Source organism: Streptomyces sp. NPDC050842 (assembly GCF_044456565.1).
Classification (GTDB): domain Bacteria; phylum Actinomycetota; class Actinomycetes; order Streptomycetales; family Streptomycetaceae; genus Streptomyces.
Genome location: NZ_JBITGA010000002.1, coordinates 1 through 457822, shown reverse-complemented (window position 1 = coordinate 457822; position 457822 = coordinate 1). Strand labels below are relative to the sequence as shown.

General features: G+C 71.0%; 392 protein-coding genes, 1 tRNA gene, 28 pseudogenes and 2 riboswitches (1 of these 423 cut by a window edge). Of the genes and pseudogenes, 239 read left to right on the top strand and 182 right to left on the bottom strand.

Annotated elements, in window-relative coordinates:
* On the top strand, nt 1-1883 hold the 3' portion of the coding sequence (locus ACIBG6_RS07355; protein ID WP_399221590.1) for a SpoIIE family protein phosphatase. The gene continues 514 nt to the left of window position 1, outside the view; 1883 of the gene's 2397 nt are visible here — the last part of the coding sequence; its start codon lies beyond the left edge, outside the window; it ends in the stop codon at nt 1881-1883.
* 61 nt (nt 1884-1944) lie between these two features.
* Here ACIBG6_RS07355 and ACIBG6_RS07350 read toward each other — a convergent pair whose 3' ends face one another.
* Both ACIBG6_RS07350 and ACIBG6_RS07345 read right to left on the bottom strand, forming a co-directional pair.
* Nucleotides 1945-3036: a PP2C family protein-serine/threonine phosphatase gene (locus ACIBG6_RS07350; RefSeq protein WP_399221589.1), complete on the bottom strand. Its 1092-nt coding sequence runs from the start codon at nt 3034-3036 to the stop codon at nt 1945-1947.
* Nucleotides 3037-3502: 466 nt separating this feature from the next.
* Complete coding sequence (locus ACIBG6_RS07345) at nt 3503-5809, bottom strand: SpoIIE family protein phosphatase (protein WP_399221588.1); 2307 nt, start codon at nt 5807-5809, stop codon at nt 3503-3505.
* Between the two features lie 265 nt (nt 5810-6074).
* Between ACIBG6_RS07345 and ACIBG6_RS07340 the strand changes: the two genes are divergently transcribed.
* Both ACIBG6_RS07340 and ACIBG6_RS07335 read left to right on the top strand, forming a co-directional pair.
* The gene (locus ACIBG6_RS07340; protein ID WP_399221586.1) at nt 6075-6236 is read left to right on the top strand and encodes a hypothetical protein; all 162 of its coding nucleotides are present in this window, start codon (nt 6075-6077) and stop codon (nt 6234-6236) included.
* 228 nt (nt 6237-6464) lie between these two features.
* Entirely contained in the window at nt 6465-6590 is a 126-nt protein-coding gene (locus ACIBG6_RS07335) for a hypothetical protein (RefSeq protein ID WP_399221584.1), read from the top strand.
* 141 nt (nt 6591-6731) lie between these two features.
* Here the strand turns inward: ACIBG6_RS07335 and ACIBG6_RS07330 are convergent, their stop codons facing one another.
* Both ACIBG6_RS07330 and ACIBG6_RS07325 read right to left on the bottom strand, forming a co-directional pair.
* Nucleotides 6732-6983, bottom strand: coding sequence for a hypothetical protein (locus ACIBG6_RS07330; protein ID WP_399221583.1), 252 nt, complete (start codon nt 6981-6983; stop codon nt 6732-6734).
* Between the two features lie 676 nt (nt 6984-7659).
* Nucleotides 7660-8547 carry a PhzF family phenazine biosynthesis protein gene (locus tag ACIBG6_RS07325; RefSeq protein ID WP_399221582.1) on the bottom strand — a complete coding sequence of 296 codons (888 nt, stop codon included), beginning with the start codon at nt 8545-8547 and terminating at the stop codon, nt 7660-7662.
* Nucleotides 8548-9002: 455 nt separating this feature from the next.
* Between ACIBG6_RS07325 and ACIBG6_RS07320 the strand changes: the two are divergent.
* Nucleotides 9003-9273: pseudogene (locus tag ACIBG6_RS07320) on the top strand (site-specific integrase); the annotation flags it as partial.
* Here ACIBG6_RS07320 and ACIBG6_RS07315 read toward each other — a convergent pair.
* On the bottom strand, nt 9236-10477 hold the full coding sequence (locus ACIBG6_RS07315; protein WP_399221580.1) for an MFS transporter: 1242 nt from the start codon (nt 10475-10477) through the stop codon (nt 9236-9238). The pseudogene ACIBG6_RS07320 and the gene ACIBG6_RS07315 sit on opposite strands and share 38 nt — an antisense overlap.
* Nucleotides 10478-10576: 99 nt before the next feature.
* Here ACIBG6_RS07315 and ACIBG6_RS07310 point away from each other — a divergent pair, with 99 nt between their 5' ends.
* Nucleotides 10577-11662 carry a DUF5937 family protein gene (locus tag ACIBG6_RS07310; RefSeq protein WP_399221579.1) on the top strand — a complete coding sequence of 362 codons (1086 nt, stop codon included), beginning with the start codon at nt 10577-10579 and terminating at the stop codon, nt 11660-11662.
* Nucleotides 11663-12167: 505 nt separating this feature from the next.
* Here the strand turns inward: ACIBG6_RS07310 and ACIBG6_RS07305 are convergent.
* On the bottom strand, nt 12168-12812 hold the full coding sequence (locus tag ACIBG6_RS07305) for a flavin reductase family protein (RefSeq protein WP_399221578.1): 645 nt from the start codon (nt 12810-12812) through the stop codon (nt 12168-12170).
* 1110 nt (nt 12813-13922) lie between these two features.
* Here ACIBG6_RS07305 and ACIBG6_RS07300 point away from each other — a divergent pair.
* The 4 genes from ACIBG6_RS07300 (at nt 13923) to ACIBG6_RS07285 (ending at nt 18185) form a co-directional block, all read left to right on the top strand.
* Nucleotides 13923-14678, top strand: coding sequence for a (5-formylfuran-3-yl)methyl phosphate synthase (locus tag ACIBG6_RS07300; RefSeq protein ID WP_399221577.1), 756 nt, complete (start codon nt 13923-13925; stop codon nt 14676-14678).
* Between the two features lie 8 nt (nt 14679-14686).
* Nucleotides 14687-16090: an aldehyde dehydrogenase family protein gene (locus ACIBG6_RS07295; protein WP_399221575.1), complete on the top strand. Its 1404-nt coding sequence runs from the start codon at nt 14687-14689 to the stop codon at nt 16088-16090.
* 2 nt (nt 16091-16092) lie between these two features.
* Nucleotides 16093-17199: an NAD(P)-dependent alcohol dehydrogenase gene (locus ACIBG6_RS07290; RefSeq protein ID WP_399221574.1), complete on the top strand. Its 1107-nt coding sequence runs from the start codon at nt 16093-16095 to the stop codon at nt 17197-17199.
* An 80-nt stretch (nt 17200-17279) separates the two neighbouring features.
* Complete coding sequence (locus ACIBG6_RS07285) at nt 17280-18185, top strand: class I SAM-dependent methyltransferase (protein WP_399221573.1); 906 nt, start codon at nt 17280-17282, stop codon at nt 18183-18185.
* Nucleotides 18186-18453: 268 nt separating this feature from the next.
* Here the strand turns inward: ACIBG6_RS07285 and ACIBG6_RS07280 are convergent, their stop codons facing one another.
* Nucleotides 18454-18987: an EF-hand domain-containing protein gene (locus ACIBG6_RS07280; RefSeq protein ID WP_399221572.1), complete on the bottom strand. Its 534-nt coding sequence runs from the start codon at nt 18985-18987 to the stop codon at nt 18454-18456.
* Nucleotides 18988-19475: 488 nt separating this feature from the next.
* Here ACIBG6_RS07280 and ACIBG6_RS07275 point away from each other — a divergent pair, with 488 nt between their 5' ends.
* Both ACIBG6_RS07275 and ACIBG6_RS07270 read left to right on the top strand, forming a co-directional pair.
* Nucleotides 19476-19712: a hypothetical protein gene (locus ACIBG6_RS07275; RefSeq protein ID WP_399221571.1), complete on the top strand. Its 237-nt coding sequence runs from the start codon at nt 19476-19478 to the stop codon at nt 19710-19712.
* A 1032-nt stretch (nt 19713-20744) separates the two neighbouring features.
* Entirely contained in the window at nt 20745-22244 is a 1500-nt protein-coding gene (locus ACIBG6_RS07270) for a DHA2 family efflux MFS transporter permease subunit (RefSeq protein ID WP_399221570.1), read from the top strand.
* An 818-nt stretch (nt 22245-23062) separates the two neighbouring features.
* On the opposite strand, the gene ACIBG6_RS07265 is transcribed toward ACIBG6_RS07270, so the two are convergent.
* From ACIBG6_RS07265 to ACIBG6_RS07255, 3 genes are all read right to left on the bottom strand, one after another.
* The gene (locus tag ACIBG6_RS07265; RefSeq protein WP_399221569.1) at nt 23063-23863 is read right to left on the bottom strand and encodes a VOC family protein; all 801 of its coding nucleotides are present in this window, start codon (nt 23861-23863) and stop codon (nt 23063-23065) included.
* 300 nt (nt 23864-24163) lie between these two features.
* A complete protein-coding gene (locus ACIBG6_RS07260; RefSeq protein WP_399221568.1) occupies nt 24164-25384 on the bottom strand; it encodes a tetratricopeptide repeat protein in 1221 nt (406 codons plus the stop codon).
* A 32-nt stretch (nt 25385-25416) separates the two neighbouring features.
* Nucleotides 25417-28617 carry a CHAT domain-containing protein gene (locus ACIBG6_RS07255; protein WP_399221567.1) on the bottom strand — a complete coding sequence of 1067 codons (3201 nt, stop codon included), beginning with the start codon at nt 28615-28617 and terminating at the stop codon, nt 25417-25419.
* 394 nt (nt 28618-29011) lie between these two features.
* Between ACIBG6_RS07255 and ACIBG6_RS07250 the strand changes: the two genes are divergently transcribed.
* From ACIBG6_RS07250 to ACIBG6_RS07225, 6 genes and pseudogenes are all read left to right on the top strand, one after another.
* Nucleotides 29012-29446, top strand: a complete 435-nt coding sequence (locus ACIBG6_RS07250) for a hypothetical protein (protein ID WP_399221566.1) — start codon at nt 29012-29014, stop codon at nt 29444-29446.
* Entirely contained in the window at nt 29443-30354 is a 912-nt protein-coding gene (locus ACIBG6_RS07245) for a hypothetical protein (RefSeq protein WP_399221565.1), read from the top strand. Before ACIBG6_RS07250 ends, ACIBG6_RS07245 begins: the two co-directional genes overlap by 4 nt.
* Before the next feature lie 157 nt (nt 30355-30511).
* Nucleotides 30512-30742 (top strand): annotated as a pseudogene (locus tag ACIBG6_RS07240) (DUF2255 family protein); the annotation flags it as partial.
* Nucleotides 30743-31303: 561 nt separating this feature from the next.
* Nucleotides 31304-32779, top strand: coding sequence for an FAD-dependent monooxygenase (locus ACIBG6_RS07235; protein ID WP_399221564.1), 1476 nt, complete (start codon nt 31304-31306; stop codon nt 32777-32779).
* 259 nt (nt 32780-33038) lie between these two features.
* Nucleotides 33039-33971, top strand: a complete 933-nt coding sequence (locus ACIBG6_RS07230) for a ScbA/BarX family gamma-butyrolactone biosynthesis protein (protein ID WP_399221562.1) — start codon at nt 33039-33041, stop codon at nt 33969-33971.
* Nucleotides 33972-33988: 17 nt separating this feature from the next.
* Nucleotides 33989-34831, top strand: a complete 843-nt coding sequence (locus ACIBG6_RS07225; RefSeq protein WP_399221561.1) for an NAD(P)H-binding protein — start codon at nt 33989-33991, stop codon at nt 34829-34831.
* A gap of 243 nt (nt 34832-35074) precedes the next feature.
* Here the strand turns inward: ACIBG6_RS07225 and ACIBG6_RS07220 are convergent, their stop codons facing one another.
* Entirely contained in the window at nt 35075-35200 is a 126-nt protein-coding gene (locus ACIBG6_RS07220) for a hypothetical protein (protein WP_399221560.1), read from the bottom strand.
* Nucleotides 35201-35264: 64 nt separating this feature from the next.
* Here ACIBG6_RS07220 and ACIBG6_RS07215 point away from each other — a divergent pair, with 64 nt between their 5' ends.
* Nucleotides 35265-35492, top strand: a complete 228-nt coding sequence (locus ACIBG6_RS07215; RefSeq protein ID WP_399221559.1) for a hypothetical protein — start codon at nt 35265-35267, stop codon at nt 35490-35492.
* A gap of 61 nt (nt 35493-35553) precedes the next feature.
* Here the strand turns inward: ACIBG6_RS07215 and ACIBG6_RS07210 are convergent.
* From ACIBG6_RS07210 to ACIBG6_RS07195, 4 genes and pseudogenes are all read right to left on the bottom strand, one after another.
* Nucleotides 35554-37349 (bottom strand): annotated as a pseudogene (locus ACIBG6_RS07210) (DUF6531 domain-containing protein); the annotation flags it as partial.
* A 619-nt stretch (nt 37350-37968) separates the two neighbouring features.
* The gene (locus tag ACIBG6_RS07205; RefSeq protein ID WP_399221558.1) at nt 37969-39192 is read right to left on the bottom strand and encodes a cation:proton antiporter; all 1224 of its coding nucleotides are present in this window, start codon (nt 39190-39192) and stop codon (nt 37969-37971) included.
* A gap of 175 nt (nt 39193-39367) precedes the next feature.
* The gene (locus tag ACIBG6_RS07200) at nt 39368-40801 is read right to left on the bottom strand and encodes a flavin monoamine oxidase family protein (protein ID WP_399221557.1); all 1434 of its coding nucleotides are present in this window, start codon (nt 40799-40801) and stop codon (nt 39368-39370) included.
* Between the two features lie 29 nt (nt 40802-40830).
* Nucleotides 40831-41730 (bottom strand): MBL fold metallo-hydrolase, encoded by a 900-nt coding sequence (locus ACIBG6_RS07195; protein ID WP_399221556.1) that lies wholly within the window; start codon nt 41728-41730, stop codon nt 40831-40833.
* 431 nt (nt 41731-42161) lie between these two features.
* Here ACIBG6_RS07195 and ACIBG6_RS07190 point away from each other — a divergent pair, with 431 nt between their 5' ends.
* The gene (locus ACIBG6_RS07190) at nt 42162-42851 is read left to right on the top strand and encodes a DUF1345 domain-containing protein (protein WP_399221555.1); all 690 of its coding nucleotides are present in this window, start codon (nt 42162-42164) and stop codon (nt 42849-42851) included.
* A gap of 143 nt (nt 42852-42994) precedes the next feature.
* On the opposite strand, the gene ACIBG6_RS07185 is transcribed toward ACIBG6_RS07190, so the two are convergent.
* The 3 genes from ACIBG6_RS07185 to ACIBG6_RS07175 form a co-directional block, all read right to left on the bottom strand.
* A complete protein-coding gene (locus ACIBG6_RS07185; protein ID WP_399221554.1) occupies nt 42995-43303 on the bottom strand; it encodes a hypothetical protein in 309 nt (102 codons plus the stop codon).
* A gap of 36 nt (nt 43304-43339) precedes the next feature.
* Complete coding sequence (locus ACIBG6_RS07180) at nt 43340-43483, bottom strand: DUF6126 family protein (protein WP_399221553.1); 144 nt, start codon at nt 43481-43483, stop codon at nt 43340-43342.
* A gap of 108 nt (nt 43484-43591) precedes the next feature.
* Nucleotides 43592-44482 carry an NAD(P)-binding domain-containing protein gene (locus tag ACIBG6_RS07175; protein ID WP_399221552.1) on the bottom strand — a complete coding sequence of 297 codons (891 nt, stop codon included), beginning with the start codon at nt 44480-44482 and terminating at the stop codon, nt 43592-43594.
* A 290-nt stretch (nt 44483-44772) separates the two neighbouring features.
* Here ACIBG6_RS07175 and ACIBG6_RS07170 point away from each other — a divergent pair, with 290 nt between their 5' ends.
* Nucleotides 44773-45393: a TetR/AcrR family transcriptional regulator gene (locus ACIBG6_RS07170; protein ID WP_399221551.1), complete on the top strand. Its 621-nt coding sequence runs from the start codon at nt 44773-44775 to the stop codon at nt 45391-45393.
* Nucleotides 45394-45950: 557 nt separating this feature from the next.
* Here the strand turns inward: ACIBG6_RS07170 and ACIBG6_RS07165 are convergent.
* Complete coding sequence (locus ACIBG6_RS07165) at nt 45951-48128, bottom strand: SpoIIE family protein phosphatase (RefSeq protein ID WP_399221550.1); 2178 nt, start codon at nt 48126-48128, stop codon at nt 45951-45953.
* 631 nt (nt 48129-48759) lie between these two features.
* On the opposite strand from ACIBG6_RS07165, the gene ACIBG6_RS07160 reads away from it, so the two are divergent.
* Nucleotides 48760-50367: a cation acetate symporter gene (locus tag ACIBG6_RS07160; RefSeq protein WP_399221549.1), complete on the top strand. Its 1608-nt coding sequence runs from the start codon at nt 48760-48762 to the stop codon at nt 50365-50367.
* A gap of 565 nt (nt 50368-50932) precedes the next feature.
* On the opposite strand, the gene ACIBG6_RS07155 is transcribed toward ACIBG6_RS07160, so the two are convergent.
* From ACIBG6_RS07155 to ACIBG6_RS07130, 6 genes are all read right to left on the bottom strand, one after another.
* Entirely contained in the window at nt 50933-52279 is a 1347-nt protein-coding gene (locus tag ACIBG6_RS07155) for an NAD(P)/FAD-dependent oxidoreductase (protein WP_399221548.1), read from the bottom strand.
* A gap of 142 nt (nt 52280-52421) precedes the next feature.
* Nucleotides 52422-53969, bottom strand: a complete 1548-nt coding sequence (locus ACIBG6_RS07150) for a long-chain fatty acid--CoA ligase (RefSeq protein WP_399221547.1) — start codon at nt 53967-53969, stop codon at nt 52422-52424.
* 121 nt (nt 53970-54090) lie between these two features.
* Nucleotides 54091-55554: an aldehyde dehydrogenase family protein gene (locus ACIBG6_RS07145; RefSeq protein WP_399221546.1), complete on the bottom strand. Its 1464-nt coding sequence runs from the start codon at nt 55552-55554 to the stop codon at nt 54091-54093.
* 27 nt (nt 55555-55581) lie between these two features.
* A complete protein-coding gene (locus ACIBG6_RS07140; RefSeq protein WP_399221545.1) occupies nt 55582-56679 on the bottom strand; it encodes a Zn-dependent alcohol dehydrogenase in 1098 nt (365 codons plus the stop codon).
* Between the two features lie 51 nt (nt 56680-56730).
* Complete coding sequence (locus tag ACIBG6_RS07135) at nt 56731-59139, bottom strand: AMP-binding protein (protein WP_399221544.1); 2409 nt, start codon at nt 59137-59139, stop codon at nt 56731-56733.
* Nucleotides 59140-59196: 57 nt separating this feature from the next.
* Nucleotides 59197-59895 carry a transporter gene (locus ACIBG6_RS07130; protein ID WP_399221543.1) on the bottom strand — a complete coding sequence of 233 codons (699 nt, stop codon included), beginning with the start codon at nt 59893-59895 and terminating at the stop codon, nt 59197-59199.
* Between the two features lie 414 nt (nt 59896-60309).
* On the opposite strand from ACIBG6_RS07130, the gene ACIBG6_RS07125 reads away from it, so the two are divergent.
* A complete protein-coding gene (locus ACIBG6_RS07125; RefSeq protein ID WP_361955850.1) occupies nt 60310-60903 on the top strand; it encodes a TetR/AcrR family transcriptional regulator in 594 nt (197 codons plus the stop codon).
* An 83-nt stretch (nt 60904-60986) separates the two neighbouring features.
* Here the strand turns inward: ACIBG6_RS07125 and ACIBG6_RS07120 are convergent, their stop codons facing one another.
* The 3 genes from ACIBG6_RS07120 to ACIBG6_RS07110 are packed head-to-tail and all read right to left on the bottom strand — an operon-like array spanning nt 60987 to nt 63785.
* Nucleotides 60987-61751 (bottom strand): gamma-glutamyl-gamma-aminobutyrate hydrolase family protein, encoded by a 765-nt coding sequence (locus tag ACIBG6_RS07120; protein ID WP_399221953.1) that lies wholly within the window; start codon nt 61749-61751, stop codon nt 60987-60989.
* 5 nt (nt 61752-61756) lie between these two features.
* Nucleotides 61757-63127: a glutamine synthetase family protein gene (locus ACIBG6_RS07115; protein ID WP_399221542.1), complete on the bottom strand. Its 1371-nt coding sequence runs from the start codon at nt 63125-63127 to the stop codon at nt 61757-61759.
* On the bottom strand, nt 63120-63785 hold the full coding sequence (locus tag ACIBG6_RS07110; protein WP_399221541.1) for a hypothetical protein: 666 nt from the start codon (nt 63783-63785) through the stop codon (nt 63120-63122). The genes ACIBG6_RS07115 and ACIBG6_RS07110 overlap by 8 nt, the downstream gene beginning before the upstream one ends.
* A 157-nt stretch (nt 63786-63942) precedes the next feature.
* Between ACIBG6_RS07110 and ACIBG6_RS07105 the strand changes: the two genes are divergently transcribed.
* The 3 genes from ACIBG6_RS07105 to ACIBG6_RS07095 all read left to right on the top strand — a co-directional run bounded on the left by ACIBG6_RS07105 (nt 63943) and on the right by ACIBG6_RS07095 (nt 67153).
* Nucleotides 63943-64914: an alpha/beta hydrolase gene (locus ACIBG6_RS07105; RefSeq protein ID WP_399221540.1), complete on the top strand. Its 972-nt coding sequence runs from the start codon at nt 63943-63945 to the stop codon at nt 64912-64914.
* 197 nt (nt 64915-65111) lie between these two features.
* Nucleotides 65112-66776, top strand: a complete 1665-nt coding sequence (locus ACIBG6_RS07100; RefSeq protein WP_399221539.1) for a flavin-containing monooxygenase — start codon at nt 65112-65114, stop codon at nt 66774-66776.
* Nucleotides 66773-67153 (top strand): hotdog domain-containing protein, encoded by a 381-nt coding sequence (locus ACIBG6_RS07095; protein WP_399221538.1) that lies wholly within the window; start codon nt 66773-66775, stop codon nt 67151-67153. The genes ACIBG6_RS07100 and ACIBG6_RS07095 overlap by 4 nt, the downstream gene beginning before the upstream one ends.
* 640 nt (nt 67154-67793) lie before the next feature.
* On the opposite strand, the gene ACIBG6_RS07090 is transcribed toward ACIBG6_RS07095, so the two are convergent.
* Nucleotides 67794-68522, bottom strand: coding sequence for a DUF4394 domain-containing protein (locus tag ACIBG6_RS07090; protein ID WP_399221537.1), 729 nt, complete (start codon nt 68520-68522; stop codon nt 67794-67796).
* A 361-nt stretch (nt 68523-68883) separates the two neighbouring features.
* Here ACIBG6_RS07090 and ACIBG6_RS07085 point away from each other — a divergent pair, with 361 nt between their 5' ends.
* The 15 genes from ACIBG6_RS07085 to hypE all read left to right on the top strand — a co-directional run bounded on the left by ACIBG6_RS07085 (nt 68884) and on the right by hypE (nt 83779).
* Nucleotides 68884-70605, top strand: a complete 1722-nt coding sequence (locus ACIBG6_RS07085) for a hydrogenase maturation protein (RefSeq protein WP_399221536.1) — start codon at nt 68884-68886, stop codon at nt 70603-70605.
* Between the two features lie 34 nt (nt 70606-70639).
* Nucleotides 70640-71722 (top strand): hydrogenase expression protein HypE, encoded by a 1083-nt coding sequence (locus tag ACIBG6_RS07080; protein ID WP_356683189.1) that lies wholly within the window; start codon nt 70640-70642, stop codon nt 71720-71722.
* A gap of 90 nt (nt 71723-71812) precedes the next feature.
* Complete coding sequence (locus tag ACIBG6_RS07075; protein ID WP_189830289.1) at nt 71813-73597, top strand: nickel-dependent hydrogenase large subunit; 1785 nt, start codon at nt 71813-71815, stop codon at nt 73595-73597.
* Entirely contained in the window at nt 73594-74151 is a 558-nt protein-coding gene (locus ACIBG6_RS07070; RefSeq protein WP_399221535.1) for a hypothetical protein, read from the top strand. Before ACIBG6_RS07075 ends, ACIBG6_RS07070 begins: the two co-directional genes overlap by 4 nt.
* Complete coding sequence (locus ACIBG6_RS07065; protein WP_399221534.1) at nt 74148-74807, top strand: DUF5947 family protein; 660 nt, start codon at nt 74148-74150, stop codon at nt 74805-74807. The genes ACIBG6_RS07070 and ACIBG6_RS07065 overlap by 4 nt, the downstream gene beginning before the upstream one ends.
* Nucleotides 74804-75442 (top strand): DUF6084 family protein, encoded by a 639-nt coding sequence (locus ACIBG6_RS07060; RefSeq protein WP_371634818.1) that lies wholly within the window; start codon nt 74804-74806, stop codon nt 75440-75442. The genes ACIBG6_RS07065 and ACIBG6_RS07060 overlap by 4 nt, the downstream gene beginning before the upstream one ends.
* Nucleotides 75439-76836, top strand: coding sequence for a hypothetical protein (locus tag ACIBG6_RS07055; protein ID WP_399221533.1), 1398 nt, complete (start codon nt 75439-75441; stop codon nt 76834-76836). Before ACIBG6_RS07060 ends, ACIBG6_RS07055 begins: the two co-directional genes overlap by 4 nt.
* Nucleotides 76833-77363 carry a hydrogenase maturation protease gene (locus ACIBG6_RS07050; protein ID WP_356683199.1) on the top strand — a complete coding sequence of 177 codons (531 nt, stop codon included), beginning with the start codon at nt 76833-76835 and terminating at the stop codon, nt 77361-77363. Before ACIBG6_RS07055 ends, ACIBG6_RS07050 begins: the two co-directional genes overlap by 4 nt.
* Entirely contained in the window at nt 77360-77500 is a 141-nt protein-coding gene (locus tag ACIBG6_RS07045; RefSeq protein WP_399221532.1) for a DUF6893 family small protein, read from the top strand. Before ACIBG6_RS07050 ends, ACIBG6_RS07045 begins: the two co-directional genes overlap by 4 nt.
* A gap of 136 nt (nt 77501-77636) precedes the next feature.
* Nucleotides 77637-78032: a hydrogenase maturation nickel metallochaperone HypA gene (locus ACIBG6_RS07040; RefSeq protein ID WP_399221531.1), complete on the top strand. Its 396-nt coding sequence runs from the start codon at nt 77637-77639 to the stop codon at nt 78030-78032.
* A 2-nt stretch (nt 78033-78034) separates the two neighbouring features.
* Entirely contained in the window at nt 78035-78730 is a 696-nt protein-coding gene (hypB, locus tag ACIBG6_RS07035) for a hydrogenase nickel incorporation protein HypB (protein ID WP_356683205.1), read from the top strand.
* A 29-nt stretch (nt 78731-78759) separates the two neighbouring features.
* Nucleotides 78760-81171, top strand: a complete 2412-nt coding sequence (hypF, locus tag ACIBG6_RS07030) for a carbamoyltransferase HypF (protein ID WP_399221952.1) — start codon at nt 78760-78762, stop codon at nt 81169-81171.
* 10 nt (nt 81172-81181) lie between these two features.
* Nucleotides 81182-81499, top strand: coding sequence for a HypC/HybG/HupF family hydrogenase formation chaperone (locus tag ACIBG6_RS07025; RefSeq protein ID WP_399221530.1), 318 nt, complete (start codon nt 81182-81184; stop codon nt 81497-81499).
* Nucleotides 81496-82680, top strand: coding sequence for a hydrogenase formation protein HypD (hypD, locus tag ACIBG6_RS07020; RefSeq protein ID WP_399221529.1), 1185 nt, complete (start codon nt 81496-81498; stop codon nt 82678-82680). Before ACIBG6_RS07025 ends, hypD begins: the two co-directional genes overlap by 4 nt.
* Before the next feature lie 58 nt (nt 82681-82738).
* Nucleotides 82739-83779: a hydrogenase expression/formation protein HypE gene (hypE, locus tag ACIBG6_RS07015; RefSeq protein WP_399221951.1), complete on the top strand. Its 1041-nt coding sequence runs from the start codon at nt 82739-82741 to the stop codon at nt 83777-83779.
* 216 nt (nt 83780-83995) lie between these two features.
* On the opposite strand, the pseudogene ACIBG6_RS07010 reads toward hypE, so the two are convergent.
* Nucleotides 83996-84190: pseudogene (locus tag ACIBG6_RS07010) on the bottom strand (DUF6400 family protein); the annotation flags it as partial.
* On the opposite strand from ACIBG6_RS07010, the pseudogene ACIBG6_RS07005 reads away from it, so the two are divergent.
* Nucleotides 84157-86175, top strand: a pseudogene (locus tag ACIBG6_RS07005) (catalase). The pseudogenes ACIBG6_RS07010 and ACIBG6_RS07005 sit on opposite strands and share 34 nt — an antisense overlap.
* A 29-nt stretch (nt 86176-86204) precedes the next feature.
* Here ACIBG6_RS07005 and ACIBG6_RS07000 read toward each other — a convergent pair.
* Entirely contained in the window at nt 86205-86570 is a 366-nt protein-coding gene (locus tag ACIBG6_RS07000) for a PRC-barrel domain-containing protein (protein WP_399221528.1), read from the bottom strand.
* A gap of 195 nt (nt 86571-86765) precedes the next feature.
* Entirely contained in the window at nt 86766-86927 is a 162-nt protein-coding gene (locus tag ACIBG6_RS06995) for a hydrophobic protein (protein ID WP_399221950.1), read from the bottom strand.
* A gap of 229 nt (nt 86928-87156) precedes the next feature.
* On the opposite strand from ACIBG6_RS06995, the gene ACIBG6_RS06990 reads away from it, so the two are divergent.
* The 4 genes and pseudogenes from ACIBG6_RS06990 to ACIBG6_RS06975 all read left to right on the top strand — a co-directional run bounded on the left by ACIBG6_RS06990 (nt 87157) and on the right by ACIBG6_RS06975 (nt 88929).
* Entirely contained in the window at nt 87157-87669 is a 513-nt protein-coding gene (locus tag ACIBG6_RS06990) for an SUKH-4 family immunity protein (protein WP_399221527.1), read from the top strand.
* Nucleotides 87670-87830: 161 nt separating this feature from the next.
* Entirely contained in the window at nt 87831-88133 is a 303-nt protein-coding gene (locus ACIBG6_RS06985) for a SpoIIE family protein phosphatase (RefSeq protein WP_399221526.1), read from the top strand.
* Between the two features lie 305 nt (nt 88134-88438).
* A pseudogene (locus ACIBG6_RS06980) lies at nt 88439-88767 on the top strand (PRC-barrel domain containing protein).
* 27 nt (nt 88768-88794) lie between these two features.
* On the top strand, nt 88795-88929 hold the full coding sequence (locus ACIBG6_RS06975) for a hypothetical protein (protein ID WP_399221525.1): 135 nt from the start codon (nt 88795-88797) through the stop codon (nt 88927-88929).
* A 1522-nt stretch (nt 88930-90451) separates the two neighbouring features.
* Here the strand turns inward: ACIBG6_RS06975 and ACIBG6_RS06970 are convergent.
* On the bottom strand, nt 90452-90619 hold the full coding sequence (locus ACIBG6_RS06970) for a hypothetical protein (protein ID WP_399221523.1): 168 nt from the start codon (nt 90617-90619) through the stop codon (nt 90452-90454).
* A 44-nt stretch (nt 90620-90663) separates the two neighbouring features.
* Nucleotides 90664-90798, bottom strand: a pseudogene (locus tag ACIBG6_RS06965) (pyridoxamine 5'-phosphate oxidase family protein); the annotation flags it as partial.
* An 88-nt stretch (nt 90799-90886) separates the two neighbouring features.
* Between ACIBG6_RS06965 and ACIBG6_RS06960 the strand changes: the two are divergent.
* Entirely contained in the window at nt 90887-91081 is a 195-nt protein-coding gene (locus ACIBG6_RS06960; protein ID WP_399221522.1) for an SDR family oxidoreductase, read from the top strand.
* Between the two features lie 36 nt (nt 91082-91117).
* The gene (locus ACIBG6_RS06955; RefSeq protein WP_399221521.1) at nt 91118-91549 is read left to right on the top strand and encodes an NUDIX domain-containing protein; all 432 of its coding nucleotides are present in this window, start codon (nt 91118-91120) and stop codon (nt 91547-91549) included.
* Nucleotides 91550-91670: 121 nt separating this feature from the next.
* Here the strand turns inward: ACIBG6_RS06955 and ACIBG6_RS06950 are convergent, their stop codons facing one another.
* The 4 genes and pseudogenes from ACIBG6_RS06950 to ACIBG6_RS06935 all read right to left on the bottom strand — a co-directional run.
* Nucleotides 91671-91994, bottom strand: a complete 324-nt coding sequence (locus tag ACIBG6_RS06950; RefSeq protein ID WP_399221520.1) for a DUF6087 family protein — start codon at nt 91992-91994, stop codon at nt 91671-91673.
* 96 nt (nt 91995-92090) lie between these two features.
* Entirely contained in the window at nt 92091-92396 is a 306-nt protein-coding gene (locus ACIBG6_RS06945) for a hypothetical protein (RefSeq protein ID WP_399221519.1), read from the bottom strand.
* 235 nt (nt 92397-92631) lie between these two features.
* Nucleotides 92632-94413, bottom strand: a complete 1782-nt coding sequence (locus ACIBG6_RS06940; RefSeq protein ID WP_399221518.1) for a CocE/NonD family hydrolase — start codon at nt 94411-94413, stop codon at nt 92632-92634.
* Between the two features lie 51 nt (nt 94414-94464).
* A pseudogene (locus ACIBG6_RS06935) lies at nt 94465-94683 on the bottom strand (hypothetical protein); the annotation flags it as partial.
* Between ACIBG6_RS06935 and ACIBG6_RS06930 the strand changes: the two are divergent.
* Entirely contained in the window at nt 94594-94785 is a 192-nt protein-coding gene (locus tag ACIBG6_RS06930) for a hypothetical protein (protein WP_399221517.1), read from the top strand. The pseudogene ACIBG6_RS06935 and the gene ACIBG6_RS06930 overlap by 90 nt on opposite strands.
* 3 nt (nt 94786-94788) lie before the next feature.
* Here the strand turns inward: ACIBG6_RS06930 and ACIBG6_RS06925 are convergent, their stop codons facing one another.
* A complete protein-coding gene (locus ACIBG6_RS06925; protein ID WP_399221516.1) occupies nt 94789-96270 on the bottom strand; it encodes an amidase in 1482 nt (493 codons plus the stop codon).
* 108 nt (nt 96271-96378) lie between these two features.
* On the opposite strand from ACIBG6_RS06925, the gene ACIBG6_RS06920 reads away from it, so the two are divergent.
* A complete protein-coding gene (locus tag ACIBG6_RS06920; protein ID WP_399221515.1) occupies nt 96379-96987 on the top strand; it encodes a TetR/AcrR family transcriptional regulator in 609 nt (202 codons plus the stop codon).
* A gap of 83 nt (nt 96988-97070) precedes the next feature.
* Here ACIBG6_RS06920 and ACIBG6_RS06915 read toward each other — a convergent pair whose 3' ends face one another.
* Nucleotides 97071-97673, bottom strand: coding sequence for a TetR family transcriptional regulator (locus tag ACIBG6_RS06915; RefSeq protein ID WP_399221514.1), 603 nt, complete (start codon nt 97671-97673; stop codon nt 97071-97073).
* Nucleotides 97674-97854: 181 nt separating this feature from the next.
* Between ACIBG6_RS06915 and ACIBG6_RS06910 the strand changes: the two genes are divergently transcribed.
* From ACIBG6_RS06910 to ACIBG6_RS06885, 6 genes are read left to right on the top strand one after another with little or no spacing between them, the layout of a single operon-like run.
* Nucleotides 97855-99387 (top strand): ABC transporter substrate-binding protein, encoded by a 1533-nt coding sequence (locus ACIBG6_RS06910; RefSeq protein ID WP_399221513.1) that lies wholly within the window; start codon nt 97855-97857, stop codon nt 99385-99387.
* Nucleotides 99384-100334, top strand: a complete 951-nt coding sequence (locus tag ACIBG6_RS06905; protein ID WP_399221512.1) for an ABC transporter permease — start codon at nt 99384-99386, stop codon at nt 100332-100334. The genes ACIBG6_RS06910 and ACIBG6_RS06905 overlap by 4 nt, the downstream gene beginning before the upstream one ends.
* The gene (locus ACIBG6_RS06900) at nt 100321-101175 is read left to right on the top strand and encodes an ABC transporter permease (protein WP_399221511.1); all 855 of its coding nucleotides are present in this window, start codon (nt 100321-100323) and stop codon (nt 101173-101175) included. Before ACIBG6_RS06905 ends, ACIBG6_RS06900 begins: the two co-directional genes overlap by 14 nt.
* Nucleotides 101176-101189: 14 nt before the next feature.
* Complete coding sequence (locus ACIBG6_RS06895) at nt 101190-102014, top strand: ABC transporter ATP-binding protein (protein WP_399221510.1); 825 nt, start codon at nt 101190-101192, stop codon at nt 102012-102014.
* Nucleotides 102011-102808, top strand: coding sequence for an ABC transporter ATP-binding protein (locus ACIBG6_RS06890; RefSeq protein WP_399221509.1), 798 nt, complete (start codon nt 102011-102013; stop codon nt 102806-102808). Before ACIBG6_RS06895 ends, ACIBG6_RS06890 begins: the two co-directional genes overlap by 4 nt.
* A 10-nt stretch (nt 102809-102818) precedes the next feature.
* Complete coding sequence (locus ACIBG6_RS06885) at nt 102819-104993, top strand: family 1 glycosylhydrolase (RefSeq protein ID WP_399221508.1); 2175 nt, start codon at nt 102819-102821, stop codon at nt 104991-104993.
* Between the two features lie 77 nt (nt 104994-105070).
* On the opposite strand, the gene ACIBG6_RS06880 is transcribed toward ACIBG6_RS06885, so the two are convergent.
* Both ACIBG6_RS06880 and ACIBG6_RS06875 read right to left on the bottom strand, forming a co-directional pair.
* Nucleotides 105071-105904, bottom strand: a complete 834-nt coding sequence (locus ACIBG6_RS06880) for an alpha/beta hydrolase fold domain-containing protein (protein WP_399221507.1) — start codon at nt 105902-105904, stop codon at nt 105071-105073.
* Entirely contained in the window at nt 105901-107031 is a 1131-nt protein-coding gene (locus tag ACIBG6_RS06875) for a GDSL-type esterase/lipase family protein (protein ID WP_399221506.1), read from the bottom strand. Before ACIBG6_RS06875 ends, ACIBG6_RS06880 begins: the two co-directional genes overlap by 4 nt.
* A gap of 442 nt (nt 107032-107473) precedes the next feature.
* Here ACIBG6_RS06875 and ACIBG6_RS06870 point away from each other — a divergent pair, with 442 nt between their 5' ends.
* The 4 genes and pseudogenes from ACIBG6_RS06870 to ACIBG6_RS06855 all read left to right on the top strand — a co-directional run.
* Nucleotides 107474-108175 (top strand): MgtC/SapB family protein, encoded by a 702-nt coding sequence (locus ACIBG6_RS06870; protein ID WP_399221505.1) that lies wholly within the window; start codon nt 107474-107476, stop codon nt 108173-108175.
* A gap of 217 nt (nt 108176-108392) precedes the next feature.
* Nucleotides 108393-109220 (top strand): PhzF family phenazine biosynthesis protein, encoded by an 828-nt coding sequence (locus ACIBG6_RS06865; RefSeq protein WP_399221504.1) that lies wholly within the window; start codon nt 108393-108395, stop codon nt 109218-109220.
* Nucleotides 109221-109429: 209 nt separating this feature from the next.
* Nucleotides 109430-110860 (top strand): annotated as a pseudogene (locus tag ACIBG6_RS06860) (cellulose binding domain-containing protein).
* Between the two features lie 670 nt (nt 110861-111530).
* Nucleotides 111531-112172: pseudogene (locus ACIBG6_RS06855) on the top strand (transposase family protein); the annotation flags it as partial.
* Nucleotides 112173-112193: 21 nt separating this feature from the next.
* Here the strand turns inward: ACIBG6_RS06855 and ACIBG6_RS06850 are convergent.
* On the bottom strand, nt 112194-112733 hold the full coding sequence (locus tag ACIBG6_RS06850) for a hypothetical protein (protein WP_399221503.1): 540 nt from the start codon (nt 112731-112733) through the stop codon (nt 112194-112196).
* 110 nt (nt 112734-112843) lie between these two features.
* Nucleotides 112844-116392 (bottom strand): ALF repeat-containing protein, encoded by a 3549-nt coding sequence (locus ACIBG6_RS06845; RefSeq protein ID WP_399221502.1) that lies wholly within the window; start codon nt 116390-116392, stop codon nt 112844-112846.
* A 692-nt stretch (nt 116393-117084) separates the two neighbouring features.
* On the opposite strand from ACIBG6_RS06845, the gene ACIBG6_RS06840 reads away from it, so the two are divergent.
* Both ACIBG6_RS06840 and ACIBG6_RS06835 read left to right on the top strand, forming a co-directional pair.
* Nucleotides 117085-117576, top strand: a complete 492-nt coding sequence (locus ACIBG6_RS06840; RefSeq protein WP_399221501.1) for a hypothetical protein — start codon at nt 117085-117087, stop codon at nt 117574-117576.
* A gap of 263 nt (nt 117577-117839) precedes the next feature.
* Nucleotides 117840-119375: an FG-GAP-like repeat-containing protein gene (locus ACIBG6_RS06835; protein WP_399221500.1), complete on the top strand. Its 1536-nt coding sequence runs from the start codon at nt 117840-117842 to the stop codon at nt 119373-119375.
* Nucleotides 119376-119777: 402 nt separating this feature from the next.
* On the opposite strand, the gene ACIBG6_RS06830 is transcribed toward ACIBG6_RS06835, so the two are convergent.
* From ACIBG6_RS06830 to ACIBG6_RS06820, 3 genes are all read right to left on the bottom strand, one after another.
* Nucleotides 119778-120209: a DUF4097 family beta strand repeat-containing protein gene (locus tag ACIBG6_RS06830; protein ID WP_399221499.1), complete on the bottom strand. Its 432-nt coding sequence runs from the start codon at nt 120207-120209 to the stop codon at nt 119778-119780.
* A 505-nt stretch (nt 120210-120714) separates the two neighbouring features.
* A complete protein-coding gene (locus tag ACIBG6_RS06825; RefSeq protein ID WP_399221498.1) occupies nt 120715-122052 on the bottom strand; it encodes an FtsX-like permease family protein in 1338 nt (445 codons plus the stop codon).
* Nucleotides 122052-122777: an ABC transporter ATP-binding protein gene (locus tag ACIBG6_RS06820; RefSeq protein WP_399221497.1), complete on the bottom strand. Its 726-nt coding sequence runs from the start codon at nt 122775-122777 to the stop codon at nt 122052-122054. The genes ACIBG6_RS06825 and ACIBG6_RS06820 overlap by 1 nt, the downstream gene beginning before the upstream one ends.
* A 162-nt stretch (nt 122778-122939) precedes the next feature.
* Here ACIBG6_RS06820 and ACIBG6_RS06815 point away from each other — a divergent pair, with 162 nt between their 5' ends.
* Together ACIBG6_RS06815 and ACIBG6_RS06810 are read left to right on the top strand one after the other, a co-directional pair.
* Complete coding sequence (locus ACIBG6_RS06815; RefSeq protein ID WP_399221496.1) at nt 122940-124112, top strand: sensor histidine kinase; 1173 nt, start codon at nt 122940-122942, stop codon at nt 124110-124112.
* Between the two features lie 36 nt (nt 124113-124148).
* Nucleotides 124149-124814: a response regulator transcription factor gene (locus tag ACIBG6_RS06810; protein WP_329619369.1), complete on the top strand. Its 666-nt coding sequence runs from the start codon at nt 124149-124151 to the stop codon at nt 124812-124814.
* 1234 nt (nt 124815-126048) lie between these two features.
* Here the strand turns inward: ACIBG6_RS06810 and ACIBG6_RS06805 are convergent.
* Both ACIBG6_RS06805 and ACIBG6_RS06800 read right to left on the bottom strand, forming a co-directional pair.
* A pseudogene (locus ACIBG6_RS06805) lies at nt 126049-126228 on the bottom strand (metallophosphoesterase); the annotation flags it as partial.
* Nucleotides 126229-126784: 556 nt separating this feature from the next.
* Nucleotides 126785-127489, bottom strand: coding sequence for a hypothetical protein (locus ACIBG6_RS06800; protein WP_399221495.1), 705 nt, complete (start codon nt 127487-127489; stop codon nt 126785-126787).
* Nucleotides 127490-127928: 439 nt separating this feature from the next.
* Between ACIBG6_RS06800 and ACIBG6_RS06795 the strand changes: the two genes are divergently transcribed.
* Together ACIBG6_RS06795 and ACIBG6_RS06790 are read left to right on the top strand one after the other, a co-directional pair.
* Complete coding sequence (locus tag ACIBG6_RS06795; protein WP_399221494.1) at nt 127929-128345, top strand: hypothetical protein; 417 nt, start codon at nt 127929-127931, stop codon at nt 128343-128345.
* A 103-nt stretch (nt 128346-128448) separates the two neighbouring features.
* Nucleotides 128449-131370 (top strand): AAA family ATPase, encoded by a 2922-nt coding sequence (locus tag ACIBG6_RS06790; RefSeq protein ID WP_399221493.1) that lies wholly within the window; start codon nt 128449-128451, stop codon nt 131368-131370.
* Between the two features lie 280 nt (nt 131371-131650).
* Here the strand turns inward: ACIBG6_RS06790 and ACIBG6_RS06785 are convergent, their stop codons facing one another.
* Entirely contained in the window at nt 131651-133174 is a 1524-nt protein-coding gene (locus ACIBG6_RS06785) for an aldehyde dehydrogenase family protein (protein ID WP_399221492.1), read from the bottom strand.
* Between the two features lie 43 nt (nt 133175-133217).
* On the bottom strand, nt 133218-134510 hold the full coding sequence (locus ACIBG6_RS06780; RefSeq protein ID WP_399221949.1) for a GAF domain-containing protein: 1293 nt from the start codon (nt 134508-134510) through the stop codon (nt 133218-133220).
* Between the two features lie 156 nt (nt 134511-134666).
* Nucleotides 134667-134774: riboswitch (ZMP/ZTP riboswitch) on the top strand.
* 28 nt (nt 134775-134802) lie between these two features.
* Here ACIBG6_RS06780 and ACIBG6_RS06775 point away from each other — a divergent pair.
* Together ACIBG6_RS06775 and ACIBG6_RS06770 are read left to right on the top strand one after the other, a co-directional pair.
* Nucleotides 134803-135657: a bifunctional 5,10-methylenetetrahydrofolate dehydrogenase/5,10-methenyltetrahydrofolate cyclohydrolase gene (locus tag ACIBG6_RS06775; RefSeq protein ID WP_399221490.1), complete on the top strand. Its 855-nt coding sequence runs from the start codon at nt 134803-134805 to the stop codon at nt 135655-135657.
* A 349-nt stretch (nt 135658-136006) separates the two neighbouring features.
* On the top strand, nt 136007-136840 hold the full coding sequence (locus ACIBG6_RS06770) for a hypothetical protein (protein WP_399221488.1): 834 nt from the start codon (nt 136007-136009) through the stop codon (nt 136838-136840).
* Here ACIBG6_RS06770 and ACIBG6_RS06765 read toward each other — a convergent pair.
* On the bottom strand, nt 136821-138224 hold the full coding sequence (locus ACIBG6_RS06765) for an SWF or SNF family helicase (protein ID WP_399221487.1): 1404 nt from the start codon (nt 138222-138224) through the stop codon (nt 136821-136823). The genes ACIBG6_RS06770 and ACIBG6_RS06765 overlap by 20 nt on opposite strands.
* Complete coding sequence (locus ACIBG6_RS06760; RefSeq protein WP_399221485.1) at nt 138221-141187, bottom strand: DEAD/DEAH box helicase; 2967 nt, start codon at nt 141185-141187, stop codon at nt 138221-138223. Before ACIBG6_RS06760 ends, ACIBG6_RS06765 begins: the two co-directional genes overlap by 4 nt.
* Nucleotides 141188-141472: 285 nt before the next feature.
* On the opposite strand from ACIBG6_RS06760, the gene ACIBG6_RS06755 reads away from it, so the two are divergent.
* Together ACIBG6_RS06755 and ACIBG6_RS06750 are read left to right on the top strand one after the other, a co-directional pair.
* Nucleotides 141473-142570 carry a fatty acid desaturase family protein gene (locus tag ACIBG6_RS06755; protein WP_399221484.1) on the top strand — a complete coding sequence of 366 codons (1098 nt, stop codon included), beginning with the start codon at nt 141473-141475 and terminating at the stop codon, nt 142568-142570.
* A 120-nt stretch (nt 142571-142690) separates the two neighbouring features.
* Nucleotides 142691-143236, top strand: coding sequence for an MOSC domain-containing protein (locus tag ACIBG6_RS06750; RefSeq protein WP_399221483.1), 546 nt, complete (start codon nt 142691-142693; stop codon nt 143234-143236).
* 20 nt (nt 143237-143256) lie between these two features.
* Here the strand turns inward: ACIBG6_RS06750 and ACIBG6_RS06745 are convergent, their stop codons facing one another.
* The 5 genes from ACIBG6_RS06745 to ACIBG6_RS06725 form a co-directional block, all read right to left on the bottom strand.
* Nucleotides 143257-144639 carry a tannase/feruloyl esterase family alpha/beta hydrolase gene (locus ACIBG6_RS06745; RefSeq protein WP_399221482.1) on the bottom strand — a complete coding sequence of 461 codons (1383 nt, stop codon included), beginning with the start codon at nt 144637-144639 and terminating at the stop codon, nt 143257-143259.
* Between the two features lie 154 nt (nt 144640-144793).
* Nucleotides 144794-145675: a hypothetical protein gene (locus ACIBG6_RS06740; RefSeq protein ID WP_399221481.1), complete on the bottom strand. Its 882-nt coding sequence runs from the start codon at nt 145673-145675 to the stop codon at nt 144794-144796.
* A gap of 98 nt (nt 145676-145773) precedes the next feature.
* On the bottom strand, nt 145774-146082 hold the full coding sequence (locus tag ACIBG6_RS06735) for a hypothetical protein (RefSeq protein WP_399221480.1): 309 nt from the start codon (nt 146080-146082) through the stop codon (nt 145774-145776).
* A 154-nt stretch (nt 146083-146236) separates the two neighbouring features.
* Entirely contained in the window at nt 146237-147079 is an 843-nt protein-coding gene (locus tag ACIBG6_RS06730) for a hypothetical protein (RefSeq protein WP_399221479.1), read from the bottom strand.
* Between the two features lie 1018 nt (nt 147080-148097).
* Nucleotides 148098-148760, bottom strand: a complete 663-nt coding sequence (locus ACIBG6_RS06725) for a class I SAM-dependent methyltransferase (RefSeq protein ID WP_399221478.1) — start codon at nt 148758-148760, stop codon at nt 148098-148100.
* Between the two features lie 151 nt (nt 148761-148911).
* Between ACIBG6_RS06725 and ACIBG6_RS06720 the strand changes: the two genes are divergently transcribed.
* From ACIBG6_RS06720 to ACIBG6_RS06700, 5 genes are all read left to right on the top strand, one after another.
* Nucleotides 148912-149739 carry an MHYT domain-containing protein gene (locus ACIBG6_RS06720; protein ID WP_399221477.1) on the top strand — a complete coding sequence of 276 codons (828 nt, stop codon included), beginning with the start codon at nt 148912-148914 and terminating at the stop codon, nt 149737-149739.
* A gap of 96 nt (nt 149740-149835) precedes the next feature.
* Nucleotides 149836-152991: a nitrate- and nitrite sensing domain-containing protein gene (locus ACIBG6_RS06715; protein ID WP_399221476.1), complete on the top strand. Its 3156-nt coding sequence runs from the start codon at nt 149836-149838 to the stop codon at nt 152989-152991.
* On the top strand, nt 152988-153422 hold the full coding sequence (locus ACIBG6_RS06710) for a roadblock/LC7 domain-containing protein (RefSeq protein WP_399221474.1): 435 nt from the start codon (nt 152988-152990) through the stop codon (nt 153420-153422). Before ACIBG6_RS06715 ends, ACIBG6_RS06710 begins: the two co-directional genes overlap by 4 nt.
* 13 nt (nt 153423-153435) lie before the next feature.
* On the top strand, nt 153436-153852 hold the full coding sequence (locus ACIBG6_RS06705; protein WP_399221473.1) for a DUF742 domain-containing protein: 417 nt from the start codon (nt 153436-153438) through the stop codon (nt 153850-153852).
* A complete protein-coding gene (locus ACIBG6_RS06700; RefSeq protein WP_399221471.1) occupies nt 153833-154468 on the top strand; it encodes a GTP-binding protein in 636 nt (211 codons plus the stop codon). Before ACIBG6_RS06705 ends, ACIBG6_RS06700 begins: the two co-directional genes overlap by 20 nt.
* Nucleotides 154469-154483: 15 nt before the next feature.
* On the opposite strand, the gene ACIBG6_RS06695 is transcribed toward ACIBG6_RS06700, so the two are convergent.
* The gene (locus ACIBG6_RS06695) at nt 154484-154909 is read right to left on the bottom strand and encodes a PPOX class F420-dependent oxidoreductase (protein ID WP_399221470.1); all 426 of its coding nucleotides are present in this window, start codon (nt 154907-154909) and stop codon (nt 154484-154486) included.
* Between the two features lie 216 nt (nt 154910-155125).
* Between ACIBG6_RS06695 and ACIBG6_RS06690 the strand changes: the two genes are divergently transcribed.
* The 7 genes from ACIBG6_RS06690 (at nt 155126) to ACIBG6_RS06660 (ending at nt 161373) form a co-directional block, all read left to right on the top strand.
* Nucleotides 155126-155539: a roadblock/LC7 domain-containing protein gene (locus ACIBG6_RS06690; RefSeq protein ID WP_399221469.1), complete on the top strand. Its 414-nt coding sequence runs from the start codon at nt 155126-155128 to the stop codon at nt 155537-155539.
* A 115-nt stretch (nt 155540-155654) separates the two neighbouring features.
* Nucleotides 155655-156821 carry a DUF6397 family protein gene (locus ACIBG6_RS06685; RefSeq protein WP_399221468.1) on the top strand — a complete coding sequence of 389 codons (1167 nt, stop codon included), beginning with the start codon at nt 155655-155657 and terminating at the stop codon, nt 156819-156821.
* 58 nt (nt 156822-156879) lie between these two features.
* Complete coding sequence (locus ACIBG6_RS06680; protein ID WP_399221466.1) at nt 156880-158427, top strand: ATP-dependent DNA ligase; 1548 nt, start codon at nt 156880-156882, stop codon at nt 158425-158427.
* Between the two features lie 88 nt (nt 158428-158515).
* The gene (locus ACIBG6_RS06675; protein ID WP_399221465.1) at nt 158516-158893 is read left to right on the top strand and encodes a hypothetical protein; all 378 of its coding nucleotides are present in this window, start codon (nt 158516-158518) and stop codon (nt 158891-158893) included.
* A 193-nt stretch (nt 158894-159086) separates the two neighbouring features.
* A complete protein-coding gene (locus ACIBG6_RS06670; RefSeq protein ID WP_399221464.1) occupies nt 159087-159917 on the top strand; it encodes a polysaccharide deacetylase family protein in 831 nt (276 codons plus the stop codon).
* A gap of 374 nt (nt 159918-160291) precedes the next feature.
* Entirely contained in the window at nt 160292-161005 is a 714-nt protein-coding gene (locus ACIBG6_RS06665) for a hypothetical protein (RefSeq protein WP_399221462.1), read from the top strand.
* Entirely contained in the window at nt 161002-161373 is a 372-nt protein-coding gene (locus ACIBG6_RS06660; protein WP_399221460.1) for a peptidase inhibitor family I36 protein, read from the top strand. The genes ACIBG6_RS06665 and ACIBG6_RS06660 overlap by 4 nt, the downstream gene beginning before the upstream one ends.
* A 52-nt stretch (nt 161374-161425) precedes the next feature.
* On the opposite strand, the gene ACIBG6_RS06655 is transcribed toward ACIBG6_RS06660, so the two are convergent.
* The 4 genes from ACIBG6_RS06655 to ACIBG6_RS06640 all read right to left on the bottom strand — a co-directional run bounded on the left by ACIBG6_RS06655 (nt 161426) and on the right by ACIBG6_RS06640 (nt 164544).
* Nucleotides 161426-162196: a rod shape-determining protein MreC gene (locus ACIBG6_RS06655; protein WP_399221459.1), complete on the bottom strand. Its 771-nt coding sequence runs from the start codon at nt 162194-162196 to the stop codon at nt 161426-161428.
* A 138-nt stretch (nt 162197-162334) separates the two neighbouring features.
* Entirely contained in the window at nt 162335-163525 is a 1191-nt protein-coding gene (locus ACIBG6_RS06650; RefSeq protein WP_399221457.1) for a globin domain-containing protein, read from the bottom strand.
* 73 nt (nt 163526-163598) lie between these two features.
* Complete coding sequence (locus ACIBG6_RS06645) at nt 163599-164042, bottom strand: RrF2 family transcriptional regulator (protein ID WP_399221455.1); 444 nt, start codon at nt 164040-164042, stop codon at nt 163599-163601.
* Between the two features lie 103 nt (nt 164043-164145).
* Entirely contained in the window at nt 164146-164544 is a 399-nt protein-coding gene (locus ACIBG6_RS06640) for an SHOCT domain-containing protein (RefSeq protein ID WP_399221454.1), read from the bottom strand.
* A 159-nt stretch (nt 164545-164703) separates the two neighbouring features.
* Here ACIBG6_RS06640 and ACIBG6_RS06635 point away from each other — a divergent pair, with 159 nt between their 5' ends.
* Together ACIBG6_RS06635 and ACIBG6_RS06630 are read left to right on the top strand one after the other, a co-directional pair.
* Complete coding sequence (locus tag ACIBG6_RS06635; RefSeq protein ID WP_399221453.1) at nt 164704-165141, top strand: DUF6325 family protein; 438 nt, start codon at nt 164704-164706, stop codon at nt 165139-165141.
* A gap of 9 nt (nt 165142-165150) precedes the next feature.
* Nucleotides 165151-165504: an SHOCT domain-containing protein gene (locus ACIBG6_RS06630; RefSeq protein WP_399221452.1), complete on the top strand. Its 354-nt coding sequence runs from the start codon at nt 165151-165153 to the stop codon at nt 165502-165504.
* 17 nt (nt 165505-165521) lie between these two features.
* On the opposite strand, the gene ACIBG6_RS06625 is transcribed toward ACIBG6_RS06630, so the two are convergent.
* Both ACIBG6_RS06625 and ACIBG6_RS06620 read right to left on the bottom strand, forming a co-directional pair.
* Entirely contained in the window at nt 165522-165971 is a 450-nt protein-coding gene (locus tag ACIBG6_RS06625) for a peroxiredoxin (protein ID WP_399221451.1), read from the bottom strand.
* A 105-nt stretch (nt 165972-166076) separates the two neighbouring features.
* Nucleotides 166077-166661, bottom strand: a complete 585-nt coding sequence (locus tag ACIBG6_RS06620; RefSeq protein ID WP_399221450.1) for a PadR family transcriptional regulator — start codon at nt 166659-166661, stop codon at nt 166077-166079.
* A gap of 166 nt (nt 166662-166827) precedes the next feature.
* Here ACIBG6_RS06620 and ACIBG6_RS06615 point away from each other — a divergent pair, with 166 nt between their 5' ends.
* The 3 genes from ACIBG6_RS06615 to ACIBG6_RS06605 all read left to right on the top strand — a co-directional run bounded on the left by ACIBG6_RS06615 (nt 166828) and on the right by ACIBG6_RS06605 (nt 169305).
* Nucleotides 166828-167313 (top strand): SRPBCC family protein, encoded by a 486-nt coding sequence (locus ACIBG6_RS06615; RefSeq protein ID WP_399221449.1) that lies wholly within the window; start codon nt 166828-166830, stop codon nt 167311-167313.
* 161 nt (nt 167314-167474) lie between these two features.
* On the top strand, nt 167475-168812 hold the full coding sequence (locus ACIBG6_RS06610) for an Ig-like domain-containing protein (RefSeq protein WP_399221448.1): 1338 nt from the start codon (nt 167475-167477) through the stop codon (nt 168810-168812).
* 184 nt (nt 168813-168996) lie between these two features.
* Nucleotides 168997-169305 carry a CU044_2847 family protein gene (locus ACIBG6_RS06605; protein WP_399221447.1) on the top strand — a complete coding sequence of 103 codons (309 nt, stop codon included), beginning with the start codon at nt 168997-168999 and terminating at the stop codon, nt 169303-169305.
* A gap of 192 nt (nt 169306-169497) precedes the next feature.
* Here ACIBG6_RS06605 and ACIBG6_RS06600 read toward each other — a convergent pair whose 3' ends face one another.
* Nucleotides 169498-171108, bottom strand: coding sequence for a PHB depolymerase family esterase (locus ACIBG6_RS06600; RefSeq protein ID WP_399221446.1), 1611 nt, complete (start codon nt 171106-171108; stop codon nt 169498-169500).
* A gap of 181 nt (nt 171109-171289) precedes the next feature.
* Here ACIBG6_RS06600 and ACIBG6_RS06595 point away from each other — a divergent pair, with 181 nt between their 5' ends.
* On the top strand, nt 171290-171793 hold the full coding sequence (locus ACIBG6_RS06595) for a tetratricopeptide repeat protein (RefSeq protein WP_399221445.1): 504 nt from the start codon (nt 171290-171292) through the stop codon (nt 171791-171793).
* Between the two features lie 35 nt (nt 171794-171828).
* Here the strand turns inward: ACIBG6_RS06595 and ACIBG6_RS06590 are convergent, their stop codons facing one another.
* A complete protein-coding gene (locus ACIBG6_RS06590) occupies nt 171829-172149 on the bottom strand; it encodes a cupin (protein WP_399221444.1) in 321 nt (106 codons plus the stop codon).
* A complete protein-coding gene (locus tag ACIBG6_RS06585) occupies nt 172146-173444 on the bottom strand; it encodes an MFS transporter (RefSeq protein ID WP_399221443.1) in 1299 nt (432 codons plus the stop codon). The genes ACIBG6_RS06590 and ACIBG6_RS06585 overlap by 4 nt, the downstream gene beginning before the upstream one ends.
* A 150-nt stretch (nt 173445-173594) precedes the next feature.
* Between ACIBG6_RS06585 and ACIBG6_RS06580 the strand changes: the two genes are divergently transcribed.
* Complete coding sequence (locus tag ACIBG6_RS06580) at nt 173595-174482, top strand: LysR family transcriptional regulator (RefSeq protein WP_399221442.1); 888 nt, start codon at nt 173595-173597, stop codon at nt 174480-174482.
* Between the two features lie 16 nt (nt 174483-174498).
* Here the strand turns inward: ACIBG6_RS06580 and ACIBG6_RS06575 are convergent, their stop codons facing one another.
* From ACIBG6_RS06575 to ACIBG6_RS06565, 3 genes are all read right to left on the bottom strand, one after another.
* Nucleotides 174499-175821: a M20 family metallopeptidase gene (locus ACIBG6_RS06575; protein ID WP_399221441.1), complete on the bottom strand. Its 1323-nt coding sequence runs from the start codon at nt 175819-175821 to the stop codon at nt 174499-174501.
* 110 nt (nt 175822-175931) lie between these two features.
* A complete protein-coding gene (locus ACIBG6_RS06570; protein WP_399221440.1) occupies nt 175932-176228 on the bottom strand; it encodes a hypothetical protein in 297 nt (98 codons plus the stop codon).
* Between the two features lie 96 nt (nt 176229-176324).
* Nucleotides 176325-176909 carry a TMEM165/GDT1 family protein gene (locus ACIBG6_RS06565; protein ID WP_329619285.1) on the bottom strand — a complete coding sequence of 195 codons (585 nt, stop codon included), beginning with the start codon at nt 176907-176909 and terminating at the stop codon, nt 176325-176327.
* Between the two features lie 292 nt (nt 176910-177201).
* On the opposite strand from ACIBG6_RS06565, the gene ACIBG6_RS06560 reads away from it, so the two are divergent.
* The 4 genes from ACIBG6_RS06560 to ACIBG6_RS06545 all read left to right on the top strand — a co-directional run bounded on the left by ACIBG6_RS06560 (nt 177202) and on the right by ACIBG6_RS06545 (nt 182602).
* Nucleotides 177202-177858 carry a TetR/AcrR family transcriptional regulator gene (locus tag ACIBG6_RS06560; protein WP_399221439.1) on the top strand — a complete coding sequence of 219 codons (657 nt, stop codon included), beginning with the start codon at nt 177202-177204 and terminating at the stop codon, nt 177856-177858.
* Nucleotides 177855-179354, top strand: coding sequence for an MFS transporter (locus ACIBG6_RS06555; RefSeq protein WP_399221438.1), 1500 nt, complete (start codon nt 177855-177857; stop codon nt 179352-179354). The genes ACIBG6_RS06560 and ACIBG6_RS06555 overlap by 4 nt, the downstream gene beginning before the upstream one ends.
* Nucleotide 179355: 1 nt before the next feature.
* Complete coding sequence (locus tag ACIBG6_RS06550) at nt 179356-180480, top strand: PP2C family protein-serine/threonine phosphatase (protein WP_399221436.1); 1125 nt, start codon at nt 179356-179358, stop codon at nt 180478-180480.
* Between the two features lie 184 nt (nt 180481-180664).
* Nucleotides 180665-182602, top strand: a complete 1938-nt coding sequence (locus ACIBG6_RS06545) for an alpha/beta fold hydrolase (protein ID WP_399221435.1) — start codon at nt 180665-180667, stop codon at nt 182600-182602.
* A gap of 82 nt (nt 182603-182684) precedes the next feature.
* Here the strand turns inward: ACIBG6_RS06545 and ACIBG6_RS06540 are convergent, their stop codons facing one another.
* From ACIBG6_RS06540 to ACIBG6_RS06530, 3 genes are all read right to left on the bottom strand, one after another.
* Nucleotides 182685-184049, bottom strand: a complete 1365-nt coding sequence (locus tag ACIBG6_RS06540) for an NtaA/DmoA family FMN-dependent monooxygenase (RefSeq protein ID WP_399221434.1) — start codon at nt 184047-184049, stop codon at nt 182685-182687.
* Nucleotides 184046-185200, bottom strand: coding sequence for an LLM class flavin-dependent oxidoreductase (locus ACIBG6_RS06535; protein WP_399221433.1), 1155 nt, complete (start codon nt 185198-185200; stop codon nt 184046-184048). The genes ACIBG6_RS06540 and ACIBG6_RS06535 overlap by 4 nt, the downstream gene beginning before the upstream one ends.
* 117 nt (nt 185201-185317) lie before the next feature.
* Nucleotides 185318-185437 carry a putative leader peptide gene (locus ACIBG6_RS06530; RefSeq protein WP_399221432.1) on the bottom strand — a complete coding sequence of 40 codons (120 nt, stop codon included), beginning with the start codon at nt 185435-185437 and terminating at the stop codon, nt 185318-185320.
* Between the two features lie 237 nt (nt 185438-185674).
* On the opposite strand from ACIBG6_RS06530, the gene ACIBG6_RS06525 reads away from it, so the two are divergent.
* On the top strand, nt 185675-186868 hold the full coding sequence (locus ACIBG6_RS06525) for an alpha/beta hydrolase family protein (protein WP_399221431.1): 1194 nt from the start codon (nt 185675-185677) through the stop codon (nt 186866-186868).
* 79 nt (nt 186869-186947) lie between these two features.
* Here the strand turns inward: ACIBG6_RS06525 and ACIBG6_RS06520 are convergent, their stop codons facing one another.
* The 4 genes from ACIBG6_RS06520 to ACIBG6_RS06505 all read right to left on the bottom strand — a co-directional run bounded on the left by ACIBG6_RS06520 (nt 186948) and on the right by ACIBG6_RS06505 (nt 190107).
* Nucleotides 186948-187532 (bottom strand): nucleosidase, encoded by a 585-nt coding sequence (locus ACIBG6_RS06520; RefSeq protein ID WP_399221430.1) that lies wholly within the window; start codon nt 187530-187532, stop codon nt 186948-186950.
* Nucleotides 187533-187602: 70 nt separating this feature from the next.
* A complete protein-coding gene (locus ACIBG6_RS06515; protein WP_399221429.1) occupies nt 187603-187812 on the bottom strand; it encodes a DNA-binding protein in 210 nt (69 codons plus the stop codon).
* 40 nt (nt 187813-187852) lie between these two features.
* The gene (locus tag ACIBG6_RS06510) at nt 187853-189193 is read right to left on the bottom strand and encodes a VWA domain-containing protein (RefSeq protein ID WP_399221428.1); all 1341 of its coding nucleotides are present in this window, start codon (nt 189191-189193) and stop codon (nt 187853-187855) included.
* Between the two features lie 44 nt (nt 189194-189237).
* Nucleotides 189238-190107: an AAA family ATPase gene (locus ACIBG6_RS06505; RefSeq protein WP_399221427.1), complete on the bottom strand. Its 870-nt coding sequence runs from the start codon at nt 190105-190107 to the stop codon at nt 189238-189240.
* A gap of 192 nt (nt 190108-190299) precedes the next feature.
* Here ACIBG6_RS06505 and ACIBG6_RS06500 point away from each other — a divergent pair, with 192 nt between their 5' ends.
* Both ACIBG6_RS06500 and ACIBG6_RS06495 read left to right on the top strand, forming a co-directional pair.
* Complete coding sequence (locus tag ACIBG6_RS06500; protein WP_399221426.1) at nt 190300-191490, top strand: PP2C family protein-serine/threonine phosphatase; 1191 nt, start codon at nt 190300-190302, stop codon at nt 191488-191490.
* A 135-nt stretch (nt 191491-191625) separates the two neighbouring features.
* Entirely contained in the window at nt 191626-191991 is a 366-nt protein-coding gene (locus tag ACIBG6_RS06495) for a luciferase family protein (protein ID WP_399221425.1), read from the top strand.
* 55 nt (nt 191992-192046) lie between these two features.
* Here the strand turns inward: ACIBG6_RS06495 and ACIBG6_RS06490 are convergent, their stop codons facing one another.
* Nucleotides 192047-192541 (bottom strand): PaaI family thioesterase, encoded by a 495-nt coding sequence (locus tag ACIBG6_RS06490; RefSeq protein WP_399221424.1) that lies wholly within the window; start codon nt 192539-192541, stop codon nt 192047-192049.
* Nucleotides 192542-192638: 97 nt separating this feature from the next.
* Here ACIBG6_RS06490 and ACIBG6_RS06485 point away from each other — a divergent pair, with 97 nt between their 5' ends.
* Together ACIBG6_RS06485 and ACIBG6_RS06480 are read left to right on the top strand one after the other, a co-directional pair.
* The gene (locus tag ACIBG6_RS06485; RefSeq protein ID WP_399221423.1) at nt 192639-193112 is read left to right on the top strand and encodes a winged helix-turn-helix transcriptional regulator; all 474 of its coding nucleotides are present in this window, start codon (nt 192639-192641) and stop codon (nt 193110-193112) included.
* Nucleotides 193113-193216: 104 nt separating this feature from the next.
* A complete protein-coding gene (locus ACIBG6_RS06480; protein ID WP_399221422.1) occupies nt 193217-194086 on the top strand; it encodes a YhjD/YihY/BrkB family envelope integrity protein in 870 nt (289 codons plus the stop codon).
* A gap of 19 nt (nt 194087-194105) precedes the next feature.
* Here the strand turns inward: ACIBG6_RS06480 and ACIBG6_RS06475 are convergent, their stop codons facing one another.
* Both ACIBG6_RS06475 and ACIBG6_RS06470 read right to left on the bottom strand, forming a co-directional pair.
* Nucleotides 194106-194945 (bottom strand): ABC transporter permease, encoded by an 840-nt coding sequence (locus ACIBG6_RS06475; protein ID WP_399221421.1) that lies wholly within the window; start codon nt 194943-194945, stop codon nt 194106-194108.
* Entirely contained in the window at nt 194942-195850 is a 909-nt protein-coding gene (locus tag ACIBG6_RS06470) for an ATP-binding cassette domain-containing protein (protein ID WP_399221420.1), read from the bottom strand. The genes ACIBG6_RS06475 and ACIBG6_RS06470 overlap by 4 nt, the downstream gene beginning before the upstream one ends.
* A gap of 134 nt (nt 195851-195984) precedes the next feature.
* Between ACIBG6_RS06470 and ACIBG6_RS06465 the strand changes: the two genes are divergently transcribed.
* The 3 genes from ACIBG6_RS06465 to ACIBG6_RS06455 all read left to right on the top strand — a co-directional run bounded on the left by ACIBG6_RS06465 (nt 195985) and on the right by ACIBG6_RS06455 (nt 198689).
* Nucleotides 195985-197349 (top strand): sensor histidine kinase, encoded by a 1365-nt coding sequence (locus ACIBG6_RS06465; protein ID WP_399221419.1) that lies wholly within the window; start codon nt 195985-195987, stop codon nt 197347-197349.
* Nucleotides 197346-198053: a response regulator gene (locus tag ACIBG6_RS06460; RefSeq protein WP_399221418.1), complete on the top strand. Its 708-nt coding sequence runs from the start codon at nt 197346-197348 to the stop codon at nt 198051-198053. Before ACIBG6_RS06465 ends, ACIBG6_RS06460 begins: the two co-directional genes overlap by 4 nt.
* A 120-nt stretch (nt 198054-198173) precedes the next feature.
* Nucleotides 198174-198689, top strand: a complete 516-nt coding sequence (locus tag ACIBG6_RS06455; RefSeq protein ID WP_399221417.1) for an NUDIX domain-containing protein — start codon at nt 198174-198176, stop codon at nt 198687-198689.
* A 59-nt stretch (nt 198690-198748) separates the two neighbouring features.
* On the opposite strand, the gene ACIBG6_RS06450 is transcribed toward ACIBG6_RS06455, so the two are convergent.
* On the bottom strand, nt 198749-199270 hold the full coding sequence (locus ACIBG6_RS06450; protein ID WP_399221948.1) for a hypothetical protein: 522 nt from the start codon (nt 199268-199270) through the stop codon (nt 198749-198751).
* A 100-nt stretch (nt 199271-199370) separates the two neighbouring features.
* Here ACIBG6_RS06450 and ACIBG6_RS06445 point away from each other — a divergent pair, with 100 nt between their 5' ends.
* The 3 genes from ACIBG6_RS06445 to ACIBG6_RS06435 all read left to right on the top strand — a co-directional run bounded on the left by ACIBG6_RS06445 (nt 199371) and on the right by ACIBG6_RS06435 (nt 200853).
* On the top strand, nt 199371-199976 hold the full coding sequence (locus ACIBG6_RS06445) for a DUF6629 family protein (protein ID WP_399221416.1): 606 nt from the start codon (nt 199371-199373) through the stop codon (nt 199974-199976).
* Between the two features lie 30 nt (nt 199977-200006).
* Nucleotides 200007-200228, top strand: a complete 222-nt coding sequence (locus ACIBG6_RS06440) for a hypothetical protein (RefSeq protein WP_399221415.1) — start codon at nt 200007-200009, stop codon at nt 200226-200228.
* A 127-nt stretch (nt 200229-200355) separates the two neighbouring features.
* A complete protein-coding gene (locus ACIBG6_RS06435) occupies nt 200356-200853 on the top strand; it encodes a peptidylprolyl isomerase (protein WP_399221414.1) in 498 nt (165 codons plus the stop codon).
* 187 nt (nt 200854-201040) lie between these two features.
* Here ACIBG6_RS06435 and ACIBG6_RS06430 read toward each other — a convergent pair whose 3' ends face one another.
* From ACIBG6_RS06430 to ACIBG6_RS06420, 3 genes are all read right to left on the bottom strand, one after another.
* Nucleotides 201041-201877, bottom strand: coding sequence for an NAD(P)H-binding protein (locus tag ACIBG6_RS06430; RefSeq protein WP_399221413.1), 837 nt, complete (start codon nt 201875-201877; stop codon nt 201041-201043).
* A gap of 168 nt (nt 201878-202045) precedes the next feature.
* Complete coding sequence (locus ACIBG6_RS06425) at nt 202046-202294, bottom strand: type B 50S ribosomal protein L31 (RefSeq protein ID WP_317592418.1); 249 nt, start codon at nt 202292-202294, stop codon at nt 202046-202048.
* 171 nt (nt 202295-202465) lie between these two features.
* The gene (locus ACIBG6_RS06420; protein WP_399221412.1) at nt 202466-205036 is read right to left on the bottom strand and encodes a SpoIIE family protein phosphatase; all 2571 of its coding nucleotides are present in this window, start codon (nt 205034-205036) and stop codon (nt 202466-202468) included.
* A 195-nt stretch (nt 205037-205231) separates the two neighbouring features.
* On the opposite strand from ACIBG6_RS06420, the gene ACIBG6_RS06415 reads away from it, so the two are divergent.
* The 3 genes from ACIBG6_RS06415 (at nt 205232) to ACIBG6_RS06405 (ending at nt 208124) form a co-directional block, all read left to right on the top strand.
* Nucleotides 205232-205996: an alpha/beta fold hydrolase gene (locus ACIBG6_RS06415; protein ID WP_399221411.1), complete on the top strand. Its 765-nt coding sequence runs from the start codon at nt 205232-205234 to the stop codon at nt 205994-205996.
* A gap of 142 nt (nt 205997-206138) precedes the next feature.
* Nucleotides 206139-206735, top strand: coding sequence for a hypothetical protein (locus ACIBG6_RS06410; RefSeq protein WP_399221409.1), 597 nt, complete (start codon nt 206139-206141; stop codon nt 206733-206735).
* 102 nt (nt 206736-206837) lie between these two features.
* On the top strand, nt 206838-208124 hold the full coding sequence (locus ACIBG6_RS06405) for a phosphoribosyltransferase family protein (protein ID WP_399221408.1): 1287 nt from the start codon (nt 206838-206840) through the stop codon (nt 208122-208124).
* Here ACIBG6_RS06405 and ACIBG6_RS06400 read toward each other — a convergent pair.
* Complete coding sequence (locus tag ACIBG6_RS06400) at nt 208118-209035, bottom strand: transglycosylase SLT domain-containing protein (protein WP_399221407.1); 918 nt, start codon at nt 209033-209035, stop codon at nt 208118-208120. The two genes, ACIBG6_RS06405 and ACIBG6_RS06400, sit on opposite strands and share 7 nt — an antisense overlap.
* Nucleotides 209036-209040: 5 nt before the next feature.
* Nucleotides 209041-209225, bottom strand: a riboswitch (cyclic di-AMP (ydaO/yuaA leader).
* 368 nt (nt 209226-209593) lie between these two features.
* Between ACIBG6_RS06400 and ACIBG6_RS06395 the strand changes: the two genes are divergently transcribed.
* A complete protein-coding gene (locus ACIBG6_RS06395; protein WP_399221406.1) occupies nt 209594-210247 on the top strand; it encodes a hypothetical protein in 654 nt (217 codons plus the stop codon).
* Between the two features lie 36 nt (nt 210248-210283).
* Here the strand turns inward: ACIBG6_RS06395 and ACIBG6_RS06390 are convergent, their stop codons facing one another.
* Both ACIBG6_RS06390 and ACIBG6_RS06385 read right to left on the bottom strand, forming a co-directional pair.
* Nucleotides 210284-212308, bottom strand: a complete 2025-nt coding sequence (locus tag ACIBG6_RS06390; protein ID WP_399221405.1) for a phosphocholine-specific phospholipase C — start codon at nt 212306-212308, stop codon at nt 210284-210286.
* A 184-nt stretch (nt 212309-212492) separates the two neighbouring features.
* Nucleotides 212493-213296 carry a DeoR/GlpR family DNA-binding transcription regulator gene (locus tag ACIBG6_RS06385; RefSeq protein WP_399221404.1) on the bottom strand — a complete coding sequence of 268 codons (804 nt, stop codon included), beginning with the start codon at nt 213294-213296 and terminating at the stop codon, nt 212493-212495.
* A 150-nt stretch (nt 213297-213446) separates the two neighbouring features.
* Here ACIBG6_RS06385 and ACIBG6_RS06380 point away from each other — a divergent pair, with 150 nt between their 5' ends.
* Both ACIBG6_RS06380 and ACIBG6_RS06375 read left to right on the top strand, forming a co-directional pair.
* Nucleotides 213447-214370 carry an SIS domain-containing protein gene (locus ACIBG6_RS06380; RefSeq protein WP_399221403.1) on the top strand — a complete coding sequence of 308 codons (924 nt, stop codon included), beginning with the start codon at nt 213447-213449 and terminating at the stop codon, nt 214368-214370.
* 54 nt (nt 214371-214424) lie between these two features.
* Complete coding sequence (locus ACIBG6_RS06375) at nt 214425-215261, top strand: ketose-bisphosphate aldolase (RefSeq protein ID WP_399221401.1); 837 nt, start codon at nt 214425-214427, stop codon at nt 215259-215261.
* Between the two features lie 4 nt (nt 215262-215265).
* Here the strand turns inward: ACIBG6_RS06375 and ACIBG6_RS06370 are convergent.
* A pseudogene (locus tag ACIBG6_RS06370) lies at nt 215266-215376 on the bottom strand (FAD-dependent monooxygenase); the annotation flags it as partial.
* A 15-nt stretch (nt 215377-215391) separates the two neighbouring features.
* The gene (locus tag ACIBG6_RS06365; RefSeq protein WP_399221400.1) at nt 215392-216246 is read right to left on the bottom strand and encodes an excalibur calcium-binding domain-containing protein; all 855 of its coding nucleotides are present in this window, start codon (nt 216244-216246) and stop codon (nt 215392-215394) included.
* Nucleotides 216247-216405: 159 nt separating this feature from the next.
* On the opposite strand from ACIBG6_RS06365, the gene ACIBG6_RS06360 reads away from it, so the two are divergent.
* Nucleotides 216406-216939: a GNAT family N-acetyltransferase gene (locus ACIBG6_RS06360; protein ID WP_399221399.1), complete on the top strand. Its 534-nt coding sequence runs from the start codon at nt 216406-216408 to the stop codon at nt 216937-216939.
* A gap of 23 nt (nt 216940-216962) precedes the next feature.
* Here the strand turns inward: ACIBG6_RS06360 and ACIBG6_RS06355 are convergent, their stop codons facing one another.
* Nucleotides 216963-218246, bottom strand: a complete 1284-nt coding sequence (locus ACIBG6_RS06355) for a serine hydrolase domain-containing protein (protein ID WP_399221398.1) — start codon at nt 218244-218246, stop codon at nt 216963-216965.
* A 244-nt stretch (nt 218247-218490) separates the two neighbouring features.
* On the opposite strand from ACIBG6_RS06355, the gene ACIBG6_RS06350 reads away from it, so the two are divergent.
* Nucleotides 218491-219447: a GlxA family transcriptional regulator gene (locus tag ACIBG6_RS06350; protein WP_399221397.1), complete on the top strand. Its 957-nt coding sequence runs from the start codon at nt 218491-218493 to the stop codon at nt 219445-219447.
* A 138-nt stretch (nt 219448-219585) separates the two neighbouring features.
* Complete coding sequence (gene gap, locus ACIBG6_RS06345; RefSeq protein WP_329619248.1) at nt 219586-220584, top strand: type I glyceraldehyde-3-phosphate dehydrogenase; 999 nt, start codon at nt 219586-219588, stop codon at nt 220582-220584.
* 127 nt (nt 220585-220711) lie between these two features.
* Here gap and ACIBG6_RS06340 read toward each other — a convergent pair whose 3' ends face one another.
* Nucleotides 220712-221071, bottom strand: coding sequence for a VOC family protein (locus ACIBG6_RS06340; protein ID WP_399221396.1), 360 nt, complete (start codon nt 221069-221071; stop codon nt 220712-220714).
* Nucleotides 221072-221192: 121 nt separating this feature from the next.
* Here ACIBG6_RS06340 and ACIBG6_RS06335 point away from each other — a divergent pair, with 121 nt between their 5' ends.
* A complete protein-coding gene (locus tag ACIBG6_RS06335; protein WP_399221395.1) occupies nt 221193-221651 on the top strand; it encodes a pyridoxamine 5'-phosphate oxidase family protein in 459 nt (152 codons plus the stop codon).
* Between the two features lie 207 nt (nt 221652-221858).
* Here ACIBG6_RS06335 and ACIBG6_RS06330 read toward each other — a convergent pair.
* Nucleotides 221859-221999, bottom strand: a pseudogene (locus tag ACIBG6_RS06330) (transcriptional regulator); the annotation flags it as partial.
* A 209-nt stretch (nt 222000-222208) separates the two neighbouring features.
* On the opposite strand from ACIBG6_RS06330, the pseudogene ACIBG6_RS06325 reads away from it, so the two are divergent.
* From ACIBG6_RS06325 to ACIBG6_RS06310, 4 genes and pseudogenes are all read left to right on the top strand, one after another.
* A pseudogene (locus ACIBG6_RS06325) lies at nt 222209-222817 on the top strand (aldo/keto reductase).
* Between the two features lie 64 nt (nt 222818-222881).
* On the top strand, nt 222882-223733 hold the full coding sequence (locus tag ACIBG6_RS06320) for an aldo/keto reductase (RefSeq protein WP_399221394.1): 852 nt from the start codon (nt 222882-222884) through the stop codon (nt 223731-223733).
* Between the two features lie 97 nt (nt 223734-223830).
* Complete coding sequence (locus ACIBG6_RS06315; RefSeq protein ID WP_399221947.1) at nt 223831-224235, top strand: flavodoxin; 405 nt, start codon at nt 223831-223833, stop codon at nt 224233-224235.
* Nucleotides 224236-224369: 134 nt separating this feature from the next.
* Nucleotides 224370-225239 (top strand): acetylxylan esterase, encoded by an 870-nt coding sequence (locus ACIBG6_RS06310; protein WP_399221392.1) that lies wholly within the window; start codon nt 224370-224372, stop codon nt 225237-225239.
* Between the two features lie 48 nt (nt 225240-225287).
* On the opposite strand, the gene ACIBG6_RS06305 is transcribed toward ACIBG6_RS06310, so the two are convergent.
* The 3 genes from ACIBG6_RS06305 to ACIBG6_RS06295 are packed head-to-tail and all read right to left on the bottom strand — an operon-like array spanning nt 225288 to nt 227994.
* Nucleotides 225288-225791, bottom strand: a complete 504-nt coding sequence (locus ACIBG6_RS06305) for a hypothetical protein (protein ID WP_399221391.1) — start codon at nt 225789-225791, stop codon at nt 225288-225290.
* Nucleotides 225788-227302 carry an ATP-binding protein gene (locus ACIBG6_RS06300; RefSeq protein WP_399221390.1) on the bottom strand — a complete coding sequence of 505 codons (1515 nt, stop codon included), beginning with the start codon at nt 227300-227302 and terminating at the stop codon, nt 225788-225790. Before ACIBG6_RS06300 ends, ACIBG6_RS06305 begins: the two co-directional genes overlap by 4 nt.
* Nucleotides 227299-227994: a response regulator transcription factor gene (locus ACIBG6_RS06295; protein ID WP_399221389.1), complete on the bottom strand. Its 696-nt coding sequence runs from the start codon at nt 227992-227994 to the stop codon at nt 227299-227301. Before ACIBG6_RS06295 ends, ACIBG6_RS06300 begins: the two co-directional genes overlap by 4 nt.
* Nucleotides 227995-228128: 134 nt before the next feature.
* Here ACIBG6_RS06295 and ACIBG6_RS06290 point away from each other — a divergent pair, with 134 nt between their 5' ends.
* Genes ACIBG6_RS06290 through ACIBG6_RS06275 form a run of 4 tightly spaced genes read left to right on the top strand, consistent with a single transcriptional unit; the run spans nt 228129 to nt 231818 of the window.
* The gene (locus ACIBG6_RS06290) at nt 228129-228788 is read left to right on the top strand and encodes a hypothetical protein (RefSeq protein WP_399221388.1); all 660 of its coding nucleotides are present in this window, start codon (nt 228129-228131) and stop codon (nt 228786-228788) included.
* Entirely contained in the window at nt 228785-229864 is a 1080-nt protein-coding gene (locus tag ACIBG6_RS06285) for a peptidoglycan-binding protein (protein WP_399221387.1), read from the top strand. The genes ACIBG6_RS06290 and ACIBG6_RS06285 overlap by 4 nt, the downstream gene beginning before the upstream one ends.
* Nucleotides 229861-230628: an ABC transporter ATP-binding protein gene (locus ACIBG6_RS06280; protein WP_399221386.1), complete on the top strand. Its 768-nt coding sequence runs from the start codon at nt 229861-229863 to the stop codon at nt 230626-230628. The genes ACIBG6_RS06285 and ACIBG6_RS06280 overlap by 4 nt, the downstream gene beginning before the upstream one ends.
* Nucleotides 230625-231818, top strand: coding sequence for an ABC transporter permease (locus tag ACIBG6_RS06275; RefSeq protein WP_399221385.1), 1194 nt, complete (start codon nt 230625-230627; stop codon nt 231816-231818). Before ACIBG6_RS06280 ends, ACIBG6_RS06275 begins: the two co-directional genes overlap by 4 nt.
* A 79-nt stretch (nt 231819-231897) precedes the next feature.
* Here the strand turns inward: ACIBG6_RS06275 and katG are convergent, their stop codons facing one another.
* Entirely contained in the window at nt 231898-234123 is a 2226-nt protein-coding gene (katG, locus tag ACIBG6_RS06270) for a catalase/peroxidase HPI (RefSeq protein WP_399221384.1), read from the bottom strand.
* Between the two features lie 208 nt (nt 234124-234331).
* Here katG and ACIBG6_RS06265 point away from each other — a divergent pair, with 208 nt between their 5' ends.
* Nucleotides 234332-234742 carry a Fur family transcriptional regulator gene (locus tag ACIBG6_RS06265; protein WP_399221383.1) on the top strand — a complete coding sequence of 137 codons (411 nt, stop codon included), beginning with the start codon at nt 234332-234334 and terminating at the stop codon, nt 234740-234742.
* A 75-nt stretch (nt 234743-234817) separates the two neighbouring features.
* Here the strand turns inward: ACIBG6_RS06265 and tpx are convergent, their stop codons facing one another.
* A complete protein-coding gene (gene tpx / locus ACIBG6_RS06260; RefSeq protein WP_399221382.1) occupies nt 234818-235318 on the bottom strand; it encodes a thiol peroxidase in 501 nt (166 codons plus the stop codon).
* A gap of 319 nt (nt 235319-235637) precedes the next feature.
* On the opposite strand from tpx, the gene ACIBG6_RS06255 reads away from it, so the two are divergent.
* The 3 genes from ACIBG6_RS06255 to ACIBG6_RS06245 all read left to right on the top strand — a co-directional run bounded on the left by ACIBG6_RS06255 (nt 235638) and on the right by ACIBG6_RS06245 (nt 239268).
* On the top strand, nt 235638-236825 hold the full coding sequence (locus tag ACIBG6_RS06255; protein WP_399221946.1) for an alginate lyase family protein: 1188 nt from the start codon (nt 235638-235640) through the stop codon (nt 236823-236825).
* 146 nt (nt 236826-236971) lie between these two features.
* Nucleotides 236972-237127: a hypothetical protein gene (locus ACIBG6_RS06250; protein WP_399221380.1), complete on the top strand. Its 156-nt coding sequence runs from the start codon at nt 236972-236974 to the stop codon at nt 237125-237127.
* 38 nt (nt 237128-237165) lie between these two features.
* Entirely contained in the window at nt 237166-239268 is a 2103-nt protein-coding gene (locus ACIBG6_RS06245; RefSeq protein WP_399221378.1) for a hypothetical protein, read from the top strand.
* Nucleotides 239269-239308: 40 nt separating this feature from the next.
* Here the strand turns inward: ACIBG6_RS06245 and ACIBG6_RS06240 are convergent, their stop codons facing one another.
* The 12 genes from ACIBG6_RS06240 to ACIBG6_RS06185 all read right to left on the bottom strand — a co-directional run bounded on the left by ACIBG6_RS06240 (nt 239309) and on the right by ACIBG6_RS06185 (nt 252170).
* Complete coding sequence (locus tag ACIBG6_RS06240; protein ID WP_399221377.1) at nt 239309-240514, bottom strand: NADase-type glycan-binding domain-containing protein; 1206 nt, start codon at nt 240512-240514, stop codon at nt 239309-239311.
* Nucleotides 240515-240519: 5 nt separating this feature from the next.
* Nucleotides 240520-241101 (bottom strand): phage tail protein, encoded by a 582-nt coding sequence (locus tag ACIBG6_RS06235; RefSeq protein WP_399221376.1) that lies wholly within the window; start codon nt 241099-241101, stop codon nt 240520-240522.
* Nucleotides 241098-243089: a putative baseplate assembly protein gene (locus tag ACIBG6_RS06230; RefSeq protein ID WP_399221375.1), complete on the bottom strand. Its 1992-nt coding sequence runs from the start codon at nt 243087-243089 to the stop codon at nt 241098-241100. The genes ACIBG6_RS06235 and ACIBG6_RS06230 overlap by 4 nt, the downstream gene beginning before the upstream one ends.
* A gap of 11 nt (nt 243090-243100) precedes the next feature.
* Nucleotides 243101-243499, bottom strand: a complete 399-nt coding sequence (locus ACIBG6_RS06225) for a GPW/gp25 family protein (protein WP_024759521.1) — start codon at nt 243497-243499, stop codon at nt 243101-243103.
* 13 nt (nt 243500-243512) lie between these two features.
* Nucleotides 243513-245330 (bottom strand): VgrG-related protein, encoded by a 1818-nt coding sequence (locus ACIBG6_RS06220; RefSeq protein ID WP_399221374.1) that lies wholly within the window; start codon nt 245328-245330, stop codon nt 243513-243515.
* Nucleotides 245327-246067, bottom strand: a complete 741-nt coding sequence (locus ACIBG6_RS06215; protein WP_399221373.1) for a LysM peptidoglycan-binding domain-containing protein — start codon at nt 246065-246067, stop codon at nt 245327-245329. The genes ACIBG6_RS06220 and ACIBG6_RS06215 overlap by 4 nt, the downstream gene beginning before the upstream one ends.
* A gap of 1 nt (nt 246068) precedes the next feature.
* A complete protein-coding gene (locus ACIBG6_RS06210) occupies nt 246069-246506 on the bottom strand; it encodes a phage tail protein (protein ID WP_399221372.1) in 438 nt (145 codons plus the stop codon).
* A gap of 84 nt (nt 246507-246590) precedes the next feature.
* A complete protein-coding gene (locus ACIBG6_RS06205; RefSeq protein WP_399221371.1) occupies nt 246591-247226 on the bottom strand; it encodes a hypothetical protein in 636 nt (211 codons plus the stop codon).
* Nucleotides 247227-249475: 2249 nt separating this feature from the next.
* Nucleotides 249476-249628 carry a DUF6760 family protein gene (locus ACIBG6_RS06200; RefSeq protein ID WP_017242135.1) on the bottom strand — a complete coding sequence of 51 codons (153 nt, stop codon included), beginning with the start codon at nt 249626-249628 and terminating at the stop codon, nt 249476-249478.
* Nucleotides 249625-250044, bottom strand: coding sequence for a hypothetical protein (locus tag ACIBG6_RS06195; protein ID WP_399221370.1), 420 nt, complete (start codon nt 250042-250044; stop codon nt 249625-249627). The genes ACIBG6_RS06200 and ACIBG6_RS06195 overlap by 4 nt, the downstream gene beginning before the upstream one ends.
* Entirely contained in the window at nt 250044-250487 is a 444-nt protein-coding gene (locus tag ACIBG6_RS06190) for a phage tail protein (RefSeq protein ID WP_024754772.1), read from the bottom strand. Before ACIBG6_RS06190 ends, ACIBG6_RS06195 begins: the two co-directional genes overlap by 1 nt.
* Before the next feature lie 102 nt (nt 250488-250589).
* Entirely contained in the window at nt 250590-252170 is a 1581-nt protein-coding gene (locus tag ACIBG6_RS06185) for a phage tail sheath family protein (RefSeq protein ID WP_399221368.1), read from the bottom strand.
* Between the two features lie 249 nt (nt 252171-252419).
* On the opposite strand from ACIBG6_RS06185, the gene ACIBG6_RS06180 reads away from it, so the two are divergent.
* Complete coding sequence (locus tag ACIBG6_RS06180) at nt 252420-254120, top strand: peptidoglycan-binding protein (RefSeq protein ID WP_399221366.1); 1701 nt, start codon at nt 252420-252422, stop codon at nt 254118-254120.
* Nucleotides 254121-254212: 92 nt separating this feature from the next.
* On the opposite strand, the gene ACIBG6_RS06175 is transcribed toward ACIBG6_RS06180, so the two are convergent.
* From ACIBG6_RS06175 to ACIBG6_RS06155, 5 genes are all read right to left on the bottom strand, one after another.
* Nucleotides 254213-256213 (bottom strand): ATP-binding protein, encoded by a 2001-nt coding sequence (locus ACIBG6_RS06175; protein WP_399221365.1) that lies wholly within the window; start codon nt 256211-256213, stop codon nt 254213-254215.
* Between the two features lie 4 nt (nt 256214-256217).
* Nucleotides 256218-256880 (bottom strand): DUF4255 domain-containing protein, encoded by a 663-nt coding sequence (locus ACIBG6_RS06170; RefSeq protein WP_399221364.1) that lies wholly within the window; start codon nt 256878-256880, stop codon nt 256218-256220.
* Nucleotides 256880-257560, bottom strand: coding sequence for a response regulator transcription factor (locus ACIBG6_RS06165; RefSeq protein ID WP_399221363.1), 681 nt, complete (start codon nt 257558-257560; stop codon nt 256880-256882). Before ACIBG6_RS06165 ends, ACIBG6_RS06170 begins: the two co-directional genes overlap by 1 nt.
* A gap of 283 nt (nt 257561-257843) precedes the next feature.
* Nucleotides 257844-259271 (bottom strand): rifampin monooxygenase, encoded by a 1428-nt coding sequence (gene rox / locus ACIBG6_RS06160; protein WP_399221945.1) that lies wholly within the window; start codon nt 259269-259271, stop codon nt 257844-257846.
* Between the two features lie 181 nt (nt 259272-259452).
* Nucleotides 259453-260436, bottom strand: a complete 984-nt coding sequence (locus ACIBG6_RS06155) for an oxidoreductase (protein WP_399221362.1) — start codon at nt 260434-260436, stop codon at nt 259453-259455.
* A gap of 170 nt (nt 260437-260606) precedes the next feature.
* On the opposite strand from ACIBG6_RS06155, the gene ACIBG6_RS06150 reads away from it, so the two are divergent.
* The 4 genes from ACIBG6_RS06150 (at nt 260607) to ACIBG6_RS06135 (ending at nt 265818) form a co-directional block, all read left to right on the top strand.
* Nucleotides 260607-261164, top strand: coding sequence for a TetR-like C-terminal domain-containing protein (locus tag ACIBG6_RS06150; protein WP_399221361.1), 558 nt, complete (start codon nt 260607-260609; stop codon nt 261162-261164).
* 39 nt (nt 261165-261203) lie between these two features.
* Nucleotides 261204-263279 carry an NAD-dependent DNA ligase LigA gene (ligA, locus tag ACIBG6_RS06145; RefSeq protein WP_399221360.1) on the top strand — a complete coding sequence of 692 codons (2076 nt, stop codon included), beginning with the start codon at nt 261204-261206 and terminating at the stop codon, nt 263277-263279.
* Between the two features lie 99 nt (nt 263280-263378).
* Nucleotides 263379-264026, top strand: a complete 648-nt coding sequence (locus ACIBG6_RS06140; RefSeq protein WP_399221359.1) for a TetR/AcrR family transcriptional regulator — start codon at nt 263379-263381, stop codon at nt 264024-264026.
* A gap of 166 nt (nt 264027-264192) precedes the next feature.
* Nucleotides 264193-265818 carry an MFS transporter gene (locus ACIBG6_RS06135; protein WP_399221358.1) on the top strand — a complete coding sequence of 542 codons (1626 nt, stop codon included), beginning with the start codon at nt 264193-264195 and terminating at the stop codon, nt 265816-265818.
* 58 nt (nt 265819-265876) lie between these two features.
* Here the strand turns inward: ACIBG6_RS06135 and ACIBG6_RS06130 are convergent, their stop codons facing one another.
* On the bottom strand, nt 265877-266611 hold the full coding sequence (locus ACIBG6_RS06130; protein ID WP_399221357.1) for a TetR/AcrR family transcriptional regulator: 735 nt from the start codon (nt 266609-266611) through the stop codon (nt 265877-265879).
* A 130-nt stretch (nt 266612-266741) separates the two neighbouring features.
* Here ACIBG6_RS06130 and ACIBG6_RS06125 point away from each other — a divergent pair, with 130 nt between their 5' ends.
* Nucleotides 266742-267962: a saccharopine dehydrogenase family protein gene (locus tag ACIBG6_RS06125; RefSeq protein ID WP_399221356.1), complete on the top strand. Its 1221-nt coding sequence runs from the start codon at nt 266742-266744 to the stop codon at nt 267960-267962.
* 99 nt (nt 267963-268061) lie between these two features.
* On the opposite strand, the gene ACIBG6_RS06120 is transcribed toward ACIBG6_RS06125, so the two are convergent.
* The 3 genes from ACIBG6_RS06120 to ACIBG6_RS06110 form a co-directional block, all read right to left on the bottom strand.
* On the bottom strand, nt 268062-269144 hold the full coding sequence (locus ACIBG6_RS06120; protein ID WP_399221355.1) for a CU044_5270 family protein: 1083 nt from the start codon (nt 269142-269144) through the stop codon (nt 268062-268064).
* A complete protein-coding gene (locus tag ACIBG6_RS06115) occupies nt 269141-269776 on the bottom strand; it encodes an RNA polymerase sigma factor (protein ID WP_399221354.1) in 636 nt (211 codons plus the stop codon). The genes ACIBG6_RS06120 and ACIBG6_RS06115 overlap by 4 nt, the downstream gene beginning before the upstream one ends.
* A gap of 84 nt (nt 269777-269860) precedes the next feature.
* On the bottom strand, nt 269861-273181 hold the full coding sequence (locus ACIBG6_RS06110; RefSeq protein ID WP_399221353.1) for an AfsR/SARP family transcriptional regulator: 3321 nt from the start codon (nt 273179-273181) through the stop codon (nt 269861-269863).
* Between the two features lie 131 nt (nt 273182-273312).
* On the opposite strand from ACIBG6_RS06110, the gene ACIBG6_RS06105 reads away from it, so the two are divergent.
* The 5 genes from ACIBG6_RS06105 (at nt 273313) to ACIBG6_RS06085 (ending at nt 279423) form a co-directional block, all read left to right on the top strand.
* Nucleotides 273313-274500 carry an alkene reductase gene (locus ACIBG6_RS06105; protein WP_399221352.1) on the top strand — a complete coding sequence of 396 codons (1188 nt, stop codon included), beginning with the start codon at nt 273313-273315 and terminating at the stop codon, nt 274498-274500.
* 137 nt (nt 274501-274637) lie between these two features.
* Nucleotides 274638-276053 (top strand): amidase, encoded by a 1416-nt coding sequence (locus tag ACIBG6_RS06100; RefSeq protein WP_399221351.1) that lies wholly within the window; start codon nt 274638-274640, stop codon nt 276051-276053.
* A 226-nt stretch (nt 276054-276279) separates the two neighbouring features.
* Nucleotides 276280-277422, top strand: coding sequence for a 4-hydroxyphenylpyruvate dioxygenase (gene hppD, locus ACIBG6_RS06095; RefSeq protein ID WP_399221350.1), 1143 nt, complete (start codon nt 276280-276282; stop codon nt 277420-277422).
* Between the two features lie 20 nt (nt 277423-277442).
* Complete coding sequence (locus ACIBG6_RS06090; RefSeq protein ID WP_399221944.1) at nt 277443-278531, top strand: alpha-hydroxy acid oxidase; 1089 nt, start codon at nt 277443-277445, stop codon at nt 278529-278531.
* Between the two features lie 145 nt (nt 278532-278676).
* A complete protein-coding gene (locus tag ACIBG6_RS06085; RefSeq protein ID WP_399221349.1) occupies nt 278677-279423 on the top strand; it encodes a phosphotransferase family protein in 747 nt (248 codons plus the stop codon).
* A gap of 41 nt (nt 279424-279464) precedes the next feature.
* On the opposite strand, the gene ACIBG6_RS06080 is transcribed toward ACIBG6_RS06085, so the two are convergent.
* The 3 genes from ACIBG6_RS06080 to ACIBG6_RS06070 all read right to left on the bottom strand — a co-directional run bounded on the left by ACIBG6_RS06080 (nt 279465) and on the right by ACIBG6_RS06070 (nt 285643).
* Nucleotides 279465-283724: a caspase family protein gene (locus tag ACIBG6_RS06080; RefSeq protein WP_399221348.1), complete on the bottom strand. Its 4260-nt coding sequence runs from the start codon at nt 283722-283724 to the stop codon at nt 279465-279467.
* 125 nt (nt 283725-283849) lie between these two features.
* Nucleotides 283850-284728, bottom strand: a complete 879-nt coding sequence (locus ACIBG6_RS06075; protein ID WP_399221346.1) for an antibiotic ABC transporter ATP-binding protein — start codon at nt 284726-284728, stop codon at nt 283850-283852.
* A gap of 219 nt (nt 284729-284947) precedes the next feature.
* On the bottom strand, nt 284948-285643 hold the full coding sequence (locus ACIBG6_RS06070; protein ID WP_399221345.1) for a DUF5701 family protein: 696 nt from the start codon (nt 285641-285643) through the stop codon (nt 284948-284950).
* A gap of 227 nt (nt 285644-285870) precedes the next feature.
* Here ACIBG6_RS06070 and ACIBG6_RS06065 point away from each other — a divergent pair, with 227 nt between their 5' ends.
* The 3 genes from ACIBG6_RS06065 to ACIBG6_RS06055 all read left to right on the top strand — a co-directional run bounded on the left by ACIBG6_RS06065 (nt 285871) and on the right by ACIBG6_RS06055 (nt 289406).
* Nucleotides 285871-287967, top strand: coding sequence for a SpoIIE family protein phosphatase (locus ACIBG6_RS06065; protein ID WP_399221343.1), 2097 nt, complete (start codon nt 285871-285873; stop codon nt 287965-287967).
* 85 nt (nt 287968-288052) lie between these two features.
* Nucleotides 288053-288466: an SHOCT domain-containing protein gene (locus ACIBG6_RS06060; RefSeq protein ID WP_399221342.1), complete on the top strand. Its 414-nt coding sequence runs from the start codon at nt 288053-288055 to the stop codon at nt 288464-288466.
* Between the two features lie 37 nt (nt 288467-288503).
* Nucleotides 288504-289406, top strand: a complete 903-nt coding sequence (locus ACIBG6_RS06055; protein WP_399221341.1) for a YhjD/YihY/BrkB family envelope integrity protein — start codon at nt 288504-288506, stop codon at nt 289404-289406.
* A 306-nt stretch (nt 289407-289712) separates the two neighbouring features.
* Here ACIBG6_RS06055 and ACIBG6_RS06050 read toward each other — a convergent pair whose 3' ends face one another.
* Nucleotides 289713-289904 (bottom strand): DUF389 domain-containing protein, encoded by a 192-nt coding sequence (locus ACIBG6_RS06050; RefSeq protein ID WP_399221340.1) that lies wholly within the window; start codon nt 289902-289904, stop codon nt 289713-289715.
* 495 nt (nt 289905-290399) lie between these two features.
* Here ACIBG6_RS06050 and ACIBG6_RS06045 point away from each other — a divergent pair, with 495 nt between their 5' ends.
* Entirely contained in the window at nt 290400-291809 is a 1410-nt protein-coding gene (locus ACIBG6_RS06045; protein ID WP_399221338.1) for a purine-cytosine permease family protein, read from the top strand.
* Nucleotides 291810-291816: 7 nt separating this feature from the next.
* Here the strand turns inward: ACIBG6_RS06045 and ACIBG6_RS06040 are convergent, their stop codons facing one another.
* Entirely contained in the window at nt 291817-292386 is a 570-nt protein-coding gene (locus ACIBG6_RS06040) for a HutD family protein (RefSeq protein WP_399221337.1), read from the bottom strand.
* A 164-nt stretch (nt 292387-292550) separates the two neighbouring features.
* Here ACIBG6_RS06040 and ACIBG6_RS06035 point away from each other — a divergent pair, with 164 nt between their 5' ends.
* From ACIBG6_RS06035 to ACIBG6_RS06010, 6 genes and pseudogenes are all read left to right on the top strand, one after another.
* Nucleotides 292551-293648 (top strand): chitinase, encoded by a 1098-nt coding sequence (locus ACIBG6_RS06035; RefSeq protein ID WP_399221336.1) that lies wholly within the window; start codon nt 292551-292553, stop codon nt 293646-293648.
* 138 nt (nt 293649-293786) lie between these two features.
* Nucleotides 293787-294311 (top strand): NUDIX domain-containing protein, encoded by a 525-nt coding sequence (locus tag ACIBG6_RS06030; RefSeq protein WP_399221335.1) that lies wholly within the window; start codon nt 293787-293789, stop codon nt 294309-294311.
* 95 nt (nt 294312-294406) lie between these two features.
* Nucleotides 294407-294784, top strand: a pseudogene (locus ACIBG6_RS06025) (transposase); the annotation flags it as partial.
* A gap of 96 nt (nt 294785-294880) precedes the next feature.
* Nucleotides 294881-295213, top strand: a complete 333-nt coding sequence (locus ACIBG6_RS06020) for a metalloregulator ArsR/SmtB family transcription factor (protein WP_399221334.1) — start codon at nt 294881-294883, stop codon at nt 295211-295213.
* Nucleotides 295210-295956 carry a DUF2071 domain-containing protein gene (locus tag ACIBG6_RS06015; protein WP_399221333.1) on the top strand — a complete coding sequence of 249 codons (747 nt, stop codon included), beginning with the start codon at nt 295210-295212 and terminating at the stop codon, nt 295954-295956. Before ACIBG6_RS06020 ends, ACIBG6_RS06015 begins: the two co-directional genes overlap by 4 nt.
* A gap of 48 nt (nt 295957-296004) precedes the next feature.
* Nucleotides 296005-296313, top strand: coding sequence for a hypothetical protein (locus ACIBG6_RS06010; protein WP_399221332.1), 309 nt, complete (start codon nt 296005-296007; stop codon nt 296311-296313).
* A gap of 113 nt (nt 296314-296426) precedes the next feature.
* Here the strand turns inward: ACIBG6_RS06010 and ACIBG6_RS06005 are convergent, their stop codons facing one another.
* Nucleotides 296427-296666, bottom strand: a complete 240-nt coding sequence (locus ACIBG6_RS06005) for a hypothetical protein (RefSeq protein ID WP_399221331.1) — start codon at nt 296664-296666, stop codon at nt 296427-296429.
* Between the two features lie 301 nt (nt 296667-296967).
* Entirely contained in the window at nt 296968-297504 is a 537-nt protein-coding gene (locus ACIBG6_RS06000; protein WP_399221330.1) for a hypothetical protein, read from the bottom strand.
* 269 nt (nt 297505-297773) lie between these two features.
* Here ACIBG6_RS06000 and ACIBG6_RS05995 point away from each other — a divergent pair.
* A tRNA-Trp gene (locus tag ACIBG6_RS05995) sits at nt 297774-297849 on the top strand.
* A gap of 1341 nt (nt 297850-299190) precedes the next feature.
* On the top strand, nt 299191-299418 hold the full coding sequence (locus ACIBG6_RS05990) for a hypothetical protein (RefSeq protein ID WP_399221328.1): 228 nt from the start codon (nt 299191-299193) through the stop codon (nt 299416-299418).
* A 120-nt stretch (nt 299419-299538) separates the two neighbouring features.
* On the opposite strand, the gene ACIBG6_RS05985 is transcribed toward ACIBG6_RS05990, so the two are convergent.
* Nucleotides 299539-300081 (bottom strand): GNAT family N-acetyltransferase, encoded by a 543-nt coding sequence (locus tag ACIBG6_RS05985; protein WP_399221943.1) that lies wholly within the window; start codon nt 300079-300081, stop codon nt 299539-299541.
* An 801-nt stretch (nt 300082-300882) separates the two neighbouring features.
* Between ACIBG6_RS05985 and ACIBG6_RS05980 the strand changes: the two genes are divergently transcribed.
* The 3 genes from ACIBG6_RS05980 (at nt 300883) to ACIBG6_RS05970 (ending at nt 302855) form a co-directional block, all read left to right on the top strand.
* A complete protein-coding gene (locus tag ACIBG6_RS05980) occupies nt 300883-301290 on the top strand; it encodes a hypothetical protein (protein ID WP_399221327.1) in 408 nt (135 codons plus the stop codon).
* Nucleotides 301291-301579: 289 nt separating this feature from the next.
* Nucleotides 301580-302062 carry a hypothetical protein gene (locus ACIBG6_RS05975; RefSeq protein WP_399221942.1) on the top strand — a complete coding sequence of 161 codons (483 nt, stop codon included), beginning with the start codon at nt 301580-301582 and terminating at the stop codon, nt 302060-302062.
* A gap of 253 nt (nt 302063-302315) precedes the next feature.
* Nucleotides 302316-302855, top strand: a complete 540-nt coding sequence (locus ACIBG6_RS05970) for a hypothetical protein (RefSeq protein WP_399221326.1) — start codon at nt 302316-302318, stop codon at nt 302853-302855.
* 258 nt (nt 302856-303113) lie between these two features.
* Here the strand turns inward: ACIBG6_RS05970 and ACIBG6_RS05965 are convergent, their stop codons facing one another.
* Together ACIBG6_RS05965 and ACIBG6_RS05960 are read right to left on the bottom strand one after the other, a co-directional pair.
* Entirely contained in the window at nt 303114-303494 is a 381-nt protein-coding gene (locus ACIBG6_RS05965; protein WP_399221325.1) for a hypothetical protein, read from the bottom strand.
* A 271-nt stretch (nt 303495-303765) separates the two neighbouring features.
* Nucleotides 303766-304665, bottom strand: coding sequence for a squalene/phytoene synthase family protein (locus tag ACIBG6_RS05960; RefSeq protein ID WP_399221324.1), 900 nt, complete (start codon nt 304663-304665; stop codon nt 303766-303768).
* 94 nt (nt 304666-304759) lie between these two features.
* Between ACIBG6_RS05960 and ACIBG6_RS05955 the strand changes: the two genes are divergently transcribed.
* The 3 genes from ACIBG6_RS05955 to ACIBG6_RS05945 all read left to right on the top strand — a co-directional run bounded on the left by ACIBG6_RS05955 (nt 304760) and on the right by ACIBG6_RS05945 (nt 306839).
* Nucleotides 304760-305371: a hypothetical protein gene (locus tag ACIBG6_RS05955; protein WP_399221323.1), complete on the top strand. Its 612-nt coding sequence runs from the start codon at nt 304760-304762 to the stop codon at nt 305369-305371.
* Nucleotides 305368-306357: a nucleotidyl transferase AbiEii/AbiGii toxin family protein gene (locus ACIBG6_RS05950; RefSeq protein ID WP_399221322.1), complete on the top strand. Its 990-nt coding sequence runs from the start codon at nt 305368-305370 to the stop codon at nt 306355-306357. Before ACIBG6_RS05955 ends, ACIBG6_RS05950 begins: the two co-directional genes overlap by 4 nt.
* A 77-nt stretch (nt 306358-306434) precedes the next feature.
* On the top strand, nt 306435-306839 hold the full coding sequence (locus ACIBG6_RS05945; RefSeq protein WP_399221321.1) for a hypothetical protein: 405 nt from the start codon (nt 306435-306437) through the stop codon (nt 306837-306839).
* On the opposite strand, the pseudogene ACIBG6_RS05940 reads toward ACIBG6_RS05945, so the two are convergent.
* The 6 genes and pseudogenes from ACIBG6_RS05940 to ACIBG6_RS05915 form a co-directional block, all read right to left on the bottom strand.
* Nucleotides 306804-307638, bottom strand: a pseudogene (locus ACIBG6_RS05940) (IS5 family transposase). The gene ACIBG6_RS05945 and the pseudogene ACIBG6_RS05940 sit on opposite strands and share 36 nt — an antisense overlap.
* Before the next feature lie 96 nt (nt 307639-307734).
* On the bottom strand, nt 307735-308031 hold the full coding sequence (locus tag ACIBG6_RS05935) for a hypothetical protein (protein ID WP_399221320.1): 297 nt from the start codon (nt 308029-308031) through the stop codon (nt 307735-307737).
* Between the two features lie 211 nt (nt 308032-308242).
* On the bottom strand, nt 308243-309472 hold the full coding sequence (locus ACIBG6_RS05930; protein ID WP_399221319.1) for an aromatic acid exporter family protein: 1230 nt from the start codon (nt 309470-309472) through the stop codon (nt 308243-308245).
* Nucleotides 309473-309870: 398 nt separating this feature from the next.
* Nucleotides 309871-312951, bottom strand: a complete 3081-nt coding sequence (locus tag ACIBG6_RS05925; protein ID WP_399221318.1) for a hypothetical protein — start codon at nt 312949-312951, stop codon at nt 309871-309873.
* The gene (locus ACIBG6_RS05920; RefSeq protein WP_399221317.1) at nt 312952-314814 is read right to left on the bottom strand and encodes an HSP90 family protein; all 1863 of its coding nucleotides are present in this window, start codon (nt 314812-314814) and stop codon (nt 312952-312954) included.
* A 134-nt stretch (nt 314815-314948) separates the two neighbouring features.
* Complete coding sequence (locus ACIBG6_RS05915; RefSeq protein WP_399221316.1) at nt 314949-315926, bottom strand: hypothetical protein; 978 nt, start codon at nt 315924-315926, stop codon at nt 314949-314951.
* Nucleotides 315927-316340: 414 nt separating this feature from the next.
* Between ACIBG6_RS05915 and ACIBG6_RS05910 the strand changes: the two genes are divergently transcribed.
* Both ACIBG6_RS05910 and ACIBG6_RS05905 read left to right on the top strand, forming a co-directional pair.
* Nucleotides 316341-316829 carry a hypothetical protein gene (locus ACIBG6_RS05910; protein ID WP_399221315.1) on the top strand — a complete coding sequence of 163 codons (489 nt, stop codon included), beginning with the start codon at nt 316341-316343 and terminating at the stop codon, nt 316827-316829.
* A 382-nt stretch (nt 316830-317211) separates the two neighbouring features.
* On the top strand, nt 317212-317757 hold the full coding sequence (locus tag ACIBG6_RS05905) for a hypothetical protein (protein WP_399221314.1): 546 nt from the start codon (nt 317212-317214) through the stop codon (nt 317755-317757).
* 7 nt (nt 317758-317764) lie between these two features.
* Here ACIBG6_RS05905 and ACIBG6_RS05900 read toward each other — a convergent pair whose 3' ends face one another.
* Nucleotides 317765-318235 (bottom strand): hypothetical protein, encoded by a 471-nt coding sequence (locus ACIBG6_RS05900; RefSeq protein WP_399221313.1) that lies wholly within the window; start codon nt 318233-318235, stop codon nt 317765-317767.
* A gap of 306 nt (nt 318236-318541) precedes the next feature.
* Here ACIBG6_RS05900 and ACIBG6_RS05895 point away from each other — a divergent pair, with 306 nt between their 5' ends.
* Nucleotides 318542-319198 (top strand): hypothetical protein, encoded by a 657-nt coding sequence (locus tag ACIBG6_RS05895; protein WP_399221312.1) that lies wholly within the window; start codon nt 318542-318544, stop codon nt 319196-319198.
* 120 nt (nt 319199-319318) lie between these two features.
* Nucleotides 319319-319774, top strand: a complete 456-nt coding sequence (locus tag ACIBG6_RS05890) for a tyrosine-type recombinase/integrase (protein ID WP_399221311.1) — start codon at nt 319319-319321, stop codon at nt 319772-319774.
* Between the two features lie 285 nt (nt 319775-320059).
* On the opposite strand, the gene ACIBG6_RS05885 is transcribed toward ACIBG6_RS05890, so the two are convergent.
* Both ACIBG6_RS05885 and ACIBG6_RS05880 read right to left on the bottom strand, forming a co-directional pair.
* Nucleotides 320060-320548, bottom strand: a complete 489-nt coding sequence (locus ACIBG6_RS05885) for a hypothetical protein (RefSeq protein WP_399221310.1) — start codon at nt 320546-320548, stop codon at nt 320060-320062.
* A gap of 2 nt (nt 320549-320550) precedes the next feature.
* On the bottom strand, nt 320551-321486 hold the full coding sequence (locus tag ACIBG6_RS05880; RefSeq protein WP_399221309.1) for a DUF6192 family protein: 936 nt from the start codon (nt 321484-321486) through the stop codon (nt 320551-320553).
* A gap of 631 nt (nt 321487-322117) precedes the next feature.
* On the opposite strand from ACIBG6_RS05880, the gene ACIBG6_RS05875 reads away from it, so the two are divergent.
* Together ACIBG6_RS05875 and ACIBG6_RS05870 are read left to right on the top strand one after the other, a co-directional pair.
* Nucleotides 322118-322822 carry a hypothetical protein gene (locus ACIBG6_RS05875; RefSeq protein WP_399221308.1) on the top strand — a complete coding sequence of 235 codons (705 nt, stop codon included), beginning with the start codon at nt 322118-322120 and terminating at the stop codon, nt 322820-322822.
* Nucleotides 322819-323418, top strand: a complete 600-nt coding sequence (locus ACIBG6_RS05870; protein ID WP_399221307.1) for an RES family NAD+ phosphorylase — start codon at nt 322819-322821, stop codon at nt 323416-323418. The genes ACIBG6_RS05875 and ACIBG6_RS05870 overlap by 4 nt, the downstream gene beginning before the upstream one ends.
* Before the next feature lie 349 nt (nt 323419-323767).
* On the opposite strand, the pseudogene ACIBG6_RS05865 reads toward ACIBG6_RS05870, so the two are convergent.
* Nucleotides 323768-324511, bottom strand: a pseudogene (locus tag ACIBG6_RS05865) (ISAs1 family transposase); the annotation flags it as partial.
* A 303-nt stretch (nt 324512-324814) separates the two neighbouring features.
* Nucleotides 324815-325195, bottom strand: a complete 381-nt coding sequence (locus ACIBG6_RS05860) for a TipAS antibiotic-recognition domain-containing protein (protein ID WP_399221306.1) — start codon at nt 325193-325195, stop codon at nt 324815-324817.
* A gap of 123 nt (nt 325196-325318) precedes the next feature.
* Here ACIBG6_RS05860 and ACIBG6_RS05855 point away from each other — a divergent pair, with 123 nt between their 5' ends.
* Together ACIBG6_RS05855 and ACIBG6_RS05850 are read left to right on the top strand one after the other, a co-directional pair.
* Nucleotides 325319-325795, top strand: coding sequence for an ISAs1 family transposase (locus ACIBG6_RS05855; RefSeq protein ID WP_399221305.1), 477 nt, complete (start codon nt 325319-325321; stop codon nt 325793-325795).
* 151 nt (nt 325796-325946) lie between these two features.
* Nucleotides 325947-326285 (top strand): hypothetical protein, encoded by a 339-nt coding sequence (locus tag ACIBG6_RS05850; RefSeq protein ID WP_399221304.1) that lies wholly within the window; start codon nt 325947-325949, stop codon nt 326283-326285.
* A gap of 120 nt (nt 326286-326405) precedes the next feature.
* Here ACIBG6_RS05850 and ACIBG6_RS05845 read toward each other — a convergent pair whose 3' ends face one another.
* Complete coding sequence (locus ACIBG6_RS05845) at nt 326406-326840, bottom strand: hypothetical protein (RefSeq protein WP_399221303.1); 435 nt, start codon at nt 326838-326840, stop codon at nt 326406-326408.
* Between ACIBG6_RS05845 and ACIBG6_RS05840 the strand changes: the two genes are divergently transcribed.
* Complete coding sequence (locus ACIBG6_RS05840; RefSeq protein ID WP_399221302.1) at nt 326821-327528, top strand: HIT domain-containing protein; 708 nt, start codon at nt 326821-326823, stop codon at nt 327526-327528. The two genes, ACIBG6_RS05845 and ACIBG6_RS05840, sit on opposite strands and share 20 nt — an antisense overlap.
* The gene (locus ACIBG6_RS05835) at nt 327525-330278 is read left to right on the top strand and encodes an AMP-binding protein (RefSeq protein WP_399221301.1); all 2754 of its coding nucleotides are present in this window, start codon (nt 327525-327527) and stop codon (nt 330276-330278) included. The genes ACIBG6_RS05840 and ACIBG6_RS05835 overlap by 4 nt, the downstream gene beginning before the upstream one ends.
* A gap of 81 nt (nt 330279-330359) precedes the next feature.
* Here the strand turns inward: ACIBG6_RS05835 and ACIBG6_RS05830 are convergent, their stop codons facing one another.
* The 3 genes from ACIBG6_RS05830 to ACIBG6_RS05820 form a co-directional block, all read right to left on the bottom strand.
* The gene (locus ACIBG6_RS05830) at nt 330360-330911 is read right to left on the bottom strand and encodes a ribonucleoside-diphosphate reductase (protein ID WP_399221300.1); all 552 of its coding nucleotides are present in this window, start codon (nt 330909-330911) and stop codon (nt 330360-330362) included.
* 181 nt (nt 330912-331092) lie between these two features.
* Nucleotides 331093-331716, bottom strand: a complete 624-nt coding sequence (locus ACIBG6_RS05825) for a radical SAM protein (RefSeq protein ID WP_399221299.1) — start codon at nt 331714-331716, stop codon at nt 331093-331095.
* A gap of 9 nt (nt 331717-331725) precedes the next feature.
* Nucleotides 331726-332409, bottom strand: a complete 684-nt coding sequence (locus tag ACIBG6_RS05820) for a B12-binding domain-containing radical SAM protein (RefSeq protein WP_399221298.1) — start codon at nt 332407-332409, stop codon at nt 331726-331728.
* A 526-nt stretch (nt 332410-332935) separates the two neighbouring features.
* Between ACIBG6_RS05820 and ACIBG6_RS05815 the strand changes: the two genes are divergently transcribed.
* The 4 genes from ACIBG6_RS05815 to ACIBG6_RS05800 all read left to right on the top strand — a co-directional run bounded on the left by ACIBG6_RS05815 (nt 332936) and on the right by ACIBG6_RS05800 (nt 347177).
* Entirely contained in the window at nt 332936-334060 is a 1125-nt protein-coding gene (locus tag ACIBG6_RS05815) for a methyltransferase domain-containing protein (protein WP_399221297.1), read from the top strand.
* 232 nt (nt 334061-334292) lie between these two features.
* Nucleotides 334293-337919, top strand: coding sequence for a LamG-like jellyroll fold domain-containing protein (locus ACIBG6_RS05810; RefSeq protein WP_399221296.1), 3627 nt, complete (start codon nt 334293-334295; stop codon nt 337917-337919).
* A 214-nt stretch (nt 337920-338133) separates the two neighbouring features.
* Nucleotides 338134-345102 (top strand): polymorphic toxin-type HINT domain-containing protein, encoded by a 6969-nt coding sequence (locus tag ACIBG6_RS05805; RefSeq protein ID WP_399221295.1) that lies wholly within the window; start codon nt 338134-338136, stop codon nt 345100-345102.
* 605 nt (nt 345103-345707) lie between these two features.
* Entirely contained in the window at nt 345708-347177 is a 1470-nt protein-coding gene (locus tag ACIBG6_RS05800) for an IS1182 family transposase (protein WP_399221294.1), read from the top strand.
* 649 nt (nt 347178-347826) lie between these two features.
* Here ACIBG6_RS05800 and ACIBG6_RS05795 read toward each other — a convergent pair.
* On the bottom strand, nt 347827-348084 hold the full coding sequence (locus tag ACIBG6_RS05795; RefSeq protein WP_399221292.1) for a DUF6349 family protein: 258 nt from the start codon (nt 348082-348084) through the stop codon (nt 347827-347829).
* A gap of 114 nt (nt 348085-348198) precedes the next feature.
* Between ACIBG6_RS05795 and ACIBG6_RS05790 the strand changes: the two are divergent.
* From ACIBG6_RS05790 to ACIBG6_RS05770, 5 genes and pseudogenes are all read left to right on the top strand, one after another.
* Nucleotides 348199-349428: pseudogene (locus ACIBG6_RS05790) on the top strand (IS256 family transposase); the annotation flags it as partial.
* A 152-nt stretch (nt 349429-349580) separates the two neighbouring features.
* The gene (locus tag ACIBG6_RS05785) at nt 349581-349913 is read left to right on the top strand and encodes a hypothetical protein (RefSeq protein ID WP_399221291.1); all 333 of its coding nucleotides are present in this window, start codon (nt 349581-349583) and stop codon (nt 349911-349913) included.
* A 1259-nt stretch (nt 349914-351172) separates the two neighbouring features.
* Nucleotides 351173-351562, top strand: a complete 390-nt coding sequence (locus tag ACIBG6_RS05780) for a hypothetical protein (RefSeq protein WP_399221290.1) — start codon at nt 351173-351175, stop codon at nt 351560-351562.
* Nucleotides 351563-352338: 776 nt separating this feature from the next.
* Nucleotides 352339-352487 (top strand): annotated as a pseudogene (locus ACIBG6_RS05775) (MerR family transcriptional regulator); the annotation flags it as partial.
* 232 nt (nt 352488-352719) lie between these two features.
* The gene (locus tag ACIBG6_RS05770) at nt 352720-352923 is read left to right on the top strand and encodes a cold-shock protein (protein ID WP_030224583.1); all 204 of its coding nucleotides are present in this window, start codon (nt 352720-352722) and stop codon (nt 352921-352923) included.
* A gap of 487 nt (nt 352924-353410) precedes the next feature.
* Here ACIBG6_RS05770 and ACIBG6_RS05765 read toward each other — a convergent pair whose 3' ends face one another.
* Nucleotides 353411-353650: an XRE family transcriptional regulator gene (locus tag ACIBG6_RS05765; protein WP_399221289.1), complete on the bottom strand. Its 240-nt coding sequence runs from the start codon at nt 353648-353650 to the stop codon at nt 353411-353413.
* Nucleotides 353651-353783: 133 nt separating this feature from the next.
* Nucleotides 353784-354197, bottom strand: a complete 414-nt coding sequence (locus tag ACIBG6_RS05760) for an ATP-binding protein (RefSeq protein WP_399221288.1) — start codon at nt 354195-354197, stop codon at nt 353784-353786.
* A 187-nt stretch (nt 354198-354384) separates the two neighbouring features.
* Between ACIBG6_RS05760 and ACIBG6_RS05755 the strand changes: the two are divergent.
* Nucleotides 354385-355229, top strand: a pseudogene (locus ACIBG6_RS05755) (RNA polymerase sigma factor SigF).
* A gap of 66 nt (nt 355230-355295) precedes the next feature.
* Here the strand turns inward: ACIBG6_RS05755 and ACIBG6_RS05750 are convergent.
* Nucleotides 355296-355676, bottom strand: coding sequence for an FhaA domain-containing protein (locus tag ACIBG6_RS05750; RefSeq protein WP_399221941.1), 381 nt, complete (start codon nt 355674-355676; stop codon nt 355296-355298).
* 269 nt (nt 355677-355945) lie between these two features.
* Here ACIBG6_RS05750 and ACIBG6_RS05745 point away from each other — a divergent pair, with 269 nt between their 5' ends.
* The 3 genes and pseudogenes from ACIBG6_RS05745 to ACIBG6_RS05735 all read left to right on the top strand — a co-directional run bounded on the left by ACIBG6_RS05745 (nt 355946) and on the right by ACIBG6_RS05735 (nt 357938).
* A complete protein-coding gene (locus ACIBG6_RS05745) occupies nt 355946-356368 on the top strand; it encodes a DUF6003 family protein (protein ID WP_399221940.1) in 423 nt (140 codons plus the stop codon).
* Between the two features lie 91 nt (nt 356369-356459).
* Nucleotides 356460-356594, top strand: a complete 135-nt coding sequence (locus ACIBG6_RS05740; RefSeq protein WP_399221287.1) for a hypothetical protein — start codon at nt 356460-356462, stop codon at nt 356592-356594.
* A gap of 3 nt (nt 356595-356597) precedes the next feature.
* A pseudogene (locus ACIBG6_RS05735) lies at nt 356598-357938 on the top strand (bifunctional phosphatase PAP2/diacylglycerol kinase family protein).
* Nucleotides 357939-358021: 83 nt separating this feature from the next.
* On the opposite strand, the gene ACIBG6_RS05730 reads toward ACIBG6_RS05735, so the two are convergent.
* Nucleotides 358022-358570, bottom strand: coding sequence for a VanZ family protein (locus ACIBG6_RS05730; RefSeq protein WP_399221286.1), 549 nt, complete (start codon nt 358568-358570; stop codon nt 358022-358024).
* Nucleotides 358571-358659: 89 nt separating this feature from the next.
* Entirely contained in the window at nt 358660-359052 is a 393-nt protein-coding gene (locus tag ACIBG6_RS05725) for a DUF2267 domain-containing protein (RefSeq protein ID WP_399221285.1), read from the bottom strand.
* Between the two features lie 375 nt (nt 359053-359427).
* Between ACIBG6_RS05725 and ACIBG6_RS05720 the strand changes: the two are divergent.
* Nucleotides 359428-360270 (top strand): annotated as a pseudogene (locus ACIBG6_RS05720) (SigB/SigF/SigG family RNA polymerase sigma factor); the annotation flags it as partial.
* Nucleotides 360271-360477: 207 nt separating this feature from the next.
* On the opposite strand, the gene ACIBG6_RS05715 reads toward ACIBG6_RS05720, so the two are convergent.
* Nucleotides 360478-361236, bottom strand: a complete 759-nt coding sequence (locus ACIBG6_RS05715) for a GAF domain-containing protein (protein WP_399221284.1) — start codon at nt 361234-361236, stop codon at nt 360478-360480.
* 319 nt (nt 361237-361555) lie between these two features.
* Here ACIBG6_RS05715 and ACIBG6_RS05710 point away from each other — a divergent pair, with 319 nt between their 5' ends.
* Nucleotides 361556-361876, top strand: coding sequence for a hypothetical protein (locus tag ACIBG6_RS05710; protein ID WP_399221283.1), 321 nt, complete (start codon nt 361556-361558; stop codon nt 361874-361876).
* Between the two features lie 46 nt (nt 361877-361922).
* On the opposite strand, the gene ACIBG6_RS05705 is transcribed toward ACIBG6_RS05710, so the two are convergent.
* Entirely contained in the window at nt 361923-362405 is a 483-nt protein-coding gene (locus ACIBG6_RS05705; RefSeq protein WP_399221282.1) for an Asp23/Gls24 family envelope stress response protein, read from the bottom strand.
* A gap of 870 nt (nt 362406-363275) precedes the next feature.
* Between ACIBG6_RS05705 and ACIBG6_RS05700 the strand changes: the two genes are divergently transcribed.
* Together ACIBG6_RS05700 and ACIBG6_RS05695 are read left to right on the top strand one after the other, a co-directional pair.
* On the top strand, nt 363276-363455 hold the full coding sequence (locus ACIBG6_RS05700) for a hypothetical protein (protein ID WP_399221281.1): 180 nt from the start codon (nt 363276-363278) through the stop codon (nt 363453-363455).
* Between the two features lie 73 nt (nt 363456-363528).
* Complete coding sequence (locus ACIBG6_RS05695; protein ID WP_399221280.1) at nt 363529-363747, top strand: hypothetical protein; 219 nt, start codon at nt 363529-363531, stop codon at nt 363745-363747.
* Between the two features lie 108 nt (nt 363748-363855).
* On the opposite strand, the gene ACIBG6_RS05690 is transcribed toward ACIBG6_RS05695, so the two are convergent.
* On the bottom strand, nt 363856-366516 hold the full coding sequence (locus tag ACIBG6_RS05690; protein WP_399221279.1) for an AMP-binding protein: 2661 nt from the start codon (nt 366514-366516) through the stop codon (nt 363856-363858).
* 173 nt (nt 366517-366689) lie between these two features.
* On the opposite strand from ACIBG6_RS05690, the gene ACIBG6_RS05685 reads away from it, so the two are divergent.
* From ACIBG6_RS05685 to ACIBG6_RS05665, 5 genes are all read left to right on the top strand, one after another.
* Nucleotides 366690-367709 (top strand): iron ABC transporter substrate-binding protein, encoded by a 1020-nt coding sequence (locus ACIBG6_RS05685; protein WP_399221278.1) that lies wholly within the window; start codon nt 366690-366692, stop codon nt 367707-367709.
* 1 nt (nt 367710) lies between these two features.
* Nucleotides 367711-369300, top strand: coding sequence for an ABC transporter permease (locus ACIBG6_RS05680; protein WP_399221277.1), 1590 nt, complete (start codon nt 367711-367713; stop codon nt 369298-369300).
* The gene (locus tag ACIBG6_RS05675; protein WP_399221276.1) at nt 369297-370343 is read left to right on the top strand and encodes an ABC transporter ATP-binding protein; all 1047 of its coding nucleotides are present in this window, start codon (nt 369297-369299) and stop codon (nt 370341-370343) included. Before ACIBG6_RS05680 ends, ACIBG6_RS05675 begins: the two co-directional genes overlap by 4 nt.
* 673 nt (nt 370344-371016) lie before the next feature.
* Entirely contained in the window at nt 371017-372189 is a 1173-nt protein-coding gene (locus tag ACIBG6_RS05670; protein WP_399221275.1) for a PP2C family protein-serine/threonine phosphatase, read from the top strand.
* 406 nt (nt 372190-372595) lie between these two features.
* The gene (locus ACIBG6_RS05665) at nt 372596-372760 is read left to right on the top strand and encodes a hypothetical protein (protein ID WP_399221274.1); all 165 of its coding nucleotides are present in this window, start codon (nt 372596-372598) and stop codon (nt 372758-372760) included.
* 973 nt (nt 372761-373733) lie between these two features.
* On the opposite strand, the gene ACIBG6_RS05660 is transcribed toward ACIBG6_RS05665, so the two are convergent.
* Nucleotides 373734-374711 carry a formylglycine-generating enzyme family protein gene (locus tag ACIBG6_RS05660; RefSeq protein ID WP_399221273.1) on the bottom strand — a complete coding sequence of 326 codons (978 nt, stop codon included), beginning with the start codon at nt 374709-374711 and terminating at the stop codon, nt 373734-373736.
* Between the two features lie 374 nt (nt 374712-375085).
* Nucleotides 375086-376096, bottom strand: coding sequence for a LacI family DNA-binding transcriptional regulator (locus tag ACIBG6_RS05655; RefSeq protein ID WP_399221272.1), 1011 nt, complete (start codon nt 376094-376096; stop codon nt 375086-375088).
* Between the two features lie 237 nt (nt 376097-376333).
* Here ACIBG6_RS05655 and ACIBG6_RS05650 point away from each other — a divergent pair, with 237 nt between their 5' ends.
* The 6 genes and pseudogenes from ACIBG6_RS05650 to ACIBG6_RS05625 all read left to right on the top strand — a co-directional run bounded on the left by ACIBG6_RS05650 (nt 376334) and on the right by ACIBG6_RS05625 (nt 385562).
* Nucleotides 376334-377626, top strand: a complete 1293-nt coding sequence (locus ACIBG6_RS05650; protein WP_399221270.1) for an MFS transporter — start codon at nt 376334-376336, stop codon at nt 377624-377626.
* A 52-nt stretch (nt 377627-377678) separates the two neighbouring features.
* Complete coding sequence (locus ACIBG6_RS05645) at nt 377679-379124, top strand: sulfatase-like hydrolase/transferase (RefSeq protein ID WP_399221269.1); 1446 nt, start codon at nt 377679-377681, stop codon at nt 379122-379124.
* 104 nt (nt 379125-379228) lie between these two features.
* Entirely contained in the window at nt 379229-381700 is a 2472-nt protein-coding gene (locus ACIBG6_RS05640; RefSeq protein ID WP_399221268.1) for a beta-glucosidase H, read from the top strand.
* A gap of 79 nt (nt 381701-381779) precedes the next feature.
* Nucleotides 381780-383453 carry an FAD-binding dehydrogenase gene (locus tag ACIBG6_RS05635; protein ID WP_399221267.1) on the top strand — a complete coding sequence of 558 codons (1674 nt, stop codon included), beginning with the start codon at nt 381780-381782 and terminating at the stop codon, nt 383451-383453.
* A gap of 473 nt (nt 383454-383926) precedes the next feature.
* Nucleotides 383927-384495: pseudogene (locus tag ACIBG6_RS05630) on the top strand (IS5 family transposase); the annotation flags it as partial.
* 293 nt (nt 384496-384788) lie between these two features.
* Entirely contained in the window at nt 384789-385562 is a 774-nt protein-coding gene (locus tag ACIBG6_RS05625) for a hypothetical protein (protein WP_399221266.1), read from the top strand.
* 268 nt (nt 385563-385830) lie between these two features.
* On the opposite strand, the gene ACIBG6_RS05620 is transcribed toward ACIBG6_RS05625, so the two are convergent.
* Nucleotides 385831-386928, bottom strand: coding sequence for an Lrp/AsnC family transcriptional regulator (locus ACIBG6_RS05620; RefSeq protein WP_399221265.1), 1098 nt, complete (start codon nt 386926-386928; stop codon nt 385831-385833).
* A 104-nt stretch (nt 386929-387032) separates the two neighbouring features.
* On the opposite strand from ACIBG6_RS05620, the gene ACIBG6_RS05615 reads away from it, so the two are divergent.
* Together ACIBG6_RS05615 and ACIBG6_RS05610 are read left to right on the top strand one after the other, a co-directional pair.
* The gene (locus ACIBG6_RS05615; protein WP_399221264.1) at nt 387033-388235 is read left to right on the top strand and encodes a M20 family metallopeptidase; all 1203 of its coding nucleotides are present in this window, start codon (nt 387033-387035) and stop codon (nt 388233-388235) included.
* On the top strand, nt 388232-389677 hold the full coding sequence (locus ACIBG6_RS05610; RefSeq protein WP_399221263.1) for an MFS transporter: 1446 nt from the start codon (nt 388232-388234) through the stop codon (nt 389675-389677). The genes ACIBG6_RS05615 and ACIBG6_RS05610 overlap by 4 nt, the downstream gene beginning before the upstream one ends.
* 295 nt (nt 389678-389972) lie before the next feature.
* Here the strand turns inward: ACIBG6_RS05610 and ACIBG6_RS05605 are convergent, their stop codons facing one another.
* Nucleotides 389973-390278 carry a hypothetical protein gene (locus tag ACIBG6_RS05605; protein WP_399221262.1) on the bottom strand — a complete coding sequence of 102 codons (306 nt, stop codon included), beginning with the start codon at nt 390276-390278 and terminating at the stop codon, nt 389973-389975.
* 187 nt (nt 390279-390465) lie between these two features.
* Between ACIBG6_RS05605 and ACIBG6_RS05600 the strand changes: the two genes are divergently transcribed.
* From ACIBG6_RS05600 to ACIBG6_RS05580, 5 genes and pseudogenes are all read left to right on the top strand, one after another.
* Nucleotides 390466-390729 (top strand): hypothetical protein, encoded by a 264-nt coding sequence (locus ACIBG6_RS05600; protein ID WP_399221261.1) that lies wholly within the window; start codon nt 390466-390468, stop codon nt 390727-390729.
* Complete coding sequence (locus tag ACIBG6_RS05595) at nt 390726-391103, top strand: hypothetical protein (RefSeq protein WP_399221260.1); 378 nt, start codon at nt 390726-390728, stop codon at nt 391101-391103. Before ACIBG6_RS05600 ends, ACIBG6_RS05595 begins: the two co-directional genes overlap by 4 nt.
* Nucleotides 391104-391452: 349 nt before the next feature.
* Nucleotides 391453-391727, top strand: a pseudogene (locus ACIBG6_RS05590) (AMP-binding protein); the annotation flags it as partial.
* A 2-nt stretch (nt 391728-391729) separates the two neighbouring features.
* Nucleotides 391730-392434, top strand: coding sequence for a transposase family protein (locus ACIBG6_RS05585; protein ID WP_399221259.1), 705 nt, complete (start codon nt 391730-391732; stop codon nt 392432-392434).
* Between the two features lie 246 nt (nt 392435-392680).
* Nucleotides 392681-393941: pseudogene (locus ACIBG6_RS05580) on the top strand (IS110 family transposase).
* A 98-nt stretch (nt 393942-394039) separates the two neighbouring features.
* Here the strand turns inward: ACIBG6_RS05580 and ACIBG6_RS05575 are convergent.
* Nucleotides 394040-394128: pseudogene (locus ACIBG6_RS05575) on the bottom strand (IS5/IS1182 family transposase); the annotation flags it as partial.
* 194 nt (nt 394129-394322) lie between these two features.
* Here ACIBG6_RS05575 and ACIBG6_RS05570 point away from each other — a divergent pair.
* Complete coding sequence (locus tag ACIBG6_RS05570) at nt 394323-395516, top strand: MFS transporter (protein ID WP_399221258.1); 1194 nt, start codon at nt 394323-394325, stop codon at nt 395514-395516.
* 10 nt (nt 395517-395526) lie between these two features.
* Here ACIBG6_RS05570 and ACIBG6_RS05565 read toward each other — a convergent pair whose 3' ends face one another.
* The 5 genes from ACIBG6_RS05565 to ACIBG6_RS05545 form a co-directional block, all read right to left on the bottom strand.
* Nucleotides 395527-396606, bottom strand: coding sequence for an acyl-CoA dehydrogenase family protein (locus ACIBG6_RS05565; protein WP_399221257.1), 1080 nt, complete (start codon nt 396604-396606; stop codon nt 395527-395529).
* Complete coding sequence (locus tag ACIBG6_RS05560; protein ID WP_399221256.1) at nt 396603-398006, bottom strand: MFS transporter; 1404 nt, start codon at nt 398004-398006, stop codon at nt 396603-396605. Before ACIBG6_RS05560 ends, ACIBG6_RS05565 begins: the two co-directional genes overlap by 4 nt.
* A 184-nt stretch (nt 398007-398190) precedes the next feature.
* Nucleotides 398191-399183, bottom strand: a complete 993-nt coding sequence (locus tag ACIBG6_RS05555; RefSeq protein ID WP_399221939.1) for an acyl-CoA dehydrogenase family protein — start codon at nt 399181-399183, stop codon at nt 398191-398193.
* Nucleotides 399183-400352 carry an acyl-CoA dehydrogenase family protein gene (locus ACIBG6_RS05550; RefSeq protein WP_399221255.1) on the bottom strand — a complete coding sequence of 390 codons (1170 nt, stop codon included), beginning with the start codon at nt 400350-400352 and terminating at the stop codon, nt 399183-399185. The genes ACIBG6_RS05555 and ACIBG6_RS05550 overlap by 1 nt, the downstream gene beginning before the upstream one ends.
* Nucleotides 400352-401263 carry an enoyl-CoA hydratase gene (locus tag ACIBG6_RS05545; protein ID WP_399221254.1) on the bottom strand — a complete coding sequence of 304 codons (912 nt, stop codon included), beginning with the start codon at nt 401261-401263 and terminating at the stop codon, nt 400352-400354. The genes ACIBG6_RS05550 and ACIBG6_RS05545 overlap by 1 nt, the downstream gene beginning before the upstream one ends.
* A gap of 45 nt (nt 401264-401308) precedes the next feature.
* Between ACIBG6_RS05545 and ACIBG6_RS05540 the strand changes: the two genes are divergently transcribed.
* Genes ACIBG6_RS05540 through ACIBG6_RS05525 form a run of 4 tightly spaced genes read left to right on the top strand, consistent with a single transcriptional unit; the run spans nt 401309 to nt 405089 of the window.
* Nucleotides 401309-402475 (top strand): acyl-CoA dehydrogenase family protein, encoded by a 1167-nt coding sequence (locus ACIBG6_RS05540; RefSeq protein WP_399221253.1) that lies wholly within the window; start codon nt 401309-401311, stop codon nt 402473-402475.
* Nucleotides 402472-403260 carry an SDR family oxidoreductase gene (locus ACIBG6_RS05535; protein WP_399221252.1) on the top strand — a complete coding sequence of 263 codons (789 nt, stop codon included), beginning with the start codon at nt 402472-402474 and terminating at the stop codon, nt 403258-403260. The genes ACIBG6_RS05540 and ACIBG6_RS05535 overlap by 4 nt, the downstream gene beginning before the upstream one ends.
* A 42-nt stretch (nt 403261-403302) precedes the next feature.
* Nucleotides 403303-403911, top strand: a complete 609-nt coding sequence (locus ACIBG6_RS05530; protein ID WP_399221251.1) for a TetR/AcrR family transcriptional regulator — start codon at nt 403303-403305, stop codon at nt 403909-403911.
* A gap of 20 nt (nt 403912-403931) precedes the next feature.
* Nucleotides 403932-405089 (top strand): acetyl-CoA C-acetyltransferase, encoded by a 1158-nt coding sequence (locus ACIBG6_RS05525; RefSeq protein ID WP_399221250.1) that lies wholly within the window; start codon nt 403932-403934, stop codon nt 405087-405089.
* 72 nt (nt 405090-405161) lie between these two features.
* Here the strand turns inward: ACIBG6_RS05525 and ACIBG6_RS05520 are convergent, their stop codons facing one another.
* The 4 genes from ACIBG6_RS05520 to ACIBG6_RS05505 are packed head-to-tail and all read right to left on the bottom strand — an operon-like array spanning nt 405162 to nt 408650.
* Nucleotides 405162-406226, bottom strand: a complete 1065-nt coding sequence (locus ACIBG6_RS05520) for an NAD(P)H-dependent flavin oxidoreductase (protein WP_399221248.1) — start codon at nt 406224-406226, stop codon at nt 405162-405164.
* Nucleotides 406223-407008, bottom strand: a complete 786-nt coding sequence (locus ACIBG6_RS05515) for a CoA-transferase subunit beta (RefSeq protein WP_399221247.1) — start codon at nt 407006-407008, stop codon at nt 406223-406225. Before ACIBG6_RS05515 ends, ACIBG6_RS05520 begins: the two co-directional genes overlap by 4 nt.
* Nucleotides 407005-407853, bottom strand: a complete 849-nt coding sequence (locus ACIBG6_RS05510) for a CoA transferase subunit A (protein ID WP_399221937.1) — start codon at nt 407851-407853, stop codon at nt 407005-407007. Before ACIBG6_RS05510 ends, ACIBG6_RS05515 begins: the two co-directional genes overlap by 4 nt.
* Nucleotides 407854-407867: 14 nt before the next feature.
* Nucleotides 407868-408650 carry an enoyl-CoA hydratase family protein gene (locus ACIBG6_RS05505; RefSeq protein WP_399221246.1) on the bottom strand — a complete coding sequence of 261 codons (783 nt, stop codon included), beginning with the start codon at nt 408648-408650 and terminating at the stop codon, nt 407868-407870.
* A 78-nt stretch (nt 408651-408728) separates the two neighbouring features.
* Between ACIBG6_RS05505 and ACIBG6_RS05500 the strand changes: the two genes are divergently transcribed.
* The 9 genes from ACIBG6_RS05500 to ACIBG6_RS05460 all read left to right on the top strand — a co-directional run bounded on the left by ACIBG6_RS05500 (nt 408729) and on the right by ACIBG6_RS05460 (nt 416752).
* Nucleotides 408729-409505 carry an SDR family oxidoreductase gene (locus ACIBG6_RS05500; RefSeq protein ID WP_399221245.1) on the top strand — a complete coding sequence of 259 codons (777 nt, stop codon included), beginning with the start codon at nt 408729-408731 and terminating at the stop codon, nt 409503-409505.
* Between the two features lie 34 nt (nt 409506-409539).
* Entirely contained in the window at nt 409540-410451 is a 912-nt protein-coding gene (locus ACIBG6_RS05495) for an SDR family oxidoreductase (protein WP_399221244.1), read from the top strand.
* A gap of 210 nt (nt 410452-410661) precedes the next feature.
* Nucleotides 410662-411444 (top strand): 2-keto-4-pentenoate hydratase, encoded by a 783-nt coding sequence (locus ACIBG6_RS05490; protein WP_399221242.1) that lies wholly within the window; start codon nt 410662-410664, stop codon nt 411442-411444.
* Between the two features lie 4 nt (nt 411445-411448).
* On the top strand, nt 411449-412366 hold the full coding sequence (locus ACIBG6_RS05485; RefSeq protein ID WP_399221241.1) for an acetaldehyde dehydrogenase (acetylating): 918 nt from the start codon (nt 411449-411451) through the stop codon (nt 412364-412366).
* A 14-nt stretch (nt 412367-412380) separates the two neighbouring features.
* Nucleotides 412381-413433 (top strand): 4-hydroxy-2-oxovalerate aldolase, encoded by a 1053-nt coding sequence (gene dmpG, locus ACIBG6_RS05480; RefSeq protein WP_399221240.1) that lies wholly within the window; start codon nt 412381-412383, stop codon nt 413431-413433.
* Between the two features lie 26 nt (nt 413434-413459).
* A complete protein-coding gene (locus ACIBG6_RS05475; RefSeq protein WP_399221239.1) occupies nt 413460-414614 on the top strand; it encodes a Rieske 2Fe-2S domain-containing protein in 1155 nt (384 codons plus the stop codon).
* 1 nt (nt 414615) lies between these two features.
* A complete protein-coding gene (locus tag ACIBG6_RS05470; RefSeq protein ID WP_399221238.1) occupies nt 414616-414855 on the top strand; it encodes a hypothetical protein in 240 nt (79 codons plus the stop codon).
* Complete coding sequence (locus ACIBG6_RS05465; RefSeq protein ID WP_399221237.1) at nt 414848-415909, top strand: 2Fe-2S iron-sulfur cluster-binding protein; 1062 nt, start codon at nt 414848-414850, stop codon at nt 415907-415909. The genes ACIBG6_RS05470 and ACIBG6_RS05465 overlap by 8 nt, the downstream gene beginning before the upstream one ends.
* A 30-nt stretch (nt 415910-415939) precedes the next feature.
* Nucleotides 415940-416752 carry an SDR family oxidoreductase gene (locus ACIBG6_RS05460; RefSeq protein ID WP_399221236.1) on the top strand — a complete coding sequence of 271 codons (813 nt, stop codon included), beginning with the start codon at nt 415940-415942 and terminating at the stop codon, nt 416750-416752.
* 81 nt (nt 416753-416833) lie between these two features.
* Here ACIBG6_RS05460 and ACIBG6_RS05455 read toward each other — a convergent pair whose 3' ends face one another.
* Nucleotides 416834-417706 carry an IclR family transcriptional regulator gene (locus ACIBG6_RS05455; protein ID WP_399221235.1) on the bottom strand — a complete coding sequence of 291 codons (873 nt, stop codon included), beginning with the start codon at nt 417704-417706 and terminating at the stop codon, nt 416834-416836.
* Nucleotides 417707-417914: 208 nt separating this feature from the next.
* Here ACIBG6_RS05455 and hsaA (ACIBG6_RS05450) point away from each other — a divergent pair, with 208 nt between their 5' ends.
* The 9 genes from hsaA (ACIBG6_RS05450) (at nt 417915) to ACIBG6_RS05410 (ending at nt 426953) form a co-directional block, all read left to right on the top strand.
* Entirely contained in the window at nt 417915-419084 is a 1170-nt protein-coding gene (hsaA, locus tag ACIBG6_RS05450; RefSeq protein ID WP_399221234.1) for a 3-hydroxy-9,10-secoandrosta-1,3,5(10)-triene-9,17-dione monooxygenase oxygenase subunit, read from the top strand.
* Between the two features lie 148 nt (nt 419085-419232).
* Nucleotides 419233-420399: a 3-hydroxy-9,10-secoandrosta-1,3,5(10)-triene-9,17-dione monooxygenase oxygenase subunit gene (hsaA, locus tag ACIBG6_RS05445; protein WP_399221233.1), complete on the top strand. Its 1167-nt coding sequence runs from the start codon at nt 419233-419235 to the stop codon at nt 420397-420399.
* Nucleotides 420400-420411: 12 nt separating this feature from the next.
* Nucleotides 420412-421287, top strand: coding sequence for a 4,5:9,10-diseco-3-hydroxy-5,9,17-trioxoandrosta-1(10),2-diene-4-oate hydrolase (gene hsaD / locus ACIBG6_RS05440; protein ID WP_399221232.1), 876 nt, complete (start codon nt 420412-420414; stop codon nt 421285-421287).
* Nucleotides 421288-421327: 40 nt separating this feature from the next.
* Nucleotides 421328-422221: a VOC family protein gene (locus ACIBG6_RS05435; protein ID WP_399221231.1), complete on the top strand. Its 894-nt coding sequence runs from the start codon at nt 421328-421330 to the stop codon at nt 422219-422221.
* Complete coding sequence (locus tag ACIBG6_RS05430; protein WP_399221230.1) at nt 422209-422691, top strand: flavin reductase family protein; 483 nt, start codon at nt 422209-422211, stop codon at nt 422689-422691. Before ACIBG6_RS05435 ends, ACIBG6_RS05430 begins: the two co-directional genes overlap by 13 nt.
* The gene (locus ACIBG6_RS05425) at nt 422691-423560 is read left to right on the top strand and encodes a MaoC/PaaZ C-terminal domain-containing protein (protein WP_399221229.1); all 870 of its coding nucleotides are present in this window, start codon (nt 422691-422693) and stop codon (nt 423558-423560) included. Before ACIBG6_RS05430 ends, ACIBG6_RS05425 begins: the two co-directional genes overlap by 1 nt.
* Nucleotides 423561-423574: 14 nt before the next feature.
* Nucleotides 423575-425275 (top strand): FAD-dependent oxidoreductase, encoded by a 1701-nt coding sequence (locus ACIBG6_RS05420; protein WP_399221228.1) that lies wholly within the window; start codon nt 423575-423577, stop codon nt 425273-425275.
* Nucleotides 425275-426039 carry a glucose 1-dehydrogenase gene (locus ACIBG6_RS05415; protein ID WP_399221227.1) on the top strand — a complete coding sequence of 255 codons (765 nt, stop codon included), beginning with the start codon at nt 425275-425277 and terminating at the stop codon, nt 426037-426039. Before ACIBG6_RS05420 ends, ACIBG6_RS05415 begins: the two co-directional genes overlap by 1 nt.
* Nucleotides 426036-426953 carry an alpha/beta hydrolase gene (locus ACIBG6_RS05410; protein ID WP_399221226.1) on the top strand — a complete coding sequence of 306 codons (918 nt, stop codon included), beginning with the start codon at nt 426036-426038 and terminating at the stop codon, nt 426951-426953. Before ACIBG6_RS05415 ends, ACIBG6_RS05410 begins: the two co-directional genes overlap by 4 nt.
* Before the next feature lie 79 nt (nt 426954-427032).
* On the opposite strand, the gene ACIBG6_RS05405 is transcribed toward ACIBG6_RS05410, so the two are convergent.
* On the bottom strand, nt 427033-428649 hold the full coding sequence (locus ACIBG6_RS05405; RefSeq protein WP_399221225.1) for a flavin-containing monooxygenase: 1617 nt from the start codon (nt 428647-428649) through the stop codon (nt 427033-427035).
* Between the two features lie 179 nt (nt 428650-428828).
* Between ACIBG6_RS05405 and ACIBG6_RS05400 the strand changes: the two are divergent.
* Nucleotides 428829-429740: pseudogene (locus ACIBG6_RS05400) on the top strand (RNA-guided endonuclease InsQ/TnpB family protein).
* A gap of 51 nt (nt 429741-429791) precedes the next feature.
* Here ACIBG6_RS05400 and ACIBG6_RS05395 read toward each other — a convergent pair.
* From ACIBG6_RS05395 to ACIBG6_RS05385, 3 genes are all read right to left on the bottom strand, one after another.
* Nucleotides 429792-431330 carry a FadD3 family acyl-CoA ligase gene (locus ACIBG6_RS05395; protein ID WP_399221224.1) on the bottom strand — a complete coding sequence of 513 codons (1539 nt, stop codon included), beginning with the start codon at nt 431328-431330 and terminating at the stop codon, nt 429792-429794.
* Nucleotides 431331-431565: 235 nt separating this feature from the next.
* Nucleotides 431566-432159 carry an ankyrin repeat domain-containing protein gene (locus ACIBG6_RS05390; RefSeq protein WP_399221223.1) on the bottom strand — a complete coding sequence of 198 codons (594 nt, stop codon included), beginning with the start codon at nt 432157-432159 and terminating at the stop codon, nt 431566-431568.
* Nucleotides 432160-432239: 80 nt separating this feature from the next.
* On the bottom strand, nt 432240-432794 hold the full coding sequence (locus ACIBG6_RS05385; protein ID WP_399221222.1) for a heme-binding protein: 555 nt from the start codon (nt 432792-432794) through the stop codon (nt 432240-432242).
* 298 nt (nt 432795-433092) lie between these two features.
* Here ACIBG6_RS05385 and ACIBG6_RS05380 point away from each other — a divergent pair, with 298 nt between their 5' ends.
* The 3 genes from ACIBG6_RS05380 to ACIBG6_RS05370 all read left to right on the top strand — a co-directional run bounded on the left by ACIBG6_RS05380 (nt 433093) and on the right by ACIBG6_RS05370 (nt 435772).
* Nucleotides 433093-434253: a sensor histidine kinase gene (locus tag ACIBG6_RS05380; protein ID WP_399221936.1), complete on the top strand. Its 1161-nt coding sequence runs from the start codon at nt 433093-433095 to the stop codon at nt 434251-434253.
* 80 nt (nt 434254-434333) lie between these two features.
* Entirely contained in the window at nt 434334-434975 is a 642-nt protein-coding gene (locus ACIBG6_RS05375; protein WP_399221221.1) for a TOPRIM nucleotidyl transferase/hydrolase domain-containing protein, read from the top strand.
* Between the two features lie 32 nt (nt 434976-435007).
* On the top strand, nt 435008-435772 hold the full coding sequence (locus ACIBG6_RS05370; RefSeq protein WP_399221220.1) for a VOC family protein: 765 nt from the start codon (nt 435008-435010) through the stop codon (nt 435770-435772).
* Between the two features lie 31 nt (nt 435773-435803).
* Here ACIBG6_RS05370 and ACIBG6_RS05365 read toward each other — a convergent pair whose 3' ends face one another.
* From ACIBG6_RS05365 to ACIBG6_RS05355, 3 genes are all read right to left on the bottom strand, one after another.
* Entirely contained in the window at nt 435804-436328 is a 525-nt protein-coding gene (locus tag ACIBG6_RS05365; RefSeq protein WP_399221219.1) for a hypothetical protein, read from the bottom strand.
* Complete coding sequence (locus ACIBG6_RS05360; RefSeq protein ID WP_055639523.1) at nt 436328-436573, bottom strand: helix-turn-helix transcriptional regulator; 246 nt, start codon at nt 436571-436573, stop codon at nt 436328-436330. Before ACIBG6_RS05360 ends, ACIBG6_RS05365 begins: the two co-directional genes overlap by 1 nt.
* A 114-nt stretch (nt 436574-436687) precedes the next feature.
* Nucleotides 436688-439375, bottom strand: a complete 2688-nt coding sequence (locus tag ACIBG6_RS05355) for an FAD/NAD(P)-binding protein (RefSeq protein WP_399221935.1) — start codon at nt 439373-439375, stop codon at nt 436688-436690.
* 283 nt (nt 439376-439658) lie between these two features.
* Here ACIBG6_RS05355 and ACIBG6_RS05350 point away from each other — a divergent pair, with 283 nt between their 5' ends.
* Nucleotides 439659-440120 (top strand): RrF2 family transcriptional regulator, encoded by a 462-nt coding sequence (locus ACIBG6_RS05350; RefSeq protein WP_399221218.1) that lies wholly within the window; start codon nt 439659-439661, stop codon nt 440118-440120.
* Between the two features lie 42 nt (nt 440121-440162).
* Entirely contained in the window at nt 440163-440729 is a 567-nt protein-coding gene (locus tag ACIBG6_RS05345) for a SixA phosphatase family protein (protein WP_399221217.1), read from the top strand.
* A 27-nt stretch (nt 440730-440756) separates the two neighbouring features.
* On the opposite strand, the gene ACIBG6_RS05340 is transcribed toward ACIBG6_RS05345, so the two are convergent.
* Entirely contained in the window at nt 440757-441803 is a 1047-nt protein-coding gene (locus tag ACIBG6_RS05340) for an ArsR/SmtB family transcription factor (protein ID WP_399221215.1), read from the bottom strand.
* 121 nt (nt 441804-441924) lie between these two features.
* Here ACIBG6_RS05340 and ACIBG6_RS05335 point away from each other — a divergent pair, with 121 nt between their 5' ends.
* The 7 genes from ACIBG6_RS05335 (at nt 441925) to ACIBG6_RS05305 (ending at nt 450289) form a co-directional block, all read left to right on the top strand.
* Nucleotides 441925-442932 (top strand): hypothetical protein, encoded by a 1008-nt coding sequence (locus ACIBG6_RS05335; RefSeq protein WP_399221214.1) that lies wholly within the window; start codon nt 441925-441927, stop codon nt 442930-442932.
* 192 nt (nt 442933-443124) lie between these two features.
* Complete coding sequence (locus tag ACIBG6_RS05330; RefSeq protein WP_399221213.1) at nt 443125-445164, top strand: calcium-binding protein; 2040 nt, start codon at nt 443125-443127, stop codon at nt 445162-445164.
* A 148-nt stretch (nt 445165-445312) separates the two neighbouring features.
* On the top strand, nt 445313-446308 hold the full coding sequence (locus ACIBG6_RS05325; RefSeq protein WP_399221212.1) for a DUF1996 domain-containing protein: 996 nt from the start codon (nt 445313-445315) through the stop codon (nt 446306-446308).
* An 82-nt stretch (nt 446309-446390) separates the two neighbouring features.
* Complete coding sequence (locus tag ACIBG6_RS05320) at nt 446391-446969, top strand: sigma-70 family RNA polymerase sigma factor (RefSeq protein WP_399221211.1); 579 nt, start codon at nt 446391-446393, stop codon at nt 446967-446969.
* Nucleotides 446966-447700 (top strand): zf-HC2 domain-containing protein, encoded by a 735-nt coding sequence (locus ACIBG6_RS05315; protein WP_399221210.1) that lies wholly within the window; start codon nt 446966-446968, stop codon nt 447698-447700. The genes ACIBG6_RS05320 and ACIBG6_RS05315 overlap by 4 nt, the downstream gene beginning before the upstream one ends.
* 162 nt (nt 447701-447862) lie before the next feature.
* Entirely contained in the window at nt 447863-448789 is a 927-nt protein-coding gene (locus ACIBG6_RS05310) for an SCO0930 family lipoprotein (RefSeq protein ID WP_399221209.1), read from the top strand.
* A gap of 636 nt (nt 448790-449425) precedes the next feature.
* A complete protein-coding gene (locus ACIBG6_RS05305; protein WP_399221208.1) occupies nt 449426-450289 on the top strand; it encodes an RNA repair domain-containing protein in 864 nt (287 codons plus the stop codon).
* A 112-nt stretch (nt 450290-450401) separates the two neighbouring features.
* On the opposite strand, the gene ACIBG6_RS05300 is transcribed toward ACIBG6_RS05305, so the two are convergent.
* The 3 genes from ACIBG6_RS05300 to ACIBG6_RS05290 all read right to left on the bottom strand — a co-directional run bounded on the left by ACIBG6_RS05300 (nt 450402) and on the right by ACIBG6_RS05290 (nt 451973).
* Nucleotides 450402-450707, bottom strand: a complete 306-nt coding sequence (locus ACIBG6_RS05300; RefSeq protein ID WP_399221207.1) for a hypothetical protein — start codon at nt 450705-450707, stop codon at nt 450402-450404.
* A 53-nt stretch (nt 450708-450760) separates the two neighbouring features.
* Nucleotides 450761-451000, bottom strand: coding sequence for a hypothetical protein (locus tag ACIBG6_RS05295; protein ID WP_399221206.1), 240 nt, complete (start codon nt 450998-451000; stop codon nt 450761-450763).
* 298 nt (nt 451001-451298) lie between these two features.
* The gene (locus ACIBG6_RS05290) at nt 451299-451973 is read right to left on the bottom strand and encodes a TetR/AcrR family transcriptional regulator (protein ID WP_399221205.1); all 675 of its coding nucleotides are present in this window, start codon (nt 451971-451973) and stop codon (nt 451299-451301) included.
* Nucleotides 451974-452066: 93 nt separating this feature from the next.
* Here ACIBG6_RS05290 and ACIBG6_RS05285 point away from each other — a divergent pair, with 93 nt between their 5' ends.
* The 3 genes from ACIBG6_RS05285 to ACIBG6_RS05275 all read left to right on the top strand — a co-directional run bounded on the left by ACIBG6_RS05285 (nt 452067) and on the right by ACIBG6_RS05275 (nt 454755).
* On the top strand, nt 452067-452765 hold the full coding sequence (locus tag ACIBG6_RS05285) for an NAD(P)-dependent oxidoreductase (protein WP_399221204.1): 699 nt from the start codon (nt 452067-452069) through the stop codon (nt 452763-452765).
* A gap of 885 nt (nt 452766-453650) precedes the next feature.
* The gene (locus ACIBG6_RS05280; RefSeq protein ID WP_399221203.1) at nt 453651-453932 is read left to right on the top strand and encodes a hypothetical protein; all 282 of its coding nucleotides are present in this window, start codon (nt 453651-453653) and stop codon (nt 453930-453932) included.
* A 73-nt stretch (nt 453933-454005) separates the two neighbouring features.
* Complete coding sequence (locus tag ACIBG6_RS05275) at nt 454006-454755, top strand: transposase family protein (protein ID WP_399221202.1); 750 nt, start codon at nt 454006-454008, stop codon at nt 454753-454755.
* 73 nt (nt 454756-454828) lie between these two features.
* On the opposite strand, the gene ACIBG6_RS05270 is transcribed toward ACIBG6_RS05275, so the two are convergent.
* Nucleotides 454829-455974: an SMI1/KNR4 family protein gene (locus tag ACIBG6_RS05270; protein WP_399221200.1), complete on the bottom strand. Its 1146-nt coding sequence runs from the start codon at nt 455972-455974 to the stop codon at nt 454829-454831.
* A 407-nt stretch (nt 455975-456381) separates the two neighbouring features.
* On the opposite strand from ACIBG6_RS05270, the pseudogene ACIBG6_RS05265 reads away from it, so the two are divergent.
* Nucleotides 456382-456918 (top strand): annotated as a pseudogene (locus ACIBG6_RS05265) (IS5 family transposase); the annotation flags it as partial.
* A gap of 15 nt (nt 456919-456933) precedes the next feature.
* Here ACIBG6_RS05265 and ACIBG6_RS05260 read toward each other — a convergent pair.
* Nucleotides 456934-457119 carry a hypothetical protein gene (locus ACIBG6_RS05260; RefSeq protein WP_399221970.1) on the bottom strand — a complete coding sequence of 62 codons (186 nt, stop codon included), beginning with the start codon at nt 457117-457119 and terminating at the stop codon, nt 456934-456936.
* A 372-nt stretch (nt 457120-457491) separates the two neighbouring features.
* Nucleotides 457492-457822 (bottom strand): transposase (locus ACIBG6_RS05255; RefSeq protein WP_399221199.1); only part of this gene is annotated, 331 nt, incomplete at its 5' end.

The following is a 457822-nucleotide window of genomic DNA, read 5'->3' as shown; positions in this document are numbered from 1 at the left end:
TCCGGGAACTCGGCGGCGACCTCACGGCATCGCTGGGCCGCTCCATGACCGAACTCTTTCCCGGCGATGTCCTCACCACCGAGCATCTCGCGCCGCCCGAGGACTTCGTCCAACAGATCCTCGAGACCGGTGATCCGGTCATCGACGTGCATTTCCGAGGGCACGCCCCGGCCGACCCGCGGCGTGAGCGCGTCTGGTCCTCGTCCTATTTCCGACTGCTGGACGGCCGGGGAGAGCCGGTGGGCGTGTGCGAACAGTCCATCGACGTCACCGACCACTACCGTGCGCAGCAGCGCCTCGCGCTCCTCGCGGAGGCCGGTGCACGGATCGGGGCGACGCTCGACCCGTCCGGAACGGCAGCGGAGCTCGCCAAGATCGCCGTACCGCAGTACGCCGACGCCGTGCTGGTCGACGTGGCGGCAGAGGTGCTCGAAGGAGGGGAACCGAAGCCCGTCACGGCATGGGACCTGGTGCGCGTGGCCGATTCCGACGGAGAACCCTCCCGGGTGGGCGAGCCGGTCGCGTACGACACCGGATCGTCGCAGGCCGAAAGCCTGGCAGGGAGCCGTGCGACCGCGGACGCCGTGGTCGCGCCGACACGACTGTACGTCCCGCTGATAGTGCGGGGGACGCCCTTGGGCCTTGTCACCTTCGTGCGGGGCGAGGACTCGGAACCCTTCGGCGACGACGATCGGGCGGTGGCAGAGGAGCTGGCGTCGCGGACCGCTGTGTGCATCGACAACGCCCGGCGGTACCGACGAGAGCGCACCGCCGCGTTCATGCTCCAGCGCAGTCTGCTGCCACGATCGCTGCCCGAGCTGAGCGCGGTCGAGGCGGCGAGTCGCTACCTGCCCGCCGACAGCCACCTCGGCGCCGGCGGCGACTGGTTCGACGTCATTCCGCTGTCCGGCGCACGTGTCGGACTCGTCGTGGGGGACGTTGTCGGCCACGGCCTGGGAGCCGCTGCCACGATGGGGCGCCTGCGCGCGATGGTGCGCACCCTGGCCGAGCTTGACCTCCCGCCTGACGAACTCCTGGCCCGGCTGAACGATCAAGTCGGCAAGGACGCGTCGGACCAGAACGTGCAAGGCTCGGACGGCAGTGGCGCCGTCGGAGCGACGTGCGTCTACGGGGTCTACGATCCGGTTTCTCGGACGAGCACCTGGGCGGCGGCGGGACACCTGCCGCCGGCTGTGGTGCAGCCGCACGGCCCCGTCAGCTTCCTTCGTCTGCCACCGGGGCCTCCTCTGGGCATGGGCCGGCTTCCGTACGAGGGCATGGAAGTGGCGCTCGCCGCAGGAAGCCTGGTCGTCCTGTTCACCGACGGCCTCGTGGAGGCGCGGGGGCAAGGCATCGACGTGGGGTTGGGCCGCTTGGCGGCTGTACTCGGGGAGCAGCGAGGATCGTCGTCCGACCTGTTGTGCGCCCGGATCGTCGCGGAGCTGGTGTCGGACCATGTGCGGGACGACGCGGCGCTCCTTGTCGTGCGCACCCGTGCGCTGGACGCACGCCAGGTGGCGGCCTGGGAGCTGCCCTCGGACCCCGCGCTCGTCGCACGCGCACGTGCGATGGCCGCGGAACAGCTTGTGCGGTGGGGACTGGACGATCTGGCGTTCACCACGGAACTGGTGGTCAGTGAACTGGTCACCAACGCGATCCGTCACGCCTCCGGCCCGATCGGTCTGCGCTTGATCCGGGACCGTTCGCTCATCTGTGAGGTCTCCGACTCGCAGCACACCTCACCGCACGCCCGTTACGCCGGCAACGACGAGGAGGGCGGACGCGGACTGTTCATGGTCGCCCAGCTCACCGAGCACTGGGGTACGCGTTACATGCCGACAGGTAAGACGATCTGGGCGGAACAGGCCTTGCCCGTGCCTTGACGGCCACGCGCCGGCCGCCGTGGGTGGAGGAATGCGAGGCATACCAGGCCGTCGCCTCGGCTCACGGCGTCTGCAGGCGTACGGCCAAGGCGGCGATGTCATCGTCGAGGCTGCCTCTGCTGTGACGGAGGAGGTCGTGGTGCAGCGCCGTGAGCAGATCACGGGGAGGTGTGGGGGGCTGTCGGCGCATCCACGCTGTCAACGGGAAGAACTCACCGTCCCGGGCGCGGGTTTCGGCGATGCCGTCCGTATAGAGGAGGAGAACTTCTCCGGGAGCGAAGTCGAAGGCGTCCGCACGGTACTGGTCTCCAAGCAATTCCGCGAGGCTGAGCAAAGGCGATGGGACGGACGGCTCGAGGATGCGCACATCCTTGAGGCTGTGGATCAAGGGCGGGGGGTGTCCGCAGTTGACGATGGTGATGCGGCTGCCTTGATGCGGGATCTCGACGAGCAGCGCGGTGGCGAAGCGTTCCATCGGTGCCTCGGGTGGATGGGCGGCGTTGTGCCGGGCACAGCTCGCGTCGAGCTTGCGGGCGACGTCGGCCATGGAGGCCTCGCCGTGGGCCGCCTCCCGGAAAGCGTTGACGATCGCCGCGGCCGCCCCCACTGCTGGCAGGCCTTTGCCCCGCACGTCGCCGATGAGCAGCCGTACCCCGTACGGCGTATCGACCACCTCGTAGAAGTCCCCGCCGATGCGGGCTTCCGCGGCGGCCGCGAGGTAGAGCGATTCGATCTCGACGTTCCGGAATCGGTGCGGCAGGGGCCGCAGCACCACCTGCTGGGCCGCGTCGGCGACGAGCCGTACCTGAAAGAGCGTGCGCTCCCGTTGAAGCCGGACATGGCTTCCGTATGCGGCGGCCACGGTGACCGCCACGATTCCGCCGCACGTCCACCACGTCCCGAGATCGGGGAAGACGAAGCTGAGGCCGATCATCAGAAGGAGGCAGACGGTCCCGAGGAGGACAGTCGGGAGGACCGGCCACATGGCGGCGGCCAGAGCCGGCGCCGCGGGCAGGAGGCGGCTGAAGGCCATCTCCGGCGGAGTGGCGTAGGCCAGGCTGGCGATCACGACGGTCAGAATCACCGGCGACAGCCGCACGAGCCTGCCGTAGCCGTTGCTCCGACGGAGCCTCGGCCGTCCGGACTCGATCATGAATCCCAGAGTATCCGCGAGGGGCTCGCTCAGCGACGTGACAAGTGGGCTCCGCGTGTGAACGAGCCCGCCTGCCGGCTCGCGAGGCGCGACCGCATGATTCCGTCACTGACTCGCGGAAACGGAAAGGTCACGGACGGTGTCATCGCTCGGCGAGCGACCGGGCCTCACCGAAAAGCGGATGCTCATCAGGCTGTCCTTGCTGCTGGGTGGCGACATAAGCAGTCCATGGAGGAGTGGGACCGAACGGGGAGTTTCGGTGTAATCGCGACCCCTCCCTGAGCGGGCACGTGAGAGGCGCCCGACGGGCAAAAGGCCAGGTCAGACGCCTCTTTTCGTGCCTCTGGAGAAGCCGAGCCTCTTCGGGGAGTAGCTCACCAGCACGTTCTTCGTCTCCTGGCGGTACGGGAAACCCTGTGGCCCCCACCTGCAGAACGTCGGCGGCATCGACCCGAGCCGATGCGTTCTATGCCTGGTGGGGAAGCGCTTGTTCCGTCCAGATGGTCTTGCTGTTGTCGCCGAAGCGGACACCCCAGCTCTGGGAGAGTTCGGCGCAGATGAACAGGCCGCGGCCGCCCTCGTCGTTGGTCTGGGCGTGACGGAGATGCGGTGAGAGTGGGCTGGAGTCGCTGACCTCGAAGGTGAGCGAACGGTCGCCTTTGATCAGGCGGAGCGTGAGGGGAGGGGTGCCGTAGCGCACGGCATTGGTGGCCAGTTCGCTGACGATCAGTTCGGTGGTGAGCGCGAGCGCGTCGAGGTTCCAGGTGGCCAGCTGGCGCCGTGTGCGGGCTCGCGCGGTGGCCACGGCTGCGGGATCCGGCGGCAGGTCCCAGGTTGCCACCAGGCCGGGATCGAGCCCTCGGGTCCGTACGAGGAGCAGCACCGCGTCGTCGCCAGGGGAGGCCGGGACGGTGCGTACGGCCTTGTCGCGCAGGTCGTCCAGCGGGCTTTCGTTGTCGGCGAGGATGCGCCGGAGACGGTCCTGGCCGGCCTTCCTCTCCTCCTCGGCCGAGGGGAGGAACGCGTCTGTGTACAGCGCGATGACGCTTCCCTCGGGCAGGTCGAGACAGGTGCCGGCGAATGGTGCGCCCTCGCCTGCGCCGAGTGGGGGAGCCGCGGGAACGTCGAATGTCCCGGTGGTTCCGTCGGGGCGAGCGAGTACCGGTTGCGGGCCACCGGCGAGGGCGAGGGTGCAGCGCAGGGTCAGCGGGTCGTACACGCCGTAGAGACAGTCGGCGGTCAGCGCCTGGCTCCGCAGGGGGTCGCTCGGTGGCAGCTCGGCGCGTTCGGCGGCGAGTCGGGCCACCGTGTCGTCGAGGCGGGCGAGCATTTCGTCGGGTTCCAGGTCGAGCGAGGCCAGGGTGTGGATCGCGGTGCGCAGCTGGCCCATCGCCATGGCGGCGTGGATGCCTGTGCCGGATACACGGCCGACGGTGAGGGCGACCCGCGAGCTGGAGAGAGGAAACACGTCGAACCAGCCTCCGCCGGCATCGGTCGACCGGTGGAAATGGGCGCTCTCCACGGCGGCCTGCGGCTCCGGGCGCTGGGGCAGGAGACGACGCTGCAGGGTGAGGGCGATGGTGTGCTCTCGCGTGTAGCGGCGTGCGTTGTCGATGTGCAGCGACGTACGCGAGGCGACCTCCAGGGCGACGTCGAGGTCCGCGCCCACGAACGGGTCGCGGTCTGGGGAGCGGTAGAGGCTCAGCGTCCCCAGTACACCGTTCCGCAGGGTCAACGGGGTGACGATCGCGGAATGCGGGCCCGCAGGGGGGTCGCTCCGCGGCACTTCCGGCTCGGGGTCGGCCGTCTCGTCGGGGCGGTAGGTGACCAGATGGGGCTGCAGGTCCGTCAGGGACTGCAGCCATGCGGCCGGGAAGCGGAACGGGCCCGTACCGGCGCCCAGCGAATCCCGTGGACGATCCGCCGAGGCGAACGCCATGCGCCGCAGCGGTACGTCGGGGCCGACCGGCACCGACGGGGGGTCCTCGCCGCGGATCACCGGGTCCAGCAGGTCCACCTCCGCGGCGTCGGCGAAGGCGGGTACGAGGACATCGACGAGTGTCGCGCAGGTGGCGTCCAACTCCAGGGACCGTCCTACGCGTTCCCGTGCGTCGTTGAGGACCTGCTCCCGGGCCAGGGCACGCTCGCGCACGGTGACGTCGACCACCGTCGTGAACAGACCCAGTACGTGGCCGTCCTTGCTCTGGAGCCGGAACACGGAAACGGAGTAGACGTGTTCGTGCTCAGGATCGTTGGGCGGACGCACGCGCACGAGCCGGTCCAGAGCGGGCTCCCCGGTGGCGAGCACGTCCCTCGCCATCGCCACGGTCTCATCCGGGTCGGACAGGCGAAACACGTCGCTCAGGCGGTGACCGAGCCATTTCGTGGGCTCCAGGCCATCCATCCCGGACGCGGCGCCGTTCACGCGCAGGAGGCGCAGCTGAGTGTCCAACACCTGCATGCCGATCGGCGACTGGGTGAACAGCGCATTCAGCAGTGCCTGATCCTGGGCGTCGCCGCCATCCTCCGGCCGGAGCCGGTCCAGACTCCAGCCCGCGCCGCCGTCGCGCAGCGTCGCGGGCCGCACCGTGATTCCGGGGACCGCCCCACTGCCGTCGGCCCCCGCGGACGGCCATGATCCGGACAAGAGCTGAGCGGCGGGTCGCCCGAGGGCTTCGGACGCTCCGAGGCCGAACAGGGACGTGGCCTTCTGGCTCCACTCCACCACGACACCCGCTGCGTCGACCACGAGCAGCGCACCGTCCGATGCCATGAGCGGATCGCCTCCGTGGGGTCACTCTTCGACGGCGGGCAGGTCAGCCCGGCAGGCACAGGACTCCCCGTGCACGGACAGGTCTCCTTCAGAGTGCCTCCATCTGAAGGACGTCGCACATCGACGTGGCCAGCGTCGGCGGGAGCCCGTGCAGCTAACGGCGGGTCCCTGGCGTGCGGAAACCGTTCCCGACCCGGAGGCCGAACAGTCATGAGTCTCAGACGCGCAGAGGCGGGCGCCCACCTCAAGAACGACGGAGGACAGGGTGGAGAGCTACCGGCTGACGTGGACGCAGAACGGACGGGGCGAGCGGCAGGACTCCGCCGTCGCCTACGGGCTGTCGGCCGCCGAGGGCTACAAGGCGCGCAAGGAGTCCGAGGGCGGCGTGAGCCACGTCGAGATCGTCCCGGTGAAGCCCGGCCAGTAGCCGTGGCCGCCCCGTCGTTGCCAGCGGCGGCTCGTAGCGGCGTAAGCCGGAAGGCGGGGAACCGCCCGGCCGGCCAGGCCACGGAGCGGTCATGGGCGAGATCACCGTCAGCGCGCGCAGGACACGCACCACCTGCTGCACGACCCCGCGAGCGCCTACGGCGCCCCATACCAGCGGGCCTACGCCCAGCTCGCCGTCTCGCACCGCGGCCGGCCGGTCGACGGGATCGTGCCGCTCCTCCGCGCGGCCGCCGACACCGCGCTCCTCGGCTTCACCGGCACCGACCTGCCCGAGCAGGCCGGTGCGATCAGCAGCGGGGCGCCGTACAAGCTCAGGGCCCGCGTCACCGGGTAGCCGCAGGGGTGTGCGATCGGAGGCCGGGTCTGCATGGCCTCGGAGGACTCTTGCGGGAGGGTACCGACCGCAGCCCAAATGATACGCCTGTTCGAATGCCGGGGGCGCTGGGACTCGCCGTACTGCGAACGCCTGATGCGCTCAATCCGCTTTCGGTACGACCTTGACCTCGTACGCGAGGACGGGCACCGCGGCGAGCTGCTCGTCAACTTGCTCCCGGACGTCGCCGGCCAGCGACAGCACCATCTTGGTTCTCGCCCCCGGGCCGTCGGCCCGGGGAATGGAGCTCTCCACCGGACCGATAGCGCTACCGGCCAGGCTCCGTAGAGCCCTGCGAGCCTCGTCGAGCGCATTGTCGCTGACAGTCATCGAAACGACGGTGGTAAGTGCCATGGCAAGCCTCCTGGCAGTGAACGAACACACGACTTCCCCAAGGATCACCCCCTGGGCTCTCCTCTGCACTGTGAGTTACAGGCAGCGCGACAGGCGGGGCTGCTCGGATGCGCTTCGCGCTGCGTGACCTTCGTTCGGCTGGGCGGGTTGTCGCTTCGTGGACACCCAGCCGTGACCGGCGCGCGGTAGAGCCGTACGAGAACTTCGCGGTGGCGGTATCTGCCAGGGGGAGGTGTTACAGATCGACGAAACCGTCCGAAGCTGCGGGCTGCACGTGTCGGGTGGAACGTCGAAGAACAGTATCTCGGCGATCCAGGCCCTCAAGATCGTGCACGGGATGCGTGAGGCGCAGGACGGGCACGAGCCGGCTTACGCCGTGCCGAGGCGGAAGCCGAGAATGCGCCCGCAGGGGTACGCGGTGCGCTCCCATGGGCTGGACGCAGTGGGACGCCGGTGCCCCGGAGGGCGAAGACGTCCGCGCCGCATCCATCGGGCAGCTGCCCATCGTCTACGTGATCGGCCGCCTCACCCGGAACCTGTCCCGTACTGGACATCATCTGGATCGGGTAGCCCCGTGACCACGCCTCGTTCCCGGCATAGCAGCCGCCAGGGACGAGGCGCTCGCATGTGAGGCCGGTAGCCAGCGAACTTGATCGGTCAGGGTCTCTCGATCGGATCAGGCCGAGATGCGGGTCCCTGCGCCGCCGACCCTGATCCGCCGGTCGCCCGGGCGCAGTTCCACTGTCAGGACGCCAGGACGCCCCATGTCCTCCCCTTGGTGGAGGGTGAGGACCGTCGCCTCGGGCACGAGTCCCAGCTCACGGGCGTACGCGCCGAAGGCGGCCGCCGCCGCCCCGGTCGCCGGGTCCTCCACCACACCGCCCACCGGGAACGGGTCGCGGACGTGGAAGACCTCCGCAGAGGCGCGCCAGACCAACTGCAGCGTCGTCAGGTCGAGCCGGTGCATCAGGGCCTCCAGGCGGGCGAAGTCGTACGCCAGGCGAGCCAGGCGCTCTCGGCTCGCGGCGGCCAGGACCAAGTGGCGGGCACCCGCGAAGGCGATGCGGGGAGGCAGGGCGGGGTCGAGGTCGCCGGCCGGCCAGTCGAGCGCGGCGAGCGCCTCTGCCAGGTCCTCGGCCGCTATCTCCTCGATGTGCGGCTCGACGCTCGTGAGCGTGGCCCGCAGCGCCCCGCCCTCCCGCGTCACGGTGACCGGCACGGTCCCGGCCTGCGTGGTGAATACCAGGTCGCCGGGGCCGATGCGCTCGCCGAGGGCTACGGCCGTCGCGACGGTGGCGTGACCACAGAAGGGCACTTCCACCTTGGGGCTGAAGTAGCGGATGGTGTACGCGCGCCCGGCGTCCGACGCGCCGGAGCCCGCTCCCTCGGACGGCGCCGTCAGGAACGCGCTCTCGCTGTAGCCGACTTCGGCGGCGATCGCCAGCATCTCCTCGTCGCTGAGGCCCGTGGCGTCGAGAACGATTCCGGCGGGATTGCCTCCCTCGGGATCGTCGGAGAAGGCGGTGTAACGCAGGATGCCGGGGGTTTGTCGTGCGGAGTTCATGCCGGGAGAACGGCGCCGAGCCCCAAGGTAGTTCCCAGGTACGGGGACCGTCTCGGAGCTCCGTGTCCGGACACGACCTAGGCTATGCACCATCGGCAGGGTCGTCAGTAGCTCCAGCATCTCCTCGTCGCTGAAGGGGCGGTGAAGCCGAGGATCGCGCGCCGCGGGGTTGCCCCTTGACCAGCGCCGCAGATCGTCTTCAGCGCCAGGGAAAACAGTGACGGGGCCACCGTCGACGAAAGCACGGAAGTTCGGCCCGGATGAGACGTACTCCGGACGCGGGTGTCCGGCGGGCCGACCCGGCGGCCGGCTCGTAAGGTCGCGGCGGCACCTCCGACAGGACGGCTGGTGTGGTTGGTTGCCCGGTGGCTCCGCGTACTTCGCACGGCGCGGGGCCGCTGCCACGAGTGGAGCTCGTACCCCGACAAGGCATCCTCCTCATCGTCACCTGAAAGGACACCGGCCTGGCTCGTCTCTCCTACGGGCAGGCCGCGCCCCGCTCGACGAGCACCCAGTCTGCGCATACCGGGCACGGGCTGGGACCTGCACGCGTACCGCCACTCCGCCCTGACGCATCTCGGCGAACAGGGCGCCTCGCCGTTGATGCTGATGGCCGCGAGGTCCCGGCACAAGAAGCCGGAGAACGTCCGCCGTTGCTCCGAGCCGTCCCCGGAGGCGATCGCCGAGCTCACGAGCCTGCTCGCGCCCGGCGGCAGCAACCGCTGAGCCGCGATCCTTGATCCTGCTCGGTGGCGACGGCTCCGGCGGAGAGGAGCGTCGCGGCGGCGAGGCTGCCCCAGAGGGCGGCCGGGCCGTGGGGTGCGAGAGCGGTGATGGCCGCCGGAGAGACGGCGAGCCCGAAGCCCGTGGAGAGCTGGAAGCGGGCGAGGGTGTGGCCCAGGACATGCGCCGGGGCGAGGGCGGTGACGAGCGCAGTGGCGCTGCCGGCATAGATGATCTCGCCGAGGGTGCAGACCACGGACACCGCGGCGACGGCCGGGGCACCCCAGCCGTGTCCCAGGGAGGTGGCCGCGAAAAAGCCGAGGTAGGACGCGGTGAGCACCACGCCGGCGAATGCCAGAACGGACCGGCGGGGGAAGCGGGACATCAGGACGGTGACCGGAACCTGCAGGGTGACCACCAACACGGTGTTGGCCACGAAGATGGCCCCCGACCACAGCGGGGACGCGTGCATCTGCGTCACCAGGACAAGAGGGAGCGCGATTTCGGGGACGCTGAGGCAGAAGACGTAGATCACGTTGGCGGCCAGGAGCGCGCGCATCCGGGGTGCGGGCTCGTCGCCCCTGCCCTTGGCCGCATGGGCGGCCGGATGGGCGTGCACGTGGACCGACCACGCCAAGGCCGCCGCGGCGAGGTAGGCGAGCCCGGTGACGGCTGCCAGCGCCTGCAACGCGGCGGTACCGCCCGCCAGGCACGCGGTGGCAAGGAGTGCACCGGCGCCCATGCCGGCGTTGCGCAGTGCGCGGCCCCCTGCGAGGGCGGCGTCGCGTTCCCGGCCGTGAGCGATCGTGGCCACGAGGGCTGCGTGGGCGGCCGGCCATGCCTGGTTGCCGATGCCGAGGAAGAGCGCCGCCGTCGCGAACAGCCAGATGTGCCCCGCCGGTGTGGCCAGCAGCAGCGCCACGCCCAGCACCCGCACCAGCATCGACGCGGCCACGACCGTGCTGCGTGCGCCCCGGTCCAGCCAACGGCCGACCGCGGGCATGCACACCAGACCCACGACGGCGCCTGCCGTCATGGCGATGCCGGTGGCCGGCGCGGACAGCCTCAGCACGGACACCCCGTAGAGCAGCAGAAGAGGCCGCAGCAGACCGGTGCCGAGCGCGTCCACGGCCAGGGCGACGGCATAGCGGGGGCCTCCGGAGGCACGGACGAGGGCGCGCGGCTGGGGCTTGGTGGTGGTTGCCATGGCGCCAACGGTGCGTTCGGCCGCCGAGCCGACCATGTCGGTTGACGGACACCGTCAATCGACACGGTCGTCGGCCATCCGATTGGAGATGATGACGGGATGACGTTGAGGATCGACATCGGCGGCCCGCCGTCCGGGCGACTGCGGTTCGCTGCCTCTCCGCTGGCCGAGCTGACCGCGATGCTGCATGTGCTGGCCGAACCCGCGCATCACCCGCAGCTCGCCGGCTGGGCCGGGGACGTCTGGGCTGGGCTCCGGCCGGAACTGGCAGAGCGGCTCAGGGAAGCGGAGTTCCTCTGGCGTTCCTCACGAGCCGACTTCCTGGTCCCCGCTCGTCCCAGGCCCACCCTCGCCGCGGAGTTGGACGATGTAGACCGGATCGACGATGAAACCTATGTGGCCGCCGCACTCATCACCACGTGCGGCAGCAACCGGGTCCACTTCGCCGCGCCGTCGCCGCTCACCGACGCGATGGCGCGCGAGCGGGCCCTGGACCTGGCCCAGGCCCGCGGCGCGCTCCAAGAGGCCTTCGCGGAACGGCTGCTCGCGGACCCGGCCGCCGTGCGGGCGCGGGTGCGCCACACCCTCGAACAGTGCGCCGAGACCTTCTTCGACGACGCCTGGACCGGCGTCGCCGTGCAACTCGCCACCGACTTGCGCCTGAAGAACGACCTGCTGAAGCGCCAGGGCATCGGGGCGGCACTCGCATCGGTCTCCAGCGCCGTGACCCTGGCGCCGGACGGCAACCGCATCGTCGTGGACAAGCTGCAGGACAAGGCGACCGCCGCCCACGGCACGGGGGTCACCTTCATCCCCAGCGTCTTCGGCCGTCCGCACCTGGTTGCGGTCCACGCGCCCGGGTGGCAGCCGGTGGTGCAGTACCCCGTGGCCGAGCCGAGTCCACCGGAGCCGGTACCGCTGGAAACGGTCACGCTACGGCTGGAGGCACTCGCGCACCCGGTACGGCTGCGGCTGTTGCGCACTCTGGCCCGCGGCCCGCACACCACCGGCGAGCTGGCGCACGCCTGGGAACTTTCACCCCCGGAGGTGTCCCGCCACCTCGCCGTCCTGCGCCGCGCGGGCCTGCTCACGGCCCGGCGGCACGGTCGCTACGTCCGTTACACCCTCAATCTGCCCGATCTGACGGCGCTGGGGGCCGACCTGCTCGCGGCCGTACTGCGCTGAGTAGCATCGGACCATCTCATCGCATCGACCAGCCGAAGAACCGTGCTGCGGCTGACGGAGTTGCCGAAGTCGTCTGCGAGGCGGGCTCCAGCGCGGCCGGCCCATGCGAGGCCCACTTCGGCCCGGGCCGACCGCAGCCGCTCGGTCCGCTGAGCATGACGGCAAGTCAGTCCCGGCACCTGTTCAACGAAGGTCTGCCGCCCGCGACGCAGCACCACACGTCTTCCCACGCTGGGTAGATCAGTAGGGAAACGCAGGTAGGAACCATGAATGCGGCTCGACCACCTTCCGCAGACCGGACACTCAGCACCAGCCGACTTACGCGTGACCCCCATCCAGATCACCCAGTCGCCGTCCTCCGCCCGACACCACCGCCACTTCAGGGTCCGACAGGCAGAGGAGCCCTTCGCACAGCAGCAATAGGGTATTTCACGACGATCGAGGAGTATCGAGAGTTTCCTGGTGAAAGGTGCTGGTCATCCGCTTGCGGGCGACCAGTTCGGGTCTAACGCACCCGATATCGCTCAGTGGGCGTCAGCGAGGTGAAGCAGTGGCCGAGTTCGGGGGCGAGGCCCTGGTAGTGGCGGAAGTTGAAGATGAGCGGGCTCCAGAGGGCGGGGTTGATGTGCTGGGTGCCGGGTACGACGATGCGCCGGTCGGCGTGGACACGTGCGACCGCGCACTCCACGATCAGGAAATGGCCATCCGCGTCCGGTGAGCTGCGTCGGACGTGGGCCTCGAGCTGGAGCGGGCACTCGGCGACGCGCGGAGCGCGTACCGTCTCGGACGGTACGGGCGTGAGCCCAGACGCGGTGAACTTGTCGGGCTCGTAGCGGTAGCCCCGTGCCCGCTTGGCGGCGGGCACGGGGGAGGCTCCGGTGAGCGGGGCGAGGCGCTCCACCGCGCCCCAGAGGCCGGGCGACGGAAGGTTGATCACGAGTTCCGGCCGGGTGGCGAGGTTGGCTGCGGTCTGGCTGTCGGTGCCGAGGCCGAGCACCACGGTCTGCCCGAGTGCCCAGGCGGAGGAGACCGGGGCCAGGTTGGCCGAGCCGTCCTCGTTCTCGGTGGTCAGCAGGGCGACGGGGGTACCGAAATAGAGGATGCTCGGGGATATCGCGATGTGCGAGGGCACGTGTGTCGCTGTCGTCATGGACGCAAACCCTAGGGTCCGGACCCTTCGTCGGCGGCCGAACTGTCGCCGGGCGAGACTGTATGGGTGACCAGCTTCGACGATGGTGCGGGGCGGCATCCTGGCTGAGGCGCGGCTGGGGCGGAATCGGCTGCTGCGACTGGCGACTGCCTGGACTGGACGGAACAGCCCCCGCACCTGGCCGGCGCGGTGGACGCGGCGCTCTTCCGACACGCGCTGGACTCAGCCTGGCTGGTGCGCCGGAGTACGACCCGGATGGTCACCGTGACCGATGCGGGCCATGCAGCACTCTGGCCCGGATCTTGGTCGGCGCGGAGCGAGCCCCTGACCGATGGCCAGGGGCGGCCGCGAGCCGGGGCTCTGGCTGGCGGGAGCCTTGAAGACGGCGCGCTCTTTCGCACCGCAAGATAAGCCTTGGTGGTCGGCACCCCTCAGGATCGGCCGAGCGCCTGGTCAGTCGCCGCGCGTGCCGGATCTTCCGGTTCGTCCCCCGCCGCCGCCTTCTTTGCAGGCGCCGGCGGCGTGATGGTGAGCCCGTGACGTTGCGCATGGGCCGTGCCAAGGACTCGGGCGGTCTCCGTTCTGCCGACCGGTCCGCCCGTCCACTTCATCCTGATGCTCTCCTCCCGGAGCGGCGTTCGCCATGGGCTGGCCTTCCTGCTGTCGTGGCCGGCCAACTTGATCGCGGTGATCGCCCGCATCGTGCTGCTACCGGCGGTCGGGCCCCGGCCCGTCACAGCGCGCCCAACGCCGGTGCGTGAGGCTCCTGGCGCACCTGCTGGCTCGGAGTGCCGTCCGAACCCAGAGCTCAGAGGCTGACCACATGCGCGCAGGTTTCGGACGGCGGGCCGGGGGCGGGCGCTCCCGGCTTGTGCGCGGAGATGGGCCCTGGGGTGCCAGGAACTGGAGCCCCAGATCTCGCTCCCGTAGCATCCAGGTTCGTCCCAGTATGTCCGGCGCACTGCACGTGAGTATGAGCACCCCATGAATACTCTGCGCGCCCTACCGGTGACCGCAGGTGGTGGAAATGATGAGCGCACCGCACATGAACCAGATGATCCGCACCCCCTGTCCCTCGGCCAGGTGGACATGCGACAGAAGGAGTTCACGGTGTTGCTTCTCATCTCCCCGGACAGCGTCGAGGAAGCCCTCGATTGCGCGAAGGCGGCGGAGCACCTCGACATCGTCGACGTCAAGAAGCCCGACGAGGGCTCGCTCGGCGCCAACTTCCCCTGGGTCATCAGGGAGATCCGAGACGCGGTACCGGCGGACAAGCCCGTGTCCGCCACCGTGGGTGACGTCCCGTACAAGCCCGGCACGGTGGCGCAGGCCGCGCTCGGCGCAGCGGTCTCGGGCGCCACGTACATCAAGGTCGGCCTCTACGGATGCACGACGCCCGATCAGGGCATCGAGGTCATGCGCGCGGTCGTCCGGGCGGTGAAGGACCACCGCCCCGACGCACTCGTCGTCGCCTCCGGCTACGCCGACGCCCACCGCATCGGCTGCGTCAACCCGCTCGCCGTACCCGACATCGCCGCCCGATCCGGTGCCGACGCGGCCATGCTCGACACCGCCATCAAGGACGGGACGCGGCTCTTCGACCACGTTCCTCCGGAGGTCTGCGCCGAGTTCGTACGGCTGGCCCACACCTCCGGTCTGCTCGCGGCCCTCGCAGGCAGCGTCACGCGGGCCGACCTCGGTCCGCTGACCCGCATGGGCACGGACATCGTGGGCGTGCGGGGGGCGGTCTGCGAGGGCGGCGACCGCAATGCCGGGCGGATCCAGCCGCATCTGGTGGCCGCCTTCCGGGCGGAGATGGATCGGCATGCCCGGGAGCAGGCCGCCGACGTCCCCGCCGTGAACTGACCGTCGGCATGCCGACGCCTGAGGCAGGCAGCGTCTCCGGACGCCGGGCCGTACGTTTCCCCATCGTCGACCCGGCCACGGGGGAGACCTTCGACGAGGCCCCCGACCAGCAGCCGGGTGAATTGGACGACGTGGTCGCCCGCGCCCAGCGAGCCTGGCACGGCTGGCGCGCCGACCCCGCCGCCCGCACCGCCGCGTTGCGCGGCGCGGCCGACGCCGTGGAGACGGCCGGCGACGACCTTGCCCGGTTGCTCACCCGGGAACAGGGCAAGCCGTTGGCCGAGTCGTACGCGGAGGTCGCCCGTACTGCGGCCCGCCTGCGCTATTTCGCCGACCTGGCCCCCCGGACCCGCCGGATCGACGACGGCCGGCCCGTGCACAGCGAGATCCGCTGGCGCCCCCTCGGACCCGTCGCCGCGATCGTGCCCTGGAACTTTCCTCTCCAGCTCGCGGCGGCGAAGTTCGCGCCCGCGCTCGCGGCGGGCAACACCATGGTCCTCAAACCGTCGCCGTTCACTCCGCTCGCCACCCGGCTGCTCGGCTCCGCCCTCGCCACGGCCCTGCCCGAGGACGTACTGAGCGTCGTCACCGGCCGCGAACCGCTCGGCGCCCGCCTCGCCTCCCACCCGGGCATCCGCCACGTCACCTTCACCGGTTCGGTGCCCACCGGGAGGGCCGTCGCCGGAGCGGCGGCGGCCTCGCTGGCCCGGGTCACCCTGGAGCTGGGCGGCAACGACGCCGCCGTACTGCTGGACGACGTCGACGTGGACCGGATCGCGGACCTGCTGTTCTGGGCGGCGTTCCGCAACTGCGGGCAGGTCTGCATGGCGGTCAAACGCGTCTACGTCCCGGCCCGGCTCTACGCCGAGGTCGTCGAAGCCCTCGCCCAGCGCGCGAAGAGTGTCACCGTCGGGCCCGGCCTCGACCCCGAAACCCGGCTGGGACCGGTCAACAACGCCGCGCAGCTGGCCCGGGTCGAACGGGTCACGGAGCAGGCCCTGGCGGGCGGCGCCCGGGCGGCGTCCGGCGGCCACCGGCTGGACGGGCCGGGATACTTCTTCGCTCCCACGATCCTCAGCGACGTCCCACCCGGCAGTCCGGTGGTGACCGAGGAACAGTTCGGACCGGTTCTGCCGGTGCTGCCCTACCGGAGCCTCGACGAAGCCGTCGACGCTGCCAACGGCACCGGCTTCGGCCTTGGCGGCTCCGTATGGGGCACCGATCTCGACCGGGCCGAGGCGGTGGCCGACCGGCTCGAATGCGGCACGGCCTGGATCAACCACCATGCCGAACTGTCACTCGCCCAGCCCTTCGCAGGGGTCAAGGACAGCGGAGTCGGCGTCGCGGGCGGACCGTGGGGGCTCTACGGCAACCTCCGGCCGTTCGTCGTCCACCGCCCGCGGGAGGCGTGACGATGAGGTTCCAGGCGGCCGTACTGCGCTCGTACGAGGACCCGTTCACGGTCGAGGAGGTGAACCTGCGGACGGAACCCGCCGCCGGCGAGATCCTGGTCGAGATCGCAGGCTCCGGGATGTGCCGGACCGATCTCGCGGTCCGGCACTCCGCCGGCCGCAGCCCCCTGCCGGCCGTCCTCGGCCACGAGGGCGCCGGGGTCGTGGTGCGGACGGGCAGCGGCCCTGACACCACGGTCAACGTGGGTGACCACGTCGTGCTGAGCTTCGACTCCTGCGGACACTGCCGGAACTGCCGCGGCGCGGCCCCCGCCTACTGCGACTCCTTCGCGTCCCTCAACCTCTTCGGAGGACGCGAGGAGGAACCGCCGCGACTCACGGACACGACCGGGAAAGCGCTGGCCCCCCGTTGGTTCGGCCAGTCCTCGTTCGCCGAGTACGCGCTCGTCCCGGCCCGCAACGCCGTCCGGGTCGACCCCGCACTCCCGATCGATCTGCTCGGGCCCCTCGGATGCGGCTTCCTCACCGGCGCCGGAGCCGTGCTGAACACCTTCGGCGCAGGCCCCGGCGACACCCTGACGGTCCTCGGCGCCGGAGCCGTGGGCCTGGCCGCTGTGATGGCGGCCACCGCCGCCGGCGTACTGACCGTGGCCGTCGACCGGAATCCCCAACGGCTCGCCCTGGCTGAACGGTTCGGCGCGATCCCCCTGCCCGCCGGAACGCCCGGACTGCCCGAACGGATCCGACGGCTGACCGATGGCGGCGCACAGTACGCCCTGGACACCACGGCCTCGGCCCTGCTCATCAACGTCGCGCTCCAGGCACTCCGCCCCACCGGCAGCCTCGGCCTGGTGGCACGCCTCCACACCCCGCTGTCGCTCGAACCGGGCACGCTGGACCGAGGTCGCAGCATCCGCCACATCTGCGAAGGGGACGCCGTACCCGGACTGCTGATACCCCGGCTGACCGGGCTGTGGCAGGCCGGCCGCTTCCCGTTCGACCAACTGATCCGCACCTACCCGCTGGGCGACATCAACGAGGCCGAACGCGACTGCGACGCGGGCCGCGTGGTCAAACCCGTCCTGCTCCCGGAGGGAACAAGGCGATGAGCGACGCACACGGCACCGCGGCCCCACCCCATCCGACAAGAAGACACCTCGCACTCCCCACTCCCGTCAACGGAGGAAACATGGCCGGCAGGGCGCCGCAGCAGACAGACGTGGAAGGCGTGGCCGGAGGTGTGGGCCTGACCGCCCTCCTGGTCGCCGCAGCACGGGCGATCGAGACCCACCGTCACGACAGCCTGGCCCAGGACGTCTACGCGGAACAGTTCGTGCGCGCCGCCTCGGCGTGCACGGACTGGCCGGTCCGCATCGAGCAGGTCCCGGACGGGGACGACAACCCGCTGTGGGGGCGGTTCGCCCGCTACTTCGGCCTGCGGACCAGGGTTCTCGACGACTTCCTCCTCCAGTCGGTCCGTACGGACGTCCGCCAAGTGGTACTGCTGGGCGCGGGGCTGGACATGCGTGCCTTCCGGCTGGACTGGCCGTCCGACCTGGTGGTCTTCGAGATCGACAGGGCGGGCGTGCTGGCCTTCAAGCAGCGGGTGCTCACGGACCTGTCGGCTGCCCCGAAGGTGAAGCGCGTACCCGTACCGGTCGACCTGCGCGCGGACTGGGTCACCGCGCTGACCACCGCCGGCTTCGACCCGGCCGCGCCGAGCGTCTGGCTGGCCGAGGGACTCCTCTTCTACCTGCCGAGCACAGCCGAGACGAACCTCATCGACACGGTGGACAGACTGACTACCGGAGGCAGCGCTCTGGCCTTCGAGGCCAAGCTGGAGAAGGACCTGCTGGCGTATCGCGACAGCCCGGTCTACACGGCGACGCGCGAACAGATCGGCATCGACCTGCTCCAGCTCTTCGATCTGGGACCACGACCCGACTCCGCGGGCGACCTGACGACCAAGGGGTGGTCCACCTCGATGCATACGCCCTTCGAGTTCACCCGCAGGCACCGACGCGGCCCCCTCCCCGAGCCGAACGACGCGCTGGAGGGAAACCGGTGGGTGTTCGCCCACAAGCCCCGGTCATGACGTCCGCAGCGCTCACGACGACGTCCGCACAGGGCCCGGCACTCCGTGCCTGGCCGGGGGCTTCGCCGAGATCGGGCACGACCGCCCGACAGCACAGGAGTCGAGGGGCCCTGCCGCAGGCCCCGCTCGGTGGGACACATCCCGGCAGAGGCGGCAGAGGCGGCAGCTCGGTTGCGTCGTAGCGGTTGCCGCCCGCGCCCGGGACGGCGAGCGGCGCTCCATGATGAACGAGTGGCCCGCCTCCCGGGACAGCCGCTGACGGGCCGTGTCAGACGGCCCGGACAGCCACCAGCTGGTCGCCCGGGATCCCGGCCAGGTCCGGCGCGTAGTAGTCCTCGATGCCGGCGGCCCACGTGGCCACGGTGATGCGGTCCTCGGCGTCCGGGCCGAAGGCGTCGAAGAGCGCGTGGATGTTCGCCTTCTCGAAGCCGATCGCCGTCATCAGCGACTCGAAGAGCGGGCGCTCGATCAGGCCGTCCCTGTCGGGGTCACCAAGTGCGGCGAGCGCATCGGCGAACTCGGTGATCGTGGGACCGAAGCGCTCGGGGTCGAGAACGAACGGACGGAACTCGTCGAGGGTGATCACACCGTCCCCGTTGGCGTCCAGTTCAGTGGCCAGCGTCGTCCACCAGCGGCGGAACGCGGCCCGGATCGCGGCCTTGGCACCGTCGTCCGAGGCGACGGCCGCCTCCAGAACACGGCCCGTCATGAGGTCGAAGTCGTCGGAGTCGATGACTCCGTTGCCGTTGGCATCGAAGAGGGAGAAGACCAGCTCGACCCGCTGGGCGGCCTCAGTTCGCATGACCGTCACCTGTCTTTCGCGGCCCGGTGCTCCGGGCCTGGCTGAATGAGTGCCTCTACGTAACCGTGCTGGGAGAGAGACGTGACGGTGAAGGGGGCTCCGCTACCGGAAGGAGTGAGTTCGGCGGATCATGTGGGTGTCCATCCCGTGGAAGCGTCGAGTTTGTTCTATGCGGCGTCGGGCCTCCGGTGGGCTTGTCCGCGCAGCCGCGTACGACGGATTCGTGTCCGGCCCGGCCGGCCGGCCTCCGGTTGTGAGCGGTCACTCGTGGGGGACTGGCGCACGCACAGAGCGGGTGTCTCGACGTAATCGCGACAGGGACCAACTAAGCCCTGTCCGACCGATCATGCGGCTGATCCGGGCACCGGTCCGATGCGGGAGGTCGCGCACTGGTCCACATCGCCGCCTTCGTCCCCGACGAGGGCGAACAGCTCGGCGTCCTGATCAACAAGTACTCCGGCAGCATCATCCAGGCCGCGACACGGGCGGTGCCCTACGCGAACCCCGATGGCACGACGGGCACCGACCTGTACCTCCAGGCCGACAAGTTCCGGGCCGCGTTCGTCGCAGACGTCCCCCTCCCGACGACCCGCCTCATGCACTTCCACCAGCGTGCAGGCGCCCGCCGCGTTGTCGAGGTGCCGGGGGCGTCCCACGTCCCCATGATCAGCCATCCGGGCATCACCGCCCGCCTCATCGGAGACGCTGCCGAGGCCACGGGCTGACCGTTCCTCGATCGGCTCCGGTCCGCAAGATCGTGCCGGAGCGTGGTCACCACGGAAGACCGGCGGTCCCCGCACCCACCGGGGACCTGGTGCCACCGCCGACGAGAGGCAGGAGCAACCGATGAGGGCCGGCATCGTGGGCAGTGGGACCGCAGGTCTGACCTGCCGTCCCAGCCTGCACGCCGCCGGCTTCCGGCCTCGGGTGAGCGAGGCGGTGGGTGTGGGGATCAACCTGCTGCCTCACGCCGTTCGGGAACTCTCCGAACTCGGCCTGTCTGAGGAACTGGCCGCGGTCGCGTTGCCCCCCGCACCGACTGAGCTACCGCGATCGGGCGGGCGATCCGGTGTGGGAGGAGCCGCTCGGACTGGCGGCCGGCTACCACTGGCCGCAGTACTCCGTCCACCGCGGCCGCCTGCGCCTGAGGCTCCGGGCGGCGGTACGCGAGCGACTGGGGCCGGACCGCCTTCGCACCGTTCGGCTGTTCCGGCGCTTCGAGCAGACGGCGGACGGAGTCCATGCCCACTTCGTGGACCGCACCAGCGGCACGCCGACCGTGGAGGACGCCGACGTGCTGATCGGCTCCGACGGCATCGACTCCGTGGTCCGCGCCCAGCTCTACCCGGACGAGGGCCCCGCCCACTGGAACGGCCGGACGGCGGATTCCCGGCCCCAGACGGCACGTGAGTTGAAGTTCCGACGCCGGGTCGGACGCGGACCTGACGGTCGAGGTGCGGGCCGGGGACGGCGGGCACGGCGGCGCGGACCCGAGGCTGCTGGCCGAATTCGTGGACTTCGTACGCGACGGCGCCCCATGTTCACCTCGTCGGTCGCCGCTGCACCAGCAGCCCCCCACGCCGGGGGTGACGTACAGGGCGGTTTCCTAGGCTTGGCCGTTCCGGGTCGGCAAAATGGTTTGAGCTTGGGCGGCGGCGCCGACAGGATCGGACAACACCGATGAGTTCTTCCCGGCGCCGCGGTCTGTCAGTGTGACCTGCCCACGTGCGGAGGGCACTCACCTGACGGAAGGCGCCATGCTCGCACCACACGCAACACCCACCCTCTCGCCCGCCCGCGTCACCGCCGTGCTGCGGATTCTCGTGCTGTCCACGTTCGTCGTCCTCCTCAACGAGACGATCATGGTCAACGCGATCCCGCGGCTCATGCGCGAGTTCGAGGTCACCGCGGCAGCCGCAGGGTGGCTGTCCACGGCCTTCATGCTCACCATGGCCGTCGTCATCCCGGTGACGGGGTGGTTCCTCCAGCGGGTGACGACTCGGACCGCCTTCGGCCTGGCCATGGCACTGTTCCTCGCCGGCACGGCTCTGGCCGCGGCCGCGCCCGCCTTCCCCGTGCTGCTGGCCGCCCGCGTCATCCAGGCCAGCGGCACCGCCGTCATGATGCCGCTGCTCATGACGACGCTGATGACCCTCGTGCCCCCGCACGACCGCGGCCGTGTCATGGGCAACATCACCCTCGTCATCTCCGTCGCACCCGCCCTCGGCCCTGCGGTCTCGGGTGTGCTGCTGCACCTGGGGACATGGCGCCTGCTGTTCTTGGCCGTGTTGCCCATCGCCGGAGCCATGGCCATATTCGGTCGGCGCAAACTGGTCAACGTCGGCGAGCCGCAGGCCGGCCCGATCGACTGGTTGTCCGTCCCCCTGGCGGCAGCGGGCTTCGGCGCCCTGGTCTACGGCCTGAGCGGGCTCGGTGCCGGGAACGCAGCCCAGGCCCCCGTGTCTCCGGCGGCCACGACCCTGGCCGGCGCCGTGCTGGTAGGCCTGTTCGCATGGCGACAGCTGGCACTGCAGCGCTCGTCCACACCGCTGCTGGACCTCCGTGCCCTGACGTTTCGTCACTTCTCCGTGGCACTCGGCCTGATGTGCCTGTCCTTCATGGCCCTCATGGGTGCGTTCATCCTGCTGCCGATCTATCTGCAGGAGGTGTGCGGCCTGACCTCACTGCAGACCGGGCTTCTCCTCATCCCCGGCGGCCTGACCATGGGCCTGCTCGGACCGCAGGTCGGCAAGCTCTACGACCGACTCGGCGCACCACGCCTGGTCGTACCCGGAGCCGCACTCACCGCGCTTTGCCTCGCACTGTTCGCCCTCACGGGCGAACAGACCTCGCCGTGGCTGGTGCTCGCCCTTTACGTGGCCCTGAGCGCGGGCATGGCGTTCGTCTTCACCCCCGTCTTCACCTCCGGCCTGTCCGTACTGCCGCCGCACCTCTACCCCCACGGCTCCGCCATCCTGGGCTCGCTCCAGCAGGTCGCGGCGGCCGCCGGCACCGCCCTGGTCATCAGCGTCATGTCGGGACACGCCGCCACGGCGGCAGCCGACGGCGCCGACGCCACCGGCGCCCTGGCCACGGGCATCCGCTGGGGATTCGGCGTCGGCGCGGTGCTCGGCACCTTGGCCGTGCTGGTCGCACTGCTGGTCCGCACCCCTCCCACTCCGCAACAGCCTGCTGCGTCGGAGGACCAGGACGAAGACGGCGCCACGACGAACAAAACCGCCCACACACCCACCTGACGCCCTGGACGATCGGTCCGGTGCTTGTCGCGACGAGGAGGGCAGGGTTCGACTGCGGCCAATGGTTCGTCCGGTAGTACACGGCGACCAGCAGCGCCTGGTCCGCCGGCGGCAGAGCCGGTGCTGTGGCGCCTGCTGCCGCCGGCCAACCCCAGCCCGGAGTCCAGGGTCTGTCTGCGGTGCCATCTTCCCTCGAGCGTACGAGCGCGGGCCATGTGAGTACGCGTACTCACTCCGATCCCGGTAACCGCGCCCATCCGCTGCGCATACCCGTCCGCGTAGAACTACGCGGAGCGCGCACCGCGGTGGCCGCCGGCGTGCCCGAGGTATGGGTCTCCCGCCTACCCGCCGCTGTACTGCGCGACGGCAACGAGTACGAGCACCGGCCGGCTCTCCTGGAAGGGGTGGACAGCGTGGTGACCGGTTGCGCGCTCGCCATCCGATGCAGCGCGGAGCCGGCACATTGAGGACAGCAGCCTCACGTGTCGATCCGCTCGGACTCAGGCGTCGCCGTCCGTCGGCTGAGAAGCGGGCGGCCACGACACTTCAGCGAGCGAGCCGGCGGGTTGGCGAGCCGGACGGAGCCTGGCGCTCCTACGGTCCTTTCGGCGGGCTGGGCTGGGCTGGGCGAGGACGAGCACGGTGTCGTCGGTCGGGGCCGACCGGCAGCAAGTGCGCGAGGATGCATCACGTCGCGTCGTACGCGGGCATCTAGGAAGCTAGATCGACCTTGCCGGCGCTTCGAACAGCCCGACGGTTCCGTCGGCAGGGGACCGTGTGCGGCTCGTCGCGCGCCGGCCATGACGAGCGGCCCTCGGTCACTTCGGGGTCGGGGTCAGGACGACGAAGTCGGCGTTGGACGGGTCGAGGCAGACGGCGAGGCGGCCCACGTCCTCGGCGTCGTCCGGGCCCATCTGGATGCTGCCGCCGTTCTCGGTGACCTTGGCGATCGCGGCGTCGCAGTCGACGACGTCGAAGACCGGGTGCCAGTACGGGCGGCCGCCCGTGAGGGCGAGATGCTCCCGGGGGAGTTCCATGAGGCCGCCCTGCATGCGCTCCGGGGGCAGGCCGGCGGGGGTGATGAGGGTGTACGTGCCTCCGCCGCCGGGCATTTCCATGTCGGCGTACTGCCAGCCGAAGACGCTGCCGTAGAACTCCCGGGCGGCCGAGGCGTCGCTCGTGTAGAGCTCCGTCCAGGACAGCGCGCCCGGCGCGTCCACCAGGTCGACGCCCTTGTTCGTGCCGGGCTGCCAGACGGCGAACTGGCCCCCCAGCGGGTCGCTGTACTGGGCCATTCGTCCCCACTCGTCGAGGTCCGTCGGTGTGACCCGCACGGTCCCGCCGGCGCGTTCGACGGCCTCGGTCGTGGCGTCCGCGTCGGCGACGCTGTAGTAGATCATCCAGGCGGAGCGGGCGCCCTTCTCGGTGAGCTTGCCCAGGCCGGCGACGATCTTGCCGTCCTTGCGGAACATGCCGCCTTCCATGTCCTCTCCGCCGCCGCTCATAGGCTCGTAGTCCCAGCCGAGCACGGCGCCGTAGAAGGCCGCGGCGGCGGGGACGTCGGGAGCACCGAGGTCGAGCCAGCAGGGGGAGCCGGGGGCGAAGTCGGTGGTGATCATGGGTAGTCCCTTCCGCAGATCCCGTATGTGCCCAGGCTGCCATCGGCGATCGCCCCCCGCCTCTCGGCCGTGCCCTCGGCGATCACTCGAGGACGGCCGTCGCCGCCACCTGCACCAGGTGCTCGGGGGCCGCGTCGAGCGTCGGGACGCCGGTCAGTGTGGCCGGCTGGACCTGGTATGACGCCTCGCACGCAGGAGCGATCTACGTCTCCGGCGCCGAGATCCATTGCGCCCGCATCTACGGGTGCGTGGAGAAACGGGGCCGATACGGTCTGTGGCTCCGGGCCGCCCGGTGCTGCCCTACCGGGTGTCGTCCCGTAGCCAGGCCAGCTTCTCCTCGGCGGCCCGCTGGCGGGGGTGCCCCGGGCCGTAGATGCGCCGGTAGTCGTCGACGCAGCGGTCGAGGAGAGCAGCAGCCTCGGCGTGCCGTCCCACGTCGATCAGGACGTTGGCGAGGTTGTCCCGGGTCGACACGGTGGTCGGGTGGTCCTCGCCGTTCAGGGCGACCCGGCCGGTCAGTACGTCCCGCAGGATGGGGACGGCGTCTTCGTAGCGCTCCCTGGCGTGCAGGACGGCCGCCAGGTTGTTGCGCGCGGTGAGGGTGCTTTCGTGGTGGGGCCCCACGATCGTCTCGAAGGAGCGGACGACGGCGCAGAGCTGCGTCTCCGCCTCGCTGTGGCGATTCAGTCGGACGAGTACGGCACCGAGATTGGCCCGGGCTGCCGCGGTGCGCTCGTGGTCGGGCCCGTATCGCTGCTCCAGCCGGGGCACGAGGCTGCGCAGCGCCCGCTCGGACTCCTTGTGGCGGCCGCACTTGAGCAGCGAGGCGGCGTGGGAGTTGGCGGCGGTCAGTACGTCCGGGTGGTCGGGCCCGAGCAGCTTGGTGCGCCGCTCCAGTACGTCCCGTTGCAGCGGTTCGGCCTCGGGAGCGCGCCTGAGGTCCTCCAGGACGGCGGCCAGCCCGGCCGCGCTGCGCAGGGTGTCGAGGTGATCGCGTCCCAGGGTGTCCGACTGGCCGCGGAAGGTGTCGCGCCAGGCCGATTCGGCGAGTTGCAGCTGTCCGGTCTGGTGGAGCACGTCGGCGAGTTCGGCGGAGGTGCGCAGGGTCTCCTCGTGGTGGGGGCCGAGGACGGTCCACTGGCCTCGGGCCACCTGCTGGTAGAACGTCACCGCCTCTTCGCCGCGTCCGGGGGTCGATCCGAGCACCCGGGCCAGATCGCGTACCGCGTTGAGCGCGTCCGGGTGCTGGGGGCCCAGTTGTTCGACGACGGCTCGGGCGCGCATGGTGTGCCACTCCTCGGGGGAGATCTCGATCCGCGCGATCTCCTCTTGCGGACTGCCCTCCGTCACCTCTGTGATGGTGATGTGCCCGCCGATCGGCCGCCAGGCCCGTTCCTCCTCCCGTTCCTCCTCCTGTTCCTGTTCCTGGCTCTGTCCGGAGGGTCCCGTCGCGTCGGCCGTACCGTCCGCGCCGTGCTCCGTGTCCCCCTGTGCGGCCTTGCGCCGCCACCACCGGCTCATCGCGACTGTCTCCTCTTGTCCGTGTGAGTGCCTCAGGCACCCGCGTGTACGTGGGCGGCCCACAGGCTCGGGCTGGCGGCGAACGCGGCCCGGCACTCCCGGACCGCCTGGTGTAGCGCGGCCGCCGTCCGGCTGTCGTCCAGTGCCGGCCCGCCGTCGCCGCCGTCGGTACGCAGCCCCTGGTAGAGAAGGCGGGTGATACGGACGGCCACGGCGTCGTGGACCGGCCAGAGCGTGCCGACGGCGTGGGGATATCCCGCGAGCTGGAACGCGGAGGTGATGTGGATGGACTCGTCGGCCAGGTCCCCGTCGGCGCGAGCCGTCTCGCAGGCCGAGAGCACCGCGAGTCGCGCGGCCGGCAGGTCGAGCCGGGCGATCTGCCGGACCGTCAACGGCCGTGTCGCGTGGTCATGCACGAGAAGCCGGCCTGCCGAGGGGTCGGTGGGTTCACTGACTCCGTGGCAGGCGAAGTGGACGCAAGGGTGATCCGGCAGGGCGGCCATGACCTGGTCGAAGGTGGCCCCTTCCCCGTACAGCACATCGGTCGGCAGCAGCGCGCGCAGCGCCTCCACCTCGCGTCGTGCCCCGCCGAGCGGCCGGGCTCCCGGGGTGTCGGGGAGCGCCACGGCGAGGAGTCGGCCGGACGGCCGCGGGGCGGCGGCCCGGTCTCGGGCGTACCGGAGAGCCCGGACGGTCGGCGTGTAGGAGGAGACCACCCGGTCCAGGACGGTCCGTGGCCCTGCCCCGGGCCCACCACCCTCCCGCTGCGGCACGGTACCGGTGCTCTCGCCGTGGTGACCTGCTGCGTGCAGGGGCAGGGCGGCCAGTGTCCCGCCCGGCGACCACCACAGCCGGGGCAGCTCGCCCCCCGCCAGGGGAGCACCGGACAGCCCGAGCCGGTCGAGCACGGGGCCGGTGACGTGGTCCCACGTCCATGCCAGTACCTCGGCGACGGTCCGCTGGGCCGCCTTGTCGCGGGTGGGGTCCATCGCGTCGCCGAGCGCGTGCCGGAGCCTGTCCGCCTGATCACCGACCGCGTCCGGCGTGGCCTGCGGCAGCGGTACGAGGAGGACGCCTCCCGGACGCAGGATCAGGGCGTCGCTGCGGTAGCCGCTGCAGTAGGCGAGCACCACCGGACCGTCTTCCGCGCACGCGAGAAGGGCGCTCTCGTCCGGCGCGGCGAGGAAGTCGGAGAAGCCCGGTGCCTCGCGGATCTCCGCCACCAGCTCTTCCAGGCGGCTCGCCAGCGCGTGCCGCTGGTCCGCGATGGTGGGTGGCAGCCGGCCCAGGGCCGTTTCCGCCGCGTCGACGGCTTCCAGCGCGTCGAGCCGGTCACGGACCGAGACGAACCGCTCGGCGAGACCCGGATGGGCGCCGCGCAGCCGGCCGAGCCCGTCCCGGGTGGCCATGGCCCGGCTCAGCAGGACACCCCGGCCCTGTTCCAGGAGCGACACCGCGTGTTCTGGACGCCCTGCGTTGACCGCGCACGCGGCGGCCTCGGCGGCAAGACCCCGCACCCGTGACAGGCCGCGCTCCTGGTCGCTGCGGGCCAGCCGGCCGGACGCGGCGAACGGCAGCAGCCTCAGGGCCACTTCATGACCGCGCAGTGCCTCGTTCCAGCGGAGGCCGGCCGCTGCGGCGGCTCCCCAGTCCCAGGCCGCGAGAACCCGCTCGTAGGCGGGCATGGCCTTCGTCCCGGCGGCCTGCCGGTAAGCGTCCTCGGCGGCCCGCAACACGCCCGGGTCGCCGTCCTGGTGGTGCAGGGCACGTAACGCGTCGCCGTAAGCCCGCAGATAGGAGCCGTGGGCCGAGCCGCCCTCCGGGGCGGACCAGACGGCGCGGCCCAGGTCGCTGACCGCCTGCTCCAGCAGTCCGTCACCGGCGCTGTGGTGATGCTTTGTCAGACGAGCGGATCCGACGTTCGAGAGTACGAGCGCCAGCGCCGGATCGCCGTACGGAACGTGCTCGGCGGCCTCCTCCAGCAGGGCGACCGCCTCGTCGAGGTCCGCCACGTCGGCGCTCTCCTCGAACCGCGTGCGCAGGGCGTTGGCCAGGTGGTTCAACCGGTCCGCGCGGACCACTCCGGCCTGCGGGGCCAGTGCCAGGGCCCGACGGGCCGCGCGGACCGCCTCGTCGGCGGCGGCCGCGTCGCCGGTCGCGCCGTGCCAGCTCTGCAGGACCACCCCGAGGTTGGCGAGGCGTACGACCTGCGCGGCGGGGGAGGCCGGAGCCGCGTCGAGCGCGTTCCGGGCCAGCCGGGTGGCTTCCCGCAGGGAGTCCAGGTCGTCCGTCTGCACGGCGCGCTCCCACAGGGTGACGGCGAGATTCGCCAGGGTGTCGGCGTACGGGCCGGTGCCCGGCCCCTGCTGGGCCAGGGCGGACCGCAGGACGGTGATCGCCTCGTCGAGCACCGCTGCGTCTCCGGTCGACTGGGCCAGCCGATGCAGGGTGTTGCCGAGGCTGTTCATTTTGATGGCCCGCTCGGGGGCGCCGGCGGCGTACAGCGGCAGGGCCTCGCGCAGCAGTTGCGCCGACTGCCGCAGCAGCGCGGCGTCGCCGTTGCTTTCGGCGGCCAGACGCAGGGCGACGCCCAGACCGGCGAGCCGGTCGGGGCGGTCCGGGTGGCCGGCACCGGTCTCGGACAGGGCGGTGCGGTGCACGTCCAGCATCTCCGCCCGGTCCGTCTCGTCTGCGTCGTGTTCGTGCCACTCGCGAAGGCCCTGGGAGAGGTTCCCAAGTGCGAGCCGGCGCACCTCGCTGCCCGGCGCGCTCTCGCGCAGCACGGCCCGCCACAGGTCCAGGGCGTCGCGCAGAGCGGCGGTGTCGCCGCTGTGCAGATAGGCGCTGTGCAGCGCCGTAGCGAGGTTGTTGCGGTAGCCGGGCCGGTCGGGCGAACCGGGCGGCAGGATCTCCAGTGCGTCCCGCAAGGCGCTCGTCGCCCGTGCGAGATCCGTCCCGTCGGCCGTCCCGGGGCCCTCGATCCCGCCGCGCGCGCCGTTCCTGTGCCGCTCCTGCAGGGCCTCGCCCAGTGAGGCAAGCGTCTGCGCGCCGGTCTCGGCGTCCTGCGGCAGGTCCGCCGCTCGATCGAACAGCTCGACCGCCTGGTCGAGATCGCTCGCCTGGCCGTGGAGGTCGAAGCGCTGACGGTACGCCAGGGCGAGAAGGATCACGTCCTGGGGGCGCACGCGATCGACGGACACCCGCTCATGGCCGAAGGTGATCAACGCGGCCAAATCGACTGAGTCACCTGTCAGTTGCCACCGCCGGTGCAGGGCGATCAGGAGATTGCCGGCGCGGCCCGGTACGGAAGCGTCGCCGGGCTCCGTGACCGCGAGCTCCTGGCGGTACGACCGGATGGCCTCGTCGAGCGCCCTGCGGTCGGCCGTCCTCAGATGGTGCAGTAGCAGTTGATCGGCACCGGGCCGTGCGCCGGGTCCTCCGGCTGCCGTCGCATCCGCCGCGCTGACCACGACCACCCCCGGTTGACGCTGCCGCGGGCCGCGCATCCTCCGCGCATCTTCCGCGTTGCGGCCCGTGTTCACGATAGCCAAGAAGCCCTCGGATCGCCGAGGTGCGGTCGTACAATCGCCACGAAGTGACAACCGGCGTCCGAGGGGGAGCGGGAGCGTGGCGAACACGGCCGACGGGGCGGACACGGGCGATGCCCGGCTCGAGGAGCTGTGCCGCCGGCTCACAGACCCCTCGTCCTCGCCGGAGCTCGACGCTCTGGGCGAGCAGGGCGCGCGGCTTGTCGAGGCCATCGTCTCCTCCCTGCGCGACGGCCTTTCGCCCCAGCGACTCGGCTATCACCTCGATGAGTTGGAAGAGCTGCTGTTGGCCGCGGGACACAGCGCCGGGCTCGGCTCGTACCGCACGATGCCCCCACCCCCCGTCCCCGGCTTCCAGAGTCTGCCGGTCGCCGGTCCGGGGCATCCCGCGCTGTACGTGCTGGCCTGTCCCGCGGGCCGGTGCGGGCGCGTGGAGGCACCGGACGCCGGCGTCCCGGAGCAGCCCGCCTGCGGCATCTTCGGCCGGCCGCTGAACATGGTGCCTCTCCGGTGACCAGCGCCTTCCTCAGCGCGCTGGGGGGCCGGATCGCCGAACGGTGGCTGACGCTGCTGGCGCTGCCCGGACTGCTGTTCATCGCCGCCGTCACCACGGCGACGGTGCTCGGACACGAAGACTGGTCCGACGTGGGGAAGTTGCGGACCTGGCTCGACACGTTGGCCGCCTCCCCCGCGTCCCGGAGCGCCGGAACCATCGCCCTCGTGGCCCTGGGGGTGCTGCTCGCCGCGGCCGCGATCGGTACGGCCGCCCAGGCCCTCGGCACCGGAGTGGAACTCCTCTGGTGCGCCGAGCCCCGCGGGCCCCTGCTGCGGCGCCTCGCCGACCGCCGGCTGCGCCGATGGCGCGCCGCCGACGCCGCGTTCCGCGCCGCGCTGGTCACGGCGGGCCGGGCCCGTATCGCCGGGGCGGACGATGCCGACAGGCTCGCCGGCCTCGCGGAGGGCCACTTCGCCGACCGTGACCGTATCGCGGCCGCCGCGCCACGCCACCCCTTCGGCGTGGGCGACCGGCTTGCCGCACCCGGGCAACGGCTCTGGGGCATGTACCGCCTGGACCTGGCGGCCGCCTGGCCCCACCTATGGCTCCTCGCCGCCGACGGCACCCGCGCCGAACTGCACGCCGCTCGCGTGCGGTTCGGCGCGGCGGCGCGCCTGTGCGTCTGGGGCGCGGGGTATCTGGTGCTGGGCGTGTGGTGGTGGCCGGCCGCCCTGGTCGGGATCACCGCCGTCGCCGCGGGCCTCCGTCGCGGCCGGGCCGCCGCGGACGCGTTCGCCCAACTCACCGAGGCCTTGGCCGACCTGCACGTCCGCGACCTGGCGGCCACCCTGGGCATCGACTCCGCATCGGGCATGGACCGCACGCTCGGCGAACGCCTCTCCCGGGCTCTGCGGAAACACGGCTGACGCCCCCCGACGCCGGCCCGCCATCCTCTTCAAAAACGTGCCGGTCGACCGGACAGATCTCCGCCGTCCTGCTCAAACCCGCCCTGCAGGAGTCGTCGTACGACGCACGAGGAGATGAACCACGACCACCACCTGGACCGCCGACGAGCTCGACCGCGTCGGAGCCGCCGAGGCGCTGGAGATCGCGTCACTACGCCGGGACGGCGGGCTGAGCAGCCCGCGCGCGATCTGGGTCGTGCGCGTCGCCGACGACATCTACGTCCGTTCCGTGAACGGCCCCGGCTCCGACTGGTTCCGTGGCACCCGTGCTTGCCACGAGGGCCATGTGGAGGCCGGCGGTGTCGTGAAGCACGTCACCTTCGAGGACACGACGGCGATGGCGAGGTAAACGACGCGATCGACGCCGCCTAGCGCATCAATGTCACCCGGCCCGAGGCGGTGGCCGGCGCCGACGCCATCGTGCTCACCCTCGGCTCCTTCGGCACCGGCGCTTCCTCGCCGGAGACGGTGGACTACGCAGGCGTACGCAACGTCCTGACCGCCCTGGCCGCCCAGGACGGCGCGCGACCTCGCCTGGCGTTTCTCGGCTTCGGGACCCCTGTCCAGGTAAGTCCGGCGCGGACGCGATCGTTCTGTCGACAGAGTCCTCGGTCGGCGCATACCCGATCGAGACCGTGAAGACGATGTCGAAGATCTGTCTTTCGGACCAGGGCCTGAAGGGTGTCGCGGGAGATCCGCTTCAGGCCGGCCTCGGAGTTCACCGAGCCGGGCCGCCCGTACCCCCGGGTGACGCATGGACATGACCACCACACGCAGCCGTACTGTTGCACTAGATTCGATCATGACGGCTGAACGGGAGTCCCGGAGAGGGCCCGGCGGATCGGCCCGAACCACGAGGAAACGGCCCGCAACCGCTGCACACATCGACCGGCGGAGGAGCGAACCTGCCATGCGCACCACTACGCACACCGAGATAGTCGTCGTCGGAGGCGGGCCGGTCGGCATGCTGATCGCTGCCGAGCTGGGGGCGTACGGGATCGATGTCGTGGTGCTGGAGGAGAAGAGTGCGACATCCGCTCTGCCCAAGGCCGGGACCGTCCACGCCAGGGCCGTGCAGGCGCTGGCCCGGCGGGGCTACCTAGGGCTGCCGCGGTTCTCGGATGCTCCAGTGACTGAGCAGTTCCACTTTGCCGGAATGCCCGGGCTGACGATCACGGTTCCCGCGGCCGAGCCGGAGCCCGTCCTCAAGCGCGCACAGGCCGATCTGGAGCGGGAGTTCGAGGAACGGGCCCGGGATCGCGGAGTGACCGTGCTGCGCGACCACCGGGTGACCGCGCTGAGCCAGGGGCCCGACGGGGTCGAAGTAGTGGCCCAAGGACCCGGGGGCGAGCACACGTACAGCGCCGGCTTCATGGTCGGGGCCGACGGCGCGCGCAGCACCATACGCCGGGAGGCCGGCTTCACCGAGGACACCCACCCCGCGACGGTCTCGGCGATGATGGGCCTGGTCCGGCTGATCGAGCCCGACAAAGCGCCGCGGGGCTGGTGCCGTACCGAGCGGGGCTGGGTCGTCGCGAAGCCCGTTCCCGACGGGCACACCCTCATACGCACGCTCGACTGCGACGGGCCCCATCCCCACCGGCGCACACGGGCGACTGTGCAGGAACTGCAGGACGAGGCATCCCGGATCGCCGGATACGACATCCCGATGGAGGATGCGCTCTCCGTGACGCGGTTCAGCGACTTCACCCGGCTGGTGCGCCACTACCGCAAGGATCGCGTGTTCCTGGCGGGGGACGCCGCACACGTGCACTTCCCGATCGGGGGGCAGGGGTTGAGCACCGGACTGGTCGACGCGCTCAACCTGGGCTGGAAGCTGGCCCACGCCGTGCGCGGAACGGCGGGCAAAGGGCTGCTCGACACGTACGACGACGAGCGCAGGCCGGCCGCGCAGCGGGTCATCGACAACACTCGCGTCCAGCTGACGCTGATGCGTCCCGCCCCCGAACTCGACCCGCTCCGCGCGATGGTCGCCGAGCTGCTGACGCTGGAGCAGACCTGTCGACACGTGGGCGACTTGATCAGCGCGCAGGATACGGTGTACCCGGCGCGCTCGGGCTTCGCCTCCCGGTGGGAGGGGCGGTTCCTGGAGAACGTCGTGGTGAGGGACGGCGCGGAGCCGCAGGACGTCACGGGGCTGCTGCCCGACAGTCGGTCTCTGCTTCTCCTGTCCGGCGAGCAGGCTGCGGCGTACGGCGAGTCGGCCCGGGGCTGGGCCCATGTGCTGAACATCGTCGCCGCCTCACCGAATGCCGCCCTCCCGTGCGACGCGGTGCTGGTGCGTCCTGACGGCCATATCGCCTGGGCACCGGACGCGGGTGACCTCACCGACGCGCTGCGCCTGTGGTTCGGCGAGCCCCGGTAGGCGGCGGCGGGCGGCGGCCCTCCTGCGGATCGAGCCCCGGTCGGGGCGCGGCGGAATCGGTGTTCGACCGGGCGGCCTCCACGGTCTTCCGCCGTGTTCGGGTCGCCCGATCCTGCCTCGCCACGCCGCCGCCTTCGCGCCCGTGACCTGGATCTCTTCGTTGAGCCATAACTTGATCGACGCAGGATCATCCCTGTGATTGGATCTTGTTTCGGGCGCGGCTCGACTGTCGCCGCCGCCGGAAACCACGGGGGATTTCATGAACACGACGACGATCGATGAGGGAAGCCTCCGGTCGCCCAGCGGGCCATTTCCCGCGTCACTGGCTCAGCTGCATCGCGCCAGGGAGGCCGACGCCTTCTCGGTCAGCTGGACGCGGACGCGGGACGACCACTACTCGGTCATCGCCCACTGGCCCGGTGGACACCCTTACTTCATACCAGTACACGGGCACCGCTACGATCCGCTGCTCGTCACCGAGACCATGCGCCAGGCCACCCTGCTCGTGCTGCACGCCGGGTACGGCGTTCCCATAGGACACCACTTCCTCCTGTCGGAGCTGCAGTTCACCTGCCGTATGAACCGGCTCGCCATCGACGACGGGCCCGGAGAGGTGGAGGTGCAGGTGGTCTGCTCCGATGTGAAGCAGGCCCGGGGGCACGTCTCCCAGATCAAGGTCGACATGGTCGTGCGCCGCGCGGGGTCGGTCGTGTCCACGGGCGCCATCCTGGGGCGGATCGTCGGCCCGGAGGCCTACCGGCGGATACGGGGCGACCGTGCCGTCCCGGGATTCGAGGTCCCGCGGACACCTCCGGTGACGGCCTCGCTCGTCGGCCGGTCCCGCCCGGAGGACGTCCTGCTCTCGCCCACCCCGCAGGACCAGGTGTGGCAGCTGCGGGTCGACACCAGGCACCCGGTCCTGTTCCAGGGCGAGAAGGACCACGTGCCCGGGATGCTGCTCCTGGAAGCAGCCAGGCAGGCGGCCGAACTGGCGACGCCGTCCCAGCCATTCGTCCCCTCCTCGGGACGCATAAGCTTCCAGCGCTACGCGGAGTTCAGTACCCCCTGCTGGATACGGGCCCACGCCCTGCCCACATCGCGCGCCGGAACGACCGGCATCACCATCACGGGGAGCCAGGACGACGGCGCGGTGTTCCTCGCCGAGCTCTCCTCGGCCCTTCCCATCTGCTGACGGACGGTAACGCAGACATGATCCTTGTCACCGGAGCAACCGGCACGGTGGGGCGGGAGGTCGCCCGCCTGCTGGCCCCCGACCGCCCGCTGCGCATCCTCACGAGGCGGCCCGAACTCGTCACCGCCCAAGGGCCCGCCGTCACCGTGGTCCGCGGCGGCTTCACTGACCCCGAAAGCCTCCACCGGGCGCTGACGGGAGTCCACGCCGCCTTCCTGGTCACCAACCGGGTGGCGGAGGAGGACGACGCGCGGTTCATCGACGTGGCCCGGGCCTGCGGCGTACGGCATCTGGTCAAACTCTCCGCGGCCGCCGTGGAGGACCCGGAGGCGGACGACCTCATCACCCGCTGGCAGCGCGAGAACGAGCGGGCCGTGCGGGAATCGGGACTGGCGTGGACCTTGCTGCGCCCCCGGTCCTTCATGTCCAACACGCTGTCGTGGGCACCGGCCGTCCGCTCCGAGGGCGTCGTGCGCGCGCTCTACGGGGAGTCGGCCAACGCCTGTGTGGACCCGCGCGACGTCGCCGAGGTAGCGGTGCACGCTCTGACACAGGACGGGCAGGAAGGCCGCGTGCACGCGCTTTCCGGTCCGGAGGCGGTAACCGCGCTCGAACAGACCGCCGTGCTCTCGAAGGTGCTGGGGCGACCACTGCGCTTCGAGGAGTTCGGGCCGGAGCGGGCCCGTTCCGCACTGCTGGACCGCTATCCCGAGGCGATCACCGAAGCGCTGCTGCGCAGCGCCGGACGCCAGCAGGCCGGTGCGAAGGCACGGGTGGACTCAGCGGTGCCCGCGATACTGGGACGACCCGCACGGGCCTTCGACACCTGGGCGGCGGACCACGCGCAGGCGTTCGCCTGACCCTCCGCCGGCCGGCGGAGGGCAGGACCCGTACTCTCATAGGCGTTGCGTTCGAGGACTTGGACGGAGCGGTGGACGCCGCGCTTGAGCTCTTCCGGGGCAGCTCGGCGAACCACCGCTCCACCAGGTGGCCAACCGATGCCCTACTGCTTGCGACCTTGAGGGCGGCGAAGAGGGTTCTCTTCATAGTCGGACGGACCGGTCGACGGACAGTTGGCGCCTGGTGCGCCTCGCCAGAGACGCTCAGAAGAACCCGAGCTTCTTCGGGGAGTAGCTGACCAGCAGGTTCTTGGTGTCGACGAGGTCCCTGAAGTCCTCCAGCAGGGCGCTGCCCAGGCGGTCCCGATGACGGTTCAGGCGGACCTGCAACTCCCAGCCATCTGTTCACCCCGGTTCCCGCACCACGTAGGCCGCGAGAAGAGTGCTCCTGGCCATGAAGGAGGAGCGCGCCGAGGTGCTGGCCCGGCTGTGGGAGATCCGTCCCGAGCCCCGTCCCGAGCAGCTGGAGGCCGACGGAGCGGGGCTGCTCCCCTTCGCTTACATCGAGGGGACCGACGCCTACCTCAGAGGCGCCCGCGCGCGCCCCTCGCCCCGACGGCCCGTCAGCCGCCCAGGATCTTGTCGTTCGACGGCCTCGATGTCGGGCCAGGCCCGCGGCTGACGCTCCGCCGGCGGCGGGACGATGTGGGTGAGCTGTTCCACGTCAGGGTGCATCACGAGCGCCCTTTGACGGACCAGGTCAGCCGCGTGTCTCCGCAGAGTGGGTCGGTGACCTCGGCCGGCCGAACGCGTCGTAGGCGCACCGGGTGACCGCCCCGGTGGGGTCCGCCAGAGCGGTGGCCAGCCCTGCCCGATCACGGTCGATGGTCACCGTGTTGCCGATCGGATCGGTGACGCCGGTGGTGGCGCCCCGCCCGTTGTAGGTGTAGGCGGTGCGGGCGCCCGCGGGGTCGGTGAGCACGGTGCGGTTCCCGTGCTCGTCGTACTGGTGGTGCCAGGTCGCGCCGTTCGGCTCGGTCACGATGGCGGGGAGACCGAGCTCGTTGTACGAGACGCTGGTGATCCGCCCGTCGGGCCGCAGGACGCTCGTGGGGCGTCCCTCGTCGTCGTGCGTGATGCGCACGGTCGCCCCGAGCGGGTCGCTGGCGGAGACGACGTGGTCGTGTTCGTCGTACGTGCTGGTGCTGGTGCTGGTGTGGCCGAGGTGTCCGTCCACGCGACCAGCCGGTAACGGGCGTCGAACCGGAACGCGGTGGTCGCCCCGGGCGAGTCGGTGTAACGGGTGGTCCTGTCGGACTCGTCGGCGTGGTTGTAGGACAGCACGGCGGACATGATGCCGTCGGGGCCGACCGTCTCGGCCACGCGGCCCGCGGAGTCGTACACGTAGCGAAACGTGCTGGCGTTGCGGTCCGTCCACGAGGTGATCCGGGTGTCCCCGTCGTACGCGAACCGGGATGGCAGCCCCGAGGAGTTGGTGACCCGGGCGATCCGGCTGCCGTCGGTGGTCAACTGCGCCTGGTAGCCGCCCGTCGTGGGTGATGACGCTGGGGGAGCCGTCCGGGCGGCGGGCGAAGGCGACGTTGCCGTGACGGTCCTCCACCTCGGACAGCCAGTACGCGGTGGAAACCGTGTAGGGGTCGCCGGTGAAGTACCGGGAGAGACCGGTATCGGGATCGGTGACGCGGTACGTCGTCCGGGCGTCCGCCTCTTCGCTGTGCGACAGCGCCAGACGCGGGCCCTCCAGTGGCAGGACCGGATCGTCCCCGGCGGCGGGAACCCAGGGATAGACCCGGAGGCTACCGTCCTCCCGGGCCCATATGGCCCTACGTCGGATCGACCTCCAGGCGCTCGTCCAGGGTGGAGGCCCAACTGCGTCCGAACCACTGGCCGTAGCGGTACTGCGAGAGGTGGACCCGGCGCAGGGTTAGGGGAAGGACACCCGGCAGGTCGAGGTCGGTCTGCGCCAGGATCATCTCCCCCGTCGCCACGTCGATGGGGTCGCCTTCGCAGTGCGTCTTGTCCAGCGGGATGCTGTTGCGCTGCGCGTCCCCGCGGGCGCTGCGCGGGGCGTTGGGCCGGGTACGGACGTCGTCGTCGCGGCGGCGGTCGCCGGGGCCCGGCTTGCCGGAGCCGTCCTTGGCGTCGTCGTGGTCGCCCTTGCGCTGGCGCGCGAGACGATCACGAATCGCGTCGTGGTTGTTCTTGTGGTCGACGGAGATCTGCTTGACGGCCTTGGGTAGGGTGTCACCGACGTGGTCGCCCATCGTCTTCACTTCGTCTGGTCGAGGTTCACACCGTTCTACACGCCCAGCGCGTCCATGAGGTGCTTGTCCTTGACCTTGCCCCAGTGGGCGTTGAGCGCGTCCATTGCTTCGCCGTGACCCGACGACAGCAGGCGCTGCATGCAGTTGTTGGCTGGCTGACCGTCGTCGGCGAGATCGTCCGCGAACTCCCGCAGCGCATCCGCCATGTCGCGGTACGCGTCCTCGTCTACGTTGGGCCAGTTCACCCCCACCAGGTCGAGAAGAGTGTCCGCCCAGTCTCATGCTGGCCCGTACGCGTGTTCTCCAAATCGTCGCAAAGGCGATGTGTTGCCCACTCCCCGCCGGAGCGGAACGCGCCCTCTCGCCAGGGCGTACGACCCTCCCGAAGAGATTTCGGCCGCCGGTGAATCCTCTTGGAACGTGCCCGCCTCCTGTCTGCGCACCGGCCGGCCGGGCCGACTGCTCCAGGAGCAAACACCCATGATGATCACCGCCTCGTCGCGATCGGAGCCCTGCTCGTGGGCACATACAGCCGGCACCTGATGCGCCGCTCCAGGAGCGGCACCTGACTGCTGCGGGCGTGCGCAAGACATTGCGCTCACAGGTACGAGGCGCGGTCCACGGCGGCGTCACAGGGCTGTGTTCCGTTCCGCCGCCGGGACCGCTGGAGGTGTGAGGAGGCATCACCTGCCGTCCACTTCAGGACCACCTCGTGGCTCGAGGCCTCGGTCGCCCCACGCAGTGCCTCTCGGCCCGCCTCGTAGTGAGATGCGCCGGGCGGTGGCCGCAAACGCCGTCATCGCGTTCGTTTTCAGCTCGGTCGCCGTGGCAGACGTCGTCTCGGCGCTGAACACGGCTGCTCGACGTGCCTGACTATCCCCCGGGACCCGGCGGTGGCACCCGCTCCTCGGGCTGCGGGTGCCGGGTGAACCAGCGGGCGACCGGTTCCGCCGACACCCCGTGCAGGACCACGCTGAGCAGGACCGTCGCTGCGGTCACGTTCACCACGAAGTCCGCGTTCGCCTTCGGGAGTTGAATGTAGGCAAGGACCGCGAAGACAATCGAGGTGACACCGCGTGGCCCGAGCCAGCCGATCGCGACGCGTTCGGGGCGGGTGAAGTCGGTGCCGGTGAGCGACACCATCACCGGAACGAACCGGGCCACGGTCAGTACGAGGAGCGCGTAGGCGAGGACCTGGAGCGCGATGCCGTCGGCGAACGCCTCGGCTGCCAGTGCGCCGAAGGCGTACCAGGCCGCCAGGGCCAGGAGGTGATTGACGTCCTGTACGAGGTCGAGGGAGTCACCGCCGATGACGGAGACGGTGTTCGCGTACCAGAGGCCCGCCACGAAGGCCGCGACGAAGCCGTTGCCCTCGACGAGGACAGAGGCCGCGTACGTCAGGAACGGCAGGGCGAGCCCCGCCATGCGCAGGCTCGCGGGCTTGGCCCACCCGGATTCCAGCGCCCGGCGCACCACTTGGGAGGCCAGGAAGCCGAGGACGCTGCCGATGATCGCCGCGTACACCCCGCCCTTGAGGGCGTTGAGGAGGAGGTCGCCGAACGTGTCGCCCTCGGCGGAGAGCAGGTTGGCGACGCAGAAGACGAAGAGCGGCGAGATCAGCCCGTCGTTGAACCCTCCTTCGATGTTGAGCGCGGCCCGCACCCGCAGGGGTACGCGCTCGTCCCGGAGGATCGTCAGGACCGGTGCGAGGTCCATGGGCATGACGACGAGGGCCGCGACCGCCAGGAGCCACCAGCTCCTCCCGGGGAAGACGAGTGCGCCCGCCAGCGTGGCGAGCAGGAGGGAGGCCGGCAGGGCGATCCCGAGGAGCCGCCCCTCTCCGACCGGACCCCGCAGCCGGGCGTATTCCCGTGCCTCGGTGGCGTCCGTGAACAGCATTACCGCGAGGACGAGTTCGATGGCCCGCTGGAAGGTGTGGGTGTCCACGTCGAGCGGCACGACCGGGTGGTCCTGTCCGCTGAGGAGAATCCCGGCCGCGGCGAAGGTGATCGGGGCGGTGATGTTCCACCGTGCGAGCCGGTCGGACACGACGGTCCACAGGAACAGCAGGGACAGCAGGACGAGGAGAGCGATCACGGCGACTCGCAGAGCGGGAGGGGACGGAAGACAGGGAAAGGTGAGGAGACCCCGAAGCCGACGGTGACATCCTCACAGGTGGCAGGGTGATTGTCGGCCCCGGACACTCCGCGTGCGCCGCTCTCGGCCCGGGTGCCGGGGCGCCTGGTCTGGTCTTCTTGCCCCGGCGTGAGGGTCAGCGGCCCAGGTCCGACAGGACCGCCTTCGCCGCGTTCTCACCCGACGTGGCCGCGTCGGCGAGCGACGGCATGTCGAGCTGATAGTCGCCGGCCAGATGGATCGGCCCGAGAGGCTTGCGAAGTGTCGGCAACGACTCGCGTCCCCGGGGTGCCCAGAACGGCACGACACGGTGGTGGCGTCGCACGATCCCGTCGCCGAGTTTCCCTTCGAGCTGGGGGTAGACCGAGAGCAGATCCCTGGTGAAGCGGGCGACGATTTCCTCGTCGGAGAGTTCGAACAGAGCGTCGGCCGAGGCGCCGCCGGCGAAACAGGCCAGCGCACCACCCGGCCTCCGCGGACCGTTCTTACGCAGGGCGGCGGCGTGGTTGAACATCGCCTGGAAGGACAGTTGCGGCGTGGACACGGCGAGAAGCCCGTCCCAGGGCTGAGGCCCCTCCTCTTCGGTGAAGAAGCCGACGATCACGTACCGCCCGTAGCGGATGTCGTCGAACGCGTTGCGATGTGTCTTCGGAAGTCCGGGAAGGATCTGCGGCGCGATGTCGCTGGGAACCGAGACTATGGCGCGTTTCGCGCGTATCCGTGTCGAGCGGCCGGCGACGACGTAGTCCACGACGACCCCGTCCCCGCTCTTCTCCACTGTCCGGACGGTCGCCCCGAGCCGAAGACGCTCGCCGAGGTCGGTGGCCAGGATGTCGGTCAAGGTCTGGTTCCCACCAGCCGGCAGGGCGAAGTTCGGCACCTTCGACGGGTCCGTCAGAGCGAGTCCGATCGACACCACGAGCTGGGTCGCCGCCGTCTCCTCCGGCTCGCACCCCATCCATTGCCCCGACCACGAGCGGACCATGGTCCGGGTCAGCTCGGAGCGGACACCGCGCAGGAGATCCGATGCGGGACGCGCGTCGAGCCTGGCGCGCACCTTCTTCGCGAGGCGGCTGTCCGATTCCAGGAACGGCGCCGCGGCAAGGATGCGGGCGCCAAGCATGGTGATGCCGACCCGGTCCATGAAGCCCATGCGGGTGCGGAACATGAGGGCGGGCATGTCGGACGTGTCGACCAGGGCGCCGTTGAGAGCAAGCGCCACGCTCGTGTCGGCCAGGGACCCCATCTCGATCTCGTGCCGATGAAGAGCGTCGATCAACGGCCCGGTCCCCTCCGTGAACTGGGTGCCGACGTTGATCCAGTACTCGCCCTTACGGACCGTCTCGACGCGTCCCCCTGGCCGGTCCGCTGCTTCGAGTACCACGACGTCGGCCCTGTCCACGAGCGTCGTGGCCGCCATCAGGCCCGACATTCCCGCGCCGACGACCACGACGTCACAGGTCTCCTCGTCACTGTCTTCTACTGCGGCCATGTCTCGCGACTCCTTGTACCGTTCTTCACTGGCGGCAAATGAAACTCGACTCGATTTCGAGAATACTGGAGCTGGCAACTCCCGTACACCCGGACGGCATGTGGGCGTTAGGTGGCGCGGAACCGTCCTGGTTCCACCTCCGAGACCCGGCCCGCGCCGACCAGCCGGCTCAGGTGCTGCACCGCGGTCCGGCGCTCGACCGGCAGCACGTGGGGGCCGTCGACGTCGGAGCGGTAGACCAGTCGGCGATCGGCGATCTCGTCGACGGTCCGGGGTTCGGAGAGGAACGTCAGGAGGGTCGCGTCGCGCTTCGCCATCACGCCGGCGAATGCGTCGAGGCGCTCCGAGAACTCGGCGGTGCCCTCGATCACGCCCCGTTGGTGGGCCGTGCCGTACCAGCGGGCGTCGATCGCCCGGCAGCGCCGCATGGACGCCTCGAAGTCGGTGAGGCTGCTGCCGACGTCCCCGTAATAGGGGCCGAACGACGTCAGGTCGATGTCTGCCACGAAGAGGAAACCGTCCGGCTCGATCAGGAAACCGCAGTGTCCCGCCGTGTGGCCGGGCAGGTGCACGACCGTCACCGTGCGACCGCCGAGGTCAAACACGGTTCCGTCGGTGAACCCCGTCGCGTCGGTGCGGTCCCGGACGTGGAAGTGGTCGCGGAGCATCGTCGCGGTCTGCTCAGTGGCTTCCGGTGGGAGGCCGTAGCTGGCGGCCATCACTCTGCGGGATCGCAGGGCGGCGAGGTCCTTCTCGTGGATACGGACGGGCACCTTGTAGCTGCCGAGACCCGCGACGTGGTCCTCGTGTGCGTGGCTCACGAGGGCCATGTCTGCGGGTGGTGCCGAGTCGACGAGCGACAGGGACGGGTCGATGACTAGCGTCTCGGCGCTGCCGCGTACGAGGACGGAGTTGGCGTACGGGTAGGCACCTCGCTCGGCGCCGATCAGTACGGTGACTCCGCCGAACTCCGCTTCCGTGTATCCCGTCGTGAGCAAAGTGGGCACTCCTTCGTCCGCGAGTGGCGCAGTGATCGGAATGAGCAGGCGACCGCATGGCCGACCGCGTCTCACCGAAGCGGTGGTACGCGTCGCGGTCAGATCGGGGGTGTCGGGGCAATGCCCTGCTTGAGGTTCTTGCCGATCGCCATCGTGGGCAGGGCGGTCCGGAACTCGATCTGGCGAGGGTAGTTGTGGCCCGCTATGGTCACCCGGCACCCGGCACCCGACCATGGGGTCGCGCCTTGCCGAGAGGCGACTCAACCCGCCCCGGCACACCCGGTAAAGCCTGCGGCTTGTTGGTCGGGATCATCGGCCGCCCCAATGGGCAGACGCCCCCACCCAACGACACTCCACTGCGCTGCGTCGACGGAGCGACACGATGCCGTAGCGTCGGGCTCCGACCAGGTCGGCAGCCGCGTTTCCTGAGGAGTTCGTCTGTGTCCGAGAGGCGTAGTCGGAACCAGTGGCTCTCCGAGCGCCGCCGGTCCGTGGTGAGCGGCCTCATCGCTGTGGGCACGGCTGTGCTCCTCCTCGGCCTCGACCGCAGCTGGGCGCGGATGTCGGTGGCGGACGTGTGCGTATCGCTGCTGCTCGCCTACCTCTTCCCCTATCTCCTGATCACGGTGATCGCGTTCTCGACCGCCTCTCCCGAGCGCGTACGCAACTGGGCAGACCGGGAGACACGGGGCACGTGGCTCCAGCGGTACGTGTACGGGACGGCCCCCGGACCGGGAGTCTCCATCTTCATCGCGGCCGCGGCACTCGTGGTGGCGGTGGTGTGGCGGCCTGGGCACATCGGCTCCTCGTTCGAACCGGTCGCTCGGGCGGTTGTTGCCCTCACCTTGGTCGCCGTCGCCTGGATCTGTGTCGCCGTGTCCTTCGCGGTCGCCTTCCAGGCCGACAATCTCGTGGAGGGCGAACGGGCGCTGGAGGTCCCCGGCGAGGAGACCCCGATCTGGAGCGACTACGTCTATTTCGCCTTTTCGGTCATGACGACGTTCGGCACGACCGACGTCACCGTGATGTCCCGGGAGATGCGTCGGACGGTGACGGTCAACGCGTGCATCGCCTTCGTCTTCAACACCGTCACGGTGGCCAGCCTCGTCTCCGCTCTGGACAGCGTCTGACCGACACCACGCCTTGTTCTGGCGGTGCGCCGCGGTCCGGCGGGCAGCCCTGGCCCGGGACCGGATGGGCGAAGTGCCTGGCGACAACGTCCTCGAAACCACGCCGACCAGGAGACCTTCCGGGATTGGCGACGGGCTGTTCCTCAGACCCGCTCCCACCATCCCATTGTCAGAACGATGCCCTTCTTGACCGCACATCCGAACGCATGTCCCCTGAGGGAGAACGAGATTGAGGAAAGTGTCACCGATGTCGCGGTCGCCGTGACGATGGATATGCCGATCTCCCATGACATGAAGAACCCGAGGAGGAGGGTGGGTATGAGCATGATCAGGCTTCCAGCGCTCGCCTCACGGAGAACCCGGCTCCAACTCGCCTTCCGCCACGACCGTGCTCTGCCGGAATATCCCTGAAGGGGGACGTGACGAGTAGAGCCGCAGACGTCGTTGGTCATGAATGTGCTCTCCCGAAGGGCGTAGGGGCCGGGGTGCTACTTCTGCGCGTGCGCGCCCAGGAGGCCCACCGCGGTGAGGAACAGGTAGGTGCCGGTGACGTAGAAAAGCACCCGCAAGGCGACACTCTTGGCCTTCCATCTCTCCTCAGCCCGGTCTGCGTGGTGGTCCTCGCTGTTCACGACGGTTTTCCCTCCCAGGAGCGCGGTTGTCGGAAGCGTTGAAAGGCCAGTGGCCGGCCGCCGCTCCTTCTGCAATTCAGCCGGAGAAATCGTTCTTTGCCAGTGCTGTCAGCTGGTGGGGTCGCCCGTGGCGACCTGCGCGAGGGCGTAGAAGCTCTTCGGGCCGAGTCCCGCAGCCTCGGCCACCTTGAGATTGCCCACGGCGGCCGCCAGTACATTCGCGTGGAAGCCGGCACTCCTCATGCCGTCGACGCAGGTCTCGCCTCCATGGGTGAACACCGAGAGCGTGGCTTGGTCCGTCGTGAAATCGCCGCTGCTGATCGCCGCCACGGCCTCCCCGGCGGCGTGCTTCAACGCCGTGAGGACCTTGTCGGTGGCCTCGTCGAGGACATCGCCCGGAACGCCCTGACTCTGGGCATACGCCACTGCGTCGACATAGGCGGCCAGTGCGGCAACGTACACCCCGCCGACGATCGTGAGGTCGACCGCGCTCGCGGCCTGCACCTGCTCGGAGACGAACCGCATCGCCGGACCGAGCGCCGCGAGCAGCTTCTCGTGCTCCGCCCAGGCCTCGGGGCTCCCCGAGAAGAGGACGTAGCCGCGTTCGGTGCCGATGTCCTGGGGGAAGCAGAGGATCGCGGCGTCCAGGTAGGGGACGTCCTTCTCTGCGGCCCATGAACCGGCCTTCTTCGACTCGCCCGTCGAACTCGTTCCCGTGTTGAGAAGCGTCTTGCCGTTCCAGTCCCCGACGCACTCCAGACTTTGGAGCACGGATTCGTGGGACGGGGCGCAGGTCAGGATCAGACGGGCGGAGGCGACCGCCGTTTCAAGGTCCGCCTCGGCCTTGATTCCCGGCAGCTCGGTGGCCAGGGCCCGAGCGCGTGCCGTGTCCGGGTCGTACGCGGTGACCAGCCAACCGGACTGTGCCAAGGCTCGGGCGATCGACGATCCCATGAGCCCGTTGCCGATCACCGCAACGTCACGCTCGGTGTGGGTCATTCGTGTTCATCTCATTTCTGGACCGGCCCCGTGACGGGTCTGCGGTCGCTTCGTAGCCGCCGAATGGCAGCGAGGGCGAGGACCTGAGGGGCGAGGCTGTGGTGACAGTGGGGCCCGGAGGGGATGTCTCTGTCGGCGACGAGAACTCGAACTCGATTCGACTTTAGGTTTGAGCTCGCGCGCGGTCAAGCAGGGATTGCGGTCGCGGCGTAAGGAGTGGTCCCGCTCCTGTGTGTCGTCGCCCTCTCTGTGAGGGTGATCGGCAGGTGCGGTTGATACGATCTCGAATTGTGTTCGAGAAAAAGTTGACAGGCCAGGCGCCGGCTCGTCCGGCTGTGCAGCGTCGCGGCATGGAGCGGAGGCGGGCCATCCTGGACGCCGCCGAGGAGCTGCTCGGCGAGCAGGGCTATGAGGCGGCCACCCTGAAGGCTGTCAGCGAGCGGGCGGGCATCCCGATCGCCTCCATGTACCACTACTTCTCCGACCGGCATCAGGTCGACGCCGAGCTCTTGCGTCGGCATCTGCAGGAGGTCGAGGAGCTCATCGCCACCGCCTTGGAACACTCCGAGCTGCTCGCGCTGAGAGACGCCGCTGACGTCGTCATCGATCCGATGCGCGACTATTTCCGCACGCATCGCAGCTGTGTCGAGCTGTGGTTCGCGGGGCGCAGCGAGATTGTCAGCGACCTGGTTCGAGAGTTCGACGCGGCGCAGGCTGACCGACTCTGGAGCCTTCTAGTGGAGCGTGGGCTGCTGCCCGCCGACACTCCCCGGCTCGTCCTGCAGCTCGCCTTCGAGGTGGGCAACCGTCTCTTCGACATCGCGTATCGGCAATCGGCGACTGGTGACGACGTCACGATCGACGAAGCGCGCCGCATGGTGACCGCGTACCTCGAGACCTACACCGTCTGATCGGGCGACGCGCGTTGTGCGAGCGAGCCGCGCCGCGTGACGAGGGGCCTGGCGGACGGGTGCTCACGCGGTCAGCGCCCTTGAAGTGCCGCGTGCTGGATCGAGGGACGGGGCGTCAAGCGAATGCGCTCGGCATCCGCCGACGGCATCGCGACGATCGCCTGTCGGCAGGCGCGGTGTCGGCGGGTGACCAGGGCATCGCCATGACCTGACCTCCCAGGTGCGAGGTCGAGGCGATGCCCTGGTCAGGGTCGAGTCGGGGGCGTCCCTGGCGCACCGGCTCGACGACTTGATGGTGCGGTGTACCCATGCGTGCAGTAGGTCATCGCATTCTCCGTCCTGCCGCCGCCTCCGAGCGCGGCGACATCCATGTCGCGGTCCGGTTCGAAGGCTGCTGCAAGACTCGATGTGGAATTGAGTTCGAGTTTAGCTCTCGGTCGGATTCCGTCAAGGTCCCGCCTGTCATGAGTTCCACCGGACATGCTGCCGGCGAGCGTCCTGGACCTCTTGTCCACCGCGCTCACGCGGGCCCTGGGGGATCATTCGTGGGTACGGCGTCAAGTCGCGGCAATATCGAAAAGATCGTCCACGAGCAGGGCCTGTTCCGCCCAGATCACCTTCCCCTCGCGGCCGTGCCGTGTGCCCCAGCGCTTGGCGAACTGCGCGACAAGGAGCAGTCCGCGGCCGCCCTCGTCGTACGTACGGGCGCGTCGTAGGTGCGGGGCGGTGCTGTTGGCGTCGAAGACCTCGCAGGTCAGCGTGGACTGAAGGATCATCCGCAATCGGATCGGGCTCTTGCCGTAGCGGATCGCGTTCGTCACCAGTTCGCTCACGATGAGCTCGGTGGTGAAGGAAAGCTCGTCGAGGCCCCAGGCGTTCAGCGTGTCGGAGGCGAAGCGGCGCGCCCCGGCCACGGCAGCCGGGTCGGAGGGGAGGTCGAGGGTTGCCACGTGGTCCGCGTCGAGCGACATGGTGCGTGCCACCAGGAGGGCGATGTCGTCGACGGGGCGCTGAGGCAACAGCGCGGCGATCAGTCGGTCGCAGACCTCGTCCGGTGACTCGGAGTCCTGGGCGAGGACATCGCGCAGCAGCTCGCGAGCGGTGTCGACGTCGCGTGTACGGCTCTGGATGAGGCCGTCGGTGAACAGGACCAGCAGGCTCCCCTCCGCCAGTTCGAACTGCACGGTCTCGAAGGGGAGTCCCCCCAGGCCCAGCGGAGGGCCGATCGGCATCTCCGGGAACTCGACCGACCGGGAGCCCGAGGTGTCGTCCTCGCTGTCCGGGGGAGTGGCCACGGCCGGCAGGACGTGCCCGGCGCTGGCCAGCGAACACACGCGGGAGACCGGGTCGTAGACCGCGTAAAGGCAGGTGGCACTGGTCTCGCCCGCATCCTCCCCCTCCTCGTGCTGGAGGCGGATGACCACGTCGTCCAGGTGCGTGAGCAGTTCGTCGGGCATCAGATCGATGTCGGCGAAGGCGCGCACCGCCATTCGGAGGCGGCCCATCGTGGCGGCGGCGCGCAGTCCGCGTCCGACGACATCGCCCACGACGAGGGCCACTCGGGCTCCGGACAGCGGGATCACGTCGTACCAGTCGCCGCCCACGCCGGCGCGGGATCCGCTGGGCAGGTAGCGGGAGGCCGCGACGACGGCGGACTGTTCCACCGCGTGCTGCGGCAGCAGGCTCCGCTGGAGGGTGAGCGCGGTGGAACGCTCGTTGGTGTACCGGCGGGCGTTGTCGATGGACACCGCCGCTCTGGCCGCGATCTCCTGAGCGAGGAGGAGATCGTCCTCGTCGAAGGGCGCGCTGCTCCCCGTACGGAAGAACTGGGCGAGGCCCAGTGTCTCCCCACGGGCCAGCAGGGGAAGCAGCATGGCCGAGTGGAACTCGCCGTGCGGTGGGCCTCCGCTTGCGTCGTACGGGGCGTCTGATGCCCCGACGCGGCGTAGAACGGGCGTGCCGGTCGCCAGTGCACGGGCCGGCTCCGATTCCGCCGGGTAGCTGTGTGCCCGTCCGGTCGGTACGGGGAACTCCGTGGTGCCGTCGTCCGGTACGGACCGCTGGGCGACGCGGCGGAGCGGTGACGGCTCCGACGGCGGCGACGCGTCCTCGTCGTCGAGGACGGAGGCGAGGAGGTCTAGGGTGGTGAGGCCGGCGAAGCCGTCGGTGCCGACGTCCACCAGTTCCTGGCAGGTGCGGCCGATGTCGAGCGTGGTTCCGATGCGTCGGCCTGCCTCATTGGTCAGGATGAGCCGCCGCTGCAGTCGGCGGTCGCGTTCCTCCTGGTAGGCCGCGACGATGTGCGCGGAACTGCGGTCTACGTACGCGAAGCCTGCTTCCATCAGTCGTAGTGCCGCGGCGTTGATCAGTTCCGGGTCGTCGGTGAGCGCGGGGACCTCGGCCTGGATCAGCCGGAGCAGGGCAACATGGCCGAGTCGGTAGCCACGCAGGAGCGTGCTGATCGGCACCCCGCTCCGGGCGAACCGCCGGGCGAGCTCCACGGACTGGGGTGACGCCGCGACCTCTGTCGCGTCGAGGCCGTGTTCGAGCACGTCCAGAAACGTGACGACGTGACCGGCCGTCTCCTCGGCGGCGAGGGCCGTGACGTCCTCGTACGTCCAGGGGTCGGGAAGCCTGCTGCGGGTGTACCGCAGCATGGCGTCGACCGACTCGTCCGTCCGCGGCCTGAGCTCCTGAGCCAGACGGCAGAGGAGCGCGTCGACATCGGTGCTCATAACGGCATTGTCCGGAAAGGCGCGGCACCCTGCCACCGGGTGAGGTGGTGGCCAGGGGGCGGGGGAATTTGACGGACCGCGATCAACCATGCGTAAACTCGAAATCGATTCGACATTGGTTTTGATTGTACCGTCAGCCGTGTCTGCCTCTCCAGCACCCCGGCCCAACAGGTCGGCTGCGGGGGCCACCCGGACCAGTAGCGCCCTACGCGGGCCACGGTGGGACCCGGGCCCTCACCCCACCCGCATCCTCGCTGCCCGGAGGCTTCCGTGCGCTTCCCCTTCGTCCAGGCTCCGTCCGGCGGTCCGCCCGCACCGACACGTGACACTGACCCCTACGGTGTCGCGCGGCGCGTCCGGCGAACGTTCCTGGTCGTCAACGCGGTGCCCCTCGCCACAGGCGTCGTACTGTCCTGCTCCACAACCCTTTCCGGGGCCCACGTGTACGGGCGCCTCACGCTCGGCCTCATGTGGGGAATCCTGCAACTCGGTGTCTTCCTCGCTGCCGTGGCGTGGTACGAGGACCGGTCCACGTGGCTGTGCGATCCCGCCGAGCAGCCCCTGGCTTCCGGCCGGCACCACGCCGGTCCTGTGAGCACGTCCTCCACGCGAGAGTCCGGGCGGTGACCCGGTGACGACTCCGCTCCTCCTGAGCTCGGGCGTACTCGACCCTGTCGGCTCGGCCGCCCGGGCCTCCGTGATCAGTGCCTTCCTGGTCTTCATCGGCCTGTGCCTGCTGTGGGTCTTCACCCTCGCGAGCCAGGACGACCGTCCGGAGAAGCTCTACGTCGCCGACCGGTCCCTCTCGCCGGTCTTCAACGGCTTCGCCCTGGCGGGTGAGTTCATCACGGTCGTCGCCCTGTTCGCGATCTCGGGGGCGATCGCCCTCTTCGGCTACGACGGGTTCGCCTCTGCCGTCGACAGCGTCCTCGCACTCGGTGTGCTGCTTCTCTTCGCCCGGAAGATCCGCGCCAGCGGGCACTACACGCTCGGCGGCCTCTTCTCCCTGCGCGCGTCGGGCCAGGGACCGCGCACGGCGGCAGCAGTGGTGACACTCGTCATCACGATCCCCCTGCTCATCGTCCAGCTACGGGCCGCCGGCATCAGCGCGGCCCTCCTGATCGGCATGTCGAGCAACGCGGCCCAGGTGCTCTGCACGGTGCTGATGGGTTGCCTCGTCGCTTGCTTCGCGGGGGTGGCGGACCTGAGGGGCACCAGCTTCGTCCAGGTCGTCAAGGTGCCTGTCACGCTGGTGACGCTCGCGGTGGTCACCCTCCTCGCCCTGCGAAAGTTCTCGTGGAACCCGGGCGCCCTGCTCTCGGCCGCAGTGGAACAGAGCACGGATCCGGACGCGTATCTGCGCCGGGGGCTCTGGGCGCACACGGCGGGCCTCGGCCCCGTGAACACGATCAGCGACCACATCGTCGTCGTCCTCGGCATGGCGATGATGCCCCACCTGATCCTCCGTGTCGCCGCCGCGCGGAACGGGTGGCACGCACGCCGGTCCACGAGCATCGCGGTGGGTCTGACAGGTGCTTTCTACCTCCTCCTGATCACAGTCGGATTCGCGGCGGCGGCCGTGGTCGGCAGCGAGGTGATCGGCGGGGTCGATGCGAACGGTCAGGGGGCCCCGATTTTGCTCGCTTCCGGCGTCCTCGGTCAGGCGTCAACGGCACGCGTGGTCATCATCACCGTCATGGCGTGCGTCGCCTTCCTCGCCGTGCTGACAGCGGTGACCAGCGTGACCTTCGCCGCTGCCGTCTCCCTTACGCGCGACGTCATCGCCAGGAGCGGCCGCCCCCTCACGGACCAAGGCGAGATCCGGGCTCTTCGCTCGGTCGTCGTCGGCCTTTGCCTGGGCGGCCTGGCGCTCTCCGTCGCGGTCCACCACTACCCCGTCGAGTTCCTGGTCACCTTCTCGCTGGGCGTCGCGGCGACGTGCGTCTTCCCCGCGCTGGTCTACTCCTTCTACTGGCCGGGGTTCAACCGCCGAGGGCTGTCGTGGTCGGTCTACGGAGGGCTGTTCCTCTGCACGGTCCTCACGGTCTGCTCGCCCGTGGTCTCCGGTACCGGCTACGCACTGTGGCCGGAAGCGGCGTTCGACTGGTACCCCTTCCATACCCCCGGTCTGTTCTCCGTCCCGGCGGCCTTCCTCCTCGGATGGCTCGGCAGCAGGAGGCCGTCCCGGCGGGCCGAGGGGGACTCTCGACATCCCGGGCACGACCGGGTGGACCGATAGAGAACGGGGGTGATCGGTTCGCCGGCCGTGCCCGTTCTCACGTAAGAGACGGCGGACTGCGGGCGTCGGGTCCGGTCACCTCGGACCGCACCGCCCGCGCCGCCGGCGAGCCGCCGACGCGGGCGGTCGCGGCGCCCCGGCCGAGGCAGCAGGTCCTGACAGCGCCTTCCGCACCGACCCCCGGGACGGCGTGAGGCCACGATCGACGAAGCGCGTCGGCTCGTCACCTTCACCGGGAGACGTGCGCCACCGAGGAAGCGTGCGCTGACACGGCACCGGACTACGCTCCACAGCGCTGCGCCGACGGAGCGGCATGATGCCGTAGCGTCGGGCTTCGACCCGGTCGGCAGCCCGGACCGTGACGTTCAACGTGTGCAGCGCGTGCGTATGACACCGTTACGGCGGACACCAATAGCGGCCGTGCGCGAGACAGACCATGCGACTCGCGGACCACCGCCGCGTCGGCCCCAGCCCGTCGGCGACAGCCGTGCACACATGCCGAAAGGGCCCCGCAGACCGGCCGATGGGAACGGCGGCCCCGGAGCCCCCTCTGCCCATGGCCCGGTCAGTTCATCGGAGCCGAGCCGCGTCGGGCGTTTCGCCGGCTGCCGTTGAACAGGTCGTTGAAGCGGTCGACCGTCCAGATGGTGCGCAGTCCTGCAGCGCCCATCATCAAAGGACGGGGGAAGGCGGGCTTCCTCGCCCAGAGCGTCTTCAGGTCCTCGTGCTGTTCGCCGTCCACGATGAGGTCGGCGATGAGCGAACCGACGTACGGCGCCTGGGCCAGGCCGTGGCCGTTGCAGGCGACCGAGTAGTAGACGCCGTCGCGGGTCTGACCGGCGACCGGGAGCCAGGACGGGGTGATCGCGACCCATCCGCCCCAGGTCCGCGCGGCCGCGACGTCGGCGAGCGCGGGGAAGCGCGTCTCGAAGGCGCGTGCGAGGTCGGCGACGACAGCCTCGTCCGGCTTCCTCGGAGGAAGTGGGTGGTTCTTGCCCCGCTGGAGCCGACGGACACCGAACACGATGGTGTTGCGCGAGGTCAGCCGGTAGTTCTCCATGATGTTGTGCTGGGTCACCACCCCCGACCGGCTGGTCCACCTCAGTGCGGCCAGGCGCGCGGGATCGATCGGCTCGGTCTCCACCTCACTGACCCAGATCGGCACGGAGAGCCGCTTCGGGGCGATGGCCAGCTCGCCGCCGAAGGCGTTCGTCGCGAGCACGACCTTCTTCGCGCGCACCTTGCCCCCGGGTGTCCTGATCACCACGTGATCGCCGTTCGGGGTGACCTCGGTGACGTGCGTCCGCTCGAAAACCCGGGCGCCGGACGTGAGGACGGCGCGGCGGATGCCCAGGCTGAACTTGCCGGGGTTCAGTATCCCGCCGACAGACTCGCGCATGCCGCCGAGGAAGCCGCGGGGGATGCCGAGCTCCGCGCTCGTGCCGAGTTCGACGTCCGCGCCGGCCTTCCGCAGGAGCTTCGTCACACGGCGCACGCGGCCCATCTGGCCACGGGACACAGCGGCGCAGACGTTGCCCGTGGCCTCGTAGTCGCAGTCGATGTCCAGGCGCTCGATCAGCCGCTCCAGGAAGTGCGCGGAGCTCTCGGCGAACCGGACGATGCCGGGAAACCTCCTGGGGTAGAGCATGCTCAGGAGCTGGATGTCGCCCCCCGGAGCGCCTGCCACCTGCCCGGCGCTGCGCGAGGCGGAACCGTGCCCGCAGAACTCGGCCTCCAGCAACACGACGTCCCGGCCGCGCTCGGTCAATCGCAGTGCCGTCGACATGCCCGCCAGGCCACCGCCGATGACCGCGACCTCGCAGGTGACGTCCTCGTTGAGGGGGGACCGGACATTTCCGGGCGGGTCGACCCACCCGCTGAAGGTGGTGTACTCGACGCTGTCCGTCTTCATCTTGCGGCTCCTACTGGGCGGTCAGTGTCACGGCGGTGGACGATGGCCGGCACTTCGCTGTGTGGTCTGCTTCGTGGTCTGTCTTCGGCGATCCCTGCGGAACAGTGCGCGCCGCACTCCGTGGATCCCGCTCGGCTCGGCCTCAGGCCAGCCGGCGCTTGAGGATCTTCCCGGTGGAGGTCATCGGCAGGCTCGACACGAGCTCGACGATGCGGGGGTACTTGTAGGAGGCCATCTGCTCCCTGCCCCAGACGACGAGCTCGTCGGCGGTGATGACGGCGTCCTTCTCGAGGATCACGAAAGCCTTGATCTCCTCGCCGTGGCTGTCGTGCGGCACACCGATGACCGCCGCCAGACTCACCGCGGGATGAGTGAGCAGTACCTCCTCGATCTCGCGGGGGTAGACGTTGTAACCCCCGCGGATGATGAGGTCCTTCGCGCGGTCGACGATGTAGTAGAAGCCGTCCTCGTCGCGTCGTGCGAGGTCTCCGGTGCGGAACCAGCCGTCGCGGATCACCTCGGCCGTCGCCTCTGGGCGGTTGTAGTAGCCCTTCATGACGTTGTGGCCCCTGATCGCGATCTCGCCGACCTCCCCGGTCTGGCTGACCTCCGTCCAGTCCGATCGGATCAGCTTCAGCTCCGCACCCCAGATCGGGACGCCGATCGAGCCCGGCCGGGGTTCGAGCCGGGGGTCGCTGAACGTGGCGACGGGCGACGTCTCGGACAGCCCGTACCCCTCGAGTACGGTGATGCCGAGGCGCTGCTTGACCTGGCTGATGATCTCGACCGGCAGGGCCGCCCCACCGGAGATTCCGATGCGCAGGTTGTCGGCGATCCGGTGGACGTCGATGTCGTCGGTGAGGGCGTTGAGCAGTCCCCACCACATGGTCGGCACACCGGCGAAGAACGTGATGGCCTCGCGACCCATCAGCTCGACGACCTCACGGGCGGCGAAGCGCGGCACGAGGTGCAATGTCGCGGCGACCGAGAACCCCGCGTGCATCTGCACCGTCGCACCGAAGGTGTGGAACAGGGGAAGGCACACCACGTGGCTGTCGGTGGCCGGTTCGTTGCGGAACAGCCGGTTGTTGGCCACCACGTTCATCATCGTGTTCGAGTGGGAGAGTTCGGCCCCCTTGGGCCGGCCCGTCGTTCCCGAGGTGTACAGGATGACCGCCGTGTCGTTCGGCTCCGTGACGACCGACTCGAACACGGTGCTCATGCCGACGAGTGCCCGACCGAGCGTCTCGGTACCGGCGATCGGGCTGGGAGCCTCCGGATCGGCGGTGACGACGAAGAAGTGCTCGACCGTTCCGACCTCTTGGTATCCGGCATGGCCTTCTACGGCCATGGGCAGCTCCGGAGTCCCTTCGAAGCAGAAGTACGCCGTGACGTCCGCGTCGGCCAGATGGTAGGCGATCTCGCGGCCCTTGAGCAGGACGTTGAGCGGCACCACGACCGCACCCGCCTTGAGCACGCCGTAGTAGACGATGGGGAAGTAAGGCAGATTGGGACAGCTGAGGGCGACCTTGTCACCGGGGCGGATGCCCCGGGACACGAGAAGGTTGGCGACCTGGTTCGCCGCCGCGTCGACCTGACGGTAGGTCAACCGGGTCGTACCGAGCACGAGTGCGTCCCGGTCCGGAAACGCGCGGGCGGAGTCTTCGAGGAGTATCGAGAGGTTGAGCATGATGGTTCTCCAGCGGCTCTGGTTTTTGGGCATCGGGCGATCTCAATGGCTGAGTCCAAGGGACGTCACCCCTCAGCCGCTGTGTCCTTCACCCGTATCCCGGACACGACAACGACACGTTTCACAGCGGAAGGTCCGGCGAGTCGACTCCGACCACCCGGTCGCCGCAGAACACGCGCACTGATTCGGCCGGACCGTGACCGCCGATGCCGGCCGGCCCCCAGAAGCTCTGCGCGGAATCGTCGCCGAGGTCGGCGAGCTTCGCGCCGTTGACCCGCACCTCGCCGGACAGCACTCGGGAGCCGACCTCGATGGCACGTTCGGTGTCGCCGCCGAACACGTAGGCGTCGAGTCCCGAGGGGTTGGCGTTCGCGATACGCAGCGCCTCCTCGTCGGAATCGACGGCGTGCAAGGACACGACGGGACCGAACAATTCCGCGGTGGCCTTCGCCGGGTCGGCCCCGGCGGCGACAGCCGGTGAGAGGAAGAACCCGTCGAGCTCGGGCAGCCGGGCCGGCTGGTGGACGCTGGCTCCCAGGGCGCGCAGTCCCTCGATCCGGCTCTGCAGGGTCGCGAAGTGCGGCGCGTTCGAGATCGGGCCGAGCTCGACGCCCTCGTCGAGCGAGTGACCGACCACGACCTTGGAGATGCGCTCGGTGAGCGCTTCGAGCAGCGGCGCCACCAGACTCCTGTGGGCGAGTACCTTGCCCGGTCCCTCGCACCACTGGCCGTTCAGCTTGGTCATGCCCTCGAAGATCCCGTCGGCGGCGACCTCGACATCGGCGTCGTCCAGGACGAGCGCGGGGTTGTTGCCGCCGAGCTCCAACTGAAGGACTTTGAAGTCCTCCGCGGCGGCCCGGGCGATCGCGCGGCCGGCCGCCGGACCACCGGTGAACGCCACGGCCTTGACGCGGGGGTCACCGGTCAGCGCGGCGCCGACGTCGCCGCGGCCGTGCACGAGCTGCAGCGCGCCGTCGGGAAGTCCCGCCTCGACGAAGCACTCGACGATGATCTGCGCGCTGCCCGGGGCGTGTTCCGACGGCTTCAGGATCACCGGGCAGCCCGCCGCGACCGCGCTCACGACCTTCGCCGCGGGGATGAAACTCGGACCGTTCCACGGCGTGAGGATCGCGGCCGGCCCCCACGGGACCTTGTACAGGCGGACATCGCGGCCGCCCGCCGCCAGGGCCCGTACCCGGGGGATGTGCAGCAGGTCCGCTGCCGTCGCCCGGATCCTGGCGGGCAGGAACGCCGCCACCTTCCGGGTGAGGGCGATCGGCACACCGCTGGTCAGGGAGTCGGTGCGGGCGATGTCCCCGACTCGGGTCTCGATGAGCGCGGCCACGCGCTCGAGCATGGCCGCACGCTCCTGGCGGGCCTCGTCGTCCCACCGGCCGACGCCGTACACGCGCTCGGCGTGCCGCAGAGCCCGTTCGACGTCCCCGAAACCGGTCGTGACCATGCGGTGCACCGGTTCCCGGGTATTGGGGTCGGTGTTCCATTCGCCCCGGACCGTCTCGCACTCGCTCCAGGCGTCCGCGATGTAGTTCACCGGCTGGGGAATCGCCGTCTCGCCACTCGACATGTGAGTCACCTCTGCATCCGTTGTTGATCAGGTCTGGAGGTCGACGACGATGCGCGTCACGTCGCCGCTCCGCATCGCCTTGAAGCCCTCGTTGATCTCGCCGAACGGGATCACCTGCGTGACCATCTCGTCGAGCAGCAGCCGCCCCTGCTGGTAGAGGCGCGCGAGCTGGACGATGTCCTGGCGCACCTGACCCGATCCCATGTACGAGCCGATGAGGCGCTTCTCGCCGAAGAAGAAGTCCGACGCCGGCACCGTGAGCTCGGTGCCCTCCGGGGCGATGCCCACCAGGCACGCGGTACCGGTCGCCCGTAGCACCGAGAGCGCCGTGGCAGCGGTGCGCGCCGAGCCGACGGCCTCGAACGAGTAGTCGACACCGTCACCCAGCAGGTTCCGTACCTCAGCGGCGACGTCCTCGACGTCGCCGTTCACGACGTGGGTCGCACCATAGCCGCGCGCTGCCTTGAGTCGTGCCTCGTCGAGGTCGATCGCGACGACGGCCGAGGCCCCCGCCAGCCTGGCTCCCTGGATGATGGCCGACCCGACGCCGCCGCAGCCGATCACCGCGACCGTGCTTCCCGGACGCACCCGGGCGCCGCGGAAGACGGCGCCGACGCCGGTGATGACACAGCACGCCAGGAGACATCCGACGTGCAGCGGCACCGCGTCGTCCAGCTTCACCAGCGCGTTCTCCCGCATGAGGGTGTGCCGCGAGAACGCGCCGATGTCGCCGAGCCGCTCGACCGGCTCGCCGTTCGTCAGCCGGAACGCGGGACGCGGGCGACGACGGACCTCCGCCACGCGCTGACACTGCGTCGACCGGCCGGCCTCGCAGTTGACGCACCGTCCGCACGACGGCGTCAGCGCCCCGACCACGCGGTCGCCGACCCGCAGTCCGGTCACCGCCGAGCCGATCGCCTCGACGACACCGGCCACCTCGTGACCCACCACCACCGGCAGGTCGGTCGGCACCGTGCCGGTCATGTAGTGCAGGTCGCTGTGGCACAGTCCCACGTGCGAGACCGCGACGCGCACCTCGTCCGGCTCGGGACCGTCCACCTGGATCGCGGTCATCTCGAGCGGCTCGTTCACCGCGGTGAGCACCGCGGCCTCTGTGTCGATCACGTCTTCTCCTCTGTCGTTCCTTACGGGAAGGGCCAGACCCCTGTCGCGGAGCTATCCGCGAGCGTCCTTGGCGGTCCAGAAGCCATCGATGCCGGCGCTGAACACCCCGCTCTCCCAGGTCTTCCATGCGGCCTCGTCCTCGCGGGCGAAGGCCTGCTCGATTTCGTCGAGCCCCGGCCGCAGCAGCGCGAGATGAAGCGCCGTCGTGTTGTGTTCGGGCGTCCACTCGATGACCAGGTCGATGGCGCGGTCGACCAGCTCGTCGGGCGCGACGATCTCGTCCAGGAGGCCGATCCGCAGGGCCTCCTCGGCGCCGATCCGCGGCGAGCCGAGGATCATGCGCGTCGCGTGGTTCCGGACGATCCGGGGGAGCAGCAGGCTCGACGCGTTCGAGATCGTGATGCCCCGGCCGTTCTCGGGCTGGTAGTACTCCGTCGCCGGGGTGCCGATCCGCGCGTCGCAGCAGAGGGTGATCTCCGAGGCGCCGCCCACGGCCAGGCCGTTCACCGCCGCGATGACGGGGACCTGTGTCTGAACGATGGCCCGGGTGATGTCGTGGAAGCTCTCGAAGGCCGTGCGGAGCTGCGCGTACGAGGTCGGCACGGACCGGAGGTCCTCGCCCGCGGAGAACGCCCGGCCCTCGCCGGTGAGCACGATTCCGCGCACCTCGTCGCCTGTGCCCGCTTCTCGGACGGCGCTGGCCAGCCGCAGTCGCGTGGCGACGTCCATGGCGTTCAGCTTTTCGGGACGACGCAGGGTGAGTACGGCCACCCCCCTGACGACGTCGATGCCGAGGGAGTCCGCAGGAGTGGTGGGTACGCCGCCGGTCCTGCGTCGGGCGCTCAGGTCGAAGGTGACGCCGGGTTCGGCCGTGGCGCGGGCCTTGAGCGCCGGTTTGGACACGCGCTCGGACGGCGTCCGCGGGAAGTCGGCGACGAACTCGACGTAGCGCGGCACCTTGAAACGGGCGAGCTGCCGGCCGGCGCGGTCGATGAGCCCCGCGGCGGTCGTACGGTCGGCCGACACACCGACGGCCAGTTGGACGAAGGCCTTGACCTCTTCACCGAGGATCTCGTCGGGTTCGGCGACGACGGCGGCGGCCATGACCTCCTCGTCACGTTCGAGAGCGGCCTCGACCTCGGCGCTCGCTATGTTCTCGCCGCCCCGGCGCACCATGTCCTTGATCCGACCGACCAGCTGGAAGCCGCCGTCCGGTCGGCGGACGGCGACATCGCCGGTGTGCAGCCAGCCGTCCCGCAGCACCCGGGCTGTGTCTTCCGGACGGTTCCAGTAGCCGCGCATCATCGGCTTGCCCGAGACGATCAGCTCACCGGGCTCGCCGTCGGGCAGGTCGACTCCCTGCGGATCGACCACCCGGACCCGTTTCGTCGGCACCGGAAGTCCCAGGTTCCCGCTCCCTACGGAGTTCGCGTCATCCACGCAACCGAACAGGTCGACGCCGGACTCGGTCATGCCGTAGATCTCTCGCCACGGCGCTCCCCAGCGTTCCTCCAGCTGCGCGTGGATCCCGACCGGGATGCCCGAACAGAGCACCAAGCGAAGCTGGTTGTCCAGGTCTTCGGGGTTCGGCGGTTGCTTGAAAAGCAACGTCGGCATGGATCCGAGAACGTAGAAGAAGGTCGCTCGATGGCGACGGACATCGGAGAAGAAGCCCGACGCGGAGAACCGGGGGAGCACCACCAGCGGGGCCCCCACCGTCAGGGCGAGCGCGGTGTTCCACTGTGGATCCATGTAGGAGAACGGCTGGGCGGTGAGCAGGACGTCGTCGGCCCCGAGGCCGGTCACAGCGGCGCAGGTCCAGCCCAGCCGCACCCAGTAGTCGTGGGTGAGCATGCACGCCTTGGGGAAGCCGGTGGTGCCCGACGTGTACTGCAGGTTCGCCAAGGTCTCGGCGGTGGGGCGCACCGTCGGAGCGGTCGCCGGGAAGGACGCGGACCCGTCTGCGGCGACGTCGACGATGCGCAGGTCCGCCAGGTCCGTCTCGGCGTCGGTGACTTCCTTCAGGAGACCCGCGCGCCCGTGATCGGTGAACACGACCCGGGCTCCCGAATCCCGCAGGAGATAGGTGAGATCCGCCTGCTTGTACGAGGAGTTGACCGGTACCGCCACAGCGCCGGCCTTCAGCGCGGAGAGCCACACGACCGGCCAGTGCACGATGTTCGGGAGCATGATCGCGACGCGGTCACCGGCCTGGATGCCGTCCACCTCGATCAGCCGGTGCGCCAGCCTGGAGGTCCAGGCTTCGATCTCGGCAAAGGTCCAGGACTCGTCTCCGAACCGGAAAAACTCCTGATCGGGTGATCGCCGCGCACGCTCGGCCAGCAAGGCCGTCAGCGTCGCGGTGGGCGGGTCCTCTCCCATCTGCTCGGGCCCGACGGCCGGCTGCGGGCGGCGAGAGGCCGCGTCTTCCTCTCGCTGCGGTGTTTCCTTCACGACCACGACTGCTTCCTCTGCATGGGACGTCATCCGTCTGTTCGCTGCCTTGAATGCGGATCGTCAGGCGTCGGCCCGGCTCTGTTCGCGCGGGACCGGCTTCGCGTCGACCGACTCGTTGTGGTTGTGCAGGGCGCGGTAGGCGAAGTAGTACGTGAACATCTGGAGCCCCCAGGTGCTCAGCGCGCCGATGTAGAAGAGGGTGTGCGCCTCGTCGTCGCCGGGGATGTGGACGAAGTCGTACGTCGAGGCGATGACGCATCCGGCAGCGGTCGCGAGACCCGCGCCGATGGCCCATCCCTTGGCGCCGATCGCCCAGAGCCGCTTCGAGAAGTAGATCAGGAACAGGGTGGTGAGAACGTTGACGACGATGAGGAAGACCGCGACCCCCACACCGAGCCGCTCGCCGAAGAGCAGGAGGAAGATCCCGACGGCGGCAGCGAACACGAACACCCCGACATCCGTCCTCACGGACGGCTTGTACAGATGCGTCACGCGCATCAGGCCCATGACGAGAATCAGCGTGATGCCGACCGACCGGGAGAACTGGTCGAAGAAGAACGCGGCGGTGTACATGGGGCTGTCCTCGGTCGCCCCGACGGCCGCGTAGACGAGGAAGTTCGACCCGGAGGTGGCAACGATGATCCATTCGAGGCCGAGAAGATAGTTCCCGTAGTTCCGGATGAACTTCCACCCGAAGGTGAATCCGACGATGATCATCCAGATGTCGGCGAGCAGGAAAAGCAAGTCTCTGAGTGCCATTCTTCCTCCGTTCCTTGAGGTCTCGTCGGCCTCTGGATTTCTACCGAGAGGCCACGATTCGAGGTGTCGCCTTTGCGGGTGTGCGCCGGGCGAATCGGATAGGTCAGATCGCAGTGGGCAGTCCGCTGTCGAGTGAGGTGTAGTCGTCCCGCTTCAGCGGATTCCCGGGGATCGGACACCTGCCCGGTGAATTCGGGCCGGCCGAGGCAGTGCTCCGACGGCTGCTTCCGGTCGATGCCGGCGACCTCAGGTCTTCGCGAGGGGTGAGAATCATGCTGCTTCATCACGGTCATCCGATCAAGTCATCTGACCAAGAATTTCGGGCGAGGGCTACGACCTCGGTTGATATGGACAAACCGGCTGGTAACCTGGAGGCTGACTTGATCGATCGTCCGACTTTGGCAGGGGGCAGATATGGCACGCGTACCGGCGGCCGAGCGGCGCAACGACCTGGTGAACGCCGCCATTCAAGTGATCGCGAGCCACGGCGTCGACGGTGCGACGACCCGCCGGATCGCTGAGCAGGCGAACGCCCCGCTGGCGACGCTGCACTACTGCTTCCAGACCAAGGAGCTGCTTTTCGCGGCCGTCTTCGAGCGGTTGACGGAGCGGTACCGTGAGGTTCTGATCGAGAACGATGTGCACGCCGACCTGGTCCCGACCGCGCGTGCGATCCTCCGCGGACTCTTGAACTGGTATCTCGAGTCCGATTCGGAATTCGCGTCCGCGAGCTTCGAGTTGATCAGCTGGGCGCAACGCCAGGCGGAGCATCCGGCGGTGACTGTGTACAACGAGGCGTTCAACGTCGTGCGATCGATCCTCGCGAGAGCGGCCGCCGGGCAGGACATCCCGGCCGAGACGATCGACCAGATCGGCTATGTCATCGGCACCCTTTCGGACGGCTTCGTGGTGAATTGGTTGACGTATGCCGACCGTTCGCGAGCCGCCGAGCAGGCAGAGGTCATCATCGATGTGCTCGATGCCTGGCTGGCCGCGAAGCTCGCCTGATCACCGACCATGGACGTGGCCTGTGACCGGCCCCGAGCGCGTCTACCTGCCGGCAGCACGCCGACGCGCCCGGGTCGGCCTCGTCACAGGCGTTTGACGGATTCCTCGACGATCCACGTCATCGTCGGATCGTCGCTCTCCATCCATTCCGGGTGCCACTGGACTCCCAGAACCGGTGCGTCCGGAAGCTCCACCGCCTCGACCACACCGTCAGCCGTCCGGCCCGTGACGAGAAGCCCGGTGCCGCAGCGGTCGACGGCCTGGTGGTGCCACGAGTTGGTGACAGCCCGCGCTCCGAACAGTCCCGCCACGATCGAGCCGGCCTCGAAGGTCACGACGTGATCGTCCGTGCCGTCGGTGAGCGCGGCCTCCTGCGACAGGTGCCGCACCTCGCCGGGCGGAAGGTCGGCGATGAGCGTGCCGCCGAGCGCGACGTTGAGGACCTGCATGCCCCGGCACACCGCGAGCACCGGGATGCGCCGTTCGAGCGCGGCACGCACGAGCGCGAGCTCGTACACGTCCCGCTCGGCATCGTGGACCATCGGGTCCGCACGAGGGTCGACGTCACGCACCACGGAGGTGTCCCCTCCCCAGCACGCCGGGTGCAGGTCCTGCCCACCGGTGACGACCACACCGGCCAGCCAGTGGCAGACCGCCTCCGCGTCCGTTTCGTACGAGAGGTTCACGGGGAGACCGCCGGCCCGCGCGATCCGGATCGCGTAGTCGGACATGTAGCTGTCGGCGCAGCGGTCGCCGTACCGCCGGTCCGCGCCCTTGATGAGGTCCAGCCGGATCCGCCGGCCGGTGATGCCGATCAGCGGCCGCACCGCGGTCGGCCCCTCGCCCATGGTGCTCACGGCAGTTCGAAGTATCGGGCGGACTCCCACGCGGAGAGTTCGGCGGACGGATCGCCGCCCCCGGTGTGGAACTGCATCCACTCCCACCGGCGCGACCCGACCCAGTAGTCCACGAACTCGGAGCCGAGGAGGTCGCGAAGGATCGGATCCGCTTCGAGGGCGGCGGCGGCCTTCGTGATCGTGTCCGGCAGTCGGGTGATCTCCCCGGGCGGCATACACCAGGCCATCTCCGCGACCGGCTCCGGCGGTTCGATCTTGCGCTCCAGGCCCGCGATCACACCGGCCAGCACGCCGGCGAGCGCGAGATACAGGTTGGCGTCGGCGCCAGGGACCCGGTACTCCAGGCGGGAGTACGACGGGTGTCCGCACACCGCCCGGATCGCGGTGGTCTTGTTGCTGATGCCCCAGCTGGCGGTGACCGGCGGGCCGCTGAGATCCACCAGGCGTCGGTACGAGGTGATCTGCGGGAGCACGATTGAGGTGTTGCCCTCGATCGTCGCAAGCAGACCGCCGACAGCATGGCGCATCGTTTCCGACGGCCCCTCCTCCGCGTAGAACGCGTTGACGCCGTCGCGCTGGAGGGAGAGATTGATGTGCGACGCCTGCCCATAGCCCGCGGTGGGCCGGGCCATGAAGGTGACCGTGTGGCCGAGGTCGAACGCGACCTCCCGCATGATCTGGCGGGTCCGCGCCCAGGAGTCACCGACCGCGACCGGGTCGCCGGGGGCCAGATTGATCTCGATCTGGCCGGCGGCGTCCTCGTCGCTCCATGCCTCCCACTCGATGCCGACCGCGTCGAGCCGCTCGGCGACGGCGTCCATGTACCCGGTCCAGTCCTTCGACTTCGCCAGGTGGTACCCCGTACCCGCGTTTCCGCCGAGCGGCGTCAGGCCCTGGTATCCGCGTGCGCGCGCCTCGTGGACGGACTCCTCGAAGACGGTCGCCTCGATCTCGACGGCCACGGTCGCGGTGAAGCCGAGCGAGGCGAGCCGGCCGGTCGTCTTCTTCGTCAGATTGCGCGGACAGATCGGGACCGGTGTGCCGTCCTTCAGCCAGTAGTCGCCGATCACGGCCTGGCGCCCCGGCTCCCACTCGACCAGCGTCGACATGTCGGGACGGAAATAGACGTCGTTCAGATGTCCGCGCCAGTCGGGGAAGACGAACCCGAGGACCGGCGCGTTGCCGAGGTCGAGCCCGAAGAGGAGATCGGCGAAGGCGAAACCCGAGTCCATGCCGGAGGCGAACTTCTTCGGGGTCAGCGTCTTGCCGAGGAACGAGCCCTCGTGGTTCGTCGCCTCCAGCCGAACGGCCCGAACGGCTGCGTCCAGGCCGTCAACTCCGGTGGCAGGCATGGTGAGTTCAGACATCGTAACGAACCTTCCAGGAAGCGCCGACCATGACCGACAGCTGGGACATGGTGCCTTGGATCCCGATCGCACCCGTGGAGAGCACGGCGAGTAGGTCGTCGGCTCCGGAGAACACGCCGGCGAGCGTCTCGGGGGCTCCGGCGATCAGGTACTGCGTCGTGCCATCGCCGAGCACGACCTGCTCGAGGCCGTCGGGCCCTTCGGTGACCGCGATGAGCACGTCCGGAATCCCTGGTACGGAGCGCGCGGCGGTCCAGAAGTGCTCGGCGGCCGACTGCCAGTCCGGCACCGGCGGCGACAGCGCGAGCAGCGCGTCCGCGGCGAGCTCGGCGTTCCCCGAGGGAGCGTCGACGGGTGCGAACCTGGCGTTCAGGTCGACGGTGATCGTGGCATCGGGCTCGACGCGGACTCCGCTCGAGACCTCGACGCCGCCGCCGCCGAAGGTGATCGTCGCCGCCTGCGGCGTCTCGTGGGACCGGATCGCCACAGTGGCGGCCGGTTTCCGCAGCACTGGGAGCGCATGCCCCGCGCGGGCGGAGTCACGCAGGGTGCGGCCGATCAGCCGGACGAGGGGAGTCGCATCGTCCTCGATCCTTACGTCGACCTCGGTCGCCGCTGGTGCGCCGGGCGCTGCGGGGGCCGTCGTGGTTTCGGTCATCCGCCAGTCCTTTCGACTTCGGGAGATCACGTGCGCCGTGATCGGCTGCTTCGGATCTCGGATGGACCGTGATCATCATGGTCAAGTGACTAGATCAGGTGACTAGGATGGTGGGGTACAGGTCGCGACCTGTCAATGACTTCGGGGAGGCCCCACAGTGAATGAAGTGAAGCCCTCGTACTGGGATCAGCTGGACGCCGATGCGCAGAACGCGGCACGATTCATCGCCGAAACCCTCAAGAAACCGCTCCGCGAGCTGGGTGCGGCAGCGGCACGGCAGCTCCTGACGACCCCGCCGTCGGAGCAGCCGATCACCCCCCTCGACCTGGTCGAATGCCTGACCCTTCCTGCCCGCTCCGGCGAGCTCCGCGCACGCCTCTACCACCCGGACGGCCCGCCGCCGTCCGCCGGACCGCGTCCGGCGCTGGTCTATCTGCACGGTGGCGGCTTCGTCCTCGGCACCCTCGACGGAGTGGACGAGGTCTGCCGCGCGATCGCCGCCCGCTCCGGGTGGGCGGTGCTCTCCCTGGAGTACCGACTCGCGCCGGAGAACCCCTATCCAGCAGCTCTCGACGACTGTTTCGACGCGTTCGCCTGGCTTCGCCGTGCGGCTCCGGGGTTCGGCCTCGATCCGCACATGATCGCCGTCGGGGGAGATTCCGCCGGTGGCAGTCTGGCTGCGGCGCTGTGCCTCAAGCTCCGGGACCTGGGGCTCGCTCGGCCGGTGTCCCAGGTGCTCGTCTATCCCGCCGTCGACGACGCGTTCGCCACCCCGTCCTGGACGGAGTTCGCCGACGCACCTCTCTTGACCAGTGCGGATGCGCGCTGGTTCTGGGAGCAGTACCTCGGACCTGACCACACGGGATCGGCCGATCACTACGCCGCCCCCATGCGCGCCGCATCATTGCAGGATCTTCCGCCGGCGCTGGTTCTCACTGCCGCGGTCGACCCGCTTCGCGACGACGCCGAGGCGTACGCCGAGAGGCTGCGCCGTGACGGAGTGGAGGTCGCCGTGACCCGCTGCGCCGGTGTGTTCCACGGTTTCTTCACCGAAGTGGGCGTGTTCGCGAGGGCGGACGAGGCGATCTCGCAGGTGGCGCGCCACCTGCGAGAGCTTCTCGAGGCCTGAGGCAACCACGGCCGGCGTGAATCGAATCGCATTCGACTATTGACGGCGCTCGGGCCCGTGGCTAGATTCCGTTGATCAAACGACTAAGTCAAATGACTGAGATGCGTACTCCGATGCGCCGAGGGGCGACGGCCCCCGCCCAGGCGAAGCCCTGACGGCCAGATGCCACCGCATGTCGACTACCCGAAGGCACACGCATGACTGAGACCACCCCATCCACCGCACCCGTCGTCGACCTCCTCTGCGTCGGTGCGGGATTCTCAGGCCTCTACGCGGCGTACAAGGCCGTCGAGAAGGACTGGACCTTCGCAGGATTCGAAGTAGCGCCCGATGTCGGCGGCACCTGGTTCTGGAACACGTATCCCGGTGCCCGGTGCGACGTCGAGAGCATCTACTACTCCTACTCGTTCAGTCAGGAGCTTCTGCAGGAGTGGACGTGGAGCGAGCGCTTCGCACCGCAAGCCGAGATCCTCAGCTACATCAATCACGTCGCGGACCGCTTCGACCTGCGTCGGCACTTCGACTTCGGCACCCGGGTGACGTCCGCGACCTGGCTCCCGGAGGAGCAGCTCTGGGAGGTGACCCTCGACTCCGGCGAGACCCGACGGGGCCGCCACCTGCTCGCCGCCTCGGGCGGCCTCTCGGCACCCAAGGACTTCGACGTGCCGGGCCTGGAGAACTTCACAGGGACCATGGTCTCGACGAGCCGGTGGGACATTCCGCTGAGCGGTCTGGCGGGCAAGCGAGTCGCCGTGATCGGCACCGGGTCGTCCGCGGTCCAGTGCATTCCGCTCATCGCCGAGGTCGCCGAGCACCTCACCGTGTTCCAGCGCACCCCCAACTATGTGTTTCCGGCCCGCAACGTCCCGCTGTCGGCGGACTACGTCGACGAGATCAAGGGCAGCTACGCGGCGATCCGCGAGGAGTGCCGCCACTCTCTCGGCGGCATCCCGGACCGCATCCCGGACGCCGCCGCGTTCGACGTCTCCGACGAGGAGCGGCGCGAGCGCTACGAGCGGGCCTATGTGCGCAGCGGATTCAACGGTGTCGGCGGCGAGTTCTCCGATCTGTTGACCGATGCGAGGGCCAACGAGACCGCCGCGGAGTTCGTGCGCGAGAAGATCCGCCAGATCGTCCAGGACCAGACGACCGCCGCGGTCCTCGAGCCCCGCTTCCACCCGCTCGGAGCCAAGCGCAGCTGTTTCGGCACCGACTACTACGAGACCTTCAACCGTCCCAACGTCTCGGTGGTCTCCCTGCGCGACGAGCCGATCGACACGATGACGAGCGACAGCATCGTCACGACGGCCGCATCCTACGAGGTCGACGCCATCGTGCTGGCGATCGGGTTCGACGCCTTCACCGGCCCGCTGTTCGCCCTGAACGTCTCCACCCCGGAGGCCGGCAGGCTGCAGGACGCATGGAGCGACGGAGTCCGGACGTACCTGGGCATCATGGCCGCCGGGTTCCCGAACTTCTTCATGATCGCCGGACCGCAGAGCCCCGCGCTCGCGAGCAATGTCGTGGTCACGATCGAGCAGGCCGTCGACTGGATCACCGATCTGATCGGGCACGCGAAGGCCGGCGGCGCCGAGGTCATCGAGCCGACGGCCGAGGCCCAGGACGACTGGGTGAAGATCACCGAGGGCACGGTCAACCAGACTCTCTACGCGACCGCCGACTCCTGGTACCGGGGGTCGAACGTGGCTGGCAAGCCGACGACCTTCCTCGGTTACGTGGGCGGAGTCGGCAAGTACCGCCGGATGTGTACCGAACTCGCCAAGCGCGGTTACCCGGGCATCGAGCTGGACGGCGAGACCGTAGCCCGTCGCCTCGGCCGTATCCACAAGGAGATCGCGTGAAGGTCGTACACCAGCGCTACGTCGCCCACTCCGAGGCGCACTACGCGGGGAACCTGGTCGACGGGGCCTTCGGGCTGAAGCTCTTCGGAGACGCCGGGACACACTTGGCGATCACCCTCGACGGCCACGAGAGCCTGTTCGCCGGGTATGCGTCGGTCGAGTTCCTCGCCCCGGTCCGGGGCGGCGACGTCGTCGAAGTGGAGGCGCGCCTGGCGTCGAAGGGAAGGCGCAGCCGGACCGTCGATTTCGAGCTGCGGATCATCTGCCGATCGGTCGACGACAGCGGCCGGGCCGAGGTGCTCACCGAACCCATCGTGGCCACCCGGGCGCGAGGGACGGCTGTCGTTCCGGCCGAAGCCGCAACGACAGCACGCTGACCGCCGGGGGGAGTGGGACTGCGTCAGCCGACGTGAGGCCCCTGTGGGTTGATCCAGAGTTTCGGTCCGAGACTGGTCCGGAAGCGCTGGTCAGGAGTGGGATACCGGTGGGAGGAACTGGGATTTTCGGCGTAGACGCGATGCGTCCCTACGCGGGGCGAGCGAGAGGCGCCTGGTGGGCGAAAGCCCAGGTCAGGCGCCTCTTTTCGTGCCCCTGGAAGAACCCGAGCTTCTTCGGTGAATAGCTGACCAGCAGGTTCTTCGTCTGCTGGTGGTACAGCAGTGACACCCACGATGATCAGGGGATACGGCGGTACGCGCGACTCTTTGGAGACGGCTGGTCCGGGAATGGTCCGGATCTTGGTGAGTGCGGTGCCCGGAGCGGCGGGGATCGGGTGGGTTCTGGGAGCCATAAGGGGCAGGGCGAGTGAGTGGGGGCCCCTGATGGTGGCCCCGGCTCGACGCCGGGGCCACATGCGTAAGCAACGCTGCCCTCCTGCACGGCAACGGCCGTCGGCCCTGTGCCCTTTCGGGAGGAAGGGGCACGGGGCCGACGTGATGACCGCACCTCGCCCGGGTGGCAGGCCGCGGACCTGAGCCCGCGCGCCAGTCCCAGGGCGCGGGCTCGGCGAGGGCGGAGCTACTTCTGGTTGATGGGCAGGGCCAGGTCGGTGACCTGGTACGTGGTCGGGAAGGCGCCCCTGCTGGTGGCTTTGCCCGACAGCAGGTCGACGGCGTACAGACGGTAGGAGCCGCCGGCTGCGATGGTCGCGAAGCCGTGGTTCATGCCGGTGGCGGGGTTGTAGGCGATGTCGAAGCCCGCGTCCAGGGAGGCGTCCACTCCGAGGTTGCCCGTGGGGGCGAGGGTGCCGGCGTTGGCGGGTGACTGCAGAGAGATCCGGTCGGCGATCGTGTCCAGGTCGAACAGGGTCGTGGCGGTGGCGGCGTTGAGGTCGTTGTTGGTGTAAGCGGCGCCGGTGACACCCATGGCGGTCGACGGCGGCATGGTCGGGTTGGTGAGGGTGCCGTCGACGGTCGTGGCCAGTGGAGCGGCCGCGTCGTCGATGTTGTGGCGCAGGTTCTGGCCGGTGTCGGAGATGACCCGCAGCCGGTTGGCAGCGGGGTTGAAGTCCACGCCGAACGCGCTGCCGGCCAGCGCGACGGTCAGCTGGGAGACCTTGATGGCCTGGGCGTTGGTGGTGTTCAGGGTGTAGATGCCGCCCTTGTCGCCGACGCCGTACAGCTTCTCGTTCTGGACGCGGAAGTCGATCCCGACGAGCTTGGTGTCGCCATGGTGCGGTTGGGCATGTTCACTCCTCTGCCAGTGCCTCGGCCAAGGCGGCCGTGGGCTTGTTGAGGGGTTCGTCACCGCCGCCGCGAAGGACAGGTGCCCCCAGCGGATGCCACCCGCATGGCGCAGCAGACCTCGCCCTCGTGCCGCCAGGGCGCTGTGGTCGGCCCCTCCTCGGCTACCTTCCGTCCCTTGCCGCGCACGGGCGCGTGCGCATCCGCGTGCCTGCTGGAGTTCCGTTCTTCCACGAGCCGCGTGGCGCGTCACCTGGGCGTCGCTCCGCTGGGATGGCCGCCAATCGGTCGGACGCGCGCCTCTAACGGGTGAGGTGAGGGCCCCGTCGCCCTCCTCCCCGGCCTGCGGTGTCCGAGGATCGCAGGCGGTCGGTGGACGGCCCTTCCAGGGCCGTTCCATCCACTGCAATCCGGAGGGCCCATCCATGCGCATCCTGCTCGTCGCCAGCAGCTTCAACTGCCTCACCCAGCGTGTCCTGGTCGAGCTGGGCGACCGGGGGCACACCGTTCCCGTAGAGGTCACCCCCGACGGGGCTGCCGTGCGCGAGGCCGTGGCGCGCCACGCGCCCGACCTGGTCGTGGCCCCCCTGCTGAAGGCTGCCGTGCCCCGTGATGTGTGGACGGCGCACCGTTGTCTGATCGTGCACCCGGGGCCCGTGGGCGACCGCGGCCCGTCCTCGCTTGACCACGCGATCCACGACGGGGTCGAGGAGTGGGGCGTCACCGTCCTCCAGGCCGACGAGGAGATGGACGCGGGCGACGTCTGGGCGACCGCCGCCTTCCGCGTCCCGGAGGTCGGCAAGAGCGATCTGTACCGCAACGAGCTGTCCGACGCCGCCGTGGCCGCCGTACTGCTCGCCGTCGAGAGGGTCGCCGCCGGGGCGACACCGCGTCCGCAGACCGGCGAGATCCTCGCACGTCCCGCACTCCGCCAGGAGGAGCGTCGGATCTCCTGGGGAGAGGACACCACCGAGACCGTGCTGCGCACCCTGCGGGCCGCCGACTCGCAGCCCGGGGTGCCGGACCGGCTGCTCGGCGCCGAGTGGTTCCTGCACGGCGGCCACGCGGAGGACGGTCTGCACGGTCGGCCCGGTGCCCTGCTCGCGACCCGGGCGGGCGCGGTCTGCCGCGCCACCGTGGATGGAGCGGTGTGGATCCCCGAGCTCCGTGCCCGCACCGGCCGTGGCAGGCCGCGTGCCTGCAAGCTCCCAGCCACCCGGGCCCTCGCCGGCCGACTGCCGGAGGTCCCCGAACTGCCGGCGCCCGCCGACCCGGCGCCGGGCCGGAGGACCTGGTCCGACATCCGGTACCGCGAGCAGGGGCCGGTCGGCGTTCTGTCCTTCGCGTTCCCCGGCGGGGCGATGAGTACCGACCAGTGTCGCCGCCTGCTGGACGCGTACGAGACCGCCCGCGGGCGTCCCACTTCCGTCCTGGTACTCGGCGGGCAGCGCGACTTCTTCTCCAACGGCATCCATCTGAACGTCATCGAGGCCTCCGCCGACCCTGCCGCAGAGTCCTGGGCCAACATCAATGCCATGAACGACCTGGTCGAGGCGGTTCTCACCACGACCGACCGATTGGTCGTGAGCGCGATCGGCGGCAACGCCGCCGCCGGCGGGGTGATGCTTGCCCTTGCCGCCGACGAGGTCTGGTGCCGTTCGGGGTCGGTGCTCAATCCGCACTACCGGCGCATGGGTCTGTACGGATCGGAGTACTGGACCCGCACCCTGCCCGGAAAGGTGGGCGAGGCCCTGGCCGCGCGCCTCACCGAAGAGGCGGGGCCGGTGTCCGCCGCGGCATCGCTGGACATGGGCCTGGTCGACCGGGTCGTCGACTGCGGACCCGGGGAGTTCACCGCCGAGATCACCCGATTGGCCCTCCGTCTGGCATCCCGTAGCGGGCTTCAGCCGCGGATCGCGGCGAAGAAGGCGGAGCACGAGTACCTGGAGTCCGTGGTTCCCCTTGCGGCCTGTCGTGAGCAGGAGCTCTCCCGGATGCGGTCGATCTTCGACGACCCCGCCGCGAGCTACCACGCACGGCGCCGGGCCTTCGTCCGGAAGGAGGCCCCCGAGCGGAGCTCCCGGACGGCCCAGGTGCGGGCGGGGGCAGATCGGCCGACTGTTGAGCAAGACCTAGGCCTGACATGAGGCCTTCGCCCCATCCCTCCTCAGGAGGCGACCCATGAGCGCAGCAAAGCCGGCCCCGGTCCAGGACCAGAGTGCCGCACCCGGCAGCGAAGAGAAGCCGATCCACATCCTCTGGATTAACGCGGGTCTGAGCTGCGACGGCGACTCGGTGGCCCTGACCGCCGCCATGCAGCCCAGCATCGAGGAGATCGCCCTCGCGGGGCTGCCTGGGCTGCCCAGGATCGCGGTCCACTGGCCGCTGATCGACTTCGAGTGCGGTCCGGTGGGCGGCGCCGACACGTTCATCGAGTGGTTCTTCAAGGGGGAGCGGGGCGAGATCGACCCGTTCGTGCTGGTCGTCGAGGGATCCATCCCGAACGAGGCCATCAAGCAGGAGGGCTACTGGAGCGGCTTCGGCGACAACCCGGAGACCGGTCAGCCCATCACGACCAGCGAGTGGATCGACCGGCTGGCACCCAAGGCCCTCGCCGTGGTCGCGATCGGCACCTGCGCCACGTACGGCGGCATCCACGCCATGGCGGGGAACCCGACCGGTGCGATGGGTCTCCCGGACTACCTCGGCTGGGACTGGAAGTCGCATGCCGGCATCCCCATCGTGTGCGTGCCCGGCTGCCCCATCCAGCCGGACAACTTCGCGGAGACGCTGACCTACCTGCTCTATCAGGCGGTCGGCTCCGCGCCCATGATCCCGCTGGACGACAAGCTCCGCCCGACCTGGCTGTTCGGGGCGACCGTGCACGAGGGCTGCGACCGGGCCGGCTACTACGAGCAGGGCCAGTTCGCCTCGACGTACGACTCACCCAAGTGCCTGGTCAAGCTCGGCTGCTGGGGCCCGGTCGTCAAGTGCAACGTCCCCAAGCGCGGCTGGATGAACGGCATCGGCGGCTGTCCGAACGTCGGCGGCATCTGCATCGCGTGCACGATGCCCGGATTCCCGGACAAGTTCATGCCGTTCATGGACGAACCTCCCGGCGGCAAGGTCTCCAGCACCGCCAGCGGCGTGTACGGCTCCGTCATCCGCCGCCTGCGGACCATCACGGCCAAGACCGTGGACAAGGAGCCGAAGTGGCGGCACACCGGCGAGCGCATCACCACCGGCTACCGGCCGCCTTGGTGACCGTGACGCCCTCGCACCATCCCCGCAGGACCTCCCATCCATCCCACTGTTCGCGAAGTCGAAGAGTTGACGAAGGGCACCACAGCGACCATGGCATCTCCGGCGAAGACGACGGGTGACGGCTCCGGCCTTGTGGAGATGGCCTGGGACCCCATCACCCGGATCGTGGGCAGCCTCGGCATCCACACGAAGATCGATTTCAAGCAGAAGCGCGTCGCGGAGTGCTACAGCACGTCCTCCGTCTTCCGCGGCTACAGCGTCTTCATGCGGGGCAAGGACCCCCGCGACGCGCACTTCATCACCAGCCGCATCTGCGGCATCTGCGGTGACAACCACGCGACCTGCTCCGTGTACGCACAGAACATGGCGTACGGCGTGAAGCCCCCGCACCTCGGTGAGTGGATCATCAACCTCGGCGAGTCCGCAGAGTACATGTTCGACCACAACATCTTCCAGGAGAACCTGGTCGGGGTCGACTATTGCGAGAAGATGGTCCGCGAGACCAACCCCGGCGTCCTGGAACTGGCCGAGCGCACCGAGGCGCCGCACGCCGCCGAGCACGGCTACCGCACGATCGCGGACATCATGCGTTCCCTCAACCCCCTCGAAGGGGAGTTCTACCGAGAGGCGCTCCAGGTCAGCCGCTACACCCGGGAGATGTTCTGCCTCATGGAGGGGCGGCACGTCCACCCCTCCACCCTCTACCCCGGCGGTGTCGGCACGGTCGCGTCCGTGCAGCTGTTCACCGACTACATGAGCCGCCTCATGCGGTACGTGGAGTTCATGAAACGGGTCGTCCCGCTCCACGACGACCTCTTCGACTTCTTCTACGAGGCACTGCCCGGCTACGAGGAGGTCGGCCGCCGCCGTGTGCTGCTCGGCTGCTGGGGCGCTCTCAACGACCCCGAGCACTGCGACTTCACCTACGCCAACATGAGCGACTGGGGCCGGCGGATGTTCGTCACCCCCGGTGTCGTCGTCGACGGCAAGCTGGTGACCAACGACCTCACCGAGATCAACCTCGGCATCCGCATCCTGCTCGGCAGCTCGTACTACGAGGACTGGGAGGGGCAGGAACAGTTCGTCACCCACGATCCGCTGGGCAACCCGGTCGACCCGCGCCACCCGTGGAACCAGCACACGATCCCGGCCCCGCAGAAGCGGAACTTCGACGACAAGTACAGCTGGGTCATGTCCCCACGCTGGTTCGACGGCAAGGACCACCTGGCACTGGACACCGGGGGCGGCCCCCTCGCGCGCCTGTGGTCCACCGCGCTCTCCGGCCTCGTCGACATCGGCTACATCAAGGCCACCGGGCACAGCGTCGTCATCAACCTCCCCCGGACGATGACCAAGCCGGAGACCACCTTCGAGTGGAAGATCCCGAAGTGGAGCAACGCCCTGGAGCGCAACCGCGCCCGGACCTACTTCCAGGCGTACGCGGCCGCCGTCGCCCTGCACTGCGCCGAGAAGGGCCTGGAGGAGGTCCGCGCCGGACGCACGCAGACGTGGGAGAAGTTCGAAGTGCCGGACGAGTCCATCGGCGTCGGCTTCACCGAGGCCGTGCGAGGTGTCCTCTCGCACCACATGGTCATCAGGGACGGCAAGATCGCCAACTACCACCCCTATCCGCCGACGCCGTGGAACGCCTCCACACGGGACACGTTCGGGACCCCCGGCCCGTACGAGGACGCGGTGCAGAACACCCCGATCTTCGAGGAGAACACGCCCGAGAACTTCAAGGGCATCGACATCATGCGCGCGGTGCGCAGCTTCGACCCCTGCCTGCCGTGCGGCGTCCACATGTACACGGGCAACGGCAGGACCGTGAAGCAGATGCACGTGCCCACCGGCCTGAGCGGTCTGGCCGGATGAGCACGACCACCGCCGAACAGGCGGGCCGACGCGTCGAGGAGGTCCTGGACCGGCTGGCCGACAGCGGCGACGCCGAGGCCTGCGCGGCCGCGGAGGAAGTCGTACGCGTCCTCATGGAGTTCTACGGCAGTGGCATCGCCCGCATGGTCGAGCTCCTCGGGAGTCCCGCCGCCCGTCCGCACGCCGACCCGCTGGCCCCGCTGCTCGCGGACGAACTCGTCACGAGCCTGCTCAATCTGCACGGACTGCACCCCGAAGACGCGCCGACCCGTATCGACCGCGCCTTGTCCGCCCTGCCGCAGCCCGTGGAGAACGCCGGGTTCGACACGGCGACGGGCGTGCTGCGGCTGCGGGTCACCGCCTCGACCGGCTGCGGCTGCTCCGGCACCCAGGAGTCCCTCCGCCAGGCGGCCGTGGACGCCCTCGCCTGCTTCGCCCCCGAGGTCACCGGGGTGGAGCTGGAGACCGGCGCCCCGCGCGAACCGGCGCTGCTCCAGATCGGCACCCGTCCGTCCCTCGCGGGCGCGGACGGCCGCTCGTCGGCGGCCCTGTGAACGGGCCGCCGAACGGCGCCGTGAGGCCCCCGCGGCCCACGGGCCTGCGCCGGTTCACCACCCCGCGTCCGCCCCGCGAGGAACGGTGCGAACTGTGTGGGGCGGCACTTGCGGCCGAGGTGCGTCACCCGCACCTCGTCGACACGGACAAGCGGGCCCTGGTCTGCGCATGCGGCCCGTGCGCGCAGCTGATGGACCGCTCCGCCGCCTCCCCGGGCCGCTTCCGGACGGTGCCCGGCCGCTTCCTGAGCGACCCGGGGCACCGGATCGACGACCAGGCGTGGGAGTCGCTGCGGATCCCGGTCTCCGTCGCGTTCTTCTTCCGCAACTCCGCCCTCGACCGCCCGGTGGCGCTCTACCCGAGCCCCGCCGGCGCCACCGAGAGCGAGCTGGAGGAGGACGCCTGGCGGTCCGTCCTCGACGCCACCCGGCTGGCCGCCCACCTCGAACCCGACGTGGAGGCCCTGTTGCTCCGCCGCCACGAGGGCCGCACCGAGTGCTTCCTCGTACCGATCGACCTCTGCTACGAACTGGTGGGCCGTATGCGACTGCATTGGCAGGGGTTCGACGGGGGTGCGGAGGCGCGGGCCGACCTCGACGCCCTCTTCACGCACGTACGCGGCCTGGCACGCGAGCCGCAGGAGAGCCGGCCGTGACCGAGTTCTCCTTCAGCTGCACCGACGTCCGCGCCGATCCCTACGCGGCCGGACCCACGCTCGTGTTCCGGCTGAGGATCACCGCCACCGGCGGCACCCGGGTCCACGCCATGGCCCTGCGCTGCCAGATCCGTATCGAACCCGCCCGACGCGGCTACGACGACCACGAGGCCGCAGCGCTGGGCGACCTTTTCGGCGAACGCTCCCGGTGGGGCAGCAGCCTCAACCCGGTGCAGTTCGCCCAGGCCTCCGTCATGGTGCCCGGCTTCACCGGCGAGGTCGAGACCGACCTCGTCGTGCCGTGCACCTACGACACCGACATCGCCGCGTCCAGGTACTTCCGGGCGCTCTCCGACGGTGACGTCCCGCTGCTCCTGCTCTTCTCCGGCACCGCGTTCACCGGCGCCGGCGGCTTCCACGTCGAGCCCGTTCCCTGGGACAAGGAGGTCTCCCACCGCATGCCCGTGAAGGTGTGGCGCGAGATGATCGACCAGCACTTCCCCGGCTGCGGTTGGATCCGGCTCCCGGGCGACGCGATGGACGCCCTGCTCGCCTACCGCTCGCGCCGGGCCCTCCCGTCGTGGGAGGCCACCGTCGAGTCCCTGCTCGAAGAGGCGGGGGAGAGGACAGCATGACCACCGTCGCCTTCACTCCCGGCACCGAGGCCCGATTCGCCGTCGCACGGCACGTCGCCGACGCTGTCCTCTTCGAGGGGTACGTCCTCTACCCGTACCGTGCGTCCGCCGCGAAGAACCGGCTCCGCTGGCAGTTCGGGGTCCTGGTCCCGCCGTCCTGGAGCGCCGCCGCCGAGGAGCACGACTTCCAGCTCACCGAGTGCCTCATGGAACCCAGGACCGGCGCCGAACTCGCCGTGGAGGTCCGATTCCTGTGCGCCCAGCGGCGTACCGTCGAGGAACTCCGCAGAGACGGGACCTTCGCTCCGACGGGCGAACTCCGTCTGCCCGACCGGGTTCTGGTGGCCTGGGACGAGGGCGTCGAGGAGCGCGTCACCCTCGTCGTCCCCGTCGCCGAACTGCGGGGCGACGGCCTCGCCCTGCCCTTCACCCGCCCCGCCACCGAGGAGACCGAGGCGGTCACCGATGCCGACGGACGCGTCCTCGGCCGACTCGTGCGCCGCCGCGAGGAGATCAGCGGCACCGTACGGATCTCGGCGGCAGAACTCGACGGCCCGTACCGTGTCGAGCGCCTCTCGGTCACGGTGGAGAACACCAGTGCCTGGACCGCCGAGCCGGACACCGACCGTCACGCGGCACTGCCGTACTCCCTCGTCGCCACCCACACCCTGCTCTGCCTCGACGGCGGTGCGTTCCTGTCGATGACCGACCCGCCGGAATGGGCCAGGGGCGCCGTCGCCGCCTGCCGCAACCTGCACACCTGGCCCGTGCTTGCCGGCGAACCCGGCCGTGACGACCTGATGCTGTCCTCGCCGATCATCCTGGAGGATCATCCGGCCATCGCGCCCGAGAGCCCCGGCGCCCTCTACGACGCGACCGAGATCGACGAGATCCTCGCCCTGCGCACGGCGGCCCTCACCGACGAGGAGAAGCGTGAGGCCAGGGGGACCGACGCCCGCGCGGCGGCGGTGATCGAACTGGCGGACACCATGCCGCCCGAAGTCCTCGAACGTCTGCACGGAGCGGTCCGGAGCCTCCAGAGCGTCACCGGAACCCCGAAGTCGGCCGGCAACATTCTCGAACCGGAGACGCCCTGGTGGGACCCGGGCGGCGACACCGGCGTCGATCCGGGCAACGACCACGTCCTCGTCGACGGACGCGCCGTCCGCGCGGGCAGCAGGGTCGTCCTGCGCCCGCGGCTCCGCCGCACGGACGCCCAGGACCTGTTCCTCGCCGGGCGCAGTGCTCTGGTCGAGGCGGTCCTCCACGACGTCGACGGAGGAGTCCACATCGCGGTCACCGTGGAGGACGACCCGGGCGCCGACATCCGCCGCGAACAGGGCCGGTTCCTCTACTTCCAGCCCGACGAGGTCGAAGCCCTGGAGGACATGTGAACGGCCCGGCACCCGAGGCCGGAGAGCCCGGTACGGCCCGCACCCTCGTGGCAGGGGTGGGCAACATCTTCCTCGGCGACGACGGCTTCGGCGTGGAGACTCTGCGGAGACTCACCCGCGAGGAACTCCCCGCCTCCGTCGAGCTGGCCGACGTCGGCGTCCGAGGCGTCCACCTCGCCTACGAACTCCTCGACGGCTGGGACACCCTCGTCCTCGTTGACGTCACGGCCCGCGGCGGTGCACCTGGGACGCTCTATCTGATCGACGCCTCGGCGGCCGGCGACCGAGGCCGCGGTACCGAGCCCGCGCCGCTCGACGGCCACCGGATGACGCCCGACGCCGTCCTCGCCCTGCTCGACACCCTGTGCGCGGGAACCGGAGCCGCGCCGCCACGGCGGATCCTCGTCGTCGGCTGCGAACCGGCCTGCCTCGACGAGGGCATCGGGCTCAGCCCGCAGGTCGCCGCGGCCGTTCCCGAGGCCGTGCGCATGGTGACCGAACTGGTCCGCCAGGAAGCCGTCGTATGAAGACCGAAACGGAGAGCACCATGCACAGGAACGTCCTCGGCGCCGCAGCCGCCGCCATCGCCGCCCTCGCCGTCGCGGCCGTCGTCGTCGGAGTCCTTCCCGACCTCCGGCGCTACCTGCGCATCAGCAGGATGTGACCCCCCGCCTGCTCGGTGGCGGCTGCACCGAATGGACGACACAGCCGTCCGGTCCCGGCGCGCCGGGCGTTGGCCCGCCACCCCCCGTTCTCTAATGGCGCCCGAGACCCCACCCCGGCGCCCAGGACGGAGACCGATGCACGAGATGTCCCTCGCGGTTGCCGTCGTCGACCAGGTCGAGACCGCGGCGAAGGCCTGCGGGGCCGTCGGTGTCAGCAGCATCGAGCTGGACGTGGGCGAACTGGCCGGCGTCGTCGCCGACGCCCTCGCCTTCTCCTTCGAACTCGCCTGCGCCGGAACCGTCGTCGAGGGCGCCGAGCTGATCACCCGTACCGTCCCGGGCACCGCGCGCTGCGCGGCGTGCGCCGAGGACTGGGCGGTCGGCATGCCGCCCCGGCTGCTCTGCCCCGGCTGCGGCGCCGCAGCCGACGGACTCGTCTCCGGCCGCGAACTCCAGATCCGGGAGGTCCGCTGGGCCGATCCGGAGGCGCCGCGCGAGGAACATCGCCAACCGATCACCGAGGAGAGCTGAGCATGTGCCGAGCAGTCGATCTCCAGCGCGCAGTCCTCGCCAAGAACGAGGCCGCGGCACATATCCTGCGTACCGAGCTGAACGCCCGCGGCACCACCGTGATCAACCTCCTCTCCAGCCCCGGCAGCGGCAAGACCGCCCTCCTTGAGCGCGAACTGCGCCTCGCCGGCGAACGGGGCGTCAGCGCCGCCGCGCTCACCGCCGACCTCGCCACCGAGAACGACGCCCGCCGCCTTGCCCGCTCGGGCGTCCCCGTCAAGCAGGTGCTCACCGACGGCCTCTGCCATCTGGAGGCCGACATGGTCGCCCGGCACCTGCACGACTGGCTGCCGGAGTCCACCCGGCTGCTATTCGTCGAGAACGTCGGCAACCTCGTCTGCCCCGCCGGCTACGACCTGGGGGAGTCCCTCCGCGTCGTGCTCGCCTCGGTCACCGAGGGGGAGGACAAGCCGCTCAAGTACCCCACCGCGTTCGGTCTCGCCCAGCTGGTGATCGTCACCAAGACCGACATGGCCGAGGCCGCGGAGTTCGACGAGACGGCGTTTCGCGCCAACGTGCAGCAGGTCAACCCCGGCGTCGAGGTCGTTCTCAGCTCGGTACGTGACGGCAGAGGAGCCGGCGCCCTCCTTGACCGGGCCCTCGCGACGGCCGAGGGCAACCGTGTCCACACCCCGGTGATGGCCCAGGCCGGCGCGTGACCACGGCGCGGCCCGGACCCGCCCCCGCCATGGCCCCGCGGCGCAGCCGTGTGGTCGTCCGCGGCGTCGTGCAGGGCGTGGGCTTCCGGCCCTTCGTATACGCCCTCGCCACCGGGCTGCGCCTGTCCGGCCACGTCACCAACACGGCGGACGGAGTCGTCGCGGAGGTCGAGGGAGACCCCGCAGACGTCGCGTCCTTCTGCGCCCGCCTCGCGCCCGACGCCCCACCCCTGGCCCGGGTGGAGTCGGTCGAGGCGGCCGAGTTGACCGCGAGCGGCGGCAACGGATTCACGATCGTGCCCTCCAGCCAGGGCGACGCCGTCCGCACCCTTGTCCCGCCGGACACCGCCACCTGCGACGACTGCCTCGCGGAGCTCGCAGACCCGGCCGACCGGCGGTATCTGCACCCCTTCATCACCTGCACCAACTGCGGCCCGCGGTTCACGATCGTCACGGGACTGCCCTACGACCGGGTCCACACCACCATGGCTGGCTTCCCGATGTGTCCGGACTGTACCCGGGAGTACGAGGACCCCACCGACCGGCGCTTCCACGCGCAGCCCGTCGCCTGCCCCCACTGCGGCCCCCGGCTGCGGCTGCTCACGGCGCCCGGCCGCCCCGCCCCCCACGGTTCCGATCCGGCCCCCGACTCCGGCTGGGCCGACCCCGGTGCCGACCCGGTCGCCGCCGCACGCCGGATGCTCGCCTCCGGCGCGATCCTCGCCGTCAAAGGCCTCGGCGGCTACCACCTGGCCTGCGACGCGACGAACCCCGACGCGGTGGCCGAACTGCGCCGCCGCAAGGCGCGCGGTGACAAACCGTTCGCGATGATGACCGCGGACCTCGCCGACGTCGAGCCCCTCGTGCACCTCGGCACGCTCGAACGTGAACTCCTCACCAGCGGCGCCCGGCCCGTCGTCCTGCTGCGCCGCCGCCGCGACGACGCCCGCCCGCGCCACGGGGCCGCGCCGGCGCAGGCGGTGGCGCCGGGCAGCCCGGACCTCGGCTTCATGCTCCCGTACACACCGGTGCACCATCTCCTCCTCGGCCTCGGCAGGGCGGACGGGAAAGGGCCCCGGCTCCTCGTGATGACCAGCGGCAATCTCGCTGGCGAGCCCATCGTCACGGACGACGAGGAGGCACTGACCAGACTCACCGGCCTGGCGGACGCCTGGCTCCTGCACGACCGGCCGATCCATGTCCCCTGCGACGACTCCGTCGTCCGCGTCTGCGACGGCGAGCAGCTGACGCTGCGCCGCTCACGGGGCTATGCGCCGCTGCCGGTCTCGCTGCCCGTGGAGGTCGCCCCCGCCCTCGCCGTCGGAGGGGACCTGAAGAACACCTTCTGCCTCGGCGACGGACGCCAGGCCTGGCTCTCCGCCCACATCGGCGACATGGACGACCTCGCCACCCAGCTCGCCCTCGCCTCCGCCGAACGGCAGCTGGAGTCCGTCACGGGGGTACGCCCCGGACTGATCGCCGCCGACCGCCACCCCGCCTACCGGTCCACCCGCTGGGCCCGCGAACACGCTTCGGGACGGCCCGTCGTCCCCGTACAACATCACCACGCGCACATCGCGGCGGCGATGGCCGAGAACGGCCTCGACGGCACGGATCCCGTGATCGGCGTTGCCTTCGACGGCACCGGCTACGGTCTCGACGGCGCCGTGTGGGGCGGTGAGTTCCTGCTCGCGGACTACACCGGGTTCGAGCGGTTCGCGCACCTCGCCTACGTACCCCTGCCGGGTGGCGACGCGGCCGTACGACGGCCCTACCGCATGGCTCTGTCCCACCTGCGGGCCGCGGGCCTCGACGCCGACCGGGATCTTCCCTGCACGCGAGCCTGTGCGCCCGGTGAACTGACCGTATTGGAAAGGCAGTTGGCGCGAGAGCTGAACTGCGCTCCCACGTCGAGCATGGGGCGCCTCTTCGACGCCGTCTCGTCCCTGGCGGGGATCTGCCAGCACGCGGGATACGAGGCGCAGGCCGCGATCGAACTGGAGGCCGCGGCCCTGCGCGTACCCGGCGTGGCCGAGGACGAACGCTATGTCTTCCGGCTCGGTTCGCCGCACTCCGGCGCCCCGCTCACCGCAGACCCCGCACCCCTTCTGGCGGCGGTGGTCACCGACGTGCTGGACGGGACCCCGGCAGCCGTCGTCGCGGCGCGGTTCCACCATGCGGTGGCCCGACTGGTGCGCAGCGTCTGCGCCGCCGCGCGCGGCGATACCGGCGTGGAGAGCGTCGCCCTGACCGGCGGAGTGTTCGCCAACACGCTGCTCTCCTCGGCCTGCGCCGAAGGGCTGCGGGGGGACGGCTTCACCGTGCTGCGCCACGGCCGGATTCCACCGAACGACGGCGGTCTGGCCCTCGGCCAACTCGTCGTGGCCGCCCGGACGACGGACCGAGCGGCCACCGCCGTGCCGCGACGAGAGCGACAGTGAGGAGACACCCATGTGCCTGGCGGTACCCGGAAGAGTGCTGGACGTCGAGGACCGGGACGGCACCCGGATGGCCACGGTCGACTTCGGAGGTGTGGTCAAGGAGGTGTGCCTGGAGTACCTGCCGGACCTGAAACCCGGCGAGTACGCCATCGTGCACGTGGGATTCGCCCTCCAGAAGCTCGACGAGGAGTCGGCCAAGCGGACGCTGGAGCTGTTCGAGACCCTCGGCCTGCTCCAGGAGGAGTTCGGAGACCCGTGGGAGGCCGCCGAGGCCGCGGTGGGCGAGTGGCAGACGCAGGACGACGTCCACGGAGAGGTACGGCCGTGAAGTACATCGACGAGTTCCAGAACCCTGACCTGGCACGTCGGCTGCTCGACGAGATCCGGGCGACGGTGACGCGCCCCTGGGCCCTGATGGAGGTATGCGGCGGACAGACCCACAGCATCATCCGGCACGGCATCGACCAGCTTCTGCCCTCAGAGATCGAGCTGATCCACGGCCCGGGCTGTCCGGTCTGCGTCACGCCGCTGGAGATGATCGACAAGGCCCTGGAGATCGCCTCCCGGCCGGGGGTGATCTTCTGCTCGTTCGGCGACATGCTTCGTGTCCCCGGCACGGGCCGCGACCTGTTCCAGGTCCGCGGGCAGGGCGGCGACGTCAGGGTGGTCTACTCCCCGCTGGACGCTCTGCGGATTGCCGAGCAGAACCCGGACCGGGAGGTGGTTTTCTTCGGCATCGGTTTCGAGACCACGGCGCCCCCCAACGCGATGACGGTCCATCAGGCGCGCAAGCGGAACATCCGCAACTTCAGTCTCCTCGTGTCCCACGTCCGGGTCCCCCCGGCCATCGACGCGATCATGCGGTCCCCGGACTGCCGCGTCCAGGGTTTCCTCGCGGCCGGCCACGTCTGCAGCGTGATGGGCACGAACGAGTACCCCGAGCTTGCACAACGCCACCAGGTGCCGATCGTGGTCACGGGATTCGAGCCGCTGGACATCCTGGAAGGCGTACGCAGGACCCTGCTTCAACTGGAGCAGGGCGAGCACGCGGTCGAGAACGCCTATCAGCGCGCGGTGACGGCCGAGGGCAATCCGGCGGCGCAGGCGATGCTGAGCGATGTCTTCGAGATCACCGACCGGGCCTGGCGCGGCATCGGCGTCATCCCGGACAGCGGCTGGCGCCTGTCCGAACGCTACCGTGACCACGACGCCGAGTACCGCTTCTCCGTCGAGGGCATCGACACCCGCGAGCCCGCCGAGTGCCGCAGCGGCGAAGTCCTCCAGGGCCTGTTGAAGCCCAACGAATGCGAGGCGTTCGGCATCACCTGCACACCTCGCTCCCCGCTCGGCGCCACAATGGTGTCCAGCGAGGGCGCCTGCGCCGCCTACTACCTCTACCGGCGGCTCGACGGCGGAACCCCGGGACAGCGGCCTCCCGCGGCGGCCCGCGTGGCCTCCGGAACCCCGTCCCCGGTCACCGCTTCTCTGGAGGGCAGCCCCCTTGCCTGACACCGTCAGCACCACCCCGGCGGTCGACGGCGTCGACGCCGCACGGCCTGCACCCGACATGCTCGCCTGGACCTGCCCGGCGCCACTGCGCGACCAAACGCGCATTGTCATGGGCCACGGCGGCGGAGGTGCGCTGTCCGCGGAGCTGATTGAGCACGTCTTCGCGCCCGCCTACGGCGGACCGGCCCTCGCGCACACCGCCGACGCGGCCGAGATCCGCATCGGCGGCGCCCGTCTGGCGTTCTCCACGGACTCCTTCGTGGTGCGCCCCCTGTTCTTCCCCGGCGGCAGCATCGGCGACCTCGCCGTCAACGGCACCGTGAACGACCTTGCGATGAGCGGCGCCCGGGCGAGCCACCTGTCCTGCGGGTTCATCCTGGAGGAAGGCGTCGAGACCCAGGTGGTCGCCCGCGTCGCGCAGGCCCTCGGTGCGGCGGCGCGCGTGGCCGGCGTCCAGGTCGTCACCGGTGACACCAAGGTCGTGGAGGCCGGTCACGGCGACGGCATTTACATCAACACCTCGGGGGTCGGGCTGATCCCCGACGGAGTCGACCTGCGGCCGCAACGGGTAGTGCCCGGGGACGTGGTGATCGTGAGCGGCCCGATCGGCATGCACGGCGTAGCGATCATGAGCGTGCGGGAGGGCCTCGAATTCGGTGTCGAGATCACCAGCGACTGCGCACCGCTCGGCGGCCTTGTCGAGGCGATGCTCGCCGTCACACGGGACCTGCACGTGCTGCGCGACCCCACACGCGGGGGCCTGGCCGCCTCGCTGAACGAGATCGCGGCGGCGTCGGGCACGGGTGTCGTCATCCAGGAGCGTGCCGTTCCGGTCCCCGAAGCGGTCGGCAACGCCTGCGCGGTGCTCGGACTCGACCCCATGTACGTGGCGAACGAGGGCAAGCTCGTGGCCTTCGTCCCGCGAGACCACGCAGACGCCGTACTCGCCGCGATGCGCGCCCACCCCTCGGGTACCGAAGCAGCGGTGATCGGCGAGGCGGTCGAGACCCATCCAGGCATGGTGGTGGCTCGCACCGGACTCGGCGGCACCCGCGTCGTGGACATGCCGCTCGGAGAGCAGCTGCCGCGGATCTGCTGAGCTCAGGCCCGGCGGCCGTGACGCTCACGGGAGGTGTCGAGGGTCCACGTGTGAGTGCAGTTCGGACACTGCAGGTGGACCTGGGGCCCGTTGTTCCCGATCAGATAGCGCCAGTGGCTCCGGCAGTTTCGGCGCTCCAGGCAGGTCCCGCAGACGCGGGCGTCGTCGCAACCGGGGCACGCGACCCAGGCCTGCCGAGCCGGGTCGGCGTGGGGATCAAGCGGAAGACGCACGGCCCGGCTCCTCCCCGGGCAGCGCACCGGCCGCGACCAGCATCGCGTACAGCCGCTGCTGCTCCTCGTCCAAGCCCGAGTACAACAGGGCGTGCGCCGCCTCCTCACGCAGAACGGCCACGGGGTCCCAGTCGGGCCCAAGGGCTGCCACGACTTCGGCGCGCCGACGTGCCTCCTCACCTCACGACCGCGCAAGGTCCCCGGCTCCCCGACAGCGACCACTCCCTGAAGGCAGGCGCACGGGGACCGGTCCTGCTGCAGGACCACCATCTTCGGGAGAAGATCACTCACTTCGACCATGAACGCATTCCCGAGCGCGTCGTGCACGCACGCGGCGCCGCCGCCCACGGGGTCTTCCAGGGATACGGCACCGCCACGAAGATCACCAAGGCGGCGTTCCTGGCGAAGGGCGTCGAGACGCCGGTGTTCGTGAGGTTCTCCACCGTCCTCGGATCACGCGGTTCGGCTGACACGGTGCGTGACACGCGTGGTTTCGCGACGAAGTTCTACACCGAGGAAGGCACCTTCGACCTGGTGGGTAACAACATCCCGGTCTTCTTCATCCAGGACGCCATCAAGTTCCCCGACATCATCCACGCCGCGAAACCGCACCCCGACCGGGAGATCCCGCAGGCGCAGAGCGCCCATGACACCTTCTGGGACTTCGTGTCCCTGCATACCGAGGCCACCCACCACACGCTCTGGAACATTCGGCGTCCACACGTTCCGCCTGGTTGACGCCAAAGGGGCCACGACCCTGGTGAAGTTCCACTGGAAGCCCAAGCTGGGCGTCCACTCCCTGGTCTGGGAGGAGGCACAGATCACCAACGGTATGGACCCCGACTTCCACCGCAGGGATCTGGCCGACGCGATCGAGGCGGGGGCCTTCCCCCAGTGGGAGCTGGGCATCCAGACCTTCCCCGACACTCCGGACCAGACTTTCGAGGGCATCGACCTCCTCGACCCCACCAAGATCGTCCCGGAGGAGCTGGCACCGGTTCAGCCCATCGGGCTGATGACGCTGAACGCCAACCCGGCCAACTACTTCGCCGAGACCGAGCAGGTGGCCTTCCACCCCGGGCATCTCGTTCCCGGAATCGACGTCACGGACGACCCGCTGCTCGCGGGACGCCTGTTCTCGTACCTCGACACCCAGATCAGCCGACTGGGCGGCCCGAACTTCGCCCAGATCCCCATCAATCGGCCGCACTCCCCCGTCAACGACATGCTCCGCGACGGCATGCATCAGACCGCCGTCCACGCCGGGACCGCCCCCTACCGGCCCAACAGCCTGGACGGCGGCTGCCCGTTCCTCGCCGGAGCCGACACCGCCGCCTTCATCGAGGCGCCCGTCGAGCTGCCCGCGGCGCGAAAGGTCCGCGAGGCGCCCGCATCGTTCGCCGACCACTTCAGCCAGCCCCGGCTCTTCTGGCTCAGCATGACGCCGGTGGAGCGCGAACACATCGTCGCCACCTACACCTTCGAACTGAGCAAGTGCTACGAACAGGCCATCAAGGAGCGTGTCCTGACCGTCCTCGCCAACATCGACCCCCAGCTCTGCGAAGAGGTCGCCAGCGGACTCGGACTCCCCGTACCGGCCCCCACGGAGCCCCTCACGCGTCCCGACCCGAGCCCGGCACTGTCGCAGCTCGGCCGGACCTGGCCCGTGGACGGGCGTGTCATCGGCATCGTCGCCCACCCGGCGGCAGACCTGAGGAGCGTCCGCTCCGTACGGGACGCGGTGTCCAAGGCGGGCATGGTTCCCCTGGTCATCGCCCCTACAGGCGGCGTCCTCGGCCGCGGGAAGACCCGGTCACCGTGCAGCGCACCTTCGCCGCCGCCCGTTCCGTCGAGTTCGACGCCCTCCTGCTCGCCGATACGCCCGAGGCCGGCGCCGACGCCCACGGCGCCCGCGACGCCAAGGCCGGTGCGGCGGAGCCCGGCGGTCCGGATCCCCGTGTCCTGCTGCTGGTCTCGGAGGCGTACCGCCATGGCAAGGCGATCGGCGGATGGGGCGATGCCTCTCTGACCCTTGAGGCTGCCGGCATCGGGGCGGATGAACCGGGCATCGTACTGGGCGGCACCCCCGGTGCAGTCCTCAAGCAGATTACGAAGTCCCTGGCCGGACACCGCGCCTGGGACCGGTTCCCCACCACGCTCTGATCCCCACACCCCTGCCACGAGTCCGAGGATCAGAGCGGGCGGCCGCCGAACGGCGGGAAGCCGTAGTACGTGCCCAGCTCCTCGCGGTACCCCGAGTCGCCGAGGTGCTTCTCACGGTGGAACTCGGGGGAGTCCTTGATCTGCTCCTTGGTCAGGTCGACGAAGATCGTCCCGTCCTCCGGATCGACCCGGGTCACCGTGCTCGCTGGCAGGAGGACCTCCTTTCCGAAGATCCACACACCGGTGTCCACGACCAGGTAGGCGTCACCGACCTCCTCGGAGTGCTTGTCGACCTTGCCGATGCTCCCGTCGGTCGCCTCCACCTTGTAGCCGGTGAGATCGGCGCCGGCCAGGTGGCCCGAGGTCGACCTGAAACTCCACACATGCTCAGTCACGCGAAAACAACTCCTCCGGTAAAGGGAGAGCGGCAAGGAAATTCCTGCCGCCTCTACTTTCAGTACGTCGCGCGCGGCGCACTTTACGACTTGCCACGCGTGCCACGTCTTGCCGAAATTCCGCCTACCCGGCTTCCGGTCTCCCATTCGCCTCATCCGTATGGGACCCTGGCGCGGACCGGTCGAATGGACCCGCTACCATCGATACCACCGCCCACTACCGGACTTGGGGCGGGCGACGAATCCGAGCAGCCAGACGACGAGCAGGGTGATCGCAATCCACCAGAGAATCTTCAGCGCGAAGCCGGCGCCGAAGAGAAGCAGGATCAGCAGAAGAACGAGAAGCAGGGGAACCACGATTATTACCTCCGGAATACGGTGTGCCCCGGTCTCCTCCTCACACACCTGCGAGAGGCCGGGCGCCGAATCTTCCATGCGACGCGGGGCCTAACCTTCGAAAAGGAAACGGGCGGCGTGTTCGTACTGAACTTGATTGAGTGATGTCGGGGTCGGCCGCCTGGCAGGAGTCGCGAGTCTCGCGGGCCTGTGGGTGTTGCCGAGCAGCCTGTCGGGAGAGGATCCTCCCGTGAACCAGCCCCTGCCGCAGTTGCCGAAACCCGAGTTCGTCTTGATTCCTGTTGAGGCCCCGCCCGAGGTGCCCACCCAGGTTGCTGTCGATCTCAGGAAGACCGGCATCCCAGCCGGGCTGATCGGTTACGAGTACCGACCGCTGAGCGAGCCGGTGTACTTCGCGGGGCTCGGTGAGCATGGGCTGGTAGGGATTGCGACGAGTGGCCTGCTCGGACGTATCGGTATCGCGATTGACGTGGCCAGCGGTCACGTGGTGCAGACTCCCGCGATCGAGACAGCGGCGGTCAGCCACGTGAACAGGGACCTCGCCTCGTTCAACCGATGCGTCGCGGCCGTGATCGCACGCTTCCCGTTCCATGCCGAGGGCGATGAGGAGACATACGAGGTGGCGGAAGAGTTGCGCGACCTCCTTTCCGGCATCGACCAGACCGCTCTCGTGCTCGATGGGTTCTGGGAGACCTTCTGCGACGACGTGGAGATGGGGGACTACGCGGACTGGGATGCATGATCCGGGACTGGTCCCCGCTCACGGTCAGCCATCCAGAGTCAGGCCGGTGGCAGCGATGCAGCCGTCGACGAGGGCAGGGCGGTACTGGATCTGCTTGAGGCTGCGCTTCATGGTCCAACGCCGGCCACCCACCGCCCCTGCTCCGCACACCCGACGGACGCGTGACCCAGCTGCTCGAGCACGACATCCTGCTGCACCGGTCCCTCGGCCCGTTCGCCCGCACAGAGCACCGCCGCGCGCTGCCTCCGGGCTCGACGCTCCTGCTCTACACCGACGGGCTCGTCGAACGCCGCGGCCACGACATGGACGCCGCCGTCGCGCAGCTCATCGCCCTCCTCGCCCGCCAAGGGCACCGCCCTCCGGACGAACTGCTCCACCGGACAAGCAACCGGCTGGCGCACCCTGCACCCGAGGACGACATCGTCCTGCTCGCCGTGCGTACCCCCACAATCCCGCATTCGTAGCGGTGCTGAGACGACCTCGGATGCGACGCCCCGGCCTCGTTCGCCGGTTCACCACGGCGCTGGTTGCGACGACCACCTGGCCCGGTCGAGCAGCGCATCACCGCCCTGCACGCCCTGACAAGGGGAACTCCGGGGTGGTGTCTTCGGGTGTCGTGCGTATCCGTCCTGTTCTTCCACTGCGGCTCGTCATCGGCCGAAGTCACGGTGCCGTGGGACACAGCGGCAGATCTCCACGCTGGCGCGGGTCGGCTCCGCGAAGCAGGCTGAGAAGCGCACGTAGCGCTGCCGTGTGAAGAGGGCCCGGGGTGATCCAAATCGCGGATGTCCGTGAGTGGCGGACCCACGACGTCATTGACGCGGGCAGCCACAAGATCGGTGTGATGGAGGCCGTCTACGTGGACACCAGCACCGACGAGCCCGCCATGGCCACCGTCGAGGGGCCTGCCCACCCGCCAGGCGCGATCGTGGGGCCTGGCTGCATCAAGGCCGGCTACGACAAGTCGGTGGTGAAGAAGTGCCCAGCGATCGGCACGGACGATGTTCTGCCAGCTGAGGACGAGGCCGCGATCTTCGCCCACTACGGCCTGCCGTACCAGCCCGGCGCGAACGCGAGCGACAGCTCGCCCGCCGCTGACCCGCCCACCGAGGAGGTGACTACACCATGACGCTCTTCCTGATCCTCGTCATCGCCGCGATCGTGCTGGGCATCATCGGCATCGTCGTGTTCGTCGCCGCCCTGGTGTATCTGGGAATGTACGTGCGACGCTCCGGCCGCCACAGCCGCACACTCCGCTGAGATGCTCGAGCCGCAGCGCGGGACCACGCGAGGGCGGCAGCAGCGCTCTTGAGCGTGGCTGTTTCACCTGAGCCGGTTGCGAACAGCAGGCTCTCCGCACGTCTGGCACACCCCGCGCGGCTGCGACGTCTCACCGCCTCCCCTGCACGAGCTCTTGGGCCCGGGCTGGCTGCGGCTGGAGGCCTGGACCTCACTTCGGAGCCCTTCGACAGGATGCGGCGCTCGGGTAGCGGAGCTGCGCGGCAGCGTGGAGCCCACCTACGTAGAGGGCGCCTGACCGATGCGTTGAGCGAGGTGGCACGCACCACAGCCGCCGTCTGAGCTGGCGCTTCGTCCAGTCGACGCGACCGCATCAGTAGACGGTGGGACGATGAGAAGAACAACGGCAGACGCGCGGGTACCCAGGCGCGACCCTCCCCAGTCAGACAGCAGGCCAGGCCATGACGAAGCAGCCGAAGCCGTCTCAGCCGAGGCACGGCAAGGGACCGAGTCCCCACGAGGGCACCAAGCAGCACGGCTGGTCCCCCGACGTGGACGAAACCCGCCAGCAGGAGAACCCGAGCGCTCATCGATCCTTCCACCCCGACAAGTACGCCCCGTCCAAGGGCCCCGGACGCGCAGTTTCCGAGGAAGAAGGCGGAAACCCCCACGGCAAGCCGGTCAAGAGCCACGGCAAACGAGGTGAGGAGCAGAGCGAGGGCTCTGGGGAGAAGGGGATGCGCGATCTGGGCGCCCGTGGCCGCTCCCAGCGGCCCAGCGGAACGAAGAGTGCGTCCGCCACGACGGGCGTGGACCCACAAGACCCGCCCGGCAAGCGCAGCGCCGGGTAGCACCGCCTTGACAGCGCTCATGTCCGCCCCTTTCTGCATACGCCCCTACCCGGGGCGGGGAGAACAGGCATACGACACAGATTTCGGCTGCCTGCAGCTCGATGGCCAGGTCGTCGCTGGCTGTGGCACCCATGCAGGAGGCAGCCTCGGACCAGCGAGCGCGATGGAGCGGGGCGTCGGCCTCAGGCCCGGCGCAACGCTTCGATGTCCGGCGTGATGCGGAGGATCGCCGCTGCTCGCTGAGTTCCAGGAGTCGGCGCGGTTGAGGGAGGAGAGGGCCCGCCACCGTGAACCGGGGGAGCCGGCGACTGGCCTGTACGAGGAGTCGGAAATAGACCGGAGTCTGCGTAGACGACACCGGACACGTCGATGATCGTTCGCGCGGCCCGGGTGGATTGGGCATCGACCAAGGCTCTGCGGAACGGCGCCAGTTCCGCTGTCGAACTCGCCGGCGAGGACGAGGACAAGTGCGCCATCCCCGCTGTCGGGCAGATGAGTCACGCTGGCCCCGCTGAGCGTGCTCGCCAGCCAGGAACCGTAGGTCGGCCGCCGGCCGCGCCCCGGGCGCGGCCTGAGGGGACTGGAACCGGAAGGGGCATCGCAGCATGCACCGCCTTCATCGACGCCGCGTGGTAGCGGTTGCCCGCCTGCCGATCATGACCGGGTCAGGACCGGGAAAGCCACGTCTTCAATCATTCCGAGCACAGTGAAAATCCGGCTGAACCGGTGGCGGGGTAGCCAAAGAACGAGAGAACATTGCCGACACCGAGGTCGTGCCCTGCGTCGATATTGCCGCAAATCCTGGCCAGGTTGACGATGATGGCGGCGATCAGAAAGATGCGGCCGGCCGAGGAGCACACGGCTCCTTGGATCCGCGCCGCACAAGCCGGGGCCTATCCTGGTTCTTGCTGGCGCCGTCACTGATGACGCGGGCGATCCGGGTCTCGGTGTCGTACGTGACGCCGACCGGGACAAGGTGGGGTGTGCCGTCAGGCCGGAGGGTGGTGAGGAAGCATGTTCATCGCTCCTGCCAGAAGGTGTCGCCCTCGCTAGCAGCGGGTGTGTGGCGTCGGTGCTCAACAGTCTGAGTCTCCTCGTGCGATGGTCTTGGGGCAGGACCCCATTGGATGGGGCAGCCTTCGAAGGTACGCCAGGGGGCCCACCACCGCGCCCGGCCCGAGGACCAGATTGCCCGCCAGTGCGTCCCGCGCCGGGGCCAGCCCGAAGACGTGGCGGCCGCCATCACCTTCCTCGCCGGACCGAGCGCATCGTTCGTCACCGGACAGTCGTTGCACATCGATGGAGGCTGGCAGCTCCACTGACCCCCGCCCCACCACTCACCATGGAGAAGGATTCCCATGAAGCAGCGCGTTCGAGCCGTACTCGTCACCCCGAGCGGCACCATGCTCGTGATCAAGCGCATCCGCCCCGGCGTCGACCCCTATTGGGTCATCGTCGGGGGAGGCGTTGAGGAGAGCGATGCCACCCGCGAGGGAGCGCTCCTGCGCGAGGTCCGCGAGGAGATCGCAGGCGACGCCGAGATCGTCCGCCTGCTCCACGAGATGGAGAACGGCAAGGGCGAGAAGGAGTTCTTCTACCTGGCCCGCATCGACACGTGGGACTTCGAGAACCGAACCGGCCCGGAGTTTGCCCGGACCGACCGAGGTGAGTACCTCCTCGAAGAAGTCCCGCTCACCAACAAGGCCATCGCCGACCTGAACCTGTTGCCCGAGCAGATCTCCACGGTTCTGTGCCGGGCTCTCGACAGCGGCGACTTGCTCGCCGTGTAGACGGGGGGCCAGCGCTCGGCTGGGTGATTGCTCGTGCCCGGGCCGCTGGCGCTGCTTGAGATGGTCGTGGACCTGCTACACCGATGACGAAGGTTCGAGCGCCGCGATCGTACGAGCCGGATTACTGATCTCGTTCTTCCATCGAGGTCGGCCTGCGGTGCCGGCCCTGGCCCTTGCCCATCGCGGGCCGGTCCCACTCAGCGGGCTTGCCCTGCGGGGGTGGCGGGTACAGCAGGGCCCGGGCGGCGGCCAGATTCTCGACGATGCCGATCACCTTCCACTCCGTGCCGGTCCACTCCTCGATCGCTCTCGGCGCATCGGGGTCGACGTGGGCCCCGCGGTGGGGCCCGTCGCCGAGCGGCACAGCCCGCTGCTTGCCCTTCGAGGAGGCCTGGCGTTCGGCGCGCCGGCGCGCCCAATCCTCCAGCGGTTCGTCATCGTGCATCTGGGCATCGTGGCCGAGAGGCGGTCTCGGCCGCCACCCTGTCCCCCGTGTGGGTGACGGCCTCCGGCAGAGCGGATCGTCCTGGTCACTCTGGGGCTACGGGGAGCAGTCACGGGCGAAGCCGAGCCCGTCGGGGTTGGTGGCGAACAACCTGCAGATCAGGTCCTGGTAGTCGGCGCTCGGCAGGAGGCCGGCCTCCCACTGCTTCCAGGACCTCTCGGACAGGCTGACCCTCGGCAGGCCATCGGTCGCGACGAGCTGGTGGACGGCAGCGACGGCTTGGACGACGGTCCAGCCGGTGGCGATGCGGCGGCACTTGAGCAGCCGGTGCCCACAGTGGGCCTGGATCTCGGCAGCGATCAGCGCCACCAGTTCGGGCGGGCCAGGCCGGGTAGGCAGCAACGGCCGCACCACTCGGTAGCTCGGAGATGCGAATCGAACCGAGCGATGCCGGAAGGCCCTGTTGTCGTTGCTTTACGCGTCCGCGCCCGTTGACTTGCGCGTACAGCCGGAAGATCACCCGACCAGGAATTCTGTTCGACCCGCACGTTCCATGATCGGTGCGACAACGGCTTCTCAGCGATATACCGCCATTAGAGTGGCAGTGAACAGAGCCCCCGACCAGTGCGCAGGTGTGTCAGCGGCCCGGTGCGCCGGCCGGCACGACCGGAAGTTCCAGCACCCCGGTGTCGCCGGGTGCGCTGACAACGGTCACCGGCTTGATTCCCCGGTTGCCGAAGTACGCGGTGTCACTCGCCGCGATCACGAACCGGAGCCGGTGCCCCGCCTCGTAACGGTGCACGATGCCGGGCAGTTCCACCGTGAAGGGACGGGTGACGTCGGGGACCCGTACCGGCGAGACCAGGCGGTTCACGAGCTTCTGGCTGCCGTCCGGGGCCACGTCGTAGACCTTCGCGAACAGGACCAGCTTGTCCGAGGCGTCACCGCTGTGCTGGACGCGTTCCGTCTTCGGCGACACGACCTTCAGGGTGGCCTTCGGGGCGCCGACGACATCGACGGGGGCGGTCAGCGGCGCGCTGGTCCAGCCCAGGTAGGTGCCCTTGGTGTCGTACGGCGCACGGTCGGGCCGTCCGATGAGACCGGCGAGCAAGCTTTCGGAGTGGCTGGTCGGCACCAGCCAGTTGCTGTACTGGCGGCTGCCCCGGACGACCTTGGACCGGTTGTCGACCAGTTTCCCGTCGCCGGAGAGATACATGGTCCGCGAGAGGGCGGGCACGGAGCCGGCCGTGCCGTAACCGCTCTGCCAGTCGCGGTAGTAGGCGAAGGCCGGGCCGGTGTCGGTGTGCTTCTCCTGGAGGTAGCGGTCGAACCAGGCGAGCACGCGCTGTCCGACGTAACTGGACTCCAGATTTCCTTCCTCGAGGTTCAGTTCACCGGGGACTTGGCCGCCGCTGTGCCCCGAGGACTGCCAGATCATCTTTGTCGTGGTGCCCTGCGCCTTGAGGGTCTTGTACGTGGCGATGGCCTCGTTCAGGTTGAACAGGCTGTCGGACTGTCCCTGGACGAGGAGGGTCGGCGCCTCGACGCGGTCGAGGTACGAGACGGGCGAGACGCTGCGCGCGTAGGCGAGCATCTCGTCGGTCTCGCTCTTGGGGTAGCGACCGGAGTTCAGCAGCCGGATGGTCTCGCAGGCCTGCGCCGCGAAGTGGAGGCAGGTGAGGCTGCCGAATCTGGACGGGTCGAGGCTCGCGTTGAGCAGTGTCTGTCCCTCACCCAGCAGGTAGAAGGCGTTGGTCCACTGCCACTTGAAGACGCCGGGGGTGTCGGAGGAAACCCCCTGGCGTGCACCGGTGTTGTTGGGGGCGAGCGCGTACCCCAGGTCGTTCCAGGTGATGAGCGGGACGAGCGCGTCGACCCGGTGGTCGACGGCCGCGGTGGCCATCTGGACCGCCCCGCCGTACGAGCCGCCGATCATGCCGACGCGCGGATCGCCCGCCCTGTCCTGGGTGACGTAGTCGGCCTTGGTGCCGTCGTCGGCGGCGCGGGAGCCGGCCAGGAAGTCGAGGAGTCCGGAGGCCGCCTTGCCGTCGACGGCCGGGTCGTCGAGGGTGATGAGACAGCCCGACTTGCCGAAGCCGAGTCCGGAATAGACGAGGCCGACGTATCCGCGTGCGGCGAAGGCCTTGCCGATGCCATCCGTCGAGGACTTGCTGCCGCCGAAACCGTTGGTGGCGAGGACGGCGGGGGCGGGATGCGCGGCATCGACGCTCGCGGGGCGGTAGAGGTCGGCGTCCACGGTGTAGGAGCGGTCGCCCGCCCGGACGGTGAACTTCAGTGGGGTGACGGTGTACTGCGCCGTTTCGGCCTGGGCCGGGCCGGCGAGGGCGAGGGGGGCGGCCAGCGCCGCTCCGGCTGCGAGGGCAAGTGGCTTGCGGAACCTGGAAACAGCACCTGACATGAAGACCTCCACGGCGAGGAAACCCTACCGACCGGTAGGTATGGGGCCCGCTCATGCTGTGGCAGGCGTTCCAGGCGTGTCAATGCTCAAGGCGGCGCTTCCGGAATCCCGCTCAACTTCTAGACCTGCCTGGGGAATTCAGGTATGCGTGCCGAGGGGAATCGTCAGCGTCGTCGGGCTGTGGCCGAAGCCCAGCTCCTCGACGACCGGTATGCCGAGGCCGCCGAGCCGGTCGGCGAGGACGGCCCGCACCTGCTCGTACGGAACGCAGTTCTCCCGAGCGGGACCGGTGAAGTGGAGGAGTGGCTTGTCGCGGCGTTGAAGGTGGGTGCTCCTGCACTGGGGATGGACGGCGATGCGGGTGCCTGGTGATGCCTAGAGCGGCGGTTCCTCCTGGGCCCAGGGGCGTTCGGCCTCCATCTGGGCGGCGAGGGAGAGCAGCAGCCCCTCTCCACCGAGTGGGCCGACGAACTGGACGCCCAGCGGTAGGCCCTGCGGCGTGCGGTAGCCCGGGACCGACATGGCGGGGCGGCCCGTGATGTTGGCGAGTTGGGTGAAGGGGACCGCGGCGAGGTTGGCGAGTTCGAGTTGCTTCCACAGGCGGGTTCCGGCGAGCTGTCCCAGGAGTCCCAGGCGCATGAGCACGCGGCCCCCGGTCTTGATCCAGATGGGTGTGTCGAGTTCGCCGACCCGGACGGGCGGTCCGCCGAGCGTGGGGGTGAGCAGCAGGTTGTAGCGCTCGTGGAAGGCGGTCAGGGCGCGGGCGGGTTCGTTCCACCGGTGGTTGGAGGTGTAGTACTCCGGTGCCCGGATCGACCGGCCGACGGCCGCGAGGAGCAGGGTGTCCGTCTCGAAGTCCCGCGACCGTGCGCCTGTCGTCCGGCGCAGCTCGGCCACGGTGGCCGCGGTGCTGGTGTACCAGGCGGTGAAGAAGTCGAGCGCCAGGCGTTGTCCGTCGACGGCCGGCTCGGCCGGCTCGATGTCGTGGCCCAGCCGCTGCAGGAGCGCGACGGTCTCCTCGACCGCGGCCACGGCCTCGGCGGCCACGGGGGTGCCGATCGGCGAACGGGTGGTGAAGCCGATGCGCAGTCTGCCGGGTGCTCGGCGCGCGGCCTGCGCGTACGGGATTTCGGCGCGGCCCGGCAGGTACGGGCCGCCGAGGTCGATCCCCGTGGTGAGGACGTCGAGCATCGCGGCGGTGTCGCGCACGGTGCGCGAGAGCACCCCCTCGGCGGCCAGCCCCTGCATGTGTTCCGCGTGGGACGGTCCCGCCGGCAGCACGCCGCGGCCGGGCTTGAGGCCGAACAGTCCGCAGCACGCCGCGGGTATGCGGATCGAGCCGCCCCCGTCGTTGCCGCCCGCGGCGGGGACGATCCCGGCCGCGACAGCCGCCGCCGAGCCGCCGGACGAGCCTCCTGGAGTGTGGTCGAGGTTCCACGGATTGCGCGTGGGTCCGGCAGCCTCGGGCTCCGTGACCGACTTGAGGCCGAACTCCGGGGTGTTGGTCTTGCCGAAGATGACCAGGCCCGCATCCAGCCACCGCTGGACGACCTCGCTGTGCCGGGACGCCACATGACGTCCTGCGGCGCGCGAGCCGCTCCCGGTCGGCAGTCCGGCGTAGTCCTGGAACAGGTCCTTGATCAGGAAGGGCACACCGGCGAGAGGTCCGCCGAGGTCCTCGGTGACGCGCCCCCGTGCGAGCTCGTACATGGGCGTGACGATCGCGTTGAGACGCCCGTTCACGGCCTCCGCCCGCTCCACGGCGACATCGAGCAGCTCACCCGGTGTGACCTCCCGCTTGGCGACCAGTTCCGCCAGCCCCACCGCGTCGAAACGCCGGTACTCCGCGTACTGCATGGGCACCCACCGCCTTAAAACTAGAGTGCGTAGTTTCGCGGTAGGCTGCCATGACGTGATCGTCAGAACAAGAGCCGGAACGAGAGTCAGGGCTGGAGCAGGCATCCGATGGCACGCCCCCGTACGAGACTGATCACCCGTGAGCGCATCATGGGCACGGCCCTGCGCATCGTCGACGAGCACGGCCCCGAGGCGCTGTCCGTCAGTCGCATCGCGGTGGAACTCGGCGTCAAGGGCCCCTCGATGTACAACCACATCTCGGGGCGGGACGAACTCGTCGAGGGCATCCGCGAGTTGCTCCTCGCCGAGATCGCCACGGGGCACTCCGCACTGCGCCCGTGGACGGTCGCGGCCGAACGCTGGGCGCGCGCCTATCGCCGCGTCTTCGCTGCGCACCCCCGCGTAGTGCCGCTGCTGACCGCCCAGCCGGTCGGCTCGGCCGCGACGCTGGAGTCGTACGAGCGGGCCTACGCCGTACTGCGTGAGGCCGGCTGGCCGGAGGCCGAGATCCAGGCCGTCGTCCGATCGATCGAGTACTTCGTGATCGGCTCGGCTCTCGATCTGACGACACGAGACCCCGAACAGGCCGAGCTGTCCTTCGAGATCGGCCTTGCCTCCCTGATCACAGGTCTGGAGGCGCGTCTGGCCGAGCAAGCGGACGGCCACCGGCATGCGAGTGGGTCGAACCCGCGCGACCGAGGCCCCGCTCCCTCCTGAACGGTGCGCCCCCGCCGTACGCCGGGAAGGCGCAGAACCGGCGGAGTGCGCCTCGGTGTTCGGAGCGTCCGAGACCGCTGACGCTATGCGTCGAAGCTGCGCTCCAGCGCACGGACCGCCTCGCGCCAGGGGCCGGCGTCGAGGGAGAAGGGACGCGTTTCCCCGCTCTCCAGGTGCTCGAGGGTCATCGTGTGTATGAGGCCTCCGACGAGTTCGGGCAGGAACGGAACGGCGGCGTGTTCGGGGTGCTTGCGGACGACCTCGGTCACCCTCTGAGCCATCAGACCGATCTGGTGTCGGTAGAAGTCGGAGACGGACGGCTCGTTCAGGAATGCCACGCGCAACCGCCTGCGCCTGATGGTGGTCTCGTCCGGCTCCCTGGACTCGTGGGGGTTGCGCTCCATCGCCAGGAAGATCGCTCGCGCCGGCGGAGTGCCAGAAGTCAGGAGCTTGTCCAACTCCGCGGTGAGATGCGGGAAGACGGCCTCGTCGAACAGCACGGCTTCCTTGCACAGGAAGTAGCGGAAGAAGGTCCGCCGTCCCACGGAAGCTGCGGCGGCGATGTCGTCGATGGTCGTGCCTTCGAAACCGCGGGTCTCGAAGAGGTCCAACGCGGCACGACGGATGTCCTCTCGCGTGCGGTCCTTCTGCTCCGCGCGGGTGGGGCGCGTCTTCGTCTTCTTCATCAGCTGTCCGTGGTCCGTTCGTCGGTGTGGGGTACGAACACGCCTAGCGAAAGTGGCACTAGTGCCACTACTGTGCAGCCTGCGTCCATCGAATGGAAAGTGGCACTGGTGCCACCGTTCACCTTACGCCGACAGCGTTGTTGCCGTGGCCGGTTGGCCACTGGATCAGTAAGGACACCCCATGCCTCGCAGAGTGACCCGCGCTCTTCTCACGGCCTCCTTCGTCGGCGCACTCACGCTCACCGCGTGCGGCGCACCGACAAGCACCGGCACAAACAAGGGCACCGGTACTCCCGTCCAGGGAGGTGAACTCACCGTCGCGCTCGACCGGGAGGTTCCCACTCTCGACGTTGCCACCGGCCTGGTCACGCAGGCACCGCTCCGTCTTCTCGCCAACGCTCTGTACCAGCCGCTCATGACTCCCACCGTCGGCGGCGTGTACGCCCCTGGCCTGGCGAAGTCGCTCACCGCGGACGGCACCGCCACGAAGTGGACGCTGAAGGTTCCGGAGAACGTCACCTTCTCCGACGGCTCAGCTCTGACCGCCGCCGCCATCCAGGCTCACATCAAGCGTCTGGCCGATCCCGCGACCCGCTCCTCATCCGCGGGCCAGGCGGCCCAGATCAAGGGCATGGACATCGCCGACGAGACGACCATCGTCTTCACACTCGCGGCCCCCAACGCGGACTTCGCCTCCGTGCTCGCTCGCGCGCTCGGCATGGTCACCTCCACCAAGGCGAAGGACAAGTTCGGGTTCCCGCTCGGCGCGGGCCCTTACGTGATCAAGGACTTCACCGCCGGCGACTCGGTGACCCTCGTCCGCAACAAGAACTACTGGGGAAAGCCCGCCAAGCTCGACTCCATCACCTTCGAGATGATGCCGGACGCCGACTCCCGCTTCCAGAGCCTCCAATCGGGCGACGTCGACCTGATCTGGACGGAGGTCACCAGCCAGTTCAAGCAGGCACGTACGAACGGCAAGCTTGCCGTGCACGCTTCCCCCACGTCCGTCACCTCGCTCCTTCTCAACCTCACCTCTCCGAAGTTCCAGGACGTCCGGGTACGCACGGCACTCGCCCAGGCCGTCGACCGCAATGCGATCAACGCTGTGGTCAATCTCGGCGAAGGGACGCCGGTCGACGGGCCTTACAGCCTGCTCGGGGACCTCGCTCCGGACGTGAACTACCCCAAGTACGACCCGGAAGCCGCCCGCAAGGTTCTCGAAGGCGCCGGCCTCGAGTTCGCGCTGACCGTGTCGAACGCGCCCGACTCGCTCCAGCGCGCCACCGCGCTGAAGGACATGCTCGGCAAGGCCGGCGTCAAGGTGGAACTCGCCCCGGTCGAGGTCGCCTCGTACGCCTCCACTCTCGCGTCCAAGGACTTCGAGGCGGTCGACTTCGTCACCTCGATCTTCTCCGACCCGGCGGGTGGGGCACTGGCCTTCCACTCGAAGGGCCCGTACAACCTCATCGGCTACAGCGACAAGGTCGTCGACGCCGAACTCGCCGCAGCCAACGGCGTGACCGCTGCCGACAAGCGCGCGAAGCACCTCGCCGCGGTCTCGAACAAGCTGGCCGCCGACCTGCCGGCTCTGTGGCTCACGGCGGGCAGCGCCGGGTTCATCGGCTCATCCGACCTGGCCGGCGTCCGCGATATGACCGGGGCCACCCTCATCTCGATCAACCCGGCTGAGATCGGCTGGGCCAAGAAGTGAGACTCACCTGGTTGTCGCGCGCGGGACGTTCGCTCTTGGTGCTGATCGTCATCGCCGCGCTCACCTGCCAGCTCGCGCTTCTGCTGCCCGGCGACCCGGCGCTCATCCTCCTCGGTCAGGAGTCGACCGAGGCCCAGCGCGCTGCCCTGCGCACCACGTTGGGCCTCGACCAGGACTTCTTCACCCGCTTCCTGGACTGGTCGGGTGGGGTCCTCACCGGTGACTGGGGAACATCGTTCAGCTCGGGGCGGCCCGTGCTGACCGAGATCCTCGAACGTGTCCCCGCCACAGCCGAGCTCGTCATCCTGAGTCAGATCGTCGCACTCGCCGTGACCATCCCTCTGGCACTGCACAGCGCCCGCACGCCGGGAGGAACGCTGGACCGGATCATCTCCACCAGCACCTTCATCACGCTCGCGATCCCGTCGTTCGTCGTGGGAATGCTCCTCATCTACATCTTCGCGGTGCAGGCGGGTTGGTTCCCGGCGTCCGGCTACACGCCCTTCTCCGAGGATCCGCTCGACAACCTGCATCGCATGGTGCTGCCGGTTCTCACTCTCGGCATCGCCGAGGCCTCGATATACATGCGCACCCTCCGCGGCTCCGCCGTCGAAGCGCTGCGTTCGCCCTTCGCCTACGCGTCGCTCGTCCGTGGCGCCTCGGATTCCCAGCTGCTCTGGAAGCGCATCCTGCGCCCGGCGTCGCCCACGCTCACCGCGCTCGTCGGCATCAACCTCGCCGTGGCACTGGGCGGAACGCTGCTCGTCGAGGCCCTGTTCGCCATCCCGGGTCTGGGCCGCCTGACGGTAGGCGCTCTCGGCGGACGGGACATCCCGATGGTCCAGGGCGTCGTACTGTTCGCCGCCGTCATCGTCGTCGTCTTCGGCATCCTCACCGACGCCGCCGTCCATCGCATTGACGCAAGGAGCTCTCGTGTCAGCGCCTGACCTCGTCGCCGACAGCCGCGCGGTTCGTCCGGTCCGCCCGGTGATTCGAGTACCGCGCATCGGCATCCTTCTCGCATCCGGGTGGCTCATCCTGTTGGGCGCCGCGACACTCGCGTCGGTCCTCGGGGCCGGCTCCGATCCGATCGCCAACGACTACACCGCCATCAGCCTGCCGCCGAGCGCGGAGCACCTGTTCGGGACCGACAACCTCGGACGTGACGTGCTGGCCCGCTCACTGCACGGCGCCGGAGCCAGCGCCACCGTGGCCATCATCACGGTGCTGGTGGGCGGCGGAATCGGCATCGTGCTCGGCGTCTGGGCCGGACTCGCCCGCGGTCCCGTGGATGCCGTCATCGGGTTCTTCACCGACGCCGCCATCGCACTGCCGGGGCTGATCATCATCTCGACGATCGTCACCCTCACCGGCCCGAGCCTTCCCACCATCGCGCTGACCATCGCCGGGTTCGCGATGCCCGTGTTCTCCCGGTTGAGCCGCGCCACGACACTGGCTGTCGCGACAGAGAACCACGTGGTCGTCGCCCGGACGCTGGGTGCCGGCCGTTGGCGGATCGTGACCCGTGAAGTCCTTCCGGTCGTTCTGCCCAGGATGACCCCCTTCATCATGACGGCGGTCGCCGGCTCCATCGTCGCGGAGGGTGCTCTCAGCTTCCTCGGATTCGGGATCCGGCCACCGCAGCCGTCATGGGGAAGCCTCATCGCCGATGGTCGCGCCCAGCTCGTCGACGCGCCCTGGGTCGCGCTGATCCCGGCGCTGCTGCTGTGCCTGACGATCCTGTCCATCAACGTTCTCGGCGAGCACTTCAGGGAGGCGAAGCGATGAATCCTGTTCTTCACGTGGAACATCTCACGACTGTCGTCGCCCGTCGCGGAGTCGAGCAGACCGTCGTGGACGGGGTGAGCCTGTCGCTCCCCGCCGGCGGGTCGCTCGCGATCGTCGGCGAATCGGGCGCAGGGAAGTCCATGCTCATCCGCTCCATCCTCGGAGTCCATCCACCCGGCATCACCATGAACGTCAGCGGGCGCGTGCTCCTGGACGGCAACGACATGCTGGCCGTACGTGGCCGGGCTCACCGGCGGGTCCTCGCGCACAGCGTGGGGATGATCCACCAGGACCCGCTGCGCTCGCTCAACCCGACGTACCGGGTCGGAACCCAGCTCACCGAGGCACTGGCGTTCGCCGGCGGCGGACCGGGGCGGAAGGGAAGAGCCGCGCGTGCCGTCGAGCTCATGCGTGAGGTGGGATTCCGCAGTCCGGAGACCGAAGCCCGGCGCTACCCGCACGAGTTGTCCGGCGGACAGCGCCAGCGCATCGGCATCTCCGCGGCGACACTCACCGAGCCCGCCCTCCTCATCGGCGATGAGCCGACCACAGCTCTGGACGTCACCGTCCAGAAGCGGGTCCTCGACCTCATGGACCAGATGCGCGCCCGCACCGGCGCCAGTCTCCTGTTGGTGACACACGACCTGGGGGTCGCCGCCGAGCGCTGCGACGAGATCATCGTCATGCGCGCGGGCTGCATCGTGGAGGCAGGGTCCACGGCGACACTGCTCTCGTCCCCGACGCACCCGTACACGAGGGGCCTTCTGGAGAGCATCCCGCGGCTGGACGGTCCCCGGCCGCGCAGACTGCGAACGTCCGCAGAAGGAGCACTGTCATGACCGCCGACGTGTTGAGCATCCGGGATCTCGTCGTCGGATACGGCGACCGGATCGTGTTGGACGGCGTAAGCCTGACGGTGCCCGCCCGTGGATGTGTCGGCCTGGTGGGCGAGTCCGGCTCCGGGAAGTCGACCCTTGCCCGAACGATTCTCGGACTGCAGACACCACGCTCAGGATCCGTCGACATCGTCGGGGCGGGTGGTGACCCCAAGCACCCCGTGCAGATGGTCTTTCAGGACCCGATCTCCTCCCTGGCCCCGCATCGGGCGACCATCGACATCGTTGCCGAACCGCTCACAATCCGAGGCATCGGAACAAAACGCCAACGCCGCGAACGCGCCCGGGAGTTGCTCGACAGAGTCGGGCTCGACCCCCTGCGCTTCGCCGACGCGCGGCCGACCACGCTCTCGGGTGGGCAGGCCCAGCGGGTCGCCATCGCGCGGGCGCTCGTCGCCGAGCCCGCCCTGCTGCTCTGCGACGAACCCGTCTCGTCGCTGGACGTATCCGTGCAGGCGAGAGTGCTGAACCTCCTCGCGGATCTCCGTGAAGAGGCCGGACTGAGCATGCTCTTCATCTCCCACGACCTCGCCGTCGTGCGGATGATCGCCGACTCCGTGTCCGTGCTCAGCGAAGGCCGGATCGTGGAGAGCGGCGAGACCGAGCGTGTCATCGCCGATCCTCAGCACGCGTACACCCGCCAACTCCTCGAAGCGGCACCCCGCTTGCCCAAGTTGGCCGATTCAACGGCGACGAATCCTTCCCAGAACCCTCCGGCTTCTGAGCCGGCCGCATGAAAGAGAACAAATGAACCGCACCTTCCCTGAAGGATTCGTCTGGGGTACTGCAGCCGCCGCCTACCAGGTGGAGGGCGCATGGGACGCGGACGGCAAGGCTCCGTCCGTGTGGGACACCGCCAGCCAGACCTGGTTGAAGACCCCGGACGGTACGAACGGCGACGTCGCCATCGACCAGTACCACCGCCTCGACCAGGACCTCGACCTGCTCCAGCGCCTCGGCGCCGGCGCCCACCGCTTCTCGGTGTCATGGCCCCGGATCGTGACCGACGCCAAGGGCACGGTCAACCAAGCGGGCCTCGACTACTACGAGCGCATGGTCGACGGACTGCTCGCACGAGGCATCGCGCCTGCTCTGAACCTCTACCACTGGGACACCCCGCAGTGGCTGGAGGACCTGGGCGGCATGATGGACCGCGACTTCGCAGACCGGCTCGCCGACCTCGCCACGGTTGTGGCTGGACGTCTCGGGGACCGGGTGAGCCAGTGGTTCACGATGAACGAGCCCAGCCACCCGTCTCTGGGCGGCTACGTCGCAGGCTTCCTTCCCCCGGCAAGGAAGGAAGGTTCCGCCGGGTTGGCCACGGTTCACCACCTGCTGCTCGGTCACGGCCGTTCGATCCAGGCGCTGCGCGCAGCTGGTGTCCAGGGCGAGATCGGCACGATCCTCAGCCTCAGCGGCGTGGCACCGGCGACCTCCCACCCGGACGACGTCCAGGCCGCGGAGCGTGCCGAGCACTTCGAAGGCCGCCTGTTCCTCGACCCCATGCTGGGCCGGGGTCACCTGCCCGAGATGGTCGCGACACTCGGCGACATCATCCGTGAAGGCGACGAGGAGATCATCGCCCAGCCGATCGACGTCCTGGGCGTGAACTGGTACTCGCGTTACAGCGCCGCCTCCCCCGAGCGGGCGACCGCGCACCTCGCCGATCTACCGGCGCGGGGAGCGATGTTCGCCGGTCTCGCACCTGCTACGGCCGGACTCGGATTCGCCGTGGTCCCCACCCCGGGGCTGCCCTGGGGCGGGGCGCACCGCCAGCTCACGCCCGGCGGGCTGCGCCACGCCCTCGACTGGGTTGCCGAGACCTACCCGGACCACCCCGACATGGTCATCACCGAGAACGGCGTCGGATATCCGGAGACGGCGGACGCCGCAGGCTTCGTGCAGGACGACACTCGGATCCGCTACCTCGGGTGGGCGCTCACGGAGCTGAGCGAAGCCATCGCCGACGGAGCACGGGTCCGGGGCCACCACGTGTGGACGAGCTTCGACAATTTCCAGTGGATGGCCGGGTTCTCCCAGCGGTTCGGGCTCGTCCACGTCGACCCCGAGACCCTGGTGCGCACGCCCAAGGCATCGTTCGCGTGGCTGGCCGAGGCTGTGCGCACCGGTACGGTGCCCTCCGTTCCCGTCGAACCACTCACCGGTGACCACACCGGGATCGACCTGCCCCGAGTCCGCAACGCGCGCGGACTCGGCGGGCTGCGCACCGTCGACGGGCGGATCGTGAGGGACGGGGTCGTCTTCCGCAGCGCGGGATTGCACCGGCTCGGCGACGAGGGACGGACGGCAATCGCTGCCCTCGACATCACGACGCTCCTCGACCTTCGCGGTGAGGACGAGGTACGTCGAGCACCGGATGAGGTCGGCACGGCGCGGGTCGTGCACCTCCCGCTGCACACGCCGCGCAACGCGGACGCCGGAGCGGCTGTGGGCGCGGCGGGTGACGTTCGGGGCTCGTACTCGCTGAAGGACATCTACCTGGAGATCGTGAGAGAGCGGGGCGCCGCGCTCGTGAGGGGAATACGAGAAATCGCGACGTCCGAGGGCGCGGTTCTCGCGCACTGCACAGCAGGAAAGGACCGCACGGGAGTGTTCATCGCGGTGCTGCTCGCCGCGCTCGGCGTACGCGACGACGACATAGTGCGGACCTACGCGGAGTCTTCCGAACGGCTGGGCGATGGATTCCTGGCCGAGGTCTCCGGCATTTTCTACGGCGACGGGCCCGAAGGCGCGAGGATGCCGGACTCCGTGATCGAGGAGATGCTGTCGTCACCCGCCGACTACATCGAGGGCGTTCTCGCGAACATCCGCCACGACCACGGAACCGTCGCGGCGTATCTGCTCGCGAACGGACTCGAGCCGGTCGAGCTCCAGCGGGTACGGGAGAAGCTCCTCGCCTGACTCGGTTCCCGATGAGATCCCTCGTCTGGCCGGCGGGGGATCTCATCGGCGGCCGGCACGCCGAACGAGCCAGTAGGTCAGGGCGTCGCGAGGATCCTCGCCGCGCAACGTTCGACGGTGGCGAGCGCGGCAGGTTCGTCAGGGCGATTGAGGTAGCCGTGCCGGGTGTCCGGCTCCGTGACGACGGAGCACTTCACCCCCGCGGCGTGGAGTGCTCCGGCAAAACCCTCCCCTGAGATCCGCAGCTCGTCCACGTCGGCGGGGAACATGACGGTGGGCGGGAATCCCGCGAGTTGCTCCGGAGGGGCCGTGCCTGGAATCGCGTACACCTCAGCGGCGTCGATCGGCGTCCCGAGATAGTTCTCGTACATGGCGCGAACGGTCTCGGGACCGAACGTGTCGGCCTCAGGATGCGCGTCCAACAGCGCTCGGAGCGCGGGGCCCGGTGCCGGCTGCACGGCGTGGAGCGTCGGGTAGGCGAGTACGGCGAGCGCGGGAACGGGCCCTCCGGTGTGCACCAGACGCATCGCGGCGCCCGCGGCCAAGTTGCCGCCGGCGCTGGCTCCACCGAGGGACCACGGGCCGGTCGACAGCTCGGACGCCGCAGCCCATCGGAAGGCGAACTCGACTTCGTCGGAAGCGACCGGATAGTGCACGCCGTCGCGTGGCGTACTACCTGTTCGGGCTGCCCAGTGTTGCGGGACGGGGGCGAGGCTGTAGTCGACGGAGACGACGGTGATGCGCCGCTCGGCGAACTGCCGTGCCACCCAGTCGGCTTCGGGCATGTCGAGGTCCCCGCCGGCGAACCCGCCACCGTGGGCCCAGACGAGTCCGGGCCCCGCAGCCGCCTCCGACGCGTACACGCGCACCGTCAGCGGGCCGTTGGGGCCGTCGAGGACGAGGTCGGTCATGAGGTCTCCCCGCTCCGCTCCACGTTCCAGTACTTCCCGAGCTCGATGAAACGTCGCGCGATCTGATCGAGACCGTCTTGATCGGGATGCAGCCCGTCGTAGAGCATCGCGACATCTTCGTCCCCGAACAGTTCCCGTCCGTCGATGAGCATCAGGCGCTCGTCCGCACGGCCGTTGACGACGTCCGCCAGAATCTCTCTGGTCCGCCTGAGGGAAAGCGCCCCGGTGTCCGGACCCACGGCACGCGATGCCGCTCTTGCTCGCCCCTCCGAGTCCTTCGTGACGGGTCCCGGAGCACTCTCATGGATCGGGCAGGCCACAGCCGAGATCATCGCGATCAACGTGCTCGGATGCCCTTCCCGGATGGTGTCGAGGAACGCGTGCACGGCCGGGCGGAAGGTGCGTTCACGCATGCTGTCGGCGTTGACCAGATTGATGCCGACCTTGAGGGTGATCACGTCGGCCGGGGTGTCCCGGATGATCCGTGCCGCGAAGCCGTCGAGCTGAGCGTTGCCGGCGAACGAGAGGTTGCGCAGGTTCCAGCCGAGACGGGACGCCGCGGCCACTGGCCACGTTCGCGCGGCGGACACCGCGTTCATCCCCTGGCTGATGGAACTGCCGTAGTGCGTCCACCGGGTGCCACTCGCCGGCGACGGGACCAGACGCCCCGCACCCTCCAGGGACACGAGTCTCACCTGGGCGTTATGGGGCAACAGGATCTCCACCGGCCCTTGACCGGCCGTGGGCACCGTGACCGTCTCCGGGTACTGCCGACTGACGCCGACCACCCGATTCTCAGGGCCGAGGAATATCACGCTGGGCGCGGAGAGCGGAACCTTCGTCTCGCTTCCCGCCTGACGCGCGATGAGCGTGACGGGTGCTCGATCGGCTCCCGTTGGCGCGATGGTCGTCGACGACAGGGTAAGGGTGACGAAGCGGGCATCGGTCTCGAACCGTACGGTCACACCGACCGGGCAGGCCTCGGCGAACGAGAAGAGTGGGTCATCGACCTGAGCGCGGGCCCAGGCGGGGAGCCGGTGCACCGTCACACCACCCGGCTCCTCCTCGAGGCTCGCCGCTCCGCTCACGAACTGGCCCCACTCGTGCCCAGACGCGATCACGCTCACGTTGTCCGTCCTTCGAGCTCGTCTCTCCCGGCGGCTTTGACCAGTCCGAGTGGCGAACCGCTGTCGGCTCGATGCGCCGGCTGTACCGGTGTCGCGAGGGCCGTCTTCACCTGGTGCTCCGTTCGTCAGTGTAGCGATCCGGCTATCAAACATGGCACTAGTGCCACTAGTGTTCAGATCGCGTTCACTGAGCGCAAGGGGGAGTCGCGGTCCTCGTCCGGCGACAGCGGTGCCGATGGGGCAGCAGACCCGCTGACTGAGCCCCTTCCTCCACTTCCGGGCCCGGAACAGCCATGATCGAAGGGAACCTTGAGCAGTGGGATCCATCCGGCGTTCTCTTCAGGACCACACTCGTCGACATTGCCGAAACGGCGGCAGCAGCCTTCAGGGCGATGCCCACAGACGGGGCGACATGGCTTTCTGCGGGCAGGAGTTGAGCTGAATGCAGTGGTACTCAACGACGCTCTCGACCCAACTGGCGACGCTCGCGCTCGCTTTCGTGTTGTGCACGATCATCGGATACGAACGGCAGCGGCGTCAGAAGAGCGCCGGTTTGCGTACGCACGCGCTCGTCGGCATGGGGTCAGCGCTCTTCACCATCGTGTCCGCCTACGGCTTCGATCAAGCGTTGAACGCCGACGGGCGTCTCGACCCGTCCCGCATCGCCGCACAGATCGTCTCCGGCATTGGATTCCTCGGCGGCGGGGTGATCTTCGTCAAGCGAGGGTCGGTCAGCGGTTTGACGACAGCGGCCTCGATCTGGATCAGCGCGGCGGTGGGAATGGCGTGCGGGGCGGGGATGCCGACTGTCGCGATCTTCGCGACGCTGCTGGACCTGCTGGCGATGACGGTCCTCACCGTCTGGGGGCGACGAGTCTCACTCGCTCACGATGACGAGGGGATCGTGGCCGTGGTCTACCGGGGCGGCCGCGGCATCCTGCGGGGGTTGCTCGAACAAGCGGCGGCCTCGGGTTATGAAGCGCACCTGGAGAGCTCGCGCGACGTCACCAAGGCAGACGGCAAACCGAGGGTCGAGGTGCGAATCCGTGTGGTCGGCCGCGGGCAACCCATCGAGCCGCTGTTGGAACGCGTCATCGGCATGCGCGGTGTCACCTCGGTGCGAACCCTCGCCGAGGACGACTGAGGCAGAGGTGCCGCACAGCGCCGCGCTCCAGGAAGTCATGACACTCCAGTCACATCGCAATCTGACCCGATGACCTTCGGGTGCTACCGGCCTCAGTCGGACGGCGGAGGCCGGCGGCACAGAGCGGTGCGCGGATGACTGCCCCGGATGAGACATGAGGCCACTTTCATCAAATTGGACTTCGTGTCCTTGCGATTGGCTTCGATACGGTCGCGGCATGCGTATCCATGTCGTAGACGCCTTCACTGACCGACCGTTCGCCGGTAACCCCGCGGGGGTATGCCTGCTCGACACCGGAGACTGGCCCGAGGATGCCTGGATGCAGCGGGTCGCTGCCGAAATGAATTACTCGGAGACCGCCTTCGCACGGCCGCTCCCCGCAGGCGAGGACGCCGACTGGGAGATCCGTTGGTTCGCCCCACTCGTCGAGACCAATCTGTGCGGCCATGCCACTTTGGCCACGGCGCACACGCTACGGCGGGAGCGTGGGGTTGTCGGCGTGCTGCGTTTCCGCAGCCGGTTCAGCGGCATCCTCACCGCACACGCGCACGAGGACGGCCGCATCACCCTGGACTTCCCGGCCGCGCCCGGCACGGAAAGCCCGTTGCCGGAAGGCCTGTCGGAGGCCCTGGGGGTGAGGCCGGAGGCAGCCTTCCGCACGGGGGCGCTCGGCGACCTGTTGACCGTCCTGCCCGACGAGGCCACTGTCCGGGGCGTGACCCCCGACCTTGAGGTGATGGCCGACATGACCCGCCGTGAGGGCCTGCGCGGCGTCATCATCACGGCCCCGGCGCCCGGTCCTGGCCTGGAGTACGACTTCGTCTCCCGCTTCTTCTCGCCCGCCGAGGGCATCCTCGAGGATCCGGTGACGGGCAGCGCGCACACGGCACTGGCCCCCTACTGGTCGACGCGACTCGACCGTGACGAGCTCACCGGTCTGCAGGTGTCCGCGCGCACCGGGCTGGTCAGGACCTCCGTGCACGGTGACCGCGTTCATCTCACCGGGCACGCGGTCACCGTGCTTGACGGGACCCTGCATGTCTGACTGATCGATTCCACGGCGTCGGCTGCCCGTGGGGCGCGGGAGCCCGACGTCAGTGAGCGAAGACAGGATGGGACTCACTCACCCGCCTGTCGCCCCTGGAACAGAGCGGCCCGCGGCCCTACGGAACCGAGGTCGCCGTACCCCGCTCCACCGAGGCCACGACTCTCCCAACGGGGCGCCGCGTTGGGGGTTGACGTGAGTATTGGTCTATGCCAATTTCTCCTCGACGCATGTCGGAAGTCGGGCATACGGCCGCCGCCACCGCCGTGATCGGTCTCGGCGCCACCGCGCTGACCGCGCTCCCGGCCGCCGCCGCCGAGGAGAGCGTCGCTGTCCGGTACCGGCACGGCGGCGCGGGCAGCGACCAGGCGGCGCCCTGGTTCACCGTGGTCAACACCGGGACGACGAACTGCCCGTTGCGCCAGGTCAAGCTGCGCTACTACTTCAAGGCCGACCCAGCGCCTCGTACAGCTACACCTGCGACTGGGCCGTCAAGGGCTGCACGCATCTGACGGGGGCGTTCGGCACGCCGGCCAACCCCACCGCCGCGGCGGACCGGTACCTGGAAGGCGGGTTCACCGCAGGAGCCGGCTCCCTGGAACCGGGCGCCGACACCGGGGACGTGCAGCTGCGCTTCCACCGCTCCGACTGGCAGCCTCTCGACCAGTCCGACGACTACTCCTTCGGGCCCGCGCGGACCTCGTACGGGGACTGGACGAAGGTCACCGCCACCATCGGCGGAGTCCAGGTCTGGGGCACCGCCCCGGGCGGCAACGAGTCAACGCCGACGCCGACCGGCCCGCCCCCACAAGTCCGACAACTCCTCCGGCTCGACAGGGTGTCCTCTTCGACGACTTCGACTACACCGGCCACACCGATCCGGCGGTCACCGCGCACGGCTGGACCATCCGCTCCGGCGGTGACGGCCCCGGCGTCGGCGCGGCGACCTGGGCGCCCGGGAACGTGACCTTCGCCAAGGAGGACACGAAATCCGTCATGACGCTGCGCACGTCGACCGCGGGCACCGGCGCGTCGACGCGACAGACCGAAGTGCACACTGCTGCACGGAAGTTCAGGAACGGCACCTACGCGCCCGCGTGCGCTTCGCGGACACCCCGACCAGCGGACCGGACGGCGACCACCTGGTCCAGAGCTTCTTCACCATCAACGACCTGACCGCACCGATGGCGGACGACTACGCCGAGTACGACTTCGAGTACCTCCCCAACGGCGGCTGGGGCGAGACGGTGAACGTCCTCTACACCACCTCCTGGGAGACCTTCCGCCCCGACCCCTGGGAGGCGGTCAACCAGCACACGGAGGCCCGCGCGAGCCAGGCGGGCTGGCACGACCTCGTCCTGACCATCGACGACACGGCGCTCGTCTACCACCTCGACGGCAAGGAGTTCGCCCGCCACGACACCCGCTACCTCCCCGAGCGACCCATGTCGATCCACGTCAACCAGTGGCTGATCGACCTCGGCGGCCAGACCTCCACGACCCCCCGCGCCTACGAGGAGCAGGTCGACTACCTGCTCCACGTGAAGGACGAGGTCCTCACCCCGGCCCAGGTGGCGGCGAAGGTCGCCGGCTTCCGCGCGTCCGGAACGGTCTTCAAGGACTCCGTTCCCGGCTCCTGAGCCGGTCGCCGACATCTTGTGGCCGCCATGCCCCTTCCGTTCAACATCAACAACCGCTGGCCCGTCCTCGACGTACCCTCCGGAACGTCCAGGTGGGCGTTCCCGCCGGGCTCCAGATCGTCGGCCACCCTACGACGTCCCCACCGTCTTTCGCGTCGGCAAGGCGCTGGAAACCGGCCGCCCTTGGTCGTATGCGCACGTGGCCGCCGCGTTTGAGACCCATCGTGAAGCTGGCAGCGGTGGCGCCGGATCGGACGGCCTGAAGCCCAAGATTCGCTGGTCATGCCGTTCCGCCTCGTCGGTCAGTCCGGGATCCATCGGACGCGACAGCGCGCCTGGAGTTCGTCGGCCGTCATGCCCCGCCGCCGCGCGCGTTCCTGGTGCTCGGCTGCCTGCTGCACGGCATCGGGCCCAAGTCCATCGGGGGGAGAGGCGGTGTCGAGAGCGAGCTCGGGGGCCTCCCAGTCTGTTGCGCTGTCGTGGACCGGACCGAATGGGGCCGGACCCAGGCCGGCGACGCCGACAAGGTCGGCTGATCCGCTCATGGACATGAATGAGCTTCTTCGAGTTGGCCACCGATCGGGTGATGGGCCGTGAAGCGCAACGAACGAGGCCCCCGAGCTGTTGATCGAGATGTCTGACGTCTCGATCACGTTGCTCGGGGGCCTCGTTGGTCATCCATCCGGCCGCACTTGACCTACCGCATGCGCTCGTGGAGTGGGTCACCATGCTGGTTGTCACTCGTGAGGGCGACCGGCGCTGCAAGCTCCGTCCGTCTCAGCGGGCGATGGTTACACTGGTGTACCTGCGAGAGCACACCACTCTGGCGAAGATCGCCGCCGGGTTCGGGATCAGCGAGTCCACCGCCCACGCCTACACCCGCGCAGTCGTCGACCTGCTCGCCGAACGAGCACCGGGCCTGCTCAAGACGCTGCGCGAGCACGATCCCGACTTCATCCTGCTCGACGGCACCCTCGCCGAGTGCGACCGGGTCGGCGACGGCCGGGCCGACTACTCCCACAAACACCGGCGCCACGGCGTGAACGTGCAGGTCGTCACCGACCCCTACGGCCGACTGCTGTGGCTCTCGCCCGCCCTGCCGGGCCGCACACACGACCTGACCGCCGCCCGCACCCACCGGATCATCCGGATCTGCGAGCGCCAAGGCGTTCCCATCCTGGCCGATCTCGCCTACCAAGGCGCAGGACCGTGGCTGACGACCGGCATCAAACGCAAGCCACTCCAGGAACTCACACCCACCGAGAAGACCCTCAATGCGCGTGCCGATGAGAAAGGGACATCTCATCAGAAGGATGACTGCCTGGCCGCCACGTCACATGTACTGGAAGTAGCGGTCGAACCAGACCGGGGGCAGGTCTTCGTCGTCGTCCTCGTCGTCGTCCCAGCCCTGCTCGGCCGCCAGGGCCGCGAGTAGCGGCTCCGCGTACATCTGCTCTAGAACGGACCTGCCGTCGTACGGCTCTAGGAGCAACTCGATAGGGACGAAAACGCAGCCCGTCTCGGTGCAGACGCCGTCGAGCCAGGTCAGGAACTCCTCCGTGAGGCCCTGCTCGGAGCCGGGCATGCCCTCGCCGCCCGTACCGGCCGTGACGAAGCCGCCGAAGTTGCTCAGGAGCACCCACATGGGCCGTTCGAGGCCGGTGACCTCCGCGGGGACCGTGACGCCGCCATAGTGGCTGCAGTCCTGGGTGAGACCGCTTGAGCAAGCGGGGCCGAACCGCGTCTCAAGGGCGCGCACGAGCGGGGCGAAACGCTTCCCCGCGGCGACCGGGTCGAAGTTCTTCGGGCGTTCGAGGTGTTCCGGGTCGTCGTACTCCCTCAGGAGCGCCCGGATCTCGTCGGTGGGCAGCATGCGGTCGGATCCTCAGTGGTGTGCGGGGGTGGACCGGTGGGCCCGGCTGATCGCCGGGCCCACCGTCTTCATGGGGTCAGGGGCAGGGTGGCAGCCTGCCGCCCGGTCCGTCAGTTGCGCGGGCAGTCGGGCGAGGCGGACGGGTAGGCGGAGATCACCCTGTCCTTCCTCTTGACCACCCTGGTGACGATGCAGAGGAACTTCTCGCCGGCCTCACCGATCGCGTCGTCGTAGTCGATGCGGGTGACCTTGTTCTTGTTGTTGGTCGGGACGTTCTCACCGCCCCTCTTCCAGGCGTCGTCGATCATCTTCAGCAGTTCGTCCTGGTCCTTCACCTTGAAGATGCTGTGCAGGGGCTTGCCGTCGATGGGCACCGTGTGGTCCATGATGTGGTCGATGCGATGCTTCGTGGCGCTCTCGCGCATGTAGATCAGCCCCGAAGGCGACGCGAAGATGTCGTTGCCCAGGTTTGAGAATCCGATGGGGCAGCTGATCGCCTGCGTCGCCATCACACTCGAAAGCGACATCTGGGGCGCGCACATCGGGAAGGACGGGGTCTTACCGAACAGCTTGCTGAAGAAGCCGTCGGCCTTCATGCCCCACTTGCCGAATTTGACGCCGGCGGCGCCCCATCCTGCGAAGGGCACCATTCCAGCGCAGGACAGACCGGCGTCGAGCTTCTTGTCCTCGCCCAAGTACCAGGCGCAGTTGGCGCCGTCGGCAGCTTCGCCGAGCCCCGGGATCAGGCCTAGGACATCGAGCGTGAAGTGGCCGCCCTCGGAAAGGACCTTGCCCCAGTCGACCTCCTCGAGCTCGGCGAGGTAGGCCTCGAACTCCTCGTCCTCGTTCTTCAGCGCCCGCTCTTCGGCCTGCGCCTCGAGGTTCAGGAAGTGCGCGCGGATCTCTTCCTGAAGCTTACGGAAGGCCACGTTGCCCGCTTCGGTGGCTGCCTCGCTCGCGGCCGCCGCGTCCTGGCCAGCGGCAACCGACGACGCGTAGGCGGCGTCTGCCGATGCCCAGGCGTCGCTCGCCGAAGCCGCTGCGGCCGCGGCGGAAATCGCGGCACGATCAGCGGAGAGGTCGGCCTTGCGCGAGGCCTTCTTGGCATCGGCTTCCGCGGCTTGGGCGGCCCGGGCGGAAGCGGCTGCCTCGGCCGCCGACTGCTCGGCCGCGTCCGCATGCGCATCGGCCTGCTTGCGGTACTCCTCCGCCTGCAGTGCCGAGTCCTGAGCGTCCTGCGCGTGGCCGGCCGCCTCGGTGGCAGCCTTGCGGGCATCGGCCGCGATCTTGGCCGCCAGGGACGCGTCCTCTTGCGCCTTCGCTGCCACCCGGGCGGCTCCCGCGATCAGCCCCTGCATGCGGGACACGTGCGTGACGGACAGCTTGTCCTTGCGCGCCGCGCGGTACTGATCGACCTGGACGAACTTCAGCAGGGCCTCTGGCGGGCCCGCCAGAGCCGCTTCGGCGGCAGCCTTGAGCTCAGGTCCTCCGAAGCTGTACAGCTGCACGGCGCGGACTCGCTGGTCCGTGTTCCGGGCCGCGTAGTAGCGGGTCTGGACGAACTCCCGGAACCGATCGGTGGAACCGGAGTCGAGCGCCTCCTGGCCCGCCTTCGTGACTCCCGGGCCAGCGTTCTCCATGAGTTGGACGATCCGGATGCGGTAGTCGCTGCGAGCGGCCTCGTGCTGCCCCATCGCGATGAACGAAGCAATCTGGGCCGTGTCGCCCTGTAGAGCGTTCGTCGCAGCCGTACGCACCGCTTCGTACTCGGAGTCCCACGCCAGGTTCACGGTCCGCGCGTACTCGTCACGCGCGGTGGCCTCCTTCCAGCCGGTCCTGATGTACTCGACGACCTGCTCGTCTGAACCCGAGACGGCCGTTTCCGCGGTGATGGCGCTCCAGGGGCCGCGGGTCTTCAGCACGTGAAGAGCCACCTTGCGGGCCTTGGCCGCGACCGTCGCCACATCCGCGCCTGGGGCGGTCACTTCACCCGCCAGCCGCAGCGCCTCCTCGTTGGCCGCACGGGCTTCCTCGCCCGCCTTCTGCTCGCGTTCCTTGTTCTCGGTGTAGGCCTCCTTGAGAGTGGCGGCCTCCTCCACCTCGAAGTACTTGCGGTCGGCCAGCTCTTCGGCCTCCACCTGGCGTGCCAGCGAATAGGTGTTGCCTGCCGTAGTGACAGCTGCGGTCGCCACGTCGGCTGCCTTCTTGGCTTCGGCCGCGTGCTTGGTGGACTCAACAGCAGCCAGGGCCGCGTCACCTGCATGCGCGGCCGCCTCCTCCGCGGCCTTGGCCGAGTTGCGAGCGTGGACAGCTGCCGAGCTCGCCGCGTCCCGGGCCTCGCGGGCGGCCTTGCCCGCCTTGTCCGCCAGTTCGACGGCGCGATTCGCGGCGCGCGTGGCCTCGGCGGCATGGCGCCGCGCGTCGGCGGCGGCTTCCCGGGCGCGCTGCGCCTGGGCAGAGGACACACCGGCGTGGTTGCTCGCCGACTGGGCCGCGTCCGCGGCGGCGCCCGCGTTGGTGCCAGCGCTCGCGGCCGCCTGGGCGGCCAGGCCGGCCTCATCAGCAGCGGTCGCTGCGTGGTCGGCTGCCTGGGCTGCCTTCTCGGCTCCTGCCGCGGCAGCGTACGCGCCTTCCGCCGCCTTACGAGCGTCGGCTGCCTTGGTCGCGTCAGCGGCGGCGGCAGCGGCGGCGTTGCGGGCCCGGGTCGCCGCTTGAGCGGCTGCGGCCGCCGCAGAGGCCGCCTGGGATGCGGCGTTGGCTGCAATACGCGCGGAAGTGTTGGCCGCGCTCGCGGCCCCAATCGCCTCCTGAGCAGCCTTGGCGGCCCCGCTGGCGGCGTCCGCCGCCCGCCCGGCGGCGTTGGACGCAATGGTGACGTCGTCCTTGGCCTCAGCGGTCTCGGCCGCTGCCTTCTGGGCCGCTTCCTTGGCCAGCTGCGTCGCCGCGACAGCGCGGGCGGACGCCTCCGTGGCAGCCTCGGTCTCCACCTTGGCCTGCCGTCCGGCCTCCTGGACCTGGGCGACCAGCTCCTCGATCGTCGCCTGTTCCTGGTCCCGGGACCGCGCGATGTGCTGGCCCACCTCCAGAAACTCGCTCACGTCTTCCGGCGTGCCGTCGAGGGCGACTTGGGCGGCCTCCCGCGTGGCGGTCCCGCCGGTGCTGAGAATCTGGACCACCTGCACGCGCTCATCGCTGCGCCGGGCGTCGTACTGGCCCTCGACGATGAACCGCTGCACGTCGTCGGCGGTGCCGTTCAGAGCAACCTGGCCAGCTTCCTTCATCTGCGGACCGCCAGCACTGATGATCTGGACGGCTCGGACCCGCTGATCCTGCGCCAAGGGCGCCTGCCATCCGGTCTTCAGGAAGGTGTCCAGGTCCGCAGGGGTTCCCGCCAGAGCCCGCTCTGCGGCCTCGCGGACGCCCCTGCCTCCGGCGGAGAAGACCTGGATGGTGGCGACTCGGTCGTCCGAGCGCGCGGCCTTGGCCAGCTCACTGTCGAGGAACGAACGCACCTGCTCGTCGGAACCCAGCAGCGCCGCTTCCGCGGCTGCTTTGACGCCGGGTCCGCCCGTTTTCCATGCCTTCAGCACCTCTCCCCGAGGCGTCGCGGGAACGTGCTCATCACCGCCCTGCGTATCGCCGGGATCGACCACTGTCATCGGCGCCGCGATGGCCGCCGGAACACCCAGCAGCCCGACGAGAAGGGAAAGGAGCAGAGCCAGACAAAGGCCCTGGAAAGAAAAATCAGTGGTGCCGCTCCGAGCGGCACCCAAACCTCTACGTATCCCACTGCTCTGGGATACACGTTTCCACATCAAGGAACGCCAACCATTCACTATGGCCAGTTCTGACCGGCCTTCAGTTCAGTCGGATGAGGATACGCCGGATTCGCAAGTGCCGGATCAGGGGGCGGCGTTCAAGGGCTGAGGGACGCCATGAGGGGGAGCTCGGCCCATCTCGCCAGGTGTGACGCGAACCACTCAACACCCGGCGCGAACAGGGCGGGTGAACGCGAATCACCCCCGTCGGCGCCTCAAGTTGCCAGAATTGAGGGAAAGACGCGATTTGCCCGCCCAGGCGAAGCCGCACGGTACAGCCGAAGCCCATTAAAGCCTTGATATAGTGATCATTTCGGGAGGGGTGATGATTCACGCGAGGAGCACTCCGCCCGCAACTGCCGCGAGGCGCGTGAGAAGATCATCGACGAGGGAAACTCCAGGCCGGACCTTTACAGAAATACCACCAGCCGTGTTCTCCTTCACTCCGCACCGCACTTTCGGCATACCCTCCCCCTGGGTACCGAACACGCGCGTGCGGAATTCGTAAGGCCCCTATATCGAAGGAACCCCCGGTGATTCCACGCGTCCGCACACTTACGCTCGCCAGCATCACGGCCGGCGCGCTACTCGCAGGAGGCGCCGCAGTCGCGGCGACTTCCTCGGCTACCGCACCTAGCGATCAGCAAGAGCCGCCTCTCGCTGTGGAGGACTTCTCCTACCCCGGCGCGGCCCAGATCCTGGCCACAAAGGGGATTACTCTCAAGAGAGGTGACGGGCGCGTCACCCTGGCAGAGTGCGACAGTTCGAGCGTCCACCAGATCAAGGTCATGAGCCGGGTGGGCCAGGAAGAGTTTTGCTTCGACACCACCGGTCCGACGGGGTACCTCACCCTCGAGCTGGCAGACGTCTACGCGATCCAGACCAAGGACCGCATGGTGCGCGCGGAGCTGACCGCTGAAGGCGAGAGCCAGACGGTCAACGTCCCGAAGAACGTCATCCAGGGGGTGGGAGAAGGCCTGCAGAAGCCCCCGACCGTTCTCTTGGAGATCCGTATCACCGGCTGATCAGGCCCAGCACCCCTCGTCCGCCTGTAACAGCAGGCAACCGCGCCAGCCGCGGCACAGGACCCACACATTCAAGGGTCTGCAAGACGACCGGTCACCTTCGGGCTCCCCATCACCGGACGAGCGTCGAAACAGGCCACATTGGCACCTCGTTACACCGTCCGGACCCGGATCACGTGTACCGAGCTGCCCCACTCGCGTCATCCGCGCCACCCCACGAGGCCCTGGACATCGCGTCATCTCCCATCTCCAAGGAAACACTCATGACCACAAAGCGTTCACGCCTCATGTGGACCACCACCAGCGCCATGACCGCCGCTCTCGCCACGCTGCTCACGACAGCACCGGCCAGTGCCCTCACCGGTGCCGACGCCTCCACGCAGTTCAAATTCGTCGCGAAGATCAACGTTGGCGACAAGACTGCCTGCACCGGCGTCCTCGTAGCCCCTCAGTGGGTGCTCACCGCGGCCAGCTGCTTCACCGCCGCCGGCATACCCACCGCTGGTAAGCCCTCCGTCGGCACAACCGTCACCGTCGGACGTACTGACCTGACCCAGACCGGTGGCAGTGTCCAGCAGGCTGTCCACCTCGTCCCTCACGTCGATCGCGACCTGGTCATGGTCAGACTCGGCACGAAGATCCCGGGTGCGACTGTCGCACCCGTCCGGATCGCCGCCGCCCCCGCCGCCGCCGGCGAGGAGCTGACGAAGGCCGGATTCGGCCGGACCAAGACCGAGTGGGTCCCCAACAAGCTTCACACCGGCACCTTCACCGTCGCCTCGGCCACGGACGCGGCGGTGAACCTCAACGGCTCCGACACCGCGACCGTGTGCCAGGGCGATGCCGGCGGACCCGCCGTACGCATGGTCAACGGCACCCCGGAACTCGTCTCGGTGAACTCCCGCTCGTGGCAGGGCGGGTGCCTGGGCACCGACCCGGCCGAGGTCCGCACCAACGCCGTCGACACCCGGGTCGACGACCTGCGCACCTGGATTACCAACACCGCTTTCCAGGCGCAGGGCGACATGACCGGCGACCGGATCGCCGATCTCGTGTCCATCTGGGGCGACGGAACCCTCCACCGCTACACCGGCAGCATGGACGGCCTGAGCGGCCAGCGGGTCCAGCAATGGGGTGAGGACGGCTGGTCGGGTACCAAGCATCTCCTCAAGGGCGACTTCACCAACGACGGCCGCGCCGATGTGCTGGCTGTCTGGCCCGACGGAACCCTGCGCATGTACAAGACCGACACCGCGGGCAACATCGGCGGCTGGAATCCCCCCATGTGGGGCGGCACCACCTGGTCGAGCGTCCAGCAGATGACCACCGGCGACTTCAACGGCGACGGTCGCACCGACATCCTCGCCGTCTGGGCCGACGGAACCCTGCACCTCTACAAGGGCGACGGCAACGGCAACATCACCCAGGGCGTTCCCGCCGCGGTCGGCGGCAACGTCGGCAGTCTCTGGGGAGGCATCCCCCAGTTCATCGGCGGCGACTTCGACCGTGACGGCTTCGCCGACATCATGGCCATTTGGACCGACGGAACCCTCCACTTCTACAAGAACAAGGGCGACGGCAACTTCAACACCCAACTTCCCGCCTGGGGTGGCAACACCTGGTCCGGGACCAAGCTCATGGCCGGCGACGACTACAGCGCCGACGGCGCCGCCGACCTCATGACCGTCTGGCCCGACGGCGACCTCCACCTCTACAAGGGCAACGGCCAGGGCAACATCAGCCCCAGCACCATCGCCTGGGGCGGCGGCACCTGGGCGTCCGTCAAGCACATCGCCTAACCTCCAGCCCCAAAGCCAAGAGAGCGGGCGTGCCACGACGAAACACCACCGTCACGGCACGCCCGCTCCACCACGACTACAAGCCCCAGTGGGCAGACCTCACCCAACCAACTCCCATCGACCGGGCCCAGTCCGGCAAAGGGCTGCACTCCGCACCGGGAACCAGAGCCAGCAAGGGGCTCGCCCCGCGCCAGCTCTCCTGCCGCATCCACGCGGCCCGGTGCGCGAGCTGCTCCACTTATTCGATCAGGTGCTCGAATCTCGGCGCAGTCCCGCACGGCGACCGTACTTCAGTAGGTGGCCCGGCTGCGGTGGGCAGCAGGGCACCCAGCGAGACGATCATGTCCTGTAACGTCGCACGCCCCACTGGCGCCGACCCAGGGAGCATTTGCGGTACAGCCATCAAGGCGCCTCCCCCTTGCCGATGACGATGTCTCCGTTACGGGTGTGAATCCTCACGGCATGGTCACTTGTGTCGTCTTTCGTGACATCCATGGTGATGTCGCCCTTCTTGGCGGCCGTGTCGACTGCGTACGTCGCCTCCGGCAGGCCGAGCCGAACGTCGCCGTCCTGGCTTCGCACATCGACGAGGTCAGGTGCGGAGACGAAGTTCAGCTCGTTGTCGCCGTTCCGTGAGGCGACGGTGACCGACCTTGCGGAGATCCTGTCGCCTTCGATGGTTCCATCGCGGCCTTCCAGATCCAGATGGGGCCCGCTGAGGTCCGACAACCGCATGTCGCCGGCTTTGGCCGAGAAGTCTGCGGTGAAGCCCGTGGCTTCAACAAGACCCTTGTCGTTCTCGGCAGTGATCGCGACGTCGCGCGGTACCTTCACGGTGTACTTCGCGCCGCAGTTGACGGAGAGGCCGTGCAGTCCAGCGAGAGCGTGAGAACGCCCCCTTCGAGCTTCCATCCGGATTCTATTTCGCCGCCAACTTTCGTACCGCTGACCTGCCGCGTCACCCGAACGCCCTTGACATCGGCGGCTACGAGTTCCAGGTCGGCGGAGTCGGACTTCACGGTCAGGCTGTCCCCACTGAAATCAAACATTTTCGATTCCACGACTGTGTTCGCCGGGGCACCGTCCGGACTGCATCCCGTGGCTGCGAAAGTGAGGATCGCGATACCCCCGAGGACGAGCACAGCGTGAGGCCTAATTCCCATTGATTCATTCCTTCATAGTTCTGGACATGCGGGTGACGCATGCCGTTCATGGTGGTGGTTGGTTCAAAGGGCGCGATCGCATCGGTGGCGAGTTCGTTCCGTGGCGTCAGCAGGCAACCTGAATACCGGGCCGGGGATTCTGCTGTCGCGGCGACAGGTACGGACGTCGCCCTGCTTCACGAGCGCAGAGCCCGGGCTGCGACCGTGCGCGACACACGGGCGGCTTGGAGAGCCAGAGCGAGGCAGGTGGTCACAAGCGTCACGCCGGCGAGCACGCCGAGAGTCGCCCAGGGGAGGCCGTCCAGAACCCGGACGACGCTGATCTTGGCGCCCACGGCGATAGTGGCACTCGTCACCGCGATGGAGATCGCACCGAAGATGATCGCCGTCCCCGCGTAGATCACTCCCTCATAGATCGTTGATCGGGTGACCACGCCCGGTCGCGCACCGGCGACCGCCACGATGGCGGAATCACGTGTGCGTTCCCGCCCGACCAGAGCGATCACAGCAAGGCCGCCGACCCAGGACACGACGAAGACCCAGCCCAGCACGACCAGGACATCGTCCAGCCCGGCGGCGCTTCCGGGCATGACGTTCCCCATGACCATGAAGAGTCCGACGAACGACAAGGAGAGGGCGAAGGGCAGCACCGTGGCGACGCTTCTCGCCGCGCGGGTGCGGCACGATTGCACGGCAAGGTGCCAGGCGACACCGCGCGAGGGCAGGAGTGCGGTCCAGAACCTCATCAGAGGTGTGAGCACCCACGGCCCCATCAGCAGCAAGAGGCAGATGAGAAAGAGGTCGCCGGCGAAAGCGAAGGCCGTCCGCTGTGCGATCCCGCCTTCGAGTTCGAGTCCCAGCCCGGGAATCCACATCCCGACCACACCGGCGAGGAGGCAGAGGGCGAGAACGCCGCGCGTGACGCCGGGCCGCGCCGGTGGATCAGAGAGGTCTCGGAACGCGCGCATCTCCGGTGTCTTGGCGGCGCGGCGCGTGACTCCCCAGCCGCCGAGCAGACACGGAACCACTCCGGACAGCACGCTCGCCCCGACGTGCCAGAGCTGGAATCCGGCCGTGGCTCCGTGCAGGTCGAGTCCCGTGGTCGTCCACTGTGAGAGGGTGGTGCTCGCGACAAAAGGGGCCAGCGGTACTGCCAGCGCGCCGGCTGCAGTGCCGAGCACGATCAGTTCCGTGCGCAGAATGGATCTGATGCGATTGCGCGGGATCCCGAGGATCGCCCACAGGGCGTGATCGCGTCGCTGGGTCGTCAAGGTCAGTCCGACGGTGGATGCGACGATGCCCACGGCGGCAAGCACGGTGAAGAAGACGATGTTGCCGCCGAGTGCGATCGACGCGGAGACCATCCGCGCATCACCCGCCGCCCGCGCTGCCGAGACGGCGGTGAACATGGCGATGACCGAGCCCGCTGCGCATGCCGCACCGACCACTGCGCACAGGAACGTCCACAACCACATGGACGCCTGCATCCGAATGTCCGACAGGACAAGTCGCATCACGACGCCTGCTCACCCGCTTCGTCCTCCGACTGTGCCGCGAGGACGGCATCGCTCACCGCGTGGGAGTCGCCACCAGGAATGACGGCGTGCACTCGCCCGGACCCCAGCACCACGACCTGGTCAGCACGTGCGGCCGCATGAGGATCGTGTGTGACCATGAGGACCGCGGTTCCCTGCGCGGGAAGTGCCTGCAGCCAATCGAGCACGACGTGACCCGACTTGAGGTCGAGCGCGCCGGTCGGCTCGTCGGCGAAGACGATCCGCGGCTGATTCGCGACGACCCGGGCCACCGCGACGCGCTGGCGTTCCCCTCCGGAGAGCCGGTCGGGGCGCCGCCGCGCGTGCTGGGCGATACCGAGCCTCGACATGGCGTCGCCGACCCTCGACCTGGGTACCCGATGGCCGGCGAGTCGCGCCGGCAGGGCGATGTTGTCCTCGACCGTCAGCGAGCTGACGAGGTTGTACTCCTGGAAGATGAATCCGACGTTCTCACTGCGGAATGCGGCCTGCTTGCGAGGGGGGAGCGACAGGACATCCGTTCCCAGGACCTCGATGGAACCCGCGGTCGCTTGCTCCAGACCAGCCATGCAGAGCAGGAGCGTCGACTTGCCCGACCCGGAGGGGCCGACGATGGCGGTCAGCTGGCCTTCGGGAACGTCCAGGTCGATATCGTGCAGGACGCGCGTCGTCTCGCGTCGACGGCCCGGGACGGGGAAGTCCATATGTAGGCCGCGCAAACGGATGCACGGCACGGAAGCGGCAGCTGAGATAGGCATGCATCGAGCTAAGCAGGGCGCGGCGGGAGCCACACGGGTGTCTGCACTGCTTGAAGGTAGACCTAGGTCTACCTTTTGCGCGATCCGCAGTATGCGACAATGGCGGGCATGGCGCAGATTCGTATTGCCCGGAGGGTGCTGACGGAATGCATCGCGGCAATGGCTTTTCCGATTCTGCTGCTTTCCATTCTCGTCGCGCCGGTCTCGGCCCCGGTGGTGGCGGAGACGGACCGTTCGAGAGCCCGGTGGTGCGGCGTCGAGACGATGCCCCTGAAACCCTCGGACCACAGCTGGGCAAAGTGGGTGGTACTCCGGCTGCGTTCACGGTCGATGTGGCGCACCGACCTCCCGGTTTTCGTGACCGCCGTACTCCTGTCCGCACTGTCACTGCTGGTGGCCTTCTTCGGATTCATCGGCGCTGCCGCGTTGGTGTTCTCCCCCGTCTTCTGGCTCTTCGGTATCGCTGCGCAGGTCGGTCCATTCACCCCTGAATCCGTTGGGGAAACCCTCCTGGCGATGCTCGCAGGCATCGTTCTCGGCGCGGTCACCACTACCGTACTGACCGGCACATCATTTCTTCGCGACTTTCTCCTGCGCGCCTTCTCCAGAAACCGGGACCCGGATCTGCTCGCGAAACTGGAGGAGCTCCGGACCAGTCGGGCTTCGCTGACAGCGGCCTTCGAATTCGAGCGACAACGCATCGAACGCGATCTGCACGACGGCGCCCAACAGGAACTCGTCGCCGTCGTCATGCGTCTCGGGATGCTGGAAGCCACGGCCGCGGCGGCAGCCGCCGACCAGGAACGAATCGTGCGGCTGGCACGGCAGGCCCAGGCTCACGCGGAGCGCGCACTCGAACGGCTGAGGGACACGGTGCGCGACATCCATCCCCGTGAACTGAGCGACCTCGGTCTCATCGCCGCCGTCCGAGAACTGGCCGCACGGTCACCTTTGCGGGTCGAACTGACCAGCACCGGCGATGACTCCCAGCTTTCGTCACCGACTGCGACCGCCGTATACTTCACGGTGTCCGAAGCCCTGACGAACATCTCGAAACACGCAGGTGTGGGAAACGCTCGGATCGACCTACGATGCGCCACGACAGACGTACACGTGCGTGTGCACGACGATGGTGTCGGCGGTGCGAGAATCGACACGGGCTCCGGGCTCGCCGGACTGCGCGAGCGAATGCGAAGCGTCGGCGGGAATCTCGAAATTCTCAGCCCACCGGGTGGCGGGACGCTGGTTGTAGCGTCCGCTCCCAGCCAACCCCCATGGTGATAAATTGAAGCAGGACGTTCCCCGGGGAGGGGGGTCATGAGAATTGTTCTGGCAGATGACAGCGTGCTGATAAGGGCCGGCATCCGGGAAATCTTGACCTCCCACGCTCATGATGTCATCCGCGAATGCGAGGACGCCGACGAACTGGTTGCCGCAGTCGACGAGCTGGTGCATGCCGGAGCCGCCCCGAACATGGTGATCACGGATGTCCGCATGCCCCCCAAAAACACCGACGACGGACTGCGTGCCGCGATCGATCTGCGCTCCCGTCACCGGGACCTGCCGGTGTTGGTTCTCTCCGCCTACGTCACGGGCCCCTATGTGAGGGAGCTTCTGAACGGCCCGGGTGCCGACGGAGCCGTCGGATACCTGCTCAAGGAGAAAGTGGGCAGAGTCGCCGACTTCCTGCGAGCTGTCGAGACGGTCTCCGCAGGTGGCGTCGTGATCGACCCCGAGGTTGTTCGCCACGTCACCCGCGCGGACTCGCCGCAGGGGCCGCTTGCCCGGCTCACCGCTCGGGAAAGGGAAGTGCTCGCCCACATGGCCGAAGGGCACTCCAACGCAGAAATCGCGACGGAGCTGTTTCTTTCCGGTGCTGCCGTGAGTAAGCATGTGGCGAACGTTTTCGTGAAGCTCGGCATGCCTCCCGACGAGGACAATCGGCGCGTCAAGGCCATTCTGGCCTGGTTCGAATACAATTGAGGATTGGCCCCGGGCACCGTCCAGCAGCGCCCACAGCTCCGTGAGCCTTGCGTCGGTGCCGCAGGTTTTGGGAGCGCTCTCAACACGTGTCGGCCCCAGAATCCTGTTCCCTACGAGCTCGTAACACGATCTTGTTGAAGCGTCCCGGTCGGCCGTGACCGGATCGAGCAGTCCATGGAGGAGTGGGGCCGCGTCAGCCGGGGCGAGGCGTCTGGGGGGTGGTCCGTGACTGGTCCGGAAGCGCTGGTCAGGAGCGGGATACCGGTGGGATGAACGGGGAGTTTCGGCGCAAACGAGACCCCTTTCTCGGCAAGGCAAACGAGAGGCGCCTGACGGGCAGAAGCCCAGGTCAGGCGCCTCTTTTCGTGCCGCTAGAAGAAGCCGAGCTTCTTCGGCGAGTACGACACGAGAAGATTTTTCGAGTGCTGGTGGTACATGGTCCGCGCCTGTGATGACCAGTCACAATGATTGCCTTGGTGATCTTTGGTTGGGGCTTGGCCCGGGTATGGCCCGGATCTTGGATCGACGGAGTGTACGAGCGACGGTCCGCATCCCGCCGGGCAAGAGCCCGCGTCGACGCCGTTCAGCGGAGTCGGCCTGCGGGGCTTCTGGCGGTGAGAGCGAGTTGGGGCTCCAGCCTCCGGGGCGGGAAGCATGCGTCAGCGTGACCATACGGCCGCAACGAGGCGGTCGATGTCCTGGGGCGTGACGTCGACGCCGAGGCCGGTGAACCTGGCCAACCGCACGTCCTGGGGCCCGTAGGACGGTCGGGTAGGTCGCCGCGAGGTCCTCGGGCGACGGGACTTCCGCGCGGGTAAGCGCTTCGCGCAGGAGCGGCTTGCCGACGGGGTGGTCGAGCCATATGCCGGAGGCGACATCGCTTCCAGGTCGGCGAGTCTGCCGTCGCCGGGGGAGTGCGGTCCGAAGGCGGATGTCCCGGGACGAGGTGCCGATCTCCACCGTGAAACGGGCCGGGGGCGATCCGCCGGCCGCCGGGTGTGGCTCGTCGAAGGCGACGTAGAGCTGGAGCACCTCGCGGGCGAGGCGGCTTCCGGTGTTGGTGATGGTGGCCTCGACGGTCCACCGTCTGTCGCCGGTCGCGGTGGTCTCCAGGTCTACGTAGGCGAGGGTGGTGTAGGTCAGGCCGTGGCCAAAGGGGGACGCGACCGGAACGGCGAGGGTGTCGTAGTGGCGGTAGCCGACATAGCGGCCCTCGCCGTACACGACGTGCCCGTCCCGGCCGGGGAAGTGCAGGTGGGAGGGGGACATTGGCGAGCCGGTGCGGCCCCCAGGCGAGCAGCACTGCGGCTACGCCGAGGACGGCCCAGGTGACGATGCGCGCCCGGTCCTGTCCGTCACCGATGCTGGCCACGGTCAGGGCGAACCGCAGCAGGACGCCGAGCAGAACGGGCCAATCCCGAGGAGCGTCGGTGGACCAGCGAGATCGGCCTTCTCGACCTTCTTGGGATCGTCGATAGACACCGCAGTGCTGACCGCAGTGGTGGAGTACCTGGAGATGCCGTACAACAGATCGAGGCATCCGCGGTCGCCGAGCCCTACGCGGCCCTGGTGCCGGCGGCTCGTTCCGAGGCTGGCGTCCACATGAGCGAGGCATGGATGCAGCCACCGATCCAGAGCGACGACGGCATGAACCTGGGGCGGGCGTATCCCCGAGATCGGTCCGCCGCCGCACGCGCCGCGTGCATCGAGGCCATGAGGTCCAGCCACCGGGACAACCCGGAGCGCCATGTGCGGCTGTCGTTCCTCGGGTGGCTCCGAGGCGGTCACGACTGTAGGGGCGGTGCCCGGCCGTACCGAGTGAGCAGGCGGGCCAAGGCCCTGCGACGGCCGCGCGAGCCGTCCCGTTGTGGCGAGAAGCCGACCGGGAACTCGCGACCGGCGCCAAGGGCTCGACCAGCAGCGCGTCCACCATCGGCTCGGGCCCGGAGCAAGGTGGTCACGACGGGGAATCAGTCGATGGGAAGACCCTGCATCCGTCCGAGGGAGCGGGCTCCCCAGCCGTGGAGCAGGGTGCCGTCACAGGCGGGCAGTTCGGCCCGTACCTTCTCCAGCTTCCCGGCATCCACATAACCCACGGCGATGTCGCCCTTGTCGGTGAAGTCCTTGGTGTAGCCGCGGTCGTTGTCCGTCCCCATGGCCAGCAGGCGCTTGCTGTCGAGGAGCACGCCGTAGTACAGCCTGTCGGAGTTCAGCTTGTCCACGGCGGAACAGAGCACGGGTACTTCTTCGCCGCGCCGCGGGTGGCAATCGGGATTCGCCTGATTGCACAGACCGGTGTCACCGACCTTGGTCACCTTGCAGCTCTCCTCGGACTCGCCCGTGCAGGAGACCGGCATCATGTTGAGGGGCGGGCTCACGGTGGGCCTGGTGTACACGCTGGCCCAGGCCGCCTTGACGGCTGTCCGGTGCACTTCGGGACGCGCACACAGGTCGATGTCCGCCGTCCCTCCGAATTTGTCGTCCTGCACGGTGGCCGCGTGCTTGTCGGGGCAATCCCCTGACGCGCCTCCGTCTGCGGCGCGCCCGTCGGCCACGCTGCCCGCGGCCGTCGAGCCCGGGACGGCCGGGTCCTTGTCCGCGGTTGATCCGCAGGCGGCGAGCGACAGCGTCAGGACCACTCCGAGGATGGTGGAAGCGAGAACGCGGTGTGACACGGCGGTACCTCTTGTTCGACGGGGGAAGCATTCCGAACTGCCGGCAGCGAAGGGCACGTGGCTGTGCTGCGATATGGGGCCGATGCTCGCAGGATCCGTTGAAGAGGGCGTCGGTGGAACCACGTACTTCGCTACGTAGTGGCCGGCCGACCGCACGCACTCTGAATTACGTAGGCATGTCAGGGAAACCACGGACTCGCGGAACCGCGACGGGCGGGAGAATCGTGTCGGTTCTGTGAGCCGTACACATCACAGGCGGTCCGCGTGGCGGCCGCCTTCCAGGAGGGCGGGCGGTGTGGCGCGAACGGCGGGGACATGGGAGCGGAGGGTGGGCCTGACCGGAGCGGTGGTCAGTCTCGCGGTCGCCGGGTGGCTGATCTGGCTGTTTCCGGGCCCCCACATGGCAGCCGTTCTGGGGTTCGGCCCCGTGGACGGCGTCATGAGGATCAGCTCGTGCTACGAGGCCACCGACGCGCAGGGGTATTCGGACGGCACCAACTGCACAGGCACGTACACACCGCGTGCGGCGGGCGAGCCCCGACGTCAGGTCACGCTGGACAAGGCTGCCACGTCGCACAAGCCAGGCAGCACCGTGGAGGTGCGGATGGCGAGGGGCAGAGCCCACGAGCTGTCGGGCTACGCGCTGGGTACGTGGGTCACCGTCACCGGGCTCATCCTCGGACCGTTCCTCGCCCTGTCGCTGTCGTTCCGCGCCGGTGCGCGGGACGGCACGTTCAGCCACAACGGCGACTACGTCCTGGTCTTCATCGCCGCCGAGGTCGCCGCACTCGTCCTCGGAGTCCTGGTGGGCATCATCGTTTCGATAGCCATCGCCTTGGTCGACTGGTTCGGCTGAGGCGACGGAGGGCCGCACTGCCTCGGGTCCTCAGCGGAAGCGTAGGACTCAGTGGGTGGGTCGACTCTCGAACGTTCTTCCGTTCGGCGTGATAGACAATGCCGTGGAGTTCGGTAGAGGGATCACACACGTCGGAACATCGGAAGACGCGGCCACACATCACGACAGCGGGAGCCCCCTCGTCGGCCGCACGGCCGAACTACGGCTGCTCGACACGGTGATCGACCGGCTGGGCCGAGGGATCCCGTCCTTCGTCGACATCACCGGCGCGGCAGGGATCGGCAAGAGCCGGCTGATGGCGGAGTTCTGCCTGCACGCACGGCGACGGGGGATGACGGTGCTGCGCGGCCGCGCGGCGGAGTACGAGCGGCACCTCCCGTTCCATCCGTTCGCCGACGCGTTCGCCGATCTGGACCACCGTCCCCCGCATGCCCCCGACCTGCTGGACGCGGTCTCCCGTGTCCTCGGCGGCCGTGGCGCCGGGCCGTCCCCCGGGCCGGTGCCCGCCACCGCCGACCGCTTCGGTCTCCACCGATCGGTGGCAGGGCTGATGGCACAACTCGGCCGGGCGGGCGGCCTGGTGGTGGCGCTGGACGACGTGCACTGGGCGGACCCGGCTTCCCTGGAGCTCCTGGACCATCTCGTCCGGCATCCCGTACCCGGCCCGGTCGTCCTCGTCGTCGCCCGCCGCGACCGGCAGACGCCGACCGCGCTCACCGCGGCGCTCACCCGTGAAGCCGGCACCGGAGCAGTCCTCCGGATCGGTCTGGCGCCGCTCTCGGAACAAGAGTGCGTCGAAGGGCTCGCCCCCGATCTGCCGCGCGACCGGGCCGCGCAACTGCATGCGGCAGGAGAGGGCAACCCGCTCTACTTCCTCTCTCTCCTGCACGCGTACCGCGAGGATGCCGCACGTCGCCCTACGTCCTCCTCGGCCTTCGCCGAGTTCGGCCTCGACGAACTGCCCACCGGACTCGGAGCGCTGCTGCTGAACGAGCTGGCCCCGCTGACCCCGTCGCAGCACCGGACCCTGGAGGTGATCGCCGTGCTCGGCGACCACGCCGTGTCCCCGGTGATCCGTAGGGTGACCGGTCGTACTGATGCCGAGCTCGACGATGATCTGGACACACTGGCGCGACGTGACCTCGTGCGGCCGGGCCCAGGCGGCCGCATGGTGCTGCGCCACCCGGTGGTCCGGACCCTGGTCCACGAGTCCACCGCGGTTCGGCGGCGCGTCGAGATCCATCACGTCGCCGCCGCAGAGCTGGCCCGCACCGGCGCATCGGCCGTCGAGCAGGCCCGGCACATCGAACGGTCGGTGACCACATGGGATCCGCAGGCGTACGCCGTACTGAGGCAGGCGGCTGAGCAGACCGCGTCCACGGCTCCGACGAGCTGCGCACACTGGCTCCAGGCCGCACTCGGACTGCTGCCCGACACGGCCGAATACGCCGTCGAGCGACGCGATCTGTTGCTGCGGCGCGCACGAGCACTCGGGGTCTCCGGCGGGCTGCGGGAGAGCCGCGACCTGTTGCACAATGTGATCAGCACGGCCGGTCCCGACGAGACCGGCGTCAGGACGTCGGCCGTCGTGCTGTGCGCCTTGACGGAACGGCACCTCGGAAGATATCCCGAGGCGATCGCGCTGCTGCGCCGCGAGTTGCGCCAGCCGGAGCTGTCGCCGTCCGACCGGGTGTCGATCGGCCTCGAACTTTGCTCGTCCGCACCGCACAACGCCTCCTATCCGCAGATGCGGGGCGAAGTCGCACGGACCCTCGCGGACGCGCGCGTCCTCGGCAACGAACTCGGCGAGGCGGGGGCACTGGCGGTCGCCGCGTTCGGCGAGGCCTACGAGGGCGACGTGGCTGCGGCGAGCGCGTACGCGGCGCAGGCAGCCTGCCTGCTGGACGGTCTGCCCGACGACGACCTCACGGCACTGTGCGAACCACTGGGCAGACTGGGATGGGCGGAGGCCTTCCTGGGCCGCTTCATCGATGCGGAACGCCACGCCGACCGCGGCCTCGGCATCGCCCGGCGCAGCGGGCAGATCTACCTCCTGCCGCTCCTGCTGCTGTGCAAGGCACACGTAGCGATCCAGACCTGCCGACTGCAGTCGGCCTGGGAACTGGCGGACGAGGCCGAGGACATCGCCCGCGGAATCGGCAGCGGTGAACTGCTCGCCTTCGTCCTGGCCAACAAGGCCCAGGTGCGCGTCGCGGCGTCCGCGCCCGGCGATCCGGAGGCACTGGCGGCCGCGGAGGAGGCCGTTGCGACCATGGGACCGAGCGACAACTGGCGGGCCTCCATGGCCTGGTGCATGCTCGGCTACGCGGCGCTCACCGGCGGCGACCCGCACCGCGCCCGGGACGCCCTCCTCCGGGCCGGGGGAGACGACCTGCGTGGCCTGCAACCCTCGATGCGCCCGCTCCTGTCGGAACTTCTCGTCACGGCGGCCCTCTTCACAGGGGACGTCCCGTCCGCGTCCGCATGGTCCGAGCGGGCCCGCACGGAAGCGGAGCAGCTCGGCCTGCCCGTGCAACGCGCCTCCGCGATGCGGAGCGCGGCACAACTCGCACTGCACCACGGCGACGCCGGCAGGGCGGCAACGCTGCTCTCCGAGGCAGCGGCGGAATGCGCACGGTCTGGCGCGGTGTTCTGGGAGGCGCGGTCACTGCTGCTCGCGGCCCCGGCCATGACGGCCGCCGGGTTCGGAGCGCGTGGCGCGGCCATGTGGAAGCAGGGGCACCGGCTCGCCACCCGTGGAGGCGCGGGCCTGCTGGTCGGCCTGGCGGAGATGACGCGGCCGTCCGTACCCCGCACGTCCTCCACCGCCCCGCCGTGGCTGGCCTCCCTGACGGCACGCGAGCGGGAGATCGCCGAACTGGTGGCCGAGGGCCTCACCAACCAGGCGGTCGCCACCAGGCTCTACCTCAGTCCGCGTACCGTCGAGACCCACCTCTCCCGGGTGTTCCGTAAGACCGACGTCGCCACACGTGCGGGTCTCGCCGCCCTCATGGCCCGTTCCTGACATCTTGATCGAGAATCGTCTATCAGCAGCTTTGTCGTTTCGTGCAGCCATCCCCACAACGACCGGCCGCCACCATCAGCTTGGAAAGGACTCTGCGTCTGCTGGTATGCACGGTGGAACGGCGACCGCGCTGGCCCGTGCATGGCCCGGATCTTCTCTATGAAGTGAGATATCGGAGTCAAGTGAACTCTGCAATCACCCGACTTCGGTAGCCGTTTCGAGACCAGGGCAACGGTGCCTGACCGGCCGTTTGCGCAGGTCAGGCACCGTGCTCAACTTCTTAGAAGAAGCCGAGCTTTTTGGGGGAATAGCTGACTAGTAAGTTCTTCGTCCACTGGTAGTGATCCAGCATCATCTTGTGGTTCTCGCGGCCGATGCCCGACTGCTTCGTTCCTCCAAATGCAGCGTGGGCCGGGTACGCGTGGTAGCAGTTCGTCCAGACTCGGCCTGCCTGGATCGCGCGGCCCGCGCGGTAGGCCGTGTTCGTGTCGCGGGTCCAGACGCCCGCGCCGAGGCCGTAGAGCGTGTCGTTGGCCGTGCGGATCGCGTCGTCGAAGTCGGTGAAGGACGTCACCGCCACCACCGGGCCGAAGATCTCCTCCTGGAAGATCCGCATGCGGTTGTCGCCCTCGAAGATCGTGGGCTGGACGTAATAGCCGCCCGCCAAGTCCCCGTCGTACGTGATGAGCTGGCCGCCCGTCAGGATCTTCGCGCCCTCCTGCTGGCCGATCTCCAGGTACGAGAGGATCTTCCGGAGCTGCTCGGCTGAGGCCTGGGCGCCGATCATCGTCGACGTGTCCAAGGGGTGGCCGGGGACGATCCGCTCCGTACGGGCGATCGCCGCTTCCAGGAAGTCGCTGTAGTGGCCGCGCTGGACGAGGGCGCGTGACGGGCAGGTGCAGACCTCCCCCTGGTTCAGGGCGAACATCGTGAAGCCTTCGAGGGCCTTGTCGCGGAAGTCGTCGTCCGCCGCCCACACGTCGTCGAAGAAGATGTTCGGGGACTTGCCGCCGAGTTCGAGGGTGACCGGCTTGAGGTTCGCTGAGGCGTACCCCATGATCAGGCGGCCCGTCGCCGTCTCGCCGGTGAAGGCGATCTTCGCCACCCGCGGCGAGGACGCGAGCGGTTTGCCGGCCTCCTCGCCGAAGCCGTTGACGATGTTCAGGACGCCGGGCGGCAGCAGGTCCGCGACCAGGCTCAGCCAGAAGTGCACGGAGGCCGGGGTCTGTTCGGCGGGCTTGAGGATCACCGCGTTGCCGGCGGCCAGCGCGGGCGCCAGCTTCCAGACCGCCATCAGGATAGGGAAGTTCCACGGGATGATCTGTGCGACGACGCCCAGCGGTTCGTGGAAGTGGTACGCGACGGTGTCGTCGTCGATCTCGCTCAGCGAACCCTCCTGGGCCCGCAACACCCCCGCGAAGTAGCGGAAGTGGTCGATGGCGAGCGGGATGTCGGCGGCGAGGGTCTCCCGGACGGGCTTGCCGTTGTCCCAGCTTTCCGCGACCGCGAGCGCCTCCAGGTTGCTCTCCATGCGGTCCGCGATCCGCAGCAGGACCGTCGCGCGCTCGGCCGGGGCCGTCCTGCCCCACGCCGGAGCCGCCGCGTGCGCCGCGTCGAGGGCGCGTTCCACGTCCTCGGCCGTGCCGCGGGCGACCTCGGTGAAGGCGCGGCCGTCGACCGGGCTCGGGTTCTCGAAGTAGCGGCCGCGCGCCGGGGCGACGTACTCGCCGCCGATCCAGTGGTCGTAGCGGTCCGCGTACGACATGATCGCGCCCTCGGTGCCGGGTGCGGCGTAACGGGTCATCGGCATGGCCTCCCTCGGCGCGCCGGCCGTCCCTGGCCGGCACTCATCGCCGAGTCTGCGCGGCTGTACGTTGCAACCCCGTTGCAGTGGCAGTCAGTTCCGCTTCAAGGGAGTCGAGCCTCGCCCTTACGGGCGGGAGTTGCGGCGCCGGTACCGCCGCGCACAGGGCCCGCCAGGCCACCACGTCGTCCTCGCCCCATGTGCTGTACGCCCAGTCCGCGAGGAGTCCGGGGTCGCCCCGGTCCACCAGCGCGGCCCGGAGCCGGTCCGCGAGCCGCTCGCGCAGCCGGACCACCCCCGGGGCGAGCGAGGCCGGAAGGAGCGGGCCCGCGTACTCGCCGGCCGCAGCCGAGACGGCACCGGAGGCGAGCCGCCGGTCGACCGTCGCGAAGTCCGCGTCGACGGCTCCCGCCAGCCGGTACGGGCGCGAGCGCAGCACGTCGGGCCCGAGGAGAGTGCGGAGCCGGGACAGCTCCGCCCGCAGCGTCACCGGGGTGACCGACTCGTCCTCGTACAGCAGCGTCAGGAGCTCGTCGCCGCCCACCCCTTCCGGGCGGTGTGCCAGGACCACCAGGATCTCGCTGTGCCGGCGGGACAGGCGTACGCGCCGCCCGTTCGCTGTAAGCACCGCTTCGTCGCGGCCCAGCGCGCAGAGCCTGAACCCGCCCGGCCGGGCCGGCGGACCGAGCAGGGCGAGCTGGGACTCGGCCGCCCGCGCCACCGCCTGCACGAATCCGAGGCTGTGCGGGTGCGCGAGGCGCTCCCCACCCGTGATGTCCACCGCGCCGATCACCCGGCCGGACAGCGGATCGTGCACGGGAGCGGCGGCGCACGTCCAGGCCCGCACACGCCGCCGGAAGTGCTCGTCGGTGACGACCTGTACCGGCCGGTCGACGGCGATCGCGGTCCCGGGCGCGTTCGTCCCGGCCGCCGACTCCGACCAGCGGGCCCCGGCCACGAAGTTCATCGCCCGGGCCTTGCGCAGCGTGCCCGGATGGCCTTCCACCCAGAGCATCCGCCCTGCCGCGTCGCAGACGGCCAGCAGATGCTCCCCGTCCGTCGCGTACGTCCCCATCAACTCCCGGATCACCGGCATCGCCGCCGAGAGGGGATGGCCGTCCCGGTGCCCCGCCAACGCGTCCTCGTCCAGTTCGATCCGCGCGGCTCCTTCCTGGCACACCCTGGCCCGCACGGAACGCCGCCACGAGGCGGCCACCAGCGGCCGCACCGCCGGACCGGTCGGCCTGTCAGCTGCGCCCGTCGTCCCGTCGCTCGGACCGTCGGCCCCGTCGTCCGGACCCCTCGCCCCGGTACCGGGACCTCCTGACCCGCCCATCCACGCATCGCTCAACTCGGCCTCCCCGTCGAGGTCGCCCTGCACGTCCGGCTCATCGTCGTGCGCGCGCGGGCCGCCGACAAGCGCTCCGGCACCGCGGCATATGCGCCCTGTCCGGGACCGGCCCCCGGCTCCTGGCGCGGAGCACGTAGAGTGGGCCCGGGCCGTGACTGGCGCTTGAGGTGGATCACCACCGGGGAGCGGCCCGGGCGGAGCGCACCGAGCGGTGCGACCGTGCCGATGCCGTGCGCCTGGGCGAACCACCGGTCAGACACGACGCCCAGGAGTTGCCATGTCCACCAGCACCGCCACCCTCATGGACGGCACCGCCCTCGCCCGCCGTACGGTCGAGGAGACCGCCGCGCGCGCCGCCGAGGTCACCCGCCGCACCGGTGTCACGCCGTGCCTCGCCACCGTCCTGGTCGGCGCCGACCCCGCCTCCGTGACGTACGTGAAGATGAAGCAGAACCGCTGCGCGAAGGCCGGAATCCGCTCCAAGCACGTCGAGCTGCCCGCCACCACGACGACCGAGGAGCTCGTCGCCGCGATCACCGCGCTGTCCGAGGACCCCGAGGTCCACGGCATCCTGTTCCAGCACCCGGTCGGCCCGCACATCGACGAGCGCGCCGCCTTCGAGGCCATCGCCCCGGAGAAGGACGTCGACGGCGTCACCATGGCCTCCTTCGCCGCCATGGGCTTCGGACTCCCCGGCTTCGTCTCCTGCACGCCCGGCGGCATCATGCGCCTCCTCGACGCGTACGACGTCGACCCGAGCGGCAAGCGGGCCGTGGTCGTCGGGCGCAGCGCGATCCTCGGCAAGCCGGCCGGTCTCCTCCTCCTCGGCCGCGACGCCACCGTCACCTACTGCCACTCCCGCACCAAGGACCTCTCCTCCGTCATACGGGAGGCCGACATCCTGGTGGCGGCCGTCGGCAAGCCGAACTTCATCAAGGGCGAGGACATCAAGCCCGGCGCCGTCGTCGTCGACGCCGGCTACAACCCGGGCAACATCGGCGACGTCGACTTCGCGTCCGCCGCCGAGCGCGCCTCCCTCATCACTCCGGTCCCCGGTGGCGTCGGTCCCATGACCATCGCCGTGCTGCTCGCGCAGACGGTCGAGGGCGCGGAGCGCCAGCTCGGTCTGTAGGGCACTCATGACGGGGCGTCGGCGGGACGGTGACCGGGGGAGGAGAGGTGCGTTCCGGCCATGGTCGGACAAGGCGTGGTCGGCGATGGTCACGATTCTGTACAGGCCGTGCTCAACGGCCCCGGATCACTCGCCTCATGGAGGCCGACAAGCAACCCTGGTGTCTGTGCCGCACCAGCCGACCGCCACTCCGCCGCCGGACCGCCGACCGGCTGAGTCCCCCTCAGCCGAGCCCCGTCCCACCGAGCCCCGTTCCGCCGAGCCTGGTTCCGCCGAGCCCCGTTCCGCTGAACTCCGTTCCGCCGAGTCACAGTCCACCGAGGCTCACTCCGCCGAGCGGCTCGCCGCTGTGGGGTGGCCGCGTGTCGTACGCCTCGGGGCACCCCGGCCGGGGCCGGCCGCGCGGCGCGCCCGCTGGTTCGGCGTGCCGCTCGTACCGCTGGTCCTGGCAGCCCTGGTCGTGGGCGGGTTCGTGGCCGTCGGCGGCGGAGAGGACTTCGAAGGGCCGGGAGCCGACGGGCGACCGGGCGGCGGCCCGGTGGCCGTACCGTCCCCGGTCGTCACTGCGGAGGACGGCGGCCCGACGTCTGTCCCGACGGCTGGCGCGCCGTCGTCCGGCGAACCCACGGCAGGAGCGCCGGGCGCGTCCACCACCGGCGTGCCCGCCACGGGCGGCCCCGTGGCCGACACGCCGACGCACGCGGCGCCCGAGGAGCGGCTCGCCCCGCCCGGGAAGAGTGCCGCCCCGCAGCCCTCCCGTACCGCCAGCACCGCTCCCGCGACGACCCGGCCGGCCCCTTCCACGGCCCCGACGGCGACACGTCCTCCCGCCAGGCCCGTCTCCTTCGAGGCGCTGCGCGTCGGCGACTGCTTCGACATCGACCGCGCCACGCCGGGCACCGCCGTCCGCCGCGACTGCGACACGCCGCACGACGCCGAGCTCGTCGCCCGGCCACGCCTGACCGGCACCTACGCCGACGACCAGAAGGTACGCGAGGCAGCCACGGAACTCTGCCGCGCACCCCTCCGCGCCAAGGCCGCTCTACAGCCGCTCGGCACGCGCTGGACCACCTTCGTCCAGTACCCCTACCGCACCAGCTACCTCCTCGGCTCCGACGCCGTCGCCTGCAGCCTGGCCGCCCCGTCCGCCACCGGCGGGAAGATCACCGGCCTCCTCCGGTAGCGCCGGCGGCGCCTCCCGCTCCCGTGGCGTCGGACGCGAGAGCGGCCGTGGCCGCAGCCGTGGCCAGGGCCGACGCCGGATCGCGGTCCGCCGGGCCCGCGGGGGACCAGCGGCCACCGGCCTTGCGGTACGGCCACCAGCGGCCGTCCGCTCCGAGCCGCAACTGTGCCTCCGCGCCCACCACCGTCCAGCGCGCGCCGGCCGTCCGCCGCAGCACCGGCCGCTCGTCGCCCTCCCAGGCCTCCGCGAGCCGCGCCGCCGCCCGGGCGAGGGTGTCGGCGTCGGGCGTCCACTCCTCCTCCAGTACGGCCAGGGCGGCGGCGCCGCCGAAGCGCCACGCGCGCGTGGCCGCGTCCAGATCCGCCCGCGACCTGCCCGAACCGTCGGCGAGCCGCGCCGTGATCCAGGCGGCGGACGAGCCCGCGGCGAGACGCACCGCGTCCTGAGAGGCCGTCAGCGGCGGCTCCACGAGCTCGGGCCCGCCGCTGCCCCCGAGGGCCGCGACGAGCATCCGGTGCGCGCGAGCCGCCGCGTCCGTCGCGAGGAACTCCAGTGCCGCGGGATCGACCCCCGGCTCCGGATCCGTCTCCGTGTCGAGGGAGAGCGGTTCGCCCGGCCCCGAGAGGGCCCCGGGCGGGGCGGGCAGCGGCGGCAGGATGTCCCGGGCCGCGTACGCCTCGGCCGCCGACACGCCCGGCATGCCCCCGGCTCCCTCCACCGCGGGCCCGTCCCCGGCCCCGTCCTGCCCGTCGCGCTCCGAGGGCGCCGCGGCCCGTCGTGCGCTGCGCGCCTGGAGCTGGTCGAGGAGGGTCCGCTCCCCGCGCCCCCGCATCAGCAGCAGGACGAACGGGTCCTCGTCGAGCAGCCGCGCCACCTGGTAGCAGAGCGCCGACGTGTGCGGGCAGTGGTCCCACGCCTCGCACCCGCACTCCGGCTCGAGATCGCCGATCCCCGGGAGCAGGTCGAGCCCCGTGACCGCCGCGTCCTCCACCAAGTGCGGAGGCATCTCACGGTCGAGGAGCGCCGCGATGTGCCCCGCGCTGTCCACGGCCAGATCGAGCAGCCGCTCCCACTCCTCCTCGGAGAACTCCCGCACCAGCACGTCGCTGCGGTGCGCCGTGCCGTCGCGGTCCTTGACGATCGCCGTGATCCGGCCGGGGCGCACCGACACGGCTCCGACCGCCCCCGCGCGCGCGTGCCGGCGCCCGGCCTTGAGTTGTTGGCCGTCGAGCGCCGTGTCCTCCAGCGCCTTGAGCCACGCCAGGCCCCACCAGGTCCGGGCGAACGCCGCGCCCTTCGCGGGCGGCAGCGCCTCGAACGTCCGCTCGTCGCCCCCGTGTCCCTGCCCCTGCCTGGGGCCGACCCCGTGTCCGTACCCGCTCATCGTCCGTCCCCTCGCAGTCGTACGAGCTCCGCCAGTTCCGCGTCGGTCAGTTCGGTCAGTTCCGGCGGCGTGTCCCCGCCCGTCCCGAGAACGGCGTCCGCCAGTTCCCGTTTGCGGTCGAGCATGGCGGCGATCCGGTCCTCGATCGTGCCTTCGGCGATCAGCCGGTGCACCTGTACCGGGCGGTCCTGCCCGATCCGGTACGCGCGGTCGGTGGCCTGGGCCTCCACGGCCGGGTTCCACCAGCGGTCGTAGTGCACGACGTGCTCGGCCCGGGTGAGGTTGAGCCCGGTCCCGGCGGCCTTCAGCGAGAGGAGGAAGACGGGGACGTCCCCGTCCTGGAACCGTGCCACCATCGCCTCGCGCTCGGCGACGGGCGTGCCGCCGTGCAGGAACTGCGTCCGCACGCCCCGCGCCGCGAGATGCGTCTCCAGGAGCCGGGCCATCCCCACGTACTGGGTGAAGACCAGGGTGCTCGCGCCCTCGGCGAGGATCGTGTCGAGGAGTTCGTCGAGCAGCTCCAGCTTGCCCGAGCGGCCCTCGATCCTCGGCCGGTCCTCCTTGAGGTACTGGGCGGGATGGTTGCAGATCTGCTTGAGCCCGGTCAGGAGCTTCACGACGAGCCCGCGGCGCGCCATGCCCTCGGCGACGGCGATCGACTCCAGGGTCTCGCGCACCACCGCCTCGTACAGACCGGCCTGTTCGGGTGTCAGGGAGACGGTCCGGTCGGTCTCCGTCTTCGGCGGCAGTTCGGGCGCGATGCCCGGGTCCGACTTCCGGCGGCGCAGCAGGAACGGGCGGACCAGCGCGCCGAGCCGCTCGGCGGCGGCCGGGTCCCCGCCGCCCTCGACGGCGGCGGCGAAGCGCGTACGGAAGGCCCCGAGGCTGCCGAGCAGGCCAGGGGTCGTCCAGTCGAGGATCGCCCACAGCTCGGAGAGGTTGTTCTCCACCGGGGTGCCGGACAGCGCCACGCGCGCGCGTGCCCCGATCGTCCGCAGCGCACGCGCGGTCGCCGAGTACGGGTTCTTGACGTGCTGCGCCTCGTCCGCGACGAGGAGTCCCCAGCTGCGCGCGGCGAGCCGCTCAGTGTCGAGCCGCATCGTGCCGTACGTGGTGAGGACGAAGCCGTCGTCGGCGACGCCCTCCAGGTCGCGCGCGGCGCCGTGGAAGCGGCGGACCGGCGTCCCGGGAGCGAACTTCTCGATCTCCCGCTGCCAGTTGCCCATGAGCGAGGTCGGGCAGACGACCAGCGTGGGTCCTGCGGAGGCCGAGTCGGTCTGCCGGTGCAGATGGAGCGCGATGACGGTGATCGTCTTGCCGAGGCCCATGTCGTCGGCGAGGCAGCCACCGAGGCCGAGTGAGGTCATCCGGTGGAGCCAGTCGAGCCCGCGCACCTGGTAGTCGCGCAGGGTCGCGGCGAGCGCGGCGGGCTGCGCGATCTCCGGGCGGCCGCCCTCGGGGTCGGCGAGCCGCTCCCGCAACCGCTCCAGCCAGCCGGACGCCGCCACCTCGACGGGGCGGCCGTCCACCACGGTCGTGCCGGTGAGGACGGCCGAAAGGGCCTCCACCGGAGTGAACTTGCGGTCCTGCTGAGCTCGGGCCCGGAGCACCTCGGCCGGGTCGACGAGGACCCAGCGGTCCCGCAGGCGGACGAGGGGCCGCCCCGCCTCGGCGAGCCGGTCGAGCTCGCCCCGGGTCAGCTCGTGCCCGCCCACGGCGAAGCGCCAGTTGAAGGCGAGCAGGGCGTCGGCGGAGAGGAAGGACGGGAGCGAGGCGCGGGACGGGTCGCCCGCCTCGTCCGGCGTGCCGCGGCCTTCGTCCGGCGCGGCGAGGCTGTCGTCGGGCGTGGCGCGGCCTGCGTGCGGAGCGTCGTTGACTCCGTACCGCGCGCCGCTCTGTTCGTCCTCCGCGGCCGAAGGGCCGATCACCGCGCGGGCGGTGAGCCGGTCGGCGAGTTCACGCGGCCAGTGGACCTGGACGCCGGTCGCCGCGAGGGCCCGGGCAGCCGGGCCCAAGAGCTCCGCGACCTCCTCGTCGGCGAGTTCGACGGTGTCGGGTACGGCCGCCGTGAGGAGCGGGGTCAGGGGCGGCCAGGCGCGGGAGGCGCGCCGGAGCGCGAGGAGCGCGTCCATCCGCGCCCGGGGGCCGAACGCGCCGGCCGTCGTGCCGGAACCCGCCCACACCTCCGCCGCGTCCGCGACCAGCGTCGGGTCGGCGACGCCGTGCAGCTGGAGGACCGCGCGGAAAGCGGGCGCCTCGTCGGCCTCGGCGGTGAAGCCGGGGAGTTCGAGGCGGAGCGACAGCCGGACGCCCGCGTCGTGACCCGCCGCCACGTCGGCGGCCCAGGCTCGCTGTTCGGGGATCGACTGCGGCGCTTCGGCCGCGAAGGCGGCGCCGCCGGCCGCGAGGGACGCCGCCGGGGTCCGCGGGAGCGTGTCCGCGACCGCGTCGGCGAACGCGCGGAGCAGCGCCTCGGGTTCGGGCAGGAGCAGAGGCTCGTCGGGGGAGAGGGGTACGGCGTGGGCGCTCGGCGGCATCGAGGCGGCGAGGGTGCGCAGCCGCGCCAGCTCCTCCGGGCCGAGCGGCCCGGCCCGCCAAGCATCGTGGTCGCCGGGAGTGAGACCGGGTAGCAACAGTCCGCGTGCGACGAGGTCCAGTGCGAGGAGGGACGCGGCGCCCCAGAACGCGGCGGCGGGCGAGGCGGAGTCCGTGAACCGGGCACGGGCGAGCAGCGGAAGGGCGTCCCGTACGGGGACGGCATGCGCGGGGACGGTCACGGCCTTGAGGCTTTCGCCGTCGACGATCGTGAGCTCGGTGTTCGCGGGAACGCCGTCCGGCAGGGCGTCCCCCTCCGGAGAGCAGAAGGCGACGCGTCCCGCGCGGGGCGGGTCGGCGGGGAGAAAGACGGCGGAGTGGAGGGTGAGTTCGCGGGCGGAATCATCGGGTCCGTACGACAGCGACAACGCATTCCTCAAATTTGACTACCTGGAGACCGAGCGGCCGAGGATACCTCAGGTGATCGATTCGACGCGCACGAAGCCCACGTGACCCGCGCCACAGTCGAGATCGCTTCTCGTGGGGTGGGGTTCACCCCACCCCCGCACCCCGGCGCGCCCCCTGTCGAGGCCGGGTGGTGACGCCATGGCCCCGGACGATCACCCATCCGTAGTTTCAGTGGAGGCGCCCACCGTTCGCACACCGATCCGAGATCCGATCGCGACCCGACCCACAGAAACAGGAGCCCCGCCATGTCCCAGGCCACCGTCCTGCCCCCGGCGCCCGCCCCCGCCGAGGCTCCCGCCCGCGCCAGGGGCGGCAGCGAGTTCAGCCCGCTCCTGCGGACGGTCAGGGAACAGGGCCTCCTGGAACACCGCCCCGGCTGGTACGCCCGCGGGATCGTCGTCAACCTCCTCGGCATCGCCGCCGTCCTGACCGGACTCGCCCTGATCGGCCCTTCCTGGTGGGCGCTCCCGCTCGCCGTCCCCCTCGCCCTGCTCTCCGCGCGGGCCGCCTTCGTCGGCCACGACGCCGGCCACGCCCAGATCACCGCCGACCGCGGGGCGAGCCGGATCATCCAGCTCGTGCACGCCAACCTTCTCCTCGGCATGAGCCGGGAGTGGTGGAACGACAAGCACAACCGGCACCACGCGAACCCGAACCACCTCGACAAGGACCCGGACGTCGCCGCCGACATCCTCGTCTTCGCCGACCACCAGACCACGGGCCGCACGGGTCTGCGCGCCTTCCTCACCCGCCACCAGGCCTGGCTGTTCTTCCCTCTGACGACCCTGGAGGGCATCGCCCTCAAGGTGTACGGAGTCCAGGCCCTGCTCGCCAAGGACGGCCCCTGCCGCACCCGGCGCGAGCGGCTCGTCGAGGGCGCCCTGCTCCTCGCCCACTTCGCCGGCTACGCGGCGCTGCTCCTCACCCTCCTCACCCCCCTCCAGGCGCTCGTCTTCGCCCTCCTGCACCAGATGCTGCTCGGCGTCCACCTGGGCATGGCCTTCGCCCCCAACCACAAGGGCATGGAGCGCCCGGACGAGCACGCCGACGGCGACAGCTGGGGCCACCTGCGCCGCCAGGTGCTCACCTCGCGCAACATCCGCGGCGGCGCCCTCACCGACTGGTTCCTCGGCGGACTCAACTACCAGGTGGAGCACCACCTCTTCCCGAGCATGCCGCGCCCCAACCTCCGCCGTGCCCAGCCCGCCGTGCGCGCCCACTGCGCCGCGCTGGGCGTGCCGTACACCGAGACCGGCTTCGTGGAGTCGTACCGCCAGGCCCTCGGGCACCTGCACGAGGTGGGCGAGCCCCTCCGCGCGGAGCGGTCGGAGGGTGCCGAGTAAGGTCAAGGATGATCACAGGAGATGTGATCATCGGTTCGGGCTTCGGGTGAGGTGTACGCACCGCGGTGTACGCACCGCCCGCGACGACCGAGCGGCAGCGGAGAAGGGGAGCTCCTCGGCATGAGCAGCGGCACCGTCCAGACGGTCAGCAGCAACGGCACGTACTCGTTCACCAAGCCCAACCGGGATGGCATCACCCTCCTCGCGGGCCTCGGCGTGGAGGGCGACGTCCACGCGGGAGTGACGGTCAAGCACCGGTCGCGTGTCCGTCAGGACCCGACCCAGCCGAACCTGCGTCAGGTCCACCTCATCCACGCCGAGCTCTTCGAGGACGTGGCCGGCGCAGGCTTCGAGGTGGCCCCCGGCGACCTGGGCGAGAACGTCACGACCCACGGGATCGACCTTCTCGGCCTGCCCACCGGCACGCTCCTCCACCTGGGCGCCGAGGCCGTCGTCGAGGTCACCGGCCTGCGCAACCCCTGCGCGCAGATCGACAACTTCCGGCACGGCCTGCTCAAGCAGGTCCTCGGCCGCGACGAGAACGGCGAGGTCGTCCGCAAGGCGGGCATCATGGGCATCGTGCTGACCGGCGGGGAGGTGCGGCCCGGCGACACCATCCGGGCCGAGCTGCCGGAGGGGCCGCACCGCCCGCTGGAGAAGGTCTGACCCCGCTTGTCGGCTCTCCGTCACTCCTTCAGAGAGCAGGAGTCGACCACGTCACCGTCCGCCGGCCGTGCGATCGTGCGGTCCGCGGGCGGCGGCGTACCCTCCTCGACCCAGCGCGTCAGCGCGTCGAACGCGGATCGGTAGCAGGGCAGGATCGGCCGCAGTCGGTCCGGATACGTGTCGTAGAGGCCGTCCGTGTGCGTCCCGTCCTGCACCGTGTAGTACCGGTGCAGCCCGCCCCGGCCTCGCGCGTCGACCATCCCGGCGTACACGTCGGAGTCGGTGGAGATGGGCAGCAGCGTGTCCAGATCGCCGTGGAGCGTGATGAGGGGCTTGCCGATGCGCCCGGTGAGCGCGACCTTCGCGACCGCGCGGTGGACGGACGCGGGCCGGGAGGCGTAGTCGTACGAGGCGTCCGAGGCGCAGGCCGCGAAGATCTCCTCCACCGTCCGCCCCGCCGTGTCACCCGGGCAGGCCGGGTCGTACGAGGGGTCGAACTCGGCCCGGAAGATCTTCTGCGTGAGCCCCCAGTACGCCTTCTCGTGGTACGGCCAGAGGAAGCGGGACCCGGGTGCGAAGCCCGCGTCGAGCAGGTCCTCGTCGGAGGCCCGGCCGAGGGAGCGGGCCACCGTCACCGGCAGGCTCGTCAGGAGGTTGGGGCCGTCCGCGGTCCACAGCACGCCCTCCCAGTCGACCCCGCCGTCGTACAGCTCGGGCCGGTTCTCCAGCTGCCAGCGCGTCAGGTACCCGGCGTTGGAGATGCCGGTCATGTACGTACGCTCGGGGCCGCTGCCGTAGCGCTGCCGTACGGCCTTCTTGGCGGCCCGCGTCAGCTCGGTGACCCGGCGGTTCCACTCGGCGACCGCGTCGCCCGGTGCCCGCCCGTCGGTGAAGAAGTCCGGTCCGGTGTTGCCCTTGTCGGTGGCGGCGTACGCGAAGCCCTGGGCGAGGACGCGGTCGGAGATGAGCGCGTCCGTGGAGTACTGGCGCCGGGTGCCGGGCGCGCCGGTGACGACGAGCCCGCCGTTCCAGTGGTCGGGCAGCCGGATCACGAACTGTGCGTCGTGGGCCCAGCCGTGGGTGGCGTTGAGACGTGAGGTGTCGGGGAAGTAGCCGTCGATCTGGACGCCCGGCACCCCTGAGGGGTTACGGGTCGCCTTCGCCGCGAGACCGGCCTGGTCGGCCATGTCGGTGTACGGCGTACCGGCGAGCCCCGCGGTCGTCAGGTCCGTCAGGCACGCGGACTCCTGGTGCTCGGCGCCGGGTACATGGAGCCGGTCCTGACGTGCGCAGTGTGCGGAGACCGGGGCCTCCGCTCCGGCTCCGGCGGGGCTCGCGGGGGCGAGGACGGTGACCCCGGTCAGCAGCGCGGTGAGCAGGGGAACGCCTGGGAACAGGCGCATGGTGAGCCTCCGTGGGGACGACGGGAAGGGGGTGCGGCGCCATATCGTGCGGCGCACCACCACCGCCGGACCATGGTCCGGGACCACACCTATGGCCGTTGTCCCATGTGGGAGGCGTGCTTCTGGGGATGGGCGTGTCGCGGGGCAGGCGTGCTCAGGACGTGCGGACGGCCATCGCGTCGAGCGCGTCCAGGAGCGCGGGCAGCCGGGGGCCTCTGGCCACCGGGAGCACCTCGCGCGGCAGCGCGTCGAGGAGCACGAAGGCCATGTCGTCGGTCCGGGCCACGAACGACCAGCCGGGGCCGTCCGCGCGCAGGACGCGAGCACCCTCCTCCGCCGCCGACAGGGACCGAACCCGGCCCACCGGAGGTGCCTCCTCCAGATATCCGCGGAGCTCGCTCAGCGCCCTCCGTACACCGTCGTAGGGGTCGGGTACGGAGGAGGTGGCTGTTTCCCCCGGCGCCTGCGCCGGCGCCGACGTTGGCTCCGACTCCGGTGCCCCGCCACCGCCCTGGGCGTCGTCGCTCACCTGGGCACGCCAGGTCGCCCACTGGAGCGCCACCTCGTCCGCGCCGAGCCGGCGCTGGGCAGGTCCCCACACGTCCCCGGACGGCGGGACCAGCGGGGTCGGATCGCCCTCCTCAGGCTCCGGGTCGTGCGGTGCGGGGACGCCGGGCGCGGCGGTGGCCACCGCGAGCGGCCAGCCCGGCAGCCCGGTCACCACGGAGTTCTCGTCGGGGGAGAGGTCGTAGGCCATGCCGCAGTCCCAGGACGAGATCGCCACCGCGACGAGCGACACGTCGTCGACGACGACCGTCCACCGCGCGCCGAGCCCGTCCTGGCCGAACACGAGCCCGTACCCGTCCACGTAGGGCTGGAGCCCCAGCGCGGCGCAGGCCGCCGGATAGTCGTCACCGAGCACGCTCGGGAAGCGCGCCGGCGTCAGCAGTGCCGCGGTCAGCACAAACAGCGCGTCGGCGTCGGCTTCGGCGTCGCCGGCGGCGCGCGCCTCGGCGATCGGGTCCGTCCCGGCCACGGCAGCCTCCCCATCTGGTCGTCGGCGCACCTTAACCAGTGAGTAACCCGCGCGTCGAGGGTGTCCGGACGAGAGATCCCCGTCGCCGGGAGATCCCCTCAGCCGTCCCGGAGGCCGAGCAGCGAGCGGGCCACGGTGGTCGGCGACTCGCCGCGCTCCCGGGCGAGGGCGATGAGCGCCCGGCAGGCCAGCTCGTTGACACCGAAGGACAGTGCGCCGGGCGAGACCCGGCTCGCCGCCTCCTCCGCCCTGGCCGGATCGTCCTCGGCGCACGCGGCCACGTACTCCGCCGCCGCCTCGAAGAGGTTGTGGCCCTGCCGTGCGCGCGGTGGCGCGGGCGCGGCGGCCTCGGACGCCCGCCGGGCGGTGGGGAGGAGCCTGCGCAGTCGTTCCGGAACACGTGCCATCGCCCGCCGCCTCTCCCGGGCACGACTGCCCGGCACCCCCACCGTAGACAGCGAAGTGCCGGGACAGAAGGGCGCGTTGGGAAGTTCCGCTCAGGAACGCTCAGCGCCGCTCAAGGCCGCTCAGGGCCGCCCTACGCGCGGGCGGACACCGCCGTCAGGGTGTGCCCCTCCTCGTCGAAGCCGACCGCCGTCTCGCCGAGGGACCTGTCCTCGTCGCCGCCGTACGGCTCTCCGTCGAGCAGCCAGTCCACGAACACGTACCCGCGGTCGGGCACGCCGTGGCCAGGACGGTGTCGCCGTCCGAGTACGGGCCGTCCCGCGAGAGCGAGACGGTGCCGCTGCCGCCCTCGCACGCCACCTTCAGGGCGTGTCGCCGCTGCTCGAAGACCGCGGTGAGTTGCATGTCCTCGATGCCGGCGCCGGCGGGCGAGACCGAGGAGGTGACCGCGCACATCGCGGCCGAGGCCTTCGCCGCGCGGTAGGCGGCGACGGCGCCGCCCGTCTTGCTCAGTACGTCGGAGGAGTCCGCGTGGTCCGGCTTGCCGAGGGGGATGCCGATCGGCTCGCCGCGATACTTCTGCTTCGGGTTGGTGAAGCGGTTGATCCGGGTGCAGGTGCCCTTGGTCGCCTTGCGGCAGATGGGCTCGTACGCCATCAGGGACGACCAGTCGCCCTTGGAGGGGAAGTAGCCGGTGGCGCCGTTCGCGGACTGCACGGGCCGGGTGACGCGGTCGTGGTCGGCGCTGAGGTTGTGGCCGATCTCGTAGCCCATGGAGTGGTTGCCGATGGCGCCGCGCCCGACGACTCTGTAGCCCCAGGCGGCCGTGGACGGGCCGGGGGCGGGCGGGGTGTAGCCGAGTCCGCCCGCCGCGCGGCCGGCGGCGATGACCGAGACGAGGTCGGCGCCGTACTGGTCGCGCAGCTGCGGGACGATGTCGGCGACGCCGTCGGCGGGGAGGGCGATCACGCCGAGCAGCTTCTCGGTGACACCGTCCATGGAGGCCGTCACCGTCACCGTCACCGGGGTGGTGCCGACCAGTCGCAGCCGGACCTAGGTGCCGCTCGCGGAGAAGGCGTCGTTGGCGAGCGTGATGCCCTTGGCGGCGAGGGCCTTGATCTGGGCGTCGCCACCCGCTCGGTGCGGGCGCCGAGCGTGTAGCCGACGAGCGTGTCGATGAGGGCGTATCCCTTGCCACCCTTGCAGGCAGCGGCCTCGGCCCGGAGCGCGGCCCGGGCGTCGTCCTCGTCCTCGGCCGCGGACTTCCGTCCGGTGGCGGCTCCGCGGCGATCGCGGCGGCCGGCGGGGCACCGGTGGGCTGCTCGTCCTCGTCGGTGAGGGGCGTGAGCTGAGCGACCGTCACCCGGCCGGGCCCCAGCGGCTCGATGGCGTAGAGGTCACCGCCGAGCAGGAACTGGGCACTCAGGTTCTCGTTGCCGGGCGTCTTGTCACAGCCGCCGTCCAGCGTCACGACGACGTTCTGGTCGACGGTTCCGGCGACGGTCCCGTGCCAGACGAGGATCGAACCGATCGTGGACCGGGCCTCCTCGCCGGCCTGGACCGTCACGTCGCCGAAGAGCGGAAACGCTACTTCCTGGCCGTAGCCGCTGCCGCACACGGGGGCGAGCGCGGCGGGCACGACCCGGGCGACCCGGCCCCTGACATGCTGGGCCCCGAAGTCCTCGGCCGCCCCCGCCGCCGCGCGCCCGCCCACATCCGTGTCTGTGCTCGTGTCCGTCGGCGGACGGGTGCTCGCGGTGATCCTTTCGCCGGTGTCCGCGCTCAGGGCCCCCGCAGCCACCGCCTTCCGCACGTTCCGTTCGTGCACATGGTCGACCTGCAGAAACCGGGGGAAGAGTTCCTTGCGCCAGTGAAGTGATCACCCGATCGTCATCAGAATCACCCTGGGCGATGGGGTGTCCGCGCGCCGTCTGTCCTCCGCGTGGCGGCGCGTTTCGGCGTGTCGATGGAGGGGTGTGTTTCCGACCGACACGCGCGGCGGCCGGCACGCGGCGGCTCAGCCTTCGCGGACGGCCAGCGCCAAGTAGCGCGCGTCCTCGTCCACGTAACTGACGAGCCGCCAGCCGGCCTCGGCGAGCACGGGACGCAGTCGCGGCTCGGCGCGCAGGTCGTCCGGCGTGATCTGCCGACCGTGCCGGGCCGCGAGGGCGGCGCGGCCGATCGGGTGGAAGAGCGCGAGCCGGCCGCCGGGACGGACGACCCGGGCGAGTTCCCGCAGGCCGGCGACGGGGTCGGCGAGATGGGAGACGAGCCCCGCCCCGAAGACGGCGTCGAGCGCGCCGTCGTGCATCGGCAGCCGGCCGACATCGGCGAGCAGGAGCGTCCCGGCGCCGGTGGCATCGGCGGTGGCGGCACCAGCACCAGTACCGGCACCCGTGGCACCCTGACCCGGCGCCCCGCGCCCCGCCCGTACCGCCTCGGCCAGCATCTCGGGGGTGAGGTCGGCGCCGAGTACGGTGCCGGTCGTGCCGACGGCCGCGCGGAGCGGCGGCAGGGCGCGGCCGGTCCCGCAGCCGGCGTCCAGCACTCGGTCACCGGGGCGCAGACCGAGCTTGCTCACGGCGGCGGCGTACGCGGGTCCGTCGTCGGGGAACCTGCTGTCCCAGTCGGCGGCGCGACTGCCGAAGAACTCTCGGACGTGTGTGGGGTCATCGCTCATGCGCTCATGATCTACCACCCGGAGGTGTGAACGTTCTGTGTGCACGTTCGAACTCGGCGTGATCGTTCGGGATCATCTCTCTGTCATATTCCATCAGCTTTCGAAATGCGCCCCTGGTGCGCCCCCCGGTGCGCACTAGCGTCCCTGAGCCATGGGACACCTGGACCACGCCACCTTCGGCTGGCTGACACCCGCACTGTCGTACGCGATGGCCTGCATCGGCGCCGCCCTCGGGCTGCGCTGCACCGTACGGGCACTCGAGGCGACCGGCCGGTCGCGGCGGAACTGGCTGCTCACCGCCGCTTCCGCGATCGGCACCGGCATCTGGACGATGCACTTCGTCGCGATGCTCGGCTTCGGAGTGACCGGAACCGACATCCGCTACAACGTTCCCCTCACCATCCTCAGCCTGCTCATCGCCATGGCTGTCGTCGGCGTCGGAGTGTTCGCCGTCGGATACGGCCGCGACCGGGTCCGTTCGCTCCTGATCGGCGGACTGACCACGGGCGTCGGAGTGGCGAGCATGCACTACATGGGCATGGCCGCGCTCCGGCTGCACGGCCAGGTCCGGTACGACCCCCTGCTCGTCGCCCTGTCCGTCGTGATCGCGGTCGTGGCCGCCACCGCGGCGCTCTGGGCGGCGCTCCACATCCACGCACCCGCGGCCGTGGCCGTCGCCTCGCTCGTCATGGGCGCGGCCGTCAGCAGCATGCACTACACGGGCATGCTGGCGGTGCGGGTCGAGGTTGTTCCCTCCGCCGCCGCTCTCCCCGGCGCCACGGTCATGCAGTTCATCTTCCCCCTCGCCGTCGGACTCGGCTCATACCTGTTCATCACCTCCGCCTTCGTCGCCCTCTCCCCGACGGCGGGGGAGCGGGCCGCGTACGCCTCGGCCGAGCGGCTCACCGAACCGGACGAGCGGGCTGTGGATGTCGCGCCCCCGGGCTTCCGTGCCGCCGAACCAGCCCGCCACCCCTGACCCGACGCCCCAGCCCGTACCTCCGGACCTCGCATCCACACACCGCTCACGCATACCCACCGCACCAGAGACAGACACAGCCGGAACGAGGAGCCCATGCGAACTCCCCGCAAGACCAAGGACGCCGAGGCGACGGCTCCGCCGCCGGCGGCCGCGCGCGGGCGACGCGCACACGCAGGGCCACCCGCCGAGGAGCCGGGGCCGCACCACAGCCCCGAGGCCTTCCCCACCGCCGGCCGCACGGCCGGCCCGCAGGCGCCGGACACAGCAGCCGCGCACGCCTCGGACAACCCTGCCCAGGGCCGCCCCACGCGACACGGACTGCGTCCCCGAACCGTCCGCGCCAAGATCGTCTCGCTCTTGATGGTCCCGGTCGTCTCGCTCCTCGCCCTGTGGGGATTCGCCACCGTCACCACCGCCCAGGACATCGCGCGGCTCCGCCAGCTCCAGCGCGTCGACGCCGAGATCCGCGAACCCGTGTCGGCCGCCATCGACGCGCTCCAGGTCGAACGGCGCGCCGCCGTACGGCAGGTCGCCGCGCCCGGCACCGCCCGGGCGGCCGAGCTCAAGGACCGGATCCGCCGCACGGACGCGGCCCTCGACCGCCTCCGTCTCGACGGCGAGCACACCATCGGTGACACCGGGGACCTGCCCGGAGAGGTCCCGGGGCGGGTGAGCGCCTTCGTCGGCACCGTCGAGGGTCTCGCCAGGCTCCGCACCGCCGCCGCCGACGGCCGCGCCGACTGGGACCAGGTGTACGGGGAGTACACCGCCGCCGTCTCCGCGGGCTTCGCCGTCGGCGGCGCCCTCACCGGCATCCAGGACACCCAGCAGGGGGCCGAGGCGCGCGTGCTCCTCGAATTCGGCCGCGCGGGCGAGATGCTGTCCCGCGAGGACGCCCTCCTCGGCTCCGCCCACCTCATCGGGCGCCTCACCCCGGAGCGGCTCCGCGCCTTCGCCGGCGCCGTCGAGACCCGACGTACCCTCATCGCCTCGGCCACCGCCGACCTGCCCACCGCCACCCGCGCGGCATGGGCCCGGCTCGCGGCGGGTCGCGACCACACCCGCCTCGTCAAGGCCGAGGACAGCGTCCTGACCGCGGAGTCCGGACGTCCCGCCGCCCAGGCGGTCCCCTCCGCCGACTGGGACGACACCCTGACCGCCGTACGGGGTGGACTCACCGCGATCGAGACCGAGGCGCGCACCGCGGCGGCCGACCGCGCCGACCCCTTCGCGGGCGGCGTCCTCAGCATGGGCGGCGCGGCGGTCCTCCTGGGCCTCGCCGCCGTCGCCGCCTCCCTCGTCATCTCCGTCCGCATCGGCCGGGGCCTGGTCGTCGAGCTCGTCAGCCTCCGCAACACCGCCCTCGGGATCGCGCGCCGCAAACTCCCCGCCGCCATGCGGCGACTGCGCGCCGGAGAGGAGATCGACGTACGGGCCGAGGCGCCGCCCGGCCCCGTCTCCCAGGACGAGATCGGCCAGGTCGGCGAGGCCCTCACCACCGTCCACCGCGCGGCCCTCTCCGCTGCCGTCGAACGCGCCGAACTCGCCAGCGGCATCTCCGGGGTCTTCGTCAACCTCGCCCGCCGCAGCCAGGTCCTCGTCCACCGCCAGCTCAACCTCCTGGACAGCATGGAGCGGCGCGCTGACGACCCCAACGAGCTCGGCGACCTCTTCCGCCTCGACCACCTCACCACCCGCATGCGCCGCCACGCCGAGAGCCTGATCATCCTCTCCGGCGCCGCCCCAGGCCGCGCCTGGCGCATGCCCGTCCCCCTCACCAACGTCGTCCGCGCCGCGGTCTCCGAAATCGAGGACTACGCGCGCGTGGAGGTGCGCCGCCTGCCCGAGACGGCCGTCGTCGGCGGCGCCGTCGCCGACCTGACCCACCTCCTCGCCGAACTCATCGAGAACGCCGCCCAGTTCTCCCCGCCCCACACCAAGGTGCGGGTCAGCGGGGAACCCGTCGGCAACGGCTACGCCCTGGAGATCGAGGACCGCGGGCTCGGCATGGGCAAGGAGACCCTCGCCGAGGCCAATGCCCGCATCGCCCAGTCCGAGGCCCTCGACCTCTTCGACAGCGACCGGCTCGGCCTCTTCGTCGTCAGCCGGCTCTCCTCCCGCCACGACATCAAGGTCCATCTGCGCACCTCCCCGTACGGCGGGACGACGGCCGTCGTGCTCCTCCCGACCGACCTCCTCCAGGGCGCGCTGCCACCCGGGCGCGGCACCCCGGCGACCACCGGGCCGGGCCCCGACGGGGCGGCGGCCGCTTCCGCGGCCGGGAGCTCCGGGCCCCAGCGGACTCCCGCCGACCCGGCTCACGGTGGCGACGCGCGTACGGGTGACCCACGTGGGCGGGATTCGCGTGGGCGGGATCCGCGCGCGGCCGGCTCCGTCGCGGACGCCTCACGCGTCGCGCGGGAACACGAGGAGGCGCAGCGCGCGGAGGCCCGCCGCTTCGGCCGCCCCCAGGGACCCCGTACGCCGACGCCGACCCTCCCTCTCGGCACCGCCGCGGCCTCCCGGGGAGCCGGACCGCAGCCCCTCAACCGGCCCCAGCAGGCCGACCGGCCGCGCCCGCAGTCCCGTCCGCAGCCCCTGTCCCGCCCGACGGCGGTCCCCGCCCTCGCGGCGCGACCCGAGGAGGGGCCCCCGCCCGCCGGGGTCACCGCGCTGCGGCAGCGCGGCCCCTCCACACCGGCTCAGACCACACCGGCTCAGACCACGCCGGCTCAGACCACACCGACCCCGGCGGCACCGATTCAGGCCACCCCGACCCCTGCCGCACCGACCCACACCGCACCGACTCGGCCCGCACCGACGTCTTCGTCGGGACCGGCGGCTCCGCCGTCACCGTGGGTGCCGGCACCGGGGCGGCCGACCACGACTCCGGTCGGTCCCGTCGCGTACGGCCCGCAAGGAGTCCACGGCGACCTCGGCGGCGACCACGGCGATCCCGAGGGCGACCTGCCGCGCCGCGTGCGGCAGGCGAGCCTCGTCCCGCAGCTGCGCGAGGCTCCCTCTCCGGCCCCGGTCTCCGCACCCGCGGCTCCCGGCCCGGACGCGCGTACTCCTGAGCAGGTCCGGGACCGGATGGCGGCCTACCAGGACGGCTGGCAGCGCGGCGGCGGGGCCGCCCCCGGCAGCAGGCGCCCGCTCGGGACCGGCTTCGGCGGAGAGTCCTCCCACGAGTCGCACCACGACCTCATCGACCCCATGACCCCCCGCTTCGAAGGAGACGACGCATGATCGACCACGAGCGGATCGCCCCTCACCGGTCCGGTGAACTCGACTGGCTCCTCGACGACCTCGTCATGCGGGTCCGAGAGGTCCGCCACACCGTGGTGCTGTCCAACGACGGACTCGCCGTGGGCTCGTCCAGCGGACTCAGCCGGGAGGACGCCGAGCACCTGGCCGCCATCGCCTCCGGCTTCAACAGCCTCGCCAAGGGCGCGGGACGCCAGTTCCACACCGGAGGCGTCCGCCAGACGATGGTCGAGATGGACGACGGATTCCTCTTCGTCGCCGCGGCGGGTGACGGTTCCTGCCTCGCGGTCCTCAGCTCGGTCAGCGCGGACATCGGCCTCATCGCCTACGAGATGGCCCGCCTCGTCAAGCGTGTCGGCGAGCACCTGCACACCCCGCCGCGGCTCACGGTGACCCCACCGGCCGCCGGCTGACCCGGAGACCTCCATGAACGAGGACAGCACCGGCGGCGGCCCGTCCGTACCGGGCAGTCAGTGGTACGACGCCGACGCCGGGCCGCTCGTACGTCCGTACGCGATGACGGGCGGGCGGACCCGCCCGGGGCCCAGCAACGTCCGGTTCGACCTCATCGCCCTCGTCGTCGTCGACGACGACCCGCCGGGAGCGGCCGAGGAGAGCCTCCTGGGCCCCGAACACCGCTCCCTGCTCACCCTGTGCCGGGCCGAGACGCAGTCGGTGGCCGAGCTCGCCGCCGACGCCGACCTGCCCGTCGGAGTCGTCCGCGTGCTCCTCGGCGACCTGCTCGAATCGGGCTTCGTCCGCGTCAGCAGTCCCGTACCTCCCGCACAGCTCCCCGACGAAAGAATCCTGAGGGAAGTCATCGATGGCCTACGAGCGCTCTGAGAGCACCGAGACGCGTAGCGGTACCGGTGCGGGCGACGGCGTGGACACCACCGCCCTCGCGCTGAAGATCCTGGTCGCCGGAGGATTCGGCGTGGGCAAGACCACCCTGGTCGGTGCCGTCAGCGAGATCCGGCCCCTGCGGACCGAGGAACAGCTCAGCCGCGCCGGCGAACTCGTCGACGACACCGGGGGAGTCGCCCAGAAGACCACCACGACCGTCGCCATGGACTTCGGCCGCATCACGATCCGTTCCGGGCTCTCCCTCTACCTCTTCGGCACCCCCGGTCAGGACCGCTTCTGGTTTCTGTGGGACGAACTGTCGCAGGGCGCCCTGGGGGCCGTCGTGCTCGCCGACACCCGGCGGCTCGAGGACTGCTTCCCGGCCGTCGACTACTTCGAGCACCGCAAGATCCCCTTCGTCGTCGCCGTCAACTGCTTCACGGGCGCCCGGACGTACGGCGCGCACGAGGTCTCCCGCGCGCTCGACCTGGACCGCGGCACACCCGTGGTGCTGTGCGACGCGCGCGACCGCGACTCGGGGAAGGAGGTGCTCATCCGCCTCGTCGAGTACGCCGGGCGGATGCACACCGCCCGACTCCTCGACAGCGTCGGCTGAGGGCCCGCCGCGCCCTCAGTCGGAGACGCCGCCCCGGGCGATCACCTTGTCGATCCGTACCCGGACGAGGAGTTCGCCGGGGACCCCGTTCCGGTCCCCGAACTCCGCCGCCCGGTCCTCGCCCATGTAGCGGGCGCCGATGCGGGCGGCCCAGTGGCGCAACTCGGCGGGCTCCTCGCCGAGTTCGGCGCGACCGCTCAGGGTGACGAAGGCGAACGGCGGAGTGTCGTCGTCGACGCACAGCGACACCCGCGGGTCCCGGGAGAGGTTCCGTCCCTTCACGGTGTCCTTGCCCGTGTTGAACACGAAGTCGTCCCCGTCGAGCAGGAACCAGACCGGCACGACGTGCGGACTGCCATCGTCACGGACGGTCGCCAGCTTGCCGGTGCGGGTCCCCGCGGACACGAAGGCCCGCCACTGATCCTCGGTCATCCTCGTCATGCCTCCATCCTGCCTCGCGCGTCGGACATCGCGCGTCCGGCGGCGGGCGGCGGGCGGCGTCTGCCGTGCGATGTCCGACGTCCGGCGTGGGGCGGCACGCGCGGGCACGGTCCGGTGCTTGCCCTGTCCACGACAGTGCGTAAGGCTTGCCACGACACGCGGAGCCGGATGACTTGCGGGTCGACGGGGACGCAACACCAAGGGGGAGGACCACGCATGGCGCTGGACAAAGGACTGGACTGGCTTCTCGACGATCTGACCCAACGGGTCGGGTTCATACGGCACGCGCTGGTGCTGTCGAACGACGGTCTGGTGACGGGCGCGAGCAGTGGTCTCGCGCGGGAGGACGCTGAGCACCTGGCCGCCGTCTCCTCGGGCCTGCACAGCCTGGCCCGGGGCTCAGGCCGGCACTTCCGGGCCGGCCGGGCCCGGCAGACGATGGTGGAGTTCGACGAGGCGCTGCTCTTCGTGACGGCGGCGGGCGAGGGTAGTTGCCTCTGCGTCCTCAGCGCCGCCGAGGCCGATGTCGGCCAGGTGGCCTACGAGATGACGCTGCTGGTCAACCGGGTCGGCGAGCACCTCGGCGTGGCGGCACGCCAGCCGGGCCGTCCGGGGGACACCACGTTCTGACGGCGGGTTGTCCACAGGGCGTTGTCCACAGGTCGTACGGCCATCGTCACTCTGCGTTACGGTTTCTCTTGTCGGAGTACGAGAGACCACGGACGTACGGGGGATGGGCCACGTGATGACGGTGGACGAAGGCGCGGGCACGGTGACACCGGGGCAGGCAGCGGAGGAACTGGAGCTGAGGCGCGACGAGTTCAAGCTCGCGACGCAGCTGGGCCTGGTGAGGACCGTTCCGGTGGGCGGCGGCGAGCGGCGGCGGGTCGAGCGGGTGGAGATCGACCGCCTCAGGGCTGCGCCGGACTTTCCCGAGGGCCTGCGCGAGAGGGTGCGTGCGGTGGGCACCCGGGAGGCCGCGGCGCTGCTTTCCGTGCCCCAGGACCGGTTCACCCGGCTGGCCAGGACTGGGCACCTCAGCCCGGTGCGGTTCTATCTGAACCGCTACCGGGCGGTGGTGTGGATGTACCTCGCGGCGGAGGTGACCGAATTCGCCCTGTCCCACCCGGCCCTGCTCGCCGGGCGGCTGCCCCAGGACGTTCGCGAGCGTCTCGCCGCGCACGAGGACGCGCGGCCGAGGAACTGGCGGGCGCGCCGGCTCGCCCTGCTGCTCCGGGCCACGGACGATCCATGGGCCCGCGCGGCCGCCATCGCCTCGATGCTCCACCCCGTCCATCTGGCCGAGGTCGCCGGCGCTCCGTACGAGCGCGCTCACCTCGACCGGTTGCGCCCGCCACCACAGTCCGGCCACGCTGTGTCGCCGGCGGCACGCGAGGTGACCGAACGGCTCGCGCAGGCGGACGAACCGGACGAGGTCCTCTGGCACCGGATGAGCCTGACCCTGGCCCTGGAGGAAGCACGCGCGGACCGCCCCGCCCCGCACCCGGGCGAGACTCCGGCCCACGCGCTGCGGCCCAAGGCGCAGCCGAGGGCGGACTCGGGGCCGCTGGCGGGCTGGGAACCGAGGACGGGTTGGGAAACGCTGCCGACGCTGGAGTCGCCGGCGGCCTTGGACCCGCGCCCGGCTTCGGACCCGCTGCCCGACTCGGCCCCGCGCTCGGCTTCGACCCCGCTGGCGGCTTCGGTGGTCGCGGTCGCGCGGGTCCTGGAAGTGCCGGTTTCGAGGGGCGCGGAGGCGTCGGCGGTACTGCTGCCTACGGTGTCTCCGGAGCCGGAGCTGCCACCGCGGGCCGGGCCCCGCCGTACCCGGTTGCTCGACCGGCTCCTCCGCAGGACCGCGGAGGGTGCCACGCGGCGCCGGAGAGGGAAGCGGCCGGTGGCCTGGCCCTGACGCGGCACCGGACCGGCGCCGGCGTGCGGCGGGGACGGGGTGTGGGGAGGATGGGCCCATGCTGCTCGCCCGTGTCGCGGAGGTGTCCCGGGAGGTCGCCGCCACCTCGGCGCGCTCGCGCAAGATCGGTCTGCTGGCCGAGCTTTTCGCGGAGGCCGTGCCCGAGGAGAGTCCGCTCGTCATCGCCTATCTCGCGGGCCGACTCCCGCAGGGGCGAATCGGCGTCGGGTGGAGCGTCCTCAAGAACGTCGTCCCGCCCGCGGTCCCGCCGGCCGAGGCGCCCGGTCTCACGCTCGCGCGCGTCGACGCCGCGCTCTCGGAGCTCGCCGCCGTCTCCGGGACGGGCGCCCGGGCGAACAGGGACCGGCTCGTCCGCTCCTTGTTCGCCGCCGCCACCCGCGACGAACAGGAGCTGTTGCTCCGGCTCCTCTCCGGGGACGTACGCCAGGGTGCCCTCGACGCCATCGCCCTGGAAGGCGTCGCCAAGGCCGCCACCGTGCCTGCCGCCGAGCTGCGCCGTGCCGTCATGCTCGAAGGCTCGCTGCCTCTGGTCGCCCAGGCCGTGCTGGCCCAGGGGGCAACCGCGCTCGACCGGTTCACCCTGCGGGTCGGGAGCCCGGTGCAGCCCATGCTCGCGCACACGGCCGCCTCCGTCACCGGGGCGATCGCCGCACTGGGAGCCTGCGCCGTGGAGGAGAAGCTCGACGGCATTCGCGTCCAGGTGCACCGCAGTGGTGACGACGTGCGCGTCCACACCCGTTCCCTCGACGACATCACCGACCGCCTCCCCGAGGTCGTCGCGACCGCCCGGGCCGTCCCCTCGGACGCGTTCATCCTCGACGGGGAGGTCATCGCTCTCGACCCCGACACCGGACGTCCCGTGTCCTTCCAGTCCGTCGCCTCGCGGGTGGGCTCCCGCACCGACGTGGCCGGCGCTCGGGCCGCCCTGCCGCTGACGGCTGTCTTCTTCGACGTCCTCGCCGCCTACGGCGAGAGCCTGATCGACCGGTCGGGCCGGGACCGGCACGCGGTCCTGGCCCGGCTGCTCCCCGAGTCCCAGCGGGTCCGCCGCCTCGTGGTCACGGACGCCGCCGATCACATACAGGTCGAGGGCGCCGAGCGCTTCTTCACCGAGACGCTGGAGCGCGGACACGAGGGCGTCCTCGTCAAGGCCCTGGACGCGCCCTACGTGGCCGGCCGCCGGGGCCGCACCTGGCTGAAGGTGAAGCCCGTCCACACCGTCGACCTCGTCGTCCTCGCCGTGGAACGGGGCCACGGGCGCAGGACCGGACTGCTGTCCAACCTCCACCTCGGGGCGCGGGCCGAGGACGGCGGCTTCGTCATGCTGGGGAAGACTTTCAAGGGACTGACCGACGACATGCTCCGGTGGCAGACCGAGCGGCTCGGCGAACTCGCCGTGGAGGACGACGGGTTCACCGTGCGGGTGCGACCCGAGCTCGTCGTCGAGATCGCCTACGACGGCCTTCAGGCCTCGACCCGCTACCCGGCCGGCATCACCCTCCGCTTCGCCCGCGTCGTACGCCACCGCCCCGACAAACCGGCCGCGGAGGCCGACACCGTCGAGGCGCTCATCGGGCCCCGCTGAGCGCGGGACGGCGGGGGGCCCGCCGGACCTCGCGGGAGTGCGTGTCGCGAGGGATGCTGGAGACGTGGCACGAGGAGCCGCGAGGAGGATGAGCGACGTGTACGACTTGCACATCGACACCGACGTCACGGTGCAGCTGAGCGACTGCTCCCGTGAGGACGCCCAGGCCGTGTTCGACGTCCTCGACCGTGTCTACCAGATGGAGGACATGGAGACCCCAGCTCCACAGACGGCGAAGGGCCCGGCCACCACCGTCTGGGTCGCCACGTTCGACACGGCCGACGGACGGCACGAGGACGTGGGGCCCGCGCACCTGACCGCGCTGGTCGGCGCCACGCTCACCGGTGGCTACCACGCCGTCGACGAGGTCGAGCGGGTGCTCGCCACCGGCTTCGACGTCCAGTCCCTGCAGTCGGTCTCGGGCGACCAGGAGACCGAGGCCCGCCTGCTGCTCGCCTCCCGCTGAGCGACGAGGCACGACACCCCGGGCGGAGCGGACGGGCGCCGCCCGGGGCTCACGCATGCCCGCGGGCGCCTGGAGCACCCCCCTGTGATCACCCGGTATACACCGTGTGTAGAGTCCCTGACGTCGCATGATCCGTCCTGACCAGGCGGTGGCGACCGTACCGACGTCATCACAGGGGAAAGCGGGTCTCACCATGTTCCGATTCAGGCCGGGCAGTCGCAGGGGGACGGCGGCCGTCGTGTTCGCCGCCGCGTCGCTGATGCTGACGCTGGGCGGGTGCGGGGTCGACCGGGTCACGCCGCAGGACGCCCGGGGCAAGGCCGGGAAGGCGGACGGCGAGGCCGGGACGCAAAGCGAGGCCGGGACGGACGACAAGGGCGGCACGGGCGCGGGTGCCCGGCGCGTGGACTGCGCCGAGGTGAAGTGCATAGCGCTGACCTTCGACGCCGGGCCGGGCAAGGACACGCCCCGGCTCCTCGACATTCTCAAGGAGAAGCGGGTCCCCGCGACCTTCTTCCTGCTCGGCAGGAAGCACGTCGATCGCTACCCCCAGGTCGTCAAGCGCATCGCCGACGAGGGGCACGAGGTCGCCAACCACACCTGGAGCCACCGGATCCTGACGGACCTCGACGAGGCCGAGGTCCGTGAGGAACTGGCACGCACCCAGACCGCCGTAGAGAAGATCACCGGCCGCAAGCCCACGCTGATGCGCCCGCCGCAGGGCCGCACCGACGCCACGGTCTCCGAGGTCAGCAAGGAGCTCGGCCTCGCGCAGATACTGTGGAGCGTCACCGCCAAGGACTACTCCACCACCGACTCCGCGGTGATACGCCAGCGTGTGATCGACCAGTCGCGGCGTGACGGGATCATCCTGCTCCACGACATCTACGACGGCACCGTGCCGGCCGTCCCCTCGATCATCGACGAGCTCAAGAACCGGGGCTTCACGTTCGTGACGGTGCCGGAACTTCTCGCCCCCGGAAAGGCCGAGCCCGGGGTCGTCTACGCCCCCGAGACCGAATGACGAGACCTGCCGAAACCGGGTGAGGTGACTCACATCGCCCACTCGGGAGTACACGGAACATTCCGGAGAGGTTTACCGTTCATACGTATGTGACGGCGAAGGGGTCCGGTCCCCAAGGTCCCCCCCAGAGGTGACCGCTCTTCGGTGTCACGGCTAACGGCCCCGGTTGGAATCCCCCGTCCAACCGGGGCTTTGTCGTGCCCCGAACCTCCCCACGGGGTGGTGAAACAGCGCCCGAGGGGCGCGTGATCCGGCGCGTTCGACTCGTTCGAGTGAGGCTCGGCATGGCCGGTCCGGCCCCGGGCAGTGATCTTCCCGGGCCCTCCGGACGATCACCCGGACCCCACCGACCCGGGACGTTCGAAGGGGACCTCATGCTCCGCTGCACACCGCGCGCCCGCCGCGCCCTCGTCACCGCAGCCGCCTCCCTGCTCCTCTCCGGCTGCACCGTCGTCGGTCAGGGCGGGCCCGGGGAGCCGGGTGTCCCGGCCGGTCGGGCAGCCCAGGACGCCCTCTTGAAGGCAGCCGAGCACCGGCTCGTCGTCGGCTGTCTGGCGGACCGGGGCCTCACCCTCACGGCACGGGCCCGCGCCCCGGACGAGGACCGGACCCTTCAGGCGGCCCTCTTCGGAGCGGGGCCCCGCGAGCTCTCCGTCACGCTCGCCACGGGTGCCACTGTCACCGCCCATCAAGACGGCTGCCTCGCCGCCGCGCGAGGTCGACTGTACGGCGACCCCCGCCGCTGGTTCCGGGCCCAGGTCACCGTCGACAACCTTCGCGCCGAGGCCCAGGCCCGCATACGCGACGACCCCGCCCATCAGGAGGCACTCGCTCGCTGGGCCCGGTGCGTGACCCCGCCCGACCGCCCGCGACCCGCCAGTCCCGCTCCGGCCGTCGCCACCCGCTGTGCCCAGGAGAGCGGGCTCGACGACGTCCGCGCCCGGCTGGAGGCCGTCGAGCTGGTCGTCGTGCGGACCCTGCACCGCGACCAGCTCACCGCATACCGGCAGCTGCGCGACCGCGCGCTGCTGCGGGCAGCCGAACTGCCCGCGCCCACCCATCCGCAGAAAGGCCACGACCACTCGTGAAGCGCATCCTCGCCCTCTCCGCGGCGCCACTGCTCGCCGTCACCGCCGGCCTCGCCCTCTCCACCTCCGCGGGGGCCGCCGAATGCCCCAGCGGGGAGTTCTGCGTCTGGCAGGACTCGAACTTCGGCGGCCAGCGTGCCAACTGGAGCGGAGACGACGGCTGGTGGGAGAGCTGGGTCTCCGACACCGACTCCTCCTGGGCCAACCACGGCATCTCGGGACCCGGCATCAAGGATCACGTCAAGGTCTACGAGAGCGCCTGGCAGGGAGGCAGCATGACGATCTGTCTGGCCCCGGGGCAGGAGGTCGGCTACAACGGCGCAGCCAACGACCGCGGTGACTCCCACACCTGGTCGATGGGCTGCTGAACCTCCGACCGCACGAGCCGGCCGGAAGACCCGACCGGATCGTCTTGCCGGATCAATCGCGGCCGAGCGGGCCGCCCGGGTGGCGCAGGGCGGAGGCCAGCATCAGCCCCGCGCCACGGACGACGCTCGTCGACGGGTCGTTCGCCAGCCGCAGCCGGGCCCGGAGGAGGTGTGCCAGGCGGCTCGTCACGTCCAGCCGGAGCGCGCCTCCGCCGGTCACCAGCACTCCGCGGCGCAGCGCGCCGCGCACGGCCCCGGTGCCGTCGTGCCGCCACAAATCGCTGACCAGGTCCGCGGCCGTACCGGCGATCGCGTCGGGCACCTGTCCCGACTCCGGAACGTCGTCGACGCCCATCTCGGCCAGCCGCGCGTCCTCGACCAGACCGTCGACGACGAGGGTCACCTCGGTCAGCTGGGCGCCGAGGTCGACCACGAGCAGGGGGCCGCCGCCGGGCGGGGCGGCATAGGCAGCGGCGGCGCGGGCGCTGTCCACGGCGATGACCCGCGCCGGGCCGAGCCCGTCCACCATCCGGCGCGCGGCCTCCCGTTCCGCCGGAGCGGCGAGCACCGGGTGGGTCAGCATCACGACGGTGTCGTGTCCGCCGTCGCCGGGCGCGGCGGCCGCCAGCCGCCGCAGCAACCGGAGCTGGGAGTCCGCGTCGGTCACCCGGCCGCGCCGTACGGGACCGCTCGGCACGTCCGCGAAGACACCCGCACCCGGGGCCCACGCCCGGGTCCGCGAGCTACCGATGTCGAGCGCGATCCCGCGCACCGGGCGCCGCCCCGTGGCCCGGCCGCCGCCGACTGATCCGAACGATCCCATCGCTTCCGTCCATTCACTCCGTACCCGCTGATTGCGAGGCCGATACGCGCCCTCACTATGCAGGATCCGCAGCATGAACGCCATGCTGCTTGGCTATCGAAGGCAGAGGCGGCGGCCGAGCCCTTCAGGGAGGAAGCGTCAGCTCTCGGCGCCGAGCCACAGGTCCGGGCCGAAGACCTCGTAGTGGATGTCGGCCGCGGCCGTCCCGCGGGTGAGGAGGTCGCCGCGCACCGTGCGGAGGAACGGCAGCGGCCCGCAGAGGTACGCCGTCGTGCCCGTGGGGAGATCGAGCGCGGTGACGTCGGCGCGGCCCCGCAGCGCCACGGAGCCCTCGCCCGGCTCCTCGTACCAGAGGTGCAGGGTCGCCTGCGGCAGCGCCTCCACGAGGCGGTGCAGCTCGGCGGCGTGTGCGTGGGACGCCGGGGAGCGGTCCGCGTGCGCGACCACGACCGGGCGGGTCGATCCGGTGGCCGCCAGGTGGTCGAGCATCGCCAGCATCGGGGTGCTGCCGATGCCGGCGGAAGCGAGCAGCAGCGGCCCGTCGCCCTCGGGCAGGACCAAGTCGCCGAAGGGTGCCGACACCTCCACGGTGTCGCCCGCGCGGGCGTGGGCGTGCAGCCAGGAGGAGACCTCGCCCGCCGGGTCGCCGTCGACCCGCTTCACCGTGATTCGCCACTGCGGGTGCCCGGGAGCGGCGGAGAGGCTGTACTGACGGATCTGCCGGGCGCCGTCGGGCAGCGTGACCTGGACGCTCACGTACTGACCCGGGCGGAACGCGGCCGGCGGGGTCCCGTCGGCGTGCCGCAGGACGAAGGACACGGTGTCGGACGTCTCCTCGCGGCGCTCGGCGATCTCCATCGGCCGCCAGACCTCGCCCTCGGGGACGCCGGTCTCCTGGTAGAGCCGGGCCTCCACGGCAATGAGCGCGTTGGCCATCAGCCAGTACACCTCGTCCCATGCCTCGGCGACCTCGGGGGTGACCGCGTCGCCGAGGACCTCGACGATCGCGGCGAAGAGGTGCTCGTGCACCGTCTTGTACTGCTCGGCGGTGACGCCCAGCGAGGCGTGCTTGTGCGCGATGCGGGACAGCATGAGATCCGGGCGGCTGCCCGGGTGTTCGAGCAGGGCGACCGCGAAGGCGGCTATCGAGCCCGCCAGCGCCTTCCGCTGCTCGCCGTTGGCCTGGTTCCCCCGGTTGAACAGATCGCGGAGCAGCTCGGGATGGGCGGCGAAGAGCCGCGCGTAGAAGCGCTCGGTGATCTCGTCGAGCGCGCCTCCGACGGCGGGCAGAGTGGCACGGATGACCGGGGCGGCCTGCTCTGACAGCATGGGAACTCTCAATCTGGTAGATGATCTGCGTATTTAAAGCTGTGCGTGTGCCGAGAAGGGCAACCCGCACGGTTCAGGGGGAGGGGCGCGGAGTGAGGGAGAGGAGCAGTGGTCCCGTCGGCGAGGCGACGAGCTCCGCCACGGTCAGCGGGTCGAGCACGCGGTAGAACGCCTCCTGCGCCTCGCGCAGCGCACCCCGTAGTCGGCATGCCGTACGCAGGGGGCACGGAGGGTCGCCCTCGCAGTCGACGACCTCCTCCTCGCCCTCCAGGGTGCGGGCCAGCCAGCCCACCGAGGAACGCCTGCCCAGCTCCGTCAGGACCAGCCCGCCGCCACGGCCGCGCCGCGCCTCGACCACACCGAGATGCTGGAGTCGCGTGACGACCTTCGCCATGTGGGCGTAGGGCACGTCCATCGACTCCGCCACCTCGCGCGTGGTGACGGACTCGTCCTGCGCGATGACCGCCAGGCGCATCACGGCACGGAGCGCCAGGTCGGTGAACTTCGTCAGCCTCACGAGCCGACCCTATCAAAGCGGTATCTTGCCTACGTATTAAGGGGCGGCGTGCGAGCCCGTGGCCCGCACACCGCCTACCCTGCTCCTGGCCCTGTCCCTGTTCTCAGGCCAGGACCTTGGCCTTTGCCTTCTCGAACTCCTCGTGCGTGATGGCGCCCTTCTCCTTCAGGTCCGCGAGCCGCACCAGTTCGTCGGTGGCGCCGCCGGCCGCCGGCGTCGTCCCCGCCGTCTTGCGGATGTAGTCCTGGAACGCGGCCTCGGAGGCCTTGGCCTGCTTGATGTCACGCTGCCCCATGCTCTTGCCGCGGGCGATGACGTAGACCAGCACGCCGAGATAGGGGAGCAGGATGCAGAAGATCAGCCAGCCGGCCTTGCCCCAGCCGCCGAGGTCGTGGTCACGGAAGATGTCGGTGATCACCTTGAAGAGCAGGAAGAGCCACATGATCCAGATGAAGAACCACAGCATGGTCCAGAAGACGTTGAGGAGGGGGTAGTCGTCCATTCCTGCACACTCCGTTCCCGCCCGGGCCGGGAGGCCTGGCGTACGAGTGAGTCTCGTGCAGGCACCGCGCCCCCGCATGTCGTGGCGGCCCGGCGTGCGGCCCGCCCCCCGCCGTGTTCGGATGGTGGCTGCCGAGGACCGCACGAGGAACGGAGCGTCATGGGGCCGGTGGAATGTGTCGTACTCGCCTTCCCGGGGGAGCGGTTGAAGGTGGCGGCGGTGACGGCCTTCGCGGAACTGCGCAGAGCGGGCCAGGTGCGGCTGATCGACTCGCTCGTCGTCGTCAAGTCCGTCGCGGGGGAGGTGTCCACGTCCGAACTCGTCGAGTACGAGGAGTACGACGAGGCCACCGCCGAGATCGGCCCCGAAGTGAACCTGCTCGGTCCCGAGGACGCGGTCGAGGCGGCCGAGACCCTCGAAGCGGGCTCCTGTGCGCTGATGCTGCTCGTCGAACACGTCTGGGCCGAGCGCGCGGCGGAGGCGATCCGCGAGGCCGGCGGCCGAATCTCCGGAACCGTGCGGATCCCGCCCGACCACGTCGATCAGGCGCGCGACGCCTACCGCGAGGCCGCGCTCGCTGCGGCCGGAAGGAGCTGACCGATGTTCATGCGACGCCGTCCCCTGCTCCGTCCGGTCGTCCGGCCCCGCGGTGCGCCCCTGCTGCGCGGCGCCCTCGTGGGCGGCGCGGCCTACGCCGCGGGCCGCAGCTCCGCCCGCTCCGCGCGCCGCGAGCAGGAACAGGAGGAAGCCATCGCCGACCTCCAGGCGCAGCAACAGCAACAGCCGCAGGCCGCCGCACCCATACCCGCGCCGACCCCACTCCCGCCCGCCGGAGCGCCGGCCCCAGGAGCGGCGCCCACGGTCTCCGATCAGCTGACGCGGCTCGGTGAACTCGCCCAGCAAGGCCTGCTCACCCCCGAGGAGTTCGCGGCCGCCAAGGCGAAGCTGCTCGGCGTCTGACCAGGGGGCGGCCGGCGTCAGCCGCGCCGCAGAGCCGCCAGCGCCCGGTCCGCGTGCACGCTCATACGGAGTTCGCTGCGCACGACTTCCCGCACGCGCCGGTCCTGGCCGATCACGAACGTGATCCGCTTCGTCGGCGCGAGCGAGAAGCCGCGCTTCACGCCGAACCGATCCCGCACGGCCCCGTCCGGATCCGACAGCAGCGGATAGCCGAGGGAGTGCCGCTCCGCGAATTCCAGCTGCCGTTCGACCCCGTCGGTGCTGATGCCCACGGGCAGGGCCCCGGCGGCCCGGAACTCGGCCGCGAGGTCGCGGAAGTGACAGGCCTCGGCCGTGCAGCCGGGAGTCATCGCCGCGGGATAGAAGAAGAGGACGACAGGCCCCTCGGACAGCAGCTCCGACAGAGCGCGCGGGGTGCCGGTTTCATCCGGAAGGGTGAAGTCCTCGACAAGGTCACCGACGTTCATGGAGGTCCGTCCCCGATCCGTCCGTACGCGACCCCGGTGCCTCCGGTGGCCGGCCGGTGACGTTACCGCAGAGTAGGGGATCCCGAAACCCCCGGGCGGAGCGGCTCAGCGGGCGGGCTCCGGCACGCCGCCGTGCGCCGCGGCACGCTTGTCGAGCACGGCGAGGGCCCGCTCCCCCCAGCGCAGGTTCTCCTCCTCGAAGAACCGGCCGCGCATCAGCGTGAGATACGGGCCGATCCGCTCCGCCTCACGGAGATACGTCTCCTCGTCCCGTCCGTCGAGCATCCGCTCCCGCAGCCGGTCGTAGCGGGCCAGCTTGGTCCGGGCCGTCTCCATCCGCCCCGCCACGAACCCTCGGACCGCTCCCATGTCGCCCTCGTCGCAGGCCTGCACCTGGACCATCAGCTCGTCACGGATGGCGCTCGGACGTGGTGGCGCCGACGTGTAGGCGTACAGATCCTGTCGTCCCGACTCCGTGAGACTGAACATCCGCTTGTTCGGTCGCCGTTCCTGCTCCACCACGCGGGCCGTGATGAGCCCGGCCTCGGCGAGCCGCTCCAGCTCGCGGTAGAGCTGCTGCGGGGTGGCGGCCCAGAAGTTGGCGACGGACACGTCGAAGATCTTGGCCAGGTCGTATCCGGAGGCCTCGCCCTCCAGGAGAGCTGCGAGGACGGCGTGCTTGAGGGACATCCGGACAAACTAGCAGCACGTTGAATAGTTTCCTCCGCACCTATTCAACGGCCGCAGGACCTGCCGACCGGACCGCGGGAGGCCGCTCTTCGCTGGCACGTCGATCCCGCGCCTGCCTAGGCTGGAGGGAGAAGGCCATGGGGGCGCAGATCCGAGGGGCAGTGCGATGGGCAGCGACACGTTCGTCTACACCACCTACATCCGGACCAGTCCCGACGACGTCTGGAAGGCGCTCACCGAACCGGAGCTCACCCGCCGCTACTGGGGCGTGGCCTTCGAATCGGAGTGGACCCCCGGCGCCGCGATGGTGTGGGACGAGAACGGACGCAGGACCGTCGACCCCGAGCAGGTCGTCCTCGCCGCCGAGCCCGGCCGTCTTCTCTCGTACACCTGGCACACCTTCACTCCGGCGTGGGCGGAGGCCGTCGGCCTCGACCGGGAGGTGTACGCGGGCCTGGCCCGGGAGCGCCGGTCCCGGGTGACCTTCGACGTCGAGCCCTCGGGTGACACCGTCAAGCTCACCGTCACCCACGGCGCTCTGGAGCCCGACGGCATCATGCAGGGACTGATCGGGGAGGGGTGGCCCGCGCTGATCTCCAGTCTCAAGTCCCTTCTGGAGACCGGTGAGGAACTCCCCGAGCCGCCCCGCTGACCTGCCCTCCAGCCCCTGCTGACCCATTCGAGTCGTCTCCTCCGGCACTCCGCCGCCACACCCGGTGTCTTGATCATCTTTTCCTCCTTTCATCCGTTTTGATGCTGCGGTCGGCGATGCCCGCCGACGCTTCAGCCGTCCGGAAAGGGAGGGTGTCCGACGTGTCGTCACGCAGATACGTACGGGGGTGGGGAGCACTGTCCCTGGCGGTCGGAGTCGTCCTCGTCGCCACGGCGGCCCAGTCGCCGCCCGGCCCGGACAGGCTCCCGGCCGCAGCGCCTGACTCCACCACCGTGGTCACGGTGGACGGCTGCGGCACCGGCGGCGGCCTGTGTTCCGCACCCCTCCACACGGTGGCCCTGAGCGGCGGACGCACCCTCACGGGGCACCCCGTCGCGCTCGGCGCGCAGGCGGAGGGCCCCGTCGCCCTGCTGCTCCGCACCCGCGGCCGGCTCGCCGACGTCACCGTGACCGACCGGCGCGGCCGCCGGGTCGCCGGAGCGCCGAGCACGGACGGTACCCGCTGGACGAGCGCCGCCGCCCTGCCCGCAGGAGGCCGCTACACCGCGCGCCTCGTCATCGAACGGCCCGGCGCCGGGCGCGACACTCCCCGCCGCCGCCTCGCCCGGCTGGAGTTCCGCACCGCTGCCGCACCCGCGGGAGAGCGGCTCACCGTCACTTTCGGTCCCAAGAACGGCGGGACGTACGGCGTCGGCCAGCCGATCACCGCCGAGCTCAGCCACCCCGTGCCGACGGAGCACCCCGCCGCCCGCCGTGTCGTCGAGCGCGCCCTCCAGGTCCGCACCGAACCCAGGGTCGAAGGCTCCTGGCACTGGGTCGACTCCGTCACCCTCCACTACCGGCCCCGCGACTACTGGCCCGCACGCACCACCATCCGCGTGCACAGCGCCCTCGACGAGCTCCGCGTCGGCGGCGGCCTCTACGGCGGCCGGTCGCGCCCCCTCGCCCTCACCACCGGACAGCGCGTCGAGGCCGTCACGGACGTGTCCGCCCTGGAGATGACCGTCTTCCGCGACGGCCGGGCGATCCGCACGATCCCGGTGACCACCGGGAAGGCCGGATACCGGACCCGGGGCGGCATCAAGGTCGTCCTCGGCAAGGAACCGCTCGTCCGCATGCGGGGCGACTCGATCGGCATCGCGCGCGGCAGCCGCGATTACTTTGACCTCAAGGTCCGCTGGGCCACCCGGGTGACGTGGAGCGGTGAGTACCTGCACGCCGCGCCCTGGTCCGTCGACGCGCAGGGCAGCGAGAACGTCAGCCACGGCTGCACCGGGATGAGCACCGAGGACGCCGCCTGGCTGTTCCGCACGGTCCGCGAGGGCGACCTCGTCCGGGTCGTCAACGGCTACGGGAAACCGATGAACCCCTTCGGCAACGGCTTCGGGGACTGGAACCTCAGCTGGGCGGAGTGGCGGCGCGGCAGCGCGCTCACCGGGCCGACGGCTGCCGCAGGGTCCCTGAGCCCCGCGCTCTGAGCCGTACGCGCGACGGGGTCCCGAGCGACGGGACCGCGAGCGATCGGACCGCGCCACGCCGAGCGCCCGTCGGACCTCCCCGGTCCCGTACCCCTCGGTGATACTGACGTCCTGCCTGCCTGATGCCTGCCTGTTGCTTGCCGCATTGCCACCCGCCCCGCCGTGCCGCGCCCAGGGAGCTTCGATGCCGGACGTCACCAAGGTCGAGGTCGGGGACGCGACGCTCTTCGTGGAAGCGCGGCGGCTCGGCCCCGACACCGAGCTCGAAGGCTTCGGCGACCGCCTCCCGGACCTCTCCGCCGTCACCGGGGCGCTCGCCTCCTTCGCCGGGCAGATCGGCGAGGCGCTCGACCGGGCGGCCCCCGACCGGGCGACCGTCGAGTTCGGCTGCCAGCTCGGCCTGGACGCGGGCAAGCTCACCGCCCTTGTCGTCCAGGGCAGCGCCAACGCCAGCCTGCGGGTGACACTCGAATGGGCGAAGTCGCCCCACTGACCGGCACCGTCAGGCCGCCGACCGTCACTCCTTCCGGGCGTTCGCGGCTTCCGGCTCCGCCACCATGGGCGCTTCGTGCAGGAGCGGGCCGGCCCACGCCTGCGAGGCAGCCGTGACCAGGGACGGGGAGAAGTCCAGCTCGCCGCCCCGGCCGTCGAGGCCGTCGCCGACGGCGGGTCCGGCCCTGAGTCTCTACCTGTACTCGACGGTGAGAGTCACCGGCGCGTCCCGGTTCACGAAGAGGTACGCGCTCCCGGCGGGCGTCGACGCGAAACCGAGCCGGAGCTGCGTGACCCCGCCCCGGTTCAGCGCCGCGAGCGCGGCCGCCGACAGGTCCGTCGACACCGCGCTGCCCGAGGTGAACGAGGCGATCTCCGCCCCGCCCGCCACCGACGCGGCGGCCGACCAGTCGGAGGGTTCCACCGCACACCCGCCGAAGCAGCCTGTGCGCACGTCCGCCACCAGCCGGTTGCCGGCCGGTGAGGCCCACGGATCGCCCGCGCCGCCAGCCCGCGTGACGGTCAGCCAGGCCCGGGTGACCTCCTTGCCCGCCGGGATCCGCGAGGTGTCGAAGGAGACCACCGACCGGTTCACCTTGCCGTCCGTGCCCCGGCCGAGCGCGAGACCGTACACGTCCTCCAGCGTGCCCACCGCCGCCCCGGATCCGTCCGCCGCCGCCTTCACGTACCCGTCCTCGGAGTCCGTACTGGCCAGCACGGTCCGCCCAGGCGCGGGCGGCGGCGTCGCATCCCCGCGCAGCGCCCGCACCATGCCCATGACCGCCTCGATCTGCTTCCCGCCGTGCCGCGCGTAGGCCGTGTCACCGAGGTACCCCCACCAGTTCCAGCAGCCGTTGGGGTTCTCCAGGGTCGCCGTCGGCGCGGCCTGGGGGTACAGCACGATCATGGCGTTCGTGTCGGCGTACTCGTTCAGATAGGCGCCTTCGACGAACCGGGTCCCGAAACCCTGGTACGCGTACCCCTGCTTGCAGCCGTGCAGCGCCACGAGGAGCTTGCAGCGCGCCCCGCCCGCGCACGACGCCGGCACGTACGCGAAACCGTCCTTCCCCATCGAGAGCGCCGCAGCCGAACCGCCCGGTGCGTACGCGTCCTGGTCGAAGCGGATCAGCGAGCCGGCCGTCCCGGAACCGGGCGCCGCGACCGATCCGAAGAGGTGCCCGAGCAGCGCGCCCTCGGCGTCGGTGCCGCAGTCGTTCAGGTACGGGCTCTGCGTCACCGTGCACGAGTTGGGGCCGAGCGGGGTGATCCAGGCGTGCCCCGCCGCCGTGGACCGGTCGTAGCGGACCCGGGCGCCGAAGCGGCCGTAGTAGTCGGCGAGGGCGTCCGCGACCGGCCGTTTCACGGTCGAGTCGTTCGAGCCGCTGAAGACGTACACGGGGTCGTCGGCCAGGTTCTCCACCGGGTCGACGAGCCCTTGCGCGGACCGGTCGCGGGTGGCCTGCTCCAGGGCGCCGAGCTGAAGGCTCTGCGTGGTGTCCATACAGGCGTTGAGCGCGGTGGGCAGGGCACCGCGGGCGCAGTCGTACGGCCCCGAGGCGAAGGACGCCGACCCGTCGAACGTCCCGGAGTACGCCACGTGCAACTGGGTCGCCATGTACCCGCCGGACGAGACGCCCGCGCTGTACACGGAACCGATGTCGTACGGCTGGAGCGGGCCCGGCACGGGCGGGGGAGCGGCGGCGCCCGCCGGGACGGCGGTCGGGAACAGGGTCGCCGCGGCGCACAGCAGCAGCGCCGCGAAACGGCGTGGCCCGCGGTGGCGGGCGGGACGGGGTGAACGCATGGGGTCTCCCGGGCGGCTCGGTCCTGACGGAGGGTCGGCCGGGAGGCTACGGCCGGTCAGGAGGCGCCAGCCATGGGGGAGGACGCCACAAACCCTCCGGGCCGGTATGGCGGCCCGTCACCTGGCAGCCGGAGCGGGACCCCTGTGCGATCCCGGCCGCGCGAGCTGCGAGGATGCCGCCATGGAGCATCACGAGAAGCAGAAGGACCCGCTCGCCGAGGCGGTCGCCCTGCGGGAACAGGGTCGTAAGGAGGAGGCGCGCGAGCTGCTCGTCGACCTCGCCGCACGCCGTCCGGAGGACGCGGAGGTCGCGTACCAGGCGGCCTGGGTGCACGACGCCCTCGGCCTGGAGGTGGAGGCCGTGCCGTACTACGAGCGCGCGCTCGCCGGTGCCGGACTCACCCCGGACGACCGGCGCGGCGCCCTCCTCGGCCTCGGCAGCACCTACCGGGTCCTCGGCCGGTACGACGACGCCGTCACGCTGCTGACCGCCGCCGCCGAGGAGTTCCCCGAGGACGGGGCCCTGCGCACCTTCCTGGCCATGGCGCTCTACAACACGGGGCAGCACCACGAGTCCGTCCGGACCCTGCTGCGCCTGGTGGCCGCCACCAGCGACGACCCGTCCGTACGCGCGTACCGGCGGGCCATCGAGCACTACGCCGAGGATCTCGACGCGACCGAGTGACCGCCGGCCGCCGTCGCGTACCCGCGAGGCGTTCGTCAGTCGTTCACGGCGGTCAGGAGGACCACCGCGTCCTCGAGGGCGGTCAGCCCGTGCCGCTCCTTGGGGATCATCCGCAGCGCCTGCGCCGGCACCTCCTCCGCCCATCCGGCCGCCGTCAGCTTCACCCGACCCCGCAGCACCTGGAGGCTCGCGGCCGGCGGGGCGTTGTGCTCGTCCAGGGACGTGCCCGAGGTCAGGGCGATGACGGTCTGCCGGAGCACCCCGTCGTGCATGACCAGATGGGCGCTGCGCCCGTGCGGCGCGGTGCGGGCCGCGGCCAGGTGTTCGTCGGCGAGCGCGGTGAGGTCCAGGATCATGTCTCTCCCTGCGGGGTGCTCTCCTGCGAGGTGCTCGGGCGGATACCCCCAGCCTCCCGTGTGGCGTCCGGGCCGCAACTCGGGACCGCCGGTCGCGCCACCACGGCCACCACGAGACCCGCGCCCCCGACGCACGCCCCCGCCGCGAGCAGGGCGGCCGACCAGCCGTACGCCGTGTAGAGCCAGGATCCGGCGAGCGAACCGAGGGCCCCGCCGCCGAACGTCGCCAGCATGAAGACGGTGTTCACCCGGGCCGCCACGGCCCGCCCGATCGCGAAGATCCGGGCCTGACTGGCCACCTGGCACGAGCTGACCCCGACGACCAGCAGATTGGCCCCGGCCACGAGCGCCACGGGGGAGTACGGGGCGAACCCCGCCACCCCGAGACCGACCCCGGCGGCCGCCAGACCCGCGGCGTTCACCGCCTGCGGCCCGTACCGGTCGGCCATCGGTCCGGCCGCCGCCGAGAGCAGCGCCGCGGGCAGGGTCAGCACCCCGAAGAGCCCGGCGGCGCCCGGCCCGTACCCGAGGGGCGGGGCGGCAAGATGGAACGCGAGCACGGCCCAGAAGACGCTGAACGCGGCGAAGACGCACGCCCCGAGCAGCGCCGAGATCCGCAGCTCCCGGTGGTCGGCGAGCAGCCGGGGCAGCCCGGCCAGGAGCCGGAGGTACGAGGAACGGCGCCGCTCCTCCGGCGGCGCGCCCATCCGCTCGGGCAGCCGCCGGGGCAGGACCCACAGCAGCGCCGCCGTCGCCGCCGCGGCCACCACGTACGCCGCGCGCCAGCTCCCGCTCGCGTCGGTCACGGCGCCCGAGACCGTGCGGGACAGCGTCGAGCCCAGTGTGAGGCCGAGCCCGACGAGCCCGACGACCCTGCCCCGCCGTCCCGGACCCGCGAGCACGGCCGCCACCGGGGTGAGGATCTGCGGCAGCACCGTCGTGGTGGAGAGGGCCAGCGTGGCGAGCGTCAGCGTGACCACGTCCGGCGCGGCCGCGGCGACGAGCAGCGAGACACAGGTCAGCGCGAGCAGCACCGAGGTGAGCCGGCGCAGCCGCGCGGTGTCGGCGAGCGGCACGAGCAGCAGGATGCCGAGCGCGTACCCGATCTGGGCCGCGGAGGCGATCAGCCCCGCCGTCCGCTCCGAGACCTCCAGGCCGCGTGCGACGGCGGCGAGCAGCGGCTGCGGGAAGTAGATGTTGGCGACGGTGACCGCGCCGGCCACGGCGAAGAGCAGGACGTTCACGGTCCGGGCGGGTGCGGACACCACGGGTGCGGCGAGGGGACTGGGTTCCACGGACTCTCTTCCGTACGGGGAGGGCGACGCCCCAAGGCTCCTCGCCGCCACCCCCGCCGAACAAGATGCGATCATCGAACCGGCGTTGAGTCACGCTCAACGATCAGGAGAAGATCAGCAGCCGATCTGGAGCCGATCAGGAGGGGTCCGATGCTCGAACGGTACGAACTGGAGGCGTTCCTCACGCTCGCCGAGGAGCTCCACTTCGGGCGCACCGCCGAGCGCCTCGGCGTCTCCACCGGCCGGATCAGCCAGACCGTCAAGAAGCTGGAGCGCCGTGTCGGCACCCCGCTGTTCGCCCGCACCAGCCGCAGCGTCCACCTCACCCCCGTCGGCCTGCGCCTGTACGAGGACCTGCTGCCCGCCTACCGGCAGCTGCGCGCCGCGCTCGAACGCGCCACCGAGGCCGGGCGGGGCGTCCACGGCGGACTGCGGACCGGCTTCGCCACGCCCTGGGGCGGCGACCTGCTCACGACCGCAGCCGACACCCTGCTCGCCCGCTACCCCGGCTGCGAGATCAGCGTCCGAGAGGTACCGCTCGACGGGGGATTCGGCCCCCTCCGGGACGGAACGCTCGACGTCCAGTTCGTCGCCTTCCCCGTCCGCGAGCCGGACCTGACCACCGGTCCCGTCGTCGTCGCCGAGGAACGGGTCCTGCTCCTGCCCACGGCTCATCCGCTGGCGGGCCGGGCGTCCCTCGGCCTGGAGGACCTCGCGGGACTGGCCCTGATCGCCCCCGAGGGCGCGAGCCCCTCGTACTGGCGCGACCACCACTACCCCCGCCGCACCCCGTCAGGCGCCCCCGTCGGCCGGGGACCGGTCGCGGCGACCTGGCAGGAGGTCCTCTCCCACGTCGGCGCCGGCCGGGGCGTCGCCCCCGGCGCGGCGCTGGGCGCCCGCTACCACCCGCGCCCCGGCATCGCCTACGTCCCCCTGCGTGACGCCCCGCCCGTCGAGTACGGCCTGGTCTGGCCCACGGCCGCGGACTCCGCACTGCTCAGGGCCTTCGTCGAGGCGGTCGGCGCCGCAGGACCCTGACCCGTCCGGTGCGCCCCTACGGCACGTCGGCGGGCGCGGGGACGGGCGCGGGGGCCACCAGCGTCCCCGTCAGATGGTCGTACGCCACGTGGGCGTGGAGCCGGACGCCGGTGACGAGGGCGTCGTCGTCCGCGTAGAAGTGCGGGTTGTGGTTGGTGACGATCCCGCGCCCGCCGGGCACCGGCACCGGCCGGCCCGATGCGTCCAGGGCCGCGTCCTGGACGCCGAGCATCACGTACAGGCCGCCGAAGCGGCGGACGAACTCGGAGACGTCGTCGTACCCGAGCGTCCCGCCGGTCTCCACCACCCGCTCCTCGCCCACGACCCGGCGGAAGGTCGGCAGCGCCGACTCGACCCACGGTCGGCTGTTGTGCACGGGTGGTACGGACTGGAGGTACTCCACCGAGGCCGTCGCCCCGTACGCCGCCGCGGAGTGCTCCACGAGCGTCGTGAGCCGCCGCTGGACCTCCGCCATGTCCGTCTCGACGGCGCACCGGACCGTGCCCCACAGCGTCACCGTCTGCCCGATGATGTTGAACCGGCCGACGTCTTCCACATGCCCGATGGAGACCGTGACCGGAGCGAAGGCGGAGACCTGGCGGTACAGCTGGCCGACGCCCGTCAGGACCGCCCCCACCGCCGGCATCGGATCGACGCCCTCCCAGGGCGTGGAACCGTGCGTCTGCTTCCCGGTGACGACGATGCGGACGAGCGCGGAAGCGGCGTACTGATTGCCGATCCGGTACCCCACGTGCCCCTTCGGATAGGGCGTCACGTGCAGCCCGAACGCCATCGTCGGCACCGGGTCGGCGAAGGCGCCCGCCTCGACCATGGCCCGTGCCCCGCCCTCCTCGGTCACCGGCGGGCCCTCCTCGGCGGGCTGGAAGACGAAGAGCACGGTGCCGGGGAGGCGGCCCCGGACCCCGGCGAGCACCGCCGCCGCGCCGAGCACCATCGCCGTGTGGCAGTCGTGTCCGCAGGCGTGCGAGACGGGGAACGGGCCGCCCGGATAGTCGGCGTCGACGACCTCGGAGGCGAACTCCGCCCCGCACAGGTCCTTGACCGGCAGCGCGTCCATGTCCGCCCGGAGTGCCACGACCCGCCCGCCCGGTGACGGGGCCGTACCTCGCAGGACGCCCACGACGCCGTGACCCGCGATGCCGGTACGCACCTCGTCGAGGCCGAGCGCGCGGAGTTCGTCGGCCACCAGCCGGGCCGTCTCGACCTCCCGGTTGGACAGCTCAGGATGCCGGTGCAGATGGCGCCGCCAGGCGACCACCCGATCCGCCACCTTCGCTGCCCGCTCGTCCAGTTCGCCGTGCATCGACTCCGTGCTCAACGGGGACTCCCTCTCGTACCGGCTCGCGCCGTGGCCATGGGGACCGTGCCCCACCAGCCTCGCACTCAGGGCCTGTCCGGTGGATCAGGACCGGACAGGCCCTCGGTGTGTCAGCGGCCGGTCAGGTCGGAGAGCGTGAAGTCGTCCGGCAGGGGAGCGCCGAGTTCGTTGAGGGCCGTGACGAGCTTGTTCTCCTCGTACGTGAAGTGCGAGTCCACCAGGGCGATGAGGCCGCAGAAGGCGAGGCAGTGCGCCCGCGGGTTCCGGGGGCGGTCGGCGCCGCCGGAGAGGAAGGAGTCCACGTCCTCGCGGAGGCGGGCGAGCTCCTCGCGGAGCCAGATGTGCACGTCGACGAGGTGGTTCCCGAACGCCGCGAGGCGGTCGGCCGGTTCGGAGGCGGTGGTCATCACCGCCTGATCGCACCGGGGCCCGGACGCCGCACACCCTCCGTCCGGTACGGGACAGGGGGTGTGCGGTGGGGACCGCAATGGCCTGGGGTGGCGTCAGCCGGTGAAGACCTCGGTCAGCGACCAGACGGCGAGGCCCGCCATGATCACGCCGCCGACACGCTGCACGGTCTTGAGCGGCACGCGCTTGGCGATGAACCGGCCCGCGACCAGGGCGAGGGCGGAGACGCTCATCAGGGCGGCGAGCGAGCCGATCGCCGTCGACCAGGTGCCGTTGGTGGCGGCGAGGTTGGCGGTGGTGATCTGGGTGAGGTCGCCCCACTCGCTGATGAAGACAGCCATGAAGGCGGTCGAGAAGACGGGCCAGAAGCCGGTCACCGCCCGGCCGCCCGTGTCGTCGTCCTCGTCGTCGCCACTGCCACGCAGCAGCATGAACGCGCCGAAGCCGAACAGCAGGGCCGAGACCAGCTTGACGATCCAGCCGGGGAGCAGCCCGAGCAGGCTGCCGGCTCCCACGGCGATGGCGACGTGCGCCAGGAAAGCGGTCGAGGTGCCGATCCAGACGTACAGCGGACGCATCCGCGTGCCCATGGCGAGGGACGCGAACATCGTCTTGTCGGGAAGCTCGGCGAGGAAGATCAGCCCGAAGGCGGTGAGGATCGCCAAGGGGTCGAGGTGCATACCGGGGCTCTCTGCTCGGTCCGGGCCCGTGGGCTCCGCACCTCGAAGGCGACGGGAGGACCACTCGGCCCGGCATGACGGACCACGCCCACGGAATCGCGGACGCGGTTGATGCCTGGCCGAAGGTCTCGCCCGTCCACGTCGTGCGTGGACCCGGTCACCGGGAACCCGGGGGTTCCAGTGTGTCGACGACCGGTTCGCAGGGCTACTCCCCTTCGCTGTCCCTGAGTGTATCCGAACAGCGTGCGAGCCTGGGTAGACAGTGTCTACTCGATCTTGGTAGACAGTGTCCATGCAGCATCTGGAGAACGAAGACGAAGATCACGACGGGCGCGCGGACGGACTGCGCGGACGCCTCGTCCGGGCGGGCGTCGAGCTGGTGAACGCCGAGGGCGCTCAGGCCCTGTCACTGCGCGAGATCGCCCGCAGGGCCGGTGTCTCCCACGGAGCGCCTCGCCGCTACTTCCCGACCCATCTGGACCTCCTGTCGGCCATCGCCCGCCAGGGCTTCGCCGAGCTGGCAGTCCGCCTCGCCGAGGTGGACCGGGAGGACGCGGGGCCGCGCGAACGGATCGCGATCCTCGCCCGCGTCTACCTCGCGTACGCGGGGAGCCGGCGCGGCATGTACGAGCTGATGTTCCGCCACGACCTGCTCGAAAGCGGCGGGCTGGGACTGCGCGAGACGAGCCTGCCGCTCTTCGCCCACCTCACCGGGCTCGTCGCCCGCGCCACGGATCCCGCGCCGGGCCCTGACGCGGCACTGCGCGCGGACACGACGTCGCGCGCGGACGCGGCTGTGCGTGCGGGCGCTCTCTGGGCCAACCTCCACGGCATCGCCCAGCTCTGGCACTGGGGCAGCCTCCCGCTGGCCACCGGCGGCACCGATCCCGCCCCGCTCCTCGCCGCCGCGCTCGACGCCCACCTCGGGCCCGTGGAGCCCGCCCCGTGACGGCGACAGGGCCGCGCCGCGCCTCCACCCTCGCGTGCAGCGTCGTCGGTGCCGCCGTAGTCGCCCTCGACGGCACCGTCCTCACGGTCGCCCAACCCGCCCTCCAGCGGGACCTGCACGCCGACGTCGGACAGGTGCAGTGGACCAGCACCGCCTACCTCGTCACCGTCGCGAGCCTGCTCGTCTTCGCCGGCCGCCTCGGCGACCGCTACGGCCACCGCCGGGTCTTCGCCGTCGGCGCACTCGGCTTCGCCGCCGCCTCCGCCGGCATCGCCCTCGCCCCCGGCATCGGCGCCGTGATCGCGCTGCGCGTGCTCCAGGGGGTGTGCGGGGCGCTCCTCCAGCCCGCCACCCTCGGCATGCTGCGCACCGCGTACCCACCCGAGAGGCTCGGGATGCCGATCGCCGTGCGCACCGCCGCCATCGGCCTCGCCGCGGCGGCGGGCCCCCTCGTGGGCGGCGCACTCGTCTCCTCGTACGGCTGGCGCGCCGTCTTCCTCCTCGGCGTGCCGCCGACCCTCGCCATCGGCCTGCTCGCCCTCACCGGTCCGGAACCACGCGCCGACGTCCGTGAGCGCGGTCCCTCCGCCGGACTCGCCGCGCTCGACCCGCTCGGCGCCGTCCTGCTCGCCGCGGCCCTCGGCCTCCTGGTGCACGGACTGGTCGACGCGCCCCGCCCCGGCGGCACCGGGACCACCGTGTTCGTGGTCGCCGCCGCCCTGGCCGCCGGAGCCGTGCTGGTCCGGCACGAGCGCCGCGCCCCGTATCCCCTCCTGCCGCCGGAGCTGATGCGAAGCGTGCCCGTCCGTGCCGGTCTCGCCGTCCTCCTCGCCGCCTCGGCCGCTCTCTTCGGGACCCTCTTCGTCGCGACGTACTTCCTCCAGGACGTCCAGGGGCTCGATCCCCTCGACTGCGCACTGCGGTTCCTGCCGCTCGCCGTGCTCATGGTGATCGGCGCGCCCCTCTGCCCGCCGCTCCAGCGCCGCTTCGGTCCCCGGCGCACGGCGGCCGCGGGCGCGGTGCTGCTCACCCTCGGCGTCGTGCTGCTCGCCCGGCTCGACGCGACGGCCTCCGCCGCCTCCGTCGGTACCGGCTCCGCGCTCCTCGGCGCGGGCTTCGTCACCCTGATGATCACGGCGACCTCCGTCGTCGTGCACCGTGCCCCCGAGGCCCACGCGGGCGTCGCAGGAGGCCTCCAGCAGACCGCCATGAACATCGGACCCGCCCTCGGCGTCGCCACCGCGACGCTGCTCCTCGCCCTCGCGCCGGCCGGAGGTTTCGTCCCGGACCGGGGCGTCGTCCTGCCCGCCCTCGCCGTGATCGCGGCGCTCGCCCTCCCTGCCGCACTCGCCCTGCCCGACACGGCGCACCACGCGAGGCAGCGCCCGGGGAAACGTCCGGGGAAGCGCCCGGGGAATCGTCCCGGGGAACGACAGGGGACACGCCGGGGGGCGACGCCACCGGAGTCCCGACGGCGGTTCTGCGTACGATCATGAAATGTCCGATGCCGGCCACCGGCGCCCGCCCGGCAGGACGGAGCGCACGCAGTTCAACCTCGGTCGCGCCCTGCCCTTCCTGATCCTCGCGATGACGGCCGCCGCAGATGTCCTCACCCCCGACAAGGAGCGCTTCGAACGCCTCCTCGTCGCCGCGCCCGCGCTCGCCGCCGTCACCTGGAGCGTGCGCGGCACCATCGGCATCGGGCTGCTCGCCATGGCGGTCCGCGCGGTGCTCCACCTCAACCGGGACGAAACCCTCGTCCCCGAACTCCTCGCCAGCGAGGTCGTCCTCGCCCTCGTCACCGCCACCGCCGCCTGGGTCAGCCGGGTCCGCACCCGCTACGAACAGGACCTGCGCGAGGTCACCGCCGTCGCCGAGGTCGTCCAGCGCGTCGTCCTGCGCCCCCTGCCCGACCGCCTGGGCCGCTTCGACCTGCACCTGCTGTACGTCGCGGCCGCCGCCAAGGCCCGGATCGGCGGCGACTTCTACGAGGCCGTCCGGGTCCCCGGAGCCGTACGGATCATGCTCGGCGACGTGCAGGGCAAGGGCCTCGGCGCCGTCGAGACCGCCGCCGTCCTGCTCGGCTCCTTCCGGGCCACCGTCAACGAGGCCCCGGACCTGGCCGCGCTCGCCGACACGCTCGACGAGGGCCTGACGCGCTACAGCGGCTGGGACCCCGATTCCGACGCCGCCGAACGCTTCGCCACCGTCGTCCTCGTGGAACTCCCCGACGGCCAGGACATCGCCCGGCTCCTCAGCTGCGGCCACCCCGCCCCTCTGATCCAGCGAGGGGCCGAGGTCACGCCCGTCGCCTTCGCCGACCCCTCGCTGCCCGTCAACCTCGCGGGCCTCGCCGAGAACCACCACCGGATCGAAGAGGTGCCCTTCGGGCCGGGGGACCGGATACTGCTCTTCACGGACGGCGTCAGCGAGACCCGCGACCGGGCCGGCACCTTCTACCCGCTGGAGCTGCGGCTGCGCGGCTGGGCGCGGGAACCGGCCGCCGAACTGCCCGGCCTCCTCCACCGCGATCTCGCCGCGTACGGCGTCGACGGCCTCGACGACGACGTCGCCGCGCTCCTCGTCGTCCGGCCGCCCGAGCCCGGCCGACTCTCCTCCTGACCCCTCCTCCACACCGGCATGGACATCCTCAAACATCGAGTTCGGGGCGGCTTGTGTCGTTCCCTCACGGTTACGTGACACGTGCGCCGTTCGTGCGCTCTGGCCGCTCCGGCCCTCATACGTGAGGCTTGCGACCGTCCGCAACGCGGACAGTCTGCAGTCCACTCGAGAGGAACGGGTGCACGTGCCCCAGGACAACCCCTTCACCACCGGCTCGTCCGAAGACTTCCCCGGCTTCCCCGACGGCACGGTGGGCCTCACCGCCGCCGACACCGCCCGCATCGCGGGAAGCGGAATCGGAAACGGAAGCGCCGGCGGCCTCTGGGCCGCCGACGGAACGGTGAACCCCGACGCCGTCCGCCTCGGCCAGACCCTCGCCACCGCGCTCCTCGGCGGCGGCACCCCCGGCACGGCGAGCGCCGACGCGCTGCTCCCGGCCGAACTCGCCGCGTACGTCGAGGAGGTCCGCGGCCTGGCCTGGCCCGCGTACCACCGGATCGAGTCCGCCACCGAGGGCGTCCGGCTCTCCGCCTTCAGCCTCTACCAGCTCAGCCCCGGCCCGCATCCCCTCGTCATCGTCCCGGCCGGCTGGACCCCGTTCGGCTGGCCGCTGTTCCTCTGGGCCTACCTCAGCCTCGCCCGCCGCGGCTATCACGTCATCGCCTACACGCCCCGCGGCCTCGGCTTCCCCGGACTGCCCTCCACCTCCGACGGCTTCGTCGAAGTGGCCGGACCCGAGGACTGGGCCGACGGTTCCGCCGTCATCGACTTCGCCCTCCAGCACTTCGGCCCGAGCAGCATCGGATTCCTCGGCGAGTCCTACGGCTCCGGCATCAGCCAGCTCGTCGCCGCCCACGACGACCGGGTCTCCGCCGTCGTCGCCCTCAGCACCTGGGGCAACCTGGCCACCAGCCTCTACGACAACAAGACCCGTCACCTCGCGGCGGTCAAGGCCCTGCTCTCGCTCACCGGCGGACCGGTCGAGGAGAAGTTCAGCGAGGCCAACCAGCAGATCCTCGCCGACTTCCAGGCCGACCGGAACCTGGACCAGGTCGTCAAGTGGGGCCGTAGGCGCTCCCCCGAGTCGTACCTGCCGCTGACCAACGAGAACGAGACGCCGACCTTCTTCTCCAACACCTGGCACGAGAGCCTCTTCCCGGTCAACCAGGTCCTGACGACCTTCGAGGGCCTGCGGGTGCCCAAGCGGCTCAATCTCTGGATCGGCGACCACGCCGCCCCCGAGGGCCCGGCGCTCATCGGTACGGAGCCCCGCAAGGCCAACGTCCCCATGGAGGAGGCGTACGCCTGGCTCGACCACCACCTCAAGGGCGAGCGCAACGGCGTCGAGGACTGGGAGCAGGTCTCCAGCCAGGTGATGTTCACCTACGTCACGGAACCCGTCACGGACCCCGGCACCGGCGAACCGACCGGGGAGAACCGGATCGTCGAACCCGCCGTCCGGGAGACCCGCACCGCCTGGAGCGAGGTCACCACCGGCTTCGAGGTGTTCGGTCTCACCGGCGACGGGGCGGGCGGCGCCGACGGCCTGCTCGTCCCGCGCGCCGGCGAAGCGCCGACCCCGTCGGAGGAGACCGGCTGGCGGCGCGCGTTCGTCGCGGGCGTGGACACCGAGGCGACCGCCATGGACATGCCGCTCATGAAGACCGGCCAGGCGGAGTGGGCGGGCAACCCCAAGATCTACGACACCCGCAAGATCGACCGCCGGCACGCCGTGGCGTGGGCGACCGAGCCGCTGCTCGCGCCCGAGGGGGAGGGGCACGCGGCCCGCCGTGTCCGGGGGATCCCGCGCCTGCGCCTCACCGTCCGCTCCACGTCCACGTCGGCGGGTCTCGTCGCCCATCTCCTGGACGTCGCCGAGGACGAGACGGCCCGGATCATCACCCACGAACCGCTCAACGTGTACGGCCTGACGCCCGAGCAGGACGTCACCGTGACCTGGAACCTCCAGGCCGCGGCGTACGACATCCCCGTCGGCCACCGGCTGATGCTGGTCGTCGACAGCATGGACCCGTTGTACGGCGGAGCTTCCATCACCTGGACGCAGACCGCCTTCGGCTCCCCGGAGGGCGAGCCGTCGTTCCTGGAACTGCCCCTCGGCTGAGCACGGGAGACGGTGAGCGGTACGTGACGTGGGGGCGCGGTCGGACACCGCGCCCCCACGTCCGTGCCCCCACGCTCGCGCGTCACTCCACCGGCGCGAGCCCCAGATGCTCGCGGAGCGTCGTCCCCGTGTACGCGGTCCGGTACACCCCGCGCTCCTGGAGCTCGGGCACGAGCAGGTCGACGATGTCGTCGAGCCCGTCCGGCACCAGGTACGGCGAGACGTTGAAGCCGTCGACCGCCCCGTACCGCACGAACCGCGCGAACTTCTCCGCGAGCGCCGCCGCGGTACCCACGTGCCCGCGCTGCGGACCGAGTTCGATGACGGTCTCCCGCAGCGACCAGCCGTTGGCCTCCGCCTTCGCCCGCCACTCGGCGACCGTCGTCAGGGCGTCCTTGATCCTGCTCGACCCGAACGTTCCCGTGTACTCGACGATCACCGGATCCTCGGCCGGCAGCGGGCCGTCGGCGTCCCGCCCGGACAGATCGATGTTCCACAGCCGGCCCGCGATGCCGAGGGCCACGGCGGGAGTGACCTGTTCGAGGCGGACCCAGCGGGCCTTCTCCTCCGCCTCCTTCTCCGTCGCCCCGATGATGATCTCCGTACCCGGCAGGATCCGCAGGGCGTCCTCGGGCCGCCCCACCGCCCGGAGCCGGCGCCGGAGGTCCTCGGCGAATCCCAGCGCGTCGTCGAAGTCCAGACCGTGCGCGGAGAAGATCACGTCCGCGTTCCGCGCCCCGAAGTCCCGGCCCTCACCGGAGTCCCCGGCCTGGAAGATCACCGGGTGGCCCTGGGCGCTGCGCGGCAGGGTCGGCGCGAGATCGACGTCGAAGTGCTCCCCGCGCGACCGTACGCGCCCCACCGCCCCCGGCACCGACCAGGAACGCGCGTCGGCGGACGCGGCCACGGCGTCCTTCCCCCAGCCGTCCCACACGGCACGCGCGACGGAGAGGAACTCCTCGGCGCGCGTGTAGCGGTCCGCGTGGTCGAGGAATCCGCCGCGCCGGAAGTTCTCCCCGGTCCAGGCGTTGTGCGTGGTCACCATGTTCCAGCCGGCCCGGCCGCCGGAGAGCAGGTCGAGGCCCGCGAGGCGGCGGGCCAGGTCGGCCGGCTCGTTGTAGGTGGTGTTGGAGGTGGAGACCAGGCCGATGCGGTCGGTGGCGGCGGCGAGCGCCGACAGCTGGGTGATCGAGTCCGGGCGCCCCGCGACGTCGAGCTCGTGGATGCCGCCCTCCGACTCGCGCAGCCGCTGCCCGTCGCCGAGGAAGAAGGCGTCGAAGAGCCCGCGTTCGGCGGTCCGCGCCACCTGGAGGAACGAGGCGGGAGCGATCTGTGAACCGCTCGACGGGTCCGACCAGATCGTCCAGTGGTTGACCCCCTGGAAGAACACGCCGAAGTGGAGCTTGGCGTCAGGGCGGGGGACGTCGGTGGGGTCGGTGCGGGTCATCGGGTCTCCTCCCGGACGAGAGCGGTGCCGGTGCTGGCGGCTGTTCCGCTGCCGGCGGCGGTGCTCGTCGCGAATCGGCTGACGGGGCGGGGGAGGCCCAGTGACGTACGGAGCGTGGTGCCCGGCAGCGGGCGCGTCGCGAGCCGCCGGACGAACAGCGCGGGCAGGACGAGCCGGGAGAGCACCGACAGGTCCTCGTCGAGGACCAGCGGCAGCAGTCGCACCCCGTCGACGCGCTCGGAGAGTTCCGCCAGCAGGGTCACCAGACCGTCCGCGGAACCCGTGTACCGGAGGCGGGCGGGGCGCTCCTCCCAGGGGGAGTACCGCTCCAGGTCGGCGATCCGCTCCCGGGCCGTCTCGCGCGGGGTGTCGAGGGCCACCTCGATCTCGGCGAAGGCCAGCGGCACTCCGGCGGCCGTGGCCGCCTCGCCCGCCGCACCGGTCTCCGCCGCGGTCGGCCCGCCGACCAGCGCCACGTCGGTCAGTTCGGCCGGGACGAGACCCGGGCGGGCGAGGACCACGGGCCGCCCCTGCGGGGGGCGCGGCACGATGGACGGGCCCTTCACGGAGTACGTCTCGCCGGTGAAGTCGATGGAGTGGAGCCGCTCGCGGTCCAGGTAGCGGCTCGTCGCCACGGACCGGATCACCGCGTCGTCCTCCCACGAGTCCCAGAGGTCACGGACGACACGCACCCCGTCGTGGGCCTCCCGGGCGCGGGCCTCGGGACCCTCGACAAGGGGGCGACCCCAGGCCCGCGCGGCCGCCGGGTCCTCTTCGACGCCCACCACCCAGCCGGCGCGGCCGGCCGAGAGGTGGTCGAGGGAGGACACCTGCGAGGACACGTGGAACGGTTCGGCGTAGGTCGTCGCGACCACGGGGGCGACGCCGAGGACGCTCGTCGACGCGGCGACGAAAGCGGCGCGCTCGACCGCGCCGATCCGGCCCACCGGGTCGGCGCCGGAGGCCGGCGGCAGGATCGAGTCGTCCAGGGTGACGAGCGTGAATCCGGCGTTCTCGGCGGCGGTCGCCGTCCGGGCGAGCCGACGCGCGGTCAGCAGCTCGCCGGGGGCGTGCGCGGCACGGCGCCACGCGGCCGGATGGGCGCCGTCGCCGTCGAGCTCGACGGCCAGGCGCAGGGCAGGGCGGGGCATGGGAGTGGTCCTTCCGGAAGACGGGAGCGCACGGCGGGGCACGGGCGCGCGAAGGCGCGCCGACGTGCGGCCGGGCGACGGAACGTCACGGAACGCGTGGACCCACGCGGAGCGGGGTCAGGCGCTGACGGAAGGACAGATGGCCGAGGAGGTACGGCAGAAGTCGACGTGCCGGCGGCAGACCAGCGGCGCCCCGGAGCGGACGAGGCGGCGCGGCGCGGTGCTCGACGTGTGCACGTGTGCCTCCCCTTCGGCTCGGTCCCGCTCCGTCCCGGCCATCCGGGAAGGAACGTCTCACCATAGGCAGGCGGGCTTCCGCACTGTCAAGGCCGTCCCGGCAGGTGGGAGAGTCAGCAAGCCACAGGGAAAAGGAAGTTGAAGGCGCGCCGGCGAGCAGGGTCAGCCGTCGGTCTGACCGAACATGCACCCGTGGAACGACGCGCCGCCCCCGCCGCGGCCTCTAGCGTGCCCCGCATGACCCGATTCACCCGCGCGGCCGCGGCCGCGCTTCTCGCCTGTTCCCTCGCCTTACCCACAGCCCTCGCCACGGCGGGCCCGTCCGTCGCGGCCCCGGTCGCGCTCACCGCCCCGGTCGTCGCCCCCGACACCGCGCGGCCCGCGCTGCCCGCGCCCACGGGGCCGTACGCCATCGGCCGCACGGTCCTGCCGCTCGTCGACCGGTCCCGTACCGACCCCTGGGTCCCCACCGCCGCCGGGCGCGAACTGATGGTCACCCTGCACTACCCGGCCGCGCGCCCCGGCGACGGGCGGCCCGCCCCGTACGCCACCGGCGAGGAGGCGCGCCTCCTGATCGAGGCGCTCGGCATCGGCTCCGCCGTCCCGGGCGACGCGCTCGCCCGGATGCGCACCCACGGCCGGACCGACGCCCGCCCCGCCCCGGGCAAGCACCCGCTCGTGCTGCTGTCGCCCGGCTTCGGCGGCTCCCGCTGGACGCTCACGCACCTCGCCGAGGACCTCGCCTCGCGCGGATACGTCGTCGCCTCCGTCGACCACGCCTACGAGTCGTACGGCATCTCCGTCCCCGGCGGCCGGACCCTCACCTGCGTCGCGTGCACGGCGCTCGACGAGGGAGGCGTCCACGCGAGCGTGGTGACCTCCACCCGCGCCGCCGACATGCGCTTCGTCCTCGACCGGCTCACCGGGCCCCGCCCCGTATGGCGGCACGCCGCCCGCGCCATCGACGCGCGCCGCGTCGGCATGGCGGGGCACTCGATCGGCGGGGCGAGCGCGGCCACCGCCATGGTGGCCGACCGGCGCATCGACGCCGGGCTCAACATGGACGGGGCCTTCTGGGAGGACCTGCCGGCGGAGGGTCTGCGCGGCCGTCCGTTCCTGATGCTGGGCACCCACGACGGCATGCACCTGCCCGGCGGGCAGGACACCAGCTGGGACCGGGTGTGGCCCACGCTCGACGGCTGGAAGCGGTGGGTCACCGTGGCCGGCGCGGAGCACTTCACCTTCTCCGACTACCCGGTGATCCAGAGCCGGTTCGGCCTGCCCGGGCCGGCGCTGCCCGCCGACCGGGCCGTCGCCGTCACCCGGACGTACGTGGCCGCCTTCTTCGACCGGCACCTGCGGGGCCTCGCACGACCCGTCCTGGACGGCCCGACCCCGGACAACCCGGAGGTCCACTTCCAGCACCCCTGATCGGTCCGCCGCCGAGCCGCCGGGAGCCGCCGGGCCGCTCTGACGCGACTCGGCGGCTTGGGCGGTCGATCAGCCGGTGTCAGGAGCGGTACGGGGTGTTCGCCGCCGCCCAGTCGGCCAGTGCCCGCGCGCATTCCGCGACGGACTCGCGCCAGGTGCGGGCCGCGCCGTCCCCCGCCTCGTCGCTGACGTGCTTCACCATCCGCAGCGGAACCCCGGCGAGCTGCGCGACCGAGGCCAGCGCGTACCCCTCCATGTCGACGAGCGCCGCCCGCTCCGCGAGCCGGGCCCGGGAGGCCTCGTCCGCGATGAACGAGTCCCCGGTGGCCAGGACCACGTCACCGCCGTCGGGCAGGGTCAGCGGCTCGCCGTAGGTCTCGCCGGTCAGCGTGGCGAGGAATACGCCGTCGAAGTCGTGCTGGAGCACGGTGCCGATGACATGCGTCCCCATGAAGCCCGGGCGCAGTGCCCCGGCGGTCCCCAGGTTCACGATCCCGGACGGCAGCGGCCCCCGGCCCAGTACGGTCGCGAGGGCGGTCGCCGCGTTGACCTTGCCCATGCCGGTGAGCAGCACCGGCAGATCGGTGTCGAGGAACTGCGCCTCCTCCTTCACCGCGACGACGTACAGCGGACGGCCGGCGACGATCTCTCCCAAGAGTTCCATGGAGGTCACGCTAAATGGCGGCCCCGCCGCCGTACAACCGGACCCCGTACGACCCCCCTAACCAGGGCGTCTACCCCAGCGACTCGCCCCGCTCCGCCAGCGACTCGCCCAGCACGCGCAGCGCCTTCGGGCCCACGCCGTGCAGGGCGGCGAGCTCGGCCGCGGGGACGTCGGCGAGCTGGGCGAGACGGGTGTAGCCGGCGGCGACGAGGGCGCGCGTCGCGGGCGCGCCGATACCCCGGGGGAGGTCCGTCCCGGGACGGTCGGATGCGGTGGCCATGGATCGATCGTGCCACGCGCGGGGAGAGGCGGCCCGTGGGTCAGACCGGGAGCAGGCGGCCGATCAGCGCTCCGAGCTGGCGTGCGTTGCGGCAGGGCAGCATGTCGACGATCTCGGCGTACGCCGGGGCCTCCGAGTCACCCGTGCCCCACAGCGAGGGCTGCTCGGGATTGAGCCAGTGAACCCGGCGCGCCCGGTCCGCGACCCGCTTCAGCGCCGCGAGGTTGGGGTCGGCGCGGTTGGTCCGCGCGTCGCCGAGGACGAAGAGCACCGTGCGCGGGCCGACGGCGTCCGCGTACCGGTCGGCGAACTCGCCGAGCGCCGTCCCGTAGTCGCTCTGCCCGTGCCAGCCGGTCAGCTCCGCCTCCGCGAGGATGCGGTCTCCGAGGCCCGCCGGATCCGCCGCGCCCCGCGCGATCAGGTCCGTCACCTCGTCGACCCGATTGACGAAGGCGAAGACCCGTACCCGGCTGAACTGGTCGTGCAGGGCCTGCACCAGCAGCATCGTGAACTGCGCGAAACCGGCCACCGACCCCGACACGTCGCAGAGCAGCACCAGCTCCGGCCGCCCGGGACGGCGCCGTCGCAGCACCGGCCGCACGGGGACGCCCCCGGTCGACAGCGAGCGGCGCAGCGTCCGCCGCAGGTCGATCTCCCCGCGCGCCGCCCGGCGCCGCCGGGCCGCCAACCGGGTGGCCAGCTTCCGCGCCAGCGGCCGTACCGTACGCCGCAGCTCGTCCAGCTGCGCCCGCCCGGCGAGCAGGAAGTCCACCCCGTCCGCCGTCCCCGCGACCGCCCGCCGCGCGACCCGGTCCCGGCCCTGCCGCTCGGCGACCCGCCGCCGTGCCTCGGTCCTGACCCGCTCCCGGAAGGCCTCGATCCGCCGCCGGATCTCGTCGTCGAGCAGCCGGTCGGCGAACTCGGGCTCCTCGCTCCGCTCCGCTGCCCGCACCCGCGCGAGGAGCGTCTCGGGGCGCAGCCGGGTGAGCGTCTGGTACGAGGACCAGCCGTCCGTCTCCGGGCCGGAGCCGTACCCCCCGAACCCGCCCACCGCCTCCGCCGCGAGCACGGCGAGAGCGGCCTCGTCACCGGCGGCCAGCGCGGCGGCGAGCCGCTCCCGCAGCTCGGCGAGGTCGGCCGCGGTGCCGTCGAGGGCCGTCTGACCGCCGCCGCCGAGCGGGAAGTACAGGTCGAAGACCCGGTCGAAGACGGGGCGCTGCCGCTCCCCGTGGAGCAGCGTCGCCGCCAGCGCCTCCCGCACCCGCTCGCGGTCCGTGAACCCGACCGCCTCCAGGGCGTGTCCCGCGTCCACGGTCTCGCCCGTCCCGATCCCGAAGCCGTGGTCGCGCAGCGCCGCCACCAGACCGGTGAGCCGCTCCACGGGCCCGGAGGCTGCCGAAGGCGTCCCGTCCGGGACCGTCGGGGTCACACCGCGTCCAGGTCGAGCTTGGCCGCGGCCTTCACGATGTCGTCCTGGTGCTTGAGGAGCACCCCCAGACTGTCCCGTACGACCCCCTCGTCCAGCCGGTCCGCGCCGAGCGCCAGCAGGGTCCGCGCCCAGTCGATCGTCTCGGACACGGACGGGACCTTGCGCAGGTCCATGGCCCGCAGCGCCCCCACGACCCGCACGACGGACGCGGCGAGCGCGGCGTCGAGCCCGGGCACCTTGCGGGTCACGATCCGGCGCTCCAGCTCCTCCTCAGGGAACCCGATGTGCAGGAAGAGACAGCGTCGCCGGAGCGCCTCGGACAGTTCGCGGCTCGCGTTCGAGGTGAGGACGACGAAGGGCCGCCGCGCCGCCGCGATCGTCCCGAGCTCGGGGACGGTCACCTGGAAGTCGCTGAGCACCTCCAGGAGCAGGCCCTCGACCTCGATGTCGGCCTTGTCGGTCTCGTCGATGAGGAGGACGGTCGGCTCCTCGGAGCGGATGGCGGTGAGCAGCGGGCGGGCGAGCAGGAACTCCTCGGAGAAGATGTCCGTCCGCGTCTCGTCCCAGGACTCGCCGCGGCCGGCGGTGATCCGCAGCAGCTGCTTGGCGTGGTTCCACTCGTACAGCGCGCGGGACTCGTCGACGCCCTCGTAGCACTGGAGCCTGACGAGCCGGGCGCCCGTCGCCTCGGTGACGGCCTTGGCCAGCTCCGTCTTGCCGACCCCGGCGGGCCCCTCGACCAGAAGCGGCTTGCCGAGCCGGTCGGCGAGGAAGACGGTGGTGGCGACGGCCCGCGACGCCAGGTAGCCGGTCGTGGCGAGCCGCTCGGCGACGTCGTCCACGGAGCTGAAGAATCCGGTCGTCATGCCTGTCCCCCCGGGGAGCGGAAACTCTTACTGGCCAGTAGCCTCAGGGGTACTTGATCAGATCCGGCAGCACCGCACAACCGTTCCGCCGGGCAGGCCCTGAGGTCCGTGCCCGCGCGCGGGCAGTGACCCGCTGGTGCAATGGGGGGACCGGGCACGCCGCCCGGGGAACCGCGCGGCGGTGGAGGTGTCGTGGCGGAACAGGACGAGGCCCTCCTGGCCAGGGTGCGGGCGATGGAGCAGGCGATCGGCGAGATCGGCACGACGCTCGACGAGACGCACACCTGCCGTGAAGTCGCCGCGTTCCTCGTGCGCCGGCTGGGCGGCTCGGTGGTGGTCGACCTTGCCGCCGAGCAGGGCGTCCCGCCGCGCCGCGCCGCGACGGCACGGATGTCCGCGGAGCCGACCGGGCCCGGCGCCGCCCCCCGGTCCGAGACCACCGCTCCCGGCACGCCGCCCCACCCCGAGACCACCGCTCCCAATCCCCCCGGCCCGATGCACACGCTCACCGCCGCGCTCGCCGTCGGCGACGACGGGAAACCCCTCGGAACGGTCACCGCGACCCGTATCGACGGCGGCCCCTTCACCACCGACGAGGCCGCCACCGTCCACCACGCCGCGCGGCTCGCCGCCCGGCACATCGGCCACGCGCGCCGCCTCGCCGCCACCGAGGACACCGCCCTCCACCTCCAGCGCGCCCTCGTCGCCGAACCGGGCAGGCCGCACCCCAATCTGGAGATCGCGGGCGGCTACCTCCCCGCCGGGCTCCGCACCCTCGTCGGCGGCGACTGGTTCGAGACGGTACGACTCCACTTCGGCCGCACCCTCCTCGTCGTCGGTGACGTGATGGGGCACGGCCTGGACGCCGCCGTCGACATGAACGCCTACCGCACCGTGCTCCGCGAGGTCGCCGCCACGGACCTGCCGCCGCACCGGGTCCTGCGCCACCTCGACTCCGTGGTCGCCGAGGACGACGGCCGGCGCCCCGCGACCTGCCTGCTCGTCCGCGTCGACCCGGCGCGCGGCGCCGCGACCTTCGCCAGCGCCGGCCACCTGCCGCCCGCCGTGTTCGGCGCGGACGGCTCGGCGGAGCTGGTCGACCTCCCGGTGGGCCCGCCGCTGGGCACCGGCGTCGGCGGCTACGAGCCCACCACCCGCCCGCTCACGCCCGCCGAGACGCTGCTGCTCTTCACCGACGGCCTCGTCGAGCGCCGGGGCGAGGACATCGACGTGTCGCTGGCCCGCCTCGCCTCGCTCCGCCTGCCTCCTGACCCGGGCCCCCACCAGGTCGTCGACGAGGTGCTCCGCCGCCTCGGTGCCCACCGGGCCGAGGACGACGTGGCCGTCCTCGCGGCCCGCGTCCGCGCCCGTTCGACGGCGTGACGCCACGCCACTCCCGCCCCACGCCCCTCGTGACACACGGTCACTTCGGCCCTTCCGTGTCCTGTTTCACGCCTGCGCGGGATTCTTTCGCCAGGACGCTTGTGCACGGCCCCGTGGCCCGGCACGCTCCTCGGTATGAACACGGCGCAGCATGCCAGTGAACGTCTGATGAGCTGGCCCTCGCTGACCCCCGGCCGCACCCATTGCGGTGCCGAGCTCGGTCTGGGCACCGCGACACAGGAGATCGTGCACTTCCATGGGGAGCACGAAGCCGACGTCCACCTCACCCGGGCCATGGTCGCGAAGCTGCGCCCCGCCCTGCTCGGGTCGAGCGCGGTCCGTCTGCGCGCCGGATCCGGGTGGGTGACGGTCCGTCTGGACATGGGCTCGGACATCGACCTGCTCGCCACGCTGGTGAGCGCGGCCCTCCAGGGAAACGGCGTCCCCGACGTCGCCCCGGACGGCTGCACCCGCACCCTCCCGGTCACCGGCATCCGCTGAGTCCCGCGCCACCAGGGGAGCGGGTATCACCACGCCTATGCAGGCATCAGCACGCCTACGCGGGCATCGGGAACAGCATGCACGTGCTGGTGGCGTGCGCGAGCAGACGGTCCTCCGCGTCGTACAGGCCCGCCTCCGCCAGCGCGGTTCGGCGCCCGCGCGACAGCACCGTCCCGATCGCCCGCACCTTGCCCGTGTCCATCGTGATCGGCCGGAGGAAGCGGGTCGACAGGTCGAGCGAGGTGTACGCCGTGCCCTGGGGGAGCGTCGAGTGCACCGCGCAGCCGGCGGCCGAGTCGAGCAGGGTCGCGTACACCCCGCCGTGCACGCTGCCGATCGGGTTGTAGTGCTCCTCGCCCGGCTCGAAGGCGAACACCGCGCGGCCGTCCTCGACCTCCTCGAGGCCGAAGCCCAGCAGCGCGGCGATCGGCGGCCCGGGCAGCCGCCCGGCCACCATCTCGCGGAGGAAGTCGAGCCCCGCCATCGTCCTCGCGGCCCGGGCGCTGACCCCGGCGTCCTGCCACTCGACCGTCCGTGACCGCACCGTCACCACTCCGCTCCGCCGGGCTCCGCTGACTCTGTACGGCGAAGCTAGCTCTCGCGTCAGCTGACTGTCAACGACGCAGCCAGGTGGGTAGGGTGTGACGATGAAGTGGCTGGAGACGGACACCGAGAACTGCTCGGTCCGCCGCACCCTGGACCTCGTCGGCGAGAAGTGGAGCCTGCTCATCCTGCGGGACGCCTTCAACGGGGTCCGCCGCTACGACGAGTTCCGGCGCCACCTCGGCCTCTCCGAGGCCGTCCTCGCTGACCGCCTCCGCAAGCTCGTCGCGGCCGGCGTCCTGCGCGCCGAGCCCTACCGCGAACCCGGCTCCCGCACCCGGTACGAGTACCGGCTCACCCCCAAGGGCGTCGACCTCTGGCCCGTACTCCTCGCCCTGAAGCAGTGGGGCGACGCGTACGCGGGAGATCCCGAGGGCCCCGTGCTCGACATCCGGCACACCGACTGCGGGGCGCCCGTCCGTGTGGTCGTCCAGTGCGAGGGCGACGAACACGCCACCCTCGCCACCCGGGACGTCACCGTCCGGCCCGGTCCCGGAGCCCGCCCCCTCACCCGCTGACGGGCCGCCGACTCGATCCACCCGGCCGCGCCACCACGACGGGCGGCACCCGTTCGGCGGCACTTCGGAGGTGTCCCGGCCCCCGGACGGGTACCCCACGAACCATGCCCCCCACTCCCGGCCCGCCGGACGACCGTCCCCCCACCGAGCACGGTCACTGGTTCCACCGACTCCACATCCGCCTGCTCGCCTCACCGGTCGGCCTCGCCTGGAACCGCGGCCGCGCCATGGAACTCATGCACCGCGCCATGGGCTTCGCGGCGCTGAGCCTGCTCACCCTCGTCCCGCTCCTCATCGTCGTCGCGGCGGCCGACCTCGCCAGCGGCCAGGGCTTCGCCCGCTGGCTCGTCCAGGGCCTCGGCGTCTCCGAGGTCTCGGAAGAGGAGGTCGAGCGGCTCTTCGGCCAGCCGGGACAGGCCCTCCAGCGCACCACCGCCTTCGGTCTCGCCGCCCTCGCCGCGTTCGGCGTCACCTTCGGGTCCGCCGTCCAGACCGGCTACGAGCGGGCCTGGGACCTCCCCACCGCCCGCTGGCACACCATGTGGCGGCACGTCGTCTGGCTCGCCGTCCTCGTCGCGGCCCTGCTCCTCTTCGTCGCCAACCCCGCCCCCGAGGACTCCCCGGCCTCGACCACCCTCTTCGTCGCCGTCGCCGACCTCATCGGCACCTTCCTCTTCTTCTGGTGGTCGCAGCGCTTCCTCCTCTGCGGCCGCATCCGCTGGCGCGCCCTCGCCCCCGGCGCCGCCCTCACCGCGCTCGGCCTCCTCGGGCTGCGGATCTTCTCCCAGCTCGTCTTCTCCCCGCTCATCGCCTCCAACGCGGTCACCTACGGCCAGTTCGGCACCGTCCTCGTCCTCCAGTCCTGGCTCGTCGGGGTCGGCTTCGTCGTGTACGGAGGCGCCCTCACCGGGCGCCTCGTCCACGAGCACCTCACCCGCCGCCGTCTGAGCCGCGACCTCCCCGGCGGCACGTGATCCCTGCCCGCGCGCGCCGCTACTGGTCCCTGCGGCGCACCGCCACCACCGTCACCACGGCCGCGCCCAGCGCCCACAGCCCGTACACCAGCCAGGCGGCGCCCGACGTCCACGGATACGGGACCTCGTCGAACCCCACCGGCACCTGCCGCCGCCACGCGTGGAGCGGCGTCGCGTGAGCCAGCACAGCCGTGAGGTGGCGCCGGTCGGACAGCACCGACGGCAGCAGCAGGAGCAGCACCACCGAGCCCACGATCGAGATCGCGCTCTGCCGCAGCAGCGCGCCCAGCGCCATCCCGACCAGCGCGCAGACCGGCGCGAGCAGCGCGGACGCGACGACGATCCGCAGCGCCCCCGGATGCGAGATCGGCAGACCGGCACCCCGTACGTCGAGAATCGCCTGCGTCGACCAGAACGAACCGGCCGCGACCACCGCTCCGAAGAGGGTCTGCACGGCGGCGACGACCAGCACCTTCGCCGACATCACCGAGCTCCGCGCCGGCACCGCCGCGAACGTCGTCCGGATCATCCCGCTGCCGTACTCGCCGACCACCGCCACCGCTCCCATGGCGGCGGTGCAGAGGATCAGCACCATCTGCGCGTTCCCCGTGAACGCGTCCCACAGCGCCATGTCGTGCTTCACGAAGGAGGCCTGGCTCTCCGCGTCGTACTGGAACCAGTACCGGTAGTGGTCCCAGGCGGTCCCGGCGTTGAAGGCGACCACGGCCAGCGCGCTCAGCAGCAGGGACCAGCCCGTGGACCGCAGCGACCACAGCTTCAGCCACTCCGACGCCACCAGGTCACGGAACCGGGCACGGGGCTCCACCACGGAAGCCACACGCACATCGAGGGCGGTCATCGAGCGTCTCCTGCCACGTATTCGACACTGTCGGCGGTCAGTTCCATGAACGCCTCCTCAAGGGAGGCGGTACGGGTGGTCAGCTGGTCGAGCAGCACCCGGTGTTCCAGCGCGACGGCGCCGATCCGCGCCGCGGGGAGACCCGTCACCGTCAGCAGACCGCCCTCCTCCGCCACTTCCGCACCCTCCGCGCGCAGCAGCGGCGTCAGCGCCGACGGATCGGGCGTGCCGACCGTCACGCTCAGCCGGGCCCCGCGAGCGGCGAACGCCGCGAGGCTCTCCGCCGCGATCAGCTCACCCCGGCCGATCACGACCAGCTCGTCCGCCGTGTGCTCCATCTCCGTCATCAGATGGCTGGAGACGAAGACCGTGCGGCCCTCCGCGGCGAGGCGCCGGAACAGCCCCCGCACCCACTTCACGCCCTCCGGGTCGAGCCCGTTGAGCGGCTCGTCGAACAGCAGCACCGGAGGGTCGCCGAGCAGCGCACCCGCGATCCCGAGCCGCTGCCGCATCCCGAGCGAATACCCGCCGACCCTGCGCCGTGCCGCCCCCGCGAGGCCGACCTCCTCCAGCACCTCGTCGACCCGGGAGAGCGGGATGCGGTTGCTCCGCGCGAGGACCGCCAGATGCGCCTGGGCGGTCCGCCCGCCGTGCACGTCACCGGCGTCGAGGAGCGCGCCGACGTGCCGGAGGCCGCGCGGCCGGTCCGTGAAGGGCCGCCCGTCGACCGTCACCGTGCCGCTCGTCGGGGTGTGCAGCCCCAGGACCATCCGCAGCGTCGTGCTCTTCCCCGACCCGTTGGGCCCGAGGAATCCGGTCACGACGCCGGGCCGGACGGTGAACGTGAGCGAGTCGACGGCGGTTTTGGAGCCGTAGCGTTTGGTGAGTTCCCTGACTTCGATCATGTCCACCACCGTGCCGCCCGGAGCCCCGCAAGGGCATCGGACCAGCAGGGACAATCGTCGGGCCGCGCTGTCACCCCTGGTCGTACACCCCAGGTCCGATGACCCGGCCGAGGGCCGCCCTCTACGATCACCGCATGTCCGCCCCCCCGTCAGCGCCCTTCTTCAAGAGGCTCACGCCCGGCAGGTGGGCCGCCGTCGCCTGGGGCGCGGGCATCGCCTTCACCGCGCTCCTCCGAATCAGCGTGCCCGGCCAGGAAGGGCCGGACGTCATGCCCGGCTTCGTCATCCTGCGCTGGGACGGCCTCCTCATGCTGGCCGTCGCCACTCTCCTCACCCTGCGCGGCAGCGCCCTCCTCGCCCGCCGCCCGACCGCCGCCCTCAACCACCTCCTCGTCGCCTCGGTCATCGCCTCCACCCCCCTCGGCGTCACCGCCATCCCCTTCGCCCAGTACCTCGCGGTCGACGTCGCCCTCTACGCCATCGCCGCGGCCCGCCCCCGCCGCGAGGCCTGGCGGGCACTCCTGCTCGGCCTCGGCCTGATCGTCGTGTACCTGGCGGTCCGGCTGCTCTCCGGCTGGAGCGCCGGCACCACGAGCGGGCTGGCCGTGGCCCTGACCGCCCTCGTGGCCTGGCTCCTCGGCCGCTCGGAAAGGCAGGCCCAGGAGTACGCCGAGCAGAGCCGCGCCCAGGTCGCCGAGCAGGCCGTCACCGCCGAACGGCTCCGTATCGCCCGCGAGATGCACGACACGGTCGCCCACAGCATCGGCATCGTGGCCCTCCAGGCGGGTGCGGCCCGGCGTGTCATCGACACGCAGCCCGAGGGCGCCCGGCAGGCCCTCGCGGAGATCGAGACGGCGAGCCGCGAGACCCTGGCGGGACTGCGCCGCATGCTCGGCGCCCTGCGTACCGCGGACCAGGCCGACGCGACCTTCGCCGACCGTACGGAGGAGGCGTTCCGTACGGACACCGCGGTGGAGGCGGCGACGGGGGCGGCGGCGCGCGGTGAAACGGCGTCCGGCACCGGGACCGCGGGCGGCCGCGCCAGCGAAACACCCGGCCCCGCCCGGCCGCCCGGCCTCCCCGAGATGCCCGGTCTCTCCGCGCTCGACCGGCTCGCCGAGGTCACGGGGGCCGCCGGGGTCCGCGTCGCCGTCCGGCGGCTCGGCGCCACGCACCCCCTGCCGCCGGACATCGACCTGTCCGCCTTCCGTCTCGTCCAGGAGTCCGTCACCAACGTCGTGCGCCACTCCGGCGCCGACACCTGCACGGTGACCGTCGACCACCAGGACCCCGAGGCCCTCGCGGTCACCGTCGAGGACCACGGCCCGACCCCCGGCAGGGAGCGCGAGCGCCCCGGCGGAGGTTCCGGTTACGGTCTCGCGGGCATGCGCGAGCGCGTCGCCCTGCTGCACGGAGAGTTCACCGCGGGCCCCCGCCCCGGCGGCGGCTTCCGCGTCACCGCCCGCCTTCCCCTCCCCACAGGAGCCACCGCCCGATGACCCAGCCCACCGCCGAGCAGCCCGCCGCCGTGGCCGACGACGCCGGCATCGTCCGTGTCCTCCTCGCCGACGACCAGCCCCTCGTCCGCACCGCGCTCCGGATGGTCATGGCGGACACCGCCGACCTCGTCGTCGTCGGCGAGGCCGCGAACGGCGCCGAGGCCGTCCGCCTCGTCGAGGAGACCGGAGCCGACGTCGTCGTGATGGACCTGCGGATGCCCGGCACCGACGGCATCGAGGCGACCCGCCTCGTCACCTCCGGTCCCACCGGCGCCCGCGTCGTCGTCCTCACCACCTTCGACGACGACGACCACGTGTACGGGGCGCTGCACGCCGGGGCCTCCGGCTTCCTCGTCAAGGACATGGCCCTGGACGACATCCTCGCCGCCGTCCGGGTCGTCGCCTCCGGCGACGCCCTGATCGCACCCGGCGTCACCCGCCGTCTCATCAAGGAGTTCATCGGCCGCCCGCCGCGGCCGTCCACCGCACCCCGCCGCGGCACGGAGGGCATCACCGACCGCGAACGCGAGGTGCTCACCCTCGTCGGCCGCGGCCTCTCCAATACGGAGATCGCCGCCGGGCTCCACATCAGCATCGCGACCGCGAAAACCTATGTCACGCGCCTGCTCGCCAAACTCGACGCCCGCGACCGGGTGCAGCTGGTCATCATCGCGTACGAGGCGGGTCTGGTCTCCGCGGCCTGACCCGACCGGCCGGGAGCGGTGATCACACGATCCGGTGATCTCCCCGCCACGGGCCGGGCGGTGGCCCCGGGGCCGATTGGATGGAGGAGTCCCCACCGGCCCGTCGAAGGAGAGCCGCCCATGGCGAACATCTGGCTGCCGCCCGTCGAGTACGTAGCGACCCTGCCGCGAGCGACGGCGTACGCCTGCCTGTACTTCACCGACACGGGCGGCCGCCCGTTCCAGCTCCGCGCCACCTACCGCACCGAGCTGTGGCAGTGGCCCGGCGGGAACATGGACCCGGGGGAGACCCCCTGGGAGACGGCCGTGCGCGAGTGCCACGAGGAGACCGGATTCGTCTTCACCGGGGAGCCGCGTCTCCTCGGCACCCATTTCATGACCGACCGGGGCGAGGAGTGGCCGGCCAACCACATCGGTTTCATCTTCGACGGCGGCGAGCTGACGGACGAGCAGATCGCCGCCGTCGTCCTGGACCCCGACGAGCACAGCGAGTACAGCGTGCGCAGCCTCGACGAGTGGGAGCGCGAGATGAAGCCGGGCGAGTTCACCCGCCTCGCCGAGATCGACCGGGCCCGCAGGACCGGATCGACCGTGTACGTGGAGACCGGCGCCGCCGCGGACCGCGCCGAGGACTGAACAGGGGGTGGGGCCGTCCGCCGGACGGCCCCACCCGCGCCCGCCTGTCCGTCGTGACCTCAGGCCCGGCAGCCGACCGGGTGCGCGATGTCGACCACGAGGCGCTCCGGGGAGTGCAGCGTGAAGGTCTTGAAGGCCGGCTTGGTGTCGAAGGCGGCCCCGATCGTGACCACACCCTCGAAGTCGCCGGTGAGGGCGAGCCCCTTGAGCGCGGGCAGGTAGATCTTCAGCAGCCGGGGCCACTGGTAGACGTTCCTTCCGTTGTCGTCGTGGGCGGCGGCGGGGGAGAGAGTGATCTGCAGGAAGTACTTCCCCGCGAGGGGGACCTGCTGCCCCGAGCCGTCGTAGTGCAGTGCGCTCGCCTGCCGGACGGTGACCGGGGGCACGGCACCCCGTAGGTCGATGACGATCCGGTCGAAGCCCGCGTGTCCGCCCCAACGGGCGTTGACGACCTGGGCCGTGGCCGGTGCCGTCGAGGTGCGGGGCGGGGAGTCGGAAGCGCCTGCCGGGATCGTGGCGCCGATCCCGGCGGTCAGAAGGATCCCTGCGGCGACGGCCGCGAGAGTGTGACGGTGATGCATGACGTCCCCCAATTTCTCCAGCTCCGGGGACAGTGGTGTCACTGGGAAAGACATCCACCTCAACCGTACGGTTCCACCCGTTATGAGGTAAAAGTGCGTTATGTGCTGGAGTGCGACGGCCGACCTCTGGGCGGGCCTCGGGATCGGCGCCGTCGGCCTGGCCTCGATCGCCTCCGTACGCCGTGCCGGGGACCTCCCCCTCGCCGCCCTGCCCCTCCTCCTCGGCGCCCACCAGGTCGTGGAGGCCGCCGTCTGGCGCTCCGGCGGGGGAGCGGGTCCCGCCACCCTCGCCTGGGCCGTGATCGCCCTGCCCCTCCTGGCCGTCTGGGTCCCGGCCGGCGTCCTGGCCGCGGCACGCCCGGCCGACCGGCGCCTGCTCGTGCCGCTCGCGGCGGGCCTCGCGACCGCCACGGTCCTCGCGTACCGCCTCGCGACCCGCCCGGTCACGGCCGAGATCCGCGGACACACCCTCGGCTACGTCGTCGACCTGCCGTACGCGGCCCCGCTCCTCGTCGGCTACCTCCTGGCCACGGTCGGCGCGCTGCTCCTCGCCCGCGACCGGATCCTGCGCCTGCTCGGGCTCCTCACCGGCGCCGGGGCGGTCGTCTGCGCGCTGCTGTGGCGCACGGAGTTCGTCTCCACGTGGTGCGCCCTCGCCGCCGTCGTGTCACTGGTGCTCCTGGCCTGGATCCGAAGTCGGGCGTAACCCCTCGGCGCCTCAGCAGTTGACCAGGGCATGAAGAAGCGCAGCATGCTCGCCATCGCCTCCCTCGCCGCAGGCGTCGTCACCGCCCTCATCACCCCGCCGCCGCAGGCCAGCGCCGCGGAGAACCCCCTCGGCGGCGCCACCGGCCTCCTCCAGGAGGACCAGAGCGTCGACGCCGTCACCGGGGCCGTCGAGGCCGTCCAGGACGCCGGGGGCGGCCTCCAGGCGCCGAAGGCCGGCGGACTGCTCTGACTCCTCGCCCGGACCGCGGCGGCCGGTGCCCCGCGCCCCCACGGGCGGCGCGGGGCACCGGCGCGCCGTGACACGGGAGGGGGTAGCCCGTGCGCGCGGCGTGCGCGAGTAATGACAGGATGTCCCCATGAGCGAAAACGTTTACTTCGACATCACCATCAACGACGAGGCCGCCGGCCGCATCGTCTTCCAGCTCTTCGACGACGTCGTCCCGAAGACCGCGCAGAACTTCCGCGAGCTCTGCACCGGCGAGCACGGCTTCGGCTACGCCGGCTCCCCGTTCCACCGCGTCATCCCGCAGTTCATGCTCCAGGGTGGCGACTTCACCCGCGGCAACGGCACCGGCGGCAAGAGCATCTACGGCGAGAAGTTCGCCGACGAGAACTTCAAGCTGAAGCACGACCGCCCGTTCCTGCTCTCGATGGCCAACGCCGGCCCGAACAGCAACGGCTCGCAGTTCTTCATCACCACGGTCGTCACCGACTGGCTCGACGGCAAGCACGTCGTCTTCGGCGAGGTCGTCGAGGGCCAGGACCTGGTCAAGAAGATCGAGGGCCTCGGCTCCCGCTCCGGCGCCACCAGCGCCACCATCAAGGTCGCCGAGTCCGGCATCGTCAAGGCCTGAACAGGCGCTTGACCAGAGGCCGGATCAGCAGCACTGGGATCAGCAGCACTGATCGGTAGCCTCCGCGGAGCATGAGCCGAGGGCCCGAGGCCCTCGCTCGCCCCGCACGGCGGGGCAGGGGAGCACCGTCCACAGGACGCGGCTCCCCGCCCCGGCCGACGCGGCACACGCCCGGTGACGTTTCGCCTCACGCGAAAGCGAACGCGTTCCGTTCGGCCCACGCCGAGAACGGGCGCGGCGCACGGCCAAGGACCCGTTCCACGTCCGGGCTCACCCGCTGTTCCTCCGCGCTGGGTTCGCCCATCACCGACAGCATGCCGTCGACGGCGTCCTCCGGCAGGAAGCGCACCAGATGCGACCGCGCCTCGGCCGCGCTCTGTGCCACGAACTCCACCGGCTCGCCGACAGCCTCGGCGAGGGCCTGCACCTGCTCGCGCGGCGACACCCCGGCCGGACCCGTCAGGACGTACGTACGTCCCGCGTGCGCCGGATCGCGCAGTGCGGACGCGGCGACCTCCGCGATGTCCGCGGGATCCACCACCGGCAGCGCCACCTCCCCGAACGGCGACGCGACCGTCCGTGCGGTGCGCACCTGCTCGGCCCACAGGTACGCGTTGGAGGCGAAGCCGCCGGGCCGCAGCACCGTCCACTCCAGGCCCGACTCCCGCACCGCCGTCTCGAAGGCGCGGAGGAAGTCGTGCGACACGGAATCGCTCCGCGTCCCCACCAGTTGGGAGGACTGGAGCACGATCCGTCGCACCCCGCCGGCCACCGCCGCCGCCACGATCTCGCGTGGCCGCAGGGTGTCCCCGAGGCCCGCGACGAGCAGGTAGACGGCCTCGGCGCCCTCGAGCAAGTCCTTCAAGCCGTCCACATCGGCCAGGTCGCCCTGACGGTGGACCACACCGGCGGGCAGCCCGTCGGCAGGGCGACGGCTCACCGCCGTGACCTCCTCACCGGCCGCGGCCAGTGCCTCCACCAGCGGTCGTCCGACGTTTCCGGTCGCTCCGGTCACCACGATCACAGCAGTTCCCCTTCCCAGGGTCCGCGGCGGTGCGCTGGCGCCCCGCCGTCTTCGTGACCTCATCCTGGAAGGGAAACTGGCCATCTTCTGGCCAGTTTCGCGAGCGGAATCCCGAACGGATTCCCAAGCGGTTTCGCGAACGGTGTCCGGAGAGACCGATCGGCCTGGTCAGCCCCCCTCGCCGAAGCGGCGCTCGAACCGCGCGATCCGGCCCTCGGAGTCCACGGTCCGCGCCGTTCCCGTGAAGAAGGGGTGGCTCTCGGAGGAGATCTCCACGTCGATCACCGGGTACGTGTTGCCGTCGTCCCACTCGATGGTCCGCTCGCTGGTCGCGGTGGACCGGGTCAGAAAGGCGTACCCGGCCGACCGGTCCCGGAAGACCACGGGTCCGTACTCGGGCTGCTTGTCCTGCTGCACGTGTCCTCCTCGGGCTCCCGCCCTGACTCGTCCGCCCCGATGGGGGCGTCTCGGCTCGTCCGGCCTGATCCGGCACGGCACGGCACCCCCAGCCTCGCCGGGCCCGTGGCGGCCGACCAGCGCCACGGGCCCGACCGGGTGACGGACGGTCCCGTCGGGGAGGTGCCGGGCTCAGCGGGGCTCGGGCCAGCGGGCCGCGAGCAGCAGCGCGATGTCGTCCGGCCTGGCCGTGGCCTGCCGGGCCTCCCGGATCAGCCGGTCCGCCGCCTCAGGGAGGGCCATCGAACCCGTCGAGGCGAGCGCCCGGCGCAGGCGCTCGATCCCTTCGTCGATGTCCGTGCCGGGCCGCTCGACCAGCCCGTCCGTGAACAGCGCGAGGACGTCTCCGGGCGCGAGCCGCAACCGCGTCACGGGATACGAGGCACGGTCGTCGACCCCCAGCACGACCCCGCCCGCCAGCTCCACCAGCCGCGTCGTCCCGCCCGGACTCAGCAGCAGCGGCTGCGGATGCCCGGCCCGTACCGCCCGCGCCTCTCCCGTCCCCGGGTCGAGCAGCACATAGCAGCAGCTCGCGAACTGACCGGGATCCAGGTCGATGAGGAGCCGGTTGGTGCCCCGCATCACGTCCTGTGGCCGATGGCCGCCCAGCGCGAACGCCCGTACCGCGCTGCGCAGCTGCCCCATCGTGGCCGCGGCAGCCACCCCGTGGCCCTGGACGTCGCCGATCACGAGCGCCAGCCGGTCGTGCCCCGTCTCGATCACGTCGTACCAGTCGCCGCCCACGTCCATGCCCTCGGTGCCTGGCAGATAGCGGCCGACCGTCTCCACCCCGGCCCGTACCGGCAGCCGGTGCGGCAGCAGCGCGTCCTGGAGCCCCCGCGCGACCGCCGACTCCGTGTCGTACCGCTGCGCCCGGGACAGCGCCTGCGCGATCAGGCCCGCGAGGGCGGTGAGCACGGTCCGCTCCTCCGCGCTGAACGTGCGCGGCCGGTCGAAGCCGAGAATGCAGGAACCCACCGGCCGTCCCGAGGCGATCAGCGGCAGGAAGGCCCGAGCCCCCGTATGGGTGTCGAGCGGGAGCTCCGGGTACGCCAGCCTCAGCTGGTCCATCGACTCGAAGAAGAGCGGCCGGCCCGTCGTCAGCGTCTCCACCCCCGGCATCCGGGAGTCCAGCGTGACCCCGTCGAAGGGTTCGAGGAAGCCCGGCGGGAAGCCCGTCTCCCAGGCGAGGTAGAGGCGCCGGTCGCTCAGCAGGTAGATCGCCAGCTGCCGTCCGCCGAAGGCCGGCAGCAGCTCCTCCGTCACCACGGCCGACACCTGGCGGGCCGTCACGGCCTCCGAGAGGGCGATCGCCAGCGCCACCGGCCGGTACAGGGCCGCCGCCCGGTCGCCGCGGCCCTCGACGTCGTCGTCCGTCGCCGGCTGCGGACGGTTCGGACCGCGCGCCCCGTCTGCGCTGCCCGGAGCCGCGTCGGGACCGGTGAGGTCCTCCTCCGGAACGAGGACCATGGTCACGCCGTCCCGTCCCGGATGCAGGGAGACCGTGAGCCACCGGCCCCGCTCCGGACGGGCCAGGAAGCGCACCGGTTCGTCGGACAGCATCGCGGCCCGGAGCTGCTCCTCGTGGAAGGGGAGGCCGAACCACGGCAGCGCCTCCCAGAGGGGCCGCCCGGCGAGCGCTCCGCGCGGCCGGCCGAGCAGCCGCTCCGTGCGTTCGTTGAGGTACGTGATCCGGCCCAGCCGGTCGATCGCCAGGATCGCCCGCGGCAGCCGGTCCGTGGCGTCCGAACCGACCAGACCCGTCCCCAGGTCGACGAGCGTGCCCGAAAGCCGGCCGCCGGTCCGCGGCGGACCTCCGGCCCGCTCCGCCGGCTCCTGCCGGGCAGTGGCCGACACCTCCAGGAGGTGCAGCCCGCCGTCCGGGCCCTTCAGCCGGATCCGGCGCACGGTAGGCCGTCCGTCCTCGCCCGTGGCCTGCAGCGCCGCCGCCCAGAGCGCGTACGCGTCCTCCGCGTCCAGCCGGGACGTGAGCACCTCGATGGAGCAGGGCGAGGTCACCCCGGCCCCGAGGATCTCCCGCAGCCCGCCGTCCATGGTGACCGTGCCCGTGTCCAGGTCCCAGTCGAAGGAACCGAAGCGCACGGGCGGCGCGGAAGCGGAGGACAGCTGCACGCACACGGGGTCGCCGGTCCACTCGGCCACGGTCCCGTGAGTCGTGAGGGAGGTCAGCGACTCGCCGAGCCGGAGGGCGTCGCTGGTCATGCGGGCGCGGTCGCGCGCGCTCACGCCCTCGCCCGGTCTCGGCGCCCGCAGCACCACGAGCACCCCGAACCGCTCGCGGCCCGCGACGACGGGGGCGTACAGCGAGGCGAAGGGGAACGGCAGGCTCGCGACCAGTTGGGGGAACCGCCGCATCGCGTCGTCGACGTCGGCGAGATGGACGGCCTGCCCCGAGCGGTGGACCTCCGCCACCGGGAACGGCCGGTTCGTATGCATCCGCCACCACGGGCGGAACAGCGGCCCCGGCAGCCCCACGAGGACCGCGAGCCGGAGCAGACCCGGCGTCTCCGACCGCAGGTACACGCCGCCCGCGTACCCGCCGACCGCCTCGACGGTCCGCAGCGCGGCCTCCGCGAGCACCCGCGTCAGCGCACCCGAAGCGGGCCCGTCGGCAGCCCCGGTCCCGGACGGGCGCCCGGTACCGCCCGCCGGGCCGGGGCCGGACGTGCCGTGCGAGGTCACACAGCCAGGATGCCCCTGTCATGAAAGCCCCCGCATCCCGGGCACGGCCCGAGACGCCGCCCGAGCGACCGGAACATGGTCCGTGCCCGCCCCGCCTTGTTGACCACACGCGCTCGCACCGTCACACTCGGTCGTCGACCACCACCGGCGCCGCCGTCGACGCGCGGCGCCGCCACCTCGCTGCCAGGGGGCACGATGACGGGCCGGGTTCTTCCGTACGACGTTCAAGGCGAAGGCCCGGGCCGGGCCCTCGTCCTCCACAACTGGTTCGGCGACCGCACCAGTTTCGCCCCGCTGCGCGACCATCTCGACGACGCCGCCGGCACGTACGCCTTCGTCGACTGTCGGGGCTACGGCGAGGCCCGGGACATCGACGGCGACTTCACGATGGAGGAGACCGCCGCCGACGCCCTCGCCGTCGCCGACGACCTCGGCTGGGACTCGTTCTCCGTCATCGGGCACTCGATGGGCGGCAAGGCGGCGCAGCTGATGCTCCTCGACGCGCCCGACCGGGTCCGCTCCCTCATCGGCATCTCACCCGTCTCCGCCGCGGGGTTCCCGCTCGACGGGGAGACCTGGGACTTGTTCGCCGGCGCCGCCGACGCCCCGGCGAACCGGCGCGCGATCATCGACAACACCACGGGCGGCCGGTACGACGACGCCTGGCTGAGCGCCCTCGTCGAGCGCTCCGTCAGCCGCTCCTCGGCGACGGCCTTCCGGGCCTATCTGGACTCCTGGTCCGGCCCCGACTTCCACGAGCGCGTCCGCGACAACCCCACCCCCGTCCTCCTCGTCGTCGGCGCCCACGATCCCGCGCTCGGTACGGAGGCGATGGAGGCCACCTGGCTGCGCTGGTACCCGAACGCGCGCCTCCACGTGCTCAAGGACGCCGGCCATTACGCCCCCGAGGAGACACCGCAGGCCCTCGCCGAGGCCATCGAGGCGTTTCTCGCCGCCTGACGGGACCTTCCGCCATCCGAAGGTCGTCGGCACCGACGACTTTCGAGGACAGCGGCGGGCCCGCGCCGCGTCGGATCATCGTGCTCACACCCCCACGGGACGGTCACCGACGGACCGTCCAGGACCGGCAGGAGCACAACCGATGGGCCTCGCACAATCGCAGCACCGCTTCCTGGTGCGGCAGAAGGTCACCCTGATGGCCAACCGCTATCTGGTGCACACCATGGGCCCGGACGGCGAGGAGGCCGAACTGGTCGCCTTCGCCCACCAGAAGCGGATGGCCCTCAAGGAGCACGTCACCTTCTACACCGACGAGTCCCGGCGCCAGGTCCTCTTCACCTTCCGGGCCCGACAGGTCATCGACCTCGGCGCGACGTACGACGTCCACGGCGCCTCCGGCACGCGGCTGGGCGGCTTCCGCAAGGACTTCGGCGCGTCCCTGCTGCGCAGCACCTGGCACCTGAACCGGGAAGGGGAGGCCCAGGAGACCACCGGACAGGAGCGGAACCGGACCGTGGGGATCCTGCGGCGCGGCTGGGAGTTCCTCCCCTTCACGGAGCTGCTCCCCTTCGTCGTGCCGTACCACTTCGACTTCGCCGAGGCCGGACGGCACGTCATGTCCGTCGAGAAGCGCTTCGGAGTACGCGACCGGTACGTCGTGGACATAGCCGACCCGGAGTTCGACCGGCGGCTCGCGATAGCCCAGGCCGTCGCCCTGGACGCCCTGCAGTCCCGCTGACCTGTCCCGCCGGGGCGATCCGTCTACCCTGGAGAGACGGGCAGGGGACGGGACACACCGTTCCTCCTGGCGCCCGGGCCGCGTGCGGAAGGGCGGCGGACCATGGACTTCAGCGATCGCACCGACGCGGGCCGGCAGCTGGCCGCCCGTCTCGACCACCTCACGGGCCAGGACGTCGTGGTCCTGGGCCTCCCGCGCGGCGGCGTCCCGGTGGCCGCGCAGGTCGCCGACGCGCTCGACGCGCCCCTCGACATCTGTCTCGTGCGCAAACTGGGGGTGCCGTACCAGCCGGAGCTCGCGATGGGCGCACTGGGGGAAGGCGGCGTACGCGTCCTCAACGAACAGGTGCTGCGCGAGACCGGCGTGGGCGAGCGGGACCTCGCGGCCGTGGAGGAGCGCGAGCACGTCGAGCTCGAAGAGCGCACGCACCGTTACCGGGGCAGCCGCCCGCCCGTGCCGCTCGACGGCAGGACGGTCGTCATCGTCGACGACGGGCTCGCCACGGGCGCGACGGCGCTGGCCGCGTGCCGGGTCGTACGGGCCAAGGGCGCCGCGCGGATCGTCCTCGCGGTCCCGGTCGCACCGCCCGGCTGGACCGCCCGCCTCGGGGGCGAGGCCGACGAGACCGTCAGCGTCCGTGAGCCCGACTTCTTCTACGCGATCGGCCAGTTCTACCGCGACTTCTCGCAGACGTCCGACGCGGAGGTGCTCGACTGCCTCGCCCGCAGCCGGGCCGCGCGCGACCCCATCGTCCGGGACACGGACGTCCGGATCCCGGCGACCGGCGCCACCCTCGCCGGACGGCTCGCCGTCCCCGACGGCGCGACCGGCATCGTCCTCTTCGCCCACGGAAGCGGCAGCAGCCGGCACAGCCCGCGGAACCGCGCGGTCGCGACGGCCCTGAACCGGGCCGGTCTCGGGACGCTGCTGTTCGACCTGCTGACCGAGGCCGAGGCGACCGACCGGGCCCACGTCTTCGACACCCCGCTGCTCGCGGGACGGCTGGCGAGCGCCACGGACTGGCTGGCCGGGCACCCCGAGGGCGGCGGACTGCCGCTGGGCTACTTCGGGGCGAGTACCGGCGCGGCCGCCGCGCTGTGGGCGGCGGCCGATCCCGGTTCCGGCGTCGCCGCCGTCGTCTCACGCGGTGGCCGGCCCGACCTGGCGGGCGATCACCTGGCCCGGGTGCGCGCCCCGACCCTCCTGGTGGTGGGTGGCCGGGACGCGCTCGTGCTGGACCTCAACCGCCGCGCTCAGGCCCTGCTGCGCTGCGAGAACCGGCTGACCGTCGTCCCCGGGGCCACCCACCTCTTCGAGGAGCCGGGCGCCCTGGAGGAGGTGGCGGAGCTCGCCACGGACTGGTTCGCCGAGTGGTTCCGGGGTCAGTAGGCCCCGTTGACGTTGTCGATGGAGCCGTAACGGTCCGCCGCGTAGTTGCAGGCGGCCGTGATGTTGGCGACCGGGTCGAACAGGTCCGTGGACGTGCCCGGCACGTGGTAGGCGTCGAAGGTCGGCTGGATGACCTGGAGCAGGCCCTTCGAGGGGGTGCCGGCCACGGCGTTCGAGTCCCAGAGGTTGATGGCCCGGGGGTTGCCGGAGGACTCGCGCATCACGTTGCGGTGGATTCCGTCGTACGAGCCGGGGATGCCGCGCTGGGCCATGATGTCCAGCGACTGCCGGATCCAGCCGTCGAGGTTGTCGGCGTACTGGGTGGCGGCGACCGGGGCGGCCTTGACGGCGGGCGCGGCGGCGGGCGCCGCCTGCGCGGCGGAGGCACCCGATGCGGCGGCCGGGGCCGCGGCACGGCGCTCGGAGCGGCTCGCCCGCTCCGTGGTCGCGGAGCTCTTCTTCTGCGTGGTCGCGGACGCCGGAGCGGCCTTCGCGGGCTTCGGGGCGGGCTTCGCGGAATCCCGACGAATCGTCAGTTCGAGACCGGGGTGAATGAGTGACGGATTGTCACCCACCACGGACTTGTTGGCCCGGTAAATCGACTTCCAGCCGCCCTGAATTCCCTTCTTCTGGGCGATCAGGGAAAGCGAGTCGCCACTCACGACGGTGTACGTGCGAGCGGCGGCGGGGGCCGAGGGAGCGGCAGCCGGAGCGGCGGCGGGGTGCGCCGCGAAGGAGTGCCCGGCGAAGGGCTGCGCGGCGATCTTCGGTGCGGCCGAAACGGTCTCGGCGCCGGCCGTGGCGGGAACGACCAGCGGCAGGGCCAGGGCGGCCCCGCCCGTGCCGGCGAGTGCGAGACCGCGGGAGACGGTGCGGCGACGGGGGCGGCGGTGCTTACCGTGTGCAGGCATGACGGATGTCCTCTCCGGCGCCTGCGGGGTGAGCTGTCGGGTTCGGACGGGAGATGTCCGGCCGCGCACACGCGGCTGCACCCCGAGCCGTTCCGGATTCCGGACCGGCGAATTCGTGGGTCCCCCGCTCCTGCCGTCGGGTGAAAGGGAGGTGTTTTCGGGCGGCGGCAGGATTAGGCGTTCCGCTCGAATGGGGGTGACCGTAGGCCAGCATTGCGGCGGATAACAAGAGGATCTGATCGTCCGCGCCCGGAATTGGATCTCCGAATTCAGGGAATTCAAGATCGATCGGGCTCGGGATGCGGTGAACTTCCGTGTGCGGTACGGCCTGCGGGTGTACGGGTGTCTGGCGGGGGCGAGAGGAAGTGAAGCGCGTCACCAGGTGAGTAATGTCCGAATATGCGATGTAATTCCGTTGGTGAGTAAATGGGCGGAAATTATCCGTGCTGGGCTGTTCGTCCGCGCCGGGCGTGGGCAGGGCGCGCCTGGTGCGGGTAAAAGTCGCAAACCGGACATTCTTCTTGAAAGATGGAGTCACCCGACTCAGGAGCCACCCGGATGCCGACCACCTCCACCACCCCGCTCAGCCCGGACACCCTCGACCGCGAGGCGGCCGTTCTCTTCGAGAGCGCCACCTGGCAGCGGATCGTCACCGACTGGACCGCCCCCACTCGACCGGGCTCCGCTGGACGGGCGCCCACTCGACCGGCCATCGCGCCGGAGCGGACGCCCGAGCCCGCCGACTGGCGGGCCCTCCTCACCGTGTCCGTGGACCGGCTCGTGGCCGACGCGCTCGACGCGCTCCCGCCGCCGGCCGCCGCCGAGCGCACGCTCCCCGGTCGTATCGGAGCCGTCCTCCCGGACCGACTGCACGCCTGGCGCCGGATCGGCCGCCCCGAGCTGCGCCCCTCGGTCCACCTCGGCTACGCGCGGCTGGTGCTCACGGAGTGGGGCTGGCAGAACGCCCCGTACAAGCTGCGCGACGCGCGGGGAGCGCGCTGTGTCTGCGGCGCGCTCCTCGCCGCCCACCGCCTCGGCTACGGCAGCGCGGACACCATGAACGAGGCGGCCGCCTGGATCATGACCGAGCTCCGGTCGCAGGGATGGGGCGAGCTGATCGGTCCGTGGAACCGGGCCCCCGGCCGTACGGCCGCCGAGGCGGTGGGCCTCCTCGACGCGACGATCCGCCGCGCCGCGCACGCCGGCCGCTGACGCCTGCCGGTGTCACCGGCAGGCGTGCGTGGGGGTTCAGCCGGTGACGCTCGGGGCGCCGGTCTCGATGTGGCCGGTGTACCGACGTGACCAGGTCCCGTCGATGTCGGCGAGGATCGTGAAGTCGTACCAGCCGCCGTGGTAGGCCACCGCGTTGAAGAAGTCCTCGCGGCTGGAGTTCGCCGGGACCGTGTAGGTCCACGGTCCGTCCGTGCGGTAGGCGTTCGAGCGGATCGTGAACGTCACCGGCGCCGCGGAGGTGTTGGTCATCCTGAACCACAGGGCCGTCCGGCCCGTCCCCGCCTCCGGTGCGAACCGGGCCGCGACCTCCACGGCCTTGCCGGCCTTGGACGCGTCGCCGATGAAGCGCCGCAGGAAGCGGTTGGGTCCCATCATCGAGATGTCGTACTTCCCGGAGCCCGACCCGAGCCCGATGTTGAAGTAGTCGGAGGCCGTGCCGCCCGCGTCGACCGTGTACTGCCAGGCCGCCGTGTCGCGGTGCTGGTGCGGATGGATCGAGAAGTGCGCCGCCTGCTTGGCCTCCACTCCCTGGTTCGTCATCGAGAACCAGGCCAGGATCTTGCCGGCGGCACCGAACTCGAACCGGTCGAGGTTGCCGTTCACCTGGTACGGCAGGGCGCGCGCCGGGCGGGTGCCGGACTCCTGCGCGGGCTGGGCGTTGTTCTGCGGTGCCGGGTTCGGCAGCGGGCCGCAGGTGGCCTGGCCGATCACCTTCGCCGTGGACGGGAGGCCGGCGGGCACTCCGTACACCGGGTGGGCGAAGTCGAAGACGCTCGTCAGGTCGCCCGTCACCCGGCGCCGCCAGGCGCTGATGTTCGGACAGGTGGCCGGTGTGCCGAGAGCCGCCGTCCAGGTCTCCATGAAGCGGAGGACGGAGGTGTGGTCGAAGACCTCGGAGCTCACCCAACCGCCCCGGGTCCACGGGGACATGACAATCATGGGCACGCGGAAGCCCAGCCCGATCGGCACGCCGTCCAGGTACTCGCCCGGCGTCCCGGGCGGAGCGACCGGCGGCGGCACGTGGTCGAAGAACCCGTCGTTCTCGTCGTAGTTGAGGAACAGCACCGTCGAGTCGAAGACTTCGGAGTCGGCGGCCAGCGCGCGGTAGACGAGGTCGACGAAGTGGGCGCCGTCCCCGGGCGGCGCGTACGGGTGCTCGGAGAACGCCTCGCTCGCCACCACCCACGACACCTGCGGCAGCGTGCCCGCCACGACGTCGGCGCGGATGGCCGCGGCGATGTCGTCAGGTGTCGATCCGGTGACCTTGGGGACGGAGCCCATGCCCCGGTCGTACAGCGGGTCGCCGGGGCGGGCGTCGGTGAACTTCTTGAAGTACGCGAGACCGTTGTCGCCGTAGTTGTCCTGAGCGTTCTGGTAGACCTTCCAACTCACCCCGGCCCGCTGGAGTGCCTCCGCGTACGTCTCCCAGGTCAGCCCCGACTCGTCGCCCCCGTCCTTGCTGGAGCCGTCGATCTTTCCGCTCCACAGGAACGTCCGGTTCGGACCGGTGGCGCTCAGCGCCGAGCAGAAGTACGCGTCGCAGATCGTGTAGTGGTCGGCGAGCGCGTGGTGGAAGGGGATGTCCTCGCGGTCGAGATGACCGAGCGTCCGCGTGTTGCCCACGCCCATGACCCAGTTGTCCATCCGGCCCTTGTTCCAGGCCGCGTGCTGCGAGGTCCAGCTGTGGGGCAGGTCGCCGTTGCACTGCGCGAGGGTCTCGCCGTCGACCCCGCCCGCGGGCGGGGTGTCGCTGAGCTTCCACGGGTACTGGCGGCCGCCCCAGTTGGGCTGGTTGAACATGCCCCAGCCGCCGGGCAGATTGCCGGCGGCGCGGTCGCCGAAGCCCCGTACGCCGCGCAGGGTGCCGAAGTAGTGGTCGAAGCTGCGGTTCTCCTGCATGAGGATCACGACGTGCCGGACGTCGGTGAGCGTGCCGGTCGCGGCACGCGCGGCGGCCGACGCACGGCCGGTCGGCAGCGCCGCCCCGGCGACGAGCCCCGCGCCGATACCGACGAATCCCCTGCGGCTGATGGGAAGCATGCCCCGCCTCTCCTGTCACGGCGTGCCCGCGCGGCACGTCGGGAGCCATGATGGGGGAGGGGAGCTTAAAGGTATACGGCCGTGCAGTAATTCCTGGGTTAACAGCCCAGGGCCATGGAACGCCGGTGTGGAGATTGGTCCGACCTCATACCAATAAGGCTGAGGTTCCGTAGGTCCGCCTCGGTCAGACGGTGACGACCTTCACCCCGGCCTCCGTCAGCTGAGCCGTGGCCTCCGCGGAGATGTCGGTGTCGGTGACCAGGAGGTCGATCCGGTCCAGACCGCAGATGCGGGCGAACGCGCGGCGGCCCATCTTGGAGGAGTCGGTCACGACGACGACCCGGCTCGACCGCTGGGCGAACAGCCGGCTGATGCTCGCCTCGTCCTCGTGGTGGGCCATCACGCCCAGCTCGGCGTCGACGCCGTCGACCCCGAGGATCACGACGTCGAGCACGACCTCGTTGAGCACGCCGACGGTCAGCGGGCCGACCAGCTCGTACGTCTGCGGGCGCGCCACCCCGCCCGTCGTGACGATCTTGATCTGTGGGCGCACCGCCAGCTCGCCGGCGATGTTGAGCGCGTTGGTGACCACGGTCAGGGCGGGCCCGGCCGCGCCCGCGCCCGGCGACTCCGCCCGGCCGCTCGCGAACCGCAGCGCGAGCGCCCGCGCCACCTCCGTCGTCGTCGTGCCGCCGTTGAGCCCGACGACCTCTCCGGGGGTCACCAGATCGGCCGCCGCCGCGGCGATCCGCTGCTTCTCCGAGGCGTGCCGTGTGGACTTGTAGCGGAGCGGCAGCTCGTACGACACGCCGTGCGCGACCGCCCCGCCCCGCGTCCGTACGAGCAGCTGCTGCTCGGCGAGTTCGTCGAGGTCCCGGCGGATCGTGGCGGCGGAGACCTCCAGCGCGGTCGCCGCCTCCTCCACCTCGACCTTCCCCGAGGCCGCGAGCAGCTCCAGGAGTGCGTTCCACCGCTCGTGCTTGGACATCGGCCCATCCCCTCCCGATCGTGCGCGCGTCCGATTCTATCCGTCGGCGCGCGTCAACCCTGGCAGCGCAATGCGCACATCTGCTTGAATGAGTCCACCTTCACGCATCTTCGATCAATCATCGCGCACTCTTCTTGCAAGGAGTCCTGCATGACCACCTCACGCACCGCCGTGGAGATCGCCTCCCAGCCGGCCACCTGGCGCCAGGCGGCCCGCACCCTTCCCCAGCACACCGCCGCCCTGCCCCGTCGGGGCGAGCGCGTCGCCGTGATCGGCTGTGGCACCTCCTGGTTCATGGCCCTGGCCTACGCCGAGCTGCGCGAGGCCGGCGGCCACGGCGAGACCGACGCCTTCGCGGCCTCCGAGTTCCCTTACGGCCGCCGCTACGACCGTGTCGTGGCCATCACCCGCTCCGGTACGACCAGTGAGGTGCTGGCCGTCCTCTCCCGGCTGCGCGGCGACGTGCCCACCGGCGCGCTCACCGCCGACCCCACGACCCCCGTGATGGACCTCGCGGACGAGGTCGCCGTCCTGGACTTCGCGGACGAGGAGTCCGTCGTCCAGACCCGCTTCGCGACCACGGCGCTCGCCCTGTTCCGCGCGCACCTGGAGTCCGAGGACGCCCTGCCCGCCGGCGTAAGGCCCCTCGCGGAGGCCGCGGAGGACGCCGAGCGTGCCGTCGCCGTTCCGCTCGACGACGCGGTCCTCACCGCCGAGCAGTTCACCTTCCTCGGCACCGGCTGGACCTACGGCCTCGCCCTGGAGGCCGGGCTGAAGATGCGGGAGGCGGCCGGGGCGTGGACGGAGTCGTACCCGGCGATGGAGTACCGGCACGGCCCGATCAGCATCACCGGCCCCGGGCGCGTCGCGTGGGGCTTCGGCACGCTCCCCGTGGGCCTCGCGGACGAGGTGCGCAAGGTCGGCGGCACGGTCGTCGAGAGCGATCTCGACCCGCTCGCGGACCTGATCCGGGCTCAGCGCCTGGCGGTGGCGGTGGCCGAGGCCCAGGGTCTCAACCCCGACACCCCCCGGAACCTGACCCGTTCCGTGGTCCTGGCCGACCACCATGCCTGACCGCACCACCATGCCTGACCGCCCCGAGCCCACCGACTCCCAGGAAGCAGGACCATGCCACTGACGCCGACCGACGAGATCGTCCGCCGGGCCCGCGCGGCCGGGACCGGGGTGGGGGCGTTCAACGTCCTCCAGCTCGAACACGCGCAGGCCATCGTCGCCGGCGCGGAGGCCGCCGACCGCCCGGTCGTCCTCCAGATCAGCGAGAACACGGTCCGCTACCACGGTGCTCTGGAGCCGGTCGCCCTCGCGTCCCTCGCCGTCGCCAGGGCCGCGAAGGTGCCCGTCGCGGTCCACCTCGACCACGCCGAGAACCCCGACCTCGTCCGCGAGGCCGTCGCGCTCGGCCTCGGCTCGGTGATGTTCGACGCCTCCAAGCTGCCGTACGCGGACAACGTGGCGGCGACCCGCGAGGTCGTGGAGCACTGCCATCACCACGGCGTCTGGGTGGAGGCCGAGCTGGGGGAGATCGGCGGCAAGGGCGGCGCCCACACGCCGGGTGTGCGCACCGACCCCGACGAGGCCCTCGCGTTCGTGACCGCCACCGGAGTCGACGCGCTCGCCGTCGCGGTCGGCAGCGCCCACCAGATGCTGACCCGGGACGCGGTCCTCGACTTCGAGCTGATCGCCCGCCTGCGCGCGGCGGTCGACACGCCGCTCGTCCTGCACGGCTCCTCGGGCGTCTCGGACGCGGACCTCGCGGCGGCGATCGCGGCGGGCATGACGAAGGTGAACGTCTCCACCCATCTGAACAAGGCCTTCACACAGGCGATCCGTACCCACCTGGCCGAGCACCCCACCGCGTTCGACCCCCGCCATTACCTGACCCCGGCCCGCACGGCGGTCGCCCAGGAGGTCTCGCACCTCCTGACGGTCCTGTCCCCGGCCTGACGGGGGTGGCCGCGTCCTCCAGTGCCTGGCAGGCGCCCTGGCCGAGGTGGGGGGTCATGGCGTGCGCCGCGTCGCCGAGGAGGGCGACGCGGCCGGCGACGAAGGAGGGCAGGGGCGCGACGGCGATTGCCTACTCGCAGGCCACGCCATCACCGTCGCGGTCGAGGTGACGGCCGTAGCCGGGCTCACCCACGCGGATGGGATCGGCGCCGGCGGCGCGGACCGCCGTGCAGTTCCGGTAGTAGACGCTGCCGCCACCGCTGCCGTCCTCGGTCGGCGTGGGCGCCGGCGTACGGGTGGGAGTGGGCGTCCGGGTGGGCGCCGTCGTGCGGGAAGGAGTCGGCGTCGGCCGCTGCGTCGGCTTCGTGGTCGGCTTCGGAGTGGGCTTGTGGAGCACCGTGTCGGGCGCGGCGGGACACGGGACATCCGGTGCGGTCAGATACACCACGGGCACCATCGACGAGACCGGTTCACCGGCGGACGGTCGCTGGAAGCAGACGAGCCAGGTGCCGTACGCGGCCGGGAGTTTCACGTCCTTGTAGACGGCGTACGCGCGGCCCAGGTTCTTGGTGAGCAGTGGCTCGGCTGCCGTGTAGGTGCCTCCGACGAGCGTCGGCATCGTCGCCGCCTCGCTCTTCGAGGGTGAGGGTGAAGGTGACGTCGACGCCGGCGGAGTGGTGGTGGCGGTCCGCGTGGCGGTGGGCCGAGGTGTGGCCTTCGCGTCGTCCGTCGGCTCCTTCGGCGGGTCGACAAGGAGGAAGGGGGACAGGAACCAGAGGAACGCGAGGACCGTCGCGACGATCTTCTTCGCCGGGCTCCACCGGGTGAGCCATGTCAGGGCTATGCCGCCGGGCGGGAAGACGACCAGGGCCGTGACGACGAGTGCCGGATGCTGCCACCACCGTCGTACGGGCGAGGGGAAACGGGGTGGAAACGGCGGGTGGCCGTACGGCTGGCCGTAGCCGGGCGGCGGCGGTTGCGTCATCGGGTCTCTCCACGGGCGAGGCGAACTGAGCGGCGCTCAACCTACACAAGACGTTCACGCCCTCTCCGCCCTTTCCGCGGATTGACCCTCGCCCGACTCCCGGCTCCAGGGGTGCGGCCAGTGGCGTTCGGCCGATGGGGCATGCGTCAGGATGGGGGCATGACCGAGATCCGTACCCCCCGCCTCATCCTCCGACGCTGGACCGACGACGACCTCGTCCCCCTGGCCGAGATCAACGCCGACTCCGAGGTCATGCGCTGGATCGGCGACGGATCGGTGCGGGACCTGGAGGAGACCGCCGGGGACATCGAGCGGTACGAGGAGGAGTGGGACGACGAGGGCTTCGGGCTCTTCGCCGTCGAGCTCATCGCCTCCGGCGAGCTGATCGGCTTCGCGGGGCTCTCCGTGCCGGAAGGGCCGCCGGAGCTGCTGGCCGAAGTGGAGATCAGCTGGCGTCTCGGCAGGCCCTTCTGGGGACAGGGGTACGCCTCCGAGGCCGCCCACGCGGTCCTGGAGTTCGCACTCCAGGACCGGGGGCTCGACCGGGTGATCGCCCTCACCCACATCAGCAACTCGTCCGCCGAGAACATCCTGGGCAAGCTCGGCATGACCGCCGAGCGCGAGACCAACCACCCGGTCTTCGACGTGCCGCTGCGCGTCTACGCCATCGACCTCACCGAGTACGAGGCCTGATCAGGGCTGATACTGACTTCGGCTCAGTGGCGCTCGGGCAGGTCCCGCTCCGCCGGCAGCTGCGTCGTCAGGTCACCGGCCGTGGGCGAGGCGGCCGAGCGCGAGGTCGGGGCCGCCGGCTTCTTGCCGCAGAACGCCGCCTCCAGCGTCCCGCCGAGCGCCGTGTTGGCCGAGCCGTGGTTCGAGGTGTTCGCCACCGCCGAGAGGCTGCGCTTCCCGTCACGCGTCGAGAAGGCGTACGTGTAGAAACCCTGCACGGTGCCGGTGTGGCCGAAGATCTGCGTGCCGCACGAGAGGTCGTACCGGCGCAGCCCGAGACCGTAGAAGCGGGTGTTCGTGGTGTCCGTCGGCGTGACTGTCGTCATCGCCTCCAGCATGGCCGGCGACAGCAGCCTGCCGCGCATGAGGGCGCTGGTGAAGGTGTTCAGGTCGCCGGGGCTGGAGATGACGGCCCCGGCGGACTGCGCCCAGGAGACCGTCTGCTCCGTGGAGTCCACGAGCGGGGCGCCCTCCTCGTCGGGGTGCAGGTAGCCGCGCACGTGCAGCCCCTTGATGCGGGTGTCCGGGTGGACGTACGAGGTCTTGCGCAGCTTCAGCGGCTTGAAGATGCGGCGCTCGTACGCGTCGGCGACCGGCCGGCCCGTGGCCTTCTCGATCAGCATGCCGACCACCACGAAGTTGGCGTTCGAGTACTTGTACGCCACTCCGGGCTCGGTCGTCCGGGGCAGGGCCAGGGAGAGGTCGACGAGCTCCTGGTAGGTGAACGCCTTGTTCCGTACCGCTTCGAAGCCGGGCACGGTGCTGTTGAACATCTGGTCCGTGTAGTCGGCGAGACCGCTGCGGTGGGTGATCAGGTGCCGGACCGTGATGCGGTCGTCGGGGAGCAGACCGGGCAGGTACGTGTTGACCGGCGCGTCGAGCGTCAGCTTCCCCTCGTCCACCAGCTGGAGGAGGACGACCGTCGAGAACGTCTTGCTGACGCTGCCGATCCGGAATCGGGCCTGGACGTCCATCGCCGCACCCGAGACGCGGTCCCGCACACCGACGGTCCGGCTCCGGACGCCGTCGGGACCGGTGTACCGAGCCATGGCGCCCGGGGCGCCGTTGGCCATCGCCGCGTTCAGCGCGGCGGTCACGCCCGCCATGTCGGGAGCCGGAGTGGGCGCGGGGGCGGTGGTGGCCTTCGCGGAGCCGGCCGCGGGGGCGGGGGCGGCGAAGGCGTTGGTCGCCGGGGCGACACCCGCCGCGAGGGCGGCGATCAGGGTGGCGCTCACGGCCAGGCGGCGGCGGTGGGACGGCAGGGTCACAGTGGTTCCTCGGCTTCTTCCGGGTCATCCGGATCGTTCGGCGCGGCGCGGCGCGGCAGCGGTAGGCCGCGGGGCCGGGAACGCGCGACCGTGACGGTGCGCCCGTGACAGTGCGACCCCCGTGCCCATGGATCATGAGTGACAACGCCGGAGAAAAGTTCCTGACACGGGGGACGAGTTCCGGAGGTCACTGTTCCGAGTGCGGGGACGCAGGCGGCCGGGGAGGCCACGTACCCTCGTTCACGTGCCCAGTTCCCGCCTGCATCGCGTCGCCGTCCTCGTCCTCGAAGGCGCGAAGCCGCTCGACGTCGGCATCCCGGCGCAGGTGTTCACGACCCGCGCGAGCATGCCGTACGAGGTACGGGTCTGCGGCGCGCAGCCCGGTCCCGTCGCGGGCGGGGACGGACTGTCGTACCACGTCGCCCACGGCCTCGACGCCCTCGCCTGGGCCGACATCGTCTTCGTCCCCGGCTACCGGTTCCCCGACCGCGAGGACCCGCCGCGGGCCGTCGTCGACGCGCTGATCGCGGCCCACGACCGGGGCGCGCGCCTGGCCGCGATCTCGACGGGAGCGTTCGCGCTCGCCGCGACGGGGCTCCTCGACGGCAAGCGCGCCACCACGCACTGGCACTACGCGCGGGCGCTCGCGGCGAAACGCCCTCTCGTCCGGGTCGACGAGAACGTCCTGTTCGTCGACGAGGGCAGCGTCCTGACGTCGGCCGGCGCCGCTTCCGGCATCGACCTGTGCTTGCACATCCTGCGCGGCGACCTCGGCGTGGCCGCCTCGAACCACGCGGCCCGACGCCTCGTCGCGGCCCCGTACCGCAGCGGCGGCCAGGCGCAGTACGTACCGCGCAGCGTGCCCGAGGCCCTCGGCGAACGGTTCGCCGCCACGCGCGAGTGGGCGCTGCACCGGCTCGGCGAGCCCCTCACCCTGGAGATCCTGGCCCGGCACGCGGCGGTGTCGGCACGGACGCTCTCCCGCCGGTTCGTCGAGGACACCGGGTACACGCCCATGCAGTGGGTGATGCGGGCCCGGATCGACATGGCCCGCGAGCTCCTGGAGCGGTCCGGGCGGGGCGTCGAGCAGATCGCCGCCGACGTCGGCCTCGGCACCGGAGCGAATCTGCGCCTGCACTTCCAGCACATCCTCGGCACCACGCCGAGCGAGTACCGGCGGACCTTCGCGCAGGGCGAGTAGCCCGTTTCCCCCGGTCGGAGCGTGCGCGGCACCCCGCTGGCGCGATCCTTGCGGACCGTGGCGATCACGCCGCTGTCACGGGCCGATTTCGTACGCGAGTCTGAAGCGCAACGGAACGGAACGGAAGGGACACCGCTCATGACTCGCATCGCGATCAACGGATTCGGCCGCATCGGACGGAACGTGCTGCGCGCACTCCTGGAGCGCGACAGCGACCTCGAGGTCGTCGCCGTCAACGACCTCACCGAGCCCGCCGCCCTCGCGCGGCTGCTCGCCTACGACACGACGTCCGGTCGTCTCGGCCGCCCGGTCAGCGTCGAGGGGAACACCCTCGTCGTCGACGGCCGCCGCATCACCGTCCTGGCCGAGCGCGAGCCCGCGCAGCTGCCCTGGGCCGAGCTGGGCGTCGACATCGTGCTCGAGTCGACCGGCCGCTTCACGTCGGCGAAGGCCGCCCGCGCCCACCTCGACGCCGGTGCGAAGAAGGTCCTCGTGAGCGCCCCGGCCGATGGCGCGGACGTCACGCTCGCGTACGGCGTCAACACCGACGCGTACGACCACGAGCTGCACACGATCGTCTCGAACGCCTCGTGCACGACCAACGCGCTCGCGCCGCTGGCCGCGGTCCTCGACGACCTCGCGGGCATCGAGCACGGCTTCATGACGACGGTCCACGCCTACACGCAGGAGCAGAACCTGCTGGACGGCCCCCACCGTGACGCCCGCCGCGCCCGCGCCGCCGCCGTCAACATCGTGCCGACGACGACCGGCGCCGCCAAGGCCATCGGCCACGTGCTGCCGAACCTCGACGGCAAGCTGTCGGGCGACTCGATCCGCGTACCGGTCCCCGTCGGCTCGATCGTCGAGCTCAACACGACCGTTGCCCGCGACGTGACGCTCGAGGACGTCCTGGCCGCCTACCGCACCGCGGCGGAGGGCCCGCTCGCCGGCGTGCTGGAGTACTCGGAGGACCCGCTGGTCTCCTCCGACATCACGGGCAACCCGCACTCGTCGATCTTCGACTCGGCCCTCACCCGCGTCGAAGGCCGTCACATCAAGGTCGTCGCCTGGTACGACAACGAGTGGGGCTTCTCGAACCGAGTGATCGACACGCTCCAGCTCCTCGCGGGCCGCTGACCGTAAGACCCCGGCCGAGCAGGCCCGCACACCTGCCCGGCCCTCCTGAGAGCGCTCCGGCCCCGGCCGTCCCCCTAGCGGACGGCCGGCCGGAGCGCTCCGCCATGCCCGAGCTCCCTCGAATCCCCTACGGGCCCTCGATCCCGACGACGGTCCCGAACGGGTCGCGCAGCTGGGCGATACGCCGTCCGGGCGCGATGGTCAGCGGACCGCGGTGGTGCTCGCAACCGGCCGCGAGCAGCCGGTCCCGGGCCTGATCGACGTCGTCGACACCCCAGTACACGACAGGACTGCCGCCCCGGGGATTCCGCTCGTCGTCCACCGGGTGGAACCCGAGCTCGACCTCACCGGCCTCCACCCAGGCGTAGACCGCCCCGGTGTCGCCGACGTCGATTTCCACAGTGACGTCCAGCACCTCGCCCCACCACCGAGCCGAGGCCTCGGGGTCGATGGCGAAGACCATCACCGTACGGACGCTCCTGAACACGGCCCACCTCCAAGTGCGGTGACGGTAGCACCCCGTTCAGCCCCCGTGAGCAGGCCTTTCGCGCACGGCTCCGGAGCCCTCGCCGGCCGGCCGAGGGAACCGGGCCCGTAGGGTGGCCGGCATGACGATCACTCGAATTCCTCGCGGTTCCGGAGAGCGCAAGCGGGACGTGCTGGTGCGGCTGGAGAGGGAGTTGGACATCTGGGTGGCATCGGCGGATGCCGAAGGGGAGCCGTATCTCGTGCCCTTGTCCTTCCTCTGGGACGGGGAGTTCGTCTGGCTCTGCACCCGGTCGGCCAACCCCACCGGCCGTAACCTCCTCGCCGGAGGGCGGGTTCGGCTCGCGCTCGGGGATCTGCGGGACGTCGTGCTCGTCGACGGCGAGGTGAGGGCCTTCACCGCGAGCGACGTGCCCCCGTCCGCCGTCGAGGCGTTCTTCGCCAAGACCGGCTGGGACCCCCGGGCGTCGGGCGCCGCCTACGGCTGGTTCCGGGTACGGACCCGCGCGGTCCAGGCGTGGCACGAGGTGCACGAACTGCCGGGGCGGCAGATCATGCGGGACGGTGTCTGGGTCGTGTAGCCGTCGTCCTTGGACGGTGGAGTCAGTCGTCCGTTGCGCGTTGATCTGCCGCGTGCGTGGCTTCGGCGGGCGGCGCGTGGCGTTGTGCTGGTCGCGGTGCGGTCATGTCGAGCAGGAGCAGCGCGTCATGGTCGGGGTTCCGGGTTCGGCGGTGTAGACGCCGATGCGCTGGCTTGCGGCCGGTCACCTCGTAACGTTCCCACAGGCTTCCTCACGGCGCAGGCCGGGGGTGCGGCGGATGCCGGCGCCGACGGTGGGGCCGACGTGTCCGGGGCTGGTCTGGGTGCGGCGGGCGCGCAGGTAGCGGCCCAGCTCAGCGCCTTCGCTGTGCGCGCTCTCGGTTGCCATGACACCAGTCCCACCCGCACACGACCTGGTCCACAGGTGCCAGGGGAGCCCTGTCATGACCCCCGAAGATCCCGCCCTGCCACGTCGACGCGATCCCGGCGAAGCTGGATCAGCAATCCGGGATCCCGCCGGTGGCCCTCGCGTGCACGACTCGCCGGGCCGGGCGAGAGTGAAGGTGCCGGGCGACGCGACGATGCGGAAAGGACGACATGCGCTACATCGAGCTGCGTGACCTGGAGGTTTCCCGGATCGGCCTGGGTGCGATGGGGATGTCCCACGGTTACACCGGCTCCGGTACGGACGACGCCGAGTCGATCAGGACGGTGCACCGCGCGCTGGCACTGGGCGTCACGCTCATCGGCACCGCCGAGATCTACGGCCCCTACACGAACGAGGAGCTGCTCGGGAAGGCGCTCAAAGGGCGCCGGGACAAGGTGGTGCTCGCCACCGAGTTCGGTCTGGTCTCCTACGGGGGAGATGGTGCCTGGAACCTGGATTCCCGTCCGGCGAACATCCGTACCGCCGTCGAGGGCTCCCTGAAGCGGCTGGGTACCGACCACGTCGACCTGTACTACCAGCTGGCTGGTGCCGTTCTCCCCGCTGGGCCGCGGCGTCCTGACGGGCACGGTCCGTTCCACCGACCAGTTCGACGAGGGCGACTTCCGGCGCGACAACCCGCGCTTCACCGGCGAGAACTTCCGGCGCAACCTCGCACTCGCGTCACCCTGACCGTCGAGCAACTCGACCAGCTCGCCGCCCTGCCGCCCGCCTCGGGCGACACCCACACGGAGGAGCAGGCGCGGATGCTCGAACGCTGACTTCCCGCACCGCCCAGCACCCGCACCCCAGCACCCGCACCCCCACCAGCAAAGGACTACCCCTATGCAGTACGTCACCCTGAACAACGGCGTCGAGATGCCGCTCCTCGGCTTCGGCGTCTACCAGATCCCCGCCGAGGACACCGAGCGCGCCGTCTCGGACGCACTCGCCGCCGGATACCGCCTCCTCGACACCGCTGCCGCCTACGCCAACGAAGAGGCCGTGGGCCGCGCCATCAAGTCCAGCGGCATCGCCCGCGAGGACCTGTTCGTCACCACCAAGTTGTGGATCCAGGACGCTCCGGCCCAGGACAACACCAGGCGCGCGTTCGAGACGTCGCTGGCCAAGCTGGGTCTGGACCACCTCGACCTGTACCTGATGCACCAGCCCTTCGGTGACGTCTACGGGCAGTGGCGGGCGATGGAGGCCCTCAACCGCGAAGGCACGGCCAGGGCGGTCGGTGTCGCCAACTTCTACCCCGACCGGCTGCTCGACCTGATCGTCAACAACGAGATCACCCCGGCCGTCAACCAGATCGAGACCCACCCGTTCTTCCAGCGCGCCGGCTACCAGGACCTCATGCGCGAGCACGGTGTGCAGATCCAGTCCTGGGGCGGCTTCGCCGAGGGCAGGAACGACCTGTTCGGCAACCCGCTGCTGGCCGAGATCGGCAAGGAGTACGGCAAGTCGGTCGCGCAGGTGGTGCTGCGCTGGCTGACCCAGCGGGGCGTCATCGCCATCCCCAAGTCGGTACGTGCCGAGCGCATGGCGGAGAACATCGACGTCTTCGACTTCCGGCTCACCGACGAGCAGATGGCTCGGATCGGCACGCTCGACACCGGTGCCTCGCTGTTCTTCGACCACCGCGACCCGGAGATCGTCGCCGCGTTCGCCAAGCGCCGCCTGGACGCCTGACTCGCGTCCGCACCTGGGGCGAGCACGCGGCGCCGAGCGGTGGGCCGTCGCTCGCCGCGTTCCGTTCCCGGATCCCTCGCGAAGGGCCCGTCTGTGAATCCGCGAACAGGATGCCGACGCCCGTCCCGCCATCAAGGGCGCGCTCCCCGACGCGGCCGGGTACACGACCGTGCTGCTGGGCAGTCCCATCTGGAACGTGCGTGCATCCATGATCATGGCGACCCCCACGGAGCAGCTCGACTTCTCCGGCAAGACCGTCGTGCCGTTCACCACGCACGCCATGAGCGGCCTGGGCACCACCGCACGCGACTACGCGGCCACCTGCCGCGGCGCCACCTTCGCCGAGGGGCCGGCCGTCCAGGGCGAAAAGGTGGAGCAAGTCGATCGTGACATCAGCGACTGGCTGCAACGCATCGGCCTCGAGGTTTCCGACAGTGCTCGGCACGCGTCCGCCGAGCCGGGCGACCGGACGGACAGTAGCGCCGCTCAGCGAGCGCCTTGATTGGGCAGACGCCCAATTCCGCCGCGACAGCACTGGGCTCCTGCCGGGAGACAGTCGTGGCGGGGGACCCCGACCATGGGCACTGGTCGCGATTGCGAGGACGCGCAACGCGCCGTATCCGTGAAGGAGTTCCTATGTCAGGGAGATTGAGCCGAGCGTTCGGCAGCGCCCTCCTCGCCGTCGTGCTGGCGGCCGTCGCCACGCCCGGCACCGCCGGTGCCGCGGAGGCGCCGACGGGCAGGATCGCGTCGCTCGGCACCGACTGGGGTCAGACCGGTCCGTACGAGGTGAACGTCGACATCGGCGTCGTGCACACCTTCTACTACCCGCGCGACATGGGGCGGTCGGGCGAGCGGCACCCGGTGGTCATCTGGGGCAACGGCACCGGCGCCGTGCCGGGGATCTACAGCTCGCTGCTGCGGCACTGGGCGAGCCAGGGCTTCATCGTCGCCGCCGCCAACACCCCCGCCTCCAACTTCGCGATCAGCATGCGCGCCGGGATCGACGTGCTGGAGAAGTGGAACGCGGACAGCGGCAGCCCGTTCTACGGGAAGGTCGACTTGGAGCACATCGGCTCCGCCGGACACTCGCAGGGCGGCGCGGCGGCGATCAATGCCGCGATCGACCCGCGCGTCGACACCGCCGTTCCCATCCAGCCGGGCCCCCTCGCCAGCGCGGACCTGATGGACGAACCCGTCTTCTACCTGGCCGGTCAGCGGGACCTGACGGTGTGGCCCGCCCTGGTGAAGGCGTTCTACCGGGACTCGTCCCACGTCCCCGCCGTCTACGGCGAGGTCCGCGGCGCCGGACACCTCAGCTCCATCGGCGACGGCGGGGACTTCCGTGCCCCGACCACCGCCTGGCTGCGCTTCTGGCTGATGGGCGACGAGCAGGCCCGGGGCGTGTTCTTCGGCCCCGGCTGCGGCTACTGCGTGGACGACGACCTCTGGTCCGGCTGGGAGCGCAACACCAAGGCGCTGCAGATCCCCGGTCCGACGGCCTGACACGCGCCGTCCGTGAGACCCGTCCCTCCCGGGGCGGGTCTCGCCGTCTCACCCGTCGAGGAACTCCGCACACCGGTACGGGCCCAGCACCGCCCCCTGGGCCGGGCGCACACTGACCTCGACCTCGTCCGCCCTGACCTTCGGGTCGAGGACGGACTGGGCGCGCGCCAGCGTGCACACCAGCTGCCCCGTGCCCTGGTCACGCCCCGACAGTGGATACGGGCCGTCCAGGCGGATCGTGACGCGGGCGCCCCTACCGCTCACCGTGTAGCCGCCGAGCTCCTGGACCAGAGAGGTGAGCCCGTCGCGCTGCTCGGCGGGCCCCGGGCCCTGGGCGAGCAGCTTCACGACCGAGTCGAGGTCCTTGACGCGCGTGTCGAGCAGGGGTACTCCGCGCAGGCCGCTGTCCGACGCGTAGTACAGCCGCATCCCGCGCGTCAGCCCCGACGCGGGCTCGCCCGCGCCTATCACCCCGGTCGGCTGGACGCCGCAGCCGGCGAGGGCGAGCCCCGTCGCCAGCACGGTGACCGCGACGCCATGACGGACCTTCACTCCGTGTCCTTCCCGGTGAGTCGCTCGTCCGTACGCCGCAGAGGCAGGCGCAGAGTGAAGACCGCGCCCCCACCCGGCCCGTCCGCCGCGTCGATCGTGCCGCCGTGCAGGCGGGCGTTCTCCAGCGCGATCGCCGTGCCGAGGCCACTGCCCTGCCCGCTGTCGTCGGCCGCGCCGCGCGTGCGGGCCGCGTCCGCCTTGTAGAACCGGTCGAAGACCCGGTCCCCGGCCCCCGGCGGCAGCCCGGGACCGCGGTCGGCGACCTCAAGCGTCACCCACTCCCCGTGCTCCGCGACGGTCGTCCCGAGCGTCACGGTGACCGGCGGGGCCCCGTGCCGCAGCGCGTTCCCCACCAGGTTCGCCACGATCACGTCGACGCGGCGCCGGTCGACCCGCGCCCGTACGCCCTCGACGAGGTCAGTCCGTACCCGATCGGTCCAGCCGCGCAGCGCGAGCGACGCCCGTACGGCCTCGGCGAGATCCGTCTCGGCCGCGTTCAGCCGTACCGCCCCTGCGTCGAAACGAGAGATCTCCATCAGGTCCTCGACCAGCCGGGACAGCCGCGCCGTCTCCGCGCCGACCGTCCGGGCCGCGCGCGCCGCGTCCGGCGGCAGCTGGTCGGCGTCCTCCTCAAGCACCGTCGCCACCATCGTCATCGCCGCGAGAGGCGTGCGCAGCTCGTGCGAGACGTCCGCCACGAACCGCCGCGCCTTCGCCTCCTGCTCGCGCAGCTCCGCGTCGGAGGCCTGGAGCGCGTCGGCGGTGTCGTTGAACGTCCGCGCCAGATCGGCGAGTTCGTCGTGCCCGGTGACGGCGACCCGGCTCCCGAGGTCCCCGGCCGCGAGCTCCCGCGTGGCCCGCCCCAGCTCCCGTACGGGACGAAGCACGGTCCGTGCGGCGAGCAGGGCCAGGACGGCGGCGAGGAGCACCACCGGCAGGACACCCGACCGTACGGAGTCGAGCAGAGCGGCGGTGTCGTCGCGCTCGGCCCGCAGGTCGGTGATGGCGAAGACCTCGAGGCCCGACGTGCGACGGTCCCCGTCGGCGTACGTCACGGGCATGCCGACGACCAGATAGGGCTCGCCCCGCCACATCACCCGCTGGAAACGGGCCCCGGTCCCGGTGCGCACGGCGGTGCGCAGCCCGGTGGTGACGCGGCCCTCGGTGTCGGCGAGCGAGTCGGAGACGGCGACGAGGTCGTGGTAGCGGGCGACCACGATGCGGGCGCCGAGGCCGTCCGAGACCTTCGTCGCGAACCGGGAGAGCGAGCGCTGGTCGGGCGGGACGTCGAAGTCGGCGGCGACCGCCGTGACGCGCTCCCGCAGGTCGTTCACGGCGGTGTTCTGGGTGCGCTGGAGAACGGCGGTGCGCGCGTCCCGGTAGGCGAGCGCGGTCGCGGTCACGGCGCTGAGGAGCGCGACGACGACGAAGGCGACGACGAGCCGGGTACGCAGCCCGCCGACGAGCCGGCTGCGCACACCGCGGGCCGGCCGCCGGGACCGTCGGCTCACAGCGGCCCGAAGCGGTAGCCGAAGCCGCGCACGGTCTGTACGTACCGCGGTTTCGCCGGTACGTCCTCCAGCTTGGCCCGCAGCCGTCCCACCGCCGCGTCCACCAGCCGTGAGTCGCCCAGGAAGGTGTGGTCCCAGACGGACGCGAGGAGCTGCTCGCGGCTGAAGACCCGGCCGGGGGAGGCCGAGAGCTCCAGGAGGAGGCGCAGCTCGGTGGGCGGCAGCGCGATCGGGGCGCCGTGCTTGGTGACGGTCAGGCCCGCGCGGTCGATGACCAGACCGGCGGGGTCGGCCGCCGCGCCCCGCACCGGAGCGGAAGGCTCCGCCCGCCGCAGCGCGGCCCGGATGCGGGCTTCGAGGACGGGCGCGGTGACCGGCTTGACCACGTAGTCGTCGGCGCCCGCCTCCAGGCCGGTCACGATGTCCAGGTCGTCTCCGCGCGCGGTCAGCATGATGACCGGCAGGGTGGTCGTCCTGGCGCGGATCCGGCGGCACACCTCGAAGCCGTCCATGCCCGGCAGCATCAGGTCGAGCACGGCCAGCTCGACCTTCGCACCGCCCGGGCCGTCCAGCAGGGCGAGGGCCTGCTCGCCGGTGGCCGCCGTGTCGACGTCGTACCCGTGCCGGCGCAGCACGAGCTCCATTCCGTCCCGTACGGACGCGTCGTCCTCGATCAGCAGTACATGCGGCATGGCATCGATTATGAGCACGCCGACGAGTGATCCGGTGCCGCGGAAGGGCGCGGATACGCAGGTCGGGGGCATTGTTACGTTCTCATCATGTCGCCATGGACAGGCCATCACGTGGCGTGGCGAGGGTGGAGCACATGAACCCCACGACGACTTCCCGTGCCACGGCCCGGCTGCGCATCGCCGCCCTCGCCGCGCTTCCCGTCCTCTTCTTCTCGGCGGCCTGCGGCGGCGGTGGCGACAGCGCCGACGCCGACGGCGCGAAGAAGGGCGAAGAGATCGCCTCCGTGCCGGACACCCCGTCGGCCTCGCGCACGGCGGGCGGCGGCGCCGCCCCCACCACCGCGCCCGCCGGGAAGAGCGCCTTCTACGACGCCCAGCTGAAGTACGTCCAGTGCATGCGCGTCAAGGGCGGCTACAAGGACTACCCGGACCCGAAGCTCAGCGGGCACCTCGACTGGACGAAGATCGAGGAGATCTCGTCCCGGCCCGGTCAGAACGAGGCGGCCAAGGGCGGCAAGGACGGCGTCTGCGCCCCCGAGCTCCAGCGGGCCATGCTGGCCGAGCCCAAGCGCGACCAGCAGAAGGACTACGAGTCGATGCTCGCGCACGCCAAGTGCATGCGGGACAACGGCGTCTCCCGCTTCACCAACCCGACCATGAGCGGCGGCAACGCCCAGCCGGGCGGCGACCCGAACCCCGCCTCGCCGAGCATCGACCAGGATTCGCCGACGTACAAGCAGGCCCGCGAGGCGTGCAGGACGAAGCTGCTCGACGGTCTGGACGGGATGCAGTGAAGCGTCGCTCCGGCTTCCTCGTACTCGGCGCGGCGACCGTCGCCGCCGCGGTCACCGGGGGCGTCCTCGTCCTCGACCGCGGCGGGGACGCCGACGCGTCCGGCAAGGGCGGGGACCTGCCGCCCGCGACCGCGACCGTCGTGCGCACGGACCTCGTACGGTCCAAGACCGTCGACGGCACGCTCGACTTCGCGCAGCGCCGCACCGTCAAGTCCGCCGTCGAGGGCACCGTCACCGTGGCCGCCCCCGAAGGGAAGACGCTGACCATGGGGGAGGCGCTGTACGAGCTGAACGACAAGCCCGTCACCCTGCTCTACGGGCCGGTCCCCATGTTCCGCGAGATGAAGGCGGGCGACCGGGGCAGCGACGTCCTCCAACTGGAGCGCAACCTCCGGGACCTGGGATGGGGGGCGAAGCTGTACGTCGACGCGCGGTACGGCAAGGACACCGAGGCCGCCGTCAAGGAGTGGCAGAAGTCCCTGAACCGGGAGCCGACCGGCCGGGTCGGCAAGGGCGACGTGGTCTTCCAGCCGGACAAGGTCAAGGTGGTCTCCGCCGACGCGGCCCTCGCCGACCAGGTCGCCCCGAACGGCCCCGTCCTGACGGTCGCCTCCACCCAGCCCGTCATACGGGCACAGCTGGACCAGTCCGACGGGGCGCTCACCTCGCGCGGCACCAAGGTCGAGGTCACCCTGCCGAGCGGGAAGACCGCGGCCGGCCGGGTCGCCGGGACCGTACGCCCCGAGGAGACCGCGCCCGGAGGCGGTGCGGGCGCCCAGGACGGCATCACCGTCGAGGTCGTCCTGGACGGCGGGGTGAGCGCCGCGAGCGGCGAGGACGCCAAGACGTCGGCGAGCGTGAGGTTCGTCAGCGAGGCACGCAGAGGGGTCCTCGCGGTCCCCGTCGAGGCGGTCGTCGCCCTGCGCGGCGAGAACGGCGGCTACGGCCTCCAGGTCGTCCGGGGGACCGGCTCGACGATGGTGCGCGTCGAGACCGGCATGACCGCCGACGGACAGATCGAGGTCAGCGGCCCGGACGTGCGCGAAGGCCTGAAGGTCGGGGTGGCGACGTCATGACACCGACCCCGGCGCCCAGGACGACACCCGTCCCGGTCCCCAGGACGACACCGGCCCCGGTGATCGAACTGAGGGACGCAGGCAAGGCGTACCCCGGTGGCGTCCACGCCCTGCGCGCGGTGAACCTCACCGTCCAGGAGGGCGAACTGCTCGCCGTCGTCGGCCCCTCCGGCTCCGGCAAGTCCACGATGCTCAACGTCATGGGCACCCTCGACAAGCCCACCACCGGCACCGTCCGCGTCGCCGGGTACGACGTGTCCGAGCTCTCCGACTCCCGGCTCTCCGCCCTGCGCGCCCGGCACATCGGCTTCGTGTTCCAGCACTTCCACCTGGCGGCGGGACGCGACGCGGTCGAGAACGTCGCCGACGGCCTGCTGTACGCGGGCGTCCCGGTGAAGGAACGACGCACCCGCGCGCGGGAAGCGCTCGCCCGGGTACGTCTCGACCACCGCCGCTCCCACACGCCGAACGAACTGTCCGGCGGCGAGAAGCAGCGCGTGGCCATCGCCCGCGCCCTGGTGAAGGAGCCCCGGCTGCTGCTCGCGGACGAACCGACCGGGGCGCTCGACACCGCGTCCGGCGAGATCGTCATGGAGCTGCTGCACGAGCTGAACGCGTCCGGCACCACGATCTGCGTGATCACCCACGACAACGAGATCGCCGGCTCGCTGCCGCGCCGGGTGCGCTTCAAGGACGGCGAGATCGTCTCTGACACCCGTTCGGACACCCGCTCCGACGCGTCCGGGGAAGGGGCCGGATCGTGAAACACGACCTCAAGCCCTCCCGCCTCGCTCCCGGAGACGTGCTCCGGGTCGGCGCGGTCGGCCTCCGCGCGCGCCGCGCGCGCGTGGTCCTGTCGGCGCTCGGCATCGCTATCGGTATCGCGACCATGGTCGCGGTCGTCGGCCTGTCCGAGTCGAGCCGCGCGGACCTCATGGCCCGGCTCGACCGCCTCGGCACCAACCTCCTCACCGCGGAGGCGGGCAAGGACGCCATGGGACAGGAGCTCAAACTGCCCAAGAACGCCGTCGCGATGGTAGAGCGCATCGGCCCCGTGCGGCACGCCACGGCCACCGGCGACGTCGACGCCCGGATCCGCCGCAGCGACGTGGTCCCCGAGGAACGCACCGCGGGCGTCACCACCCAGGCCGCGGGCATCGACCTGCTGTCGGCGCTCGGCGGCGAGGTGGCGAAGGGGGTGTGGCTGGACCCGGCCCGTGAGCGGCTCCCGGTCACGGTCCTGGGCGCGGTGGCCGCGGACCGCCTCGGCATCACCCGTACCGGCGAGACGATCATGATGAACGACACGCGCGTGGTCGTCGTCGGCATCCTCGCACCGCTCGAACTGGTCCCCACCCTGGACCGGGTGGCCCTCGTCGGATTCCCGGCCGCCGAGCGCTACTTCGGCTTCGACGGCCATCCCTCCACCGTCTTCGAGCGCTCTACGGACGCCTCGGTCGAGGACGTACGGGCGGTCCTGGCCCGCACCATCAGCCCCGGCGACGAGGGGGGAGTCAAGGTGTCCCGGCCCTCGGACGCGCTGGCCGCCAAGGCCGCCACCGACGAGGGTTTGACGACCCTGATGCTCGGTCTCGGAGCGGTGGCCCTGCTGGTCGGGGGAGTGGGGGTCGCCAACACCATGGTCATCTCCGTCCTGGAACGCCGCCAGGAGATCGGCCTGCGCCGCTCCCTGGGCGCGACCCGCAACGCGATCCGGCTCCAGTTCCTGACCGAGTCGCTGCTCCTGTCGGCCCTTGGCGGCGCGACGGGCGCACTCCTCGGGGCGGCGGCGACGTACGCCTTCGCCCGGGTCCAGGGCTGGACCGCGGTGGTCCCGCCCTGGTCCCTGGCGGGAGGCCTGGCCGCGACGCTCCTGATCGGTGTGATCGCGGGCCTCTATCCGGCGATCCGCGCCTCGCGACTGCACCCGACGGTGGCGCTGAACGCGAGCTGAATGCGAGTTGAACGTGAGCGCGGCGCGCCCCGGCCGATGGAGTCGGCCGGAGCGCGCCACGGGAATCACACGACGCTGATCAGGCGATGTCGAACCGGTCCAGGTCCATCACCTTGTCCCACGCCGACACGAAGTCGGTCACGAACTTCTCCTTCGCGTCGTCGCTCGCGTAGACCTCGGCCAGTGCGCGCAGCTCGCTGTTGGAGCCGAAGACCAGGTCGGCGCGGGTGCCCGTCCACTTGACGGCGCCCGTGGCGGCGTCGCGGCCCTCGAAGACGGTCGCGTCCTCGGACGTCGCCTTCCAGACCGTGTCCATGTCGAGCAGGTTGACGAAGAAGTCGTTCGTCAGGGAGCCCGGGGTGGTCGTGAGGACGCCGTGCTTCGACTGCTGGTGGTTCGCGCCCAGCACCCGGAGGCCGCCGACGAGGACCGTGAGCTCGGGGGCGCTCAGGGTCAGCAGGTTCGCCCGGTCGACGAGCAGGAACTCGGCCGGCAGGCGGTTGCCCTTGCCGAGGTAGTTGCGGAAGCCGTCGGCCACCGGCTCGAGCGCGGCGAAGGACTCCACGTCGGTCTGGTCCTGAGCGGCGTCCACCCGGCCCGCCCGGAAGGGGACCTCGACCGCGACGCCGGCGTCCTTCGCGGCCTGCTCGACGCCCGCGGCGCCGGCCAGCACGATCAGGTCGGCGAGCGAGATCCGCTTGCCGCCGCTCTGCGCGCCGTTGAACGTCTCCCGGATGCCCTCCAGGGTGCGGAGCACCGTGGCGAGCTGGTCGGGGTCGTTGACCTCCCAGCTGCTCTGCGGCTGGAGACGGACGCGCGCGCCGTTGGCACCGCCGCGCTTGTCGCTGCCGCGGAAGGACGAGGCCGACGCCCAGGCGGTGGAGACCAGCTGGGAGACCGTGAGGTCCGAGGCGAGAACGCTGCTCTTGAGCGCGGCGACGTCCGAGGCGTCCACGAGCTCGTGGTCCACCGCGGGCAGCGGGTCCTGCCAGAGCAGGGTCTCGGAGGGGACCTCCGGGCCGAGGTAGCGGACCACCGGGCCCATGTCACGGTGGGTGAGCTTGTACCAGGCGCGGGCGAAGGCGTCCGCGAACTGCTCCGGGTGCTCGTAGAAGCGCCGCGAGATCTGCTCGTACGCCGGGTCGAAGCGCAGCGACAGGTCGGTGGTGAGCATCGTCGGGAGGTGCTTCTTCGACGCGTCGTGCGCGTCGGGGATGATCGCCTCGGCGTTCTTCGCCACCCACTGGTGAGCACCGGCCGGGCTCTTGGAGAGCTCGTACTCGTACTCGAAGAGGTGCTTGAAGAAGTCGTGGCCCCACTGTGCGGGGGTGGTGGTCCAGGTGACTTCGAGACCACTGGTGATCGCGTCGGCGCCCTTGCCGGTGCCGTACGAGTTGGCCCAGCCGAAGCCCTGCGCCTCGAGGGGCGCGGCCTCGGGGTCGTCGCCGACGTTGTCCGCGGGGCCGGCGCCGTGGGTCTTGCCGAAGGTGTGGCCACCGGCGATGAGGGCGACGGTCTCCTCGTCGTTCATCGCCATGCGGCGGAACGTCTCGCGGATGTCGCGGGCCGCGGCGACCGGGTCCGGGTTGCCGTTGGGGCCCTCGGGGTTGACGTAGATGAGGCCCATCTGGACCGCGCCGAGCGGGTTCTCCAGCTCGCGGTCACCGGTGTAGCGCTCGTCGCCGAGCCAGGTGGTCTCGGGGCCCCAGTAGACGTCCTCGTCGGCCTCCCACACGTCGGCACGGCCGCCGGCGAAGCCGAAGGTCTCGAAGCCCATCGTCTCCAGGGCGACGTTGCCGGTGAGGATCATCAGGTCGGCCCAGGAGATGTTCTGGCCGTACTTCTTCTTGACCGGCCACAGCAGGCGGCGGGCCTTGTCCAGGTTGCCGTTGTCCGGCCAGCTGTTGAGCGGCGCGAAGCGCTGCTGGCCCGCGCCGGCGCCACCGCGGCCGTCGCTGATGCGGTACGTACCGGCGCTGTGCCAGGCCATCCGGATCATGAGCGGGCCGTAGTGGCCGAAGTCGGCGGGCCACCAGTCCTGCGAGGTGGTGAGCACCTCGGCGATGTCCCGCTTCACGGCGGCGAGGTCGAGGGAATTGAACGCCTCGGCGTAGTCGAACTCCGCGCCGAGCGGATTGCCCACGACGGGGTTCGTGGCGAGGATCTTCAGGTTGAGCCGGTTCGGCCACCACTGGCGGTTGCCGCCGCCCTGGGTCGGGTGCGCGGCGCGGGTGTGCGCGACGGGGCAGCCACCGCCGCCCTCCGTCTTCGCGTCTCCGACGATTGCATCATGGTTCTCAGACATGCGGAATCCTTCCGGACCTGGCGGATCACAGTGCTCAGGAAGCGTGACGACACGCGCGGGATGGTCCGTCACGTCGCCGTCTCCCGCCGTGCTGGAGTCTTCCTGTCCCTTGGCCATCAACAGAACAGATCCTACGATGGACGTAGTCCAAGTCAAGAACCCCGCCAAATACTGTCCGACGGCTGGCGCGCCGAAGAGGTGAGTAGACATGAGTGACCTGCTCGAGCGACTGCGAGCACGAGGCTGGCGGATGACATCCCAGCGACGTGTCGTCGCGGAGGTCCTGGCCGGCGACCACGTACACCTCACCGCGGACGAGGTGCACGCCCGGGCCGTGGCCCGGTTGCCCGAGATCGCGCGGGCGACGGTCTACAACACGCTGGGCGAGCTGGTCTCGCTGGGGGAGGTGGTGGAGTTCTCCACGGACGGGCGGGCGAAGCGCTACGACCCGAACGCGCACCGGCCGCACCATCATCTGGTCTGTTCGGACTGCGGCATCATCCGTGACGTCCACCCGACGGGCGACCCGCTGGCCGTCCTCCCGCCCGCTGAGCGGTTCGGTTTCACGGTGTCGAAGGCCGACGTGACGTACCGGGGGCTCTGCCCGGCCTGCTCCTGAGCGAGCGCCCGGAAACGAAAGGAGCCCCTCTGCCGGTGTCCGGCGGAGGGGCTCCTCTCGTGTGCTGCGCGGTGACTACTTCAGGACCGCGAGGGCCTCGGCGTAGCTGGGCTCCTCGGCGATCTCGCCCACGAGCTGCGCGTGCAGGACGGTGTCGTTCTCGTCGAGGACGACGACGGCGCGCGCGGTCAGACCCGCCAGCGGGCCGTCCGTGATCTCCACGCCGTAGTTGGTGTGGAACTCGCGGCCGCGGAGCGTCGAGAGGTTCTTGACGTTCTCAAGACCCTCGGCGCCGCAGAAGCGCGCCTGGGCGAAGGGCAGGTCGGCGGAGATGCAGAGCACCACCGTGTTCTCCAGGTCGCCGGCCTGCTCGTTGAAGGCGCGGACGGAGGAGGCGCACGTCGGGGTGTCGACGCTCGGGAAGATGTTGAGGACCTTGCGCTGACCGGCGAAGTCCTTGAGCGTCTTGTCCGCAAGACCCTCGGCGACGAGGGTGAAGTCGGGGGCCTGGCTGCCGGGGGTCGGCAGGGCGCCGTTGACCTGCACCGGGCTGCCCTTCAGCGTGACCTGGGCCATGGGGAATCTCCTTCGGACGGTGTGAGTGGCAACGCGGGGAATCGTACGGCGTGTGGACCTTGGGGAACGACACGGGCCGCCGGTGCGGCCCTGGGGGCGGGTTGCGAGCGAGTCATCCGCAAGGTTCACGTATGTGAACAACCGTGCTCGCCAGGTGGGTCCTTATGGCGTCCGATCGGGCTGTGTCGGTCGCACCACAGGCCTTGACGGCAATGGTTCAGACCTTTAGGTTCCCGATTCGACAGCCGTCCCCCGTTCACATACATGAAGAAGGGGTAACTCCTTGTCCAGATGGCGCGTTGAATCCCGTACGGCACACATCCGAAGGCGTTCGCTGCTCGCCGCACCCCTGTTGCTCGCCGCCCTCCTCGCCACCCTGGTCACCGGGTCCGCCGGCGGCCGCGCCGAAGCGGCTCCCGCGACCTTCGTCCACCCCGGCGTTCTCGTCTCGCGGGGCCAGCTCGACTTCACCCGGGAGAAGGTCAACGCCGGGGCGCAGCCCTGGAAAGCCGCCTTCGACCAGATGATGGCGAGCAAGTACGCCTCGCTGTCCCGCGTCCCCAGGCCCCGCGCGGTGGTGGAGTGCGGCTCGTACTCGAACCCCAACCTCGGCTGCACCGACGAGCGCGAGGACGCCATCGCCGCGTACACGCTCTCCCTGGCCTGGTACATCACGCGCGACGGCCGGTACGCCCAGAAGGCCATCGAGATCATGGACGCCTGGGCCGGCGTGATCACCGACCACACCAACTCCAACGCGCCGCTGCAGACGGGCTGGGCGGGCTCCTCCTGGCCCCGCGCCGCCGAGATCATCCGCTACACCTCCACCGCCTGGCCCCAGGCCCGCGTCGACCGCTTCAAGACGATGCTGCGCACGGTCTACCTCCCCGAGGTCACGAACGGCTCCCACTCCAACGGCAACTGGGAGCTCAGCATGACCGAGGCCGCGATCGGCATCGCCGTCTTCCTGGAGGACCGAGCCGCCTACGACAAGGCGGTGGGCAAGTTCCGCGGCCGCGTCCCCGCGTACATCTACCTCGCGAGCGACGGCGCGCTCCCGAAGGGGGCGCCCGGCAGCGGCCTCGACACCCGCGACGAGCTCGTCCGGTACTGGCAGGGGCAGACCACCTTCGTCGACGGACTCACCCAGGAGACCTGCCGCGACCTCACCCACACCGGCTACGGCCTGGCCGCGATCTCCGACATCGCCGAGACGAGCCGCATCCAGGGGCAGGACCTCTACCCCGAGGTCGCCGACCGGCTGCGCCACGCCCTCGGCCTCCAGGCCAAGTACGAGCTCGGCGAGCCGGTCCCCGACTGGCTCTGCGGGGGCACCCTCCACGACCACCTGGGACCGGTCACCGAGGTCGGCTTCAACGCGCTGCACCACCGCATGGGGTACGCGATGACGAACACGCAGAGGCTCACCGAGACCAACCGTCCGGCGGGCACGAACAACCTCTTCGTGGCCTGGGGGACGCTGACCCACGCCGCCAACCCCCGCTGAGCACGCCCCGAGAAAGCCCTGAGTACGCGCTGAGTACCCGCGTCCGTCTCTGAGTACGGCACACAGCTCCTCGACGGGCGCGGGACATGCGACAGTAATCCGACGGAGCCGGGGGGCTCCGCGAGTGAGCGCGGGGGGCGAGGATCGTGGATCTCTTCGACGGTGAGCTGGGCGGGCGGGACGACAACCATGCGGACGTCGGGGGCAGCTGCTCCTGGGTCACCGTGGTGATCGTCGGCTTCCTGGTCCTGGTCGTGGTGCTGGCGAACTGGCTCTGGGACCAGCTGCACCGCCTGATCTGACCCGACGCCACCGCCACCGACCCGCCAAGGAGCAGTACATGGCCCGCCTCCGTCCCGCTGCCACGCCCGACGGGACTCCCGCCAAGGACGCCTCGGACCTCGACAGCGTGAGGGCCTGGTGGAAGACGCTCGGCGGCGACGGGTTCGTGGTGCTTCCGCCGCCGACCCGCAGCCGCTACACGCAGTCCGACGGCCACGAGGACGCGGCCGAGTTGCGCGCCGTGCGGGGACTCGCCACGAGCACGTCCTTCGCGTACTGGCACTGGCAGGCGCATCAGGCCTTCGACCGCTCCGGCGCGCTGAAGAGCGAACTGATGCTGTACTGGGGCGGTGACCACGCGGCGGTCGCCGCCGGCCTCGGGGACGGACCGGCCGGCTTCCGGGTCGTCGACGGAGGCCCGCAGGGCGCTTTCCGGCTGGACCGGGTGACACCCCGGGACGGTGCGGGGCTGCCGGACCCGGCGGACCCGGCCGGGGTGCGCCAGTTCCTCGCCGCGCTCGACGAGCCGGTCGACCGCACCCGACTGCCCTTCCTCTACCGGCCGTTGACCGCCGCCGAGGCCGCGTGGCTGCACGACCGTCTGCATGACCCTCTGGACCCGTCCGGCACCGCCCGCTTCGTGGTCTCCCTGGAGCGGCGGGACGCCCTCACCGTCGAGGAGACGCGACGGCTCCTCGACGTGTGGACGGAGCGGTACGCCGACCGGCTCGCCGACTGGGACGCCTGGCGCGCGGCGCTCCATGCCCTGCTCCGTCACGACCACGAAGAGGCCTGGGACCTCGTCGCCTCCCTCGGCGCCCGGGCGGCGGACGTCCTCGGCGAGGTGCCGTCCGAGCGGGGCCTGGCCGTCCTTCGGGACCTCGCCGTCCCGGGGGACCTCGGGCGCGCCGGCGACCGTGCCACGATCACCGCGTGGCTGACGGCGCACCGGGCGGTGCGCGAACCCGACCCCGTACGGGCCGCGGCCGAGCTGGCCGCCGAACTCGCCGAGCACGGCGCCTCGGAGGCGGCGATGCGCGCCCTCGCGACCGCCCTCACCAGCGCCGTCACGGCCGACCGGCGGCGGGCGACCGGGGCGGACCACGCCACCGGCCGCCTCTTCGACGCCCTCGCGGCGGTCCGGTTCAGCACGGACGAACGGCTCCCGCGCGAGCTGCGCGTGGCCATCGCGGGGCTCGCGCGGGACCACGTCGACCACGTCCGCGAGGAGGCCGTCCGGCTCGGCCCCGCGTACACCGAAGCCACCGGCACCGACACCGCCGACGCGCTGGCCGCCGCCGACCGCTACGAGGCCGCCCGCGACGAGCTGCTCGCCGGAACGGGCCCCGACCTCACCCTCGGCGAGGGCGTACTGCGCCGCGACTGGCACCGCTACCGGACCCTCACCGCCGCCGACGTCCGGTGGCTGCGGGCCCAGGTGGCCGACCCCGGCACGGGTGTCCAGGGACTCGCGTACTGCCTCGAACTCCTCCTCGCCCACGGCGTGGCCACAGGGGCCGAGGTCGAGGCGCTCCTGCCCCGCTGGAAGAAGGACCTCACCAAGCGGTACCGGACCACGTACACCGAATGGCGCCACCCGCTCGTCACCCTCACCTGCCTGGCCCTCGACCTGGACCACCCGGCTGCCGCCGCCCTCACCGCCTGGTGGAGCAAGCCACGGCCCGCCTGGAAGAACGACCTCCGCCCGCTCACCCACCTCGGCGCCCCCGACGAGGCCAAGGCAGCCGAACTGTGGGACTTCGTCATCTCCGGCGCCCACGACGTCGGCCAGCTCATGACGTGGGTGCTGCTCCGGGCCCGGCTCGACGGAGAGGCCCCCGTGCTCGTCGCCGACCGGCTGCTGGGCACACCGGGCATCCGCGCCTACGTCCTGGAGCGGGTCCTGATCGGCGTCGCCGACCCCGCGCAGCCCCTGTGGCACTACGCCGTCGACCCGCGCAGCCGGGCATGGTGGCGCCGCGCGCAGGAGGTCGCGGACCATCCCGGACTGTCCGCGGAGGCCCGCGCGATCGGCCTGCGCACGGCCCGCGACCACCACCTGATCCGCTACCCCGACGAACTGCGCCCCGCCCCGACCGAGGCCGAACTCGCGGCGGCCCGAGCCTGGATCGCCGCGCACGCCGCGCACGCCGCAGACTGACGAGCCGTCGCGGTGCTCGTCAGGGAGCCGGACCCGCTCGTCAGGAGACGGACCTGCCGAAGAACTCCAGCTCCGCGACGGCCACCTGCCTGCGCGGGTCGGCGCGCCACGCCGTACGCAGCACGAGACGCACCGACAGCGCGTCGCGCACCCGCAGGTCGACGCGCTGGGTGCCGCCGTCGTTGATGAGGTGGTGCGAGACACGCGTCTCGCCCGACGCGTCCTTGACCACGAGATCGAAGGTGCGCGGGGTCGCCTGCCCGTCCGCCTGTGTCGTGTTCTTCGAGCTTCCGGGGGTGACCAGCACGCTCAGCAGATCGGTCGGCTCGGCGAATCCGGCCTCCAGGTACTGGCCGGCCGAGTCGCCCGCGTATCCCGTGCCCCACCAGGTGTTGGAGTACCCGTCGCCCGCCAGCCTCGAGTTCTGCTTCGGCGCGGAGTGGGAGGCCGCCCAGGTGACGGGGTGGACCGGGACACGGGTGGCGAAGTGGTCCTGGACCGCGCGCGCGGCGGGCGGGCCGCCGACGACACCGCCGACGACCACGGCGACGACCGCCGTCGCGATCAGGGCGCGGGCGATCCAGCGGCCCCGGTCGCGGTTGAGCCCGGGACGCCGTCCCGCGTACGGGCCCTCGGCCGTGGAGAGCCGCTCGGGGACCATGGGCGTCGCGCAGTACCGGCAGAAGTGACGGCCCGGAGTGTTCGCGAGCCGGCACGCCGGGCACGGGGTGCCGCCCTCGACCGGAGCGGGCGCGACGGCCGTCCTCGCCGCGGGCCGCGCGGCCTCGGGGCGTGCGGGGAGCACGGGCGCGGCGACGGCCGGCTCCGCGGGGCGGTTCCCCGGGACGGGGACGAGGAGGGAGCGCGCGACCGTGTCCGAAGCCCGGGCGGACGCCTGCCGCGCCTCGGGTACGGGGGCGGGTGCGGCCGCAGGTACGGGCACGGACTCCGCGCGGGACGGGTCCACGGCGGGCAGCGGGGCCGTGACCTCCTCGGATCCGGCAGCGGGCGCGCCTTCCCGGACGTCCCGCACCTCCGGGTCCGGTCCGGCCGCGGCGGGCGTCGGCTCCTCCCGGTCCGGGACGGCGGCGTCAGGCGTCGCGGCGGAAGCGCCGGCGGAGGGCGTCGTCGCCGCCGGGGCGTCCCAGCGGAGGAACGCCCCGCAGCTGTCGCAGAACGACTGGTCGGCCGCGCGGACCGGGCTCGCGCAGTCCGGGCAGGGGCGGGACAGGGGCGCGTCACTCATGGGGTTCAGGCTCCTTCGGAAGTACGGGAAGTGGTCACCGAGACCGTGAACGGCAGGTGCGCGGGGCGGGCCGCGCCCACGACCGCGCGCAGGCGGTGCGGGTCCACCGCGGCCGGGTCGGCGACCCGGAGGACGACATGCAGCCCGGCCTCGGGCGACCCGGGGAACGCGCCGAGCGGGCGGGCCGACCAGCTCGCGCCACCGCTCTCGGTGATCTCCGGCGGGACGCCGAACGCGAGCCGGACCGCTGCCGCGAGACCCTGCCGGGTGCCGCGGACCCGGTGCAGTGCCACGGCCGAGGCGACCGCGTGGCGGCGCAGCGGAAGCGGCTCCGTGCCGTCCAGTTCCGCGCCCACCCAGGTCGCGAGGTAGTCCACGAAGTCGGCGGGGGCGAGCGCGGGCGAGAAGTACGCCTCCAGCGAGTCCAGGACGGTGAACAGCGGAGCGAGGACCACGTCGAGGCCGGACACGAACCGCTGCCCGAAGTCGTCCTCGGCGTAGACGGCGGGCAGCGCCGCCCCCAGCGGGTACGGCGTCGCGAGCCCCGGCACCGTACCCCGCGCCGTACCCCGCGCGGACCCGCTCACCGCGCCTCGATCACACGCACGCGGTGGTCGAACGGGAAGAGCAGCGCCGACGGCGCCAGCTCGATCCGGTCCGTCGTGTCGCCGCGCCGGCCCGTCAGCGGATCGGCCGGATGCAGCAGGACCTCGTCCACCAGCTCCACGCCCGGCACCCGCTGGAGCGCCGCGAAGACCTCCCCGGCCCGCAGCGGGCGCCCGAACGGCCAGCCCTCGCCGTGCGCCCCGCCCGTCAGCGGGTCCAGGTACGCGTACAGCGTGTCCAGCGCCTCGGCCCGTACGCGCTCCGCCTCGGCCGCCCGGAAGGAGTGCAGCGTCGCCACCACCGTCACCCCCTGGTAGAACGGCGGCCCCACGGCGAGCCGGGTGCCCAGCGGGCGCCGCTCGTCCAGGAATCCCGTCACCCGGGACAGGAGTTCGTCGCCCGGCACGAGCTGCTCGAACCGCAGCCGCCCGCCCCGGTCCGGCACCGCCTGCGGGACCACCAGGACCCGGACCGCGTTCTCGCCGGCCTCGGCCGTGTCCGCCGCCAGACAGGCGATCCGCGCCGCCTCGGGCGCGGCCCGCCGCGCCAGCTCCTCGTAGTCGCGGGCGGTGACCGCCCGCTCCTGCGCCCGCAGGGTGATCGGCGCGCGGGCCTTGGCCTCCTCGACGGTCTCCCCGTCGACGCCGCCACGCGCCGCCTCGCGATTCTCGACCCGCGCGATGTACGGGATGGAGCTGCGGAGCACGGTGATCGTGGAACGGGCCACATTGCCCGCTCGGCCGCCACCGGTCCCGTACCGGGCCGCGCGGATCGCCGCGCCCTTCGGCGGCACGGCCCCGAACTGCCGCAGGGTGCCGTCCGGTTGGCGCACGCACGGGCCGAAGGCGACCTCGCCGGTCGTCGCGTCCAGCGTGTAGTGCCGGTCGCCGGGGCGCGAGGAGGCGAAGTCGCGGACCACGGTCCACTCCTCCCAGCCGCCGTCGGGATCCTCCTCGTCCGTGGCCCCGCCCGTCGCCCGCTCCGCGACCTGGAGCAGCAGCGGCGGGCGGTCCACGACCGGCGCGTGCGCGAGCCGCACCCGCTGCCCGGGGACGCCCTCGGACTCGCCGAGCTGCTCGCTCCGCACCGTCTCGGCGTGCGCCGCGCGGACCGTGCCGCCGATGGTGAACGCGCCCGCCGCCCGCACGGTCGGCGACTCGCTGTAGGACGGCAGCCCCTCGACGGCGTCCACGACCCGGCACCGCACCCAGCCCGCCGCGTGCCCGCCGAGCCGCGAGACCGCGTGCCCGGACGGCATGTGCAGCACCACCTCGCCCGGCCGGTTGAGCCCGCCCGTGGTGTCCTCGTCGACCTCGCACGCCGTCCATCCCTCGGCCGCCGTCCACGCCTCCCACACGAGCGGAGGCCGGCGCGGGTCCACTCCGACGCCGTCGACACGGCTGTCCAGGTCGAGGACGAGCACGCAGTCCGGCACGGCAGCCGAAAGCCCGAGGAGCAGCAGATCGCCGACGCGCGGCAGAGGAGAGAATGCGGCGACGTCATCGCCGCCCCGGAGGTCCTGCGAGCGGTCCTCGGGCGTGCCTCCCGCCTCCTGCCGCAACAGGTGCGTCAACTCGCAGGGCACGACAGTCAGATCGGAGCTCGTCGCGAAGACCACGGCCTCCTCCGTCTCCGTACGCCCCGTGGAGACCTCCGTGCCGGCGGGCAGCAGCACCGGCTCGGGCTGCGGCGCGGAGAGCCGGAAGGTGATCTCGGCGCGGGCGGCGGCGGGCGGGAACAGCGTCACGCCAAGGAGGTCCAGGAAGGCCAGGTGGTTCTTCTCCGGGACCCGGTTGAGGCGGTAGACGAGCTGGTCCGCCATGTGCGCGACGGCCTCCACCAGAGTGACGCCCGGGTCCGAGACGTTGTGGTCGGTCCACTCGGGGCACGCCTGCTGGATGTAGCGCTTGGCGTCGTCGACGAACTGCTGAAAGCGGCGGTCGTCGAGATGGGGTGCGGGCAGGGCCATGGGTGGCTCTTTCAGTCCTCGGAGGGGATGACGTAGAAGGGGAAGACGAGATTGCGCGGATTGTTCGCGCCTCGCACCCGGTAACGGACGTCGATGTACAGGGTGGTCGGGTCCGTGGGCGCGGGCGCGACCGTGACGTCCTCCACCTCGATGCGCGGCTCCCAGCGGTCGAGCGAGGACATCACCTCGTACCGGACCCGGCCCATCGTCGCGTCGTTGACCGGAGAGAACACCAACTCGTGCACCGCGCAGCCGAATTCGGGCCGCATCGGCCGCTCGCCCGGCGCCGTGGCGAGCACCAGGCGCATCGACTCCTCGATCTCGCGATCGCGCCGGACGAGGGCGATGGAGCCGCTCGGACCGGTGCGCAGCGGGAAGGCCCAGCCCGCGCCGACGAAGTGCTCACTCATGGGTCGGACCTCCTCAGATCAGCGGCAGGGCCGCGGCGACGGGGTTGAGCAGCGGGGGCGTCGAGGTATTGAAGGCCAGGGTGTTGACGGCGACCTGGGTCACCGCCGAGACCTTGAACTTCATCCCGGCCTTGATCTCCACGCCGCGCCCCGCGTCGAGGGTGATCAGCCCCTTCGCGGAGAGCGTCAGATCGGTCCCCGACTCGACCGTCACGCCCCGGGCTCCGGAGATCGTGACCGTCCCGTCGCTGTCGATGGTCAGGGTCGTCCGGGCCTCGTTCAGCTCGACGCTCAGTCCCCCCTTCGCGGTGCGCAGCCGGATGCCGTGCGACGCGCGCGTCCGGCCGCCCTCCTCGCGCAGCTCCACGGTGTGACCGGTACGGGACGTCAGGGCCCGCCACTGGACCCGACCGCTCGTCGGATCGACCGGCGGTACGCGGTCGGTGGCCGGGGTGTGCCGGTCGACGCCGTTGTACAGCCCCGCCAGGACGTAGGGGTGCTCCAGCGACCCCCGGTCGAAGGCGCACAACACCTCGTCGTCCACCTCCGGCAGGACGAGACCGCCGCCCCCGCGCCCGCCGAGCTGGGCGACCCGGCACCAGCCGCTCTCGTACGTCGCCGACAGCCACGGGAAACGCAGCCGGACCCGGCCGAGCGACAGCGGGTCCTTCGTGTTCGTGACCAGCGCCACCGCGACGCCCGGCATGGGCGGCGCCGGCTCGCCGCCGCCGGAGGCCGTCCCGTACAGCGAACGGAACTGCCGCCCGGACACCGTCAGCCAGGTGGTGAACTGCCGCCCCGACGCGAAGACATGGCGCACCCCGGTCGCGGTGTAGCGCCCCTCGAAGGGGAAGCCCGCGCCCTTCACGGCCACCGGCTGCCCCGGCTTCAGAGCGGGGTTGCCGGTGACGGCGACCTCGACCTCCGCGAACGAGCCGGTGACGTCGTCCGCGAGCGCGGCGGCGGCCTGTGCCACCTCCGACTGCGTGGTGAACGGCGTGCCGGTCGCGGCGAGTTCCGCCGGACCGAAGGGTGCGACGAGCTGCGCGGGAGTGATGTCGGAGACGATGTCCCGGCTCGCCAGGGCAGGGGTCGGCGAGGCCAGCGCCTGCTTCGTACGGGGATCCCAGCCCCGCACGTCGACCTTCCCGACCTGCCCGGCGGCCGTCACCGAGACCCGGCTGTGCAGCGTGTTGGAGCCGAAGTCCAGGACGTACGGGCTCTGCGCGGCCGGCGTGGTGTCGGCCGGTGCGGAGGACGCCGGGGGCAGCGCGGCGAAGACGAGCCGGCCGGCCGGGTCGAGCGAGAGCCGGACGTCGTTCTCGCGCGCGAGCCGGGACAGGAAGTCCCAGTCGGTGATGTTGGGTTGGGTCGCCAGCTCGTACACCGTCGGGGTGGCGTCGACCTTGCCGAGCGGGATCCGGTTGAGGGCGGCGAGCTTCCGGACGATGTCGGAGGCGGTCATGTTCGGGTAGCCCTCGACGCGCCGGCTGCGCAGGAGCCGGTGCCCGGGGTCGTAACCGCGCACGATCAGGTACCGCCCGTGGCCGGGTGACGCGTCCACCTCGACGGCGGTGACCTCCCCGGTGAGCATGGGCTCGCCGAGCCGCCCGTCGGTGAACGGCGACAGCACCGCCATCGCGCCGACCTTCAGGTAGGGGAACTTCGCGGTGAGGATGCCGTCCTTGTCGCTGAACGTCAGCTGGAAGGCGGACGGGACGTTGACGCTCGCGTCCACCCAGCCCTCGGTGAGACGGACCGCGAGCGGGTCCGGGAGGGGCGTGCCGTCCAGCTGCACGTGCAGGACGGTCGTGAAGGTCTTCTCGCTCATGAGGTGCCCTCGGTCTCCGGCGTTTCGGTGGTGGAAGGGAGCAGCAGTTCCGTGCCGGGGCGCAGCCGCATCGGGTCGTCGATGCCGTTCGCCTCGGCGATGACCCGCCAGCGGGTCGCGTCGCCGTACTCCCGCCAGGCGAGAGAGGCCAGGGAGTCCCCGGCGACCGTGCGGTGCACACGCCGGGCCGAGAGCGCGCCCGAGGTCGGGTTCTGCCCCTTGGTGGCGGTGGAGACCTCGGTGAGCGAGAGCGCACACGTGGCGCGGATCGGAATGCCGCTGGGGCTGAAGAGGGTGTACGTCGCGGAGACGGAGGTGACGTACGCGACGAACCGCACCGTCGAGAACGACCCCCAGGAGAACTTCACCCACGGCGGCGACGGCGCCTTCGCGCTGATGCTCTGCTGGGTCACCTCGCAGCAGGACAGCAGCAGTTCCACCTGCTGCTGCACGTCGTTGGAGGTCGGGTCGCCGGAGCGGTCGAGGAAGACCTCCAGCTGGAGCTGGGCCGGCTGGCTGCCGGTGAACTTCGGCGGCGCGCCCCGCGTGTACGCGACGGCCGGCTCGGTGTGCCAGTTCGCGGACCGGCTCAACTGGAGCTGGTCCGGGTTGAACTGGAACTTCACCTCGCCCAGCCTGCCGCCGATGGAGCCGCCGAGATCGGTGGGCGGCTGATGGATGGCGAGCGAGGCGCGCGACAGTCCGCGCGCGGCCAGGGCGCCCAGGAGGCCGGCCATCTCAGGCGCCTCCCGCGTCGGTGAACCCGTGGTGCGCGATCTCCAGGGTCTCGGTGGCGACGGCCGGGCTCGCCGGGTCGAGCGTCGGACCCGTCCAGCGGACCGGCAGCACCTCGACCAGACCCCACTGGGCGACGATCGACCCGTCGGCGCGCAGGGCCGCGATCTGCGCCGTCGGACGGGTGATGCCCGTGGCCAGGGACGAGATCCAGGCGGCCACCTTGGCGGTGTCGGCGGTGAGGGGGCGGGTGAGGCGGATGGTGGAGAAGGTCACGCGCGTGGGCAGCTGCCAGACGAACCCGTTGATGCCGCCCTCCTGGCGCTGCTCCACCTCGACCTCGGAGGCGAGGCCGTCGCAGCCGTTGAACAGGCCGAGGTCCTGGCCGTCGATCGTGAGCTTGAAGAAGACGGTGGATGCGGGGTCCTGCTGCGTGGGCATGGTGGCGGTTCTCTCGGTAGTTCGGTCGGGGTCGGGCGGTGGCCGCGCGGTGGCTGGGGAGGTGGCCGGGCCGGCGAGGTCCGGTCAGTGGCCGTGGTCCCGGAGACGGCCCACCCGTTCGCGGTCGGCGCGGAGCTCCGCGCGGAGGAGACGGGAGAGCGGGGTGACGAGCCGACGGGCCAACTCGTCGAGTTGCGTGGGTGATTCGCTGTCGGTGGGGGAGGGTGGGGCGGCGGCCGGGGTGGTGGCGCTGCGCTGCACGGTGGGCGGCCCGGGGGCGGCGGTGCGGGTGACCGTGGTGGCGCGGGGGGCCGGCCGAGGAGCGGGGGCTTGAGCGGGGGCGGGTGTCGCGGGAGGGACGGGCGGATCGGTCACGGGAGCGCTCTGACGCTGGATCGACACGGGTCGGGCGACGGGCTGCGCGGCGGCGGGCGGGCCGATCGGCACGACGGGCCGTGGGCTGACGGCGGGAGCCGGGGCGGCGCTGCGCTGGACGGTGGGGGCGGGCGCCGGTGTGACGAGGGGAACGGCGGGGAGCGGCGCGGAAAGGGGCGCGGCCGCCGCGCGGTGGCCTGGTCCGGTGCGTACGGCGGGGACAGTGGGGACGGTGGGGGCGCTCGCGGGGCCCGGGAGGTTCGGGGCGAGCGGCCGGCCGGAGGCGAGCGGACGTGCGGACCGGCGCTGCACGGTGGGTGCCGTGGCCCGGGGGAGGTCGGTCACGGTGACGAGAGGGGCGGGCGCGGGGGTGGCGCGGGGCGCGGTGGGGCTGGTCCGCGACGGGGCCGGTGCTGGTACTGGTGCCGGGGTGGCCGAGGTGCCCGGGCCGGTTGGGAGGCTCGGGGAAGCCGGAGCGGCGGCCGAGGTCGAGGGGGCGCGCTGGACGACAGGTGGGATGGGCGTGGTGACCCCGGGGCGCTTCGGGCTCGGGGCCGTGGGTGCGGTCGGCGTCGGCGGGGTCGCCGAGGAACTCGGCTCTGCCGGACGAGGCGGGTGGCTGGGCGCGCCCTGCGCGTGCACGGCCGGCGTGTTCGGAGTGCCCGGAACGGGAGGACGAGACGCGGCCGCCCGTTGGACCGGTGCCGACTCGGGTGCGGGTGCGGGTGCGGGTGCGGGTGCGGCAGGGCGGGAGGGCTCGGGGCTTGCGGCCGCGCGCGGGATCGGCGCCCCGATGGGGGACCTTCGCGGAGCGGGACCCGTCAGGGGCGCGCGTGCGTCGGGGGCAGCGCGCCGCACGGGGGCCCCGAGTCCCGGCCGGGCCGGAGGCGTCGCGGCGGCAGCGCCCGGCCGGGTAGCAGGATTCGCTGCCGGGGACGCCTCGGCGGCCGGACGGGCGGGAGGTGTGGGCGCGGTGGCGGCGCGTTGCACGGTCGTGCCGTGTCCGGGCTCGGCGGGAGGTGTCGCGGTGGCCGGGGTGGGACGGGCCGGCGGGTTCGCACGGGGCGCCTCGGCGACCGGGCGAACGGGTGTAGCCGGGGTCGTCGGCCTGACCGGGCCGACCGGTGCGGCGGGAGGTGTGGGCGCGGTGGCGGCGCGTTGCACGGTCGTGCCGTGTCCGGGCTCGGCAGGCGGTGTCGCGGTGGCCGGGGTGGGACGGGCCGGCGGGTTCGCACGGGGCGCCTCGGCGGCAGGGCGCGCGGGAGCGGCCGGCGTCGTCGGCGGTGGGGGCGTTGCGGGTGCCTGGCTCGCCAGGTTTGCCGGGGACGCCTGGGGCGCCGGAGGCGGCGGGGTGGACGCCGTCGCGTTCCAGTCGGCGCCCGGGGCTCGCCGTGAGCGGCGTACAGGGGGACGGCGCTGTACGGGAGAGGCGGGCGTGCCGACCGGGGTGGAAGGTGTCCCGGGCCCCGCGGGGGGAGCGGAGCCCGGGACGTTCTGGGACCGCGCGGGAGCCGAGGGCCCCGGTGCGGTGATGGGCGGCGCTTCGGCCGGGGCGGTCGAGCCACCTTCGGGCGTACGCGAAGGGGCCGCCGCCCGCTGGACGGGCGTCGTGGCCGGCGCGGCCGTGCCACCGGGCCGAGCGGGACTGGCCGGGGCCAGGAGCCGGGGCGGCAGCACGGGCCGCGCGGAGACCAGTGGCGAGCGCCGGGCAGGCGGCGCGGGCCGGACGGGTCCCGGGCGTGCGGCACTGGTTGTCGGCGCCCCCCGACGGGGGTCACTGCCGGTGTCGCCGACGGGCGCAACGGCCGATACAGCGGCCTTGGCCCCGGGTGTGGATGGCCCCGTCGCCGGTACGGGATCGCCGACGGGCGCGGCGGACCGTTGAACCGCCGGGGGAGCCGGCCGTGTCGAGGGCGCAGACGGAGAGGGCGCCGAAGATGTGGACGGTGAACGTGAGGGAGACGTGGACGGTGAGGATGAGGGTGAGGGTCTGGGTGACCCGAACGGCGGAGCTGATCGGGACGTGTCCGTGCGCCCGGTCACGCGGGGCGCGCTGTCCCCCCGTACCGGAGCGGACGCGGCCTCACCCCGTACCGGGCGGTCACCCGTCCCCGCGCTCCGTGCGCCCGAAGGGGCGGCCGCGCGCTGCACGGTCGCCGGCGCCGCCGTTCGTACACCCCTCGTCGCGGACGCCGCCTCGCCGGACGCCGTCCCCGCCACCGGAAGCCGCAGCCCCGGCAGTTCCGGCGGCTCCGTTCCCTCCGGGCTGGGCGCTTGCCGGGGTACAGGCCGCACAGCGTCCAGGAGCAGGCCGCCGGGGGCGTCCGGCACCGCGCCGTGGCCGAGGTCGGTCTGGAAGGAGGGGTTCCAGTGGGTCGCGAGCGACGCGGCGAAGCCGTGCTCCGCGATGGTGCGCGGAGCGTCGACGACCCGCTGCACGGGCGGCAGCGCCCGCCACGCGTCGCCGGGCGCCGTGGCGCGGGCGACGGGCGCCGCGCTCTCCTCGGAGGCACCGGCCTCCGCCCCGGGCGACTTCCGCGCCCGCCACTTCCCGAACATGCCCATCCTCTCCACCCTCCCTTCCCGTAAAGCCCTTACGCCTGTGACCGCTCCACCAGCGAGGCCACCTGAGCCACGTACCTCCGCCGGTCCGCGTGCTCCAGGTCGAGGATGTCGTCCATGCCCCAGTGGAAGTGGAAGGCGAGGTACGCGGTCTCCTCCTCGATCCGGTCGACCGCGTACGTCACGATTCCCCCAGGCGGCTCCCGGCCAGTTCGACCTCGAAGGACTCCTCGCAGTGCGGGCAGGCGACGGCCGCCCTGGTGTGGCCCTCCGCGTTGATCTGCCGGTAGAAGTCCTGGAGGAACGCGAGGTCGGAGGCGAACATGTTCTCCACCGTCCCGTCGTGGACCGACGGGAGCGTGCCCAGCCGGGTGATCACCCGGCCGAGCAGCACCACGGACAGGTACGCCGGGTTCTCGCGGACCCGGATGTCCCGCAGCGGGAGCAGCTCGTCCCGTGCCGTGGCCAGCCGCATCGCCCCGTTGCGGTGCACGGTGCCCGCCTCGTCGACGAACCCGCGCGGCAGCTCGAACTCGAACTCCGTACGGAGCGGCTCCTGTTGGCGGTGCTGTGGCGTACCCGCCGATCCTTCGCGTCGCATTAGCCGAGCGTCAGCTCTTCGAAGGTGATGGTGACCTGCTCGGTCAGGGCCGCCGCGTCACCGGCCTTGGTCGCGCTCAACTCCACCTTGGTGCACCAGGCGTTGCGCAGGTTGTAGCGCTTCACCTCGCTGAGCTGGTAGTCGAGGAAGATGATGGACGCGTCCTTGCGGGCCGCGCCCATGTCGCCGGCGATGGACGACGCGATCCACTCGGTGAAGGCGGCGGACTGCGTCGCACCGCGGGTCACCGTGCACTCGCCGGCCTTCTTCACGCCGGGGAGCTTCTTGATCATCGGCTTGCCGTCCGCCGAGACCTGCTGGAACTCGATGACGTCCTGCTCCATCGAGAGACCGCTGATCTCCTGGAGGGTCTCGACCATCACGCCGTCGATCTGCAGGCCGAAATTGTGGGTAGTGAGGGCGTCACCGGTGTCGAGGGACATGGGGGATCACTCCTGTTCGTGTGGCGGGTGCTGGCTTGGGGGTCGTGCGGTGGCGTGTCGTGGCGAGGAGGGAGCGCTCAGCGGCGTTGAGGGGCCAGGGGCCTACTCCTCCAGGTCGCCGCCACCGCCCTGGAACTGCGCGAGGCGGAAGACCACGAACTCGGCGGGCTTCACGGGGGCGATGCCGATCTCGCACACCACGCGACCGAGGTCGACCGACTCCGGGGGATTGGTCTCGGCGTCGCACTTCACGTAGAAGGCGTCCTCGGCACGCTGGCCGAACAGGGCTCCCTGGCGCCACTCGTTGACGAGGAACGCCGAGATGTTGCGGCGGATCCGCGCCCACAGGGACTGGTCGTTGGGCTCGAAGACGACCCACTGCGTACCGACGAGGATGGACTCCTCGAGGTAGTTGAAGTAACGGCGGACGTTCAGGTAGCGCCAGGCCGGATCGGAGGCCAGCGTCCGTGCTCCCCACACCCGGATCCCGCGGCCCGGGAACGCGCGGATGCAGTTCACGCCGATCGGGTTGAGCAGGTCCTGCTCGCCGCGCGTGATCTGGAGCTCCAGGTCGACCGCGCCGCGCACGATCTCGTTGGCGGGGGCCTTGTGGACACCGCGCTCGGAGTCGTTGCGGGCCCACACGCCGGCCATGTGGCCGGACGGCGGAACCGTACGGGTCTGGCCGGTCGCCGGGTCGAACGACTTGATCCACGGGTAGTACAGGGCCGCGTACCGCGAGTCGTAACCGGCGGTCTCCTGACGCCAGGTACGGATGTCGCGGGCGTTGAGGGCGGGCGGCGGGTCGAGGATCGCCATCCGGTCGCCCATCAGCTCGCAGTGCGCGATGAGACCGAGCTGGACGGCCTTGACCTGCTCCAGGTCGATGAGCCCCTGCTGGTAGGCCGCCATCAGGTCGGGCACGGCCACCATGTTGATCTCGTCGTACGCCTCCAGGCCGCCGAAGCCCGTGCGGTCGGCCGAATCGCCGATGAACTGCCCGGACTCCAGCGCGGCGGACGCGCCGGTCGCCGCCGCGACCGGCGCAGGAAGCTGCGCGGGCGGAGCGAGCGTCACGGCCTGCGCGTCGGGGCGGACGAGCTGCCCGCCGGCCGCGGCCTCCTCCAGGACGATGGTCTTGGAGCGCTGCTTGACCTGCGCCACGACGAAGTTGCGGGCACTCTTCTTCGCGGAGGCGTCGAAGCTCTCCACGACCTTCTCGCCGTCCTTGACGACCAGCTTGAAGCGCTCGGCGTCGCCCTCGACGTCCTGCACCTCGACCGTGAGCGCCCCGCCCGTCTCCGACCCGGAGGCGATCGCCGCCACCCGGAACGCGCCGAGCGCGACGGCCTCACCGGGGACGAGCCGCGGCTCGGCGGGTGCGGCGGACCCGATGGCCTGCGTGGCTCCCAGCGCGTCCCCGCCGCCGACGCGCACGACGTAGGCCGCGGTGCCGCCGTTGTTGAAGAACCCGTAGACGGAGTGCGCGAGGTAGTACCCGTCCGTGAAGTCGCCGAACGAGGCCACGTACTGGGACCAGTTGGTGACGAGCACCGGCTCGTTGAGCGGTCCGACGGGCGCGAGGCCGACGAACGCGGCGACGGAGGTCCCGACGCCCTCGATGGGACGGGAGCCGCTGGCGACTTCCTCGACGTAGACGCCGGGGGACAGGTAGGTGGGCACGGTCGGTTGCTCCTCGCTGGTGGGGTCGGTCGGCATCGGCGTTGTCGCGGCGCTCCGACACGGCCGACTCTCCCCTGCGGACCGTGCCTCGCGGGAGGAATGAACGGGCGGGCACGAGGGCAGGAGAACGTGCCCGAAAGTCCCGTGCCCGAAGGGTCGCCCCAGGGGGCGGCGCGGGCACGCGATGCTGCCCGCGAACAGGGACTTTCGGGCAGCCGCGCACCGTACTCGTCCCCCTAGCCTTCGCCCATGACCATGTGGACCTCTCTGGACCCGGCCGATGTGACCGTCGAGCCAGGGGCCCGGACCTCCGCCCGCCTGCGGGTACGCAACACCGGGGATACCGTCGAGGAGTACCGGCTTTCGATCGTCGGCAAACCCTCGGGCTGGGCCCGGGTGGAGCCGGACGTCCTCCGCCTCTATCCGGGCAGCGAGGGGACCGCCGAGATCTCGTTCGCCCCGCCCCGCTCCTCGGACGTGGAGGCCGGACCCGTCGCCTACGGCATCCGTGTCGACCCCCGGGAGAACACCGCCGCCCGGGACGTGGTGGAGGGCCGGCTGACCCTCACGCCCTTCACCGAGACGCGCGCCGAACTGCTGCCGCCCGCGCTCATCGGCCGCTTCCGCGGCCGGGCCCGGATCGCCGTGGACAACCTCGGCAACACTCCGCTGACCGCGTCCCTCGTGGCCCGCGACGAGACGAACCGCCTCACCTTCGACGTACGGCCCAACGCCGTGCAGATCGCCCCGGGCCGCGCCGCCTTCGGCGAGCTCGTGGTCCGGCCGCAGTCCGTGCGGTGGACCGGCGCCGAGGAGTCGCACCGGTTCACCGTGTCGGTGCGGCGGGCGGGTGACGACACCGCCCTCGACGTCGACGCCACGTTCGACCAGCGTCCCGTCCTCGGGAACTGGCTGGTGGTGGCGGGCGGACTCCTGCTGACCGCCGTGATCGCCTTCGTCGTCCTCTGGTTCAACTTCTCGCCGAAGATCGTCAGCGCGGCCAAGGAGATCCAGTCGACGGGAGCGCCCAGGCCCGCGCCGCAGGGCAGTGGGGACGCGCTCCCCGAGGCACCCCCGCCGCCCAGCGAGACCGGAGGGCCGCCGGCCGGCGGGAACGAGTCCGGCGGCGCCCCGCCCCCCGTGGACGGGGCGGCGCCGCCGCCCGCCGGCGGAGACGGTGGTGGGGGCGGCGGAGACGGCGGGAATGACGGCGGCGGTGGCGGCGGTGGAGACGGCGGCAATTCGGGCGGCGAAACGATCGAAGCCGAACCCCGGGAAAGCGCACCGACCCAGCCCGTGCAGGACGGCGGCGAGATCACCGCACCAGGACCGGGCACCGGCGACGGCGGGAACAAGCAGACCACGCCCCCGCCCGCCCCGGTGAGGAACGAACCGCCGTGGCGCATGGGGGACGCGCCGGAGATCGTCGTCGAGTTCGCCCAGGAGCGGCTGGCCGCCCTCGACAACGCCTGTGACCTCAAGCCGGGTTGGACCAGGGGAGTGATCGACACGCGGACCCGCGACTCCCTGGTCTGCTACCAGAACCTCGTCGTCTCGGACGGTGAGAACAAGGGGAAGAACTCCGCCGCGATCTTCCACACCGACACGGAGGGCGAGCTCGGCCGGGCCACGCTCACCTCTCTGTGGGCCCAGGGGATCACCGTCGACTCGGTGAAGCCCGGCACCACCACCTGGCAGACCACTCAGCTGATGGCGGCCTTCTGGTGGGCGATCAACCGCGGCTTCGACGACGGCGACATGGTCGTGGCGCGCACCAACGCCCAGTACGGCATCGACCACTTCCGTGAGGGGCGCGACAAGACCAGCAAGTACAGCACCCAAGTCGCCGACCACATCAAGCAGTACCAGTCGGCCGTCGGGCTGCCGGCTACCGGGACCGTCAACTCGGACACTCTCAAGAAGATGGTCGGCGGCAGCGTGAAGAGGTGAACTGACGGGCGAGGGACGTGAACGCGTCGAGGGGGCCACCCGCACGGGTGGCCCCCTCGACGCGTCTCAGGGGGCACGCTCACCCCAGGTTCCTACGGTGCCCAGGGCATGCCCGCGTCGTGCACCAGCCGTCCCGCCTTCTCGTACTCGCGCCGCGCCCCGGCCCGTACGTCCTCCGCGGTCACGGCCGAGCCGCGCGCCGCCGCCAGGTATCCGGCCGTCACCGCCGCCGACCGGATCGCGCCGCCCGCGAGCTCGAACTCCGCCGCGCAGCGCGCGATCTCCTCATCGAGGCCGTCGGCCTTCGGCGTGCCCGCCAGGCAGGAGTGCCACAGCGCCACCCGCTGCCCGGCGTCCGGGAACGGGAAGTCCACGACCAGGTCGAGCCGGCGGGTGAACGCCTCGTCGATGTTGGCCCGCAGGTTGGTGGTGAGCACCGCGATCCCGGCGAACGACTCGAGCCGCTGGAGCAGATAGGCGCTCTCCAGATTGGCGTACCGGTCGTGCGAGCTCTTCACCTCCGACCGCTTGCCGAACACCGCGTCGGCCTCGTCGAAGAGCAGTACGCAGTCGGTGCGGTCCACCTCGACGAAGATCCGTTCCAGGTTCTTCTCCGTCTCGCCGACGTACTTGTCGACCACCGACGACAGGTCCACCACATAGAGGTCCAGGCCCAGTTCGCCCGCGACGACCTCGGCGGCCAGCGTCTTTCCGGTGCCCGATTCGCCGGCGAAGAGCGCGACGACACCGCGCCCGCGTCCGCCACCGGTGCGCAGCCGCCACTCGCCGAGCACCCGGTCCCGGTTGCGGGCCCGCCCGGTCAGTTCGTGCAGCAACCCCAACGGCGCCTCGGGCAGGACGAGATCGGCGAATCCGACGGCGGGCCGGATCCGCCTCGCATGGCTGTCCAGGAGCGGCGCGGAGACGAGCCGGGCGCTGCGCTGCACCTGCGCGAGGGTCGGCGCGGTGCCCTCGAAGGCCGCGAGCGCCCGTGCCGAGCGAGCCGCCCTGCGGACCTGGTCGCCGCTGAGCCGGTACGGCGCGGTGGCCTCGTCCAGGTCGAAGTCGCCGTCCCGTGCATCCAGTTCGTGGTGCCAGAGGTCGGCTGCGGGACCCGCGGCGCTGTCCGGGGCGTCGAGTGCGAGCAGTTCCGCGTCCGGCGCCCACCGGGGGTCGGGCGCGTCGGTGCCCGCGAGGACCACCGTGGCCCCGGACGAGGCCAACGCCCTTACCAGTGACCCGGGTTGTGGAGGCAGCGGCTCGACGACCACTGCGGCCCCGCGAAGCCGCGCCTCGCGCAGCAGGGCGCGCGCCGCAGCGACGTCGACACGCTCAGGCCGGTACCGGAGCACGGGCCGCCCGGCAGCGCGCAGCGCCGTCACGACGGAATCGGTGGCGGCACCGGGCACGCGCTCCCGCAGGTGTACGGTGACGGGCCCGGCGGCCGCGACCCGCGCGCCGAGCGTCACGGGCGCATCAGTCGTCCGTGCCTCGCCCGCCCCGATCGGCGGCAGCAACTCCACGCCCGCGCCGAGCAGTTCCGCGTCCAACCGGCTGTCGTCGCCCAACAGATGCGCCACCAGACGCTCCGGCACACGCAGTGCCCGCCCCGGCAGCGGCCGGTCCTCGTCCTCCAGGACCAGCAACCCTCCGGCGAGCAGGGGTGCGGCCGGGTGGAAGCGGTCCCGGGCCGCCGGGTCGAAGGGGCCGGTGCCGGCGAGGTCGAGGGCGAGCGCCACCGTGGCACGGCGCCGTCCGACATCGTCATTGAGATACCCGTACAGCGCCTCGAAGCCCCGGTCCACATCGGGCGCGAGCGCCGCGACGAGGACGTGCGCGTCGAGTGCGGAAAGCCCGAAGGTCCGGGCGAGCGCCGCGAGCCGGTCGGAACCGCTGGTGTCCGGCAGTGTGACGGCGGCGTCGCCCCCCGTCGCGCCCGCCGCCGCGCGCACCGGCTCCGCCGCGATCCGGCGTGCCGTCTCCTCGGTGATGTAGAGGCCGCGCAGCGGATCGCCCGCCGTGGGGTCTCCGGCGGCGCGGGCGTCCACGAGTGCGGCGACCCGCGCGCGCAGCGCGGCGATCAGCTCCAGCACGCCGTCACCTCCCGTTCTCGTCGTGCGTGCCGCGGGCGGTGGCCGCGGTGCTCACGGCGGTCACCGAGCGCCGCATCATCCGGGGCCTGGAGTCGCCGGGCACGCCGTCGATCCCGCGTACGACGAGTGCCGCCCCCTCGGTGACCGGCGGCGCCACCTCGTACACCGGGGTGACCGGGAACGGCGTGCTGACCACGACGTCCAGGGAGGGCTTGAGCTCGCCGCCGAGCGCCGACCAGATGTCCGCCAGCGACCGTGACTCCGCGGGCGGCATCGCGACGGAGAGCGGAAGGGACTCGGTGATCGGCCGCACCGACTCCGGCACCGCGTCGCCGGTCAGCACCTCGTGGGGGAGCAGCAGCGCCAGCGCGCCCGAGAGCAGCCGGTGTTCGTCCTCCGGCCGGGCCGTCCAGGCGGTCACCAGGTACGAGAGCCGGAACCACCGCGGCGGCTGACGCCTGCGCGTCACGATCCCGTTGGCGTCCCGCTCGGCGTAGGCGCCGCGCTCCCGCCGCGCCACGTCCTCCCGGATGTCGTACAGATAGGCGTTCAGCGTGGGGGAGTTGCGGCGCGCCGCCCAGTCGCGGGTCGGCGCGTCGAAGGCGATGTCGCCCGTGACTGCGGGCCCGAGCAACCGGCGCAGTGCCTCGTCGATCTCATGGATCATCAGATGTAGCCTTCGCGGAGCGCGTACGCGACGGCATGCGCCCGGTTCGTGAGCTGGAGCCGCGTCATCAGCGCGTGCAGGATGTTCTTGACGGTGCGCTCGGAGTACGCGAGCTTCTCGCTGATCTGCCGGGTGTCCAGGCCCTCGGCGAGCAGCCGCAGGACGTCCACCTCGCGCGGCGCCATCCCGAAGAGCGGCACCGCCCCGCCGGTGGCCGTCCCCGCCGTGGTCGCGCGCTGGAGCCGCCCCACCTGGTTCAGCAGACGGCTGACCAGGTCCGGCGGCAGCTCGCCCTCGCCTCGGGCCGCGCTGTGCACGGCACTCAGCAGCCGCTGCTCGGTCGCCTGGTGCCGCCAGATGATGGCGCGCACCCCGTACTCGACCACCGCGAGCAGGTCGGGTTCGCGCAGCTCCCGCGCGACGAGGACGACGCGCTGCTCCCTGCCGCGCAGCAGGCGCCGCAGTTCGGCCGTGGTGGGTTCGTCGATCCGGTCGGCCAGCATCACGGCCACCGCCGGGGAGTCCCGGCTCCCGTCGTCCTGCTCGGGGACGAAGTCGACCGTCGGCTGGTGCCGCAGGTGGCTGATGAGCCCGGCCTTGCTGAGCGGATCGGATGCGTGGACGGTCACCGTCACCCGCGTGTTGAGCACTCCGGTTACCAGCCCTTTCGCCTGCGCCATGACGGTCCGGGTGTGGTCAGGCACCCGGGCACGGCGATGGAAACGGGCATGCCGGTGTCTCGCGGCCGCTGGTCGGCGCGCATGGTGGGGCCCCCTGTGTTCTGCTGGTCCATGGCCGGCTCGCCGGCCACTGTGGTCCCTACCAGTCTCGTCAGCGGTGCTCACGTCCCGCTGACGTCGCGCTAACGTTCCACTGCCGCCGATCGGACCCCCCGCCCGACGGCGTGCCATCCCTCAGGCCGTGTGGCTCGCGTCACGTGAGGGGGGTCGCGACCTGCTCCGCTCAACTCGCGGCGGTACCGAACCACTTCGGCAGCTGGGCGACGAGGTCCCGCTGGTCCTCGCCCACCCAGGCGACGTGGCCGTCAGGCCTCAGCAGCACGGCGGGTACGTCGAGTTCCTCCGTGGCATCGACGACGTGGTCGACCCGGTCCGCCCAGCCCTCCACCGAGAGCCGGCCGGTCCGGTCGAGCAGCAGCCCGCGCCCGGCGTGCATCAGCCCGTACAGGCGCCCCTGCTTCAACTCCAGGTCCCGCAGCCGCCGGCCGAGCAGTTCGTGGCCCTCGCCGAGGTCGTAGCGGACCCCGACCGCGGTGATCGACTCCGTGATGTAGCGGTTGACCTCCTCGAAGTCCAGGAGCTTCGAGAACAGCTCCCGCAGGGCCTTCGCGCCGGGGGTGTCCTCCAGGAGCACGCCCTGCGCGAGGGTGCTGGTCAGTACGCGCTCGCCCTCCGGGTGCCGTTCGGCGTGGTAGGTGTCCAACAGCCCCTCCGGCGCCCAGCCGTTCACCTCGGCGGCCAGCTTCCAGCCGAGGTTGAACGCGTCCTGCACACCGAGGTTGAGGCCCTGCCCGCCGGTCGGCGGGTGGATGTGCGCCGCGTCGCCGGCCAGGAGCACCCGGCCGACCCGGTACTGCTCCGCCAGGCGACTGGCGTCGCCGAACCGCGAGAGCCAGTGCGGCGAGTGCGCGCCGAAGTCGGTGCCGGCGACCTCGCGGAGCCGCTCCGTGAACTCCTCCAGCGTCGGCGTGGCCGGACGGTCCTCGCTCACGTCCGCGGCGGGGACGATGACGCGGTACGTGCCGTCCCCGTTGGGGATGGTGCCGAACCGGACATTGGTCGTGCGGATCTCCGCCGTCACCTCGGCCACCGTCGCCGGGTCCTCGGCGAGCGCCATCTCGCCGAGCAGCGTCTCGTTCCTGGCCGGCTGACCGGGGAAACCGACGCCGAGCAGCTTGCGCACCGTGCTGCGACCGCCGTCGCAGCCGACGAGGTAGCGGGCCCGCAGCCGGGTTCCGTCGGCGAGTTCGGCGGTCACCCCGTCCTCGTCCTGGCTCAGCCCGACCAGTTCGCTGCCGCGCCGGATCTCGGCGCCGAGCTCGACGGCGTGCTCGGTGAGCAGCCGCTCCGTCTCCGTCTGCGGGAGCAGGAGACCGTACGGGTGCGCGGTGTCCACCCCGTCCGGCCACGGCTTGGTGATGGCGGAGAACAGGGCGCCGACCGAGAACGGCTCGCCGACCGCGCGGAACCGGTCGAGCAGGCCGCGCTGGTCCATCACCTCGACACTGCGTGCGTGGATGCCCCGCGCACGCTGCTGAAGAGTCGGCTCGGTCAGCCGCTCCAGCACGACCACCCGCACACCGTGCAGCCGCAGTTCGGCGGCCAGCATCAGTCCGGTCGGTCCGCCGCCGGCAATGACTACGTCGAGCATCATCAATTCCCATTTCCGCAGGTCGTGGCTTAGGCCGCTGATTCTGCGTCATACCCGGGGCCTTGCCGCAAGCCCCCCGGTGAGCTATATCTTGATCATGGCAAGGAGATCGTGACCTCCTTGCCTTCGTCATGTTCCGGACCTTGGTCGTGTTCCGGACCTCGTCGCGTTCCGGATCCGCTCAGGCGCGGGACGGCCCGTCCGTGGGCCATGCGTAGCGCACACCCGTGAGCCGCTCCGAGAGTGTCCACAGCCGGTGTGCCGTAGCGGAGTCCTGGATGGCGCGTTCCCGTCCGCGGAGGACGGGCTCGCCCCGGAGTTGGAACGGCCCGTCGGGCACGACGTAGCTCCCGCCGGGCAGTTCGGGGACGGTCGAGGCGTACAGCGATGTCTTGGCCCCGTCGGCGGTGGGGCGGAACGCGACGCGCAGGAGCAGCTTCGTGAGGATCCCGTACGCGCGGCCGCGCGCGCCGTTGGCACCGCCGGTGAGCACGTTGGAGCGCGTGAGTCCGGGGGCGACGGCCATGCTGCGCAGCTTCTGCCCGGTGGCGTCGGCCCTGCGCTGGAGCTCCACCGCGAAGTAGAGGTTGGCCCGCTTGGACTGTACGTAGGCGAAGGCGGCCCGGTAGCGGTGCTCGGCGTTGAGGTTGGCCATGTCGAAGCGCGCGAACCGCTGGCCCTCGCTGCTGACGGTGACGACGCGCGGCTCGGGGGCGGCCAGCAGATGGGGGAGGAGAAGGCCGGTGAGGGCGAACGTACCGAGGTGGTTGACGCCGAACTGCGACTCGAAACCGTCGGCGGTCCGGGCGAACGGCACCATGGCGATGCCCGCGTTGTTGACCAGGAGGTCGATGGGGCCGCGGTTCCAGCCCTCGGCGAAGCCGCGCGCGGACGCCAGGTCCGCGAGGTCGAGGAGCCGCAGTTCGGCCTGGACGCCGGGGACCTCGGCGCGCAGCCGCTCCAGAGCGTCCCGCCCGCGCTCGCGGCTGCGGCAGGCCAGGACGACCACGGCGCCGCGGCGGGCGAGTTGACGGGCGGTCGCGTACCCGATGCCGCTGTTCGCGCCGGTGACGACGGCCAGGCGTCCTGACTGGTCGGGGATGGCGTCAGGCGTCCAGTCCGGGTGGGGTGAGGAGCGGGCGGCGGTCCGGGAGTCGTGGTTCAAGGGGGCCTCGATTCATGGAAGGGCGCACCGGTATCGCAACTCGAAGTTGCGATAAGCTGATCCTGTCGCAGTTTCCCCCGTCGACGCAACCGTCAACGCAACTAGGAGTTGCAATGGAGTCCGCTGGGTCACCCTCGGAACGCCCTCCCGTCGTCGGCAGGGGCAGCAAGATGCGTACCGCCGTGCTGGAGGCGGCCATCGAGGAGCTCACGACGACGGGGTACACCGGGCTGACCGTCGAGCGCGTCGCCCAGCGGGCCGGCGTGCACAAGACGACGATCTACCGGAACTGGAAGGACGTGGACGGCCTCGTCGCCGACGCGCTGGCCGGGCACTTCGCGGGGGGCATCCCGATCCCCGACACCGGGACGGTCGAGGGAGACCTGCGGGCGCTGGCCCGTTCCCTCGTCGCCACCATGACCACGCGGGCGGGACGCGCCCTCCTGGCCGCCGTCCTCTCGGACGCCGTGCGCCTGCCGCAACTCGCCGAGGTCAAGCGGGCGCTGTTCGACGACCGGTTCCGGCGGGCGGAACCCGTCGTGACCCGAGCCGTAGAGCGGGGCGAACTGCCCGAGCACACCGATGCGACCGAACTCCTCAAGACCCTCGCCGCGCCCCTCTACTTCCGGCTCGTCTTCACCGGCGAGCCGGTCGACGCGACGACCGCGGACCGCGCGGTGCACGTGGCGCTGGCGGCCGCCCGCGCCCCCGCCCTGCCGGCGGACTGATCCCGGGCGTTGTCAGTGCCGTGCGGAAGGATGTTCACCATGACGATCCCTTCCGCCGTCGAGGCGTTCTCCAGCATGTCCGGCACGGCCGACCGCGCCGAGTACGAAGCCGCCGTCGACCGCCTGCGCGACGCCTCCCGCGCGTACTACGGCGCGGGCTACAGCCTCATGGACGACGTCGCGTACGACCGGCTGCGGCTGGCGGTGAAGGAGTGGGAGGAAGCTCACCCCGACGCCGTCATGCCGGGCTCGCCCACCGACCAGGTCGCCGACGGAGCCGCCCCCGACGGCGACATCGCGCACACCACGCGCCTCCTCAGCCTGGACAACGTCTTCGACGCCGAGGAACTCGCGGCCTGGGGAGCGTCGCTCCAGCGCCGTCTCGGCCACGCGCCGACCGGAGGGTTCACCGTCGAGCCGAAGATGGACGGCGCGGCCGTCGCCGCCCGCTACCGCGACGGACGGCTGGTCCAGATCATCACCCGGGGCGACGGCGCCCGGGGCGAGGACGTCAGCCACGTCATCGGCACGATCGTGGGCCTGCCCGAGCAGCTGCCGGTCCCCGCCACCTTCGAGGCCCGGGGCGAGGTCCTGTTCACCCAGGAGCAGTTCGAGGCCGCCAACGAAGTACGCACCGCGCACGGCGGCGCCGTCTTCGCGAACCCGCGCAACGGCGCCGCGGGCACCCTGCGGGCCAAGGACCGCCCGTACCGACTCGCCATGACGTTCTGGGCGTACGGCGCGGTCGAGCTGGACGGCGAGGCGTTCCTCCCCGTCGGGGCCACCCACGCCGAGACGCTGGCAGCGGTGGCACGGGCGGGGGTGCGGACGACGGCCGACAGCCCGGCCGGACTGCACGTCGTCGCCACGCTCGACGAGGCGCAGGAGAAGGTCGACGCGATCGCGGCGCTGCGCGCGGGCCTCCCCTTCGGCATCGACGGCGTCGTCGTCAAGGCCGACAGCGCGGCCGAGCAGGCGGCGGTGGGATCCGGCAGCCGCTTCCCGTACTGGGCCATCGCCTACAAGCTCCCGGCGGTCGAGCGGCAGACCGTGCTGACGGACGTGATCTGGGACGTGGGCCGCACGGGCGTGCTCGCACCCACCGCGATCCTCGCCCCGGTCGAGCTCGACGGGTCCACGGTCACCCGCGCGACCCTGCACAACCCCGCGGACATCCTCCGGCGCGACCTCCACATCGGCGACACCGTCACGGTCCACAAGGCCGGCGACATCATCCCGCGCGTGGAGGCCGCCGTCGTCGAGCTCCGCCCGCAGGACGCCACACCCGTCCCGCTGCCCGAGCAGTGCCCCAACTGCGGCGGGGCCGTCGACAAGAGCCAGGAGCGGTGGCGTTGCGCGAAGGGCACCGCCTGCGCGCTGGCGCCCCTGATCGAGTACGTCGCCGGGCGCGACATCCTCGACATCGACGGCCTCGGCAGGAAGTACGTCGACGCGCTGATCGCCTCCGGCGACGTGCGCGACGTCGCCGACCTGTTCACCCTCACGGAGGACCGGCTCACCGCCGCCTCGGGCAGCGCCAAGCGCGGCGCGAAGCTCGCCGAGCAGCTCCTGCTCGCCAAGTCCCGCCCCCTCAGCCGCGTCTTCTGCGCACTCGGCATACCGGGCACCGGCCGCCGCATGTCCCGGCGCATCGCCGAGCACTTCGGCACCATGGAGGCCATCCGTGCGGCCGACGCCGAGGTGTTGCAGGACGTCGAAGGCGTCGGCCCGGAGAAGGCTCCGGTCATCGTCGAGCAGGTCGCCGCGCTCGCCCCGGTGATCGACAAGCTGATCGCGGCCGGCGTGACCATGACCGAGCCGAAGCCGGAGGAGTCCGAGCAGGCCGAGGAGGGGCCCCTGACCGGGAAGACCGTCGTCGTGACCGGCAGGATGACCGGTCCGCTCGACGGCTGGGGGCGCTCCGAGATGGGTGCGCTGATCGAGAAGGCCGGTGGCCGTGTGGGCAGCGGCGTCAACTCCCGGACGACCTACCTGGTCGCCGCACCGTCCGCGAACGGCAAGCCGAGCTCGAAGGCCGTCAAGGCCCAGGAGCTCGGCGTGGAGGTGCTCACCCCGGAGGCGTTCGCCGCGCTCACGGCCGCCTACCTCGACTGAGCGGCGCGCACCGACGGTTCGGCCGGGTCCGCGGCCCGGCCGGGTCGCGGACCGCGTGCCAGAATGACGGGGACTCCCCGCCGATCCACCGAGGTTCACGTGACCAAGCCCGCCGCCCGTCAGCCGCTGCGAAGCAACGCGCGGTCCAACCGGGCGCGCATCCTGGCCACGGCCCGGCGGGAGCTCGGGCAGAACCCCGACATCACGCTGGAGGAGCTGGCGCGTGCCTCGGGTGTCGTGCGGCGCACGCTCTTCGGGCACTTTCCCGGGCGCGACGCCCTGCTGGAGGCTCTCGCCGAGGAAGCCTCCGAGACCCTGCGGAGCGCGCTGACCGCCGGTGCGAGGCCGGCGGAACCGGCCGAGCGGGCGCTCGCGCACTTCGTGTTCTCGATGTGGCCCGTGGGGGACCGGTACCGGATGCTCCTTGCGCTGGCCCGCCGCGACCTCGGCGTCGAGCGGGTCGCCGAGATCCTGTCCCCCGCCCGCGCCGAGTGCGCGGCCATCCTGGAGCGTGGCCAGCGGGACGGCGTCTTTCCCGCGCACCTCCCGCCCGCCGTGCTGAGCGCCGGGCTCGAGTCCATGACGGTCGCCCTGCTCGAGGCCGTCAACACCGGGGAGCTGGACGACGAAGGGGCCCCGGTCGCCGTCGCCGTACTCGTCGCCGCGGGCGTACCGGAGGCCACGGCGCGCCGCGTCGTCGACGACGTCGCGCCGGTGGTCCTTCCGGAGGCGCCGGCCCCCGAATGAGGCGCCGCACGGCCGGCCCGTGCCCCTCGCTGCTTCTCCTCTGCCCCGGCGTACACCGCCGGGGCAGAGTCGTCTCTGGCCTACCCCCGTTATTTGCACACCGGTGGGCAATAACCTAGCCTGCACATCAATGGGCAATTAATTCGTCCTGCTAGGAGCCCCGCTCATGCCCCCCTTCATGAACACACCCGTCGAGAAGATGGACGGGCCGTACGCGCGGCGCTGGTGGGCCCTGCTGGTCCTGTGCCTGAGCCTGCTGATCGTCGTCATGGCGAACACGTCGCTGATCGTGGCGGCCCCGGACATGACGCGGGACCTCGGTCTGAGCAGCAGCGATCTGCAGTGGGTCATCGACGGCTACACCGTCCCCTACGCCGCGCTGATGCTGGTGCTCGGCGCGATCGGCGACAAGTACAGCCGCCGGGGCGCGCTCGTCACGGGCCTGGTGGTCTTCGCGGCCGGTTCCGTCATGGGCAGCCTGGTCGACGAGACCTCGGCCGTCATCCTGGCCCGGGCGATCATGGGCATCGGCGCCGCCGTCGTCATGCCGGCCACGCTCTCCCTGCTGGTCGCGATCTTCCCCCGGGGAGAGCGCGCCAAGGCCATCACGGCCTGGACCGCCACCTCGGGACTGGCCATCGCCGTCGGCCCGCTGGTCGCCGGCTGGCTCCTGGAGGACCACTCCTGGGGATCCACCTTCCTGATCAATGTGCCGATCGCGGTCCTCGCGGTCATCGGCGCACTGTTCCTGGTGCCGCCGTCGAAGGCCCGGGGCATGGGCCGGATCGACTACGTGGGCGGCCTGCTGTCCATCGTCGCCGTCGGCGCCCTGGTGTACGCGACCATCGAAGGCCCGCACTTCGGCTGGGGCGCCGGCCCGGTCACCGCCGCCGTCGTGGCGGGCGTGGCCCTGCCGGCCTTCGTGTGGTGGGAGCTGCGCCACCCGCACCCCATGCTGGACGTCCGCAAGTTCCGGATGCGTCCCTTCAGCGGCTCCATGCTGGCGGTGCTGTTCTTCTTCTTCGGGACCTTCGGCGCGATCTACTACGCGACGCAGTTCCTGCAGTTCGTCCTCGGCTACGGAGCGCTCGAAACCGGTGTACGGCTCCTGCCGCTGGCCGGAGCCGTGTTCGTCGGTGCCGCGGCGACCGGGCGGCTGACCCCGAAGCTGGGCATGAAGGTCACGGTCACGGCCGGCATGGTGATCGGCACGGCGGGCGTCCTCCTCCTCACCCGGATCGACACGGGCTCCACGTACACCGACTTCCTGGCGCCGATGATGATGCTGGGCCTGGCGATCGGCCTGAGCGTCTCGCCGGCCACGGACACCATCATGAGCTCCTTCCCCGAGTCGGAGCTGGGCGTCGGCGGCGGAGCCAACGACACCGCGCTGGAGCTCGGCGGCTCCCTCGGCATCGCGGTCCTCGGCTCCCTGCTCGGTACGGCCTACCGGGACGAACTGGCCGACCTCGTCGGCAACCGCCTCCCGGCCGCCGCGCTCCAGACCGCCCAGGACTCCGTGGGCGCCGGGCTCGCCGTCGCCGAGCGGGTCGCCCAGGACCCGGCCGCGGGACCCCAGCAGGCCCAGGCCCTCGTCGGCGCGGTACACGAGTCGTTCGCCCACGGCGTCGCCGCGACGAGCCTCGTCGGCGGGATCATCATGGCCGTCGGCACGGCGATCGTCCTGGTCGTCCTCCCCGGCCGCCGCGGCGCGCAGCGGAACGAGCCGTCGGGCGGGGTGTCGGCGGACACGCCGCTTGAGGGAGCCGCCGAGCGCGTCGACACCCCCTAGATCCGTGGGCCGGGCGACCGCCCGCCCTGCGACTCAGTAGCCCGGAAGATCGCCCGCCCTACGACTCCGTAGGGCGGGCGGTCGCGCGCTCGGCCAGTCGTCCCAGCTGGATCTCCGCGCTGTCCAGGAGCATGTCCAGGGCCGCCGGGTAGGCGCTGTGGTTCATGCGTGCGGCCAGGAGGTCGGCCGTGGCGGCGATGTGCGGGTGCGACGCGGCCGACAGCCGGGCATAGGCCGACTCCCACATCTGCTCGTCGGCCTCCCGGGCCGCCGCGGGCAGCGCGAGCGAGGCCGCGTCCAGGGCGGCGAAGGCCAGGCTCTGGTCGATGAAGGCGTGGTAGATCCGTACCGCGTCCGGGTCAGGGAAGCCTGCCGTCCGCAGCACGGCCAGGATCGCCTCGTCCACGGCCGTCTCCTGCTCCCGCCCGGTGACGCGGCTGGCGGTGAGCACCGCCGCCTGGGGGTGCGCGAGGTAGGCGCCGTGGATGCGCAGACCCAGCCGGCGCAGGTCGGCGCGCCACTCCCCGGTGGGCGCCCAACCGTCCAGCGCCCGCCCGATGAGCTGCGCCCCGATCGCCAGCGTCAGGTCGTCCATACCGGCGAAGTACCGGTAGAGGGTGCTCGGATCGGCGCCCAGCGCGAGTCCGAGGCGCCGGGCGGTCAGTCCCTCGCCGCCGTGCTCGGCCAGCATCCGCAGCGCCGTCTCCACGATCACCCGCTCCGAAAGCACCGCGCCGTTCTTCGTCGGGCGCCGCCGTCTGCGCGCCGCCTCCGGAACCACCTGCTTGCCCATGGCCCGGCTCCTTCCCGTTGTCGGGCACCTTATGCCAACGCCATAGACGTTAGCGAGGGGATGGGGGTTTCATCGCCTTCACCAGAGGTCACAGTCACAGGGCCAGGCCTCGGATAGGGAGATTCCTGTCATGCGTGTACTGCTCGTCGGCGCCGGAGGCGTGGGAACCGCCATCACCCGGATCGCGACCCGCCGCCCGTTCTTCGACCACATGGTCGTCGCCGACTACGACCTCGCCCGCGCCGAGGCGGCCGTCGCCGCCCTGGGCGACGGCGACGCCCGGTTCAGTGCCTGCCGCACGGACGCCTCCGACGAGGCGGCGGTCGCCGCCCTCCTGAAGGAGCAGCGCTGCGACGTCCTCCTCAACGCCACCGACCCGCGCTTCGTCCTGCCGCTGTTCCACGCCGCCGCGGCGGCCGGCGCGCACTACCTCGACATGGCGATGTCGCTGTCGCGCCCGCATCCCGAGCGGCCGTACGAGCAGTGCGGGGTCAAGCTGGGCGACGCCCAGTTCGAGCAGGCCGAGCAGTGGGAGAAGGCCGGCAGGCTCGCTCTCGTCGGCATGGGCGTCGAGCCCGGTATGTCCGATGTCTTCGCCCGCTACGCCGCGGACGAGCTCTTCGACGAGATCGAGGAGATCGGCATCCGCGACGGCGCCGATCTCGCGGTCGAGGGCTACGACTTCGCGCCGTCGTTCAACATCTGGACGACCATCGAGGAGTGCCTGAACCCGCCGGTCGTCTACGAGGCGGGCCGCGGCTGGTTCACCACCGAGCCGTTCAGCGAGCCCGAGGTCTTCGACTTCCCCGAGGGCATCGGCCCGGTGGAGTGCGTGAACGTCGAGCACGAGGAGGTCCTGTTGGTGCCGCGCTGGATCGAGGCGAAGCGGGTCACGTTCAAGTACGGCCTCGGCGAGGACTTCATCGGCAAGCTCAAGACCCTGCACGCGCTGGGCCTCGACAGCACCACGCCCGTCACCGTGGCGACGGACCTCGGCCCGGCGCAGGTGTCGCCCCGTGACGTCGTGGCCGCCGTCCTCCCCGACCCGGCGACACTGGGCGACCGGATGACCGGCAAGACCTGCGCGGGAACGTGGGTCAAGGGCGTCAAGGACGGAGCGCCCCGCGAGGTCTACCTCTACCACGTGGTCGACAACGAGTGGTCGATGCGCGAGTACGGCTGCCAGGCCGTCGTGTGGCAGACCGCGATCAACCCGGTCGTGGCCCTGGAGCTGCTGGCCGCCGGCACCTGGTCCGGGTCGGGCGTCCTCGGCCCCGAGGCGTTCGCCCCTCGCCCCTTCCTGGACCTGCTCACCGCCTACGGATCCCCCTGGGGCCTGCGCGAGCAGTGACGATCCGGCTCCCGCCGGTGAGGCGGCGCGGTGACCCCGGCCGCGCCGCCCCCTGGGGCCGCGTGTGACGGGTGCGGCGTACGACCCCGATCGTGGCGGTCAGCCGGTGCGGCCGGGGGCTTCGCCGGTCTTGTCCGTGACGCCCCGGGACAGGACGGCGGTGGTGGCGGTGATCTGGCCGGACTTGGCCCACGGCTTGTCCTCGACCATGACGCCCCGCTCGCCGAGGAACTCCAGGGTGTTCCTGTCGAAGATCCACTCGGTCCGCTCGCCGTCGTGGACACGGGCGACGGCGACGCCGTGGCGGCCTGCCGCGTCGACGGCGTCGCCGACGACCGTGACGCCGGGGATCCCGGCCGCCGCCTTGTACAGGGCGGCGCTGACCTTCGGCGGAGCCAGCTGCTCGCGCAGCAGGTCGCCGATCGTCACGAACGCCTCCTGATCCGGCCCCGGCCCCTGGCCCCTCGTCTCGTCGTAGATCTTCTTCAGGAGCACGTCGGGGTCGGTGGGCAGCGACTCCAGGTAGCGGTACGTCGGGCCGTTCAGGGTGGGAGCGGGATTGCCGACGGGCGTGACGGGACGGCCGCTCTTGTCGACCTCGTCGGCCAGCGGGATGTCCTGGCCCCTCTCGCGGAGAAGGCCGGGCCTGCGCCCGTCCACCGAGAGCCAGACCTCGCGGCTGTGGGGAGTGTCGAGGCGCATGACGGGGTCGGCGTCGCTCTGGCTGGACCAGGCGACCGTACTGGAGACGTAGACGTACTGGTCGTCGCGGACGGCGCGGGCGGGCTTGGCGGCGGCGACGGTGGCGATGCGGTCGAGCAGCACCGCCACCGGTGTCGCCTCCGGAGCGGCCTTCTGCGACGTCTGGTCCGAGCCGGGGGCCACGGCGGCCTTCGGGTCGGCACCCGGGCCCGGGTCGAGCCCGCCGGTCGTCGCCAGTGTGACGGCCAGCGCGCCCGCGGCGAGCGGTACGGCGACGATCGTCAGCCGGCGTGCGCCGAAGCGGGGCTTGGCGGTGGTGGGAGCGGCGGCGGGAGCGGTGTCCTGCCGGAACTCGCGCAACAGCTGGTCCCTGAGAGCCTGGTGATGACGGCCGGGCCGGTCCCGATCGGCCGGGACGGGCAACAGGCGGGCGATCTCCTCGCGTTCGGCCGGGGTGGGCCGGGACGGGGTGGTGCTCATCGGGCTTCCTCCTGGGTGGGCCGGACCGCGGGGACGCGGTCACCATCTATCTGTCCGCGGCCCGGCTCCGAGTTCCCGTTCCGTGCCGACAGGCCGGTTCCGGCGGCGTACTTGTGGAGCTTCTTGCGGGCGCGGGACAGCCGCGAACGGACCGTTCCCACCGGGACGTCCAGCGCCTTGGCGGCGGCCGCGTAGTCCAGACCCGACCAGACGCACAGGGCGATCACCTCACGCTCGGGGCGCCGCAGCCGGGAGAGCGCAGCCTGGAGCGCCGCCACCCGCTCGACGTCGTCGATCCGGCCGACCAGATCCTCCGCGAAGTCGGGGAACACCTCCTCGCGCGGCAGACGCTGCAGGGCCGCCTCGTGGCGCCGGGCCGCCCGGCGGGTGTTGCGCACGACGTTGGTGGCGATCCCCAGCAGCCACGGCCGCAGGGACCCGCCGTCCGGATCCACCGACGCCCGCAGCCTCCAGGCCTCCAGGAACGTCAGCGACAGCACGTCCTCGGCCGCCGACCAGTCCCCGGTCAGCCGGAAGGCGTGGTTGTGCACCGCCCGGGCGTAGTCGTCGAAAAGCGACCCGAACGCATCGGAGTCTCCCGCTCGTATTCGGGCACGCACACTCGTCTCCATGACACCGGACTGTCCGACCGGACCGCATCGGTTCCCGGAAGGTGACACACGCCACAGCCGCCTCGATGGGTGAGGGGCCCGGCGTCAGGCTCCGCCGGCCGCCGCCGAGCGCACCGCCTCCGAGAGCGGCATGCCCGCACCCTCGCGGAACGCGGCGGTGTACGCGGAGTCGCCGAGCGCCCGCACGGCCACCGCGGCGATACGGCGGACGTCGGCGCTCTCCGCCTCCGGGAGGGGCGCCCCGACGCTCCGCCGGGCCGCGTCCGCCGCGCCGAGGAACAGGGCGGCGCGGGTGAGGTGCGGTGAGTCGCCCCTGGCCGCTGCGACACCGGCGACGCCTTCGAGGGAGAGCGCGAGCGCGCGCGGGTCGGCCAGTTCCCCGGCGAACTCGAGACCGCGCGCCTGATACGCGGAAGCCTCGGCCACCCGGCCGCGGAGCGCGGCGACGAAGCCGAGCTCCACATGGATCACGTGCTTCCCCGCGGTCGACGACGGGTACGCGTCGCGCATCGTCCGCAGATGGCGCTCGGCGGCGTCCAGGTCGCCGGAGCGGCGTGCGCCGAGGGCGAGCCCCATGAGCGCGAACACCTCGCCGAACATATGGCCCTGCTCCGCCGCCGCGCGCCGGGCCCGTTCGTGCAGGACGCGAGCCTGTTCCCAGTCGCCGGCCAGGAGCGCGAGGCGGCCGAGGCCGCCCAGCCGTGCGGAGACCTCCGCCGCCAGACCCAGCCCCTCGGCGAGGCGCAGGCCTTCGGTCTGACGGGCGGTGGCGGTGGCGTAGTCGCCCTCGATCTCGGCGAGGGCAGCGAGCACCGGAACGGTCAGCAACTCGCCCCATCCGTCCCCGAGTTCCCGGAAGGCCGCGGCGGCGTCGAGGCCGTCCTCGCGCGCGGTCCGCAGGTCACCGGTGGCGAACGAAGTATGGGCGCGCAGTGCCCGGGCCGCGGCGGTGCCCCACCGGTCGCCGGCTTCGGTGAAGCGGTCGAGAGCACGGGAGTTGACGGCATGGGCCGCCACCGGGTCGCCCGCGTGGTGAAGGCCGTACGCGAACAGCCACAGCGCGCGGCCGCGCCGCGCGGGGTCGGCGATGTCCGCCTCGGGGCAGTCCGTCTCCGGCGCCCGCCCGCCCGTCAGCATGGTGAAGGCGCCCAGGAGCACGCGCGGTTCGGCCGACACGCCGGCTGCCGTGTCGGTCGGGAGGGCGTCCACGACCGCGGCGAGGGTACGCCGGGCCTCGTGCAGACGGCCGCGCAGCAGCCACCAGGGGCACAGTGCGGTGGCCAGGCGCGCCGCGTGGTGTGCCTCGGCCGTCCGCAGGGCGTGGTCGAGGGCGGCGCGGATGTTGGCGGATTCGGCGTCCAGCTGCGCGAGCCGGCGCCGCTGCCCCGCGCCGCGCAGGGCGGCTTCGGCGTGCTCGGCGAACTCGCGGTAGTAGGCGGCGTGACGATCCGCCACGACACCGAACTCCCCCGCTTCGTGGAGGCGTTCGCGGGCGTACGCGCCTACCGACTCCAGCAGGCGGTAGCGCGGCCCGTCGGCCGTCCGTACCGTCGAGACGAGGGAGCGGTCGACCAGGCGGCCCACCAGATCCAGCACGTCGTCGTGGGCGATGCCGTCGCCCGCGCACACCGTCTCCGCCGCGTCCAGCGTGCACCCGCCGACGGGGACGGCGAGACGGCGCAGGATGGCCTGCTCGGGAGGGTCGAGGAGGTCCCAGCTCCAGTCGATCACCGCGCGCAGCGTCTGCTGCCGGGCAGGGAGACCGCGCTGACCGGAGGCGAGGACGCGGAAGCGGTCGCCGAGGCGCTCGGCCAGTTCCCGTACGCCGAGGGCCCGGACGCGGGTGGCGGCGAGCTCCAGGGCGAGGGGGAGTCCGTCGAGGCGACGGCAGATCTCCGCGACGGCGTCCCGTACCTCGCCGCTCTCGTCCTCGGTCTCGGTCGCCATGCCGGCATCGGATCCGGGCGCGAAATCGGGTGCCGCCGCGACGGCCCGCTCGGTGAACAGCCGGGCCGCGTCGTCGGGTTCGAGAGGCGCGACGGCGTACACCGTCTCGCCGGGGAGCCGGAGGGACTCCCGGCTCGTGGTGAGCACGCGCACTCCCGGCGCTGACCGGAGCAGGGACCCGGCCAGCTCGGCGGCCGGTTCGATCACGTGCTCGCAGTTGTCGAGCACGAGCAGGGCGCGGCGGTCCCGCAGCGCGCCGTGCAGCGCGGCCGAGGCGTCGGCGGTTCCGCGTGCCGCCGACGCCGTGTCGCGGATGCCGAGGGCCGACGCCACCGCCTGGACGAGATCCGCGGTCTCGGCGGGCAGGCCGCCGAACTCGACGAACCACACGCCGTCCGGGACGACGCCACCGGAGGCGTCGCCGTCCGGGGCCGGCTCGTCGGCACCGAGCTGCTCGGCGACGGCCAGCGCCAGGCGTGTCTTGCCCACTCCGCCGGGTCCGGTCAGCGTGACGAGCCGTTCGGTGCCGAGGAGCCGGACGACGGCCTCCCGGGCGAGGCCGCGGCCGACGAGAGTGGTCGGCGGGGTGGGCAGGTTCTGGCGGCGGGGCGTGACGGCGCACGGGTCGGGGACGAGGGGCGGGACCGCGGCCGCCGCCTCCAGGACCTCCGCGTCGGATGAGGACCGGATGACGACGGCGGGCCCGTCGGAGGCCGCGACGGGTATCAGCCCGGCGTCCTGGCGCAGGATCGCCTCGTACAGCGCCGCGAGACCGGGGCTCGGGTCGAGGCCCAGTTCGTCGGCGAGCAGGGTGCGGAGTTCCGTGTACGCGGCGACCGCCTCGCTCTGCCGGCCCGCGCCGTACAGGGCCCGCATCCGTACGGCACGCAACCGCTCGCGCAACGGATGACGGGCGACCAGACCGGCCGTCTCGCCGAGCAGCAGGGGATCCCCGAACTCCAGCCGGGCCTCGGTCTGTTCCTCGACGAGGGTGAGCCGCTCCTCGGTCAGGCGCTCCGCCGCCGGGCGGACGAACTCCTCGTCGGCGAAGTCCGCGTACGCGGGCCCGCGCCACAGGTCCAGCGCCTCGCCGAGCAGGGCCGCCCGGGCGCGCGGCGCGGCGACGAGCCGGGCCTGCGCGGCGAGCTGCCGGAGCCGTGAGGTGTCGACCTCGGCGGGGTCGCCGTCGAGGCGCAGCCGGTACCCGGCCGGCTGGTGGAGCACGCGGTCGCGGCCGACGGCCCTGCGCAGCTGGGAGACCTTGGCCTGGAGGGCGTTGGCCGGATTGCCGGGGACGGCGTCGCCCCAGATGTCGTGGACGAGGCGGTCGGCCGACACCGGCTGCCCCTCGTGGACCAGAAGGTCGGCGAGGAGCGCCCTCACCTTGGTCTCCGGGACGCGCACCGGTGCACCGTCGGCATCCCACACCGCCACCGGACCGAGCACCCCGAACCTCATGGGATCCGACCCTACACAGTGATGATCATCCGACCGTCAGCGGACCGTCAGCGGATCCGAAGGGGGCTGCGCGACGGTCTGTGCAGCGGGGCTCGCTGCCCCGGCGAAGAGATGGACGAAGGAGCACGACCATGAGCACGGCCACGAGCACCGAGACGAGCACGAGCATCAAGACGAGCACGAGCACGAGCACGAGCACGAACGCGAACGCGAACGCGACGACGGTTGACGCGCCCCCGTCCTCCCCGCTCTTCGAGCCCACCCACCTCGGCTCCCTCCCGCTGAAGAACCGGCTGGTCATGGCGCCGATGACGCGGAACCGCGCGAGCGCGACGGGTGTCCCGGAGCCGATCATGGCCACGTACTACGCCCAGCGGGCCTCGGCCGGGCTGATCATCGCGGAGGCCGCGACCCCCAACGCGGTCGGTGCCACGTACCCCAACATCCCCGCGATCCACGACGACACGCACGTGGTCGGCTGGCGCCGGGTCACGGACGCCGTGCGGGACGCCGGCGGGCAGATGTTCCTCCAGCTGCAGCACGGAGGCCGGGTGGGACACCCGGAGACCACCGGGCACCACCCGCTCGCCCCGTCACCGGTCCCGCTGCCCGACACGATCTACACCCCGTCCGGACATCAGGAGTCCGTCGTCCCCCAGGAGATGACGGAGAAGCAGATCACGTCCACCGTCGCGGACTTCGCCGACGCGGCCCGCCGGGCCGTGGACGCGGGATTCTCGGGGGTCGAGGTCCACTCCGCGAACGGCTACCTGCTGCACCAGTTCCTGTCCGACGCCACCAACCTGCGCACCGACGGCTACGGGGGCTCCGTAGCGAACCGCATCCGCTTCACCGTCGAGGTCGTCCGCGCCGTCGCCGAGGCGATCGGCCCGGAGCGGGTGGGGGTGCGCATCGCGCCCGGCGTCACCGCCAACGCCATGCGAGAGGACGACATCGACGCCGTCTACCCGGCCCTCGTGGGTGAGCTGAGTGACCTGGGACTCGCGTACCTGCACGTGGTCTTCGCCGACCCCGACCAGCCCCTCTTCCACACCCTGCGCGCGGCCTGGCCCGGCACGCTCATCGCCAACCCCGCCCTGCCGTGGCCCGGCCCTCTGCCCGCCGACGGCGGCCGCGCCGCAGGCGAGCGCCTCCTGGACGCCGGCGCCGACCTGATCGCCCTGGGCCGCTCCTTCCTGGCCAACCCCGACCTGGTCGCCCGGATGCGCACCGGCGCCCCCCTCAACCCGATCCGGGACGCGCACCTGATGTACGTCGGCGGCGAGACGGGCTACACGGACTACCCGACGCTCGCCTGAAACCGCCCGCGCGATGCACACGGTCGGTGACGTGCTCCGTGGAGCCCTCGGATCCCTCCGTAGATCCCCTCGCGTGTTACTTACTGGTAGGCAATGATGGTGGACATCCATCCATACGGCCGGGGGCTGAGGTAGCGGTGACGACTTTCGACGAACGGACCACGGTGCACGCCTTCCGGGACGACGCGCTCGGGGAGCATGACGCCGTCGGTCTCGCCGACGCCATCCGGCGGGGCGAGGTCAGCGCCGCCGAGGTCGCCCGGGACGCGGCCGAGCGGGTCCGGGCGGTCGACGACCGGCTCCACGCGGTCCAGGCACACGTCTCCGCGCCGGCGCCCGCGGCCTGGCCGGGCGGCGCCTTCGCCGGGGTGCCGACCTTCGTCAAGGACAACACCGACTACGTGGGACTGCCCACCGGTCACGGCAGCGCGGCCTTCACCCCGCGCGCGGCACGGCGGCACGCGCCGTTCACGCGGCAGTTCCTGAGCAGCGGCGTCACGGTGCTGGGCAAGACGCGGCTGCCCGAGTTCGGGTTCAGTCCGACCACGGAGTTCGAGGGCGCCGAGCCCGTGCGCAACCCGTGGAACACGGGCCATTCGGCGGGTGGTTCGTCGGGCGGCAGCGCGGCGCTCGTCGCCGCGGGGGCCGTGCCGATCGCGCACGCCAACGACGGCGGCGGCTCGATCCGCATCCCCGCCGCCTGTTGCGGCCTCGTCGGCCTGAAGCCGACCCGAGGCAGGGTCGTCCCGAACGCCCAGAGCCGTCAACTGCCCCTGGACCTCGTCTCCGACGGCATCGTGAGCCGCTCGGTGCGCGACACCGCCGCGTTCCTCGCCGACGCCGAGCGGTACTGGCGCAACCCGAAACTGCCGCCCCTCGGCCTGGTCGAAGGCCCCTCGGAGCGACGGCTGCGCATCGGGTACCTGATGGACTCGCCCAGCGGCGTCCGCACCGACACCGCCACCCGGGACGCCGTCACGGAGACCGTGGCCAGGCTCGAACGGCTCGGACACACCGTGCAGCCGGTGGAGTTGGCCATCGACCCCCGCTTCACCGACGACTTCCTCACCTACTGGGGGCTGTTGTCGTTCCTCATCAGCACCACGGGCCGGACCTTCGGCCGGGACTTCGACCGGCACCGCATGGACGGCCTCAGTCAGGGGCTGCGCGAGGAGTACCTGAAGAACTGGCGGGGCACTCCCGGCGTTGTGCGGCGGCTGAAGCGGACGAAGGAGGCGTACGCGGCGGGATTCCGTGGACTCGACCTCGTCCTCTCCCCGGTGCTCGCCCACACCGCGCCGCCGATCGGCCACCTGAGCCCGGCCGTTCCCTATACGACCCTGATCGAGCGGATCCTCGCGTACGTCGCGTTCACCCCGGTCGACAACGTCGTCGGGACGCCGTCGATCTCGTTGCCCTCGGCGAGCGTGACCGACGAGGGCCTGCCGATCGGCGTGATGTTCTCGGGCCGCCCCGGCAGTGAACGGACGCTGCTGGACATCGCGTTCGCCCTGGAGGCGGACCGGCCCTTCCGGCGCATCCAGGACGTCTGACATCGCGACGACTACCGCGGCGACCGCGGATCGGTGACCGCGCGTTCTCCTGTGAGGACCGTCGAATCGCGTACGTCTTCCCCGTCGAAGGCCGGCTCCGGAGAATTCTTCCGTCGTCCTTCGCCGGGGTCCCGTGCGGAAGAGGGTGGCCATGATCGGTGCGAGCAGTCAGGATTGCCTCGATCCGAACTGCCCGCACCGTCCCCGTACATAAGGACCCGTCGTCATGGCCCACCCCGTCACGTCCTCCCTCTCCTCGCTGCTCGTCAGCCATGTGGAGCTGTACGTCACCGACGCCCGTGCCGCCGCCGAGGCGTTCACCGTCGGCTACGGCTTCCAGGTGTTCGCCACCGCCGAGCACACCCCCACCACCGGCGCCGAGGGCGCGAGCCGTTCGCTGGCCCTGCGACAGGGCGACATCGTCCTCGTGGTCACCCAGGCCCTCGACGACACCCACCCGGCCGCCGCCTACACGGCCGCCCACGGCGACGGCATAGCCGACATCGCGCTGACCACCACCGACGTGCGCGCCGTCTTCGCCGAAGCCGCCGCCCGCGGGGCGATCCCGCAGGCCGAGCCCGCCGACCACGCCGGCGGCTGGGTCACCGCACGGGTGGCCGCCGGATTCGACGACGTACGCCACACCCTCGTCCAGCGCCCGCCCACCGGAGCCGAGGCGCACGGCACGCCGCTGCCGCTCCCCGGCTTCGCACCGGTCGCCGAACTCGCCCCGCCCACCGCCGAGTCGCCCGCGCTGACCGTCCTCGACCACGTCGCCGTGACCGTCCGGACCGGTGAACTCGCCGCCTCCACCGGCTACTACGAGCGGGTCTTCGGCTACGCGTCCGTGTACGAGGAGCTGATGGTGCAGGGCAGCGAGGCCATGGACTCCAAGGCGGTCCGCAGCCCCGCGGGCGACCTGACCTTCACCGTCCTCGCCCCGAGCCCCGACCACCAGGCCGGACACATAGGCGACTTCCTCGCACGGCACGGCAGCGGCGGCGTCCACCACCTCGCCTTCGCCACCGAGAACATCGTCGAGACCGTCGCCCGCCTCGACAAGCGCGGCATCGTCTTCCTCTCCACCCCGGACGCCTACTACGAGGCACTCGCCGCGCGCCTCGACCTGGGCCGCCACTCCATCGAGGAGCTGCGCGAGCCCGGCATCCTCGCCGACGAGGACCACGCGGGCCAGCTCTTCCAGATCTTCACCCGCACCGTCCACCCCCAGCGCACCCTCTTCTACGAGATCATCGAGCGGATCGGTGCCGACACCTTCGGCGGCGGCAACGTCCGCGCGCTCTACGATGCCGTGCAGGCGGAGAAGGCCGAGCACGAGGGCAACACCCCTGCGGAGAACGCCCAGTGACCACCGGCGCACTCGACGCGATGCTCACCCCGGCCGACGCGGAGGCCCTCGCGGCGCACGTCCTGCCCGTCGGCGTGGAGCGGTTCGTCGCAGGCGGCGCCGGAAGCGAACTCACCCTCGCCGCCAACCGCGCCGCCTTCGACCGTCTCCACCTGGTGCCCCGCGTCCTCGCCGACGTCTCCGACATCAGCACCACGGCCACGCTCCTCGCCGATCCCGCCGCCCTGCCGCTGGCCGTCGCCCCGATGGCGTACCAGCGTGCCGTCCACCCCGACGGCGAACTCGCCGCCGCCCGGGCGGCCTTCGCCGCAGGCGTCCCCTTCACCGCCTGCACCTTCAGCAGTACCCCGGTCGAGGACATCGCCGCGACCGGCGCCACCGTCTGGTTCCAGCTGTACTGGCTGCGCGACCGTGGCCACACCAAGGAACTGCTCGCCCGCGCCGAAGCCGCCGGCGCACGCGCTCTGATGCTCACCGTCGACACCCCGTACATGGGCCGCCGACAGGCCGACATGCGCGGTGCCTTCACCCTCCCCGAGGGCGTCTCGGCCGTGCACTTCGCGCGCGACCGCGACGGAGTGCCGCGCGGCGCCCAGGACGGCGTCAGCGCCATCGCCGCCCAGACCGCCGGCGTCGTGGACCCCTCCCTGTCCTGGGACGACCTGGACTGGCTGCGCGACCACACCCGGATGCCGCTCGTCCTCAAGGGAGTCCTCGACCCCGCCGACGCCGACCGGGCCGCTGCCCACGGCGCCGACGGCATCGTCGTCTCCAACCACGGCGGCCGCCAGCTCGACGGCGCACTGCCCGCTCTCGACGCCCTCCCGGCGGTCGTCGACGCCGTCGCCGGCCGCAGCCGGATCCTCCTCGACAGCGGTGTCCGCACCGGCACCGACATCCTCAAGGCCCTCGCCCTCGGCGCCTCGGGCGTCCTCATCGGCCGCCCCGTGCTGTGGGGGCTGGCCGCCGGGGGAGAGGCAGGCGTCGCCAAGGTCCTCACCCTGCTCCGCGAGGAACTGAAGAACGCCCTCGCCCTGGCCGGCTGCCCCGACCCGAAGGCCGCCACACGACTCCGCACGGTACGCGCCCCGGGCGGTGATGCCTCGTAGGACTCCTCACAGAAGTAGTGGACTTGGCCTGGTCAAGGGTCAGTGTCGCGCACGAGGCTGTCGGGTAGCGGGACGCGGTCGGCTGCGTCGTCGCATGCGATAAATCCGGCGACGTCGGCGATCACCTCCGGGATACTGGTCGGCCATGGATGAGGTCAAAGTCGTCGTCGCCCATTCCGAGCGCGCGACTCTGCGTGTCGGCGACGTGTTCCTGAAGGTGGACGCCGATCCGGCGCGTATCGACGTCGAGGTCGAGGCGATGTCCCTCGCGCCGGTCCCGACCCCGGAGGTCCTGTGGCGCAAGCCGCCCGTGCTCGCGATCGCCGCGCTCCCGGGGACGACGCTTGGGCGCCTCGGCGGGCCGTCGACAGAGTCGTCGGCGGCGTGGGCCGCCGCGGGCGCCGCCATCCGGAAGCTGCACGACGCGCCGCTGCCGCCCCGGCCCGGCCGGGCCGGCCGGAGCATCGTCGCGCTGGCGGCGGAACTCGACGACGAGTGCGAGCTGCTCGTGACGAACGGCCTCCTGCCCGCTGACCTGGTCACCCGCAACCGCCGGGTCGCCGAGGCCGCACTCCGGCCGTGGACTCCGGCGTTCACGCACGGCGACCTGCAGATCGCGCACGTCTTCGTCGACGGCGACGAGGTGACGGGCATCATCGACTGGTCCGAGGCGGGCCAGGGTGATGCTCTGTACGACCTCGCCACCTTCACGCTCGGTCACGAGGAGCACCTCGACGACGTCCTCGCCGGCTATGGCACCGACATCGACCTCGACGTGATCCACGCGTGGTGGTCGTTGCGAAGCCTGCTGGCAGTTCGCTGGCTGATCGAGCACGGCTTCGACCCGTTCGCACCAGGCTGTGAGGTCGACGTGCTGAGATCCCGGGTGTGAGGCTGCGCGGCCAGAGCCGTGCCCGGATTTCTCAGGAGTCGTCAGAGGTCGGCGGGGGACAGGACGACCGTGTCGCTGCGCATCCCGACGACGAGGTCGCGGTCCGTGACCGCGAGCGTGTCGCACGTGAGGGGGAGCCGGACGCGGGAGACGGGACTGCGGTCCTGGAGCCGCCACACGCGGACAGCGCGGTCGCGGCCTGTGGCCACCACATGGGGCTGTCCGTGCCAGATGCCGCACGCCACCGCCCACAGCGGACCGGAACCCTCCGCGATCCTGGCCGCGTGGCGGGGCGCCGCGAGGTCCCAGAGACGCAGGGTCCCGTCATGGCCGGCGCTCACCGCATGGGGACGGCCGTCGACGTCGAGACAGGCGACGGCCCTCACCCAGCCCCGGTGCCCGCGCAGCACCGCCGTCCTTGCACGGTTCCGCAGATCCCAGAGCCTGACCGTCGCGTCGTCGCCTGCCGTCACCGCGAACGGCACGCCGCCGATCGTGGTGCAGGCGACGGCGCACACCCAGTCGTCGTGGCCCGGGAGCGCGAAGAGTGCCGCACCCGTCCGCACGTCCCACACCCGCACGGTGTGGTCCTCGCCCACACTCACCGCCACCGGACGGCCGTCCACGTCGGCGCAGGCCACCCCCCGTACCCAACCAGTGTGTCCCCGGAGCACGTGCAGAGGAACGGCCGTGTGGTGGTCCCACACACGCAGCGTGCCGTCATTGCCTCCCGTGACCGCCAACGCGCGGCCGTCGACCTCGATCGAGGCGGAAGCGCGGACCCAGTCGGTGTGGTCCTGGAACGTGGCGACCGGCTCCGCGCCGGAGAACGGCTCGCCTCCCACGTCCCACACCCGTGCCGTACGGTCGTCCCCTCCGACGAGCAGATGCCGTTGCCCACCGGCCCGCACGGGGGTGACGGTCCGGACCCAACTGCTGCGCCCGCTCAGGGTCGCGCGCATCGTTCCCGTACGGAGGTCCCACAGGCGGGTGGTGTGGTCGTCGGGCCGGGCGAAGGCGTACGGGTTCCCGGCGACGGAGAAGACCTCCAGACCGCGGACCCACTCGTTCTTCGCGGACAGGACGGACCGGGTCTCGTGCGTGGACAGGTTCCAGACCCGTACCGTCCCGTCGTCGGCCGCCGTGACCGCGTGCGTACGCCCGTCCAGCGTGGTGCAGGACACCGCGCGTACGGGTCCGGTGTGGCCGCTGAGGAGCACGGGTTCGCCGGCGACGGGCTCGCCGTCGCCGGACAGACGCTGGAGCCGCACGAGACCGCTGTGATCGCCGTGCACTACCGCGGGGGAGCCGTCGACCACCGTCCAGGCCGCACAGAGCACCGGGCGCGAGCTCGTGAACAGCACGCGCGGCACGTGGTCTTCGGCGCCGCCCGCGAGGTCCCATGCCCGCACCGATCCGTCGTGGCCGGCGGTCACCGCCATCGGCCGGCCGTCCAGGACCGCGCAGTCGACGGACCGCACCCCGCTGTCGTGACCGGTCAGCGTCGTACGTGGACACCGCGCGTCCAGGTCCCACAGGGCGACGGATCCGTCGTCGCTCGCCGTCAGCGCGTGCGGCCGGCCGTCGAGGGAGGCGGTGGCGATCGACCGTACGGGGCCGGTGTGGCCTTCGAGTACGGCGAGGAGCCGGGGGTCGGAGGGGTCGGACAGGTTCCACAGCCGGACCGTATGGTCGCTGCTGCCGGTCAGGACGCACCGGTCGCCGCCCACGTCCACCGTCGCGAGGGCCCGGACCGGCGCGCGGTGCCCCGACAGCGTGGCGCGCAGCTCGGGCGTCACCAGATCGGGCAGTTCCCAGACCCGGACCGTCTCGTCGTGGCTGGCGGTGATGATGTGCAGCCGCCCGCCGAAGGTCCCGCTGGACACCGCGTGGACCGGCTCGGTGTGCCCGCTGGACGCCGGACCCTGCGCGAGGCCCGTCGTCGCCCACCGGGGCTTCCACGGGCGGGAGCGGGCGAACCGCTCCGAGAGCACCGGCTGCCGGGACCGCGCCGCGTCGATGGCGAGCACGTCGCTGCGCTCCTGCGGCGACACCCTGCGATGGATGCTGACGGAGGCCTGGTAGATGGCGGCCGCGCGCCGAGCGGCGGACCCGCGCGCCTGGCCGAGCACACGGACCAGGGCATCGGGGCGGGCGTGGACCAGGTACTCGGTGTCCTGGAGGAGGGGATCGAGCGCCCCTCCGGCCGCCGCGTGCGCGGCGAGATGCTCCTTGATGTAGCCGTGCGCCGTGCCCCACTCGCGGTCACCCGTCCACGGATCGACCGTCACGTCCGCCACCAGCGCCGCGGCGATGCTCCGGTGGGCCTCCGCGTCACGCCCCGGGCGGCGGAGGGCCGAGGCCAGCGACTCGTGGAAGAGGCGGTACGCGGAGCCGTACGAGGTGAACTCCTCGATGATGTAGGAGCCCGCGGTCTCCAGCAGCCACTGCACGTCCTCGTCGCTACAGCTCTTGCCCGACAGCGCCCCGGCGACAGGCGCCCACACCGTGGACCACGGCAGCCCCCGCCCCTGGGCGTAGGCCAGCGGGCGCAGGAGCCTGCGTACGAGGCGCGCCGAGCTGCCGAAGGAGTCCAGGTACGCGTCGAAGGCGTCGACGGCGTCCTGGGGCAGCCGCTCCTCCCACCCCGCCTGCGTCACGTCGACGTCGAGCCGCCCGTCGACCACGGCCCGCGCGGTCATCCGCGCCACGAGGAAGCAGTTCCCCGCCCGGGCGGCGATGCCGCGGGCCACGAGCGAGGCCCAGGCGACGCGATCCTGATCCGGTTCCTGACCTTGACCTTGACCTTGACCCTGATCCCGATCCGGCCCCGGCCCGTCGGCGTCGGCCGGGACTCCGCCGAGGATCAGGTCCGAAGCGTACGCGACCATGTCCGAGGGCTCGCTCCAGCGGTCGGCGTCGAGATCGAGGACGTCGACCGCGCGGCCCAGATGGGGAACGACCGGCCGCCGTGTGCCGATGAGCAGCCGCACGGCGGGCAGCGTGGACAGCGGAAGGCACAGCTCACGGGCGACCCGCTTGGCCTCGGTCGCGTCCCCGGCCGGGCCGGCCTCGTCCAGGGCGTCGATGACCACCGTCAGCGGACGCCGGCGCTCGCTGACCCCCTGGAGGAGCTCGTCGAGGGAGGCGGTCGGCAGTCCGAGAGCCGCCGCCATACGGGCGGTGAGCTCCTCGCAGGTGCGGCGCCGCGCGTGCAGCGCGAGGACCTCAGGGTTGCGGGGCGGCAGCGTGTCGTCCGCCGCCACGGCCGCACCGCGTTGGTCGGGGTCGGACAGCCGCAACACCCTGCCGAGAACGGCGGACTTGCCCGAACCGGGATCCCCGGTGACCACCTTCGCCCTGCGGTCGTGGGCGTCGGCCGCCAGCCAGGCGGCGATGGAGGCCAGCGCGGCCCTGCGCCCGCGGAAGAAGTCCCCCGCCTCCGCGACATGCCCGACGCCCCGTCCGCGAGGGTCGAAATGACCGTGGCTCTCCTGCCGCAGACGAGCCATCGTCCGGACGTCCAGATCGTTGGCGGGAAGGCCGGGGACGAACGCCGGATTGGGGAAGAACGGCGCGTGCCCGTCGCTGTCCACGGTGGTGTACCGGGCGTGCTGGGCCGGATGGTGCTCCGCGAAGTAGCCGTTGATGCCGCGCGTCACGTCCCGGACGCTCACGAACTCCTGCCGCGCACCGGCCTTGGGGCGGGCCAGGACGTGGGTGAGGGCGCTGACGAAGGCGTTCTCCGTCGCACGCTCCTTGCCGCGCGCGGCGGCCATCAGCCAGCGCCCGGCCGGTTCCGGGGACCTCGTACGGGCCAGGGAAGCGGCGAGCGAGGTGATGTCGGCGGTGCCCGCTCCGGCGAAGCAGGTGTCGAGGACGATGAGGAGGTGGCCGACCGCGCTGCGGACCAGAGGCCTGCCGAAGTCCTCGCTCGCCAGGGCCGTCCCGTCCCACAGGCCGCGTTCGGTGTCGGAGAAGAGCAGGTAGTGGCGGTCGACGCTGTGGACGCCGTGACCGGCGAAGTAGAGGAGGACCACGTCGCTCGGACCGAGATCGGCGGCCGCGGTCCACCGGTCGATCCCGCGCCGGACCTCGTCCGCCGTGGGGTCGGTGGCGAGCGCGGGCAGCACCGCCTCGTAGCCCATGGGGCAGAAGAGGCCACGCACCTTCTCGACATCGGCGGTGACGCCGGTGAGGTCGCCGATGGTCTCGTCCTGGTAGCGGCGCACTCCGACCGTCAGCAGGAACCTCCGCCCGGCGCTCTCTGCCCCCACCCCAGCCGTCATGGCGTATGCCATGTCCAGTTACCCCCCCCGGGACTCGACGTGAGGGGGAGATACCGTTGCGGGGGCAGCACTCAAACCCCAAGTACCCCTGAAATCACGGGAGTTCGGCTAGGGGTTAACTCGTCCCCTCGCGGGAGTCACCGCAGGGGCAGGGCGATCGCCGCACCCGTCTTCGGCGCGGACAGGTATCGCGCCAGGTCGTGCATCCGCGTGCCGTTGGTGATGCTCTCGTCCTTCACGGCATCGCCGAAACGCGTCGCCAACTCATGGACGACCGCCACGATGTCGCCGGGATCCGCGACGTTCGTCCACCGCCGGACCGGGCCGGGCCAGTCCCCGACACCGTCCACGGGAACCGGCCGCAGGCGGTCGAAGACGATCCCCTGGAGCCCCAGCGGCGAGCCCAGGGTCACGAAGTCGGTCACCGGCCACTCGGGGTGCGCGCAGAGCGCCTCGTACGCGACGACCGACCCGAGCGAGTGCGCCACCAGCACCCTCGTGTCGTCCCCGACCTCCTCGGCGACGCGCGACTGGGCGGCGAGACGGAGCCCCGGCTCGGTGAGGTACCGGCGTACCTGCTTGAGCGTGAAGATCAACGAGCGGTCCGAGACCTTGCCGAAGAACCGTGACCCGGTCAGTGCGTCCAGTGCCGACCGGACGAGCTCGAAGCGCAGCATCCGGGCCGCGCCGAACCCCAACAGGCTGCGGGTGCCGTCCTGTTCCGGCCCGAGCACGGCCGGGTCGACGCGTGCCGCCTGCTCCCACCAGGCCAGCAGGAGCTCCACTTCGAGCCCGTCCTCGACGTCGGTCTCGTCCCACGGCGGCAGATCGGCCGACCGGGTGCCCTTCTCGAAGTACAGATCCCCGTAGAAGGCGCAGGCGATGTCCTCGGCGGGCAGAGGCGGCCCGTCGGCCAGCCGCACACCGTCCCGCAGCGCGGGCGCCACCTCACGATGCATCTGGGCCGGACCGAGGAACTGCTGCCCGATCCCGTGCACCACCACGACCTTCGCCATGCCGCTCCCCCCTGAGGATCACGCCGGTTCCACCCGGTTCCACGGTACGGGCGTGGCGGCGAAAACGCAGGAGGCCAGGCGGAGTTGCCGTGCTCGCGGACACGGAACCGCCCCGGGGGCACGGGGGAGTCCACCGGGGCGGTATGTCTGGCAGTGTAGCGATCCACGCGACCGCGGGCGCGCGGATCGCCGAGTCCGGCCGGGTCTGTTCAGCGGTTCCTAGCGCCCGCGGCCCGCGGCCGAGGCGAAGCCCAGCCAGGTGTGGCGGTTGCCCCACCAACACCAGCCCACCTTGGGGGCGTTGCGCCGCTCGCGGCCGTCCCGCCCCGTGCCGTTGCTGATCCAGATCGCCGGGGTACGGGCGTCCAGGGCGCCGTTCGCCTTGCGCAGCCGGGAGCCGATGGTCATGAAGCAGAGGTTCCGCTCGAGGGCGGCCGGCTGCTGGAGCACCCAGTGGATGCCCTCGGTGAGTACGAGCGGGGTGCGGTCCTCCTTGACGAGGGCGGGCAGCGCCTCGTCCGGACTCCAGTTGGACATGTGGTCGCCGCGGTCGACGCCGGTGACCAGGTAGAAGGGCGCGTCGGGGAGCGTGATGTCGGACGGGGCGAAGTCGTCGACATCGGGCATGTCGACGACGACGAAGCCGGGCTTGCCGTCACGGTTGAGGAGCGGGGCGAGCGCGGAGGCCGGGGCGCGGTCCGGGTGCACGGCGAGCAGAGTGCCACCGGCACCGTCGTCGCCGCCATCGGCACCGCTGTCGGCACCGCTGTCGGCAGCGGCGTCGGCGGCGAAGGCCCGCAGTGCGTCGGCGGAGACCCCCGCGATCGTGTGCACGCCGAGCTCGATCAGGCGCTCGGCCTGCGCGGCGAGGGGCGGGAGCGGGGGCACGGTGGCGGTGGGCGACGTGTCGGGCAAGGTTCTCCTCGGTACGAGCTGTGCAGGGGACTTGGGGTCAACGGGGCGGCCCCCGGGATTGTTCCCCGGTCCGCCCGTCCCCGGGCTGGTCACTCGATTGGTTCGACCCGCCTCGCTGCCCCGCCGTCGCTCCAGCAGGCTGTAACCCGTGGCGACGCAGCGGGTCGGGAGCGACGGGCGTCGCGTATCACGGGCTGCGGGCTGCGGCTTCGCGGATCAGGAGGACGGTGAGTGAAGGGCGCCGCCGCGGTGACGACGGATCCGGGACGCGCCCCGGCGGGCCCGGGATGACCGGCGGCGTACCCGGGCCGAACCCCGCGCCGCCCCTGGATCCGGCGGTCTTCGACGGCGCGGTCGCCGCCGTCGCGCTGCTCGCCGGCCCTGATGGCCGCCTCCTCTACACCAACGCCGCCTTCACGAGGATGTTCGGCGCCCGGCGGCTGGGCCTGCCCGCCCGGGAGGCGTTCGCGGACCCCGACGGCTGGCGGTTCCTCTCGGTCCTGGACGAGGTACGGGCCACGGGGCGGGCTCGCCAGGTCACCGGCGCGCGCGAGCCCGACCCCGGGGAGCCCGCGCAGGCGCGGTACTTCGTCTACTCCTGCAGCCCCGTGAGCACCTCCGAGGGCGAGGGGATCCTCGTGGTGGCGATGGACACCACCACCGAGACCTTCGCCCTGCAGCGGTACCGGGCCCTGGTCTCCGCCGTGTCGGTGATGGTGTGGGTCATGCACGCCGACGGGACCATGGAGGAGATCGTCCCCGGCTGGGAGCGGTTGACCGGCGTTCCCTGGCATCCGCGCGCCGACGAAGGCTGGTACGCGCGGATCCACCCCCGCGATCGCGACCGGCTCAGCGCGGGCTGGCGAGACAGCGCGACGCGCGGTGCCGGGGGCGTCTTCCAGTGCACCTTCCGCGTGTGCGCCGCCGACGGCTCGTACCGCCACCTCTCCCCGCGCGGTGTCCCCGTCCTGCGGGAGGGCCGCGTCGCCGAGTGGATCGCCGCCACCGTCGACATCGAGGACACCTGGCGTGCCCAGCTGCGGGAGCGGCTCCTCGCCCAGGTCGCGACCGTCACGGGGCAGAGCCTGGGGGAGGCCTTCGGCGAGGTCGTGAAGATCGTCGTGCCCGAACTGACCGACGCCTGTCTGATCCTGCTCCTCTCCCACGAGGAGTGGCCGCTGCCCGAGCACGCCCGCGTCACCGCCCGGCGGGTCGCCTCCGCCACCCGCCCCGGACTGCCGGCGCCGCCCGCCCTGCTCGGGCAGACCGTCACGGTGAGCCGGAGGGTCCGCGAGGTCCTCGAGTCCCGCGTCCCCCGCACCTTCGCCATCCCCGTCGACGGCCCCGTACCGGCCGAGCTTCTGCCGGCCGTCACGGAACGGTGGCTCGCCGCCTCGGGGGCCACGAGCGTCACCCTCATCCCGCTGGTCGTCGACGACACCGTCCTCGGATACGCGGCCACCAGCACCAACGGCGACACCCCCGCCCTCGGCCCGACCGAGACCGACCTGCTGCGGGAGGTCCTCCATCACGCTCAGCAGCCGATCCGCAAGGCCCTCGACCTCCAGCGCGCCCGGCGGACCGCGCTCGCCCTCCAGCGCGCCCAGCTCACCCGGCCGCCCGCAGTCGACGGGGCGATCCTGGCCGCTTCCTACCAGCCGGCCAGCTCCGCCAACGAGATCGGCGGGGACTGGTACGACGCCTTCGTCCTGCCCGACGGCACGCTCGTCCTCGACGTCGGCGACGTCGTCGGGCACGACCTCGCCGCCGCCACCGCGATGACCCAGATGCGCAACATGCTCCGCGCCCTGGCCTACAGCCGCGGGCCCGGCACCACCCCCGCGGACGTGTTGGCCCGGTTCGACGAGGTCGCCGAGGGGCTGGGGGCGGCGCCCTTCGCGACGGCCGTCCACACCCAACTGCGCCGGCTTCCCGACCTCCGGTGGTGCCTCAGCTGGTCCAACGCCGGCCACCCGCCGCCACTGCTGATCCCGGCCCACGGCGACCCGCTCTTCCTCAACGGTACGGAGGAGGACCTGCCGCTCTGCGTCGACCTCACCCTCCCGCGCAGCACCCACACCCGCGTCCTCGGTGCGGGGGACACCCTGCTCCTCTACACGGACGGCCTGGTCGAGACCCCCACCGCCTCGCTCGCCGACGGACAGCGGCGACTGGCGCGCGAGGCGGCCCACCACCGGCGGGCTGCGCTTCCCGAACTGCTGCACGAACTCCAGCGCCTCTCCGATCATCGCGACGACACCGCGATGATCGCCTTCCGTGCGGGGGCACCCGAGCCACCCGAGTCACCCAAGGCACCCAAGTGACCCGGGTAGCCCGAGTCGCCGTAATGTCACAAACCGCAGATACTTCCCGAAACGGCCAAGATCGGCCCTCGGGACGGAGACGGCGATGGACGACTACCCCCTGCTCGACCTCTTCTGGACCATGCTCTGGTTCTTCCTCTGGATCATGTGGCTGTTCCTGCTGTTCAAGATCATCACGGACATCTTCCGGGACCACGAGCTCAGCGGCTGGGGCAAGGCGGGCTGGCTGATCCTCTGCCTGCTGGTTCCCTTCCTCGGCGTCCTCGTCTACGTCATCGCGCGCGGGACAGGCATGACCCAGCGGGAGACGGCGCGCGCCAAGGAGACCGAGGCGGCCTTCCAGGACTACATCCGCACGTCGGCGGCCGGCTCCTCGGGAGCGTCCGGCGCGGGTGGCGGAGGCGGGGCCGACGAACTGGCGCGGCTCGCCGAACTGAAGGAGAAGGGGGCGCTCACCGAGGAGGAGTTCCGGAAGGCGAAGGCGAAGCTCCTGGCCTGACGGCGGCCGGCGCGGACGGACAGGGGCAGGAGACGGCATGGAGTGGAAGCCGCGGGTCGAGCGTCTGAGGACGGGCGCCGAGCGACGCTTCCCTGTACTGACCGAACTCACGGGCCGGCTGATGTCCGCGAACCTCCTGGACGCGGGGACCAGGCTCGCCGCCCAGGCGTTCCTGGCCGCGGTCCCCCTCCTCTTCGCCTTCGCGGCCTTCGCCCCGCACGGCGTCCGTGACCAGCTGAGCGAGTCGCTCGGCTCGATGTTCGGCCTCACCGGCGAGTCCGACGAGCAGCTCAAACAGGTCCTGAACGGCTCGGCCAGCGACGAAGTCCGCGAGACGACCGGCCTGGTCGGGGCGACTGTGGCCCTCGTGTCGGCGACGAGCTTCAGCCGGGCCATGGCCAGGGTGTGCGAGCGGGCCTGGCGGCTGCCCAGGGCCAAGACCCGGATCGCGGCCTGGCGCTGGGTGGCGTGGCTCCTCGTCCTGCTGCTCGTGATCCTGTTCCAGGGCCCGATCCGGAAAGGCCTCGGCGCGGGTGCCCTGGTGGGTGTCGTCCTCACCTTCCTGGTGGCCACCGGCGTCTGGCTGTGGACCCAGCACCTGCTCCTGGCCAAGCGCGTCGCCTGGCTGGCGCTCCTGCCCGGGGCGCTGCTGGCCGCCACCGCCACCACGACGCTCAGCCTCACGGCCCGGATCTATGTGCCGGGGGCCGTCGACAGGGCCATGGGCGAATACGGCGCCTTCGGCCTGGTCCTCGTCATGCTGTCGTGGCTGATCGTCGTCTGCGGCGCGGTCACCTTCGCCGTCACCATCGGAGCCGTACTCGCGGAAGAGCCGCCGCTGAACAAGTACGTGATGCGGGACGGGACCGCCACGCCGCCCCCGGCCGAGGAAAACGGGGGCATTGCCAACCGATCGACGGCGGGGCCGCTCGTGCCGTGAAGCCGTGAAGCCGTGAAGTCATGACTCCGTGAGGGCCGAGTGCCGACGAGTCGCCCCTTCGCTCAGCTCGGTTCAGCGCAGCTCCGCCCTGCCGCGCGCGTCGTGCACGTGGCCCTGTCCGCCGGACGACGAGGGTCCCCCCGCGGAACTCGCCCACGGCCATGCCCGCTCCCCGCGCCCCCGCGCGGACGCCGTACGCGAGGAAGACGGCCGTGCCGGTGGCGACGATCGCGGCGACGTTGGTCGCGAACAGCAGCGCGGACTGCCCGGCGTCGTGGTAGCGGTGAGCGGTGATCAGCAGACCGGTCACGGCGAGGGCGGTACGAGGGAGATGGCGATCGCGACACCGGGGAGGGTGTCGGAGATGTCCGTCCGCACGAGGGTGAACGCCCCGACCGTTCCGGTGGCCAGTGCGGCGAGGAGGTCGATCAGTCGCGGGCTGATGCGCGAGGACACCTGACTGTTGGACGCGAACGCGTCCGGCGGCGAACGATCCACCCCAGCAGCATCCCGATGAGCACGACCGCCACCGCGCCGCCGAGACGAGGAGAGCACTGCGTACGAGATGCTCCCGGTCGGCCAGTACCAGCGCGAGCGCGCGGCCGAGGATGGGCGTCATCAGCGGTGCGACGATCACCGCGCCGATCGCCGTCGCGGTCGAGTCGTCGACGACACCGGCACTGCCGTGTCGCGCTCGCGTCCACACCTGCCATGGTTCGGCTCCCCATCCTCCGAGGCGTCAATTGCCCGATTCCGCAGGCCTGTCAGGCGTGCGAGAAAGGGAATGATCCGGTGGAAAGTGATCTTAAACGGTCATGGCAGGGATGCGCTTCTGCCCGCCGAGCGCGGGTGGTCGGGTGCGGCGGCGATGAATTATTCAATTCAATCCCTTGATGTCTGTTCATCTCTATGCCAGATTCGGCGCAGCTCGAATGGGTCAACGGAGAGGTCACCGACATGCCGGTCCAACACGCACCCGGGGAACGACTCGCGATGGAACGACGCACCATCGAGGTCATCCCGGACGCCGAGCGGCACGGTACGCCGCGCAGCCAGTTCACCTTGTGGTTCGGCGCCAACATGCAGATCACCGCGATCGTCGACGGCGCGCTGGCCGTCGTCTTCGGCGCCGACGCCCTGTGGGCGATACCCGCGCTGCTGATCGGCAACGTGCTGGGCGGCATCGTGATGGCGCTGCACTCCGCGCAGGGCCCGCGGCTCGGCGTACCGCAGATGATCTCCAGCCGTGCGCAGTTCGGCGTGTACGGGGCGGTCCTGCCGCTGCTCCTGGTGATCCTCATGTACCTCGGCTTCGCGGCGACCGGCAGCGTGCTGGCCGGGCAGGCGGTGTCCGAGATGCTGCACATCGGCAATACGGACATCGGCATCCTCCTCTTCGGCGCTCTGACCGCCGTGGTCGCCGTCACCGGCTACCGGCTGATCCACATCGCCGGCCGGATCGCGACCGTCGTCGGCGTCCTCGGCCTCGGCTACCTGCTGGTGCGGGTGTTCACGCAGTACGACGTCGGCGCGCACGTCGGCACCAAGGGCTTCGAGGCGGCGACCTTCCTGCTCGCCGTGGGCCTCGGCGCCGGATGGCAGCTGACCTTCGGCCCGTACGTCGCCGACTACTCGCGCTACCTGCCGCGCGACACCAGCACCCGCGCGACGTTCTGGTCCACGTTCGCCGGCTCCGTCATCGGCTCCCAGTGGGCCATGACGCTCGGCGCGCTCACCGCGGCCGTGGCGGGCAAGGCGTTCCTGACCGACCAGGTCGGCTTCCTCGGCGAGCTTGCGGGACCGGCGTTCCTCGCGTTCCTCATCTACCTGGTGATCGTGGTCGGAAAGCTGACCGTCAACTGCCTGAACGCGTACGGCGGCTTCATGTCGATCCTGACCACGGTCACCGCATTCGACGGCCGCTCCCGGGTCTCGCCCGCCGCGCGCGCCGCCTACATCGTCGGCTTCACCGCGGTGTCCGTCGTCATCGCGCTCGCCGCCAGCGACGACTTCCTCACCAACTTCAAGAACTTCGTGCTCCTGCTCCTGATGGTGTTCACCCCGTGGAGCGCGATCAACCTGGTCGACTACTACCTGGTGTCCCGCGAGCGCGTCGACATTCCCGCGCTGTACGACCCCGACGGCCGCTACGGCCGCTGGAACGTCACAGCGCTGACCTGCTACGTCGTCGGCGTCGCCGTGCAGATCCCGTTCCTGGCCACCAAGATGTACACCGGCGCGATCACCGAGCGGCTCGGCGGCGCCGACATCTCGTGGATCGTCGGACTCGTGGTCACCTCGGCCCTGTACTGGCTGTGGGCGCGGCGCACCGCGAACCCGCCGGCCGAGACGATCCACCCGCCCGCCGAGACCATCCACCCGGCCCCGGCCCCGGCTGGCTGACCCGGCGTCACCCCGTCGGTGTGACGTCCGCCCACAGGGCGGCCGCGTCGGGCGAGAGCGGTGTGACCGCTCCGCCCGAGGCGCCGGCGTCCTCGTCCCACCACACACCCTGGCCGGACGTCAGGGCACGCCCGTCCGGGCCCGCCTGCCAGCGTCCGCCCAGGACGTAGAGCACGCCGGCGTGCCCGGCGGGCGGCACGACCCGGCCGGTGACCCGCTCCACGCGGGCCGCCCAGCGCCCGCGCCGCACCATGAGGTTCAACACCCGGCAGGAGCCGCCCGGCAGTTCGGCGGCGAGCTCGAGGTCGCCGGAGAAGGCGAACGGCGCGCCCGCGCGATCGAGGAGCCGGTCGAACACCCCCGGGCAGGCGAGCCGCACGCCGTCGCCCGCCAGCAGGGTGAGCGTCCGGTCGACGCCCGGGAACGCCGAGAACGGACCGTCCCGGTCGATGTCGGCGACGCTCGCGCGCCACCCGAACTCCTCGCTGCCCACCGGCCGCGAGACGATCTGCCGGGTCGCGCCCCCACCGTTGCGCCACCGGCCCGCCGTGAGCGTCTCGACATCGAAGTGGTGCATCGGCGGGCTCCTGACCTGCGTTCCGTACGAGGTGTGGATCATACGGCCAGGCCGACGGAAGAGCCGTGCCCGCGAGAGTGGTTGACGAAAGGTCTGGACCAACCTACGGTCTGCTGGAGCGCGCGCCATGCCCAGGACCACCCCCCACGTCCCCAGGAGCACGCATGCCAGGCCTTCGGATCCCCCGTGTCCTCGGAGCGGGGTTCGTCACCCTGCTCACGGCCGCCGCCCTCACCGGCCCCGCCTCCGCCGAGAGCCCGCGCCCCGCCCGTCACCACGTCTCCGCCCCCTCGGTCGCCGCCACGGACACCTGCGCCCTCAAGCCGAAGCCCGCCGGGAAGGTGCTCCAGGGATACTGGGAGAACTGGGACGGCGCGGCCAACGGCGTCCACCCGCCCTTCGGCTGGGCCCCCATCGACGACCCGCGCTTCGCGGCGCACGGCTACAACGTCATCAACGCCGCCTTCCCCGTGATCCGTTCGGACGGGACGGTGCTGTGGGAGGACGGCATGGACAGCACCGTCCGTGTGCCCACCCCGGCGGAGATGTGCCGCGCCAAGGCCGGCGGCGCGACCATCCTGATGTCGATCGGCGGCGCCGCCGCCGGCATCGACCTGAGCTCGCGCGCCGTCGCCGACCGCTTCGTGGCGACGATCGTGCCGATCCTGCAGAAGTACAACTTCGACGGAATCGACATCGACATCGAGACCGGCCTGGTGGGCAGCGGCGCCATCGGCACCCTCTCCGCTTCGCAGGCCAATCTGGTGCACATCATCGACGGCGTCCTCGCCCGCATGCCCGCCGGCTTCGGACTGACGATGGCGCCGGAGACCGCCTACGTCACCGGCGGCAGCGTGGCCTACGGCTCGATCTGGGGCGCATACCTCCCGATCGTCAAGAAGTACGCGGACAACGGCCGGCTGTGGTGGCTCAACATGCAGTACTACAACGGCAGCATGTACGGCTGCTCGGGCGATTCCTACTCCGCCGGAACGGTCGCCGGGTTCGTCGCGCAGACCGACTGCCTGAATCGAGGACTCGTCATCCAGGGCACGACGATCCGCGTGCCGTACGACAAGCAGGTCCCCGGCCTCCCGGCCCAGCCGGGCGCGGGCGGCGGCCACATGACGCCGTCGACCGTGGCCCAGGCCTGGAACCACTACGGCGGGGCACTCAAGGGCCTGATGACCTGGTCGGCGAACTGGGACGGGTCGAAGAACTGGACCTTCGGCAACAACGTCAAGGCCCTCCAGGGCCGGTAGGGCCTGTCCGGAGTTGTGATCGGTGTCGGAAGTTGTTCGATGTGGCCTGGCGGTGTGCGCGGCCGCCGCGGCGACGGCCATTGCTGCGGCCCACCGCTGCAGCCCGGTGGTGTCGGTGGCGGTCTATAGCCTGTCGCAATGATCCGTGGTGTGTTTGAGCAGCGTCCGCTTGATGCTGCCGTCGCTGACGCCGGGAGCGCGACGCTGGAGTTCGACCGGGCCAGGGCCTGGTTGCGCTCTGCGCTGGTTGGCGCCGTGGAGCCGTTGGGCGCCGAGGTGTGGGTCCTGGATACAGCCCTGGAGCAGATCGTGCTGGTCAGGCATTCGTGGCGCGGGCTGGTCCCGCCAGGTGGCAAGGTTGAGCCCGGAGAGTGTCCGCGTGATGGCGCGGCCCGGGAACTGGCCGAGGAGACTGGGCTGCGGCCTCGGTTGTTGGAGCGGCCCGCCGCGGTGGCGGTGCGGTCGTTCGGCCCGGGTTTGCCGGAGACGCTGTCCCTCTCCTATGCCGCGATCGGCGACCCGGAACAGCCGCTGATCGCGGAGGACGGGCAGCACGCGGCCTGGATGCGGCTGGACCAGGGCTGGGAGAGTTGCTTCCCCGATGACGTGCTGCGCGTCCGACAGTACGTGAAGCTTCTGAGATCGGGTTCCTCTGCCTGGTGAGTGTGGCCGTGCCTGGTTCTGTGATGTCGTCTTGCGCACTTCGGGCCGCGGCCGGTTCGGATGCTGGTAGAACGCTGCTGTGACCGCGGCGCGAACTGAGCGACAGCGAGTGGGAGTTGATCGGGTCGTTCTTGCCGGTCGCGGCCGGTACGGCCCTACCCGCATCGGCTTCGCGAGTAGTTCGAGGGTGTGATCTGGCGGTTCCGCAGCGGTGGCCAGTGGCGGGAGATGCCTGCGGAGTTCGGTGCCTGGCAGGCGGTCTACGACCGCTTCGCCCAGTGGCGTGACGCGGGCGTGTTCACCGCGCTGATGGAGGCGATCATCGCGGAGGCCGCCCGGCGCGGTCAGGCGGATATGTCGCTGGTCAGCGTGGATTCCACGGTGGCTCGCGGCACCGCGACGCGGCGGGCATGGTGGTCGACCCCGAGGTGCCGGCGGCGTTGGAACCTTCACGTTCCCACTGTTCGCGCGCGATCTCTCCGTGAAAGTGCCCGTCGATCAGTGGCAACTGCCAACGAGGTCGCGAGACCCCCTTGTTAGATATTTAGCCAAGATGCTAAATATCTAACATGACAGAAGCTCAGGACGAGGCGGGAGCCTTCCGTGCTCTCGCCGATCCGACGAGGCGCCAGATCCTCGAGGACCTAAGAAGCGGCGAGCTCGCGGCCGGCGAGATCGCGGCCAGGTTCGCGATCAGCGCACCTTCCATCTCACGACATCTCGGCGTGCTCAAGGGAGCCGGACTGGTCACCGAGCGACGGGAGGGCAACCGGATTCTCTATGCGCTGGCCGAGGACCGCCTGGCCACCTGCATCGGTCGGTTCCTCAGCGCCGTCTGCCCCGAGCAGATCGTGCTTCGCCACACCAAATGGCGCCCCGGGGCGCAGAGCGAGGGATCATGAGGCAGCCGCGACTGTCCAGCGTCGTTGAACGACGGCTACTGGTGAACTACCGAGTCGCCCCGGATGCCGTGGCGCGTATGCTCCCCGGGCCACTGCGCCCGCAACTGGTGCACGGCTACGCGGTCGCGGGCATCTGCTTGCTGCGCCTGGGAAGCGTCCGGCCTGCTTGGGTGCCCAAGGCGTTCGGACTGCGGAGCGAGAACGCGGCACATCGGATCGCCGTCGAGTGGGACGGGCCGGACGGCGTCGAGACCGGCGTCTACATTCCACGACGCGACACCGCCTCGCGACTCAACGTCTGGGCCGGCGGCCGCATCTTCCCCGGCGAACACGGCCGAGCCGACTTCGAGGTGCACGAGACACCCGGTCAGATGCGCGTCGCACTGGCGACACGGGATGGCGACACCCGAGTGGATGTCACCGTCGAGCTGTCCGACGAGCTGCGAGGCAGCGAGCTCTTCGCCGATCTTGCCGAGGCTTCCCGCTTCTTCCGAGACGGGGCCAAAGGCTTCTCGGCCACCAGCTCCGGCCGTCACCTGGACGGCATGGAACTGCGGACCGACGCATGGCACGTGGAAGCCGGCCGGGTTCGCTCCGCTGCGTCGTCCTTCTTCGACGACCCGGACCGCTTCCCACCGGGGAGCGCGACCCTGGACTGCGCTCTGGTCATGCGTGACGTCCCGGCCAGTTGGTGGCCACTCCCGGCCATGGCGGCCGAGGAAGGTGCTCAACTGGCCCGCTGAAGCGCTCAGCCATCACTTCGGATCCGGTGGTGTGTGTCGCCTCGTCGGGTGTCGCCCGCAACCGAGCGCGAGCAGCTGAAGAAGATGGCCTACGGCCATAAGACCGAGTACCGGCTGCGGATGCGCGCGCAGGTCGTCCCGCACGCGGCGCGCGGACGCTCCAACGCGGCGATCGCCCGGGAGACGGAGAGCCGCGTAGTCCAGCTTCTCCCCGCCGACGGCTTCCAGAAACGAGCGGTACGTGGGTGGCAGGGACAGCCCGATCTCCCGCTCAAGCGCGGCGCACTCCTCCGGGTCGAACGGCCTGAACGGACCGCGTCCCGAGCGACCCCTGTACCAACGCGCGAGCTCCTCTGACACGGACGGATTGTCGCACCTGTCGGCGTGCACGCGAAGGTGCTCAGGCGCGTACACATGACTGTGCTCTGTCGCTGATCTCGTGACGTGCTGGAGCGGCGCGCAGCGCCGCTCTACTCGTAGATGCTCGCTGCGTGGAGGGCTCGGGCCATGAAGGTCCAGTCTCCATCGGGCGGGATTTGCTCTCCCTCGTAGCGGTACGCACCCGGGGAGTCGTGGACCCATGCGGCAAGTGCTTCAAGGAAGTCGTCCAGGGTGTTGTTCTCCCACTCGTGGCCGTGGGCACGGAACTCTTCGTGTAGGCCACGCAGGAAGGTGACCAGCTCTTCACGGCTGCGCGGTTCGAGGGGCATAGCGACAACGTACCCAGTGTGATCGCGCAGGACCCAGGACGATCACAAGATCAGTGCCAGAGCCATGAACGCGCTCATGGGCTTCCGGGGTGTGCGGAACCTACCAGTCCGACTATTCCGCAACGTCCCCGAGTCGCTGCACAACCACGGACAGGAAGCCGCAGCAACCGCCAGTGCACTCGGGTTCTCGGCTCCACGCGCCGCGTTTCGCTGGTCGCCTTGAGGGGACGGGGGCGCTTCGGCCTTGGTGCTTGAGGGAGCCGTCCTCAGGGTGGGCCAGGGATGAACGACGTCGTGCGTGTCAGACCTCGTCCGCGCTGGACAGGGCTTCAGAGACCAGGCGAGTAGCGAAGTCCTGGTCGTCGGTGATCCGGTTGATGTGCTCCGCGAGCAGGAGGGCGGTGGCTTCCAGGGGGTTCATTTCGTCCTTGGTCCAGTCCCCGTACTGCTGGCGCCACAGGTTGGGGCTCAGGCCGGTGCCGGCCGCGACGACCAGGCCCGCCATGGTGGGGATGGCCTCGGGGTGGATGCTCTTGGGCATCTGGCGCATTGCGGCCACGAGGCTGGGGACCACGTACTCGATGACGTCCTTTCCGTGGTCCTCGTGGGCCATCCTCAGCCACTTCATGAAGATGTAGACGAGTGTGCAGGCGCCGTCGATCAGGTCCTGGGCTCCGGTGGGACCCAAGGACGCGATGAGCTGGTCGGTCAGCTGCTGCTGTTCGGGATCAGCCTGCGCACTGCTGTCGTAGATGGACTTGAGCCGTGAGTCGATCACCATGAGCGCCGCACTCACATCGCCGACGGGAGCGTACTGGGGGTCGCAGGAAGACGACACAGGATCCTCCTCATGTGACCGCGAAAGGCAGCGCGGCCTACCCGTACGGTAGACCGCCGAGCAGAGGGGAGTCTGGCGAATCCCGATGGAAGACCTTCGCTGCGCAATCCATCGATCACCCGTGCCTACCGTGCAGCCAGGCTTTCGAATTCTGAGCGACGCCATGTTCGAGTGTGTCGACAAGAGGTTCTTCGGCGGCAGAGGGGCCTGTTGCCGGGAAACCCGGTGGCGCCCCTGGTCCGGCAGCTGCGATGCTGACGTCCACCTGAAGGGGTGTAGCTCAGAGGCCAGAGCGCCGGTCTCCAAAACCGGATGCCGCAGGTTCGACTCCTGCCACCCCTGCCAATGACCCGTGTCGCACCAGCCAATAGTCTGCGACTGGGCGCCTTGACCAAGACGCGGCGGGGTCACGTCCGCAGAGCTTGCTGCGCGCTCGTGTCGACGGGCCAGCCCGCACCGACGACTGCAGAGGCGCGCGCGGGGCATCCGTGGGATGGTGCGTGGCCAGTCCCGGGGGGCATTGCCCTGCGGCATCGGTGGAGTTCCCACTGCCGCGTCTGAGGTGCGTATCCGGCCACCACCCGCCCGTGGCACGCGTCGGCTGCCGATGCCGACGTGACCACCAGGGCACGGGAGGGTAGAACCAGACCATCACACCTTCGATCGGACGGACACACGTAGTGAGCACCCATCCCGGATCGCGACTGCCGGGCAGAACCTGGACCGTCCACCTCACCGGACACCCCGACCACTCCGCCACCGTGGTCTGCAGTTCCACGGCCTGTCGTATGCCTCCACGCTCCAAGGACCTCAACGCCCTGCGCCGCTTCGCGCACCAGCACGTCCAGGCCCACGCACGTCTCGCTGCCCCGCGGGCCAACGTCGCCTGCGCCTGTGGCGAGGCTGACTGCCGTCACCACGCAGCCAGGGCCACGTGCACGGGCCGAATCCTGCTGATTCTCATCCACAACCGTGCCGTGGGCGACGTCTGGACCCTGTCCGAGATCTGCCAGGCATGCGCTCCCCACATCGTCAATGCCACCATCCTTCCCGGCACCGCCACACCGTCTGGCAGCTCAGTGCCCGCGCCCACCAAGCCCGCGCCGCCGGCACCTGTCCTGGCCGTCTTCTCCTCTCCCCAGCCGGCCGACGCTGACGAGGTATCGGCCGCACGCCGTACCCAGCGCCCCTCACGTGCCCGTAGCGGTCGCGGCTCTGGGCGTCGTCCCGCCCGATGACATCGCTCGCACGCAGGGCGATGACGGACCGCTGTACTGGCTCGGCGGCTGCCACTGGCTGGCATTGGTGATGCGAGAGTCCATGCCGAGCGCGAGATGCGTTCGGACGACTGAGGTCGACGCGTCGACGCGTCGGCGCGCACGCCGGGAGACGGTGATCTCGTCCGCAGAGAGGCGGCTTGGCCAGGCCCTGGCAGCCGGAGTCCAGGGACAGTTCGACTTGGGGGAACTGGCCGAGCAGGTCCTCCATGGCGGAGGGCCCTCGCTGTCGGAGGCGACGGTGCACTTGTGGGTGTTCTGCCGCCGCTTGCCTGAGACGAAACGGCGCCTTCCGGGCCGGTGGGCGGCGGGTCGGCGGACCTGGATTTCGGTGCCGTCCAACCGCAGGCGCACGCCCTCGGCCTGGGCATAAGTGAAGGCGTCGGCCAGGGTGCGCAGGTGGAACCCGGTGGGCGTAGCGAAGCCGCGGGGCGGCCAGCAGTGGCTTGATCTCTCCGATGGCCTTGGTCACGGTGCACCGGTCGACATCGATCAACTCGGCCAGGGCCGCGTGGGTGAGGTCCAGCCCCAGGTGCGCGAGGGCGACCAGGACCTGGTCCACGAAGACCAGCCCGCGCCTTCGGCCCGCACCTGCGGCCCGAAGGCGTTCCCCGTGGTGTCGCTCGTGCACCGATGAACCCTACGGCCCTGTTCACGTTACGGCCCGCCGTCACCCTCGCTGATCGCACGCAACCGACGGCGAGCCGGACATCGCCACTGTGACAGTCATGAAGATCAGGGCGAGTCGGGTAGCTCCTCAGGCCTCGGGGTCGCGCAGGCCGACGCAGTCAAAGGCCCAAAAGGCCTCTGAGTAGACGAAGGTGCCCGTCATCCACGGCTCGTGAGCGGACAATCGGGCGACCTGAAACGCGGCTTCAGGGATACGCAGCGACGGCGAACGGAAGCCCACCGCGCCGGCACCCTCGAAGCCGCGCGTGCCGTAGTAGTGCGGCGAACCCTCCAGGAACACCAACGGCACACCCTGGCTGTCGGCCGCCTTGAGGGCGTGGGCGATGAGCTGCGTACCGATGCCCTGACGCTGGAACTCCGGGACCACGCCCAGCGGTGACAGCGACAGGACGTCCACGATCCGGCGCGGAGCATCCAACCGCGTCGCGCTCAGCAGGACATGCCCGACGACCCGGTCGTCAACGACAGCGACGAAGGACATCGGCGCCATTGGAGCCTCCGCAACGCGAAGTGCCTCCACGAGCCCGGGAACCCGATCGCCGTCACCGAAGGCGCGCGTATGAACCTCGCGCACATCTCGGTGATCGTCAGCGGTCTCCTGCCGGATCACCAGCCCGGCACCACCGGGAGCGATCCGGGAGCCTTCAAGCGCATCCTGTGAAGTCATGGTCGTGAGGGTAGATCGCGGGGCGGCTCACACGCGAGGCAATTGCGCACCGGGTCGTTGGTCGTCTGCGCTCGGCGCAGAGCCTCCGTCGCAGGCGGGTAAGCGTTCCAAGGTTGCGATGGTCTCCCGCTCTGAAGGGCGCTTACATGAAGCTCACCGGACCCTCGCCGCTTCGATAGGCATCGCAGCCGTGGTACTCGGCTCCGCGGGCAAAAGATGGCCGAGGCAGCCTGGTCGGCGTGCATATGGGGAAAGGGCTATGAACCGGTGGACCGCCGACAAGAGGTTCCGCGAAACGGTCGCCAAGAACATCGTCACCGTCCTGACCGACCACGGAATCAAGGCCCCTACCTGCCCTACATCGCAGACCCGCCGCTGGAAGCTCCGCCGCCCGCAGCGCGCTGACCACACATCGCGCCCTGCCCGTCCGGGCAGCACCGTCCATTCTTCGCCGTCCGTCGCGCTCCGACTCCTCCGGGTGGGCGGACGGATGGACCGATCCAGAAGCCCCGGCGAATGGGAGAGCCTGCGCACGGGCCACTTGGAGCGCAGGAAGTACGTACAGAAGGTCCTCACGGGCGTGACCTCCTGACGCCGGGAACAGCGGGGCGCCGTGTGCGTGCGAACGGCCCGCCGTTTCGACGAGAGACTTCTCTGCATGACACTGCGCCGCCGTCTGCCGGGCCTCCGCCCTCGCCCTCAAGGCCGTCCACAGCTCGCGCTCCAGAAGGCTTACACCGCGACGTGACCAACACCCACCGCGCCGACGTGAAGCAGCTCCGGGAGCGCACCGAGGAGTTGCGCAGCGCCACTCAGGGCAATCCTGACACCCAGGCCTACCGGCGGTGCCCGGACTGCGTCCGCACGGTGAACCGCCGCCGCGAGGCCGGTGACGACACGTTCGTACCGGCCCCTGGCGCCCAGTACGTGTCTCCGACCTCGGCCAGCCAGGACGTACTGTCCCGCCTGGCCGCCGCGGAACTGGCCGCGGCGTCCGCGCGACAGAACATCGTCGGCATCCGCGCCCTGGAGGAAGCCGGGATCACCGGCGAGCCCCTGGCCCTGCTGCGGAAGAATGCCGTGATGTTCCTGGAGCTGGCCGGCGACGCTCTGGCTGCGGGCGAGAACGACGCCGAGGAGACGTCCCGATGAGCAACCAGTCCGAGGAGTGGAAGACGCTCCAGATCCACCGGTCCAGCGACGTGCCTGCGGCGATCCTCGCCCTCACCGAGCGCGGCGACGACGAGGGGCGGACGGCGCTGTGAGCACCGCCGCGCGTCCTTGGGGGTCCTCTGCGCTTCGGTTTCGCCGCCGCAGGCGCTCGTCGCCATCACCCGCACCTGTCAGGTCCGGCCCCGGGATGTACTGCTCCGCCCCACCCCGTCCGGAGGCCATCTTCGTATTCCCCGCACGGGTCCTTACACGTGCCCCGTTGGCTCTGCTGATTCTCGCCCTGACCGGCTGCTCTTCCCTCTTGTGCACCGACACGACGGCGGAGCGCGGTGAGGCCGGTGTCAGGGTGCAGGTCGTGGACACGTCCGGGCGGCCTCTCGGTGTTACCACCGAGGTCGTCGACTGGCGCCTCGAGCCCCACCCGCAGGTGCCCTCCGAAGGTGACCGGGTCCACTTCCACTACCGCTTCGACGGCGCCGACGAGAGATCCGGCCCTGCGGTGGACGCCTGCGCGGTCGACAAGGAGCGCGTGGCGTTGGGGTGTCAGACGGTCTACTCGTCCCAGGCGTTCGGGCGGGACGGTGCCTTCACGGGTGACGACTGGCTTGTCGTCGAGCATCCTGAGCAGGTTGCCGCAGTGCTGTTGATACCCAATGACCAGTCCTATGTCGGACGAAGCTGCGAGCAGGACATCAAGGACGGTGGCGGGCCGCATCCTCCGCAACCAGCCCGCACGGGGGACCAGCTGTAAGGAGGTCCAGGCGGTTGAGTGCGAGGCACGGGTCTGCCGGCTCCCCGTGTTCGCGCTGTCCGGTGGTCTGGTCGGGCGCCCATCGCTCCCCGGCTCGACCTTGCTGCGGCCGCACACGAGATCGGCCACGCCCTGGGCCTGTGACAGAAGGCGAACAGACTACGACACAGTCATCAAGACGCAGATCCAGGACCCGCCATCATCGGCCCATGGGCCGTCGACAAGGCCAACTACCGCAGAAATTGGGGCTGACATGGTCAAGCACATCTGGATCGCGGCCTCCGCGGCCGCGGCCCTCGGGCTCTCCGGGACGGCGTACTACGTTCTGGCCTCCGACGGCACACAGACGACCTCCGCCGTATGCGTGCCGCCGACGAGCAAGCGCGAGTACGTCGCCGCGTACGCGTCCACGGTCGTCATCGGCATGATCACCGGCCCCACTCGCTACGTCCCCGACGCCTCCGACCCGAATGCGGGCGTCGCCGTCAGCGCCCTGCACGTCGAGAAGACCCTCAAGGGAACGGCCTCCGGCACCCTGGCCGTCGCCCAGTCCGTCGTCCGGAGCAGCGCCGGAACGTTCGCGACCCGTGAACAGCTCTTCGAGCCCCTCACCGAGACCGGCCGATACGCCGTCGCCGTCCTCGACACCACCCAGGAGGGCGGCCGGTGGGTGTGGGGTGCGGAAGCCGCCGCAGTCCCTGCCGACGACGACCGGTGGGCCACTGCCGTCTCCAACGCGCACCTGCCGGAAACCACCTGCGACGACACCGTCGTTACCCCCGCCGCGCCCTGACATCCCGTTCGCGGGACGGGCGAAGACCGAGAGGTCGGCGCGCGCGGTGACCAGTGGCGTCGTACGGTTGCGTCAACGCCCCCATGGGTGTGCCCCGGGTGGCCCCACGTACTTCGCACGGCGCGGGGCCACCGCCTCTTCCGGCTTGCTGCCGACGCGAACAGGGAACCCCCTCTGAGACGTAGAAGCCGACGTTGGAGGAGGCTTCGTGTCGCTACCGGGGGTCTATTCCGAGGCGCGGATGCATGGAGCGGCCTGTCAGGCCGGCCGGCTGAGCCGGCCGTCCACGATGGCCGGTAGAGACGTGGGCATCTCGTCGGTGACCCAGGCGAACTCCAGGGCTGCGAGCGTGGCTCCCCGGTCCGTCCATACGAGGATCTCGCCGACGTAGGAGCCGGACGGGTCATGGACGTGCGCGTCTACGGGTACGAGCTCTTTCGGCAGTGCTGCATGCTCGCAAGGTTCCCTGACCTGCAGGTCGACGCTCACGGAGTCGGGCCCCCAGACAGCGATCACCTCAGTACGGTCCAGCTGACTCCGCAGTTGCGACGCGCCGACGAACTCCGCCGACAGGACGTGTTCAAGCACTGCGCGCTCGTCGGCGTTGAGCGGGCGCGGGTCGATGGAAAGAGAAGCCATGCGCTCATTCTGAGGTGACAGGGTCGGCATCATGATCGTTCGTGGGTGGGATCTGTCGCAGCAGCTCGTGTCGGTGATCTATGGGCAATGGTCGAGCCGGTATGCCGTCCCTGCGCCGTACTCGGGATGGCCCCTGGCCCGCCGTGCGACGAGATCCGCAATCGAGGCTGCTGCGCACCGCAATTCGCTGCTGACGCTTTCTCTTTCGCTGCACTGGCGGACCACGGTCGGTCGCGAGACAGTCAGACGGCGACCAATCGTGAGGCAGTGCCTAGGATCCGACCCGCCGGGCCCGTGCCGTGATCTCCCGCAACAGCAGTACGGCAGCCGCCGACGCCGGGGGACCGGAGCTCCGCGTCGCCAGAGACGCGCCCGCGCGGCGTACCGCGTCGAGGCGGAGGCGCTGGACGCCGACGAGGGCCCGTAGGAAGGGCTGGTACGAAGGGTCCACCGTGCTAGGGAGAGGTGCGGTCGCCGCGAGGTCGCCGGCGGCCTGGTCCGCCTGCTCCTCCACGAGCCGGCCCAACGCCGCGCCGGGCCGGGTGAGGTCCGCACCGTGACGCAGCACCGCGTCAGCGGGGACACCCGGCCGGCCCGCGCGCACGTCCTCTGACAGGTCCTCCAGGAAGTCGATGCGCTGCATGGCACGAATGAGCCGGTGGCAGCCATCCGTGAACGCCACCCGCGCCGACGCGTCCGCCGGCGCGAGGAGACAGGCCGTGAGCATCAGCGCGGGCAGAGAGTACTCCCGCACGTACTGCTCCAGTTCCTCATCGTCCGCGATGCTCCGCCAAGCGACCTCGCGCTCGCAGCCCCGCAGGAACTCGTCCACGTAGACGCGCACGTCCGGGTGGCGCTCGGCGGTGCGCACCACGCAACGCAGCACGGGCAGCACGGAGTCACCGTCGGCAAAGGCCTTCCGCACGAGCCCGTCCCACTCCACGAGCGCGGTCGCCCGCTCGTCCGGCGCCCCACGGTCGATCCGGTCGTCGGTGTCGTGCATGAAAGCGACGGCGGCCACGACATGCGGCAACAGCGCGGCGGGGAGCAACAGCCGCGCGGCCGCGTACTCGGCCGTCGCGAACCTCCGCACCACCCGCCGCTGCTCCGCGTAGTCCCGCCGCAACTGTGACTCCCTGACCCCTGCCCGGTCGAGGGCTCCCTTCCACATGCCGATCTCCTTGTCGTCGTCGGCAGCGAGCCTACGGGCCCCAGGCCGGAAACCCGGATGAGCCCCGGACATCCTCTCTGTCAGACTCGCTGCGGTGTACGAGAGGTTCGAAATGTACGAGGTCGACGACGTCTACGAGACGCATGTGACGGTCCGGTGCCGGACCGAGGGGGAGCGGGCCCGACTCGGCGCGTGGGCGGCGGAGCGGGGCCTGAAGGTCACCACCATCGTCCTCGCACGCGGCCGGACGCCGGTCCAGCCGATGCTGACCCTGCCCGACCGGACCGGTCACCCGGCGGTCGTGGCCGGGTTGCGGGAGGCCGGCTTCGAGCCGGTGCGGGTCAAGGTCGAGACGGTGCCGTGGAGTGCGGAGCCCGCGGGCCCCGGCGGGGGCTACTACGAGCACCACCTCAAGCTGACGCTGCCCGCCGCGTACGACCGGGCCGAGCTGGAGGCCCTCGTCATGCCATACGGCGCCCACGTCTCGTGGAACGCCCGCCGGGCGCTGCCGGGCCCAGGCGGGCAGCATGAACGTTTCGTGACCCAGCGGCACCCGGGGCCCGCGGACGCGGCGGGACGCGCCTGCGACGTGCTCGTCGCCGCGCTGATCGCCGCCGGGCACAATCTGGTCGCGCAGGAGCGGGAGTTCGTACTCTCCGACAGCGACCTGTCGCTGGACGAGGGCTGGCTGGAGGAGACCATATGAACGAGAACGCGTGGACACCGTCGATCCCCGACGGACCGGGCACCGGCGCGGAGCCCCACACCGACTACCTGCGCCGCAGGGATGAACTTCCGCACACCCTGACCGCCGGCATCGGTGACGCGGCGCTCCGGCACCGGGTCTTCGACCCGGCCCTCAAACACTTCGACGAGGCCTACCGCCCCGGTGACGGCGTCATCGAAGACCCGCAGCTGCGGGCCCACTGGCAGACGGCCCGACGCGCCGCCCTGGAACTCGTTCTCGCGGCCATCGCCGGCTCACCATGGGCCGACTCCCTCGTGCTGCGCGGCAGCATGCTGATGTCCGCCTGGTTCGGCGAGTCCGCCCGCGCCCCGAAGGACATCGACTTCGTCGTCGTCCCCGAGACCTGGCGCATCGAGGAACCGCGTACCCGCACGATGCTCGACGGCATCGCCGAGGCTGCGCAGCGCCTTGCCGAGGAGAGCGGCCATGACCTGTCGATCTCCGCGGCCGGCGCCGTCTCCGAGCACATCTGGACGTACGAAAGGGTGCCCGGCCACCGACTGGTCCTGCCGTGGACGGCCCCCGCACTGCCGGGCGGCCAAGTCCAGCTCGACTTCGTCTTCCAGGAACGCCTCCCGACCCCACCCCTCCCCACCGAGATCGCCGGCGTCCGCCTGCCGGCCGCGGACCGGGAACTCTCCTTGGCCTGGAAACTCATGTGGCTCGTCAGCGACTCGTACCCGCAGGCCAAAGACCTGTACGACGCAGTCCTCCTCGCCGAGAACTGCACCCTGCCAGTCGCCCTCCTGGAGACGGTGCTGCGCGAGGCGGACGAGTGGCCCGGCCACCCGAACGAGCCCCTGAACCTCGGCATGTTCGAGAACGCCATCCGGGAGGTCGACTGGACGGACTTCGACGACACCCACCCGGACACCAAGGCCGCGAGGCAGGACCTCGGCACCCGCCTACTGGCAGCCCTCACACCGACGCTCGCGACGCCCTGACGCCCTAAGAACTCCTAACGGAATGACTTGTTGGGGTCGGTTCCTCGTCGTGGGGTGCTGTCGGGCAGCATGGGGCGATGGACTTCGATCAGCCGCTGCCTCGCGAGGTGAAAGTCATCGATTCGGCCTCGCTGTTCAGGCTGGCGGAGCGGGCGTGTGACCTCAGCTTGAATTCGCGGCTGGACCCGGGGTGGGTGCGGGCAAATGCGGCACCCGATGGCACCCACTACCTGTGGCCGGCCCTGTGGAACAGCCTGTCCCACCGCCCGGTTGTTCCACGCCAGCTGCGATGCGAGCTGTTGATCACTCTGAGTGCGGGAGACCGTGTGGTGAGCTGGCTGGACGTGCTTCCCGACGACTTCACCCCGCTGCCGAGGGTGACCTCACGCGAAGAAGGCATGCAGGTCAGCCAGCTCCTTGACCGTGCTCCTTCGGTCAGGGAATGGCTACTGCGGGAGGGTGAGGGCTCGGGTCGGCTGTGACAGGCGCCGCCAGCAGATGAGTGCGCATCCGAGGGTGAGGAAGGCTTCGTGGATGTCGTCGCGGATCTCCCAATGGATCCGCAGTCGGCGGAACCAGTGCAGGTGGGCCAAGGCGCGCTCGACAACCCAGCGTTGGGTGCCGAGTCCGGAGCCGTGTTCGGTGCCGCGTCGCGCGATCAGTGGCTTCACTCCGAGCGCGCGGACGAGGCGGCGGTACTTGTCGTGGTCGTAGCCGCGGTCACCGAGCACGGCATCGGGCCGTCGCCGTGGCCGGCCGCGCTTGCCCCGCACGGGCGGCACTGCCTGGAGCAGTGGGATGAGCTGGGTGACGTCGTTGCGGTTGCCGCCGGTCAGGGTGGCGGCGAGCGGGATGCCGGTGGCGTCGGTGATCAAGTGATGCTTGCTGCCCGTCCTGCCCCGGTCGGCAGGGCTTCGTCCCGTCCTGGGGCCCCCTTTAGCGCCCGGATGTGGGAGCCGTCGACCGCCGCCCGGGAGAAGTCCAGGGCGTCCGCGCTGCGGAGCTTGGCCAAGAGCGCTTGATGGAGCCGGGGCCACACTCCGGCCTCGGTCCACTCGGCCAGGCGCCGCCAGCACGTCATGCCCGAACCGAAGCCGAGCTCCTGCGGCAGGTGTTCCCAAGCCATCCCGGTATGCAGCACGAACAGAATGCTCTGGAACACCAGCCGGTCCGGATGCCGCTTCCGCCCCGGATACCGGGCCGGCGCTCCACCTTCGGCAGCAGCGGCTCGATCACCGCCCACAACTCATCTTCGACCTCCCGCGGCTTCGGCCGAGCCACCCCGCACCCCCGATCAACGCTCCCGGGGCGATCCAACCACCTCGAAGATCATTTTGTTAGGAGTTCTAATGCCCTAACCAGGGCCTGTCATCCGGATCAGGCCCTGGGGCGGAGGCGGGCGCGGAGCAGCCGGCCACCCTTCACGGCGTACACGACAGCCAAGAGCGCGAAGCCGACGAGACCGATCCAGAACAAGGACTCCGCCACCACGAGCATCAGCACCACGCCGCCGAAGAGCAGCAGAGAGCCGACGGTCTCCACCAGGTCGAGACGCGCCTCGGAGCGCACCACAGGATCGGCTCCGCCCATCCGGCGAATAACGGGAACAAGACCAAGAGCCTGCAGGACGACCAGGCCAAGAGCGATCCAGACGAACCAGTCGGGTATGTCCACGGCGGGCACTGTACCGCCCGCCCCCTACCGCTACCGATCTTCGAGATGAACCGAAGGAGACGCCCCACCCCATCCCGACGGGTGCGGCACGTCCCGCCCGCACAGGCCACACCCGTCACCGGGGCCGCGGTGATGTCGAGGCCGCTGCTCTCCTAGGCCGGCCGGCCCCAGACGTTGCAGACGATGGTGACCTCGAGACCGTCGAGCGCGGTCATCCGTCGGCGCGGGTGGGCCGGCGCGTGTCCCACCGGTCACGGAAGGCGAGACGACGTCGACGGTCACTGCGCTCGCGGACCCGCCGGTCCAGTTCCTCCATCAGCCGGTGGCCCCGGTGCTCGGGGTCGAGTTCGTCGAGGATCCGGTCGACCTCGGTGAGCAGTGCCCCGTACAGCTGCCAGCTGCGGGGGTCGGCGAGGGCGAGGGCGAGGAGCCGGTCGGCGGCGCGGTCCCTGCATGTCCTGGCCGCCCGCAGCTCGGCCGCAAGCCGGGTCTCCGCGGCCTCGGCGCCCTCGCTGCCCCGCGTGGTGACCAGGACGGCGAAGCTGACGAGGGCGTCGGCGGTGTACTGGGCGGTCTCCCGGATGGCCAGGGCGGCCCCCTCGGGCAGCAGCTGGTGCCCGCCACGATGTTTCGCCAGGTCGGTGAGGGTGCGGGCGAGGACTCGCAGGACGACGGCGCAGATTTCCAGGGTGTCGAGGCCGGTACGCAACACGACCCGGTGCAGGAGGCCCTCCTTGACACGGGGGTTGAACCGCAGACTGTCCTCGGCGGTGCGCAGAGCCCCGTCGACGTCGCCGACGTCGTTGTCGAGGCGGCGGGCCTCGTGGAGCCGGGTGGCGGCCTGCTCGACAGGGGGTGCGCCGGTGAACTCGTCCGCCACGTCGAGGAGCAGCAGCCGCATCCGTCGGGCGAGGCCCTCGATGGAGTCGCCTGCGGTGTCGACCCAGACCGGCGGGGCGAGAAGCAGGTTGAAGAGCATGCCGACGACAGCGCCGATGAGGGTCTCCAGGACGCGGTCCCAGGCGGTGTCGGAGACCTGGGTGACGCCGAGGACGAGCATGGCGCTGATGGCGACCTCGGGGATGAACTCCTCGACCCTGACGAGCCGGCCGACGAGCAGCGAGGCGAGGATCACGAGGGCGAGGCTCCACCAGGAGAGTCCGACGACGGCGCTGAACGCGATGGCGATGAGGACGCCGACGACGACCGAGGTCACCCGGCGCAGGCTGGTGGTCACGGTGGAGTAGAGCGTGACCTGGACGACGAGGAGAGCGGTGAGGGGCGCGGTGAGGGGAACCGGCTCCCTGCTGAGCCGGAGGGCGACGACGTAGCTGAGGGTGGCAGCCGCCGTGGACCGTACGGTCTGGACGACGAAGGGGTCGCGCCGGAGGCGCGCCAGCAGCCCGTCGCCCCGGTCGTGCCGTCCTTTGCCGCGTGCCACGCCCCACCTCGTCCCGTCGCCGCCCCGCAAGGCCCGTCTGGACGACCGCCTGCCCGGCCGGCCCCAGACTCATGCGCGGGTACGCCCGGGCGGACGAGGGATCACCCCCGCTTCGGGGACAGGCAGCTCCGAAAGGGACTGCATTGATACACCGGTGGCCGTGGCTGGCCCGGCAGCTTCAGCCTGTGCCCTGATCAGGCAGCGGCTGGCGAATCCCGAGAGACGATGCGCCGGGCCTCTCACCCGCACACGACGACGGAACACGTCTCGGCGTCGACGCGTTTGTCGTTCCCCCGGGGCGCCTTCACCTCGACCACACCGGCGCCGCGGTGGTCACCTGGGCCCCGCGACGGCCGCCGACGCGCACATGCCCCGACGGCCCTGCGGGCGTTCCGTCCCTACTGCCGCGTCACGTACTCCTCACGCAGCGCGTCCAGGATCTCGGCGGCCTCCGTGAGGTCCGCCTTGCGGCAGCGCGACGCCGCCGTCGTGAGGCGGGCGACGGCCTCCTTGAAGTGGCCCAGGCCGTTGCCCTCGACGAGGGCCGCGAATCTGACCGCCTCCGCGCGTGGTATCTCGCCCCGCTGCCCGCCCTGTTCGTGCGCGGCGACGGCGGCCTCCGCCTCCGTCAGGGCCTCCGGGAAGCGTTCCGCCTCGGCGAGGACACGGGCCCGGCGGTAGTGGATCTCGCCGCTCTCGTACCAGGAGTGGAAGCCCTCGGCGCCGTCCGGGACCGCGGCGACGACCGCGTCGGCGTCCGCCAGGTGCCGCAGCGCCGCGTCCACGCCGTCCTCCTCCCGCGCGGACACGGTGAGGCGGGCGAACTCGCGCATCATGTGGATGATCAGCGGAGGGTGCGGCGCCTCGACGTGCGCGGCGACCGCCCGTTCGTACGCCGTGCCCGCCGCCTCCCAGCGGTCGGCCATCGCCAGCGTCGTCGCCGCCTCCGCGGCCACCAGGGTATGGATCGTGCGGTCGTCCTCCCAGGCCGCGACGGTGTCGGCGAGACGCAGGAACTCCTCCGCCGAGGCGAGGAACTCCTCCAGCTCCCGCAACCCGCGCGCCAGGGTGAGCCGGGCCTGGGCGACAAGGCGTTCGTCGAGCGACGAGGCCGTCTCGTCGGTGAGGACGGACTCCAGTACGGCGACGGCGTCCGCTTGCTGTCCCGTGTTCGCGAGGACGTCGGCGAGCTGGAGACGTACCTGGGCGGCCTCGTCGTGCGTCCCGTCCTGGTCGAACCGCGCGGCCGCCTCGGAGAGGTGACGCACGGCGCCGGCGGAGTCCCCGACGTGCGAGGACGCGTGGCCGAGCAGTGCGTACGTCGGGGCCAGCGGGAAGTCCGCATCGTCGTACCGCACCGCGTCGGAGATCGCCCGGTGCAGCAGCTCCGTGGCCTCCGCCGGCGCCTGCTCGGCGAGGAGGATCTGGGCGAGCAGCGCGCGCGGGCGCGAACCGCGCCAGGGCCGCCCGGAGGCGTCGACGTCCTCCAGGGCCGCGCGCAGCTCCGACGTGGCCAGGACCGTGTCGCCGCGCTGAGCGGCGATGTCGGCGACGAACTGGCGTGCGTTGGCCACGTGGTGGCGCACGGACAGGCGCTCCGCCTCGGACCGCAACCTCTGGGCCGACTCCTCGAACCGCTCCCGCACCGCGTCCGGGGCCTCCGGCAGGTGCCGCTGGAGGTCCTGGTAGGCGGCGAAGAGAGAGGAGTACAGCACGGTCAGGTACTCCAGCGCGCGCTCCGACGCCAGGTCGGCGCAGGCGACGGCCTCGGCCTCGCCCAGGGGCTGCGGCTCGCCGGTGAAGGGAGCCTCGGTGCTGAGCCGCTCCGCCTCGCGCAGGCAGGCGTCGAGCGAGCCCCGGACGGCGTCCGCCGTCGTGGACGCCAACGCACTGACGCCGTCCGTGTCCGTGCCCACCCGCGGGTCTTCGCCGTCCGCCTGGTCGTCGTCCCCTGCTGTACGGCCCAGATCCGCGGCGGCATCGGGCGTGGTCGCCCAGGCGAGTGCACGCGTCCGCGTGGAGAGCGCCTGCCACGGCATCGTGAGCCGCTCGAACAGGCCGGCGGCCAGCTCCAGCTCGGCGATGCTCTCCGCGTGACGGCCCTCCTGCAGGAGCAGGTAGGCGCGCTGCTCGGCCAGCTCCGCCCGCAACAGGTCCTCCGGGCCGAGCCGGTCGTCGTGCGCGGTGCCACCGTCGGCCACACGCTCGGCGATGCGGGTCCAGAGGCGGGTGTCCCCGGGGTGTCCGAGGCGCGCCATCCGGCGTGCCTCGGTCACCAGGGAGGAGAAGTCGTCGGGAACCTCCGGACCGGCCGTGGCTGCCGCGCCGAGTGACCCGGCCGCCCCCGCGCCCGCCGCTGCGGGGGAGCGGGTGGCGGACGACCTGAGCCCGAGCGTCAGCGGCTCGTCGAGCAGGGGGCGGCGCGCGAGACGTGAGCGGCGGCGGTCCCCGACGGTCGTGGTGCCGTTGCGCGCGTCGAAAGCGGCGGAGAGGCGGTCCGCCTCAGGGCGTACGTGGGCGGAGAGTGCGCCCGCCGTCCAGTTCCGTCCGGGCGGGCCGGCGACGGGCGTGTCCCCGTGGCCGTCCTCGACGAGGCGGGCGAGCAGCACCTCGACACCGGTGAGGAACTCCAGATGGGCCAGCGGCGCGCCCGTCGCCTCGAAGAGGGGGCGGTTCTCCGCAAGGATCTCCAGGCCGCGGCCCTCGTTGCGCGAAAGGGCGCAGAACTCCAGGTGCAGACCGACCTCCTCCTGCATACCGGTCTGGCCGCGGACCCGTCGGTAACCGGTGAGATGGTGCGAGCGGGCCTCGTCGGTACGCCCGAGGCGCAACAGCGGCAGCAACGCGCGCGCCTGGCTCACCTGCGGTTCCTCGGTACAGGCCTGGGCCCCGTCGAAGACCGGCCGCCAGGTGTCCAGCGCGCCGGCGTCGTCGCCCGCCACCACCTGGTGCCACGCGAAGTGCCGGGTCTCGCAGGCCTCGCAGTCGCTCAGCTCGGTTCGCGGCCGGGTGGCCCACAGGTCGTACGCGTCGTCGACACCGATGCCGGTGTGGTGCGCCACGTGGTAGCGCATCGCCGCCACCGGCTGCATGCCGTGCTCGGCCGCCTCGTACCGGCCGCGCATCTGCTCGATCCAGCTCCGGACGGAGGCCAGCGGCATCTCGGGCACCTGCAGGAGGGACGTCGTCACCCACTTGAAGCGCCAGAAGACCTGGTGGGCCTCCCACTGGCTGAACGACTCGGGGGCGGTGTCCCACAGCTTGACCAGCCGGGCGAAGACCACCGGCGACTTGCGGTGCTCGCCGGTGAACTCGTACGCCGACATCAGCTCCAACAGGGCCGTGACCAGGACGTCGGGCTTGTCGAAGGGCTCGGCGGCCTCGACGAGCTCCTCGGCGGTCACGGTACGCGGCAGGCCGTGGGGGCGCTCGTTGTTCTCGCGGAGCGCCTCCACGACGGCCTCGGGCGTGTCCAGCATCTACAGTTCCTTCCGGGGCTCGGAGCCGGGTGCCGCCGTGCCGGTCTGGTGCATGGCGTGGGTGAGCAGGCCGATGAAGGCCCGGTTGAGCAGGGCGCTCTCGCTCGCCCTCAGCGGGCGGCGGCTGAGCAGCAGCGCCTGGCCGTAGAGGGCCTCGGCGGCCGTGACGGCGAGTCCCCGCTCGGTGATCGTGATCGCCTGACGGACCAGCGGGTTGAGGTGGTTCAGGACGAGCTGGGCGCGCGGGGTCTCGTGCCGCAGGGAGCCGAGGATGTCGGCCCAGAGGCCGTCGCTCTCGGCGGCGAGGCTCGAGCGGGTCCGCTCGTGGCGCGCGTCCCTGTTGTCGAGGAGGAGCGCGGGGGCGGTGACCGGCTGGAAGTCCCGCAGGATCACGTCGCAGTCGTGGACGCCGATCGTCTCGCGGGCGGTGGACAGGAAGGCCGCGGCCCGGAGTTCGGCGGTCGGGTCGACGGCGTCGAGGTGGGCGGTGACGGTGGCGGGGTCGAGGTCCGTGACGGACGTGCCCGGACGGATCTCGGGGAGCCGGTGCACAAGGTCGCGGTCGTAGGTGTAACCGCCGTTGACCACGCCCAGGCCCGCGGCCGCGGCGATCGGGGCGACCTGGCGGAACTCCTCGACGCTCCGGGTGACGAGCAGCGTCCGGTGCGTGCGGGCGAACTCCTCCAGCGTGACGTTGCCGTCGGTGGTCTCGAACGGCAGCCACGGCAGCACGATCCGCAGCAGCTCGTCGTCGTAACGGGCGAGCGCCTTCACCGCCAGGTGGTGGGTGTCGATGAAGCGGTGCAGCAGCGCCGGGTCGCTGGCGGCGAGCCCGGTGAGCCAGTCGCGGATCCGCTCGCCCAGGGCGTCCCGTACGGCGGACAGGGTGCCGTCCTCGTACAGTGCCTCCCGGGATGCCGTCGGCCGCAGACTGGTGGTGTCGACCACGCAGCGCACGAAGAAGGCCCACTCCGGCAGCAGTTCGGGCGCTTGGTCGGTGAGCAGCATCCCCTTGAGGTGCACCCGGTGCCCCGCGCGCTGCGCCGGGCTCACGGCCGTGGGCAGGACGTAGGCGACGCCGCGCAGACCGGCCGCGGGAAGGTCCAGCTCGATCGTGTCGAGCGGGGTGAAGTCGAAGAGAGCGCGGCAGTAGGCGGTGTCGGCCTCGCGCCGGGCCAGCGGGGAGCGGTGGTTCCGCTCCCATGGCGGTGCCTCGTTGACCTGGCGGCTCTCGCCGCGCGGCCCGACGACGGTGACCTCGTGCCGCAGGAGACCGCCGTAGTGCCGGGCCAGGGCGACGACCTGCTCCGGGCTCGTCCACTCGGCGTTGTCGGCGCGCGGGGTGAGCCGCACGGTCGTCCCCGGCTCGGGCACGGCCGACGCGGGCACGGTCTGGATCGTGTACCGGCCGTCGGAGTGGCCGCGCCACTCGACCGCGGGGGCGGAGGGGTCCGTCGCGGACCGGCTGATCACCGTGATCTCGTCGGCGACGACGAAGCAGGCGAGCAGGCCGATGCCGAACTGGCCGATGAAGTCCCCGCGGGCGGCGTCGAGCCCGGCCCCGTCGAGGGCGCCGTCGGCGGTCCGCTTGGAGCTGCGCCCGATCGTGGCGAGGAAGCGGTGGACGTCGGCCTCGGTCAGGCCGATGCCGGTGTCCGTGACGGTGAGGGTGTCACCGGTGCGCACGGTGATGGCCGCGGGCGCGCCGGGATCGACCGCCTGGCGGGCGGTGATGGCGTCCACGGCGTTCTGCAGGAGCTCGCGCAGGTAGACGCGGGGGCTCGAGTAGAGGTGGTGGGAGAGCAGGTCGACGAGGCCGCGGAGGTCGACCTGGAAGGTGTGTGCGGATGACGAGTGGGACACCTGGCGGAGTCTTTCGGTGGGCGCGCCGACGCCACGAGGGCGGCGCGGCGACAGTGCGGGCGGGAGCGGGAGGTCGCGTGGCGACGGAAACGGAGGGAGGGGTACGTGGGCTTGCCACCCGTGCTCTGGACGCGTCAGCGTCCGGCTGCCGAGCGCTGCTTCCGGTACGCCGCCGCGGGGTCGGATCCGTCCAGGTAGTACCAGGGGGACTCGGTGACACGCCCCTCGGTAGCACGGAAGCATTCCCGAGCGGCGTTCCGGTCCCCGGTGAGGGAGAAGGCCATGGCGAAGGTGTTGAGCACCTGGAGCCAGCCGCCCTCGCGGACGAAGTCCGGGTGTCGGAAGGAGTGGTCGGCGGCCTTGTGGAGGGAGGCCGTCACCTCGGGACGGCTCATGTACGCGGCGTCCGGCCCCGAGTCGAGGGAGAGCCACTGCTCGATGTGGGCGACCGCGACGAGCTGTCCGAGCAGGGTGCCCCCGGGGGCGCCGAACGTAGACGCGCGCGCGAAGGCGTGCATCTCCTCGTGCGAGCCGCCCCACTTGTCGCAGACCTGCTGCAACTGCTGCTGGTGCGCCTGAAGGTGGTGCGGGTCCCGTCGTACCGTCGCCTCGAACCTGCGCCGCGCCGTGACCTGACCCACCTGAAGCCCTCGGCCGGTCACCTGGAGGCCGTACCAGGGGGAGACCCACAGCGGCTCGCGCTCGGCCGCCTCGTACAGCCAAGTCTCGGCCGTGCGCAGGCGCGCGTGGAAGAGATCGAACTGCTCGCGCGAGACCTGGGAGGCGCGGGCGCTGGTGCGGGCCTCCCAACCCCAACGGATGTGGCGGATCCCCGCCACGAGCCGGGGGAGCGCTGCCTCCGGCTCCGCTTCGAGGACCGGCGAGATCCACCGCTCTACCCCGGCGGTGTCGCCGACGGCCCACAGGAGCTCGACCCGGTCCTCGCTCTCGGGACGCGCTTCGAGCACCTCGCGCACCGCGGTCCAGTTCCCGGCCGCGGCGGCCTCCCGTACGCGACCGACCGCGGGATCGCCGGAGTCCTTCTGCACCCGAGGGCTGGGCCGACCGGCCCATTTCCCCAGCGTGAGCCCCCAGTCACCGAGCAACGCCATGTCCCCACCCCTTGCATGTTCGAACGGGGAGGCCAGTGATCACCCTCCCGTGGAGGTAGTGACTATCACGCGCGACCGACAATCGCACATCTGTTTCTTCGCCCGACTGGACAGGGACCCTGATGCCGACGCCCTCGGCCGGAAGCGGGCCTTGGTCACGAGTGGCGAGGCGGTCGGCCGTCCTGCGATGAGAGCTTGACGGCCGTGGCGGCAGTGATCGCATCGGATAGACCCGCATACCCACGTGCGCGAACTGCCGCCCGGATTCTGACCGCTGCTCCTCGGCTGAGAGCCGAAGGGGTCACGGTCCGTCGCGACGACCCGTTCGGGGACTTCGGCCCGCTGGAGGGCCGGTCAGACCAAGGCTCGAAAGGGGACGGTCCGCTCTCGCGGTCGGACGCTACGGTGGTGGACATGGATCCTGTGGTGGCGTTCGGCGGCGATGCGCTCTTCCTTCACGCTCAGCCCTGGGATGTCGTGTTCGACGCTCTGTGGGTGTCGCACAGCGAGTTCTGGCTGGTCGCCGGCGACGGTCCGGGCGCTGACATCGTGAGCGCCATCCCTGAGGGCGACTCCGTGAAGGGCAACGGAGAGGCAGTCGGCATCCCTGCGCAGGGTTCTGCTTCACGTATCGCCGTGGTGCTTTCGGTCTGGGAGGATCCTGCACCCGATGGACGAGGCACACTGCTCGGCACGTCTCGCATCACGGCGTCGACTCGAGAGCTTTCCCTTGTCAACGTGGAGGGTAAGGAGCCCGGCCCCGTCCTGGTGCTGCCCGACGAGGGCGAGCACGAGGTGAGGGTTTGGCGGTGCCCGGCAGGGCAAGCCAGTGATCCCGAGCGATACGACATCCGAGTCTGGCCGTGCCCACGTGTGGACGAGGGAGCACGGCCCGAGAACTAGACCTTGGTGGTTCAGACGTCCCTGGCCACCAAAGGGCACCCGATGCTTCGACCACGTGGCCGCTCGCTCGACGCGCGCCATGGGGTGAACGGCCTGGCTGCGGCTGAGGAGTACACGGACCTGGAGATGTGCAAGGTCCGCGCGCCCTGGGGAGCCTCGGGATCGCCAGGGCGTCTGCGGGCCCGGTGCTCTCCGCCGAGGTCGAGTTCCCGTAGTGCCAGGGCCCGCCGTTACCGCGCGTGGAGGGTCGGCAGCTGGAGGCGGGTCGCTGTTCTCGCCGAAGCCGTCGCCGGTGGCCGGGGGATTGCTCCGTCGGTGCCCCGTGGCACACTCCTTCCTTGATCGCGGAGGTGCGCGGCCCCGTGACCTGGGAGGGACGACTGTGCACAGGACGAAGTGGGCCGCCGTGGCGATAGCGGTCATCGCGCTCGGAGCCGCAGGCTGCGGCGGCGCTGGTGACACCGGGGTGGCCGCCAAGACGGCGCCGCCGTCACCCCGGCCCCAGGGCACCGGGCCGCTATCGAAGGAGGTCATACGCTCGGACCTCGACACCTCGGTCGCGGACGCGGGTGTCCCGGCGAACGCACCTAAGTACGCCCGCACGTTCGACGACGCTCCGGTCGGCTCGAAGCAATCGTGCAGCGTCGCTTTCAAGGGCTTCGGCACCGAGACCACCCCGGTCGACCTCGCCCGCTACGAGGCGTTGGTGGGCGAGCTGCGCGAGCGCGGCTGGCGGCAGTCCGGGGACCGGAAGGAGCGCAAGGACGTGGACGGGGCGATCGGAGAGGTGCAGGCGGTCCTCAAGCAACGCGGCTGGACCATCGTCACGGACTACGCCAGCATCCCGGAGGAGGGCGTGATCACCCTGATGGCCTTCGAGGACGCGTGCATGAAGAAGCACGGCTACGGCACCGGTCCGGTCAGCTGACCGGACCTCACCACCAGGCCGACCGGCGCGGGACGAGCCCGCTTTCTTCGCGGCCGCCTTCGCTGCAGCGCTCGCGGGCCTCGGCGACAACGGGGTCGCGTCGTGCTGGGCTACGAGTACAGTTGCCCCCAAAGGTCGGCCTGAGTGCGAGCCACTTCGGCGTCGTACTGACTCGCGTCGAAGTGGAGCTCCGGCCGTGGGGGTAGGGCATCTCGGTGTGCGCCGCCCACGGAACCTCGATCTTTCCCGTCCCAAGGACAGTGCCCTCGCCATCCGTCACGCGGACTTCCAGCCCGAGCTGCGTCCTGGCGTTCGACGGCGGCGTGCACGGGGCGTTGAGCTCGGCGCCGGCGCCCTTGTCGGGCAGCATGACGTCGATCCCGCCACTGATCGCAAGCATCACGGGGGAGGGAGTCGCGGTCTGCGGTGCGTCGTTCGTGCCGTCTGTCGTGCTCGTGCAACCCACCAGACCGACCATGCTCAGAACCCCGACACAGGACCACAGCGTTCTCACACGTGCTACCCCATACATCCTGCGGACAGACCGTCCACCGCAGGTAGCGTGCACCCTGCAGACGGCGGGTTCTGCTCCCGGCGTGGGGCTTCCACCGGCAGAACTGTCATCCGCCCGCCGTTGCTCGTGGCGCGAGCCGTCGTGGGTTCGAGTCCCACCCGCCCCACCACAGCAGAAACGTCGTGACCAGCTAAAACGCTGGTTTCACGCTAGCGCCGGCAAGGCTTTCGCCACACGGTCGCCACACCGACACGCCGTACGATCCCTCATATGGCTTCAATCAAGACCTACCGGCGGCAGTCCGGAGACCCCTCCTACACCGTCGTGTGGCGGGCCGGAGGCTCGCGCACGGGCGCCTGGTGCCGCGAGACCTTCGACGGCGAGACGCAGGCGGAACGTTTCCGCGACCTGGTCAATGGTCACGGACAGCAATGGCCGCCGGGGTGGGTCAAGGGCGAGGGCTTCGTCGAGACCAGCGAGCCGTCGGCGCCAGACGCGGAGAAGTTCAAGGTCTACGCCCACGCCTATGTCGGGCTCCTGACCGACATAGGCGAGCACACCAAGACCAACTACACGAGGTTCATCGACAACCACATGATCCCGTGGCTCGGAGAGCTGTCCGTCTCCGACCGAGGGGACAAGCTCACCCGCGATCACATCAGCCGGTGGATCCTGGACCTCCAGGACGGGAGGCCGGGCCCCCTTCAGCCTCCGGGCACGGAGCGCCGCAAGTACGCGGCGAAGACGATCGCCAACCTCCACGGCCTGCTCTACAGCATCCTCCAGTCCGCCGTGGACGCCGACCCGTCTCTACGTGACTCGAACCCCTGTGCACACCAAGCTGCCCAAGGGGAACGACACGGAGGACGACGAGGTCTTCCTGGAGCCCGAGGAGTACGCCCTCCTGCGCGAGCACGTACGGGCTGACGCTGTCGACATTATCGACGCGCTGGTAAGCACCGGCCTCCGGTGGGGCGAGGTGACCGCACTGCAACCCCGGGACTTCACCTTGGTCTCCAAGCGGCCAACGCTCCGCGTGCAGCGCGCTTGGAAGCGGGGGGCGAGGGCGGGACGTTCCTCGGCGCCCTCAAGACCAAGAAATCGCGTCGAACCCTCGTGCTCACCCCAGAGCAGGTGCAGCTGTTCCAGCGGCTCTGCCAAGGGAAGAAGCCGACCGACCTGGTGTTCACCGCCCCGGAGGGCGGGGCCTGGCACTCCGGCGTGTTCCACGCGCACCGCTGGAAGCCCGCCCTGAATGGAGCCAACGCCGCCGGCCTTACCAAGCGCCCGCGCATCCACGACCTGCGTCACACCCACGCTTCCTGGCTCATCGCAAGCAAGGTCCCGCTGCCCGTGATCCAGGCCCGCCTCGGCCACGAGTCGATCACGACGACCGTCGACCGGTACGGACACCTCCTGGAGTCCTCGGACGACGAGGTCGTGGCAGCCGTTACGTGGGCCATGGGCGCTGCGATCCCGCAGGACCTCGCCAAGGTGGCTTGAAGGTCCTCTAGGGCCGCCAGGAGGCCGGACATCCTTCGGGGCGTCCGGCCTCCTGCCGCTTTCGACCTCGCTCGCACACGCGGACCAGACCGCATTCCAGGCCGGGGGCTGATTCCGCAGCCGAGGCCGGTGGTCGTGGAGCCGGTCACCAGCGTTGCCATCGGACTCTGATGCTCGATGGGACAGGCGTGGCTTGCTGATGGGTCTGGGTGCAGCGATCCTCGAACTGGCGAGGTGGGTCCACCCTGGATGTGGGCCCACCTCGTCCTGCGGCTGACTGGGCGGTCAGGCCTTCCGGCCCCTGGACGTTGCCGGAGATCTCTTCGCGGGGGTCGTTGCCGCGACCCTTGCCGCCGCCGTCTTCGGGGAGAAGCCAGCGGCCTTGAGGATGTCCATCGCGTCGAAGATGGACTGCAACTGCTTGGTAAGCAGCGTCACCGTGAGAAGTTCCTGCGCTTCTGGCGGCAGTTCTTTCAGCGAGCACTTGTAGATGCGCACAGCCTGCCTGTACAGGGACTGCATGCGCTCGGCGGCATAGGCCGTGCACTTGTCCGCGTCAAGGGTGACCATGTAATGGCCGCGGTACCGAACGAAGCTCTTCTGCTCGGCTCCACACTTGGCGTCTCGGATCCAGCTCTTGCCACGCTCGAACTGACCCCTGGTGTTCCGGCCGATGGCCCGCTCAGGGGGAAGGCCGTCCTCCCCAGCCTTCTCCACCCGGTTCCAGATGTCCTCTCCGCTGTCGTGCGCCGCCTGGCGGCGCGTGGTCGTCATAACTACTCGCCTTCTTCGTCCTCCATCAGGCGCGCAAGCGCCTTCTCCATGTCGGTTCTTCCGGTCTTGATGGCGGTCTCGCACCAGTCGAGCAGCATGCGCGCCTTGTGCACGTTGTCGAGGACCGCCTGCTTGGTTTCCTCGGTGTAGTCCTGGGTGTGGACCTCGGGAATGATCCGCTGGAGCGAGACGAAGAACGAGGCGAAGGCCCCGAGCAACCGCAGGATCTCCATCGGGGCCTCGGTGTACCGGACGCCGAGGGGAGCGGCTTCGTCCTCGAACTCCTCCTCCACCTCTGCCGCGTCATCCGCCGAGGCCAGCTCGGCTTCGGCTTCCGCTGCCTCGTCGACCCGGCTCCAGTGCTCGTACTGTGCCTCACGCATCAGGTGTCGGGCGTGCTGATCGGATGCGAGGCGGGCCCGAACGTCCGGGCGTCCGAGCATCTCGGTAACCGCCTTGGCCGCATCTTCATCCGTGTGAAGCAGGCGCCGGGTATGGGCGAGACGCTCTTCCTGGTTGGTTGGCGTCCCGACGGCGCGGTTCGCGACTTTCTGGGCTTCGTTCACCGTCCAGTGGTACTCCTCGGTGAACGGGTCGTAGGGGTCCTTGCGGATCAAGACGTACCGGCTACGGACGTAGGCCAAGGTTGCATGCACTGTGAAGCTCACATCTGTCCGGCGCTTCTCTTCCGGCCACTGCCGCGCGACGTCGTAGTAGCCGCGCAGAGTCTCCGGATTGGCACCGATCTGATGCGCCAGGATCTTGATCACCTGGTTCACCTCGCCGTGTCCGCGGCTATGCCCATCGAGAGCGCCAATGACGAGGTCGCCGAGAGACCATTGGATCCCGGACTTCTGACTCATCAGTTTCCGCCCACGGCGGACGATCTTCTCCCACTCGGCCTTCGCGTACCCGGTAGGAACAGTCAGGGTCGTCACGAGGAGCCTCCTCGCATACGGACGCAGGTCATACATGCCTACAGCTGATGATATGGCCAATTTGTGACTTTTTGGAGGATGATTTCTCGGCTGTAGATGGATGCAGCGCTGTCCCAGCTTCTGTGTCGCGCGGGGGGGGACTACCCACCGAAACCATCCCTCCGACTACTCCGACGAAGAGTGCGCCTTGCTTGTCACTCGGGGCCGTATCTTGGTAGCGCTGCGCAATGAAGCCCAGCGAGAGTTTGGCCTGCGCGCACTGGACGTGTTCGCCGCTGACGGGCCCGACGTCCTCCGGCGCTTCGCGGGAGTTCTCGGCGTGATGCCCGATGCTCTGATGAGGTACGCGAAGTCCATCTCGTAGTTATCCGTCGCCGCAGCCGGGAGGTCTGCCAGGCGGCTGCCGGGGTCGCGTCGGCGGGCGATCCACTCGGCGCGGTTCTCCGCCGGCGTCCCGAGGCGCAGGTGCGTCGGCTGCTGGCAGGAGTGGTTGTCGCGCGTGTGGCAGATAGTGGGGCTGTCGTTGCCCTGCAGTGTTCCGACCGTGCACTATTCGACGAGTCGCCGCAGCTGGAGAGCGAGGCGCAGGGGTCCAGGTGCGCCAGGCGGTAGCGAGTCTTAACGTCAAGATATGGAAGATGCCCAAGCGCTTCTGGAGACCGCTTTCAAGGAGTACCTGGCAGGCATCGGCGACCGCGACCCGAGCCTGGATGAGGTTCCTGTCGACGTTGCCTGGCAAATCGCTGAGCATGTCGCCGCCCGAACAGTAGCCAGGCTGGGCTGTGAGAAGGGAACACAATCCCATCCTCCCAACTTGTATGCAATCGGCGGAATAATGGCTGCCGAGCAAGCATTCAGGGGCAGTCTGGAGATGGGTTTCGATTTCGACTCGGTGGACATGTCAGATAAAGAAATGACGGAGGTTGGACGCGACGCAGCCCGTGAGGCAATTTCCTATTTCAGATGGCATCAGGCTCTAGCGCCATACCTCACTGACGGAGAAGTCGAAGAGCGAAGGGCTGATCCAGACTGGAAGGCCGGGCCGCTTGCCGAATCAGGCGATCTCCTCGCCATGCCAGGCCCCTCCGGGATTTGGTATTTCCCTGATTGGCAATTCGAGCCAGGGACCGCAGAGCTCCGCAAGGCCACGCATGCAATACTGGAGAAGTTTCACAGAAGGCAAATCAGGAACGTTACCGCCGCTGTGATTTCTTGGGCAGCAACCCCCCAGCCAGAACTTAACGGCCACTCCCCCCGTGAAGTCATCAGTGACAGCTCACAAGAGGCTGCCATCCTCACATCCGCTGACTCTCTGGCGAGGAGGTTGGAATCATGAGCTACGGCCTCCCGCCGGGCTGCAGCAACCTGGGTCCCGAGGTCCGTCTGTATCGCATGCACCTTGCCACCCACGGGGCCGTGCACTTCTGCCCGAAGATGGACCACAGGTTCGACACCCCCTCCGGAGCTTGCTACGTCTCGGAGTCCGAGCTGGGTGCTTTCATGGAAGTCGTCGGTCGAATGAAGACGGTCAGCGAGGACTTGATATCAGAACGGCGGATATCCGTTGTGGACATTCACTGCGGACTGATCGTCACAGATCTGACGCTCAGGGACAACCTCGGCCTCTACGGCTGCACTCTCGAATTCCAGGGCGGCCCAGAGTCCTCATATCCGAGCACCCGAGCAATAGCGCAACAGATGCATGGCTTGGGGCGCGCGGGCATCCGCTACTATGCGCGTCACGATCCCGCCGCAGAGTCGGTTTCGGTGGCGCTCTTTAATGCAGGGGACAAGACAACGGATGGCTGGTCTGTCCGCGATCCTGAGATAATCTCCGAAAGCCTCAAGAAGATGGCGCTGGACGAGTTCCTGATCGCAATATCTCCAAGCGTTTCGGTCATCAATCCCCTCCCCTTCGGAGACCACCCATAGCAGGGTTTCGGCGTAGTCGGATGATGCCCGGTTTCTGATCATCCGAGGCCGAGGAGCGCGAGCGGTCGTTGGGGGTCGCGAGCGTTGCGGCGGAGGGCAGCAGCGATGTTGGTGACGCCGGAGCGTCTCAGGATGCCGATGGCGAGGTTGCGCCACGTGGCCATCGCCCGGGGTGCGTTGCCGGTCCGCAGTTGGGAGGCGTCCTCGGCGAAGGTGGTGTCGCGGACGTGGTGCAGGGACTCGATGCCCCAGTGGTCGCGGACCAACCGGGCGAGTCGGGCGGGGACGCCTGCTCGGCGGTCAGGCTGGTGACGGCGTAGATCGTCTTGACGGCGGTCTTGCCGGTCTTGCGGCAGGTACGGCGGCGCTTGATCTGGATGGCCTGCCGGGCGCCGGGGAACAGCAGCCTGTTCACGGTGGCGACCTTGACCCGGCGAATCTCGCAGCGCCCGTGGCCGGTCTCCTTCGTCCGACCCAGGAGCGGGATGTCCCGCCAGGGAAGCGACTTGAGCTGCATACGGAGACTCTTCTGGTTGCCCTTGACGATCACGATGTAGTGGGCCTTCCGGCCGAGGAGGTAGCCGGCGTGCTCGCGTTGGGTGTGCAGCGCGTCGCTGGTGACCACCGTCCCGCCGAGGTCAGCGACGGTGTCGAGCAGGGGCTGGAAGCAGGTGATCTCGTTCGTTTTCTCGCCGACGTCCAGCTGGGCCAGGACCAGGCCGCTGGTGTGCTCCATGGCTGCCAGGAGGTGGATCTTGCGGCCCTTCGCCCTGGCCGCGCCGCGCAGGCTTTTGCCGTCCACCGACAGTCCGCGCAGGTCAGCGTCACCGCTCGGTTGCGGGCGGCGGTCGGCGAGCCAGCGGCCGACCGCCCGGTCCAGCGCGTCTGCGTCGAGGCGGGCCAGCAGTCGGCGCACGGCGGACTCGGAGGGCGCCAGACGCCGCGGCAGCAGCGGATCGGGTCGGACGCCGAGCTGTTCCAGCACGTGGGACGGGGCGTCGGCGATCCACTCACCGACCGCCGCAAGCGAGGTCGCCCCTGCCAGCACCGCGCACGCTGTCAGCGCGAGCACGACCGCCAGCGCATGCCGCACGCCGCGCGGATTGCGCGGGTCGGGCACCTCCGCGAGCCGTTCCAGCAGCCCCGGAACCTCCTGGAGGCCGGGATCGGGTTGTCGGCGGAGCTGGTCAAAGGCGGACGGGATCAGCGATGGTGCGTCGGCAGGCACGGTCTTCCAGTCGGATCACGGGGCGTCGAGAACTCCATGATCTTGGAAGCCGTGCCTGCTTCCGTTCCCGTAGCTACCTGCCCGACAGACCGTCATGAACCGGACGCCACACGAAGCGCCGAAGCCCTGCCCCGCCAATGGGCAAGATCACGATCTGCAGCTGGAGTACTACGAAGTGAAGCCGACTCCCCGTTCGGCGAATATCCTCATCGCCTCACCCAGGAATTCCACCATCCTGGGATGGTAGGAGTTGTGAAACTCCCTCATGGCGTCGTCTTCCGCATAGAAGAGTGCCATCCCGACGTACGCTTGCCTGCTGGGGGCGTAGAACCGGCAGGCTATGCCGAAATGCCGGCCGACGAACTCCTGGATCTGGGGATCCCCGGGCAGGGAGCCGTCCAGGCAGGCCGCGATCTCCCGGTACAGCACGTCCCAGTCCTGGTGGACCTGAAGCCTGTCAACGTGCTCCCAGTTGTTGGTCTCGGCAAGGCTCTTCGCCTGCTCTTCGGCCAACGACCGACGACACTCTTCCTCGTACTGATTCCCCATGGCGCCAATTCTCTTGTCCGGCTGTCGATCCAGGCGGAACAGTGACACAGGCCCACCGGATCGGCAAGCTATTTATTTGAGCGGCTCAGTCGATTCGTCAAGGGCAGCCAGAAGAGTTTCCGCATGCAGCTTAATCGCTTCCCCGGCGGGACATCCCGCTCCTGGGGGACAAAGGAAACCGGCCACGGGCGCTGCGAGATCCGCCGGATCAAGGTCGCCACCGTGAGCAACCTGCTGTTCCCCGGCGCCCGCCAGGCAATCCAGATCAAGCGCCGCCGCACCGACCGCAAGACCGGAAAGGCCACCATCAAGACCGTCTACGCGGTCACGAGTCTCACCGCCCGCCAGGCCGCCCCGGCCCAGCTTGCGAAGCTGGTCCGCGGCCACTGGAGCATCGAGTCCCTGCACCACGTCCGCGACACCACCTTCGCCGAGGACGCATCCAAACTGCGGACCCGCAACGCGCCACGCGCGACGACCGCCTGGCGGAACCTCGCCATGGGCGCCCTGAGGGTGAACGGCGTCACCAACATCGCCACCGCCCTCCGCCGCAACGCCCGTGGTCCACGACGCCCACTGGCCCTCCTCGGCCTCACATGATCATAAAACGGACATCAGGTGACTACGCCGAAGCCCTGCCACCCATAGCGGTCGGTGTTCCGACCCTGCGCTATTCGGTCGCCTGGAGGGCTTCGAGATATTCCGCCCAGCTGTTCTGAGCGTAACGAGCCCAGTTCTGGGTGGTGCTGGGGTGGATGCCGAAGAGGTCGCTGACCATGATGGGCGCGAGGTTGGTGATCGCTTCGACCATGGCGGTGTTGCGGGTGTGGATGCTTGGCAGATTGTGCTTCCGCATCTGAGCGTGGACGCCGTGAACGTTGCGTGGGCGGCTCGGCGGCTGGCCGGGGAAGAGGAATCCGGGCGTGCCGTCGTGTGTCTGCTGAAGCACGGAGACGCCGGGGCTGGCGATCTGCCGCTCGATCAGGACGGCGAGCTTGGGCGGCAGGAGGACCGGGTGGCGGCCGAGGGTGAGGTAGGCGTGATCACCGTCCCGGCGAAATCGGTCGGTCGTGAGCTGGACGAGACGTGAGGTGGGCAGGGCATAGAGACCTCCCCGATCAGGGCGAGCTGCTCGTGTTGGTCCTCAGCAGGCGTCGGCCCGGACGTGTTCGTCGCCGAGAGCGGGAACAGTCCGGGCGCGCGCTCGTCCTTACGGGGCATCGGTCGGGTTGCTGCAAAAGCCCGCCGCTTCCGACGGCTCCTCGTTCGGTGGGAGAGCCGGCTCAGGGCGGGGAGAGCGGGCCCGGCGCGGACGGTCCGCGCGGGCGCGGAGGGTCTCGATTACCTCCTTGGCCCGGGCGGCGGTAACAGGCTTGGCTTCGCGTTCCAGCTCTTCGGCGGGCACGCCGAGCAGCTGTGCGACCAGGGTCGAGTCGTGGTCGAAGAGGCGGAGCGCTGCCGCAGCAGCCTCGCGTGCGGCGACGTCGGCGGTCTCCTTGGCCGCCGCGGCTGCTGCCGCCGCCGTCCGGGTCGTCAGGACGTTCGCCGCCGCCATCTCGCACGTCTTCGTCTGGAGGGCCTCGACCGCTCGCACCCGCCGCCGGAGTTCGGCGGTGCTGACCGCCGTGGACGCTGTACTCGTCATCGGCCACATGCCCGACTGTGATCTGTGCCAGGCCATCAACCCGGCCGTCGGCGACTGCACGCTGCAACGCCATCTCCATGCCGGTCAGCAGCGCGTTGTCGCCGCGAACGAGAACGCCGCGGCGGTGCCGACCATCGGTGCCTTTGTCCCGGGCTACCTGCTCGTGGTGCCCACCACCCACGTGCTCTCGCTCGGACAGCTGAACGACGAGGAGCTGGAGGGGACGGAGGAACTGGCCCACGACCTTGCCGACCAGCTGCACCAGCTCTACCGGCGCCCGATCCTCACCTTCGAGTACGGCCTGAACGTCCCCGCCGGGCGACGCGTAGGCCATGGCCACCTGCACATCCTCCCCAGCCCCGCCGACCTCGAAGAGTGGCTCACCGCGCGCGTCGCGGGACACGAGATCGCCAGCTACGCCCAGGTCCCCCGCGGCCCGGAGACCTCCTACATCACCGTCCGGGACCAGACCGGCACCCTCACGTGCTACCCCGTCCCCAACGATGCCTTCCCCCGGATCCGGCTGCGGGAGGTCGTGGCCCAGCTCGACCCACAGATCGAGGACGCGGCATGGGACTGGCAGGCCCACCCGTTCCCCGAACTGATGCGGGCCACCGTCGACGACCTCATCACCGTCAAGCCGGCGGCTCTCCGGGCAACGGCGTCCCAGGCCGGAGCACCCAGATGAGTGGCGAACTCGACTTCGCGAGCCTGTGGCGGCGCATCGCCGCCGACCATCCGGAGCGCCCCGCCCTCATCCACGGCACCAGCACGACGACCTGGCAGCAGTTCGACACCCAGGCCGCCACACTGGCCGCGCATCTCTGCAGCCTCGGCCTCGGACGCGGGGACGTCGCCGCGCTGGCACTGCCCAACCGACCGGAGCATCTCGTCTGCCTCGCCGCCTGCCTGCGCATCGGCGTCGTACCCGCCAACGTCAACTACCGCTACCGGGCCCGCGAACTCGACGGCGTTCTCACCATGCTCGCGTCGAGCGTTGTGTTCCTGGCACCAGAACAGCTCACCGAGATGTCCTCCGCCCGGATCGGACTACCCGGCTGCCGGGCGTGGATCGCCACGGGCCATCAGGACCTGCCCGCCTGGACACAATCGCTGGAGCGGATCCTGAACTCCCGGGGGCCTTTCGGCCCGGACGACGATCCCTGGGCGTCCTCCCCGGACGACACCTTCATCAAGTGCACCGGTGGCACAACCGGCGATCCCGCCGCAATCCGCTGGCGCGTGGGCGACCTTGCGCGCAACGTCAACGTCCACAGTCCGTGGTTGCGCCGCAGCCACGAGGAGACCGCGGACCCGATCGCCGTCGCGGACGCCCGGCTGGTCGCCGCGAGCCCGCTCATGCACGGTTCAGGGCAGACTCGCGCCCTGAGTGCGCTGTACGCCGGCGGCACGGTGATCACCGTTCCCCAGCCCGGCCCCTCGGCCATCTGGGACGCCGTCGCCCAGCACCGTGCAGACACCCTCGCCATCGTGGGCGACCCCCTCGCCCGCCCCCTCGCCACCGCCCTGCACCGTCGGCCCGATCGCTGGGACCTCTCCTGCCTGACCACCATCACCTCGTCGGGTGCCGCGTGGAGTCAGCAGGTCAAACGCAGTCTCCTCGACGCCCTGCCCCATGCACGACTCGTCGAGACGCTCGGCGCCACCGAAGCCACCGGCATCGGCTCCTCAATCGCCACCGTCGACTTCGTGCCCGAGACCGGGACCTTCGACCTCGGCACCCATGCCGTCGTCCTGCGGACCGGCGGGACTCCCGCCTCCGTCGGTCAGGACGGCCTCCTGGCCGTCGCCGCGCCCCACCCTCTCGGCCTCCACCCCGACGGCGGCCTTCCGGCGAAGCGCTTTCACGTCAGCGACGGCACCAGGTACCTGCTTTCCGGGGACCACGCCCGCCTGGCCGCTGAACGCCGCATCGTCCTCCTCGGCCGGGGCAGCGAGTGCGTCAACCTCGGCGGCGAGAAGGTCTACACCCCTGAGATCACCCGCGTGCTCCTGGCCCACCCCGACGTTCAGGACGCCGCCGTCGTACCGCTGACTCACCCCGTACGCGGGCATACTCTGGGCGCTCTCCTCCACCTGAAGGTCGGCGGCGAAGTGGAGGACGTACGCGGCTACGCCCGCGACCAACTTGCGGACTTCAAAGTTCCACGCACCATCGTGCGGGTCGCCGCTATCCCGCGCACCGAGGCGGGCAAAATGGACACCATCGCAGCCCGTACCCACCTTGAGCAGGCACAAGGCGCTGCCGCTCCCGTCAGCGAGGAACGCGTCATCGCCCCCCGACCCCCTGCCACCAGCCCCGGTATCTGGCAGCACCTCGCCCAGGTCGCCGAGCACGAGCAACTCCACCTGGAGCGGGCTCTGGCTTCGCTGTTCGTCGACCCGGCCCTGGACGACAAGATCGGCAAAGCCCTCGGCTACCCCGACTGGCCCCGGCCACTCACCCTCCTGCCGGCCCTGGCCCCCGAACTGGTCAACGCCACCGAGGACCTCGCGCTCTACCTGGAGTTGTCTGCCAACGCCACCGCCGAAGTGATCGACGCGGTGGGTCAGCATCACTGGCCGAGGCTCGACCGGCACGGTCCCGCAGCCGTCGACGCGGTCTGGCTGCTGATGCAACACGCGGACCTCGCGGGCGAGCGCCGAGACGAACTCCTCTACGAGGCGACCCGCAACGTCACCACACGGCTCATCGATGGACGGCACTTGGCACTGCTGGACGACCGCATCCAGTCTCTGCACGGAAAGCCACAGCGCTACGGCACCTTCGTGCTCGTACGCGACGAGGAGCCCCGCTTCCTCTATCCCCTCGACGGCCCCTACGCGAAGGTCGATGAGCGGCGCAAGCTCATCGGAATGCCCCTGCTCCACGAGGACCTCAGCCACGCCTACAGCCCGATCACCCCCTACGGCGCCGGACGGACCACCGCGGGCAACCGCTTCGCACCCCGGCCAGGACCAGCCCGCTTTGCCACTACGGACCCGACCCGGATCCTGCGTAGCGAGCCCGCCCCGGCGGAGGCCGTACCGGTGTACCTCGCGGCCACGCTCCGCCACCGCAACGAGATCCGCCGGCTCCGTGACAGTCTGCCCGCGCCGCTGCACTCCACCTCGCGGTGGCTCGACCTGGACCCGCTCACCCGGCCCAGCTGCCAGTTCGACGCGGGGATAGCGCTCAACCGGCTCGCCGCCCGGCTGTGCCTGGACGACGTCCGCCGCTCCAAGGTGCTGATCGCCATGGGGTTCAGCAGGCGCAGCGCCGGGTTGAGCGTGGAGATCGGATGCGCGCTGGCCTCCGGCATCCCGGTCATCTACGTGGGGGAGCCGAGCTGTTCCTTCGACATGCTCCCCGAGGTCACCCTCGTTCCCGATGTGGACGCCGCAATCGAGACCGCCCTTACCTGGACGGCCGACTGAGCCCAACGTGCACGACCCGGCACAGGCGAAGGGGCCGGCGCCGCGAGCGATCGCGGCGCCGGCCCCTCCTTGTTGTGGCACTCAGCCTCGGCGAGGGCTCGCGACGGTCGGCGCGGACATCGCCAGGCCGATCATGTCGGCCCAGGCCGCGTCGCCCACGTTGTCCTGGAGTTCCTTGGCCGCGCGCTCGTCGGCTGTCAGCACGCCGAACTCCACCCGTGTGTCGTACGGCAGGTAGTCGAGCGCCAGGCGCCGCCCGACATAGTCCAGCACGGAGGTGGCCTGCCTGATCTCGGGATCATTGGTCAAGCCCGCGGGCTCGAAGCGCATGCTGACGTACTCGCGGACGAACACCTCCAGCGGAACCTGGTGCCGCAGGCCCTGGGTGATGGTCGTACTGAAACCGTCCATCAGGCCCGCCAAGGTCGAGCCCTGCTTGGCCATGAAGATCGTGACCGCAGCAGGACGGCCGTCCTCGGCGCAGGCGACCGTGAGATAGCCCTTCCCCTCACCGACGATGAACGACCGCGTTGTCGACTTCAGACGCCTCGGGGACCGCGGCAGCATCTGCCCGAGGGAGTGCCCCTCGCTCGTCTGCTTACGCGCCATGCCGTCAACGGTTCGGTCCGCCATTGAAAGTGTCCTCTGGATGTTCGAAATGGGCATAACAGGGCTGACTCCCACAACCTATGGGCATCTATCGATCGGCGACCACAAGATGTGGGATTTCTACCGTAGAGGTGAGGGGCGTCCGGCACCAATCGCGGCACGCCGAACACACGCCCCCAGCCTGTTCGTTCGGCAGCCCTGCTGCTCAGCCCTCCACGAGGCGGGGAAGCGACCGGACCAGGACCTCCGGATGCTGCTTCCGGAGCTCCACGAGCCGTCCCAGGACCCGGCGCCGGAAGTCGGGCCGGCCTGACCAGATCGCACTCCCGGAGTAGGTGTCGCTGCGTGCCCAGTCGCGCTGGCTGCGCCCGTCGTCCTCGCTGGCGCCGAACAGCGCGTCGTACATGTCCGTGGCCGGGAACGGCGTGAAGAAGTGATGCTTCTGCTCGTTGTGCGGGAGCAGGGCCAGGTCCTTCACGAGACGGAACGTGAGGTCGCTGTCCTCGTCGGTCTCCTGCGGAAGGTCGTGAATCCAGCTGGTGAGCTGGACGATGCCGGCCTCCGAGAGCATCCGGCATCCCTCGATCGTGTGCTGGACCGTCGCGTTCTTCGTCATCAACTCCAGCATCCGGTCGGACCCCGATTCGCAGCCGACGAAGATCGCGCTTAAGCCGACCTTCCGAAGCCGTTCGAGGTCGATATGCCCGGCGAGGTGCACGATGTCCTTGGCCCGCATGTTGGCCCGCAACTGGATGCACAGGCCACGGCGCTCCATCTCCTCGACGATGCCGATCACCCGCTGGGTGTTGGTCGAGAAGTTCGGGTCCATCAGGCTGATCTAATCCGGCGCGTAAGTCTTCCACAGCGCCTCGACCTCATCGACGACCCGCTTCGGCGGCAGCCCCTTCCAGCGGCGCAGGCTGGTCTTCGGCTCGCTGCAGAACCCGCAGGGATGCGGGCAGCCCCAAGATGTGAGGTAACTCAGGTCCCGGACCCTGTCGGTGTAGTACGCCGTGACCGGGATCAGGGTGTAGTCCAAGGGCAGAACGTTGTTCATGTCCGCCACGGCCCCGTACGGGGTCTCCAGGATGCGATCCGCTACCGCGCCGCGCAGCGAGATCTCTCGCCTTCCGTCTCGGTAGGCCAGGTTGGGGATGGCCGCGAGCGAAGCGGTGTTGTCCAGGCCGCCCTCCCGCTCGACCAGCTCGGCCAGGGCCACGGCCGCGGCTTCACCCGGCCCCAGGACGACCACGTCCACCCACCGTTCCCGCAGGATCCCCCGGTAGGCGAGCGACGCGTGGTAACCGCCCCACACCAGAGGTACGCCCGGCGCGTGCTCGCGCACCGTGCCGATCGCGTCCAGCACGTTGCCGATACTCGGGCCCGTCATGCACGAAACCCCGACGTAGAGGGCGTCCTTGGCCTCGCCCGCCAGTTTCCTGCGCCAGTCCGGTTCGATCTGGCAGTCGATGATCACCGGTTCGTGCCCGGCGGCCCGCAGAGCGGTGCCGACCGTCAACACGGACAGCGGGTGTCAGGGGTAGTCGGACTCACCGGTGGCCAGCGGGTCTACGCCGGCGAACAAGACGATCTTCCCCACTGAAGATCACACTCCCATGCCGTAGAAAGCAGTCGCCGCTGGACAGCGGCCACGACCCAGCCTCACGTCGCCGTGATGGCGTCGGTACGCCACGGGCCTGCCACTCCACTGCCACTTCGGCGCGGACCGGAATGCGGGCCGGGGGCGAGGCGCCGCCGTGTCCACGAGCCGAGTGCGCGCGGCAGCCCCTGGGACAGCGCGACGGTTCGGCGCGCAATCCAGGCGCGCGGCTGGATCGCGCCCTTGGCCGGGCCGGTCCGCCCTCGCTACGGTCTGCGTCTTCCGACTGAGAGAGGGAGGATCGCGATGGCGAGTAAGGACGACAAGGACGGCGGGTCAGGGCAGCACCGTAAGGAGGACCCGCCGCTGTCCGGCGGGAAGCCGCCGCCGGGGAACTCGGACGGTCAGATCTTGAACCCGGGCTCTGGAGGGGGCGCAGGAAGTGAGTATGGAAGCCGACCTGCTGGGATCCGGGCAGGCCCGGATGAACGAGGCCATGGACGAGCGGGGCCTGTGGCCGGACGAGGACAGCCCGTGGATCCGCCGCGCCATGGCGGATCTCGCGCGGCAGCGGTTTGCCCCGGACACCGTGTGGTTCTGGGACGGCCGCGCCTGGGTGCCGGTCGACCGGGGCGCGGAGCCGGAGCGGTGGGCGGCTCTCGTCTACCCCGAGCCGGAGCAGGCCACGGTGACCCAGGTGACCGGCGGCCTGCCGACCTCCAGCCTGTCGTGTGTGTCGGTGGTCGCCGACATGCTCGACTCGCTGATGCTCGAACCCGGGCACGAGGCGCTGGATCTGGGCACCGGCACGGGCTGGAATGCGGCCTTGCTCGCGCACCAGGTGGGGCAGGGCGGCCGGGTGGTGTCCGTGGAGGCCGACGCCTGTCTGGCGGAGGCCGCCGCGCGGCGCCTTGGGCAAGCGGGGCTCGACGTGGACGTCCGGACCGGCGACGGGTCGGCTGGTGCACCGGACCGGGGCCCGTATGACCGGCTGATCGCGACGTACTCGGTGGAGACCGTGCCGTGGGCGTGGATTGAGCAGCTGCGGCCCGGGGGCCGCATGGTGTTCCCCTGGGGCCGGCTGGGGCACTACGCGCTCACCGTCGCCGACGACGGGAAGTCCGCGACGGGCTGGCTCCAGGGCCTGGCGCTGTTCATGGGCGACCGCCGTACGCCCGCGCAGTCCTCGCCGCCTCCGGCGCTCGTCCTCGACGGCGGCGACGAGGCGACGGACGAGGAGCTGTTCTCGGACCTGGTCGACGACGGGCACGTGCTGTTCGCACTGAGGGTGTCCCACCCCCACATCGTCGTGAGCGTCGACCGGACCGGCGCCGAGCCGCGCGTGGAGCTGCGGGACGCGGCCGGAAGGTCGGCGAGCGCCGAGCGGAACGGCGGCAGGATGATCACCGTGTCCGGCGACGGGCAGGAGCTGTGGACCGCGCTCCGGCCCGGCCATCAGCTGTGGCGCGAGCGAGGGCGCCCGCAGCAGTGGGACTTTGGGATGACCGTGACCCCGGGCGGGCAGACGGTCTGGTCCCACACCCCTGACAACGGCCCGTACACAGGACGCTGACTCTAGTCTCCCTAACGCGGAGCACGTGTCGAGACGATCCAGATGCCTGACCCGCCACCTGGTTCGCCCCAACCTGCCATACTCGCACAACCGATCTTGACGTGACGTGGAGTCATGTCGTTGGGTGGCCCACCTACTGTGAGCGTTGCGTTAAGCAGGGGTGGGGATTGTGAAGAGACATCGGGCGTTTCGACGTGCCTGGAGCACGGGAGTCGCCCTGTCCGCTATGGCCATGGGGTTGGTGGTTCCAGCTCCTGCGGCACTGGCAGCCGTACCAACCGTTGATTCGCCCGTACTTGACGAGGCGGACCTCGCGCTGGAGAAGGCCAAGGAGTCCGGCCAACGCGTCGAGGTCGAGAGTAAGCGTTCAGAACGCGCGAGCGTGTTCGCGAACCCGGATGGGTTCACCTTCATGTTGGAGCAGCACACTGTTCCGGTGCGTGTGGCGAAGCCCGGCGGTGGCTGGCAGACGCCGGACGCGACGCTGGAGCGTCGTGGAGACGGAACGATTGGCCCCAAGGCCGCGTCTGTGGAGATGGCGTTTTCTGGGGGCGGTGACGGAGTGCCCTTGGTCGAGATTGCCGATCGTGGGCGGTCGCTTCAGTTTGACTGGCCGGGCGAGCTTCCGGTTCCTGTGATCGACGGAGTGAACGCGGTCTACCGCAATGTCCTGCCCGATGTCGATCTCAAGATGACTGCCACCGTTGAGAGCTTCCAGCAGGTGCTCGTGGTCAATACGCCTGAAGCAGCGGCCAACCCGGCGCTGCAGGAGCTCACATTCGGTCTCAAAGTTAATGCGCTGACTGTTCGCGAGGGCTCGGTTGGCAACCTTGCCGCAGTCGATGGCAGTGGAACCACCGTCTTCCGTGCCCCGCCGGCCCGGATGTGGGACTCGGCCGGCAAGGTTGATGACGTTTCTGCGATGTCGCCGCAACTGGTCCAGCGGACCTCCGGGTCGGTGGAGGATGCGCCGCCGCCCGCTGACCCCTCCGAACAGGCACCTTCCGGGACGGGTCTGCAGCCGGGGCAGGGTGACAACGTCGTCCGTATGGACGTCGAGGTCACAACGGAGGCGCTCACGGTCGTTCCGGACGCGGGGATGCTCAGTGGCACCGCGTCCGATGACTATCCGGTGTTCATCGACCCGACCGTGACCTGGGGCGAGTCGGAGCGGACGTTGCTTCGCAACGACGGCTACGAGTCCTACGGGTGGGGCAACGGCGAGGACGAGCGCGGTCAGGGCGTTGGTGAATGTGGCAGTTGGAACGGCTACTACTGTGGCCCCGGCTATGTTCAGCGCCTGTACTTCGAGTTCGCTCCCGACAACCTCAAGGGCAAGCAGGTACTCGACGCCACGTTCGCGGTCACCGAGCCGTGGTCCTTCCAGTGCGATCCTCGGCAGGTTGACCTGGTTCGGACCAACAACATCTCCACGGCAACGACCTGGGCGTCCAGGCCCGCTGAGCTCGACTGGATGGCCGACCTGTGGGTCTCGGCCGGGCGGGGATCGCTGTGCGATCCGGACTCCCCTGATGCTCCAATCGAGTTCAACGATAGCCCGGAGGAGCCGAATGAGAATCTCACACCAACCGTGCGTGCCTTCGCAGCCGGCGCATTCGCGCGCCTGACTTTGGAGATCCGCGCGGGAAATGAGAGTGACACTTCGGCGTGGAAGCGCTTCAGGAACGATGCTGTCCTGCGTGTGCTGTATGTCGCCAAGGCAGGATCACCGACCAACATCGGAATCGTGAGCGGTAGCAGCCGAATTTGTGACACCACCGCCGAAGACCCGGCGGTGTTGGACAATCCCCAGCCCACCTTCACTGCGACCCCGCAAACGGCTCCTGGCGGTGAAGCTCAGGCCAGGCTGAGGTCGTGGATGCGCCTGGAATCGCAGGCCGGTGATGGCACCTGGTCCGGCAGTAGTCTGCCAAGCCCGAGCACCAGCACTGTCCCGGACAACTCGAAGACCACACTGCTGTGGCCCACGAAGCTGGTCGAAGGACGTCTCTATAGGTACTCGGCCGCCACTCATGTGTTCACCGATGCCAATGTTCAGGCATCTGCCTCGAAATACCCCACCTGGTGCTACTTCAAGGTCGACCCGACAGCGCCGAAGGCACCCATCGTCACCTTCGGAAGCCCCTACAAGTCATGCGCCGACCCCAACAACTGTCCCCTCAGTGGCGGCCCCGGCGTACCCGGCACGGTGACGTTCAAGCCTGCCAGCGGCGACACCGTTGTGTCCTACTCATACCGATTCTCCTTCAGCAAGTGGTCCATGCTGTCTGGTTCAACCGTGACGGCGAAGTTCGCACCTCCCGCGGGCACACACACGCTGCAGGTCCGGGCTGTTGACCCACAGGGGCGATGGGGCACACAGGCGGTACTCGACTTCAGAGTGGCCAGAGGCGTCGATCCTGTCGGCCGATGGCAGTTCACAGAAACATCCGGTACGGCGATCGACAGCGCACCGGACGGGGGCACGTCCCACGCGACCCTGTATGGAGCCGTGACTCGCGACAACCGCGGCCGTCGTGGAGTGATCACCCATGACGAGGACGGGGCACTCCTGAATCCGCCGGTGGTGGACAGGGGCCTGTCACTCGGCGGCACAACCGGCTACGCATCCACCGCCGGGCCCGTCGTGACAACCGGTTCTTCGTACACGATTTCTGCCTGGGTAAGGCTGGAGGACGGTAGCCAGAACCGCACGGCCCTGGGGCAGGACGGCACGATGACCGGCGGGTGGTACAGCGCCTTCTACCTCGGGTACCGCTCGGAATCGCAGAAGTGGGAGATACGCACGTCGCCGAAGGACACCACGGATGGCGATATCGGCACCCAATTTGTGCAGTCCAAGCAGCCCGCCACCCTTGGCGTGTGGACTCATCTCGCAGCCGTCTACGACGCTCCCAACACTGAGATCCGCCTCTACGTCAACGGCGAGCTTCAGGGAACGGACCAGGTCGCCCCGTCGTGGACGTCCACGGGCAAGTTCCAGATCGGCCGCGTCTGGTGGCGCGGTGCGTACTACGACCACTGGAAGGGCTCGATCGACGAGGTCACCGTATGGCAGAACAAGGTGGACGAGTCGGAAATCCTTGACGAGGCAAAGGCCCTTCTTCCAGGCGGTTTCAGCGCAGCGGAACTTGTGGCCGACTGGTCCGCTACCGGCGCCTCCGGAGCGACGGTTGCCGACGCAACATCCGGGTATGGCAAGGCTCTGACGCTGACGGGCGGCGCCGCCGTGGACCGCGAGGACATCGTCTTCGACGGCGTTGACGATGCCGCCACGTACAAGGGCCCGTTGGTCGACGACACCGGGTCGTTCACCGTGACGACACAAGTGGCCCTAGACCGCGCCGAGATCAACAAGAAGAGCGTTGGCTACATCGGTCAAGTCCTCGGGCAGCGCACCACGGACGGCTCAGCCTGGGGTCTGTGGTACGAAATCGCCGGCACCAAGACAGATGATGTCCCAGTGAAGCTCCCGAATGGGGAGGAGGAGATCGTCCAAGTGCAAGTTCCTTTGGGCTACTGGCACTTCGGGCGGCTCAATGCGAATGGCACCTTTTCGTCGGTCAGGTCCGATGGGGAGGCCGTACTGGGAGCCGCAGTCCGCCTGACCGGGGTGTACGACGCACAGGAGGGCACGATCTCCCTCCGGGTGGGCACCACGCTCAACGGTGACCCAAAGTTGTTCACGGCCAAGCCCGGCACCGGGGAGCTCGCGATCGGGAAGGGGCTCTCCGCCAGCGCGTGGAGGCACTTCCTGCCTGCCCGCGTATCCGACGTGCGGGTCTGGTCGGGGGCAGTGCACAACGAGACCCAGATCGACACACTGATCGGCTCCTGACCATATCGCCATGAATGGAGCGGGCTGCACCGTACGTGCGGTGCAGCCCGCTTCTGTGCTCAAAGGCTCGCCCAAAGGGCGAGCCGCTATCGCTACGTAACTCGCAAAGGTGGGGAGAGTCTCTGTGACACCCTGGATACGTAGGACAAACACACGAGAAAGCAGAGTGCGGCGCAGACGCCGCAGGGCGCTTGTCGTCACACCACTCGCTTTGATGCTGTCGGTGCCTATCGGCCTCACTCCTGTAGCCGCCGAAGGGCCGGGCGGACTGGGCCGGACGGAATTGCCCAAGCCTCGCGTCGGCAAGATCCATCAGGGGCCCGGTCCGGGCGCCAAGCAGGCCCAGGAACAGGTTGCGAAGGAACTGCAGGAGAACGCGACCCAGGTGCTGCGTGCCCGGGCCGAGCAGCTTCGACTGGCCTGGCCTAAGGCAGGCACCGCCGACATCGCGCTGACGGCCGGGCGCGCGAAGGCGGCACCCGGCGGCCTGCCCGTCATTCTCGCTCCTTCCGTCGGCAAGAACGCTCTGCGGGCGAACGACAACGCGACGGTCACAGTCCTGGACCAGAACGTAGCGGACCGACTCGGTATAGCCGGCGTTGTGCTGACCGCCGACGCAGAACGGGTCGGCGCGGCCGTGGTCAGCATCGGATACGGCGGTTTCGCGTCCGCCATCGGAGGCGGCTGGTCCAGCCGACTCCGGCTCGTGCAACTCCCGGCGTGCTCCCTGACCACACCGCAGAAGGCCGAGTGCCGGACCCAGACCGCTCTCCCCTCGCGCAACGACGCGAGGAACCAGACTGTCACCACTCGTGTCACACTCGCCCAGAGTGCCAACGGGGAAGGTGCCGCACCTCAGCTCGGGTCCTCGGCCTCCGGCGCGACGGTCATGGCCCTGACTGCCACTGCTGCCGGCGGCGCATCGCCGAACGGCACTGGCGACTACAGCGCGACGCCGCTTTCAGCCTCGTCGTCGTGGTCCGCCGGAGGGAGCTCCGGCTCGTTCACCTGGTCATACGGTTTCACTCTCCCGCCTGCCGCTGCGGGCCCGACGCCGTCCCTGAGCCTGGGCTATGACTCAGGCAGTATCGACGGGCGCACCGCGACCACCAATAACCAGGGAACCTCCATCGGTGAAGGGTTCTCCCTCACCGAGTCCTACATCGAACGCTCGTATGGCAGCTGCGACAAGGACGGGCACGACGATGTGTTCGACCGCTGCTGGAAGTACGACAACGCACGGATCGTGCTGAACGGCAAGTCGTCCCGCCTGGTGAAGGCCGACGCAACGAACCCGAGCGCCGCCACTAGCGAGTGGAAACTGGAGAACGACGACGCGTCGAAGGTGACACGTTCCACCGGCGCCGACAACAACGACGACAACGGTGAGCACTGGACCGTCATCACCGGCAACGGAACGAAGTACGTATTCGGCCTCGACAAACTCGACGGTGCCACCACCGAGCGCACCAATTCCACGTGGACCACGCCCGTTTTCGGCGACGACGCCGGTGAGCCCGGCCACGAGGCGGGTACCACGTTCGACGAGCAGTCGGTGGCGCAGGCTTGGCGCTGGAACCTCGACTATGTCGAGGACACCCACGGCAATGCCACTACTTACTGGTACACGGCAGAGAAGAACTACTACAAGAAGAACAAGGCCGCAAAGGCCGATGCCGACTACATACGCGGCGGGTACCTGAAGGAGATCAAGTACGGCCTTCGTAAGGGCGCCCTGTTCACGGACGACGCTGACGCCAAAGTGGCCTTCGGCTACGCCGAGCGCTGCACGGAGGGAGCGTGCTCGTCTCTGACGAAGGAGACGGCCGAGACCTGGCCGGACGTACCCTTCGACGCCATCTGCGCCAGTGGCTCCACCGAATGTCTGCCCCAGTCACCCTCGTTCTTCACCCGCAAGCGGCTGACCGGAATCGACACCCTCTCGTGGAACACAACCACAGGCACCTACGACGCGGTCGACACCTGGGACCTCGTGCAGGAGTACCAAGACGGAGGCGACATCGGTGACACCTCCGACCACGTCCTCACACTGAAGTCGATCACACGGACCGCAAAAGCCGGGACGACCGCCATCAAGACAGACCCAGTGGTCTTCACCTACGACAAGCGTCCGAACCGCGTGGATGACGACCAGGACCACATCCTGGCGCTGACCCGTCCCCGCATCCGTACGATCGTTTCCGAGACCGGCGGCATCACCACCGTGGAGATGTCCCCTGCGGAGTGCGTACGCAGCCAGGTCCTGACCGCTGCCCAGGACACAAACACACGGAGCTGCTATCCGCAGTACTGGAACATCAACGGCAGCTCCGAGGCATCGGTCGACTGGTTCCACAAGTACCGTGTGATCGGCGTCCTCACGTCCGACCTGGCGGGCTGGAACGAGCCCGTCGAGAACGAGTACGTCTACAGCGGCGCCGCCTGGCACTACAGCGACGATCCGTTCACACCGAAGGACGAGCGGACCTGGTCCGACTGGCGCGGCTACCGTGAGGTCACCGTTTACAAGGGTGCCGTCAGAACCGGAGTCAACCGAACCAAGACCGTGTCGCTGTACATGCAGGGCATGCACGGCGACAGGAACCAGAACGGCACGACCAAGTCTGTGTCGGTCGCCCCACTCACGCAACCGGCCATCGGGGTCGCCTCGGTATCGGACACTGATCACTACGCGGGAACTCTGCGTGAGCAGGTCACCTACAACGGTGCGACCCCGATAGCCGCGACCGTCAACTTGCCCTGGTCGCGCGAAACCGCGCGTCAGTCCGCAGTCCCCGACGCCGGCGACCATGTCTCGCGCTTCGTCCGCACCCAAGGCACGACGTCATACACCTACCTCACCGCATCCAGCTCCTGGCGCTCACGCGCCACGTCGACCCTCTCGTTCGATGACTACGGCATGCCCACCGAGGCAGTCGACCTGGGTGACGAGGCCAAGGCGGGCGACGAAGTCTGCACCGAGACCTGGTACGCCCGCAATGTCGACGCAGGACTGACCAATCTCGTCTCGCGTGTACGCACCGTGGGCCTCAACTGCGGTTACGCCGAAGCGGACGTAGAGCTCGCCGCCGCCGACGGCGCGCGCGCCAACGTCATGGCCGACACGGCGATCTCCTACGACGACATCGCCTGGTCCACGACGATGAAGCCCGTCAAGGGTCTTCCCACATGGACCGGGCGCGCCTCCTCATACGGCACTGTCGGAGCTGTGACGTGGCAGAAGACCAGCGTCACCGCCTACGACGACCTTGGCCGGCCCACCACGGTCACCGACGCCCAGGGAAGCACCATGACCACGGCGTACTCGCCCGTGGACTCAGGTCCGCTGACGAGAACAACCGTCACCAATCCCCTGACCCACAAGGTCATCAGCTACCTCGACCCGCGGCGCGGCCTCGCCCAGCGCACCTACGACGCGAACTTGAAGAAGACCGAGCTCGCGTACGACGCGATGGGGCGCCTGACCGACGTGTGGTTGCCGAACCGAAACCGCAGCACACAGTCCCCCAACACCCAGTACAGGTACTCGCTCAGCAACACCACAGAGTCATGGATCTCGACGGCGAGTCTCAAGGCCGACGGCGAGACGTACAACACGAGCTACGCGATCTACGACTCGCTGCTGCGGCCGCTTCAGACACAGACCCCGACCCCGCAGGGCGGACGCCTGCTGACGGATACCCGCTACAACACCGTGGGAATGGTGTACGCCACCTACTCCGACGTCTTCGACACGAACACACCGGCCACGAAATACGCGCGGGCGATGTACGGAGGAGCGCCGAAGCAGACCGAGACGGTCTTCGACGGTGCAGGACGGCCCACATCCAACTCCCTGTACGTCAAGGGCACACTCAAGTGGACCACCAACACCAGCTATACCGGTGACTCCACCGCCATCACCGCGCTCGACGGAGGCTCCGCAACTCGTACGATCACCGACGCCCTCGGCCGGACGACAGAGACCCGCGCGTACGCGGGCCCAAGCCCGGCAGATGCCGCGTACGGGGCGACCCTCGGAAGCTCGTACACCTCGACGAAGTTCGAGTACACCCGTGACGGCAAGCAGTCGAAGATCACGGGGCCGGACAGCGCCGTGTGGAAGTACACCTACGACCAGCACGGGCGCCAGAAGACCACGGAGGACCCGGACAAGGGCACGACCCGCACCGAGTACGACGGCCTTGACCGGCCGGTCAAGGTGACGACCGGAAGCTCCACGGTCGTGACCGGGTATGACGTTCTCGGCCGTCCGACCAACACCTGGTCGGGCACGGCCTCAGACGCCACGCTCTTGACGAACCGCACCTACGACACCCCCCTCAAGGGTCTCGCCGCCACCTCCACCCGTTACGTCGGAGGCAAGACCGGCAAGGCATACACCAAATCGGTCACGGCCTACGACGTCCTCGACCGGCCCACGACAACCGAACTGACACTCCCCCCCACGGACCCGATCACCCCGTCCGTGCCAGGCGGGAAGCTCACCTACCAGTCCACCTATCGCATCGACGGAACCGTGGGCAGCAGCAGCGAGCCCGCCCTCGGCGGACTGCCGAGCGAGGTCATCGGGTACGGCTACGGTTCCCTAGGCCAACTCACGTCCGTGAAGGGCCTCAACGGCTACCTCCAGCAGGCCGACTACTCCGAGATCGGCCAGGTTCTGCAACTCACCCTGGGCAAGGGCGGCAGCGGCGACCGCAACGTCTACGTCACCAACAGGTATGAGGAGGGAACAGACCGCCTGACCCTCAGCCATGTCACGGACCAGACCCACCCGTACATGCTGCAGCACCTCACCTACACCTACGACCAGGCCGGCAACGTCACCTCGATTGCCGACCCGACCATCCTCGGCGGCACCACCAAGGCCGAAACCCAGTGCTTCACGTACGACGGCCACAGCCGCCTGACCGAAGCCTGGACCCCCACCTCCCAGAACTGCGGCGATGCGCGCAACGCCGGCACCCTCGGCGGCCCAGCCCCGTACTGGACGTCGTACACCTACAACACAGCCGGTCAGCGCAAGACCGAGACGCAGCACATCTCCACCGGCAACACGACCACGACGTACTGCTACGACCCGGCCAAGCAGCCGCACGCGCTGCGCTACACGACTCCGCGCACCACATGCGGCACCGCCGCCGACCCCACCAAGGACAAGCTCTACGACTACGACACCGCGGGCAACACCACCAAACGTCCCGGTGCCACCGCACAGCAGAACCTGACGTGGTCGCCCGAAGGCCAGCTCGCCGCACTCACCGAAAGCACCAAGTCGACCGACTACGTGTACGACGCTGACGGCACTCTACTCATCCGCAACACCAAGGCCGGCGAACGAGTCTTGTACGCCGGCGCGACGGAACTCCGGCGCCGCGACAACGGCACCACCTGGGCCCAACGCAGCTACACCGCCGGCGGCGCCCCGATCGCCGTCCGCACCAACGAGACCGGCACAACCCAGCTCCAGTTCCTCGCAGGCGACCACCACGGCACCCAAAGCCTCGCGGTCACCTCGGACGCCACGCAGAAGCCCACCAAGCGCTACATGACCCCCTTCGGGGCAGAACGCGTCGGCGCAGTCGGCACCTGGCCAACAGACAAGGGCTTCCTCAACAAGACTGCCGACAAATCCACGGGCCTCACACACGTTGGCGCCCGTCAGTACGACCCGAAAATCGGCCAGTTCATCAGTGTCGATCCTCTTCTCTCAACCGACCAACACCAATCCCTCAACGGATACAGCTACGCCAACCAACACCCCACCACCTCGTCGGACCCAACCGGCCTCAGAGAGATATGCGGGGCATCCGGAAACTCCTGCACCCCGACTGCCCCGGAACTGAAAGGCACAGTCCCGGGGGACGTACAGCGGCCCTCGCAGGGCAGCAACACCAATGTTGGGACTGTGACCGCCGGGGCAGGAGAAGCAGCTGGAACAGCTAGATCCGGTGGCGGTGCTGGCGGTGGCGGTGGCAGTGGTGGCGGTGGCAACGCAGGTTCAAGTGCTGCCCCTGAGGAAACTCCCGACCTCTCCTGGTCGAATCCAGTCAGCGAAGCTTTCTGGGGCATAGTCAGCATCGGTGCACACACATCATCGCTCTTTGGGGCGATAGGCGATTCCGACTGCTGGAACGGCGGAGCCGGCGCCCCAGGCTGCGACTACGGCGCCAGTTTCGACCAGTGGGTCCTTGAGCAAGGCGTGGACTCGACGTCCGACTGGTACCAAGTACCGGGCTTCGTCGGAGAAATGATCGCGCACGGCCGCGCCGGCGGCGGGGCAGGAACGAAGCCTCGCCCATCAACACCGCTGCCCGGTGGCCAGTGCTTCCTCGCTGGAACGCTCGTCCTCATGGGCGACGGCAGCACAAAAGCGATCGAGGACGTCGAAGTCGGGGACAAGGTCCTGGCGACTGATCCCGAGACTGGAGAATCCGGCGCTCGACCGGTCACTCAACTGATCCGCACTGAGGAAACCAAGCACCTCAACACACTCTCCATCGCCACCCCTGACGGCACCGAAACCCTCACGGCAACATCCGAGCACCCCTTCTGGTCTGCTTCGCAGCACTCCTGGATCGCCGCGAAGGACCTGAAACCGGGCATGACCCTGCTCACCGACAAGGGCAGGACTGTTGCCGTCAGCGGGAACGCTCCCTCCGTCAAGTACGTGAAGACGTACAACTTCACCGTTGACGATCTGCACACGTACTTCGTGCTGGCGGGCCGAACCCCAGTCCTCGTCCACAACACTTGTGGCGCAAGCACTATTGCCACCAGGGTCTACATTGCGGGGCGTCCCGGGACGGACGGCACCCCGCAGGATCCTCTCCCAGCGAGCGCGGTGCTGAAAATGGGAGGAAATCTCCAGAGCGGAAATTATCATTACGTAGTGATGCCAGGTGGGTCAGTGAGAGCGTTTCACGAGAAGATCTACGATCGCGAAGTGTGGGCGGGACACACAAGCCTCTCTGAAGGTAAACCCGTGACCATGGCCGGCACGTTCGACGTGTCGAACGGTTCCATCACCAGGTTCGACAACTTCTCCGGCCACTACCGGCCGGATGGACCCGGGATGGAATCTGTGGCGCGGGACGCCCTGAACAGAAATGGATTTGACATGAATGGAGCAACGTGGGACCCCTTCACATTTAAGTGAGTCCCCACCCGCCCGCCCCCCGCTCGGTCAGATGTAAAGAGCGGGGGGCGGGCAGCTTGGTTTCAACCTTCCGCCTTTAGGCTACGGGCAACGTCAATCAGTCGCCTGAATTGTCCATCCGCTAGCGAGCTTGCAATCGAAACTAGCTCGCCTATCTCCACTGAATCACGGTAGGGCCTGAGATGGCTTGAGGTATCCCCTACCGCAAGCCCGGCAATTACAAGCAAATCGGCTTCAGGGATTTGCAATACCGGCGCCATATCTTTCAATATCTCCGGTGAAGGCGAGATGCTTCCATGGAGCAACTGTCGAATTGTCGATTCAGCCCGTGCCGATGCTCGACTAACAGCTCGGGGCGACAGTCCGCGGTTATCCATAAGGCCCTGCAAGATATCAGAAAATAGTTGAGTCACCCTTGCAGCTTACTAAGGCGACCGGGTTTGGCGCCAGCACTGAGCGACTCTGTCGGGGATCTTGGGGTTCGTAGGACGCTGCCCTTGATCGCTCGGGACACTGCGGGAAGTTCGTTCAAGTCCCGCTCGTCTCTCCCGAGGTGATCAGTGTCTGTCCGTCCTCGACCCGGTGCGGAGGTCCCTGCGCTCACCATGCGTATGGCCCGTGCCAGCAGCCCTCGTGGCACCACTGCGATGTGGGTCCGTGACCACCTCGATGGGTTGTGGCGTGATGAGGACTTCGCCTCCTGGTATTCCCGCGATGGCCGTCCCGGCCTTTCGCCCGCCCAACTGGCCACCGTGTGCGTGCTCCAGTTCCTGTTCAACCTCTCCGACCGGCAGACCGCCGAGGCGGTGCGCTGCCGTATCGACTTCAAGTACGCCCTGGCCATGGAGTTGGACGACCCAGGTTTCCACCACAGCGTCCTGACGGACTTCCGTGACCGTCTGCGCGAGAGCGATCGAGCTGACAGCCTTCTCGACCTGGCCCTGGAGCGGATGCGGTCCGCCGGACTACTCAAGGAGCGCGGGCGGCAGCGCACCGACTCCACTCAGGTCCTGGCCGCCGCCTGCGAGCTGACCCGTCTGGAACTGGTTCTCGAAGCGGTACGCGCCGCCCTGGAGGAAGCGGCCCGGTGTGCTCCAGAGGTCCTCGACGATTTGGTGGATGCCGACTGGGCCAAACGCTACGGCCGCCCGGTGCGTCTGGCGAGCCAGCCCAGCCATCCCGCCACCCGCCTCAAGCAGGCCGGGGCCGACGCCCGCCGGCTCCTGGAACACCTCCCGCCCACCACACGCGGACCCCGCGCCGAGGTCCTGCGGCAGATCATGGTGCAGAACTTCCTCATCGACACCCGCGGCAACCTCCGGCCCCGCGGCGACAAGGACGGACAGCCCCGCGGAGCGCTCAGGATCGTATCGCCCTACGACCCCGAGTCCCGCCGGGCGATACGGGGCAACACCCGCTGGAGCGGCTACCTGGTTCACGTCACCGAGACCTGCGACACCAACGACAACGTCAATCTGATCACCGATGTGGCCACCACCGCCCCGACCAGGGACAGTCAGGCCATGCCCGGCATCCACGCCCGGCTCCGCTCCCGCCGGCTGCTGCCCGCCGAGCACCTCGTCGACGGCGGCTACGTCTCCGCCGCCCTGCTGGACCGCTCGGCCCGGGACCATCAGGTCCAGCTCATCGGCCCGGTCAAGGCGTCCGGATCCTGGCAGGAGAAACAGCAGACAGGCTTCACCCGGGAAGCCTTCGACATCGACTTCGACCGCCGCCGCGTCACCTGCCCGAACGGACAGACCAGCGAGCGTTGGTTCGAACCACCTGCCATGACTCCCTACACGGTGGTCCGCTTCGCAGCCCGCCAGTGCGATCCCTGCCCCGACCGGTCCCTCTGCGCGAGGGGCGCCTCAGCACGCACAGTGAACTTCCTCCCCCGTCACCTGCACGAACTCCAGGCCCGCAACCGCACCGACCAGCACGATTCCCAGTGGCGACGCCGCTACGCCGCCCGCTCCGGCGTCGAGGGCACCATCTGTGAATTCGTCAACGGACACCGGGCACGCCGCAGCCGCTATCACGGCGTTGCAAAGACTCACGTGCAGCAGTCCTGACCGCCATCGCCATCAACCTCGAACGCCTCGCGACCCACGCGCTTCCAGCCGCCGACCACCCGCGACCACTCACAGCATTTCAGCTCTACCTCGACGCACGGGACTTGACCTGGGAGAGCTGATGGCAACAAGGCAAGTGACCCCGAATATCCAAGATCCCCGACAGAGTCGCTCACTGAATATTTTCAGCCCAGCCACTGCCCGGGTGTTGGTGGCATGGTACGCGGACGGCCGTAACACACAGGGCTCCTGTGCGGTTGAGGGAGGTGTTCGAAGTCAACCCGCCGACAGTGCAGCCTCGTTGGCTCCCGAGTCTGCGGCACTCGACTTGCCGCATGCGCTGGTCGAGCGCGGCAGATGCTCATCGTCACCGCGCGGGCTACCGGCGCCTGCGTTTGACGGATCTCGGAAGCTGGAAGACGGCCAGCCAGTCCGTGTGGCCGGCGATGACCTCGCGCATCGCTTCGACCAAGCGCATGCACAGGTTGTCCCATATGGGCACTATCGGGCTGGCCGTCGAGCTGGATATGCGCTCTGCCCAGGAGGTCGCTAAGTCCGGCGAGTAAGAGGGCTCACGTGGCGCTGGGTACTGCCGCGACAAACAGCCGCCACGATTGCGCCGTGCCTCAGCAGCCGGAAGTGGACAGCCCTACTGAATGTGCAAAGTAGACCTACGCAAACGCACGCTGCACGGACCTCGCTTCTTTTCACCCAGCAGCTCAGAGCCAGGACTCAATGCAACAACAACCGAGACTGGACACGGTGCCTCGATCCGAAGTTCGTACCGGTGCGGCGGCGCGTGGGCTTCGCGGCGGAAGCCTCTCCGTACGAGGATGGGGGCGCCTTCGTCCACCCACCCCGTCGGGTAGAGGGCGGTCAGCCGTGCCCACCGGGACGGGGCGAGCAATGCTCAGGACTTGTGGATCGGCTCCGGGAGGGCATGCCCTGGCGTACCTTCCCGAATGATCCGTAAGGTCTCCGAGTAGGCCCGCGTTGCAGCGCGGGTCGGGAAGGCACGCCCGTGCTCAGCGTAGTCACCGACGACGGCTCCACCCAGTCCGGCTCCCTGATCGACGAGATCGTGCGGGAAGGCGCCCGCCGAATGCTCGCCGCCGCACTGGAAGCGGAAGTCAACCAGTACATAGCCGAGTTGGCGGCCGAGACCGACGAGTACGGACGACGTCTCGTTGTCCGCAACGGCCACCACCGGCCCCGGACGGTGGTCACCGCGGCCGGGCCGGTCGAGGCCAAGGCCCCGCGGGTGAACGACCGCCGCGTCGACGACGAGACCGGCGAGCGCAAGCGGTTCTCCTCGAAGATCCTGCCGCCGTGGTGCCGCAAGTCCCCGAAGATCTCCGAAGTGCTGCCGCTGCTCTACTTGCACGGCTTGTCGTCCGGCGACTTCGTCCCGGCGCTGGAGCAGTTCCTCGGCGGCACCGCCGGCCTGTCGGCCGCGACCGTGACACGGCTGACCAGGCAGTGGGGCGAGGACCACGCTGCCTTCCAGAATCGGGACCTGTCGGATCGCGACTTCGTCTACGTGTGGGCTGACGGCGTGCACCCGAAGGTCAGGCTGGGCCAGGCCCACTCGTGTGTCCTGGTCCTGCTCGGGGTCCGGCTGGACGGCACGAAGGAGCTGATCGCCCTGGCCGAGGGCCTGCGGGAGTCGACCGAGTCGTGGGCCGACCTGCTGCGCGACTGCCGCCGGCGCGGCATGCGCGACCCTGAGCTGGTCATCGGCGACGGTGCCATGGGCCTGTGGCGGGCGCTTGCCGAGGTGTTCCCGGCAGCCAGGCCGCAAAGGTGCTGGGTTCACAAAGCCCGCAACGTCGCGAACTGCCTGCCCAAGTCCGCGCAGCCCGGCGCGACGAAAGCGATGCAGGAGATCTACAACGCCGAGGACCGCACTCACGCCGAGAAGGCGATCGAGGCGTTCGCGAAGACCTACGGGGCGAAGTTCCCGAAGGCCGTCGCGAAGATCACCGAGGACCAGGACGAACTGCTCGCCTTCTACGATTTCCCCGCCGAGCACTGGATTCACTTGCGGACCACCAACCCCATCGAGTCGACCTTCTCCACGGTCAAGCTCCGCACCAAGGTCACCCGCGGCGCGGGCAGCCCGGCGGCCGCCCTCGCGATGGTGTTCAAGCTGGTCGAGTCCGCCCAAGCGCGATGGCGTGCGATCACCGGAGCTCACCTGGTGTCCCTGGTTCGCGCCGGTGCACGATTCGAGAACGGCGTCCTGGTCGAGTGCGAGGAGCAGGTCGCATGGACGTCCACGACATCATGCAGAACGCGGACGAGCACGTCCGCTTCGCGGCCTACCTCGACAAGCTGGGGCACGTTGCCGACGCGAACGAGGTTGACCTGGTCAGCCGCGTGCTCACTGATCCAGACCTGACGATGGCCCAGTCTGCTGTGCTGCGGCACCTGGACCGTCGAGCCGCCGGCCTCTACCCCGGTCCCGCCTACGAGGGGTGGGCGCAGGCGATGACCCAGGCCACGATCGACCACCCCTTCCTGGCTCAGCGCCTGCGGGAGTGGTCACTGTTCCGCGCCATCACGCTCAAGCTGCCCTGGCAGCCGGAGAGCCTGCTCGCGTCATCCAACTGGCTTCAGCTCAAGACCGCCGCCGGGACGAACGCCGAGGCCATCGAGATCCTCGCCGAAGTCGGCCGCACCAAGCGGATCCGCAACACCGCCAGAATCGGCCTCAACCACCGCAGCGAGAGCTGAAGTCAGCTCACCCACAACTCTTGACTATTGCTCGAGGTCTGCGAGTGGGCCTCCGGGGTCGCGACGGCGGGCGAGCCACTCCGCGCGGTTCTCCGCAGGGGTCCCGAGCCGGAGATGCGTCGGCTGCTGACAGCTGTGGTTGTCGCACGTATGGCAGACCGTCGGACTGTCGTTTCCCCAGCCGAGCCGCGGGATCACGCCGTGCGCGAGCTGGTAGCCGCACAGGTGCCCCGGCACCGTTCCTCTGCGAGTGCGGCCCGGCAGCGACGTGGCACGGAACGACGCATGTCCCGTGCTGGAGACGCCCGCGGTCCAGAACCAGCAGCCCGTGCTGGACGAAGTCCTGTGTACCTTCGTCCAGTACCGGGCCTGGACTGATCCATCGCTGAGTCAGTGCTTCCACGTCAGCGCAGGGATCCGGACGGGGGAGGGGCCGCCGATCAGTGCGAGCTGTTCAGAGTGGCCCTCGGCGGCGGCAGGCTCGGACGCGCTTGTCGTGGACAGCTGGAAGGGCGCGGGCCGACGGTCGTCATCACGAGGCATAGGCTGAGCTGGCGCCAGGCTCCGGCGGAGGTGCAGCGGCCTCAATCGGCGGTGGCGCCGCGACGGAGCGAGCCGAACGGGAGCGGCGGGGACCAGCACGTTCCGCGCGGGCGCGCAACGACTCGATCACCTCCTTGGCGCGAGCGGCGGTAACAGCCTTCGCGTCCCGTTCCAGTTCCTCGACGGGGATGTCCAGGAGCGTCTTCGGCAACATCTGCTGCCCAACGCCCGTCGCGTCCGGTTACAGGAGGTGCGCCTGGGTCGTTCAGCCCGGTGGCAAGCCACCACCGGCGGACGCCGGCCTTGACGTGGACACCGGGGAAGGCCGGGAACTTCAGGGTTACGTCGGAGGTCCCGGGCGACTCCATGGTGAACTCGTCCCGGCCGAGAGGGCGCCGGGCGCGGCGTCTGCGCCCGAGTCGTGCACGACAGCAGAGGCAGAGGTGGCAAGGGGAGCGGGCACTATCGGGGCGGTGCTCGTGGTGTTCACATCAGCGCCAACGTCTACCACCCCGGGTCAGGAAACGAGCCACGCGGCCCTTTCACCCCATGTGACCAGCTCCGATCCCTGTTCAGAGGGAAGGATTTCATCCGGAGAAGGCAGGATGCGACCTCTGCTCCCGAGGCCGTATGGCTTTCTCTCTGCGAAACAGCGGGTCGTACTCCTCACCGGCGTCAGGACGGCGCTCGTCCGGCTCCCCTGGGAGGATGTCGCTATGGAGCCGCTGCCGATCCCTTGCCCCGCGGAACGGATCCCGGACGCCAGCGGCCTGAACGGGTTCGACGCCGCGTACCGGGCGGCCAGGCAGCAGCGGGCCGTGTTCATAGCCCTGGAGAGCGAGGGCCCCCGGCGGAGGATCGAGGTCGACACGCTCACCGCTCCGGAGCACACCGTCGGCACCGGCGTGTACGACGCGGTACGCGAGGCCGTCTTCCGTCTGGTCAGCACCGGACAGATCCGCTCCGACTCCTACGCCGGCCCGGTCTACTTCGTGTTGCACGACGTGGAAGGTGAGCTACGGGCGCGCGAACTGGCCGCAGCGCTTCATGCCGCCCTCTACGGCGACCTCGCCCCGCTGGCCCGCGCAGCTCCGCCACCGGCTTGAGGACACATCGTCGCCGGCCTCGGCCGGATGGGTCCGGGGCTGGGCCCGTCCGGCCCGCCCACAGGCTACGGCCCCGGCCTGTCACTTGCGGTGGCCGCCCCGGGAGGCAGTGCGAGGGGAGCCGGGGGCACGGAAGGATTCGTGTCGCTGTGCATCCCCAGGATGCGGAATCCGGCGTCCTCCAGCAGAAGCCTCAGGGCGTGGCGAGCCAGGTCTCCGCAGTAGCCGTTTTTGCCCACGAGACTCGGCGCGCTGAGGCCTTTCTCGTCGATGCGTCGTCCACTGTGTACTCCCATATAGGGGGACAACGACAGCATCAAAGTCGCGGCTCCCGCCGAACGGGGGGCCTGCGCGTCGGCCGCTGTTGGCAGGCCAGAAACACGTGCCTGGCACCAGCGGCTCTTTGCCCTGGGGCCGCTGGGTCCACCACGCACGCCGCTGTCACTCCAGGCCCTCCTCCAGGGCGATGTGGAACAGGCTCCGCACTCCGGCCGCGTCCAGGACCAGGCGGACCGCCCTAGGGAGCGGTCCGACGAGGATCAGGTGGCAGCGGTGACAGACCGAGAGCAGTTCGTTGACGAACGCGGAGTCGGCGAAGGTGACCGGTCAGAACCAGCAGCACCCGCTCGGTCTGCGCGGTGCAGACGCAGGTGATTGCTTCGTGGAGGCAGTCCACGGAGTCCGTGTCGAGCTCGCCGCTCGCGGACAGTGTCACCGTCGCGGGGGACGCGGACGGCTCGTAGCGGACCAGCGCCGCCCCGTTCACCGGCCGCCATGCCCGCGCGCGGGAACTCGTCGACCAGGCACCCCCATCGAGGCCGCCTGCCGCATCATCATCCTCGAAGACCAGCTCGAGCAAGCCCAGCGCATCAACGCCGAGTACCGCCGCGCCGCCGGATCATCCGGGCCGGCGCCCGCGGACTGAGACGGTGCGCGCCCGCCGGACACCGGCGGGTCCCGCACACACATACAGGCGTTTCCTCTGGTGACGGGGTGTACTGACGTGTAGCGTCCCGGTTAGCTGTCGTGGTTCGGAAGTTCCCTTTGCCCACGCTTTCGGCGTGGGCGTTTTGCTGTGCTGTGCCGCAGGAACCAGGGCGATCACCTCCGCCTCCCACACCGTGTGGGAGGCGTTCATCGACTGGAAGGCATGAGATATGGCTACGGGAACTGTGAAGTGGTTCAACGCGGAGAAGGGCTTCGGCTTCATCGCCCAGGATGGTGGAGGCCCGGACGTCTTCGCCCACTACTCGGCGATCAACTCCTCGGGCTTCCGTGAGCTCCAGGAGGGCCAGACCGTGACGTTCGACGTCACCCAGGGCCAGAAGGGCCCCCAGGCGGAGAACATCAACCCGGCCTGACCTTCCCCACCCCGCCCGCGGAACCGCGGGCACCGCGCTCGGAGTGTACGGCTGCCTCGCGCGGCCACGACCCGAGCAGCGGGCACCGGGCTTTGCGCGGGCGGTGGTGGGATCTGCGGCATGTGGTGATCGGGGCCGCGCGGCCACAGCTGCGCGGCCCCGATCTGCGTCAAGAGCGGCGCTAGGGACGATGGGCGATGCCGGGCAGCCTGCCTTACCCGGCGCCGGCAGTTGCCTCCCGCGATGTCTCCCGGTGCGTGAAGGCGCCAGTCGGTCGTGAGGGCGGAAGCCCCGCCGGCGCAGGGCGCTTGCCCTCCTCCTGCGCTCAGTCACCTGAGCCGTCGGATACGGCAGGCACGGGTTGGTGAACGGAATGGAACGCACCGCGTCTCCCCTCTGGGGAGAGGGCGGTCGCGCGTCGAGCATGTGTACTTCGACGATGAGGACGACCACAGCGGCTATCAGGTAGGCTTCGCTTCGGCGCAGGTCAGGGGGTAGCTACGGCGGCCGTGGGCCGGGCGGCGGCCTTGACCTCCGCTAGCGGCAGAGCGAGGGCGCTGGCCAGTTCGGCTAGCTCCTCCTCGGTCGGCCGGACGGGCCCCTCCGCGCCGTCCTCGGCGAAGGCCCGGATGCGCGGGGTGCGGATGCCGGTCTTGTCCGCGATCGCCTGCGGCGTCAGGCGGCGGCAGCCCATGGTCTGTTTCAGCAGCTGAGATAGGTCGGCCATTGGCTTCTTGTTCCCCGCCCGAGCACGCTCATCCCAAAGGCAGTCCGCCTTGGGCCAACTGGCCACTCGGTGGGGCACGCTGCCGCGAAGCGCACCGCGTGGTCATCCACCGGCTCGGAGGTGCGGGCCACGGCTATCGCGGCAGCACTGCGCGGATGGTCTTACCTCTGGGCCCCGTGGTTACGATGACGTATTTGGCTAGGTGGTGAACCATGGGCCAGCCGAATCCGCCGGTGCCGCCGGTGACGTCGGGCACCCGCTCTCGCGGTGGTCGCGGGTCCGCGTCGGTGACAACGACTGCGATAGCTTCCGGCTGGGCCTGCAACTGCAAGGAGCACGATGCCCCTCGCGCGTGCCTGACGGCATTGGTCACGAGCTCGGACACAACGAGTGTGACGCCGGCGGCATCCTGGGGATCCGCAGCCGGGCGGAGCTTGTCCAGGAAGGCGCGGGCAAAGTCTCGTGCGTGCGCGACGGATTCCGGCCGCTTGTCGATGACAGCTCGGTCCGACGTCCCAGTGTCCGGTCCCGTGGGGTGGATCCGCATAGGCCCCTCCTTGCATGGGGTGGCCTCGGTCCCCGAGATGCACACTTGCCCTCAAAACGGACCCTGTAACGCCGAGCCGAACTTGAGTCGGCACCTGTCGTGCGCGGACGCTCCTTCGCGACGCGCATATCGCAGTCAGCCAGGTGGCGGCATCACCCGCCGTTATGCAAGACGGGGGAGGGACAGCATGACGTCGGCTACCGGGACATCCACGGAGACGGGCATCGCGGAACTGCCGGCAATTGCCTCCCCGCAGGGTGTCGCGCCGAAGGACGCCCGTGACCTGTCGAGGCAGTTCTTCGCAAGGCTCGCCGTGCTGGAGGAGGGCACGCCCGAGTACCAGTACGCACGCAACACCCTCGTCGAGATGAACATGTCGCTGGTCCGCTACGCCGCCGGAAGGTTCCGCCACCGCGGCGACGACGTGGAAGACATCGTCCAGGTCGGCACGATCGGCCTGATCAAGGCAATCGACCGCTTCGAACTCTCCCGCGAGGTCCAGTTCGCCACGTTCGCCGTGCCTTACACCGTCGGCAAGATCAAGCGGTTCTTCCGTGACACTTCCTGGGCCGTCCACGTTCCGCGCCGCCTCCAGGAGGCCCGCGTCGACCTCGCGAAGGCCACCGAGGAACTCAGCACCCGCCTCGGCCGCGCACCCAAGGTCAGCGAACTGGCCGCGCTCATGGACCTCACCGAGGAAGAGGTCATCGAAGCCCGCCTGGCCTCGAACGGCTACAACTCCACCTCCCTCGACGCCGCTATCCACGGCGACGCCGACGACGGTGAAGCGCCCCTGGCCAGCTTCATCGGCGAGGAAGACCCCGCCATGGAGCTCGTGGAGAACTTCCATGCCCTTGCCCCGCTCATCGCCGAACTAGACGAGCGCGACCGGCACATCCTGCACCTGAGGTTCGTCGAGGAACTCACCCAGTCACAGATCGGCGAACGCCTCGGCGATCCCAGATGCACGTCTCCCGCCTCCTGTCCCGCACCCTGGCCCGTCTTCGCGAAGGGATGCTCACCACGCTCTGACACCTTGGCGGCCAAGGTCGCACCTCATGCGGGTACCGGAGCGCCGGCCGAGTTCGTACTGCCTCATCATCGCTTGCTGCGAGCGTCCGTAGGACGGGCCCGACGTGTAGCTGGCGCGATGCGGCTGTGGACGCGGAACCGGACGGTCGTCCCGCCCGCTGCGGGGCAGAGGTCGACGACCACACGGCCGGCAAAGGTGTAGCCCTGTTCGGCAGCGTACCGGTGTACCTCGTTCACAAGGTGCGGCCCCATCGGTACAGCATGAGCCGTGAGCTTCCGGTGGATCTCTGGGAGTAGTTCGATGACGAAGGCGTTGGGGACCACGACGCGGTGCCGGCCCAGGATCAAGGCGTTGTCGTCGCACTGCTTGCGGAGTATCGCCACGACTTCCCCTTGCCGCTGCCTCGGGGGCAGCAGGCCCCACAGGGGCGTTGTCCAGTGCTCCATGACACGTTCGGCAGTTACAAGCCATCGCATCATGTGCCCCTGCCCGACTCGCTATCGGTCAGGCTCACCCATGCGAGTGTCGCACCGGCCCAGGTCGTCACCGCTTCGCGCCGGCGAGCTGTGACGAGCCGGCCGGCGTCACCTCTCTGCTGCAGCGCGCTTCTCCGTCGGCGGGCGTAGCCGACTGAATGAGAGTGGGAGTCAGCGTCGCGTAGGGGCGCTGGCATCAGGGCGCCGCTGCTGTCCGATCGAGAAGGCGATTCCGCGCGATAGCCGATGACGCTTACTGTTTCTGCTCCCCTGACCGGCACTCCCGGCTCGGGGCAGCCCTGGCCGCCGTCGGGGCCTTGGAGTGCGCGGAGACACCCGCCGTACACGGCTGGCTGCAAGCCCACGGCGTCTCGGCCGCCTCGGAACATGTCCGGATCCTTCCCGCCGAGGCGGAGGCGTTCATCCCGCGGGACGCGGAGCGCCTGCCTGTTGCGTTGAGCGAGGAGGAAACGCTGCGGGTGCAGCAGGAGTGTGCGCCGCAGTCCGTCACGGACATGGAGGGCGAGCTGCTGGAATTCAGGGAGACGCCCCAGGACTGGCAGGCTCTCGTACACCGGGCCCTGACCGCTGGCATTCCCGCGCCTCGAATCGCCCACCTGACCGGCCTCGACCCTCAGGTGATCGGCCGCCTGACCATGTGACCTCGCGGACGCACACCACCGAGCATCACGACATGCTGCATCTGTGGGGGACTTGATGGGCATATTGCCGAGGGGCCGGATACGGCGTGTGATGAGCGCGGTGGATCGGTCGGTGTTCGAGCGGGTGGCCAAGAGCTCCTGGCCGGGCGCGGATCCCGTGCTGCCACGGCTGAGTACAAGCGCCAATCACGGGCTGCTGTGGTTCGGCATCGCCGCCGGCGTGTGAGCCCTGGGCGGCGTACGCGGCAGGCGCGGTGCGGTACGAGGAGTGGCCCCGCTGGCGCTGGCGTCGGCCACCGTCGACACGCTCGCCAAAGGCGCGGTCCGGCGCGAGCGCCCGGTACTCGACGCGGTACCGGTGATACGGCACCTGCCCCGCCAGCCGATCACCACATCCTTCCCTCCGGGCACGCCGCCTCGGCCGCTGCCTTCGCCACCGGTGTCGCCCTGGACTCGCCCGCTGGGCCGCGGTGCTCTTGCCGGTGGCAGCGTCGGTCGCCTTCTCCCGCATCTACGCCAGCGGGCACTATCCCAGCGACGTTGCGGTCGGCGCCGCCCTCGCGCTCCCAGCTGCCGGCACCCGCACGGCCCCGCGTCGGTGCCCTGGCGCTCCCCGACGGGGAGGGACTGATCGTGGTCGTCAACCCCTCCTCCGGCGCCCAGCCGCAGATCATGGACCCGGTACGGCAGCTCAAGGCGGCCCTCCCCAAAGCTGACGTCGTCGTGTACGAACAGGATGCGGGACCGCTGCCTCAGGTATTGGCAGATGCGGCCGGCGACGCCGCTGCCCGCGGAGGGGTACTGGGGGTGCGCGGTGGGGACGGCACCATCAACACGGCCGTGGGGCCCGCGCTGAAGTTCGGAGTGCCGCTGATGGTGCTGCCCGGCGGGACGCTCAACCACTTCGCCGCGGACCTGGGTGTAGAGACGGTCGCGGACGCCTGTGCGGCACTGGCCGCGGGCACCGCTGTGCGAGCCGATGTCGGCCGCGTCAAAACGCTGCGTCCGCGGGCTGGGAACCCCGCAAGTGGTGCGGAGCCCACGTATTTCCTCAATACCTTCAGCCTCGGCGTCTACCCGGAGCTGGTACGCCTGCGGGAACGGTGGTCGCCGCGCATCGGCGGCCCGCCCGCCACGCTGCTGGGCGTCGTCCACATTCTGCGCACCGCCCGGCCGCTGCGCACCGCCCGGCCGCTGCGCACCGCCCGGCCGCTGCGCACCGCGGTCAACGGAAAACGGCACTCGATGTGGCTGCTGTTCGCAGGCAACAGCGCATACCGCAGCATGGGCGTGGCACCCGTGCGCCGCCGCGACCTCGCCGATGGGCTGCTCGACGTGCGCATCGCGCACGGCGGGCACTTCGCCCGCACTAGGCTGCTGGCCACCGCCGTGACCGGCGGCTTCGCCAAGACCCGGCTGTACGCGGCGGCACGCCCCACACGGCTGCTGATCTCCGATCTACCCCCGGACGCCCACATGGCCTTTGACGCAGAAGCAATCCCCGCCCCGTCGGCCTTGCCTCGACAAGCTGACGGAGGCGTTGATCGTCTACCGGCCCGTACGCGAGTGACCCCGCCGAAGCACCGCAACCCGTTCGATGCGGTTCGCTCAAGGGTCATGCCGCAGCCAAAACGGGGTCTGCCCAGCCCGTCGCTAGCCAGCAGCGGTCGGTGGCTTGGTGAAGCGGCGCCACCAGTGCCGCCGTCTGGGGTGCACGGCGCGGCCGAGCCGGCGACCGATCAGCAGGTAACCCAGCAGGGCCCCCGTCGTGTTGAGCAGGACATCATCGATGTCGAAGGCCCGCCCGGTGATCAGGGCGCCCTGGACCAGCTCGACCAGTATCATCACCAGCGCAGTGACCGCTATGACGCGAATGATCCCCCGGGCGCGGGGCGCGAGCACCGGCAGCAGCATGCCGAACGGCATACCGAGAACAACATTGCCGCCGAGCTGTTTGACCGTGTCGCGGAATGCGGGTTGAGCGAGATAGTCGCGGATCGAGTCACCCGGGCGCAGGTTGGTGTGCGTCAGCGGCACGGAGGCAGCCGAGGGCTCCAGCGCCAGCCGGGCAAGGAGCACCGCGAAGACCGCTGTCCCGGCGAAAGCCAGCAGCATGGCCGCGGCACGCCCCCATCTGGGGAGCGGGGTTCTGCCGGGAACGCTCCGTCTTTCTGATTCCTTCGTGGTCTTGTCGTGCAACACCGTCCGTGCCACTACGGGCCCCCAATCAGGGTTGGTCTGCCTGCCCTCCCGTTAACCCCATCAAGGCGCCGTAGGCGGTTCGCGGCGGTTCACGCGGGGTCCGTACATCCGAACAAACCGGCATGTCCCGGCGGAAGCTGCGTGAGGATGCGGCGCAGTAGCCAGTCGTCGGCCACCTCCGCGACCGTGGCGAGCACCGCGGTGACGGCGCGGCGGGCTTGCGTCACGTCGATGTCATCACGTGAGGCGACCGCTTCGACGAAGCCCGAGGGCGTCAGGGGGGCCACTCGCGGGCCGGACATCGGTGAGCAGCGGGCCACACTGCCGGGGCAGCAAGCTGGCGAGATCCGTGCGGTCATCGCCCACCAGATGTGCCCCAAGTACCTCCAGCACGCTCTGTACCCGCCGGCCGCCTCCTGCCGCGCCTCGTAGCCTCCGCGCTCCTGGACCTGGTCAAGCAGCACTTCCACGTTCGCGTTCACGGCCGCTCCTTCCTCAGTCTCGCCACCGCGATGCCCCCAGAGAGCTGGAGAGGTACGCAGGGTAATCGCCTAACTATCCAGCGTCGGGATTGGCAATCCTGCCCAGCCCGTGAGGAGCCAGGGGATCGGAGGCGCGGGTGAGGCCCGCTCTTCGCGACAGGGCCCATCGGGGAGGGGTGGCGTGCTGCGACTCTGTGCGTCTGGGCGCACATCGCACGAGGGTCGTGGGTGGACCCTCGCGTGGTGTGTGGCCGAAGGTGTACAGAAATACCCACCGGGGTAACGGATCGTCACATCGCCTGAGCGGTCCGGCCGCCAGCGCCTGAGGGAGCGGAGCATGCAACGACGAGTCCGTTGAGAGCCCATCCCCGCAGCCTGTCGCTGGACCGACATACCGCCCGCTCCAACCCGACTCCGGACCCGGCCGTTCCGACCGGCTTCCCCCGGTCCGACGTGCCCACCGATGTCGCGCCGGACGATGCCCGCGCCTTGTCCAGACCGCTGTTCGCGCGGCTGGACGCGCTGGAGGAAGGCACCGCCGAATACGCGTACGTGCGCAACACACTGGTGGAACTGAACCTCACCCTGGTGCACTATGCCGCCCGGCGTCTTCGCACCCGCGGCGAGTCACTGGAGGATGTCCTCCAGGTCGGCACCATCGGCCTGATCAAGGCGATCAACCGCTTCGACCCCACACGCGGGATCGAGTTCCCCACCTTCGCCTTGCCCACCATCATCGGCGAGATCAAGCGTTTCTTCCGTGACACCACGTGGGCCGTGCGGGTCCCTCGCCGCCTCAAGGAACTGAGCGCGACCCTGCAGAGCGCCACAACAAGTCTGGAGCAGGACCTGGGCCGGCCCCCCACAGTCACCGAACTCGCCGAACACCTCGACCTGGAGACGGACGAGGTCGTCGAGGGGCAGGAAGCCGCCCGAAGCTACAGCGCCATGTCGCTGGACGCGCCGGCCGACGACGAGGCCGCAGACGCCCTGGCCGACCACATCGGCATCGACGACCTGGACCTGGAACGGATCGAAGTCCTCGTCGCCCTCAAACCGCTGATCGCCGCACTGTCGGAGCGCGACCGGAAGATCCTTGCGCTGCGGTTCATTCACGACCTGACCCAGGCCGAGATCGGCGCCGAACTCGGCATCTCCCAGATGCATGTGTCCCGCCTGCTCGCCCGCACGCTGGCCCGACTGCGCAGCAGGCTGACCTCTCAGCGATATCCGCAGATCAGGACTCCAGTGGCTGCGGGACGCCTTCCTCGGGCATCCCGCAGCCAGGCCATGCCGACGAGGGGCGCCTCGCGAGGGAGTCGCCTGCCCTGCGGGAGCTGCCACGCTCCCCACATACACGCCCTGACACCGTCGGCAGGGACGAAGCCTTCGGGCATGCGGCGCTTCCGTGGTTCGGCCCATCACTCATGCCGGTACCGAACCGGCCAGGTGCCGGGGCGGTGAGTCCTGTGCTCCGGGCCATTCCTGGTGGGCGTGCGACGGCTGCAGGACGGTGTCGGCAACGTCAAGCAGCGAGTGCCCATCACGGGCACTGACCTCCTGGAGCCACGCCAATGCCTCGGCGGTGGCGCAGTCTTCGCGGTCCGCGACATAGGCGGCGGCCTGGTGGATACGTTCCCAGCGCGCCGCACGCGTGTCGGTACTCCATACCGGGTGCTGGCAGTCGGTACTGGCGTGCACAGGCCGCCAGCGCAGGAGTTCCTCCAGCGCGAGCCCTGCGGCGTGTTGCGCGTGGGCGATGTGGGTGTCGGTGACTTGGGTGTGCTCGGCGTAGTAGAGGCAGATTACCCCGATCGGCGTGTGGCGGGCGTGCAGCGGGAGTGCCAGCACGTGGTGGGTGTCGGGGAGTTGCTCGGACAGGTGCGGGCTGGTGCGACATGGGTAGTCACGCAGGTCGGGTACGAAGATGGGCCGCATCTCGAGTGCGGCGCTGACCGAGGGGCCTTCGGCGCGGGTGAACTGTGCGGCCTCGGCCTGCAGGGCCGCCTCGTCGGTGGCATGCAGCAGCTGCCAGTGCTCCAGCCGGGGCAACCAGGACAGGGCCGCCCGCTGCGCGCCCAGCGACTTCTTGAACACGGTACAGAGCCGGTTCGGCAAGGCTCGTCGGCCCACGGCTGCTGCGACCGAGACGTCATGCACGATCGATAGTGATTCCTCCGGCACGGTTCTCATCCCTTTCAGCCGCGCCCCGTCATGGCCCGGCAGTCCCTTGGAGCAGGAGGCGACGGCTGTGCCCGGCGTCCGAAGGGGTGTGAGTTCGTCTACCACCCGCGAGGCCACCTCATGTGTGGTCGATCCGACTTCAGACCTCCGGGGTTCCTTGGCATGGTCCCGAACGCTCGACTTCGGTGTCTGCCAGGAAGCCTTCCAGGCAGACACCATGGGAGACACGCCATCAACACCGGACATCACTCAACGCGTGCAGGGTAGACGTGCGGGTATGACCAGTCACGGGAGTACGCGGCAGGGCGAGGAGCCGCTGGTGGGTATCAGGGCTTACGCCGACGTCGAGCTTGCCCAGAAGCGACTGAGTGCCGGGGCGGCGGAGCGGTGCCCGTCCCCCCAGTACTCCAGTGGTGCGTCGGCGGCCTACCGGTGGGCGCTGGGATGCGCGGAACACTCGCCGGTCACCGGCGCAGGCGACGCGGAGGGTGCCCCGGACCTTCCGGCCCTGACCGCCGAGGTGGACGCGTCCGTCGTGCAGATGGAGGACCCCACCAGCCGGCCCGGCCCGCGGGACTACAGCCGCGGGGTTCACGATGCCCTGGCCTGGGTGTGCGGACACAGCGACCACGCACCATGAGTACCTGGCGGTCACCCCCTGGAATCGCAGTGCGCGCTGAGGGCCGCTACTGCACGCGCCCTGCACCGGCCGCCACTTCGTCTTCCTCTTTGTCGGGCAAGTGCACGTCGGTGACGGAGACGTTGACCTCGACAACTACCAGGCCGGTCATCCGTTCCACCGCCGCGATGACGTTCTCGCGGACTTCCCCGGCGGTGTCGGTGATAGCGACGCCGTACTCCACGACGAGGGAGAGATCGATGGCGGTCTGACGCTCGCCGACCTCGACCTTGACCCCACGGGTGGCGCTCGTCGTACGCCGGCCAGGGACCATGTCCCCGACCGCGCCCACGGTACGGGCGAGGCCGCCTCCAAGGGCATGGATGCCCGGCACCTCCCGCGCGGCCATTCCTGCGATCTTCTCCACCACCCCGTCCGCGATGGTCGTCCTGCCCCGGGTCACCGCTGCCTCGTTCGCTCCGGTCCTTCCTTGCGTCGTCGCATCCGAGGTACGGCGCTGGGTCTTGGCTGTGCTGCTTGCCTCCGTCATGGGGAGCCACCTCCTCGATCATCAGCCGGGCAGCGAGGGGAGCCCGGCACATTTATGAAGTGCGGGTACGATCTGGCACCCGTCACCGCTCGGTCCGGGCCAGCCCCGCTGGCACTGACGTCATCACCGCAGCGTCCGGCGCCCTTCCTGCCGCTCGAAGCCCAGATCACCGCTGGAGGTCTTCACTTTCAGCGTGCCTCCGTTTGCACGACAGTGCCAAAGGCATGTTGATCCGTAAGACGTAAGACCAGTGGCATCCTGAGTTCCCTCGCCGTCACTCAGACCTGGCGGCCGCCCTCAGGATTTCGCTCAATCCGCGGGACAGCCATGTCTCGCCCGCTGAAGGGCCGCCGGGTGTGTCGTTCCCCGCCGGGGCGATCGGGAGCGAGCCCTACCGGCTGACACGCGCGCCTGGCCCGCCCCATAGAGACCAGCGTGGTGTGATGTGCTGTGTCCCACTACTGTCCCAGGCCGACGGGCCACGCCGGTACCGCCTCGATATCCCACCTTCCGGCCCGATCAGCACATCGGCGCAGATGGTCACCTGGGTCGAGGGCATGGACAACCCAGACCGAACGGGTCGGGTCGACCCGTTCGCCGAGTGCCTGGCCCACCTCGCCGACGCCGACCGTTCCGCCTACCTGGCCGGCCTGGAGCCCGGTGCCGATCTCGACCACTCTGGCACCCGGTTGCCGACGACGACGGCGGCATATCCGGCCCACCCGACCGGCGCCTCGCCGACCGACTGCGCGAGTTCGCCAACCGCTGACCCATCGAACCACCCGCTCGTCACCCACATCGAAGGGAGCCCTCCGGGCGCCGCTGTGCCCGGAGGGCTCCCTTTCGCGTACCCGAGAAGGGACCCGACTCATGGCCACCACTCAGACCCCGCCCCCGCGCCCCGGCGCGACGCCGACCCGCCGCAGCCTGCTCCGCTGGGGGCGGCGCCAGCGCGGCGCCGCAGCCGGGCACTTCGTACGCGGCCTCAGTTACGGCGCCGGGATCACCGCCGCGAGCGCCGTGGGTTATTGGCTCCAGCAGATGTGGTGACATTCCTGCGGAGGCGCCACCCGACTGCTCGGGGCCGGTCACCGGCGCAGGTTCTGCGGGAAGGGGGCAGCCGGTGGGTTGGGCGTTGTACTCGCAGAGCGAGCGCTGGTTTGCCGACGTCAGACACGCGATGGCGGCCACCGCCTGGCAGCGCCTGGTGCGGAACGGAGGGACCGGTCCCGACTCCCCGGCGTTCAGCCCCACGGTTCTCGGCTCGCGGACCGTGTACGTGCTCTGGCTGCTAACCGCAGTCGTACTCGCAGTGGTCGTCGTGCGGCGGCGCGGCGTGTGAACGGGCCTCCAGGGGCGCACTGGAAGCGCCCGTTCCGGTGGGGCGATCGGTTGGGGCGTGCGGCCGATGGTGCCGGTTGAGGCGCAATCGGCACGCCGGAGGTGCGGCCTATTGACCTCGGCTGTCCGCGCGACGGTCCTCCAACGAGCCTGCGGGGGAGTCGTGGCGACCGACTTCACGCCGAAGTCGTGTGCGGGCAACGCCGAGTCGGCGGAAGTGCGGAGTCCGGTCGGAGCCGCGCAGCGCCGAGATCCTCTGGATGAGCCAGGCCACGCCTGCGGCGTAGGCGACGCCGAAGAGCAGGGACATCACGAACGCGAGGTGCTTCGACAGTCCGTCGAAGATCGGGTAGATCTGCCAGTGCGTCAGATAGATGGCGAGCGAGCTGCCGGCCAGCAGTCCGGCGAGCTGGTTGATCCGGCCGCTGCTCGGCAGGGCGGGGCACCACACCAACAGGCAGAAGCCCACCATGACGAACAGCTCCCGACGAGGCTCGCCAGGGAAGAAGCCGGGGACGCTGGCCAGCGCGGCGATCGTGACGAGGAGGCGTTGTGGCACGGTGCTGGACCTGGCCGCCGCCCAGCCGAGCGCGAACAGCCAGAAGACGGTGACCGCGTCGGTGATCTGGGCACGGTCCGGCAGGCCCACGAGCTCGTAGCGGGTGAGCAGGCCGATGCCGACGAGAGTGACGGGCAGCACGTACGGGAAGCGTCGTTCCCATCGGTGGACGAGGGGGATGGCAAGCAGGGCCGTCATGACCAGCAGGATGTAGACGAGGGCCTCGACGAACCATAGGTGGATCCCGCGTCCTCCCGCTTCGGGCCACAGCGCGTTGTGCACGAGCAGGACGTTGGACAGGTCGTAGTCGTCGCTGATCAGGAGCGCGAAGGCAGTCCACGCCATGGTGGGCACGGCGATCCGCGCGATGCTGCGGGCCGTACGGTGTGTTCGCTCCCGGCGTTCGGGTGAGGAGAGCAGGAAGCGGGCGAAGTTGAACCCGGCGACCGCGAGCAGCAGATGTGCCCCGCCCCGGAGCGCGAAGATCCCGATGTGTGAGCCGACGACGCACATGATGGCGACCGCGCGCAGGGCGACGCTGGTCTCCACGGTCCGGCGGCGCCGTGGCCGGCCCTGCCCGTTCGGGCCCTGTCGAAGCTCGCGTATCGGTGTGGTGTGCCAGCTGTGAGGGAGATGGCCAAGCCGCTGTTCGAGGCGGATGGACATCTCGACGTAGGACAGCGAGTCTCCGCCGAGCGATACGAAGGAGCTGCCCGGCGTCACGTCCGGGCGGTCGAGGAGCCGCGCGTACAGCGCGCACAGGTCGTCCGTGTCGGCGCCGCCGGTGACGTGTGCAGGATGTTCGGCCGGGCGGTTCAGAGCGCGGACGGCCTGGTAGTCGGGCTTGCCCGTGGGCAGTCGGGGGAGGTCCGGCAGCACGTGGACGTGGACGGTGCGAGCGGGCAGGCCGCACTCCTCCGCCACGCGTCTTCGGATGCGTCGCTCGTCCCACCCGGGTCTCCGGGCGACGGCGATGGCGAGTCCCTCGTCGTCGCCCGTGCAGAGCGCGTCGAGGCCGTGCCGTTCCAGCATGGCTTCGATCTGCCGGGGGTCGATGCGCAGGCCGAGGATCTTCACGAAGCGGCTGCGTCGGCCGACGATCTCGTATAGACCGGCTTCGGTGCGGCGGGCGAGGTCGCCGGTGCGCAGCACGTCGACCGTGCGGCCGAGGGCGAGGTCCTCGGGGGAGTGGGCGTACCCGAGCATGACGTTCGGGCCGGTGTAGACGAGTTCGCCTGTCCCGTCGTTGCCGGGCGTCTCCTCGACCGGCTCCAGGTGGAAGGAGCCGCCGGGGACCGGCATGCCGATGGCGCCGGGGTGTTCGATGGCCAGCGACGCCGGCAGGTAGGCCATGCGGGCGGTCGCCTCGGTCTGGCCGTACATGACGAAGAGGTCCCAGCCGCGCCGTGCGCCCAGTTCGGCGTAGTGCCTGACCCGTTCGGGAGCGAGGCGGCCGCCTGCCTGGGTGACGTACCGCAGGTGGGGGAGGTCCATGTCGGCGAAGCCGACCCGGTCGAGCAGGTCGAAGGTGTACGGGACGCCGGCGAGGGCCGTGCCTCCGGCGGTGCGAAAGAGGTCCCAGAAGCATGTGTCGGCCACCGAGAGGCCGGTGAGGACAAGCCCGGCGCCGCGCAGGAGATGGCTGTGGATCACGGACAGGCCGTAGCAGTAGTGCATGGGCAGGGTTGTGGCGGCCCGGTCGGTGTCGCGGATGCCGAGATACGTGGCGATCGACTCGGCGTTGGCCTGGAGGTTCTCGTACGAGAGCCGGACGAGCTTGGGGGAGCCGGTGGAGCCGGAGGTGCTGAGGAGCAGTGCGAGGTCGGGGTGGAGGTCGTGGGCGGAGCCGGGCCTGCGCTCCTCGATGCGGCATTCGCCGGAACCGAAGTGGACGACGACGTCGGGGTCGTAGGCGGCGGTCAGTGACTCCACCGCCTCGGGGTGGTCGCCGGGGACCAGCAGGACCGGGTGGCCGGCCGAGAGCGCGGCCAGGTGGACGACGAGCGCGTCGACCGTGTTGGCGCCGGGCAGCAGGATCAGCCGCCGCTCCAGGCCGAGGCGCCGTGCCGTGTCTTCGACCCGCCCGGCCAGGTCACGGTAGGAGACCACGCCTTCGGCCGTCATGAGGGCGGTGCGGTCGCCGTGCAGCGCGAGGTCGCGGGCGAGCGGGAGGGCGAGGCCACCGACGGGCGGGGCGGGGAGCAGGGTCACGCCCGCATCGTAGGTAAGGCTTTCCTAATCGAGAAGAGGGGGAGGGGGGACCGGATGTCCATTCGCGGCCAGGTCGTTATCAATTCCTGACTTGACCCTTAGGTTAGCTTTACCTTATCAATGCCCTATTCACAGGTTCTCCCGGTAGTTCACGGCAGGAAGGCTCCACCCGTATGCGCCGCCCCACGGCCCGCACTCTGACCGCGCTCGTCGCGGCCGCCATGCTCACTCCCTCGCTCGCCGCCTGCGGCAGCGACGAGCCCGCCGGCCTTGTCATCTACTCCGGCCGCAACGAGAACCTCGTGAAGCCGCTCATCGAGAAGCTGGAGAAGCACCTCGGCACCAACGTCGAGGTCCGCTACGGCGACAGTGCCGAGCTCTCCGCCCAGCTCCTGGAGGAGGGCGACGAGACCGAGGCCGGCCTGTTCCTCTCCCAGGACGCCGGAGCCCTCGGCGCGCTCTCCAAGGAGCAGCGCCTCGCGCCGCTCCCCAAGGCGACGCTCGACCAGGTGGACACCGCCTACCGAGGCTCCGCCGGCGACTGGACCGGCGTCAGCGGGCGCGTCCGCGTCCTCGGGTACAACCCCGACCAGGTCCCCACGCCGCCGAACAGCGTCCACGAGCTCGTGAAGCCCGAGTGGAAGGGCAAGATCGGCTTCGTGCCGACCAACGCCTCCTTCCAGGCGTTCGTCACCGGCATGCGCGTCCTGGAGGGCGACGAGGCCACCCGCGCCTGGCTCAAGGGCCTCAAGGCCAACGAGCCCAAGGTGTACGAGGGCAACCTCAAGGTCCTCGAAGCCGTCGACAAGGGCGAGGTCGCCCTCGGCCTGCTCAACCACTACTACTGGTACGAGCAGGCGGCGGAGAAGGGCGCCGACAAGATGAAGGCCAAGATCCACTACCTGCCCAAGGGCGACCCGGGCGGCCTCGTCAACGTCGCCGGCGCCGGCATCCTCAAGGGCGCCGACGAGAAGCAGGCCGCGTACGCGCAGAAGGCCGTCGACTTCCTCCTCTCCACCGAGTCCCAGACGTACTTCGCGGAGGAGACGAAGGAATACCCGCTGGCCGCCGGAGTGAAGACCGCCGCGGGTGTTCCGCCGCTGGAGACCCTCCAGCCGCCGAAGATCGACCTCGGCAAGCTCGACTCCCTCAAGGAAACCCTGGCCATGCTCCAGGAAGCCGGACTGGTCTGACGTGACCTCACCGGAGCTTTCCGCCCCGGCCCGTCGCGACCGCCGCCCGGCGGGTGCCCCCGCACCCGCCGGGCGGCGGCGCGCCGGTTCCCGGCCCTCCTGGGTGCTGATCGTGCCCGCCGCGCTCGCCGCCGCACTCGCCGTCCTGCCCCTCGGTTATCTCGCCGTCCGCGCCCTGGAACACGGCCCCGCCTACGCCTGGGACGTCATCGCCGACGAGCGCACCGGCGAACTCCTGCTGCACAGCCTCGGTCTCACCGCCGCGGTCGTCGCGGCCAGCCTGCTGATCGGCGTATCGCTCGCCTGGCTCACCGTCCGCACCGCCCTGCCGGGCGCCGGTGCCTGGTCCGTCCTCGTCACCCTGCCGCTCGCCGTACCGAGCTACGTCGCCGCCTTCGCCTGGCTGTCCGCCGCTCCCTCGCTCGCCGGCTTCACCGGATCGGCGCTGGCGCTCACCCTGGTGAGCTTCCCGTACGTGTACCTGCCGGTCGCCGCCGCCCTGCGCGGCACCGACCCCGGGCACGAGGAGGTCGCCCGCTCCCTCGGCCACGGCCCCTTCCGCACCTTCCTCCGCGTCACCCTGCCGCAGCTGCGGCCCGCCGCCGCCGGCGGGGGACTCCTCGTCGCGCTGTACGTGCTCTCCGACTTCGGCGCCGTCTCGCTCATGCGGTACGACACCTTCACCCGGGGCATCTACACCTCCTACCGGGCCAGCTTCGACCGCACGCCCGCCGCCGCGCTCAGCGCCGTCCTGGTCGTCATGACCGTGCTGCTCGTCGCCGTCGAGACCCGCACCCGCGGGCGCGCCGACTACGCCCGTACCGGAACGGGCACCGCCCGGCGGGTCGTGCCCGCCGCCCTCGGACGAATCAAGCCCCTCGCCCTCGCCTGGTGCGGAGCCGTGGTCGCCGCGGCCGTCGGCTTCCCGCTCGCCACGCTCGGCTACTGGCTCGCCGTCGGCTCCTCCGCGACCTGGGACCCGGCCACGCTCACCAGTACCGCGCTCACCACCCTCGGCGTCGCCGCCGCAGGCGCCGCCCTCACGACCCTGCTCGCCCTGCCGGTCGGCGTCATCGCCGCCCGCCATCGCGGTCGCCTCGCCCACCTGCTCGAACAGGCCGCGTACGCGGGGCACGCCGTCCCCGGCATCACCGTCGCGCTCGCCCTGGTCTTCTTCGCCGTGCGCTACGCCCGGCCGCTGTACCAGGAGACCCCACTCCTGATCTGCGCGTACGCGGTGCTCTTCCTGCCGGTCGCGGTCGCCGCCACACGCGCCGCCGTCCTCCAGTCACCGCCGGTCCTGGACGACGTGGCCCGCTCCCTGGGCCGCACCCCCTTCGGCGTCCTGACGGAGGTCACCCTGCCCCTCGCGGCCCCTGGCGTCGCGGCCGGAGCAGCCCTCACCTTCGTGGTCTGCATGAAGGAACTCCCCGCCACTTTGCTCCTCCGCCCCACGGGCATGGACACGCTCGCCACCCGGCTGTGGACGGAGACCGGCACCGGCTCGTTCGCGGCGGCCGCCCCGTACGCCGCCACGCTGATCCTGCTCGCCGCCGTCCCCTCGTATCTCCTCGGAAGGCACCGCTCATGAACGAGCTCGACGTCCGCCAGGTCGTCAAGGCCTACGGGCCCGGGGCACCGGTCCTGGACGGGCTCGACCTCACCGTCCCCGGCGGCTCCCTCACCGCCGTCCTCGGCCCTTCCGGTTGCGGCAAGACCACCCTGCTGAGGGTGATCGCCGGGTTCCTGAAGGCCGACGCCGGCACCGTGACCGTCGCGGGCCGGCTCCTCGGCGGGCCCGGCGTCCACCTGCCGCCCGAGCGGCGCCGGATCGGGATCGTGCCCCAGGAGGGCGCGCTCTTCCCGCACCTGAGTGTGGCCCGCAACATCGCCTTCGGGCTCACGGACCTCGACCGGCCGGCCCGGCGCGCCCGCGTGGGGGAGATGCTGGACCTGGTGGGTCTGCCGGGCTTCGGCGAGCGCATGCCGCACGAGCTGTCAGGAGGGCAGCAGCAGCGCGTCGCCCTCGCCCGCGCGCTTGCCCCCCGGCCCCATCTCGTGCTTCTCGACGAGCCGTTCAGCGCACTCGACAGCGGACTGCGCGGGACCGTACGGGCCGAGGTCCGTGCCGTGCTCCGGGACAGCGGCGCCACCGCCCTGCTCGTCACCCACGACCAGCAGGAGGCCCTCTCCACCGCCGACCTGGTCGCCGTCCTACGCGAGGGGCGCGTCGCCCAGTGCGCCACGCCCGAGGAGCTGTACCACCGGCCGGTGGACCCGTGGCTGGCCTCGTTCGTCGGCGACGCCGTCCTCGTTCCTGGAATCGCCGACAACGACGTCGCCGCGACCGCGCTGGGACGCATCCCGCTCGCCGCCGCCCCGGAGGGACTGCGCGACGGCCTGGTCCTCCTCCGCCCCGAGCAACTCCGGCTCTCGGAGCCGGACTCCGCCGACGCCGCGGGCGTCGTGACCGACGTTCGCTTCTTCGGACACGACGCCCTGGTCACGGTCGCCGTCGACGGCCTGGACCGGCCGATCGACATTCGCACTTCGGGCTCCCTGCGGGTCGAACCGGGTGTGAGGGTCGGCGTGTGTCTCACCGGCGAGGCCACCTTGCACCCAGGGAACGTTTGATCGGGGCCGACGAGAAGCCTCGACCTCCCTCGCCCGCACGAGTCGTTCCGATGTGATCGTCAGGGGTTGTCAGCGACCAGGGAGCGTGTGACGGGCCGGCCGGCCCTGTGGCGGTGCCAGATCGCGGCGCAGTCCGGGCGCCAGCCGGGGTGGAGTTGTGGGCCAATGAGATCGCTGGGATTCTTCAGTGGCATCCCGACGGCCTGAGCACCAAGCAGCTGGTCGAGAAGACCGGACTTGACGCTCGTCAGATCGGGCATGCGGTCGCCTGGCAGCGTGAACGTCGACCGAACCGGGGCACCGGACTCAAGGCGCGCCGCTGCTCCGCGCGCCCCGACCTGAGTGTCCCCGGAACGCACTCACGGTGCTGTCGACACTGTGGAAACAGCGGACGGGTGGGGCCCGGCGATGCCGAGGTGACCTGACGCTCGCCGAGCTGCATCGATGTTCACCATGGCCCTGCATGCCAGTAACCTGCCGCGCCGCGACGCGGCAGACCTGTGGCCGGCTCCCTCCGGGTGGATGATGTGTAGGTGAAGAGCCTGGCTGGTGGCGCTCACCCTGCCGGATTGCCGGGTCGGCGCGGGAGGGGCTCGTCGAAGGGACCGTGGCCGTGGGTGATGGGCAGAGTGAGCTTCCTCGGCTTCTGACCGCAGCGGAGGCGGCCGCGCCGGTGGAGTCCGTCGATGTCGTCGCGCGGGATCTGCGTCGGCGGTTCGAGGCCGTCGAGGTCTCCTTCCTCATCGTGGACCTGACGGGGAGGGCGGTGGCCCGGCTGTCCACCACCGCTGTGGGGGAGAGCGGCCAGGAAGCGGAACGAATTCCTTTGCTCGGCAGCGTGTACGAACATGTGATCCGTACCCAGCGGCTGTACCAGGAGGCGACCCCCCGCGGACACCGCGTGATCGCGCCGGTCACCAACCGGGGGGACGCGATCGGGCTCCTGGAACTCCTTCTGCCGGCCGGACCCGGCGAGGACACCCTCACCGCGGTCGGGGAGGCCGCGCACGTCCTGGCCTACGTCGTGATCGCCAACGGCCGCTTCACCGACCTCTATACCTGGGGCAAGCGTTCCAGACCGCCCACCCTGGCTGCGGAGATCCAGTACCAGCTGCTTCCCCCGTCGCTGTCGTGCGAGGCGGCCCAGTTCACCCTGTGCGGGAGCCTCGAGCCCTCCGAAGACCTCAGCGGCGACACCTTCGACTACATCCTGGACCGCGACACCCTGCACGTGTCGGTGACCGACCCCATGGGGCACGACATCGACGCAGCCCTGGCCGCCACCGTGCTGGTCGGCGCCTTGCGGGGCGCCCGTCGCGCAGGGGCCGGCCTGGTGGAGCAGGCTCATCTGGCGGACCAGGCCCTGGCCGACCACGGCCAGGGCCACGCCACGGGGCAGTTGTTGCGCATCAACCTCCACACCGGGCGGGCCCAGCTCGTCAACGCCGGCCACCCCTGGCCACTGCGACTGCGCCAAGGGGTCGCGAAGGCGATCACCTGCGAGGTGGACCATCCCTTCGGACTGTCCGTGCCCGTGCCCCACCCGTACCGCGCCCAGGACGTCGACCTGCGCCCCGGCGACCGACTGCTCATGTTCACCGACGGCATGCTCGAGCGCCACGGAGAGAAAGTCGATCTTCTCGACCTGTTGGAGCGCACCCGGAACCTGCACCCCCGCGAGACCGCTCTGGCAATGACTTCAGCGGTACGGGGCGCAGCCGGCGGCCGACTCGAGGACGATGCCACCGTGATGTGCCTGGACTGGCACGGTCCGCAGGAGACCCAGCGGCACGTCAGCTCCGGGGCGGACACCCACCAAGCCTCGGCCGACTGCCCGAAGCCGTAGGCCCGGCCGTACCGGCCGCGAGGGCGAACGCCGCAGAGGGGCGTGGTTGCCTTCGGCCGACGCGGTCGGCCGGCCTTCGGGGTCTTCTCCCGGATGTAGCCGCGCTCGATCCGCCCGGCCCCACGGCAAGCACGGCGAAAAGCCTGGCGTCGGTGCCGCTGGGGTCGTCGATGCCGGTGAGCGGGCCTGTGAGGAGTTCGAGCTGGATACCGCCGGCCTGGAGCTCGGCGGACATGCCATCAGCTCGGCTGCGTTGCGTGCGAGGCGCTTGAGCTCCCTTCGCCTGCCGCTTCGTGGCTGGTGAGAGCCCAACCCCTGTCGCGACCCTGGCACTGGTAGTCCCCGAGAGCGCTGGGCCAGGTCCTGCCCGCTCCCCACTCAGCCCGCGCTGAACGCGCTGCCCGACATGGCCGCCCCTCGGCCCCAACGGCCTGCTCGCGGAGAACAACCTCTGCTCCCCGCGTTAGAGGCGACGGGCTGGTACTGGGACGAGGGCGAGGTCGCCGACCTCGACTCGACAGCGGAGCGCATCAGCGCGCAGGACGACCTGCACATGGGAATGGTCGGCTGATGACCCGCCTCTACCACTTCGCATGGGGTGACAATTCGGGCGGTGAGGGCTCCCGAGTGTCTTCTCGTGGCCGGCTGGCCGGGGCGGCCGCCTCCGCCTACGGCATCCGCCGGTTCACCGTATGTCCCGGCTGATGAACGTCCCTGCGGGGTGGCGAAGCGGCCCTCGGTGCGATCGAGCTGGGACCTGACCTGGCCGGCGCGGATGTGCACCAGGTACGCGAGGTGCTCGCCGCCCGGGCGGGAACCCGACGCGTAGCCAGAGGTGGTCGGCAAACACGGCATCCCGGGAGACGCTGACGACAGCACTGTCAGCGGGCCGGGTCACCGCGGCGGAAGGGCCGGACGGGTGACGTCAGGGCACGGCGGGACGGGCGGCGGCGATCCACCGCTCCGAAGGGGCCGATGGTCGGGCATGGACAGTGACGCGGCGTGGTGTCAGACCGACCTTCCCGGCCTCGAAGTCCACCGTGAGGGAGACGCGGTGCTGGGGGTCCGTCTGTTCGGATGGCAGGAGGTGCTGCCGCGATCTCTTGTCGCCGCCCTCCATGTCGATGGCCACTGACGATCGACGTCCACGCAAGAGGGCGACCAACCGAGAATCCCCCGTCCTTAAACCGGTCCGCTGCCCCTTCTGCGCTGATGATGGACCTCTGCCGCCGGATTGAAGCCCGGCGAACGGTCCGCGCGTGACGTCGACCGGGTTCGCGACGGCCCGACGTGACGGCCTTCTCGGCGTGAGCGTGAGCGAGCAGGCATCCTCGGGCTCGCCGGCCTCGGCTCATCGTGGCTCGGCGGTCAGCCGCACTGCCGTGCTGCACATGGACTACGTTCCGCGTTCTTGCGCACCGGCGTCCCTACCTCCGAATCGTGGCCGAACCGCTCAGGCCGGCCCGGGCCGGCACGACCAGCGATTGGATCGCCCGCCTTGTGAGGGCCTGCCAGGTCGTTGGCCGGAGGGGCGATAGGGGTTCTCATAGGGGTGCGGCGCAGCGGAAGCCCGCGTGCCCGCTGGAGCTGTCCGGGCTGTTGGCGCTGCGGGCCGCGACGCGGTAACGGTTGCAGTAGGACTTGTGGCACATGTGGGAGCCGCCTCGGATGACCTTTTCGGTACCGGCGGCCGGGCCCTGGGGATTCACCAGGGGGCGGGCTGCGTCGTGGTCGGTGGTCCACCAGTCGGTGCACCACTCCCATACATTGCCGGCCATGTTCCACAGGCCGAACCGGTTGGGCGCGAAGGCGTCGACGGGGGCGGTGCCGCGGTAGCCGTCCTCGGCGGTGTTCTTCGCGGGGAAGTGCCCGCGCCAGATGTTGCAGCGAAAGGCTCCGTCCGGGTTCAGCTCGTCGCCCCATGGATAGCGCTTCTGTTCCAGGCCGCCGCGCGCCGCGTACTCCCACTCGGCCTCGGTCGGTAGCCGCTTGCCCGCCCACAGCGCGTATGCCGCCGCGTCGTTCCAGGACACGTGCACCACCGGGTGCGCGCCGCGCCCCTCCAGCGTGCTGCCCGGCCCCTCGGGTCGATGCCAGGAGGCGCCCTCGACGCCGCACCACCACGGGGTGCCCTCGGGCCGCGGTGCGCCGCGCCGTAGGTCAGCGGGGAGGAAGCCGGCGAACACGTACGACCAGCCGAACCGCTCGGCGTCGGTCTGGTATGCGGTGTCGGCGACGAAGGCCGCGAACCGTTCGTTGCTCACCGCGCAGGCGTCGATCCGGAACGGGGGGAGTCGTACGAGCCGCACTGGTCCTTCCCCGTCTCCGGGGAAGCTCTCGGCGTCGTCGGCTCCCATCAGGAACTCGCCGCCGGGCAGCAGCACCATGCCGTCCGACGAGGGTGTCCGCGGGGTCCGATGAGCGAGTGGGAGCCCGACGCGTGAGGCCGGCGCACCACCGGCAGAGGGCATGCAGCAGCGGGGAGGAGTGCTGGTCTCGCCCATATGGATCGGCTCCTTCATGGAAATCGGCTCCTTCCGGAGGCGGGTGGCTGTTGCGTCTCAGCTCGCATGTTCCCGACGCACCTATCCGTCGCGTAGGGCTCCACCGAAGAGGAGGTGTCACTCAAGGCGCCCCACGGGGCGGGGGCTCCTGGCCGGACTGGTGAGCGTCCGTGCTCACCCTGCACGTGCTCGCTCACTCCCGGGCGATGGCCCATCCTGGGTGGCCGGTTCGCTGCCCTGCCCGTCGGCCCCGAGGCATGGCCACTGAGCTCTGCCGCCTCCATGTCCCGGCCTTCGCGATCGGTCCCGCCGAGTGATTGAGGCCCCATCCGCGCCGGCCGCCCCCGGCGGAAGTGGTGACCTGACGCGTGGTGACCGGCCGGCGTGTCCGGTCAGCCGGAGTCGCGGATCAGGAGTTTCGGTTCGGCCGCCGTGATGTCCGGGCTCAGTCCATCGCCTCTCAGCAGGGAGGCGATGGACGCGGCGACGGCCGCGGCGGCGGGAGAGAGATCGAGGAAGGTCGTGGTCAGACGAGGGCGGAGTGCGGACCCGAGGGGGAGGTTGTCGGACCCGACGACGGCCATGTCGTGCGGAACGCGCAGTCCGGCGTCGGTGAGCGACTGGATGAGGACGAGGGCGTATTCGTCGTTGTAGGCGTAGACGGCGTCGGGGCGTTGCTGGGGGTCGCGCCACGAGTTGACGGCTGGGGCGAGGCTTGCGGTGCTCAGTTCGCATGCGACGCGCTGGACGGGCACTCCCTCGCGGCCCGCGATGATGGTGACGGCGTCGAACCGGGCCCGCGCGAGTTCCGAGATGTCGCCCCCTGGCACGAGGCAGGCCAGCCGTCGGTGGCCGCGGGACAGTAGGTGCCGAGTGGCGAGTTCAGCGACGCCGGCGCTCGTGATGACGAGGGTGGGTGCGTGCGGCTGGGCCTTCGGGCCGTAGAGGAGGACGGTGTCGACGCCGGCTTGGCCGAGTAGTTCAGCCGCCTCCGCCGGACAGCGGTCCGCCTCGGTGAAGACGGCGGCGGGCCGCAGCTCCGCCCAAGCCCGGGCGCCCTCGACACCGCTGGCCCCGCGGTCGCCGTGGACGAGCATCGTGAGGCCGTGGTGCGCCAGCTCGCCGCTGAGCTCTTCGAGGAAGCGGTGACGGGTGGGGGCGAGGGGGAGCTGGGGCATCGGAACCAGGACGATGTTGCTGCGGCCTGCGCGCAGGGTCCGGGCGGTGCTGTGCGGGGCGTAGCCGAGCTCGTGGACCGCGGCCATCACACGGCGGCGGGTGTCGTCGTTGATCGGCCGGTCGCCCGGGGTGTTCAGGACGTACGAGACGGTGGTGCGGGAAACGCCCGCCAGGCGCGCGACGTCCGCACTGGTCGGGCGGGCCTTGCGGGGGGCGGTGGGCATCACGGCTCCTGAGTGCTGAGGGGCCTCCGGTTCGGTTTCCGAGGATACCTCCTCCTGGTGCACACGTGTCACATAGAAGTTACCAAGGGGTTGTGCTGGAAGCACTCGCGTGTAACGGTGTGCGCAGCCGCCGATGTGACACGTGTGCACCTCATGTTTGGTTGAAGTTTGTGCGTGAGGGTGGTCCCCCTTCTCCGCCCGCAGGGCGGGTCCCCGCCGAGATTCGGAGGTGCCTCGATGGGCACGATCGACCCTCTTCCTCCCGCTGCCACGGCCGCAAAAAGCCGGGCAGATACGGGAGCGGCCGCTACGGACCGCGTGAGCGCCGGGTTTATCGCCGCGCTCACGGGCGGCTACTTCTCCACTTGGCTCGCGCTCCTGCCGCTCACGCAGGTGACCCTTGCTCTGCGCGTGCAGCAGATCGCCCCCGACGACAAGGCGGCCACCCTGTCGCTGGTCCTGACGGTGGGCGCCGCGGTGGCGGTGGTGGCCCAGAACGTCTTCGGTGTCCTGTCGGACCGGACGACGAGCCGCTTCGGCATGCGACGTCCGTGGATCGTCTCGGGCGCGTTGCTGGGTGTGGCGAGCCTGGGGTTCTTGTCCACTGCCGACAGCGTGGGCATGCTGGTTGCCGCATGGGCCCTGACCCAGCTGACGTTCAACATCCTCCTCGCCGGGCTGAACCCGGTGGTCCCCGACCAGGTGCCGCCGGCCCAGCTCGGCAAGGTGTCGGCGTTGACCGGCCTGACCACGCAACTGGGCGTGGTGGGCGGGGTCTTCCTTGCCCAGCTTTTCCTGCCCAATCTCGCGCTGGCGATCCTGGTCCCCGGGCTGTTCTGCCTGGTCGGCACGGGGATCCTGGCGGTCGTGCTGCGTGACCGCCGGCTGGCCGCCGCAGACCGCCGGCCGTTGCGACCCTCGACCTGGCTGCAGGCGTACTGGGTGAGTCCCCGCCGGCATCCCGACTTCGCGTGGGCGTGGCTGTCCCGGTTCCTCGTCCAGTGCGGGAACGTCACCCTGGTCAGCTACCAGACCTTCTTCTTGATGAGCCGCTTCGGCTACACCGAGGAAACCGTAGGACCTGTGGTCCTGAAGGCCTTGCTGGTCAACATCGTGGGGATCGTGCTGGCGGCCCTGGTCTTCGGGGCACTCTCCGACCGGGTGCACCGGCGCAAGCCGTTCGTCCTGGTCTCGGCGGTCGTCCTGGCGCTGGCCCATGTCCTCGCGGCGTACGCGCCGACCCTTGGCTTCTACCTGTTGGCCACGGCCGTCACGGGCATCGCGGCCGGCTGTTTCCTCGCGGTCGACCTGGCGCTCGTGGCCGAGGTGCTGCCCTCCCGGGCCGACGTGGGCAAGGACATGGGGGTTCTCCACCTGGCCAACGCCCTGCCTCAGGTGCTCATGCCTGCGGTCGCCCCGCTGTTCCTCTCCCTCGGGGACGGCGACAACTACCCGGCCTACTTCCTCGCCGGGGGCCTCATCGGGCTCGCCGGAGCCTTCTGCAACCAGCGCATCCGCGGCGTGCGCTGACCGCGCTGACCGCCGTTCCTCCTTCACAGCAGATCGAAAGGACAGACACGCGGTGTCCCGCCCCAACTTCCTGATCTTCATGCCCGACCAGCTCCGCGCGGACGCGATCGGCGCCTTCGGCAACCCCCACGTGAGCACCCCGCACATCGACGCACTGGCCGCGCGCGGAACCGCTTTCCCGAACGCCTACGTGCAACACCCCGTCTGCTCGCCGAGCCGGGCCTCACTGCTGACCGGCTGGTATCCGCACACAGCCGGCCACCGCACCCTGACCCACCTGCTCAAGCCCCACGAGCCGAACCTGCTGCGCATCCTCAAGGACGCCGGCTATCACGTCACCTGGGCAGGGATGCGCGGCGACACCTTCGCCCCGGGCGCGACCGAGTTGAGCGTGCACGAGTACGGCTTCGCGCAGTTCCCGACGATCGGTTACGGCGGCCCCTACCCGGACGGCGTGTGGTCCCGGCTCTTCTACCGGGGCGAGGTTCCCGACGACGGGCGGGTGGACCCCGACGAGGCAGCCGTCCGCACGGCCGAGTCCTGGCTGGAGAGCCCGCCGGCGGAGCCGTGGGTCCTTTTCGTCCCCCTCGTGGCGCCGCACTGCCCGTTCCAGGTCGAGGAGCCGTGGTTCTCCCAGTACGACCGCGACGCCCTGCCCGGCCCGGCCGAGCCCGGCGACCGGGCGCGCGAGCCGCGTTACATGCAGGCGATCCGCGAGGCATACGGGATCGAGGAGGTGACCGACGAGCAGTGGCGAGAGGTGACCGCCACGTATTACGGCATGATCAGCCGTCTCGACGACCAGCTCGGCCGGGTCATGAAGGCCGTCCAGACCGCCGGGGCCGCCGAATCGACCGTCACGCTGTTCTTCGCCGACCACGGGGAATACCTCGGCGACTTCGGCCTGATCGAGAAGTGGCCCTCCGCCCTGCACGACTGCATCACCCGCGACCCGCTCATCATCAGCGCCCCCGGCCTGGGGGAAGGCCAGACGAGTCAGGCGATGGTCGAGATGGTGGACGTCCTGCCGACGGTCCTCGAACTGGCAGGCGTGGACGCCCCGCACCGCCACTTCGGCCGCAGTCTTGTCTCTCTCCTGCGCGACCCGGCCGCGCCTCACCGCGAGTTCGCCTTCACCGAAGGCGGCTTCACCGTCGAGGAGGCGAACCGGCTGGAGCAGCCCTCGTTCCCGTACGACCGCAAAGGCGAACTCCAGCATGCCGACCCCACCCTGGTGGGCAAGGCGATCGCCGTACGTGACGCGCGGTGGACATACGTGTGGCGCCTCTACGAGGAGCCCGAGTTCTACGACAGGACTACCGACCCCCACGAGCGCGACAACCTCGCCGGCCACGAGAAGCACGCGCAGGTGCAGCAGCGCCTGCACGACGCGATGGTGCGCTGGCTGGTCGAGACCGCCGACGTCCTGCCGGCCGAGGACGATCCCCGTCTGCCCGACGTCGTCCTCCCCGTCCCCGGCGCGGCACCAAAGCCGTGAAATCCGAGGACGCCGCCCGGCCGCGGCAATCACCACAACCCCTTCGCGAAGGCCGAATCGTCCAAGCTCCCGCCCTCGCAGAGCGAACCCCAGGAAGTCACCCGGTGGACCACCTCATCTCTCCCCGCACCGCAGACCACGGCACCGTCGTCGAGCGCGCCCTCGCCCGTCTCGACCTGGATGCCAAGACCCGCCTCCTGGCGGGCCAGGACCTGTGGTCGCTGCCGGCCCTGCCCGAGATCGGCCTCGGCTCCCTCGTCATGTCCGACGGCCCCATCGGCGTACGCGGCACCGCCTGGACCGCCGCCGATCCCGCGCTCACCCTGCCCAGCCCGACAGCCCTCGCCGCCACATGGGACCCTGACCTCGCCCGGCAGGCCGGGCGAGTGCTCGCCCAGGACGCCCGCAGGAAGGGCGTGCACCTGCTGCTCGCCCCCACGGTCAACCTCCACCGCTCGCCGCTGGCCGGCCGCCACTTCGAGGCGTACTCCGAGGATCCGTACCTGACCGGCCGGATCGGCGCCGCGTACGTGTCCGGAGTCCAGGACGGCGGCGTGGGGGCGACAGTGAAGCACTTCGTCGCCAACGACGCCGAGACGGCCCGGTTCACCGTCGACAACCAGGTGTCCGAGCGGGCGCTGCGCGAGCTGTACCTCGCCCCGTTCGAGGAGATCGTCGACACCGCCCGGCCGTGGGCGGTCATGTCCGCCTACAACCAGGTCAACGGAGTGACGATGACCGAACACCGGCGGCTCCAGGTCGACGTGCTGCGCCGCGAGTGGGGCTTCGACGGCGTGGTGGTCTCCGACTGGCTGGCCGCCCGGGACACCGTGGGGGCGATCACCGGCGGCCTGGACATCGCCATGCCCGGCCCGCTGACCGTGTTCGGCCCGGCCCTCGCCGACGCTGTACGCGCCGGCCGCGTCGCCGAGAGTGCCGTCGACGACGCCGTCCGCCGGGTACTGCTCCTCGCGGCCCGCGCCGGGATCCTGGACGGGGCCCAACCTGTAGTACCCGCAGACACGTTGCCGCCCGTGGCGGACGGCCGACTGCTCGCGCGGGAAGTCGCCGCCCGCTCGTTCGTCCTGCTCCGCAACGACGGCGGCGTCCTGCCCCTTGCCCCGGCCCCGGGCGAGACGATCGCGCTCATCGGCAGCGCGGCCCGCGAAGGCCGTGTGCAGGGCGGCGGCTCGGCCACCGTGTTCCCCGGCCGGGTGGTCACCGTCCTTGAGGCCTTGAGCGGTGCCCTGCCTGACGGAACCGAACTCGTCTACGCAGTGGGCGCGGACCCGCACGAGGGCCTCACCCTCGCCGGCGACGGTTTCGACCTGCGTGCCGTCCTTCGCGACGAGCACGGCACCGTGCTCGCCGAGAAGTGTCTCGAAGAAGGCGGGCGGATACGCTGGATGGCCTCGGCACTGCCCGGCGGCGCCGACTTCCGGGCGCTCGCGTCGGTAGAGGTCACCGGAACGTACACGCCCGGCAAGAGCGGTACGCACCACTTCGGCACCAAGGGGGTCGGCGCGTTCCGCCTGCGCGTCGGCGGCACCACTTTGTTCGACGGCGTCCATCGCCCGGAGGGCGGTGACCCCCTGGGGGCCCTCACCGGCCGCCCGATCGAACGGGGCTCGATCCGACTGGAAGCGGGCGTGCCCGTGGACGTGAGCCTGTGGGCGGGAGACCCGAAACTGTCCTACGGCCCCGTCGAAGGCGTCACGTTCGCCCTGGCTCACCGGCCCCCGGCCGGGCACGGTGACACTCTCGTCGACGAAGCCGTCGCCGCCGCCCGGACGGCCGACACCGCGATCGTGGTCGTCGCCACCACCGAAGCCGTCGAGAGCGAGGGATTCGACCGCACCAGCCTGAAGCTGCCCGGCCGTCAGGACGAACTCGTCCACCGCGTAGCCGCCGTCAACCCGCGGACGATCGTCGTGGTCAACTCCGGCGCCCCGGTCGAGATGCCCTGGCGCGACGAGGTCGCGGCCGTCCTGCTGTCCTGGTTCCCCGGCCAGGAAGGCGGCGCCGCCCTGACCGACGTCCTCCTGGGCAACGAGGAACCGGGCGGACGACTGCCCACCACCTGGCCCGCGACCCTCGCCGACGCCCCCGTCACCGACGTCACCCCCAAGGACGGGACGCTCCCGTACGAGGAAGGCGTCTTCATCGGCTACCCGGCCTGGCAGCGCCACAGCGCCGCCCCGGCCTACCCGTTCGGCCATGGCCTGGGCTACACCACCTGGGAGTACGAGGAGATGCTCGCCACCCCCGAACGGGTCGAGGTCCGGCTGCGCAACACCGGCACCCGGAGCGGTCGAGAGACCGTCCAGATCTACGCGGCCCCCCTCCACCCCCAGCCGGACCGGCCCGCCCGCCGCCTCGTCGGCTTCACGACCGTCACCGCCGAGCCCGGCGAGACCGCCCACGCCGACATCACGCTCGCCCCGCGGGCCTTCCACGTCTGGGACGAGGACGCCCGGCGCTGGACCGTCGCCCCGGGCCCGTACCTGCTGCACGCCTCCCGCAGCGCGGCCCACGACCTGCTGACGACCGAGCTGACCGTCCCCGGCAGGTCCTGAGACCGCCCCGGGGGCCGGACCCTGACATCCGGCCCCCGGGGCTCAAGCTCCCACACTCACACGGAAGGAACCACGCACCGTGCAAGCCGATGTCATCGTCGTAGGAGCCGGGCTCGCCGGCCTGGTGGCAGCCCATGAACTCACCAGCCGCAACCGGAAGGTCGCCCTCGTCGACCAGGAGGGACCCGCGAACCTCGGCGGGCAGGCGTTCTGGTCCTTCGGCGGCCTGTTCCTCGTCGACTCACCCCAGCAGCGACGCCTGCGCGTCAAAGACTCCTTCGAACTGGCGTGGAGCGACTGGCAGAGCAGCGCCGGCTTCGACCGCCTCGACGACGAGGACAGCTGGGCGGTCCGCTGGGCCCGCTCCTACGTCGAATTCGCCGCAGGCGAGAAGCAGTCCTGGCTCGCGGGCCACGGCATCGGTCTCCTGCCCACCGTCGGCTGGGCCGAGCGCGGCGCCCTCAGAGCCGGCGGCCACGGCAACTCCGTCCCCCGGTTCCACGTCACCTGGGGCACCGGACCCGGCGTCGTCGAACCCTTCGCCCGCTACGCCCACGAAGCCGCCGCCGCCGGACTCCTCACCTTCCACCACCGTCACCGCGTCGACGAGCTGATCGTCCAAGGCGGCACGGTGTGCGGCGTACAGGGGCAGCTCCTGGCCCACGACCCCGCACCACGCGGAGTCGCCACCAGCCGGGAGGAGACGGGGCCCTTCGAGCTCACCGCCCAGGCCGTCATCCTCACCACCGGCGGAATCGGAGCCGACCACGACCTCGTACGACGCCACTGGCCCACGCGCCTGGGCACCCCACCCGCCCACATGGTCACCGGGGTACCCGCGCACGTGGACGGACGGATGCTCGACATCAGCGCCCGCGCAGGCGCCCGGCTGGTCAACCAGGACCGGATGTGGCACTACACCGAGGGCCTGGAGAACTGGGACCCGATCTGGCCCGGACACGGAATCCGGGTCCTCCCCGGCCCGTCCCCGATGTGGTTCGACGCCCTCGGCCGACGCCTGCCCGCCCCCTGCCTCCCCGGCTACGACACCCTCGGAACCCTGCGCCATCTGCGCACGACCCCGGACATCGCCGACCATGACCACTCCTGGTTCATCCTCACTCAGAAGATCATCGAAAAGGAGTTCGCCCTCTCCGGCTCCGAGCAGAACCCCGACATCACCGGCAAGGACCGCGGCGCGTTCGTCCGCACGCGCCTTCTGGGCAAGAAGGCCCCGGGTCCCGTCGAGGCGTTCAAGCGGCACGGACCCGACTTCGTCGTCGCGAACAACCTCGCCGAACTCGTCGACGGCATGAACAAGCTCACCGACCGGCCCCTGCTCGACGCCCACCGCATCCGCGAACAGATCGAAGCTCGCGACCTCCAGATCGCCAACCCCTACAGCAAGGACGCCCAAGTCCAGGGCATCCACAACGCCCGCCGCTACCTCGGCGACCGCCTCGGCCGCGCGGCCGCCCCGCACCGAATCCTCGACCCCGCCGCCGGACCCCTGATAGGCGTCAAACTGCACATCCTCACGCGCAAGACCCTCGGCGGCATCCAGACCGACCTCCACTCACGCGCCCTTGCCGAGGACCGCCAGCCCATCGCAGGCCTCTACGCGGCGGGCGAGGTCGCGGGATTCGGTGGCGGCGGTGTCCACGGCTACAACGCCCTCGAAGGAACCTTCCTCGGCGGCTGCCTCCTCAGCGGCCGAGAGGCCGGCCGAGCCGCCGCCGAAGCCGTCATCTGACGCACCGCCCGACGCACCCGCCACAACCCGAACGAAGGGGCCGACCGCGTCGCGACCGACCCAGGAGGCAGGCCAGCCCGGCCAGGGCGCTCTGGCGGTGGCCTCAATGGAGCGGCGGCGAAGATGCTCGCACCTCTTCGGGCCCCTCCTTCGTGACTGACGCTCCCTGCACAGGACTTACGGCTCTGCCACAGCCAGCCCGCAGCGGCAGGGAGATGCAGATATTTCTGGCGGGGCGGTCCCCGGCAGGGAAATCGGTGCCGTCGCTAGCAATGCAACGCGCATTGCATTTCGAATGCCATGCGGCGAGATCTGTGTCTACGGAGGTCCGGCGTCGCTCTCCGGCGTGCGTCAAAGCTCGCGCGTAGCGTCCATAGCGCACACAATGCACATTGATCTTGAGTCCGTTTTGCGCGTCCCGAGCCGCTGACCTGCGGTTATCTTTAGAGGTCATCTCATTTGGCTGGCTCGGTAGGCTGCGGGCCAAGCTCTACCGTCTGGTCCTCGACGAGCTCGGGTCCCGAGGCGAGCTGGACTGGTCCCGCTGCGCGATCGACTCGGTGAACATGCGGGCCCTGAAAAGGGGGACCTGACAGGTCCGAATCCTGTCGACCGGGGCAAGTACGGGTCGAAGATTCACTTGATCACCGAGCGGACGGGTCTGCCCGTCTCTGTCGCAATCTCGGCGGCGAACCTGCATGACAGCCAGGCCCTGATCCCGCTGGTAAAGGGCATCCCACCGATCCGCTCCCGCCGCGGACGTCGGCGACGCAAGCCCGGCAAGCTCCACGGTGACAAAGGCTACGACTACTCCCACCTGCGGCGATGGCTGTGCGAGCGCGGCATCGCCCACCGCATCGCCCGTAAGGGCGTCGAGTCCTCGCAGCGACTGGGCCGCCACCGCTGGACCATCGAACGCACCATAGCCTGGCTCGCCGGCTGCCGACGACTTCACCGTCGCTACGAACGCAAGGCCGACCACTTCCTCGCCTTCACCAGCATCGCCTGCACCCTCATCTGCTACCGCAGACTCACCAAATGAGATGACCTCTAAGCCGCCGTCCATCCCCTGATGCCGACGGCGGCCGCCGCCGGTGTGACGACTGATCGGCGGCAGTATGCCGGGTCTTGTTCATCGCCCAGTCTCCTGAGAGCCAGAGCATTCGAGGCATGGAGATCATCTTCGGTGAGATCCACAGTGCGGAGCGCTCGCTGGACCGAGCCGCCTTCTGTCGCTGTCCACCACCGGAGGCCTCGATTCGGCCGATGGAGCCCCGGTCGTACCCGCCGACGCGTGGGCTTTTCGTCAACTGACCGCAAGGAGACCAGCACCTCATGAAGCGACGCGACTTCGCCGCCGCCCTGACCGCCGGCGTGGCCACTCCCACGCTGCTGGGCGCAGCCCCTGCGCACGCGGCCGACCGTAGTGCGACCGGCCTGCCTCAGCACATGAGTGCCGTCCTGACCGCGGAACTCGCGGACAGGGATGCGGCCAAAGCCCTGGCTCCCCTTCTCTACGACGTGGGTTTCGACTGGCATCCGGAGACGGCTCCGCCAGCTGAGTGCGACTTCATCCTGGCGTTCGGCTTCGGCAACCGTCCGCCGGCAGGCGGCGGCGACCCGGTCAAGGTCCGCTACGAGCCGGGCCCGGTGAACGAGGAACTGGCGGACACGGTTGCGAGGGTCCGGGCCCGGCGCAATGTTCCGGTCTACGCCCAGTGGGAGATCGCCCGCTTCCTGGTTTCCAAGTACGGGATGTCGGACGTGACGTCGATCGAGCCGTTGATCGCGCCGGACGGCACGATCACCTACCTGAGCACGGACGGGGTCGCGGCTCAGGTGGCGGAGGCCCGGAAGAGGGTGCCCGGCGGTGCCGGCACCGCTTGCGTCATCGGGTTCCGTGACCACCACAAGCGGTGCGTCCAGACCACCCGGGACCGTGGCTTGAAGGCGTACGCCCCTCGAGGCTTCAGCATGCCGCACACGTACGATCCGCAATCGGGCCAGCCCTGGACCCGCCGCCGTGACCTCTACCTCGTGAACGACATGTTGGCTCAGTGGTCGGCCCTGCGTGCCAAGCTGATGGCCGAGGCTTTCCCGAACGGATGACCCGACCCCGACCTGCGAGCCCGAGGGCTGCCGAGGCCCGGCCGACAGCTTCGGCAGTCCGATCAACTTTTCCGCTCCCGAGCGGGGCGCCTTACGCGGCGCCCCGCAGGACTTCGAACGCCTCCTGCAGGAGCGCCCTGAAGTCGCTGGCGGAGGAGTTGTCGCGTCCGGGGCGTCGTCGGAGGAGTACGCGATCAGTGGGGCGGTGCACCGGCGAAGAGGATGGCCAGTCCCGCGTCGAGTTCGGCGGCGGCCGCGAGGAGACCGTTCATGACTCTTCCGGATCTCGCCGGGTGGCGTCGGCCGTGCGGGCGTCCAGTGGGACGCCGCCGATGCGGTAGCCGCGTTCGTCGAGCAGGTGACCGCTGAGCTTCAGCGGCCAGAGGGCCACGGCTCGGTCGGTGATGTCCAGGCCGGGGGCGCGCTGGGCGAGTCGTACCTCGAAGCGCTGGGCGTCGGCGAGGGACTTCACCCAGGCCACGACGAGGACGTTGTTCCGGCCGGTGAGACCGGCGCACAGCCGTACTTCGCGGGCGCCGGTGACGGCGCGGGAGACGCTCTCCAACTCCGCTGCGGCGGCCCTCCCCCAGAGGATCACGGTGACCGGCCACTCCGACAAGGGGCGGGCGACCTCGCAACGGGGCTGGAGCATGCCGGCGGCGAAGAGCCGGCCGAGTCGGCGACGGACGGTGTCCGGGCTCGTTCCACAGGCGTCGGCGAGGGCGCGATAGGTGGCGCGGCCATTCATGGACAGGGCTCCGACGAGGGCGTGGTCCAGGTCGGTGAGGGGGAAGATTGGGGTGTCGGTGCGGGGAGTGCTGGCCTCGGCGAGGCGGGCGATCTGGGTGCGGTCGAGGGCGCGCAGCCGCCAGCGGCTGCCCTCGGTGTAGACCGTGCTCGCGAGGTGGGTCCGGGTGGCGACGATGCCCTGCGTCGCGCCGATGCCGCGAGTCACCCAGTGGGTGAGCGCGGCGAGGTCTGTGGCCATCACCGTGAGCAGGAGGTCGCGGTCTCCGCTGACGTGTTCGACGGCGGTGACGTGGGGCAGCTCGGCGAGGGCCCGGGCGACGGTCAGCAGGCTGCCGCTGGCGCAGTCCACCTCGACGACGGCGAGCAGTCCCTGTCCGCTCGCGGCGAGGGCGGGGGAGGGGGAGCAGCTGATCCAGGCAGCGCCGGCTTCGGTGAGCCGGTGCCAGCGGCGGGCCACGGTGACGGCGTCCAATCCGAGTACGGCGCCGATCTCGTTCCAGCCGGCGCGGGGGGCGATCTGCAGCGCGTGCACCAGGGCCTGGTCGACGTCGTCGAGTGCCCGTACCGGCCCGTGCCCGGAATTCCGTACCGGTCCGTGGCCAGAATGCTGCGTCATTCGATATCCCTTGCGCGTTTCCTGCGATTCGGGTCGGTTGGGCGGGCCAGGACTTCAGTCTTGCCGCACCGATGGCCGGAACCGTATCAGGAGGTTGACGCAGCATGTCCGTACTGGAACGCGCCAGGGAACTCCAGCCCGATCTTGTGCGGCTGCGCCGCTCGCTGCACCGGGAGCCGGAGCTCGGCCTCCGGCTGCCGCGCACGCAGGAGAAGGTCCTCGCCGCGCTCGACGGTCTCCCCCTCGAGATCACGCTGGGCCGGGAGCTGACCTCGGTCACGGCCGTGCTGCGCGGAGGCCGTCCCGGCGGGGCGGTGTTGTTGCGGGGTGACATGGACGCACTGCCGGTGGACGAGCTGACGGGGGTGGAGTACGCCTCCGAGCAGCCGGGCCGGATGCACGGCTGCGGGCACGATCTGCACACCGCCGGGCTCGTCGGTGCGGCGACGCTGCTCGCGGACCGCCGGGAGAGCCTCCAGGGCGATGTGGTGTTCATGTTCCAGCCGGGCGAGGAGGGGCACAACGGGGCGGGCGCGATGATCGATGAGGGTGTCCTGGGCGCGGCGGGCAAGCCGCTCGACGCGGCCTTCGCCCTGCACGTCTCGGCCAATCGGCTGCCCGGCGGCTGGGTCGCGTCCCGGCCCGGCACCGTCATGACGGCGTCCGACGTCCTGCGTGTGACGGTGCGCGGCGAGGGCGGGCACGGTTCGGCTCCGCACCACGCCAAGGACCCGGTGCCGGCCGTCTGCGAGATGGTGACCGCGCTGCAGAACTGGGTGACGCGCACCTTCGACATCTTCGACCCGGTGGTGGTGACCGTCGGGCGGCTGCACGCCGGTACCCAGCAGAACGTCATCCCGGACACGGCCGAGTTCGAGGCGACCGTACGCAGTTACTCCGAGGCCAACCACGAGCGGCTGGCCGCGGGGCTGCCGCGCCTGGTGCGCGGGATCGCGGCCGCACACGGCCTGGACGTGGAGGTGGAGTACGAGATGCTCTATCCGGTCACCGTCAACGAGCCGGCCGCGACGGCGTTCGCGCTGGACACGGCGCGCGAGCTGTTCGGCACGGGCGAGGTGTGGGAGGCGCCGCAGCCGGCCAGCGGTTCGGAGGACTTCTCCCTTGTGCTGAACAAGGTGCCCGGCGCGATGCTGCTGGTCGGCGCGGCGCCCGAGGGCGTGGACGTGGAGAAGGCACCCCAGAACCACTCCCCGCGAGCGGTCTTCGACGACCGGGTGCTCCACCGCCAGGCGGCGCTGCTCAGCGAGCTCGCGGAGCAGCGGCTCGCCGCAGGCGCGTCGGCATGACGGCCCCGCGCGGGACGGCGGAGGTGGCGGCGCCCCGGGTGACCGCCGTAGTCGGCCTGCTCGTCGTCTTCGAGTTGGTCAGCGGTTTCCTCCAGGGCTCGGCGCCGGCGCTGGTACCGGCCGTTCAGGACTGGCGGTCCATCAGCGCGTCGCAGGCGCAGTGGTACATGGCGGTCCAGTTCCTGGCCGCCGCGGTGGGGGTGCCGGTGTTCGGGCGCCTCGGCGATCTGTACGGTCACCGTCGACTGGTCCGGATCGCGCTGGTCTGCGTCGCGGCGGGCACCGTCCTGGTGGCCCTCGCACCGAATCTGACGGTACTGCTGGTGGGTCGTGCCCTGATGGGTCCGCTTGCGGCGCTGCTGCCGCTGGAGATCGGTCTCGTACGGGACCGGCTCGACCTGGAGGGCGGGCGGCGGGCGGTGGGGCTGCTTGTCGGCGCGCTCACCCTCGGCTCGCTCCTCGGGCATGCTCTGGTGGGCCCCCTGCTCGCACTCACCGGTGGCGTCCGGCCCACCCTCTCGGTCCTCGCCGCGCTCGCGTGCGCCTGCCTGGCCCTGTCGTACTGCGCCATCCCGGAGTCCCGGACGCGTGCACCGGGCCGGATGGACTGGTCGGGAGCGCTGCTGCTCGGCCTCTCGCTGCTGCTGCTCCTCGGCACGACGGCGCGCGGCGCGACCTGGGGCTGGACCTCTCCGCTCACCCTGGGCGGTATCGCGCTCTCCCTGGCCCTGCTCGCCTGGTGGGTCCGGCTCGAACGGGACCGGCCGCACGCCCTGGTCGACGTCCGGGCGGTGGCCCGCCGCCAGTCCGCGCCTTACTACGTCTCAGGCTTCCTTTTCGGCGCGGTGATGCTGGGCGGGCAGGCGGTCGGCATCTCATATCTGGCCGCGTCCACGGCCGACGAGGGGTACGGGTTCGGGCTCACCACCTGGGAGATCAGCGCATGGGGCGCGGTGCCGCATGTGCTGGCGTTCACCGGGGCGAGCCTCGTCGCCCGGGTGGCGGCCCGCACCGGCTACCGCCGGGTGCTGCTGCTCTCCTTCGCACTGATGGCGGCGGGGAACGTGGGGCTGATCGCCACGCACACCGCACTGCCACTGTTCGCCCTGGCGTCCGCCGTCGCCGGCTTCGGCATGGGCCTGGCCCTGGGCGGTCTGCCCACTCTGATCGTGGAACGCAGCGCCACGGACCGGACGGCGAGTGCTACCGCCGTCTACAACAACCTGAAGACCCTGGGCGGCAGTGTCGCGGGCGCGGGCTCGGCGGTCGTCCTCGGCTCGCTTGTCGTCGGGGGTACGGAGATCCCGGCGCTCTCCGCGTATCTGACGATCTGGGGGCTGAGCGCGCTGCTGTGCGTGGGTGCTCTGGTCCTCCAGATGCTGACCGGTCGTGAGGTGCATGCTCCGGGTGCGACGGGGAGTCCGGCTCCGGCGCGCGTATGACGGGCGGTACGGCCACGCCGGGCCTCGGTCGGACGGTTTGAACGCGACGTTCCGCCGCGAACTCTCCGGCGCTGAAACGGTGTTCGACGTCGGCCCGCCGATGGGCAGCGAGGACTTCTCCCTGCTGGCACCCGACGGCGTCCCGCGCCACTGCTGGTACGTCACCTCGACCCCGGCCGACGTGTGGGAGGCGGTCCCCGGCACGGACCTGGCCGAGAAGATCGGCGAGGTGCCGGGCAACCACAGCCCGCTGTTCGCCCCCGACCCGTCGGTACTCGTGCCGGTGTGCCGATCTTCAGGCACGCCTGGACCAGGGGGCGGCGGGGGAGACGACTGGGGAGGCGTAGTGGACGATCACCAAGTCGAGCGCGGGGAAGCGCACGCGGCGGGGGTAGCCGTCGGGGACGCCGGAGACGATGGTCGGGGCGACGGCTTCCGGCACGATCTGGCTGTCGCCGATCGCACCGCCGCAGCGGATCATCCCGCCGAGGCGGGCCAGGTCGCGGGCGGTGGCGCTGAATCCGCCGCAGGCGACCTCGGATCCCTCCGTGTCGAGGAGGTAGTACGCGTCCTCCTCGGCGCCGATGCAGGACCAGACCATCTCGGACAGCAGGGCCGAGGTGGTGGTGCCGGTGACACGGCGCAGGGCCTCGACGTTGCCGTTCTCGTAGCGGAAACCGGTTCCCGGCTTGCCGGTCGCCTGTGCGGTGGCGAGGACAGCGAAGTAGAGCTGGGCTTCGAGTGACCTTGTCGTACGGGCGGCCCGCGTAACTCATCTGCGTGCCCATGTGGAGGAGGTGGTCGAGGAGGGGCCGCTGGCCCCGCCCGTGGGCCGCCGCGCGAACACCCCGGACGGCGGACCCGGACGCGCGGAGGTGCCACTGCGGTCCGTCTTCCTCTCCGGCACGTTCGTCACGGCGGCCCTGGGCGCGTTCGCGGCCTACTGGGTGATGAGCGCCAAGCTCACATGGCCGCCCTGCGCGGCACGGGTGGAAGGCTGCCCGTCGGGGCTGGTGCCGGGCTGCTGCTGGTGGCCTCATCAGCTGCGGTGACCGTGTTCGCGACCGCCACCGCACTCTGGGTCAAGGTGCCGATGATGTTCGGCCCGATGGCTCTCGCCCTGGTCATGATCGCTGTCGCGCAGACCGCGATCGCCCGGATCACGCCGCCCTCCCCGCGCGGTGTCGTGCTCGGCGCCCTGGTGGCGGTCTTCGCTCTGGGCGGGATCCTGTCGCCCCTGGTCCTGGGGTGGGTCGTGGACATCGCGGCGACGGCGACGATCGGCTATCGGAACGGCTGGCTCGTCACGGCGGCGCTGCTGCTGGTCACCGGCCTCCTGGCGGCCCTGTTCATGCGCCCCGAGAAGGACGCCCGGCGCCTCGGCGTCCCGGAGTCCCCGGCCACGGGCGTTCCCGTCAGCCACTGAGGAAGCGCCTTGCCACGCCGGCAGCGATGACAGGGCGCGCGGCGATGGAGCGGGGACGGTCGACGGCGAACGGGCCCCTGGCCAGGAGTCTCCGGGATGAGGCCGACCCGTTCACGGCCCTGGGGAGAGCGATCCGTTCACGCCCCGGGTGAGCCAGGCGGTCAAGGGCGGGGTTGTTCGCGGGAACAGCCCGCGCACGGCTTCCTGTGCGCTCGACCCGCTCCGCCGGGAAACGCTTGTCCGCCACCGCGTGATCACGGTGAGGTGGTCCTGTTCGCCGCTCCGGGACCGACGTCGGAGGCAGGCGACCGTTCCGCATGCTTTCCTCCCCCGTCTCTGGAGTGCTCCTATGACCCTGTCGCTCGCCGCCGTTCTGGCCGAGGCCGCCCGCCGTCATCCCGACCGCGTCGCGGTGGTGGACGGCGGTACGCGGATCACCTACGGGCGGCTGTGGGCCGAGGCGCTGGCACAGGCGGGGGCCCTGCGCGGCCTGGGTGTCGGTCCCGGGGACCGGTGGCGCTCATGATGCCCAACTGCGTCGGTTTCCCGCGGAGTTACTAAGCAATCCTGGCCGCCGGCGCGGTCGTCGTGCCGGTCCATCTGCTCCTGACGGCCGACGAGGTCGCGTGACCGGGCGGCTGAAGGCCAGGCGGCAGGAGATCGGGACACGGTGGCGGCGTCTTCCCGCCTCGCGACAGGCCCTGCTCGCCTTGGCCCACCTGCGGTGCGGTGACACCTATGCCCAGCTGGCCGCCGGGTTCGGCATCGGGATCGCGACCATCTACCGCTGCATACGTGAAGCCGTCGTGGCCCTGTCCGCCCTCGCACCGTCCCTGGCCGAGGCGATGCGGACGATCCGGGAGAAGGCGTTCGTCATCCTCGACGGAACCCTGTTGCCGATCGACCGCATCGCCGCCGACACCCCCTACTACTCCGGGAAACACAAGCGCCACGGCATGAACGTGCAGGTCCTCACCGATCCGTTCGGACGCCTGCTCTGGGCCTCGTCGGCGCTGCCCGGCTCGACTCACGACCTGACCGCCGTGCGACACCACGGGATCATCGAAGCCCTCACCGAAGCAGGACTCAAATGCTGGGCGGACAAGGCGTATCAAGGCGCTGGCGGACCCGTCCGCGTACCGTTTCGGGGCCGGCGCCTCAAGCAGTGGAAGCGCCGTCACAACACCACCCACGCCAAGATCCGCTGCCTCGGCGAGCAGGCCATGGCCACCCTCAAGGGGTGGCGCCTCCTGCGGAAGCACCGCTGCAGCACCAACCGAATCACCGACATCGTGAAGGCCGTCCTCGTCCTTCACCACGCATCAGCGTGAGGTTGGAAAGCGCTCAGTCCGGCTGCGGCTCTGAGTCGGTTGGCTGTTCGTAGTCCGAGCCGGTTGCGCGGATCACCTCTCAGCTCTGCCTTGAGCCTTCAGCTCTGACGCGGACCGAGGGCCGCGTGACTCGCTGGGGTTGCGAACGGCTGGTGGGATGACGTGCCTTGAGCACTTCCATTAGGGAGCACGCGCACCCTGCACAGGCTCTGACCTGGTAAGAGAGTCGTCACGAAGGAGGACCGAATGGAGATCACCGGGTTACCGACGCCAGTGTTCTGCGGGGTGGACTGGGCCGAAGATCACCACGACGTCGCACTTGTCGATGCGGGTGGACAGCAGCTCGCCAAGGTGCGGATCAGCGACGATGCCGCAGGGCTTGCCCAGCTCACGGCTCTGCTGACCGAGCACGGCGACAGCAAGGAAATGCCTATTCCAGTGGCGATCGAGACGTCACGCGGACTGCTTGTCGCCTGTCTGCGGGCCACCGGACGACTGGTCTTCGCGATCAATCCGCTGTCGGTCGCCGGCTTCCGCGACCGCCACTCCGTCGCCCGCAAGAAGTCGGACGCCATCGACGCCGCCGCCCTGGCCAACATCCTGCGAACCGACATGGCCGCCCACCGGCCACTGCCGGCGGACTCCGAGCTAGTCCAGGCCATCGCCGTGCTCGCCCGGGCCCAGCAAGACGCCGTCTGGGCCCGAGGCCAGGCCCACAACAAGCTTCGTTCCCAGGTCAGGGAGTTCTATCCTGCGATCCTCGACGCCTTTGCCCAGCACAAGCACGGCCTGCGCTCAAGGGAAGCCCGCAGCATCCTGGCTGCAGCACCGACCCCGCCATGGCCGCGAAGCTGACCCGGAGGCGTCTGCAGTCTCTGCTCAAGCAGGCCGGCCGCGTCCGCGGCATCCAGGGCGAAGCCGAACGGCTCCACGAGGTCTTCAGCCGCGACTACCTCCACCAGCTCCCGCAGGTCGAGACGGCTCTCGGACATCAGACTTCCGCTCTGCTCAGGCAGCTGGACACCGCCTGCGACAACGCCGACCAGCTCGAAGAAGCCGTCACGCAGGCCTTCGAGGAGCATCCGGACGCGCCGGTCATCCGCAGCTTTCCGGGTCTCGCCGCACTGACCGGCGCCCGGGTCCTGGCGGAGATCGGCGACGACCGCACCCGCTTCGCCACCGCCGGATCCCTCAAGGCCTACGCGGGAAGCGCCCCCGTCACCAGGGCAGTGGCAAGAGCTGCAAGGTCATGAGCCGGAAGGTCAAGAACCAGAGACTGGCCGCCGTCGGCTACGTCTGGGCATTCGGCGCTCTCGCCCGGTCGCCAGGCGCCCGAGCCCACTACGACCGCCGACGAGCAGCCGGCGACCGTCACGTCGCAGCACAGCGGAACCTCTTCAACCTGTTCATGGGCATGCTGTTCCACTGCCTCCAGAACGGTCACGCCTACGACGAAGCAGTCGCTTTCCCACAGGCCTCAGCAGGCCTCAAGGCAGCGGCAGCTTGACGCTTATCCGCGTGGGATGTTTTGTCCGCGATGACCGCGTCGGGCCTGCGGCGGCGCCGGCCGGCGCCGGTCCGGGGCACCCTCCCGACGGATTCGTCCCGGACCCGGACCAACACCCCGTTGATCACCTGCCGGTGATCCCGCCACGGCCGACTCGCCCATCAACACCCGGCAGCAGAGGCGCTATCCGCTCTCACGCCACATCCGTCAGCTCGCCACGACCCACCACAAGATCAATTATCAGACAGGTCCTCGGCCGCGTCCGGCCTCGCACCGGGGTGTCGTCCGGCCCCTCCGCTCCGGGGCGGGCCGGGTGACGCCCTTGTGGTTTTCGCAGGTCGTGTCGGTGTCGCGGCGTCCGTCGGGGTTACGGTCGGCGCCATGGAAGGTGAACGTCAGGGCTGGCTCCGCTGTCTGCTCGCCGGTGCCGTGTTCGTCGTGTGCATGGCCGGCACCACGCTGCCGACGCCGCTCTATCCCCTCTACCAGGAGAAGTTCGGGTTCTCCGAACTGACGGTGACCGTCGTGTACGCCGTGTACGCCTTCGGGGTCATCGGCGTCCTGCTCCTGGCCGGCAACGCCTCGGACACGATCGGCAGGCGGCCGACGCTGCTCTGGGGCCTGGGGTTCTCCGCGGCGAGCGCGATCTGCTTCCTCTGCGCGAGCACTGTGGACTGGCTGTACGCGGGCCGGCTCCTGTCGGGTCTGTCAGCCGGCCTGTTCACCGGCGCCGCCACCGCGTACGTCATGGAGTTGGCCCCGCCCGGCGGCGCGTCCAGGGCGACGTTCGTGGCGACCGCCGCCAACATGGGAGGGCTGGGCTGTGGCCCGCTGCTCGCCGGCCTGCTCGCGGAGTACGCCCCCGAGCCGCTGCTCCTGCCGTTCGCCGTGCACCTCGGCCTCGTGGCACTGAGCGTGGGCGTGGTGCTGTGGCTTCCGGAGACCGTGCGGGAGCGCCGGCCGCTGACCGCCGTACGGCCGCGGCGGCCCGGCCTCCCGGCCCAGGTGAGAGCGGTGTTCGTGCCGGCGGCGATCGCGTCCTTCGTGGGCTTCGCGCTCTTCGGCGTGTTCACCTCGGTCAGCCCCGCTTTCCTCGCCCGTTTCCTGCACGTGGACAACCACGCCGTGAGCGGCCTGGTCGTGGCCCTGGCCTTCTTCGCCTCCACCGCCGGACAGCTGGCCGTCGACCGTGTCGGGGTGGCGCGGTCCCTGCCGCTGGGCTGCGTCGTGCTCTTCGCCGGCCTCGCCCTCCTCGGGGCGGCCCTCTACACCGACCTCCTGGTGTTCGTCGTCCTGTCGGCCGTGGTCGGCGGTGTCGGACAGGGCCTCGCCTTCCGCGCGGCACTGTCGTCCGTCGCCGCGGCGGCTCCGGAGGACCGGCGGGCCGCGGTGATCTCGACCCTCTTCGTGGTCGCCTACACGGGAATCTCGATCCCGGTGATCGGCGTGGGACTCCTGGCCGACCCGCTCGGACTCGAAGGGGCGGGACTCGTCTTCATCGCGTGCATGCTGGTGCTCGTCGCCTCCGCCGCCGCGTACCTTGTCCGGAGGCCCGTACGGGCCGGTAGCCGCTGACCGCTCGCGGTCACCGCGTGGCCGCCGCCAGGCCCAGACCGGCCGCCAGACGCGCGCGGTGCCACGCCGGCGGGCCGAAGAGCTGGGACGAGCCGTGCGCGCGCTTGAAATAGCGGTGGGCGTCGTGTTCCCACGTGATGCCGATGCCGCCGTGCAGCTGGATCATCTCGCCCGCCACCGCCGAGAACGCCTCCGAGCAGGCGGACTTGGCGGCGGCCGCGCAGCGCGCCGCGTCCGGCGCCCCCTCGGCCACCGCGAACGCGGCCCCGAGCGCGACCGAACGCGCCGACTCCACCAGGACGTACGCGTCCGCGAGCCGGTGCTTGACCGCCTGGAACGAACCGATGGGCCGGCCGAACTGGACGCGCTCCCCGGCGTAGGCGACGGTGAGTTCCAGGCAGCGCGCGGCGGCGCCGACCTGCTCGGCGGCGAGCGCCACGCAGGCCAGGTCGAGGACGTGCCGCAGCACCCGCCCGCCGTCGCCCTCCGCACCGACCAGCCGGCCCTCCGCCCCGGCGAGGGCCAGGCGGGCCTGCCCCCGGGTCGAGTCCATCGTCACCGCCGGCGTACGGTCCACGCCCGCACCGTCCCGGGACACCTCGAAGAGCGAGACACCCGCTTCCGTACGGGCGGGCACGAGCAGCAGCTCCGCGCGGGCGCCGTCGAGGACGTGCTCCTTGACCCCGGTGATCCGCCAGCCACCGCCGGGCCCGGGGACGGCCTCGGCCCGTACCGCCGCCGGGTCCCAGGACCCGTTCTCGGCCCAGGCCAGAGCCCCCACCACGGCGCCCGAGGCCAGTCCCGGCAGCAGTTCCGCGCACACCGCCGTGTCGCCCGAGGCGAGCAGCGCCTGCACCACGAGCACGGCCGAGCCGAGGTACGGCACGGGGGACAGCTCCCGCCCCAGCTCCTCCATCACCACGTGGACCTCGCGGGCCCCGCAGCCCGCGCCGCCGTACTCCTCGGGGACGGCGAGCCCGGCGACGCCGATCTGCTCCGTCAGCGGACGCCAGGCCGCGTCCCCCGCATGACGGCCGAGCAGCGCCCGTACAGCGGACCGCAGTTCGTCCTGTTCCTCCGTCAGCCTCATGCGCTCTGCTCCTTTCCGAACGGTTCGACACGACTCGGTGCCGCTGAGGTGGTGCGGGTGGCGGCCGGATCCTCCTCCGACAGATCCCGGCCCCGGGTCTCGGCGGTGCGCCAGATGGCCAGCGCCGTCACGAGGCCGCAGACGAGCGCCAGCAGCGCGAGGGGCGCGCTCCGCGCTTCGCCCGAGGCGGAGAGCAGGCTGCTCGCGAACAAGGGGGTGAACCCGCCGCCGATCAGCGCGGCCAGCTGATAGCCGAGGGAGGCCCCGGTGTAGCGGACGCGGGTGCCGAACATCTCGGAGAGCAGCGGGCCCAGCGGCGCGTACATCGCGGACTGCACCACCTGGCCGATGACCATGCCGAGGACGAGCAGCGCGGGGGACCGGGCGTCGACCAGGGCGTAGACGGGGAAGGCGAGCAGGACGACCCCCGCGGCGCCGCCCAGGACGACGGCCCGGCGGCCCACGCGGTCGGAGAGCGCGGAGAAGAGCGGAATGGTCACCAGACCCGTGACCGAGGTGAAGACGAGGCCCGTCATCACTTCGGAGGTGGCGTACCCGATGGCCGTCGCGTAGGTGAGCATGTACGTGCTGATCAGTGCCGTCAGGGCGAAGGGGCCGATGCCCACGGCACACGCGAGCACGAGGTTCCGGGGCTTGCGCAGCACCTGCGCCAGCGGCACGCCGGGTTCCTTGCCAGCCTCGTCCGCCCGCGCCGCCTGGCGGAACAGCGGGCTCTCCGTGATGCTCACGCGCACGTACAGGCCGACGGCGAGGAGCACCGCGCTGAACAGGAACGGGACGCGCCAGCCCCAGGAGAGGAAGGACTCGCGGGGCAGCAGCGTGGTCAGGGTGACCGCGACCGTGGAGAGCAGGAAGCCGATCGGCGACCCCATCTGCATCACCCCGCTCCACAGGCCGCGGCGCCGCGGGTCGGCATGCTCGACGACCATGAGCGTCGCGCCGGCCCATTCCCCGCCGATCGCGATGCCCTGCACGACGCGGAGGAGGACGAGGAGGACGGGCGCGGCGATGCCGATCGTGTCGTACGTCGGCAGGAGTCCGATCAGGAGGCTCGCCACACCCATGAGCACCATCGTCAGGACGAGCATCGACTTGCGGCCGAGCCGGTCGCCGAAGTGCCCGAAGACGGCGCCGCCGAGCGGCCGCGCCACGTAGCCGGCGGCCAGCGTCCCGAAGGCGGCGATCGTGGCGACGGTGGGATCGGAGTCCGGGAAGAACAGCGGGCCGAACACGAGCGCGGCCATCGTGCCGTACAGCAGGAAGTCGTAGTACTCGATGACGGTGCCGAGCAGGCTCGACAGCGCGACTCTGCGCAGCAGGGCGGGGTCCGACGGTCTCCCGGGAGAGTTCGGGGAGTACGGGGACGGTGCGGAGGACATGGGGCTCCCGGGTGCGGTGGGGAAGCGGGGGATCGGTGAGCGGCGATCGGTGAGCGGCGATCGGCGATCGGTGAGTGGCGATCGATGCGCGGGGACCTGCTAGCGGGCGATCGGTGAGGTGTCGGACATCCCGTACGAGGCTCGCTCTCCCGGGTGGGTGGTCCGGGCGAGCGAGCCGGCGGCGTCAGGGCGCGAGGACGCGGGCGCGGCACGCGGCGGGGGTGCCCCAGGCCTCGCGCAGGGGACGGGCCTTGCGGATCCACAGGGACAGGTCCAGCTCGTCCGTGTAGCCGACGGCGCCGTGCAGTTGCAGGGCGGCGCGGGCGGCGGCGTAGGCGGCGTCGCCCGCCGCGACCTTTGCCGCGGCGATCTCGTGCCCGGCTTCCGCGCCGTCCGCCCGCGCCAGGGCCAGCGCGGCCGAGTGGAGCAGGGGCCGAGCGAACTCCAGGGCGATGAGCGTGTCGGCCAGGCGGTGCTTCACCGCCTGGAACGAGCCGATGGCGACTCCGAACTGGGTGCGCTGCTTGACGTACGCCACGGTCCGGTCGAGCAGCGCGCGGCCGAGGCCGAGCGCCTGGGCGGCGGTGACCAGGGCCGCGACGTCGGCGGCGTGCGCGGCGGCCGCGGTCACCTCGGGGCCCCTGGCCAGGACGGTGCCGCCGAGGGGGCGGGCCAGTCGGCGCGCGGGGTCGGCGGACGGCTGGACGGGCCCGGCGTCCTCCGTCAGGAGCACGGTGTCGCCCTCGACGACGAGCACGGCGTCGGTCGCGTCCGGGTCCAGGGCGTAGGGGCTTCCGACGGCCGGCACGCACAGGGAGACGACCGCCTTGCCGGAGGCGATGCGCGGCAGCCACGCCGCAGCCGCCTCGTGGTCGCCGAGACGGTCGAGGAGCGCGGCCGCGGCGACCGTCTCGACGAGCGGGCCGGGAACGGCGTGGCGGCCCAACTCGGTGAAGGCCACGACCAGTTCCACCGGCAGCGGGCCGAGTCCTTCGTACGGTTCCGGTACGGCGAGGGCGAAGACTCCCGCCTCCGCGAGCCGGGACCAGAGCGCACGGCCCGGCGCGGTGTCACCGGCGGCCCAGGCCCGTACGGCCCCGGGGGTGTCGGACGCGGTGAGCATGGCGTCGAGCGAGCGGGCGAACTCCCGCTGCTCGTCGTCGAGGAGGAACCGCATCACCGGCGTCCCTTCGGCAGGCCGAGCAGGCGCTCGGCGATGATGTCGCGCTGGATCTCGTTGGTGCCCGCGTAGATCGGCCCGGCGAGGGAGAACGTGTGGCCCTCGGCCCAACTGCCGTGGGCGGGAGCGTCCGTGGCCTCGTCGGACAGTTCGCCGTAGGGGCCGAGCACGTCGAGCGCGGTCTCGTGGAGCGCGATGTCGAGTTCGGACCAGAAGACCTTGTTGAGGCTGGACTCGGCGCCGAGCGACTCTCCCGCGGCGATCCGGGAGGCGTTGGCGTAGGTGAACAACCGGTAGGCCCGCGCTCCGATGACCGCGTCGGCGACCCGGTCGCGCAGGGCGGTGTCGGACGGGTCGGCGCCCTCCCGCCACAGGTCGGCCAGCCGCTCGGCGGCGGCCGTGAACCGTCCGGGGCTGCGCAGCGTGAGCCCGCGCTCGTTGCCCGCCGTGCTCATGGCGACCCGCCAGCCCTGGCCCGGTGCGCCGATCACGTCCTCGTCGGGCACGAAGACGTCGTCGAGGAAGAGTTCGGCGAAGGCGGGCTTGCCGTCGAGCCGCCCGATGGGCCGTACGGTCACCCCGTCCGCGTCCAGCGGGAACATCAGATAGGTCAGGCCCTGGTGCGGCTTGGCGGCCGCCGGGTCGCTGCGGAAGAGGCCGAAGGCGCGGTCGGCGAAGGCCGCCCGCGACGACCAGGTCTTCTGGCCGCTCAGAAGCCAGCCGCCCTCCGTGCGGACGGCGGTGGAGCGCAGGCTCGCGAGGTCCGAGCCGGACTCCGGTTCGGACCAGGCCTGGGCCCAGATGACCTCGCCGGAGGCCATGGAGGGGAGGATCCGGGCGCGCTGCTCGTCGGTGCCGTGCTCGAAGAGGGTGGGGGCGAGGAGGTTGATGCCGTTCTGGCTCACCCGGCCGGGTGAGCCAGCCGCGAAGTACTCCTCCTCGAAGATCAGCCACCGGAGGATCGACGCGCCCCTGCCCCCGTACTCCTCGGGCCAGGAGACCACCGACCAACGGTCCGCGAAGAGGGTCCGCTCCCATTCCCGGTGGGCCGCGAAGCCCTCTTCCGTCTCCAGGGAGGGCAGGGGGGTGGTGGGCGCGTGGGTGGTGAGCCAGGCGCGGGCCTCGGCCCGGAAGGCGTCCTCCGCCGTGGTGAAGTCGAGGTCCATCAGGCTCCCGCCGCCTTCATCGCGTGGATGTCCATGCCGCCCAGGGAGTCCGGGGCGGTCTCCGCGTTGTGCGCGTGGGCGAGGTGGTGCAGTCCGAACACCGAGTCCATGCCGGTGTGCATGCCCTGGAGGTCCTCGGCCTGGTTGACCGCGCGCTTGGTCAGGGCCAGGCCCATGCGCGGCATCTCGGCGATCCTGGCGGCCAACTCCATGGTCCGGTCGGTCAGTTCCTCGCGCGGGACGACGCGGTTGATCATGCCGACCTCGTACGCGCGACGGGCGCTCATCCGGTCGCCGGTGTACAGGAACTCCTTCGCGATGCGCGGGGGCATCACCCACGGGTGGGCGAAGTACTCGACGCCGGGGATGCCCATGCGGACGACCGGGTCGGCGAAGAACGCGTCCTCGGAGGCGACGATCAGGTCGCACACCCAGGCGAGCATCAGGCCGCCCGCGACGCAGGCGCCCTGGACGGACGCGATCATGGGCTTGGGCAGTTCGCGCCAGCGCCGGCACATGCCCAGATAGACCTCGGACTCCCGGGCGAAGCGGCTCTCCGCGCCCTCCTTGTCCGAGTGGTCCCACCAGAGCCCGGCCCTTCGGTCGAACGGCAGGTGCGCGTCACGTTCCGGCGTGCCGATGTCGTGACCGGCGGAGAAGTGCTTCCCCGCCCCGGCGAGCACGACGACCTTGACCTCGCTGTCGCCGGCCGCGCGGTAGAAGGCCTCGTCCAGGGCGTATGTCATCGCGGAGTTCTGGGCGTTGCGGTAATCGGGCCGGTCCATGGTGACCACGGCGACGGGGCCGAGGCGGGCGTATCGGACAGGCGACGTGGCCGTCGAAGTCGTCGTGGATGTGGACGTCGATGTGACCGTCGATGTGGACGTGGATGCGGTGCGGGCAGCGGACATCCGCCCTCCTTCCCTAACAAGTGTTTGGTAGGTTAACGTACGGCCATGAGCAACGTCGAGGAGTTCCGCGCAGAGTTCCGCAGCTGGCTGCGCTCCCACCTCACCGGCGAGTTCGCCGCCCTGCGCGGCCGCGGAGGACCCGGTCGGGAGCATGAGGCCCATGCCGAACGCCTCGCCTGGGAGCGGCACATGGCCGCCGAGGGATGGACCTGCGTCGGCTGGCCGAAGGAGTACGGCGGCCGGGGAGCGACCCTGGAACAGCAGGTCGCCTTCCACGAGGAGTACGCCCTCGCCGACGCCCCCGCCCGCGTCGGCCACATCGGCGAACAGCTCCTCGGGCCCACCCTCATCGCCTTCGGCACGCCCGAGCAGCGCGAGCGCTTCCTCCCGCCGATCGTCGCCGTCGAGGAACTGTGGTGCCAGGGCTACAGCGAGCCGGACGCGGGATCGGACCTGGCCAACGTCCGGACCCGGGCCGAACGGGACGGCGGGGAGTGGGTGGTCACCGGCCAGAAGATCTGGACGTCACAGGCGCACGAGTCCGACTGGTGCTTCGTCGTCGCCCGCACCGAAGCCGGCTCGGTCCGCCACCAAGGCCTGTCCTATCTGCTCGTCCCGCTGCGCCGGCCCGGTGTCGACATCCGGCCGATCGTCCAGCTGACCGGCACCTCGGAGTTCAACGAGGTGTTCTTCGACGGGGCCAGGACGGACGCGGCGAACGTCGTCGGCGCCCCGGGCGAGGGCTGGAAGGTGGCCATGGCCACGCTCGGCTTCGAGCGGGGCGTCTCCACCCTCGGCCAGCAGGTCGGCTTCCGCCGCGAACTGGAAGCCGTCATCGACCTGGCACGCCGCAACGGCGCGGCCACGGACCCGCTGATCCGCGACCGCGTCGCCCGGGCCTGGATCGGCCTGGAGACCATCCGGTTCAACGCCCTGCGCATGCTCGGCGGCGTCGCGGCCGGGGCCCCCGGCCCTGAAGCGTCCATCGGCAAGATCTTCTGGGCCACCTGGCACCGCGAATTGGGCGAACTCGCCATGGACGTCTGCGGCGCCGGCGGCATGCTGGCGGCCGGCGAACCGTACGACCTCACCGACTGGCAGCGGCTCTACCTCTTCTCCCGCTCCGACACCATCTACGCCGGATCCAACGAGATCCAGCGGAACATCATCGCCGAGCGCGTCCTCGGCCTGCCCAAGGAGGTCCGCCCGTGACCCGCACACCACCCCCCTACGTCCCGGGGCACGGGCTGCTCGCCGACCGGAGCGCCGTGGTGACCGCCGCGGCCGGCGCCGGTATCGGCGGCGCCACCGCGCGGCGGCTCCTGGAGGAGGGCGCGCGGGTCGTCCTCTCGGACGCCCACGCCCGCCGGCTGAAGGAGTCCGAGGCCGAACTGGCCGCGGAGTTCGGCGCCGACCGCGTCGCCGCCCTGCCCTGCGACGTCACCGACGAGGCCCAGGTCGCCGCCCTCCTCGACCTCGCCGAGGAGCGCCACGGGCGCCTCGACATCCTCGTCAACAACGCCGGTCTGGGCGGCACCGCCGACCTCGTCGACATGACCGACGACCAATGGGACAAGGTCCTCGACGTCACCCTCAACGGCACCTTCCGCTGCACCCGCGCTGCACTCCGCCGCCTGAAGGCGGCGGGCAGCGGCGGCGTCGTCGTCAACAACGCCTCCGTGGTCGGCTGGCGGGCCCAGAAGGGCCAGGCCCACTACGCCGCCGCCAAGGCCGGCGTCATGGCGCTCACCCGCTGCGCCGCCCTGGAGGCCGCCGAGTACGGAGTACGGGTCAACGCCGTCTCCCCGAGCCTGGCCATGCACCCCCACCTGGCGAAGGTCACCACGCCCGAGCTCCTGGAAGAACTGACCGCCCGCGAGGCGTTCGGGCGGTACGCCGAGCCGTGGGAGGTGGCCAACGTGATCGTGTTCCTGGCCAGCGGCTACTCCTCGTACCTGACCGGTGAGGTCGTCTCGGTCAGCAGCCAGCATCCGTGAGCCGACCATGACCGGCTGCCGGAGAGCAGGAGGAAGAGCGTGGTGAGCGCGGCACCCGAGCGGCGCCACGAACTCCTCGCCACCGCCGCCGAGGTGTTCGCCGCCCAGGGCTACAACGCCACCACCGTCCGCAAGATCGCCGACGCGGCGGGCATCCTCGCCGGCAGCCTCTACTACCACTTCGACTCCAAGGAGTCGATGCTCGACGAGATCCTCTCCGGCTTCCTGAACGAGCTGTGGGGCAGGTACGACGCCGTACTCGCCGCCGGACTCGGCCCCAGGGAGACCATCGAGGCCCTCGTCACCGAGTCCTTCCGGGAGATCGACCGGCATCGCGCCGCCGTCGCCATCTACCAGAAGGAGTCCCGGCACCTGCGGGAGCAGCCGCGCTTCGGCTATCTCGACGACTCGCAGCAGAGGTTCGAGAAGGCCTGGCTCGGCACCCTGGAGCGCGGCGTGACCGCCGGGGTGTTCCGCGCCGACCTCGACGTCCGCCTCACCTACCGCTTCGTGCGCGACACCGTCTGGGTCGCCGCGTCCTGGTACCGGCCCGGCGGACAGCACAGCCCGGAGGAGATCGCCCGCCAGTACCTGTCCATGGTGCTGGAGGGCGTCGCACTCCGTACGGACATCCATGACATGAACGCGTGAGACAGGAAAGAGGAGCGGCCATGGCCGAGGCATACATCATCGAAGCGGTGCGCACCCCCGTCGGCAGGCGGAACGGCGGGCTCGCCGCCGTCCACCCCGCCGACCTCGGCGCCCACGTCCTGAAGGCACTGATGGAGCGCGCGGGCGCCGACCCCGCCGCCGTCGAGGACGTCGTCTTCGGCTGCCTCGACACCGTCGGCCCGCAGGCCGGCGACATCGCCCGCACCGCCTGGCTGGCCGCCGGCCTGCCCGAGGAGGTGCCGGGCGTGACCGTCGACCGGCAGTGCGGATCCTCCCAGCAGGCCCTGCACTTCGCCGCGCAGGGAGTCCTGTCCGGCACCCAGGACCTGGTGGTCGCGGGCGGCGTGCAGAACATGTCCCTGGTCCCCATCGCCTTCGCCAGCCGCCAGGCCGCCGCGCCGCTCGGACTGACCGACGGCCCGTACGCCGGCTCCGAGGGCTGGCGGGCCCGGTACGGCGACCAGCCGGTCAACCAGTTCCACGGCGCCGAGCTCATCGCCACCAAGTGGGGCATCTCCCGCCGGGACATGGAGGAGTTCGCCCTGCGCTCGCACCAGCGGGCCGCCCGCGCCATCGACGAGGGCCGCTTCGACCGGGAGATCGTGGCGTACGGCGACGTGACCACCGACGAGGGCCCGCGTCGCGACACCACACTGGAGAAGATGGCGGGCCTGAACCCGGTGGTCGAGGGCGGCCGGCTGACCGCCGCGGTCTCCTCCCAGGTCTCCGACGGAGCCTCGGCGATGCTGATCGCCTCGGAGCGGGCCGTACGGGAGCACGGCCTGACGCCGCGCGCCCGCGTCCACCACCTGTCCGTACGGGGCGAGGACCCGATCCGCATGCTGTCCGCGCCGATCCCGGCTACGGCGTACGCGCTGAAGAAGGCCGGGATGACGCTCGACGACATCGACCTGGTGGAGATCAACGAGGCCTTCGCCTCGGTCGTCCTCGCCTGGCTGAAGGAGACCGGCGCGGACCCGGACAAGGTCAACGTCAACGGCGGGGCCATCGCCCTCGGCCACCCGCTCGGCGCGACCGGCACCAAACTCACGACCACCCTCCTGCACGAGCTGGAGCGCACCGGCGGCCGCTACGGCCTGCAGACGATGTGCGAGGGCGGCGGTCAGGCCAACGTCACCATCATCGAGCGCCTCTGACCGACGGCCTCCGTAGGCGACAGGCCCGCCGGGTGACGACACCCCGGCGGGCCTGTTCATGAGCTCCGGCGCTCAGCTCACGCGCGGGAGCGATGCGAGCGTGGCCCGCGCCTCCGCCATGATCCGGTCGACGAGTTCGGCGCACGACGGCAGATCGTCGATGAGCCCCGCGACCTGCCCGGAGGCCATCACACCGAGATCGGTCCTGCCCTCCACCATCGACGCCTTGAGCAGCATCGGGGTGTTGGCCGCCAGCAGGATCTGGCTCCAGGTCATGTCCTTGCCGTGCTTCATCGCCAGACCGTCCCGGACCATCCGCGCCCAGCTCATGTCCGTCTCGCGGCGGAAGGCCGCGGCGTGCCGTACCGCCCGCAGCAGCGAGGCGGCCCGGCCCGAACGCTCCAGCGCGTCGACGAGCTCGGTGCGCAGCATCCGGTGCGGCAGGCCGTCGACGGCGGTGGTGACCGTCACGTCCTGGACCGTGGCGGCCAGATAGCGGGCCTTGACCGCGTCCGGCACGGTCGAGTCCGAGGTGAGCAGGAACCGCGTGCCCATGGCGACGCCGGCTGCGCCGTGGGCGAGCGCCGCGACCAGGCCGCGCCCGTCGCGGAAGCCACCGGCCGCGATGACGGGGATGTCGACGGCGTCCACGATCTGCGGGAGCAGGACGGTGGTGGCGACGCTCCCCGTGTGACCGCCGCCCTCGCCGCCCTGCACCAGCACCGCGTCGGCGCCCCACGAGGCGACCTTCTCGGCGTGCCGCTTGGCTCCGATGGAGGGGATGACGACGACGCCCGCGTCCTTGAGCCGCGCGATGAGCTCGCGCGACGGGGCGAGGGCGAACGAGGCGACCCGTACGCCCTCGTCGATGATGATCCGCACGCGCTCGGCCGCGTCTCCGGCGTCCGCGCGCAGGTTCACGCCGAAGGGCGCGTCCGTACGGGACTTCACCTCGCGCACCGCCGAGCGGAGCTGCTCGACGGTCATGGTCGCCGAGGCGAGGATCCCGAGCGCGCCCGCGGCGGCGGTGGCCGAGACGAGCCGGGGACCGGCCACCCACCCCATGCCGGTCTGGACGAGGGGGTGCCGCACGCCGACCAGTTCGGTGAGGGGGGTGGCGATCGTGATGTCGCTCATGCGGGAACCTCGCGGTTCCGCAGTCCCTTCGGGTCGATCTCCTCGCGGATCAGCCGCAGTTCCTCCGCGGTGGGCTCACGGGTGTACGGCACCTCGTCGGGGACGGTGAGCGTGAAGCCGGTGGCCGCCGTGACCTGTTCGAGGGTGACACCGGGGTGCAGCGACCTCAGCCGCATGGTGCGGTCCGGGGTCTCGAAGTCGAAGACCCCCAGGTCGCTGACGACTTCGGGGATGCGGTGGTAGCGGGCCGCCGAGGGGCCGGCCGCGGCCGCGCGGTCGTAGCCGACCCCGGAGACCATGTCGACCCGCTCGACGAAGACCCGGGTCGAGTGCTTGGGGACCCAGTAACTCGTCGGGTTGTTGAGGGTGTTGACGGGCGCGCCGCGGACGCCGAGGAGCTGGCGCTTGGGCCGCGCCCAGTCGCCGATGCAGCTGATGTTCTGGTTGCCGTACCGGTCGATCTGGCTCGCTCCCATCATCACGTGCCGCCGCCCGGTGGTGACGAGGGCCAGGTGCTGGCGGTACGGCAGCCATCCCTCCACGACCCGGGGCGGGGCGCCGACCGCCGGCACGTCGGCGATGAGCAGCGCCTCGCCGTCGGTCAGGAGCAGGTCGGGCGAGAAGGTGAGCCGCGCGAGCCGGGCCCCGATCATCGGGACGGTCCCCATCGGACTGGCGAGGATCTCGCCCGCGCCGCGCCATGCCTCGGCGCACGCCACCACGCAGTACTCGGCGCGCGTCGCCGTCGTCGTCGTATCCGTCGTCGTGCGGCTGCCGCTCATGCTTCCTCCTCGTGGAACGCCGCCACCGCGGCCTGGTACGCGCCCTCGTCGCCGGAGAGGAACCGCTCGGTGAAGGCCAGCCAGGCCTCCGGATCGCGCGCGGCCGTGACGTAGGCGCGCTGGAACGTCTCGTCGCGGTCGTAGTCGGGGGTGCAGGAGGTGAAGTGCGCGCCGTTCGGGGTCTCCACGACGCCGTTGACGAACGCGCGCTTGACGAGCAGCGACTGCGGCCCGGAGTCCTTGAGCAGCTCGGAGGTCTCCACGATCCGCTCGCACGAGAGGTACGCGGTGTCCGCGGCCTCGCAGAAGAGGTCGTCGAAGTACGGGTCGGGGCCCAGGTACTGGCCGTTGCCGTGCGCGTCGGCGCGGTTGAGGTGGACCAGCGCGGCGTCCAGGCGCAGCGCGGGGACGGCGACGAACTCCTCACGGTCGTCGTACGGGGACGTGACCGTCCGCAGCGACGGGTTGACGCTCATCAGGTCCGAGCCGAGCCCGGCCCGTACGGGCATGAAGGGCAGCCGCTGCGCGGCGGCGGTCAGCCCCCACATGACCATGGCCTCGTCCAGCTCCACCATCTCCAGGGAGCCGCTCTGCCGGGCCGCGCCGAAGTGCGGCTCCAGCGGGATGGAGTCGAGGGTGGCGAAGGCCGCGACCAGCTTGCGGACCTTCCCGGCGGCGGCGAGCAGCCCGACGTCCGGGCCGCCGTACGACACGACGGTCAGATCGGTGAGGTCCGACCGCAGCAGCGCCCGGACCAGTGCCATCGGCTTGCGCCGCGAGCCCCAGCCGCCGATCCCGATCGTCATCCCGCTCTCCAGGCGGCCGACGACCTCCTCGGCGGTCATCGTCTTGTCCCTGCTCACGACTGCTCCTCCTTGGCCGTCTCGTTCACGGTGTTCGTCCTCTCGGTGCCGAAGGTGTCGCGGACCCGGTCGGCGACGCCGCTCAGGTTGGCCTCGAAGGTGAAGCCCTGTTCGAAGCGGTAGCTGCGGTGGACGTCCACCGGATCGATGCCGTTGATCGCGGCCTTGGCCAGCCGGATCAGCTGCCCGTCCTTGGCGGCGATCTCCCGGGCCAGCTCAAGGGCCGCCTCCCGGAGTCCCTCGCGCGGGACGACCCGCCACACCGAGCCGTGGCCGAGCAACTCCTGGGCGGTGATGGTGCGCGAGGTGTAGTACAGGGCCCGCATCAGGTGCTGGGGGACCAGCCGGGAGAGATGGGTGGCCGCGCCCAGCGCGCCCCGGTCCAGCTCGGGCAGGCCGAAGGTCGCGTCGTCGGAGGCGACGACCACGTCGGCGTTTCCGACGAGCCCGATTCCGCCGCCCAGGCAGAAGCCGTGCACGGCGGCGACCACCGGCACCTCGCAGTCGTAGATCGCGCCGAACGCCTCGTAACAGCCGCGGTTGGCGCCGAGGAGGGCGTCGTGCCCGGTCGTGCGCTGGATCTCCTTGATGTCGACGCCGGCATTGAAACCGCGGCCCCCGGCGGTGAGCACCAGGCAGCGCACCTTGGGGTCGGCGCCGGCGGCGCGCACCGCGGCGGCCAGGTCGTACCAGCCCTGTACAGGCAGGGCGTTGACCGGGGGGAAGTCCACGGTGACGACGGCGATGCCCTCTTCCGGGGCGGAGGTGGAGACACCCATGAGCAGATCAGCTACCTTTCCACCTAACGTTTGTTAGGTGGAAGATAGCAGCGGTTCGCGCGCTGCGGGAGGTGCCCATTGCCAGCGATCATCGATCTGTCGGGATCCGTCGCCGTCGTCACCGGCGGTACACGGGGCGTCGGCGCGGGAATCACCCGTGCCCTGCTGGAAGCCGGCGCGGAGGTCGTGACCTGCGCGCGACGGCCCCCCGACGAGCCCATCGAGGCGGCGGGGCGCACGGCCCGCTTCCTCCCGGTCGACCTCCGCGACCCGGAAGCGGTCGGCGGGTTCTTCGACCGGGTACGCGACGACCACGGACGGCTCGACACCCTCGTCAACAACGCCGGGGGAACGCCGTTCCGGATGCTCGGCGACGGCGGGGCCGAGCGACAGGCCCGGGTCGTCGAACTGAACCTCGTCGCCCCGCTGACCGCCTCCCTCGCCGCGTACGAGGTGATGCGCCACCAGACCGGGGGAGGGGCGATCATCATGATCGGCAGCGTCAGCGGCACCCGCCCGTCCCCGGGCAGCGCGGCCTACGGAGCCGCGAAGGCGGGCCTGGACAACCTCGCCCGCTCCATGGCCGTGGAATGGGCGCCCCGCGTGCGGGTCAACACCGTCGTCCTCGGCATGGTGCGCACCGAACTGTCCCATCTGCACTACGGGGACGAGGAAGGCGTCGCCGCCGTCGGCCGCACCGTGCCGCTCGGCAGGCTTGCCGAACCCGCCGACATCGGTGACGCCTGCGTCTTCCTCGCCTCTGACCGTGCCGCGTACATCAGCGGCGCCAGCCTGCACGTCCACGGCGGCGGGGAACGCCCCGGCTTCCTCGACGCCGCCACCGTCAACCACTGACGGCCCCACCCAGCTCGAGTGAAAGGACCACACCATGACAGGACTGTGCGGCGGACGCGTCGTCATCGTCACCGGAGCGGGCCGCGGCCTCGGCCGCGCGCACGCCCTCGCCTTCGCCGCCGAGGGCGCCAAGGTCGTCGTCAACGACCTCGGCGTCGCCCCGGACGGCAGCGGCGGCGGCGCGGGACCGGCCCAGCAGGTCGTCGACGAGATCACGGCGGCGGGCGGAGAGGCCGTCGCCCACGGCGGTGACATCGCCACCGCCGACGGCGCGGCCTCGCTGATCACCACCGCCCTGGAGGCCTTCGGCCGCCTCGACACCCTCGTCAACAACGCCGGGTTCCTGCGCGACCGCATGCTCGTCAACCTCGACGAGGACGAGTGGGACGCCGTCATGCGCGTCCACCTCAAGGGGCACTTCCTGCCCCTCAAGTACGCCACCGCGCACTGGCGCGCCGAGGCCAAGGCCGGCCGGACGCCCGAGGCACGGGTGATCAACACCAGCTCCGGAGCCGGTCTCCTCGGCAGCGTCGGCCAGGGCAACTACGCCGCCGCCAAGGCCGGGATCATCGGCCTCACCCTCGTCGCCGCCGCCGAGACGCGACGCTACGGCGTCCAGGTCAACGCGATCGCCCCCGCCGCCCGCACCCGGATGACCGAGCAGACCTTCGCCGAGACGATGGCCGCCCCCGGGGGCGACGCCTTCGACGCGATGGCCCCGGAGAACGTCTCCCCCCTCGTCGTCTGGCTGGGCTCCGCCGCCTCGGCCGGCGTGACGGGACGCGTCTTCGAGGCCGAGGCGGGCCGGATCACCGTCATGGAGGGCTGGCGGCCGGGCCCGACGGCCGACAAGGGCGCCCGCTGGACCCCGGCCGAGGCGGGCGACACGGCGCTGAAGCTCCTCGCGGACGCGGAGCCGCCGCAGCCCGTGTACGGGGCGCACTGACCGACTTCGCCGCCCCTCCGCGGGGCGCACTGACCGACTTCGCGAATCTGCGGGGCGGCCTCGTGACGGGAACGCCACGAGGCCGCCCCGCAGTGCGTTCCGCCCCCTCCGGGGGCCTTTCCCGCTCACCGGGAACTGGCGCTCCCTGCGGTCATCGGTACCGGCCTAGCCTCGCCGGACAGCCCCAACCGCCCGCAGGAGGGACCCGCCATGCTCACGGACCGCCAGAGACACGAGGCGGCCGAGCTGCTGCGCTCCGCCGAACACGGCGTCACGCCGATCGCCCCGCTGACCTCGGCCTTCCCCGGCATCGACACCGAGGACGCGTACGAGATCCAGCTCGTCAACATCCGGCACCGCCTCGCGGCGGGAGCCGAGGTGCGCGGCCACAAGGTCGGCCTGTCGTCCCCCGTCATGCAGCAGATGATGGGCGTCGACGAACCCGACTACGGCCACCTGCTCCACGACATGGAGCTGCGGCCCGATCTCCCGGTCCCCGTCTCCCGCTACTGCCACCCGCGCGTCGAGGTCGAGGTCGGGTTCGTCCTCGGCGACGACCTCCCGGGTGAGACGTGCACCGCCGCCGACGTGCTCGCCGCGACCGAACGCGTCGTGCCCGCACTGGAGCTGATCGACAGCAGGATCCGCGACTGGCGGATCACCATCGCCGACACCATCGCGGACAACGCCTCCTCCGCCGGATACGTCATCGGCGAGGGCCGCGACCCCCGCGAGCTCGACCTGAGGGCGATCGACGCACGGCTGACCGGCGACGGCGAACTGCTCGCCGAGGGGCGCAGCGACGCCGTCCTCGGCGACCCGGCGCTCTCCGTCGCCTGGCTGGCCCGCACCGTGGCCCGCTTCGGGGTGTCCCTGAAGAAGGGGCACGTCGTGCTGCCCGGCTCCTGCACCCGGGCCGTCGACGTGGCGCCCGGAGCGACGTTCACCGCCGAGTTCACCGGGCTGGGCTCGGTCTCCCTGCCCTTCATCTGAGGTGATGACCATCAACACCAGGACCAAGGCGACAGCCGCCATCGTCGGTTCCGGCAACATCGGCACCGACCTGCTCTACAAGCTGCTCCGCTCCGCACACGTCGAACCCCGCTGGATGATCGGCGTCGACCCCGACAGCGAGGGCCTATCCCGCGCCCGCCGGCTGGGCCTGGAGGCCAGCCACGAGGGCGTCGACCGGCTGCTCGCCCAGGACGAGAAGCCCGACATCGTCTTCGAGGCCACCAGCGCCTCCGTCCACCGGGCCAACGCCCCGCGCTACGCCGAGCTCGGCATCAAGGCGGTCGACCTCACCCCGGCGGCCGTCGGCCCCGCCGTCGTACCGCCCGCCAATCTCCGCGAGCACCTCGACAAGCCCAACGTCAACATGATCACCTGCGGCGGACAGGCCACCATCCCCATGGTGTACGCCGTCTCCCGCGTCGTCCCCGTGCCGTACGCGGAGATCGTCGCCTCGGTGGCCTCCGTCTCCGCCGGGCCCGGAACCCGCGCGAACATCGACGAGTTCACCCGGACCACCTCACGTGGCATCGAGACGATCGGCGGGGCCGCGCGCGGCAAGGCGATCATCATCCTCAACCCTGCCGAGCCACCCGTCATCATGCGGGACACCGTCTTCTGCGCGATCCCGGAGGACGCCGACCGCGACGCCATCGCCGTCTCCGTCAAGGAGATCGCCGAGCAGGTCGCCGACTACGTCCCCGGCTACCGCCTGCGCACCGAGCCGCAGTTCGACGACCCGAGCCCCGAGAACGGCGGGATGGCGCGCGTCGCGATCTTCCTGGAGGTCGAGGGCGCGGGCGACTACCTGCCGCCCTACGCCGGAAACCTCGACATCATGACCGCCGCCGCCACCAGGGTCGGCGAGGAGTTCGCCAAGGCGCTCCTCGCGCCTCGCGCGTAAGGAGCCCCCACCCCATGCCCTACTCGGACACCGCCTACTCCGGCACCCCCTACTCGGACACCCTCGACATCCGGATCACCGACTCCTCGCTGCGCGACGGCTCGCACGCCAAACGGCACCAGTTCACCGGCGAGGACGTACGGTCCGTCGTCGCCGCCCTCGACGACGCCGGCGTCCCGGTGATCGAGGTGACCCACGGCGACGGACTCGGCGGATCCTCGTTCAACTACGGCTTCTCCAAGACGCCCGAACAGGAACTCATCAAGATCGCGGTGGACACCGCCCGGCAGGCGAGGATCGCCTTCCTCATGCTGCCCGGACTCGGCGTCAAGGACGACATCCTGGCCGCGCACGACAACGGCGCGAGCATCTGCCGCATCGCCACCCACTGCACCGAGGCCGACATCGCGGTCCAGCACTTCGGACTCGCCCGCGAGCGGGGCCTGGAGACCGTCGGCTTCCTGATGATGGCCCACTCGACGACGCCCGGGAACCTGGCCCGGCAGGCCCGGATCATGGCCGACTCCGGCTGCCAGTGCGTGTACGTCGTCGACTCCGCCGGCGCCATGGTCATGGACGACGTCACCGCCCGGGTCGAGGCCCTGGTCGCCGAACTCGGCGGCGACGCCCAGGTCGGCTTCCACGGACACGAGAACCTGGCCCTCGGCACCGGGAACTCCATCGCCGCCGTCAAGGCCGGCGCGCTGCAGATCGACGGCTCCACCCGCCGGCTCGGCGCGGGCGCCGGAAACACCGCGGTCGAGGCACTCGTCGCCGTCTGCGCCAAGATGGGCATCCGCACCGGCATCGACGTCCTGAAGATCATCGACGCGGCGGAGGACGTGGTCCGCCCGGTCATGGACGAGGAATGCCGACTCGACCGGCTCGCCCTGCTCATGGGCCACGCCGGGGTCTACTCCAGCTTCCTCAAGCACGCCTACCGGCAGGCCGAGCGCTACGGCGTCTCCGGTGCCGAGATCCTCCTGCGCGCGGGCGAACGCCGTCTCGTCGGCGGCCAGGAGGACCAGCTCATCGACATCGCCGTGGAACTCGCCGCGCGGAACTGAACCCCCACACACGAAGGGACAACGAGATGACTGCTCTCAACGACGAGGTCCGGGTCATCGAGGCCGGCAGGCCGCCGGCGCGCTTCGCCCGGGGCTGGCACTGCCTCGGCCTCGCCGACGACTTCACGGACGGAAACCCGCACGAGATCGAGGCCTTCGGCACCAAGCTGGTGGTCTTCCAGGGCGCGGACGACGGGCAGCTGCACGTCCTCAACGCCTACTGCCCCCACATGGGCGGCAACCTCGCCCACGGCACGGTCAAGGGCGACGCCGTCGCCTGCCCCTTCCACGACTGGCGCTGGGCGGGCGACGGCCGCTGCGCCGGCATCCCGTACGCCCGCCGGGTCCCGCCGCGCGCCAGGACCCGCGCCTGGCTCACCCTGGAGCGGAACAAGCAGCTCTTCGTCTGGCACGACCCGGAGGGAAACCCCCCGCCGCCCGAGGTCACCGTCCCCGAGATCGCCGGCATCCACGGCCCCGAAGCGGACCAGTGGAGCGACTGGAACTGGAAGACCCTGCGGGTCGAGGGCTCCAACTGCCGCGAGATCGTCGACAACGTCGTGGACATGGCGCACTTCTACTACGTCCACTACGCCTTCCCGGAGTACTTCAAGAACGTCTTCGAAGGGCACGTCGCCACCCAGTACATGGAGAGCAGCCCCCGCGGCGACATGGAACTGGGCACCCTCAGCGCCGGCCGCCTGCGCTCCGACGCCTCCTACTACGGCCCCTCCTACATGATCGACCACCTCTACAGCGACGTCGGCGGCGGCATGGAGATGGAGGTCGTCCTGATCAACTGCCACTACCCCATCGACGAGAACAGCTTCCTGCTCCAGTACGGGGCGATCGTCAAGCGGCTCCCCGGGATGACCGAGGAACAGGCCGACGAGGCCGCGCGGCTCACCGCCGAGGGAACGACCGTCGGCTTCGAGCAGGACGTGGAGATCTGGAAGAACAAGACCCGGATCGACAACCCCCTGCTCACCGAGGAAGACGGCCCGGTCTACCAACTCCGCCGCTGGTACGACCAGTTCTACGTCGACGTCGCCGACGTCAAGGATGAGATGACCCGCCGATTCGAGTTCGAGATCGACACCCAGCGCGCCAACAAGGCCTGGCACGCGGAGGTCGAGGAGAACCTCGCCCGCCGTGCGGCGGCGCCGGAGACCGGAGCCTGACATGCGACCGGTGGAGTGCGCGACCTGCGGCAACCAGGTCCTGTGCGAGAAGTTCAGCCCGGCCCACACCTCCGTGCAGTGGACCGCCGACGCGGCCGTCGTCTGCGCAGAGTTCCGCGACCGGGTGAGCGAGGGCGTGAGCGAGGGCGCGACGAGCGCCCGGATACGGACCTGCCGGGCCCTGCGGTCGAGCATCGACCGCGCGGTGGAGGACGGAACCCTGGAGGTCGCCGATGTCTGAGCCGACGTCCGAGCAAGGGCCCGGGGCGCGCACCCACCGGCTGCGCGTCGTCCAGGTGATCGCCGAGACGCCTGACGCGCACTCCCTGGTGCTCCAGGCGCCGCGGGAGAGCGCGGACCGCTTCGCGTACCGCCCCGGGCAGTTCCTCACGCTCAAGCTGCCGGGGGCGGACGGCAAGCCGGCCGCCCGCTGCTACTCCCTCGCCAGCTCACCCCACACCGGCGAACCCCTGAAGGTCACCGTCAAACGGGTGGCCGGCGGCCACGGCTCCAACTGGGTGTGCGACCACCTGGCGGCGGGCGACGAGCTGGAGGTGCTGCCCCCGGCCGGCACCTTCACCCCCGACTCCCTCGACCACGACCTGCTCCTCGTCGCCGGGGGGAGCGGCATCACGCCGGTGCTCTCGATCGCCAAGTCGGCCCTCGCCGGGGGACAGGGCCGGGTCGTCCTCCTGTACGCCAACCGCGACGAGTCCTCGGTCATCTTCCGCGACGAGCTGCGGGAGCTGGCCGCGCACCACCCGGACCGGCTCCTCGTGCTCCACTGGCTGGAGTCGCTCCAGGGCCTGCCCCGCGCGGAACGGCTGGCCGCCGCGCTCGCGCCGTACGCCGACCGCGAGGCCTTCGTCTGCGGCCCGGAACCGCTCATGGACGCCGTGGAACAGGCGCTGCGCGCGGTCGGCGCGCCGGGCCACCGCATCCACCGGGAACGGTTCTTCTCCCTCGGCGGACACGTCTTCGACATCCCCGCCCCGGCGGTCGGCGGCGGTACGGGCGACAGCGCCAGTACGGCGGAGGTCGAGCTCGACGGCGAGACCCGCACGCTCGCCTGGCCACGGGCCACCCCGCTGCTCGACGCGCTCCTGGCCGCCGGGATGGACGCCCCGTACTCGTGCCGGGAGGGCGCCTGCAGCGCCTGCACCTGCCGGGTCGTGGCCGGCGACGTGAAGATGCTCCGCAACGACGTCCTGGACGACGAGGACATCGCCGAGGGATACGTCCTGGCCTGTCAGGCCCTGCCGCTCACCGACAGGGTCGCGGTCACCTACTCCTGATTCTCCGGACACTCCCGACAAGGAACCCGTATGCCTCGTACCTGTCTGGTCACCGGATCGGCCTCCGGCATCGGCAAGGCCACGGCCGCCCTCCTGCGGGCGCAGGGCCATACCGTCATCGGCGCCGACCTCAAGGACGCCGACATCACGGCGGACCTGTCCACGCCCGAGGGCCGCGCCGAACTCGTCACCCGCGCCCGCGAGCTCACCGGGGGCCGCGGGCTCGCGGGAGGCCCCGGGCTCGAAGGGGGCCGCCTCGACGCCGTCGTCTCCTGCGCGGGCGTCGCCCACTTCGCCCCGCTCACCATCCGGCTGAACCACTTCGGCGCCGTCGCCACGCTCGCGGGACTGCGCCCGCTCCTCACGGCCGGCACCGATCCGCGGGCCGTGGTCATCGGGTCGATCGACTCCGTGCATCCGACCGACCCCGCGATCGTGGACGCCGCGCTCGCCGGGGACGAGCCCGCGGCGGTGGCCGCCTCCTGGGCGGCCGTCGACCGCGGCGAGGGCCACCTCGTCTACTCCTCGTCCAAGGCGTCGATCTCCCGCTGGGTACGCCGCTCCGCGATCACCGACGACTGGGCCGGTGCGGGCGTCCCGCTCAACGCCGTGGCCCCCGGCGTGGTCGTCACGCCGCTGACCCAGCCCCTCCTGGCCGACCCGGACATGCGCGGACTCGTCGAGCGCAGCGTGCCGATGCCGCTCCACGGCCACGCCCGCCCGGAACAGATCGCCCCGCTGATCGCCTGGCTCGTCTCGCCCGAGAACACCCACGTCACCGGACAGGTCGTCTTCGCCGACGGAGGCGCCGACGCGGCGCTGCGCGGCGACCGCACCTGGTGACTCTCCGAACCGCCGCCAGGTGGAGGCGGTCCGACTCCGTCCCCGGCGGACACCTCCGGGTGCCCGCCGGGGACGGAGTCGTCACATCCACTCGCTGAAACGCAGCCAGGTCATCATGTTGTCCATCGAGGGCTGAGGAAACGCGGGGTCGGGCATCGCTCCGACCGGCTGCAGCTGCTTCTCCGTGTGCCGCCCCGGACCGAACATCGCCTGCCAGACGGAACGCGCGCAGCCGCGCACGGCGGGCGCGATCCGTTCGAGGTCGCGGTGGACGCCGTTGCCGGACACCGAGATCGCGGCGATCGCCCGGCCCGCGCCACGCAGCGGCGCGGCCACACAGAAGACCCCCCGGAACCCCTCCTCGTGGTCGAACGCCACCCCCCGCTCCCGCGCCATCGCCAGCTCGCCCCGGAAGGACTCCGGGCGGGTGATGGTCCGCGGCGTCCGCGGCCGCAGCCCGTGCGCGATCACCTGCTCCGCCACCGCGGGGTCACTGAAGGCCAGGATCGCCTTGCCCGACGCCGTGCAGTACGCCGGCTGGCGCCCACCCGTCCGCGAGGGCACGCCGGAGTCGTCCGACCCGCCGATGCGCTCCAGGTAGACCACCTCGGCGCCGTCGAGCACGGTGAGGTGCACCAGGTGGCCCGTGGACTCGTGCAGGGCGTGCAGATGGGGCAGCGCCGCCCGGCGCAGCCGGTTGTGGTGCGAGGCCATCGCCCCGAGCTCCAGCATGCCCATGCCGAGCCGGTAGTCCCGGCCCTCGCGCTCCAGCCAGCGCAGTTGCACCAGCTGATCGAGGATGCGGTGCGCGGAGGACCGGCGGATGCCGGAACGCTGCACGACCTCGGTCAGAGTGAGTCGGGGCCCCGCGCTCTGGAAGGCGCTCAGCACCTTCGCCGCCTTCTCCAGCAGGGACAGCGGCGGACATCCGGCCTCGACAGTTGGCGTCGTCATCGGCACCTCCCACACGGACGGCGGAAGCCTTGGCCGCGTCCGCAATCTCCGGTATTGCGTGGAGATTGCCAGAGTGTTCCGGCGGCTGGGAAGAGGGTGTTCCGTCTCGGAACAGTAACGCGTAGTTTTCCTCACGTCATTCGGCCACAGCACGACGAGCTCAGAAGACGATCTCGGAGGACGGGCCCACGATCCGGGAGGCACGCGCATGCGCGAAGACGACGTTCTCGCCGCGGTCCGCGCCCTCGCGCCCGCCCTGCGCGAGCGCGCGGCCGACACCGAGACGCTGCGCCGCGTGCCCGACTCCACCGTCGAGGAACTCGAACAGGCCGGCTTCTTCCGGCTCCTCCGACCCAGGGCGTACGGCGGACTCGCCGCCGCCCCGGACGTCTTCTACGCCGCGCTGCGGGAGATCGCCAAGGCGTGCGGCTCGACGGGCTGGGCCGCGGCCGTCCTCGGCGTCCACCCCTGGCACCTGGCCCTCTTCGAGCCGCAGGCCCAGGAGGACGTCTGGGGCACGGACGGAGCCACCCGCATCTGCTCCTCCCACGCCCCCACCGGGAACGTCACCACGGTCGACGGCGGCTTCCGCCTGTCCGGCCGCTGGCACCTCTCGGCAGGCTGCGACCACGCCCGGTGGGCCCTCCTGGGCGGTGTCGTCACCGACACCGAGGGACGGGCCGTCGACATGCGGACGTTCCTGGTGCCGTGCGCCGACTACCGCGTCGACGACGTCTGGGACCCGGTCGGCCTGCGCGGCAGCGGCAGCAACGACATCGTGGTCGAGGCCGCCTTCGTCCCCGGTCACCGGACCCTCGGCTTCGGCCCGGTGACCGCACTGCGCTGCCCGGGACACGCGGCGAACCCCGAGCCGCTGTACCGGCTGCCGTACGCCGCCGTCTTCACCACCGCGATCTCGACCGCCATGGTCGGCATCGCCGAGGGGGCGTACGAGGAGTACGTCGCCGCCGCCCGCGAACGCGTGCGCGCCTCCTCCGGACAGAGGGTCGCCGAGGACCCCTTCGCGCAGGTACGTGTCGCCCGCGCGGCCGGCGACATCGACGCGAGCCTGCTGCAGTTGACCCGTAACACGGCCGACCTGTACGCCGTCGCCCGTGACGGAAGGGAACCGTCGACGTCCCTGCGCGCACGCGCCCGCCGCGACCAGGCGCTCGCCAGCGAACGCGCGATCGCGGCCGTGGACCTGCTGATGGAGAACGCCGCCGGCAGCCCCATGCGCGGCGGCGCCGACGTCCTCCAGCGCGCCTGGCGTGACCTCCACACCGGCCGCGGCCAGGCGGCCAACGACGTGGAGCGGGCCCTGCTCCTCTTCGGCCAGGACGCCCTGGGCATCGCCGTCCACGACCCGATGCTCTGACCGCCTCCGCCGTATACGACACCCCTCCACCGCACCGCACCGCATCCGCTGCTCCTTCCCGCTCAGTGGGAGCAGCGCATTTCGCTGCGCGACACCGCGTCGTACGGTCCTGGCACTTCCCCCACCACGACCCGAAAGGGGATGCCCCATGGCCGACGACGTCCTGGCAGCGATCCGCGATCTCGCCCCCGGCCTGCGCGAGCGCGCCGCCGAGGCCGAGGCCCTGCGCCGCGTACCCGACGCGTCCATCAAGGAGATCGAGGACACCGGCTTCTTCCAGCTGCTCCAGCCCACGGCCTTCGGCGGCCGGGCGGCGGACCCGCTGGTCTTCTACACGGCGGTCAAGGAGATCGCCAAGGCGTGCGGCTCGACCGGCTGGGTCGCCTCCGTGGTCGGCGTCCACCCCTGGCACGTCGCCCTGTTCGACCCGCGCGCCCAGCAGGAGGTGTGGGGCGAGGACCCCAAGACCCGTATCGCCTCCTCGTACGCCCCCACCGGCAAGGCGACCGCGGTCGACGGCGGCTTCCGGCTGTCCGGCCGCTGGCACTTCTCCTCCGGCTGCGACCACGTCCAGTGGGCCCTGCTCGGCTGCCTCGTCCCCGACGCCGAGGGCAACCCGGTGGACATGCGCACCTTCCTGATCCCCCGCTCCGACTACCGCGTCGACGACGTGTGGGACACCGTCGGCCTGCGCGGCAGCGGCAGCAATGACGTCGTCGTCGAGGACGTCTTCGTCCCCGACCACCGCGCCCTGAGCTTCGGACCGGTCACCGCCCTGAAGGTGCCGGGCCACGCGCTCAACCAGGAACCGCTGTACCGGCTGCCGTACGCCGGCGTGTTCACCACCACCATCACCACCCCGATCGTCGGCATCGCCGAGGGCGCCTACGACTCCTACACCGAGGCCACCCGGCAGCGGTTCCGCGTCTCCTACGGCCAGAAGGTCGCCGAGGACCCCTTCGCACAGGTCCGCATCGCCCGCGCCGCCAGTGACATCGACGCGAGCTGGCTCCAGATCACCCGCAACATCGGCGAGATGTACGCGTACGCGCAGCGCGACGAGGAGATCCCGATGGAGCTCCGTGTCCGCACCCGCCGGGACCAGGTGCTCGCCACCGAACGCTGCGTCGCGGCGGTCGACCTCCTCATGGAGAACGCCGGCGGCAACGCCATGCGCACCGGACCCAGCCCCGTCCAGCGCGCCTGGCGCGACGCCCACACCGGCCGCGGCCACGCCGCCAACGATCCCGAGCGGGCCCTCGTCATGTACGGGCAGTGCGCGCTCGGCATCGACATCCACGACACCATGGCCTGAGAGGTGCCCCCGATGGCAGAGGCAGAACTCACCCACGCGTCGACGTCCCGCACCGCCAAGGCGGCGGGACTCACCCTCCACTACCACGAGGCCGGACCCGCGGGCCGGGACCGGGCACCCGTCGTGATCATGCTGCACGGCGGCGGCCCCGGCGCCTCCGGCTGGAGCAACTTCGGCCGCAACCTCCCGGTCTTCGCCGAGCACTTCCGTACGCTCCTCGTCGACCAGCCCTGCTACGGCCGCTCGGACAAGCCGGAGCTCGACAAGGACTACTTCAGCTACAGCGCGGACGCCGTTGCCGCCCTGATGGACGAACTGGGCATCGAACAGGCGCACTTCGTCGGCAACTCGCTCGGCGGCGGCACGGCCGTCCGCATGGCCCTGAACCACCCGGAGAAGGTCGCCAAGCTCCTCCTCATGGGCCCCGGCGGCGTCTCCGTCAACCTCTTCGCCCCGGACCCGACCGAGGGCATCAAGCGGCTCTTCGAGTTCAGCGCCGCACCGGAGCCGACCAAGGAGCAACTCCGCGCGTTCCTCGGCGTCATGGCGTACGACCCGTCGATCGTCACCGACGAACTCGTCGAGGAGCGCTGGGCCTCGGCGAACGACCCCGACACCCGGCTCGGCAACGCCCGGATGGGAGCCTCGTTCGCCAACCCCGCCTGGGCCGAGGACGTCATGCTCTGGCGCGAGGCCCACCGGATCGACCGGCCGGTGCTCCTCACCTGGGGACGCGAGGACCGCGTCAACCCCCTCGACGGCGCACTCGTCGCCCTCAAGGCCATCCCCGACGCCCGCCTGCACGTCTTCCCGCACTGCGGCCACTGGGCCCAGGTCGAGCAGGCCGACGAGTTCAACCGCCTCGCCCTCGACTTCTTCTCCCACTGACACCGCGAACTGACACCACGAACGGAAAAGGTGCATCACCATGGACATCCGTGCTCTCGGATACCTGCGGCTGGAGACCACCGACCTCGACGCGTGGCGCCGCTACGCGCTGGACGTGCTCGGCATGGTGCAGGCGACCGGCACCACCGACGACACCCTCCTCCTGCGCGTCGACGACCGCGCCTACCGCATCGCCATCCAGGCGGGCGAGAGCGACCGGCTGCTCGCGGCCGGCTGGGAGGTGGCCAACGCCACCGCGCTCGCCACGGCCGCCGCCGAACTGGAGGAGGCGGGCGTCGCCGTCAAGGCCGCCGACCCATCCGAACTCGCCGAGCGCCGCGTCCAGGGCCTGATCCACGTCACGGACCCCTGCGGCAACCCGCTGGAGATCTACTGGGGCCAGGCCCAGGACCACTCCGCGCTCGGCACCCCGTACGGCAACCGCTTCGTCACCGGCGACCTCGGCCTCGGACACGTCGTCCTCCCGGTCCCCGACATCGAGGCCGCACTCGACTTCTACGAGAACCTGCTCGGGTTCCAGCTCCGCGACTCCATGAAGCTCCCGCCGCAGGCCGTCCCGACCGCAGCGGAGCAGCGGGACTTCCACTGGATGCACTTCCTGAGCCCCAACAGCCGCCACCACAGCCTGGGCCTCTACCCCGGCGCCCTGCCGCCCGGCATCGTGCACTTCATGGTCGAGCTGGAGACCCTCGACGACGTGGGCCGCGGCCTGGACCGCACCCAGGCGGCGGGCATCCCCATCGCCTCCAGCCTCGGCCGCCACACCAACGACCGGATGGTGTCGTTCTACGCCCAGGCGCCCGGCGGCTTCCAGGTCGAGTACGGCTGGGACGGCCTGGTCGTCGACCCCGCCACCTGGGTCGCCAAGGAGATCACCGCCGACAGCTTCTGGGGCCACCAGTGGAACGGCTGATCGACCCCGCCGACTTCCGCGACGTCCTCGGCCGCTTCGCCAGCGGCATCACCGTCGTGGCCGCGCTCGACGGCGGCGAACCCGTCGGCTTCGCCTGCCAGTCCTTCGCCTCCCTTTCCCTGGACCCCCCGCTGGTCATGCTCGCCGTCGGCACGTCCTCAAGCAGCTGGCCGAGGATCGAGCGGGCGGGCCGGTTCTGCGTCAACATCCTCGCCGAGGAGCAGCGGGACACCTGCGCCGCGCTCGGCCGCAGCGGAGCCGACAAGTTCGCGGACGTGCCCTGGAGCGCTGGCGAGCACGGGACCGTACGGATCGACGGAGCCCTCGCCTTCGTCGAGTGCGTACTGCACTCCGTCCACGAGGCCGGTGACCACTCCCTGGTCACCGCCCAGGTGGTCGCGCTCGACGCCCGCGAGGACGGCCGGCCGCTGCTGTTCTTCCGCAGCCGCTACGCCGTCGGAGCGTTCTGATGCCGATCGACGTCGACAAGGCGACATCCGCCCCGCCCGTACGCACCGAAGTGGTGTGGGACGAGCGAGACGTGCGGCTGTACCACCTGGCGCTCGGCGCGGGCGCCCCCGAGACCGACCCGCGCGAGCTGCGCTACGTGTTCGAGGGACACGAGCGGGGGCTCCAGGTCCTGCCCACGTTCGGGGTGGTCGCGGGCGGCACGGGAGGCGTCGGATTCCAGGTCTTCGACCTGCCCGGCGTCGACATCGACCTGGCCGCCGTCCTGCACGGCGGCCAGGAGATCACCGCACACCGCCCGCTGCCCGCCGCCGCCCGGGGAACCGCCGTCACCCGGGTGACGGACGTGTACGACAAGGGCAGGGCCGCCGTCATCGTCCAGGAGTCCACGCTCCTCGGCGAGGACGGCGCGCCCCTCCTCACCCAGCGCAACCAGATCTTCGTCCACGGGGAGGGCGGCTTCGGCGGCGACCGCGGTCCCTCCGACCGCCTCCCCGCGCCGGACCGGGCCCCCGACCTCCTCCTGGAGATCCCGACGCTCCGCCAGCAGGCCCTGCTCTACCGGCTCACCGGCGACTGGAACCCGCTGCACGCCGACCCCGCCACCGCCCGCCGCGCGGGCTACGACCGTCCCGTCCTGCACGGCCTCTGCACCTTCGGGATGGCGGTCAAGGCCGTCACCGACCGTCTCCTCGACGCCGACACGAGCGCCGTCGCCGTCTGCCGCACCCGCTTCGCCGGCGTGTTCCACCCGGGGGAGACCCTGCGGCTGCGCGTCTGGGACACGGCCGACGGCTACCGGCTGACGGCCGGCGCCGCGGAACGCGACGACGCGCCGGTCCTCACCGACGCCCTGATCACCCCCCGCTGACCAGGGAGAACCCGATGACGAGGGAGAACCCGATGAACGACACCTGGGACCACACGTACGACGTGGTGGTGGTCGGCTCCGGCTCCGCCGGCATGGCCGCGGCCCTCACCGCCCGGCTCCGCGGGCTGACCGTCCTGGTGGTGGAGAAGACCGACGTGTACGGCGGCTCCACCGCCCTGTCCGGCGGCGCCATATGGGTACCGAACAACTTCCACCTGGACGCGGCCGGGCTGGGCGACACCCCCGAGAAGGCCCGCGCCTACCTCGACGCCACCGTCGGCGACCGCGTACCGGCCGAGCGCAAGGACGCCTATCTCGCGCACGGGCCCCGGATGGTGCGGGAGTTCCACGACCGCACCGCCGTGAGGTTCGTCTACACCCCCGGCTACTCCGACTACTACCCCGAGCGGCTCGGCGGCTACCCGCAGGGCCGCTCCATCGAACCCCGCATCTTCGACTTCAAGAAGCTGGACCCGGACCAGCGCGCCACCATGCGCCGCGCCGGACTGCCCACCTACGGCCTCACCATCACCTCCAAGGACTTCCGCCGGCTCAACATGGTCGGCCGCACCTGGGCCGGCCGCCGGACCGCCGCCCGGGTCGGCGGCCGGGCGGTCAAGGCCCTGCTCTCCGGACAGCGACTGCTCTCCCTCGGCGAAGCGCTGATCGCCCGCATGCGGCACTCACTGGACATCCTCGGCGGCGATCTGTGGCTGTCCGCGCCGCTGACCGGCCTGGTGGAGGAGGACGGCCGGATCACCGGGATCCGCGTCCTCCGCGACGGCCGCGACCTCACGATCCGGGCGACCGGCGGTGTCGTCCTCGCCTCCGGCGGCTTCTCGCACGACCAGAAGCTGCGCGAGAAGCACCTGCCGGCGCCCACCTCCGGCGAGTGGAGCGCCGCCGCCGACGGACAGACCGGCGACGCCCTGGAACTGGCCACGGCCCTCGGCGCCGCGACCGACCTCATGGACAAGGTGTGGGGCGCGCCGTCGGTCGTCGTGCCCGAGGGCAAGCCGTTCTTCCTCGTCGCCGACCGCGGCGTCCCCGGCATGGTCATCGTCGACGGGGCGGGCGACCGGTACGCCAACGAAGCCGCGCCGTACCACGAGTTCGTGGACGCGATGTACGCCAACGACAAGCCCGGGGCGACCACCGTCCCCTCCTGGCTGATCCTCGACGCCACGGCCAAGTCCCGCTACCTCTTCATGGGCCTGCTCCCCGGCCGGCCCTTCCCCAAGCCGTGGCTGGAGAGCGGATTCGTCAAGAAGGCCGCCACCCTGGAGGAACTGGCCGTACGGATCGGCGTCGCCCCGGAGCGGCTGCGCGCCACGGTCGACCGCTTCAACGGCTTCGCGCGCGCCGGGCGCGACGACGACTTCCACCGCGGCGACAGCGTCTACGACCGCTACTACGGCGACCCGACACTCCCCAACCCCAACCTGGCGCCACTGGAGAGGGGACCCTTCCACGCGATCCCCGTGCACCCGGGTGACATCGGCACCAAGGGCGGCCTCGTCACCGACGCGACGGCCCGCGTCCTTCGCGAGGACGGCACGCCGATCGACGGCCTGTACGCCTCCGGCAACGTCTCGGCGGCGGTCATGGGCGAGACGTACCCGGGGCCCGGCGCGACCATCGGCCCCGCCATGACCTTCAGCTGGCTCGCCGTCAACGACATCGCCCGCACCCGCGCCGACCAAGGGAGCCGCTGATGCCCGCCGACCTCACCGGAAAGGTCGCCCTCGTCACCGGCGCGGCCCGCGGCATGGGCGAGGCCGAGGCCCGTCTCCTCGTCGCCCTCGGGGCCCGGGTCGTCCTCACCGACGTCCGCGAGGCCGAGGGCGAGGCGACGGCAGCGTCACTCGGCCCCGCCGCCCGCTTCGTACGGCACGACGTGACCGACGAGCAGTCCTGGACCGCCGCGGTGGCCACCGCAGTCGACACCTTCGGCCGACTCGACGTCCTCGTCAACAACGCCGCGATCTACTCCACCTCGCCCATCGTCGACGAGGACCCGGCCCGCCTGGAAGCACTCCTCCGGGTCAACCTCATCGGCCCGTTCCTCGGCATCCGCGCCGCGGCCGGGGCGATGCGGGCGAGCGGCGGCGGGTCCATCGTGAACATGTCCTCCCAGGCGGGCCTCCAGGGCATCTGGGGGCACGGCGCCTACGGAGCCGCGAAATGGGGGCTGCGCGGCCTGACCAAGACCGCCGCCCTCGAACTCGGCCCGGACGGCATCCGCGTCAACTCCGTCCACCCCGGGGCCATCGCCACCGCGATGACCGCTCACCTCGGCACCACGGTGCACCCGGCCGCGCCGCTCGGCCGTGTGGGGGAGCCCGACGAGGTCGCCCGCCTCGTCGCCTTCCTCGCCTCCGACGACGCCTCGTACCTCTCCGGCGCCGAACTGGCTGTGGACGGCGGGGCGTCGGCCGGCCGGATGCCGGCGCTGCCCCCGAGGGGAGAGGACGCGTGACCCGGCCCGCGCTCGAGGTCCAGGCGGTCATCGACCTGGCCAGCGCCCACTTCCCGCCGCTGGGAACGGAGATGACGGACATCGCCGAGGTACGGGCCTTCTTCGCCGCCCGGCCCAGGCCCCCGGTCACCCCGCTGCCCGTCGCCCGCGTCACGGACGAGGACGCCGACGGCGTACCCGTACGCGTCTACGACCCGGGCGTCCACGAGAACGCCCCCGTGATCCTGTACTGCCACGGGGGCGGCTTCGTCCTCTGCGACCTCGAAAGCCACGACGGATTCTGCCGCGTCCTGGCCCTGGCCACGGGCGCGACCGTCGTCTCGGTGGACTACCGCCGCGCCCCCGAGCACCCCTTCCCCGCCGCCCCCGAGGACGCCTACACGGCGCTGCTGTGGGCGGCGGAGGCGTTCCCCGACCGCCGTATCGCCGTCGCGGGGGACAGCGCGGGCGCCAACCTCGCCACCGTCCTCACCCTGCTCGCCCGCGACCGGGGCGGCCCCCGCATCGTCTGCCAGGCGCTCTACTACCCGATGCTCGACCCCACCCGCTCCCGGCCGTCGTACGGCGAGAACGGCCAGGGCTACTTCCTCACCTCGGACCATCTGCGCTGGTACTGGGACGGATATCTGCCGGACCCCGTGGACCGGACCGACCCCCGCGCCGCCCCACTGGCCGGCGCCGACCTGTCCGGGCTCCCGCCCGCGCACGTCGTCACCGCCGGCTTCGACCCGCTGCGGGACGAGGGCCTGGCGTACGCGGCGGCCCTCACCGCCGCCGGCGTCCCCGTCGAGGCCCACCACTACGCGGGGATGTTCCACGGCTTCCTCACCATGGCCGCCGACGGCCTGCCCGACCAGGCCGAGGCCCGCGCGACCGCGTTCGGCTTCCTGCGCGCCGCACTCGACCCGCACTGACCACCGCACGACGGACGCGCACGCGAACGCCCCCGCCCCCCACCGGATCCGATGGGGGGCGGGGGCGTTCGCGTGCATGTCAGACGGTGGTGATCAGGTCGAACCCCTTGTACCCCGAGTCCGCCACGTCCGCGATGATGTCCCCGTACACCCCGAACCCCCCGATGAACGGCATGAACACCCGTGGCTTCCCCGGGATGTTGGCCCCCAGGTACCAGGAGTTCGCCGCCGGGAAGAGCGTGGCGGCCGCCCGGTCGCGGCACTGCGCGACCCACTCCTCCACGGCCTCCGCGCTCGCCTCGATGCCCCGGTAGCCGTACGCGTCGAGGTGGCGCAGACAGTCGCTGAGCCAGTCGCCGTGCTGCTCGGCGCACAGGACCACGTTGGCCATGACGGACGGGCTGCCGGCACTGGTGAGGTTGAAGAGGTTCGGGAAGCCGTCGATCCCGAGGCCCAGGTAGGTGCGGGGGCCCTCGCTCCAGACGTCCTTCAGCCGCCGCCCGCCGCGCCCCCGGATGTCGATCCGGTCGATCGCGCCGGTCATCGCGTCGAAGCCGGTCGCGAACACGATCGCGTCCAGCTCCACCCGCGCGCCGTCGGCCAGGACGACCCCGCTGCCGTCGACCCGCTCGATGGCGTTCTCGCGCAGGCTCACCAGGCGCACGTCGTCACGGTTGAACGTTTCGTAATAATGCGAGTCGGTGACGATCCGCTTGGTGCCGATCGGGTGGTCGGTCGGGACGAGGAGATCGGCGCAGCGCTCGTCGTCGACGAGTGCGCGGACCTTCTCCTCCCAGAACGCGCGCGCCGCCGCGTTGGCCGCCCGGTCGGTCAACTGGTCCGGGAACGTCTTGGAGTACAGGACGCCGCCCAGCTCCCAGCGCTTCTCGAACGCCGCCCGCCGCTCGTCCTCGGACACCTCGAACGTCCGGGACGGGTGCGCCGCATGCGGCGAGCCGCCACCGCTGAGCCGGGAAAGACGCCGCCGCTCGGCGTATTCCGCCTTCTGCCGTACGCGCGTCTCCTCGTCCAGCGGCGCGTTGCCGGCCGGGATGCTGTAGTTGGCGCTGCGCTGGAAGACGGTCAGATGGGCCGCCTGCTCGGCGATCAGCGGGATGGCCTGGATGCCGGAGGAGCCCGTGCCGATGACGCCGACGCGCAGGCCGGTGAAGTCCGCGCCCTCGTGCGGCCAGGCGCCGGTGTGGTATGTGGCGCCGCCGAACTCCGCGACACCCGGGATGTCCGGCAGGTGCGTGCTGGACAGACAGCCGACGGCGTACACGCAGAACCGGGCCGAGATCACCTCGCCGCCGTCCGTGCGCACCGTCCAGCGCAGCGTCCTCTCGTCCAGCTCGGCCGAGGTCACCGAGGTGGCGAAGGTGTAGCTGCGGCGCAGGTCGAAGCGGTCGGCGACATGGCGCAGATAGCGCATGATCTCCGGCTGGGTGGCGTACTTCTCGCTCCAGTCCCACTCCTGCTGGAGGTCCTCGTCGAAGGAGTACGAGTAGTCCACGGACTCGACGTCGCAGCGGGCGCCCGGGTACCGGTTCCAGTACCAGACGCCGCCCACGTCGTCCCCGCGCTCGAAACCGCGCACGCGGTAGCCGAGGCCGCGCAGCTTGTGGACGGCGTACAGGCCGGTGACGCCTGCTCCGACGACGACGACGTCGACGGAGTCGGTGATGCTGTCGTTCACTGGATTCCTCCGAGGATGCCCCGGCCTTCAGGTTGGGGAGGAATCGGACTCTTGCGGAGCAGGGCAGAGGTAGCCGGATCGCCGCCAGGGCGATCCGGCGTCCACCCGCCGAGGTGGTGAGTGAGCCCACCAAGATCGATTGTTCTCAACTGTCAGTCCTCTCAGATAGGTTGCTGTTCATGACGGCCTCGGCGCAGGAAGCGGCAGGTGACGGGCACGCTCGCCATACCTACCGGCTGCGCGTGTCGTCCACGGCCCGCGCAGCTCTTGAAGCGGAGTGGGCGCGGTGCAGATGGCTGTGGAACGAGTGCTGCGCCCGTTCGAAGAAGGCGCACAGCGAGGACGAGAAGTGTGGCCCGGCACGGCTGGACAAGATGCTGACCGAGGGCCGCACTTCGATGGGCTGGCTCCGTGAGGGCAGTGCGTCGCCACCTCTACCGAGACCCTGCCGGAAACCGGCTCCGTGATCGGTATCGACTGGGGAGTCAAAGAAACCGCGACCACCACATCCGATGCCCACGACCTTCCCCACCTGCAGCACGGGAAGAGCGCAGCGCAGCGCCTGGCGAAGTACCAGCGGATGATGGCCCGCCGGAAGCCCGCTAAGGGCCAGCCCGGATCGAAGGGCTACCGCGAAGCCAAGGCGCAGACGGCGAAGCTGCACAAGAAGGTGGCCCGGCAGCGCCAGGACACCGCCCGCAAGTGGGCGACGAAGGTTGTTCGCGACCACGACGCTTTGGCGGTCGAGGACTTCAAGCCGAAGTTCCTGTCGAAATCGACCATGGCCCGCAAAGCGGCTGACGCAGCGATCGGCGCCACCAAGACGGCTCTGATCGAGATCGCTCGCAAGCACGGGCGCACCGTGCACCTGGTCAACCCCGCGCACACCACCATGGACCGTGCTCACTGCGGAGCGAGAGCCAAGCACCGCCTACCCCTTTCCGAGAGAACGTGTGTGTGCATCGCGTGCGGAGTGGTCTCGCCCAGAGACAAGAACTCCGCCCGCGTGATGCTCGTCCGGGCTGGTCTCGTACCCGGCTAGTGCTGATCGTGTAAGACCTGCACCCCCGCCGGGGGTACAGGCGACGTGAGCTAGGAATCCCCCTGTTTCAGCAGGGGGAGGAGTCAAGTTCGTCTTCTCCTCAGCTGGTGGTGGTTCGCCGGCGCAGGGCGGCCTTGTCGACCTTTCCAGCGGCGTTGTGGGGGAGCGCCGGCACGGAGTGGAAAGCCCGCGGGGTCTTGAAGTTGGCCAGGCGCTCGCGCGTGTAGGCGGTCAGGTCCGCCGCGTCGATCCGGGCCCCCGCGGCCGGTACGCAGTAGGCGACGCCGACCTCCCCGAGCCGCTCGTCCGGCGCGCCCACGATCGCCGCGTCCAGGACCGCCGGATGGCCGCGCAGCACGTGCTCCACCTCGGCCGGGTACACGTTGAACCCGCCGACCACGAACATGTCCTTGAGGCGGTCGGTGATCCGCAGGAACCCGTGCTCGTCGAGGACGCCGACGTCCCCGGTGTGCAGCCAGCCGTCGTCGTCGACGACCTCGGCGGTGGCCTCGGGGTCGTCGAGGTAGCCGTGCATGACGTGGTGGCCGCGGGTGAGGATCTCGCCGGGCTCCCCGGGCGGCGCGTCGATGCGCAGCTCCGTGCCCTCCAGGGCCGTTCCGGAGGTGCCGGCCAGGGTCTCGGGGGACTCGTGCGGCCGGCAGATCGCGACCACGCCCGTCGACTCGGTCAGTCCGTACGCGGTGCTGACGCTCCGCGCGCCGATGTCCGTCCTGATCTGTTCGATGAGCGCGGTCGGGATGTTCGCCGCACCCGTGACGGCCATCCGCATCGACGACAGGTCGTACGCGGCGCGTCGCGGGTGGTGGACGAGCGAGGTGAAGACGGTGGGCGCGCCGGTCAGGACGGAGATCCGCTCGTCCCGCATGCGGCCGAGGACGGTCTCCGCGTCGAAGACCTGCTCGGGGACGATCGTGGCCCCGTGCAGCAGACAGGCGAGGACGCCCGCCTTGTAGCCGAAGGTGTGGAAGAACGGGTTCACGAGGAGATAGCGGTCGCCGCGCCGGAGGGTGACCGCGCGGGCCCACGCGTCGTACACGCGCAGGTTCTGCGCGTGGGTGGTCGGGACGCCCTTGGGCCGGCCGGTGGTCCCGGACGTGAAGAGGATGTCGGCGGTGTCCTCGGGGCGGACGGCGGCGCTCCGGGCCAGCCGCTCCTCCGCGGTGACGCGCTCCGCGCCCGACAGGAACCGGGCCCACTCACCGGAGTGCAGGGCGACGGTCCGTTCGAGCAGCGGGAGTTCCTCACCCGACGCCGTGAGCATGGCCCGGTAGTCCGTACCGAGGAAGTCGTGCTCGGTGAAGAGGAGCCGGGCGCGGGAGCGGCGCAGGATGTCGGCGGCCTCGGCCGCCTTGTAGCGGGTGTTCACCGGGACGAGCACTCCACCCGCGGCCACCGCGCCCAGCGCGGCCACCACCCAGCGGGCGCTGTTGGGCGCCCACACGGCGACCGAGGCGCCGGGCCACACCCCCTGGGCGATCACCGCGCGTGCCACCCGGTCGACCCGGTCCCGCAGTTCCGCGAACGTCCAGCGGTCCTCGCCGAAGACGAGGGCCTCCTCGTCCCCGTACCTCTCAGCGGCCCGGTCCGCGAGCCGGGCGACCGTCTGCGCGCCTGTCATGATCCGTCACGTCCTCCCTGCCGCCCGGCCCCTCGTGGGGGTCGCGGGCCCGGAACCACAGCGGTCCGGAGCCTGGCAGGGAGAGGCGGCCCGGCGCAGGAGCCAGTTCCCGCTCACCGGGAAGGTGCCGAAGGATCTTCTGTACGGCGCCGCCGAGGCCGCGCACGCCGAGGCCCGTGCCCGCCGAGGCCGCGCACGCCGAGGCCGCGCGCGGCGAGCGAAGGGTCGGCGGATGTCAGGCGTCGGCGAGCAGGGCCGCGAGCGCGTCGAAGCCGCGGCGCCGTGCGTGCCGCAGGGGCGTGACGCCGTCCGCGTCCGCGAGTTCCGGGTCGGCGCCGGCGGCGAGGAGGAGGGCGACGACCTCCTGGTGCGGGCGGCCGCCGTCGCCGAGGATCACGGCTTCGAGGAGGGCCGTCCACCCGAGGTCGTTGACGTGGTCGACGTCGATCTCGGTCTCCCGCAGCACCGCCCGTACGTAGGCGACGTGGCCGCGCTCGCTCGCGGGGATCAGCGAGACGCCGCCGAACCGGTTGCGCAGCGCCAGGTCCGGGCCCGCGGGCAACAGCACCCGCATCATCGGGACGCTCCCGGTCACGCCGGTGACGAGCCACGCGCTGTCGTGTCGGCGGTCCTGCGCGTTCGGGTCGGCCCCGGCGGCGACCAGCACGCGGGCCGCCTCGACGTGGCTTCCGAGCGCGGCGAGGAGCAGCGGGGAGCGCAGCTCCTCGTCGCGGGCCTCCACTCGTGCCCCGGCGTCCAGGGCGGCGCGGATCTCACCGGCGTCGCCCCGGCGGGCGGCCGTCAGCAGGCGGCGGTTGCGGTCGTCCATCTCGTTCCTCCATGCCGGTACGAAAAAGGCCGGCGGCACCCGGACGGGGGACCGGATGCCGCCGGAGTCCGAGAGGGGTGCTACTTGCCGAGGCTGGCGACGCCGGCCTGGGCGAACTTCTCGTCGAGGTCGCCGGAGGGGGCGCCCGCGACGCCGATGCCGGCGATGGGGGCGCCCTTGGCGGTGACGGGGGCGCCGCCGCCGAGGAAGAGGGTGCCGGGGATGTCCTTGAGTGTGGGCGCGTTCGTCAGGCGCTTGGCGAGTTCGGAGGTGGGGGCGTTCCAGGAGACGGCGGTGTAGGCCTTCTTCACGGCGGACTCGTAGGACTGGGGGCCGGCGCCGTCGCCGCGGAGGGTGACGAGGGTGTTGCCGTTGCGGTCGACGACGGCGACGGAGACGCGCTGGTTCTCCTTCTCGGCGGCGTCCAGCGTGGCCTGCGCGGCCTTCGTCGCGGCCTCGATCGTCAGGTGCGTCGACTCCGTCGTGTTCTTGTTCTTCGCGTCGGCCGTGACCGCGGCGGGAGCCGCGGCCGGGGTGGCGGCGTTGGCGGAGACCGCGCCGAAGGTACCGGCGGCCAGCGTGGTGGCGGCGAGAGTACCGGTCAGGACACGGGTGCGCAGGGACAGCTTCTTCACGGTCGTCAGCTCCTTGGGATGCGCCCCTGAGGGGCCTCGGGAAGCGTTCTGCGTTCCCGCTCTGCACTCCATCCTGGTGCCGCCCCGGCCCGTGGACGGTCGGCCTACGGGCTGCCTCCGGCGCCCCCTGCGGAGGACCCCGGGGTCAACCGATCGGTTGATACGGAATGGATCATTCCGGATAGCCTGGTCATGGGAGAAGCGGGCGGCGGCGAGGAGCGAGGCAGTGCGGACGAACGAACGGTCACCCCTCGGCGAGGAGGCGGCCGACCCCGACGCGGGCTGGCTCGCGACCGTGATGCACGTGGCGTTCTTCGTCCTCCTCTGCTCGTCACTGACCCGCTACCTGATCGTCCATCCCGGCGCGCCCAGCACCCCCTGGGTGATCGCCCTCGCCGTCGTCCTCGCCCTGCTCTACATCCTGGGCCCGATCCTGGGCCCTCAGCGGTCCGCCGCGTCCGGCGCGCTGACCGCGTCCGCCGTGCTCTGGCTGACCGCCGTTGTCGGCACCTGGCTCACCCTGGTCGTCCTGGCGCCGAGCTTCGGCTGGTGCGCGGTGCCGCTCTACTACACCGGCCTGCGCTTTCTGCGGACGCGGCCGGCGATCATCCTCGTCGCGTTGCTGACCGCCGCCGTCGTGGCCGCGCAGGCCAACCTGCGGATGCGCTTCGGGTTCGACCCCAACCTGCTGTTCGCGCCACCGGCCGGGGCCGCCGTCGCCACGGCGGTGTTCATCTACTCCCAGCGGCAGGCCGACCGGCTGCGGACCGTCATCACCGACCTGGTCCGCACCCGCCGGGAACTCGCCGCGACCGAGCGCCGCGAGGGCACCCTCGCCGAGCGCCAGCGACTCTCCATGGAGATCCACGACACCGTCGCGCAGGGCCTCTCCAGCCAACAGATGCTCCTCCAGGCCGCCGACCGGCTCTGGGACAGCGACCCCGTGGCCGCCCGGCGCCACGTCCGTACCGCCGCCTCCATCGCCGAACACAACCTCGCCGAGGCCCGCCGCTTCGTCCACGACCTCGCCCCCGCCGACCTCGCCGACGGCGGCGGCCTCCAGGACGCGCTGCGCACCCTCGCCGACCGGGAGACCTCCGACACCCTCCAGGTCCGCTTCCACCAGGACGGCACCCCCACCACGCCCCTCCCCGAACGCGTACAGTCCGCGCTGCTGCGCATCGCCCAGGGCGCCCTCGCCAACATCCGCGAACACGCCGACGCGACCGCCGCCGCCCTCACCCTGACGTACCTCGACGACCACGTCGTCCTGGACGTCGCCGACGACGGCCGCGGCTTCACCCCCACCGAGGGGCGCACCGACAGTCCGGGCGGCGTACGCGGTCACGGGCTGCCCGCCATGCACGCGCGCGTGCGGCAGCTCGGCGGCACCCTGGCCGTCGAATCGACCCCCGGCGAAGGCACCGTGCTCTCCGCCGCCGTCCCCCTCCCGTCCTGACCGCCGCAGTGCCACCTCTTGATCGTCACGACCTGCGAAATTCCCGTGCCTTACCGTCGGGGGAGGTACAGACTCGCTCCATGCAAGAGATGGACGCGTTCCGAGAAGCGGTCGGCGACTGGGCGAGCGGCGGCCCCGGCGAGCCGGCGAGCGAGCTGGCCGTGCGGCTGGGGGTACGGACGGCGGTGCTGCTGGAAGGGCTGAGCGACCTCGCCGCCGTCGAGGCGCTGGCCGCGCGGCGTGGCCGTGACCTGGCCGCGGAGGGCGTGTGCGTGGTGTCGATGGGCGGGGCGATGAACATCGGCCGCTACGCCGCCCTGCTCGGCCCGCCCGGCCTCGGCCTGCGCCTGGTGGGGCTGTGCGACGAGCGCGAGCAGCCCTTCTACGACCGGGGCCTGACGCGGGCGGGCGCGCCGACGCGGGACGTCTTCGTGTGCGCGGCGGACCTGGAGGACGAACTCATCCGAGCCCTGGGCACGGAGAGGGTCGAGGAGATCGTCCGGACCGAGGGCGACCTCCGCCCCTGGCAGACCTTCCTGCACCAGCCCGCGCAGCACGGCCGCCCTCGGCATCTGCAACTGCGGCGCTTCCTCGGCACGAAGAAGGGCCGCAAGATCCGCTACGGCACCCTCCTCGTCGAGGCCCTGGGCCCCGGGCAGGTGCCGGCACCCCTCGACGACCTCCTCGCGAGCGTGCGACAGCGAGCCGGGAAAACGGGTTGATCGGCCGGCGCCCCTCGGGCAGTGTCCGTGAGATGACGTCCCACCTCCACGCGCTCGGCTTCGACGCGAACGACCCGTCCCTTCTCGCCCGCTTCTGGGCCGGAGTCCTGGGCTGGGAGATGAACGACGCATCCGGCGACGCCCCCGAAGGCGACCCCGACGGCGGCATCGTGCTCCTCCCGAGCGACGACACCGGGTTCCGGCTCCGGTTCCTCCCCACCCAACAGAAGAAGACGGTCCAGAACCCGCTGCACTTCGACCTGACGAGCACGTCCCTCGACGACCAGCGGGAGGTCGTGGCGAGGGCGCTCGCGCTCGGCGCTCGGCACATCGACGTCGGCCAGACCCCGGACGACGGGCACGTGGTGCTCGCCGACCCCGAAGGCAACGAGTTCTGCGTGATCGAGCCGGGCAACAACTTCCTGGCCGACTGCGGATTCATCGGGGCGCTCGCGTGCGACGGTTCGCAGGCCGTCGGGTACTTCTGGAGCGAGGCGCTGGGCTGGCCCCTGGTCTGGGACCAGGACGAGGAGACCGCGATCCGCTCACCGCACGGCGGACCGAAGGTCACCTGGGGCGGTCCGCCGCTGAACCCGAGGGACGGGCGGACCCGACTCCGCTTCGAGCTCGCTCCGCCGGCCCGGACGGACCGGCAGGCCGAGATCGACCGCCTCGTCTCCCTCGGAGCGACGCTCGTCGACACGGACACGGACATGGACGTATGCAAGGACGGGACCGGCCGGGTGACGATGGCCGATCCCGACGGCAACGAATTCTCTGTGCTGACGCCCCGCTGAGAGCGTGTCCTCAGCGGGGCCTCAGGCCTCGTCAGGACGCGTCGACGAACTCGTCGTCCACGTCCCCGAGATCGTCCTGGACCCGCAGTCCCGCCACCCACAGCGGCATCATCCAGTGCGCGGCGAGCACACCGACGAGGACCGGGGTCACGGCCGCCTGGAGCGGCGCGTCCGTCACGACGCTGTAGGTGCCCGCGCCGAACGCCGCGACCACGAGCAGCCACAGGGTGATCCGGTGGGCCAGGGCCCGCACCCGGTCGCGCTCCACGAGCTGCCGCTCGTCCAGCATCCGACCACGCAGTTCGAGCAGGCCGCGCGTGGCGCCGTTCAGCATGCCCGTGAGCAGCACCCACGGCAGCAGCACGATGGCGACCGCGGCGGCCGAGCCGAACCCGGAACCGAAGACCGCGCCGATATAGGAGCCCACCCCGACGGTGGTGAGGGCGAAGTGGGTCCCCACCAGCAGCCGTCGGCGCCCCGCCGTGGCGTACACCGCCGCTGCCCGGCGGTCGTTCATCACGGCGTACATCCGCCGGTCGTAGCGCGTCGTGGTCATCACTGCTTCCTCCCGTAGACCTCGTCGGTGAGCGGCTGGAACGGCTCCAGGGAGAACAGCGCCTCCACGGGCAGTCCGAAGAACCGGGCCACCTTCAGGGCCAGGTCCAGGCTGGGGTTGTACTGACCGCGCTCGATGTAGCCGATGGTCTGGTAGTGGACGCCCACTGCCTCGGCCAGTGCCTGTCGAGACACCTTCCGCTCGGCCCGTACAACTGCCAGCCTGTTGTGTACCTGCTCGCTCATGTATAAGAAGTACTACATCTGGGAGTACAGACGCAACACAGAGGCGGGGCGGGGGGCCCACGCCCCCGCCCCGCCTCTGACGTTCCGTCCCTTCCCGGCGCCTGTGGGTTCCCGTCAGGCGCTCAGCCCGGCCAGCCGACGCCGGTCGAGCGGGGACGCACGCCGGTCGAGGCGCTGTTCGAGGAGGTCGCGGGCGGTGTCGCTGTGCCCCGCCTCGACCAGCGCGTACAGCAGGGTCTCCTCGATGACCTCGCGCTGCGCCGCGCTGCCTCCCACCCGGCGCAGCGAGGGCAGCAGCCCGCGTAGTCCCCGTACCGCCGTCGCCCACTCCTCCTCCAGCACCGCTTCCAGCGCGCCGCACAGGGGGACGATGACCTCGCGCTGGACCTGGTCCGCGCCGGCCGCGTGCGTGCTCAGCCGGCGCAGCGCCGGGACGTCGCCCGCGGCGGTGAGGGCCACGGCGCTGTGCAGCGCGGTGAACGCGGTCGAGGGGCGCTCGACGAGTTCGCGGGCGACCGCGTCGAGCACGCCGTCGACGGGTACGCGGCCGGTCCAGTTCCGGGACATCCGGGCCCGCCACAGCAGCGATCCGGAGTCGACGAGCGCCCGCACCCCGTTCACCTGACCCGGGGCCAGCTGGGCGAACCACCGGCGGCGCACGGCCGCCGAGTCGTCGAGGGCCAGTTCGTGGAGCGCAACGTGCCAGGAGAAATGCGCCCGGTGTACGGCGCCCCGCCCGTGGCCGCCGATCCAGCCGTCGAGCCAGTCCCGGCCGACGTGGTGGTCGCCGGACTCGTAGTGGACGTGGGCGAGGGCATGTACGGCGTGGCCGGAGGCGGGTTCCGCGGCGAGGGCCGCCCGGGCGAGCTCCCCGGCCTCCTCGATCCGCCCCTGCTCCTGCCGGACGAACGAGAGGAGCGAGGTGTGGAACCAGTGCCCCGCGTAGGCGGGCGCGGTCCGCTCCACCAGCCCCAGGGCCAGGGTCCCGTCGAGGTCCGCGACGCCGGAGAAGGCGATCGTCGGGACCGCGATGCCGAGCGCGAACGCGTCGGCGGGGTAGCGGTCGAGGTGGTCGACGAGCGCCGCGTCACCGTCACCCGCTCCCTTGCCCGCGCCACCTCCCTGGGCCTCGTGCTCCGTGATGCGGCGCGTGACGACGTCGACGAACGACCGTTCCCGCTCGTCCCCGCGCTCCCGCACGCTGCGCTGGGCGTCCGCGAGCTCCCGGGCGACATCGACGTCCGCTCCGCACTCGTGCCCGAGCAGCGCGAGCGCGGCGTGCCCGAGCGCGAACCCGGGATCCAGCTCGGTGGCCCGCGCGAAGGCCTCTGCCGCCTTCGCCCGTACGGTGACGACCCGGCCGAGTCCGCCCCGGAAGGCCGCCGCGGCCGCCGCGTGCGTGGACAGCGGCAGCCCGAACTGGTCGGTGGGCCGGCGGCGTGCCGAACGGGGAGCGCTGGTCAGCGGGGCGAGCACGGCCTCGGCGACCTCCTTCGCCTGCGCACGGATCTCGGGGATCGCGGTCGTCTCCCACAACTCGCCGCGGCGGGACGCCCCCAGGGTGAACAGCGACCGCCCCGGGTGCCCCCCGGCGTCGAGCAGCCGGCCGTGGTCGGTGGACACACCGATGCCGAGCGGCCCGGGTACGGCGAAGCCGTCGGCCAGCAGACCGGACCACAGCGGGTCGCCGCCGCCGTCGGCCCGCAGCCCCGGCCCCGTACAGTCCACCACCCAGGCCACGCGCAGCTCGCGGCCGTCGGCGAGCGAGACGACGAGGCCACCGTCCTGCCCCGGTGCCGCGGAGGCGACCCGGCCGGCGTGGATCCGGAGCCTGCGGGCGGCGCGGGCCCGGGCGACCGTCTCGGCAGTGGACGGCGCCATGCGGTGCCGGTGCACGTTCCACGGGGTGGCGTCGCGGCCGAGGAACTCCGCCCGCTCGTCGTCGGTGAGGCCCTGCCAGAGCCGTACGATCTCGGGCCGCAGCCCGTCGAGCGCGGGCCGCCAGTCGCCGTGGATCCGTCGCGTGGCGGCGAAGTGCCGCGTCAGCTCCCGGCGGAGGCGGTGGAAGGGAAGCCCGGCGAGGCCCGGCGGCGGCGGTACGGCGGGCAGCGGGGCGACCGCGTGCGGCTGTGGGAGCAGCCCGCTTCGGGACACGGCGTGCACCGTACGGCCCGGGCGGTCGAGGACGAGCGCCAGATCGATGGCGGTGAGACCGGTACCGACGAGCAGGACGTCGTCCGACTCGCCGACGGCGTCGAGCGCGCCGGGGGACCAGGGGCGCGGGACGAAGCGGTCGGAGGCGAGGAGCTCGGCCGGGGCCCAGCCCGCCCTGCCCGCCGCCGGCCCGGTCGCGAGGACCACACTGTCCGCCGTCACCGTGCCGCCGTCGGCCAGTCGAAGCTCCAGCCGCCCCCCGGCCGCGTCGGCGCACCCCGTCGCCCGGGTGCGCAACCGGCGTACGGAGACCGTGCCATGCGCGGCGATGACGGCGCGCCCGAGCGTGTCGGCGAGATACGAGCCGTAGCGGTACCGGGAGGCGAAGTCCGCCGCCGTGACGGTGGATTCGCCGTGGCGGCAGAGCCAGCGCCGGAAGTGCCCCGGGTCGTCCGGGTAGCAGCTCATGCCGCCGACGGGCACATTGAGCCGGTGCTCGGGGACCTCGGTGGCGTACGCGACACCCCGGCCCGCCTCCGGCGCGGGGTCGACGAGGACCAGGTCGAGCGCGATGCGCCGCCGGGCCGCCGCCTCGCACAACTGGACGGCGACGAGCGCGCCGGCCGCGCCCGCGCCGACGACGGCCACGGTGGGCCGCGACGACCGCCCGGACTCGGCGCGTTCCACGATGTCGGCTGACTCGGGTGACTCGGGTGACTCGGCGGGCGACGACGACACGACAGGTACCACGGACACCACGGAGACCTCCGAACCAAGGGGCGGGCACTGCACCAGCAATGTTCACTATGTCGATGAACAAAGTGGAGTCACAACGCGGCTTCCGGACAACAACACCGCGCCGCCGAGCCGTTGACGAGCCCGTCACAAGGCGCCCAGGTCACGAACCCGCCACTCGTGAGACATTGGGTGCGTGAGGATCTCAGCACGAACGGACTACGCCATCCGGGCCATGGCCGAACTGGCCTGCTCCCCGGACCGCCCCCTCAAGGCCGAGGACATCGCAGGACGCCAGGACATCCCCGTCCGCTTCCTCTTCGTCGTGCTCAGCGACCTGCGGCAGGCACGACTGGTGCGGAGCGTCCGCGGCCCCGACGGCGGGTACACCCTCACCCGGCCGGCCGCGGAGATCACCCTCGCCGACATCATCCGGGCGATGGACGGACCGCTGGTCAGCGTCCGGGACCTGAAACTGACGGGCCTGGAGTACCAAGGCGCGGCGGCGCCCATGCCGGACGTGTGGCGTGCCGTGCGGACGAGTTTGCGCCAGGTTCTGGAGAGCACGACCCTCGCCGACCTCGCGGCGGGCACCCTGCCCGAGCTCGTACGGGAACGGGCCCGCGACTACCAGGACGACGTGCGCACCTACCCGTAGGGCCCCTGGCCGTCCGCGCACCCGCCCCCTACGCTCGGACATGTGCCGGCCTCCACCCAGAACTCCGAGCGCATCGGGTCCGCCGACGGCCGACCGCGCCGACTCGTCGTCCTCCGCCACGCCAAGAGCGCCTGGCCGGAAGGCGTCCCCGACCATGACCGGCCCCTCGGCCCACGCGGTCTGCGCGACGCCCCGGCGGCCGGGCGCTTCCTGGCGGAGACCGGAGTGCTGCCCGACCTCGTCCTGTGCTCCCCGGCCCTGCGCGCCCGCCACACCTGGGAACTGGCCGCCGCCGAACTGGACGGCCCTCCGCCGACCCGCCACGACCCACGCCTGTACGGGGCCGACGCCGGGGAGCTCCTCGACGTCCTCCACGGCGTACCCGAAGAGGCCGGCACCTTGGTCCTGGTCGGTCACAACCCGGGCCTCGAAGACCTGGTCCTGCTGCTCGCGGCCAGGGGTGTCGGGGACGCCCTGGACCGCGTACGGACCAAGTTCCCGACCTCGGCGACGGCCGTCCTGACCTGGCAGGGCACCTGGGCGGACCTCCGTCCGGGCGGAGCGCTCCTGACCCGGATGGTGGTTCCCCGCGGTCACCGGGCCCCGTGAGCGGCGCCCGCCCGTGCGCGCCGCCGGTCAGGTTCCGGCGAGGAGGTTGTGCCCGAGGGGCGTGAGGGTGTGGAGGACGGCGACGCCGGTCCGCGTCGTGTCGACGAGCCCGGCCTCGCGCAGCACCCGTGTGTGTTGGCTCGCCGCAGGCAGGGAGACGGCGGCGCGTTCGGCCAGGGCCGTGGTCGTGGCGGGCGTGCGGAGGAGAGCGAGCATGTGCGCGCGGGTGCGGCCGAGGAGCGCGGCGAGCGCTTCCGGCCTGCCGCCGGGTCCGCCCGCCGAGGTGTCGGAGTCGTCCCGCAGGGGGTAGACGAGCACGGTCGCCGCCGTGGGGCGGTACATCACCAGTGGCCCCGTCGCGAACCACGACGGAACGAGGAGCAGGCCGCGACCGCACAGCGGGATGTCGTACGCCGACGCGGACGGCAGGTGGAGCGTCGGCGGCTGCCACTTCCAGGTCGTCGCCAGGGTGGTCAACAGGGCGTCGACGCCTCCGCGCAGCAACATCTCGGAGCGCAGTGCGCGATCGGTGAGGGCGCTGCCGCGGATCCGGGGCCAGAGCGGTTCCACCGACGTGTGGAAGTACCGGCGGGTGTCGGCGATCAGCGCGCGGGTCGCGCTCGGGGAGCCCTGGGCGAGCTCCCGTACCCAGGGGCCGGGGCGCGTCAGATGGCCGTTCCGGCCCGCGGCGCGGGGGATCCCGAGGTCGAGCGCGAGCTGCTCCGCCGGCGTCGCGGCGGCCGCCTCCAGAGCGTCGGCGAAGTCGTGCAGGGACGGCTGGAGCAGGAAGTCCGGCAGGAACCCGTCCTCGGTGACGAGTTCGGCCAGGACGCCGGCCCGGGCGCTCGCGGTCCCGCGGAGAGCCTGGTGCCACTGACGGGCGGCGGGACGCGGCCGGTCCCACGGCCCGTGCCCGTACCCGCCGCTGACGCCGGTGCCGCCGTTCTCGCGCCCACCGCCCGCCCGCAGGCGCAGGCTGAGCCGCAGGCTCAGGGCGGTCTCGGAGAGCGCGTTCGCCGCCGGGGCGAGGGTGATCTGACGGAGATCGGCGGCCGTGAAGTGAAGGCGGATCATGCGAGCCGATTATCGGCCCGGCGGACCCTTTTACCCAGGGGTAAAAGGCGATGCGTCACCGCCGACGCCGTTGCACGCTCCGGGTGTCCACGACGTCGACCCGACAACGGAGGCCGTACCGATGCGCCGCATCCCCGCCCGGAGAACCGCCCCGACCCCCGCCCGCACCCCCACGGCCCGCTCCCTCGTCCGGCTCACCGCCGCCACGGCCCTCCTCACGGCGCTCGCCGCCGTGCCCGGCCCGGCGGCCACCGCCCGGGACCTGCCCGGCTCCTATGTCGTCTCGCGGGCGCCCGGCGTACTCCCGGAGGGCATCGCGATCACACCGGACGGCACCATGTACGTGTCCTCGGACGGTACGGGCGCCCTCTACCGCGGCCGCGTCGGCACCCCCGACATGAAGTCCTTCCCGGCCCGCGGACTGGAGGACCGGCCCAGCTCCCTGGGCGTCCACACCGACCGGCGCGGCCGCGTCCTCTCGGTGGGCGGGGCGACGCTGACCGTCCACGACCGGCACGGACGCCTGCTGGCCACCCGTACGGCACCCGGCGGCCCGCTCGGCGCGCCCGACCTGAACGACCTGGCCGTGACGAAGGACGCGGTGTACGTGACCGACTGGGCCAACCCCGTCATTCTCCGGGCGGAGATCCGGGGCGGCGTCCTCGGTCCGCTCGAACCCTGGCTCGACATCCGCCCGGCCTTCCCGCAGTTCCCCGCGAAGTACTGGCTGTTGAACGGCATCGTGGCCGACGAGTCGGGCACCACCCTGCTGGTCGCGTCCAACGGCACCGAGGCCGTCTGGCGGATCGGCACGGCAGGCCGGGACGTCAGCCGGCTCGACCTGGGAGAGGAGTCCTTCGGCCCCGACGGCATGGTGCTGCGCGGCCGGACCCTGTACGCCGTACTCAACTACGGCGCCCCGCACGGTGTGTACATCGCCCGGCTGGACGAGGAGCTGCGGTCGGGCACGGTGACGCATCGCCTCACCGACGGCCCCTTCGACCTGCCGACCACGCTGGCGCGGCACGGCTGCCGGCTGTACGTGGTCAACAGCCAGCTCGACGATCCGCCTGGCCTGCCCCCGTACACGGTGAGCGCGATCGCCGACCCGACGTGCGGCCCCGCCTGAGGGGTCCGTACCGCAGCGGCTTAGCCCGTCCGGCGGGCGGTCGGGCGGCCCGTGTGCGCTCCCTCGCCGGGGTGGTTCGAGGGGGCCAGTGGGCGCAGTGAGGCGGTGCCCGCGGCCCGCGGGCGGGCTTCGGTCACGAAGCTGTGCGCCGCTGCTGTCCGCACTCCACTCCCCTTCGGAGGCTGTACACCCATGACCCAGACACATCCGAGACCCGCGCGGTGGCACCGAAGGACGCGGGGGAGGGCCGCGGCCTCGGCCGCGCTCGCCACGGCGCTCGTGCTCGCGCTGCCCGGTGCGGCGGTGGCCGCGCCCGGGGACCTGGATCCGACGTTCGGCCCGGACGGCCGGGTGACCACGGCCTTCCCCGGGTACGCGGAAGGCCACGACATCGCACGGCAGGCGGACGGCAAGTTGGTCGTGGCGGGTCTGAGCGAGGGTGGATTCGCGCTCGCCCGCTACCTGCCCGGCGGCGGCCTCGACCCGGGCTTCGGCACCGGCGGCCTCGTGACCAGCGCCTTCGGCGGCGGAGCCCATTCGGCGAACGCCGTCGCGATCCAGCCCGCCGACGGAAAGATCGTCGTGGCCGGTATCACCGAGGTGATCGCGGAAGAGGGCGGAGGCTGCTGCTTCTTCTCCGTCGCCCGCTACCTGCCCGACGGCACTCTGGACCCGGACTTCGGCGACGGTGGTCTCGTACGGGTCGAGGAGTTCGGCGGGTCCGCGGACGGTGCGGACGTGGCGGTGCGGAGCGACGGCCGGATCGTCGCCGCGGGCAAGGGCGGCGGTGGCGGGTTCGCGCTGGTCCGCCTCGACACGGACGGCAACCTGGACCCGAGCCTGGGCGGCGACGGCGCGGTCGTCGCCGGATTCACGCCCTCCTCGCCGCAGGAAGTCGGCGGCATCGCCCGGAGCATGGCCCTCCAGCCCGACGGACGGGTCGTGTCGGTCGGCTACGTGGGCAACACCGGCTTCGACATCGGCGTGGTCCGCTACCTGCCCGACGGCAGCCTCGACACGGGCTTCAGCGGTGACGGCATGGTCAGCGCGGACTTCGGAGGCACCGAGTTCGGCAACGCGGTCGCGGTCCAGCCCGACGGCAGGATCCTCGCCGCGGGTTCCGGCGGCGCCGGCTTCGCCCTCCTCCGCTACAACGCCGACGGCAGCCCTGACACCGGGTTCGGCACCGGCGGCCGGACCTCGGTGGCCTTCCCCGGGGACGGCGGGACCGCGTACGCCATGGCCCTGCAACAGAACGGGAAGATCGTCCTCGCCGGCGGGGCCGACGACCCGAACAGCTCCGAGGCCAACGACTTCGGCCTGGCACGCTTCCACGCCAACGGCACCGTGGACACCGGCTTCGGCGGCGACGGCTTCGTGGTCACCGGCTTCGGGGACTTCGACGAGGCCCGCTCGGTACTCGTCCAGCCGGACGGCAAGATCGTCGCGGCCGGGTACGGGGCGGGCTTCGCCTTCGCACTCGCCCGCTACCAGGGAGGGGACGTGACGACGCCTCCGCCGCCGCAGGCCGACCTGTCGGTCACGACGAGCACCACGGCCGCGGTGAGCATCGGCGACCGCGTCTCGTACACGCTCACCGTCGCCAACAGGGCGGCCTCCACCGCCACCGCGACCGGCATCACCCTGACGGACACCCTCGCCGGCGCCGGGGTGACCCTCACCTCCGCCACCCCCGCACAGGGCACGTGCACGACGACCTCGACACGGGCGACCTGCTCCCTCGGCTCGCTCGCCCCGGGCACGAGCACGACCGTCACACTCACGGCGGAGCCCCGCTCCACCGGCACCCTCACGCACACGGCGACCGTCGCGGGCACCCCGGCGGACCCCGTCACCTCCGACAACACGGCCGGCGGGACCACGTCCGTGAACAACGCCCGCGGCTGCACGATCATCGGCACCAGCGGCCCGGACACCCTGAACGGCGGCTACGCCAACGACGTGATCTGCGGCCTCGGCGGCAACGACATCGTCCGCGCGAGCTACGGCAACGACACCGTCCACGGCGGCTACGGCAACGACAACCTCGACGGCGCCTTCGGCGACGACACGATGAACGGCGGCCCCGGGAACGACACCCTGACGGGCTCCTACGGCAACGACCGCCTCACGACCACCGACGCGGTCCTCGCCAACGACACCGCCAACGGCGGCTTCGGCACCGACACCTGCACCACCGACCCGGGCGACGCCCGCATCAGCTGCCCCTGATCCACCCGTGACGCGTCACCGCGGGAGCCGTCGCCGTCCCCACGGCGCCGGCTCCCGCGGGCGCCTCCTCCCGCCGTGGCCGAGATGCCCGGGCCGGCCAAGGGCCCGTAGTTGACGCGGGCGGTGCACGGCAGGGACGGTGGCGGGCATGGGGAGAGAACGTCGCTGGTTCACTGTGCTGATCTGCCTGGTCATAGGGGGTGCCCTGACCGTGGCCATCCTCGGTGTGTCCCGTGACGGCGGGGCATCACACGGGACGGCCTCCGCCACGGGGGCGCCGGGGGACTTCGTCGACATCCGCGACGTACCGCCCGCCCGGAGCAAGCCGCTTCGAGGGCCGGACGCCTCGACCGGCACGGTCACGGTCGACTGCGGCCGCAACGAGGAGGCCCACTACAACCAGGACAACCTGGTCGTCTCGCCGGGCCTGCGAGGCGGCGCCCACCACACCCACGCCTACGTCGGCAACCTGTCCACCGACGCCCGCTCCACCGACGCGAGCCTGGCGGCCGCGCCCACCACATGCCGCGGGGGCGATCGCTCCACGTACTACTGGCCGGTGCTGCGCCGTACCGACCGGCCTGCCACGCACGCGTACGAGAAGGCGGCCGGGCACGGCAACGCCGGAGAGATCCTCCAACCCGACGACGTACGGCTGGAGTTCGGCGGCAACCCGGTCGGCAAGGTCGTCCCGATGCCCCGCTTCCTGCACGCCGTCACGGGCGACGCGGTGGCACTGACCTCCACCGGCGACGAGAACGTCCGGGCGCGGTGGGGCTGCGCGAGCATCCCCGACCGGTTCACGACCCGCTATCCCCGATGCCCGGCGGGCGACCGGCTGACCCGTACCCTCACCTTCCCCAGCTGCTGGAACGGCCTGGACACCGCAGGACCGGAGCGCACGCACCTGACCTTCCGGGCGGCGAACGGAGTCTGCCCGGAGGACACGTTCGCCGTGCCCGAGCTGACCATCCGTCTGGCCTACGACCTGCCCGGGCCGGACGTGCCGATCGCGCTGGACTCCTTCCCCGAACAACGGCACAGCCCGAAGACCGACCACGCCATGTTCGTCAACGTGATGACGGACGCCCGGATGGCGGCCGTCGCCGACTGCCTCAACGCAGGCCGCCACTGCCGACAGTAGATGTGGCACAGGTCACATGAACTGATCGTGCGGGGAATGCGTGTTGGCCACGACGCAGGCAACGGAGAGCGGAGTGGGTGTGATGGCCGGACCACTGTGGCCGCGAGGCGGGCGCGGCTCGGGTGACGAGGTGTTGATCAGGTCGGTGTACGAGGAACACGGGGGAGCGCTGCTCGCCTACGCCGCCCGGCTGACCGGAGACCGAGCCATGGCCGAGGACGTCGTACAGGAGACCTTGATCCGCGCGTGGCGGAACTCGGACGTGCTGGTCAACGGCAAGGGATCGGTACGGGGCTGGCTGCTGACGGTGGCCCGCAACATCATCACCGACCGCTATCGGGCCAGGGCCGCACGGCCGGCCGAGGTCGCGGAGTCTCCCGCGGCGCCACCGATCGAGGAGGATCATGCCGACGGTGTCGTCGACACCATGGCGGTGCTGGGCGCCCTCGACCGGTTGACGCCGGAGCACCGGGACGTGCTGACGGAGTTGTACTTCCGCGGTCGGAGCGTCGCGGAGGCGGCGGAGAGCCTGGGCGTCCCGGCGGGCACGGTGAAGTCCCGGTCGCACTACGCGCTCAAGGCGCTGCGCGGGTTGTTCGGTGAGGGTGACGAGGCAAGTGCGCCGGGGCGGCCCGGCGGGTTCAGGGAGGTGGTCGCGTGAACGGGCAGCGGCATGAGGAGGAGGTTCTGCTCGGCCCGTACGTGCTCGGGGTCCTCGACGGCGCCGACACGGAGCGTGTCGAGGCGCATGTGTCGGGGTGCGAGTCGTGCCGCGGGGAGGTGGACGCGTTGCGTGAGATGGAGGCGGCGCTGGGCGAGGTGCCGCCGGAGGCGTTCGTCGACGGTCCGCCCGAGGGGGGCGACCTGCTGCTCCAGCGGACCCTCCGGCAGATGCGCGGCGAGCGCGCCGCAGGGCGCCGCCGCCGCGGGGCGGTGACGGGCCTGGCCGCGGCCGCCGTACTGGCCGGGGTGTTCTGGGCGGGGACGGCTCTGCCGGACGCCGGCGCGCCCGTCGCACTGCCGCCCTCGCCGGTCCCGACGGCTCCCGCGTCCCCCTCGGTGCCGACCCCGGTGCCGGGTACGAAGGTCGCGTCGGCGACGGACACCTCCTCCGGCGCGCGGATGACCGTACAAGTGACCCCGGCGGTCGGCTGGGTCCGTGTCCACGCGGCGGTGACCGGTCTGCCGAAGGGGGAGCGCTGCACGCTGGTCGTGGTGGGGCGGGACGGGAGCCGGACGACGGCCGGCAGCTGGGTGGTGGGCGCCGGAGTCCGCGAAGGGGAGGGCAAGGGCGCCTCGCTCGACGGCTCGGCCGCGGTCGCCCCGGCCGACGTGGCCGCGATCGTGGTCGAGAACGAGGCGGGCAGGCGATTCGTCACCGTGCCCGTGTAGAACACCCGCCGCAGCACCGGAAGACGCCGGCCGGGCCTTGTGCCCGGCCGGCGTTCTCGTGCCCGCGAAAAGTTTCTTCGGATCCGTTGAACCCGGCCTGGGCGGGCCGCGTGTTTCCGGTGCCGACACAGCACAACGAAGTACTGGATAAGAGGAGTTGTCATGAAGAACATGCATAAGCTCACCGTCGCCACGGCCGGGGCCGCGTTGCTGTTCGGGGTGACGGCCTGTGGAACGCAGGGGACGGGTGCGAGCAGTCCCGCCGCCGCGCCGCCCGCCGCGACCGCCGCGGGCAGCGACGCCTACGGCGGGGGCACGGCCGGGGGCGCCGAGACGGCCGCGGCGGGCGGGACGACGGCCTCCGGGCCGCTGGCCGTCCGTGACGACGCCAAGCTCGGTCCCGTGGTCGCCGACGCCGAGGGCTTCACCCTCTACCGGTTCGACAACGACACCGCCAGCCCTTCCACCTCGGCCTGCGCCGGAGACTGCGCCAAGACCTGGCCCCCGGTCCCCGCGGGCAGCACCAAGCCCGGTGGGGTGGACGCCTCCCGCGTCGGTGCGCTCCAGCGGACCGACGGTGTGCGGCAGCTGACGATCGCGGGCTGGCCGGTGTACCGGTTCGCGAAGGACACCGCGCCGGGCCAGACCAACGGCCAGGGCGTGGGCGGCACCTGGTTCGCGGTCACCCCGGACGGCAAGAAGGCGGGCGCTCAGCGGCCCGGCACCGCCGCGCCGCTGCCGGCCCTCTCACTGGCCGACGACGACAAGCTGGGCAAGATCATCAGGGATGGCAAGGGCCGGACCCTGTACCGCTTCACCAAGGACACCGCCTGGCCCATGAAGTCGAACTGCGAGGGCGCGTGCCTGGAGAAGTGGCGGCCCGCCAAGCTGGTCGACCTCGACAAGGTCGAGGGCATCGACCCGAAGAAGCTGATCACCTACACCCGCCCGGACGGCACGAAGCAGCTCACGATCGACTGCTGGCCGCTGTACTGGTTCACCGGCGACAAGACCCCCGGCGACACGAACGGCCAGGGTGTGGGCGGCACGTGGTTCGCCGTGACGGCCGACGGCAAACTCGCCAAGTAGCCGGCCACCCGCTTCGCCGCCCGGCCACCCCCTGGCCAGGGGGTGCGACCGGGCGGCGGGCCGGCTTCACCTCGCCGTTGAGGCCCCAGGCTTCGACGGCGGGTCCGAGGTGGCCGACCTTGTCGGGGTCGCTCACGGAACGGACGGCCTGGATCTCTCCGTCGAGCACGTCGAGAGAACCTGCGGGCACCCGACGATGTGCCTCCCGGACTTCCCGACCGCTTGCCGCGCGGCCGCGTGGAAGCCTGCCGGGCCGACGGGACCTGCGGTTGGGGGCGGACAGATTGCGGCGCGACCCGGCCCGCCAGCATTCCCACGACCACTTCGCTGATTGCCCGCCAGAGCTTGCCGAGTCCGATTGCTGCATCGAGGGCATGAAGAAGTGCCCCATGCGTGAGACTCGGCAGCCGTGCCATTGGTCTGAAACACGGGAGGAACCGCTGCTCAGCCAGCACGTCATGGGCCACGAGCGGCTAGACCCCACACTTCTCGCCCGGACTCCTAGCTCGGACAACAGGCGCGAAGTCAATGTCGGCAAACGGCGGGCGTCAACGGCAGCGAGGTGGGCGGGCCGACCGCTGACTTGCAGGGGCGACCGGGCGAGCGTCACCCTGATAGTCGAGGGCAGGTGCTGACGTGCGTACCAGCGACGAGATCTACCACCGGGTGCTCTGGGACCCGCGCTTCGACCCCGAGCGGTTCGTGATGGGGATCGCCGAGCGCGGGGCCCCGCCGAAGCGGGTCTTGCTCGGCGACTTCGTGCCGGGCGGGGAGATCCCCTGGCATCGGGTGGTGTTCTTCGAGGCGGACGGCCAGGTCGTCTGGGACCGTGCCTCCGGCGTCGACCGGCTCGACGAGACCATCGTCGGGCAGGTCGGCCCCGTGCCGGCCCCGGCACCCGGCGACGTCCTCGCCGTCCCGTCGACGAACCGCACCGCCGTCGCCTGGCTGCCGCCGACGCAGTTGTGGCCGCCGATCCAGCACATTCGCCGCGAACACGACCGGCAGATCCGCCGCTGGCCGCCGCACGTCAACGTGCTCTTCGGTTTCGTCCCCGAAGCTGAGTTCACCCGGGCCCTGCCGCTGGTCGCCGCAGCGCTCGCCGAGACGCCGCCGTTCACCGCCCGCCTGGCGGGCGTCCACTGGTTCGGACACCGCGAGGACGCCACCGTCTGGCTCGACCCGGCCGCCGCCGACCCCGAGCCCTGGGCGCGGCTGCGGGAGTCCCTTGAGCTCCGCTTCCCGCTCTGCGGATCGCACTCGCACGGCTTCACCCCGCACCTGTCCCTCGGCCGTACCCCGGACCCGCACCCCCTCGCCCGCAAGGCGGAGGCCCTCCTCGGCCCCATGACGGCCCGGGTCGACGAACTGGTCCTGCTCTCCCGGCGCGGCGACGAGCCGATGCGGGTCCGGGCCCGCGTCCTGCTCGGCAGCGGCGACGCACGCCACCCGGAGAATCCGGCCCTTCCGGGAAACCCCCCGCCGTCACCGCCCGCCTAGCCAGACGTGGCCACGGACTTCGACATGCCCGGCCGACATACAACGAAGTCAGGAGTAGGCACCCACGCCTTCCGCAAGCGGCGCGGCCGAGAAGGGCGCTCGCCGATCTTGACTAGGGCGTGCGGCACGCCGTCGAAGCGGTGTGCCGGCGTATCGACTGCCCGGTGACGCGGATCGTCAGCTCGTACCGGGCGCCGGCGCTGACTGCCTCCGCCTGCTCGACGAGGTCGGCGGCGGTGAAGCCGAGGAGCGCACGGTCGGCGGCCGCGCGGAGCAACGGCACGATCTCGGCGACCGGCCTGCCACGTTGTGAGACCGCGAGCTCGGCGTAGGCCCGCTGATACGGGGCGCCGTACGCGCCCTTGGGGTCGTGCAGGAGGTGGTCGATGTCCTGCGCGCTGACGGTGATCTCTCCCATGACCGCTCCTGGCGTCGTCGGCCGGGCGGCTCCCGGCCTTCCTGCTTCCGACGCTACGAGCCGCCACTGACAACGACGGGCCAGGTGGGCTGCCGGCCGGGCTCCACCGGGACGATCTCGACGTCGCTGACGCCATCCGCGGCCGCCGTCCGGGCCTTGTAGTACTCGGCGCTCTTCGCGTCGTAGCTGACGGTCGAGACCTGCCGCTCGTCCCGTCCCGCCCGCGTCCACAGGAGCCGGTAGATCTGCACGTCGTCCTCCGCCGATCCTGAGGGGGTGCCCGGCGGCTGCATCGGCTTCAAGGATGGGTGCCGCCGGGCTCCGTCAGAGTGTCATGGGGCCAACGTCTGGCGTCGATAGCCGTTCCGCTCAGCGACGCCCCGCGAGCCGCTCGTCGGCGTACGCCCCGCCAGTGGCCGGTGCGGCGGCCGGGACGTCGGCGCGTCGGTGCTGTCGCCGCTCCACCTTCTGTAGCAGCGACTCGAGCGCCGCCCACCGCTCGTCACCGACTTCCCACCACGCAGGCCGAGCCACCCCGCACCCCCGGATCATCAGTCCCAGAGTGATCCGACCACCTTGAAGATCATGTGGTTAGGAGTTCTCAGGCCGCGCGCTCTGGTCCGGGTGGAGGGCGTCGAGGACGAGGGCGAGACCGAAGGTGAACTCGTCGGCGTAGTCGTAGCCGGGCGTGAGGACGTGCTGCGTGGCCAGCTCGGCGAGGTGGGGGTAGGTGTCGGCGGGCATGTCGTGCAGGATGGCGCCGGCGACCTCGTCGCGTTCCACCGGGCCGCTGAACGGCAGGCTGAGCTCCTGCAGAACGAAGCCGTACAGGTAGCTGTCGATCAGCGAGACGGCGTGCGCGGTCATGGCCACGGAGAACCCGGCGGTGCGCAGCGCGCCGATGACGGCGTCGTGATGGCGCAGGGTCGCCGGGCCGGGCCGGGAGCGGGAGTCCATCAGGCCGATGGCCCACGGATGTCGCAGCAGGGCGGCGCGGGCGGAGAGCACGCGGTGGCGCATGGCGCTCTTCCAGTCCGTGCCGTCCGGCGGCAGGTCGATCTCGCCGAACACCGCGTCCACCATGCCGTCGAGGATGTCGTCCCGCCCCGCGACGTGGTGGTAGAGCGACATCGCCTCGACGCCCAGCGGTCCGGCGATCGCCCGCATGCTGAGCGCCGCCGAGCCCTTCTCGTCCGCGAGCGCCACCGCCGTAAGGATCACACGCTCACGACTGAGTGGCGTACGCCCCGCCCCACGTCGACTCATCCACGTCTCCTTCCGGCTTCCTTGACTGCCTTACGCCATAAGGCTAGCGTGCCTTACAGCATAAGGTCAGCATTCTGTGGGAGGGGCTGCGCCATGAAGGTCTGCATCGTCGGGGCTTCGGGGAAGCTAGGGCAGTACATGGTCCGCCACGCGTTGGAGCGCGGGGACGAAGTGGTCGGCGTGTGCCGTGAGAGCAGCGTGCCGAAACTGGCCGCGTTCGAGGGTCGGATGACCGTGATCCCGGGGCCCACGAACGACCCGGACGTGATCGCGCGGGCAGTCGCCGACTGCGACGGGGTCCTGACGGTGCTGGCACCCTGGGGCGTGCGCCAGTACTCCTCGGGCACGGCGCAGGCGGTCCTCGACCACGCACGGCCGGGCGCACGCCTGATCTTCTCCTGTGGCTGGCACATCTCGCGCGACGGCAAGGACAGGTACTCGCGGCTGTTCACCACGGGCGTCAAGGTCGCCGCCGTGCTGGCCAAGCTCGTCCGTGCGGTCGAGATCGACGACCAGGTGGAGGCGTGCCGCCGGGTCTTCGCCAGCAGCACCCGCTGGACCGTGGTCCGCGGCAGCACCCTGGAGGAGGGCGAGAGCCAAGGCCTACCCGTCTGGAGCCGACACGTGGGCGACCCGATACTGGCGAGCAACCTGACGCGCCGGGTGGACTTCGCCCTGTTCATGGTGGAAGCACTCACCGACGACACCCTCGTCCACGAGGCCCCGGCGATCGTCGGCTGTCGCACCCCCAGCGCCCTGACCCACACCACCACCCCCCAAGACCGCGCCTAGGACATGTCCGGCCGATCAAGCTCGGGGGATCGGCCACACCCGTGATGGGCCCACTCGACGAGCAGGTCGGCAAGGCCAGCCAGCGGCGTGGACATGGGCCAGGGGAGGTGCTCTTCGCGACCCGCCCAGGTCAGGTGCACGGCGGCCCAGGGGAAGGATCGGCCGGTCACGCCGAAAAGGACGTCGTCCCAGCCCTCGCACCGCGCAGCCGCCACGAGTCCTGCACCGTGCAGCAGGTGCCTGGGTGTGCGAGGCATGGAAGCATCCTGACATCGCGATCCGGCAGGGCGCTTGATCGCCCGGACCCGCCCTGATTGCGGTGCGGTGAGAGCCGATTCCGCTCCGACATGGAAGACCGTCTTGAGCCTCGCGTCTTGTACATGTGGTTGATCAGCCTCCAGCCCTCGGGGCAATGGGCCGCCGAGAGGACGTTCCAGGCCTTCCAGGGCCCCACCGCTCCGTAGTGGCGCGGCCCGCCGTTAGAGCATGTGATGCTGACCCGATGCTCGCGGACCAGGCCGGCCGAGAGACCGCTGCCCCCAACCTGCAGGACAGCGAAGGCCATGACCACGTTGACCAGGTTGGTGCCTGCGGTGGAGCACCCCGGCCTGCGGCATAGCGCAGGTAGGGCTTCCGCCAGCTGCGGTCAGGGGAGATGGGTGGGGGGTGGATGCCGTGATGCATGCAGCAGGCTCCTGGCTGGAGGCGTTGGATCAGACAGGCATGTAAGGCCTGTTGCGAAAGTGGATCTTCCCTTGCGATGATCATGGTTTGGCGCGAGGGGATGGCGGACCGGCAATGAGGCATGAGCCGAAGGCGTGGTACAGCGCCAGAACCTTCTATAGATGGCTGACCTGGGAAAACTGTCCCTTCGAGGAACGTGTCGTGCTGTTCCGAGCACGGTCGCTCGACGAGGCCATCGAACTGGCCGAGCGGGAGTCGGCCGAGTACGCCAGGGAGGGCGACCTCGAAGTCCTCGACATGGTGCAGGCATACCGGATCTCCGATGGCGACGAGGAGATGGGCGCGGGTACGGAGGTGTTCTCCAAACTGCATGCACTCGACCTCCCAGCGAACGCGTTTCTCGACCGCTACGACTCAGGACCGGCACACACTCAGATCAGTGAGCGTCTTCGAGGTGGCCACCGATCGGGTGATGGTGCGTGAAGCGCAACGAGCGAGGCCCCCGGGCTGTTGATCGAGATGTCTGACGTCTCAATCACGTTGCTCGGGGGCCTCGTTGGTCATCCATCCTGTCGCACTTGACCTGCCGCATGCACTCGTGGAGTGGGTCACCATGCTGGTCGTCACCCGTGAGGGCGACCGGCGCTACAAGCTCCGTCCGTCCCAGCGCGCGATGGTGGCACTGGTGTACCTGCGCGAACACGCCACTCTTGCGAAGATCGCCGCCGGATTTGGGATCAGCGAGTCCACCGCCCACGCCTACACCCGCGCGGTCGTTGACCTGCTCGCCGAACGAGCACCGGGTCTGCTCAAGACGCTGCGCGAGCACGATCCCGACTTCGTCCTGCTCGACGGCACCCTCGCCGAGTGCGACCGGGTCGGCGACGGCCGGGCCGACTACTCCCACAAACACCGGCGCCACGGCGTGAACGTGCAGGTCGTCACCGACCCCTGCGGCCGGCTGCTGTGGCTCTCGCCCGCCCTGCCGGGCCGCGCCCACGACCTGACCGCCGCCCGCACCCACCGGATCATCCGGATCTGCGAGCGCCAGGGCGTTCCCATCCTGGCCGATCTCGCCTGCCAAGGCGCAGGACCGTGGCTGACGACCGGCATCAAACGCAAGCCACTCCAGGAACTCACTCCCACCGAGAAGACCCTCAACCGGGCGCTGGCCGCAGCTCGAGCGCCCGTTGAACGCGGTGTCGCGAGCCTGAAGTCCTGGCGGATCTTCCGCAGGTCCCGGTGCAGCCCCAACCGCATGACGTCAATCGTCAAGGCCATCCTCACGCTGGAGCGGCAGCGCTGAAGATCCTTAGTGAGCGCTTCGTCTGGCGATAACCGCCACATGAAGCGCTCACGCGGAACCGAAACCCCTGGGGTCAGTCCTGATCTTGGCTGTACTGGGCCGCGTACCAACTGGAGTCGATGGCGGGGTTGCGCAGCGCCCCCCAAAATCGGTCGTCAGGTATCGGTGGCAGTGGCGGATTGCCCAGGTCCGCATGCAGATCCGCACGCCAGTCGAGAGTGAAGTGACTCCGGGTCTCCGCGCTCTCGCACACGGATCTGTAGGGGGACCCCCAGATCCCGAGGGCTATCTTCTCCGCGGCCCACCTGCGAGTGCGGTCTCGGTCGGTGTCGGCCTGTGCGAGCACCGCGCGGAGTCGCATGGCGAGCGGGCCGGTTTGGTCCGGCCGCGGTAGGGCCACACCACGCTCCCACGCGTCCAGGGCTGCCTTGACCTCCGGGTAGTTGTTCAGCCCCGTTTCGACCGCCAGTCTGCGCAGCTGCTTCCGCGCGGCCTCGACCACCTGCTCATACGGCAGGACTGCGATCAGTGCACCGAGTTCCTCATGTCCGTCCAGGTGGCTCACGTGGAGGAGGTCGGTGGGACTGTGGGACAGGTCGAGCTCTGGCAGCTGCTCATCCGGTGCGGGAAGGGGCTCGTCGGCACTGTACTGAGGCCTGGCAGGCGGACGCGCCTCCCAGAGCAGTCGGCCGTTGAAGGTGACGACACCGGCGTCCTGGCCGCGCTCAAGTGTGTCGGCCAGTTCGGCCAGATACTCACCCAGCGAGTCGGCCTCTCCGAAGCTGGTGCCGGTCTCGTCGAAGAACCGTCCGATCGCACCGAAGGAGTCCCGCCCAGTACGGCAATCCATCAGGAGACCGTCCGACGTCACGTCGTAAGAACCGAACTTCACGTAATCGTGAAGCCAGTAGCCCTCGGTCTCCCCGTCGAGTCCCTGGTCGATGCCGCGCATGAACCCGGTGTCCCCGAGGATTCCGCTCACTCCGAGCAGCCGATCGCCCGTGCTGAACCGGAAAGCCTCAGGTCCCTCCTGCGCCCCGTTGTGCCGTTGGAGTGAAGCGACCAGGTCCGGAGGAAAGGCGACCCCCAGTTCCTGTTGCGCTGCTGCGATTTCCTCGCCGCCTGCGGGCGGCCGAAGCGTGGCAAAAGTGCGGGGCGCGTGCTCGCGCAGCCACGCGTCGATGCGAGTCCATGAGTCCTGGACCAGGTCTGATGTCATAGGGCCGACCTTAGAACCAGTGGCTGACAACAGCTTGATCGTCGCTCACCGGCCTTACCGCCGGGTTGGCGTTCAGGCCGGCAAGCTTCGAGTGGCCCCTTGTCCCGGCTCACCAAGCTGCTGGCACCGGACGCTGCAGCCGCCCACTCGACGCTGAAGCGCTCAGTCGCAATCACCCGATCGGCGGCCAACTCGAAGAAGCTCAGTGATGTCGTTCGCAAGGTTCGGTCCGACAGCAGGGCGTGGACGCCGTCGCTCGACCATCCTCACCTTCACCGCCATGTCCGCTGCGGAAGTGGATCTCGCCTTGCGATGATCATGGTGTGGCGCGAGGGGATATGACGGATCGGGGGATATGACGGATCGGCAGTGGGCTCGGCTGGAGGGTCTGATCAGCTGGGACGCGAGTGGACTCGAGCGTCTGCCGCGCTCACCAGCACGCCGCTGGTGCACGTGAAGAAGGGATCTCCAACGCGAGCGCCCTGGCGGCGTGGACATCGAACCCGGCGACCACGGGCTAGGACGCTCGCGAGGCGGCTTGACCACGAAGATCCACTTTGCGACGGAGCAGGGACAGAAGCCCCTCTCCCTGCTGATCACGGCCGGCCACCGGCACGACAGCCCTCAGTTCCAGGCCGTCCTCGAGCGCATGCGCGTCCGCCGCGCCGGTCCGGGACGACCACGAACCACACCTGACAGGGTCCGCGCCGCCAAAGCCTACGGCTCCCGCGCCAACCCAGCGGGCCAACCGCAAACGGCGCGGCAGCAAGGGCGGCCGGCCCACCTGCTTCGACAGCGAGATCTACAAACACCGCAACGAGGTCGAGCGCACGATCAACCGGCTCAGGAGCTCCCGGGCCGTCGCCACCCGCTACGACAAGAGGGCCTACGTCTTCCACGGCACCGTCACGGTCGCGGCGATCCGCTTATGGCTCCGCCCATGACTCGCCTGACAGAATCTAGGCGGTCTTGGTGGCGTTGCCGAGGATCTTGGTCGGGGTGATGCGGACGGCCACTCGAACCTCTTCCGGCGGGGCCTCCAGGTACTCCTTGCCGCCGCCCGGGCCGAGGTATTCCTCGGCGATGCGGACGGCCACCGCGTGGTCGGCGTCCTCGGCAACGGTGGCCGTGCCGCGGATCTCCACGTACAGGTAGGGGTTGGCGAGGCAGGCCGACGCGTGGGTCGCGGAGGATGTTCCGTTCTTTGCGCCGGCCCTGTTCGGTGGAGATCAGCAGCTCGCCGCCGTCACGGCTCACCCAGACCACCGAACTCTGCGGGCTGCCATCAGGGTTGAGGGTGGACAAGACGCGGCCGGGTGCGGTACGTCAAGCAGGCTGCGCACGGTGTCGTTCATCTCAATGGGCATGTCGGGGAGGCTAATCGGGCTCTCTGGTGTGGCTCACCGGAATACATTCCCGCCGTGCCAGATCGCCCAGGTGAGGCCCTCAGGCCACCCTGCCAACACCCAGACCGGTGACCCGAACGCGAGGCAGTCACGTGATCCGCCGGACACTGCCTAGTGACCTGAGTCAGAGATTCGGTGGCAGTAGGCGGCAACCTTGTCGAGGATCTCGTCGGCCGTCTTCGTCCAGATGAAGGGCCGGGGGTGCTCGTTCCAGTCGGCGAGCCAGGCCCGGACGTCACGTTCGAGGGCCTGGACGGAGCGGTGGACTCCGCGCTTGAGTTTCTTCTGGGTGAGCTCGGCGAACCACCGCTCCACCAGGTTCAGCCACGACGCACTGGTCGGCGTGCAGTGCAGGTGGAACCGCGGGTGCGTCAGCAGCCACTTCTTGATCTCGGGTGTCTTGTGTGTCGCGTAGTTGTCCAGGATCAGGTGCACCTGCAGG

Bases quoted from the DNA above. Each gene is read 5' to 3' on its own strand.
- ACIBG6_RS06225 (WP_024759521.1), bottom strand. From the start codon at position 243,499: ATGAGTGAGCACTTCGTCGGCGCGGGCTGGGCCTTCCCGCTGCGCACC.
- ACIBG6_RS05805 (WP_399221295.1), top strand. From the start codon at position 338,134: ATGCTGTCGGTGCCTATCGGCCTCACTCCTGTAGCCGCCGAAGGGCCG.
- ACIBG6_RS07345 (WP_399221588.1), bottom strand. From the start codon at position 5,809: ATGGCATCGGACGGTGCGCTGCTCGTGGTCGACGCAGCGGGTGTCGTG.
- ACIBG6_RS05910 (WP_399221315.1), top strand. From the start codon at position 316,341: ATGGATCCTGTGGTGGCGTTCGGCGGCGATGCGCTCTTCCTTCACGCT.
- ACIBG6_RS06445 (WP_399221416.1), top strand. From the start codon at position 199,371: ATGTGCTGGAGTGCGACGGCCGACCTCTGGGCGGGCCTCGGGATCGGC.
- ACIBG6_RS05825 (WP_399221299.1), bottom strand. From the start codon at position 331,716: ATGGACCCGAACTTCTCGACCAACACCCAGCGGGTGATCGGCATCGTC.
- ACIBG6_RS06630 (WP_399221452.1), top strand. From the start codon at position 165,151: ATGCGACGCCGTCCCCTGCTCCGTCCGGTCGTCCGGCCCCGCGGTGCG.
- ACIBG6_RS06695 (WP_399221470.1), bottom strand. From the start codon at position 154,909: ATGACGAGGATGACCGAGGATCAGTGGCGGGCCTTCGTGTCCGCGGGG.
- ACIBG6_RS05520 (WP_399221248.1), bottom strand. From the start codon at position 406,226: ATGAGCGACATCACGATCGCCACCCCCCTCACCGAACTGGTCGGCGTG.
- ACIBG6_RS05660 (WP_399221273.1), bottom strand. From the start codon at position 374,711: ATGAAGGAGCCGATCCATATGGGCGAGACCAGCACTCCTCCCCGCTGC.
- ACIBG6_RS06395 (WP_399221406.1), top strand. From the start codon at position 209,594: ATGCCGACCACCTCCACCACCCCGCTCAGCCCGGACACCCTCGACCGC.
- ACIBG6_RS05760 (WP_399221288.1), bottom strand. From the start codon at position 354,197: ATGCGGATCCACCCCACGGGACCGGACACTGGGACGTCGGACCGAGCT.
- ACIBG6_RS05770 (WP_030224583.1), top strand. From the start codon at position 352,720: ATGGCTACGGGAACTGTGAAGTGGTTCAACGCGGAGAAGGGCTTCGGC.
- ACIBG6_RS05895 (WP_399221312.1), top strand. From the start codon at position 318,542: ATGGCTTCAATCAAGACCTACCGGCGGCAGTCCGGAGACCCCTCCTAC.
- ACIBG6_RS05565 (WP_399221257.1), bottom strand. From the start codon at position 396,606: ATGAGGCTGACGGAGGAACAGGACGAACTGCGGTCCGCTGTACGGGCG.
- ACIBG6_RS05320 (WP_399221211.1), top strand. From the start codon at position 446,391: ATGGCCGGACCACTGTGGCCGCGAGGCGGGCGCGGCTCGGGTGACGAG.
- ACIBG6_RS05835 (WP_399221301.1), top strand. From the start codon at position 327,525: ATGAGTGGCGAACTCGACTTCGCGAGCCTGTGGCGGCGCATCGCCGCC.
- katG (WP_399221384.1), bottom strand. From the start codon at position 234,123: ATGTCTGAGAACCATGATGCAATCGTCGGAGACGCGAAGACGGAGGGC.
- ACIBG6_RS06590 (WP_399221444.1), bottom strand. From the start codon at position 172,149: ATGATCCTGGACCTCACCGCGCTCGCCGACGAACACCTGGCCGCGGCC.
- ACIBG6_RS06955 (WP_399221521.1), top strand. From the start codon at position 91,118: ATGAAGCAGCGCGTTCGAGCCGTACTCGTCACCCCGAGCGGCACCATG.
- ACIBG6_RS05860 (WP_399221306.1), bottom strand. From the start codon at position 325,195: ATGGGGAATCAGTACGAGGAAGAGTGTCGTCGGTCGTTGGCCGAAGAG.
- ACIBG6_RS06890 (WP_399221509.1), top strand. From the start codon at position 102,011: ATGACCGCCGACGTGTTGAGCATCCGGGATCTCGTCGTCGGATACGGC.
- ACIBG6_RS06055 (WP_399221341.1), top strand. From the start codon at position 288,504: ATGGAGTGGAAGCCGCGGGTCGAGCGTCTGAGGACGGGCGCCGAGCGA.
- ACIBG6_RS05460 (WP_399221236.1), top strand. From the start codon at position 415,940: ATGCCTCGTACCTGTCTGGTCACCGGATCGGCCTCCGGCATCGGCAAG.
- ACIBG6_RS05830 (WP_399221300.1), bottom strand. From the start codon at position 330,911: ATGGCGGACCGAACCGTTGACGGCATGGCGCGTAAGCAGACGAGCGAG.
- ACIBG6_RS06915 (WP_399221514.1), bottom strand. From the start codon at position 97,673: ATGAAGAAGACGAAGACGCGCCCCACCCGCGCGGAGCAGAAGGACCGC.
- ACIBG6_RS06385 (WP_399221404.1), bottom strand. From the start codon at position 213,296: ATGTCCAAGCACGAGCGGTGGAACGCACTCCTGGAGCTGCTCGCGGCC.
- hypB (WP_356683205.1), top strand. From the start codon at position 78,035: ATGTGCCGAGCAGTCGATCTCCAGCGCGCAGTCCTCGCCAAGAACGAG.
- ACIBG6_RS07215 (WP_399221559.1), top strand. From the start codon at position 35,265: ATGAAGGAGGAGCGCGCCGAGGTGCTGGCCCGGCTGTGGGAGATCCGT.
- ACIBG6_RS05550 (WP_399221255.1), bottom strand. From the start codon at position 400,352: ATGGACCTCGACTTCACCACGGCGGAGGACGCCTTCCGGGCCGAGGCC.
- ACIBG6_RS06785 (WP_399221492.1), bottom strand. From the start codon at position 133,174: ATGACCCGTTACGCCGCACCCGGCACCGAGGGCGCGATCATGTCGTAC.
- ACIBG6_RS05915 (WP_399221316.1), bottom strand. From the start codon at position 315,926: ATGGCGTTGCTCGGTGACTGGGGGCTCACGCTGGGGAAATGGGCCGGT.
- ACIBG6_RS05555 (WP_399221939.1), bottom strand. From the start codon at position 399,183: ATGCGGTTCCTCCTCGACGACGAGCAGCGGGAGTTCGCCCGCTCGCTC.
- ACIBG6_RS06950 (WP_399221520.1), bottom strand. From the start codon at position 91,994: ATGCACGATGACGAACCGCTGGAGGATTGGGCGCGCCGGCGCGCCGAA.
- ACIBG6_RS05505 (WP_399221246.1), bottom strand. From the start codon at position 408,650: ATGGGTGTCTCCACCTCCGCCCCGGAAGAGGGCATCGCCGTCGTCACC.
- ACIBG6_RS06635 (WP_399221453.1), top strand. From the start codon at position 164,704: ATGGGGCCGGTGGAATGTGTCGTACTCGCCTTCCCGGGGGAGCGGTTG.
- ACIBG6_RS05610 (WP_399221263.1), top strand. From the start codon at position 388,232: ATGACGGCCCCGCGCGGGACGGCGGAGGTGGCGGCGCCCCGGGTGACC.
- ACIBG6_RS06595 (WP_399221445.1), top strand. From the start codon at position 171,290: ATGGAGCATCACGAGAAGCAGAAGGACCCGCTCGCCGAGGCGGTCGCC.
- ACIBG6_RS06460 (WP_399221418.1), top strand. From the start codon at position 197,346: ATGACCCAGCCCACCGCCGAGCAGCCCGCCGCCGTGGCCGACGACGCC.
- ACIBG6_RS05945 (WP_399221321.1), top strand. From the start codon at position 306,435: ATGGACTTCGATCAGCCGCTGCCTCGCGAGGTGAAAGTCATCGATTCG.
- ACIBG6_RS06910 (WP_399221513.1), top strand. From the start codon at position 97,855: ATGCCTCGCAGAGTGACCCGCGCTCTTCTCACGGCCTCCTTCGTCGGC.
- ACIBG6_RS06390 (WP_399221405.1), bottom strand. From the start codon at position 212,308: ATGCTTCCCATCAGCCGCAGGGGATTCGTCGGTATCGGCGCGGGGCTC.
- ACIBG6_RS06230 (WP_399221375.1), bottom strand. From the start codon at position 243,089: ATGGCCCTGCCCGCACCCCATCTCGACGACCGCCGCTTTCAGCAGTTC.
- ACIBG6_RS05295 (WP_399221206.1), bottom strand. From the start codon at position 451,000: ATGCAGCCGCCGGGCACCCCCTCAGGATCGGCGGAGGACGACGTGCAG.
- ACIBG6_RS05370 (WP_399221220.1), top strand. From the start codon at position 435,008: ATGACGTCCCACCTCCACGCGCTCGGCTTCGACGCGAACGACCCGTCC.
- ACIBG6_RS05785 (WP_399221291.1), top strand. From the start codon at position 349,581: ATGGCCCAGTCTGCTGTGCTGCGGCACCTGGACCGTCGAGCCGCCGGC.
- ACIBG6_RS07025 (WP_399221530.1), top strand. From the start codon at position 81,182: ATGTGCCTGGCGGTACCCGGAAGAGTGCTGGACGTCGAGGACCGGGAC.
- ACIBG6_RS06400 (WP_399221407.1), bottom strand. From the start codon at position 209,035: ATGCCTGCACACGGTAAGCACCGCCGCCCCCGTCGCCGCACCGTCTCC.
- ACIBG6_RS05960 (WP_399221324.1), bottom strand. From the start codon at position 304,665: ATGTGGAAGGGAGCCCTCGACCGGGCAGGGGTCAGGGAGTCACAGTTG.
- ACIBG6_RS06415 (WP_399221411.1), top strand. From the start codon at position 205,232: ATGACGGGCCGGGTTCTTCCGTACGACGTTCAAGGCGAAGGCCCGGGC.
- ACIBG6_RS06665 (WP_399221462.1), top strand. From the start codon at position 160,292: ATGCTCCGCTGCACACCGCGCGCCCGCCGCGCCCTCGTCACCGCAGCC.
- ACIBG6_RS06870 (WP_399221505.1), top strand. From the start codon at position 107,474: ATGCAGTGGTACTCAACGACGCTCTCGACCCAACTGGCGACGCTCGCG.
- ACIBG6_RS05620 (WP_399221265.1), bottom strand. From the start codon at position 386,928: ATGACGCAGCATTCTGGCCACGGACCGGTACGGAATTCCGGGCACGGG.
- ACIBG6_RS06550 (WP_399221436.1), top strand. From the start codon at position 179,356: ATGTCCGATGCCGGCCACCGGCGCCCGCCCGGCAGGACGGAGCGCACG.
- ACIBG6_RS06470 (WP_399221420.1), bottom strand. From the start codon at position 195,850: ATGATCGAAGTCAGGGAACTCACCAAACGCTACGGCTCCAAAACCGCC.
- ACIBG6_RS06375 (WP_399221401.1), top strand. From the start codon at position 214,425: ATGCCACTGACGCCGACCGACGAGATCGTCCGCCGGGCCCGCGCGGCC.
- ACIBG6_RS05950 (WP_399221322.1), top strand. From the start codon at position 305,368: ATGAACGAGAACGCGTGGACACCGTCGATCCCCGACGGACCGGGCACC.
- ACIBG6_RS05675 (WP_399221276.1), top strand. From the start codon at position 369,297: ATGAACGAGCTCGACGTCCGCCAGGTCGTCAAGGCCTACGGGCCCGGG.
- rox (WP_399221945.1), bottom strand. From the start codon at position 259,271: ATGCTCGACGTAGTCATTGCCGGCGGCGGACCGACCGGACTGATGCTG.
- ACIBG6_RS06165 (WP_399221363.1), bottom strand. From the start codon at position 257,560: ATGGCGCAGGCGAAAGGGCTGGTAACCGGAGTGCTCAACACGCGGGTG.
- ACIBG6_RS06060 (WP_399221342.1), top strand. From the start codon at position 288,053: ATGGACGACTACCCCCTGCTCGACCTCTTCTGGACCATGCTCTGGTTC.
- ACIBG6_RS06750 (WP_399221483.1), top strand. From the start codon at position 142,691: ATGAGCAGCGGCACCGTCCAGACGGTCAGCAGCAACGGCACGTACTCG.
- ACIBG6_RS06440 (WP_399221415.1), top strand. From the start codon at position 200,007: ATGAAGAAGCGCAGCATGCTCGCCATCGCCTCCCTCGCCGCAGGCGTC.
- ACIBG6_RS07260 (WP_399221568.1), bottom strand. From the start codon at position 25,384: ATGAGCCGGTGGTGGCGGCGCAAGGCCGCACAGGGGGACACGGAGCAC.
- ACIBG6_RS05490 (WP_399221242.1), top strand. From the start codon at position 410,662: ATGCTCACGGACCGCCAGAGACACGAGGCGGCCGAGCTGCTGCGCTCC.
- ACIBG6_RS06035 (WP_399221336.1), top strand. From the start codon at position 292,551: ATGCCAGGCCTTCGGATCCCCCGTGTCCTCGGAGCGGGGTTCGTCACC.
- ACIBG6_RS06885 (WP_399221508.1), top strand. From the start codon at position 102,819: ATGAACCGCACCTTCCCTGAAGGATTCGTCTGGGGTACTGCAGCCGCC.
- ACIBG6_RS05655 (WP_399221272.1), bottom strand. From the start codon at position 376,096: ATGCCCACCGCCCCCCGCAAGGCCCGCCCGACCAGTGCGGACGTCGCG.
- ACIBG6_RS07165 (WP_399221550.1), bottom strand. From the start codon at position 48,128: ATGAGCACCGATGTCGACGCGCTCCTCTGCCGTCTGGCTCAGGAGCTC.
- ACIBG6_RS05425 (WP_399221229.1), top strand. From the start codon at position 422,691: ATGCCGATCGACGTCGACAAGGCGACATCCGCCCCGCCCGTACGCACC.
- ACIBG6_RS06435 (WP_399221414.1), top strand. From the start codon at position 200,356: ATGAGCGAAAACGTTTACTTCGACATCACCATCAACGACGAGGCCGCC.
- ACIBG6_RS05335 (WP_399221214.1), top strand. From the start codon at position 441,925: ATGCGCCGCATCCCCGCCCGGAGAACCGCCCCGACCCCCGCCCGCACC.
- ACIBG6_RS05340 (WP_399221215.1), bottom strand. From the start codon at position 441,803: ATGATCCGCCTTCACTTCACGGCCGCCGATCTCCGTCAGATCACCCTC.
- ACIBG6_RS07115 (WP_399221542.1), bottom strand. From the start codon at position 63,127: ATGTCTGAACTCACCATGCCTGCCACCGGAGTTGACGGCCTGGACGCA.
- ACIBG6_RS06605 (WP_399221447.1), top strand. From the start codon at position 168,997: ATGCCGGACGTCACCAAGGTCGAGGTCGGGGACGCGACGCTCTTCGTG.
- ACIBG6_RS05875 (WP_399221308.1), top strand. From the start codon at position 322,118: ATGGAAGATGCCCAAGCGCTTCTGGAGACCGCTTTCAAGGAGTACCTG.
- ACIBG6_RS07110 (WP_399221541.1), bottom strand. From the start codon at position 63,785: ATGACCGAAACCACGACGGCCCCCGCAGCGCCCGGCGCACCAGCGGCG.
- ACIBG6_RS05465 (WP_399221237.1), top strand. From the start codon at position 414,848: ATGTCTGAGCCGACGTCCGAGCAAGGGCCCGGGGCGCGCACCCACCGG.
- ACIBG6_RS05515 (WP_399221247.1), bottom strand. From the start codon at position 407,008: ATGAGCGGCAGCCGCACGACGACGGATACGACGACGACGGCGACGCGC.
- ACIBG6_RS07080 (WP_356683189.1), top strand. From the start codon at position 70,640: ATGAGCGCAGCAAAGCCGGCCCCGGTCCAGGACCAGAGTGCCGCACCC.
- ACIBG6_RS05810 (WP_399221296.1), top strand. From the start codon at position 334,293: ATGGGGTTGGTGGTTCCAGCTCCTGCGGCACTGGCAGCCGTACCAACC.
- ACIBG6_RS06280 (WP_399221386.1), top strand. From the start codon at position 229,861: ATGACACCGACCCCGGCGCCCAGGACGACACCCGTCCCGGTCCCCAGG.
- ACIBG6_RS05365 (WP_399221219.1), bottom strand. From the start codon at position 436,328: ATGACCACGACGCGCTACGACCGGCGGATGTACGCCGTGATGAACGAC.
- hppD (WP_399221350.1), top strand. From the start codon at position 276,280: ATGGCCCACCCCGTCACGTCCTCCCTCTCCTCGCTGCTCGTCAGCCAT.
- ACIBG6_RS06480 (WP_399221422.1), top strand. From the start codon at position 193,217: ATGCCCCCCACTCCCGGCCCGCCGGACGACCGTCCCCCCACCGAGCAC.
- ACIBG6_RS06080 (WP_399221348.1), bottom strand. From the start codon at position 283,724: ATGGCATACGCCATGACGGCTGGGGTGGGGGCAGAGAGCGCCGGGCGG.
- ACIBG6_RS06475 (WP_399221421.1), bottom strand. From the start codon at position 194,945: ATGACCGCCCTCGATGTGCGTGTGGCTTCCGTGGTGGAGCCCCGTGCC.
- ACIBG6_RS07130 (WP_399221543.1), bottom strand. From the start codon at position 59,895: ATGGCACTCAGAGACTTGCTTTTCCTGCTCGCCGACATCTGGATGATC.
- ACIBG6_RS06710 (WP_399221474.1), top strand. From the start codon at position 152,988: ATGATCGACCACGAGCGGATCGCCCCTCACCGGTCCGGTGAACTCGAC.
- ACIBG6_RS05570 (WP_399221258.1), top strand. From the start codon at position 394,323: ATGGAAGGTGAACGTCAGGGCTGGCTCCGCTGTCTGCTCGCCGGTGCC.
- ACIBG6_RS06115 (WP_399221354.1), bottom strand. From the start codon at position 269,776: ATGGAGACGAGTGTGCGTGCCCGAATACGAGCGGGAGACTCCGATGCG.
- ACIBG6_RS07175 (WP_399221552.1), bottom strand. From the start codon at position 44,482: ATGACCCACACCGAGCGTGACGTTGCGGTGATCGGCAACGGGCTCATG.
- ACIBG6_RS06650 (WP_399221457.1), bottom strand. From the start codon at position 163,525: ATGCTGTCAGAGCAGGCCGCCCCGGTCATCCGTGCCACTCTGCCCGCC.
- ACIBG6_RS05380 (WP_399221936.1), top strand. From the start codon at position 433,093: ATGCACGTGGCGTTCTTCGTCCTCCTCTGCTCGTCACTGACCCGCTAC.
- ACIBG6_RS07325 (WP_399221582.1), bottom strand. From the start codon at position 8,547: ATGAACTCCGCACGACAAACCCCCGGCATCCTGCGTTACACCGCCTTC.
- ACIBG6_RS06685 (WP_399221468.1), top strand. From the start codon at position 155,655: ATGACGGTGGACGAAGGCGCGGGCACGGTGACACCGGGGCAGGCAGCG.
- ACIBG6_RS06310 (WP_399221392.1), top strand. From the start codon at position 224,370: ATGTCAGGGAGATTGAGCCGAGCGTTCGGCAGCGCCCTCCTCGCCGTC.
- ACIBG6_RS06705 (WP_399221473.1), top strand. From the start codon at position 153,436: ATGAACGAGGACAGCACCGGCGGCGGCCCGTCCGTACCGGGCAGTCAG.
- gap (WP_329619248.1), top strand. From the start codon at position 219,586: ATGACTCGCATCGCGATCAACGGATTCGGCCGCATCGGACGGAACGTG.
- ACIBG6_RS05855 (WP_399221305.1), top strand. From the start codon at position 325,319: ATGCAGCTTAATCGCTTCCCCGGCGGGACATCCCGCTCCTGGGGGACA.
- ACIBG6_RS07315 (WP_399221580.1), bottom strand. From the start codon at position 10,477: ATGGCAACCACCACCAAGCCCCAGCCGCGCGCCCTCGTCCGTGCCTCC.
- ACIBG6_RS05965 (WP_399221325.1), bottom strand. From the start codon at position 303,494: ATGGCTTCTCTTTCCATCGACCCGCGCCCGCTCAACGCCGACGAGCGC.
- ACIBG6_RS06505 (WP_399221427.1), bottom strand. From the start codon at position 190,107: ATGACGACCGGATTCTTCAGCTCCGTGGACGACGTCGCCGAGCGGCTC.
- ACIBG6_RS05435 (WP_399221231.1), top strand. From the start codon at position 421,328: ATGGACATCCGTGCTCTCGGATACCTGCGGCTGGAGACCACCGACCTC.
- ACIBG6_RS06735 (WP_399221480.1), bottom strand. From the start codon at position 146,082: ATGGCACGTGTTCCGGAACGACTGCGCAGGCTCCTCCCCACCGCCCGG.
- ACIBG6_RS07100 (WP_399221539.1), top strand. From the start codon at position 65,112: ATGACTGAGACCACCCCATCCACCGCACCCGTCGTCGACCTCCTCTGC.
- ACIBG6_RS06600 (WP_399221446.1), bottom strand. From the start codon at position 171,108: ATGCGTTCACCCCGTCCCGCCCGCCACCGCGGGCCACGCCGTTTCGCG.
- ACIBG6_RS06150 (WP_399221361.1), top strand. From the start codon at position 260,607: ATGCGTACCGCCGTGCTGGAGGCGGCCATCGAGGAGCTCACGACGACG.
- ACIBG6_RS07075 (WP_189830289.1), top strand. From the start codon at position 71,813: ATGGCATCTCCGGCGAAGACGACGGGTGACGGCTCCGGCCTTGTGGAG.
- ACIBG6_RS07185 (WP_399221554.1), bottom strand. From the start codon at position 43,303: ATGACCAACGACGTCTGCGGCTCTACTCGTCACGTCCCCCTTCAGGGA.
- ACIBG6_RS06090 (WP_399221944.1), top strand. From the start codon at position 277,443: ATGCTCACCCCGGCCGACGCGGAGGCCCTCGCGGCGCACGTCCTGCCC.
- hypE (WP_399221951.1), top strand. From the start codon at position 82,739: ATGCTCGCCTGGACCTGCCCGGCGCCACTGCGCGACCAAACGCGCATT.
- ACIBG6_RS06040 (WP_399221337.1), bottom strand. From the start codon at position 292,386: ATGCACCACTTCGATGTCGAGACGCTCACGGCGGGCCGGTGGCGCAAC.
- ACIBG6_RS05270 (WP_399221200.1), bottom strand. From the start codon at position 455,974: ATGACATCAGACCTGGTCCAGGACTCATGGACTCGCATCGACGCGTGG.
- ACIBG6_RS06450 (WP_399221948.1), bottom strand. From the start codon at position 199,270: ATGCATCACCGTCACACTCTCGCGGCCGTCGCCGCAGGGATCCTTCTG.
- ACIBG6_RS05625 (WP_399221266.1), top strand. From the start codon at position 384,789: ATGAAGCGACGCGACTTCGCCGCCGCCCTGACCGCCGGCGTGGCCACT.
- ACIBG6_RS06405 (WP_399221408.1), top strand. From the start codon at position 206,838: ATGGACTTCAGCGATCGCACCGACGCGGGCCGGCAGCTGGCCGCCCGT.
- ACIBG6_RS07145 (WP_399221546.1), bottom strand. From the start codon at position 55,554: ATGTCGAGTGGCGAGACGGCGATTCCCCAGCCGGTGAACTACATCGCG.
- ACIBG6_RS07305 (WP_399221578.1), bottom strand. From the start codon at position 12,812: ATGACGACAGCGACACACGTGCCCTCGCACATCGCGATATCCCCGAGC.
- ACIBG6_RS06560 (WP_399221439.1), top strand. From the start codon at position 177,202: ATGCAGCATCTGGAGAACGAAGACGAAGATCACGACGGGCGCGCGGAC.
- ACIBG6_RS06570 (WP_399221440.1), bottom strand. From the start codon at position 176,228: ATGACCACCGCCTCCGAACCGGCCGACCGCCTCGCGGCGTTCGGGAAC.
- ACIBG6_RS07085 (WP_399221536.1), top strand. From the start codon at position 68,884: ATGCGCATCCTGCTCGTCGCCAGCAGCTTCAACTGCCTCACCCAGCGT.
- ACIBG6_RS06220 (WP_399221374.1), bottom strand. From the start codon at position 245,330: ATGAGCGAGAAGACCTTCACGACCGTCCTGCACGTGCAGCTGGACGGC.
- ACIBG6_RS05870 (WP_399221307.1), top strand. From the start codon at position 322,819: ATGAGCTACGGCCTCCCGCCGGGCTGCAGCAACCTGGGTCCCGAGGTC.
- ACIBG6_RS07070 (WP_399221535.1), top strand. From the start codon at position 73,594: ATGAGCACGACCACCGCCGAACAGGCGGGCCGACGCGTCGAGGAGGTC.
- ACIBG6_RS06775 (WP_399221490.1), top strand. From the start codon at position 134,803: ATGTCCACCAGCACCGCCACCCTCATGGACGGCACCGCCCTCGCCCGC.
- ACIBG6_RS05750 (WP_399221941.1), bottom strand. From the start codon at position 355,676: ATGGAGCACTGGACAACGCCCCTGTGGGGCCTGCTGCCCCCGAGGCAG.
- ACIBG6_RS05290 (WP_399221205.1), bottom strand. From the start codon at position 451,973: ATGAGTCGACGTGGGGCGGGGCGTACGCCACTCAGTCGTGAGCGTGTG.
- ACIBG6_RS06865 (WP_399221504.1), top strand. From the start codon at position 108,393: ATGCGTATCCATGTCGTAGACGCCTTCACTGACCGACCGTTCGCCGGT.
- ACIBG6_RS07280 (WP_399221572.1), bottom strand. From the start codon at position 18,987: ATGCGAACTGAGGCCGCCCAGCGGGTCGAGCTGGTCTTCTCCCTCTTC.
- ACIBG6_RS05415 (WP_399221227.1), top strand. From the start codon at position 425,275: ATGCCCGCCGACCTCACCGGAAAGGTCGCCCTCGTCACCGGCGCGGCC.
- ACIBG6_RS05970 (WP_399221326.1), top strand. From the start codon at position 302,316: ATGGTCAAGCACATCTGGATCGCGGCCTCCGCGGCCGCGGCCCTCGGG.
- ACIBG6_RS06320 (WP_399221394.1), top strand. From the start codon at position 222,882: ATGCAGTACGTCACCCTGAACAACGGCGTCGAGATGCCGCTCCTCGGC.
- ACIBG6_RS05455 (WP_399221235.1), bottom strand. From the start codon at position 417,706: ATGACGACGCCAACTGTCGAGGCCGGATGTCCGCCGCTGTCCCTGCTG.
- ACIBG6_RS06195 (WP_399221370.1), bottom strand. From the start codon at position 250,044: ATGCGACGCGAAGGATCGGCGGGTACGCCACAGCACCGCCAACAGGAG.
- ACIBG6_RS06190 (WP_024754772.1), bottom strand. From the start codon at position 250,487: ATGTCCCTCGACACCGGTGACGCCCTCACTACCCACAATTTCGGCCTG.
- ACIBG6_RS06625 (WP_399221451.1), bottom strand. From the start codon at position 165,971: ATGAACGTCGGTGACCTTGTCGAGGACTTCACCCTTCCGGATGAAACC.
- ACIBG6_RS06655 (WP_399221459.1), bottom strand. From the start codon at position 162,196: ATGGGATCGTTCGGATCAGTCGGCGGCGGCCGGGCCACGGGGCGGCGC.
- ACIBG6_RS06690 (WP_399221469.1), top strand. From the start codon at position 155,126: ATGGCGCTGGACAAAGGACTGGACTGGCTTCTCGACGATCTGACCCAA.
- ACIBG6_RS05540 (WP_399221253.1), top strand. From the start codon at position 401,309: ATGAGCAACGTCGAGGAGTTCCGCGCAGAGTTCCGCAGCTGGCTGCGC.
- ACIBG6_RS06720 (WP_399221477.1), top strand. From the start codon at position 148,912: ATGGGACACCTGGACCACGCCACCTTCGGCTGGCTGACACCCGCACTG.
- ACIBG6_RS05545 (WP_399221254.1), bottom strand. From the start codon at position 401,263: ATGTCCGCTGCCCGCACCGCATCCACGTCCACATCGACGGTCACATCG.
- ACIBG6_RS07045 (WP_399221532.1), top strand. From the start codon at position 77,360: ATGAAGACCGAAACGGAGAGCACCATGCACAGGAACGTCCTCGGCGCC.
- ACIBG6_RS05845 (WP_399221303.1), bottom strand. From the start codon at position 326,840: ATGACGAGTACAGCGTCCACGGCGGTCAGCACCGCCGAACTCCGGCGG.
- hypF (WP_399221952.1), top strand. From the start codon at position 78,760: ATGGCCCCGCGGCGCAGCCGTGTGGTCGTCCGCGGCGTCGTGCAGGGC.
- ACIBG6_RS07350 (WP_399221589.1), bottom strand. From the start codon at position 3,036: ATGATCGAGTCCGGACGGCCGAGGCTCCGTCGGAGCAACGGCTACGGC.
- ACIBG6_RS05420 (WP_399221228.1), top strand. From the start codon at position 423,575: ATGACGAGGGAGAACCCGATGAACGACACCTGGGACCACACGTACGAC.
- ACIBG6_RS06670 (WP_399221464.1), top strand. From the start codon at position 159,087: ATGTTCCGATTCAGGCCGGGCAGTCGCAGGGGGACGGCGGCCGTCGTG.
- ACIBG6_RS06135 (WP_399221358.1), top strand. From the start codon at position 264,193: ATGCCCCCCTTCATGAACACACCCGTCGAGAAGATGGACGGGCCGTAC.
- ACIBG6_RS06940 (WP_399221518.1), bottom strand. From the start codon at position 94,413: ATGTCAGGTGCTGTTTCCAGGTTCCGCAAGCCACTTGCCCTCGCAGCC.
- ACIBG6_RS06005 (WP_399221331.1), bottom strand. From the start codon at position 296,666: ATGCCCCTCGAACCGCGCAGCCGTGAAGAGCTGGTCACCTTCCTGCGT.
- ACIBG6_RS06700 (WP_399221471.1), top strand. From the start codon at position 153,833: ATGGCCTACGAGCGCTCTGAGAGCACCGAGACGCGTAGCGGTACCGGT.
- ACIBG6_RS06815 (WP_399221496.1), top strand. From the start codon at position 122,940: ATGGCGCAGATTCGTATTGCCCGGAGGGTGCTGACGGAATGCATCGCG.
- ACIBG6_RS07235 (WP_399221564.1), top strand. From the start codon at position 31,304: ATGCGCACCACTACGCACACCGAGATAGTCGTCGTCGGAGGCGGGCCG.
- ACIBG6_RS05360 (WP_055639523.1), bottom strand. From the start codon at position 436,573: ATGAGCGAGCAGGTACACAACAGGCTGGCAGTTGTACGGGCCGAGCGG.
- ACIBG6_RS06715 (WP_399221476.1), top strand. From the start codon at position 149,836: ATGCGAACTCCCCGCAAGACCAAGGACGCCGAGGCGACGGCTCCGCCG.
- ACIBG6_RS06465 (WP_399221419.1), top strand. From the start codon at position 195,985: ATGTCCGCCCCCCCGTCAGCGCCCTTCTTCAAGAGGCTCACGCCCGGC.
- ACIBG6_RS06360 (WP_399221399.1), top strand. From the start codon at position 216,406: ATGACCGAGATCCGTACCCCCCGCCTCATCCTCCGACGCTGGACCGAC.
- ACIBG6_RS05780 (WP_399221290.1), top strand. From the start codon at position 351,173: ATGGAGCCGCTGCCGATCCCTTGCCCCGCGGAACGGATCCCGGACGCC.
- ACIBG6_RS06525 (WP_399221431.1), top strand. From the start codon at position 185,675: ATGACCCGATTCACCCGCGCGGCCGCGGCCGCGCTTCTCGCCTGTTCC.
- ACIBG6_RS07150 (WP_399221547.1), bottom strand. From the start codon at position 53,969: ATGCTCAACCTCTCGATACTCCTCGAAGACTCCGCCCGCGCGTTTCCG.
- ACIBG6_RS05375 (WP_399221221.1), top strand. From the start codon at position 434,334: ATGCAAGAGATGGACGCGTTCCGAGAAGCGGTCGGCGACTGGGCGAGC.
- ACIBG6_RS06640 (WP_399221454.1), bottom strand. From the start codon at position 164,544: ATGGACGACTACCCCCTCCTCAACGTCTTCTGGACCATGCTGTGGTTC.
- ACIBG6_RS05900 (WP_399221313.1), bottom strand. From the start codon at position 318,235: ATGGTCGGTCTGGTGGGTTGCACGAGCACGACAGACGGCACGAACGAC.
- ACIBG6_RS06455 (WP_399221417.1), top strand. From the start codon at position 198,174: ATGGCGAACATCTGGCTGCCGCCCGTCGAGTACGTAGCGACCCTGCCG.
- ACIBG6_RS06495 (WP_399221425.1), top strand. From the start codon at position 191,626: ATGAACACGGCGCAGCATGCCAGTGAACGTCTGATGAGCTGGCCCTCG.
- ACIBG6_RS05300 (WP_399221207.1), bottom strand. From the start codon at position 450,707: ATGGGAGAGATCACCGTCAGCGCGCAGGACATCGACCACCTCCTGCAC.
- ACIBG6_RS07055 (WP_399221533.1), top strand. From the start codon at position 75,439: ATGACCACCGTCGCCTTCACTCCCGGCACCGAGGCCCGATTCGCCGTC.
- ACIBG6_RS07120 (WP_399221953.1), bottom strand. From the start codon at position 61,751: ATGGGCGAGGGGCCGACCGCGGTGCGGCCGCTGATCGGCATCACCGGC.
- ACIBG6_RS06535 (WP_399221433.1), bottom strand. From the start codon at position 185,200: ATGCCCCGCCCTGCCCTGCGCCTGGCCGTCGAGCTCGACGGCGACGGC.
- ACIBG6_RS05650 (WP_399221270.1), top strand. From the start codon at position 376,334: ATGGGCACGATCGACCCTCTTCCTCCCGCTGCCACGGCCGCAAAAAGC.
- ACIBG6_RS05740 (WP_399221287.1), top strand. From the start codon at position 356,460: ATGAGCGCGGTGGATCGGTCGGTGTTCGAGCGGGTGGCCAAGAGCTCC.
- ACIBG6_RS05800 (WP_399221294.1), top strand. From the start codon at position 345,708: ATGCGTATGGCCCGTGCCAGCAGCCCTCGTGGCACCACTGCGATGTGG.
- ACIBG6_RS06075 (WP_399221346.1), bottom strand. From the start codon at position 284,728: ATGGCGAAGGTCGTGGTGGTGCACGGGATCGGGCAGCAGTTCCTCGGT.
- ACIBG6_RS06120 (WP_399221355.1), bottom strand. From the start codon at position 269,144: ATGAGCACCACCCCGTCCCGGCCCACCCCGGCCGAACGCGAGGAGATC.
- hsaA (WP_399221233.1), top strand. From the start codon at position 419,233: ATGGCCGACGACGTCCTGGCAGCGATCCGCGATCTCGCCCCCGGCCTG.
- ACIBG6_RS06795 (WP_399221494.1), top strand. From the start codon at position 127,929: ATGAGGATCAGCTCGTGCTACGAGGCCACCGACGCGCAGGGGTATTCG.
- ACIBG6_RS05470 (WP_399221238.1), top strand. From the start codon at position 414,616: ATGCGACCGGTGGAGTGCGCGACCTGCGGCAACCAGGTCCTGTGCGAG.
- ACIBG6_RS05485 (WP_399221241.1), top strand. From the start codon at position 411,449: ATGACCATCAACACCAGGACCAAGGCGACAGCCGCCATCGTCGGTTCC.
- ACIBG6_RS05330 (WP_399221213.1), top strand. From the start codon at position 443,125: ATGACCCAGACACATCCGAGACCCGCGCGGTGGCACCGAAGGACGCGG.
- ACIBG6_RS05510 (WP_399221937.1), bottom strand. From the start codon at position 407,853: ATGACCGCCGAGGAGGTCGTCGGCCGCCTGGAGAGCGGGATGACGATC.
- ACIBG6_RS07330 (WP_399221583.1), bottom strand. From the start codon at position 6,983: ATGGCACTTACCACCGTCGTTTCGATGACTGTCAGCGACAATGCGCTC.
- ACIBG6_RS05525 (WP_399221250.1), top strand. From the start codon at position 403,932: ATGGCCGAGGCATACATCATCGAAGCGGTGCGCACCCCCGTCGGCAGG.
- ACIBG6_RS06105 (WP_399221352.1), top strand. From the start codon at position 273,313: ATGAGCACGGCCACGAGCACCGAGACGAGCACGAGCATCAAGACGAGC.
- ACIBG6_RS06835 (WP_399221500.1), top strand. From the start codon at position 117,840: ATGACCACAAAGCGTTCACGCCTCATGTGGACCACCACCAGCGCCATG.
- ACIBG6_RS05700 (WP_399221281.1), top strand. From the start codon at position 363,276: ATGGCCACCACTCAGACCCCGCCCCCGCGCCCCGGCGCGACGCCGACC.
- ACIBG6_RS06615 (WP_399221449.1), top strand. From the start codon at position 166,828: ATGGGCAGCGACACGTTCGTCTACACCACCTACATCCGGACCAGTCCC.
- ACIBG6_RS06925 (WP_399221516.1), bottom strand. From the start codon at position 96,270: ATGCAGTACGCGGAGTACCGGCGTTTCGACGCGGTGGGGCTGGCGGAA.
- ACIBG6_RS06975 (WP_399221525.1), top strand. From the start codon at position 88,795: ATGACGCTCTTCCTGATCCTCGTCATCGCCGCGATCGTGCTGGGCATC.
- ACIBG6_RS06245 (WP_399221378.1), top strand. From the start codon at position 237,166: ATGGCCCGCCTCCGTCCCGCTGCCACGCCCGACGGGACTCCCGCCAAG.
- ACIBG6_RS06180 (WP_399221366.1), top strand. From the start codon at position 252,420: ATGACCATGTGGACCTCTCTGGACCCGGCCGATGTGACCGTCGAGCCA.
- ACIBG6_RS05605 (WP_399221262.1), bottom strand. From the start codon at position 390,278: ATGGTCTGGTCCTGCATCGGCGCCGAGGAGGACGCGTACTACCTCCTC.
- hsaA (WP_399221234.1), top strand. From the start codon at position 417,915: ATGCGCGAAGACGACGTTCTCGCCGCGGTCCGCGCCCTCGCGCCCGCC.
- ACIBG6_RS06210 (WP_399221372.1), bottom strand. From the start codon at position 246,506: ATGCCCACGCAGCAGGACCCCGCATCCACCGTCTTCTTCAAGCTCACG.
- ACIBG6_RS06810 (WP_329619369.1), top strand. From the start codon at position 124,149: ATGAGAATTGTTCTGGCAGATGACAGCGTGCTGATAAGGGCCGGCATC.
- ACIBG6_RS05665 (WP_399221274.1), top strand. From the start codon at position 372,596: ATGGCCGCCCCTCGGCCCCAACGGCCTGCTCGCGGAGAACAACCTCTG.
- ACIBG6_RS06765 (WP_399221487.1), bottom strand. From the start codon at position 138,224: ATGAGCGGGTACGGACACGGGGTCGGCCCCAGGCAGGGGCAGGGACAC.
- ACIBG6_RS06845 (WP_399221502.1), bottom strand. From the start codon at position 116,392: ATGACAGTGGTCGATCCCGGCGATACGCAGGGCGGTGATGAGCACGTT.
- ACIBG6_RS06850 (WP_399221503.1), bottom strand. From the start codon at position 112,733: ATGCTGCCCACCGACGAGATCCGGGCGCTCCTGAGGGAGTACGACGAC.
- ACIBG6_RS06290 (WP_399221388.1), top strand. From the start codon at position 228,129: ATGAACCCCACGACGACTTCCCGTGCCACGGCCCGGCTGCGCATCGCC.
- ACIBG6_RS06520 (WP_399221430.1), bottom strand. From the start codon at position 187,532: ATGGAACTCTTGGGAGAGATCGTCGCCGGCCGTCCGCTGTACGTCGTC.
- ACIBG6_RS07125 (WP_361955850.1), top strand. From the start codon at position 60,310: ATGGCACGCGTACCGGCGGCCGAGCGGCGCAACGACCTGGTGAACGCC.
- ACIBG6_RS06130 (WP_399221357.1), bottom strand. From the start codon at position 266,611: ATGGGCAAGCAGGTGGTTCCGGAGGCGGCGCGCAGACGGCGGCGCCCG.
- ACIBG6_RS05705 (WP_399221282.1), bottom strand. From the start codon at position 362,405: ATGACGGAGGCAAGCAGCACAGCCAAGACCCAGCGCCGTACCTCGGAT.
- ACIBG6_RS07285 (WP_399221573.1), top strand. From the start codon at position 17,280: ATGGCCGGCAGGGCGCCGCAGCAGACAGACGTGGAAGGCGTGGCCGGA.
- dmpG (WP_399221240.1), top strand. From the start codon at position 412,381: ATGCCCTACTCGGACACCGCCTACTCCGGCACCCCCTACTCGGACACC.
- ACIBG6_RS05615 (WP_399221264.1), top strand. From the start codon at position 387,033: ATGTCCGTACTGGAACGCGCCAGGGAACTCCAGCCCGATCTTGTGCGG.
- ACIBG6_RS06755 (WP_399221484.1), top strand. From the start codon at position 141,473: ATGTCCCAGGCCACCGTCCTGCCCCCGGCGCCCGCCCCCGCCGAGGCT.
- ACIBG6_RS07040 (WP_399221531.1), top strand. From the start codon at position 77,637: ATGCACGAGATGTCCCTCGCGGTTGCCGTCGTCGACCAGGTCGAGACC.
- ACIBG6_RS06410 (WP_399221409.1), top strand. From the start codon at position 206,139: ATGGGCCTCGCACAATCGCAGCACCGCTTCCTGGTGCGGCAGAAGGTC.
- ACIBG6_RS07295 (WP_399221575.1), top strand. From the start codon at position 14,687: ATGCCGACGCCTGAGGCAGGCAGCGTCTCCGGACGCCGGGCCGTACGT.
- ACIBG6_RS06820 (WP_399221497.1), bottom strand. From the start codon at position 122,777: ATGGACTTCCCCGTCCCGGGCCGTCGACGCGAGACGACGCGCGTCCTG.
- ACIBG6_RS06780 (WP_399221949.1), bottom strand. From the start codon at position 134,510: ATGGGCGGGTCAGGAGGTCCCGGTACCGGGGCGAGGGGTCCGGACGAC.
- ACIBG6_RS06620 (WP_399221450.1), bottom strand. From the start codon at position 166,661: ATGTCCCTCAAGCACGCCGTCCTCGCAGCTCTCCTGGAGGGCGAGGCC.
- ACIBG6_RS05685 (WP_399221278.1), top strand. From the start codon at position 366,690: ATGCGCCGCCCCACGGCCCGCACTCTGACCGCGCTCGTCGCGGCCGCC.
- ACIBG6_RS06015 (WP_399221333.1), top strand. From the start codon at position 295,210: ATGAGGCAGCCGCGACTGTCCAGCGTCGTTGAACGACGGCTACTGGTG.
- ACIBG6_RS05495 (WP_399221244.1), top strand. From the start codon at position 409,540: ATGACAGGACTGTGCGGCGGACGCGTCGTCATCGTCACCGGAGCGGGC.
- ACIBG6_RS06485 (WP_399221423.1), top strand. From the start codon at position 192,639: ATGAAGTGGCTGGAGACGGACACCGAGAACTGCTCGGTCCGCCGCACC.
- ACIBG6_RS06335 (WP_399221395.1), top strand. From the start codon at position 221,193: ATGACGATCACTCGAATTCCTCGCGGTTCCGGAGAGCGCAAGCGGGAC.
- ACIBG6_RS06125 (WP_399221356.1), top strand. From the start codon at position 266,742: ATGCGTGTACTGCTCGTCGGCGCCGGAGGCGTGGGAACCGCCATCACC.
- ACIBG6_RS06380 (WP_399221403.1), top strand. From the start codon at position 213,447: ATGACCACCTCACGCACCGCCGTGGAGATCGCCTCCCAGCCGGCCACC.
- ACIBG6_RS06365 (WP_399221400.1), bottom strand. From the start codon at position 216,246: ATGACGCAACCGCCGCCGCCCGGCTACGGCCAGCCGTACGGCCACCCG.
- ACIBG6_RS06745 (WP_399221482.1), bottom strand. From the start codon at position 144,639: ATGCGCCTGTTCCCAGGCGTTCCCCTGCTCACCGCGCTGCTGACCGGG.
- ACIBG6_RS06825 (WP_399221498.1), bottom strand. From the start codon at position 122,052: ATGCGACTTGTCCTGTCGGACATTCGGATGCAGGCGTCCATGTGGTTG.
- ACIBG6_RS06045 (WP_399221338.1), top strand. From the start codon at position 290,400: ATGGAACGACGCACCATCGAGGTCATCCCGGACGCCGAGCGGCACGGT.
- ACIBG6_RS07310 (WP_399221579.1), top strand. From the start codon at position 10,577: ATGACGTTGAGGATCGACATCGGCGGCCCGCCGTCCGGGCGACTGCGG.
- ACIBG6_RS06580 (WP_399221442.1), top strand. From the start codon at position 173,595: ATGCTCGAACGGTACGAACTGGAGGCGTTCCTCACGCTCGCCGAGGAG.
- ACIBG6_RS06215 (WP_399221373.1), bottom strand. From the start codon at position 246,067: ATGGCCGGCCTCCTGGGCGCCCTGGCCGCGCGCGGACTGTCGCGCGCC.
- ACIBG6_RS06540 (WP_399221434.1), bottom strand. From the start codon at position 184,049: ATGACCCGCACCGACCCCACCGACGTCCCCCGCCCTGACGCCAAGCTC.
- ACIBG6_RS05925 (WP_399221318.1), bottom strand. From the start codon at position 312,951: ATGCTGGACACGCCCGAGGCCGTCGTGGAGGCGCTCCGCGAGAACAAC.
- ACIBG6_RS07265 (WP_399221569.1), bottom strand. From the start codon at position 23,863: ATGATCACCACCGACTTCGCCCCCGGCTCCCCCTGCTGGCTCGACCTC.
- ACIBG6_RS05765 (WP_399221289.1), bottom strand. From the start codon at position 353,650: ATGGCCGACCTATCTCAGCTGCTGAAACAGACCATGGGCTGCCGCCGC.
- ACIBG6_RS07230 (WP_399221562.1), top strand. From the start codon at position 33,039: ATGAACACGACGACGATCGATGAGGGAAGCCTCCGGTCGCCCAGCGGG.
- ACIBG6_RS05325 (WP_399221212.1), top strand. From the start codon at position 445,313: ATGGGGAGAGAACGTCGCTGGTTCACTGTGCTGATCTGCCTGGTCATA.
- ACIBG6_RS06920 (WP_399221515.1), top strand. From the start codon at position 96,379: ATGGCACGCCCCCGTACGAGACTGATCACCCGTGAGCGCATCATGGGC.
- ACIBG6_RS05815 (WP_399221297.1), top strand. From the start codon at position 332,936: ATGGAAGCCGACCTGCTGGGATCCGGGCAGGCCCGGATGAACGAGGCC.
- ACIBG6_RS07270 (WP_399221570.1), top strand. From the start codon at position 20,745: ATGCTCGCACCACACGCAACACCCACCCTCTCGCCCGCCCGCGTCACC.
- ACIBG6_RS05560 (WP_399221256.1), bottom strand. From the start codon at position 398,006: ATGTCCTCCGCACCGTCCCCGTACTCCCCGAACTCTCCCGGGAGACCG.
- ACIBG6_RS07290 (WP_399221574.1), top strand. From the start codon at position 16,093: ATGAGGTTCCAGGCGGCCGTACTGCGCTCGTACGAGGACCCGTTCACG.
- ACIBG6_RS06675 (WP_399221465.1), top strand. From the start codon at position 158,516: ATGAGCGACGTGTACGACTTGCACATCGACACCGACGTCACGGTGCAG.
- ACIBG6_RS06030 (WP_399221335.1), top strand. From the start codon at position 293,787: ATGATCCGTGGTGTGTTTGAGCAGCGTCCGCTTGATGCTGCCGTCGCT.
- ACIBG6_RS06170 (WP_399221364.1), bottom strand. From the start codon at position 256,880: ATGATCCATGAGATCGACGAGGCACTGCGCCGGTTGCTCGGGCCCGCA.
- ACIBG6_RS06680 (WP_399221466.1), top strand. From the start codon at position 156,880: ATGCTGCTCGCCCGTGTCGCGGAGGTGTCCCGGGAGGTCGCCGCCACC.
- ligA (WP_399221360.1), top strand. From the start codon at position 261,204: ATGACGATCCCTTCCGCCGTCGAGGCGTTCTCCAGCATGTCCGGCACG.
- ACIBG6_RS06565 (WP_329619285.1), bottom strand. From the start codon at position 176,909: ATGCACCTCGACCCCTTGGCGATCCTCACCGCCTTCGGGCTGATCTTC.
- ACIBG6_RS06020 (WP_399221334.1), top strand. From the start codon at position 294,881: ATGACAGAAGCTCAGGACGAGGCGGGAGCCTTCCGTGCTCTCGCCGAT.
- ACIBG6_RS06085 (WP_399221349.1), top strand. From the start codon at position 278,677: ATGGATGAGGTCAAAGTCGTCGTCGCCCATTCCGAGCGCGCGACTCTG.
- ACIBG6_RS06240 (WP_399221377.1), bottom strand. From the start codon at position 240,514: ATGAGTGACGCGCCCCTGTCCCGCCCCTGCCCGGACTGCGCGAGCCCG.
- ACIBG6_RS06295 (WP_399221389.1), bottom strand. From the start codon at position 227,994: ATGCCGCATGTACTGCTGATCGAGGACGACGCGTCCGTACGGGACGGA.
- hsaD (WP_399221232.1), top strand. From the start codon at position 420,412: ATGGCAGAGGCAGAACTCACCCACGCGTCGACGTCCCGCACCGCCAAG.
- ACIBG6_RS07155 (WP_399221548.1), bottom strand. From the start codon at position 52,279: ATGAAGACGGACAGCGTCGAGTACACCACCTTCAGCGGGTGGGTCGAC.
- ACIBG6_RS06960 (WP_399221522.1), top strand. From the start codon at position 90,887: ATGGGGCAGCCTTCGAAGGTACGCCAGGGGGCCCACCACCGCGCCCGG.
- ACIBG6_RS05395 (WP_399221224.1), bottom strand. From the start codon at position 431,330: ATGACAGGCGCGCAGACGGTCGCCCGGCTCGCGGACCGGGCCGCTGAG.
- ACIBG6_RS06515 (WP_399221429.1), bottom strand. From the start codon at position 187,812: ATGGCCACCGCATCCGACCGTCCCGGGACGGACCTCCCCCGGGGTATC.
- ACIBG6_RS06110 (WP_399221353.1), bottom strand. From the start codon at position 273,181: ATGAGGTTCGGGGTGCTCGGTCCGGTGGCGGTGTGGGATGCCGACGGT.
- tpx (WP_399221382.1), bottom strand. From the start codon at position 235,318: ATGGCCCAGGTCACGCTGAAGGGCAGCCCGGTGCAGGTCAACGGCGCC.
- ACIBG6_RS06880 (WP_399221507.1), bottom strand. From the start codon at position 105,904: ATGACCGACCTCGTCCTCGACGGCCCCAACGGCCCGCTGACGGTGCGC.
- ACIBG6_RS06730 (WP_399221479.1), bottom strand. From the start codon at position 147,079: ATGGACGGTGTCACCGAGAAGCTGCTCGGCGTGATCGCCCTCCCCGCC.
- ACIBG6_RS05390 (WP_399221223.1), bottom strand. From the start codon at position 432,159: ATGGACGACCGCAACCGCCGCCTGCTGACGGCCGCCCGCCGGGGCGAC.
- ACIBG6_RS05285 (WP_399221204.1), top strand. From the start codon at position 452,067: ATGAAGGTCTGCATCGTCGGGGCTTCGGGGAAGCTAGGGCAGTACATG.
- ACIBG6_RS07225 (WP_399221561.1), top strand. From the start codon at position 33,989: ATGATCCTTGTCACCGGAGCAACCGGCACGGTGGGGCGGGAGGTCGCC.
- ACIBG6_RS05310 (WP_399221209.1), top strand. From the start codon at position 447,863: ATGAAGAACATGCATAAGCTCACCGTCGCCACGGCCGGGGCCGCGTTG.
- ACIBG6_RS06725 (WP_399221478.1), bottom strand. From the start codon at position 148,760: ATGAGCGATGACCCCACACACGTCCGAGAGTTCTTCGGCAGTCGCGCC.
- ACIBG6_RS05885 (WP_399221310.1), bottom strand. From the start codon at position 320,548: ATGACGACCACGCGCCGCCAGGCGGCGCACGACAGCGGAGAGGACATC.
- ACIBG6_RS06265 (WP_399221383.1), top strand. From the start codon at position 234,332: ATGAGTGACCTGCTCGAGCGACTGCGAGCACGAGGCTGGCGGATGACA.
- ACIBG6_RS05475 (WP_399221239.1), top strand. From the start codon at position 413,460: ATGACTGCTCTCAACGACGAGGTCCGGGTCATCGAGGCCGGCAGGCCG.